This is a genomic window from Paraburkholderia lebeckiae (assembly GCF_050436225.1).
GTDB lineage: Bacteria > Pseudomonadota > Gammaproteobacteria > Burkholderiales > Burkholderiaceae > Paraburkholderia > Paraburkholderia tuberum.
Genome location: NZ_JBNDLU010000003.1, coordinates 1 through 460,261 on the forward strand (window position 1 = coordinate 1; position 460,261 = coordinate 460,261).

Here is a 460,261-nt window from a genome sequence, read left to right on the forward strand (position 1 = left end):
TGATACTGCACGCAGCCGGGGGGGGAGTACTGCTAACCGACGGTTCAGAGATTTTCTTCAAGACGGTCGAGACGAAGATGGCGACGCCTGGGGTCCCGCTGTTCGCGAAGGGCCTCCTGTGCAACTGGCTTGTCTGCCTGGCGATCTGGATGGCAGCTCGAACGAACAATGACGGTGCAAAGCTGGGACTGATCTTTTGGCCCGTGTTTGCGTTTGTTGCCTGCGGCTTCGAGCACAGCGTCGCAAACATGTTCGTGTTCGCGCTTGCACTAATCGGCCAGCACCCGGCCAACATCACGTTTGCCGGCGCTTTGCATAACGAACTTTTTGTCACGCTAGGCAATCTGGCCGGTGGTGGAATCTTCGTCGGCCTTGGCTATTGGCTGCAAGAGAGCGGTCTTGGTCATCCTTCGAAAGCCCGCGCAGCCGTATCCGCGAGCGGCGTTCGCACGAACTGACGCGGCGATTTTTCCCGGGACTTCGCTTTGCCCCGCAGATGTCCGCGCGCGACAATTCGGTGCCTACAGAACCAGCGAGCGGTCCGCCTCCGGAAAGCGATTCGCAAAGGCGGCGGCAATCACGCGAACTGCCGACAATGGTAGCGGTGCCGATGTCCAGTGCCCCCATGAGGTCCGTGAGCGCGGACCGTGATCGATTCCTTGTGAACATCGAGTCCAACGTACACCGTGCTATTGTGTTCTATGCTGGCCTCCGTGCCGGAAATCGCCGGGTGTGGCCCTGTCCACACCGTGCGGCTCTGGCAGACATGCTAACCCGCGTTTGATTCCTCACGGCGGGCCAGCCTCTGCCTCACGGAAAGTCATACTGCCTTCCATTGGCCCTTGACCTTGATGTAGGTTTCATCGACACGTCAGCTCTTGCCGACGGGACGCTGCGATGGCGAAACGACCTCTCCACAGCACCGGCAACAGTTTTATCGCCCAGCGGTGCGCGATCGAATGTTGCACCGAGATTCCACGCTCAGCCATTATTTCAGGATTACATCCAACCGATAGTGAAGGCGTTTGAGCACCTTGCTCACGGCGGCGTTTGGCGTTTTCATCGTCGGTTACATCGTTCGTTTCAAGGACGCTCACCATCGCAATTCGTCTTACTGCGACAGAGCCCGACCCTGTGCGTCGAGATACGGTCCCAGTAACGACAGGTCAGGCGCCCCAAGGCGATCATGGGCCGTCTGTAGCTGATGCCAGTATGGATAGAGCAGGGGCAGCGCGCTCACCGTGTCGAGCCGCTCGCGCTGCTGTGCGGTCAACGTAAGATTCGCGGCGCCGAGGTTGTCGAGCAGTTGTGTTTCGTTACGTCCGCCGATAATGACCGAGGTGACGGCGGGGCGTCCGAGCGTCCACGCAAGCGCGACCTGCGCGGCCGAGACATCGTGCTCGCCGGCAATCTCGACCAGTGTGTCGACAATCGACCACAGGCGCTCCGCGTCGCGGATCGGCGGCTCGGTCCAGCCGGCGAGCTGGCGCGTTCCCTCGGGCGACGTGTCGCGGCGGTGCTTGCCGGACAGCAGGCCGCCAGCGAGCGGGCTCCAGACAAGAATACCGAGCCCTTGATCGAGCGCGATCGGCGCGAGTTCGTATTCCGCTTCGCGTGCTTCGAGCGTGTAGTGAATCTGTTGGCTCACAAAACGCGGCAGACGATCGCGTTCGCTCACGTGCAACGCCTTCATCAAATGCCAGCCGGAGTAGTTCGAGCAACCGACATACCGGATCTTGCCGTGCCGAACCAGCAGATCGAGCGCTTCAAGCGTTTCTTCCAGCGGCGTGAGTCCGTCCCATTCGTGCACCTGATAAAGGTCGATCACGTCGGTCTTGAGGCGCCGCAGGCTCGCTTCGCAGGCCTCTATCAGATGATGCCGCGACAGACCCCGATCGTTCGGACCGTCGCCCATCGGGAAGCGGGCCTTCGTGGCGATCAGCACGCCGCCTTTGCGTTTGCCGCCGAGCGCTTCGCCGACGATTTCCTCCGACGCGCCATTGGAATAGACATCTGCCGTATCGATCAGGTTGACACCCGCGTCGATGCACATGTCGATCTGCCGGCGCGCATCGTCGAGGCCAACCTCGCCGACGCTCGCGAATTTGCCCTTGCCGCCCATCGTCATCGTGCCTAGCGTGATGGTGGACACCTTCAGGCCCGAACGGCCCAGTTGACGGTATTCCATGATGAAGCAATCTCCATAAATGTTGCCCGGAATCCACGGCCGCGGTGCGGTCGTTAAGTCCCCACTGCGCGAGCACTTCGTGCCCAGTGGTCCTCTGACGCTCCGGAGCATCCGACAATATCGAAGATCGACTTAACATTCCAATAGAAAGATATGATCCAATTGTGCGGTTTTCGTGATTAATCGTCTGTGGTGAGAAGGGTGCTAACGTGGACTTGAAGCAGCTGGAACATTTCGTAGCGGTCGCAGAAGAGCGGCATTTCACGCGCGCGGCGCGGCGACTTAACCTCGTTCAGTCCGGCTTGTCCGCATCGATCCGCTTACTGGAGGACGAGCTGGGCGGACCGTTGTTCATCCGCAGCACGCGGCGAGTCGACTTCACCCCTGCCGGCGAAGTGCTGTTCGCGCAAGCGCGGCGGGTGCTCGCGGCCGCGCGCGACGCGCGCCACGCCGTGACGCAAGTGCACGGGCTCGCACGCGGCCGGCTCAGCATTGGCGCCATTCACGGTCTCGCGCCTTATGTCGATCTGCCTGCTACCTTGGGGCGGTTTCGGGCCGCGTTCGGCGGGATCGATATCCATCTGACACTCGATGGCTCGCGCGCGTTGATCGACGAGGTGCGGGAAGGACGTCTTGACCTCGCTTTTACCCAGCCCTCGGATTCGCCACCGGACGGTCTCGGATCGCAAATGTTCGCGTGTGAGGGAATGGTCGTCGTCTGCGCGACGCATCATCGACTGGCGGGGGCTAACGGGCTAAAGCTCGCGGATCTTTGCGAAGAAACGTTCGCCGATCTGCGTCCAGAATGGAGCGTGCGACGGCTCGTCGATCGAAGCTTTGCCGCCGCGGGGCTGCAGCGCCAGATCAGCTTCGAGGTCAACGACATGCCGATGTTGCTTGAATTGGCGGCGCAGGGGCTTGCGATAACGATCGTGCCGGAATCTGTCGCCTCCGCCAGGGTGCGCGACACCCGTGGCGCGCCGATCGCCACGGCGACTCTGCGCGAAGCCGAGGAGCCGTGCTGGGAACTCGCGGCTGTTTTCAAGGGCAGCGCCGCAGAACCACTCGTGCCCGTCGCCCGTGCTTTTCTGGATTTGCTCAAATTACCCGCAGTGGCGACCTGACACTCCACTGCATCAGGGCAATTATTGGGAACGTTCGCAAGCAAAGCCAGGCAGCAACACCGTATCGGGCGAGGCGCAAGGCTTCGATGTGATGGGTTCGAAGGCGGTCCCGGATCGCTTCGATCAAGCCGAGATTTAATCGGCTGCTCGTCGTATCGTAGCGAATCAGTTCGTCGGCCAACGCGAGATAGGCGGGGCATTCGTTAGTATCCAGTGCTGGCTTATCAAACATGACGTGCGCCCCTCGGGCTCTCATGGCAACATCGAGCGATTGTAGGTGGACGAAATTCACAACATGCACGTGGTATTCGAATCCAGGGGCGGGCAAGAAGGCCGCGGCCAAAGCGGGCGGGGCGAACTGATGCGTGGAGCGCACTATCAATCGTTCGGCGCGGAGCTACATTGAGAACTCCGACGCAGATCGGGCAAACTTGCGTTCGCGACCCGCGCCTGCGACATCGCACGTCAGCGAGCTAGCTTCGCCGCATAGGGTTCCCACTCCGCATGCAGCGTCTGGCCCGCGCGTACACCGTTCCATTTCGGCGCGCAGCGGCGCGACCGATTCATCGGCGAGATCAAACTCGGCGCTGAGCGCCTCGTAGGCTGCGCTGATTTCACGCAAAAGCGCCGGCTCGTCGACGCGGGTGAGCCTTCCGTTGCGCAACACGGCGTCGCCTGCGACGAAGACGCTGTCGATCGACGCGCCGCGTTCGGCGTAGACCAATTGGCACACCGGGTCCGTCAGCGGCGTGAAGCTGATCGTATCGGTGCGATACGCCACCAGGTCGGCACGATATCCCGGCGCAATCGCGCCGAGCTGGCCGCCGAGTCCGAGCGCGCTCGCTCCGCCCACCATGCCCGCGCGCAGCGCTTCGGATGCCGATAACCAGGGCGGATGGTCGTTGGCGCGTATCTTCGAAAGCGATTGCGCCTGGCCCAGCAATATTTCTTCGTATCCTGCTCGCTGCAGGACATGCTGCGCCTGTTTGACCGCAGGCGGGAACCGGTGGAACACTTCGCGAACATGTTCACCGCGCAGTTGAACGACACCCACCCGTCCATCGCGGTAGCCGAACTGATGCGCCTGCTGATGGACGAACGTCTCGTGCCATGGGACGAGGCGTGGGACATCACCCGCCGCACGTTCGCCTATACCAATCACACACTGCTACCTGAGGCACTTGAAACGTGGGGAATAGCACTGTTGCAAAGCCTGCTGCCTCGGCCGCTCGAAATCATCTACGAGATCAACCGCCGGTTCCTCGACGAGGTTCGGCAAAGGCATCCCGGTGACGATGCCCGCATCGCGCGAATGTCGCTGATCGACGAGAGAGGGGAGAAGAGGGTCCGCATGGCCCATCTGTCGACGATCGGCAGCCATGCTGTCAATGGTGTGGCCGCGCTGCATTCCGCGCTGCTCAGACAGACTGTACTGCGGGATTTTGCTGAACTGTGGCCAGAGCGCTTCCACAACGTTACAAACGGCGTCACACCGCGCCGATTCATGTTGCTCAGCAATCCGGGCCTCGCGCGGCTTCCTGACGAGACGGTGGGTGATGGGTGGGTCACCGATCTCCGGCGGCTTCGGAATCTCGACGCGCATGCTGACGATTCGGGCTTCCAGGAGGAATGGCGTGAGGTCAAACGATCGAACAAGCAGGTCTTGGCGCAATGGATCTGCAACGTCACTGACGTCGTCCTTGATCCCGATGCGCTGTTCGACATTCAGGTCAAACGTATTCACGAGTACAAGCGTCAGCACCTGAACGCGCTTTACATCGTCACGCTTTATCAGCGTCTGCGCCTCAATCCCGGGCAGGACAGCGTACCGCGCTGTTTCATCTTTGGCGGGAAGGCGGCGCCAGGCTATGCGATGGCAAAGCTTATGATCCGATTGATCACCGGCGTGGCCGAAGTCGTGAACAACGATCCGGCCATGGACGGCCGACTGAAGGTCGTGTTCTTTCCCAATTTCAATGTGAAGAACGCGCACTTCATCTATCCGGCCGCCGACTTGTCCGAGCAGATCTCGACCGCCGGCAAGGAAGCGTCCGGTACCGGCAACATGAAGTTCATGATGAATGGCGCGCTCACTGTCGGAACATTGGACGGTGCCAACGTCGAGATCCGCGAAGTAGTGGGCGACGAGAACTTTTTCCTCTTCGGTCTGACTGCTGAACAGATAGAGCGGGTCAAGCACGAAGGGTATCGTCCCGCTGTGCATCTCGAAAGCAATGCCGAGTTGCGCGAAGCGCTCGATCTAATCGCTGGCGGATTTTTTTGCGCGGGGACCCGCAGGCGTTTCGCCCACTCGTCGAGAACCTGCTGCAGGTCGATCCATTTCTCGTACTCGCCGACTATGCGGACTATGTGACTTGCCAGGACCGGGTAAGCGCCGCTTGGCAGGACCCCGGGCGCTGGACGCGCATGTCGATTCTCAACACGGCGCACTCAGACAAATTCTCGTCCGATCGAGCGATTGATGAGTACTGTGAAAGAATCTGGAAAATTTGCCCGGTAAGAATTGCCCTTGACAGTCCCCGGCACCGCACCGGTCCTTCCGCCTGAGCCATGGTATTGGCCCCGTCCGATGGCAAGCGCTTCGGCTATCTGGGTTCCGGCGTCTCTGAAATCTAAGCCGCAATGCTGATCGGCCCAAGGATCCGCAACTGCTTCATGGTGCGCTGATTCGACGACGGGAAGGAGATGCAGTCATGCGTTTCCCACGTCTTTCATCGCGACGATGCAAAACCGCAATTTGACATAATGTAATTTATCAACGACAAGTGTTGTAGAGGCTAAGTTGTAATGTCCGCTTTTAGCCAAGTTCAAATGTCCGCTTTTTCGCAGCGTAAGCTGACCGGCCGCCGGTGTTCCGGCGCGGGAGGCTTTGATGGCTGCGACCGGACTGATAACGATGACGATGCGCGAACTGGACAGGTTCAAGGTCATTCAGGACGTCGCCGACGGCAGGCTCAAGCCGTGGCGCGCGGCAGAACGGCTCAGGCTGACGACGCGGCAGGTTCGCCGCCTCGTTGACCGGTTGTGCGAGCATGGGCCGGCAGGTCTCGTATCGCGCCGGCGCGCGAAGCCCAGCAACAACAGGCTGGATCCAGTGAAGGCGGATCAGGCGCTGTCGATCATCCGTGACCGCTATGCCGATTTCGGACCGACGCTGGCGTGCGAGAAACTGTACGAATCGCACGGCATTCGCCTTGCCAAGGAGACGGTCAGGCGCCTGATGACGGACGCAGGTCTGTGGGTGCCCCGCCGGCAGCGGCCGCCGAAGATTTACCAGCCGCGTGCCCGGCGTGCATGTCTGGGCGAGCTGATCCGGATCGACGGCAGCAATCACCGCTGGTTCGAGGAACGCTCGCCGGCCTGCTCGCTGCTGGTGTATGTGGACGATGCAACGAGCCGGCTGATGATGCTGCATTTCACAGCCACGGAATCGACGTTCAGCTACTTTGAAGCGACGCGTGCGTACATTGAACGCCACGGCAAGCCCGTCGCGTTCTACAGCGACAAGTACAGCGTGTTTCGCAAGACGGGTGCGAACAGGGATGGCAGCAGCGTGACCCACTTCGGCCGCGCGATGTACGAGCTGAACATTGACACGTTCTGCGCGAACTCGAGCCCCGCCAAGGGCCGCGTGGAACGCGCGCACCTGACGCTGCAGGATCGTCTCGTGAAGGAACTGCGGTTGCGTGGCATCAGCACGGCTGCCGGAGCCAATGCGTATGCGCCTGCCTTCATGGCAAATTACAACGCGCGCTTCGCGAAGCCACCGAAGAGCGGATTCGATGCTCACCGCCCACTCAGGGCTGACGAGCATCTTGATCTGGTGTTCACGTGGCGCGAGCCGCGCAAGGTGAGCAAGTCGTTGACCGTGCGGTACGACCGGGTCATGTATCTGCTGAAGGACACGCCGGAGCACCGGAAGCTGATCGGCCGGCATATCGAAGTCTGGGAGTATCCGGACGGGCGGATCGAACTGCGGTCGGACGACCGTGTTCTGACGTGCCGGCAGTACGACCGGCTGGCCGAAGTTGACCAGGGCGCGGTCGTTGAGCACAAGCGGCTGGGTCCCGTGCTGCAGGTCTCGCAGGCGATGCAGGCCCAACGCGACAACAGCCGGATTGGTAAAGCGCCTTCGCGAACCCATCTCGGCGTTGCGACCAAAGCTGAAGGCAGCTCGCCCGGCAAGAAGAAACAGCGCGAGTTCACGCAGGCCGATATCAATGGCGTGATTCTGGAACAGTCGCAGCAGCGGCAAATGCAACAACCACGCAAACTTGGCCGTCGGTCTGCAAAGGTGATCGACACAGACGTAAGCGCCCTGCCAGTTCAGGCATCGTCCTTCAACAATGTGTGAGACAAAAGGCGTTAGAAACAAACCCCTTAAACCCGGACATTTCAACTTAGCCAGAAAGCGGACATTTCAGAATGGCCTCGACAAGTGTTGTAGCGGCAATATGAGAATGTCGTGTTCTAAGCGCTCCAACGCAACCGGCCATCCAAAGTCCGCAGGTTTCGATGCAAACTTGCGTTCAAATGGAAAATTCGAGCGATTTAGCTACTGGGATGCAGTGGGCCGCAGCATAGATGTTCGGTTTGCCTCAAAAGTGCGATGACCGCATATCGATGCTCCGTACTAGCGGTGACCATATACGTTTGCTCCGGTTGCACAGACCCGCATGAAAACCGTATGCCCATGCTCCGGAGTGAGCCGCCACGAATGCGATGAAAGCCCAACTTGAGGGCCGCGCGCTAACGACAGCCACCACGCGCCGGAGCATGCGTATTCGGAAGTGCTTCATAGCAAACACGGAACACAGTAAGCACCTCACGACGACCGTCGTAGACGGCGGCGAGAACCGACATCAAAGTGGTGCCCATCATTTTCGATTTGATGGACATCACTGTGACAGAGTCGGAAGCCAGGCCGGGTAGCCGCAAGGGACGCCCGAATTATGATCGCGAGTTTCGACGCCGGCTTGCGGCCGCGGCATGTGAGCCTGGTGCGTCGGTCGCGAAGCTGGCGCGGGACAATGGCATCAATGCAAACATGCTGTTTGCCTGGCGGCGTCGCTATCGCGAGCAATTGCAGGCGGAAACGACGTGCCTGATTCCAGTGGCGGTGGTTCATGAGACGCCGCCGCAGCGCGTGGCGATGCCCCCAGATGCAAGGGACGTCTGCAACCGGACTGCACGAGCCGGGACGATCGAGATCCGGTTCGGTGACGTGGTAGTCAAGGTCAACGGCGTTGTCGACGCCGACACGCTACGCGTCGTCCTGGGGAGCGTGCGATCGTGATCTCTCTACCCACGGGTACACGCGTCTGGCTGGTGGCAGGCGTCACCGACATGCGCTGCGGGTTCCAGGGGCTGGCGGCAAAGGTGCAGACGGCGCTCGAGGACAATCCGCTGGGTGGCAACGTGTTCATCTTCCGGGGCCGGCGCGGCGATCTCGTGAAGGTCATGTGGGCGACCGAAGACGGGCTCTGGCTTCTTGCGAAGCGGCTTGAGCGTGGTCGCTTCGTCTGGCCACACGCCGATGGCGGCAAGGTCCATCTGACGGCGGCGCAACTGTCGAGGTTGCTCGAAGGCATCGATTGGCGGCAGCCGCGTCGTACGGCTGCGCTGTCGATGTTGTAAACCGCGAGGAAGGCTCGTAAACTGCGCCACATGTCGAACGGCGCTGAACTTCCTGACGATGTTGCAACCCTGCGGGCCTTGCTGGTCGAGGCGCGTGCCCAGCTTGCCGAACGCGATCTGGAGATCGGGCAGCTCAAGGCGCAGATCGACAGGCTCAAGCGCATGCAGTTCGGACGCAAGTCCGAGCAGTTGGACCGGGAGGTCGCGCGGCTCGAAACCGCGCTCGAGGACTTGACCGGTGAGCGTGGTGTCGCTGACGTGCGACGCGCCCACGAATCAGGCGCGAGCACGCCTGTGGGCGACGCATCGCCGAAAGAAGCGCTGCCGCCGCATCTGCCACGCGAAGAACGCGTACTCGACGCCGACGCGACCTGCCCGAAGTGCGGCAGCGCCATGCAGCCGCTCGGAGAAGACGTGTCCGAGCAGCTCGCCCGCGTCGCGGCAATGTTCAAGGTGATCCGCACGATCCGGCGCAAGACGGTCTGTCCGTGCGGCCACCACTTCTCGCAGCCGCCCATGCCCGGCCTGCCGATCACGCGCAGCATTGCCCATCCGAGCCTGCTGGCCGACATCCTCGTCTCGAAGTACGCTGACCACGCGCCGTTGTACCGGCAGTCGCAGATTGCCGCGCGCGACGGCGTGAAGCTGGATCCGGCCAGCATGGGACGCTGGGTCGGCCAGTGCGAGGCCCTTTGCGTGCCGCTGACCGAGGCGCTGCGCCGCCACACGATGGCACCGTCGAAGCTGCACGCGGATGACACGCCGATCCCGGTGCTCGAACCGGGCAGGAAGAAGACAAGGACCGGGCGACTGTGGGTGTATGTGCGCGATGACACCCGTTCGGGCTCGACCGAACCGGCCGCGGTGTGGTTTGCTTACTCGCCCGACCGCAAAGGCATCCACCCCCAGACCCATCTCGCTGGATTCGAGGGCATCCTGCAGGCCGACGCCTACAGTGGCTTCAACGAACTGTACGAGAGCGGCAAGATCCGTGAAGCTGCATGCTGGGACCACGCGAGACGGTACCTACCTACGACGTGCATGCCCGAACGCCTACCGAGGCGACCCGAGAGGTGCTCGAACTGATCGGTGGACTTTACGGCATCGAGGCGGACATCCGTGGCAAACCCGCTGCTGAACGGCTGTGCGTGCGGCAGGAGAAAAGCGTGCCGCTGCTCGCGACCATCAGGACGTGGATGACGGACAAGCTCGCAACGCTGTCGAAGAAATCCGAACTGGCCAAAGCGATCCGTTACTCGCTCAACCAGTGGGACGCGCTCGCGCTGTACTGCGAAGAGGGTCGTGCTGAGATCAGCAACGCCCTGGCCGAAAACGCGCTGCGCTGTGTGAGTCTGGGCCGCAAGAACTTCCTGTTCGCCGGCTCCGACAGCGGAGGCGAGCGGGCAGCCGCGATGTACGGTCTGATCGGCACATGCAAGCTCAACGGGATCAACCCGCGCGCCTACCTCGAATACGTCCTGACCCATATCGCTGACCATCCCATTAACCGCATCGACGAACTGTTGCCCTGGGGGCTGGAACGTGGCCACGAAGCTGCCTCGGCAGTCTGGCCCATCGGCGTCTGCTGACACGTAACCCGATTCCCGATCATGCCTCACGCGGGCGCCGCGTTGCGGACGGCCGTCGCGAGGTGCTTACGGAACACAGACAGGTGCGCCTGCAAGACTGACGATTGCCACACGATGCACGCACAAGTCTCTGCGATCGGTAATTTCATGACTTGCAGTGCTTCGCAGCTAAAATGTGAATGCGGGCTAGTTTTCCTTCGATATTCACAGATTTGCCCCCTGAATCCCACATTCACAAGTTTGCTGCTCGGCCATTCAGGCGTATTCGACATTCACCGATTTGCTTCGTCGATCGCATATTCACAAATTTGCTAGACAGAACGCGCTGAATGCGGCGGAGTGCGCCGGTACGGCCTCATCGAAACGGCAGAGGCCAACGGGATCGACGTGTGCCGCTACCTGTGTGACTTGTTCATCGCGCTGCCGCTTGCCAAAAGCGCCGATGACTATGAAGCACTCCTGCCTTCGAGACTAGCGCTCCAACGCAACCGACCATCCAAATTCGGCATGTTTCGATGCAAACTTGCGTTCAAATGGAAAATTCGAGCGATTTAGCTACTGGGATGCATCCTTGCGTTGGCAGTTTTCCGTCATTTCTCTTTGACCACACGGTTGCGTAACTACCGTGTTCAGCGTGGCGGGCGCGGTTCGGGAACGCTTCCACGCAATCTGTATCAGATAGGTGGCGACGCTTTTATTGGTTGATCGCTGGCGTGCCGGCAGCCGTGGCGTAATCCCGTGTCAAGCGGTCCAGCACCATCTTGCGTTCAATTTCCACGGCCGCACGCGCGGTGAAGATCGAATAGACGGAATCCATCAGCACGTCCTCTTCCTTCATTTCCTTTTCGTCGAAGAAGGCTATGTGTCCGACTACCTGCCGCTCGCTGTTGAAAATCGGAAGTCCGTAGTAGCTGTCGAACTGTTCATCGCGCGGAAACAGTTTGCCGACCCCTGTCGCATGAAACGCGGGCCTCTTCAGGTTGAAGACCGCCTCGCAAGGCGTGCCCGCAAGTTCGAACTCAAAGTTATCGCGAAAGCTGTCCTGAAACCAGAATGCGAGCGTGTGGACACTCTTCGGCGGCCAGCCGTTGCACTCGGTAACGAACGCGCATGAGACATCGAGCGCGCCCGCGAAGTGGCGCACCAGCGTACGGAAAAAATCCTCGCCGCATGTGCCCGAGGTTCCTTCGACGATATGCTGAAGAATATTCTCGATCCGCCTCAGGCGCGTCACGTCCGTATCGAGCGCGACGAGGCGCGACGGCCGGCCGTTCGCGTGGCGGATCACGCTGCCAGTCGAACTCACCCAGCGGTAACGGCCGTCTTTATGCAGGAGCCGCAACTGTTGCTCATAGCGCGGCGTCGCGCCGTCCAGATGGGACTTGAGCGCCGCCTCGACTGCTGGAACGTCTGCCGGATGCATGCACTGCAGCCAGCCCTGTCGTGTGTTCGGCAGTTCCTCGTCATCGTAGCCGAGCATGCTTTTCCAGCGCGGCGACAAGACGAGGTCATTAGTCTGAAGATTCCACTCCCAAAGGCCGTCGTCGGCTGTGCGCATCGCGAGCACGTAGCGCTCTTCGCTTGATCTGAGCGCGACGTCGATCTGTCTGCGCTGCTCCGTCGCGAGTTCAAGCGCATGCTCCAGATTCTCCACCTTGCCGTGGAGCGAATCGAGCGTCGTCCGGGCCTGTTCAATCTCATTGGCCGCGTGGGGAAGCGGGTCGGTGCGCGGGTTGGGGGCACTTTCGCCCGGATACGCCTGCGCGATCGCGGCCAGCGGGCGCCGCACGTACGCGTCGATGGCCGCGCTGGTGACCGCCAGAAGCAGCACCAATCCAGCGGCAACGACGATCAGGATGCCCACTCGCGTCGCAATCGGCTCTGCTGCGCCGGGCACCCAGCCCACCGCGAGATAAGCGAGCATAAGCAATCCGCACACAGCGATTGGAAGCAGCAGCTTTCGTCTGAGGCCCATATGCATTGTCCCTGGACAGAAAACCGCACGTCGGAAGACGATGGCGGCGACTACTTCAGCTTGAGCGTTGCCGGATGCAAGCCAGCGTGGACAGGGCGTGCCTCGGCCGTCATGCAAATCCTTCGAAGATGGCCCGGATCCGGTGTGCAGTAAGCATCAGCATAGGCACACGGCCGATCGCGACATAAACGCAACAGCGTCGTGATCATTTTGTGATCTTTATAGGCGAAAGTACACAGGCGAGCCAATCTAGCGACGGGAATTCTGATGCAACCGCTAAATAGTCCATTTGAAGCGCCTGCTGCGATTCCCTGCGACGTCGGCATAGGACTTCGCGCGCCGCACTATTGGCAGATCCTGTCGGAGCGGCCGGCGATTGGCTGGATGGAAGTGCATAGCGAAAACTACTTCGGTGACGGCGGCCAGCCTCTGCACTATCTCCAGCGGATTCGCAACGCCTATCCACTGAGTCTGCACGGTGTCGGCCTGTCCCTTGGCACGACGGATCGCCTCGATCTGGTCCATCTAACGCGCCTGAGGGCACTTGTCGAGCGCTTCGAACCTGGGCTCGTCTCGGAACATCTCAGTTGGGGAGCGGTCGCCGGACGTTTTCTGAACGACCTACTGCCGCTGCCTTGTACGGAGGAGGCGCTCGCCGTGGTGCGTGAGCATGTTCAGGAAGTGCAGGATTACCTGGGCCGGCAGATTCTCGTCGAGAACGTCTCGAGTTACATCCGCTTCCGTCACTCAACGATCCCCGAGCACGAGTTCATCACCGAGCTTGCAGCAAGCACGGGCTGCGGGATCCTCCTCGATGTCAACAATGTCCACGTCAACGCAGTGAACCACGGGATTGAACCCGTGCGCTATCTCGATGCGATGCCGGTTCACGCGGTCAAAGAAATCCACCTGGCTGGATTCGACCGTGTCGGCGACCTGCTGATCGACACGCACGGACAGCGCGTCGCCGAGCCGGTGTGGGCGCTCTACCGGCACGCGGCGAAACGCTTCGGGCTGGTGCCGACGTTGATCGAATGGGACACCGATATTCCCGAACTCGCTGTCCTTCTCGACGAAGCCGCCAGGGCCAGCGCCATCCTCGGAGATGAACATGCCGTCTCTGCGTGAACTTCAACTCGACTTTGCCGCGGCGATCTTCGGTCAGGACGGGTCCCGCATGAGCGATCACGTGCTGACAGGCGGCGCCGCTGCCGGCGAACGGCTGAATGTCTATTTCAACAACACGTATCACAACCTGAGGGAAGCGTTGCGTGACGTGTTCCCGGTTGTCGAGCGGCTCGTCGGCGAGCGCTTCTTTGCCTATGCCGCCGACCAGTACATCGGCAAACATCCGTCGACGACCGGCGACGTGCATCGGTTTGGCGCCACCTTTCCAACATTTCTCGCGGGCTTCGCTCCTGCGGCATCGCTCCCTTACCTTCCCGACACCGCGAGGCTGGAATGGGCGATGCATGAGGTCTTTCATGCCGCAGACCACGCGCCGCTCGCGATAGACCGCCTTGCCGCAATCGTGCAAGCCGGCTTCACGACGCTGCGCTTCACGCTGAATCCCGCTTGCCGTCTGCTCTCGTCACCCTTTCCTGTGTCACGCATCTGGTACGTCAATCAGCCCTCGGCCACCGGCTCCGACTATGTGGACGCTGATAGCGGCGGCGACTTCCTGCTGATCCGGCGTCGCAACTTCGTGGTCGAAGCGCGGCCACTCGAACCGGCGGTGTTCGCGATGCTACAGTCGCTCTGTGCAGGCGCGAGCGTCGAAGATGCGTACGATAATGCCATGCTCGTCGACGATGCCTTCGCGTTGGGGGCATTCATACAGCAGCACATCCTCGAAGCGACGATCGTCGACTTCGATACCGGGAACTCATCGTCAGGCTGACGGTGCCTGGATCCGGCGGCGGCATCGGCGCCGGCTTGCTACACGACGGCCATGCTCCTCGAGACCAATGTGCTCATCGATGCGGGCACGGGCGCGATCGACCTGTCAATCGAGGCGCTGTCGCATTGACGCTGTATTTCTCAAGCACAGTCATCTGGATCATCTGTGCCTGGTTCCAGCTGAGGTTTTCATGACGCGTCTGAAGCCGTGCGACCCCACCGTTACGATGTCATAAGCGACCGGCATGGCCAGACGGTTCCTGCCGAAGGCACTGCGGGAAGGACAGGTATTCGAGTTGTGCGCCACAGAACACGCGCGCATCACGCTACCGCAAGATCGACGATGAACGTCGTGCCGAGCCCGGGCGTGCTTTCGACCTGAATGTCTCCGCCATGCAGTTCGACGATACGGCGCGTGATTGCCAGCCCGAGCCCGGCGTTGCCGGTGCTGCCGAACTCGGCCCGGTCCACGCGATAATAGCGATCGAAGATATTGCGAAGTTCATCGCTCTGGATCCCTTGGCCGGTATCGCGCACACGCAGTTCGACGCGCGCTCCCGCCGGCCGGACCTCGACGCCGATCTCACCACCGGCTGACGTATAGCGCATCGCGTTCTCAATGAGGTTTTCCAATACCTGCTCGATCATGCCGATGTCGGCGCGCACGGGCGGACAATCCGGCTCGCACTTCGTGACTATCGTGAGCTGCCGCTTCTGCGCCTTCAACGCGAATTTCTGCACGACATCCTGCGCCAGTTCACCGACCGGAAAGGTCTCGATCTGAGGAGTCACTTCATGTGCCTCGAGTTTCGTCAGTTCGAAAACATCTTGCACCAGCCTGGCCAATCGCTCACAGTGCTTTACCGCAATCTGCAGGTAGCGATTCCTTTCTTCAGGCGTCAACTCGTCGGCTCTGATCAGCATGGTTTCGAGGTAGCCCTGCATCGACGCGAGCGGCGTGCGTAAGTCGTGCGAGACGTTCGCGAGTAATTCACGCCGCTGCCGGTCAACCTGTGCGAGCAGGCCAAGTTGCATGGCGATGCGCTCCGACATTTCCTGAAATGCGGTGCTCAGCCGATAGATTTCGTCGTCGAAATTGCCAGGCAGCGCGAGCGGCACCGGCGTCGTGAACCCACTTGCACGAAATGCTTCGATCGATTTCGACAAGATGCGCAGCCGGATGGTGAGAAAGCGGAAGACGATCAACGCCGCCATGAGGCTGAACACGACCGTACCGATGATGAGGTCGGTGGCAAGCTCAAAGAGCCGCTGCGCCTCGAGCATCTTCTGCGAGGCGAGGATCATGATTGCGCTGATCGCGATGAACACCGTCATCAGCACAATCGCAAGCTTCCCGTACAGCGTTCGGAACATGAGCGGATCAGCCTTTCGAATCGTTTCGGAACTTGTAGCCGACGCCCCACACGGTTTGAATATATTCGGGTTCGTTGGGGTTGATCTCAATCTTTGCGCGAAGACGGTTGATGTGCGAATTGACGGTGTGCTCGTAACCGCTATGGCTATAGCCCCAGACCTGATCCAGTAACTGGCTGCGGCTATACACGCGTCCGGGATTTTGCGCGAAATGCAGCAGAAGCTGAAACTCCTTTGCCGTGAGACAGACGGGCTCGCGGCGTACCGTCACCTCGCGCTTCTCGATATCGATCCTGAGGTCTTTCGCTTCGATCGCCTTCGGTGCATCCGCCGCCCGATTGACGAGCACGTCGACGAGCCGAAACAACGCTTTCACCCGCGCGACCAACTCGAGGACGCTGAATGGCTTCGTCAGATAGTCGTCGGCGCCCATCTCGAGACCAAGCACGCGGTCGAGTTCCGTGGATCGCGCGGTGAGCATCAGTATCGGCGTATAGCGCTGTTCACTGCGCAGGCGTCTGCAGATTTCCAGGCCGTCGACCCCTGGAAGCATGAGATCGAGTACGAGGAGGTCATACGGCTGGGCGAGCGCTTCCGCGAGCCCTGCGTTGCCATCGTTGCGCACGGTCACCTCACAGCATAGCCGGGCCAACTGCATCTTGACCAGTTGCGCGATGTCGTCTTCGTCTTCGACCACCAGAACATGACGTGACACAGCTTCACCTCTTTCGCGTGCGTGACGGCACAAAGCGTTTGACGGGCTCGACTTCGCGGTCTGTGCCCTCTGCCACTTTGGCCAGCACTCCCTGATCATTCTAGTCCGTGAGGCACCGCGATCCAACCTGCCACGACGCTGCGTGCCCCTAAATCGCACGTCGTGACAGAAATTTGATTTTTCGCGGACAAAGGCGTGAGTTCCGTTTTGCACAATAAGTACCAGAGACAGGCAAACGGTCTGTCCGAGTCCCCACCCATCCTGGAGAACCCATCATGAAGAGCAAACCGATTATTCACAGCGCCATTGCGGGCCTGCTCGCGTTTGGCGCGATCGGAGCCAGCACGCACGCATTTGCCGCCGACTTCGAGAAGTGCGCGGGCATCGCCAAGGCCGGCAAGAACGACTGCGGCACAAGCAAGAGTTCATGCGCCGCAACAGTGAAGACCGACCGTGACGCGGAAGCCTGGGTCCTCGTGCCAAAGGGCACTTGCGACAAGATCGCCGGCGCTCATCTGCAGACGTCGGAATTCGCCAAGCCGGGCGGCAAGAGCGGCGTGCTTAGCACGGCGGCCAAGGCGGCCCAGGGCTGACGCGCGGCACTGCCCTGTCGACATCCGGTACGGCAGGCCTCGTTAGCAGCCTGCCGCCAGACATCACGAATCGAGGAACCCGAAAATGAAGTCGTCATCCAACTCGTCCGGAATCACGTCGGCTTCGTCCGGCGTCCTTCCGTTGACAGTCATCGTCGCCGGCAAGGCAGTCATCGGCGCGCTGGAATTCCTGACCCCCGTGCTCGACCTGGGCATCCGCATCATGATCAGCCTCGTCTTCTTCCAGTCGGGCCTGACCAAGATCGCAAGCTGGTCGACGACGCTCGCACTGTTCCATAGCGAGTACTCCGTACCGTTTCTGCCGCCTACGCTGGCCGCGTATCTCGGCACCGGTGCGGAACTGGGCTTCCCGGTCCTGCTGGTGCTCGGACTGGGCACGCGAGGCGCGGCGTTCGGCCTCTTTGTCTTCAATATCATCGCGGTGCTTTCGTATCCCGGTCTCGGCGATGTCGGCCTGAGGGATCACCAGTACTGGGGCCTCTTCCTTCTCGTGATCCTGATGCACGGACCGGGCAAGCTCTCGCTCGATCACCTCCTCGGCCGTCGTGTAGGGCGCGCACTGGCCAGTCGCTAGTTATCGCGCGAACGAGCCTTTCCAATACGAGGAGCGGACATGAGCACCGACAGGAACATCGTCATCATCGGGGGCGGATTCGCCGGCACCACGCTGGCGCGGCATCTCGAGAAAATCGCGCGGCCACCGTACCGCGTCATCCTGGTGAGCGAGGAAAGCTATACCACGTTCAACCCGATGCTGGCGGAAGTGGTCGGCGCTTCGGTCTTTCCCGAGCAGGTGATCGTGCCGATCCGCCAGATGTTGGGCCATTCGCGATTCATCATGGCGACGGTCACCGATGTGGACTACACGCGCCGGGTCGTTCATGGCAGGACGCTTGCGGGGGCCCGCGAGATTCCATTCGAACATCTGATCTTCGCTTTCGGCACCCGGGCTAATCTCGATCTCGTGCCAGGCATGGCCGAACATTCGCTGCCGCTCAAGCTCGTAGGCGATGCGATGTTCATCCGCAACCGTGTATTGCGTCAGCTGGCGCGTATTGAACTCGAAAGCTGCCCCGAACTGCGACGTCGGCTGGGGCATTTCATCGTGATTGGCGGGGGCTTCTCGGGCGTCGAGGTCGCAGGTGAACTGGCCGACTATATCCGTAGCATCAAGCGCTTTTACAAGCTCGTAACGGACGACGAACTGGCCGTAACGATCCTTCAGGATGGCGAGCGGTTGCTGCCCGAGCTGCCCGAGCCGCTCGGCATCGCCGCGGCACGGCTGATGTCCGGACGCGGTATCGACGTGCGTCTGAAGACACGCGCGGCGCACGTGCACGCCGATGGCGTCACGCTGTTCGACGGCGCGACGATCGACGGCGGAACGGTGGTCTGCACGATCGGCACGAAGCCGAATCCGCTGGTCCAGAAGCTCATGCAGAGCGTTACGCTGCCCGTTCAACGCGGCCGTATCGAAACCGAGCCCGACATGTCGGTGCGGGGCATGCCGGGTCTCTGGGCCATCGGGGACTGCGCGCTCGTCAGCAACGCGGCGACCGACCGTCTTTCTCCGCCGACCGCCCAGTTCGCGATGGCCCAGGCGCGCCAGCTCGCTGTCAATGTCGCACACCGCCTGCTGCACCAGCCGGGCAAGCCGTTCTCCTACGAGACCAAGGGGGCGATGGCGACCATCGGCCACATGAAGGGCGTCGCGCAGGTCTATGGCGTCAACATCACAGGGCTGCCGGCCTGGTTGCTGTGGCGCGCACTGTACCTCGCGCGCATGCCGACACTCGGACGCAAACTGCGCATCCTCGTCGAATGGACCTGGGGCATGTTCTTCCCCACCGACATCACGCACCTGCGCTTCACACGCACCCACGAGGCCGATGAAGAGCCACGCGAGACCCACGGCGAGATACGCGTGCAAACGGCCATCGCGGCAGACCGTCCGTCCTGCCCGCCCAAGTTTCGCTCCAGCGTTCAGCACGCCAACAGCAATTTCTAAAGGAGTCTTTCATGCTTCATGGTAAATCCGCCATCGTCACCGGCTCGACCAGCGGCATCGGGCTCGGCATTGCGAGCGCGCTTGCCGCGCAGGGCGCCGACGTGCTGTTGAACGGCTTCGGCGACGCGGACGAGATCGAGGCGATACGCCGGAACCTCGAACGTGAGCACGGCGTGCGCGTGCGCTATTCGCACGCCGACATGGGCAAACCCGACGACATTCGCGCCATGGCGCGCTACGCCCGCGCCGAATTCGGCCAGGTGGACATCATCGTCAACAACGCGGGCATCCAGCATGTCGCACCCATCGAGGAACAGCCCGACGAGAAGTGGGATGCGATCCTCGCGATCAATCTCTCGTCCGCGTTCCATCTGATCAAGGCCGTACTGCCCGACATGAAGGCACGGCGCTGGGGGCGAATCATCAACATCGCATCGGCTCATGGCCTGCTTGCGTCGCCCTTCAAGTCGCCCTATGTCACGGCGAAGCACGGCTTGCTCGGATTATCGAAGACGGTCGCGCTCGAAGTCGCCGGCCACGGCATAACGAGCAACACGATTTGCCCCGGCTACGTTAAAACACCGCTGGTCGAAAAGCAGATCACCGATCAGGCGAAGGCGCACGGCATATCTCCGGAGAACGTGGTGCGCGACGTGATGCTAGTCCACCAGGCGCGCAAGGAGTTCGTGACCGTCGAGGAGCTTGCGGCGCTCGCGGTGTTCCTGAGTTCCGACAGCGCGGCATCGGTGACTGCGGCGGCGCTCGCGATGGACGGCGGCTGGTCCCAGCACTAGCGGTGCAACATGACTGCGAAACGCGAGGCAAGGCCTGCGAACGGGGGGCAAGAACCAATAGCAGTTGCTTTACGACACGATCGGCAGGCGCCAGAGCGTCGACATTCACCACGAGTTTCTTTAACCGGCTGCGTCTTTTCTGCCGGATTCATGCGGGCGTGTGCCCGCCATTACCCACCTGAGGAGAGAGGTACGTCATGAGCACCAAGAGTCAGCAACGCGCGTCGGTCTGGCGCCAGTGTGTCGTAGCGGGAATGATCGCCGCCGGGCTGTCGGTCGCGGCAGGCGCGGCGAGCGCCGGGGAATGTCCGCTCGACAAGCAAGTGGCGGACGGCCAGGGGCAGAAGCCCGGACCAGGCACACCGACGGGCGTAACCGACACCGTGCGGGCGTCGACCGACTTGTCGAAGGAACCGCTTGCATTGGAGGGGCGGCTCTTGCGGCTGCGCGAACTCGACGTGGCGCCGGGCGGCATCGTGCCTTGGCATAGTCATAAAAACCGGCCAGCGCAGATCTACGTCGTGTCCGGCGAAATCGTCGAGTACGCGAGCAATTGCGCGGTGCCGATCGTGCACAAGGCGGGCGATGTGGCGCCGGAGCGCAACGGCACACAGCACTGGTGGAAGAACGAAGGAACGGTACCGGTGGTGCTGATCTCGGTCGATCTCTTCCCAGTCGAGGCGAAGATGAACGCGCACACCATGTAAGCGTGCGCGCCGAGGTGCCCATGCCACGGCGCGTGTCGGACAGGCACTGGGCTGTTTGCCAAGTGGACACCGGTCCAGCTCATCCGCTCTATGTCGCTCCGGCATCACGCATCTTCGATTCACCCGAACCCACGAGGTCGACCGCGACGCGCGGTCGCCGCAGCCAAACCTTCAATCCTGGGAGTTCCACCATGCTCAAGCAGCAATCAGCCATCGTCACCGGGTCGGCCAGCGGCATCGGCCTGGGGATCGCACGTACCGTGGCCGAAGAGGGAGCCGATGTCATGCTCAATGGCATCAGCGACGCGCACGAGATCGAGTTCACGCGCGCCGGGTTGCAACGGCGATACCGCGTGAAGGCGCGTTACTCGGGTGCCCACACGAGCCAACCCGAGCAGATCCGCGCCATGGCAGAGCTTGCCGGCGCCGGGTCCGGCAAGGTCGACATCGTCCTCAACAATGCCGGCATCCAGCACGTCGCACCAATCGAGGCGTTTCCCGAGCCGAACCGGGATGCGATTGTCGCGATCAACATGTCTTCCGCGTTCCACCTCATCGAGGCGGTCATGCCCGAGATGAAGGCGTGGCGCTCCGGCCGCATCATCAACATCGCCTCAGCGCACGGCCTGACCGCCTTGCCGTTCGAGGCCGCCTACGTAACGACCAGGCATGGCTTGATCGGGCCGTCCAGGACGGTGGCCCGACGAGGTCGCCGAGTTCGGCATTACCTGCAACACCATCTGCCCTGGCTATGTGAAGACCCCGCTGATGGAGAAGCAGATCGCCGATCAGGCGAAGGCGCACAACATCTCGCCCGACGACGTGGTGGTGCACGACGTGATGCTCGTGCATCAGGCGCGCAAGGAGTTCGTGAAGGTCGAGGAGTTACCGGCGCTCGCGGCATTCCTGGCATCCGATGCCGCAGCGTCCATGACGGCCAACGCGATCCCCGTGGATGGCGGCTGGACGCAGTACTGAAGCCGCAAGGAGAATAACGTGGCGACAAGAACTGCGACTAGACAAGGCAACGGCCGAGGCCGGCGAACGCATGCGAACACCGCGCTCGACCTCGAGCTTGGTTCCCCCGGCGTGCCGGGCCAGGTGGTGCTGGTGCTGCAGGGCGGCGGTGCGCTCGGTGCCTACCAGGTGGGCGTGTACGAAGCCCTGCACGAAGCCGGCATCGAGCCCGACTGGGTGATCGGCACGTCGATCGGCGCGATCAACGCGGCGCTGATCAGCGGCAACCGCCCCGAGGACCGCCTCGATCGCCTCCACGAGTTCTGGCGCCGGGTCGAGCAGCGCTGGCCGCTAACGAGTCTCTTCGACTGGATGGGCCTGGGCAACCTGCTGCCCAACATGAACACGGTGACGCGCGGCATTCCGGGCTTCTTCACGCCGAATGCCTTCGCCATCGGCGGATCCAGGGCGGAAGTGGGCGTCGAGGCTGCGTCGTACTACAGCACGGCACCCTTGCGTGAAACACTGCGCGAACTCGTCGACTTCGAGCACCTATGCGAGTGCAAGACGCGGCTGACCGTGGGTGCGGTGAACACCTGCAGCGGCCACATGCGCTACTTCGACAATCGCAACGAGCAGCTCAGGGTCGACCACGTGATGGCATCCGGCGCCCTGCCCCCGGCATTTGCCGCCGTGCGCGTCGACGGCGAACCCTACTGGGACGGTGGCCTGTACTCCAACACTCCGATCGAAGCGGTGCTGGACGACAAGCCCAGGCGAGACTCCCTCATCTTCGCCGTCAACGTGTGGCACCAGGCGGCCCCCGAGCCTGCGTCGATCTGGCAGGTCATGAGCCGGCAGAAGGACATCCAGTACGCGAGCCGCGCCGACAGCCACATTGCCCGGCAGAAACAGATCCATCGCCTGCGCCATGTGATCCGCGAGCTGCACAAGCAACTGCCGGCGAGCCGTCAGAACGATGCCAAGGTCAAGGAGCTCGCCTCCTGGGGCTGCGGCACAACGATGCATGTGGCACATCTGCTAGCACCGCGGATCGATGGCGAGGACCACGCCAAGGACATCGACTTCACGAGCGCAGGCATCCAGTTGCGCCGCAGTGCGGGATACACCGATGCGCAGCGCATGATCGAGCGTTCGCCCTGGAAGGCCGTCGCGATCGACCCGATCGAAGGCGTGATCGAGCACACCTGAGGAGGTCGGGATGGTCTGATGCATCGAAGAGCTGCTTCGCAACAACAGGCCTTCGCCGAGCACCAGCTTCAGCTCGATGCGGGCTACTTTGACAAGCTCGCCAAAGGCCAGCATCCAGAGTTCCTGTGGATCGGCTGCTCGGACAGCCTCAGACGAACATGATTAACAACGAGCAGGCGGTTCAGACGGGCTGCAAGATCCGCAACGCCCTGGTGAAGAACCCGCCTTGATGGACAGCGCCCCGCTTTCGCTGTCTGGCCACGCTCGAACAACTTGCGGCGAACGTTCCGAGTGGACCTGCGAGCAAAACGTCGCGAACGAAGCAAACCTTAAGGGATGGTGGTCCAATGAACGTAATGGTAACCAGTATCGCATTCGTGGTCGCCGCCCTGTGCGCGGGCTTGATGGGCTTTGCGATTCAACGCGGGGCGACGTGCACCGTTGCCGCGGTGAACGAAGTCGTCGACAAGCGCCGGTTCAACCGGCTGATCGCAATCGTCGAGGCGTCGGTATGGGTCACGGGTGGTCTGTTGATCGCGCAAATGCTCCATCTGCTCGCGAAGATGCCCGCAGGTTATCCGGTGAATTACCTGACCGTGCTGGGCGGGGCTCTGCTGGGCCTGGGTGCGTCCATCAACGGCGCCTGCGTCTTCGGTGCGATTGCGAGACTTGGCTCCGGCGAATGGGCTTATCTGGCGACACCGCCCGGCTTTTACGCTGGATGCCTGAGTCTCGGCGCCTTGTGGACAGCTTCCGCGCATCACACACCTGACTACGGTTCATTCGTGTTGCGCGCGCCTACCTCGGTTTCGCTGCTGTTCGCGGCGTTCATCATCTGGCGCGTCGCTCGTCCGCTACTGACAGCGCGTCCCGCTGGATCGGGAGCCGGTGCCATCCAGCGGGTACGCCAGGGCATTGCTTCCCACGTTTGGTCACCGCATGCCGCTACCACGGTAATCGGCGTCGCATTCCTGTTCATGCTACTGCTCGTCGGCGCCTGGTCCTACACCGATGTGCTGATTGAGCTTGCCCGCGGCATGGCGAACAGTCTCATCACACGATGCCTGTTGCTGGTCGCTCTGCTGCTCGGTGCAGTGCTCGGCGGCCGCTCCGCCGGCCGGTCTGGCAGCACCGGCGTCGCGTTTGCCCAAGTGAGCAAGTGCTTCCTGGGTGGCGCCCTGATGGGATGGGGCAGCCTTTTGATCCCCGGCGGCAACGATGGGCTGCTATTGGTGGGGATGCCGCTCCTGTACCCCTATGCATGGGTTGCATTCGCCGCAATGTGTGCCTCGATCGGCACGGCATCGCTCGTGCAGAAAGTCGTGAGCGACCGCACAGCGCAGCCACGCTTGGAGCGCAGTTGATTCGCTTGCGTCAACACGCGTTCGCGTTCAACGCCGCCCCGTAACTACAAGGATAACGATTCTGTACAGGGAGGCCGCATGGGCCACCGAATCGGCAAAACACTCGTCATCTTCAGCGCGATTGGCGCGGCGCTATTCGTGCTTCAGCACAACACTCATCTGATGCCGAACGCACACGCAACGTTCAGATCGTCCCGGGAGCGATGCGGAGGCTATGACACCGCGCAGTCATGGGTTAGCTCCCCGAACTGCCACGTGACTTTCCGTTGATCGACGCATAAAGCTCTGGCAACAGATCCGGCGCTGCACCCGGAAGCGAGGTCGCCGCCCGTGCGTGCAGCAAGTCGAAATTTCCGGACAGTCGCGCACCCGGGGCACGCTGATTCCGGGCCGGCTAGCCGGCCGATGTGCGAGCACTGCCGCCAATCATCGGCCCCTGCGTGGTGGGTGGAAATACACACCACCCGTCATCGTGCCGGAAAAAGAATATCGCCATGCCAATTTGACGCGTAGTTTCGACGCAGACGTAGCGCCGTTGATTCGAGCTCATGCGACTGAACCGAATGACGTGGGCCGGCGTGGCCGCAGTCGGTGCAAGCCATTTGTCGACCAGAGCGCGCAAAGATTGCTGAGCGGTGTTCATGATGCTCTCCTCCCCTATCAATTACATGCGGCAGATGCCTAAAGAAACCCGCACGTCTGGACTCTAGTATCGCCGCCGAAATTAACGCGCCGGTCAAGCATGTGTCACGTTTTTGTCTCATCGGAACTAGTGGGCTCAGAAGGCGCCAGTGTGACCGACTCGTGACCTTTCCTTGATAGGGCCGTGAACTTTGGAACCTATATTAATTTCGCGACGGCCCGACAACGCCGTTGCGGACTGGTGATGAAAGTCCCCTAAAGGGCGCATTCCAGCATTAATCGAGATTTTTGGAGATCCTCATGAAGACGAAGTTCACTGCTGCAGTGTTGGTCGCGACATCTGCGTTGTTCGCTGCTCCCGCTTTTGCGAGCGGATACGGTCCTGCACCGTTTTATAACGCCGAGGTGGGCGCGCCGTCGTCGCAACGCGGCCCAAGCGCGCAAACGCTCATGGCGGAACAGCACAACGCTGCGGGCACCCGCAGCGACCACCGTCCTGTCGGCGGCTCCGTCAAATCCGCGGCGTCGCACTCGAGTGGCACGCATGTGAAGGGCGACATCAACGGTCTCTATCGGGGCAGTTGATTGAGCCTTCGAAGCGCCGCGTTTCGGTGTCCCCGGAAATCAACGTCGGTTTAATGTCCAATCGGGCGCCATCACGATTCGTCACGCGATGGTGCTCGATTTGGTTACCGCCAACCCCGCTTTCAAAAACCCTGACGCGACCTCGCCAAACCATGCACGAATGAGATCGTGCCCAAGATTTCCTACTCGAGACGCGCTACGGGGTTGGGACTTCCAAACAGGCCTCCAGCTCGACGACATCGTTGGGGAAATTCCATGCGACGCTGTACCGAAGCCTCGGTATCTTCGTAGTGGCGGCGGCTGGTCTACATTGTCATGGAGTTATTGCATCATTTTGCGCTCGCTCAGCGGGGACGCTGGTATGCAGCCGAAATCGCCGGCCACATTGCCAATTCTGATGCGACCGTAATGGTCGAGACCGCCCCGAACGACTGCGGCAGCCTGCTGTACTCGATGAAGCGAATGCAGAAGAAGCTGATTGGCACGACTCGCCGCCATCCAGGCCTCCATAGAATCGATCGCGACGGCGACGAGCCAAATCGCGGCAGGCAACCAGGATCTATCGCAACGCACCGAAGAGCAGGCAGCTTCATTGCAGGAGATGGCTGGCAGCATGGAGAGGCTACTTCGACGGTCAAACGACTTTTTGCGAAGCGTGCATGACCGTGACGGGCTGAACTTCACCGCATTTCGGCCGTTCGGCATGAACCTTCGATTGGCTGTTCATGGCCGACTGGACTAAACCGCTCGCGCGGTAGGGGCTACGGTCAGACGCCGGTGGTCAGAGAGAGGCCGGCATCGCGGTTCCGTATGTTGGCGAATGAGGCAATCCGCCTCGTTCTCCAGCCGGAGCCGAATCATGACCTCCTCACAGTCAAACGTCAGTCCGCTGCGCCAGCGCATGAGCGACGACATGCGCATGCGCCAGCTTGCCCCCAAGACGCAGGACATCTATCTGCACATCGTGCGTGAGTTCGCCCGGTTTCTCGGGCGCTCACCTGACACGGCCACCGTCGAGGACCTGCGGCGCTACCGGCTCTATCTGGTCGACCACGGCACATCGGCCGTGTCGCTGAACCACGCGATCACCGGCCTGAAGTTCTTCTTCACAGTCACGCTCGACCGGCCCGAGCTGATGGTCAGGATGCAACCCGTGCGCGTGCCCCGCGTATTACCCGTCGTGCTCAGCCCCGATGAAGTGCGGCGGCTCATCGAGGCCGCCGGCAACCTGAAGCACCAGACCGCGCTGTCGGTCGCGTACGGCGCGGGGCTACGCGCCAGCGAAGTGGTAGCGCTGAAGGTCACCGACGTCGACAGCGAACGCATGACACTGCGTATCGAGCAGGGCAAGGGCCGCCGTGACCGCTACGCCATGCTCTCGCCGGTGCTGCTCGAGCGTCTGCGTGTGTGGTGGCGCGTGGCCCGTGCGCAGGGCAGGATGCTCGATGGTGGGTGGCTGTTTCCCGGGCTCGATCCGCTCGATCCGTTAAGCACGCGACAGTTGAACCGTGCCATTCATGCCGCCGCCGAGGCTGCGAACATCGACAAGCGCGTGTCCATGCACACGCTACGGCATAGCTTCGCGACACACCTCCTTGAACAGAAGGTGGACATCCGCGTGATCCAGGTGCTGCTCGGCCATGCGAAGCTGGAGAACACCGCGCTCTATGTCCAGGTGGCCACCGACCTGCTGCACGAGGTCACCAGTCCGCTGGACCGGCTGCCCTCCGAGTAGGCCCGCGCGCCGTAGCGCCTCAATGCTGGAGGTTGCGGACATCTTCCGCAGTCACGGGCCAGCGTGGCGAGCCACGACACACCTGAGCCTGGGGCAGCTGAAGGTCATGTCGGCCATCGAACGGTGCCGCACGGCGGCACTGGGCGGACATGTGCTGCGCTGTTCAGGCTGCGCAAGGACAGAGGTGTCCTTCAACTCGTGCCGGGACCGGCATTGCCCGAAGTGCCAGGCCAGCGCCGCACACCGCTGGCTGGAAGCACGCCAGGCCGATCTGCTACCCGTCGAATACTTCCACGTCGTCTTCACGCTCCCCGCGCCCGTCAGTGCGATCGCCTGGTACAACAAACGGATCATCTACGGCCTGCTGCTCGACATCGCCGCCGACACGCTGCGCACGATCGCCGCAGATCCCCGACACCTCGGAGCCCAGATCGGGGCCTCGCTCGTACTGCACACCTGGGGCTCAGCACTCACGCATCATCCACACGTGCACGGCATCGTCCCCGGCGGCGGACTCTCGCCCGATGGCGAGCGCTGGATTGCGTGCCGGCCCGGCTTCTTCCTGCCGGTGCGCGTGCTCTCACGCCTGTTCCGCCGGCGCTTCCTCGAAGCGCTCGAAGTGGCCCACCGGCATGGCCAGTTGCAGTTCTTCGGCGAGTACACCGGGCTTGCTGATCCCGCCACCTTTGCCCGGTGGCTTGCGCCGCTGCGTACCTGCGAATGGGTGGTCTACGCCAAGCGCCCGTTCGCCGGACCAAAGGCGGTGCTCGAGTACCTCTCACGCTACACGCACCGCGTTGCCATCTCCAACCAGCGCCTCGTCGCCTTCGATGAGCGTGGCGTGACGTTCCGCTGGAAGGATTACCGGGCGAAGGGACGCACCCGCTACAAGACCATGACGCTGGAGGCTGGCGAATTCATGCGCCGCTTCCTGCTCCATGTGCTGCCCGGTGGTTTCCACCGGATCCGTCACTACGGCCTGCTCGCCAACCCGGTACGCCGCGCCAGTCTCGCGAAGGTGCGCGATCTGCTGCACGTCGCACCCGGAATCAGCCCGTCACCGGACGAGGCCATCGTCGCAGCCCGCCCCGTCTTCATCTGCCGGCACTGCGGCGCACCGATGATCGTCGTCGACATCCTCGAGCGCAGCGCCCCGATCCGCGCACCGCCGATGTGCCGTGCTCAGACATGAGCACAACGTTTCCCCGATATCTGAACCGACCGTCGGCTTTGCGGCAACGCGGCCCACGAGCGGACGTTCGCGCCTGGCGCTTCGAAAGGCGCCTCCCGCGTGCGCATCACCATCGCGATTGCACGACAGCGCGGCTTCGCTACGGCGTCAGCGCCCGTCCGGCATCCCGCCTGGCCGCACCGCATCCGACATCGCTGAACATCCCGACCTATCAATCGCCATAGCGGCGAGTTCCGACCACAGCGGAGCACTCCGCGGTTTCCTCCATCGGGCTTATTCGACGCCTGCCGGCACGCGCGGAGGCATTCACATTCCTGCGGGCGATGGCAGGCATCGAATAAGCCTTAACGAACCCAGTCCGACGTAGAACCGGCGGAGTCGCCCGCCATCGATCGGTCTGCGTCGGGCAGTAGTCGACCCTGACCAGCCCTTCAGGCCAGATTGCGGGTGTCCGTTTTAGCGTTGATATCGGCCTGTCGTTGTTCGACTGCAGGACTCAGTTCCTCCGTCTAGCCAGTTTGGTACCTTGAGGAAAGCACTCTAGCCATAGCCAACATTTGCCGCTTGCCGCCCGCGAGCGCCTGCGCGGTTGCGGAGTCCATTTGAGGTCAACCTTCGTTCCAGTGAAGGTCAGATGGGAACGCGTATTAAAGCGTCGCAGAGTACCTGCAAAGCGTGAACCGAAATCGTGGTGTCGTAAGAAAGCGGCACATGAACGAGCGCCTGTGCCGCTGCAGGAACGACAAGTCTGGAAGCGGGGTTTACAAGGAAACAAAAAGACTGCTAAAACGCGATTACTTCTCCACGACGCCCAGTAACGTCTGTCTACCTCCGACATATTTGTACAGCGAAATTACGCCGTGCCGCAGATCACCTTTCGAATCGAACTGCGTTTCACCGAGCACACCGTGGTAGTCGGTGGCCGGCATCGCGGCGAGAATCTTCGCGGAGTCGGTCGATTGCGCGCGCTTCATCGCAGCGACGATAACGCCCACCGCGTCGTATGCGAACGGTGAGTTCAAGACCGGTGCATAGCCAAAACGCTTCTTGTAACGTTCGACAAAAGCTGGTCCTTCGGCCATTTTCAGCAGCGGCGCACCGGCAATCGAGCAGATCACGTTATCGGATGCGTCGCCGGCAAGTTTGGCCAGATCGTCGGCACATAAACCGTCACCGGCCAGTACTTTCACCGTCATGCCGAGTTGCTTCGCCTGCTTCGCGAACGGGCCGCCCGTGCCGTCAAGTCCACCGTACATGATCGCGTCGGGCTTTTCGCCTTTGATTTTGGTGAGAATCGCGCGGAAATCGACCGCCTTGTCGGTGCTCGCGTCATGTGACAACACCGTGATGCCGTCCGCCTTCGCCTGCTTCTCGAATTCGACGGCAAGTCCCTGACCGTAGGCGGTCGAGTCATCGACGATCGCAACCGTTTTCACCTTCAGCGTTTTTGCCGCGTAGTCGGCAAGCGTCGGACCTTGCTGAGCGTCCGTCGCGACGACACGATACGCAGTCTTGAATCCCTGCAGGGTGTACGCCGGATTCGTCGCGGATGGCGACACCTGCACGATACCCGCATCGTTGTAGATCTTTGAAGCGGGAATGGTCGAGCCCGACTGCATGTGCCCGACCACCGCGACAACCTTGTCGTCCGCCAGTTTCTGGGCAACCTGGGTCGCCTGACGCGGATCGCCGGCATCGTCCTGTGCGTCGAACACCAGCGTCACCTTGCGTCCGCCGATCACGAGGCCGCTCTGGTTGATTTCCTCGATCGCGAGGCGCGCGCCGTTTTCGGTGTCCTTGCCCAGGTACGAAGCCGGTCCGGTCACGGGCGCGGCTTCGCCGATCTTCACCATCTCGTCGGCACGGGCGACGCCCATTGCAGCGGCCGCCAACGTTCCCAGAATCCCGACAGTCGCCATGCCGCGACCCAAGGCTATGCTTTTGCTCATGCTTCACCCGAAAAAGTAGTTGTGGTTGGCCGGGACGAGCGGCCAGCGCCGTCTGTCGACCGGACGCACAAGCCGCACGCGTCTCAATGCGGCCGGTATGCCTGCCTTCGCTGGAGCGTGCCGCACCTCGGGGCGCGGCGTCGTTCGTTAGCGGTTACAAATTTATGCAGCCAGAATGCCGCGGCATTGAATCGATCTGCCGGAAAATAGAAGAATTGCGGCAAGCGCCAGCCACACCGATTCGCAACCCGTCACCGTATAATCAGAACGAACCGCCCACGAGTTCGCGCATGCCGACTGCTGCCCCTCCTACTAGCGTTTCCCAGCCCCATGCGCAGGCGGCTCACGAACTGGTCGAGCAGTTGGACGCGTTACCGCGTACGCTCCAGAAACGCGAAAGCCGCTCCGAAGCGGAATTGAGCGTTGGCATCCTCTTATGGCCGCGCTTTCCCATGCTGTCGCTCGCCGGCCTGTGCGATGCGCTGCGCCATGCCGCGGATCGCGGCGACCAGAGCCGGCAGTTGCGCTGCCTGTGGACGATCGTCGGCGTGCAAGGCGAATCGGTCGAGGCGAGCTGCGGTATTCCGGTGCAGGTGCAGTCCGCGTTTCCAGACGTCGCGCAATTCGACTATCTGGTCGTGATAGGCGGCCTGCTGCCGCATCTCGATCACGTCGACCGTCGCTACTGGGATTATCTGAAACAGGCCCTCCACGCGGGCATTCCGCTAGTCGGCATGTGCACCGGCAGCTTCGTGCTGGCGCGTGCGGGCCTGCTCGAAGATCGCGTCGCCTGCGTGCACAGCTTCCATCTCGACGACTACCGGCGCATGTTTCCGGCCTTGCGTGTCATCACGCACGCCGACTATCTGATTGACGGTGACCGTATCACCTGTGCGGGCGGGATTTCCGTGGTCGAACTGGCCGCGCGCCTGATCAGCCTGCATTGCGGGCCGGATCGCGCGTCGAAGGTGATTCATCAGATGACAGTGAGCCGTCAGGGCGGCTCCTCGTTTGTCGAGCGGCGCGCGGCGCTCGGCTACCTTTCCGTCGACGATGCCACGGTGCGTCACGCGGTGCTGCTGATGGAAGAGAACCTCGAAGCACCGCTGAACATTGCCGTCATCGCGAAGATGATCGGCACCAGCGTGCGCAATCTCGAACGCGCGTTCATGGCGGAGATGGACACATCGCCGAACGAGTTCTATCGGCGCATGCGCATGCGCTACGCGCGCTGGATGCTCGTCAACACGGCACGCAAGATTACTGACATTGCGTACGAGTGCGGCTTCGCCGACTCGGCACATTTCATCCGCGTGTTCCGCGAGGCTTATGGCGTGACGCCGGGCAAGCTACGCGCGTCGCGGAGCGCCGCCGCGGCCTGACCCTCGCGGGCCGCGCGCGGCGCATTTCGTCTCGTCCCTCAGGCATCTGTCGCGTTTCTTCTATTTTTCGGCAGATCGGTGCAATTCCTCTGCGTCGATGCCACCGTACAGTGTAGTTTTCGGGCAAACCATGCATCGCATGGCACTCGCCCCAACGCAAATCACCCCAGAGAGCGAGTACGGCAGCATGCGGATATTGATCGTCGGCGCAGGCGTCATCGGCTTGTCGAGCGCGTATTACCTGAGTCGCGCGGGCCACGACGTGACGGTCGCCGACCGGCACGCGGACGTCGCGGGCGAGACCAGTTCCGGCAACGGCGGCCAACTGTCGTACAGCTATGTCGCGCCGCTCGCCGGCCCTGGCGTCGTCTCGAAGCTGCCGCGCTGGCTGACGCAGCGCGATTCGCCGGTGCGTCTGCGGCCCAAGCTGAGCGTCGAGCAATGGCGCTGGTGCTTCGAATTTCTCTCAGCATGCACTCGCGAACGCAGCGAACTGACGACACGCAGTCTGCTGTCGCTCTCGTTCCTGAGTCGAACGCTCATGCACGAGCTGATCGGCACAGAACCCACGCTCGACTTCGACTTCGTTCGCTCGGGCAAGCTCGTGGTGCACCGTGACGCGAACGCCATGCAAAATGCCCTGAGTCTGCTCGAATTCCAGCGCGCGCTCGGTTGTGAACAGCAGGCGCTGAGCGCTGACGCCTGCGTCGAACTAGAACCGGCGCTCTCACACGTCAAGCCGCTTCTCCAGGGCGGCATTCATACACCGAGCGAGGAAACCGCCGATTGTTTGCGCTTCTGCGAAGGCCTCGCGGCCGTGTTGCGCGAACGAGGCGTTCGCTTGCTGATGAATACGCCGATAGACACTTTGAGACTCAACGCGAACGGCAACGTGGAAGCTCTCCAGAACGGCGCACCGCGCGCAACAGATCATATCGTCGTCGCGTCGGGCGCCGGGGCGGCACACCTTCTGAAGGCGCTGCATATCCGTGTGCCGGTCTATCCGCTCAAGGGTTACAGCCTCACGTTCGATCTGCAACCGGAGACGGTCGCGCCGCGCCTCAGCGTCACGGATTTCAGCCGCAAAGTCGTTTATGCGCGACTGGGTGATCGATTACGCGTTGCGGGAATTGCCGACATTGAAGGCTATTCGCTCGAAGCCGATCCCATCCGGCTGGGGACGCTGCATACCGAGACAGCCGCTCTGCTCCCTGATTTGACCGGGTCCGTCACTGCCCGCGAATGGACCGGCCTACGCCCGGCTACCCCACGCGGCACGCCGATTGTCGGACCGACACGTTACCGCAACCTGTGGCTCAACGTCGGCCACGGCGCGCTCGGATTCACGCTCGCGACGGGTTCCGCCGCGCTGCTCGCTGACTGGCTGGCAAGCAGCACCGGCCACGAACTGCGCCGCACGTTCGCCCTTTCCAATTAATGCCGCGATGCGATGCGTTTCGCGAGCGCGTTCCCCCTACCTGATCAAACCCGCATGACAGCAAAGCCCAACATCCTGGTAATCGGCACCGGCGGCACCATTGCCGGCCGGGCCAAAGCCGCCGTCAACACGTCTGCCTACCTGTGCTCGGTGCTTGGCATCGACGAGGTTCTCGATACCATCCCTCATGCCTTGGCGCTGGCCAATCTGCGCTCGGAGCAGTTGCTGCAAACGGGCTCCGAGAACTTCAATAACGAGCATCTGCTCGCAATCGGCAAGCGCGTTGCCAATGTGCTTGCCCGGCAGGATGTGGACGGTGTGGTGATCACCCACGGCACCGACACGATCGAGGAAACCGCGTATTTTCTGCATCTGACGCTCAAAAGCGTAAAACCGGTCGTCGTAGTCGGATCGATGCGCCCACCGTCGGCGATGAGTTCCGATGCGGCGCTTAATCTTTACGATGCAATCGCGGTCGCGGCGCACCCGTCGTCGAGCGGCATCGGCACGCTGGTCGTCGCCAATAGCGAAATACACACTGCGCGCGATGTCGTGAAGAGCAACAGCTTCAAGCTCGAAGCGTTTCGTTCGCCCTATGGTGCGCTTGGATATGTGATCGAAGGCGTGCCGCATTACTATCGCCGCCCATCGCGCGCGCATACGCTCGACACGCCGTGGTCGCTCGACGGGCTTGCCGGCCTGCCCAAAGTCGACATCGTCTACGGATACGGCGCACTCGAGTCCGATGCGCTCGCGTCAATCGCCGCGAATGCGCGCGGGCTGATCTTTGTAGGCACCGGCAACGGCAACGTCGCCAGCCATCTGCTCACGACACTTCGGGAAGCAGCGCGGCGCGGCGTGCACGTGGTTCGGGCATCGCGCACCGGCAACGGCATCGTGCTGCGCAACGGCGCGCAACCCGACGACGAGTATGGCTGGCTGACCGTCGACGACCAGGTTCCGCAGAAAGCCCGACTGCTTCTCACATTGGCACTCACGCAAGGCTGCGACACGAATACGTTGCAGGCCGCGTTCGAGCGCTATTGAAACCGCCGTTCCTGACGACCAACTCTCATCTGACCCGACACAACATCATGCATTTCATTACCGACGACCATGTGCGCCGTCTGATCACCATGCGCGACGCAATTGCCGAACTGCGCCTTGCGCTGATCGAACACGGCGCGGGCCGCGCATCGGTTCAGCCGCGCGTCAGAACGAAGGGCGAGCATGTATCGATTAGTGCGATGGGTGCAATCCTGCCGAGCGCGGGTGTGTGCGGCGCGAAGATCTATTCGACGCATCGCGGCCGGTTCGATTTCGTCGTTCCGCTCTTCTCGAGCGAAGACGGACAATTGATGTCGATCCTCCACGGCGATGCACTGACCGAATTCCGCACCGCCGCAGTCACGCGTATCGCCAGCGATGCGCTCGCACGGCCCGATGCACGCGTGCTCGCGGTGTTCGGCACCGGCCGGCAGGCCAGAGCCCATATCCGGGCGCTCGCCGACAATTCCAGCATCGAGCGCGTGCTGATCGCCGGAATCGACCATGTCGCGCAGACGGTTGCGGAAATGCAGGCGTATTTCCCCGACAAACTGATCGAAGGCAGCCACGCGCACGCAGCCGCTCAGGCCGCCGATGTGATCGTCACCGCGACGCGAAGCGCGACGCCCCTCTTTGACGGCACGTGTGTGAAGGCGGGCGCATTCGTCGCGGCGATCGGTTCGAGCAAACCCGATGCGCGCGAACTCGACGACGCGCTGTTGACGCGCGCGAGCACGCTTGTCGTCGAATCGCTGGAGCAGGCGCGTACCGAAGCGGGCGATCTGCTGATGGCCGCGTCGGGTGTTGTCGACTGGGACCGCGTCGTCGAACTCGGCGTGGTACTCACGAATCCCCAGATTGCGGATCGCGCACGAGGCGACGTGACAATTTTTAAGTCGCTCGGCTTCGGTCTTTCGGACATTGCGCTAGCCGGCCTGATCACACGCCGTATGACCCGCGAAGAGTAGTAGCACGCCTTCCAGATCATGTATTAAATCGCCGAGACTGTGAGTGAATGACTGGCCGCGATAGCCTCAGCTTTGCTGACGTTAGACCCGCTAATAGGTCGCACCTGCGGTCCCGTGCTCCAGTTGCTATGCTAGTCACCATGGACCGGCACGGGAGCAAGCCTGGCCAACGCGGATCTTCTCGATAGCGACCCAAAGACCGCGCACAACGTAGCTGTGCAAGCGAACCCGTGCGACGAGCTCGTTATCCGCACGCAGCCAACCGCGGTCGATCGTCCGTGCCGGCGCCAAGCGTCTTGCGCTTGCCGCGACGTTCCTCGGCTCGAGCAACGATTCTGCGCGGCCCGCTGACGGATCGCCGTGTACACGTTTGCTGCCAATCGCGCCGCAACCATGTGCGGGGACTGAGCCGTGGACAAGGTGCGGAACCCTTCTTGAAAATCCCGTGAAGCAATGAGGGGGTGGCCGAGCATCCTGACGAATGCTCTGCGCATTCTTTCGGTATCGCCAAATCCGGTCTCTCTGGCGATCACTGCAAGTGAGAGTTCTCCGGTATCGACGAGGCTGCGAGCGGCATCGACCTGCAGGATGAGCAAGATCGACCAGGTTTTGTACGCCAGCAAGACGCGTACGTCGTCGGGCGGCCGCGACGGCGAAAGATAGCCGCCCACGCCTGTGCCGAGCTCCAGCTCGGCGTCGACCGTCAGGTCGGCCGGCAGCGCAACCTTCAACATCGACATCGTCTGAACGCCGTCTCCATTACGAAATGCGGTGCCTGGAGCGCGCGGGGTGTGCGCTACTCGAATGCAACGAGGGCTTGCGGCGAAGGTGGCAGCGGCGTCACCGTTACGTTGGAAAAACCGGCTTCGCGGCCCATTTGCTCGAGTTCGCGCGCGGTGTACGCGTCGCCTTGCGGCGTGGACGCAAGCATCATGAAGGAAAACGCGGCTGCGAACGGTGGCGACACGCGATCCTCGTCAGGAACAAATTCCACCGCGAGCGCTCGCCCTGCAGGACTGAGGCTCCTGCGGACTTTCGAGAGTAATTCCACGCAGGTTGGCGGATCGAAGTGGTGCAGGAAGTTCGTGACCAGCGCCAGATCGAAATCCGTACCCCAATCGACTTCGAACGCACTGCCGGCGACCGTGCGGTAACGCGAACTGACACCGGCCGCTGCGGCGTTCTGCGTCGCGACCTCGAGAACCGGTTGCCAGTCGGTCGCCACGATTTCCGCGCCGGGGATCGCTTCGGCGATCGCGATTCCGAACAGCCCATGCCCGGCTGCAATGTCCAGCACGCGCTTCGGTGCCTGAGGCCGCGCACTCACGTGTTGCGCGATGCTCTGTGCGGTTTGTGTCACGAAGGGTGCCATCGCACGCGCAAACTTCACCCAGACGGGATGCTCGGGCGCGATGTTGCCCAGCCCCACGGCTCCTCCGTTGCGAACGAACGCGGCGGGGTCGTCCAGCCACAGTGCCGTCATTTCAGGAGCCGCCAGGAAATCCACGATGCTCCCCATCCAGGCCGGCGAGGAAGTCGTCAGGAATGCGGTGGTCGACGGCGTCAACCGGTACTGTCCCGTTTCCTTCTGCAGAAACCCGTGCACGGTCAGAAAGTCGCAGAGCATGCGCACACCGCGCTCGGCGGCCTTTACCCGCTCGGCTATACGCTTAACGTCGCCGTGCTCGTCCGCTATCGCGGTGAACAGATCGAGCTCGACGGCGGCTTTCACTGCGGCAGTCTTCTGATAGGCGATCGCGGCATCGACGAAGGCCTGCGGAGAGATGTCGTCCATGGTCGGTAGCCTATCGTGAGATACCCTGCAAACAGGTGTTTGAATCGAATCTTTCTTGGCGGGTTTTCAATGCGTTTGTGCAGCATGGGGCTTCTGATAAGCCTAGTCGAATAATGGCTGCGTGTCGAACCTCTGATTGGAGCGGGGGCGAGCGGCCACCCCGCAGGCCTGCTCGCATTCAGCGGAATCCCGAATTCGCGGCGCTGGCGCACTCCGTTAGTCTCGGCCGGAACCCGAATTTCTGGGTTCGGCCATAAGTCGACGTCTGACAGCCGCCGCAATCCGACATCCAAATGACCAGTCCCACCCTAGTACCGGCCAGCCAAGTATCCAGGTGAATCGATGCATCAGTACCGGAACAAGCGCTATCAAAATGCGACCAGGAGAGGCGCCCTTTTGAGGGATTGCACCGTTGACATCGGGCCAGCGCGGGATCAATAGACTGGGCGTTCGCCCGGGGGGCGCCACGAGTGGGTCAGTTAAACTCCCCCTGATGCCAAAGGGACGCTGAAGCAATGAATTTAGTGCGCGCAACGAATAGCCAGAGAGCCGCCTATGAAGCTTGATCCCGTTTCTCTCAGCTTTTTCATCGCTGTGGTCGAAGAAGGAAGCATCGCAGCCGCTGCGGAACGAGAGCACATCGCCGCGCCGGCCGTGAGTAAGCGCATCAGCGCGCTCGAAGAAACACTGCGAACCACCTTGTTGACGCGCCATCATAAAGGCGTCGAGCCAACTGCTGCTGGGTATGTTTTGCTGAATCTTGCACGTCGCGCCGTCAACTACCTCGACGACATTCACAGCGAGATGCTGGATTTCGCCTCCGGTACGCGGGGGCAGGTGCGAGTATTTTCAAATATCTCGGCGATAACCCAGTTCCTGCCCGATGACCTCGCGACCTTTCTTACCGACCATCCGGCAGTCGAGATCCGGCTCGAGGAACGCAACAGCCTTGTCACGCTGCGTTCAGTCGCTGAGAACGCCGCAGACGTCGGAATCTTCACTGTCGAGCCTCACGCAGAGAGCGTCGAGACTCTGCCCTATGAGGAAGACGAGTTGGCCGTGGTGGTGCGGCGCGACCATCCGCTGGCAGGCAGAAGACATACTCGGTTCGAGGAGACTCTGTCGTGGGATTTCGTAGGGCTTCGTACTGGGAGTGCGATCAACACTCAGCTCACCCAGATCGCCAATCGGCTCCAAAAGGAGTTCAGGCTCCGGATACAGGTCACCGGCTACGATGCTCTTTGCTTGATGGTTTCGTCAGGCCTTGGCATTGCGGTTGCCCCTCGCAACCTCACCAAACTTTTCGTCAAACGCTTAGGAATCACCGAAGTCCCCCTCGAGGAGCCTTGGGCACATCGTCGCCTCGGCATCGCGATTCGTAACCGCGAAGCCCTCTCGCCAGCGGCCGAGAGCCTTGTAGTGCACCTTCAGGCCCGCGCAGCCGCGCGCCGTGAGGGGTGAGGCAGCCATAACGGTTTGTTACGGCTGGCTAGCGAAAGACTAATTCACGGATCAGCCCGCGTTCTCCATTATTTGACCCAACGGCACCGCAACGGCGCCGGTTAAATCTGGAGACACGAAGATGAGCAAGGCGCAGTATGAAATCGCCCTCCTGCCGGGCGACGGTATCGGTCCTGAAGTGGTTGACGCTGCGGTTGGCGTCCTGAAGGCGGCGGCTGCGAACGAAGGCGTCGAGCTGAAATACACGACCTACGAAGCAGGCGCAAACTTCTACCAGCGCACTGGCGAATCGATGGCCGAAGCTGACGCCGTTGCCGTCGGCGAGGCAGACGCTGTTCTCCTGGGTGCGATGGGTTTGCCGACTGTTCGCAAGGATGACGGTACCGAAATTGCGCCTCAAATCGATCTGCGCGAACGCTATGGCCTGTTCGCGAGCTTGCGTCCCTGCGAGCTGTTCCCCGGCGTGCCGACGCGTGTAAAGGCCGAGAAAGTGAACATGCTCGTCATCCGTGAGACGACGGAAGGTCTGTTCGCTGGTCGTCACGACAAGCAGGAACCCAGCAATGAAGCTGTCAGCGATCGCCTGACGATCACTCGCGCCACCAGCGAAAAACTCTTTGAAGTGGCGTTCGAGCAAGCCAGGCAGCGTCGCGAGACACATGGCACGCCCGGTCACGTCACGCTGCTGGACAAGTCGAACGTGCTGCGCAGCAACGCCTTTCTGCGCAAGGTGTTCGATGAAGTCGCGGAACGTCACCCCGACATCGGCACTGCCCGGATTTACATCGACGCCGGCTCGATGATGTTTGTCACCAACCCGGAACGCTATGACGTGGTGGTGACTGAGAACGTTTTCGGCGATATCACCTCGGAAATCGCAGCCGGTGTGGTGGGCGGTCTCGGCGTCGCACCCTCGGGCGACGTAAGCCTGAAGCACGGCATCTTCCAGCCGAGCCACGGCAGCGCGCCGGACATCGCCGGCAAGGGCGTAGCCAACCCGGTTGCAACGATCTTGTCCGCTGCGATGATGCTCGAATGGATCGCCCAACAGAATGACGATCCGCGTTGCGAAAAGGTTGCTGCGGCGATTCGCCTGGCTACTGCCAAGGTGTTGCACGACGGTCCGCGCACCCCGGACATCGGCGGCAACGGCAACACGGAAAGCGTCACGAAGGCGATCGTCTCCGTGCTTAGCCACTAAGGAGCACGAAAATGGCGAAGGTAGCGATTGTAGGCAGCGGAGCAATGGGCTCCGTATATGCTGGTCTGATGGTGAGCGCCGGCCACGAAGTACATGCGATCTGTCTGTGGCCCGATCACGTGGCCGCGATGCAGGAGAAAGGACTGCGTGTTGAAGGTGCCAGCGGCGACCGCACGGTGCCGATTCACGCCAGCACAACGACCGATGGTATTGGCGAGTGCGATCTCGTCATCATCGCGACGAAGGCGTTCGACGTTGAAGCTGCCGCTCGTGCCTCGGAACAACTCCTCGGTCCGAAGACAGTTGTTCAAACCATTCAGAATGGTTTGGGTTCTGCCGAAAAGGCGGCGACGATCCTCGGAGAGAACCGGATCGCGGTAGGCGTTGTAGGAGGCTTCGGAGCATCGATTCGCGCACCCGGTCATGCACACCACAACGGCATGGAAATGATCCGCTTCGGAGCTTATCGTGGTCTGTCGCGTGATGACCTCGAAGCGTCCGCTGAAGTCTGGCGCTCGTCGGGCTTCAAGGTTGCGATCTTCGAAGACCTTGATCAGATGGTTTGGGAAAAGCTGATCATGAACGTCGCTTTCTCGGGCACCACGAGCGCAACGGGAATGACCATCGGCGAAGTGATGGCGAACCCCAATGCCTGGAGTGTAGCAAAGGGCGCGGCGGAAGAAGCGATTGCGGTGGCGAAGGCCGCTGGCATCCGCCTTGATGTGGGCGATCCGATCGAGCACATTCGCAAGCTTGGCAGCAAGATTCCCAATGCTCGCCCCTCGATGCTGCTCGACTATAACCTCGGCCGTCGCGGAGAAGTCGAAGCGATCAACGGATCAATTTCCCGCGAAGGCAGGAAGTACGGCGTGCCGACTCCTGTCAATGACACGGTGGTCGCGATCATCAAGGCGCGCGAAGCCAACTTCACCGGGTAATGAAATCCACCCACCCGGCAACGGGCGGGTGTCGTTCTTCGTCCGACGGTGACAGGTGCATCGCACCGATACTAAAAGCGAAATGGAGACAATCATGAGCCGCCAAGGCAAATAGCGAATCAGTCGCGTGCAGGAACAGCGCCTCGGAAATGAGAATGCAAAAAAATTCCGGCCCTGCGCAGTTGAACTGAGCCGTTCCTATTGAGCCGGATTTACCCGGACATACGGTTTTGGACGCAGCGTTAAAACGACGCCGCGACACCTACCCTTTACCAGAGACATAAGGGGCAGCATATGCAAATCAATAAGGCATTGGAAGGCGGCGTAGCAATACGCGATGCCGAGACAGCGCTAATGTTGAAGGTCAAACTTCGCGTTATTCCGCTCATCATCATCTGCTATCTGTTCGCATGGTTTGATCGAATCAACATCAGCTTTGCGAAATTTCATCTGCAGAAGGAGCTTGCGCTGAGCGATACTGCCTACGGCCTGGGTGCTGCCCTGTTCGTAGTGGGGTACGTTGCCTGCGAAGTTCCGAGCAATCTGTTTCTCTTTCGCGTCGGACCGCGCAAATGGATCGCGCGCATCATGATCTCGTGGGGCATCGCCACGGCGTGCATGGTCTTCGTTCGGAGCGAGATGCAGTTCTACATTGCTCGCTTTATCATCGGCGCGATGGAAGCGGGTTTTGCACCAGGCGTACTCTATTACCTTTCGACCTGGTTTCCTGCGAAGCATCGCGGCCGCGTCAGTGGACTGCTTTTTCTGGCCCTGGCGTTCTCCGGCGTCGTCGGTGCGCCTTTGTCGGGCTTCATCCTCTCGCACTTCGACGGCTTCATGGGCATGGCCGCATGGCATTGGATCTTTCTGATCGGTGGCTTGCCCTGTGTGCTGCTGGGGTTCGTGGTGCTCTTTCGCTTTGACGATCGTGTCGAAGATGCCAAATGGCTCAATGACGACGAGAAGATTCTTTTGCGGTCGAAACTCGATGCCGATGCAAAGAAGGCCGAAAGCCACTCGTTTCTCGGTGCGTTGAAGTCGAGGGCCTTCCTAATTCTGGCGCTGGCGTACTTCCTCGTTCAGATCGCGTCCTACGGAATGAACTTCTGGATGCCACAGCTCATCCGCTCGTCGGGAATTAAAGACCCCTCTACCATCGGTCTACTCACAGCCCTCCCCTACTTGTTTGGTGGCATCGGGATGCTCACGATGGGCAAGCTGGGCGATCGTTCTGGGAATCGTCGAATGGTTTTCGCAGGTTGCATGCTGCTCGCCGCCGTAGGCTTTCTTGGCGCGGGCATCTTCGCGAAGAACCCGGTTGCGCTGGTCGTCGCCCTGATTGTTCTCGGTACGGGCATGCTGACCACGATTCCGGCGTTCTGGACACTCCCGCCTAAGGTTGTAACAGGTGTGGGTGCTGCGGGCGGTATCGCACTGATCAACTCGATCGGGCAAGTGGGCGGCATCGTCAGCCCTGTGATGGTCGGCCGTATCAGCGATTTGACCGGAAGCACAACTCCTGCGCTCTACACGATCGTCGCTTTGTGCGTGCTTTGCGCAGCGATCGCTATCTGGGCCTTCCCGGCCCAACTTCGAGCCAAGGACGTCTAAGCCAACTCGGAACGACAGCCTCGCCGTTAGGGCGGGGCTTCCTTTTCCCCGAGCTATTCGTCCACTGTGTAACAGAGCACGCCCACGTTGAAGGAATGGAACAGATGCGTTTCGATCCCGCCGCCGCCGCGGCCCACTTGGAATGGTCGTGGCAGACCGGGCTGAGGCTTGGAGACTTGCCGCCCGGATCAAGACCTAGTTCGCTGAATAGCGGCTACGCGGCACAGGCGCTTTTTGTCGAGCGTATCGGCGAACCAGTAATTGGATGGAAAATCGCGGGTGCCTCGTCGCGCGGACTGCGCGGCGAGTTAATCAACGCTCCTGCCACCGGGTGCTTGGTCCAATCGCGAGTCCTACCTTCGGGCAGCATCCTCAATTTTCGCGTCGATAGTCGTGCGACGCTTGAAACCGAGGTTGCTTTTCGCTTTGGTCGCACGGTTTCTCCTGCAAAAGAAGCGTTCGATACGTCGATGCTCGATCGTGCTTTTGCTGCCATCGAGGTCGTGTGTAGCCGATACATCGACAGAAAAGCAGTCGCACAGCGCATGCGATGAACCGACTGCAGCGACTGCTGTTCAGCGCTCTTGATCGCAACGAAGTGAATTCCTGAGCGCGTCACTGCTGCGCAAATCGCCGCCGCGTCATTCGCGTCGTTCTTGCCACCGACCAGAAACGGCTTCACATATTGTGTCGGCAGCAGGCGGACCGTGTGTCCCAACGCGGTTAGCTCACGGGCCCAGAAATGGGAGCCGTGACAGGCCTCGATACCAACCAGACTGCATTCCAGTTTTGCGAAGAACTTCAACACCTCAGCTCGGCGAAGTTTCCGCTGCACAACGGTCTTGCCATGGCGATCGACGCCATGAATTTGAAACACGTTCTTTGCGATATCCAGACCAATGGTAAGTGCAGGCATTGACGTTCTCCCGGGAATTGGTGAGGTAAGTGTCGCCCCGAAGGGGGCGGGAGTCCATGCCATCAGCCTGGTTGCAGCCTGAATCGCTGCGGGCCACTATGAAATCCGCTGACTCGCACCTCATTCCTCCAACGAGCTTAAGGCCTGGACGTTGTGAGTCAGGCGCTGCCGCCGCGACTGGCTTGCATTCTACTGAATGCTGCCATGTGCAGGCGCAGCAGGGTGTGCGGTGCATCCGGCTTCTGAACTGTCGTCCGGTCGGACTGTACATCGACAACGACAGGCAACATGGTGTGCGCCTGCGCCTCTTCGACCAGCAGACCCTGAGCGTACAGTTTGCGCCCCACCCACCTGATTGGCGTTTATGTTGTTCTCGCGCGCGACTCGGCGACTGCGGCCCCGGGTTCAAACGTCTGCTCGACGACCGATCGTCTCCACTCCAATGGATGCCGTCGGTTCTGGCGCCTGACGGGCAGCTCGACTGTCTGAGACACCGTGTCCATTCTCCGTTGTTTGTGGACACGGTGGGTCATTCGTGTCCGTCGCAGCCGATGATTGCATCTTCCAGGCACGGCGGGGGAACGGTACAGATCGGATGCTTACCGTACAACGGCCATCCGCGCCTGCACAACCGCGGGCATGTCAGAGGCGTTTTCCGCCCTTCGGTGCCTGGTCCGCGACGGCTCAACTCGGCGGTTTCGGGCATTAAGGCAAATTGTCAGGGCTCTCTTGTTATGGCCCGGGTCACTCGGTCCAGCGTTGTTGCTGTTGCCCGATGACGCGGGCGGCGCTCCTGTCGTTGCATCGTCCTCGCGACACAACGGTGCTATTCGCGCCTGGCCCTCTAACTGAACATTTCTGGCCGCAAGTCACTCACCTCAATGATCACATCGGCCGGCAGGTTCGCCCGACGTGCCGCAGCGCGGATGGCCTCGGCGTTGGGCGCCTCATATAGGCAATAAGTCTTCTTCTTGTCCGCGCTGAGAAACGAAAAAAGCCACTCGACGCCCTCCTCGTCGTTGATCCGTTTCACGGCACCCGCGCTTTCGCCGGTGACCTCCAGCTGTTCCGCAAAGTTTCGTTCAATCATAAAACGTGGCATGGGGTCCTCCTTGAGTAGTGGCTGCATCGCTGCGCTTCGAAACATGCAGCCGTGTGCTAGTTTCCGTGCCCTGTGCTTGTCCGAGCGCCACCGATGCGCTCTACGAGAGCGAACATCTTCAGTTCGTTGGCTGCGGTGGCCGCCGTGGCGAGCAGGTCTTGCGCTCGTGCTCTATCTTCGTTGCGATTGCGTGCTGCCAGCATCAGCGCGAATTCGTGCCGGCCGTGCGCGAGCCAAGGCCACGCCCGCAAGCGCTCGTCCATGCGCAGGCCATATTCGAAATGCTCCTCGGCGGCGGACCAATCGCCCAGAGCGTGTGCGAGCATGCCGAGATACCGTGCCGCAGATCCGCAGCACAGCGTAAAAACAGGAACGGTGACGACCTGTTCCCTGAACGGCAGGAGAAGTCCATAAACCTGTTCGGCATGCTCAATGTCCCGGAGTCGCGCAGCAACTTCCGCCAGATACGTCAACGTAACGAGCCGCTTACTGTCGACCGGGATGCTGGATTCCGATTCCGCGAGCCGATCGAGATTGTCGCGGGCCTGTGATTCGAAGCCGAGATCGCTGCAGATCAACATGAGCCCCGGCCGCCACGCAGCGTTTTCGGAGTGCTCGTCGACGAACCGCTTGAAGAGCGGCGCTACCTCGGCAAGCCGGCCTTGTTCGCGGCGTATCGTGAACATCTGCATGCCATAGACGCCCGTTGCCAGTGTCGCGTCGACCGTCTGCGCCATCTGCAACGACTCTCGCGCCTTGTGCTCCGCCAGGGCGAAGTCCCCGACGAGTATGGCCCGCATCGCCTGCGCACCCGTCACACACCACTTGTCGACGAAGTGCTGCCCACTGGTGGCGATCTGCCGATACCTTTCCAGTGCGCTCTCGAAGCGCTCCACCTCGCCGATCTCCAGGTAGCCGGTGAGACATCGAGCGCATGCGTGACCTATGGTGTGTGCGTCACCGAGAGCTTCTGCAATCTGTCTCAACTCCTGCAACACGCCTTCGCGCTCCGCGAACTTGTCCGCGGGCAAAGGGCGGGCTCCGATATGCATCATGTCGCACACCAATGCGTCGAACAAGCTCGGCAGGTCGTTCAGGCGTCTGGCTAGAGCGACAGTCTCCAAAACCAGTTCGTCAGCTTGTTCACGTGGACCTGTCATGTGAACGGTGCGGACCAGTCGACTCAACAGGCGACAGCGCTCGACCGACTCGTCGGTGCCGATCAAGGCGAGAGCCTCTTCGAGCAAGGAGAGCGAGGCTTTGCCGGAGCCTTCGAGGAACGTCTCGGCGGTGTCAAACCCCAACGCCGCCTGCACAAGAAACGACGGGAGGTTCTGCTCGCGGGCAATTTGCGCCGCCTGCCGGAAGGTCGCTATCGCCTCGCGGCGGGCCAACCTGAGCTCCGCTCCTCCTCTTGTCAGCAGCAGAGGCAGCTGGTGGGCTGCCCGATCCTGATCACTGCAGGAACATCGGTTTATCAGTTCAAGCCCACGCTGCGCGTGAGCGATAGCCTCCTCGTAGGCCGCGCCCGAAAGCGCCCGTTCTCCCGCACGCTGCCAATATCCGATTGCACGATCCGGCAGGTCGGCCGCAGTCAAATTCTGAGCAATCAGTTCGGGCTGCCGCTCCGCGACTTCCGGATAATGTTCTTCCAGAGCGGCGGCGATCAGCGCATGGTATTGGCGTCGCCTCGCAAGCAACAGGGATTGGTACGCGATCTCCTGGATCAGCGCGTGCCGGAACAGATACACGTCTCTCTCCGCTGGCGTACCCGAAGCGGGAACGATAATTTCGGCTGCGACCAGGCAGTCAAGCGTTTCCTGCAGTTCGTTCTCTCGCTTCGAGGTAATCAGGCCAAGCAGCTTTCTGCCGAACTCCCGCCCCACTGCGGCTGCGATCTGGGCGGTTTCCTTGACGGTTGGCTCGAGCCGGTCGAGCTGCGATAGCAACGAGCCGTGCAGCGTGTCCGGAATCGCAATTGTCTGCAGCGTTCCTTTCAACTCGTAGCTGATGCCAGCATCCTGCAACAAATCGCTCTGCAGGACGGTCTTCGTAAGCTCTTCGACGAAAAGCGGCACGCCGTCCGTTTTGGAGACGATCTGATCGAGTACGAGATCCGGAAGCCGCTTTCCATCGGTCAGCCGTTCGATCATCGCGATGCAATCACGGCGCGAAAGCCGATCGAGATTGACCTTTACCTGATGAGGGTAAGTCCATCCTGGTTCGAACTCGGGCCGCGCCGTGAGCAGTACAAACAGCGGGGCGGCCACCAGTCGCTCGAGCAGCAGCCGAACGAACTCCTGCGAAGACGGATCGATCCAGTGCGCGTCCTCTACAACGACGACCACCGGCTGAATGCGCGTCGAGCTTTCGACGGTGGCGACGAGCACGTCCAGCGTCCGTCGTTTAAATGAAGGCGATGAGGCGTCGATCGCAGGATGGCGCGCGGTAGCCGGAATTTCCAGCAACGTTGTGAGTACGGGAACCGCTTCGTCCACATCGACTCCGAGGCTTGCGATTCCAGCTTCAAGCCGTTCGACATCCGAAGCGCCGTGCGCGTCGGATGCCAGGCCAAAGACGCGCCGTAGCCAGCGTAATACCGGCCAAAAAGGGCTGTTGCGATGGTACGCGGAACATTGGAGCGAAATGACCGCATGGGTGTCTCCACGGATGCTATCGTCGAATGCTCGCAACACGCGGGATTTTCCGATTCCCGGCTCGCCGATCAACAGCACGCAGCGCATCTCGCCGTCAACGCTCTGCTTCCAGCGCTGCCGGATCATTTCGAGTTCCGCGGCCCGTCCGATCAGCGGCGTCATGCGATGGCCCGCCCTGACTCTAAAGCGGTCGATCGCATCCGTTTGCGCCAGCACGCGCTGGACCTGAACCGGACCCGAAATCCCTTTCAGTTCTTGCCAACCGAGATTTTCGAGCAGGAACGATCCTTCGATCAAACGTTGCATGGCCGGGCCCACGACGATTGCGTCGGGCGGGGCGAGCGACTGCAGCCTTGCGGCGACGATTGGGGCCTCTCCGACGATCGCCTGGTGATCCAGCGTGGCTCCAGCGCCAATTGCCCCGACGACGACAAGTCCCGTCTCGATACCGATACGCAACTGCAGGCGTACGCCGTGCTCAATTTCGATGCGATCGTTGGCCTCGCGAAGCGCCGCAACGACGGCGAGAGCAGAAAGTACTGCGCGCACGGCATCGTCTTCGTGCGCGTTCGGATAGCCAAAATAAACGAGCAGCCCGTCACCGAGGTAGAGCGCGATGTGACCTTCATGAGCTTCGATCGCGCTTGCGCAGGCTTGATGATAGAAACCGAGCAGGCGCCGCATGTCCTCGGGATCGAATCGCTCCGCGAGCCCCGTCGAATCAATCAGGTCGACGAACATCACGGTGAGCTGCCGTCTCTCGGCCTCGACGGCTGCGGGCGTAGACACCGAAGGCCGCTCTCCTCGTTCCTTCGCGTATCCGAGCGATCGCGCGTGGGCGTCGGTCAGTGCAGCGAGCCCTTTCGCCAGCCGCTTGCGGTCACCGAGCGTCAGGCCAAGCTCCTTCAACTCGTCATCGGAAAGGTCGCCGAGCACATCCCAATCGATCCCTTCGGAGGCGAACTTCGCAGCGTGTCCACCGAGGCCAATCTGCACCAGCCACGTTGTCATGTCGTCGGTCATTGCTGGATCTCTGGCATACAGTCCGAGACTATGATCGGCGACGTAACGCTACTTGTCCATGCACTTCGCGCGCATTCCAACGATTGCCTGATTAGGCGACGGGAAAGTTAGGCGCGGGCGGCGGTGTCGCTTAAGTAAGAGCATCGAACATACGCCGCGTGGCGACCTTGCGAGTATCGATGCGGGGCCTCCCCACACGGTCGGCGCGAAGCCGGGGTTCGAATGCCAGCCATTTGCGGCAGGTCGTACTCGCCGAGATTCGAATGACCTTGATGGCCGACAACGCTACGAGCCAGCGTAGGCGGTGAAGGTCCGCTGTTTGGGGCGGAGCCGGCGTTCGAATGTCCGACTGCAAGCGTGGCCGAACGGCCGTAGTTGGCCCGGGAGTCGCCTCAGCCGGATCTTGAGGCGTGTGCCGCGCCTCACAGCGATCTAGCGCTTCTGTCTGAGCAAGTCAAATTGGCGCTGTTGTCTCAGCGAATTCAGTTCGCGCTGCTGCCTCAGCAAATCCAGGTCGCGCTGTTGTTTCAGTAATTGGAGTTGTTCGTTCTGGAGTTCGATCTGTTGCTTCTGCGCTTCCAATTGCGCTCTATAGGCCCCCATGCTTTGGTCAGCCAGCGCTCCCTGCGGGTAATTCTGCGCGTAGGTGATGGAACAGCCAGCCGCCAATGTCGCAGCAACGATAAGTGCTTTCATGATGCCCCTCGCACGGATGCTCCTTTGAAATATTTTAGGCCAGAAAGGCCGGGCATCGGCGGGACCGAGGTGGCTATCGGCGTCGTGCCTGGATCGGTGATTGCGTATGTTGAGCGAGCGGCGTGCTTTTCGCAGTGGCAACGAGAGGCCGGGATCGACCCACTGCCGCCCTTCGGCCCGGTGCGAAACCAACGGCTGCTTGCGGTGGCGTGTACAACGGCCGTTGGTCGATGTTTATCGGGAGACGGGTGGTCAGCCGGCGTCGCAACCTTACTGTCCCGATAAGGGCGAGCCTTAGACGGGATTCGAGGCGGGCCGTCCTTCCAGCACGGCGGCGATATTGTCCAGCGCCGTAAAGCCCATCTGGTCGCGGGTCTCGATCGTTGCGCTGGCCATATGGGGCGTCAGGAACACGTTGTCGAGCTCAGCAAACCGCTTGTCGACGTTGGGCTCGTTCCGATACACATCCAGAGCCGCGCTGAACAGATGACCCGACGTCAGGGCGTCATAAAGCGCATCTTCGTCCACCAGTCCGCCACGCGCCGCGTTAACAAAAATCGCGCCTGCGGGAAGGAGTCCAAACTCTCTTTTGGTCATGAGCGGGACGCTTCCACCCGGCACGTGCAGCGTGAGGACCTGGCAGTGCGGCAGCATTTCGTCGAGAGTGGCATAGAAGGTCGCGCCATTTTCCAGCGACGGGGCCGCACGGTGCATGTCCGTGTAGATCACGCGCATGCCGAATCCCTGCGCACGCTTAGCGACCGCCCGTCCAATACGCCCAAATCCGACGATGCCGAGCGTCTTGCCATTCACTCGCATACCCAGCATCTCGGTCATGCCGAACGATTTGCCCCATCCGTTGCGCATGATCCGTTCGTATTCTGACGCGCGACGGCACGCAGCCAGCAAGAGCAGCATGGAAAAATCGGCTGTGCACTCGGTCAACGCATCGGGCGCGTTCGTCACGACGATTCCCCTTTCACGGGCCGCCGCTACGTCCATGTGATCGAAGCCCGCGCTCGCGTTCGCAATAATCTTGACCGTCGAAGGCAGTGCGGCAATGTGTTCCGCTTGCAGGCCGGATTTTTTCCCGATGAGTACGGCCGGCACGTCGTGCTTCTTGCAGAAGTCGACGACAGACCACGAGTCCATATCGGACTCCGTCACGAAGGCATGGAATTCGGCCGCAGCGCGATTAGCCACGGCGGTGGGAACCGTTCGCGCAATCAACAGGCTGGTGCGTTTATCTTCCGACATGGTTTTTCCTTTGGTAGGCAGACGTCGAGAGACTACGAAAGCGCTGACCGGACCGTCAATGTTGATTCGATGAATCAACTCCTCGGTGATGACTCGCCCCTATTGTTCGCGGCGCCTGCGCGTTGCGAATTGTTTCCGTCTTGTCCCTCTTCAATCTTGCTTGCGGCCACACGCGCATCAGGAAAACCCTGATGCGATCCCCATCCGCAAGGCCCGCGGATGTTGATTCAATGAATCAAGATTGCTCAACCCCTGATGCGAATGCAACTCTGTTTCCCACGTCCAATTGATTTGACGAGAGGAAAGGAAATGTCTGCATCGAAGAAGTTCGCAGCCGTTACGGGCGCCGGCGCCGGCATCGGCCGGACCGCCGCCGTCGCACTTGCTAACGCAGGATTCGCCGTCGCGCTGATCGGGCGCAGAGCCGAGCCGCTGCTGGAAACAAAGGAAGCAATCGGCAGGGCGGGGGGAGAAGCGGATGTATTCCAGGCCGACGTTGGCGACGCAGCATCGGTCGAGCACGCGTTTTCGGGAATTGCGGAGGCATTCGGTCGGCTCGACGTGCTGTTCAACAACGCGGGGCGCAATGCTGGGGCTGTCCCTCTGGAAGACTACGAAGTCGAATTCTGGAACGACGTCGTGGCCACCAATCTGACCGGCGTTTTCCTCTGCGCTCGCGCCGCTTATCGTTTGATGAAGGCACAGTCCCCGCAAGGCGGACGAATCATCAACAACGGATCGATCTCCGCCCACTCGCCAAGGCCGCACACCATTGCCTATACGGCAACAAAACATGCTGTGACTGGCATCACCAGATCGATCGCGCTGGACGGACGCGCATTCAACATCGCCTGCAGCCCGATCGACATCGGCAACGCCGCCACATCGCTCACTGAACGGATGAACCACGGCGTACTGCAAGCGGACGGACGCCTGGCACCCGAAGCAAGAATGGATGTGACGCACGTGGCGAATGCAGTCGTGCACATGGCCAGTCTTCCGCTCGAAGCCAATGTTCTCAACATGACCATCATGGCGACCGCCATGCCGTTCGTCGGCCGCGGATAAATCGCCCTTAAGCCAACTAAAAAACAACAGGCTAACGTTACGGAGACACCGATGAAAATCGCAGAGGAACAAACATTGCCGGTGGGAACCCCGGCTTACGCGGATACCACGAATCGCTCCAGAGTCCGCTACGTCGTGCTCTCGATGTTGCTCATGGCCACCATTCTCAATTACGTGGACCGGTCGGCGCTGGGCATCGTTGCGCCGGACCTCGCGAAGGGGCTGGCGCTCAACAAGATGCAGATGGGCGAGCTGTTTGCGGCATTTGGTCTTGCCTATTCCATTGCGCTGGTGCCCGGCGGGGTGCTGACCGACATTCTCGGCTCACGCCTCGCCTATGCGCTGTCTCTAGTCGGTTGGTCATTCGCCACGCTGACGCAGGGTTTCGCGACCGGCTATCAGATGCTGCTCGGGTCGCGGCTCGCCATCGGCGCACTGGAGGCGCCGGCCTTCCCTTCAAACGCACGCGCCGTGACCTTGTGGTTTCCCGCCCGGGAACGCGGCTTCGCGACCAGCGTCTATGTAATGGGGCAATACATCGGGACGCCCTTGTTCACCGGATTGTTGCTGTGGATCTCCGCCGCGTATGGTTGGCGCACAGTCTTTTATGTGACCGGTGGCTTCGGCATTCTGTTCAGTCTGCTCTGGTACCGGGTTTACCGCGATCCGCATCAGCACCCGCGCGTGAATGCCACCGAGCTGCGATACATCAATGAAGGTGCCGCGGCGACGCGCAAGCCCCGCGAGAAGTTCGACTGGCGCATGGCGCTCAAGCTGCTCAGCTACCGGCAGGTTCTCGCCATCTGTCTCGGAAAGTTCTGTAACAACACGCTGCTGGTCTTCTTCACCACGTGGTTCATGACCTATCTGATCGAAGCGCGTCACATGTCGATGATCAAGGTTGGGATCTTCCAGGCACTGCCTTTTATCGGCGCCACGGTCGGCATCCTCGTGGCCGGCTCCCTTTCGGACTTTTTTATCCGGCGCGGAGTGGCGCTTTCGACAGCGCGCAAGGCTCCGCTCATCATCGGCACGATGCTCGGCGCGTCTATCGTGCTTGTCAATTTCGTCGAGTCGAACGAGCTGGTGATCGCCATCCTGACGATCGCGTTCTTCGCGCAGGGCGTCGGGTCGATGTCGTGGGCCGCCGTTTCCGAAATCGCGCCTCGACAGTACGTGGGACTGACCAGCAGCATCACGAGCCTCGCGGCCAACATCGCGGCCGTCACCACGCCGCTCATGATCGGCTACATCACCCAGCACACCGGCCACTTCTACTGGGCCCTCAACCTGATGGGCGCGATCTGCCTGCTCGGAACGTTTTCGTATTCCGTGCTGCTGGGCAAGCTTTCCCGCATCGAACTGTGATGCTTTCAGCTATACGGTGAAATCGGATGATTGAATTCAAGTGGGATCATCTGCAACTGTGCTCGGCGGACGCCGAAGCCACTGCGGCATGGTTTGCGCGCTGCCTGAACGCCGAGATCGTGCGTCGTCCTGGGCGAGTGGATTTGCGCATCGGCAGCATCAACCTTTTCATCACCTCGCTGGCGAGCGCCCAAGCCGGCCACCCTCGCTGCGAGCGGCAGCAGGGCATAGATCATTTCGGCGTGGTCGTGGACGATATCGACGCGGCGTTCGTGCATCTGTTGCTCTGCGACGCGGAAATCGTCGAACCGATCAAGCAGGTTCGCCCCGGCGTCAGAGCCTGCTTCGTGCGGTCGCCCGGTGACATTCTCGTTGAGATACTGGAGCGACGACCCGCCGAGATGACTTTTACCTGAAAAAACGTCAATATTGGCGCTGGATCGGTCGTGCTCGAGTGCAAGGCGCGATCTGCGTCGTCCCTCCCCCGTTGCCCCGTTGCGCTGCATCACTTGGCTTGCCATCCCATGCGAAACTGGATCACTCTGACTGAAGCGGCTCGACAACTCGGAGTGCAAGCGCAGACTGTCTATGCGTATGTAAGTCGAGGTACCATCGCGGTCATGCCGGATCCGCTCGACCCACGCAAGAGCCTCTATCGCGCGGAGGACGTCGCCGTTCTGTGCCGTAAAAAACAGGTGGGACGCAAGCGCGAAGCGCTCGCCGCCGGGACCATATTCGGTGCGGAACCCTGCATTTACAGCAGCATTACCACCTTCTCAAAAGGCCGGCCCTACTACCGGGGGCGGGATAGCATCCGGCTTTCGGACGCGGCGACGCTTGAAGACGTGGCGGCCATTCTCTGGAACGCGCGCGCCCCCGTCTCCTTCGAAAGCGGCGAGTTGCCGCTACAGGGCGACGAGCGCGGCAGGCAATGCGCGTTCACATCGCTGGCAGCGCTCGCGGCCTGTGGACACTCGACCCTCGGACGCACGGACAGCGCACTGCATGTCGAGGCCGGCCGGCTCGTGACGCTCATCGCACAAGCGTTTGGTGCGCGACGCGGCGCGAACGCACAAATGACGCATGAGCGGCTCGCGCTTGGTTGGGGCCAGGACCGCGATGGCGCCGAACTTATCCGCCGTGCCTTAGTCCTCCTGGCCGACCATGAGATTACGAGTTCCGCGTTCGCCGCCAGGATTACCGCCTCCACCGGCGCGTCGCTGCCCGGATGCCTGCTCACGGGACTCGCGACTTTCTCCGGCCCGCTGCATGGCGACGCGTCAGGCCGCGTGCGGGCCGTGTTCGACGACGTCGGAAGACTCGGTGCGCAGCACGTGGTTGCCCATCACTTGCAGTCGGCCATTCCGATCCCCGGGTTTGGACATCATCTGTATCCGGACGGCGATCCGAGGGCGGCCGCAGTGCTCGAAGTGCTGAATCCGCCTCAAGAGATCATGTCGTTCATCAACGAGGTAGTTGAGCTGACCGGGCTCAAGCCAAATATCGACGTTGCGCTTGCGGCCTTGACGGCTCAGCTGGCGTTGCCGCGCGATGCGTCGTTCGCGTTGTTCGCAACAGCCCGGAGCGTGGGTTTGCTCGCGCACTGCATTGAGCAACTCCGGGTGAGCAAGGTCATACGGCCACGAGGCCGCTATACTGGGCCTGCACTGGAAGACGCCGCCCCCGAGTCGCCTGCGGAAGGCAGCGAGAATACGCTCGATCCAGCCACGCTCGACAAGAATCGCCTATTTAAGCCGGTTGGGCGCTGAGAGACGAGTCACCCGGATCCCACCGATGCACCACGCGCGAATACTGGCGCGTCGAGATGTGCGGTGACTCGCGGAGTCGGCTCGGGAACAGGAAGTCAGTTGCCCCCACCGCTGCCGACTTGATCCACGCCTCGACGCTGTCCTGGGTTAGGTCCCTTTAGGGCTAACTTGTTGCTGTCATTCTTCACCTGCTCACGGCTTCTCGATCGCGCCGATGTCTACCAGAGACTGTCGGATCGCTGACGATAGACGCGGAGCCAGCAGCCTCACGCCGTCTTGTGTCAGATGGTCGGTGTCTTTGTACGGCCCTACTCCGTCCTTGACTGTGAAACACACTTGCTGATTGCAAAGCGCTTCGAATGGGTCAACGAGGGTTACATTTCCAACCTGCTTCACAATGTCGCCTGCCTTGCAGGCCGTCCGTTTTGTTGAGAACCGCAGTAAAGGCGAAGCCTGAGGCGACGCAAGCCGCCAGCAAGACCGTGATGGAAACATTGCGCAATCGCTTTCGTCCCGGTTGCTCGACACATGCGTAGGAAAGCCATCCAGCCGCGATTGACACAAGAATCAGAAGCGCCACCTGCAGTGGCGACGGCTCGGCACCCGCACGCTCTCGAAACATGAGCAGGATCGGCCAGTGCCATAGATAAACCGAATAGGAAATTGCGCCGAGAAACTGAAGCGGCCAGCCGGAAAGAACCGTCGTCAGAAAACCTTCACCCGCATAGATGATGAGCGCGGTGCCCGCGACAGGAAGAATCGCCCTCCAACCGGGATACGGATCGTCCGCGCGAAGATCGAAAACCGCGGCCAACAACAGGGCCGCGCCCGCAACCGCCACGACGTTCGCAGCGCCGCGACGCTTTCTGGCCGGGAGCAGAGCCACCGCCGACCCAGCCATGAACTCCCACGCGCGGCCCCATAGCAGGTAAAAGGCGCTCGGCTGATGCGCAGGCGTATGGACGACACACCATACCAGCGACGATAGACCGACAACGCCAAACAACAACCATCCCGCCACCTTCCGCCTTGCCGCGGCCGCTGGCCAGAACAGCGCGCACGTGATCGCGAACATGAGGTAGAACTGAGACTCAACCGCGAGCGACCACGTATGCAATAGAATGTTCGAGCGCGCGTCGGGCACGAAATATCCACCCGCGTCGCCGAGGAACGCATAGTTCGACCGGAATAAAAGCGCCGCTGTGCCGTTCCGAACAAGCCTGCTGAGGTCATCGGGCAGGTAGAACAATGTCGCCCATATCCAGCATCCAATCACTGTCACCAGAAGGGCAGGGAATATCCGGCGAAGACGGTTCAACAGGAATTGAACGGCGGAGTATTGGCGCTTTTGGAGCCTGCCATGTGCGATCGACGTCAGCAGGAAGCCGGAGATGACGAAAAAAACGTCTACGCCGACATATCCACCGTCGAAATACCTGACGCCATAGTGAAAGAGAACAACTGCTATAACCGCAATCGCGCGCAGGCCGTTTATGTTTTTTCTAAATTCCCCACTTGGCGGTAGGGTCAGCTAGTGCCGCCCGAACTAAATGCATTCTAAGTATTGCGCACGGCGCTCCCTCATGCCGTCACGCTCGACAACCTAACAGTTTAACGGCTTCCTGTGCATGAGAACCGCATTGCGTTGCCTCGACATTCAGCCCGGATTGTTAGCGATTCGAGCTGCTATGTCGGCTGACCGCTTGTGGCCCGGTCGCTGCCTCATGGGATCTGCATGCACAGCTTGAACACCGCATGGCATCGATCGGCAGCACGCGACCTGCCCGTCGGCGTTTGAGGGCAGTACTGAGTTGTCGTCGGGCATTTGCGTCAACAGCATGACTGATGATGCCGTAAAAAGCGGGGCGCTTACGGGAGAGCCGCAAGAAAAGAACGACGCCCTGCCTCGGGGTGCTGCGTGAGAACCGGACTTACTCGTCGGCCACGATGTATTTGCGGCGTGCGTCGGAGAGCACCGCGATCACTGCGGTGATCTCTTCCACCTTACCCGTCAGAACATCGATGAAATGCCAGTTGTGTCCGTCGGGCAGGCCGACCGATAGGTCGGGCCTAGTCCGGCCTCTTCGAGCTTCATGTTTATAGCCTTCTGCATATCCTCGGCCGAGCAGGTTACCTTGGTCATGCAGACTCACAACTCTTGTTCCCACCAGCCGCGGGTGTTCACGTTAGCCGCGTCGGCGAGAGCTTCCAGCTCTGCAATGTCGTCGCTGGCGAGCGTCATGCTGGTGGCCCGGACCAGACCATCGATGTAGTTGGGCCTGGTGACGCCAATGATCGGCGTCGTCCCCTTGGCGATAGCCCAAGCCGTCGCGACATCGGGAGCGGCTGCACCCTGCTTCTGGCCGATCGAGGCAAGTTTGTCCGTCAGCGCCTTCAACTGAGGCAGCATGCCATTGTAAGTCTCCGCCCGGTTGCTGCCTTCTGGCAGCGGGTTCTCCGGACTGTACTTGCCGGTCAAGGCGCCCTGTTCGAGCACCATATAGGCGAAGAATGGGATGCCGCGGCTGCGGCAGTAGTGGAGGATGCCGGCATCCTCAGAGTTGCGGTAGAGGAGGCTGTAGTGGTTCTGGATGGCTTCGACCCGGAACCCGGCTTCGCCGAGGATCTGATCGGCGAGTTCGATTTCGCTCAGGTTGTGATTTGAGACGCCGACATGTTTGACCTTCCCGCTCTTCAGCAACGGGATCAGGTGCGGCGTCCATCGCGCCACATCGGCGGGATTGTGAATCCAGTAGAGGTCAATGTAGTCGGTACCGAGGCGGGTCAGGCTCTGCTCCAGCATGTCCGCCACCGGATCGTCGCTGGTTCCCGCGGCCTGTGGGGTGAACTTCGTGGAGAGCTGGTAGTCGCTGCGGGCGTAGCGCTTCAGTACTTCCCCGAGTACGGTTTCGGAACGGCCCATGCCGTACACCAGGGCGGTATCCCACAGGATGAACCCTGCCGCATGGGCCTTGTCGGCGACATCTTCCAGGCCAGCCTGAGTCAGCGGGCTGCCGAAGTAGCCGTTGCCAGTCTCGCCGCTGTCGCCCCAGGCCCAGGTGCCCAGTGCGATCGTGGGGGTCTTCAAGTTATCGATTGTCATGTTTGCTCCATACTTGTTGTGCGGCCGGGTTTGCTGTGACCCAGGCGCCGCCTGCAGTGTGATGCGCCGCGACGTCGAACCGTGAGCCTGATGCGCCGGAATTACTGCCCAATCCTCCAGAAGCCCGGTTCGCATTGCCGCCCTCCCGCGCGCGTGCGATAGTCAGATTCATGGAAACATTGACCGAAATCGCTTCCGTGATTGCCCGACACGTCTCGAAGGATGGCTTCCAGGCCACCCCAATCGAACGCGTGACGCTTGTTCGATCCTCCACGGTGACGATGCCGATGCCGAATGTTTACCGGCCGCAACTGTGCCTCGTCGCGCAGGGGCACAAGGAGGTCACACTGGGCGACCGCGTGTTCAGATATGCACCGGGGCGCTATGGAGTCGTGACCTACGACCTGCCGGTGATAGGCCATGTGGTCGAGGCGACGCCTGATAAACCCTATCTCTGCCTGTACCTCGATTTCGATCCGGTCATGCTGGGGGAGTTCGCGTTGCGCGTGCCGCCACCGCCGGGAGCGCCATCCCCGCCTATAGGCAAGACAGTGTCCGACGCCGGCGCCGCTCTGCTCGACGCGGCGCTACGCCTGCTGCGCCTGCTCGACGATCCAGCAGCGCTGCCCGTGCTCGGGCCGCTTGCGGAGCAGGAAATTCTCTATCGCCTGCTCGCCGGCCCGGACGGCGCCAGGATGCGCCACATCACCTTCAGCCAGGGTCGGGTGGCCCAGGTCGGCCGCGCCATCGCCTGGATCGGGAAGAACTTTCGGGAACGGTTCAGCATCGAGCGGCTTGCCGCGGAAGTAGGCATGAGTCCGTCGAGCCTGCACGAGCATTTTCGCGCTGTGACGGCGATGACGCCGCTGCAATTCCAGAAGCAGCTCAGGCTGCAGGACGCGCGCAGCCTGATGCTGGTCCAGGACATCGACGTCACGACTGCAGCCCTCCGCGTGGGTTACGAGAGCCCGTCGCAGTTCAGTCGCGAATATCGCCGCCACTTTGGAGAACCGCCGGCGCGCGACATAGCCCGCTTGCGCGCTTCGCCGGGCTTGGCAGTGGTCGCTTGAGTTCAGTCTGGCGACACAGAGCCTCAGCTACCTCTTCTTCCTGCTGGGCAGCCGCTATGGGCCAAACTGAGCCTGATGCCAATTTGCCGAGTTCGACCCGTGCGCCCGGACGACCAAACATCGCGTGGACGTCGGCTTCCAGACGGCCTGGCGGCCATTGCGGAAACGATAGGTTTCGAGCTGTCCATGTGTCTGGCAATGTCCAGGTGATAGGCCTATAACGACAGCAGGGCTACGCACTGCATGCGCCACGACTACGCGACGTGACCCGTTGCCAAAAGGCGACACACCAGCCGCTTTGCGCTCTCCTGCGCGGCCCTGGCTCGCGTCCCCCGGTCATAGAGTCCGGCGGCGAACCTTTACTGACGCTTCGCACGGGCAGGCGTTCGTACGCGCGCAATGCCGTGTCCCGGCTCGGCTGCTGCACCCGGAGAGGCGTAACCACCAAATTCAGCGAGGCGTGCCATGAATCCCATTAAGCAGATAATTTTGATGGCTCTTCTTTTGGCAGCGGCACTTTCATTTACCGCCTGTAAAAGTCCGTCGGTCTATCCTCCTGAAAAGGTCGCTTCGGTTAATGGTACTCACCTCGCGTACACCGAGGCTGGGCAGGGCGAGACGGTCGTTTTCGTGCACGGCGCCTGGGCTGACACCAGAGCATGGGCGGCACAGCGCGACGCAGTGTCGGCACACTACCGGTTTGTCGCGTACAGCATGCGATACCACACCCCCAACGAGTGGCAAGACAACGGCAGCCTTTACAGCATGCAAACACATACAGCCGACCTGGCGGCTTTTATCAAATCGCTCAACGTTGGCCCGGTTCACCTAGTCGGTCACTCTTTCGGAGGTCAGGTGGCGGCGCAACTCGCGATGGAGCACCCGGAACTGGTGAAATCGCTGGTCCTCGAGGAAGCATCCATCTTCACGGTTTTAGATTCTCCGGCAGGAAAGGCGGCCGCAGGGGACTTTTTCAAGCCTGCGCCATTGGCAAAAGACGCATTGAAGATGGGCGATTCGTTGAAAGCTACCCAAGTCATGATGGATTCGTTGCTTGGAGATTCAAACGGTTGGGATAAACTGCCGCCCTCGTTCGTTGCCATGCTGAGTGATAACGCTAAGACGATGGGACCGTTTATGGCTGCGACGCCACCTGCAGTGGGATGCGTCCAGGTTGGGACCATCAAAGCACCGACGCTTATCATCGAAGGGGACCACAGCATTGCGTTCTTTCGCGAAATCGACAATGTCCTCCTTCGTTGTATTGCCGGAAGCGAGCGGGTGGTCATAACCGGCGCTGACCACCTCGTGCAGTTGCGCAATCCGATGGCAATGAACGACGCGCTGCTAGCGTTCTTGGGAAAGCATTCCTGACCCGCCGCCGATCGAATCCACGGTACCCGGGCGCCCAAGGCGGGACGTAACTTGGCGGCGCAGCCGGCAGACCATGAAGCTGCGAGCACATCCATATTGCCGTTATGGTCTATGTCTGCGGTCAAATTGAGCGCCGACTCCGTCGCGCGGGACGTTCATCGTCATGCGCATGCAGATATGGTGGTTGCCGGCTGACATGGATTTGCGACCCGAATTGTCGCGCACCTCACGTTGATCAACCGCGCAACCTGAGCGGGCCGCTGTTCGTTCCACTGCACGCTCGCTCCGTTCGCCTGTTTGACGTCAAATATCGATCGCCCTTCCGCAAGCGTCCGCCCACTCTTCTCATGCCGCTCCATGGCCGGACCGGGCCCGACGACGACGGGCTCATGTCGACCCCATATGCGCCATTCGTGAGACGTCGAAGGAAGTCCGTTCGCATACCAAATTGAGACACTCACTGCCCGTACTGCATTTGATCGTTGGCTATCGGCGCTGCCGCCGACGGCAAAGCGATTTGCCGCGGCACGCGTAGCCTCGCAGCCAGTTATTGCGCTTGACATACGTGACGACTGAGCCGTGGGAAGGAACGCGAACATGGTTCAATGTCGTAGCGCCCAAACTGACGCGTGGCGGCGCAATCCAATGACTCAGGCTGGGAGACTGCCGGGGGCGTGCAGGTGAGCGCGAATCGACTGGCGGCGTCGATCGCCGCCAGTAGGCTCAAGGCTTTCAAGGCACCGGTCGCGCGACTATAAGCGTTGTCGGCCCGTTGCCGGTTGGAACCTGGCTGCCCGGGACCGCCGTCAATGCTCCCGTGTTTGCGTCAATCGCAAATGCGGCAATCGTCCCTGAAACTGTTGGCGCGTACAGCCATCGTCCGGTCGGATCGATGGTGATATGTTCTGCCTCAGAGCCTGACGATATCTGAATGCCTGTGGACATTAGAAAGCCGTTCGTTGGGAGGAAGTCGAATGTCTGAATCGTGTTGCCGCTTATCTCGCCCGCATAGGCGAACTTTCCCGACGGCGCAATGGCCATGGAGGAGAGGCCTGCGCCTACCCAGAAGGAACTCAAGCCCAATTGACCTGTCGACGGGTCTGCGCTCTGCATCGCGACTTCATTGCCCCCACTGAGGATTGTATAGACGTACTGCCCAGATGGCGCGACAGCGATTGCGACTGGCTGAGAGCCGACAAAGCTAGGGCTGCCGGGCGCCGCCGTCAGTGCACCGGTCGCCGCATTGATCGTGAAACTCGAAACGGAGTTGCTGTTCCAGTCTCCAACATACAGTGACTGCCCGGTAGGAGAGATGGCCAGGGCTGTCGGTACGTCTCCGATTGTGGTGGTACCGATTGTTGTGAGCGCATGAGTTGTTGGATCGATGCTCAACGTCGTCACTGCGTCACTTCCCGTGTCCGCCACGTAGACGAACTTGCCAGATAAATCACTGACTATCGATGCCGGAGCTAGCCCCACTGCGACGGCGCCGGCAAGAGCAGTGAGCGAGCCGGTAGACGGATTAATGGCGAAACCTTGTACCGTGTTTGACCCAAGTTGCGCGATATATGCAATGTTCCCGGAGACCGTGATGTCATTGGGCTCCGATCCGGTGGGAAACGGGCTACCCGGCACCGGATTGAGCGCACCGGTCGTGGGGTCGATTCGATAGACCGATGTGGTCCCGTCCGCGCGGTTCGGCACAAGCGCAAATTCCGTCTGGTCGCAGTTGACCGCAATCGTTGTGACGTTGGATGCCGCGACCACACCCCCGCCGCTCGTCACGACGCACGTCTCGCCAGCGGGCTGAACTGCGACCGTTACCGAATACGTGGCACCGCTGGACAGTGCTGCTGGAAACGCAAATGACCCATTGGCGGAAATCGTTACGGCATCGCTGCTGCCATTACTAAGTTGGAGCGATACGCCGCTCGGCATGCCTGCCACTGTGCCGCCGACTGTGAAGGTTGACGCTGAAGGGGTGGACGGCGCCGCTGGGTTGCTGGGTGCCGCCGGTGGTGACGTTGGTGATGTCTGGGGCGTCGTTGGAGACGTGGCCGATTGACTACTCGGCGTAACGTCGCCGCCGCAGGCAGCCAGTGTCAGCAGCAAAGCGCCAGCCGCGATGCAGGCGAAGCGTTTCGTTAGTGATACAGGTGAAGCCCCCGTTGTTTTCGCATTGTAGTTGCGACGTAACGAATCCGTCATAATAGTGTCTGCTCTTTATGAATAGTTCTTGTTTGATTGGAAGCGACTGCTTATTTTTGTTCGCTATTATGTCAGAGCAAATTGATTTGGTAAGCGGACAGCGGCGCTGACGGATCTTAGGCGCGTCCGGACAGAACGGCGAGGGCGCCGGTGAACAAAGTCGTCGGTCGGCGTCGTCGGTTTAGCGCAGTTCCATCTCAACTTCTGCCCACCAGGCTCTATAGCGCGATATGTGCACGACATAAATCGTGAGGTTGAAACGGGCTACAAGGATATCGAGCAAATTGGCAAAGCCACTCGCCCTCTCGGGCAGCGTCGTCCATTATGAGACGCGGCTGTCGAGAGGCGGCTTACGTGCATTGCACAGAACAGACATCCATAGGCGAATCGCGAAGTGCCGCTGCTGGCCATGCAAGTCAACCGTGGCAAAGAGAATGCGTAAGCGATCCGACTTCGCACGCTAGAGTGGGGACGCTGGCGGTTGGGAACCGGATCAACCGTCGTTCATCTTCATCAGCAATTGAAAACCTTCGGGCCAATCGCCCAGGTTGCTGTCCGCGTTGAGATGTCCCTTTGCTCCAACTTCGACGAGTTCGCTGCCCCATGCCATTGCGCAGGCACGTGCGTGGTCAAAGCTGCCATACGGGTCGTTGATGCTGGATACGACGGTGGTCGGAAATGGCAACCGCTCGGATGGCAAAGGCGCGAATCCGCTCGTGGCTACGCGGGGAAATGCCGGCGATGCCGGGTCCGGCACGGCCACGAGCAGTGCGCCGCGAATCGTCCGCGCATACCGGGCAGCCCAATGGACCACGGCGAGACATCCGAGGCTGTGCGCCACTATGACAGTTTCCCTCGCGTTTGCCGCTAGCTGCCCTTCTAGCGCCGATACCCAGTCATTGCAGACGACGTAATCCCAGTCCGCGACTGCGAGGCGTTGCCAATCCGGATACGCGGCTTGCCATACGCTCTGCCAGTGCAATGGACCGGAGCTGCCGATGCCAGGAACAACAAAAACGGGGTAGTCCATCTACCAGATCTCCATGGGTGAATGAGCATCCAGTGTAAAAGCCCGCGAATTCAGGCAACATCGCAAAACAAATGGATTGATGGTCATACACAAACGAATTGACGGTGCTTGAGGGTGCTAACAAATGAAAACTAAGCCGGTAACGTTGGACAGGCTCGACTGGCGGATTCTGGAGGTGCTTCAGCGCAATGCACGTGTCACGAACACGGAACTTGGGAAGCAGATCGGGCTTTCTCAGCCGGCTGTCACCGCCCGCATCAGGAGCCTCGAGGAGCGGGGAGTCATCGAGGGCTACGCGGCGCGGATAAATCCCGGCCTCGTCGGTCGGCGCATTGCGGCGATCGTGCGAATCCGCACCACCCACGCTGAGATTAAGCGTTGCCTGAGCGCCTTCGAAGCAATGCCTGAGATCGTCGAGGCGCACCGGATCACTGGTGAAGACTGCTTCATCGTTCGGATTGTGGTTGAAGAGATGGCCCAGCTCGAAACCGCAATCGACGCGCTTGCCAGATTCGGGCCCGTGACCACTTCTGTCGTGCTAGCGAGCTATCCGCCGAAGGCGATCCTCGGATCGCAGACTTGACGGGCTGCTTTGTAGAAGTCTGGATGACCGCCCGGGGTCGACATATGCCGATCGAGTGAGGCAGTGACGGGCCGAGAATAGACGATCGAATGCGACGCCGGGATCGCCGGCCATGGTTGATCGCTCCGCTTGGCGGTTTTTCGCCGATTCAATCAGATTGGCTTTCACAGATCGCTTCGCGTCTGAATGCGACGCCGATGTACGTCGCGCTAACGTAGCTGCTACATCGATCCCCGCACATCGTGCAGATTCCGGGCACGTCGTCCGTTGTCCATCTGCACGAGAACATGAAAGCCGCCGATTTCCGGCCAGGCGACAAGGTGCCGAAGGAACCCGACGCGATCAGGGCTCGTACTTACAGTACGTTGAGTGCTAATGGCTGCGCGCCATCGCGTATGACCATCTCGTGTCATCGGGAAGCGCGCGGCAAGGCATGGGCTCTGACTTCGGCGCGGCCCTGTCTGCGCGGCTTTCACCCCTACTTGGTAAAGTTGGCGTACTACCAAAATCTCGCGATGCGGCTGCACACCAACGGCGGGACGGCCGGCACGAAAGCATTACCCCGACAGTTTCCGTCGCCGGCAGCGCCCGGCGTTGAGAAACGCGCGAAAGATGCGACCATACAGCCGTGGACCGCTGCTCGCGACGTCAAGATGCGCAACGCGATTGCGCCCGCCTGCCACACAGTGCGGGACTGCTGCGCGCTTGCCGCTATACTTCCCCTCCACCAACGGACACGTAGCCGGCACACATGGCCACGTTCGTGCAATTCGTCTTGCAACTGGACCAGGACCTCGAAGCGCTGCTGCTCCAGCATGGGCCGTTGGCCTACGCAATCCTCGGGGCGATCGTCTTCTGCAGTGTCGGCGTACTGCCGCTCGTCATTCTGCCCGCGGACATGCTCCTGTTCCTGTCCGGCGCGCTCGCTGCCGTCGGCGTGCTGCAGCCTGTGTGGCTCGCGCCGTTGCTGGTCGCGGCCGCGGTTGCAGGAAAAGTGTTCAACTATGCGCTGGCACGTGCCGTCGCGTCGGTATGGAACCCGAAGCGCAGCGGCTGGATCGACAAGGTGACTGCGCGAACGCGCGCGCTCTACGTACGTCACGGCGCCGCACTGCTGCTGTACTCTCCGTTCATCGCAATCGTCCGGGCCGTCGCGCCCGCGCTCGCCGGCGCGACGAAGATGCCGTTTCGCCGCTTCGTGCGCTTCGCGACCGGCGGCGCGGTGATCTGGATATGCTCACTCGCGGGTCCCGGGTATTTTTTCGGCAACGTGCCGTGGGTCCGCTCGCACCTGCCGGCTGCGATGGCGATCGTGATCGGCGCGGGTGTCGTCGCGCTCGTCGTGAGCCTGCTGTGGCGAGGACGGCACAAGCGCCGCGCCACCGACCCGACGCTATCCGACGAAAAGTCCCGCTGCGACTGACGCGGCGGCCCACAACCCGCCAGGCAGCGCTGCTCGCGAGGAAACGCATGAACCTGGGTCTGCTGAAATGCACATGTGCGGCCGTGCTCGCCACACTGCTCGGGTGGGGACTGTATGTCGGCCGCCCCGTGCTGGTGCCAATTGCGTTCGGCATCATCGCGACGTACGTGGTCTTCGGTCTCGCCAACCTGCTGCGCCGCATTCCCTACCTCGGTCCACGCCTGCGGGACGGCCTGCGCCACGCGATCGCTGCGACGCTGATGCTCTTCACGGTCTACCTGTCGGTCGACCTGCTGCTGTCCGACAGGGACCGGCTGATGGCCGTCGCGCCGAAGTACGAGGCGACGCTGCTCGTACTGTTTACGAAGTTCGCCGCGCTGCTGCACATCGAAACGGAGGCCAACTGGGCTGCGATCCGCCGCGATCTGTTAGCGAGCGTCAACGTGCAGGCGATCATAACCGCCACGCTGTCGTCGGTGTCGTCGCTGCTCGCGGCGATCATCGTCGTGCTGCTTTATGCGACGTTCTTTCTCATCGAGCACGCGAAATACCGCCGCAAGCTCGTGAACTTCGCGGGCGACTCGACGCGGATCGTGTCGGTAATCGACGAGATCAACTCGAAGATCGGCGTCTATCTCGCGATGAAGACCCTGCTCGGCGCGATCCTCGGCATCGCGAGCTGGATCTGCATGCGGCTCGTCGGACTCGAATTCGCGGAGCTTTGGGCGGTGCTTGCCGGCCTACTGAACTTCATCCCGTATGCGGGCTCGTGGATCTCGGTCGCGGTGCCGACGCTGCTCGCCGCGCTGCAGTTCGGCCAGTGGAACGCGGCGATCGTGCTGTTCATCTCGCTCACGCTTGCGAACTTCGTGGTCGGCCATCTCCTCGACCCGTGGCTGATGGGCGGCTCACTGAACCTGAGCCCCGCGGTGATCCTGATCAATCTGGCGGTGTGGTCGTCGATCTGGGGCATCGCGGGCGCCTTCCTCGCAGTGCCGATCACGGTCGGCCTGGTCATTGCGTTTTCCACCTTCGAATCGACACGTCGTTTCGCAGTTCTCCTGACGAACGATGACTAACGTTGTTCGCCTGTCGGTGACGTCCGTTAATTTCAGCGATACTTTGTGCGCGTGGCGCGCGCCTCATCACTCTCGTAAAGGGATGCGATACTGGCGAACAGGGGACGTATGTCCGCTGCACCTGGGCGGATTCAATCGGTCGATGCAACACAATGAACGTCGCATGAGCGGCGGGAGTGTTGCAAATGAAACAGAGGCCGCCGGATCTATTACAGCGAAAGCCAGAAGGCTGCACGCGAGCCAGTCCGCAGAATCCCGCCACCTGACCGCCAGCTCCAGTTCGCCATCATGCCTCACACGCGCGCGAATGGACGAACGGCCCAGCTGAGCCGCTTACGTTTGATCTTCAAGTTCACGATCAAAGATTTTTGTTGGCGAAAGTACGGAGCCACGATCGTCCGCTCCCAAACGACGAACCGTTTTGACACGGTCTGGGCCAATATCCGCCGCGTTTCGCACGTACGACAACGCCGCTTCAGGAACAATTCTGCTTATCGCAAAGAGCCAACCATCCGGCTCGGCTGGCAGCGGCCCTAACCTCGCCTGGTCGGCGACGTCAATTGTTGAACGGTGCATCGACAAGAACCAAGCTCTCCAGGGTAAATGGATTTCAACCCGTGTAACGGCTATGCATCCGTTGAATTCCGGCTCCGTCGATTCGCCCTCGGCGAAGCGCTACCGCGCCGTCCCTGGCATCGACACCTCTGCGTGCGCCGACGGCGCTTTGCACCAGGTTGTCCATTTCGCCGATCACGTGCGCCAGTTCCCCCGTAATCACAGCGAATTCGCGTCCGAACTGCCCCGCGCGCGCGGCAGCAACGCGCGCATTCAGCGCGACGATGTTTGCACGCATGGAGATCGCTGCCAGTTCGTCGACGACGGCTAACTGACGCCGGCGCGCCGCCGTCTCGACACTCTGCATTTCGTCCTGATATGCCTGCGTAATGGCCTGCAGAAGATCCAGCAGCGGAGAGGCTTCGTCGGTGAGCCGGCCAACGGCTTCGTCGCGGAGTACACAAACCGGCTGGGGATTCCGTTCGAGCGCTTCGATGGCGTCCGCTGCGAGTCTCATGAAGCCACGAATGCGCTCGTCGGCCCTCTGCGAGCCAAAATAGAGGGTGCGTAGCGCGTCCGAGAACGCGCCGGGTAAGCGATCGTCGCCATCGACTAGCTGGGCGTGCGCCTGCGCAAACGTCGCGAGGCACGTCCGTGCGACGGCAAGCGCCGCCGCTTCGCCACGGACGCTCAGCAGAACGTGTAGCACGATGCGCTGCGAGAGCATGCGCTGCCGGCCCGCGAGGTTGATGAGTTCACCAACGATTTCCCCCGATACCGTATCTGTAAGGTCCCGCCTGTTCATCATGAGTAACGCACCTGATCCCGAGAATGGTCCGATATGCGAGGCGAAGCGTCGTGCCCCCTTCGGGCAAACAAAAAAGCGTCCCGAAGCGCACCGGACATGGAAACTATGCCCACAGTGTCACTTCGGGACGCCGTTGCCCCGCATGATCAAGTACCCGCCGTTTTTGCGGGGTCTTCGTTTGATTGGGCCACCGTTGGCCCGACACTTTCAACACAGCAATACATGTGCCATCAGGCGCTCCGCGAGACCGCACCCGGTGGCGACGAATAGTCAGGGTCCCTGCGCTCAAACGCCGGCCCCTTTGACGTGCCTGATGCGCCTCCTGTTGGTGCATCGCACCTATTGCGGGCACGCGGAGTAGATGGTTCACGGCTTTGCTCCGGGCGGCACAGCCGTGCGGCGCGTGTCCGTTGTTGCAGCTCGCAATTTCCACTAGCGGTGTCCACAGAAGCGCTAACCTGTCCGCTCATTCGGCTAGCGTGCCTTGCCGTGATAGCGAAAACTGCAATCCTCGCGATAACGATTTATCGCCCCGAGAGCAGCTTCGAGCGATGGTGTCCGACGCTCGCGGCCAACAATAGCGATCGCCATACCGCGGCGTAGTGCCCCTGCTTTGGCGCGGTCCTATTCGAACTCCGCGATCCGCAGCCCAATTTCCCAATGGCTTCATATCTATTCCGTTATACAACACATAACGAATCAATATTTCGGCCTTGATATTGACTCACCATCATCGCTGACGCGACGCAGCCAGTCGTCTGCCGACTGGCGTCGTTTCCTTCCAGTTCCCATCTTCGGAGACTCCATGAGAACAAACTTCGCTCGCGCGGTGGTGCGCTCACTGCGCCCTGCGGTTACGCTTTTTGCCGCGCTTGGCATCTATGTCGCGTTGAGCCCCACTGCCACCGCCGCGGTGCCGATGGGCGTCGCGTTCGTCTACCTCGGCAACCCCGGTGACGCTGGCTGGACCTACGCACACGAACAGGGCGTGAAGGCGATCGAAGCGAGGTTCGGTGACAAGATCAAGGTCACGCGCGTCGAGAACGTACCCGAATCCGCCGACTCGGAGCGCGTGTTTCGCGACCTCGCGAACAAGGGCAACAAGATTATCGTGGGCTCGAGCTTCGGATTCCAGGACTTCGAACTGAAGACTGCAAAGGATTATCCCGAGGTCGTCTTCGAGCATGCGACCGGATACAAGAAGGCCACGAACTTTGCGACCTATGACGTGCGAACGTACCAGAGTGCCTATCTGGCTGGGCTCATCGCCGGCTATACGACGAAGACGAACACGCTCGGATTCGTCGCCTCGGTGCCGGTCCCGGAAGTGGTCCGCAACATTAACGCCTTCACAATGGGTGCGCGTTCGATCAATCCGAATGCGAAGGTACGGGTCATATGGATCAGTAGCTGGTTCGATCCAGGCAAGGAGAAACAGGCGGCCGAAACGCTGATTGGCCAGGGAGCCGACGTGCTGATCCAGAACACCGATTCGACGGCGACAATGCAGACTGCCGAGCAGAAGAAAGTGCACGCGTTCGGTTGGGACTCGGACATGAAGAAGTTCGGCCCGAATGCCCAACTGGGCGCATGCGTGAGCTACTGGGGCGTCTACTACTCTCACCTGATCGAACAGGTGCAATCCGGCACGTGGACCAACGCGCCGACGTGGTGGGGTCTCAAGGAAAAAGCAATCGACCTCGCTGACATCAACACTGCAGCCGTATCGCCTGCCGCGCAAAAGGCGCTGGCGCAAAAGCGCGACGACATTATCGCTGGCAGATTCGATCCGTTCTCCGGGCCGATCAGGGATCAGAATGGCGCAATCAAGGTGGCAGCCGGCACTTCGCTGCCCGACGCCGAGTTGCTGCGGCTCAACTGGTTCGTGCAGGGGGTCGAGGGCACGTTACCGAAGTAACTGAGCCAACGTGGAGGAGACACACCTTGAGCCTTACCATTTCCCCGAAGCAGAACGCGTCGGAGCTCCCTGAGCAGGGGCTCGCGCCGACACGCGAGCAGATCGTCCGCCATCTGCGTCATGCAAGCGTTATCGCAGAACGTGCGATGCTGTTGGGCCGTCACCCGTTTGGCGCCATACTCGTCGGGCCTGATCAGGAGTCGGTTCTAATAGAACAGGGCAATGTCGATTCCGTCAATCATGCGGAAGCGGTGCTCGCGCGTATCGCCGCGCTCAACTTCACGCCGCAATTCTTGTGGGGTTGCACGCTCTATACGACGGTTGAGCCATGTTGCATGTGCGCAGGCACGGCATATTGGGCCAACATTGGGCGGGTGGTTTTTGCAATGACGGAAGAGCGGCTGCTGCAAGCCACGGGCAATCATGCAGAGAATGCGACGATGAGTGTGTCGTCGCGGTATGTCTTCGACCATTGCCAGAAGCGCATTGAACTGGTTGGGCCCGTGGCCGAGGTTGAGGAAGAAGTGATGCAGGTGCAGCGCAGGTTCTGGGGACGCCGATGAGCATGGCGCATCGCGGCCTTATGTTCGCATCATGCCGCGCGCGGAGCCGCCACCGCCCGCGCAGCGGCCGCCGCAGTCACCGCGCCCGCAGGGCTCAGTTCGGGCCTTGCGCAGTTGCGGCCGTTCGCCGGATCAGACCACCCGAACGTACCCCCACGCTGAGAGACGGACAGCATCCTCGCATGACTCGATGGTGAAAGCCCTGCGCCTCGCAAACTCACGCCGGCGATCGAGGAAGCCAGCGGCGCTCACTGGAACGAGCATGAGCGGAGCAAGTCGCTGACCGACCCTCGCGCGCACTTTTCCGGTGAGGTAGGAGCACAAATGCTGAGATGGCGCGGTCAGATCGCGTGACGTCGCATGCCGGTGCTCCGAGCACACCACCGGTCCGCGTTGGCGTAGGCGTGGCCACCGCTCGTGCCGCGGCAGCAGACGACAACGGTGGACACGATCGCTGTGCAGACCGGCACGCGGTACCCTCCACCACGCCGCAAACGCGCTACCGCTGCGGTACGCCGTCGCGCCACTCGCCCCAATGCGTGACGATGTCCTGCACGAGCGGATTGCCCGTGAGGAACAGATTGTCGATCGCGATCGTGAAGCCGCCCTGCGACGAGTAGTTGAGCAGATTGTCCGCGCTCGACTGGCCCGCGTACGGCCGGTCGAAGTCCGAGCCAGCGCGCAGCACCGCGACACGGTTCAGGTCAACGCGATGCACGATCGCCGCGCGCGTCAGCGCCTCGAAAGTGGCGTTGTCTTCCTGCTGCGTCGTGCAATAGGTGCCCTTGCCGTCGGTCAGGATCTTCGTCCATTGCCTCGCGCGCTCGCCGAGATCGGTGCCCGACCACCAGGTATCGCCCGCCAGCGTGTCGCACTGGATCACGGTCGGCGGACGGTTCGCGGGCGCATAGTTGTATTTGGCGCGGGCAGCCTGCGCCTGTGCGTCGTCGGTCAGCGTCACGTTGCGCGACAGCGCGAATGCCGCGTTTGAAAGCGCCGGATTGAGCTGGAACACTTCGGTGCGATAGTCGAGCGGCGGCTTCTGCGTCGGGCCCGTCGTGTTGATGCCGAGATAGCCGGTATTCCAGCCCGGCGGAATTTCGCGTCCGTCGATTTCCCATTGAATCCCGAAGTCGACGAGCCAGTTCGCCCACGCAGCGGAACCGACGGTGCCCTGAAGCGGATCAATACCAGCGATGCCCGCCACCATGAAGTACGTATGACGCAAGTCGAAACGCGGCGAGAACGTCAGCGCCATGATCGACGCGGCGGCATTCGCGTGCCCCATGCCCGTCGTCATCACGCAGACCTCCTGGCGATTGCAGTGTACGGCAGGGTAGTCAGGAGACAGGCCCGCGACGGTGATGTCCTGCCACGGGCCGAGATGATCGAGCCACACCTGGCCTTCCGGACCGAACATCGAAATGATCATCACCTTGACCGGACGGCCATGCGACCCGCCGTCGTCCCGCGCGAAGCTGTCGTCGGCATGCGCGATGGCCGGTGCAACTGCCGCGCCTGCCACGAGCAACGATGAAATCGCTACACCAAAAGCACGATTTAGCATAAGAGGTCCCACCTGATATGTAAGAACTGCGGTTGCGAAACGTGAGTCGCGTGCCGTGTTGTCGACTGACGTCGTAGTTTTTTGTCGGCGTGCAGCGTGGGACCTGGGCGTGAGCCGTTCAGGTGACTGTGAGTATAAGCAGAGAAAAATCTGTATTGCCAAGCGGCGGCGAATTTCGATGCGGACGAGACGGCAACGGCTGACAGAACGTACAGCGACTGGTTCTGGCGCAAATAGTGAAGGTGAATCGATTAAAGTGTTGCCCCCGATCTCATCATCCGACAATGAGCAAGCTGAAGAGTAAGGACGAACTGTTCTCAGGCCGCCACTTCAACCGCGACGTGATCATTCTGTGCGTGCGCTGGTATCTGCGCTACAAGCTCGGCCTGCGTGATCTTGTCGAGATGATGACCGAGCAGCAAGGCAACCAAACATCAGGGCAAGCCGCCAAAGACCATCATGCTCGATGGCTATGCCGCGCCGCGCGACGCCAGCCTCAAGTACCGACCGCCCCGGGCAAAGCATCGTTCGCCGAGGCCGCCGCGCTGCCCGCCACGGAGTCCGTTGGCGCCGGAATGCAGAAATCCCGTGAGGGCCGGACCGTCAGCGGGCCGGGCAACGGCGGCGGACCATCATCCATGATCATGTGGAATGCGCGTGCCATGTCGTCCGCAAGCGGACGGTCGTCACGGTAGGTCGGCAAGACAGCGCGAACCTGGCTATACAACGCCTGCGTATACGGCGCGCGCTCGGCCGCGATAGGCTGCAGGTCGTATGCCTGAACCGCGGCAAGCAGTTCAATGCCAAATATGCGGCCGCTGTTGTCGATGACGGCCAGCGCCTTGAGCGCGGCCGGCGTGGCGTGGCAAAGGTGATCTTCCTGCAAGCCGGACGTCACACCGCCGTCGAGGCTCGCGGGCGCGGCCTCGCGGCGGTTCTGCGCGACCAGCGCCGCAGCCGTGTATTGCGCGATCATGAAGCCCGAGCGCGTGCCGCTCGCTTGCGCGAGAAACGCGGGCAACCCGCTCACGAGCGGATTGACGAGACGATCGAGACGCCGCTCCGCCATCGCGGCCACCTGCGCGACCGCAGCCGCGAGGCTGTCCATGGCGAGCGCGATCGACGCGCCGACGGCGTGCGCCTGCGAGAACACGCGCGGCTCCTCGGGCGTGCCGGCGATGATCGGATTGTCAGTCGTCGAGGCGAGTTCGCGGTTCACGACTTCGGCCGTCGCAGCCAGCACATCGCGCGCCGCACCGTGCACATGCGGAATCGTGCGCATGCTGAGCGGATCCTGCGTACGCCGTCCGAGTGCCGCCGCCAGCAGACCGCTGCCCAGCAGCGCTGCGCGCATGCGCGCGCCGACCTGCGCAAGGCCCGGTGAGACGCGATACGCGAGCGAGCCCGCGTCGAACGCCACCATCTGCCCGCCGAGATTCTCGAAGCTCATCGCCGCCACGGCGTCAGCCCAGTCGAGCAGCCGGTGCGCGCGTTGCAGCGCGAGCGCCGCGAGCCCGGTCACGCACGGCGTGCCGTTCACGAGGCTCAAACCTTCTTTCGCTTCGAGCGACAAGGGTTCGAGCCCCTGCCGGCGCAGCGCCTCGGCACCGCTGATGCGCTCACCACGCCAGTTCACGTGCCCCGCGCCGACGCACACGAGTGCGATATGCGCCATGTGGCTCAGATAGCCGACCGAACCAAGCGCGGGCACTTCGGGCAGGCAATCGGCCTCGAGCAGCGCGACGAGCCGCTCGACGAGTTCAACGCGCACGCCCGAATGCCCGTGCGCGTAATTGTTGATGGCTGCGGCCATGATCGCGCGCGTCTCCTGCGCGCCGAGCGACGCGCCGACGCCCACCGCGTGGCTCATCAAAATGTTGTGCGAAAGCGTGTGCTGTTCGGCCGGCGACACCACCACGTCGCACAACGCGCCGACCCCGGTGTTCACGCCATAGGCACGCATGCCGCGCGCGATGATCTGCTCAACGAGCGCGCGCGCGGCGCCAATGCGCTCGCGCGCTTGCGCGGAAAGCTCGAGCGGTGCGCCTGCCGCGACGGCGCAGACTTCGCGCCAGTCCAGCGGGCTTCCGGTACGGATGACGGTCATGATGAACCCCGACGATGGATCAATGTGCGTTGCGGTCCTGATGGCTCGACACGAACTGGCGGAAGCGCTCCGACTTCAGTTCGCCGAATACCTCCGCGGGCGTGCCGTCCGACTCGACCTGGCCCTGATGCAGGAACATCACGCGATTGGAAACGTGTTTCGCGAAGCCCATCTCGTGCGTGACGACGAGCATGGTGCGGCCCTCGTCGGCAAGCGTGCGCATTACGCGCAGCACTTCGCCCACGAGTTCGGGATCGAGCGCCGAAGTTGGCTCGTCGAACAGCATCACCTTCGGATGCATCGCGAGTGCGCGCGCGATTGCCACGCGCTGCTGCTGGCCGCCCGAGAGATGTGCGGGATAGTGGCCGCGCTTGTCGGCGAGGCCGACCTTCGCGAGCAGCGCCTCGGCTTCCTCGACCGCTTCGGCGCGGCTGCGCTTTTGCACGCGCATCGGGCCTTCGATCAGGTTCTCCAGCACCGTCATGTGCGACCACAGGTTGAAGTTCTGGAACACCATGCCGAGCTGCGAGCGTACGCGGTCCACCTGGCGGCGGTCGCCCGGTTGCAGCTTGCCGTCACGGCGGCGCTTCATCTTCAGCGCTTCGCCGGCAAGCGCGACGGTGCCGTCGTCGGGCATCTCAAGTAGGTTCAGGCAGCGCAGGAACGTGCTCTTGCCCGAGCCGCTCGCACCCAGGATCGAAATCACGTCGCCTTCGTGGGCGTCGAGCGAAATGCCCTTGAGCACGTGATGGTCGCCGAACGACTTGTGGATGTTCCTCACGGACAGGGCGACCGGTGCGACTGCGTTCATACGATTCTCCGGAAAGATGGGCCGATCAGGACGCGACGCGGCGGGTTTCGAGTTGCGTGGCGGGACGGCGCACGACGTTGGGCGCGGCGCGCAGATGGCGCGAGAGGCGACGCTCGACGAGGCCGATGAGGCGCACCACGAGGAAATTCAGGCATAGATAGATCAGCGCAGCGCACGTGAACACCTCCGTCGTGCGATAGGTCTGCTGAATGATCTGTTGCGCGACACCAGTCACTTCCCAGACGGTGACAAGGCTTGCGAGCGCCGTCGACTTGACGAGCAGCACGGCTTCAGTCGAATAGGCGGGCAGGCACTGCCGCAACGCGATGGGGCCGATCACGCGGCGCAGCAGCGCGAAGCCCGACAGGCCGATTGCATGACCCGCCTCGATCTGCCCGGCCGGCACGGCCATCAGGCCGCCGCGGATGATCTCGGCGGTGTAGCCCGCCGTGCACAGCGCGAGCGAGAGCACGGCGCACACGTAGGGCTCGCGCAACACGGGCCACAGGAAGCTTTCGCGGATCACGCCGAACTGTCCGAGCCCGTAGTAGACGAGAAACATCTGGATCAGCAGCGGCGAGCCGCGGAACACGAGAATATAGGCGCGCGCGAAGCGGTTAGGCAGCCAGTGCGGCGAGACGCGCATCGTGACGATCACGAGCGAAAGCAGGCCGCCGAGCACGAGCGAGGTGAAAAAGAGGCTCAGCGTGGTCGGCACGGCGGCAACGAGCTGGCGCGTCGTGTCGAGAAGAAAATCGAAATCGATATGCATGATTAGGCCGCCCTTGCGTCAGTTGCGCGCGAAGTTGCGCTTGAAGGAGCGGCCGACGATCGTCTCCGCCCGGCCGAACACACGGTTCGAAACGCCCGTCATCGCGAGATAGAGCGCTCCGCCAACGACGAAGAACAGGAAGTACTGGTGTGTCGATCCCGCCGCGACCTGGCTGGCACGCAGCAATTCGACGAGACCGGTGACCGAGATCAGCGCCGAGTCCTTGAGGCTCAACTGCCACACATTGCCGATACCCGGCAGTGCGAATCGCAGCACCTGGGGAATAAGGATGCGGCGCGCCATGGTGAGCGTCGGCATGCCGATCGCGCGCGCAGCTTCGAGCTCGCCGCGCGAGACAGCTAGCACGGCGGCACGATAGACCTCCGTCTGATACGCGCCGGAAATCATGCCCACCGCGAACGCGCCAATCACGAACGGCGGCACGCCGATGAAGCCGTCGGCACCGAACCACTGCCCGATCGAGGACACCAGCGTCGAGCCGCCAAAGTAGAACAGATAGATGACAAGCAGTTCCGGCACGCCGCGGAAGACGGTCGTGTAGAAGTCGCCGATCACGCGCGCCGTGCGGAAGCGCGAGAGCTTTGCCGCTGCGACGAGCGCGCCGAATACCGCGCCGATCGCGAGCGCCGCAAGCGTCAGCACGACTGTCATGAACGCACCGAGCAGGAGCAGGCCGCCCCAGCCATCGGTCCCGAAGCCGAGCATTTCGAAAAGAGCCATCACACCACCTCAACCAAGCCTGCGAAACAAGCCGCGCGGCATCAGCCTTTCGAGCCGGATCAGGCCGAAGCGCGCGGTCACGTTGTGAGCGACGCTCAGGGCGTCACATCGGTCTTGAACCACTTCTCCGAAAGCTTCTTCACAGTCCCGTCGGTAATCGCCGACGCTATCGCCGCGTCGAACTTCGCCTTCAGGTCCGCGTCCTGCTTGCGGAACGCGAGGCCTTCGCCCGGCCCCCAGATCAGGCCGCTGATCTTCGGGCCGGCCGTCACCGTCGGCACCGCTTCCTTCTTGTCGGTATTCGCGGCGTAGTACGTCACATCGTCGAACGACGCGTCGATGCGGCCATTGGACAGATCGAGATCGCGTTCCGGCGAGGTCTTGTAGACGCGGATCGACGCGACATCCTTGAAGTTCTCGTTGATGAAGCGCGTATAGACCGTGCCCGACTGAATGCCGATGGTCTTGCCCTTGAGCGCCGTGCGCAGCGCCTGGACGGCGGGCGCGTTCGACTTGGCGTCGGAGTCGAGCTTCAGCGGCGCCGGGGTGTCGGTTGCCTTCGGCAGGATCTTCGTGTCGGTGACCGCGAAGGTCGCCGGCGTGGACGCATACGGCTTCGAGAAGGCAATGATCTTCTCGCGCTCTGGCGTGATCGAGATCGCATCCATCAGAACATCGAACTTTCCGGCTTGCAACCCGGGAATCATGCCGTCCCAGTCCTGCGCCACGAGATTGCACTTGAGTTGCGCCCGGGCGCACAGGTTAGCGGCGAGTTCGGGTTCGAAGCCACCCAGCTTGCCGCCCGGCAGCGTCATGTTCCAGGGCGCGTAGCCGCCTTCGAGAGCGATCGTCACTGTCGTCCAGTCCTTCGCCTCGGCGGTGTTGCCCGCAAGCGCCGCCGCTCCAAACGCGGCACCGATCAAACTCTTGACCAACCATCTGCACTTCGCCTGCATGTCCACACTCCTTGGATTGCCGAAAACTTCATTACGGTAGCGCGCCAATCGCGGTTTCGTCTTGTCTAGACAAGATGGGGAAGTCGAATTTTGGCGCAAGCGCAATTTCTGAAAATGTCGCCGATTCAGGGTATCCACCAGGTCAGGGTCTCGGATCCCGTCTTGCTGGAACCCTCGGAAGAATGGCGCTCGTGGCGCCTTGCGCCAAAATGGTGCAACTCTTGTTCAGCAGGCTCTGCATTTATGACGGGCGTGCCAGTACGGAAACGTCTCGAATCTGCCGAGGGGACACAGAAGAAAGCGGGCGCGACTTCGGGATGTACGTCGAGTTGACTAGACGTTCCGGCAGCGACTGCGCTTCCACATCGCTGCCTTTCAGGCTCGCAGCACAGCTCAACACGGCGATATGCGGGTGAGCACCAGTGCTTCCCCACCGATGCCACCCACCAGACGCCCTTCGTGGAAGATCGGTACGCCACCGCCGACCGGCGTCAGCCGCGGATGGTGCGCCAGCGGGGCAACGGTGGGTTCGGCCATGTACTGATTCCACTGGTGCGTGGCCATGCCGAATGACGCGGCGGTCCATGCCTTGTCGATGGCGACGTCAACGGTCAGGAACGGGACGGAATCCGAGCGCTCGAACGCGCGCAGGTGACCGCCTGCATCGGTAATTGCGATTATCGCGGCGAACCCGCGCGCGGCGCATGCGCGGCGTGCTTCTGCCAGCAGTGCTTGCGCGGCTTCCAGGCTGATCGTTGTCGTGTTGATGATTTGCGATGTCATGTTGATGCTCGTTTTCAGAAGGGTTCAGTGGTTAGCGATGACGACCTTGCCGATCATGTCGCCCGCCTCGACCAGCGCATGCGCTTCGATGAGACCTGCGGCGTTGATGCCATCAATGCTTCGCGCGTTGAATGCCTTCCTGCGCGAACGCTGCTCTGCATTGCTGGCCAGCTATCCCTCGGGAGGCTCCCGATCTGCGTAACGAAGTTCGCCCTTTCCTGATCGTTTCAATGAGTCGACCGAAGGCTCAGGCGCGAGCTCAATGTCTTGAACTGGATACTCGGATAGGTGAAGTTTTGGCATCCTGCTTTCCAGGAAGGTGCACAGTTCCTGCACCTGCGCCGCTTTGTCGGAATCTTCCGGTCTGATGAGGTAATACGCGTCACCACTTCCAACGGCGGTTTTAACGGCAGCAGTTCAGCCCTAGCCTTTGCCGCCGACAAGAAGTCAAGATCTGGAATGAAAGGACTTAATGCAGCACGCCTAATTCGCACGCTTTTTCTTATAAGAGTTTCACGAATTGATTGAATTAAATGTCATTTCACTTATCCTATTTCCAATAGTCGCGCGATGGTCCAAACCAGCAGTCCTCTCGTCGGAGGTCAGCGCCAATGAGTCCCGTCATCATCACCCTGCTTGTGCTCCTGGGCGTCGCGCTGCTACTCGCGCTCTGGCTGATGGGCATCTACAACGGGCTAGTGGTTGCCCGGAACCGCTTCGCGAACGCCTTCGCCCAGATCGACGTGCAGCTCAAACGCCGCTACGAGCTGATTCCGAACCTGGTCGAAGCGGTCAAGGGCTACATGGGTCACGAAAGGGAGACGCTCGACGCCGTCATCAAGGCCCGCAACAGCGCGATGGCAGCTGAGCAGAAAGTCGCCGCCAACCCCAGCGACCCAGCGGCCATGAGGGGGTTTAACGAGGCCGAGGCGCAGCTGGGCGGCACTCTGGGCCGGCTTTTCGCGCTATCCGAAGCGTACCCGGACCTCAAGGCCAACCAGAACATGCTCGCACTGCAGGAGGAACTGAGCTCGACCGAGAACAAGATCGGCTTCGCCCGGCAAGCCTTCAACGACGCCGCCACCGACTACAACATCCGGCGCGAGGTCTTCCCGGCCGTCATGGTGGCTGGCATGTTTGGTTTCAAGGAAGCGGCGCTACTCGAAACCGCAGAGGCAGAGCGCGCAGCGCCCAAGGTGTCGTTCCGGTAACCCGGAACCGCCACGGCTCCGTGCGCTTCATGCACCCAGAACCGCGCCGATCATGGCCACCAATTTCTTTCAGCAGCAGGATTCGGCACGGCGCAAGAGCTTCCAGCTGGTGGTCTATTTCGTCCTCGCGATCCTGATCCTGATCGCCCTCGTGTACGGTCTGTTGGTGGCGCTCAGCATGTATGGCGCTCACGAGCCAGTGTCCTGGTGGCAACCTGACATGCTCCTGATCGCGGCGCCGGGAGTGGGCATCGTGGTCGGCGGTGCCAGCGCGATCAAGGTGGCGCAGCTCGCTTCCGGCGGGCAGGCCGTCGCCTTGATGTTGGGCGGCAAGGAGGTGCCCGGCACGACCACCGACGCGCGGGAGAAGCGGCTCCTCAACGTCGTCGAAGAGATGGCCCTCGCTGCGGGAGTGCCGGTGCCCCCCGTATATGTTCTGCCGGAGACCGGCATCAATGCCTTCGCGGCCGGCTACGCCCCGGGCGATGCTGTGGTCGCCGTCTCCCAGGGCTGCCTCAACTATCTGACCCGCGACGAGCTGCAGGGTGTGGTCGCCCACGAGTTCAGCCACATCCTCAACGGCGACATGCGGCTCAACATCCGGCTGATGGGCCTGATCTTCGGGATCATGGTGTTGTCCATCATCGGCCGCAGCCTCATGTTCGCGTCCCGCGGACGCTCGTCGGGAAGACAGGATTCCCGCGGCGGCATGGTGCTGCTGGGCCTGGGCGTGTTTATGCTGGGACTGGTGGGAGCGTTCTTCGGTCGGCTGATCATGGCAGCGGTGTCCCGGCAGCGCGAGTACCTGGCCGACGCCAGCGCCGTCCAGTTCACGCGCAACCCCGACGGGATTGGCGGGGCGCTCAAGAAGATCGGCGGGCTGGCCGAGGGGTCGCGCATCGACACCCCCCGGGCCACCGAGGCTGGTCACATGTTTTTCGCGAACGCTTTCGCCGGCGAGGGACTCGCCGGACTGCTGGCCACCCACCCGCCCCTCGTCGAGCGCATTCGCCGGCTCAATCCCCAGTTCGACGGCCAGTTCCCGGAAGTGCGACCGGTCGGTGTCGATCGGGAAGAACTCGAAGACCGCCGCCCAAGCCGCGTCCCGCCTTTCGCCGGGGTTCCAACGTTACCGGGGCTGCCGCAGGTGCCTATGCCGGTCTTGGGGTTAGCCTCCAACCCGGCGTCCCGGGTCGGCCATATCGATCCGGAAGTGATCGACTACGCCCGCGAGCTGCACGACAGCATGCCCGAGGTGCTCCGGGTCGCCGCCCAGGAGCCGTTCAGTGCTCGCGCCCTCGTCTACGCTCTTCTCATGGACCCGCGAGCGGATCTCCGCGAACTCCAACTGACCCAACTGAGAGCCGGCGCTGAGCCGCAGGACTTCACGGAAGCCTCCCGGCTGGTTGTCCCTGTTCACGCACTGCCCGACACGCATCGGCTGCCCCTGCTGGACCTGGCCTTGCCGGCCCTGCGGCAGATGTCGCCGGATCAGCACCGGGCTTTTCGGGCCCAGGTCGAGATACTAATGAACGCCGACCAGCGGCTGAGCCTGTACGAGTACACGCTCCGCTGTGTGCTGCATCGCCATCTCGACGCCCAGTTCCTGCCGCAGCGACAGACGCGTCCGTTGCACAGCTCGCCGCAAAAACTGGCGCAGCCGGTGGCGACCGTGTTAGCGCTGTTGGCATGGGAAGGCCAGCCGGAACCCGACCGGGCCGCCCGAGCTTTCGATATCGGCATGCGCGGCTATATCGGCGGCGACCACACCCACCGCTTGCTGCCCCGCGAGAAACGTTCCCTCATCGAGTTCGATGCGGCCCTGCGAACGCTCAATCAATCCGTTCCGGCAATCAAGCGCCGGATCGTCGCCGCCTGCGCGGCGTGCATCCTGGCGGACCATCAGGTCACCGTCCGTGAAGCAGAACTGCTCCGCGCCGTTTGCGACACGCTCGACTGCCCGCTACCGCCGCTCGTCGCGAGCGGATCGGAAAGACGATGAACGACATTGCATGCAGGGTTTTGTCGCGGCAAGGAACGCAGAATAACTGCGATCGCTATGCAAACCAGTGCTTATATTGCTAGTTCGTAGAATCGTTCGGCGGCTTAGACCGCGTGCGTCGCTTGATCGCCCAATGGTCCAACTCGGCGCGGTACCAATAACAACTATGCGGCATCGGTTGAAGCCGACTACCCGTTCGCGCTTCCTGACCACTTCGACGTTGAGTCTCAGCTGCAACTCGTTGGCCAGCATCTGAGGGCGCACGGCTGACGCCGACGGGCTGGCGGTCAACATCGACTCGCAGAATGAGTTGATCGGCCGGCTCGGGGCGCGCGTGACCCAAGCATTCGACATCGCGAGCGGTCGCCTCATGCCGTATCCGGTCATTGAGTTGCTGTATGCGCTTGCCGGTGGCAAGAACGTGGAGATGAATGGCACGAACACGCCGAAATCTCTCGCCCTGTGGCCGCGTTTCTTACCAGCAGTCGTTCGGCAACGCGGGATTCCGTGGCTGGTGGCTGGTTGCTGAATGCGGGCGCGCGTTACCTGTACTAACGGGAGATGCCAGCTTGTCAACAAGCCGCGGGATCGAAGAACCGGGGTTACGCCCCCTGCTCTGGTTTTCTGGTCGCGGATGACCCTGCCTGACCGACTGCTGTGTCGGTGGCCGACGCGGCCGTCGCGCTCGGCACGATATGCAATTCACGGGTGCGAAACGGCAGCGAACATTGCGCGTCGGTCAGTGTTTGACGCACCCGGCGCGCGAGTTCCCAGCGCATGGTCCAGAACATGTCCGTGTTCGACCAGACACGGATATTCAGCACCGCCGTGCTGTCGTCGAAGCGGATGACCATCACCTGCGGCGCGGGATCGCGGAGCGCACGCGGGTCGGCCGCGGCGAGCGCGCGCAGCGCCTCAAGCGCGCGATCCACATCGTCACCGATCGAGATCTCCACTTCGAGATCGAGCCGGCGCATCGGATTACGGCTGAAGTTGCGGATCGAATTGCTCCACAACGCGCTGTTCGGCACGTATTCGCAGATGCCGTCGGGTTTGGTGAGACGCGTCGTGAACAGATTGACTTCGTCGACCGTGCCCGCGACACTGCCGGCTCCGCCCTCGATGTAGTCGCCCACCTTGAACGGCCGCAACACTAGCAGCATGATGCCGGCCGCGATGTTCTGCATCGTGCCTTGCAGCGCGAGACCGACCGCAAGACCGGCGGCGCCAAGCACGGCAATGATGCTGGCCGTCTGGATGCCTAACTGTGACAGCGCACCGACGATCGCGACAATGCGAATGCCCCACAGGCCGATGTCGCAGAGGATCGGTCGCAGCGTGGCGTCCATGCGTGATTGACGCGCAAGGAGCCGGCTCAGCGACATCGAAGCGCGGCGCGCGACCCACCATCCGATCACCAGTATGCCCGCAGCGGCGCACAGACGAATCGAGAATGCGGTGAGCATATCCAGCAGGAAGGCCCATCTGTCCGGACTGATTTCGACGAAAAGATTCTCCATGTGTCTTGACGATCCCTATATTGGACAGCGGATAGATTGCCGCGCGCGAGCATCGACGGTATATGTGGACGAACTCGACTGGCTTCCGGGAATTTAACCAGATAACTTCCGTTTTGGGCATTTTCAGCGGTTAAAGCTGCATGTTTTTTCTGAGCCTGTTATCCAGATCGCTTCTGTCGTAACGGTAGCCGCGCGAGTTAGCGGCTGCCCGGTCCGAGTTCCGTGAACGGCCCCGCCGGCGTGACTTTGAGGAGACGGAAACGATGTCCTCACGCCCCGTTCGACCTTATGATCGTGTAACAATCCTTCCAACGACCGCGAGACGCCAGCGAGCGTCGAGCCGGCGGATGCGCACGTCAGCCCGGGAGCATCAGATGAAGCCCATACGTAATACCGACTCTGTTTCAGGAGAGTGGTACATCGACACTGCATGCATCAATTGCGGTGCATCTCGTCACGTCGCGCCTGGGTTGATTGTCGAGCGCAACGACAAGAGCGTCTTCGTTCGGCAGCCGGCGACGCCAGAAGAGCAACTTGATGCCTGGCGTGCGGTGCTCGTATGCCCTACGGCGTCGGTACGCAGCGAAACGAAACAGCCTCGTCCGAACGCAGAGATCTTTCCGCAGCAGATCACATCGGGCGTGTGGCGCTGTGGATTCAACGCACGGTCGTCGTTTGGCGCGCATTCCTATTTTGCCGCGCGTCCGAAAGGCAATCTGCTCATCGACTCCCCGCGCTATGCGGCGGAACTCGTGAAATGGTTCGACGGCGCTGGCGGTATTGCGCACATTCTGCTGTCGCATCGTGACGACGTCGCAGACGCGGACAAATACGCGCGTCAATTCGGCGCGCGCGTCTGGATTCACCGCGAGGACGTGTCGGCCGCCCCATATGCGACGGATCTGCTCGACGACGGTTCAGCACTGGACATTGCGGCCGGCGTGCGCGCGATCCCTGTACCTGGGCACACTCGAGGTAGCGTCGTGTACCAGCTCGATGATCGCGTGCTGTTCTCGGGTGATTCGCTTGCCTGGAGCCCACGCCAGCAGGACCTGGTCGCGTTCAGGGACGCGTGCTGGTACTCGTGGACAGCGCTCACCGAATCGCTGGGCAAGTTGGCCGCGTATCGCTTCGAGTGGTTGCTTCCTGGTCACGGTTGGCACGCGCATTTGCAGGCTGAGGAAATGAATGCCCGCTTGCTCGCATTGGTTGCACGGATGCGAAAGGACTGAATTCGCTGTTTTTCGCTAAAACGCGTCGTCCTTGCCCCTGTGGAAACGCTTGAACTCGAACCGCACGTGCTAAACAATCGCCTCGACCAGGATCGACGAAGTCGTCAACGATCTGGAGCGCGGGATCGAATGACTCTTCTTGGGTCGCTTGCCGCCTCCAGAGTCCGCAAGAGCCGGGCTCTATAGCCGCTCGATCAAGCGTCGGTCTCCCTGCTCGCAGTATTCATGGCACGCCGCACGTGCCGCGTTCGCTGCGCCGTGCACGAAAAGCGGCGCATCCGCGCGTCGGGACATCGACACCACGATGGACGGCGGCGAGGGCTGCAGCGGCAGTTCGACCACCTCGCCTCGCGCGATCAGATCATCGACGAACAGACGCGGAATTGCCGCCACGCCGAAGCCGTCGCGCACGAGTTGCACGATCACCGAAATCGATGGTGAACCCGTAATGCGCGTATCCGCGAGCGGCACGCCGTTGGCGAGTGCGAGCTTGCTGACGATGTCCTCCAGCGCGCGATGAGGCGCCGTCCCGCGCCCGAATGTGAGGATCGGATGACGCAGCACGCGTTTCGCGAGTCCGCTGCGCGAAGGTGGTAGCAGCCCCGCGCGCGCAATCCAGTGCACCGGATAGTTCGCGAGCGCATCGCAGACGATCGATTCCTCGTCGCTGCCTTCCACGCGAACGATGAGATCGAGTTCGCCCGCCATCAGACGCCGCTGCAGCACCACGCTCACGTCCACCGCGAGCTCCACTTCGAGTTGCGGGTAGTCCTTCGAGAGCCGCCGCATATAGTCGGCAAGCCAGCTATGCACGACCGTCTCGATCACGCCGAGTCGCAACTTGCCGCGCATCGCGCCTTCATGTGACGCGGCGGCCTGCAACTGGCGCGTCGCCTCGACCACGGCCTTCGCGTAGCCGAGCAGATATTCGCCGTTCGGCGTGAGCCGAAATTCGCGGCTCTCGCGATCGACGAGCACGGTATGCAATTCGTCTTCCAGTGCCTTCAGGCGCTGCGAGATCGCCGCCGGCGTGGCGTGAAGCGCGGTTGCCGTAGTGCGGAAACTGCGCAGCTTGGCAAGCGTGACGAAGGTTTCGAGGAAGCGCGTATTCATCAGTCAAAGGTGGGCAATGCAACGGGCGCAAACCGCTCCAAAAATCTCAACGTGACTCGGGAAAACCCGCGATTCCGTTAAGAAATTCTATCCACCTGGCGCAAAGAAAACTAGCTGGCGTCAAATTTTCTTCTTTTCTATGCTTCGCCTGACGGTAGGCAAGACGCATCGCCCACCGCAGACAATCCGATGCAAACGCCAGAGCACGCTAAGATCATGACTCCATCCGAATTCCGCCAGGCCGTCCGTCACCGCGACTTCCGTGGCCCGACGGCCGGCCATTGCGGCGACTACGCGCAAGCCAATCTCGCGATCCTGCCCGCTGCGCACGCGCACGATTTCCTGCGCTTTTGCCATGCGAATCCGAAGCCATGTCCGCTGCTCGGCGTGGGCGAGCCTGGCGAGTTCCGCGTGCCGATGCTCGGGCGCGACATCGACATCCGCACCGACGTGCCCGCGTACAACGTCTATCGCGACGGCAACCTGAGCGAGCGCGTCGAATCGATCGAAGCGCTCTGGCAGGACGATTTCGTTGTATTTGCAATTGGCTGTTCGTTCTCGTTCGAGCACATGCTCGCGAAGGAAGGCATCGGCCTGCGCCACGTCGAAGAAGGCCGCAACGTGCCGATGTACCGCACCAGCATCCCTAACCAGCGGGCGGGCGTGTTCGGCGGCGAACTCGTCGTGTCGATGCGGCCGCTGCGCGGCGCCGACGCGATCCGTGCCGTGCAGATCACGAGCCGCTTTCCGGGCGTGCATGGCGCGCCCGTGCATATTGGCGATCCAGCGGAACTCGGCATCGTCGATCTCGCGCGCCCCGAGTTCGGCGACCCGGTGACGATCCGCGCGGGCGAACTGCCTGTCTACTGGGCATGCGGCGTGACGCCGCAAACGGCACTGATGGCCGCGAAGCTGCCGCTCGCGGTTGCGCACGCGCCGGGCCACATGCTGATGACGGATATCACCAACGCGTCGCTGGCTATTTTCTGACCGTCCGGCGGCGCGCGCCGCGCCGCCGCGCAACAAGCGATTCACAGCACCTTGAAGCCATCCGGCCGCGCGGCCCGGAGGGAATGACGCATCCCTACGTTCTTGCGTGGCTTCGATCGTTACCCATGCGTCTATCCATAGGAGCAGCAGATGGACAGCAAGACACTCACGGCGGGCGTCGACGATGCCGCCGACATGAAGTCAAGAACGGCGAGCCCGCAGCTTTCCTGGTATGCCGAAGCCGGTCCGCGCGCGCGTCGCGCGTTCTGGAGTTGCAAGGTCGGCTACATGCTCGACGGCATGGACACGCAGATGCTTTCCTTCGTCATCCCGACGCTCGTCGCTACCTGGGGCATCTCGCTCGCGGACGCCGGCTTCATCGGCACATTGACGCTGCTGTCCTCTGCGCTGGGCGGCTGGATTGCCGGCATTCTTTCCGATCGCGTCGGCCGTGTGCGTACGTTGCAGCTCACCGTCTTGTGGTTTGCCGTGTTCACCGGCCTATGCGGCCTCGCGCAGAACTACGGCCAGCTGCTCGCGGCTCGCGCGTTGATGGGCTTCGGCTTCGGCGGCGAGTGGACGGCGGGCGCGGTGCTGATCGGCGAAGTAATCCGCGCACGCGATCGCGGCAAGGCGGTCGGTCTCGTGCAGTCGGGCTGGGCGCTCGGCTGGGGCGTGGCGGCCCTGCTCTATGCGGTGCTGTTCTCCGTGATGACGCCTGAAATCGCGTGGCGCGCATTGTTCCTGATCGGACTCGTCCCTGCCCTGCTCGTGCTCGTGATCCGCCGCTATGTGAAGGAACCTGAAGTATTCGAACAGGCCAAGGTTCAGCAGCAGGACACTCGAGACACGCCGCGCTTCACTGAGATCTTCTCTCCCAAGCTGCTTTCGACGACACTGCGCGCCGCACTGCTTACGACGGGCGCACAGGGCGGCTACTACGCGATCACGACGTGGCTGCCGACTTTCCTCAAGACCGAACGTCATCTCACCGTGATGGGCACGGGCGGCTATCTGGCGACGATCATCGCGGGCTCGTACGCGGGCTATCTATGCAGCGCATGGCTCACAGACCGCATCGGCCGCAAGCCGAACTTCATTTTGTTCGCGCTGGGCTCGATGGCGATTGCCTTCGCGTACACCTCGCTGCCGCTCACGAATGCATCGATGCTGTGGCTTGGCTTTCCGCTCGGCTTTTTCGCGTCGGGCATTTTTTCCGGCATGGGCGCGTTTCTCACCGAACTGTTTCCGACCCGTGTGCGCGGCTCGGGCCAAGGGTTTTGCTACAACGTCGGCCGCGCGATCGGGGCGCTGTTTCCGGTGCTGATCGGCGTGCTGTCGAGCCGTTTCGGCCTGGGCACGAGCATCGGGATATTCGCCGTGGCCGCGTATGGCGTACTGATCATCGCCGCGCTTACGCTGCCCGAGACGCGCGGCCGCGAACTCGAATCGGCCTGATTTTCACCTTGCGCACGCCATCACCACTTTCGCATCACGACCACGACACCATGAAGCACGATCACGCCTCCGATGTTTGCACGCCGTCCCGCTGGCAGTTCTGGATCGACCGCGGCGGCACGTTCACCGATATCGTCGCGCGCCGCCCGGATGGCACGCTCACCACGCACAAGCTGCTTTCCGAAAACCCGGAGCAGTATCGCGATGCGGCTGTCGCCGGGATTCGCCATTTGCTTGGCCTGCGAGCCGGAGAACCCATTACGTCGCGCGACGTCGAGATGGTCAAAATGGGCACGACGGTCGCGACCAACGCGCTGCTCGAACGCAAGGGCGAGCCCGTAGCGCTCGTCACTACACGCGGCTTCCGCGACGTGTTGCGGATCGCGTATCAGAACCGCCCCCGCCTGTTCGATCTCGACATCGCGTTGCCGGAAGCACTCTATGAGAGCGTGGTGGAAATCGACGAACGCGTGAGCGCGCAAGGCGAAGTGGTCGCGCCGCTCGATCACGCGGCAGCGGAGCGCGCACTGCGCGAGGTCTACCACAAGGGCATCCGCGCGCTCGCAATCGTGCTGATCCACGGTTATCGCCACACGTCGCATGAAAGCGAGCTGGCGGATCTGGCGCGCCGAATCGGCTTCACGCAGATCTCGGTTTCCCACGAAGTCTCGCCGCTGATAAAGATGGTCTCGCGCGGCGATACGACCGTGGTGGATGCCTATCTGTCGCCCATCCTGCGCCGATATGTGGATCAGGTCGCCAGCGAAATGCCGGGTGTGAACCTGCAGTTCATGCAAAGCAGCGGCGGACTGACACGCGCCGATGTATTTCAGGGCAAAGATGCGATTCTCTCCGGCCCGGCGGGCGGTATCGTCGGCATGGTGCGCGCGGCACAGGCAGCGGGCTTCGAGCGCGTGATCGGCTTCGACATGGGCGGCACGTCGACGGACGTCTCGCACTTCAACGGCGAGTTCGAGCGCGTATTCGAAACGCAGGTGGCAGGCGTGCGGATGCGCGCGCCGATGATGAGCATCCATACCGTGGCGGCAGGTGGCGGCTCGGTGCTCAGCTTCGACGGCGCCCGGCTGCGGGTCGGCCCCGACTCGGCGGGCGCCAATCCGGGTCCGGCGGCGTACCGGCGCGGCGGCCCGCTCGCGGTCACCGACTGCAACGTGATGCTCGGCAAGATTCAGCCCGACTATTTCCCGCGCGTCTTCGGTCCGAACGCGAACGAGTCGCTCGATCGCGAGGTCGTCGCTGAACGCTTTCGGGCACTCGCCGACGAAATCTTCGCGGCTACGGGTCAGCGTCGCACACCAGAAGAGCTCGCTGAAGGTTACCTGGAGATCGCCATTGGCAGCATGGCTAACGCGATCAAGAAAATTTCAGTGCAACGCGGCCACGACGTCTCGCAGTATGTGCTGACGACCTTCGGCGGCGCGGGCGGCCAGCATGCGTGCGGTGTGGCCGACGCGCTCGGCATGACGCGGGTGTTCGCGCATCCACTTGCCGGTGTGCTCTCCGCTTACGGCATGGGCCTCGCGGATCAGACGGCGATGCGCGAGCGAGCGCTCGAAATCTCGCTCGACGAATCATCGCTTGCGACGCTGGAAGCCGCGCTCGATGCGATCGCGGCCGATGCAACCGGCGCACTGCTCGAACAGGGCGTGGACGCCGCGCGTATCACGACTGAGCGACGTGTCCATCTGCGCTATCAGGGCACCGATTCATCGCTTGCAGTGCCAGCGGGCAGCGTCGATGCGATGCGCGCCGCTTTCGAAGCTGCGTATCGTCAACGCTATGCGTTCCTGATGGCAGATACGCCGCTCATCGCGGAACTCGCTTGCGTCGAAGCGATCGGCCATTCCGACGCGCCAGTCGATGCCGGCAGCCTGCCGCAGCGCGCGGCAGGCGACGCGCCCCATGCGCAGTCGGTTGTGCGCATGTATTCGAGCGGTAGCTGGCACGACGCATCGCTCTACCAGCGCGAAACGCTGTGCGCAGGCGACACGCTCGACGGCCCGGCGATCATCGCCGAAAAGAACGGCACGACCGTGGTCGAGCCGGGATGGCAGGCGGTGCTGACCGTTCAAGGCAACGTGGTGATGACCCGCGTGCAACCGCTGCCCACGCGCCGCTCGATCGGCACCGAGGCCGACCCCGTGCGCCTCGAAATATTCAACAATCTGTTCATGTCGATTGCCGAGCAGATGGGATTGCGTCTGCAAAACACGGCGTATTCGGTGAACATCAAGGAGCGCCTCGACTTCTCGTGCGCGATCTTCGATGCTGCGGGCAATCTGATTGCGAACGCGCCGCACATGCCCGTGCATTTGGGATCGATGGGCGAGAGCATCAAGACCGTCATCGAGCGAAATCGCGGCGCGATGCGCGACGGCGATGTGTTCATGCTCAACGACCCGTATCACGGCGGCACACATTTGCCCGACGTGACCGTCATCACGCCCGTGTTCGCAGACGGTTCGGCCGAGCCGCTCTTCTACGTCGGCTCGCGCGGCCACCATGCGGATATCGGCGGAATCACACCCGGTTCGATGCCAGCCGCTTCGTCGCATATCGAAGAAGAAGGCGTATTGGTCGATAACTGGCAGCTTGTTTCAGCGGGCGTGCTGCGCGACGCCGAAACACGCGCGCTGCTCGCATCGGGCCGCTATCCGGCACGCAACGTCGCACAGAACATGGCCGATCTGCGCGCGCAGATCGCAGCGAACCAGAAGGGCGTGGACGAGCTGCGCCGCATGGTCGCGCAATTCGGCCGCGACGTGGTGCTCGCCTTCATGCAGCACGTGCAGGACAATGCCGAAGAAGCGGTGCGCCGCGTGATCGGCGCCCTCAAGGACGGCGCGTACCGTTATGAACTCGATAACGGCGCGGTGATCGACGTCGCCATTCGCGTCGATGCTGCGACGCGCAGTGCGACCGTGGACTTCAGCGGAACGTCCGTGCAACTGCCGAACAACTTCAACGCGCCGAAGGCGGTCTGCATGGCAGCCGTGCTGTACGTGTTCCGCACGCTCGTCGGCGACGACATCCCGCTCAACGCGGGTTGCCTGAAGCCCCTCTCGGTGATCGTCCCGGACCGCTCGATGCTCAATCCGGTTTATCCGGCAGCGGTGGTCTCGGGCAACGTGGAGACATCGTCCGCGATTACGAATGCGCTCTATGGTGCGCTGGGCATCGTCGCGTCCAGTCAGGGCACGATGAACAACTTCACGTTCGGCGACGCGCGCTACCAGTACTACGAGACGATCGCAGGCGGCAGCGGCGCGGGCGATGGCTTCTGCGGCGTCGACGCGGTACAGACGCACATGACCAACTCGCGCCTGACCGATCCCGAAGTGCTCGAATGGCGCTATCCCGTGCGGCTCGAGTCGCACCTGATCCGCGCGGAGTCGGGCGGCGCGGGACGCTGGCGCGGCGGTAACGGCGCGATCCGGCGCATCCGCTTTCTCGCGCCGATGACCGCGTCGATTCTCTCGAACAACCGCATTCACGCGCCTTTCGGCGCGGCAGGTGGACGCGCGGGAAGGCGGGGCAGCAATCGCGTCGAGCGCGCGGACGGCGAGGTCGTCGCATTGGGCCATATCGCGAGCGTCGAGATGGCCGCGGGCGACGTCTTCGTGGTGGAAACGCCGGGTGGCGGAGGTTTCGGGCAAGCGTAATGCTTCATGGACTGCGGATGTTCAATGCCAGACAGCGGCGTCGGCTCGCGTCTCACTCGAACCGGCGCCATATTTTTACGCCATCACGCGTCGACGATCACTTCGAAACCGCCATAGATTAGCCGCTGACCGTCAAAAGGCATCGAATCTTTTTCCGGTTGCAGCCGTTGGTCGGCCATCACCGCTTTCATCCCTGCGTCTCGCGACTGACGCGACGGCCAGACAACCCAGGAGAACACCACCGTCTCATCATCCTTGCGCTTGATCGCCATTGGGAACGACGTCACCTTGCCCTCTGGCACGTCATCTCCCCAGCACTCGACCACCTTCAACGCACCGTACTCCTTGAAGACGGCCGCCGCTCTTTCGGCGAACTGCCTGTAAATTTCGCGGTTGGCCGTAGGTACGGGGACAACAAATCCATCGATGTAATTCATTTGCAATCTCCTTGTTTACACACGCACAGTAGGTGCCGGTTGGCAGCGCATCGCAACACGGCCGCCCATACGCACGACGAGCGGGGAGTCAAAGAATCGACAATAGTCGTGCCCCTTTGCTCTGATAGCCTGCGGCTCTTCGAGGCGTGGCGTCGGCCTGCTTACTTAAGCGGTTGCCCGATGCCGAGCAGGTTGCCCACGCTATCCCGGAACCAGGCAGCTCTTTCGCCTACCCCACTGCAACGCGTCCAGCTCATCTCCATCGGCCCTCGCTTCATCTGAATGCGCTGCCCGATTCTGGCGAAGCAACGAAATGCCCCGGCGTCACGCCGACCGCGCGCCGAAAGTGTCGGCCAAGGTGACTTTGATCGAAAAATCCGACTTCGGCAGCGACCTCACAGGGCGGGACGCCGTCACGCAATAGCCGTTTAGCGTGCTGGATTCGCACCAGACACACATAGCGATGAGGCGAAATACCCACCTCTTTGCGAAACAGGGTGGCGAAGCGCGAAACACTCAACCCGGCGGTGCCGGCGAGCGTCGCGAGGCTGACGGGCTGCGCGAACGAACTCTCGATAAAAGCCACGGCCCGCCTGATCGCGCGCGACATCGCCACGGTCCTTTCGCCTGCGCAGTCGTAGAAGACTCCGGTCATGTTCGATCCCCTCGCGCTCCGTTTTCGTAGCGGCATCAGACCCGCACCGTGCCAGACTGCGCGAGCACGCTCGCCGCAGCAGCACCGTCGGGCGGCCCGCTCTGGTATCGCTCCAGTTCCGCTTCGCTGCGATGGCACAGCACCTGCGCGCCGCTCGCGAGCGTGCGCACGCTCGGCGACGTGCGATTGCAGACACCGTCGATGCGCATCGGGCATCGCGCGAGAAATGTGCACAGCTCCGGTTCATGAGTCGACTCACCGATCGGCGGCAACGTCTGATGACAACGCTCGCCCGCTTCTTCGAGCCAGCCGGCGCGAAGCTCGGGCGCCGACGACACGAGCAGATGCGAATACGGGTGATATGGCGGCGCCGACAACGCGTCGCGGTTGCCCGTCTCGACGCGGTGCCCCGCGTACAGCACGACGATGTCGTTGCTGATCGCACGCACCTTGGCGATGTCGTGCGTGATGAACAGATATGACACGCCGAGCTTCTTTTGCAGATCGCGCAGCAGCTCGAGAATGGCAGCGCCGACCACCGTATCGAGCGCGGACGTGACTTCGTCGCACAGGATCAACTTGGGTTCGGCGGCCAGCGCCCGCGCGAGATTCACGCGCTGTTTCTGCCCGCCCGACAGCTCTCCGGTACGCCGCTGCGCCAGTTCGGCAGGCAGGCGCACCAGGCCGAGCAGTTCGGCGACGCGGCGACGCGCGGCCTCGCCCTTCATGCCGTGATAGAACTTCAGCGGACGCGCCAGCGTGCGCTCGACGGTGTGCGTCGGATTCAGCGCGGTGTCGGCGTTCTGGAACACGATCTGGATACAGCGAAACTGTTCGCGGCTGCGGCGGCTGAGGTTGGCGGCGAGCGGCTCACCGTCGAGCAGCAGATTGCCGCGCGCCATCGGCACGAGCCCGGCGATCACCTTCGCGAGCGTCGTCTTGCCCGAACCGGATTCGCCGATCACGCCTACCGTCTGACCACGATCGATCACGAGGTCCACGTCGCGCAGAATGACCTTGTGCGGCCAGCCCTTCGCGTCGGTGCGGCCGTAGCCGGCCGTCAGACCGCGCAGTTCGAGCAGCGGCGTGTTCGGCTGGGCTGCGTCGGAGGCCGCCGAGGAGGAGGCGGCCGGGACGACGGGCGTCACGGCAGCAATCAGGCTTTGCGTGTACGGGTGCGCCGGCGCATGCAGAATCTGTTCAGTGCGGCCTGTTTCGCGGATTTCGCCATTGCTTAGCACGACGATGCGATCCGCCATCTGCGCGACCACCGCCAGATCGTGCGATACGTAGACGGCCGTCATTCCGCATTGGCGGATCACGCTGCGAAACGCTTGCAGCACGTCGATCTGCGTGGTGACGTCGAGCGCCGTGGTCGGTTCATCGAGGATCACGAGTTCGGGGTCAGTGATCAGCGCCATCGCCGCCATCAGCCGCTGCAACTGGCCGCCCGACACCTGGTGCGGGTAGCGCCGGCCGATCGTCTCCGGGTCCGGCAACGCGAGCGCGCGGAACAGTTCGACCGCTTTGGCCCGCGCGGCGCGCTTGCTGAGCGTGGCGTGAATCAGCGCGCTTTCGATCACCTGGTCCATGATGGCTCGCGCCGGGTTGAACGCAGCGGCCGCGCTTTGTGCGATGTAGGCAACCTTGCGGCCACGCAATCCCGCGAGCGCTTTCGGCGAGAGCCCGAGCACGTCGGTGTCGCCCACCCGGATCGCGCCGCCCGCGATGCGGCAGCCGCTGCGAGCGTGGCCCATCAGCGACAGTGCGATCGTGGTCTTGCCCGAGCCCGATTCGCCGATCAATGCGAGCACCTCGCCGCGCGCAATCTCGAAGTCGATGTCATGCACGATCGTCGTATCCGGCTCGCCGGGCCGGCTTCCCACCACGCGCAGGCCCCGTACCTCGACCAGATTCGACGGGGGTAACGGCGCAGTCCTCGAGATGGCCTCAAAGGCCGCCTGAGCACGTCTGAAAAAGGGTGCCTTCATCAGTGACCTCCGTCGGCATCAGGCATGCCCTTGCGGCGGCCATGATGCGGCAGTCCGTCGATCAGCAGGTTCACGCCGACCGTGAGGATCGCGATTGCGATCGCGGGCAGGATCACGACCGGCACGCCTTCACCGAGGCCGGCGATATTCTCGCGTACCAGCGAACCGAGATCGGCATACGGCGGCTGCACGCCGAGACCGAGAAAGCTCAGGCTGCTCAATAGCAGCACGACGAAAGTGAAGCGCAGTCCGGTGTCGGCGAGTATCGGATGAATCATGTTCGGCAGCATCTCGAAGCACGCGATGTAGAGCGCGCTTTCGCCGCGCGCCCGCGCGACCTGCACGTATTCGAGCGTGCCGATATTGACCGCCAGCGATCGGGCGATCCGGTACGAGCCCGGCATGTAGCTGATCGCCGCGGTCACGATCAGCAACGGCAGTGACGAGCCGAACGCGGCGACGATCATCAGCGCGAACATCTTCGACGGGATCGACGTCACCGCATCGAGCAGCCGGCTCATGGTTTCGTCGATACGGCGGCCGGCCACGGCCGCGAGCAGTCCCAGCATGGTCCCCGTGAGCGCCGCGAGCAGCGCCGCCGCCAGCGCGAGCACGACCGTCAGGCGCATCCCGTAGATGATGCGGGTCAACATGTCGCGACCCAGGTAGTCGGAGCCGAGCGGCAGCTTCGCGCTGAAGCCCGCGAATACGTCGGGCGTGAGGATCGCGCCGACCGAATGCGGCGCGATCCACGGTGCGAATGCCGCGACGAACAACGCGCAACTGACCATCGCCAGGCCGATCCAGCCGCCGGTCGACAGGTTCATGCGTTGCGCGAGGCTGCGACGGCGCACCGGTCGAGGCGCCGGGCCTCCGCCGCCGCCCCAGGACCGCGCGGGATCGGCGCCCTGCGGCATCATGCTGCTGCGTTGCACCGGTTCGAGCGCACCGAGCCGGTGAGGCGCATCGGAAGAAGGTCGAAGAATCGTCATGTCCGCAGCCTCGGGTTCGAGATGATGGCGCACAGGTCGGCTAGCAGCACGAGCAGCAGATAGCCGAGGCAGAACAGCAGCGTGCAGGCCTGTACGAGCGGAAAGTCGCGGTTGCTGACCGCGTCGACCATCAGGCTGGCGAGGCCCGGGTAGTTGAAGATGGTCTCGACGACGATCACGCCGCCAAGCAGATAAGACAGGCTCAGCGCGATTGCATTGGCGATCGGGCCGATCGCGTTCGGCAGTGCGTGGCGCAGTACCACGCGGGCGGGGCTCGCGCCCTTGAGCATCGCCATTTCCACATACGAAGAACTGAGTTGCTCGATCACCGCGGCGCGTGTCATGCGGGCCATCTGCGCGATCACGACCGCGCACAGCGTGACGACCGGCATCGCATACGCGCGCAGAAAGTCGTGCAGGCTCTCGATCTCACCGCTGTACGACAGCGCTGACAGCCAGTGCAGCTTGACGGCCAGCACCAGCACCGCCAGCGTCGCGATCAGGAACTCGGGCGTGGCGACCAGCGACAGCGTACCGAGGCTCACGATCCGATCGATCAGCGAGTCGCGCTTGACTGCCGCAAGAATGCCCGCCGACACTGCGATCGGCACCGACACCCCGGTGGTGATCGCCGCGAGGGTCAGCGACTTCGGCAGGCGCCCTTCGATCATCTCGGACACCGGCAGATTGCTCGACAGCGACACGCCAAAGTTCGCGTGCAGCAGGCCGACGAGCCAATGGAAGTACCGCAGGTATGCCGGCTGGTCGAGGCCGAACTGCAGCCGCAGCGCCGCGACCGTATCCGCCGTCGCCGACTGGCCGAGTGCGGCCTGCGCGGCATCGCCAGGCAACAGGTTGGTGATCACGAAGATGATGATCGAGACGATCAGCAGCGTCAGCGCAGTGACGGCGACGCGCCGGCCGATCAACTGGGCGATATTCCCGTTCATGGGCATGAGCTCCTCGGTTAGGCTGCGCGACACGGCGAGTCACACATGAGCCGTGCCGCTCGGGTGCGCTGCGGCTACCTGCCGCGAGCGGCGCGGCGGGGGCCACCCGCCGCGCCCGGGCGCTTCAGCGGGTCACGCGTTCCACCACACGTACTCGGCGAAGTTGAAGCCCATCATCGCGCCGGTAGGCACGGGCTGAAGCCCTTGCAAGTGCTTGTCGTTCGCATCGAGCAGGCTCAGGAAGGTCGGGATGCCAATGCCGCCCTGCTCCGATACCAGCACCTGCATGTCGCCGTACATCTGCTTGCGTTTCGCATCGTCGGTTTCCGAGCGGGCCGCGGCCAGCAACCGGTCGAACTTCGGGTTGTTCCAGCCCGACTCGTTCCACGGGGCGTCCGACTTGAAGAACTGCGTGAACAGCACATCGGCGCTCGAGCGCGGATTGACGTTGCCGAACCCGAGCGGATGCTTCATCCAGTGCGTCGACCAGTAACCATCCGCCGGCACGCGGTTGATGTCCAGGTTCACGCCGATCTTCGCGGCGGACTGCTGCAGCAGCACACCCATCTCGATCGAGCCGTTCGCATCGGTGGTCGCGTAGATCGGCGGCAGCGTCGTACCGATTGCTCCGGCTTTCTGGAAGTGGAACTTCGCCTTGTCCGGGTCGTGGGGACGCTGCGGCAGCGACGCATCGAAGTAGCGGTGTCCGGGCGGAATCGGTTGATCGTTGCCGATCACCGCATAACCGCGAAACACCGCCGAGCGGATCTGATCACGGTCGAACAGATACTTCATGCCCTGCACGAAATCGGGGTTGCCCGTCAGTGGGTTGTCGCGGCGCATGATCAGATCGGTATAGAGGCCCGACTTGGTCTCGCGCACCTCGTAGCCCGGCGTCGCGGCAATGCGCTGCGTCGCGCGCGGATCGACGGAATTGATCAGGTGAACGTCGCCGGACAGCAGCGCATTCACCCGTGCCGCGTTATCGCCGATACCGATCAGCTCGATCTGGTCGAGGTAGGGGCCGCCGCCGGTCTTCCAGAAACTGTCGTTACGGATGCCGACGGTCGAAACGCCGGGCTTGAACGTCTTCAGCTTGTACGGGCCGGTGCCGACGGCCGTCGTGAAGTCCGTCGTGCCGTCCTTGATGATCACGAATTGCGGCGTGGCAAGAATCACGGGCAGGTCGGCGTTGGCGGACGCGAGCGTCAGCGTGACTTCGTTGGGACCGGTCTGCTTCGCCTCCACGAACTGTTCGGCCAGCGTCTTCACCTTCGACGCCGTTGCCGGATTCTTGTGACGCATCAGCGAGTAGACGACATCGGCGGGCGCGAGTGGCTTGCCGTCGTGGAACGTGACGCCTTTGCGCAGTTTGATCACCCACACTTTCGCGTCGCCGGTGTCGATCGATTCGGCGAGATTCATCCTCGGCGTCAGCGACGAATCGAGCTGCGTCAGGCTGCTATAGAACATGAAGAAGCGGATGTAATCGGAGCCTGCCGAACCCTTGGCCGGGTCGAGCGTATCCGCGGTCGAGGATGCGTCGTAGGCCACCCGGATCTTGCCGCCTTTCTTCGGCGTGGGTGCCGCGAATGCCGGGCGAGCCCCCGCCAGCAGACCTCCCGCGCCGGTGGCAAGGATGCCGCCGGCGGCCAGCAAACGCATCATGTCACGGCGGCTGAAGCCGCCCGTTTTGATTGGGTCGTCGTACATGCAACTGCTCCTCACTCGTGATTGAACGCGGGGTATCCAGCATTGGTGTTCGACGGCGCTCCGCGTGCTGGTCGCGGCGCGGCGGCATTGCATGAATCGATTTAAGCACTGCAAAAAATGGCGTTGATCGCGTATCGGTGGATTCGACCATTCGAAAACATGGTTTTGAGTGGTCAAAACAGCATGATTTGCCGCTCCTGGCGTTGACCCTGATGTTCTGGACGGGACGGCCCCCCACGATGAGAAGTTCGTACTAGTCAATGACCGGGCAACGTGCAACAGTCGCGGCACGGCCGACTATTCACGGAGCGCCCCGTGTCCGATCCAACGCCTCACGCACGTTTCACCTACAGACGCCTGACAGCCGACGACATCCCTGCCGCTCAACGCCTGTCCTCCGCGATCGGCTGGCCGCATCGCCGTGAAGATTGGCGGTTCTCGGCGCGCACCGGGATCGGCTTCGTCGCCGAGACGGCGGGCGCGCTGGTCGGCACCGTGGTCTGCTGGAAGTTCGGCGCGGATCAGGCGACGCTGGGCATGCTGATCGTCGCGCCGGAGCATCGCGGCGTGGGTATCGGCCGCACGTTGCTCGCGCACGCGCTCGACGAGCTTGGCAAGCGTGACATCACGCTCTATGCGACCGAGGCTGGCCAGCCGTTGTGCGACGCGCTCGGCTTCGAGCGCTGCGGCGCGCTCGACCAGATGCAGGGTGCGGCGTTCCGGCCGCCGCTCGTTGCGCTGCCCGCCAACGAGCGGCTGCGCCCGCTCGGGGCGAGCGACACGCAGCAACTCGTCGCGCTCGAATCACGCGCTAGCGGTCTTGACCGCAGCCACGTACTGCCGCCGCTGCTCGATCTGGCCGACGGTATCGCGCTCGATCGCGACGGCGAACTACTCGGCTTCTCGCTGTTCCGCCGCTTCGGACGCGGCTTCGTGATCGGCCCCGTCGTCGCCAGCGCGTTTCCCGACGCCGTGCGGGCCAAGGCGCTGATCAGCCATTGGCTCGCGCTGAACGAAGGCGCGCTGGTGCGCATCGACGTGCCGCACGGACACGGCCTGCGCGAGTGGCTAACCGGTCTCGGTCTCGCACGCTCGGAGACGGTCGTGAAGATGCGCCGGCTTGCATCCGCGCCAGCCGATGGCGAGTCGAGCCGCGCCGACCCGGGGCTGCATCAGTATGCGGTGATCGCGCAGTCGCTCACCTGAGCCAGGTGAAGCACACTGAACCTGAACCCGCTGCACCGCGGCGCATCTCTCTTCCACACGCAAACACGGTCGCTCATGCACGGCAGCGTTGGGGTTCGCCCTGCTATTAAGCACGCCCAGCAGAAAATGCTGTCTGCGGGTGAAAAACGCTGCGCGGACGCTCTTTAGGCTTTTTTTTGGCTGAACGGCACGCATACGGCTGTCGCTACTATCGAGGGGTGACTCTTACCTGATCGCCACGTGCGGGGAACCACCATCATGTCAAACTCATCGCTGATCGACGCCGACCGCAAGCATCTGATTCACCCGGTCATCAACTATCGCGCGCACGAAGCGCGCGGCACCACCGTGCTCGAATCCGGCCAGGGCGCGTATCTGCGCGATATCGACGGCAACGAGCTGCTCGACGCATTTGCGGGCCTGTGGTGCGTGAACGTGGGCTACGGCCAGCAGAGCATCGTCGAAGCGGCGACGCGCCAGATGACGAAGCTGCCCTACGCGACCACCTACTTCCACTTCTCGTCGGAACCCGCGATCGAACTGGCCGAAAAACTGGTGTCGCTTGCGCCCGCTTCGCTGCAGCACGTCTATTTCACGCTCGGCGGCTCCGATGCGATCGACTCCGCGATACGCTTCATCACGCATTACTTCAATGCAACGGGGCGCCCGGCGAAAAAGCAGATGATCGCGCTCGAACGTGGCTATCACGGATCGTCGTCGGTCGGCGCGGGGCTCACTGCGCTGCCCGCGTTCCACCGCAACTTCGACCTGCCGCTGCCGCACCAGCACCATCTGCCGTCGCCGTATGCGTACCGTCAGCCGCAAGGCAGCGACGCGCAAGCGCTGATCGCCGCATCCGTCGCCGCGCTCGAAGCGAAAGTCGCGTCACTCGGGGCGGAGAACGTCGCCGCGTTCTTCTGCGAGCCGATCCAGGGTTCGGGCGGCGTGATCGTGCCACCGGTCGGCTGGTTGAAGGCGATGCGCGACGCGTGCCGCCGCCTCGACATCCTGTTCGTCGCCGACGAGGTCATCACGGGCTTCGGTCGTACCGGCCCGCTCTTCGCGTGCGAGGCCGAACAGGTCGAGCCGGATCTGATGACGGTGGCGAAGGGGCTGACCTCCGGTTATGCGCCGATGGGCGCGGTGCTGATGTCCGACGAAATCTACCAGGGCATTGCAGGCGATGCGCGCGATACCGCGGTCGTCGGTCACGGTCAAACCTACTCCGCGCATCCGGTAAGCGCCGCCATCGGGCTCGAAGTACTGCGTCTCTATCAGGAGGGCGGTCTGCTCGCGAACGGTATCGCGCAGGCACCGCGCTTTGCCGCCGGGCTCGACGCGCTGCTCGATCATCCGCTGGTGGGTGACTCGCGTCATCGCGGGCTGCTCGGCGCGCTCGAACTGGTCGCGGACAAGAACTCGCGGGCACGCTTCGATCCGTCGCTGAAGCTGCCGGACCGGATCACGGCGGCAGCCTACCGCAACCGCCTCGTGTTCCGCGCATTCGGCGACAGCATTCTCGGTTTCGCGCCCGCGCTGTGCTTCGGCGAGGCCGAGTTCGAACAACTGTTCGGCCGTCTGCGGCGCACGCTCGACGACGTGCTCGACCAGGCGGAGGTGCGTGCCGCATTGCGCGGCGCGAGCCGCGCGGCCGCCTGAGCGCGTGATAACATCGGCCTGCGCGTTGCTTGACCAAGGCGAAGCGCAACGAAGCGAAAAGCAGAACCTTCGACGGGCAGACCGATACATGACGACAAGCGGCGACACGAAGCTGGACCGGATCGACCTGCGTATTCTTTCGCAACTCCAGAAGAAAGGCCGTATCACGAACGTCGAGCTTGCGGACGCCGTGGGGCTCTCGCCGAGCCCCTGTCTGATTCGCGTAAAAAGGCTTGAAAAGGCCGGCTATATCGTTGGCTACGGCGCACATATCCAACTGCAGAAACTCGGTGACGTGCAGATCGTGTTCACCGAAGTCACGCTCGCCGACCATCGTCGTGAAGACTTCGCCAAGTTCGAGGCGGCGATCCGTCCTGTGGACGAGATCATTGAATGCCATCTGGCGAGCGGAGGCTACGATTACCTGCTGAAGTTCGTCACGCGCAGCGTCAATCATTATCAGAGCGTGATCGAAGGGCTGCTGGAGCGCGATATCGGCATCGAGAAGTATTTCAGCTACGTCATCATCAAGACGCCATTCGTGAAATCCGAATTCCCGCTGGAAACGCTCTTCTCGCAGCAGCATCAATGAAGCGGTGATGGTTTCGGCTGCGCGCGCCGGCCGGATTGGTTGAATGCATTCGAGGCTACCGGCGCGACGCCGGTGGCCTGCCGAAGTGCAGTCAACCGTTCGCGCTCAGCCATTCCCCCGGCGTTCTGCCAAGCACGCGTTTGAAGTGCCGGCATAGATGGCTTTGATCGAAGAAGCCCACCTCGGTCGCGACGATCGACGGCGGCAAGCCTCGTCGCAACAGGCGCTGCGCATGCCGTACGCGCACTAGCCGCACATATTGCTGCGGCGACACGCCAATCTCCGCGCTGAAGCGCACCGCAAACCTCGAAATGCTCAACTGCGCGACGGCCGCCATTTCGGACAGGCTGATTGGCTCGGCGAAACAGGCATCGATGAAGTCGAGCGCACGCTGCACGGCACGGCTCACGCGATTCGGCGCGCGCGTCGGATGACGGCTCGCGCCCGCAAGCTCAGGCGCGGATGATGAGGTTGGGCTCAGGCTCAGCATCGACGCTCCGCTCACGCAACGCGCGACGTGGGCGGCACTGTCGGTGCTGTCTCCCGACTGGTCGCGAAGCGGCGGATGTCGAACGGCTCGAGCGGCGTGCTGGTGGCGCCGGTGTCGATTAGTTCGGCCATCGTGTCGCCCACGCCCGGACCAAGCTGAAAACCGTGGCCGCAAAAACCGAATGCATAGAACAGGCCGCTGGTCGTCCCGCTTGCGCCCATGATCGGCTTGTCATCGGGCATATAGCCCTCCACGCCGCTCCACACCCGGATGATGCTCAGCTTGCGCAGCATCGGCGCGACCCGCTGCATCTGTCTGAACTGCAGCAACGTGCTTGTCGGGAGAACCTTCGCGCGACGCTCGTCGAGATACGCTGGCGCACGCGCGCAGCCGCCGATCACGATATTGCCGCGCGCGACCTGGCGGAAATACACCACCTCTTCGATCTGCGGCGACGACACGCCGACCACCGGCTGGATCGCATACGGCACGGGTTCGGTAACGGCCATCTGTGGACCGTTGACGGCGATCGGCACCGCTTCGCCAAATTGCTTCGACAGCAGGTTGCCCCACGCACCCGCCGTGATCAGCAGCACGGGCGCATGAAACGTGCGGCCGTCGGCGCTCGTGGCGCGAAACTCGGCGCCCTCTTTTTCCACCGTCACGACATCGCAGTTTTCGACGATCTGCGCACCGAGCCGAGCCGCGGCGCGGGCGAACGCGGGCGCCGCGAGGCGCGGATTCGCGTGCCCGTCCATCTGCGAATAGGAGCCCGCCAGCACCTCCGCACCGAGAAACGGAAACCGCGCGCGCAGCGCGTCGCCGCGCAACAGGTCGAGCTTGAGACCGTAGTGCGCGGCCTCCTTCGCATAGGTTTCGAACTGGTCGGCCTGCTCTTCGCGATAACAGACGCGGACATGGCCCGACATCAGAAACTCGGCGTCGTGCTGGATCAATTCCGGCAGACGCCCCCAGATTTCGCGCGAACGGTTCGCCAGCGGCAACTGCGGCAGAAAGCGCCCTTGACGGCGCACGTTACCGAAGTTGGTGCCGCTCGCCTGCTGCCCGACGAGCTGGCGCTCTAGCAGGATCACCGAGCGGCCCCGCTGCCTCAGAAAAAATGCGGCGGACGCACCCATGAACCCGCCGCCCACGATCAGAACATCGGCTTGTGCACGGTTCACTCGGTATCCTCCACGGTTGCGATGGCCAGCGGCTTTACCGGTGCCTGTCCACGAAGTCTGCCAACCTGCTCGAGCGGCACGTTCGCCGCCGCCGCGATCACCTCCGCACCCGCATGGCCGCAGTAACGTCCCTGACAGCGCCCCATACCGACACGGCTAAAGGCCTTGGCACGGTTCGCTTCCTGCGCGCCTTCATCGCGCACCACGCGGCGCAGTTCGCCCGCGGTGATGCCTTCGCACCGGCAAACGATCGTATCGTCGGACAGACGCGCCGCCTGCGCGGCAGGCCATGCAAACGCCTCCACGAGACCGAGTCGGAAGCGATCCATTTTGCGCAGTTCACGCGTCAACGCGTCGAGCGTGGTCGCCGCAACTGGCCGCCCGAGATCGCTCAGCGCAGCGTGGGCCGCGAGCCGTCCGGCGATCTCGGCGCCGTCCGCGCCGAGCACGCGCGCGCCATCGCCCGCGATATAGACGCCCTTTTCGCTACTGCGACCGAGTTCGTCGATCTGCGGCACCCATTGCCGCGTGATCGCGTCGAAACGGAACGCACAGCGCGCCAGATCGGCAAGCTGGGTTTCCGGCCGCAGGTGATAGCCGAGACCGACCGCGTCGCATTCGACCTGCGCGACGTTGCCGCGCGCATCGCGAAAGCGTACGCCAAGCACGCCGTCGTCCGGAGTGCCGAGAATTTCGAGCGGCTCGATGCCGTTTTCCACCCGCACGCCTGAGCGCTTCAACGCGGTCACGAGCGCGCGGCCCTTGCGCAATACGTCGACGCGCGCCAGCAATTTGGGCAGCGCGCGCAAGCGCGCACCGGTCTTCGACGTGTCGAGTACTGCCGCTACCCTGGCGCCCGCCTGCACATACTGGTTCGCGACCAGATACAGCAATGGGCCGGTACCCATGAAAACGACCTGACGGCCAATCGCGCAGGCCTGCGACTTCAGCGCGATCTGCGCGGCACCGAGGCTGTAGGTACCGGCGAACTGCCAGCCTTTGACCGGCATCAACCGGTCGGTCGCGCCGGGGCACAGGATCAGCGCGTCATAGCCCAACGCGCTCGCGTGTCCTTCATGCACGATATGCAGCTTGCCTTGCGCGACGTTCCACGCCAGCGTCTGCGGACGGTAATCGATCTGCGGGCGCAGTCGCTCGAAAGTTCGATGGAGGTTCTCCGCGCGCGCGGCTTCCGTGCCGTACAGCTTCGAATACGGCCGCGTGAAGCCATCGGGCTGACGCCGGTAGATCTGGCCGCCATCGCGCCTGCCTTCGTCGACGACGATCGGGCGGATGCCGGCCGCCAGCAGCGTTTCCGCGCAGCGCACCCCTGCAGGCCCCGCGCCGACGATTACGATGCGAGGTTCGGCCATTGCGCCTCCGGTTGCGTCGTGACGACGCGCATGCCTGCTTCGACCACCGTGGTGCAGGCGCGCAGCCGCCCGCCGTCCGCGGTCCATACCCAGCAGTCCTGACACGCGCCCATCAGGCAAAAGCCCGCGCGCTGTTCCGCGCCGAACTCGGACTGCCGCACATGCCGCACCGAGCACAGCATCGCAGTGAGCAGCGTGTCGCCGGCCAGTGCTTCGACCGGCTCGCCGTTGATCGTCAGTTCGACTTTGGCGCGAACCGTCTCGCCTACGCGTACGAATCTGCCGTTCATGCCGCGGCTCCTGCCATATCGTCGGGCGCGACGTGAGCGTCGCTGCGATTGGTCAGCACGTGGCGCAGGAACTCGCGGGTGCGCGCCTCGCGCGGCGAGCCCAGCACCTGCTGCGCCGTGCCCTCCTCGATGATGAGTCCCGCGTGCAGAAAACACACCCGGTCTGCCACTTCACGCGCAAAGCCCATTTCGTGGGTGACCACCAGCATCGTCATGCCTTCCCGTGCGAGGGTGCGCATCACGCCGAGCACTTCGCCGACCAGTTCTGGATCGAGCGCCGAGGTCGGCTCGTCGAACAGGATCGCCTTCGGCTTCATCGCGAGCGAGCGCGCAATCGCCACCCGTTGCTGCTGCCCGCCCGAAAGCTGATGGGGATAGGCGTGCAGCTTGTGGCCGAGCCCCACCTTGTCGAGCAGTTCAGACGCTTCGCGTTGCGCGTCCGCGCGCGCGAGGCGCTTGACGTGCACCGGCCCTTCCATCACGTTCTCGAGCGCCGTACGGTGCGGGAACAGGTTGAAGCGCTGAAACACCATGCCGACCTGGGTGCGCAACTGGTTGATGTTACGCGCGCGCTGTTCGACGCGCTCGCCGAGCAGACGAATTTCGCCTTCGTCGTACGACTCCAGCGCGTTAATGCAGCGCAGCAGGGTGGACTTTCCCGAGCCCGACGCACCGATCAGGCAGACCACTTCGCCCTGGTGGACGTTGAGCGAAATGCCCTTGAGAACGGGTACGGTGCCAAAACTCTTGTGCACATTCGTGATTTCGATCATCGCATCCTCACTTCGCACTTATCTCGCCCTGTGCCGACCGAAACGTCGTTCAAGCGTGCGGGTCATGCTCATCAGCGGCAAGCTCATCGCGAGATAGCCGAGCGCGACGAGCGTATATACCGTCAGATTCTGAAACGTCGACGACGCGATCAGTTGGCCTTCGCGCGTCATTTCGGCGACCGTGATGGTCGACGCGAGCGATGAATCCTTCAGCATCATCACGAGCGTGTTGCTGTACGGCGGCAGCGCGACCTTGATCGCCTGCGGCAGGATCACCCGTATCATCGTCTTCACAAGGCCCATGCCGATCGACTGCGCGGCTTCATACTGGCCCGGATCGACCGCCTCGATACCCGCCCGGAAAATTTCCGCGACGTAAGTCGAGTAACCGAAACCAAGCCCAATGATGCTGGCCTGCAGCGCCGACACCTGGATGTGGATTTCCGGCAGCACGAAGTAAATGTAGAACAGCAGCACGATCATCGGCAGGCCGCGCACGACGTTGATCATCGTGCTCACCCCGCGTACGACGAGGGGATAGCGCGACATCTTCAACAATGCCCAGGTCAGGCCGAGCACGGTGCTCAACACCAGACAACCCAGCGTGATGACGATGCTCATCACCGCGCCTTGCAGCAAAATCGGTACAAAGTCGGCTATATCTTGCCAGTGCATGTCGTGCCTTCCATTGCTCTTCGTATTCGTTCAGTCCGCCGCGCCGCTGCGCGACGGACCTGGCAGGACGAGTCCCGCGTCGCCGCGGGCACGGCTCTTTTCACGCGAAGCCAATCAGCTCACGAGGTGCCACTTTTTGAGGATCGCGTCGAGCGTGCCGTCGGCCTTCATCTTCGTCAGCGCGTCGTTGATCTTCGCCATCAGCGCGCTATTGCCCTTCTTCACCGCGATCGCGATGTCGAACTTTTCCATCGGCACATACGCGTCGTCGACCCGCGTCCCCGCCATCGCGCCCGCTGCTTCCTGGGCCTTCAGGATCGGATAGTCGTTGAAGCCCGCGACGATGCGGCCAAGCGCGACATCGCGCGTCATGTCGGCGGGGCTGTCATACATCTTCACTTCGGTGAAGATGCCGAGTTTCTTCAACTGATCGCCGTAGTCGGTACCGGTCGGCGCCCCGATCGTCATGCCCTTCAGGTCCTGCACCGAGTGATAGACCGCCTTGTTCGTGTCCTTCACGATGATGCCTTCGCCAAACGCCGTCACCGGCTGCGAGAAATCGACCACTTCGGCGCGCTTCGGCGTCGGCGTCATGCCGGCAACGATGATGTCGATCTTGCCCGATACCACCGACTGGATCAGCGCCGAGAACGGCACCGCGTCGTACGAGACGTTAAAGTTTTCGCGCTTGCCGATCTCCTTGACGACATCCGGCATCAGGCCTTCGATCTGCTGCGTCTTCACGTTCATGAACGTGGTCGGCGCGCTCGACGGCGGCGAGCCCGCGGTGAGCGTCGCCGTTTCGGCAGCGTGGGCGGCGCCGAACATCATCGTCATCGCGAGGCCCGCGCCGGCGGCAAAGCGCTGCACAGTGTTGAAGCGGACGGCGGCTGCAGGCTGGAACATGAAACGCAACATGGGGATTTCCTCTGGGAATAGTGATTTTCAATCTACGCGCTGCCCGACCATCTAACGGTAGCGATCAGTCGATCCATTCAATGCAGTACATCCTGCAACCTGTAATACGCGCCGACGAGCGGCAGAAACCACGCGCGTCCAAAATGTCCTGGAATCGCGGGCCAGTCGAGCGTTCGCCACGGATTGCGCGAGGCGGCGCCGAACATCACGTCGGCCATCAGACGGCCCATGTGCACGGACATCTGCACACCGTGGCCGCTGTAGCCCATTGAATAGAACAGTCCTTCATGCTGGCCTGCGCGCGGCAGCCGGTCGGCCGTCATGTCGACGAGGCCGCCCCAGCAATAATCGATGCGCACGTCGGCCAGTTGCGGGAAATAGCGCGCGAGCCCATCACGCAGAATCCGCCCGCTTTTCTCGTCCGAACGCGGATTCGACATCGCGAAGCGCGCGCGGCCGCCGAACAGCAGACGCTCGTCCGGCGTCGCACGAAAATAGTTGCCGATGTTCAGCGTCGTCACATACGAGCGGCGCGTCGGCAACACCGCATCGAGGCGCGCCTTGCCAAGCGGCTCGGTCGCGACGATGAAGCTGCCGACGGGCGCGATGCGGCGCCGGAACCATTGCAGCGGACCGACCTGCGACGCGCCGGTGGCAATCAGCACGCGCTCGGCACGTACCGTCCCGAGCGGACACTGCACGTCGAACGCGTTGCCGCCGCGCGGCTCGAGGTTCGTCACCGGCGTGTTCTCGTAGATCTGCGCCCCACGCCGTGCCGCTGCCGTGCCCAGACCCACGCCGAATTTGCCCATGTGCATCTGCATGCCGTTGCGTTGCACGAGGCCGCCGAAAAAGCTGTCCGACCCGATCTCGTTGCGAATCTGCTCGGGCGGCACGAGTTCGACATCGGGATCGACTTCGCGCCGCAACACCTCGTACGACTTCGCGAGCGAAGCGAAATGCTGCGGTTTCGCGGCGAGTTTGATCTTCCCGGAGTGGCGCAGATCGCAATCGATCTGCTCCTCCCCGATGATCGTTTTCACCGTTTCGACGGCGCCGGCATACGCACGGTAGAACTCCGACGCGCGTTCGCTGCCGATGCGCGCGGACAACGCCGCGTAGTCCTGCGCGACGCCCGTATTGCAATGGCCGCCGTTACGGCCCGATGCCTGCGCCGCGAGTCGGCCCGCCTCGAACACGATCACCGACATGCCACGTTTGGCCAGCTCCAACGCAGCCGACAGCCCGGTAAAGCCGCCGCCGACCACCGCAACGTCCACCCGCTGCGGTAGCGGACCCTGGACGCCGCTGGTAAAGCGTGGCGCAGTGTCGAGCCAGTAGGAGTCGAGCTTCATCGTGATGCATTCCTGTCGATTGGTTGCGCCGCTTTCAGCGGCGCGCGGGAAGCGATGTCGTGAGAAGGCCGGACGTGCGAATCAGAGGCCGAGCAGCGATGCCAGTTGCGGGATGCCCGACACTTCATTGACACCGTAATACGGGTTCAGCGGCTCGTGACTCCGGTTGACGAACGCCTTGTGTTTGATGCCCATGTCGTACGCGGTCATCAGGTCATAGCGGAAGCTCGACGACACATGCAGCACGTCTTCCGGATTGCAGTCCAGTTGCGAGAACATGTACTCGAAGGCTTTCTGCAGCGGCTTGTACGCCTGTGCCTGCTGGGCGGTGTAGACCTTGTGGAACGGCGCGCCGAGCTTGTCGACGTTGCTGTGGATCTGGTCGTCCGACGCATTCGACAGGATCACGAGCTTGTACTTCGAGGCCAGTCGCGACAGCCCTTCCGGCACGTCCGCGTGCGGGCCCCAGCTCGGCACGGCCTGGTAGATCTTTAGTGCGGTCGCTTCGTCGAACGGCACGCCGGTGCGTTCGCAGGTGCGGCGCACCGAGTTCACGACCACTTCGCGATAGGGCTTCCATGCGCCCAGCACTTCGTCGAGGCGGTAGCCACGGAAGAACTCGACAAACTCATCCATCTTCGCCTTGTCCAGCTTGTCGCCGTAAAGCTCGCGCGCGGTCTGGCCCATCTGGAAGTTGGTCAGCGTGCCATAGCAGTCGAAAGTGATGTACTTCGGCTCGAAATCGATCATGGTCAACATCCTGTCGTCGTGGCGAACCTGGTTGCAGGCTCGGGGTTCAGTTTCGGGTTGAATCAGTGCGGTTGACGCTTGCGTATATCAGGTGTAAAGCCGTGCTTCACAGCGTTTCGAAATCGATCAGCACACTCTTGTGCCGCATGCTCGCCACCATCGCTTCGCGGCCGAGGTCCTTGCCGATACCGGACTGGCCGAAGCCGCCCGTCGGAATGATCATGTCGCCGCTGCGGCCGTAACGGTTGATCCAGATGGTGCCCACGGCGATGCGGCGCATCGCCCGCAATGCCTGACCGATGTCGCTGCTATGGACCCCCGCCGCGAGACCGTAGATCGGATGCGCGGCGAGCGCGATGCCCTCTTCCTCGTCTTTGAATGTCTGTATCGTCAACACGGGGCCGAACAGCTCCTCGCGCACGGCGGGCGTCTCTGAAGTCACATTGGCGAGCAGCGTCGGGCGATGGAAATAGCCTGCGTCGGTGCCTTCGAAAAAGCCGCCGCCGAAGATCACTTCCGCGCCGCTCTCGCGGCTCTGCCCGATCAGCGCTTCGATGCGTCGTGCCTGGGCGGCATTGATGATCGGCGAATAAGCGGTGCGGCTGTCCCACAGCGGGCCGGGCTCGATCGGCTGCAGTTGCCGTTGAATGGCGGCGATCAGCGGCTCGGCAATGCGCTCGTGCACGATCAGCCGCGTGCCGGCCACGCAGGCCTGGCCGCCGTTGGCCGTAAAGCCGCGGGCGACACAGCGCGCCGTATGCTCGAGGTCCCGCACATGTTCGAACACCAGTTGCGGGCTCTTGCCGCCGAGTTCCAGCGTGACGGGCTTGGTGCCGTGCATCGCGGCGTCGCTCATGATCGCGGCGCCCGTACGGGTCGAACCGGTGAAGCTCATCTTCGAGATGCCTGGGTGACGCGTCAGCGCGGCGCCCGCCGTCGCTCCACGGCCATTCACCACGTTGAAGATGCCCGGAGGAATGCCGGCTTCGATGGCGAGTTCCGCGAGACGCAGCGTCGAGAACGGCGTCATTTCCGACGGTTTCATCACGACCGCGTTGCCCGCCGCGAGCGCGGGACCGCACTTCCATGAACACATCGACAGCGGAAAATTCCACGGTGTGATCGCACCGATCACACCGTACGGCTCCGATGCAACAAAACCGAGACTGTCGCGGCGCGTGGCCGCGATATCGCCACCGAGCTTGTCGGCCAGCTCCGCGAAGAAGCGGATCGCCTCCGCGGTGAACGGCACATCTGATGTATAGCTTTCCGTCACCGGACGCGTCGAGCTGACCGTTTCGAGTTGGGCGAGGCTCACCGCATCGCGATCGATCAGATCGGCCCAGCGGCTCAGCACCTTCGCGCGCTCGCGCGGAGAGCGGGTGCCCCAGCCGCTCGTCTTCCATGCAGCTAGCGCATTGCTGACTGCGTGATCGACGGTGGCGTCCGACGCGTCCGGCACATGGCCAAGCAGCGCGCCGTCCGACGGCCGGTGAACGGCGATCTGCGCTTCGCCCGCCAAATAGTACGCACCGCCAATGAAATGCCCCTGCGGCAACGGCACGGCTGAAGGATCGAAATCGAGTGACGGAGTGGACATGTCCGGCTTGATTAGTAGGTTCAAGTGTGTGGTGCCGCGTGCGCTTACGCACTGATGACTGCTGGCACCACTCGACACTGCTGTTCGCCATCTCGACCGCCGAATGAACGAACATCGGATGAAGTTCATTTTAATGAACACGAAATGAAATACTAGTGGTCAAAAATAAACTTTGTGAAAAGTTCGTTGTGCGCTGCGATACATTGCCTGCCTCGGAGAGCACACCGCCGCACTGGTGGGCACGGACCGCAAGCCCGCACGGCTGGGGCGCGCACGAGCGAGGCTACGCGACACGCCGTTCCGTCGTGCAACGCAAAACCGAAAAGTGAATGAGAGAAAGAAAGGCGTTGACGTCAGCCGCCGTCCGTGCGAACCGGACGCGACGCGTCAGAGCGAGCGAGGAAAAGAGCGGGAAGACAGCGCCGCTTGCCACACGACATGCGGCTCCGGTACAACAAACAGATCAAAGATGAATGACGGGCGGCTGCGTGTTCATGATCCACAGCAAACGGGCAGTCTTCCTGCTTTCGTTACGCACGCTATGCGGCACCGTGCTCTTGAACTGGAAGCTGTCTCCCGCGCGCAGTTCGGAGCGCCGGTCGCCGACATTCAGCACGACCGTGCCTTCCAGCACCAGGCCCGCCTTCTCGCCGATGCCCACCAGCACTTCTTCGGAACCGGAGCCGGCCGGCAGCATGATGATCATCATCTGCAAATCGTGATCGCCATGCGGCGACAGCAATTCTTTCTGCATGCCGTTCTTGCCGACTTCGAACAGCGGCCGCTCGGCCGCCTTGCGCACGAAATCGCCGGTGACCGGGTCCGAGACCGCGTCGTCTTCTTCGAGGAGCGTGGTCAGCGGAACTTCCAACGCCTGGCGCAGGCGCTCGAGAATACGCACCGACGGATTGGCCTTGTTGCGCTCGACCTGACTGACGGTGCCGACCGACACGCCCGCGCGCATCGCCAGTTCGTTGATCGACAGACCCTGCGCGACGCGCAGCGCGCGCAGACGAGCGCCGACGTTGCCGTGACCCGGGTCGGCCGCGCGCTTCCTGCTGAGCTCTGTTCGCTGCATGTGTTTCCCGTTGATGACGGTGCGCCCGGCTGCCTATGTGCCGCCGGTGCGGTTGTTGTGCTGGGCGCGCACGGTCGCATCCGATGAAGCGCCAGCCGCTTCGTTACAATGAACGTCCGTTCAATTGTTAAGCATTATATTGAATATAGCACCCGCGGGGTGAACGCCAAAAATACCAGTGCAATTGCGTTGCGTTGCGCGTCGCTGCCGCCGAGAAGCAGACCCGACCACGCACCGGTCCGAATAACAAAAAGATCGTCCTATGAAGCAGGCACTGGGAATGCCACAGTCTAGGCTGATCATGCCGCCAGCAGGAGTTTGCAGTGTCCGAATCAACCGTGAAGAAATCACTGACCTATCGCCGCTTCACTTCCGATGACATCGCCGCAGCGCACGGCCTCTCGGTTGCGGTGCGCTGGCCGCACCGCGCCGATGATTGGCGCTTCATGTACGACGCCGGCACCGGCTTCGTCGCCGAGGACAATGGCGCCGTGATCGGCACCGCGCTCTGCTGGAAATTCGGCGCGGACCGCGGCACGCTCGGCCTCGTGATCGTCTCGCCGGACGAACAGGGCCGTGGCATTGGCCGCAAGCTGATGGAACTGGTGCTCGAAGAACTGGGCAACCGCGTGACCTTCCTGCACGCAACGGTCGCGGGCAAGCCGCTTTACGAAAAGCTCGGCTTCGTCAGCTGCGGCGGACTCACCCAGCATCAGGGCACGCTCGGCAGCGTGGCCGCTGTCGCGCCGCCGCCCGGCGAACAGTTGCGTGCCGCGAGGCCGGACGACACGCCGAAGCTGATCGAACTCGCGTCGCGCGCGAGCGGCTTCGACCGCAGCGCGACGATCCCGGCGCTGCTCGAGTTTGCGCAAGCCGTGGTTCTCGAACGTGACGGCGAAGTGGTCGGTTTCTCGCTGTTCCGTCCATTCGGACGCGGCTACTCGGTTGGACCGGTGGTCGCGCAGCATGGGTCCGACGATCTGCGTGCCCGCGCACTGATTTCGTACTGGCTCGCGCAGCACGCCGGCGACTTCGTGCGGATCGACGTGCCGGACGACGCCGGCATCAACGACTGGTTGACCCATGTCGGCATGCCGCGCGTCGACTCGGTCGAAAAGATGGTGCGCAACGCGCCCGCCGACGCGCGCGAAGTGGCCCCGGACCCGAACTGGCGCGCGTTCGGCATCATCAATCAGGCGATGGCGTAACCGCCAATGACCGTCCTCTACAAAGCCGATCCGGTGCGTGGAGCGCTATGGGCCGAGCGCTTCGCGCAGCTAGCGCCCGACGTGCCGTTCCGGGTGTGGCCGGACATCGGCGATCCCACGGCCGTGCGCTATCTGGTCGCGTGGCAACCGGGAGACCTCGCGCTCACGCTGCCGAATCTCGAAGTGGTGTTTTCGGTCGGTGCGGGAGTCGATCAACTGGATCTGTTGCAGATACCGGCGCATCTGCCGGTGGTGCGGATGCTCGAGCCGGGCATCGTCGAAGGCATGGTCGAATATGTCACCGAGGCGGTTCTGGCGATTCACCGCGATCTGTTCGATTACGGGTTGCAGCAGCGGGCGCGCGTATGGCAGCCGATGCCGTTGCGCGCCGCCGCGTCGCGTCGAGTCGGCGTGCTCGGCCTCGGCATGCTTGGCCGCGCGGTACTGGAGCGTTTGCGGCTGTTCGGCTTCGCCTGCGCGGGCTGGAGCCGCTCGAAGCATCAGCTCGAAGGGATCGACTGCTATGCGGGCGAGGCCGGGCTCGACGAGTTGCTTGCCCGTGCCGACATCCTGATCTGTTTGCTGCCGCTCACGGACGCGACGCGCGGCCTGCTCTGCCGGCGGGTATTCGACATGCTGCCGCGAGGCGCGTCGCTGGTTCACGTCGGCCGCGGACCGCAACTCGTCAGTGCCGATCTGCTCGACGCGCTGGAACGCGGGCAGATTCACAGCGCGGTGCTCGATGTCACCGACCCGGAGCCGTTGCCCGCCGACCATCCGCTGTGGGCGCAACCGCGCGTGCGCATCACGCCGCATATCGCGAGCGCGACGCGGCCCGAATCGGCCGTCGATGCGATACTGGAAAACCTGCGCCGCTATCGCAGCGGCGTGCGGATGATCGGCTTGATCGACCGGACGCGCGGCTACTGATACCCATGCGCGGCCCGACCCCCGAACGCAACCCCATTTCGCCAACCGCGCGGCGTCAGCAGACGGCGCGCGATCACGGCAAGGAGAGATACGTATGACCCGCAAATACCGCATTGCCGTGATTCCCGGTGACGGCATCGGCACCGAAGTGATGCCCGAAGGCCTGCGCGTGCTGGACGCCGCGTGCAAACGCTTCGACATCGGCATCGACTACCGCCATATCGAATGGGCGTCGTGCGACTACTACGCGCAACACGGCCAGATGATGCCCGACGACTGGAAGGCGCAACTGCGGGACTGCGATGCGATTCTGTTCGGCGCGGTCGGCTGGCCCGACAAGGTGCCCGACCATATTTCGCTGTGGGGTTCGCTCCTGAAGTTCCGCCGCGAATTCGACCAGTACGTGAACCTGCGCCCCGCGCGGCTGTTCGAAGGCGTGCCCTGCCCGCTCGCTAACCGCAAGCCGGGCGATATCGACTTCATGATCGTGCGCGAAAACACCGAAGGCGAGTATTCGTCGGTGGGCGGCACGATGTTCGAGGGCACCGAGCGCGAAGTCGTGATGCAGCAGTCGATCTTCACGCGCCACGGCACCGAGCGCGTGATGAAGTTCGCGTTCGACCTTGCACAGCGTCGAGCGAAAAAACTCACGGTTGCAACGAAGAGCAACGGTATCGCGATCAGCATGCCGTGGTGGGACGCCCGCGCCGATGAAATGGCCGCCCGCTACCCGGATGTGAAGATGGACCGTCAGCACATCGACATCCTGTGCGCGCGCTTCGTGCTGAACCCGGATCGCTTCGACGTGGTGGTCGCATCGAACCTGTTCGGCGACATCCTTTCCGATCTCGGGCCGGCGTGCACAGGGACGATCGGCATCGCGCCGTCGGGCAACCTGAATCCCGATCGGCGCTTTCCGTCGCTGTTCGAGCCGGTGCATGGCTCGGCGCCCGACATCGCCGGCAAGGGCATTGCCAATCCGGTCGCGATGATCTGGTCGGCCGCGATGATGCTCGACTTTCTCGGCAACGGCGCGGGTGTCGAGCGCGATGCGCACGACACTATCGTCGCCGCGATCACGCGGGTACTGAAGGAAGGCCCGCGCACGGGCGACCTGGGCGGCAGCGCATCGACCACGGAGGTCGGCGCGGCGATCGCGGCTCAGGTCGCCAACCCGTCCTGATCACTCACAGAGCAGGCAGCGCTGACTGCCCGGCGCGCGTCGGGCGCTCTGCCATCGCATGCCAACCGGCACGGAGACCTCATATGAGCACGAATCTCGAACAACAGGCCCGCGCGCTGATCCGCACGGAGAACTTCATCAACGGCGAGTGGGTCGCCGCCGCGAGCGGTCGGCGTTTCGCGGTCACTGATCCGGCGACCGGCAAGCTGATCGCGGAAGTTGCCGACAGCGGCCCCAGCGACGCACGAGCGGCCACGGACGCCGCCGCTACAGCGCTGCCCGCGTGGCGCGCGAGGCTGGCCAGCGAACGCGCGGCGGTACTGCACCGCTGGCACGCGTTGATCGTCGCGAATCGCGACGCCCTCGGTGCGTTGATCTCACTCGAACAAGGCAAGCCGCTCGCCGAAGGACGCGCCGAGGTGAACTATGGCGCGTCGTACGTCGCGTGGTTCGCCGACGAAGCCACCCGCATCTACGGCGACCTGATTCCGCAGCAGCAGCGCGGCAAACGGATGAGCGCGGTCAAGGAACCGATCGGGGTCGTCGCGGCCATCACGCCCTGGAATTTTCCGCTTGCGATGATCGCGCGCAAGATCGCACCCGCGCTCGCGGCGGGCTGCACGGTGGTCGCGAAACCCGCGGAAGACACGCCGCTCACCGCGATCGCACTGGTGATGCTGGCGCACGAGGCGGGCGTGCCGAACGGCGTGCTCAACCTGATCTCGGCTTCGCGTGCGGCGGCGGCCGAGACGGTCGGCGACTGGCTCGCCGACAGCCGTGTCCGCAAGATCACGTTCACCGGATCGACGCCCGTCGGCAAGCATCTCGCGCGCGAATCGGCGGGCACGCTGAAGAAGCTCTCGCTGGAACTCGGCGGCAATGCGCCGTTCATCGTATTCGACGACGCCGACCTCGATGCCGCGGTCAATGGCCTGCTGGCCGCGAAATTCCGCAATGGCGGGCAGACCTGCGTGTGTCCGAACCGCGTCTTCGTGCAGCGCGGCGTATACGAACGTTTCTCCGCGCTACTGTGCGCGAAGGTGGCCGAACTGCGGGTGGGACCCGCCAGCGACCCCGCCTCGCAGATCGGGCCCATGATCAATGAGCGCGCTGTGGACAAGATCGCTCGTCATGTCGAGGACGCGCTCGAGAACGGCGCGCTCGTGCTGACGGGCGGACGACGGCTCACCGAGCTGGGACCGCACTACTACGCGCCCACGGTGCTCGGTAACGCCGCGTCGTCGATGGTGTTGTGCGGCGAGGAAACCTTCGGCCCGGTCGTGCCGCTGTTCCCGTTCGACAGCGAGCAGGAAGCGGTGCAGGCCGCGAACGACACGCCGTTCGGGCTCGCCTCGTACTTCTATAGCGAGAACATGCGCCGTATCGAGCGTGTCTCGAGCGCGCTGGAAGCTGGCATCGTCGGTATCAACGAAGGCGCGCTCGCTTCAGAAGCCGCGCCGTTCGGCGGTGTGAAGGAATCCGGCTACGGTCGCGAAGGATCGAAGTATGGTCTCGATGACTATCTGTCGATCAAGTATCTGTGTCAGGGAGGTCTGGAGTAACCATGGAAGCCTATCCGATCGAAGTCGAATTTCCGGACCTCTCGGCGCACGCCGACGGCAATACCGGCATTGCATACGTCCACTCGTTCGACTCCGGCCAAGCCGGGCCGCACGTGATGATCAATGCGCTCACGCATGGCAACGAAGTGTGCGGCGCGATCACCGTCGACGCGTTGTTGCGCAGCGGCCTGCGCCCGCGCCGCGGCAAGCTCACGCTGTCGTTCGCGAACGTCGCAGCGTATGCGCGGTTCGATCCCGCGATACCAGACAAAGCGCGTTTCGTCGATCAGGACTTCAACCGCGTCTGGACCGCCGCGAAGCTCGACGATCTGGCGACCCGCTCGTCGGAACTCGATCGTGCGCGCGCGATGCGGCCGGTGATCGACACAGTGGATCTGCTGCTCGACCTGCATTCGATGCATGAAAAAAGCGCGCCGCTGATCGTCGCGGGGCCGCTGCGCAAGGGAGCCGAACTGGCCGAGCGGCTCGGCACGCCCGCCACCGTGATTCAGGACGAAGGCCATCCCGAAGGCCGCCGGATGCGCGACTACGAGGGTTTCGGCGACGACACGAGTCCGAAGAATGCCCTGTTGATCGAATGCGGCCAGCACTGGGAAGCCAGCGCGGTGACGGTTGCGCGCGACTGCACCGCGCGCTTTCTGTTGCTGTCGGGCATCGTCGACGCAGCCGACCTGCCGCCCGGCTGGATCGCGCCACTGCCCGACGAAATGCGCATCGTGCGCGTGACCGAACCGGTCGTCGCAAAGAGCATGGATTTCCGTTTCGCGGGCCCTTACACCGGCCTCGAGACGTTCGACAAGGCCGGCACCGTGATCGCATGGTCCGACGGTCAGCCAGTCTCGACTCCGTACGATGACTGCATGCTCGTGATGCCCTCGCTGCGCCAGTTGCGCGCCGGCGTCACCGTGGTCCGGCTAGGCCGGATCGAGCGACGTATCGACCTCCGCTCACGACAACAGGAAACAGCGCAATGAAAGTTCAGCAGATCAGGCAAGCCGCGGAAGTCTCCGCACTGGAGGATTGGGGAACCGCGGGCCTGCCCGGTACCGAACCGTCGCGCGTATCGGGACGCCAGTACGTCATTCCCGGTCACGAAGCGATCGATACCGGCGTGTTCGAGTGCTCGCCCGGCACCTATCGGCGCTCCGTCAAGCAGGCGGAGGTGATGCATTTCATCAAGGGCAGCGGCACCTTCACGCCCGACGGAGAAGACACGGTCCGCTTCGCCGCCGGCGATACGCTATTTTTCCAAGCCAACACGGAAGGACTCTGGAACATCGATGAAACGCTGCGGAAGATCTATGTGATCTTCTGACAGCGTACGCACCCGGTATCCCGCTGCTCATGTCAATCATGGTTGCTCAAACATGCTAAGAATCGACGAAGTCCCGAATAGCGAGGGGTTCCCGGATCGCTGCGACGTAGCCGTGATCGGCGGTGGCATTATCGGCGTCAGCACCGCTTACGCGCTGGCACGGCGCGGCGTATCGGTCGTACTGCTCGAAAAAGGCATCATTGGCGCGGAGCAGTCGGGGCGCAACTGGGGTTGGGTGCGTCAGCAGAACCGCGACCTTTACGAGTTGCCGCTCGCGATGCAGAGCCTGAAGCGTTGGGGCGAGTTGAGCGACGAACTTGGCGAGGACATCGGTTTTCGGCGCAGCGGCATTCTGTACGGAAGCGAGCAGTCTGCCGATGTCGCCCAGTGGGAAACATGGCTCGGCAAGGCGCGCGCGCTCGGCTTCGACAGTCAGCTGCTGTCGGCTCGAGAACTGGCCGCGCGCGTTCCGCATAGTCGGGCGAAGTGGGCAGGCGGCGTGTGGTCGTATTCCGATGGACGCGCGGAGCCGTCGCGAGCAGCGGCCGCCATCGCAAGAGGCGCGCAACGACTCGGCGCGCGCGTGCATCAGACCTGTGCGGTTCGCGGACTCGACAGCAGCGCGGGTCGAATCTCCGGCGTATGGACCGAGCGCGGCCGGATTGGCGCGAGCAGCGTCGTGCTGGCCGGCGGCGCGTGGAGCGCCCTGTTCTGCCGGCACCATGGGATCGATCTGCCGGCGGTCAATGTGATCGGCACCGCGCTGCGCACGGCGGAAGCGCCGGCCGTGATAGACGGGTGCTTCTCCGGCCCGAACTTCGCGATGCGGCGGCGGCTGGACGGCGGCTACACGATCGCGGTACCGGGCTATGGACGCATGGAAATCGCGCCACAGAACCTGCGGCACGCGGTCAAGTTTCGCCAGATGCTCCGCAGCAAACTCAACAAGAAGCTCAAATTCCGGCTCGCGCAACCTTTCTTCGGCGGCCCCGAAGGAAGCGCGGACTGGCGCAACGACGACATCTCTCCGTTCGAGGTGACGCGGGTTCTCAATCCTGCGCCCGATGCCGAGTGGCCGACACGTGCACTACAAAACGTTGCGACGGTCTTTCCGGAACTGTCTGGATTGCGTATCGCCCATGCGTGGGCTGGCGCGATCGACACGATGCCCGATCTGGTGCCGGTGATGTCACGCGTGGATAGCAAGCCGGGCCTTGTGATCGCTTCGGGGTTCAGCGGTCATGGATTCGGGCTGGGACCGGGAGCCGGCATGCTGGTTAGCCGCATCGTGACGGACGACGCGACAGGGATCGAGACACAGCCATATCGATTGACGCGCTTTAGCGATGGCACCCGGCTGGCGCAACCCGAGATGATGTAACACCTGACGTCGTACCTGCTTGCAGTCGAGAAAATCTATGGCATGCGATCGATGAACGGTTGATCGCGCAATCGTGGCGAACACTGACCACCAGACCATTGCAGTTGTGTGCTGGCCACGCTTGATCCAATCTGCCCCAGCGCATGACCGATGACACGCGGGAATCGGGTTGTAATATCCTGCTAAAAAGGTCATCCGCGAGCGGCTTTGGGCAACCCCAATCGACCTCGACGGAGCCCATGGGGAAACAGCATGAGGGGCTTCCTTCTGGCATTGGCTTGCGCGTGTGTGCTGCCGGCCGCCGCGGCGCAGCATTTATTGCCTGGCCCTGAGCCCGGAGCCCCGGTCGCCGCGACGGACTTCCTGGCCCTGGCCAGGCGAGTGGTCGACGCCGCTTCGCGACCCGCTGCACCCTGGAACGGGCCACGCAAGGGGCCACCTGCGCAATCTGGAAAACACATCGCGGTCGTCGCCGAGGATTTGCGCAACGGCGGCATCCTCGGTGTGGTCGATGGTGTGCTGGAGGCGGCCAAGGTGATCGGCTGGCGCGTGAGGATCTTCGATTCCGCGGGTGCGGCCGACCTGCGTCTGAAGATGCTCGCGGATGCGCTGGCAAGCCGCCCCGACGGTCTGATCCTCGCCGGCGGCGACGCGCGCGCGCTGCTCCCCGCACTGCGGCCGTTTGCCGAGAACAGCATCCCGATCGTCGGCTGGCATGTCGCGGCCCAGGCCGGACCGGTGCCAGGCACGCCCGTCGCGATGAACGTGTCGACCGATCCGCGCGAGGTCGCGCGCGTGACCGCGCTCGCGGCCATCCTGCAGGCCGGCGGGCATGCGGGCGTCGTCATCTTCACGGATACCGATTTCCAGATTGCACGGGACAAGGCGCAGGCAATGGCTGCCGTCGTTCGCGCGTGCAGTGGCTGTACCCTGCTTGAAGTGCGCGACGTGGCGATTTCGCGCAGCCGGGAACTGGTGCCGGGGACGACACGCGCCCTGCTCGCGCGTTACGGCCCGCGCTGGAGCTGTGCGCTGGCGATCAACGACATCTACTTTGACTACGCCGCCCCGGTGTTGACCCAGGCGGGAATGCCGAACGCTGCGATGATCATGCTGTCGGCTGGCGACGGCAGCGAATCCGCCTTCCTGCGCATCCGCACCGGCACGTTCCAGACCGGCACCGTGGCCGAACCCCTGAATCTGCATGGCTGGCAACTGGTCGACGAAATGAACCGACTTTTCGCGGGCGTTGGCGTCACGGGTTACGTGACGCCGGTGCATCTCGTGACGGCGGACAACGTCGCCGCGGACGGCGGCGATCGTCTACTCTACGATCCCGACAACGGCTATCGCGACATTTATCGTCAGATCTGGCAACGACCGTGAAACTGCCTTTCCCACAATCGCTCACCGCTCAATTTGCGCTCGTTGTTTCGTGCCTGGCCGCGCTGGTGGTCGTCGTCGGAGCCACGACGATTTACTCGTTGACCGGTTCGGCCCACTCGATCCGTCAGCTGGCCGAAGAGCGGCTCACGCGCCTCGCGGATGCGCAGGATCTGGTACAGCACACGCTGACGATCGAACGCCTCGCGTTGCAGTTGTCTCGCGACGATACGATCGATGCCGTGCGCGAGACCCATCGGCATGTGCTCGACCAGTTGGCATCCTTCGACCGCCTGGTTGACCGCCTGGCCTCCGCGGCCGCAAGCGACGACCCAGAGGTCGACGCGCTGACGCTTTACCGGTCGAGCCAACGCTTTCGCAACATCGTCAACATCGAGGCGCAGGTGCGCGAGACCGCGCTCGGCACTCGGGGTGCGCCGGCGGATGGGCAACGGCCAGGCGTGTCGCTGACCAGCCTCGACAAGGATCTGCGCGGCGCGGCCGAGGCTCTGGCCGTCGCGGCGCAACGGCAGTCCGATTATTTGACGCGCGACTACCGCGAAGCAGTCCAGGATCTGGCCGTTCGCGCAGATCGCACACGCAAATGGGTGGCGGGTGGAGTCGCGGTGAGCCTGCTGCTCACCTGGCTAATCGCCCGCGAATTCCTCGGGCGCCATGTCGTGGCGCGCCTGCGCCGCGTCAGTCACTTTCTGCGGCACGGCGATGCCGGGAGCACGCAAGCAGGAGTCCCTGTGCACGGCGGCGACGAGATTGCCGATATGGCGCGCGCAGTCGAGCAGTTCCTTGAAGACCGGCGCCGGCGCCGCCAGGCCGAGGATGCGTTGAAGGAGCTCAACGCCGGACTCGAGGCGCGCGTCGCGCAGCGCACGGCCGAACTCAGTACGGCGCTTGCGGGTCAGGCGGCCGAGATCGCCGAACGTCAGCACGCCGAAGACGCCGTCCGGGAAAGCGAGAACTTTCTTAACAGCATCATCGAAAATATCCCGGACACGATCTTCGTCAAGGAGGCCGCGACCTTGCGCTTCGTGCGCTGCAACAAGGCGGCGGAGCAACTTCTCGGCTACCGGCGCGAGGAGCTCCTCGGCCGGTCCGTCCACGATCTGTTTCCCGCGGAGGAGGCTGAATTCTTCGCGCTCAAGGACCGGGCCGTGCTGGAGTCGCATCACATGATCGACATACAGGAAGAGCCGGTTCATACGCGACATGGAGTGCGCCTGCTGCACACGATGAAGATCCCGATCGCCGATGTGCGCGGCGTGCCGCAGTTCCTGCTCGGCATCTCACGCGACATCACGGAGCACAAGCAATCCGAAGCGGAATTGCGGCGCTATCGCGAGCACCTCGAAGACATGATCCGCGAACGGACGGCGGAACTCGCCGTGGCCAAGGAACATGCAGATACGGCCAACCAGGCAAAAAGCGATTTTCTCGCGCACATGAGCCACGAACTGCGTACGCCGCTGAACGCGATTCTTGGTTACGCGCAGATCCTCACACGCGACACGACTCTCGATCAACGCCAGATCGACGGACTCTCGGTCATCCAGCGCAGCGGCGAACACCTGCTTATGCTCATCGACGACATCCTGGATATAGCCAAGATCGAAGCTGGAAGAATGGAACTTAATCTTTCCGACGTTCCGCTCGAACAGTTCGTCTATTTTGTTGCCGAGACGATTCGGGTCAAGGCAACGGAAAAGGGCCTGGCCTTCGATTGCGACATGCCGCCCGATCTGCCCGCGGCTGTCCGGGTGGACGAAATACGGCTGCGTCAGGCGCTGCTCAACCTGCTTTCCAATGCGATCAGATTTACCGAGCAGGGGAGCGTGCATCTGAGCGTCGCTTTTACGCCGCCCGCGCGACTATGTTTCAAAGTGCAGGACACCGGCATTGGGATAGATGAAGGGCGCCAGGAGGAAATCTTCAGGCCTTTCGAGCAAGTGAGCGACAACCGGCACCGCTTTGGCGGCACGGGGCTCGGGCTCGCCATCAGCCGGCAACTCGTACGCCTGATGGGGGGCGACATCCGTATCGAGAGTCGTCGCGATATCGGCAGCGTCTTCTCGATCGAACTGGATGTCCAGGTGGTGGCGCCCCCGGCGGCTGTCGCCGCGTCCGGACGGATCGTGAGCGGCTACAAGGGGCCGCGCAAGGCTATCCTGGTCGCGGATGACGTGGCGGAGAACCGTGCCGTGATGGTCGATATGCTGAGGCCGCTCGGATTCGACATGGCGGAGGCTGGCAACGGATCCGAAGCTCTGGAGAAAACCCGCTCCCTGCATCCTGCGCTTGTCCTGATGGATGTGGTCATGCCCGGCATGGACGGGCTCGAAGCCACGCGTCGCCTGCGCCAGATGCCCGAGTTCCGGGATCTGCCCATCGTCGCAGTCTCCGCGAGCGCCTCGGGGACCGATGCGGCGCAAAGTCTCGCGGCCGGCGCAAACGCTTTTCTTGCCAAACCGATCGATTTCGGCCGGCTATTGTCCCATGTCGCGTCGCTCATGAATGTCGAGTGGATCGACGAAGCTACCAAGGCGCAAGTCACTGGCGCGGGCCAAACGGCGGTACTCGCTGCCGCTCGTTTTACCGGGCCCTTGATGGCACCGCCGCAGGGGGAGATCGAAGCGCTGCACTACCTGGCGCGACTCGGCGACATGCGTGCCATCGTGCAACACGCCCAACACTTGAGCGAGCTCGACGAGCGCTATCGACCCTTCGCAGACCACCTTTGCCGGTTGGCGAAGGCTTACCGGTCCAAGGCAATCCTCAGCTTCGTCGAGCAATATCTGGAAAGGAGGCTACTGCGGTGATTCGCGCCTCAGAACGTGAACCGCATCATCCTTCGTCTTCTACTCGACGATCATTCCGTGCCGGATCGCGTACCGGATCACCTCGGCGTTGTTGGAAAGCCCGAGTTTCTGCATCAGCCGCATCTTGTGTGTACTGATCGTTTTCGCGCTGAGGGCACACGCCTGGGCAATTTCATTGATGCTCCTGCCCGCCGCGAGCATCTGCAGGACCTGGAATTCGCGGTCCGACAGTACTTCATGCGGCGGCACGTCGCCGCGCTGTGTATCGAACACCATCGCATCGACGAGCTTCGGATCGATGAAACGGCCGCCGTCCGCGAGCTTGCGGATTGCCGCGAGCAGCACCTCCGGGTCACTGTCCTTGGTCAGATATCCCGTTGCTCCCGCGCGCAGCGCGCGCGACGCGACCTGAGCCTCGTCGTGAATGCTCAACACCAGCACCGGCAACGAAGGATGTTCCGCCCGTACCCTGCGGATCAGGGCGACGCCGCTGATGCCGGGCATCGTCATGTCGAGCAATAGAAGATCTAGCGCGCACGAGCGCAGCTTGTCGATCACTTCCGCTCCTTGCGCCGCTTCCCCCGCAACGACGATATCGCTCGTGGTCGCGATGATCTGTCTGAGTCCGCCACGGACTATCGCATGATCGTCCGCAATGAGTATCCTGATCATGTTCGAGCTCCGCCATCGAGCGGAATATGAATCGAAACCATGGTGCCCGCGCCCGGCGAGCTGTCGATCGAAAGCGATCCGCCGATCAACCGCGCGCGCTCGTTCATGCCGAGCAGGCCATATGAATAGTTGCGACTCACCACTTGCTGATCGAAGCCGCATCCGTCGTCACGCACCTGCAGCAAGAGCTGTGCAGCCGTCGAAACCAGCGTCACCTCGACACGTGTGGCGGCGGCATGACGCGCGACGTTCGTCAGCGAAGCCTGTGCAATGCGGAACAGGGCCGTCGCATGGGCGTCGGACAGCGTGGGTTCGCCGCCTTCGATGCGCAATTCACACGCAATGGCATTGCGGCGGTTGAACTCGTCGACAAGCCATTCGAGCGCAGACACGATGCCGAAGTTAAGCGCCGCGGGCCGCAGGTGGCTCGCGACATTGCGCACCATCGAGATCGTGCCTTCGACCAGTTGGCGCATATCGTCGGCTTTTTTTGTCGCTTCCGCGTCGTGCGCGATGCGCATTTTGAGCAGAGACACGTCCATCTTGAGCGCGGTCAGCAATTGCCCCAGCTCGTCGTGAATTTCCATCGCAATGCGCTTTCTCTCCTCCTCGCGAATCGCCTCCATGTACGCGGACAGTTCGCGCTGCTGCTCGCGCGATTCGACGAGTTCCTGTTCCATCTGCTTGCGCCCCGTAATGTCATTCAGGCCCACATAGATCGCGGGAGAATCGTCGTAAGTCGCGGCGCGCGCCGTCGCCATCGCCCAGAACCGGGTACCGTCCTGGCGCCGGAACTGTACCTCGGTGTTGCGCAAGCTACCCTTGGTCCGCAGATGTTCGATCAGACGCTCGCGCTCGCCCTGCTCAGCGTAGAAATCCGCGATATTGGCGGACAAGCCTTCGTCCATGCCGAAGAGTTCGCGCAACGGCTGGTTCGTGTACAGGATGTGCCCATGCGGCATCGAGGTGATGCACAGCGGCACCGGACTCGTTTCGACAATCGCGCGAAAGCGAGCCTCGCTTGCCTGCAGGCGCGCGTCCGCGCGCCGCCGCTCGTCGATCTGCGCCCGCAAGTTGGCGTTGGCGCGCGCCAGCTCTTCGGTGCGCAATGCGACACGTCGCTCCAGTTCGTCGCGCGCTTGCGATAGCGCGGCCTCCGTTTCCTTGCGCACGGCGACTTCCGCTAGCAGTTGCCGGTTCTGCGCGAGAACCTGCTTGTGCATCACCCGCAGCTCGAGGTGCACGCCAACGCGCGCGACCATCTCATCGACGCGCAATGGCTTGGTCACATAATCGACACCGCCCACCAGAAAGCCTTCGACGCGGTCCTCGTTGTCCATCAGCGAGGTCATGAATATGACGGCGATATCGCGCGTGCGCTCATCGCGCTTGAGGCGCCGACAAGTCTCGAAGCCGTTGATGCCCGGCATCTTCACGTCCAGCAGGATCACATCGGGCTGCGAGAAGGCTGCGCGCTCCAACGCTTCGATACCGTCGAGCGCCACCAGTACGCGAATGCCGCGCGCCTCGAGACTGTCGACAACCACGCCAAGATTCCCCGGCGTATCGTCGACGATCAGAATCGTGCCCGTATACGCGACCGGAGCGGCGAGATGGCTCATGATGCGGTGTTCCCTTCGAGATACCGCTCAGCGGGTTGCATGAGCCCGCTCCACCATGCGTCGAAAATGTCGAGCGCCATATATCCCCGCGAGTGCCGCCGTTGTGGTTGTCCTATTCTGCACTCGATGCCGGCGCCTGGTCCATCACGCCCGCTCCGGGTTTCAAACGTCCGATGAAACAGCGCGCCCCGTGGCCTCACGGCCGCCGCATGCGTGCCTGTAAGCATTTGCGCGCCTGGCCTGCGTTGCTGTTTGCTAGTTCAGCACCTCGCCCGCCACCGCGATCAGTCGGACCGTGCGCGGCAAGGTCAGTTCGTCGATGAGGTCGGCCACCTCGCACAGCGCGCGAAAGTCATCCTCGTCGATCTGGTCCGTGTGATTGCGCCGCAACTCACGCATGGTTTCGCCCAGGCGCCTGAGCGCGTTGGTCGTGCTGTCTATCAATGGCCAGCAGTGCATCAAATACGCAAGCGATGTCACGCTGCGCGTCTCGCACCAGGTGTCGAACAGTCGCAGACATATCGCGTCGATTTGCTCGATCACGTTTTCCCGCTCCGATAGATAGCCGATCATGATGCATCAATTCGACATTGCGTTTCAATGGCTCATCATCTACGAGCAGAAAGTGTGTCGCATTCAGCGCAAGCTGCAAAATCAGGGTGTGACTTCCTGATTCGCGTGTCAGGAAATCCTTAGTGCCATTCATGCTGAAAGCCCCCGCAGATGGGTAAAGACCCTTAAATGCCGTTCCACATGCTGTTCCGGGTCAGGAAGTCCTGACGGCTGAAACCAGCGATTCCTGAAACGACATTCCGGCCCGCGCCGATTGGACGCACGCACCGATCGCCGTAGCATCGAATCATCGTGCATCGCGGAGAAAATCATGGCGGGCAACAGATCACTGCGTTCCCAGGTCGAAAAACTCGTTGGCCCGACGGGGGGCCGAGGGGCACGCGTGCGTCTGCTGAACCGCTCGCGCTCGGATGGAACATGCCGGGTGTGCATTCAAATCGATCTGCCGACCGGGGCGTTTTCACTCTTCTTCTTTCGCCATGCCGACGGCGCATGGCACGTGTTTCCGCCGGGCCAGCGCCGTCCGGAAATGGGGATAGGCCGCATGGCGGCCTGATCGTTCAGCAAGCCGGGGAAACGCACATGCACGACGATGCTTCGAACTCACTGCCGCAGGACGTGATCGAACTGCGTGCGTGGCTCAACGACTGGTACGACCATGCATTCGCCGTAGGCTACGTCCATCCGCCCTTCACGCTCGACGAAGCGACAGCCGACCGGCTCGAAGGCTACTTCAAGGCGGGCCTGACGCCAGCCGAAGGCGCAATTCTGTTCTTTGGCGTCGTGCATTGAGAGGCGAGCGATGAAGGCGAAAGACGGTGAAGTCAATCAATGAAACATCACATTGTCGGGCGTTATCGCGGATTCGTCATTGAAGCGCACATGGAGCCGCGGACGACCCATTTGTCCGATGGAATCGCGCTGACATATCGCGTCACGTGGTTGTTGCGTAGAAGGACACGAAAACAGCACGTCACCGGTGACTTAGCCGATGCCGTTACCTACGAGTCGGAAAGTGTTGCTCTCACGTGCGTCGACCGCAAGGCTCGCGCTCTTATCGATGCCATGCTAGCGAATCAGGAAGCGTTAAGAACCGTGGGGCTGTAACTCCGATGCCTGGAAGGCCCGCGCCTCGCGCAGCGTCACGCGGACTCGAACGGTCATGAAAGAAAAACGGCTCGACTAGCCGCAGACATCTCTGCCGAGATATGCAGCGACCGCGCCTGTCACGGCGAAGCCAGGCAATTCCTCCGGCGACGCCAGATGCGCGGCGACGATTTCGCGATTATCGAGCCGCAGTTCGGGTAGGCAATCGAGGCGCAGTTCGAAGAAATGCACCCGGTCTCTTCGCCCGTCCCACATGCCGGAGGCGCTGCCTGCTGGCAGTAAGGGGTGAGACGCAAGTCCAATCTCCTCCTCCATCTCGCGCAGCGCCGCAGCAGCAGGTGTCTCACCGGCCCGGATACTGCCGCCCGGAAACCCCCATTCGGCGCGGTACGACGACTTCAGCAGCAACAGCGACCGATCGACGTGGATTGCTACTAACGCGCCCTCATGGCGAGGGCGTCGAACGTGCCACCACGCGCGGGCGAGCGGAAATCCGAGGCGAAGCGCCATGCGCCAAACAGAGTCGATCAGCGCAGCCATCCGGGCGCGCTCAACGCTCGGCATGAGGTCTATCCTTTACTTTCATTGTCAACGGATCTTCCGATTCGCCAGCACACCCCCATTTCGCTGCTGGCCGCCGCCGGTCCCACGGCGTCCAGCCTCGTCCCCGCTTCAGATATCGCCGACCGAGAGCGGCAATTGCGGTTCGCTGACGCCCCCGGCGTTGATGAGCCTGACGTAGGCCACATATCTCGCCTCAGCGAGCGTCTGCGCCGCCACCAAGCTCCCGGGAAGCGGTGCCCTCAACTCATTTGGCAAAATATCCGTCAGCAACTGCTCATAGAGTACCCGGGCCGCCGGATCGCGGTAACGGTTTTCAATTTCCAGTTGCCCTGCCGTCGTCGCATAGTCGTAGTACTCGAGTTGGCTTCGACCCGAGATGGTTGTCGATTCCGGTCCCCAGAACGAATAGGTGCCGAGCTTGTTCGCCTGAGTGCGTACTCCGATGATATGCGTCGGCGTACTCGACGCGTTCGGTATGTACGACTCAGGCAGTGTTTCGTCGGTCGTGAAGGTGACATAGGGCCGACCGGCTGCCGAATCGCTTTTCAGCATCGGAAGAAGATCATGCCTGCCGCCGTACAACTGCGCATAGTCGCCCGTTAGCCAATTGCGGTTGCCGCCATTGCCTATCGTAACCAGCATCGGAAGAATGTCGACCGAAGAAGTCAAACCGTCCCGGATCTTGTCGACATCGCCGGCATACTGTCCCGTCGGGTCAACCACAATCAGCGGGATGTTGTACGCCTCTTCGTAGCATGTCGAGGTCTTGCCGGAAACCATGCCGTGCGCGCCAGCGTATTCGCCGTGGTCGGACGTCAGGATAATGATCGTGTTGCGCGCGACCTCGTGAGGCAGCGAATCGACGATCTCACCAATCCGTCCGTCGACGTCTGTCAGTATCTGGGTGTAGGACTCGAGGCTACGCTTCCAGTAACTGAACGGCGATTTACCGATCCCTTTTATTACGCCCTGGACCGGCACAGGGTATTCGGTAATAAGAAAATCAGTGCTGTCCGGATCATCCTGGACACCGCCCCAAATTGCCTCCTGGATCATCCTGTTGAATGCCTGAGCCGCCGGCTTGGTACGCTGGATGTGATCTGCCGACTCCCAGTTCGGCGGGACCGCAGCGTACGCCAACTCCGGTGGATTCTTGAGCGGATTGGTATTCCAATCGTAGTTCGGCGGCCCTACCGTGTAGTCCCGCCATTGCTGATAACCGTTCGGGTTGTAGTTCGAGTTGGCGAAATAATCGTGGTAGGTCTGAAATTCCGTTCCCGCCGGGAAGAACTCTTTGTCGTGAGGGTTGACGAGACCTACGGTCAAACACCACGGGCCCTCGTGCGGCTTGCGCTGGCTAAGCCAACCTACCGCCTGATTGGCAATGTACTCGTCGCTGTAGTACAGGTTGGGTATATCGCCGACCGTGCCCTGCAGGTTGCTGCCAGTTGGATCAGGAAAGGTCATCGCCTGAAAACCATACTCCTGAAGCTCGCGCTGCCCCTGTATGGTGACCGACAGATGCCATTTCCCTATATAGGGCGTCGAATAACCGAAGTTGCGAAGGAGCTTGCCATAAGTCGGAAACGCCCGGCTAAGCGCTGGTTGAAGTGAAGCTTTACTTGACGGGTTATCGAAGATGGTTGTCAGCACCCAGTTTTGCTGTGAATACAGCCCGGTGACCAAAGTGCCGCGCGCTGGGGTACATGCTGAGGCGGCCGTGTAGTGCCCCGAGAACTTCACACCCTTTCTCCACAGCGCATGCGTTCGAGGCATGAAATGCCTGAGGAAATCGCCGGGGCTGCTTATTCCCGCCGGGAACACGCGCGGGTAGCGCATCTCGTCAAGCAGAATGAACAGGATGTTGGGGGTTCCCTTGTGAGCAGCGTCTGCCGCGGCCGACCCGGACGCGGCAGACGCAAGTTTTGGCGTAGTCAGTGCAGCGCCAATCGCCGATGTCTTCTTGATAAATTCGCGACGATCCATAATCGTTTCTCCATGTTAGATAGAACGACGAAGGCATCTGCCCTGTCGCGTTGCAGCGCAGTGGAGGCGATTCAATCAGAATAGATTTATATGAAGAGACCCGCGTTCGGTCTCCTCTGGATCTTTAAATTAAGTATCCGCGGTCCGTTTTTCTGAATTGATATTTTTCAGACCTGAGCCGGCATAGAGAGGATGCGGGGAAGGCTGTGCGTTGATGCTAGTTTCTTCTGCTCACGAAGGAAGGGGAAACGTCGAGATATGTGCGGTAGCGCACATTTTGTCGCAAGCGAAAAAACGGCGTTCCTTTCCCGTCCTGGTCTCGCCAGCAATGAGCACGGGTACCGGCGTATCCGCGAGCCGCAGATCTTTCTGCGTACCTCGAGCTCGACGAGAGGTTCACCGCCGGGAGCAGCAGGGTCAGTCGATCTTCCTCGCCGCACATGCAAGCATCGCGCCACCGATTTGCTGATTGCCACGAGTCAGCAGCATCTCGGCAGGGCCGCGAATATCACGCGCATCCTTGTGTTGACCGAGTTTGCGCTTTCCGACCAGCCGCGTGATCTCGACTTCGAGACCAACGATTCCATCGAGTTGCTCTTCCAGATAATCGGCCGGAGCATCGCCCATCTTCCGAGGCTCCGCTTCCGATGCCTCGTGCGAGCGGGTAAGCCGTGCAACCACGCTGCGGACGAACTTTTTATCGTCGCGGATGCGAATCCGGCCGTGCACATGGACGACGACATAGTTCCAGGTCGGCACCTGTTTATGGTGCTCATGCTTGCTCGGATACCACGTCGGCGAGATGTAGGCGTCGCCGGCGTTGAAGACAACCAGTACTTCATCATTGTCCGCCACGTCCCGCCAGACCGGATTCGCGCGCGCGACATGCGCTTGCAGCGTTCCAAAACCCGGCTGGCCTGGTGTTGGGATTCAGTGGGTTCAGCCATGCGCAAATGACATCGTCTGCGGAGCGACTCGCCGATCTCATTCATGAACTGGCGCAGACGACTGCAACTCGCCACACCGCGAAACGGCGAAAGGCTTCGCGAACCGGGGCGTGAATCGCTGCGTCTCTAACACGGAGACGATCGGTCAGGTGATGCTCACGCCTGGATACAGTTGTGGAGTTCGAATGTTCGCTCGACGGTGGCCGGATTCGACATGCGAAAAGACGTGGACGACGCCGGGCACGCCGTCGCCGTCTACTGGCCCCGACAGGCCATTTCATTCTGTTGGATCCGAACTACGGGCTGCGGCATCGCAGCGAACTCGCTCATTTCTATTCCCATCCGATCTGTTGCGGGGACTGGGCGGCGACCTCCTCAAGTCGCCGCCGCTTGCGCTTATGGCAATGTGATCTGACGGGTGAATTCCGCTGTCACGTTGGGACCTGTGGCTGTGCCAAATACCGGGTAGATGGTCTTGGGCCCGCTGGCAGTCAGACCCATGTAATCGCCAAGGAAATGGCCACGCGCCACAGGAGCGTTGAGTATGTTGAACGAGGCCGTGGTCAGTCGTTGCTCGTTGCCCCAGTTTGCGGAGCTCGTGCACGCGGACGAGGTCGGGCAGAACAGCGCGAAATTGTCCGTGCCCTCGACGCCGGCAGGCGTGTTCGTGTCGTTACGAAAGTCGTAGTAGGTCACCGCCACCGTATTGCCGTCGCCCGACGCCACCACCGCGGGGATGAAGGCCTGTTGACGGCACGGATTCGCGGCATTGGCCGGCGTCTTGTTGATCATCACCGGCGTCGACCAGGTGGCCCCGCCGTCATCCGACTCGCTGAAGACGATCCCGGTGATCGCGATTGACCCGGCCCCGGGCGTGGTGCAGGTGGCTGTCGAAAAGCGATTGTCCTGCCACGCGAGATAGATTGCCCCCGTGACCGGGTTCACAGCGACACTGAAAAGAATGGCGGCATCGCGTATCGGCTGGCCGGTGTCCGGCGTGACCACTCCCAGGGTGCGCACCTGAATATCGTTGACGAACGTCGGCGTGCTCCAGCTCGCGCCCTTATCCGTGGACTTTATATAGCCGATGCTGAGCCCCGAGTTTGTGACATTGATCGCAGTGAAGAAGTCACGCAGGGTCCCATCATGCAACACCCGTACAGTGTTGTTGATCGTCTGCGCGTTCGTGCCCGGTCGATAGATCGGGGCGGCCGTGCTCCAGGTCACGCCGTTGTCGATGGACCGCGAGAAGAAGCTCGGGCCGGTGAAATTGAACTTGAAGACCGGAGCACCACCCGCTGCACCGTTGCGCAATTGACGCGCGATCTCGACACCGTCGTTTCCCGCGAGCAACTGATCGCCGGCCTGGGTTGGCGGGAAAACGCTCAGTTGATCCCACACCGCATAGGCGTAACCGTTCGCCGTCGGATCGGCGGTGAGCGAGTTTTTGTCATTGAGCGCGTGCGGCGAGTTGGTGCGGATCAGGGTCACGGGAGCCTGCCAGCTCGCGCCGTGGTCGACTGAGCGGCTGACCAGCAACCCGCTATTGCGCGCCCCAAACGGAGTGGTCGGCTTCATCGGGTCAAACACCAACGACAGGAAGAACGCGGTTCCGTCTTGCGCGAAGTCTACCCACGGATCGGAGGCGCGACGGAATTTGCCCCCGGTGCAATTGGTAACGTCGGATGGGATCGTATTGGTCCATGTGCTGCCCGCATCGGTGGAGACGACGCCGACGAGTCCGCGTGAGCCACCGTCGTCCCAGCGGTCCTGCTGATGGCCGACGAGTAGGCGGGACGGGTTGGTCGGATCGGCCGCCACCCATGGCTCGATCGACGTGGCCGGAAACAGGACGCTCCCGAATGCGGACTCCTGTGCGTTAATCTGGTCCGCAGTGCATCCGCTGAATGGATCGCCCGCGGCCACCGTGACGAGCGGGCCGACCACTTGCGCCTCGGCACCTGGGACGATCGCGCACGTAAGCGCGATGACGCTGCCACCTGCAAAACCGCGGGAAGCAGAACGGGATAGCCGTCTGAAAATCGATGTCATGTCGTACCTCGCGAAAAGGGTAATACGCTTGCGCATTGGCGGGCATCCGTCACCGGCACCCATGTGAAAACCGATTGTTCTTGCTACCGCCCCTCGAGAGTTGCATCGATGCACGTCCGATGCCCAACCATCGAGACACACTAGGACGCGGGCGCCGGATTTGTGTGAAAAATTCCTGACGGATGCTATTTGGGACGCCCCATCCTTATTTCTATTGATGTGGTATGCGGCTTGCAGCAGGACGATGGAAGCATGTATGCGCTTGTAGAAGCAGCATGACGCCTCAAATCAGATTCGATGGCACAACTGCCGCCGATCAGGTTCATGGCAGGAAGGAGGTCACTGCATCGGCACCCTGGTTTTAGATGACCGGGCCGGACGACATTGACGAGGTGAACTGGCGAGATGTGTCTGACCGGAACCAACGCCGCAACGCGGTACTATCGGCGCACGGCGCGTGCCTCGATCTGCGTCCGGTTTCGCCGTTATCTGGTTGGGGAACCCGCAAAGCTTTCGGGCCTGTTTAGAGGCCCGGCAGTCCACGTGTGCGCGATACTTCGAAGAGTCGCAGATGAAATGGCCATTGAGATGGATCAGCGCGATCATGGCAGCCTTCGCGGTCGCTGTCCTGCTTGCTCTACCGCTGCCTGAGTCCGTCGACCTGACGACGAAGATTGTCACCGTGAACTTGATCGAGCGACCGGATTCGGTCGTTTTCGACTACGTGACGACACCCGCGCACTGGCCCGACTGGCACCCGTCTTCACTATCGGTAAGGGGGGCGACCGACCACCCGTTGAGCGTTGGCGAACAGGTCGTGGAAGAATTTCGCGTGGCGGGTCGGCGGGGAAGCGTCGTGTGGACGGTTGCTGCGCGGGACCGTCCGCGCAAATGGGTCATCGTCGGCACGATAGATGGCAAGTCCGCCGGCGCGGTGAGCTACTCCCTGAGGCCCGTAGCGTCCGGAACGCGATTTGAGCGTGAGTTCGAGTACCGCTCCCCGTCACTATGGTTTGCAGCGGTGAATGTCTTGTTCGTGCGCGCGCGAATCCAGCAGGAATCCGAAGAGGCGGTCGCGCGGCTGAAGAAAACGCTGGAAACGACGCCGTAGACCGGAGTGCACCGGCAAATCGGATGGCTCGCCCGCTTCCCGACATGGCAGACGCAGCGCTGGTGCATCGATGTCTTGCCAACAGGCTGGCGGATGGCGCGGAAAGGGACGAAAGACGGCCCGTGAGCCTTGCAGCGCCGAGCTGACGCAGGACTATCGCGAGGTCGAAGTAGACCTTTTCGCAGACCAGATCGGCGCCGTCGAAGACTGTCCCCGCGGTCAGGACCCGGTGCGTGCGCGCGATTCCTGGGACACGAATCTCCTGAATCGAAGTTCACCTTGCTGGCGCACTTCAAATTCCACACCGGTCTCCTGAATGACGAACAGCGCAGTCGCAAGTGTGTTCTCGTCGTCCGGGTCAGCAGGGTCATCGCGATAAATTGGCAGACCTTTCGACGCCTTGTCCGAGAGTACCTCCAGGAGACTCAACCCGCCGATGTTCGATAGACCTGGAAGAAGCTCACCGAGTCGGGTCTGCCGGTCGCGGGACGAGTCCGTGACAATCTGCTCCTCGTTGTCACAGCCGACATGGACAAGGTGGTTGGCGTGCCCGCACAGATGGGCCACCTCCGTAACGGAGCAGCGCTGTACAGTTGCTTCGATGCTGAGCAGCCGTGGGTCCCCGACGCAACCCAGCGTGTGGTGAAAGCCGCTGGCACGTGGCACACCATCGAGCACCCTGATGGCGGCGTCAAGTGAAACGGCGTCGAGCACCGCGCGGGTGAGCACCATGCGGGGCACCCCAACGGCGGGCTTCCTGATTCGCAGGTTGTTGATGGCCTGTACCAGTCCGGCACGGCTTACTGCGAAGGTATGTCCCGGCAGGGAGCCCGGGTAGTAGAAGCTCACGAACCCTGGCTTGCCGGTTGGACGGATGTCCACGAGCTCGCACTTGTCGCGCAGATACGGATCGCCATCCTCGTTATGCGCGATGAGCCGCTCATTTGGCGACCAGGCAGCCAGTGTCGTGCAACCGTCCGGCGCGTTGTGAATCAACTCTCCCCGGCAGTTCCACAGGAACACGTCCTCGGCGGACCATCCCATGCCTGCCGCCATGCCTTCGATTTCTGCGACATGGTCAGGGAACGCACTTTCGGCAGCCTGGCGCAAGGCTCGCACAAACGCGCGCCCGCGCCATCGGCTGACCGCCTGCCAGGCGACGCTTTGGCCCATGTACGCACCCATGACCGGCCGGGCCAGTGAGCCGAGGGCGTATCCGATTTCGTACGGAGAGCCGGAAATGACGGCGGGAGTGAGAACCTTCATATCGGACATAACCTCGCTTAGGACACGTGCTGCAAAAAGTCTTTCAGTCGCTGTGTAGGTGGAGTGTGGATGAGCGCGGCCGGTTGCCCGTCCTCGGCGATGCCGCCCTGGTCCATGAACAGCAGGCGCGTGCCGACGCGCTTCGCGAACCCGATTTCATGCGTCACGACAATCATGGTCATCCCCTCGTTGGCAAGGTCCTGCATGACCTTGAGGACTTCGTGACGAAGTTCCGGGTCCAGCGCTGAGGTTGGCTCGTCGAACAGCATCAACTTGGGCCTGATGGCCAGGGCGCGGGCAATCGCGACGCGCTGCTGTTGCCCTCCAGACAACTCGGACGGGTAATGATTGGCGCGCGCTTCGAGGCCCACCTTGTTCAGCAATGCCATTGCCTGGTCGCGTGCCTCGGCTCTCGATGCTCCGCGCACCTGGATAGGGCCGAACATGACATTCTCGAGCGCTGTCATCTGGGGAAACAGGTTGAACTGCTGGAAGACCATGCCGGCCTCGAGCCGGATGTTACGAATTACGGAGGCGTTGCCCTTGACGCTCTGCCCGTCGACCAGCAAGTCTCCGCCCGAGATTTTTTCCAGCACGTTGATACAGCGAAGCATCGTGGACTTGCCCGAGCCGGACGGACCGACGACCACCACAACTTCGCCACTTTCAATGCGCAGGCTGATGTCCTTGAGCACGGCCACGTGGCCGAAGCTCTTCGAGACCGCCTTGAATTCGACCATGTTCATAGGATGCTCATCCTCTTTTCAACGAGACGCAGTGTGAGCGTCATCACGCCAGTCAGAATCAGATAGATGACGGCAACCGCCGTCCAGATCTCCACGGCGCGGAAATTTCCCGCGATGATTTCTTGCCCCTTGCGTGTCAGTTCGCCCACACCTATGACGATAAAAAGTGACGTGTCCTTCAGGCTAACGATGCACTGATTGCCGAGCGGCGGAATCAACCGGCGAAAGGCCAGCGGCCCGACAATCTTCAGGAGGACACGTGGCATGGACAGACCCATCGCAAGACCGGCTTCCGTGAGGCCTTTGGAGATGGACAACAGCGCGCCGCGCACCACTTCGGCAAGATAGGCGCCTGAATTTACCGTTATCGCGATGATGGCGGCAGTCAGGCCATCGATTCGGATATGCGCAAGCAGCGGCAGGGCGAAGTACAGAAACATGACCTGCACGACAATCGGCGTACCCCGGATCAGCTCAATGTAGGCCTGAGCCAGAATGTTCAGTGCGACAGGCCCATACGCCCGGAACATCCCGGCGATCATGCCGACGATGAAACCACCGACGAGCCCGACAACTGCAATAAAGACTGTGAGCTTCACGCCGTCCAGCAAGTCTGGAAGTGCCGCTCCGATAACTGACCAGTCGAATTCCACAAAGCGCTCCTGATTGTTCCGTTGCCAGCGCGACGGTCGTGACCGCCGCGCCCCATTTCCGACATTTCCGAGCGATTACGACTTCGGCGGTTCCGAACCGAACCACTTCTTGTAGAGCTTCGCGTAACGGCCATCTGCCTTGATTTTCGTCAGATCTTCGTTGACCTTCGACACGAGAGGACTTCCCTTCGGAAAGCCGATGCCGTATTTGTCGCCACTGACGGGGGCGCCGGCAACCTTGACTTTGCCTTTGCCTTCCGTGTTGACGAAGTACAGGACATTTGGCGTGTCGTGCATGGCTGCGTCGACGCGGCCCGCTTCCAGCGCCAGATAGGCCTGGTCGATGTTGGGGAACTGACGGATTTCCTTGGGCTTCAGGTGCGCCTTGATCCAGTCGATCGTTGCGGTGCCCGTTTTTGCGCCGATGACCTTGCCATTCAGGTCGTCAATGGACTTGATGCTCGTGTTGCTGACTTGCACCATCGCAGCGAGTCCGCTGTCGTAATACGGATCCGAAAAATCGATGGCCTTCTTGCGTTCTTCCTTGATGGTCATGCCCGAAAGCGCGACATCAATGTTTTGCGTTTGCAAAGCCGGAATCAGACCAGCGAAGTCCATCGGCTGAATCTTGTACTTCCAGCCCTGGTCCTTCGCGATTTCGGCCCACAGGTCAAGGTCGAAGCCGACGTACTTGTCACCCTGCTTGAATTCGAACGGCATGAAGGAAGTGTCGGTACCGACAACCAACTCTTTGGTTTCCGCGTGCGCGATGCTGGCGCCGAACATTGCAACAGCAATGACGGACATAAGGAAGGAACGACGTCCCATGATTCTCTCCGCAGTGATTGGCGATGTCACCTCCTCGACGTGGGAGGGACCAATGACAGCAACACTACATGCAGCGCAACACGCGATGTCTTAGTCAAACTGCGCGCAACGTTTGTTGTCAAAAACGATAGTACTCCGCCAGAAATGGACGTCAACAAAAATCGGGGGAGGGAAAACACGTAGTCCCGGCGTCGGGACTGCGCGATAGATGGCGGCACTACTGACCGGATTGAGCTGACGTATGCACCCTTTGCGTGTAGCGCGTCTTCCGCCTCGGACAATTGCTGGATGGCCCGTGAGCATACGTACGGGAACAGCTAACTACACTGTCAGAGTCAATTGCAGCGTCCGTAAAGGCTCAATTACGGGTAAACACAGGATTGCAACAAACGTTGCCCATGCTTAGATTTTATGCAACAGACGTTTCTTCGCGCGTTTGTATTTGTCCGAGACGCCACGACCCGTGAGGTATGCCCCACACCGTGAGCGAGCCCATCAAGGTGCAATGACGGAGACGTTCATGGTTTTCGAAACGATAATCTACGGTGTGCAGGACGGGATTGCAGAGGTCAGGTTAAACAGACCGCATCGTCTGAATGCGGTGGTCCAGCAACTTTACGATGAGTTAAACGAAGCATTAAGCCTCGCTGAGGCGGACCGAGCCGCGCGGGTAGTTCTCGTTACGGGAGAGGGACGCGCATTCTGCGTCGGAGCGGACCTCAAGGAACACAAGGCGGGCCGCACGGCCTTCGAGCGTCGCGAATACCTGCGGGGTGAGCAGGTAGTTTGCAAGCGGCTGCTGACGCTCGGCAAGCCCGTGGTCGCGGCTGTAAATGGCTTCGCGCTGGGAGCTGGTGCAGAAATCGCGATTGCCTCCGACTTCGTTGTGATGGCCGAGAGCGCGAAGATTGGATTGCCCGAAATAAGCATCGGCAACTTTCTCGGCGGCGGAATCACGTATCTCCTTCCCCGGCTGGTGGGCCTGGCAAAAGCGCGCGAGCTAGTTTTCCTTGGCGAGCGGATTGACGGGCAAGAAGCTGCTCGCATTGGGCTCGCGAACCGCGTGTATCCCGATGACGGTTTTCTTCAGAGCGCACGGGCGTTTGCACAGAAGGTCGCCAGCAAGGCTCCGTTCTCGATGCGGCTGGCGAAGGAGCAACTGAACTTCGCTGGCGAGCGCACCCTTGACGCAGCGCTGACTGCAGAACTGGAAGGCATGATGTTCTGTTCGACAACGAAAGACTGGCAGGAAGGCATCGATTCCTTCGCCGCGAAGCGTGAACCGGTGTTCAAGGGAGAATAACGATGAGCAGCCACTCTATTCGCAAACTTTTCTATCCAGACTCGATTGCCGTCGTTGGCGCATCGAAAGACCAGATGAAACGGGGTTTTCGTTCCATTCAAAAGCTGCTGGAAGACGGATACGCCGGGGCGATATACCCCATAAACCCGAAAGAACCGGAAATCCTCGGCCTGAAATGCTATGCGAGTCTGGGCGACATACCCCGCGACATTGACCTCGCCCTGGTCTGCACGCCGGCAAAGACCCTGCCACAGGTCATCGAGCAATGTGGCAAAAAAGGCGCAAAAGGCGCGGTTGTCCTGGCGGGCGGATTTGCCGAAGCGGGCGATGACGGGCGGCGCCTCCAGGACGAAATGGTGCGAGTCGCTCGTGCCTATAACGTACGTATCGTCGGGCCGAACACGTCCGGGGTTTTTAATACCCACAAGGCTTGCAACATTGTCGGCTTTTGCAATCTGAAGAAAGGCGGTATCGGATTGCTGTCCCAGTCTGGAAACATGGCGCTTTCTCTCGTGACGGAGGCCGAGGCCAACGGACACATCGGGCTGTCAACGTACGTCGGCATTGGCAACGAATCGGATATTCAGTTCGACGAGTACCTCGACTACTTTGCAGAAGACGAGAACACGAAGGTCGTCGTCGCGTATGTCGAGGGTATGAAAAATGGGCGGGTGTTCCTGGACGCACTGCGTCGCATTACACGTAGGAAGCCGGTCGTACTCTACAAGTCAGGCCGCACCAGCGCCGGACGTAGTTCCGCGAAGTCGCACACTGGTGCGCTGGCCGGAGACTACGCGGTAAGCGAGGGCGTTCTGCGTCAGGCGGGAGCGGTGCTCGCTCGCAAGTCCGACGAGATTCTCTCGCTCGCTGAAGCGCTTTCGCTGCTTCGGCCGCTCGCGTCGCGCCGCGTGGCGGTGCTCGCCGATGGTGGTGGGCACGCCACGATTGCTGCAGACGCCTTGAGCGAACATGGTCTAACGCTTGCTCCCCTGAGCCACGAAACGCGCCAGCGCCTGTCGGCAATCCTGCCGCCGTCGGCCGCCGTTGCGAACCCCGTAGACGTTGCAGGCGGAACGGATTCCAACCCGGCGGTATTTGCCGACTGTGCCCGCATTCTGCTCGAGGACCCTCAGGTGGACGGACTACTCATCACGGGACTCTACGGCGGATATGGCGTGAGGTTTTCCCAGTCGCTGACGCCCATTGAGATGCAGACCTCTATGCGAATTGCCGCAATGCTGGAAGCGCGCGGTAAACCAATCATCGTGCACAGCCTCTATGGGAGCTTGTATTCGGACCTGCGACCGGCCCCTCTGACGTGTATTCGTGAAGCCGGTGTACCGGTTTACGACTCGCTGGAGTTGGCGGTCCGCTGCATGCAGGGCCTCGCAGAGTTTGGTGAGGCGCAGAGGCGACCACTTGCTGTAGCAGAGGACCATCCGGTGCGGTCGCCGGCATTCGAGACGGTCCTGTCGTCCTGTTGTAGCGAACACCGGACGGTTGTGCTCGAGCACGAGGCCCGGCAGGCGCTCGCGGATGCTGGCGTCCCAATGCCGGCTCCCGCGATTCTGGCCAGGTCATTGCATGAGGCAGTGGCGGCGTTCGAGCGCCTCGGTTCGGTGCCAGTCGCGATGAAAATCGTGTCGCGCGACATCATCCACAAGTCGGACGCCGGTGGGGTCAAGCTCAGCGTTGGAAGCTCCGATGGGGTTAGGCACGCGTTCGAAAACATCGTGGCCAATGGCCGGAAACATGTGCAAGACCCGGACATTACCGGCGTCCTCGTGACTCCCATGGCGCCAAAGGGCGGCGTCGAAATCATCATCGGTGTCGTGCGTGACCCGACTTACGGCCCGGTCATGATGTTTGGCCTCGGCGGTATCCTGGTCGAGGTACTCAAAGACGTCGTCTTCCGCTCGCTCCCTCTCACGAAGGACGACGCGCACCGGATGCTCGCCGAGATTCGAGCCAGTGAGATTCTGAACGGGGTACGGGGAGCGGCCCCGACCGACAAGGATGCATTGGTCAAGTTGATGATGGGCATCTCGTCGCTTTGCTCCGCATTTCCGGAAATCGCCGAGCTGGACCTCAATCCCGTGCTTGCCTATTCCAGCGGGGTGGCCATTCTCGATGCTCGCATCCTGCTTGAGGATGTCAGCGCGGCCACCCCTCAGTGACATTCAACCGAGCAGCCAAGATGAACCATGCACCTGAATTGACTGATGCATTGCTACGCGTCGACGGGCGTGTCGCAACACTGACCTTGAACCGCGATGATGTCCGTAACGAGCTCACCGGCACGAAACTCGTGGACGACATTGATCGCACCGTTCAGTGGATTAACGCCGAGGAGTCGATCGGTGTCCTGATTGTGACCGGTGCCGGAAAGGCCTTCTCTTCCGGCGGAAACATCAAGCACATGTTCCGTCGCGAGGGGAGTTTCGGTGGGGACGTCTATGAGGTTCAGAAACAGTATCGGCAAGGCATCCAGCGAATACCCCTGGCGATGCATCGTCTCGACGTCCCGTCCATCGCAGCCATCAATGGTGCCGCATTGGGCGCGGGCTTCGACCTCGCCTGCATGTGCGACCTGAGACTGGCTGCAGCTGACGCGATCATGGGCGAGACCTTTGTCAATGTGGGAATCATCCCCGGAGATGGCGGAGCCTGGTTTCTACAACGACTCGTGGGCTACCAGCGGGCAGCCGAGCTCACGTTTTCAGGCCGAACCTTTACCGGGGTTGAAGGCAAGGAGCTTGGCGTCGTTCTCGACGCCGTTAGCGCAGACCAGTTGCTGGAAACCGCTCAGCAACTGGCCAGAAGCCTCGCCGCAAAACCGCCGCAAGCCCTCCGGCTGACGAAGCGCCTGATGAAATCAGCCCAGCGCATGGAACTGCACGACTTCCTCGACCACTGTGCCGTCTTTCAGGGTATGTGCCACAACACTGACGACCATCTCGAGGCGCTGGCTGCGACCATCGAAAAGCGGGCACCTCAATTCAAAGGTCAGTAGCGACGCTCCCTCCTCGCTGAAATAATTCGCACAGTTTCCGCAGGACCGGGTCTTCTCATGGCCGCGGACTTCGATGTGAAGCTAGTCAGGAAGATTGAAAAGCAATTGGTCGCGCTGGCCAAACGTATCGTTGCAGCTCGCTCCGACCGGTCGGCGAGTTACGATCCACATACGTTTTCGCCCCGGCGCCCGCGTACGAGAGAAAGAGCGGCTTCATCGTCGGTTGTGAGCAGGTTTGCTCCCACGAGCTTTTCCCTACACACGGCTTTAGCCAGGCTCTGACCTCGCTTCTGCATGAGCCATCGGATAGGCCACACCCGCGCGGTCTGATCCGCGGACGCAGTTACCACCCGCTGGCCGTCCGGGCTGAAGGTGGCGGAGCTTACCGGTCCCTGATGTCCGGTGAGCTTCGCGATCACCTCGCCGGTCGCCGCGTCCCACACCCGCGCCGTCCCGTCCGCGGACGCGGTCACCACGCGCTGGCCGTCCGGGCTGAAGGCGGCGGAGAAAACCGGTCCCTGATGTCCGGTGAGCTTCGCGATCACCTCGCCGGTCGCCGCGTTCCACACCCGCGAGGTCCCGTCCGCGGACGCGGTCACCACGCGCTGGCCGTCCGGGCTGAAGGCGGCGGAGAAAACCGCTCCCTGATGCCCGCTGAGCTGGGCGATCTGTTTGCCGGTGGCCGCGTCCCACACCCGCGCGGTTCTATCCGCGGACGCGGTCACCACCCGCCGACCGTCCGGGCTGAAGGCGGCGGAATAAACCAGATCCTGGTGCCCGCTGAACTGCGCGATCTGTTTGCCCGTGCTCGCGTCCCACACCCGCGCGGTCCCGTCCCTGGACGCGGTCACCAGCCCCTGGCCGTCCGGGCTGTAGGCGACGGAATCAACCGGGCCCTGATGACCGCTGAGGAGCAAGATCTGTTTGCCGGTGGCCGCGTCCCACACCCGCGCGGTCCCGTCCCTGGACGCGGTCACCACCCGCTGGCCGTCCGGGCTGTAGGCGACGGAATCAAGCGGACCCTGATGACCGCTGAGGAGCAAGATCTGTTTGCCGGTGGCCGCGTCCCACACCCGCGCGGTCCCATCCGCGGACGCGGTCACCGCGCGCCGACCGTCCGGGCTGAAGGCGGCGGAATAAACCAGATCCTGGTGCCCGCTGAGCTGCGCGATCTGTTTGCCCGTGGCCGCGTCCCACACCCGCGCGGTCCTATCACGGGACGCGGTCACCACCCGCTGGCCGTCCGGGCTGAAGGCGGCGGAAATAACTGACCCTTGATGCCCTCTGAGCAGCAAGATGCCCATCGCCGCGTCCCATGCGCGCGCGGTCCTATCACGGGACGCAGTCACAACCCGCTGACCGTCCGGGCTGAAGGCGGCGGAATTCACCGGCCCCTCGTGTCCGGTGAGCTGCGCGATCACCTGGCCGGTCGCCGCATCCCACACCCGCGCCGTCTTGTCATCGGACACGGTCACCACGCGCTGGCCGTCCGGGCTGAAGGCGGCGGCGCTCACCGGTCCGCGATGCCCAGTGAGCTGGACGATCAAGTGGCCGGTCGCCGCGTTCCACACCCGCGCGGTGTTGTCATCGGACGCTGTCACCGCGCACTGGCCGTCCGGGCTGAAGGTGGCGGAGAAAACCGGTCCCCGGTGCCCTATGAGCTGCGCGATTACCTGGCCGGTCGCCGCATCCCACACCCGTGCCGTCTTGTCATCGGACGCGGTCACCACGCGCCGGCCGTCCGGGCTGAAGACTGCGGAGCTTACCGGTTCCCGATGCCCGGTGAGCTGTGCGATCACGTGGCCAGTCGCCGCATTCCACACCCGCGCGGTCCTGTCCGCGGACGCGGTCACCACGCGCCGGCCGTCCGGGCTGAAGGCGGCGGAGAAGACCGGTTTCTGATGCCCGCTGAGCTGCGCGATCTGTTTGCCCGTAGCCGCGTCCCACACCCGCGCGGTCCTGTCCGCGGACGCAGTCACCACCCGCTGGCCGTGCGGGCTGAAGGCGGCGGAATAAACCAGATCCTGATGCCCGCTGAGCTGCGCAATCTGTTTGCCCGTAGCCGCGTCCCATACCCGCGCGGTCCTGTCCGCGGACGCGGTCACCACCCGCTGGCCGTCCGGGCTGAAGGCGGCAGAATAGACCAGATTCTGATGGCCACTGAGCTGCACAATCTGCTTACCCGTGGCCAGGTCCCACACCCGCGCTGTCCCATCCCAGGACGCGGTCACCACCCGCTTACCGTCCGGGCTGAAGACGGCGGAATCAACCGCATTCTGATGGCCGCCGAGCAACGCAATCTGCACTGATGCTTGCGCGCCACGCATAAGCTCAAGCTCTGCTTCTACCGATCCCGGCGAGAGCCAACCGTTGCCCATCGCCAGCATCGCGAAGCGCATTGCGCGGTCATAATTTCCCGCGTCGTTCGCCGTTGTCGCAGCCGACGCCAACGCCAGGGAAGTCTGGCGTGCGACCATCCGAGTCTGGTGAATGATCCACCCGGCAGTCACAATTAGAATGAATACGATTGTGCCAATCAGTACCTGGATGCGTCGCTGCGCGCCCTGTCCGTGCCCGCTCTTGCTTGACATGGGCTAGATCCTCAACGATTTGTTGCAACTGCGACTCGCGCTCCGCGCGTGCAACCTCCTCGCGCCCGCAGCAAGTCCATAGATAGGAAAGGTCGTCCGCACGCAGCCGAAAGCAATTCGCACATGTCCAATTCGCAATGAAATCGCTCGCCCCACACCGTCGCCCAGACGTCTGAGGGCTCCCGGTCGCATCGTCTCACGCCACACCACGCACTCGATTCCAGGTAACAGCACATCAGTGCGCACCAGTGTCCGCTGACAAGGGGCGGATTCAACCGGTCGATGCAACACAATGAACGTCGGCATTGGCCGAAATGTACTCTTAGACTATCGGTCAGGCCTCCGATGCGGCCGGCCATTCGGTTGACGGCTTCGTAGCACAATCGGGTGCCGTGGCATCGAAGTCGATGACGCGCCAGATTTCTGAGCAGACTGAAACCTGGCGCCAGCGTCGCCGCACGAAGCGATGTTAAGTCCGGGCTCGTGCGGCCGTTTTCGGGCGCAAATCTCTTCTGGCAAAACCGGCCGGTTATTGAAGCTCGCCCATCCTAACCTGGCTATGGCCTGGCAACAGTTGGACGGCACTGAGGCTTGCTGCGCACAGTTGCCGAGCGGCCTGGCTCAAGCGATCATTTGCGGTAACGCATTGGACGGAGATCTGACGATGTCAGGGATGGCAAAGATTCGAGGATTCGTTGTGGCACTGGCGCTCGTTGGCTCGGTGGCGCACGCGCAGACCACCAACTTCTGGGGAACGGGTCTTCCCGATCAGCCGACGCAGTTCATTTTCGGCTACGGCTCGCTCATCAACACGCCATCGCGCGACGCCACCGCGGGCAAGCCGGTTGCGGCGATTCCGGTGCGCGTCTCGTCAGCGTTCGGCTATGTGCGTAGCTGGAGCGACCGCGCTGGCTCAGGGTTCACGGCACTCGGCCTGCGGCGTCCGTTCAAGGGCGAGGCGCCGATGACGATCAATGGAGTGATCTATCCCGTTGTCGGCAACGACATGTCCGCGTACGACGAGCGCGAGAAGGGATACGTGCGCGTCGAGGTGCCGAGCGCGCTCATCGAGGCCGTGTCATGGCAGCCGCTGCCGACGCAGGGAACTATCTGGGTCTACGTGCCGAAGGCCGAAGGCAAAGCGCCGGGCGAAGGGCTTCCGGTGCCGGACGCGAGGTTTCCGCTCGTCGAGTCGTATATTGATGTCGTTATCGAGGGCGGGCTCGAGTACGGGCCGGAGTTCGCTCGCGAGCTCATAGAGACGACCCGAGACTGGAGCCCCTACTGGCTCAACGACCGCACGCTCGCACGCCGGCCATGGGTGTTCGACAAACAGTTCGCGAAGGTCGATGCACTGCTCGCGACATCGGCGCCCTGCTTCGCGCAGCGGGCGTTCCCCGAGGACTATGCCGCCATGAGCGCCGCGATCGCGAAACGCAAAGGCGACGTGTGCCTTCGGGAGGCGCACGGCCGCTAGACCGCACGCTTTCAGCGCCAGTCGTCCATGTTGTGCTTGATCTTGTTGCGCTGGACGATCAGCGTTTCGACGCTCGGCTCCCTGTTCATCGCGCGCGATGGCGAGCTTGGGTGCCGCGTCATGGTTCGTGCGGAAGATGTCCTTTTGTGGAGGTCTGGTCCGATCCGAAAAGACGGTTCGATCCAAACCAGGCCGATGATGTACCTTGGCATCGAAGTCGATGACGCGCTTGCGATTTCGGAGCAGACTAAAATCCGGCGCGACCGGCGCTGGCCGCACGACGCGATGCTGGTCGCGATTCGTGGGGCCGGTTGGTGGCGCAGTTCTCTTCAGGCGAAACCCGGTCAGGAGCGTCCTACGCTACCGCTGGCACTCGGTCGTTTGGGCGGCGACAATGACTACGTCCGGTGTACCGACATTCATCTTGGCCGGTAGTGAGGAGTCGGAGGCGGCGTAGCCGCCGGAGACGACGAACTGCCGGCGGCGCCGGAGCGGCGAGGCTTAGGATGGCTGACTGAACCTAAAAAGAGGCGGTCAGCCCATGTCTGGAAGCCGCATTACCGACCTGCAGGTCCGCCTCTACATGAACCATCGCAAACACCATCCGCAGAAGCTTGCTGCGGCGAAGTCAGGCATGAGCGAGCGCACGGCGCGGCGTGTCGAACACGAAGCCGGGCTACCGTCGCAGCAGCCCCGGCGCTACTGGCGCTCGCGCCCAGATCCGTTCGCCGATGTCTGGGATAGCGAAGTGGTGCCATTGCTACGCGCTGCGCCAAAGCTGAAGGCGATCACCCTGCTGCGCAAATTGCAGGAGGACCATCCCGAACGCTTTCCGGACAGCATGCGGCGCACGTTCGAGCGGCATGTCAGCCAGTGGCGCGCGCTCGAAGGGCCGAACCAGGAAGTGTTCTTCCCTCAAACGTATCAACCAGGCGCGCGAGGCCTGTCGGACTTCACGCACATGGACAAGTTGTGCGTAACGATTGGTGGCATCCCGTTCAACCACCTGCTGTATCACTTCGTGCTGGCGTTCTCGCGCTGGGAATACGCCAGCGTGGTCGATGGTGGCGAGAGCTTCCAGGCGCTCGCGACGGGACTGCAGAACGCGCTTTGGCAGGCCGGCGGCTGCCCACGCGAACACCGTTCCGACAGTCTGTCGGCGGCGTTCAGAAACCTGCAGGAAGAGGAAGACTTCACGGTTCGCTATGCAGCGCTGCTCGAACACTACGGGATGCAAGGCACGCGCAACAACCGTGGCATGGGTCATGAGAATGGCAGCGTCGAATCCTCGCATCGCTATCTGAAGGATCAGGTCGATCAGGCTCTGGAGTTGCGCGGTCACCGCGACTTCGCAGACCGCGCCGCGTACGACGAGTTCGTGCGCGGGGTGGTAATGCACCGCAACCGGCGCAATGCTGCAGCGTTCCAGATCGAGCGCGAACACCTGCTGGATCTGCCTGAGCACCGTACCACCGACTTCGTTGAGGAAGAGGCGCGCGTGACCCGTTGCGGAACCTTCACCGTACGTTGCGTCCTGTACAGCGCGCCGTCGCGGCTGATCGGCCATCGCCTGAAGGTGCGCCTTTACAGTGACCGGCTCGATTGCTATCTGTCCGGCGCGCTCGTGCACAGCACGACGAGGGCCACGCACACCAGCAAGCGGCGCGGTCGCGGCATCGACTACCGGCACTTCATCGATTCGCTCAAACGCAAGCCGCAGGCCTTCAGGGGTCTCGCGTTCCGTGACGATCTGTTTCCGCGTGAAGCCTATCGTCGCACCTGGGAACGGCTGGATCAGGCACTGACGCCGCGTAGCGCCTGCAAGACCATGGTGGGCCTGCTTGAACTCGCCGGGCACCACGGCGTTGAGGCGCAACTGGCCGAGCGGCTCGATGCTTTGCTCGAACTCGGTGAACTGCCCGATCTGAAGGTGTTGTTCGATGAGTTCGCGCCGCGCCAGGCCGAGTGTCCGGTGGTTGTCGTCGAGATGCCGTCCGCCGCGCTTTACGATACGTTGCTCGATGAGGAGGTGCTCGCATGAACGCCGCCTACGATACTGGCCGTATCGCACTTATGCTCAACGAACTGCGCCTGCCAACGATCGGCCGGTTGTGGCCGGACTTCGCTGAACGCTCGGACAAGGAAAGCTGGCAGGCGTCGCGGTTACTCGGTGCATTGCTCGAACATGAACTTGCCGAGCGCGCCAAACGAAGAATCGAACGTCATCGTGCCGAGTCACATCTGGATCCGACCAAGACGCTCGCCACCTTCGACTTCGGTGTTGTGCCTATGGTCTCAACGGCGCATGTGATGGCGCTGGCCACCGGCGATTCGTGGCTTGAGAAAGGCGCCACGATTCTCCTGTTCGGGCCGCCTGGAGGCGGGAAAAGTCATCTTGGCAGCGCAATCGGACATGCCCTGATCGATGCCGGCTATCGCGTGTTGTTCACCCGGACCGGCGAAATCGTGCAGAAGCTCCAGGTCGCACGTCAAAGTTTGCAACTGCCTTCGGCGCTCGCCAAACTCGACCGGTTCGACCTGATCATCCTGGACGATCTGTCGTATGTGAGGAAGGACCAGGCCGAAACCAGCGTGCTGTTCGAGCTGATCGCCGAAAGATACGAGCGGAAAAGTCTTCTGATAACCGCCAACCAGCCATTCTCCGGCTGGAATGACGTCTTCCCGGACCCCGGCATGACGGTGGCGGCCATCGACCGGCTCGTCCATCACTCGACGATCTTTGAGCTGAATGTCGAAAGCTATCGGCGCCGCACAGCCAGCGACAAACAGAAAGAGCGCCGCCGTCAATTACCCACTGACAACCCGAACGGAGCGACAACCATGCTCCCCTGACGCAGCGACAATCACCTCGGCCGACCGGCCAAGATGTTTGTCGGTAAACCGGACGTCCTGCTTGACGCTATCCAGTCGTTGGAATAACCGGTTGAATCCGCCCCCGAGAGCGGTCGTTGTTGTCTTGGGGCGATCATCGACCTTGGCGTTCATTCAAAGAAAACTCGCCCTGTATCAGCTACCAGCTCTCTTGGCGATATTCGATAACTGGACTTCAGCACGAAGACATGCTTACAAGGCGTGTCGTGCGATGCAGGGGCGCAGGCGGATAGCCTTCTCCGGTGCGCTGAAACGCCGGGACAGGGCCGAATTCGGCATCCAGATCCGTCCCACGCGAAAAGCGGGCTAGTGGTGCAACGGGGCGGGCCTTTGACGAAAGAGAATGTCCCGAGCGCGTTATTCGTCAAGCGAAGCGTTGCGGTGACCCACACGAGGCATCCAGGCGCGTGCGGGAGGGGGCGATGTTGCGGATCGATGCACGCCGCCGCTGGTGGTACCGAAGAAAATTACCGAAGAAAATCGACATAAGGGCCAAACTCGCGGTCGCTGAACGTTGCCTGGGCTTTAATCAAGGTAGGCCAATGTTTCTATCGCCGATGGGCCGCCGCTTCAGCCGCCGTGTCATGGTATTCCTTGAATTTCGTGATTCTTCCGTTTTCGATCGTGAAGACGTGAGCCCACTCATCCTCATACGTAATGCCAGTTGAATTTACGCGCCAACGCTGCACCCCAAGCACGACGACCTTGTCTTCGCTGGCAATAAAATCGAGAGGTTCGAACCGTTCAGCAGTCTGAGTCGCAGCAAGCGCACTGAAGAATTCCGCGACCTCCTGAGGGCCGTGCCTTCCACCAGCGAATGGGATGATCTCTGTAGGCCCAGGTATGAACCAGTCGACATTTTCGGCGAGCGTTTTCAGGACGCCCCCGATGTCGGCCTTGCTGAAAGCATCGTATGCTTGCTGCACCAATTGAACATTTTGTTGCTCGCTCATTGCGCCTCCCACAATCGCCGTTTCGAGATCTTCCTGTATTGCTGCGGAATCGAGGCCATTACCAGATCATCATAGTCGAGTCACCGAAAACCGTGCGCTCGCCAACCAGCAAAAAGCTGAGAACCTGCCGGCCGCACCCGGCCCATGGATGGCCGTTGAATCCGCCGATCAACAACGGCCACGTCCACGCCTCAATGCGACTGCCCGGTATGGGTCGCCTGCTGTCCCGCGCAGAGGTTATCGCACGCACTTCGATGCTCATCGCACGAGGCGACAGTCGGCCGCTTTCGGACGTTCGACAGCCGTGGATTGGCGACAATCGTTATGCTCGCAACAGCGAGAGACGTGTCAGGGGGCTATTGGGATGATCTACGCCAAGGAATTTTTTGATCTTCAGCTCCAGTTTGCCCGAAGAGTCTCAGAGTTAGGGGCTATGCCGTTGCAGGTGGCTCTTCTTGACTACACGAATCTCTACGTCCGGTTCGTTGGCGATCGGCAATTCGATGGCGACGATCCGATTTGGTCGACGTACCTGGCCGGGTTTAGAGGCGAAGTTGATCTTGGCGATTGGACCTATCGCTTTTACCTTCATCGACCGCATCGCGTTCAGCCGCCGTCGGTTATCGCGACGTTCGGATGTTTTGCGTACGCGATGGGGAAGCCGGGTCAAATCCGGCTTCATTTCCATAACACGGACGGACACAGGCATGGACCATTGAGCGCGGAGCGTTCGGCGTCGCGGCTATCTGAGCTAACTTCGCTGGTGCACCACGTCCGCTCGCAGCAGGTGGCCGTTAAGGAGGTGGCTGGAGTCTCGTGGCTCTACAATCTAACTGCGTATAGACGGTTGTTTCCCGAGTCCTACGCTGCTTCAGCGACGGTGGCTGAGAACAGGTTCCGTAACATGCCTCTTTGGGGGCAGTTTTTGAACCGCCACGGTGGCATCAGGAAAGACGCAGTGACGGCGTTCGCTCGACGGGTTTCCGATCGGACCACCATGGATGAACTTGCACAATGCTTTCCGCTGCAGCCGCTTGCGGTATCGGCACCGATCGAAGCCTTCTTCGAGTTCTACGCACAGAACCCTGCGGCTAGGTTTGGTGGTTGAAGGTCCGCTTCCAGGAGAGTCGAATGGCCCTTGCGGGTCGCGCAGAGACGTTCGAGACGCCCAGCGTAGCGCGCTTAGCGTACGAAAAGTCCGTTTAGGTGATGAACCGCTGCCCCGCGATCGGAATCCTCCGCCTGGGGGTTGCCGCCGATCCAGGTTGCGGGCGGGTGAGCTTAGGCTCAGAATGATCCACCGAGGGTGCCCGTCGCCGGGCGACCCGGCAACCGTCAGGGAGGTAAGTCATGCGTGTTATGGTGAAGTTCTCGTTTTCCGCTGATGCCGGCAACTCCGCCATCCGCGCCGGCAAATTAGAAAAAGTCTTCCAACAGCTAACCGAGGATCTGAAGCCCGAAGCCGCTTATTTCCACGCCGAGAATGGCGACCGGGGCGGCTTCTTCATCGTGAACATGGCGGAATCATCGCAGATTGCCGACACCGCCGAGCGGCTCTTCTTTGGTTTGAACGCCAAGATCGAACTCGTGCCGGTCATGAATGCCGATGACCTGCGCAAAGGTCTGTTGGGCGTGCAGGAAACGATCCGCCGCTACGGCTGAGTCCCCTTGGACGATGACCTCGCCCTTGCTGGCCGCCGCGTCGTAGTCGCGCTCGAGCCATAAGCGGGCATAGCACCGGAACGGAGCCAGCTTCTGATGGTCGCCGCACAAGATCGCGTCGGCCTCGACGATCTCGGGCACGACGTCGGGGTCGTAGTTGAGGTTCATGGCGAAGACGCAGCGCGAGCGGTTGTCGGCAGTGCCGAACCGCTCGCGCACGGCCTCCTTGGCACGTTCTAGGCGCTTCTCGAACTGGCCGAGGATCTGCCGGCCGCGCTCCACCATCCCCCGCACCACGGCGATGCCGTCATAGCCCGATGCCGTCATAGCCGCGCCGATCGGCAAAGGCGGCCGTTTCGTAATCGGGGTACCGTCAAGATTCGGACGTTTACGAACGTCAACGGCGAAACTGCCAGATTTGGTCCTGAGACTTTGCAGCGAGGGTGTCAATTTACGTTGGAAATACCCTTAATCTGACGCGTTCCCCGCCGGGCTCTGAGGTCCGGCTGAAGTACGCTTCAACCGGACATATCGCTGGCTAACGGGCGCAGTTCGGCCATGAAGCGTCATTGGCCCGCAACCTTAGGCGGCCGTTCGGATGACCGCTTTTCGTTCACCTGCTGCCGGCTGTGCGGTCGTCAACCGACGCCGCGCCGGCTTGTGGCTAACCGGCACGAATGTCGGCGGAAAAATCAAAACTACACCCGCCGGGAAGTGGGTGGGCGTCAGCTCAAGGCGGCGTGTGTTGCCCGATGCGTCGGGATAAAAGTTGTACCGCGGCCCGTTCTCCCAAGTGGTGATGCGCGAGCACACCGACGGCAAGACCACGATGGGCGCCAAGCACATTCGCGAAGGCATCGTTATGGTCCCGGCGGTTGAACGGACGCACATGGATCTGGACACCGCTCGCGTGTGCCTGAAGTCGGTGTCCGCGAACTACCTGACGCGCAAGGGCGGGACGGAATACAGCTGAAGCATCATGTAACGCAACTCCAAACGACCTCCTCCGAAGGAGGTCGTTTTTCTTCATGCCGCTGCTCGGAGATCTTCATTCTTGACGCGCGCCGCCCACGCGTTATTCCGGCAGCGCGCCTCATTCTCTTCAGTCGGAGCCATAGGCCAGCGTACTGGGATTCGTTTGTCCGAATGTGAGATACCACCCAGCTTGCAGTGTGCCAGTTGGTACGAAAACATCAAAATGCTTGCTGCTCACGTTGTAGCGGCGAACACTCCCGGTGTCCGAGCTGTTACCTGAGATAGGGACGAACAATTTTCCACCGGGGCCGAAGAGCAACGCTTGCGCGTAGGCGCGGGGCTGATCCCGGGTAGTGGCCCGATAAAACTCGATTTTATCGACATACGTGCCGGGACTGCCGCATTTTGGTCCTTGGAACACAAGGATTTTGTCGTTATCAATAGTAGTCGGCGTCTCGTTCGAGCGGAAGCTAGTGACGTAAAGGTTTCCATCTGGCCCGAATGCTAAACCTTCAGGCCGGTTGAGACCCTGGTCGTCAATAAAAACATCCTTAAAGCGGCCATTTTGCGGATCGAACCGAATCACTTGTCCTCGCAATCCAGAAACGAGGCACGGGTAATTAGAAATATAAAGAAGGCCGTCGGAACCCAGCACAATTCCGCGCGGATGAAATTCACCGTTAGCACGGTCATTCGTCGGTGGTAGTGCGCAAGTGCCGAACGATAAATCCGGGACAAAACTTCCAGCAAAGTGCCCATCGGCCGTATATTTCAAAAGACGGCCAGGAGTCTGTGGCTTATTTGGGTCCGGCTCGGTAGTAAAGTCCGCCACGAACATAAAATCTTGCTTTGCCTTGGTGTCTCTCCAGAGAATCACGCCGCGTGAAGCAGCGGGGGCGTTGGCGTCGGTGTGCGGAACGAGCGGCGGGAGCGGTTGCCCGGTGCGGTCGTATTCGAGTATGTCGCTGTTGTCGGTCGTGTTGACATTTTGGTTTGAGAGTATCAGATTACCGACTTGATTAAAAACAAGACCACGCGGCCCTCGCAAATCGCTTGTCGATTTAACGAATGTGCCAAGAGATTGCCCTTTTAACCCAAAGCGCTTTACCGTGTTATCGCCCACATCCCCGATATATAAAGAGTCGGTGGTTTGCGAAAAACTAGAGTCAGCGGTTTGCGCAAAGCTTGGTGCGCTCAAAATCAGTTGCGCTGCGAAGAGGACGACCATAGTGCGCATGAATTGCGCGGCACGCTTTTTCATATTCATGACATGTTCCTCGCGGTTTCGAAAGGCTGATTTGGGATGAACTCCTTGCTCACGAGACGGGTATCTGACTTTCAAGAAGCTATGCTAGGTCCCTACAGATTTCAAGAGAGAAATCATTCTGCGCTGGCGTTAGGCGAAATAACACTCGGTCAAGGTTTTCCATCCAACGCCTGCCGGAAGACTTTCATCCGGTTTCGGAATGGCTCGCGAATGCAGTAGCTGTCAAAAGAGAGGGCAATCCTTGGCTCTCTCGACCTCGCAAAGACGAACGAACCGCTCACCGGTTCTCCGCGAAGGTACGAGCGTGTAGTCGTCTCCAAAGAGCAAACACGTTTCGATTACTGTTAGCACGTCGAGTCCGGCCGCTGACCGAGCCGGGACGTCAGAGGCTGGTAAGGATCGATCAGAGACCGTCGCGGCAGGTTTGCTATGGTGCTGAGGCGAACCGGCGCGCGGTCTGCCTGGCCCCGCCGGTCGTGCAGAACGTCGAACATGCAAGGCGGAGACGGCTTCCACCCGACCAGGAGCACCACGATGCCGAGCTTCACGATCAACCCGATTCCCGAAATGTTGTCGCAGCGATTCAACTACGTGCCGAAGTTCCTGCCCATCATCGACCCGACCTGCGGCCGCTACTGCCTCAAGTCGCTGCTCAAGTACTGGTACGAGAGGAAGACCAACGTACGATATCAAGACATCCTGCTGCCGAAACCGGCGAACCGCGTGCGCGACTGGATCGCCTACGACCCCTATGACGACTACCAGAACGCCCCAAATCTGCTCGTCGAGAGCTACGACGTTCCGACGACCGCCGACCAGTGGATCAAGCGGCTCCAGGACTACGGGCCGATCATTCTGCGCGGCGTGCTCGGGCAAGCGAGCGTGTCGCACTTCGTCCTGCTGACCGGGGCCAGCTCGGACAATCCGCAGACGTTCAGCTTCAAGGACCCGCTGGCCGGGGACGTGGTCACGACCGGACCCTACGCGGGCATGGCAAACCGGATTGCGGCGCCGCTCGTCTACGGACGCTCCGACATCATGAGCCGCCTGCTCGACGCGCCCGCGCAGCAGGTGCTTGACGCGACGCACTGAGCCGCCGGGCCAGTGCCTCACGGAGGGCCGGCGCGCCGACCCTCGCTCGCTCAGCGAAACTGCGTGATCTTCTTGGACGCGACGATGTTGAGGTTCTCGGCCTTGCCAGGGTCCTTGCGCCGGACCGGATACACATCCTCGTACTCGTAGTCCTTCAGCGACTCCGCGACGTACGGACGCGTATCGTGCGCGATCGACCTGGGGTCCACCTCGCTCGACTTCGCCGGCCGCAACAGCGCCTGCTGGTCGGGATTGAGCGGACTGGCCTTGGTGTCGCGCTCCATCTTAGTCCAGCGTTTGTACGAGATCCGCATCGTGTCGTGCACGCGATCGAAGCGCACGTAGAGCGAGTCGGCCTTGCCGACGTGCGAAGTCACGCGCACGCCGTAGACGGGCCCGTCGAACCCCAGTTCGCGCGCGACGCCGAGCAGCATAGCTTTCCAGTCCTGCTCGCCGCTCGTGTCGTGCGTGTACTGGTGCTCCTGGTTGACGACGCCGTAGAGCGCGACGCCTGCCGTGATGTCAGCGGTACCTTGCTGCTCAGCCCAGGAGGCGAAGGCGTGGGCCTTGGCGTCGTCAACGCCGGCGCCGCCGGCGCCCTTGTAGTCGTGGAAGCCGTAGAGGCCGCCGCTCACCTGGAAGCAGACTGCCTGGCAGCCCTTGATGCTCGGAAAGCCGAGGGACTGGGTATCGAACGCGACGTGATTGTTGCCGACATAGTGCATGCGGGCCTCCCTGGCGCCGACGGGCGCAATGCCCCGATCACCGTGCCCGAGGGCCCAGCGAGGTGACGGAAGTGACGGAAGTGACAAATGACTATAGGCGAGCGCCGCGCGGGATGCCAGGTCTCGCCGTTCGTACGGAAGTCGGCAAACGTCCTGCTCACGGCCGCGGATGCGTCAAACAGCCACGGCCCTGTCGCCCGGCCGGGCTGGCGATGCGAATCATCATGTCCAGGCATCTCCGTACCGCGCCAATCTGTCCCAAATGCTGCTTCTCGACATCGCGCCGCACGTCGAAAGACGCGCTGGTTCAAGGCATGGACTGCCACCGCAAAACGGGATGCGTTGCGCCCGCTGGCAGCGCCTACCGGGCCAATTGCCAGCGCAGGATCGGATGGGTCGCGCCGGCCGGCATGACCCACACGCCGGTCGGGCTGAAATCCCAGGACGCGTCGAAGCTCGACGGCTTGCCCATTTGGGCAGTAGTAAGACCGTTTGATGCAGGCAGTTGCGAGACGTCTCCAGTGCTCGCCGTTTGTGTTGTCGTCTCCTTGTCCCAGTAGACGTTGCTTGCAAGTGTGCCACCGGCGCCAAACGCGACGATTCCGCCGAAAATGGGGTGGAAAAACGGCCCTTGATAGGAACGTGTTGGCACGTCACCGGATGCAAATGACTGCTCGATCAACCCGCTATTCGCAAAAGCCAGGCCGCCGGCCGCCGAGAGCCCAAGAACATAACCCGTGGCGTACGACTGAGACACCGTGCCACTGTTGACGCCGACGAGTCCACCCGGCGAGCCGAACGTCTGAGTGACGACCTGGCCGGTCGCGAACGACTGAACGATCCATCCGAGATTGGCGCCCACGAGCCCTCCCGCGTCACCGGCGTCGCCTACGGTAGCGCTGCTCGAGGAGCGCTCGATCAGACCGTCGTTGGTGCCCACCAGGCCGCCGATCGGCGCGTTCCCATAGTGAGTGGCGCCCCGGTAGCCGGACGTATATGCGTATGTAATCAGGCCCCGGTTGCGCCCCGCCAGAATGCCGAAAGTGATAACAATCGGCACATTGTCGAGGATGTCGTCTTGTCCCTCATAGAATGCGGTGTTCGTGATGCCGACGTTGCGCACCACGCCCGCAGTCCCGATCTCGCCAAAGAGGCCAATCGCTTTGGTACCTGATGGCGAGTAAATCTCATTCTGGCTGAACTGGTCGATGACATGCCCCATCCCATCGAACTGTCCCGTGAACGGGGTGGCTGCGCTGCCCAGCGGGATGAAGTCCACGCCGCTGGAGGAGTTCGACGTAAGGATCGTCGCACTTGCGTCGATATCCTTGCCGAGCGCGTAGTTGCCGGCCAGGTCGAACGATATGTTCTGCAGATCGGTCAGCGAATTGACGAGCTTATAGCCGGTGATTTGCGTGACCAGGCCGCTGTAGGCCGGGGCGGTCCACGAAGCGTTGCCGAGCAGCGTGCCGGGGCTGTAGCGGCCGTTCATGTCGTAGAAAAGGCTCACGATGCCGGCGCTCTTGGACCAGTCGACGGTGCCAAGGTTCGAGACGCTGCCACCGTTATCGACGCCCATAGCGTCGGCACCCAAGGTTAGATTGCCCGCGCCGTCGTTCGCGATCGTCGTGCCGCTCGTGACGGAGACATTGCGATATGCCGCAAGCGTGAGCGAAGCCGGGCCCTGCCAGCGCAGGCTCGAAGCGATGCCCAGGTCGCCCGTTGCACCGTTGCCACCCGTGGTCGTGACATCGACCGAGGTGCCCGCGCTCAGACTGCGCTGCAACGTGCGTGCCGCAGCGTCATCGATCGTGAAAGCAGGCGTTGAAAGATTCCACTGCCCGGCGTGAACGGCTGCGTGCCTGCCGAACGCCAGCTGCGCCGCCTGCGTGTCGACCGTTCCGCCGCTGCCGTCGGCATCCGTTGCCGCGATCTTGCCTTGCTGCCTGACCAGGCCGCTGTCCGCGATCAGCCAGACGTGGCCATCCCGGGTGGCCGTGCCCGTCGCGCGGATCCGGGTGCCGCTGCCTGCGAGCGCATAGACGTTGCCATCGGCAGCTTGAAGACTGACCTGCGCGGCCTTGATGCGCCCCTCGTTGACGACGGTGCCGTGACTGCCTGCCTGCACGAACACCTGCCTGCTGTTGGCCGAGTCCTGCAACAGCACCGTCTCGCCAGCCGCCAGTTCCACCGTGCCGCTGGGCGCTCTTACCGTGCCCGCGTTGACGACTGCCTGACGCGCGATCAGGAACACATCGCCGCCGCTGGAGCTGAGCCTGCCGAGGTTGATCACGCTCGCGTCCGACTTGCCCGACAGCGTCAGTGCATCACCGCCGTTCATGAAGGCGTCGTTGCAGATATCCAGGGCGGACGCGACGAACCGTCCGCCCGTGCTGACAACGCCTGAGGGCCCCACGAGGATGCCTTGCGGATTGATCAGGTAGAGGCTGCCGGTGGCGGTGAGCTTGCCGAGAATCGATGACGGATCGCCGCCCGTTACACGGTTCAGTGTCGCGCCCGACCCGTTGTTGAAGGCGACGGTGTTGCCGTTGCCGATCGAGAAGCTGTGCCAGTCGATCACGCCGCGGGACGAGGTCTGGTCGATCGTTAGCGAATGGGTGCCGCTGCTGATCACGCCCTGGCCCCGGACGAAGGCGCCGCCCTGCGGCAGTGGTCCGGCCGCGTGGGCCATCGGCACGCAGCACGCGGCGAGCGCGAGCGGCACCCATAGCGCAAGCGGCAGCGGGCGCAGAACACGGTTCCACGCGGAAGGCCGCGATCGAGGCGCGATGAGTGCCGCGCCAGCATACGCCAGCGTAAAGGACAGCCCATTGCACGGGGTTGGGGGCGACTGGATCGCCAGTCTGGATGAATGACGCGACATGATCCCTCCCGAAACGTGGTTCGTGGAAAGTCGTCGTCGCGGAACGCAGATTGTTGCGACCAGGCAAGGCGCGAAAGCCGCCATACCGCACAACACAGCCTAATCGTAGCAGCGCGTTTCAAAAGACCAACCGGTATTTGCGCATACACCCGGTGCTTGCTCGTACCTCTTCAAGCCCAGGCAATCCGCAATCTTCGACACCTCTGGCGAGGGATGAACTCTTCGTCGTTTGCGCTTGATCAGGCGCCGAACAGATCGAGTCGCGCGGGCACTTCGGTCAGGGAGTTGAAAAAGCACCCGCTACTTAAGGTCTTCGGAAGGAAATGCGGTGAGGAAATCAAAGTCGCACCCTGCCGCGGCAGAGAGCACGTGATCGTGATAGAGCCGCTGGTAACCGCGCGCATATGTCCCTTCTGCCGGACGAATCTCAGTGGCACGATGCGCCAGCTCGACCTCGTCAACCAGTAGATCGATCCGCTTGTCCCGCGCCGAGAGCCGGATGCGGTCGCCGTTGCGCACCAGCGCCAGCGGGCCACCGAGCGCCGCTTCTGGCGTCACGTGAAGCACGATGGTCCCGTACGCCGTGCCCGACATGCGCGCATCCGAAATCCTCACCATGTCCTTCACCCCCGCCCGCGCAAGTTTCTGCGGAATCGGCAGATAGCCGGCCTCGGGCATGCCTGAAGCACTGCGCGGCCCCGCGTTCTGCAATACGAGAATGTCGTCCGCGCGAACGTCCAGATCAGGGTCGTCGATGCGCGCGGCCAGATCTTCGAGCGAGGTAAATACCACGGCACGCCCTTCATGTTCGAGCAGTTCGGGAGTAGCGGCGGCGCGCTTCAGAACCGCACCGCCCGGCGCCAGACTACCGTTCAGAACAATCAGTCCGCCCTCGGGACTGACCGGTTTCTCCGTCGAGCGGATCACGGCCGTATCGATCGGATCGGCAAGCGGCTTGTTCAAACGCTCCTCGAGACTCTGCCCGGCGATATCGCGACACGTCACATCGAGTTGGGGCATCAGTCCGCGCAGAACGCCCTCCAGCCCGCCGGCTGCATGGAAATCCTCCATGTAGCCGTTGCCTACCGGCTTGAGATCCACAAGTACGGGCGTTTCATCAGACAGCCGGTTGAACTCGTCGTAATCGATCTTCAGTCCGATACGACCAGCAATCGCCGCCAGATGAATCACGGCGTTGGTCGAACCGGAGACCGCGAGCAGCACGCGCAAGGCATTGCGCATCGACGCGGGCGTCACGATCTCGGCCGGTTTCGGTCCGCCACTGAGGGCCATGCGCGCAACCAGCGCTCCGGTTTCTTCGCAATTGCGCAGACGATCCGCGTGCACGGCCGGAATCGCCGCCGAACCGGGCAGCATCATGCCTAGCGTTTCCGCGATCAGCGCCATGGTCGACGCCGTGCCCATGACCGCGCACGTTCCCGCCGTGACCGCCAGACGCCCCTCCACTTGCCTGATCTCCTGCGCCGAGACTTTCCCCGCGCGGAAATTCGACCAGAAGCGCCGGCAGTCCGTGCACGCGCCAAGCCGCTCGCCGCGATGTCGCCCGGTCATCATCGGACCGGCCACCACCATTGCTGCGGGCAGCTCCGCGGAAATTGCGCCCATCAACATCGCCGGCACGGTTTTGTCGCATCCGCCTAGCATCACCACTGCATCCATCGGCTGGGCACGAATCATTTCCTCGACGGCCATCGCCATCAGATTGCGATAGACCAGCGAAGTCGGCGAAAGGAAGACCTCGCCAAGCGAAATCACCGGAAATACGACCGGCAATGCGCCCGCCGTGAGCACGCCGCGCTCGACCGCCTTGATCATTTCGGGAAAGTGGCGATGGCAGTTATTGAAACCGCTCTCCGAGGTGCAGATCCCGACGATCGGCTTGTCGAGCGATTCGCCGGTGTAACCCATCGATTTGGCAAACGACCGGCGCAGATAGCGCGCGAAGTCGTGATCACCGTAGTTCGTCAGGCCATTGTCGAAGCCACGCGGTTTTTGATTCATTTCCAATTCCTTACGATCAGGCGATGCAGCGACGATATAGCGAAAGAAACGTCAGATGAATTCAGGGACGAGGCGGACTCCGACCTCGATAAGTCTAAACGACGCCTATCATCCAGATACCGCCCGGCGACGCACGCGTGACGGGATGGGCAGGGACTCACGCACTGAACGTGCTCGACGGTCGATCCCGATTTGGGAGGTCACATGTCATCGCTACGCGCAAACGATCTGCTCCATTCGAAGGAAGGATTCCGCCTGCATGGCCAGGACCTCGACTGCTGGCGCCGCTGGGGGCCTTATCTGAGCGATCGGCAGTGGGGCACCGTTCGCGAAGACTACAGCGACTACGGAACCGCATGGGAGTATTTCCCCCACGATCATGCGCGCAGCCGCATGTACCGCTGGGGCGAGGACGGCATTGCCGGATTCGGCAACGACCCGCTCGACTGGTGCGTGTCGCTCGCGCTCTGGAACGGGCGCGACCCCATCCTGAAGGAGCGGCTGTTTGGCTTGACCAATGCGCAAGGCAATCACGGCGAGGACGTGAAGGAGCTTTACTTCTACGTCGATGGCACGCCGACGCACTCGTACATGAAGATGCTGTACAAATACCCCCACGATGCGTACCCGTATCAGGACCTGATCGAGGAAAACGGCCGGCGCGGCGCCGATCAGCCCGAATACGAAATCCTCGATACGGGCGTGTTCGACGACGATCGCTATTTCGACGTCTGGGTCGAGTACGCGAAGCACACACCCGACGACATCGTGATGCGGGTAACCGTCGAAAATCGCGCGGATCAGCCCGCGTCACTGCATGTGCTGCCGCTCTTCTGGGCGCGCAACCGCTGGGCGTGGTCAGGCAAGCCCGGCAAGCCGTCGCTCACGCTCGAGCCGGCGTCCGCCGAGGGCGCGCGCGTGATCGCGCACAATCCCGCGCTGGGCACGATGATCGTCACGGGCTCGGCGCCGCAGCCGATCGAATGGCTGTTCTGCGAAAACGAAACCAACGTCCGCCGCCTTTTCGGCATCGCCGGCGCAGGCCCGTTCAAGGATGGCTTCAACGATTACCTCGTCGATGGCGACGAGCACGCGATACGCCGCGACGCGGGCACCCGCGCCGCCGCTCATGTGGCCCTGTCGCTCGCGCCGCACGAGCGCGCGGTGCTGTATCTGCGCTGGCGTCCGGCGGCACTACCGGGCATCACGCGCGACGACGTGCCGCTCGACTTCGAAGCGCTGTTCGCGCGCCGGATCGCGGAGGCCGATGAGTTTTACGCCGCGCTCCAGCACGACATCAGCGACGCCGATGCGCGGCTCGTGCAACGCCAGGCGCTCGCCGGCATGCTGTGGACGAAGCAGTATTACCAGTTCGACGTGACGCGCTGGCACGACGGCGACCCCGGCCAGCCGAAGCCGCCGAAAGGACGCCGGCACGGGCGCAACGCCGACTGGCGGCATATGTGCAACGGCGACGTCGTATCGATGCCGGACAAGTGGGAGTACCCGTGGTACGCGTCCTGGGATCTCGCGTTTCATGCCGCCGCGTTCGCAATGATGGACCCCGACTTCGCGAAGAAACAGTTGCTGCTGCTCGTGAAGGAACGCTACATGCACCCGAACGGGCAGTTGCCCGCCTACGAATGGGCATTCGGCGACGCGAATCCGCCCGTTCATGCATGGGCGACATGGCGCGTGTACGAACTCGACCGTGAAGTCACGGGCGTCGGTGACCACAAGTTTCTCGAGGTAATGTTCCACAAGTTGCTGCTGAACTTTTCGTGGTGGGTCAACCGCAAGGATGCAGACGACCGCAACATCTTCCAGGGCGGCTTTCTCGGGCTAGACAACGTCGGCATCTTCGACCGCTCTTCCCCGCTGCCGACGGGGCGGCCGCATCGACCAGGCGGACGGCACCGCCTGGATGGCCTCGTATGCGCTCGACCTGATGCAGATCGGACTCGAGCTCGCGATGACGAACAACGCGTACGTCGAAATCGCGGTGAAGTTTTTTGAGCATTTCCTGTATATCGCAGAAGCCGTCGGTTGCAGCGAAGGTTGCAGAACGGGGCTATGGGACGGTCACGACGAATTCTTTTATGACGTACTGCATCTTCCAGATGGAACCCGTGTGCCGATGCGCGTTCGCTCGATCGTCGGCCTGATTCCGTTGTTCGCCGTGCATGTGCTCGAAGAACGCATATACGGCCACCTGCCCGGCCTGCGGGAACGGCTCGCGTGGTTTCTCGATCACCGGCCCAATCTGGCCAAACTCGTATCGCGTTGGACCGAACCCGGCAAAGGCAACACCACGCTGCTCTCGCTACTGCGCGGATACCGGATGACGGCATTGCTGCGCCGCGCGCTCGACGAAGACGAATTTCTGTCCGATCACGGCGTGCGCGCGCTGTCACGCGTGCACCGCGATACACCGTACGAGTTCGATCATGGCGGCGCGCACGTCTGCATCGCTTATCAGCCGGCCGAATCGGATTCGCGCGTATTCGGCGGCAATTCGAACTGGCGCGGGCCTGTGTGGATGCCCGTCAACTATCTGCTGATCGAATCGCTGTATGAATTCCATCGCTACTACGGCGACGAGTTCCGCATCGAATATCCAACGGGATCGGGAAACCCGTGCTCGCTCAGCGAGATCGCCGACGGTCTCGCGCGGCGTGTCACTACCCTCTTTCTCAAGGACGAGCACGGCGTGCGGCCCGTGATGACGGCTTATCCGCTGTTGCAGGCCGACCCGCGCTCGTCCGATCTCGTGCTGTTCCACGAGTACTTTCACGGCGACAGCGGACGTGGCGTCGGCGCTTCGCACCAGAGCGGCTGGAGCGGTCTCGTCGCGCTGCTGCTACAGCCGCGTCTGATGAAGCTGGCCCACGTGGCGTCCGATACCGCTGCCGAAAACGTGCGGGCAGGCTCGCCAGTTGCCGAAGACGCGCAGCCCGCGATGGCGCGATAGACGGGCATCGAAAATCCGGAATCAAATCCGGAATCGATCGAGACGCGATTCCCGAAACTCTATGTCGTCGACCTATCGGACCAAAGTCTGATTGACCGACCTGAAGGTCACGTGTCTTATTGTTTCGGGAGGGTCCACGTGGCCACCGGAAGACGCGACCCCACGGGTAAGCGAAGACATGCTCGCACCCCACCGGGAAGTTTCCTCTACATGGTCAAAGGCGAACCGCGAACGTTTCGGCCTCCGCTGCCGTATGAATCGTAGGAAGAGCGCAAACATGGACTGGAACCGCTGGTACAGCTTGAAGAGTTACCTCAGATCTTCCCTGTGGACGGTACCGCTCGTCGCGGTAGCGATCTATGCCGTGGTAAAGCCGCTCACTGAAATGCTGGGAAGGTGGCTGATCGGACACGACATCCTCGATCCGAAAACCGGCCTTTTTGCGCTGTCCATGACTGGAGCGCGGTCACTTGTCGGCGACATCGTTTCCGCAGACCTGGCGTTTCTGGTGTTTACCTTCGGTTCGCTGCTCGTCGCAATCCAGGTCGCCGGCGGTCAATATACCCCGCGGATCATCGCGACGACATTGCTGCGCGATAACGTGATCCGCAGCATCTCGGGATTGTTCGTATTCACGCTTCTGTTCGCCAACAGGACCCTGGGCTGGATGGGTGACAGCGAGGTGCATCAGCTTCAGGTATTCATTGCAGCGCTATTCGGATTCGCTTCCGTCGTCGCATTCCTTTTCCTGATTGATTACGCGGCGAAATGCCTGCGTCCGGTAAGCCTCGTGGCTCGGGTTGGGAAGCATGGGATCGCGGTCATCGAAAGCGTCTATCCCGACCCAACGACTGGCCGAATCACCCCGCCAAGACTTGACCATGAGCGAGGCGTCCCTGGCCGCATTGTTCGCCATAGCGGTACATCCGGCATCGTTCTGGCCGTGAATCTCGAAAGACTTGTCGCCAAGGCGAGGCGCACTAACTCGGTTATCGAATTCGTGCCGCAAGTCGGCGATTTTGTCGCGGTGGACGAACCCTTGTTTTATTTGTACGGAGACTCTGACGCAATCGATGAAAACCGGCTGCGTACCCTGGTTGCTTTTGGGACCGAACGCACGATGGAACACGATCCTATGTTCGCGTTTCGCATTCTTGTTGATATTGCGCTGAAAGCGTTGTCGGCTGCGATCAACGATCCAACAACGGCCGTGTTGGCCATCGATCAGTTGCAGCGGCTATTGCGTGTAGTCGGAAAACGGTCTTTGTACACCGAAGAGTTAACGGATAAGTCCGGACTTGTGCGCGTCATCTATCGAACGCCGAACTGGGAAGATTTCGTGCATATCAGTTTCCGCGAGATACGTCAGTACGGCGCGGGCAGCATTCAGATCGCGCGGCGTCAGCGCGCGGCGATAGAGAATCTCCTCCAGTGCTTGCCGGAGCATCGTCACGACGCCTTGCGTGTCGAGCTGACTCTGCTGGACCGTGCGATCGGCTCGAAGCATCCATTTCCGGAGGACCTGGCGCTGGCCCGTATCCCCGACTCGCAAGGGCTTGGTGGCTCGGAAAGCTCGACAGCAAGGCAACCCATCGTTTGAGAGGCAAACCATGCGAAAACTCATCATGGGCATCGTTGAATTCCGGGAGAAAATGCTGCCGCAATACGCGCAGCAGTTCAGCAAACTCGCGCTCGCGCAGACACCTGATGCGCTCTTCATAACGTGCTCGGACAGCCGGGTCGTGCCGGATCTGCTTGCATCAACCCATCCCGGCGATCTCTTTACGATGCGCAACGTGGGCAATCTGATACCACCGGCGACTGCGGAGGGCGTCTCTACCGGAGATCTTTCCGAGGCAAGCGCGATCGAATATGCCGTGCTGGTGTTGAAAGTCGCGAATATTGTCGTGTGCGGACATTCGGAGTGCGGCGCGATGAAGGCCGTGTTCTCCAGGAACGCCAAGCTGAAATCGCCAAACCTCGATAAATGGCTATGCCACGCCAACAACGCAGCGTTTCGCCTCGAACAGGAAGGTCCGCTCGACGACAGCCTGAAAGCGCACGATCAATTGTCGCAACTCAACGTACTCGTGCAACTCGAGCACTTGATGACCTACCCGATCGTCCGCCAGCAAGTCACTGCCGGGGCACTCGTACTGAGCGGCTGGTGGTTCGACATCGCGACGGGCGCAATGTATGCCTATGAGCGCACGAGCCGCTCATTCGCAGTCATCGATCGCACAATGGCTGATCGGATGATTGAGCGCCTTGCCGCACGGGCGAGATGACGGTTTGCGAAGCCCGCAATGGAACCGGCATGTCGCTAGCGACCAATGCAATCCCTGCGTCGCGATGCAGACGGCAAGTTCTGTTTCAATGTTCGCTTCCGCACACTTTCTGGCAGAAGAACATGTCACCGCGAATATTGCTATCTACAGTTCATGCGTCGGATCTTAAGAGGCGCGCGTACGGAACCTGCATGCATGAAAACGGGCGATGTTTCGCAGTCGGCATGGAGATGAGATATGGGAGTGGTTGAAGTCGAAATGCGATCACCGAACTTTGTGGCAAGCGCAGTTCTGGTTGCCAGAACGTGGCATGCAGCGCCTGTTGGCAACGGCATTGACTCACACTGACGAGGCCTACATGACCGATTTGAACACGCTGTGGACATACATCAAAAAGCATGCGCCACCCGGCGGCATCGAGGGCTTTGACGGCAGTCCCGGAAAATTTCGTGACTTGCAGCAGTACCACGAGAAAAAGGTCTCCCGATGGGAAAACGCGGGGGGCGCATCAGTCAGGAAGGCGGGTGAGTTGATTACCGATCCTCTGGAGGTTTGCGGTCTACGGCGCGAAAGCACGCTGCTTTCTACACCGGACAATCCTAAGAGAATCGCCGTCGCGGCGATGCTGCTGGCGATGTCGATCGTCCTGAATCTCGATGAGGATACGCTCAGAAAGGCTAAACCCATTCTGGAAAGGCGCGATATTCTCGACCTCGAGATGCGGTTGAAAATTCTTCTGTCGACGGGCGATGTCTTCCAGTCGACGCGATTTCCAAGTCTGCAGTTGAAGAACTTCAGCAGTGTGTCGATCGGCTTCGAAAGTGTTCAAACGACTTTCATCCTCGGCGCGGAAAATGCCTTCGAGAGCGCCACCGATCTGCTGACGTTGATGCATCAGCGGCTTTTGCACGCTTCGTCCGGCATACCGGAACAGTACAAGGAAACATTCACCAGCTATTTCGGTAATCCAGACGACAAAGTGGATGTCGCGGCGCTTGGATTCCAAGGCGGCTCAGAACTGGGGTTGTCCGGTAGTCAAACCAGAAGCGCGTTGGTGCGCGCGGTGCTGCAATGCGTCTGGAAGGGCATCCAGATGAGGCCAGTGCGCCTCTATTACGGTGGCGGCAGCGTCATCCCCAATGTCCGGGCCTATGCACCCGACCTCAAGACAGTTCGCCGTGACGGGAAAATAAACATACACCTGGCGATCGACTTCTTCAGTCTCGAACAACAGGTGATTCATGACGGGATGAGCATTAGCCGTGGCGCGGGCCTTATTCACGAGTTCACTCATGCACTGGCCGGGACGATAGACGTCGACCAGGCATTTATGCCAGGCCGATGCCGGGCGCTCGCAAGGAATAGGGATTTCGGACCGCGCGTGCTCGCCAATGCGCAGAGTTATGCATCGTTCGTTGAGGATGCATTCGGCTGACGGTTGCGCAGTCGACTGCATTTAGCCGCCCGCTGTTTGGATGGTTGAGAAGGGGCCCTTATGCACTGTTGAGCGGCGCATCGAGCGGGTCTCCCGCCTTCAGGCGATCAAGCGAACGGCCAGCGCTTAGTGCACCTTCCGTTCCATTGATCGCGAGCCCCTCACTGTTACAGCAAAGGCGTAAGCACTTGGTCAGATAGAACGAGGCTTCGGCGTCGTCAGCACAACGCTGCGATATCGCGAATTGGGTGCAGTGCCAGATTATTCGTCATCGTCCCAGTGATGATGATGGTGCTCCCAGCCCCTGTGCCAACCATGGTCATGGTTGCCAGTGCCTGTCTCGGTCGTCGTTGTATTCGTATCCGTAGCCATATGTGTTGCTCTAGTGGGCAAATAAACGTGAAGTGTCAGCCTGGTAACCGTTTGTAAGGCACTGTGCCCTCCGGTTCGCTGCGTGCTTACTAAGCACTCAGCGAATCGCCATAGACACGCACACGCTCACCAACCTGAACGGTAGGCTGCATGTCGTGGTTGAAGTTTCGATAACTGCCATCCTGCATTCTGACTTGCACCTGGCAGGTGGCATCTTTGCGTACGGCATGTTCGATACCGTTACCCGCAAGGCCACCGCCAACTGCACCCGCTATCGTCGCCAGAACACGGCCGCACCCTTGACCAACCTGGTTGCCCAGCAGCCCGCCTGCCACCGAACCGCCTACTGCGCCGAGCCCGGTGGTCGGCTCTTGTGTTTGGACTGCGTTGACCGCGACGACTTCACCTGCATTCGTCGCCCTTCCCAATTGGTTGGACAGCATGGGAAGTCGCCGGGAAGCCGCAGATCCACCCGCCTATTCAGGATTGCCGCTAACAGCGGTCAGCCCCGTGAGATGCACACTGCGGGTCGTAAACCATGCTTGAGTTTAAGGACGGAAACGGTCACAGTTGACCTGTCGTCGCCTCAAAGTCCTCTGAATAGGTGGTCAATCGCCCCTCTTTTCCCTCGTTTGGTTCAGCCCCAAGCTCGTATCATGGGCTGCACATTGGGGTTAATGCAGTATGTCGGACACGTTTTGGGTTACAAAATCCTGACGTTTCTATCGAAGGAAAAGATACATGTCAATTGCAAAGCGACGCGCGAGCTCGGCCAGATTGTCCCTCGTAGCCAACACATCGAGTGCTGTCGCGATTCCCGCGGACTGTAAAGCAACGACATCCGGGCCGATGCCAGAAGCATGGTTCGAGGAAGAAGTCGGCTACATCGGCGAAATGCCGGCGTGTACCCGCATCCCGACTGACACCCACCGTCAATGACCTGAGTGAACGTAAAAGTAATGCCGGCGAGCGCATTCTTTCGCCCCGGGTATCGCTCCACTGAAACGCGCCATTCATGAATACTGTTCGAACTGAATTAACGGGTGATGCCGGCCTTCCATCGACGCATCAGCCACTGGGACTGGCTGCGTTGCTCCGGGCGGCAACGGCTGGGAGCGATCTGACGCCGCTGGGGGAAAGCCTGCTCGAGCACATAAAGCGCCATGACGACCCGTACGCTCTGCTTGATTTGTCGCTGGTGTTGCAATTGAAATACCAGAAGGCGGCCGCTCTCGCCGTCCAGCAGCAAGCGCTTCAAATGACCAGACATTATCGGTTAAAGAGCGCCCAGACGATCAAGCCTCCTTTGAAGGTGCTGGTGCTCAAGGCTCCGGGCGATCTGATGGCGAACACGCCTTTTGAGTGCCTGCTTGAGAACGCCGACCTGCAGATAGAGGTCCTGTATGTCGACACGCGGCCGCTGGGGGATGCCGAGTTGCCCGAGCACGACGTTATCTTCGTTGCGGCATGCGCGTCGGATGAAACCGCGGGCGTTCTTGCCCAAATCGCGTCGCTGACGAGCGGGACGGGTTGCCGCGTACTAAACCGGTCCGAACACATTGCGAAGACAATGCGTGACACCGCCTATGCTCTGCTGGGCGCTGCCCCCGGTATCTGTATGGCCCACACGGTGCGCCTTTCCCGCGAGCGGGTCAACGAAGCGGCTTCGGGAGCGTTGCAGTTGTCCGAGGTACTCGGCGCAAATTATCCACTCATCATACGGCCGATAGGATCGCACGCCGGACAAGGTCTGGCGAAAGTGTCCGACGCTCAGGAACTCGCGCGCTACATGGCTGAGTCTGACGCCGTGGAATATTACATGGCGCCTTTTATCGACTACAGCAGCGCCGACGGTCTGTTTCGCAAATACCGGATCGTGATGATCGAGGGAACGCCATTCGTGTGCCATATGGGCATCTCGAAGGAATGGATGGTTCACTACCCTTACGCGGAAATGTCGACGCATCCCGACCGGCGAGAGGAAGAATCGCACCTGATGGCGAGCTTTGACACCGATTTTGCTGTGCGTCACCGCGAGGCGTTTCGCAACGTCGCGGAATTGACCGGTCTCGATTACGTAGGATTCGATTGCGCTGAAACGAGCGATGGCCGGCTGCTCATATTCGAGATCGCGACGGGCATGGTTGTGCATGACTTGGACGACCAGAGCATTTTTCCTTATAAGGTTCCGCAAATTCGCCGGGTTGCCGACGCCTTTCATGAAATGCTGCGCCGCGCGGCCGCGAACGCATACAAAATCCAACGGCTGGCCTCGGAGGCATAGTGAAGTCCAATGCATTGAATTTTTCCGGTGGTCCCGGAGCGCTCCCTGAAACGGTGCTGGAACAGACGCGCATAGCGATTACCGCGTTACCGGAAACCGGCATCTCGGTACTCGGCATGAGCCATCGCTCGGACTGGTTTCGCTCCATACTGGACGAAGCGGAACAGAATCTGCGCGTTCTGCTCGGTATATCCGACGACTACGCCATTACCTTTCAGCAGGGCGGCAGTAGTCTGCAGTTCGCGATGATCCCGATGAATTTTGCCGCGAAAGGATTCGCCCCGCCCGAATATGTGACGTCCGGCTACTGGAGCGGTCGGGCGACCTCGGAGGCGGCCAAGGTGACTGAGAGGAAAGTTGCGTGGGACGGCCACGCGACGGGCTACCGGCAGTTGCCCGTCCTCGATAAACTGGACATCTCCGGCTCTGCCGCCTATCTGCACTACGTGTCGAACGAGACCGTGGAAGGTTTGCAATTTCCGGTTTGTGAAGAGGCGACGCAGGTACCGCTGATTGCGGACATGTCGTCCGATTTTCTGTCGAAGCCCATTCGGCCAGACGCATACTCGATGATTTATGCTCACGCCCAGAAGAACCTGGGTCCGGCTGGGGTAACGGTAGCGGTAATCAAGCGTTCGCTGCTTGAACGGATCCCCGACGGCTTGCCGGCGATCCTCGATTTTCGCACCCACGTCTCGCACGGTTCCAACTACAACACGCCGCCGGTATTCGCGATCTATGTGCTGACGTTGATTACGCGCTGGCTGCGCTTCGATGTTGGCGGTCTGCACGAGATGCAAAGCATCAATGAGAGAAAGGCGCGGCGGCTGTATGACACGCTGGACGCTTTGGAGGGGGTCGTGACCGTCCACGCGGACCGTCGCTGGCGCTCACAAATGAACGTGGCTTTTAAATTCGGTGATTCTCGGCTCGGCGATGCGTTTATCGGGGCGGCTCGTGAACAGGGTATCGTTGGACTAGAGGGGCACCGTTCAATTGGCGGATTGCGTGCGTCTCTATACAACGCCGTTACAGAGCAAGCCGTGGACATTCTGGCAAACGCACTAACGGAATTCAGTATGCAGCGGGCCTGAACAGCAATGCCGGTTCTCACGTTGACGTGCGTGCGACTCGAAGGAATAAACGACCGCTGCACCCCAAAAAGCTGCCGATTAGGTGGCGTCTGGTTTAGAGTCCGAAGTGGGTCGGGAGTGTGAGTTCGCGATGCCGGAAGCTGTCGCCCGGCTGCTCGACGCCGCTACCGTCGGCAATCCATCACATTGCCGACGTAGAATCCAGCCTGCCCCAAGGTCGGCATTGGCCGAGGAGTCCGCGTTGAGTATCCGGCGGGTCACGAAGTGGAGCAGTCGTTCGAATGAGCGCTCGAAAATGCGGTCGAGCGGCAGAAACTGGCCGTACTGAGACGGACCGCGAACATCGCAGCTCACCCCATCTCAATCTTTCGGTCGGCGGTGCGATCATTGACGAAACAAGTTGGCTCGATGGCTCGATGCAAAAAATCGCTCTTGGACGTTTGATCGGAGGGCTATTCGGGCGACGCATGCATGCGCGGAATGTCGCTGCCTCGGGGACGGCCAACGAGGGACCGGATCTTGCTCGCGATGTCCATGTACTGCTGATGGAAGGGAGCGTGTCATGATCAAGCTACTTGGCATCCTGGCTTTAGCGTTCGGTATTGGCGGTTGCGTCGCTGCCCAGCCGCCCTACTACGGCTACGGCGACGCGCCCGGCTATTATGCGCCGCCCCCCAGTTTCGGCATCGGGATCGGGACAGGCAGTTTCGGTGGGAGTGGTTTCGGAGGCGTCGGCGTCGGGCTCGGGTTTTAGATGGGGACGATACTGCCGTCAATCATGCGTCGTCTCTGGCCAGCAGGCCGACATGAAGCACGCACTGTCCCGGGCGGAGCCTCATGCGCGACGTAGCGGGAGCGTCAGTTCACTGCGCCCATAGATATCAGCCATGAAACCGATTCTCTCGCCGGCATCACTTCGCATTCGTCCCGTTTTTTGCGCCGCGTTGCGGGTCTTGTGCTCGACACGGCGCGGGTCAAACGGGTCGGGTGTAGTGCTTTCCGAGCCTCGGTTGGGGACGCCGGTTGCCGGGTTTCCCGTGCATGCGTAGCGCCATTGTATTTAATGGCGATGCGCGCGTTCGTGCATTGCATGGCCCGAAACGACCGCAGGGATGAGCCTCGACGTCAGGTCTCAGCAAAAAAACGTCGCGCGAATCGCGCTGTAAAGATAACCCTGCCTATCATGAGGGCGTTTAACGGCGCACTGTTGCGAAGATAATCCGCGTTATCGCGACAACGAAGCGACGACATGTGCCGTTCCGAAGTTCTGACGACCCCGATCTTCCGCTTTAAACCATGAAGGTCCTAACACCGACCCACAACGGGCGGCTGAACATGCGTCGGCTAACCGGCAGCTTCAAGGACCATAACAGCCACTTGCGGCCGCACCTTCACTTGCACACCACTCGTCCGATTCACAGCCCGGGCTAAAACCGCTTCGCAAAGCCAACTGTAAAACCGTGCGGGAGAATCTGGACGAACAAGGGTGTCTGCCATGTCGTGCTCAGGTATCCGACCGCCGTGCCGAGCGCCCAGCCAGCGAGAACGTCAGTCTGCCAATGTGCCTGGCTTTTCACGCGTGCAATCGAATCGTAGAGCGGCAAAAATTCCAGTCCCCATACCCACGGATCACGCCGACCATAGTTGACGATGAACGGCGTCACAAAACTCGCCTGAAGGGTGACTTCGCCACTTGGAAAACTCTGTCCGCCGCTGAACCATTGGTTGGGTCCCTGGCCCGCGTTGGGCCGCTGGCGACCGAATGCGTACTTCATGCCTTGCGCAGCGACCGCCGATATCGCCGTAGCGTCGGCCGTTTGCCAGAAGGTATGGCCCAGTTCGTTGTCGTTCCCCAGCCACAGAGATCCACCGACCGTCGTGGCGATCACGGCGTATTCAAGTCCGAGCTGAACGTTGCGGTTCCATATGCCGCTCTGATCCAGAGCCACCTTGCGGTCGATCCCGCCAGCATATGCGCCCGAAAAAGCCAACGCCGTCATCGCGGCGGCACCCCACCGTCTCGCTCCTACCGTCAGTCCAGAAGTGGACGCTCTCATATGGACCTCACGCGAAAAAGTCGGGATTACCGGTCAGCCCTTGACGCAATCGAACAAAGAGAGGAACTGCCAGACTACATTCCAACGTGCCAGGCGCAACGCACATGCCCTGACGATACACCACAGCTACGAATCGTAGGAAAGCGGCCTAGCGGCGTACCTCCACCGTGGCTGCGAATTGGCTCTGATATTCGTGGCCAGGTCGCCCTTGTGCATCAATGGAAGTTACGGGACGGCATTACGCGAGCTGCCTACGCACTAACTTCCTGGTTGTCGCCGCTTGCCCGGCCACGCAGTCCGAGCGGTGTTCGCGTTTACGGTAGGAGCAAATCATGCTTCCTGGCTGAACCGGTGTGATGGCACCGGCACTGCGGCGCTCCCAGGTCTGCTTCGCGATTACTATCGACGCCAAAGGCAGAAATCGACTGGTAGGGTCGAGATGTGGTGCGGTAGCGGTAGGTTTGGTTTGTCTGTTGCCGAACGCAAACCCGACGTTCGAGCGTCCGTATGACCGCAGGGGCCAACGACCGTTGATGGCCGGCTTCTGCCACAGCGTGGTCTATGGTTAGTACAACCCCACATACAACGCCCGCGCAATAGGTAGCGTGGTGAAAAGCGAACGTGTACGTCGATCCCAACGCAGGTCTTTCAGTATTCGCAGACATTCCTTCGGTCGAGAATCTGCGAGCGCAAGGTGGGATCGGCAAGGTGCTGCGTGCCCGGCGAGTGATCTTCGCGTTGCGGTACATCCGCGATGTACCGCGGCACGGTCTGGGTGGCTCGCAAGGAAGAACCGGCATCTTCGACGTCAGCTCGTCGCGCCGAAGTACACAGGTTGGCCGAAATGCTGATTGCGCGGCTCGTCGATTACCTGGCGGAACTGCTCGTAGCTGAGCGCCCACTGGTCGATCGACTGGATCTGGATCGCGTTGCCGTCAACCAGACGTTCGCCTTCGATGCGCCCGACCTGTATCTGCGCTTCGAGCGGATCGAGCACGGCATCGGCGCCTGCCTGTCACTGTCGAAATGATGCTGGGCATACAGAGCGCGCTCGACGTTCTCGTGCCAGTCGCCGCCGATCTGGTAGCGCACCTGTTCGATAAAGGCAATCACGCCATGTCCGCGCGTCGGGCCGAGATGAATCCGGCGCAGCTTCAGACCGAACAGAAAATCTTGCAGCGCCACCTCGCGCACGCCGCGCTCGGTGCACTGGTCCTGCACGCCGCCCATTTCGTTTTCGAGAAAGTCCTGGGTGTGCACCGCGTCGCCCAGCACCTTAAATGAATAGGCGTACGACTGCGTGGCCAGGAACACGCCGGTGCGCTGCGTGCCGTTGACCGTGCAGGTGACGCAGGCCAGCGACACGTCGTTAGCGCGTGCCTGTTCCAGTTGGCTTCGAGTCCAGTGCATGATCAGAGCAGACGGAAATTTGAAGATCTGCTCGTCCTCGATCAGCGGAAAACCGACCGAAAGCTTCATGGTCTCGGCGACGCTCAGCACCGAGAACAGGCAGTTGTCACCCGACGCGATCCGGAAGTACATCCGGTCCTTGTGCGGTGCATGGCTGAATGGATGCCACGGCTGTCCCATGTTGTTGAGGCCGAGATCGACTCGGTTGAGCGCGCCACCGTGCTCCCTGACCGTCGCGAAGTCGCGCCCTTCGCCCCGGCATCCGATCGGTAGGATCAGGCGGCCACCGCCCGCCGTCCTCAGCCGCAGCTTGTTGCGGAAGTAGCGCCGCACCTCGAGGCCGCGCGGAATGCCCCCGGTTGCCGGGCCGCCCGGCATGTCTTTGAAGCCGATCTCGAGGGCGAGTTCCAGGACCGCCCGTTTGTCGGCGTCGGTGTCGGGCCAGGATGCGGCCTGCTGGACCACAATGGTCGCGCCGGCCGCCTTGCGCTGAACGAAGTTCATTGTCGGCAGTGTCGGATCGCGACAGACCTTGACAAACAATGCCTTGAGTTTCTCGTCACCCGCATCTAGCCGGCCGCCCGACGCACGCGCTTCCTTCCAGAAATATGCACACCACCAGCCGAAATCGAAATCCTGGTTGCTGGCATACAGTCGTTGCAGTCCCTTGAATTGGTCGAGCTGCTGCTTGGTAATCCGGTCATGAGCCATTCCGGGTGCCTCCTGCAGGCCATACGAGGTCGGGCGGTGCGATGAAGGATCGACGCTGCCCCAAAACGCCGGTTAGCAAAATCGTGCGCGGGATCCATGAGGTCGCGCGTGTTGAGCCTCGACGCATTGCGGCAACCCCAGCATGTTCATTTTCAGTCATGCGGCGAGACTGCCGACAAATTGTCTGACGCTGGCGAGGACGGCTCTCTGGTCGCCCGCGAAAACCCAGTGATCGGCGCCGTCGAGTTCGACGTATCGCGCGTGTGCGATGTGGCTGGCAAGATGCCGGCCAGCGCCAATTCGAACGGCGTGGTCGTCGTGACGGTGCAGCACCAGAGCCGGAGTTGAAATCCGACCCAGCAGATCCCGCACATCCGTATCGCGCAACGCCTCGAGCACACCCTTGATGGCGCCAGGGCTCGACGCGGCCCGAAGCAAGCCCGCCCACCAGGCTCTCGCCTGAGGATCGCGAGACAGGCTCGGCGCGAACGTTTCGATGCCCGCAGGCCCGCCCCAAGCTGCGACGAGTTGCTGGAGCCACACGTCATACTGACTAGCCTGCAGCGCGTGCGGATAGTCTGGCGTCGCGCTTCCCTTGGCCAGCGAGCCGAACAGGACGAGGCCAGTGACTCGATCGGGGTGATCAGCGGCAAATTTGATGCATGCCGGTCCGCCCTCGGACGCACCGAACAGCACCACCCGGCGGCTCGCGGCGGCGTCGAGCACCGTGCCGATGTCCTGCGCGGTTGCGTCGACGCCAGGCTTGAACCCGACACGGTCGGAAAGCCCGATGCCGCGACGATCGAGCAGGATGAGCCGGCCCATCTCAGCGAGAGAGGACAGGAACGTCCGGCAGCGGGGTTCCTCCCAAACCCGTTCGACGTGGGACACGAATCCAGGCAGCAGCAGGATATCGATGCGGCCGGTGCCGTAGGTCTGGAACGCGAGATGGACGCCGCCGCCCGAGACATAGCGCGTCGGCGGCGGGGCCTCGATCGGCAGCGTGGTGGCGGCGTTCAGCAGCTCACGGGTCTCGGTTTCGGGCGCCACATCGAGCGCGTCGCGAAGGCGCTGGGTCAAGGCATCGAAGTGGCGCTCGGCCGTAGCCCGGTCCCCGGCGAGCAGGAGATTGCGGATGAGGTGCCGCGCATACGCTTCGCTGAATGGGTCCAGCTGAACGAGACGGCCGGCGTGCACAGCCGCAGCCGCGTAGTCGCCGGCCGCATGCCTGTCCTGCACCACCCGTTCCAGCGCGTGGATCGCCCTGCCCCGCAAGGCCTCACGGCGAAAGAAAGCCCACTCGTCGAACTGCGGGCAATCGCCAGGCGAAAAGCCCTCGAGAAAGTCGCCGGGATAGTGACGGCATGCCCGCTCGAACTCGCCGACGTCACAGGCTTGCTCGAACAGTTGCGAATCAATTTGCAGGTCGGTCGCTGATGACCATCGAAGCGTCGACCGGTCGGTGGTCAGGACGTCGTCGCCCAGCGTGAGCTGGAGGCGGTACATGAGGCGCCGCAGCCGAACCCGGACGACATCTTCGCCACTATCCGGCCACAACATCGTCGCGACGACGTCGCGCCCGACTGGGCCCTTCGCTTCCGCCAGATAGACCAGCAGGGCCAGGCCTTTGCGCAAGCCTATCGGACACGGCTGGTCGTCCCGACGGATCTCCGGAAAACCAAGCGTCCGCACGCTGAATAAAGCCATCGTAGCGCGACCCTCCATGACGGCGTCCAGGGGACGCTCAGGGGACGCGTCGATCCTACCATGCACGGCAGACGATCATCGCTGCGCTCATTGCGGCGGATCGCACTGGAGGCTTTGCCATGAAGAACCTGGGTAAGCATGCGATCGTGATAGGCGGCGGAATGGGTGGGCTGCTGGCCGCACGCGCGCTATCGGATTTCTATTCCACCGTGACCGTGCTCGAACGGGATGCATTTCCGGCAGCGGACACCTGGCGCAAAGGCGTCCCGCAGGGTCGTCACACTCATGGGCTTCTTGCCCGCGGCAGCGCGGTGCTCGAGGAATTCTTTCCCGGATATAACAATGAAGTCGTCGCGGAAAGCGGCGGGTTGCTCGGCGATGTCGCTAACGATCTGCTCTGGATCGGACGCAACGTCACGCTTGCCAATGGCAAAAGCGACCTGACCGGTCTGCTTGCGAGCCGTCCCGTGCTCGAAGGCCATCTGCGACGGCGGCTCCTGGAAATGCCGAACGTGCGCGCCATCGAGAATTGCGCAGTGCGAGGGCTCGCCAGCGACTCCGCCCGCGAGCGCGTGACAGGTGTGCGCATACGCGCCGAAGGCAGACCCGAAGAGACCGTCGACGCGGACCTTGTCGTCGATGCGACTGGACGCGGCTCGTCCAGCGCGATGTGGCTCGAAGAGCTCGGCTACCTACCTCCCGTCAGCGAGAAGGTCGAGGTCGGCATCGGCTACACCACCCGGACCTATCGACGTCGGCCGACTGATCTTGACGGCAAGCTCGGCATCGTCGTCGCCGGGAGTGAGCCGAACTGGCGCAACGGCGTCATACTCGCACAGGAGAGCGACAGCTGGATCGTCAGTACCGGCGGGGTTCTCGGCGACGAGGCGCCCGACAACGATGAGGGCTTTCTCGCGTATCTGGCGACGCTGCCGACCATGGAAATTCATGACGTTGTCGCCACAGCGGAGCCGTTGAGCGGCTACAGGCGCTACCGCTACGTCTACAGTCTGCGGCGCCGGTACGAGACGCTTGCACGCTTTCCCGGGAATTACCTGGTTTTCGGTGACGCTATCTGCAGCTTCAATCCGGTCTACGGACAGGGCATGACGGTCGCGGCGCAAGAGGCGCTGACGCTGCAGCGGTGTCTGCGTTGCGCGGGCTCGAACGATCTTGCGCGGCGGTTCTTCGGGCAGGCCGCGAAAATCGTCGACATCGCGTGGGACATCGCGGTTGGCAACGACCTTCGCAATCCGCTCGTCAAGGGCCCGCGGCCGCCGATGCTGCGTTTCATCAACTGGTACATCGGCTGGCTTCACGTTGCCGCAACCCGCGACAGCACGCTGGCAACCGCGTTTCTGAAGGTAGTCAACCTGATGGTCCCGCCGCCGTCGCTGCTGAGCCCGGCCATTGCCTGGCGCGTCTGGCGAGGCAACCGGAGGTCTGCGCTACCGCTTTCTCGCCCGCGATCGAGCGAGCCGCCTGACAACAAGCGTATTGAACTGACGTAACCCAGAAAGAGCGGCCACACCTGCATTCGCGAATCCGAGCGCGTGCAGTTCTCGTCGAGACGGACTCTTCCGTCGAAGCTAATGTTGATAACAGCCTCCAAAGGAGTACGACATGATCGGTGTATTCGTTACGTTTCGCTACGGCGACAATTTCGATGAACGAGCCGTGCGGACGATTGCTGAGACCGCACGTGCAAGGTTTGAAGGAATGCCAGGGCTACGTTCAAAGGCTTTCACGCTCAATTCCGCCAAACGTGAGGCCACGAACTTCTACGTTTGGGAATCAGAGGACGCAGCCAACGCTTTCTTCACCGATGAGCTGCTCGACCGGGTAACCGGTCTCTACGGTGTACGACCTGATGTCGAGTTCGTGCAGATTGCCACGTTGGTGGAAAACGTTCGAGCATGACGTCGTCTGGTGTCCTGGGTAGAGAAACGCGAGCTTGTCTACACCATGATGAATCCGTGCCGCATGCCGAGCATCACCGCTTCGGTGCGGTTGGTCGCACCGAGTTTGCCGAAGATTGACGAGAGGTGGAATTTCACCGTGTTGTCCGAGATGTCGAGGTGCCGCGCGATCTCCTTGTTGCCGAGTCCGTCGGCGAGCATCGCCAGCACTTCGATCTCTCGTAACGTCAAGGCTTCGAACGGTTCGCCGGATCCCTTCTGGCGCGACGGTCTTGTTTCGGCCAGTAGCCTTGCGAGGATGTCGGGCGTCAGCACGCAAAGGCCTGCGGCGACGGCTTCGATGGACACGACGATTTCAGCTGGTATCGCGTTGCGCGGCAGGATAGCCACGGCATCGGCCGGCAACGCATCGAGGATCCAGTCGCTGTCCGGGTCGTCGCTCAACAGGACGAGCGACGGCGACACGGGCGAGAGTTCGAGTAGCGTCTTGAGCGCATCGCTCGCCTCCGGCGCGATGTCGGTGACGACCACATCCGGCACCGATCCGGCGAGGCAATCGACGAGCTTTTCGACGTCGGCCGCGCTACCCAGGAACTCAAGTGCCGCGTTCGCCTCGACAAGCGCTTGCAGGCTTGCGCGCTCTTGCCACGATGCCGCAATCACTACGACCCGTAAAGGCGCCCTTCGTATCGTCTGTCCATCCGACATTTAGTCGCTTCCCGGACGTCATCTGCACGAATTCCGTTGGGGCCGTTCGCCCACCGTTACCGAACACGCGTGGCGTTCGCCGCCTCGGATCAAGGCGATGTGCAACTGCTGCCCAACGCTTGCGGAGCCCAGCGCCGCACTTACGTCACCCATGTCGCGGCAAGGCTTGCCGTCCAGTTCGATCAGTACATCGCCTATCAGCACGCCCGCCCGCTCCGCAGGGCCGCCCGGCGCAAGCGAATTGATCAGCAATCCACTGCTGAACGACAGATTCATTTTATTGACCCAGGCGTCCAGCAGGCCGACCCGCTGCGTGCCGACACCAAGGTAGCCCCGCGAGACGCGCCCTTTAGCCAACAGTTCATCGGTGACGCGCTCCACGGTCATCCCCGGAATCACGATGCCGGCGCCGCGCATCAGCGCCGAGGTGCAGATGCCGATGACCTGCCCGCGCATGTCCGCGAGCGCCGCCCCGGAGAAACCCGGGCGCAGACCGCCGTCCAGTCGCACGAATGCATCGAGTTGTCCGCCTTTCCACGTGCGCCAAGGACCACCTATGCTGCCGATCACGCCAAAATCAGCGCTGACGCCGGAATCGTCCGCACGTGCGACGGCGAGCGCAAGATGACCCGGCTTCAGTGAGTGGGCGTCGCCGGAACCGATCGGGTCGAGGTCCACGCCGTCCAGTTTCAGCACGCCGACGTCGGACCCGAGATCCAGGCCCGCGAGGACTGCGGCGACCGTACGGCCGTCGGTCAATGTGACTTCAATGCCGTCCTCACGCCTGAGCGTGTGTGCAGCCGTCACGACGACGCCACGTCGCCAGATTACGCCACTCGACGGCATGCGATGTCGGCCGTGTACTGCTACGACACTCCGCCCGACTCGCGCGACGATGTCTGCCAGATTGTCCGAGAGATCCATCAAAGGATTTCCGCTCGAGGATGTGGTTTCCATTTCAAGCCCCCTGTCAATTGCGTGCGTCCTGCCAGTGCTTCGCGTCGACGTTTGCTCGCCTGTCCAGCTAGCGTTATGACGACGGGTTCACAATGACAGAACGACGGGGGGCGCACACCACCCAAATGGGTAGCCGGGTGGATTCAGCGCGGACTTCACGATGCAACGAGTCTGGACTGCGACCGGCACGTCCCTGATCACACTGCGGTTAGCGCCGCCCGCTACGGCCCCATACATAGCGAACCCACCGCTGCCAGCGGCTTTGCGGTGGAGCGGGCGCGTGGCGCGCAGTTTGCGCTTCGCAGTCGCGCTGGACGGACTTCTGCACCTGTTCGTGGATCTGCCTCAAACTCATGCCGCCTGGGCCTTTCAGTTTGTCGGGATCGGTAGCAGGATCGCCATCGGGATCGTCTGTCATGAGAGTCGCCTGTTTGTGATGAGGCGACTTGATCTTGATACAGATGCTCAGTAGCAGCAAGTTGGACGCGGATCGCCAACCGGCGCGTAGTCCGACAGTCCTTGCCCATGTGCCGTTCGTGAAGTAGATTTTTCTAATGAGGTCCGTGCCGGGAGGGATTGCCATGGAACTGAGCGTGGAGCGTGTCGAGGTGTGGGCAGCTACCATCGACGACAAACCGGGAGGTCTTGCGAAAGTTTTAAGCGTCTTGCGGGATGCTGGTGTCGACTTGCAGTTCGTCGTGGCACGTCGAACGCCAGAGGCATCGGGGAAGGGAGTCGTGTTTGTCGCTCCGATACAGGGAGACAGTGCGAGCCGTGCCGCCACACAGGCGGGGTTCAGCGTCAGCCCGAGCCTTCACTCCATCCGTGTAATGGGTCTGGACCAGTTGGGCATCATCGCGCAATTGACCCAGATGCTGGCGGATGGGGGGATCAACCTTCGCGGCGTCTCGGCCGCTGTACTTGGCACGCAGTTCATTGCGTATCTCGCGGTCGACTCGTTGGACGATGCCGAAAAGGCGATTGACGTTCTACAAAGGGCCTGAAGTACCCGTACCGGACTGCGAACCGGCTTGGCGCTTGCTGGCGAGGCAAGGGGGCCACTCTGTCTGACACGACTGCCGTCGACCATCTCAAATCCGTTGCGACAAAGCCGAGCGGCCATTTGAATGGCGAACGAAGCGCCGGGCGTGGCGGCGAATCCCGATGCCGGTAGGAGGTCGACAGTGATGAAAACACCGACGACCAGAAGGCGGGTGTTTTGGGCGCTCTCGCTTTGCATTATCGCGACTTGCATGGCAGTTGGCGGGGCATTGCTGTTCGAGCTGTCGGTGGTCGGCCATGCCGTGAGCGATTTCCGCCGGGACGCGGCCCTGGCGCAAGCGGACATCGCACGTGGCGAGCCGGCTACGTCCGAGGAGCGCATCAACCCGCCCTATCTGAAGCGATACGGGTTGGACCGTGACCTGTACAAGGACATTCACGGAAACTTTTCGCCAACAGGTGCTGACTGGCGCCAATGGGGGCTGCGAACCAAGGTCGCAGCCACTGTGTTGTGGCTGGGTCACGATCCACCGGGAACGTGGTGGACCTACGTTCAGATCAAGTGCGTTGATCGGTTTCCTCAAGCTCACGCCGACAGCGAGCCGATCGTCGATGTTGCCGACGCTTGCCTCGGCGAGCCGCATTGATTGTCCCGTTGGTCACTTCCGATCATCGGAGCGGCCAGCGCCGAGTGCCTCGAGCAACGGCCGGAGGGCATCCAGTTCCGCGCCGAAGCCGCTCCAGTCTCCCGCCTTCAGTCGCTCGATGGCGCGGTCATAGTGGACAAGTGCCTCTCTCGCGCGAGCGTCCACGGTGCCTCGGGCTGGCGATGCCGCTTGTGCGGTCTCACTGAAAAGCGCCGCCAGCGCCTCATCCAGAGTGTTCTCCATCACCACACGGTTCCCATACGCGGCAATCACCCGCTTCAACTCCGGCAACTGACCGGACGCCGCGCGCAAATAGAGAGGCGAAACGTAGAGGATCGAGTTCTCGATCGGCACGACCACGAGATGACCGCGAATGACGCGTGAGCCCATCTGGTTCCACAGCGAGATCTGCTGCGAGATCTCGGTATTCTGCTGAATCCGCGCTTCGATCTGAAACGGCCCATAGATCAGCTTGTCCTTGGGAAAGGTGTACACGATGAGCTTGCCGTACCCGGGCGGATCGCAACGCGCCGCCAGCCAGGCAATCATGTTCTCCCGCTGGCTCGGCACCATCGGCAGCATGAGGATGAACTCGGCGCGTGCGTCGCCGGGGAGTCGCATGATCGTGTAATACGGCGGCATCGTGCTGGCGGTGCTTCCGCCATCCATTCCGACCAGCTCCTGAGGAAACTGCCACAGATCCTCGCGGTTGTAGAAGATCTCCGGCGCATCCATGTGATAGGCGCGGTAGAGCTGCGCCTGGATCAGGAACAGATCTTCGGGGTAGCGGATATGCTTTCGCAGCTCCGGTGGCATCACGTCCAAAGGCTTGAACAAACCCGGGAAGATGCGCTCGTATGCGCGCAGGAGCGGATCGGCGGGATCGCTGACGTAGAAATCGACCGTGCCGTTATACGCGTCGACCACGACCTTGACCGCGTTTCGGATGTAATTGGCGCCGTCGCCGAAACCCGGCCGGGAGTAAGGAAACCACTGGCTGACGGTATAGGCGTCCTGGATCCAGAACAGGCGCCCATTGCTTGCGACGACATAGGGGTCATGGTCGAGAGTCAGGAATGGCGCGATCGTACGCACGCGGTCCTGAATGTTGCGATGAAGCAGGATCCGGCTCTGGTCTGTGATATAGCCGCTCAGCAGGATGTTCGGATCGTCGAACTGCCAGGCGAACAGACTGCGGCGTGCCGCACTGCCGATGCTGACGCCATCGCGCCCGCTATACGTCGTGTAGGCATTAGTCGGCCGTTGGGGATAGTCGAACTCGGCTACGTTGCCGTTCACGATGACATGGTCCTGCCGGCCTTCGCTGAAATAAAGACGTGGTTCGCGAATGGCCGGGCCGCCGTTGGAGACTGGCGGAATATCGTGCAGATAGAAAAACGGTAAGCCTTCGGTGGATTTCTCGGTGACTGGCGACATCACGACGCCGATGCCGTGAGTAAAGATAAGGTGCAGGTTCACCCAGGTCTGGGCGTTGGTCGGAAGCATCGCCGGTTCCAGGTCACGCGCCGACAGCATTACCTGTCTGTATCCGGCGTCAAGCTGATAGCGGTCGATGTCCACCGAAAGAAATTTGTAGTAAGTCCTGATCTCCTGCAACTGTCCATAGGTATCCATCAGCGGTTGCACATCCCATAGCCGGATGTTGTCGATGGTCGCCCGATTGGCCTGCAGCGAGTCGAGAGTCAGTCCCTGTTCGGCCTCAAACGGTTTAACCTCGATCTTTGCGAGGCCGTAAGCCTGTCGCGTTAGCGCGATAGTGTGCTCGATATAGGGTGTTTCCAGTTTCAGCTCGCTCGGTTTGACATAGAAGCGCTGAAACAGCGACGGATAGATCACAGCGAATACAAACGAACTGCCGAATACGAGCAGCGCGAGAACGACGGGTTGCAGATGGCTCCGCCGGCGCATGTTGATCCAAAGGGCGACGGATGAGGCCGCGGCAAGGCCGACAAGCATCCACAGGACCGGCAACTCGACGTGCACATCGGTATAGCTGGCGCCGACCACGACGCCGTTGTCGCCATAGAGCAGCAGAAAGCGGTCGAGCCACCACGACCAGGCCTTCACCGCAAAGAACAAACCGAGCAGTGCCGAACCATGAGTGATGGCGGCGGCCGAGAGCGTGCGTGGTGGCCGCTCCAGCGCGATGTCACCGCGCAACCCGTAGACAACACCTGCCACGATCGCGCTCCAGAAGATTAGCTGCAGCAGCCAGTTCTTGAGTGCGACATACGCGGGGAGCGAGAACAGATAAAAGCCGATATCCCTGTCAAAGATCGGATCGCGTTCGCCAACAGGGACCTGATAAATGAAGCGAAGCGCGAGGTCCCAACTCGAGACTTCGCTAGCGGCAATAACCAACCCCAGGACGACCGCGGCGCAGGCAATACTGGAGCGCCATGGAACGTGCGGCGCGATCAGTTCAGACAGTTCAACGGCAACTTCCGTCGGACCCGATGGATCAACAGATTGCGCTCGCAAGACATCGACGCGCCTCGCGAAACGATGCGCCAAAATCCCGGACAGCCATATCGCGCACGCCGAGACTGCGAACACCGCGGCAAACAGCAGCGCTCTCGCGGAAAGGATGGTCCAGAAAACGCCACCATAGCCGATCGAAGAGAACCACAGCCAGTTGACCAGGATGCCGGTGATGCGTCCGACGACAAGCAGGCCAACGATGACGGCCGTCACCGTGATTGCATAACGTCTCAGGCGCACGCCGGACTTCACTTCCGACCGCATGGTCTCTCCTGTGCTGGCCGTCGCCCTGCCCTGCTGCGATTGCGATCCGGGTTCGGATGGCTACATTGATTCAAGCTATCTGAAGCCGCTCCACGACACCATGAAGAAAGGCCCTCGTGGACGTGGCGCGAGTCGAAACGGGCCACTCCCCGGCGCAGCGATGCGGCAATTATGCCAAAGTTCATCCATCGCAATCGACGCTCGACGTCGAACTCTCGTTCCAGGTGTCGACGGCGGCGGCACGCCCTTTGCTGCGTTGAAACGGTTCAGTTCATCTCAAGGGGACTCCTATCATGAAGCTCTACTATTCGCCCGGTGCCTGCAGCCTCGCCGACCATATCGCAATGCATGAGGCCGATCTCACTTTCGAAAGGATTCGCGTCGACTTGAAGTCCAAGGAGACCGAGACTGGGGAGCAGTTCAATCGGATCAATCCAAAGAGTTACGTCCCAACCCTCGAAATGGATGATGGTCAACGGCTTACCGAGAATATCGCGATTCTTTCGTGGGTCGCACAGCGCAAGCCTGCCCTTGCGCCGAATAGCGAACCCGGCAGCCTGCGCCTGCTCGAGATGCTCGCGTTCATTTCGACGGAAATCCACAAACAGTTCGGCCGTGTTTTCAAGCCCGCTTCGGATGCTGAAGCAACGGCAGCGCGCGAGAAGCTCGGTCAACGCTTCCAGTTGATCGCCACCATGTTCAAGGGCGAATATCTGTTCGGGAGCGAAGCGAGTGTGGCGGACGCCTATCTGTTCACGATGCTGCTCTGGGCCAAAAAGGTAGGCATAAAAGTGCCGGAGAAATTGCGAAACTTTGCCGAACTGATGCGCGCGCGTCCGGCCGTCCAGCTTGCCATGAAGCACGAGGGACTCGACTGATGAAACTCAGATCCTCGCCGCGCGCACCTTTAGCTGGATGATTCGTGTGCGTTCGGGCTCGCTCAATGCAGTGTGGCGAGTGCGGCCCGGATACGCATCCCCTGCTCTTCGGAAACGAGCCGATCGAGCACTTCCGCGAAATGGGGGTGATGCATACCGGAATGGAGGTACTGCCACCGGTAAGCATGATGGAAATTCGCTTCGATCGACATGGCTTCTGCCTCGACGACGGCACGCCCGCAGTTCGCGATGAAATACCGCGAGTCCGCTGTCGCCTGCCCGCCCAAAATGCCATCGATCGCAATCATCAGGTCGATGAACTCGTTGACCGCGTTGTCGCGTGCCGCATCTGTCAGCGTAGCGTCGTGCCGCTTCCATTCCAGCTCATCGAGAACGGCGTGCTGACTTTCTTCCTTCCAGTGGTACAGAAATACATCCTTGAACAGCTCGGATAACTGATCGTCAGGATGAATGCTCTGGCGGTAGTGAATTTGCGAGAACAGTTCAATATGCAGCGTCATGGCCAGCACCGCCCACGTGCTCTTGCCGAGGACCACGGCGGCAAGCGCATCGGCATCGACGTCGAAGCGATAACCCGCGGGCAGCGTTTCGCCGATCATTTTTTCGATGCGGCGAAACAGCGCCTGGTGTTTGAGCTCTTCGTCGCTGAAACGCACGAGCGCTTCTAGCGCCACCTGATCGCCGAGCCAGTAGTCGCGGCTCACTTCCAGCACCTTGGCGTTAATGAAGCGCTCGACGAGCCCGAACACGTTCGCGTATGTACGCCCCTGAATCTGGCTGACGAACCGCTTCTCACCCTCCGAGAGCATGATGAAATCCGGCACCAGCGAGAGCCCGTCCGGCAAATACTTCTGGGACATGTCGAAGGTACGGCCTCGAATCACGTCACGGTCGATGTCCCAATTGACCATCTTCGAAGCGCGAATGCATCGGGCGTAGCGATCTCGATCGGACAGCCGCAAAATTGCGTTCATGGAAGTTCTCCCAATATGGACCGCCACGCGGTCTAGCGTTGAGTGTCGATTCACCGGGCGGAGCCAGTCGAATGATCTGGCTTTCCGGCACGCTCAATTTACGATTGGGAGGTTTGAAGTTCTATGATCGAGTCGCCGGACGATATGACTGAAACGCCGTTTCGTCACGTTGGTCGCACAGGTCGACAATTGAGTGTGTAGAGACAGCACGGCGCGTCGCGGCGAGCATCACTGATCCCGCAGTGCGGCAACGCCACGCGCAGGTTGCGCGTGCTGCGCTGATGTGGCCACGCCGTTCGACTCTCCCTTGCTCTTGCGCCAGCCGGCCGGCGGCATGCCGAATTCGCGTCTGAACGCGCGACTGAATGCGGCTTCCGACTCATAGCCAATCTGTTCCGCAACAGCGTTGAGCGGCTTGCTACCGATCAGAAGTTCGTGCGCCGCAATCTGCATGCGCCATCTCGCGAGGTATTGCATGGGCGGCTGCCCCAGAAGATCGGTAAAGCGTTGCGCCAATGCGGAACGCGACAGGCCCACTTTGCGCGCAAGTTCCTCGACGGTCCACGCATGCGCCGCCTGCGCATGAAGCAGCGAGAGCGCGCGTCCAACGTAGCGGTCACGCACGCCGGCGAGCCACCCGGTCTGGTTATCAGGTAGCGCTTCAATACAGCTACGGATTGCTTCGACAAACAGCAGTTCCGATAGCCTGGCAAGCACGATCGTGCCGCCCGCGCGTGAGTCGGCCGCTTCCGCGGCAGCAAGTTCGAGAGACGACTCGAGCCATGCCGCACGCGGATCCTGGCGCATGTCGATCTTGAACAGTCGCGGCAGCGATGAGAGCAGCGGATTGCTCAAGGTATCGTCGCAGGCCAGAAAGCCGCACACGATGCGCGTCACAGCGCCCCCGCCGCCATAGGACAGCGTCATCACTTCACCGGGTGCTGTCGCCATCTGCCCGGCCAGTAGCGAGTCCGACGGCACAGGGGAGATTTCGATCGCGCTGCCGATGATGTGCGTTTCACCCTGAGGCACCACGATCAGTTCGCCGGCATGGACGTGAATCGCCGAACCGGGATCGTCGGGCAACTTCGCCCAGCAACTCCCCTCTATGATCAGATGATAAGAAACGACGCGCTCGGAAGGCGGCAAGTAAGCGCCGCAGAGCGATGCATCGGTGCGACCGATCAGAGACCACGGCGCAGTGAGTGTCCCGTTCAGAAACACGGCACCGCTCAGACGAACAGCGCGCAGAACCTCAGAGACTGCATCCATGGATAGCTCGCGTGAAATGCGATTTCCCGGGCGAGAAACCTGGCCGCCGCTCATTCTTCAGGATGGCCAAGGGCTCCATGTTATACCCGCAACCTCTCTTGATGACAATTCCCTTACTGGCGTTTTTCGCGGCTTATGAAACGCTTTGCGGGTCCGTTAAAGACTCGCGCTTTGCAAAAAGCGCAACCCACGGAACGTGCGCTTCGGCAGGATGACAGGACGATCTTTGTGGACGCCCGCACTGCGCAAGCGATGCATCGGCAAGAAGTGGACGATCGGTCAAGAAAGATCGACGCACGGGCAGGACGGCAATGGCTTGCCGCGGGCAGAGTTCATGACAGGAAGGAACATCACGGATCGGCGTCATCCGTACTTCGCAAACAAGCCTTCCTCGGACTCTGGAAACCTGGCGCGTCACCCAACTTGCACGAATCGGTTCAAGCACAGCAACTGACCGCTTCGCGCAAATACAGTAGCGTGAGACACCGATGAAACGCCTGATAAGCCGTGCGATGTACCACCCGATCATTGCGCTATCCGTTTTCTATCTGGCCGACGTTATGCATCACGTCGATTACAGCATCGCTGGTGCATTGCTGGTTCTGGCCGCGAAAACGATCTCGCGTGTTTCAAGTCTGTTCAACAAGGGATAGAGCTGCGACGCGAAGCGTTCGTCGATCAACGTCCGAGCGCGGCGCTGCAATTCAGCATTGGCATAAGAGACGCTGGCCGCGACCGGCAAATCGACGAAAAGAGGCCAGAAAAAAGGCCTGTTCGTGATGCAGATGCACGAACATGATCGATAGAATTTCCTACAGCACGTTACACACGGTCCCGCGTCAGATATCTGTCGGACCGCTTTCTCACATCGGATCTCCGGTTAATTCAGCATGGCACGGCTTGCACGACACTACGTCCCCGATCAACCGCAGCACGTTATCTTGCAGGGACTCGCGGGGCCCGCTTTCCTGGACGAAGGAGACTACCTGTACTTCCTCGCCTGCGTGGCAGACGCAGCGCGCGTCGCCGATCTGGCGGTCCATGCGTGGGTGCTCATGCCTGACGCGGTACAGTTCCTTGTCACGCCTTCATACGAGTCGAGCGTCGCCATGGCGATACAGGCGGTCGGCCGTCGCTATGCCGAGACCTTCAACCGCCGTCATGGACGTCGCGGTGCGGTATGGCGTGGCGAGTACCGGGCGACAGTGATTGAGCCCGACCGGTATTTCCTGCTCGCGAGCCAGGTCATCGATCAGGCGCCGGTGCGCAATGGCCTTGTGGCCGAGCCGGGAAACTACCCGTGGTCGAGCTGCGCGCACCACATCGGGCTGCGTGTCGATAGATTCATCAAGGACCATCCACTGTACCGGGCGCTCGGCAATACGCCGTTCGAGCGCCACCAGGCTTATCGCGATCTGGGCGCACAGCCTGTTGACGAACGCGAGATCAATAACCTGATGCAGTCGACGCTCAACGGCTGGGTGCTCGGCAGCCCCGCGTATTGCGAATGGGCGGCGCAGACAGCCAATCGGCGCTTGATGCCACTGCTGCTGCGCGACCGGCCGTCCACGGTTCGCACCTCACGCTCGCTCGTACACGTGGGCTAAGCAAAGAACGATCGAGCTTCGCGAGATTACACGACCGCGCCGACACCGCTCGTCGCGCGAGGCCCTGCATTTCACGCAGAACCCATTGCAGCTCGCGTCTGCGCGAATCCCTCGCGATAGCGAGCGGCGAGGTGTGTGGCGGTCCGCCGCAGCAACGTCCGGTCGATCGTCAGGGCATGGAGCATTGCTTGCGAAAGTGCCTCGATCCCTACGCTTCCCGGCACGCACGCTGGCTCCCACGTCGCGGCAAACGCGGACTGTTTCGTCGTGTCGTTCGCGCGCGCCGGATGGAAGAAGTTCACCCGCGGCAAGCCGCACGCCAGCGCGACGATCCGTCCGTGCAGGCTGCTTCCCGCATAGGCCGTGGCGTCTGCGATCAGTGCGCAGATGTCCCATATCTCCAGCGAACGGAAGAGTTGCGTACGTGAGACCTTCATCCGTGCCGCAATCCGCCCGTAGCAGGCCATATCGTCATGCCAGGGCGCCGCACCCGCTCGAAAGAAAACAATACCAAGCCCGCTCTCGTTCGACACGCGATCGAGCTCGCGCGCAAGCACATCGAGCGTTCCGTCGTCGCCGAAATCCGCACTGAACTGCACGGCGACATACCCCTCGGGAAACGCCCTTTGCAAATCCGCCACGCCGCTTCGTTCCTTGCACGCGCGAATGTTCGCGCCGAACAGCTCCGTCACCATCACCGCCGGGTCCGGCACGAGCCGCGCGAAAATGCCTGCCGCGGCGAGCCCGTTCTGGGTGTGGATGTCACGCACGCTTACGTCGTCGGCGTGCGCGAGCTTCGACAGGACTTCTGCTCGCATCCCGGGATCGAGTCGTTCCACATCGACGCCGCCGGCCGCTTGATAAGTGACGCTCGACGCACAGGGAAACATCTCGCGAGACGCCATGTACGGCGCAAGCGCATCGAGACCCGTCAGCGCGCGTGCCCACGCGCGTCGCTCGTCGTTGTGCGTATCCAGTCGCGCGATGACCTTCTGTGCCTGGTCCCACGGCAGCAGCATCACCGCCGCCTCCCAGTCGCCGCAAGTCAGGATCTCGCCGCCTGCGTGCACGATATGCACACGGTCCTTGCCGCGTTCGGCGGCCAGTTGCGCGAGCGGCTGAACAGCGTGGCCGCCGTAAACGCGCAGGTCGCGCTCCGCGAGCCCGGCGAAGATCACATCGTCGCACGCAAGCAGTTTTGCGACGACGTGAGGGAACAGCAGGTCACCCAGGTTGTGGCGATCGAAGGCGCCGAAGACCACGACCGCATCATGTTTTCCTGTGTCTCGCATCATGATTCGCGCCCCGACCTCCCTCGGTACGATGTCGCCGCTTGTCGCGCCACTCCTCCACCTGCCAGGCGATGAGTCCAGGCAGAAAGACGATGATGTCACGAATACGGCGCGCACCCGCGAGCGCGAGGCAAAGCTGCGGATGGAAACCAAGCACCGTGCCGATCAGCAGAAATCCACCTTCCTGAACGCCGAGTGCGCCAGGCACAAAGAACGCGACGCTACTGAGCGCCTGGATGAGCGACTCGAGTACGACTGCCTGCAGGAAACCTGCTTTTGCCGACAGGAAATAGAGCGCGAGCCATAGCTCGAGCGCCGTTCCGATGCATTGGAGCGATTGCCAGATGAGCAGGTAACGGATGATGACGCCGGGCTGATGCCAGAGGTCACTGATCGATTGATCGATGCGCACCGACTCGCCGACGAGCGAGCGGAACTTGCCGCTCGTGATGCGATTGAAAAGTTTCGTGAGCCGGGCGAACGGACTCGCTCGCTGCACGAACGAAAACGCCAGGAGCAGAGCCGCCAGAATGGCGATGCCGCCTCCGAGCCTGGCTGCGAGGTGCAACGCCCTGGAGCCGGCATGGGCGATCAGATAGCCGATGGCCGCAATGGCGAACAGCATTTCGCTGATGAGCGTGAGCTGGAGGTCGACGACGAGGCTCGCCATGGCTGGGGCAGGCTCCATGCCCCATTTGCGCATCATGCGAAACGTCACGACTTCACCGCCCACTCGGGCAACGGGCAACATGCCGTTCACGGACTCCCGAATCCAGACGAGACGCAGTACGGCGAACAGCTTCGGGCGTGTCGCGCCGCGCATCAGCATTTGCCAATTCCTTGCATTGGCGAGCATCGGCAGAATGTGGACCGTCCCTGCAAGCGCGAGCCCGGCGCCGGCCGCGCGCATCAAACCGAACACCTTCTGCGCGTCGGCGTGCCAGACGAGCCAGACCGCGATGGTCAGGCCAGCAAGTGCGGCAGCCCGGGCGAGATATTTCATAAGCTGGCGCGAGCGTAGTGTCAGTCGCCTTGAAGCGGCAACAATAGACTTTTGCGTCCACTTCGGAGATCGAGCCGCAGCTGCGACTCATATCGCACCTCGGGCCTCTATTCGAGCTGTCGCATAACTCGTTCCCCGCGCGGGGAGAATGGTGTGTGATTAGCGACTGCGTCGTCGAATCCTTGTTCGAACCCGTCGATGTGCGCTTCCGCCATACGGCAGGTAATCACGCCCGGCAAGTCCCCGCTGCGCGCTGCGGTGCTCAGTGACAGTCGCTGGAGAAGCTGTTCGTGCACACGATTGCCGAGCGCCGGCGAAGGCGGCACACCCAACGTGTATAGGTCGTCAGATACGTTGTCTGCGCACTTGTCAACGGACCCGGGCGAACGCACGCAGCACGGCGTCGCCGCGCGGCGTCACGTGAGGTAACCGGAAACCCGGCCCAGCGGGCTCATTCGCAATCAACTGCAGTTCGCGGAGCGCGCCAAGCTCTGCCCGATCCAAATCAATTCGTTCAGGCGCATCCTTCAACAGCAACAACGTGGCCACTTCGTGCGGGCTCAACATGTCGTTTACCTCACGGCGGGAAGGAAGAACGGGCGACCAGATCCGGCCACGGCTGCATCGGCAGCACGCGAATACCGGACCCGGCAGGATTGGTGGAAGCTTGTCGCCTATCGGGTTGACGAGCGACGTGCGCGAGGCGGACCTCGTCGTTCCGCCGTGTCAGGCGTCGCCTTTTCGACGCGCTCGAGAAAGGCGCGGACCATTTCTCCGACCTGTGCCTCGGCGACGGACTCGCCGTCCGGCTGCACTTCCGGCGGCACGGCCGCGCGCATCATCGCGTCGACGCCCGCTGCGCAGGCCGGCAGGCCAGCGGGCATGGTGTCCTCGTGGAGCTCACGTCCGTCGTCGTGATCGCCGCCGGCGTGGCACGGTCTGATTGTCTCAGACGCGATGTCCATCCAGCCGCGGGTGTATCCGGCGAACTGCAGGGTGAGCCAAGGCATCACATCCGCTTGACGTCTGATGAACTGTTCAGGCGTCTGGGCGCGCAATACGCTTTCCCAGTGCAGCGCGGCACCCGTGACTGCGGACCTGCACGTATCCACGTTCAGCCGTATCAGCGCGCAATAACCGGCGAGGAACTGGTTTGGCCATTGCGACACGTCGGTCGGAACGGATAGGGTAAATGGCATCTGTTTTGGGCTGCTCACGGAATATCTCTCAGGTTCTCGCGGGCACGGCGATCGCTGCCACTGCGATTCGTGAAGGTCGTTCCCACACCGGGCCGTTGGCCAGGCAGACGGTCTGAAGCCGTCTTAGAGCAGCCATTCTAACTTCCGTTAAGTCGGGTTACGATTTTTACCAGCCAGGGAGTTTCCCCAATATGTGGGAAATGGACACCTATGATGAGTGGGCTACACGCGAGGGACTCGAGCGCATGCCTCGACTGGGGTCGCGGCGGCTGGGGGGTGGTCAGTTCATGAGTGGCGGCGACCATGTTCATTGATAGCGACCCCTTCGCGCGCCGCACGACGTGACGGGAATACTGCGCGGCGCGTTGCGAGCCTCGTCATGCAAACGCTACGACGCAACAAACAGAACCTCAACCGTCGGCGTGAAAGCTCCGCTGAAATGTCGTCAGAGGAGCCTATTACAATGACGCTATCCAAAATACGAAAGCGATCTTCCATGCATCTTCCCTTGAGCCGTCGAGCGCAAAAACGAACAGCCCCGTCAGCCTGGATCGCCGCATGCGTCGCGCTTCTTTTGTTGTCGCCACCCATCCTTGCCCAGGACGAAAAGCCCGGTATCGCCTTTTCCTCGATCGAGCCCGGCGCATCGCTGCCCGCGGGCTGGAAGAACCTGCCGGTCGTGCGCGGCAAGCCCATCACGCAATACACGCTCGTTCACGACGACCACACCACTGTGCTGCAGGCGGACGCGAACCGCTCTGCTTCCGCGCTGATGCACGAGGGTGATATCGACCTCGCTCGCACGCCCGTCGTGGCATGGCGCTGGAAAGCGGATAGACCGATCGAAGGCGCAGATAACCGCGTGGCGTCGAAGGAAGACGCGCCAGCGCGGCTGGTGTTCACGTTTGCCGGAGACAAGAGCAAGCTGTCGCTTTTCGACCGGGCGAAGATGGGGCTGGCCAAGCAACTGAGTGGCGAAGATCTGCCCTATGCCACGTTGATGTACGTGTGGTCGACCACCGCCGCGCCGGGTACCGTCATTGCCAACCCTCGCACGAACCGCGTACAGATGATCGTGGTCTCCGGTCTGACTGGCGATGCGGGTCAGTGGCAAAGCCTGCGCCGCAATATCGTGCAAGACTATGAGCGGGTCTTTCACGAACCGCCAGGACGAATCACAGGCTATGGGCTGCTGACCGATACCGACAATACCGGTGCCACCACACGCGCCTGGTATGGAGACGTCCAGTTCCTTCCCGGGCCTTGATAGCCGAGTGCCATCGAGTTGATCGAGCCCGTCGGCGCGGCGCGGCCGGCTGAGTGTCCCGCGCGCTTTCGTAGCGGAATTGACGCGCCTTGCCGATCACCGGCTTGCTTTGGGCCGCAGCTATCGACTCTTCATTCCTCAGGTGCTCAGATGAGTTCCCGCAATTTGCAGTACCACATCCCCAGAATCAAAGCCTGCGTGCGCGGCATCTTGCCGCCCGCGAACCGTCGATGCCTGATGCGGCTGAACACGTAGACGCCAATCATCTCGCCCAGATAGGACCGAGCGACCCGCATCACTGTTTGATAGTCGATGTCGGTAAGCATAGTGCACCGTCGGCCGGTAAATCACTTCGCCATCCTTGCGAAGCGTCAAATGGCCGGCGATGGAGATCGACTCTCCGCGCGTGATGAGAAAGCCGTGATAATTGCCGGCGAGCGGCGTCCAGCTGGGGACGCGGGTCGCGAGTCCCGGGCGTTGCAGGTAGATTGCCGCATCGCTGCCGAACCCGTGGCGATGCGCGTCCGCAGGCCAATGCCGTTCATGCTACCTCATCCTGTTCCGCCGGCTGCATGCCCTCTTCCACGAATGCGTCGATGGACCACGTATTGACGAACGACGAACTCGTTTCGCGCCCTGCGGCATTCGGCGCCCTGGAAGTCCCGTTCCGCCACATGAATCGCCTTGATGTTCAGCCGGTGCGCGAGCGCCGCGTCACGAAGATTCGGGGGAATGGCCACGAGCGCAGCCGCGCTGCGGGCCGAGACGATGGTTGCCGTGCGGGAACGCGCGTTGCTCGATGTGCATCGTCAATACGAAATGCATAACGGAGACACCCTTGGGCTGCGCGGTTTCGCGGCCGAACGGCGCGACCAGCGGGGCGAGCGGCTATGTCCCGGTCACGGACGAGATCGACCATCCCGCCGATCTGGAGGCCGCGCGCAACCGCCCGCAAAGCGCCGGTTGCGAGGAAGCGGTCAAGCACGGCCTGGCGTCGCCCGTTGCCGACCGCGCGGCCGACGGGTCTGGTTAGCGACGCGCAAAGCAGATGTACGTGGCAAGCGTTCAGTTGTGGGGAGAAAAGCGATGTCCATTCAGGAATATGCGCCGTATCGCGGCTGCAATATCGAGGTGAACGTTACGCTATCGAAGACGCATTGGCTCGGTGGGAAATATCGCCGTTATCGCGTGTCATGGACTGTGACGTTGCCCGGCAATCCGGAAGAGGAACTGCTGAGTTTTCCGGAACAGTTCGATTTTCTGACCGAGCATGAAGCGTTCAAGTATGGAGAAAATCGGGCGCACACCTTTGTCGATTCGATGTTGTCGACGCCTTCTCAAAGGCGCAGGTTCCGCGACGCGGCCGCTCGGCCCGGAACGCGCCACGACGTTTTTTAATGGCTCGCGCCGGCGCGCCCTTTCGGAGCGGTATGGCACGTCGCCGCGTTTGCCTATGATCCCTTCGAGCTTCGTGCGGCAGACAGAAGCGACCGGCGATACCCGGTCTTCCTGGAAGTCTTCCGACAATCGCAACACCATCTCGCTATCTGGCCTGTTTGCCCTGCCGGTCAACTGCGTAGCGTCGGCAATGCTCCGGATATTCGGCGTCGTTTGCGACTGTCAATTCAACCAGCGGGTTTCGAACCGCTTGATCGTGCCACCGGGTAGCGACCAGCGCGACGAGCAAGCAGCGTGCGCGCAAGCTCGGTAAAGCCACTCGCTCGGGCGACGTCGCCACCGACAGGCCGGTTCATCGATGTTTGAACACGATGCGCGCAGAGCGACGACGTTGTTCGGGGGACAGAAAGGTAAATACAATGCGACGCATGGCCGGTTTATTGTTGACGTTTTTTCGACGCAGGAGAAACATCGCACGAGATCGGAGCAGCCCCGTCCATCCCGCTGCCCCCATGTGTCGCGCTGCGCGCGGTAGTCAGAAAAACATCGTCGTGGTTGATCATGCGGCGGCATCTTCCATTACCACCCTAGTGGCGGAGTCTGAATCAAGGCTGGTCGCGTCATCAACTCCTTTGCGGGTGACCCGCGGAAACGAGGTGCGAGTTGTGCCAATCCGAGCGAGCACACATGAGGGACTCCCATGAGCCAGTAGCCGCCGGGCTTCGAAACACGCCTTGGACGCCGACGCTCAGCGGCTCGTTGCTCGCGCTCGTGTTCTGGTGGCAGTCACTGACGCCGACACTGATTCCGCGGTCGTGGGGAACGCAAACCGTGGTCGGCGCGTTCTGTCTGGCCATCGGCTATGGGATAGGCACATTGGTCGGCCGCGGCGCGCATCGGCTGCTGGAGAGATGGGGTCGCGTGCCCGGCAGCGAGATCCGACGGCGCAGCTGGATCGTTCTGGCAGCGGCGTGGCTCATTGCACTATTCGTTGGCTCGAAGCTATGGCTCGGCTGGCAGAACGAGCAGCGTAGTTTCATGGGGATGGCGCCCATCGCCTGGTTCGACGCGGTGCTGGTGAGCGTCCTGTCGCCGTCGAGCGCGGTGTTGCTGGTAGCCATCGGGCGATTGACGGCGCGCGGTGTCGCCGCAGTCAAGCAGGTCATCCAGGGCCACGTGCCCCCGATCGTTTCGGTGCCGGCAACAGCGCTGCTCATCATCGTGATTGGCATGGCGCTCGCTCGCGGAGTGGCCTTTCCCGCCCTCACCACGGTCTCCAACTTCGTCCACGGGCGGGTGAACGAGAACACGACCGAGGGAATCGTAGCCCCCACGTCGCCGGCGGTGTCCGGCAGCAGCACGTCGTTCGTCGCATGGGACACCTTGGGCCGCATGGGGCGCGGCTTCGTGGCGACAGCGACAAACACGCAAGAGCTTGCGAAGTTCCACGGGACTGATGCGAGATCGGTCGATCCGGTGAGGGTCTACGTGGGAGTGCGTTCCGCGGACTCCCTCGAGCAGCGTGCGCAGATTGCGGTCCGCGAGCTCGAGCGCGCGGGCGGGTTCGAGCGGAAAGTGCTGGTCGTGTGGATACCCACCGGCACGGGCTGGATAGTTCCGAAAGCCGCGGCTTCGCTGGAGCAACTGCACCGTGGCGACACGGCGATCGTGGCGATCCAATACTCTTTCCTGCCTAGCCGACTCGCCATTTTCATGGATGCTGGTCTCGCGAACGAGGCGGGTATCACGCTCTTAAACGCGGTTCGCGCCCGATGGTCGATGCTCCCGCCGAATCGACGGCCAAAGCTCGTTCTGTTCGGCAAGAGTCTCGGCGCCGCGGGGGTGGAAGCGCCTTTCGTCGGGAAAGACGCCTCTGCCTCGGTGGCCAACATGATGGCCCGAACGGATGGCGTGCTGATCGTCGGCGCCAAACAAAGCAACCCGATCCATTCGCAACTCACTCGCGAGCGCGATAGCGGGTCGCCCTTCTGGCAGCCGGTCTTCAATGGGGGGCGTTCGGTACGGTTCTTGAACCGCGATCCGCATCAGGCGGCATTGCCCGCCGACTGGCCGACCCCGCGAATCGTGTACCTCCAGCATCCGGCCGATCCGGCCGTGTTCTGGAGTGCCAGTGCGTTCTGTTGGCCGCCCGAATGGCTGGCTCGGCCACGTGGCTTCGACGTGCCTGAGGCCATGCATTGGTTTCCCATCGTCTCGGGCGTGCAGGCGGTGGGCGACCTGATTCACCAACTCGGCGTGCCGGCGGGTTTTGGTCACAACTACTCGTCGGAGGACTACGTCAACGGTTGGGCCAGCGTGGTGCCTCCCGAGGGCTGGACGCACGCCGATACCGAACGACTGGCCCGGTTCCTCGACCAGATTGCCGGCGATGAATCAGAGCCGTGACCGAGCTGAAGGCGGACGGATTGGGGCGATGCCGCTGCAGCTTGCTGCGCGCACCGCAGAACATGGTCCAGCTAACGCCAGGCCCGTGTGAACTCGCCGACCACGCGCGCCAGATGCGCCTGCATCGCCGTGCGCGCGGCGGTCGCATCTCGCGCCATGATGGCCGCAAAGATGCGCTGATGGTCATCCTGTGAAGCCGCCCGCAATGCGGGAGTATGAAAGTGCTCCTCGATCTTTTTCCACAACGGGTCGGCACGGGAGTTGTCCCACATCGCTGTCACCACGAGCCGGAGCATTTCGTTTCCCGTCGCCCGCGCAATCGCCAGATGGAAATCACGGTCAGCGGCCTCGTTCGCAGACTTGTCGTCCATGTTTTCGCGCATCGCGCGCAACGCGGCGAAGAGCCGGTCGAGGTCTGAATCTTTGCGCTCGGTAGCGGCTAAGGCCGCGATCCCGCTTTCAATGACCGCCCGCGCGCGCAGCGTCTCGATCGGGCCCAGTCCGCGCGGCAGTTTAAACATGGCGGAGCGCGCCTCCGGCGCTTCTGCCACATAGATGCCCGACCCGACACGGACCTCGACCACGCCCTGCACTTCCAGCGCGATGATCGCTTCCCTCACCTGCGTGCGGCTCACGCCAAAACGCTCGGCCAGCGTGCGCTCGGAAGGCAGGCGCGCACGCGGCCCGACGTCGCCGGCGACGATCAGATCGTAGATCTGCTTCGCAAGCCCGACATAGGAACGGTCGGTCGCGTCCTCATCGGCAGCGCGGCCGGTTGGCGTGTGCGAAAGATCGGCCATTCAGGATTCCAGAAAGCTTCGAAGCCGCCCAAGGATTGGCTCGAGTTCGCCAAAATGGTACACCAATTGCCGAGGTCAGCCTGCATCGGCCTGACGCCGCGCTCGCCGCCCATCGAACCCGTACAGCAGGAGTTCCAGACTACTCGAATCTTCCCGCGACGCCGTGGTAAACCACTATCGCGCGCGGATTGGTATGCCAGTAGTGTCAGACGTGACTGCGTTCGCGCCGGCCCTTCGTTTTGCTTCGAGGCGGCGCCGTCGAAGAGGTCATAGCGCTGCTTCGGCGAGTCCGAGTCAGCCCCGCTGCAGCACATTCCGCAAGATTCCCTGCTTCACGCACAGAATTCGGCGACGATCCATGGCCGCCATGTTCGCCGGCAATCGGCAAGTTCAATCCAACAAAAAGGAGACGACATGCTTTCAGGAATCCAGGTGCTTCGAGCGGCGGCGACCGCGGCATTCACGCTGTGTGCAAGCGCGGCTTTCGCGCAGGCATCGTTCGTTTCAGGACCGTCCAGCGATCCAACCTGCATGGTCCCCTGGAAGAGCGACACCAAGTTCATCAAGTATCCGAAGAAGAACGGGCCCTACCGGATCGCACTCGTGAACGGCTATATCGCGAACACCTGGCGTATCCAGATGATCAAGACGGCCAAGGCCTATACGGCGCAGCCTGCCGTCGCCGCCAAGCTCAAGGAATTCAAAGTCGTCTCGACCGGCGAGGACGTGCCGGCGCAGATCTCGGCCGTCAACAACTTCATCGATGCCGGCTATGACGCGGTCATCGTGGACGCGCAAAATCCCGCCTCATTCGGCCCCGCGATCCGCCGCGCGAAGAAAGCCGGCGTCGTGCTGATCGCGTTCGACAACATCCTCGACAGCGAAGACGCGATCAACGTCAACGTCGACCAGTACGGGCTCGGCGTGCTGTGGGCCAAGTGGCTCGCAAGCCACCTGTCGAACGGAGGCAAGGTGCTCGAGGTTCGCGGGGTGGCGGGCACGTCGGTCGACACGGACCGGCACAATGGTTTCCTGAAAACGTTGGACGACACCGGCAAGAAGTGGAACGTCGTCCAGGTCTACGGCAAGTGGGACGACGGGGTCGCGCAAAAGGCCACCGCCGACGCGATTGCCGTGCAGGGCCATTTCGATGGAATTTCGGCGCAAGGCGGCGACACGGGAGTCGTGCGCGCGATGATCGATGCGAAACATCCGTTCGTGCCTTTCGGCGGCGAGACGGAGAACGGCTTTCGCAAGTTCTGCGCGCAGTATGGGAGCGAGGGCCTGAAGTGTACGTCGGCGGGTACCGGTCCCGCGCAGGTGGCCGTGGCGATCAAGACGGCGCTCGCCGCGCTGGACGGCCAGACGATCCCGGTCTCGATCAAGCTGCCGCTCGACGTCACCGACGATTCGAAGCTGAAGGCGGGCGTCAACTATTTCCCGAACGACTCCGACAACTTTTTCGTCGGCAACTCGTTTCCGACTTGCGGCATCAATTTCTCTGCGCAGGAAATCATGAAGCAGAGCCAGGGCAACCAGTGATCGGATGATGGCCGGGATGTGACGGGAGACGAAGCATGCTGCAGGATGCAGAGCAGCCGTTCTTTCAGATGTCTGGCGTGTCGAAAAGCTACGGCGGCGCCGTTGCGCTGGATCACGCTGAGCTCACGGTGCGCAGGGGCCGCATTCACGCAATCCTCGGCGAGAACGGCGCGGGCAAGTCCACGTTGCTGAAGGTGATGTCCGGCGTCGTGCAGCCGGACGAGGGCACGATGCACTTCGATGGCCGGCAGGTCTCGTTCGCGTCGCCGGCCGAGGCGAACGCGGCCGGCATCGTCTGCGTGTATCAGGAGCTGTCGCTGATCCCCGACTTGAGCGTGGCGGACAACATCTTCGCTTCGCACCCGCCGCGACGTTTCGGCATGATCGACCGCCGGGCCCAGCGCCGCCAGGCCGAGGAGGCGCTCGCGCGGGCGGGCGCCGCCGACGTCAATCCGCTCGCGAAGGTCCGGGACCTGCCGCTGTCGCGCCAGCAGATGGTCGAGCTCGCGAAGGGGCTGGCACACGCGCCGCGCATTCTGATCCTCGACGAAGCCACCTCGGCGCTGACCGCGGCCGACGTCGCGCGCGTGATCGAGGTGCTCAAGCGCCTGCGCGATGAGGGGCTCGCGCTGCTGTTCATCTCGCACCGGATGCACGAGGTGAAGGCGCTCGCGGACGAATGCACGGTCTACCGGAACGGCCGTCATGTGATGAGTTTCGAGGCAGGCACGCGCTCCGACAACGAGGTCGTCGAAATGATGATCGGCCGGAAGTACCAGCATGCGTTTCCGGCCAAACCCGCCGGCGACCGCAGCGCCGCTCCGGTTCTCGCCTGCCGGGATCTCGCGTGGAGCGACACGCTGCAAGGCATCAGCTTTTCGTTGAAGCCCGGTGAAATTCTCGGACTGGGCGGCCTCGACGGACAAGGCCAGCGCGAACTGCTGCTGGCGCTGTTCGGCGTGTTGCGCGGGTGCGCGGGCAAGATCGAGATCGACGGCAAAGCCGTGTCGATCGGCAGTCCGTTGGCCGCGCGTGCCAACGGCATCGGTATGGCGCTGATACCGGAGGACCGCAAGACCGAAGGCTTGATGCTGCCGATGTCGGTACGCGAGAACCTGTCGTTTGCCGCGCTCGATCGCATGTCCACCGCCGGCGTAATCGATCGCGACCGCCAGCAGTCGCTCGTCGACCGGATGACGGAGCTGCTTGCGATCAAGTCGTTCAGCGTCGACGCGCCCGTGAGCTCGCTGTCGGGCGGCAACCAGCAGAAGGTGGTCATCGCGAAGTGGCTGATCCGGCAGCCGAGGATCCTGCTGCTCAGCGACCCGACGCGCGGTATCGACGTCGGTACCAAGCAGGAGCTCTATCAGTTGCTCAGGCGCCTCGCCGACGAAGGCGCCGCGATCGTGTTCTATTCGACCGACTACGACGAGCTCATCGGCTGCTGTGACCGCGTGCTCGTGCTGTACGAAGGCAGGATCAAGAAGGAACTCGTCGGCTCGGCGATCACCGAGCAGAATCTGATTGCCAGTGCACTGGACCTGCCCGTCGGACAGATTTCGCCTTCCACGGGAGTCGCGCTATGAGCGGGCTGCGTTACTGGTATGCGGAGAATCGCGGGGCCGTATTCGCGTTCGGTCTGTTCGTGCTGATGTTCGCGATCTACCTGGTCAACTATCCGTCGGCGTTGTCGGCCAACGTGTTTCAGACGGCAGCGAACAAGGCGGTGCTGCTCGCGCTCGTCTCGATGGGGCAGGCGCTCGTCGTGCTGACGGCCGGCATCGACCTGTCGATCGGCATGACACTGGTGCTGACGAATTGCATCGGCTCGTGGATCGTCACGGGCGACTCGCTGCACAGCGCGCTCGGCATCGCCGGCGTGCTCGCGGCGGGCGCGCTGTGCGGCGCGCTGAATGCCGTGATCATCATTTTCGGCCGGCTGCAGCCGATCGTGACGACGATCGCGACGGGCGCCGTCTACTACGGCCTGGCGCTGCTGCTGCGCCCCGTGCCCGGCGGCTCGATCAACGAGGACCTCGCCGACGCACTGACCGGCAAGGTCGCCGGCGTCCTGCCGGCGAGCTTGCTGATTCTGCTCGCGGCGACGCTGATCGTCTGGATTCCTTTCAAACGCTCGGCGGTCGGGCGCGCGGCGTACGCGACCGGCTCGTCCGAACCCGCGGCTTTTCTGTCCGGCATGCCGATCCGCCGCGCGAAATTCGCCAGCTATACGCTGGCCGGCCTGCTCACTGCGATCGGCGGCCTATTCCTGACGTTCTTCACCGACACCGGCGAAGCGAGCCTCGGCAGCGCCAACTCGTACACGCTGTTTTCGATCGCCGCGGTGGTGATAGGCGGCGTGTCGCTGCTCGGCGGCAAGGGCAGCGCGATTGGCGCGATTTTCGGCGCATTCGCGTTCCGCTCGATCGGTGACCTGCTGTTCGTGTTCAACGTCGATGCGCTGTGGCAGCCGCTATTCCAGGGTGTGATTCTTCTGCTCGCTGTCGCGATCGGCGCATGCGGGCTGTTCAGGGTACGCAACCGTCTGGAGTGGTTCCAATGAGCCACGTTTCAGCAACCAGCCGGAACACGTTCGTGTCGAGGCTCACGCGCAGAATCGACAAACCGATCGTGATCGCGTTCGCGTGCATCGTCGCGCTGCTGCTCGTCGGCGGGATGTATTCGCGCAACTTCACGTCGCCGGAGTACATCCTGCTGCAACTGAAGGTCGGCGCGTTCCTCGGCATCATCGCGACCGGCCTGATGATGGTGATCCTGCTCGGCCACATCGACCTGTCGCTGCCGTGGACCATCACCGTCGGCGCAATGATGGCGTGCGCGGTAGCGGGGCACGGCGAACTCGGACGGATCCTCGCGATACCGGTCGGGATTGGTTGCGGCGTGCTGATCGGCGTCGTCAACGGCGTCCTCGTTGCGCTGCTGCGCATTCCGTCGATGATCGCAACGCTCGCGACCAATGCGGTCGCACAGGGCATCATGATCGTCTATACCGGCGGATCGTCGCCGCAGGATTCCGCGCCCCAGGTGATGCGATGGCTCGCGGCGGGCTGGCTCGTACCGGGCGTGCCGAATGCCGTCGCGCTATGGCTCGTGATCGGCGGCGCCACGGTGTTCCTGTTGTCGCGTACGACCTTCGGCCGCACGCTGTACGCGATCGGCAATACCGAACGCGCGGCGTATCTGTCCGGCATCAATACGCGGCTCGTGACCGTGGCCGCATTCGCCGTGTGCAGCGCGTTCGCGGCGTTCGGCGGCGTATTGCTCGCCGGTTATGCTTCGAAGGCAGCGCAGTCGATGGGCGATGCCTACCTGTTGCCGGCGATCGCGGCAGTCGTGCTCGGCGGCACATCGATTCTGGGTGGACGAGGTTCATACCTCGGCACCGTGGCTGGCGCGATCCTCATCACGCTGCTGCAGTCGATCCTTTCAGTCGCGCAGATGCCCGAGGCGGGACGTCAGATCATCTACGGCGTGGTGATAGCGGCAATGTTGCTGCTGTATGGGCGCAGCAAGCGGGAAGCGTAGGTTTGAGTCGATCCGCTCGACCACCCTGCCACGCGCAAAGCTCATCCATGAGCATCCACCCACGCACGCGCCCAGTCCAGGCCTGCATGGTGGGCTTCCTCCTCGCTATCGAATAGTCCCAGAATGCCTGATGCCTCGATCAGCTTTCCGCCTCGCGTAATGGTTCCGCTCGCCGCATAGCGCTCCGGTTGCAGGATGCCTTCGCCTTCCTGCTGAAGGATGGCATGCCCCCATAAGGTGTACCCGTCGTAGTCGATCGTTTCCATTAGCGCACGACCCTGACGGTTGCGGCGCGAGTCGTCACTCGAAGCATGTTCGCGCGTGCCTCTGGTGGATTCCAGACCTCAGCGTAGCCCGCTGCCTGCGCGCCCGTACAAGGCGTCATGATCAGAACCGTGAATCCTGTCTTTTTCAAGGTTTCTCCTTTCCAGCGATTTTCTTCAGCGGCTCGTCGCAACTCTCGCTTTGTCAGGCACATCCAGCATCCCTACCGAAGCGGGTCCGGAATTCAGGCAAACAGAGCGAGTCAGCTGCGGTGCAGTATGGCCGAGTGTGTCCTTCACCGCTTTGATTCCGTTTATGTCCAGATAAAACACCTTGTCATTCTTCGCGCGCTCGATGCGCCCGACCAACGCTGTCGACTGCGTATCGAGAGCGACCAGTTGGTGCCGCTGCAGCACTGCGTCGTCGAGGTCGCGCACCGCGGAACGGTACGGTTGCAGGTAGCTGTCATCGTCTGTTTGCAGGTAGCCGCGCTGCCTCGTTTCGAGATTCTCCCGATCGTGCAGGATCCGATTGCCGGCTTCCAGCACCGCGACCGAAGTGTCGTCTTGCGTGCGGTCGGCGAGGATGATTGTCGCGTCATATATGAAGAATGCGGCCGAACCCAAAAGCGCTGCGGCGATGCGGGCATACCACGCCACAAACCGATTCCTGTCGATCGCCTCAGCGCGAAAAGACGCCTGGGCATTGAGACCCCACTTGCGGGGAACTGTCGCGGAGACGGATCGTTCGCTTGCCGCGGTCGGCGCGGGTTGAAGATGTGACATTGTATCGTCAGCCTGCGGGAGCACTGATAGCCGCCCCGATCCCGTCACATCCGGCGACTACGTGAGCCGCGAAACGAATCGACGAAGGAACGTTTCGTGCGTGCGCTACAGCATCCCTGGTTTCCCGACGGTCAGGCGAATGCACTCTTCCCCCGACAGGGGCCCCGCGCCCCGGGCCGCACAAGGTGGTACGCAGGCTGCCTCGTCGCGGGCCGCCCGCTCGTGGGCCGCCAATCTCGGGCCGGGGCTGGCAAGTCTCGGCTGCGACAACGATCCCAGCGGTATCGCCACATATTCACTCGCGGGCGCGTGGTACGGCTACGACCTGCTGTGGACCTGCGTGCTGTCGTTTCCGTCGATGGTCGCGTTGCAACTGGTCTCGGCGCATGTCGCCGCCGTCACCGGACATGGCCTGACGGCGAACATGCGCGCGCACTATTCGCCGGTGTTCTTCTATTTCGCGGTGGCGCGGTTCGTGATTGCGAACACGCTGAACATCGGCGTCAATGTGATGGCGATGGCCGCGGTCGTGCAACGCTTCACTCATGGGCCGCTTTGGTTGCTTGCCCTCGCATGCGGTTGCACGTCGATTGCGTTGCAGTGGTTCATTCCCTATGCGCGCTATGCGCAGGTGCTCAAATGGTTGATGCTGCCGATGCTCGCGTATGCCAGCGTGCTGCTGATCGTCGATGTGCCGTGGCACACGGTCGTGCTGCGCTCGCTCGTGCCGCACGTCGAGTGGAAAGAAGATTTCGTCACGATGCTGATGGCCGTGCTCGGTACGACGATGAGTCCCTATCTGCTTTTTTCGCAGGCCGAGCAGGAAGCACAGGAAGAACATCGACAGCACGAACAGCACGGGTCGCGGGGCGATCGACGTTCGTCAGAGCAGCTTCGCCGCTTGCGCATGCAGACCTTGAGGCGCACCGCGCTATCGAGCGTGGCCGCATTGTGCATGATGATTGCGGCTGCGGCGACGCTGCATGGTGCACAGACGCGGCCCGGCGAGCCCACGGAGCTTTCCAGGGTGCTCGAACCGCTAGCGGATGGCTACGCCGGCACACTGCTTGGGCTTGCATTGATTGGCTCAGCGCTGCTCGCACTACCTTCGCTTGCGGGTTCCGCTGCGCAAGCGGTGGCGAGTTCGTTCGACTGGCCCCACGGCCAACGGCGTGATCGGCGCATTGCTGTTCTGCTCGTTGCGCTCGCGGGGCTCGGGACGCTGCTTGGCCTTGCGTTCGGCCTATGGCACGTCGACCCTGTCAAGGCGCTGTACTGGAGCGCCATCGTCAACGGTATGACGATTACGCCCGTGCTGGTGCTTCTGGTGCTGCTGGGTGCGAAACGAGAAGCGGTCGGCGAAATCGTCGCGCACTGGTCGTTACGCGCGCTCTGCTGGCTCGCGACCCTGATCACCGGTGTGGTCGTAGTCGCGCACTTCGTGCTCGAAGTGGCGGAGCGCGTGTCCTGATGAACCCCTCACGCCCGATTTGCACCGCAGACGCGCAGGCTACCTCACGCTTTTGAGATGTTCAGCGAGGCGAGCGAACATCGCGTCACACCATCGGTATGCCCGGACAGCACGATGCCACCACGGTCTCGCGGACCGATCGTGGCGAACAGGTTCGCCTTGGTACGCTCGACGTTATGGAACAGCTCGCTGTCCACACCTGGATCCGCGAGGTATTGCTGCACGAAGCCGATCAGTTCCAGATTGGAGTCGCGGCTGACAGTCGCAAAACCGATCAGCCGTTCGAGCAGCGCACGGCTCGACAACTCACTCATCGCCGGGCACTCCGTAGCTCGGCGCCGCGGTTGGATTCAACGCGCGTGCGATGTAGTCCCGCATCTGCGGCCGATACGCTTGCCAAAGCGCGCCAAGTTTGCCGATCGGATCGTCGTCGGCCCAATCGACACGCAGATCGACGACCGGCCAGACGTGTGTATCGACGATCTTCAGAGCCGCCGAATGCACGGGCCCTGCTTCTCCGCCAGCTTCGACGGCCGCATGCATCGCGTGCAGCAGACGATCGGCGAGCGCGCCTTGTTCGCTCTCGAACGCTTTCACCATCGCGTCGATCACCGGCTTGCCGGCGAGCAGATTGCCCGCTGCCACACACTGATTTCCCGCGACGGCGTGATGCACGCCGAGTGCTTCCTTGCCGGTGAACATCGCGGTTCGCCCCTCACTGTCGACCACCGTCACCTGCCGGTATTCGCTCCATTCGCTCGCGCCTAGCGCCCGTTCGAGCGCCGTATCCGCCGCAATACGCTCGCTTTCCAGCAGATCGAGAATCTGCGGCCCGAGCGCGGGCAGCGTCACGTTCTGCGTCGCCACCGCACCGACGCCCGCGCGCGCCCACGGACACCTCGCACCCACCGCAATGCTCGACGAACTGATCGCGATACCGAGCTGACCGGTCTTGCCACAACGTCCGACGATCGAGAATGTCATGGGTAGCTCCTTACGCCTGAGATGACTTCCAGTTGTCCGGAATCACGGCGATCACGTCGATTTCCATCAGCCATTGCGGCTGGCCGAGCGCGCTGACGCACAGCCCCGTCGAAATCGGAAACACGCCCTTCAGCCACTTGCCGACTTCCTGGTACACCGGCTCGCGATAACGAGGATCCGTGATGTAAGTCGTCGTCTTGACGATATGCGACAGGTCGCTGCCCGCTTCCTCGAGAAGTTGCTTGACGTTCTTCATCGCCTGCTCGGCCTGCGCGCCCGGATCGCCGAGACCGACCAGGTTGCCATCGAAATCCGTACCGACCTGGCCGCGCACATAGACCGTATTGCCCGCGCGAACCGCCTGACAAAGATCGTTATCGAGCGACTGGTTCGGGTACGTATCCTTCGTATTGAACATGCGGATGCGGGTATGCGTAGGCATCAGTTCACTCCCACTTCTTTGGTGTTCGGCGCGTGCGATTCGTCGCACGCGGTATCGGTTGGATTCGCGCCGTGCACGCCGCGCTCGTCCTGCCGACGCTGCGACGCGTCGCGATACGCGAGGTATTTGCGCTGCGTGACGATGTGATCGGCGATGTGCTTTGCGTCGTGCCAGACGCCCCAGATAAACGACGACGCGCGCCGCGACAACCAAGGCAAGCCGAGGAAATACACGCCCGGTTCCTTCGATACACCGCGCTGATGCTGCGGCTTGCCCTTATCGTCGAATGCGTTCACGTGCAGCCAGCTGAAATCGACGGCATAGCCGGTGGCCCAAATGATCGTGCTCACCCCCGCCTTCTTCAGATCCAGTTCCGGGAGCGGATGCGTCACGCACTCCGGGTCTGGTGGAATCAGGCGTGCGTCGGGGTCTTCCGGCAGGTCCACGCCGTTGCGCTCGACGTAGTCGTCGGCCGCGTCCAGTAGCGACATCAGGTTTTCGTCGCCACGCTTCAGATTGGCGGCGAGGTCCTGTTCGAAGGTCGCGACGCCATTCGCGAACGATTTCGTCGTGCCGACCAGCGTCATGCCCTGATGAGCGAGCCTGCGAAAATCGATGGTCTGGCCGCCATACGCGCCGCTGACGGCAATGGTCACATGCTCGCGTCCCGGCACGGCGACTTCCTTGTCCCATTCGCCGAGTACACCCAGCCACCAGCAGAAATCGCGACCGCGATAGGCGCGCGGCGGACGGTCATGCGCACCGACGGACAGATAAACCTTGCGACCCGCGCGTTGCAGTTCGTCCGCGATCTGCACGCCGGACGAACCCGCGCCAACCACGAGCACCGCGCCTTCGGGCAGCTGCGCCGGGTTCCGATAGTGGGCCGAATGAAGCTGCGTGAGCTCGACGTCCTGTGGCGCGATGGGGGGAATGACGGGCCGCTGGAACGGCCCCGTCGCAACGACCACACGACGGGCTTCGATCGTGCCATCGGACGTTGCGACCGCAAATCCTGCCCGGCCCTTCAGACGCTCGACGCTCGTGACTTCGACGCCCGTGCGGATCGGCGCATTGAACTTGCGCGCGTAGGCCTCGAAGTAATCGGCGACCTGATCCTTGGCGGCGAACCCATCAGGATCGAGTCCCTCGAACTCCATATTAGGGAAGCGGTCGTGCCAGGCGGGACCATTGGCGACCAGTGAATCCCAGCGGCAGGTACGCCAGCGTTCGGCAATGCGGTCGCGCTCCAGCACGAGATGAGGCACGCCGAGTTTGCTCAGGTGTTCGCTCATTGCCACGCCAGCCTGACCCGCGCCTATGACCAGCGTGTCGATCGACAATTTTTCAGCCGACATGGCCTTCTCCTTCTGAAAAGCGCTCTGGGTTCAGGTCACTCTCTCTCTTCGGTCGGACAGAATGTACGCCGCGCAGCGGGCAACAAAAACTATATTTTAAAAATGCTTTGCATCGTTTTTCGCTATGCAATCGACAATTGGCGAGCGACAATCGGTTCGACCGAACACGGAGCAACTGATGGACGGCAACTCGATACGCTACTCGTTGCGTCAGCTCAGGTATTTTGTCGTCACGGCCGAGACGCTTTCGTTCACCGCCGCGGCAAAGCGCCTGCACATTTCGCAGCCGTCTATCTCCACGTCGCTCGCGGATCTGGAGGAATCGTTCGGCGTCCAACTGTTCATCCGCCATCACGCCAGCGGGCTGTCGCTCACGCAACCGGGCCGCGATCTGCTCGGCCACGCTCGCAATCTGCTTCAGAACGCCGAAGAATTGCAGCTGACCGCGAAGGAAATCGACGGCGGCATGTCGGGCTCCATCTCGCTGGGCTGCATGGTGTCGCTGGCCCCGCCGCTGATGCCAGGCATCATCAGCCGCTTCGTGCAGGACTATCCGGCGGTCACCTTCCGTACGACGGAAGCGCATCAGGACACGCTTTTGAGCGGCCTGCGCGACGGCTCGCTCGATATCGCGCTGACCTACAGCCTCGATATCACCGATGGAATCGCGTTTACCCCGCTGCTTTCGCTGCCACCGTATGTCATCCTGCCTAAAACACACAGGCTTGCACGGGCCCGCAAAGTGTCGCTGGCCGATCTGCTGCCCGAGCCCTATGTGATGCTGGACCTGCCGCATAGCCGCGAATACTTCTCCGCGCTGTTCGACGCAGTCGGCAGCCGCCCTACCGCGGCTTTCCGGTCCTCACAGCCCGAAGTGGTGCGTGGCATGGTTGCCAACGGCTTGGGTTACAGCATACTCAACTTCCCGCTGAAGTCGACCCGAACAGTGGACGGCGAAGACTTCGTGATTAAACATTTCAAGGAAAGCGTCAATGCGACGACGCTTGGCATCGCACTATCGGGCGCCGTCAAGCCGCGCGAGGTTGTGAAACGCTTCTCGGCATTCTGTGAAACGTATATTCGGCGCCTCCACATCGGTTAGCGGCCTGGAAAGCGTCCCGGCATAGGCTTTAGCTATGCAGTGCATGCAAAAACAATATTTTACCTAGCAATTTGGATTGTTAGATTGGTGCTCATCGGATGCACACACTGATGGGGGGGCCCCTATGTCAGCCATTCTTCAGTCGACGGACACCGAACTCGACATCGTTCGCGCCCTGCGCGAGAACTGCGAGCGTCCGTTCGGGGATGCACACGCCATGCCGCCGGCCGTCTACACGTCGGAGGCGTTTCTCGCGCTCGAACGGCGCGACGTGTTTCGCAACGAGTGGTTGTGCGTGGGCCGCGCGAGCGCGCTCGCACAGAGTGGCGACTATCTGACCGCGCAAATCGACGACCAGCCGGTGTTCGTGCTGCGCGATGCGAGCGGTGCGTTGCGCGCATTCTCGAATGTTTGCCTGCACCGGATGTCGGTATTGCTTGAAGGGCGCGGCAACGTGCGCCGGATCGTGTGCCCCTATCACGCATGGAACTACACGCTCGATGGTTCGCTCGCGGGCGCGCCGTTGATGGATCGGCAGCCGGGCTTTTGCAAGGAACAATACAAGCTGCCTGCCGTGCGCTGCGAGACGTGGCAAGGCTGGATCTACGTAACGCTCAACGCGCACGCGCCTTCGGTGGAATCGCATTTGTCCGGGCTGACGAAGCTGATCGAGCCGTACGGCATGAGCAACTACGTCGAGACCTTCGACGAAGAGCACGTGTGGGACACCAACTGGAAGATCCTCGCGGAAAATTTCATGGAGAGCTACCACCTGCCGATGCTGCATCGCGCAACGGTCGGACCGCACTCGAAGCTCGAAGAAATGGAATGTCCGCCCGGTTTGCCCGCGTTCAACTATCACTGGATCACCAAGGAAGCATCCCTGCCGATCGGCAACGCGCATCCCGCCAACACGCGCCTGCAAGGGCACTGGCGCCGCACCACCGCGCTGCTGGCGATCTACCCGACACACCTGATCACGCTGACGCCCGGCTACTTCTGGTATCTGATCGTGCAGCCGCGAGGCGTCGGCCGCGTGCATATCCGCTTCGGCGGCGGCCTCGCACCGGATTTCGTCGACGATCCGCAGGCCGCCGATTACATGGCTACGCTGAAGACGCTGCTCGACGAAGTCAACGCCGAGGACCGGCGCGGCGTCGAGGCCGTATTTCGCGGCGTGCACGCGCCACTCGCGAAGCCTGGCCATCTGAGCCCTCTGGAGCGGCCGAATTACGACTTCGCCCGCTATCTGGCGGGACGCCTGGGCGCGACGTGATTTGCCGCCCCACTTGGACCGCCAACACTCTGCCGAGTTACCCATGTCAAGCCAACCATTTATTTCGTTCGACGGCGTCAGCAAGTCATACGACGGCGTGCATAGCGTCGTCGAGGGACTCGATCTCGATGTCGCGCACGGTGAATTCGTTTCGCTGCTCGGTCCGTCCGGTTCCGGCAAGACCACGACACTGATGATGCTCGCGGGATTCGAAGCGCCGACGCGCGGCGAGATCCGCCTCGGCGGCAAGCGTCTGGACGACAAGCCACCGCATCGGCGCGATATCGGCATGGTGTTTCAAAACTATGCGCTGTTCCCGCATATGACGATTGCCGAAAACATCGCGTTTCCGCTGTCGGTGCGCAAGATAAGCCGTAGCGAACAGAAAACGCGCGTGACGCGCGTGCTGGACATGGTGGAGTTATCGCATCTGGCGGGGCGGCGTCCGTCGCAACTGTCGGGTGGTCAGCAGCAGCGCGTTGCGCTTGCCCGCGCGCTGGTTTTCGAGCCGAGCGTGGTGCTGATGGACGAGCCGCTTGGCGCGCTGGACAAGCGCCTGCGTGAAACCATGCAATACGAAATCATGCGGCTGCATCGCGAACTGTCGCTGACGATCGTCTACGTGACCCACGACCAGAACGAAGCGTTGACGATGTCGGACCGCGTCGCCGTGTTTTCCGATGGACGCATCCAGCAGGCCGCCGCACCGACCGAACTCTACGAAAACGCGGCGAATGCGTTCGTTGCCAATTTCGTCGGCGAGAACAATGGACTGACCGGTCGCGTCAATTCCGACGGCGGGGAATGGGCTGCGATGCAGCTCGCCGACGGCAGCACCGTGTGCGGACGACCAGGCGCCGGGCTCGCGTCGGGCGACACGGCGATGCTGGCGCTGCGTCCCGAGCGCGCGCACATCGCGGCGACGCCGGACGCCGTGCAGGAAGCGACACGCCAGAACATGAACGTCGTGCACGCGCTCGTCGAGGAACTCGTCTACTGCGGCGATCATCATCGCGTGCATTTGAAGCTCGGTCATGGCGAAAGCATGGTGGTCAAGGTGCCGAACACACAGCACCATGATCTGCCCGTACTGGGCCGTCAGACCGCCGTGACCTGGCGGCGCGACGACTGCAAGGTGCTGCCCGCAATGGCGGCCGCGCCGCAATCCGCCGCCGCGTCCGGCGGCGCCGACTATTCCACTGTTGCCGTTCCCTCGTCCGCCTCGCCACTTATCGCAGGAGCCAACTAGAAATGAAGACCACACTCTCGTTATTCCGGACCACATTCGCGGCGTGCGCGCTCGGGGTGTTTGCCACGGCCACGGTTCACGCGGCCGATACGATTTCCGTCGTCACCTTTGGCGGTGCGTACGAAGCCGCCGCGAAAAAAGCATGGTTCGAACCGTTCACCGCGAAAACCGGCGACCAGTTCTCCACCGAGTCGTACGATGGCGGCCTTGCCAAGCTGCAAGCGATGGAACAGTCGAAGAACCCGACCTGGGATCTGATCGACCTCGAAACCAACGACGCAATCACCGCGTGCGACGAAGGCCTCATCGCCAAGTTCGACAAAAAGGCGCTCGGCAATACCAGCGATTTCCTGCCGGGCTCGATCAGTGATTGCGCCGTCGCGGCGATGGTATGGTCCACCGTCTATGCGTACGACACCAGCAAGCTGAAATCTGCGCCGACCACCATCAACGATTTCTTCGACCTCAGCAAGTACCCCGGCAAGCGCGGCATGCGCAAGTCGCCGAAGGTCGCGATGGAATGGGCGTTGATAGCCGATGGCGTGGCGCCCAAGGACGTGTACAAGACGCTCTCCACGCCGGCTGGCGTCGATCGCGCGTTCAAGAAGCTCGACACCATCAAGCCGAGCATCGTCTGGTGGGAGGCGGGTGCGCAGGCGCCGCAACTGCTCGCCGACGGCGCGGTTGTGATGACGCAGGCGTACAACGGCCGCATCGACGACGCCGTGCACAAGGACAAGAAGCCCTTCAAGATCGTCTGGGATGCGCAGGTGTACGACTACGAATGGTGGGCCGTGGTCAACGGCGCGAAGCATGCCGACGCGGCGCGGAAGTTCATCGTCGCATCCTCGACTCCGCAGGCCTATGCGGACCTGTCGAAGTACATCGCCTACGCGCCGCCGCGCAAGGACGCCATTCCGCTGATCGACAAGGCGCGTCTGAACGATCTGCCGACGGCACCGGAGAACTTCAAGCGTCCGCTGCAAATCAACGCGACGTTCTGGGCCGATAACGCGGACGCGATCAACAAGCGGTTCCAGAACTGGCTGACGCAGTAGCGCCAAGTCGAACGAACGTCACCAGAGAGATCGAGCACGATGAACACGCCGCTGCCATCCACTGCCTCTTTTGGCCGCGATCCGCAGGCCGCGAACCGCGAGTCGTTCCGCGCCGCGCGCCGCAAGGCCGCGATGCGCGCCTTGTTGCTGGCTTTGCCGTTGCTCATCTTTCTGCTGGTGACGTTCGTCGCGCCGATCGCGAGCCTGCTCGCGCGCAGCGTGCGAAACCCTGAAGTGCGCGCCGGCATGCCGCAGTTGAGCGCGGCGCTGGCCGGATGGGACGGTGCGGGCGTACCCGGCGAACCGGCCTTTGCCGCACTCGCGCACGACCTGAAGGACGCCAGCGAATCTGGCCAGCTCGGCAATATCGCGCGGCGCATGAACTTCTATCAACCGGAGTTCCGCAGCCTGCTCTTCAAGACGGCGCGTGCGACACGTTCGGAAACTCCCGCGCAATGGAAGCCCGCCCTGATCGATCTGGACGAACGCTGGAGCGCACCGGAAACCTGGCGTCTGCTCAAGCGTGCGTCGATCTCGCCCACGCCCGACTATTTGCTGAACGCCGTCGACGCGCAAGTCGCACCTGATGGCTCAGTGACGTCCGTCGCGGCGGACAGCGCCATCTTCCGCGCGGCCTTCGGACGCACGGTCACGATCAGTGCGACGGTCACGCTGCTGTGCCTGGTGCTGGGTTATCCCGTGGCGTATCTGCTCGCGACACTGCCGGAGAACCAGAGCAACCGGCTGATCCTCTTCGTGATCGTACCGTTCTGGACCTCGCTGCTGGTGCGGACCACCGCGTGGTATGTGCTGCTGCAACCAGGTGGTGTGATCAACAGCGCGTTGCTCCGCTTTGGGCTCATCAATCATCCGTTGCCGCTGATTTTCAATCGCACGGGTGTGTTGATCGGCATGACACATATCCTGCTGCCGTACATGATCCTCGCGATCTTTTCGGTGATGAAAGGTGTCCCGCCCGTGTACATGCGCGCGGCGAAATCCCTCGGCGCGCATCCGGCTGTGGCCTTCGTGCGAGTGTATATTCCGCAAACGCTGCCGGGTGTCGGCGCGGGATGTTTTCTCGTGTTCGTGCTCGCGCTCGGTTATTACATCACCCCCGCCCTGCTAGGCGGCGCCGGCGACGAAATGATCAGCCAGCTGATCGCGTCGCAGACCAACGATCGGCTCAACTGGGGACTCGCGGGTGCGTTGTCGTGCTATCTGATCGCATTCACGGCGGTGTTCTATTTCATCTTCAACCGGCTGGTCGGTATCGACCGCTTGCGCTTCGGCTAACGCGCCGCGCAACCGACGCTAACAGGCAGACTCAGATGAAAGACGGACGAACCCAGCTACTCTCGGAACGCATCGCGGGCGCGGGACTACGTGTGCATTGCGCGCTCATTTTCTTTTTCCTCGTCGCGCCGATCCTCGCGATCGTGCCGCTGTCGTTCAACTCCGGCTCGTTCTTCTCCTACCCGATGCAGGGCTTCTCGCTGCGCTGGTACGCGCAGGCGCTGAGTTCGCCGGACTGGCAACGCGCGTTTGCGAACAGCATCGGCATCGGCGCGGCGTCGACGCTGATCGCGACGGTGCTCGGCACGCTCGCCGCGCTCGGCTTGAGCCGCACGCAGTTTCCTTACCGCTCGATCATCATGCCGATCATCGTGTCGCCGATGATCGTGCCTATCGTTGTCGTCGCGGCAGGGTTTTATCTGGTCTTTTCGCCGCTCGGCCTGGTCAATTCGTATCTCGGCGTCGTGCTTGCGCATGCCGCGCTCGGTACGCCCTTCGTGGTGATCACCGTGACGGCTTCGCTGCTGTCGTTCGATCAAAGCCTGCTTCGCGCTGCGTCGGGCCTGGGCGCGCAGCCGTGGGTCGCATTTCGTCGCGTCACGCTTCCGCTGATCACGCCCGCCGTCGCGACGGGCAGTGTGTTCGCATTCGCGACGTCGTTCGACGAAGTGATCGTCATTCTGTTCATTGGCGGTCCCGAGCAGCGCACCGTGCCGCGACAGATGTGGAGTGGCATCCGTGACCAGATCGACCCGTCGATCCTTGCCGTGGCCACACTGCTGATGGCGTTCGCCATCGCCCTGTTCGCCTGCATGAACTGGTTGCGCAAGCGCGCAGCGGCGGCTAGCCGCTCGTTTGCCTGAGCCGACTGTTGTGCCAGCGTGATGCCTTGGACATGCGACTTGATGAGCTCCCGCTAACCGTCGACCGTTGCCAGCCTCGTTGCGGCAAAGCCGGAACCCTTGGCGCGGCCCGTCCTTGGCCGTTAGTTGCGCTTTTAAAAAGAAAAATATTGAGCGCCTGAGTGTGTGGCGATATGCTTCGCATCGCCGCTAAACCACATGCAACGACCGAGAGTTGAAGGAAACTACAACATGCGATTGCGACGCATCACCGCACGACGCTCACCAGTGCATGGCATGGGACTGTTCGCCCTGCAGCCGATCGCCGCGGGCGAACGGGTGATCGAGTACAAGGGGGAAGTGACCAGCTGGCGGCGCGCCGCCGCCCGTCAGCGAGCCGACGCGGGCCACACGTTCGTGTTTGGGCTGTCCAACGGACGAGTGATCGACGGCAGCCGCGGCGGCAACAGCGCCCGCTTTCTGAACCATGCGTGCGCCCCCAACTGCGAGGCCATCGAAACGGGCGACCGGGTGTTCATTCATGCGCTCGCCACGATCGCGCCCGGGGAAGAGCTTTTCATCAACTACGGTCTGTCAGTGGACGGCGCGGTCACCGACGACATTCGCGCCCAGTACGCGTGTCATTGCGGCGCGCCGGCATGTCGTCGAACTATGCTGGGAAATGACGGGCAGTCGTAGTAGTCCTGCCGCCGCGCAGACGCTTCGATGAGCGATACCTGCGGCGGTTCATCCGACGCGCCTGCCGGATCTATGGTGCGCGTCAATGTCTGGAACATGGCCTCGGTGTCGATCGCCGCATGGTCGCCCCGTCGCGCTGCGTCGCGTTTCAAGGTACAACGTCACAGCGCAAACAGCCGCCCAAGATGAGGCTCGCAATCTCCCACGCCGGCGAGCCGCAACGCGTGCCACGCCATCGCGTAGTTGCTCGATATCACCGGCTTGCCGATCGCCGCCTCCAGCTCCGGAATCAACCCGGCGATGCGCAAGCTCGTGCACGATACGAAAATCGCGTCCACGTCACGATTGCGCGCAAGTCGCTCAACACCGGTTCGCAATGACGCCGCATCGATCCGCGCCACTTCGTTATCGTTCGCATGCTCGAACGACGCCATGCGCGCAATGCCGTGCCCACGCGACTCGATATAGTCGCGCATGTATTCGTTGATCGAACGCACATAGGGAGTAAGCAGGGCCGTACGTTGGACGCCTAGTGCGCGAAGCGCCGCCAGCGCCGCGGTGATCGGCGTAGTGCACGCGGCGTCCGCACGCGCTTCGCGAATCCGCGCGAACACCTTTTCCTCCCCAATCACCATCGACGCGGACGTGCAGCCAAACGCCACCACATCGATACGCTCGGCCGGACGGATCAGCGCGACCGCCGGTGCAATACGGTCCTCCATTTCCGCTAGCCGTTCGGGCGTGATGTCCGCCGAGTTATACACACGGCTTTCGTAGAACGCCACGCCGTCCTGCGTCAGCAAGCCCCGCCACTCATGCTCAATCGTATGATCGGTGGCGAGCACCACGAGCCCAATCGCGGCACGACGGCAGACGCCGTCGTCCAGCCTGAAGTCGAGCTTCGTGTACACGTCGTCATGCTGTGCAATCGCACTCATTTCGGAGTCGTCCTGTCATGTCGCGTTCGGGCTCGCGAGTCTCTGTCGTCACTGCCTCTTAAAGGTAGAGGATTGCCGCCGCCTTTGTGTAATGGTTTATACGCAAATACCCTATACCGTTCCAACGCAAACCGGCTTCTATCATGAAAGGAGCGCTTTAGTGTCAGTGTCAGCGCTCCGGTGAAACCAGCAGTCACGCCGTTGACCTGGTGGGTATGAATCACACGCAATCGCCCCATTTCCGTCCGCATTCTGATGTCACCGGTATACCCGGGTGGCGGATCGTCCGATCCCTCTCACAATAAGGAGTCGCTAACATGTTTGCTCAGACGATTGGCTGGTCCGGTGCAGAGCGGAGCTCGCGGCAAGCTACCTTTGCGGGCATGGCGGCCGCCGTGGCCCTGCTTGTCGGCATGGCTCCCGGTTCGGCGCTAAGCCAGGGCGCCACCATCAAGATCGGCGTGCCCGTCCCGCTGTCGGGCAGCAGTGCCAATGCCGGCACGGATATTGTCAATGGCGCGAAGCTCGCCGCCGCCAGAATCAACGCGGCCGGTGGCGTGCTCGGCAAGCAGATCGAGCTGGTGCCCGAGGACGACGCATGTGATGCGCAGACCGCGGTGCAGGCGGCACAGAAACTCGTCGATGCGGGCGTTGTCGCGGTAGCGGGCGGATATTGCTCCAGCGCGGCGCTGCCGGAATCGACAACCTTTCATCGCGCCGGGATTCCCTACGTGCTGGATGCGTCGACGAATCCGCAACTGACCGAGATGGGGTACGACAACGTGTTCCGCACGATCGGCCGTGACGACCAGCAGGGCCCATTCGCGGCAAACTTCATGAAAGACGTTCTGCACGCGAAGCACGTGGCGGTGATCGACGACAACACGACCTATTCCAAAGGCCTCGCCCAGAACACCGTGCAAGCCCTGAAGAAGGACGGTGTCGATGTCGTGTACGCCAATTCGATCACGCCCGGACAGATGGACTATTCACCGACGCTCACGCGGGTCTCCTCACTGAAGCCTGACGTGATCTACTACACAGGCTATTTCTCCGAAGCCGGCCTGCTGGTCAAGGAGGCGCGGCAACTGGGTCTGAAAATGACCTTCATGGGCGGCGACGCCACCAATGATCCGACGCTGATGAAGACGGCTGGTCCCGCCGCCGATGGCATGATCATCACGACGGCACCGCTCGCGCAGTTCCTGAGCGGCGCGCACGCCTACGTTGACGACTATACGAAGGCTTACGGGCAAGCGCCGGGACCGTATTCGGTCTATGAATACGATGCTGTCGGGGTCACGGCGAAAGCCATCGCGGATGCAAAATCGGCACAGCCTGCCGCGATCACGGCTGCTCTGCACAAGATCTCGAACTACCCGGGCGCGACCGGAACGATTGCCTTCAATCCGAAGGGGGACCGCAGTAAAGCTGTGTACATCACCATCATCGTGCACAACGACAGCTTCGAGCCCTACCAGAGGCAGGATGCGAGCGGACATTGGGCGGCGATGAAGTAGGCGTCATTACGCGCGCGCCCCCGTCATGAGCGACTTCTTCCAGTTCGTCATCGAAGGGCTGACGACCGGCTCGTTCTACGCGCTCGTCGCCCTCGGCTACACGATGGTCTACGGAATCATCCGGCTGATCAACTTCGCTCATGGCGACCTGTTCATGGTCGGCGCGTTCATCGGCTGGACCGGTCTGATGGTTCTTGCCTCCGCGCATCTGCCGCTCGCCCTGGCACTGCTGATCGCCCTTGTGGCCGCAATGACGGTCACAGGCGCGCTCGGCCTGCTGATCGAGCGGCTCGCGTATCAGCCGTTGCTGCGCGCGCCGCGGCTGTCGATTCTGATTACGGCGCTAGGCGTCTCGCTGGCGCTGCAAAATGGGGTGCTGCTGATCTATGGCGCGGGTTTTCGCACCTATCCGCACGTGCTGAGCCAGGCCGGCTTCGAACTCCACGGCGTGCAGATCACCTTCGCGCAGATCGGCATCATCGTGACGAGCCTGGCCCTGATGCTGGCACTGTATTTCTTCGTTCACCACACTTTCCTTGGCACCGCGATGCGCGCGCTGGCAATCGATCAGGACGCCGCACGTCTGATGGGCATCGACGTCGAACGCCTGATCCAGCTCACCTTTCTGCTCGGGTCGGTGCTGGCCGCCGTGGCGGGCGTCATGGAAGGTCTTTACTACACGCAGATCAATTTCTTCATGGGCTTCGTGCTAGGCCTGCGCGCGTTCACCGCCGCCGTGCTTGGCGGCATCGGCAACATCCCGGGCGCGATGGCGGGCGGCATCCTGATTGGCCTGCTCGAAGCCTTCGGCGCGGGCTATGTCTCTTCGCAATGGACCGACGTGTTCGTCTTCGGCGTACTGATCGCCGTTCTCGTGATCAAGCCGACCGGGCTGTTCGGCGAACGCGTTGTCGAGAGAATGTAGTCCATGAGCGCCAGTCAGGCTTCCGCGCGTTGGGCCAAGCCTGTCGGCGGTGTGCTGCTGGCCGCCGCGGTGGCGCTGCCCGCTGTCGCCGGCAACTATGTCGTCGATGTCGGCCTGACCATCGTCACCTATTCGATCCTGGGTCTTGGGCTGAACATCGTAGTCGGTTATGCCGGATTGCTCGATCTGGGCTACGCGGCCTTCTTCGCGATCGGCGCATACACAACGGCGTTGCTGGAAACCCTGCTGCACTTCTCGTTCTGGGAGACGCTGCCGTTCAGTCTGGCGTTCGCCGGGGTATCGGGCATCGTCATCGGCTATCCCACCCTGCGCCTGCGCAGCGACTATCTGGCGATCGTCACGCTGGGGTTCGGCGAAATCACGCGTATCGTCGCCACCAATCTCGACATCACGGGCGGCCCGAACGGCATCTTCGGAATCGCGAGCCCGAGCCTGTTCGGTTTCGAGATCAGTTCGCCGCTAGCGCTCTACGAACTGGGCATGGCGTTCCTCGTGCTGGTGCTGGTGTTCGCCATCCGGCTCGGCCAGTCGCGGCTGGGCCGCGCCTGGACCAGCATCCGCGAGGACGAGGCAGCCGCCGAGGCCGTCGGCGTGCCGACGCTGCGCGTCAAGCTGCTTGCCTATGTGATGGGCGCGCTGATCGGCGGCCTGGGCGGCAGCCTGTTCGCCGCCCGCTTCGGCACCATCGATCCGACCGGCTTCACCTATCTGCAGTCCGTCACGATCCTGATTGTCGTCGTGCTCGGCGGCCGGGGCAGCATTCCCGGTGTGCTCCTCGGCGCCATCATCGTCGCCGGCCTGCCGGAGATTCTGCGTTTCCTCAACCTCTGGCGCATCTTCGCTTTCGCGATCGGGCTCGTGATCCTGATGCTGCTAAGGCCGCAGGGGTTGTGGCCAGCGGCGTTGCGCCGCGTCGCGCCGCCGCGCAAGGGCGCTGACGCCGATCGCGTCCCTGTGCCCGATCACGCCGTCACCGAGGAGATCCTGCTGGAGGTGCGCGACATGCAGCGCCGCTTCGGTGGCGTGCTGGCGGTCGGCGGTGTCAACTTCATGGTGCGGAGCGGCGAGATCGTGAGCCTGATCGGTCCGAACGGCGCCGGCAAGACCACCGTGTTCAACTGCCTGACCGGCGTCATCCGCCCGACTGGCGGCCAGATCGTCTGGTGCGGGGAACGGCTTGCCGGCGGCGCGCCTCACCGCATCGTCCATCAAGGCATGGCGCGCACCTTCCAGGGCATCCGCCTGTTCGGCCACATGACGGCCTTCGAAAACGTCCTGACCGGCATGGACCATCGGCTTCGGACACCGCTCGCAGCCGAGCTTCTGGCGTTGCCGTCCGCGCGCGCCGAGGCGGCGGACCATTCCACCGAAGGCCTGCGCTGGCTCGCCTTCGTCGGTCTTGCCGGCAGGGCGGGCGAGCGCGCCGCCGATCTGCCCTACGGCGACCAACGCAGGCTGGAGATCGCCCGTGCACTCGCCAGCAGCCCTCGCCTCCTGCTGCTCGATGAGCCGGCTGCAGGCATGAACCCGACCGAGAAACGCGCGCTGATGGAACTGATCCGGCGGATCCGGGATCATGGCGTGACGGTGCTGCTGATCGAGCACGACATGATGCTGGTGATGGGCGTGTCGGACCGGATCATCGTGATGGACCACGGCGTCATCATCGCCGAGGGCCAGCCCGCCGCGATTCAGGCGGACCCGCGTGTGATCGATGCCTATCTCGGCACAGCCGAAAAGGACGAGGCGAGCGACGATACCGCCGGGGAGAAATCGCTGTGGGACTCCTAGAAATCCGCGATCTGCGTGTGAGCTATGGGACGGTCGAAGTGCTGCACGGCATCTCGCTGGACGTCGCAGAGGGCGAGATCGTCGCGTTGCTCGGCAGCAACGGCGCGGGAAAAACGACCACACTGCGGGCGATTTCCGGATTGATCCGGCCGCGCGCCGGCGACATTGCGATGGCTGGCCAGCGCCTGAAGGGCTTGCGCGCACACCAGATCGTGGCGCTGGGTGTGGGTCATGTGCCAGAGGGGCGGCGCATTTTCGGGGCGCTGACGGTGGAGGAAAATCTGCATCTCGGCGGCTATCTGATCCGGCGCGACAGTGCAGCATTGCAACAGCGAAGGGATCAGCTCTATGCGACTTTCCCGCGGCTCGGCGAGCGACGCAGCCAGCTGGCAGGCACACTCAGCGGCGGCGAACAGCAGATGCTGGCGATTGCCCGAGCCCTGATGCTGCGCCCGCGTATCGTGGTGCTGGACGAACCGTCGATGGGACTCGCGCCGAAGCTGGTCCGCGCGATCTTCGGCATGATCGCCGACATCTGCCGCGAAGGCACCTCGATTCTCCTCGTCGAGCAGAACGCCCGCCAGGCGTTGCGGATCGCTCATCGGGCTTACGTGCTGGAAAGTGGGCACATTGCGCTCGCGGGGTCCGCCCGCGAGCTGGCTCAGGATAGCCGGGTCCGCGCTGCCTATCTGGGCGGCAGTGCCATCTCGGCAGAGTAACCCGCCAACTGGGCAATCGACATTGGCTGAAACGGGTCAGACGTCATGGAGGCAAAACATGTCAGAGATCGATAAGGAAAAGGTCGTTGCGGTGCTGCGTCGCCCGGGCGATGACGACGCCGCCTCGTCGCGGCACGGCGCCGGCCTGAGTTCGACGGAGATGCATCATGCTGAATTATCCTGCTGCCTATCAGTCCACCAAAGGCTCAGCGCTCGACGTCGACAAGACGTTCTATCGGCGCATCGCCTCTCAGCACGACACCCGCACGCTGGTCGAATCGATCGTCGTGCCGATCCGCTCGGGGCAAGCGTGGACCGTGCCGGCCGGCCACGTGTTTCGCATTGTCACGATCGAAGGCCCGCAGGTTGCCGACCTGAACATGTGGAACCGGCACAACCCGCGCGAGCGCATGTGGGCGTCGCGCACGCGCCAGTTGCAGCAGGCGCACGTGAGCACGTTCGACCGTCTGTGGTCGACGCTGCCATTCCTGCGTCCGATGGTAACCATCACGGATGACAGTCTCGCAGGCTACGGCGTCGACGAGCACGGCGGCCGTGTCCACGATCTGCTCGGCACGCGCTGCGACCCCTACGTGAACCGCATGCTGACCGGCGAGGATTTTCATTTTCACTGCCACTCTAACCTGACGCGCGCCATTGCCCCGTATGGATTGACTGAGTACGACGTCCACGACGTGCTCAACGTGTTCCAGTGCACCGGCCTGAATCTCGAGGACAAATACTTCATGAAGGCGTGTCCGGCAAAGAAAGGCGATTACCTCGAATTCTTCGCGGAGATCGATTTGCTGTGCGCGCTGTCGACCTGTCCGGGCGGCGATCTGTCAGTGCCGATGTGGGGACCCGACGCACGCGATCCGCTGGAAGTGTGCCGGCCGCTTGGCATCGAGGTCTGGCAACTCGCGCCACGGATGCTGGATGGGTGGACGCCGCCGGCTGTGGCTGCCTACAAAGGGCAGCACGGAATGGTGCTGAATCAGCCGCAATGGAAGTGAGACTGGTGCCTCCTGTCCAGCAGGAATCGATGGTGGCGCAGCACAAAAGCCGGAGCGAGACCGCGCTGCCTTGAATGCCCGCCGGCCCCCTTGTATCTGAGGACATCATGAAAGTTATCGTGCTCGGTGGCGGGGTAGTCGGTGTGACAACCGCGTACCAGTTGCAGAAGGATGGCCATGAGGTCGTGATCGTCGAGCGGCAGCCTTTAGTCGCATCGGAAACCAGTTGGGGTAACGCGGGCATGATCGCGCCCGGGCATTCCTTTGTCTGGTCCTCGCCCAAAGCGCCCATGATTCTGCTCAAATCGCTGGTGCTGAAAGATCAGGCGTTGCGCTTCAAGTTCTCGGCAGATCCCAGGCTTTACAGCTGGTCGTGGCGTTTCCTGATGGAATGCACATCAGAGAAGGCACGCCGCAATACCCTGCTCAAGCATCGGCTTGCCGCGTACTCGCAACGCGTGCTACAGAATGTGATCGCCGAGGACGCCATTGAATACGATCGAAATGACCGCGGAATTCTGTATTTTCATCGGACTCAGGAAGCGCAGGATCGCGGAGTCGAACATATGAAGCTGCTGGAATCCGATGGGCAAGTCATCATGGTTCTCAGCCGCGATCAGGTCGTCGCACTCGACCCGTCGCTGGCTTCGGCAAAAGACAGGATAGCGGGTGCCATTTACTGCCCGACCGATGAGACCGGAGACCCTGCGAAGTTCACCCGCGCCCTTGCGGAAAAGATTGTCGCGCGTGGCGGTACGCTTCTGACGGACACCACCATCGACGGCTTCGAAACCGCTGGGCAGGACGTGGTGGGCATAAGAACGAGTCGCGGCCTTGTAAAAGCCGACGCGTATGTGCTCGCCCTTGGCCCCTATAGTCCGGTTCTTGGCCGACAGATCGGCATCGATCTTCCGATCTATCCGATCAAGGGATACTCCCTCACGATTCCGATCGATGGCCGGCCCTTGCCACCCTCGATCGCAGTGGTCGACGAGCACAACCTGGTCGCAATCTCGCGCTTCGGCGACCGGATCCGGGTCACCGCAACGGCGGAGTTTGCTGGCTACGACACGAGCCATAAGCCTTCTGATTTTGCGTTTATGAAGAGCGTGACACAAGAACTCTACCCGGCCGGCGCCAACTACGATCGCGCCGAAATGTGGGCCGGTCTCAGGCCGATGACGCCGACGAACTTGCCGTTTCTTGGGCGCAAGAAGTATCGCAATCTTTATCTGAATACCGGTCACGGTCATATCGGCTGGACCATGTCACACGGATCGGCTCGAATCACGGCGGACCTGATCGCGGGACGAACCCCAGCGATTCCGATGGTGGGGCTGCTTTGCGACTGACGGCGACGCGTTTTGCAGCAAAACACGGGGCCCCAGCCGAACGATGCCAGCAAACTATTGCATCGGCCGGTCGAATCCGTCGCGCATGACCCGTCGGTACACGTCGCGCTCAAAGAATTGCGACTTCGAGACGCGCTATCGCGCGTCACGCGCCGCTTTTCGCCATCGGATCCACTGGAACACTGGCGACGGTTGCGCGGCTTGTGTCAGGGTTGCTACGACCCACGCCCAGCTCAGAGCTTCCTCAAGCGCATCTGCAATTGCTCGGCGCTTTCTCGATATCAACCGGAAGCGTGGAATCGATTGCTTCCAGCATGCAGCCGGCAAAGGTGTTGATTGCGGCCGAGTTGAGCGCCGCGTCAAGAAAATCGGCTCTCCGGCCTGACCTCACGGGTCAATTTTCGCCGCGAACGTCCTTCATCAAAGCCTTTTTAATTTGATCGGGCGCCATGGGTTGCCGGGCAGTCTGTCAGGATCGCACCCCTCCTCGGTAAGCTCATATTACAATGCCGGGCCAAAACGCTGCCCGGTACGGCGGCACACAGACCCAAAGGTTTAATGTCGACCCAGCTTTCGAATCCCACGTCGCTCGCCTCTGCCTCCGACAAACCCGCCGCCGCAGGCATCGCATCACTCGGCTGGCTGTTACCCTTCCACGCACTGGTCTGGACGCTGGCCGCCTGGCTCGCGCGCGGCAATCTCGACATCCAGGGAGACATGGTCGAGACCTATGTCTGGGGCATCGAGTGGCAGGCCGGTTACGCGAAGCACCCGCCGCTTTCGTCGTGGGTCGCAGCGGCCTGGTTCAGCGTGTTCCCGCATACCGATCTCGCGTATTTCGCGCTGTCGGCGGTGAACGTGCTGGTCGGCCTGGCCGGGATCGTCGCGCTCGCCGGGCGCTTCGTGCCGCGCCAGATCGCGATCATCGCCGGGCTTGCGATGGCGGTTTCGCCGCTTTACTCGAATCTCGCCATCAAATTCAATCCGAACGCGATCCTGCTGTCGGTCTGGCCGTGGACCGCCTACTTTTTCGTCCGCTACGTGCAGCCGGGCAGCCGCCTCGCGCGCAGCGGCGCGGCGCTCGGTCTCGGGGCGTGCGCGGCGCTTGCCGTGCTGGGCAAGTACTTCACGATCGTGCTGCTGCTCGGGCTGTTGCTGGCATTGCTCGCGCGTCCCGCATGGCGTGCGCGCCTCGTCAGCCTCGATTCGCTGCTCGCGGTGGCGGCGGGAGTCGCCGTGCTGGCCCCGCACGTACACTGGATGATGGTTAATCATTTCCCGACGCTCGAGTATGCCGCGCAACGCACCGGCGGCACGCTTCTCGCCGCGGTCGGGCGCTTTGGCATCTACACGCTCGCGCAGATCGGCTATCTCGCGCTCAGTTTCGTTTTCGTGCTGTTGATGGTGCGCACGCGCGGGGCTGCGCGGCTCATGGCGCTGAGCGTTGTTCGGAGCGCGTCGTACCCGGATCTCTGGTGGCTCGCGCTGGGGCCACTGTTCGCGGTGGGCGTGCTGTCCGTCATCGGCAAGACGCAGATGGCCTCGGTCTGGGGCATGGCGCAGTGGTTCGCAATGGTGCCGCTCTGGCTTGCCGTGCTCGTGCAGGCCCGCTTCGAGTTCGCGCCGCAGCGTGCCATACGGGTCATGGCGGTGTACTGGGCGCTGGTGCTCGCGGTATCGGCAGTGGTCGGCTACACAGGGGCGCGGCGCAATTCCGACGACGCGGCCGAGCCGCGCGCGGAACTCGCGGCAGCCGCGCAGGCGGTGTGGCACGAACGCACCAGCCAGCCGCTGTCGATCGTGGCGGGCTCGACGCATGAGGCCGCTTCGATGGTGTTCTATGACGGCGGCCGCGCCCGCTTCTGGGATCTCGACTGGCCGGCGGCAACGCCCTGGCTCACATCCGCCGATTTCGCGCGCCAGGGCTCGCTGATTGTGTGCCGTGGCGACGACTCGGGCTGCATCGCGACGGCATCGTCGCTAAGCCATGCAGCGCCGATTGCGCTCGAGGTGAGCAAGACCGCATGGGGACGGGAGTTGCCTGCGCGTCCCTACCAACTGTTCGTGATCGTGCCGCAGTCGTGAGCCACGCGACCATCACGCCGTATCGCGGCCGGCCGCTCGTCGTCGATCTCGACGGCACGCTGTTGCGCTCCGACGTTCTGATCGAGTGCATGCGGGCATTTCTGAAGGCCTCGCCGCTGCGCTGCTGGCAACTGCCGGTCTGGCTGCTGCATGGTGGCAGCGGGCCTGAAGGCGCGGCTCGCGGCCGGCCGTGCGCTCGTGCTTGCAACCGCCACGCACCAGCGTTATGCGCAGGCCATCGCGGATCATCCGGGCTGCTTCGACGAGGTCCATGCGACCGAGGGTGAGGTCAACCTGTCGGCAAGGCGCAAGCGTGATGGCCTCGACTGCCTCTCAGGGGAAGATCGGCTCGTAGCCTAACCGAGCGCGTGGAAAGAGGTACCATGAGTACGCCGTCGAACGCTAGGCTCGTCCGTGCCTGAGCGTGTAACGTCTCTCTGGCCAAGGGTCCTGCCATGATCCTGTATCACACCGTTCCCGATTCGTCGGTCATCGAAATATCCGTCGAAGGCAAAATCACCGACCACGAACTGCGCGAAGCCATCGAGCGCATGCGTGGTGATCTTGAACTGAACGGTAAGACCCGCGTGCTCGAACGCATTGAGCATTTCAGCGGCATCGAGCCGAAGGCGCTATGGACCGACATGACGCTCGGCGTCTCCGTCGCCCGCAAGGTCACGCGCGCCGCCGTCGTGGCCGACGCGGGCTGGATTCGCGCCTCGACGCATTTGGCCCGGTTCTTTACGAAGGCTGAAATCAAGGTGTTCCACGTCAACGAGCTGGAACAGGCGCGAGCCTGGATCAACGCCTGAACGTCGTCTCCAGCCGGCCACATCGGGCAGAGGACGGCCAGTTGGAGCCGCACAACTCGATGTCAGAACTGTTACTGCCGAATCAAGGACACGGAGCGCAACGATCCTATGATGGAATGAGGCCGCGCGACACGCGCGGAAAAGCGCTAAAACAAGTAGGAAAACAGGAGAAGAGGAGCACATGACGAAGCGAGTGATCGTGACCGGCGGCAGCGGCCTGGCCGGAAAATGGGTGGTTCAGAACCTGGTCGAGCACGGCTACGAGGTGATGAATCTTGATCGCGTGCCGATGGCGGCGCGCACGGCGCGCACGTTGATTACGGACATCACCGATGCGGGCCAGGTATTCAATGCGCTGGCATCGAGCACCGCGCCGGGAGAATTCGCCGACGACCTCGAACCAAAGCCGATCGACGCGATTGTGCATTTTGCGGCGATCCCTCGCATCATGATCACGCCCGACAACGAGGTCTACCGGATCAACGTGATGGGCACGTACAACATCCTCGACGCAGCGTCGAAGCTTGGCATCCGCAAGGTGATCGTGGCATCGAGCGAAACCACATACGGTATGGTTTTCGCGCACCGGGATCGCAGTCCAGAGTACTTCCCGCTCGACGAGGAATACCCGGTGAACCCGATGGACAGCTACGCGACGTCGAAGGTTATCAACGAAGTGACGGCGAAGGCGTTCCACGCGCGCACCGGCTCAGACATTTACTGCTTTCGTATTGGCAACGTGCTCGAACCCAACGACTACGCGAAGTTTCCGGCGTGGCTCAAGGATCCAGCACTGCGCAAGAGGATTGCGTGGAGCTATATCGACGGCCGCGATCTCGCGAGCGCGTGCCGGCTTGCCATCGAAAAGGATGGCCTCGGCTTTCAGGTGATGAACGTCGCGGCCGACGACGTGTCGTCCGACGTACCTACCGCGGAACTGCTCCGTCGCTACTACCCCGGCGTGCCGCTCAAAAAGCAGCTCGGCGAGTTCGAGACCTTGCTCAGCAACGAGAAGCTCAAGCGCCTTCTTGGGTGGAACCAGCAACACTACTGGCGCGACGAAGCGAAAAAGATCGTCCAGTAGGCATGGCGGGCCGGCACCCGGCCGGCCAATCACGCCGTACGAGTCTTCATCGACCGCTTTGCAACGACGCAGACCGGCGCAATGGCGTCGTTCCCGCAGTCGGGTGGTGGGTCTTGGGAAGAATTTTCGAACAAGCCCGCAGCGAAAATTCTCCCTGCGATGCACTGCATTGCAGGCGTGCCGCCACCCCGAACGCGGACCGACAATGAAGCCAATGGCTCGCCTTCACGGCTGTCAGCGCTGGCGCCTCCGTCGCTTATCCGCCGTCGATATTGCTACGTTCAGCCGCCGGTCAGCGAGTAGTCGTTTGCAGCAGGTCGCGCGCGGTGCTTAGCATGCCGTCGGCGATCTTTCCGGAATCGACCTTGTAGCTGCCGTCACGCAGGGCGGCCTTGATCGACTCGACCTTCGCCGTGTCGATATCCGAATCGCTGGACGTGTGCACCGCGAACGCTGACGAGAGATTAACCGTCGAATTCTGCGTGCCCGCAGCGCTGACCTGGTGCGCGGACTCGACGGTATCCTTCGCATCGCTGTTGATCGTTGCGCGTTGCGGACCGTTCTGCGAAGCCGCGAGCGGAAAATTGCTGGATTCAATCTTCATGGTGTGTGTTCCCCACTGGTTGAGTCCTTTAACGGTTCCGCGTTTGAAATCTTCACCCTGCTGCGGGAAGCGGAACCGTATCCACGTTTCGCCGTGAGCCGCTAAGCCTTGCCGGGCGGGCACTCTAGCCGCCTGCAGCTAATTGCAACAAAGTGTGAGCAATACCACACAACGGTTATAAGCTGATCGAAGCGTCGACCCGCTCCGAACCAAAGGCGCAGGTATGCTTGAGAACACGACGCCGCACCCCATTTTGCTTGCTGTGAACAAACGTACCCGCCGCCCCTTGCAGCCTCGATGGCCCTTTCCGCCAAGTCGCGATGTCGCTGGTCGCGCCTTTGGCGATCTCGTCGCGCTTCAATATTGCGGCGCGGACGTGTGGCTCTGGCGATGCCGATGCGGCGGCCATGTGACTTCCGCCCTGAAGACGGTAGAGAGCGGTGCAGTGCGTGATTGCGGCTGCCGTGAGCAGCGTCGCGTGTGGCGGTCGCGACCGGGTTCACCTGCGCTGAAGAGCGGCGAGGTTTTCGGCCAGCTGACGACCGAGCGATACGCTGGCGATGGATTGTGGGTTTGCCGGTGCGACTGCGGTGGTGAGGCGACAGTTAGCGCCGGACGCTTGCGAATGGGCAAGGCGCGCTCGTGCGGCAGGTGCCTCGTCGCTTCGACTCATCGAGTGGCGTAGCGACGGAACGGAAAATGTCCGTTCGACTCAGGTCAAGCGATCTACACTGCAATTCAACGAAGAAGAAAAGATCGCCAGCCTTGGCGGGGTCTGGACGACCGTATTCCGATTTCGCTTTGATCAAGCGTAGTCCGTACATGCTCCCCTTTCTGTCTGGAGGCGGTCATGAAAAAGGAGAGGAAGACAGCACGGCAAATTCTGTCCGGGAACCCTCGGGAGGTTATCTCAGTGGGCCCCGACGACACGGTGCTGAACGCGTTGCAGTTGATGGCCGACAAGGACGTGACGACGGTGCTGGTGCTGCAGCGCAGCAATCTGGTTGGCGTGCTGTCTCAGCGCGACTACGCCCGCAAGGTCGAGGTGCTTGGCCGCAACGCCGCGAACACCAGGGTTGGCGACATTATGACCACCCAGGTGCTTTATGTGACGCCCGAGCATACCTGCGACCAATGCCTCGCATCGATGCATACCCGGCGGATCCGGCACCTGCCTGTGATCGAATCCGGGCGCGTCATCGGCGTGCTTTCCGACAGTGACGTGCTGGAGGAACTCCTGCAGGAGGACGAGCATTTCATCAGGATTCTCGAGGACGACATGCTCCATCTGACCATTGATACCGGTGGCGCCTATTAGCCAGTCGAGCTCGAATCAGGCGAGGTGAAACGTGAGCACGCAATCAACCGCGGGGGCGCTTTCACCGGCCATCCTTTCCCGCTCGTCTGGCAAAGTGACGTCGGCGCGCGATGCCGTGCGCCTGATCCGCGACGGCGATACGGTCGCGACGGGCGGCTTCGTCGGCATCGGCTTCGCCGAAGACATCGCCATTGCCATCGAGGAACTCTGTACGGCGCATGACGAGGATACGTTAGTCACCCTCCCAAAGCCCGCCAACCTCACGCTAGTCTATGCGGCCGGCCAGGGAGACGGCAAGGAACGCGGACTGAACCACCTGGCGACGCCGGGACTCGTCAAGCGCGTCATCGGTGGACACTGGGGCCTCGTGCCGAAGCTACAGCAGCTTGCGGTGGATAACCAGATCGAAGCGTATAACCTGCCGCAGGGCGTGATCAGCCACCTGTTTCGCGACATTGCGGCCGGAAAGCCAGGCCATCTCTCCCGGGTCGGCCTCGGCACCTTCGTCGATCCGCGCTTCGGTGGTGGCAAACTGAACGAGCGCACCACCGAGAATCTGGTCGAGTTGATGCGGATAGGCGACGAGGAATATTTGTTCTACAAGGCCTTCCCGATCAACGTCGCGATCGTGCGCGGCACCACTGCCGACCCGGAAGGCAATGTGACGATGGAGCGCGAAGCCCTGACACTGGAGGCTCTCGCGATCGCCATGGCCGCGCACAACTGCCGCGGCCTCGTGATCGTCCAGGTGGAGCGCATCGCCGAAAGCGGCTCGCTCAATCCGCGACAGGTCAAGATCCCCGGCGTGCTGGTCGATTGCGTCGTGCTGGCGCCGCCCGAGAACCACCAGCAGACCTTTGCCACACCATACAGTCCGGCGTACGCCGGCGAAATCCGGGTCCCCGCGAGCAGTGTGGCGCCGATGCCGATGAGTGAGCGCAAGGTGGTCGCGCGACGCGCGGCAATGGAACTCCAGCCAAACAGCGTGGTGAATCTCGGGATCGGCATGCCCGAAGGCATCGCCAGCGTCGCCAACGAGGAAAGGATCCTCGACCTGATGACGCTGACCACCGAGCCCGGCGTCATCGGCGGCATTCCAGCGGGAGGCTTGAACTTCGGCGCGGCGACCAATGCGCAGGCGATCATCGATCAGCCCGCCCAGTTCGATTTCTATGACGGCGGCGGGCTCGACGTCGCCTTTCTTGGCCTCGCCCAAGCCGATCGCATGGGAAACCTCAATGTGTCGAGATTCGGGCCGCGCCTGCCCGGCGCCGGAGGCTTCATCAACATTAGCCAGAATGCCAGGAAAGTCGTGTTCGTCGGCACTTTCATGGCGGGCCACAGCCAGATTTCGGTCGTCGACGGCAAGCTGCATATCCACCGTGACGGCACGGCCAGGAAATTCATCGAGGAAGTCGAGCATCGCACGTTCTCTGGCCCGTATGCGGCGGCAATGGGCAAGCCGGTCCTCTACATCACCGAGCGTTGCGTGTTCGAACTGGGCGCCGAGGGCATGGAACTCATCGAGATCGCACCGGGCGTCTATCTCGAGCGCGATATTCTGGCCAACATGGACTTCGCACCGATCCTGCGTTCGCCGACGCAGATGGACGAGCGGATTTTCCTGCCTGAACCGATGGGCCTGCGCTCGAATATTTTGCGACTGCCGCTGGAAGCGCGCTTCATCTACGACGACGACAAGAACATCATGTTTCTCAATTTCGCGCGCCTCGAGGTGAAGCGTCCCGACGACATCGCGGCGATCCGGACTCAGGTATGGCGCGTCTGCGAACCACTGGACCACAAGGTTTATGCAGTGGTGAACTACGAGGGTTTCGTGTTGGACCCCGCGCTGGAGGACGCGTATGTCGAAATGGTCGAGGATATGGTGCAGCGCTATTATCTCGGCGTAACGCGCTTCACTACCAGCGCTTTCATGCGCGCCAAGCTCGGTGGGGCCCTTACGCGGCGCGGGCTGTCACCTTATGTCTATGAGACGGAGGCGGAAGCCCAGGCCTACCTGCGCGAACAGTCGTCAAACCGCTGAATCCGGCTTGCATCGTGATCGCGGCACCGAAGGCCGAGTGCGCCCGCGCCGGGTTCTGTCGGACCCTCGATGTCAGTGCCCTGCCAGCCAGCGCAACTGAGGCCCCGGATATCCCCCGACCCACGTGCCGTCCGCGCTGAAATCCCACGTCGGACCGAAGCTCGCCGGCTCGAGCAACTGGGTGTCCGTGAGTCCGCTCGAACTGGCCACCGCCGTGCCCGAACCGACACCCGCCGCCGCCCCCGACGATTGGCTGTTCCAGAACACGTTCGCCGCGATCCGGCCGCTGTTCGTGCCCGCGATACCGCCCTCCGTAGAGTTCGCGCCCGCCGTGAGTCTGGAAGCGGCATACGACTGGCGAATGAAGCCCGTGTTGATGCCGACAAGTCCGCCGACAGTTGCGCCGCCGTTCAGGAATTCGTAGGCATACGATCGGCCGATGACGCCATGGTTCGTGCCGACGAGTCCGCCGACCGTGCTTTGCGCACCGGCTGTTGCGCGGCCGATCGCGAAAGACTGATCGATGCGACCGTCGTTCAGGCCGACGAGCCCACCGATCTGGCCCGCGCCGTTGATGTTCACGCCCGCCCACGAGCGCTCGATGCGTCCAAAGTTCTCGCCGACCAGACCGCCGGCCACTGTGCTCGTGTTGCCCGAGGCACCGATGGCGCCCGTTGCGCCGACGTTCACCATGTATCCGTAGTTGATACCGGCCAGCAAGCCAACCGTTTCTCCCGAGGATGTCGCGGTGCCGTCCGCGAGCGTGAAATTGCGCACGACGCCGCTCTTGCCGATCACGCCGAAGAGTCCGGTATCGGCCGCGCTTGAGAGACGCAGATCCGCGGGGAGGTGCCCCCTGCCGTCGAACTGACCGGTGAACGGATTCGCGGCGGTGCCGATGCCTCCGAACTCCGGCGCACCCGCGAATTCCAGCCCCCTGCTGCCCAACGCATAGTTGCCGGCGAGGTTGTTATTCACTGCGCTCAGGTCCGTCATCGAGTTGACGAGTTGATAGGCCGTGAACTGCGTGACGAGCCCAGTAAACGGCGCGGGGTGCCACGATACGTTGGTGTACACGGTGCCGGGCGTGTAGCTGCCGTTCATGTCGTACAGGCCGCTGACGATGCCCATGCTTCGCGACCAGTCGATCGTGCCCTGGTTGGTCAGACTGCCGCCGTTGTCGAAACCATAGGTGTCGGCGGACAGCGTGAGCGAGCCTGTGCCCCTATTGGCGATGGTCGCCTGCGGTGCGATCGTCAGCGAGTGCGCCGCGTCGAGCGTCAGGGAGGAGGCTCCGTGCCAGCGCACGCTCGCTTCGATCGCGATGTCTCCCTTGCCGGTCGCCCCGAGCTTGCCGTCCGCGCCGTTCGCGAGCACGGAGATGGACGCGCCGTTGCTCAGACTTGCGCCGAGCGTGTTGGCGGTGGGGACGTCCGCGGTGAAGTCCCCCGTGGTGATGTTCCATGCTTTCGCCCGCACATCCGCGCCGCCGACCTTGACGTCCTTGCCGGACATGTCGAGCGTGCCGCCGCTGCCGTCCGCGTTACGCGCGCTGATTTGCGCCCCGCGCGCATCGACGTTGCCGGAGTTGACGACGACCCCATTGACGGTGGTGTTCGCGACGAGCCAGACGTGGCCGTCGCGCGTCGCGGTGCCGGTGGCGCGCAGGGCGCCCGAATGACCCGCGAGCGCGAAAATATTGCCGTCGGCCGCCTGCACATTGATGATCGCCGCCTGTACCGTGCCTGAGTTCGTCACCGTGCCGCCGCTTCCCACCTCCACGAAGACTTGTTGAAAGTGGCCGTCGAAGAGCCGGACCTGACGGCCCGCGACGAGTTCGGCGTTGCCGTTCGGCGCATCGATCGTCCCTGCGTTCGTGACCTTGCTGGCCGATATCAGGAACACGTCCCCACCCGACGAACTGATCTTGCCGAGATTGACTACATCCGCCGTGGAACTGCCTGTGTAACCCGAGCCACCGAACACGGGCGGGTTGAGAAAGACATCGTTGGGGACGTCGAGCGTCGACGCGACGAAACGCCCTCCCGTCGACACCACGCCGCCTGGCCCGATGAGCACGCCATGCGGATTGACGAGGTAGATGCTGCCGGTGCCCTTCAGCGTGCCGTAGATCGCCGACACATCGTTACCCGTCACGCGATTGAGTGTCGCGCCCGTGCCGTTGTTGATCGACACCGTGCGGCACGATCCGATCGAAAAACTGTTCCATTCGATGATGCCGCGCGAGCCCGCTTGCGTGATGCTCATGCTGGCATCGTTCTGAGTGATGCTTCCAGAGCCGGCGACGAAATGCCCGCCTTGCGGCAGGGTACCCGCCGCGTACGCGACGTGCGTCGTGGCAAGTCCGGTCAGCGAAATGACGATGGCAAATGAAATTCGCACGCTTGCATGACGGCGTTGCGATGGACATTGCCGCAGCAGAGATGGCCTTCGAGTGCTCATACATCCCCCTTCCACGCTCGCGCGAAACGGCTGCCAACGACCCGCGGAGCCGACCGGAAACGCGTGAGTCGCCGCGTATGAAGGTTAGCAGTTCGCCTCGTCGCCACTTAACGACCGTGGCTGATTTGGTCGATATTTCGGCCCGAAATGTTGTTGCGCGACTGGGACGGGATCACCGTCGCCTTCCATCTTGATAACGAATTCAATGCAAGTTTGAAATACCGTTATTACGGCAGGTTATTAAGTCAATGGTTTCAAGCGCCGTCGACCACCGTCAAGCCCCGTGCGGCGGGCCTTGCAGCCTGGCGGCACCGCCCGCGCCCGGATTCGCCATCGAGCAGCGCGAGCCTTGCTGAGCAACAGCCGCAACGCGACATTTCGGTATACTTGCGAGCTTTCCCAAAAACGATTATTCGCGGCCCTCCTCACGCGCCAGCGACCGCCGTTTCATAGGCGTGCCGCCCTCGCGCGACAAGCGTGTCCGCCCCGCTCATCATGTCCGATCTCTCCACGCCGTTCAGCGCGCCCCGCCGTCTCGTCAACATCAATCCGAAGCCGCTCGCCGTCGCGCTCGCGCTGGTCGTGCTCGGCGCGATCTATCTCGCGCAGACCGTCAGCGTGAAACAGGCCGCGCTATACGTCCTCGGCGCGCTGCTCGGCGTCACGCTCTATCACGCCGCGTTCGGCTTCACGTCCGCATGGCGCGTGTTCATCGCCGACGGCCGCGGCGCCGGCCTGCGCGCGCAGATGCTGATGCTCGCGATCGGCGTGCTGCTGTTCTTCCCGGCGCTTTCCGCCGGCACGCTATTCGGTCATCCGGTCGTCGGCGAAGTGTCGCCCGTCGGCACGTCGGTCCTGATCGGCGCGTTCATGTTCGGCATCGGCATGCAGCTCGGCGGCGGCTGCGCCTCCGGCACGCTGTATACGGTCGGCGGCGGCAGCACGCGGATGGTGGTCACGCTGATCGCATTCATCATCGGCTCGGTGATCGGCACCGCGCACATGCCGTTCTGGTCCGCGCTGCCGCATCTGCCGCCGATCTCGCTCGTGCAGACGCTCGGCGTCGGCCCAGCGATTGCGCTGAACCTCGTGGTGTTCGCGGCCATCGCCGCGCTGACCGTGCTGATCGAAAAGCGCCGTCACGGCCGTCTCGTCAGCGACGTGGATCGCGCCCCGAACGCATCGCCGTGGCTGCATGGCCCGTGGCCGCTCCTCGCCGGCGGCGTCGTGCTCGCGATCCTCAACTTCGTGACGCTCGCGCTGTCGGGCCATCCGTGGGGCATCACGTCGGCGTTCGCGCTGTGGGGCGCGAAGGCGTTCTCCGCGATGGGCGTCGACGTCGCGAGCTGGCATGTGTGGAGCACCGGCCCGAACGCGGCCGCCCTTGCCGCACCGATCAGCCACGACGTGAAGTCGGTAATGGACATCGGCATCGTAATCGGCGCGATGGTCGCCGCTTCGCTCGCCGGCCGCTATGCGCCGGTGTGGCGCCTGCCGCTGCGCTCGCTGATCGCGGCGATCGTCGGCGGACTGATTCTTGGCTACGGCGCGCGCCTCGCGTACGGCTGCAATATCGGCGCCTACTTCAGCGGCATTGTGTCGGGCAGCCTGCACGGCTGGCTGTGGCTCGTCTCGGCATTTTTGGGCAACGTGGTCGGCACGAAGCTGCGTCCGGTGTTCGGCCTCGCGGTCGAGCGCGTCAAGCAGACGGGCTGCTGAGCGGGCGGCTTCGGCCGCCTATCGGGCGGGGGCTGCGCTGCCGGCCTCCCTTGCCCCCGTCTGAAGCCGTCGCGCGAGTTCGTCAGCGATCTGCTCCGCGCTTTTCCTGACCGCCGTCTTTTCATCGCGGCCGGACAGCACGACCTTCGCGGCGATCACGTACGGGTTGAGCTTGATCACGGCGCCCGGCATATCCCTGCTCGCCCCCTCTTCAACAGTTTCATAGAGCGGCGGTAACTCCGGCGTCGCCAGGTTATCGCAGGAAACCGCGACCTGAAACTGGCTTTGGCCCGCGCCCATACCCACCATCGCGCGACGCAGCCGATTACCCTCATCGACACTGAGAAAAACGCCGCGCACCTGCCAGCCGCCGTGGGGCAGCGGTTCACCAGGCGTGACGCGGCGCGCGTCTACTCCGGCCTTCTTCAGATCGTCCGTCAGAGATTGCGCCATCAGCACAACCATGTCTCGCGCACGCGCCTGCGGATCCTGCTGCTGACGCAGCGGGCCCTCAGGCACGAGATTGCCCAGGATGCCTCGCGCGCGGTGGCCTGGCCCGCTGTCAGGGGCGATGTTCGCGGCGTCGAGATCGAAATCGGAGACATAGACGACCGGCGGCGCGACAGGAGCCGCGAGCGCCGCCGATGAATCCGCGGCCAGACATCCTTGCGCGCTGGCACACACGTACGTCGCCAGACACACCATTCGCACCCATCGAAACTCCATTGCGCACCTCCACGCTGATCGCCTGGTACCGGTTGCATGGCAGCGACGAAATACGGCATTCATACCGCGGCCGTTCATCCATCTTAGGTCTTTCAGAAGCGCACCCATGGCTCGATCGTCTGCATCGCGATCTGAAAATCCTATACTGGGTCGGTGCGGTTGCTGACTTCGCGCCTTGTCTGCACATCCGTTTGCGCGAGCCCAATCGTCCGACATGACGCCGCTGAAACCCGGTGGACCGCGCGTTACGTCATCTGCCTGACAGAACGGAAAACCAAGCCATGCTGACGATCGACGACATCCGCGCCGTGCCGCTGTTCTCGACCCTCCCCGACAGCGAACTGGAAAATCTCGTGCACGCGTGCGCCGACCTGCATCTATGCGCGGGCGAGTTCGCGGTCCATGAAGGCGGCGAGCGCGCGTTATACGCCGTGCTGTCGGGCAAGATGGAAGTCATCAAGACGTTCGACGGCATCGAGCGAACCTTGGGCTGGCGTCTGCCCGGCACGATCTTCGGCGAAGTGCCGCTCGCGCTGAGCTCACCGTTTCCGGGCGCGTATCGAGCGGCCGAGGCTTCGCGCGTGATGCGGCTCGACGCGCCGCAATACTATGCGCTCGCGGCGGCGTCGCCCGAGGTGGCGTTCAAGATGGGGGCGCTTGCTCGCGAACGCATCGGCGGGCTGCAAAGCCTTTCCGCCGAGCCGCCGAAGGCGCGTGTGACGATCGTCGGCAACCGTTGGGACAATGCGTGCACGCTGCTGCGTCAGTTCCTCGCGCGCAATCAGATCAGCGTCGACTGGCTGGCGCCGGATGCGCCCGAATTGGCCGCGCGCTGGCCTGGCACGTGTCCGGCGGAAGGCGAGTGCCCCGCGTTGCGCCTCGTCGACGGCACGGTGCTGAGGCGGCCTGCGACCCGCGAGCTTGCGGGACTGCTCGGCCTCCAGACGCAGCCGCGTCTGGCCGGATACGACACCGCGATCATCGGCGGCGGCCCCGCAGGGCTGGCTGCGGCGGTATACGGCGCGTCGGAAGGTCTGCGCACGCTGGTGCTGGAGCGCGAGGCGCCGGGCGGACAGGCGGGCACGTCCTCGCGCATCGAAAATTATCTCGGCTTTCCCAATGGCGTTTCCGGCGACGAACTCGCGAGCCGCGCGCTGCAGCAGGCACGGCGGCTCGGCGCGGAGATCCTCGTGACGCGCTCGGTCGAGCGCATCGATGTGCAGGCGCGGCGGATTCATCTCGATGGCGGCGACGCCGTGCACGCTCGAACCATCATTCTCGCGACGGGCGTCACATGGCGGCGGCTTGCGATCGACGGCTTCGACCGCTTTATCGGCAAGGGGATTTACTACGGCGCGGCGCGCAGCGAAGCGAGCGCGACGCACGGCCTCGATGTCCATCTGATCGGCGGCGGCAATTCGGCCGGCCAGGCGGCGTTGTATTTCGCCAATCATGCGCGCAGCGTGACGCTCGTCGTGCGCGGCGATTCGCTCGAAAAGGGCATGTCGCGCTATCTCGTCGAACAGCTAGCGGGCAAATCGAATGTCGCGGTGCGGCTGCGCTCGGAAGTCGTCGGCGCGCATGGCGATACACATTTGACGGCCATCACCGTTCGCGATTCGACGAGCGACGCAGTGAGCCGACACGACTGCGGCGGTCTGTTCGTCTTCATCGGAGCGGATGCGCAGACGGAGTGGCTGCCGCCCGAAATCGCGCGCGATGTGCGCGGCTACGTTCTGACCGGCGATGACGTCGTCAAGGCCGGACGCTGGTCGCATCAGCGCGATCCTTATCTGCTCGAATCGAGCGTGGCTGGCGTGTTCGCGTGCGGAGACGTGAGACTGAGTCCTGTGAAGCGCGTCGCTTCGGCCGTCGGCGAGGGCAGCATGGCGATTGCTTTCGCGCACAGGTATTTGCAGTCGGACGGTGCTTGAGTTCGTCGCGTGAGTTTCTGCTGCGCGATCGGGTTGCGCGGTCGCTATGTATTCGCAGGCAGCGCGACGCGTTCCAATACCGTCATGGGCCCGAGCCTTTCGATCACATCCAGTTGAGCCGCATCGCGCACGAACAGCGAACCCGCAAAGCCGAGCGCGTTGACCGACACGCCTTCGACTCGCTCTTGCGATCTCGGCACGAGCAACATCCAGCGCCGCGTGACCAGCAGGTTGTAGGGCGTCGCATGACAGCACGCACGGTCGATTTCGAGCGCGCCGATATCCGCCGCTTCGAGCAGCGTGCGATAGCGGGAAAGCGCCAGCTTCGGCGCATCCGCGCGAGCCAGATCATCGGCGTGAAAGCGTGCGAACGCATGCCGAAACGGCAGATCCGGCAGGCCGTTCTCCGCACCTAGCAAGGGCTCGACCGGCACGGACGGATCGGCTTCCCCGAGCGGCAGCGGCACGATCTGCAGGTGCTTGTGCGGCTGGCTCGCGCCCGCCTGCGTGCCGGCGTTGTAAAAGCCGATGCCGTCGAATTCGGCCATGCACGCGAGCAGCGCTTCGAAATCGGCAAGATCGAGCAGCGCTTCCTGCGGTTCGAATTCGCGCGTGACGATCAGCAGATGATGATCGATCACGTTGAACTTGTTCAGCAACGCGAGGTGAGTATCGGAGATGTCGGCGACGAACAGATCCGGCTCACAGGGAAGAAATGGGTTCGCCTGAAGGTGCTTTGCCGTCTGCTGCTTTCGCGCTTGCTCGCGTTGCTGTTCCTTGCGCGTCAGGCTCGACACCTGACGCACGAGAAAGCGGATGCCGCCGCTGTCGATCACGGACTGTTGCGTGTCGATCGGTCGCAGCGCGCCGCAGCTCAGCGCATGTCCGGTCTGTCGCACAATGGCGGGCCACAGCGTGCCCGGAATCAGGCGTCGTTGTCGTTCCATAGGATGTCGGCGGGCGCGGCGGCACGCGTGAAGCTTGTGAACGCGCAGCCGCTACAGCTTGTAGCCTATCGTGCGCAAAAGATCCTTGCGCCATTGAATGTCTTCCGCGCTTTCCGTGCCGACAGGCGAAAAACCATCGACCACGCCGACGATGCCTCGCCCCTGATCTGTTTCAGCGATCAGCACTTCGACGGGATTCGCCGTTGCGCAGAAGATGCGGCAGACCTCCGGCACGGCCTTGATCGTGTTCAGCACGTTGACGGGGAAAAAGCCGTCGCCCAGAAACACGAAGAAGCTATGGCCCGCGCCGACGTTGGTTGCGTTCTGGCATGCCATCTCGACGAGGCTTTCGTCCGTGCCGGAGCGCCGCACGAGGCGCTTGCCGGAAGCCTCGCAAAACGCGAGACCGAACTTGATGCCGGGCACCGTGCCGACCATCGCTTCGTGAATATCCTCGACAGATTTGATGAAGTGGCTTTGCCCGAGAATGAAGTTGGTCGCTTCGGGCTTGACGACCTTGACGGCGGACAATTGCATGGTGGACCTCGCTCCATTGCGGCAACACGCCGATGAAAACACGTCGAACACGGGCCAACGCGACCGTGGATGGTTCGCGCGTCAGCCGGTCTTCGTCGATCCGGCTTCTAGCCTAGTACTAACCGCGCGTGAGCGAAACCTCGACCGACCACGAGCCGCGGGATTCGAATGCGCCCAGACGCCGTTTCCGAGTCGCGCCAGTCCAGGATCGCGCAGGCCGAGAAAGCCTGACTTATGGCGGCACCGATCGACCAAAAGCCGATTGATCCTCATAGCGTTTTGACCCGCTTTAAACCCCTTTCGCACCGCGGCGACCTCTCCGGGTCGACAAGGTCAACCGCCGGTTTACGCCCCCGACCGAGTGTGCAAGTATCTTCACCAAGCCGCATCCCGCACACTCTTGCGAGGTTCACGATGGCCTGGAAACTTTGGAAGACCGAGAAGCGGTACGACGAGACGCGAAGCTGGCCGAGCGGCACGCACGAGTCGTTGAAGCAGCTTCTGGATATGTACCTGGGCAGCGACTCGCCACCGTTTGCGAACTGGGCCGCGCCTGGAATTACTTTTGCGCCCGAAGTCGAAACGCTCGCGCGAAACGGAGTCCGGGGGTATCAGCTTGCCCTCTGGTTGTGGCTTTTCGCCGAGAAGCACGGCACGATCGCGGCAAAAATGGTGCGTGAGTCTTTGTGCCTGCTCGCCGACGCGATGCAACCGTCGTCCGGCGACAAGATCGACTCGCTCCTCGATCTCGAAAACCGCCTCGCGCATTCTGTCGAGGACCTTTCCGCTCAACAGCGCACCTTCCGACTGGAGGGTCTGTCCGTCGAGCTACCCATGGAATTTTTCCTCGCTACTGCCTTCCTCCGGCTCGCACCGGACTCGCCTTATGGCGGGAACGAAGGCACCTACCTGCAAGGCAACGACTTCAAACTGGCCGACTGTTTTCACCATGCGACCGAAGAGGGGCTGGCGGTATTCCGGCCCATGATAGACGCGGTCGACTTCGACGCGAAATCGCTGCCCAACTGGAGATGGAGCGCTCATCCCGGCGCCGCCGAGCGACACCTGCAACGCCGCCACAAGAATCCCCTTTTCGCCCTTCATCGCCAGATGGTGACGGCTCACGAGGTCTATGAGGCACGGCTTGCCGACGCTCGGGCCATCGAGGACATCAGGACCGAGCTCAATGAGACCAGCCGGTCGTTCTCCGAGACGACCGAATTGCCCTTGAACTGGCAGCCCTTCCTCGAAGGATACCGGGACCACGTCGACAGGCTTGACGAACGCCGGCTCGTCGTTGGCGGACAGAGCACGTCGCTCGGCAATGCAATTGCAGCGTTGCGCGCCGACATACTTGCGACCTGGCGCGCTTCGATTCACAAGAACCGGCACAGTCTTGCGACTCTGGAGCAGGAAGAAGCGAAACGGGCTGAGCGACGGACGCTGCTGTATGGATGCGAGTGGACGGCCCAGCTTTTGAGCCACGGGTCGCTGATTCCGCCGGAAGAGGTGGTTCCCGCCCTGCTAAGCGAGCCCCCCTCCGAGCTGGAAAAGGTGGTGACCGGTTTGCGGGGCGAACCGCGACTGCATGAGACGCTTGCGCAGTGTTGTGCAACTGCGCATCGGCTTGTGAACGAGCTTCGCGCGGCTGGCCATCAGCTTCCCGACATCGACGACAAGCTCCGCATTCTGGATGGTGCGCCCGGCCAGTTGCCGGTCTGATCGGCTTCCAGGTGTGCCATGTCTTGTTACCTAATTGGATGCCACGCCCCACCCACAAAAGGCCACTTATGAACTCTTCCTCTCGCGACCCGCTCGATGTAGCGACCGAGGCGGTATCTACGCTTTCAGAGTACCTGGAGCTTTCGCTAGACAAAGGAAAGAGCCTGATTTTTGTGCTCTCTCAAGGCGAAAACAGCGAAGTCTACCTTGGTGATCCTGGCGAGCCAGACGCGGACTGGATAAGCTGCGCGGCCATTCCGAACAAGCTGGTCCACGCGCTTCTGGAGACCACGCGGTCAGGATTCAACCAATTGGTCATTGAAGGACAGGCCTACCGCTTCGCTCGGACCTTCGCGCAAGTTTCCGAGCAGGGCGCTGTCGTCTTCACGCCTGCGTAGACGTTGTAGCCAATCACGTCGATGCATTTGATCATGGATGATCGTGACGATTTCCTTGTGCGCAACATGTCGTTCCGCGAGGTGGATCTGGCGGTCGAATGGGCTGCGGCAGAGGGGTGGAATCCGGGCCTCGACGACGCGAGGTGCTTCTGGAATGCGGACCCCAATGGCTTTTTCGTCGGTACCTGGCGCGGGGAGCCGGTGGCATGTATCTCGGCAGTCGCCTACGATGAGCGCTTCGGTTTCATTGGCCTCTACATCGTCAAGCCGGCGTTTCGCGCCAGGGGTTTCGGTCTGCGCACCTGGCAGCACGCGATGCGCTATCTCGGAGATCGTACGATCGGCCTCGATGGTGTCGTTGCCCAGCAGCAGAACTATCAAAAATCCGGCTTCCAGCCCGCCTATCGCAACATCCGCTTCCAGGGCATCGTGCAAGCTGCGTCGAGGCCAAACCTGACGAACGCGCGGGAGGTACCGTTCGCGCAACTGGTTGCCTACGACAGGGTATGTTTTTCGACCGCCCGTCCCCGCTTCCTGGCGGACTGGATCGCGCAACCACAGGCGCTGGCCCTGGCGGATGTGCGCAACGCTCATATTAGGGGGTACGGCGTGCTGCGCCGTTGCGGGACCGGCTACAAGATCGGTCCGCTCTTTGCCGACGACGCACGGATTGCCAACGATCTGTTCGACGGACTGGTCGCGAGCGTCGCAGGCGAAGTCATCGCGTTCGACGTCCCGGAGGTCAACGCGGCCGCCGTAGCGCTCGCTGAACGCTACGGCATGGTTAGCGCGTTCGAAACGGCGCGAATGTACACTCGCGCCCCGCCGGCCATTCCCGTGCAACGCGTGTTCGGGGTGAGTTCGTTCGAACTAGGTTGACTGCAAAGATCGAGCCGCTGGAAAAAAATCCGTCGTTGATGCGCTAGACCTCCACTACGATCCGAGCGGTTCGCCCCGAAAGGGAACGATCATCGAGCGACCGTAAGCGACGACTCACGCTTCAAGCTTCACTTCGTCGCGCGAAGGCTTGGTACGAACGCTCAGATAGCCGACGGTCTTGCCGCCTTCAATCACCGGCGTGACGTTCGCGCATACCCAACAATGGTCGCCATTCTTGCGGCGGTTTTTCACGAGCGCTGTCCTCGCGACATGAACGTCACTTTCGCGAGACCCACTTCTTCCTTTCCGGAACTTCGACGATGGCGTCGACCGGTGTGAACGGTGCGTGAAAATGATCGACGAGGAAGTCGATGAAGGCGCGCGCCCGCGCGGTCTGATTGCGCTGCCTGGGGTAATAGACGAACAGGTCCGCGGACGGCAGCACAGTATTCGGCAGCACCAGCTTAAGGCGCCCGCTTTGTAAATACTTCGCCAGATCCCATTCAGAGCGAATCAGAATCCCATGACCGTCGAGCGCCCACCGAAGGGCAATGTCGCCGTCATTGCTCGATAGCGCGCCTTTCACCTTGATCGCCTCGATGTGGTCGTTCACGATGTAGCGCCACACGCCATAAGCGTCATCGTTCTGCCGATGAATGATGCAGCGATGCTGGTGCAGGTCCTCCACCCGCTCGGGCGTTCCAAAACGTTCCAGATACTTCGGGGACGCGCAAAGAAAACGGCGATTGCTCATGATGCGCCTCGCGCTCAGGCGACTGTCGGGTAGCTCGCCGAACCGTATCGCCATGTCGAAGGCCCCTTCGACGAGATCGACCGGCCGGTCTGTCACCTCGAACTGAACTTCGACATTCGGAAAACGCTTTGCGAAGTCGGAGACGAGCGGTGCGATGGTCGTCCTGCCAAAACCGAGCGTCGCGTTGATGCGCAACGGCCCATGCGGATCGCGTCTGGCGCCGGATATGGCCTCCTCCATCTCGCGGACCTGCCCGACGATCTGGGACGCGTAGCGCAGATAGGTCTCGCCCTCGGGCGTCAGGCTGACGCTGCGCGTGGTCCGGTTGACCAGACGCGCGCCGAGCCGCTGCTCGATGATCCCCAGCCGCTTGGTCGCCGCTGGCGGACTCAGATCGAGCGCCCGGGCGGCGCCGGACATGCTCCTGAGTTTCGCAAGGAGAATGAAGAACTCAAAGTCGGATGCGGGGGCAGTACTCACTTTTGGTGAAATATGTAGTGAACGTAAGTGAATTCTAGCAAGCTCTTTCGCGGCTAAGCTATGCACCACATTGAAGCCGGCGTGGCTCAATAACCGTTCAACTCTTGGAGACAGTGGCGTGAGAATCGTTGAAATCCGCGAAAAAACCATTCCGATCAGCTCCCCGATCCGGAACGCCTACATCGACTTCAGCAAAATGACCTTGAGTCTCGTCGCGGTCGTCACGGACGTCATTCGCGACGGCAAGCCGGTGATCGGCTACGGCTTCAACTCGAACGGCCGTTACGGCCAGGGCAAGCTGATGCGCGAGCGCTTCATCCCGCGCCTGCTCGAGGCCGCCCCTGCCTCGCTGGTCGACGACTCCGGCGACAACCTCGATCCCCACAAGATCTGGGCGACGATGTTCATCAACGAGAAGCCCGGTGGCCACGGTGAGCGGTCCGTCGCCATCGGCACGATCGACATGGCCGTCTGGGACGCGGTGGCGAAAATCGCGGGCAAACCGCTGTTTCAGCTCCTCGCGGAACGGCACGGCAACGGCCAGGCCAACCGCAAGATCTTCGTCTACGCGGCGGGCGGCTACTACTATCCGGGCCAGGACCACGAGAAGCTCAAGGATGAGATGCGCAGCTACATCGACCGGGGCTACACGGTCGTGAAGAAGAAAATCGGCGGTGCCTCGCTCGACGAAGACCTGCGACGCATCGACTCGATCCTCAGCGTGCTGCAGGACGGCCAGAAGCTCGCGGTCGATGCCAATGGCCGCTTCGACCTCGATACGGCGATCAGGTATGCGAAGTCCCTGTCGCAGTACGACCTGTTCTGGTACGAAGAGGCGGGCGACCCGCTCGACTTCGAGTTGCAGGCGACGCTGCGCAACTACTATGACAAGCCGATGGCAACTGGCGAAAACCTGTTCTCGATGCAGGATGCTCGCAACCTGATCCGCTACGGCGGCATGCGCCCCGATCGCGACTGGCTGCAATTCGATTGCGCGTTGAGCTACGGCCTCGTTGAATATCTGCGAACGCTCGACATGCTGCATCAGCATGGCTGGTCGCGTAGCCGTTGTATTCCCCACGGCGGGCACCAGATGTCGCTGAACATCGCGGCGGGCCTCGGACTTGGCGGCAACGAATCGTACCCGGACCTGTTCCAGCCATACGGCGGCTTCCCCGACGGCGTTCGCGTCGATAACGGATACATCACGATGCCGGAGCTGCCCGGCATCGGCTTCGAAGGCAAATCCGACCTCATCGCCGAGATGCGCAAGTTGGCTGAATAACGCGCGCTCGCAACGGCACCAACCAATATTCCCGGTTGAATGGCTTATATAAAGACGGAACGAAGCCGGCTCAATGCGGCCTTTCCACGCTACCGCGTGGGAGGGCCGCATTTTCCCTTTGAAGACGCCATGCACAGGAGACAGACATGCCCGTATCGAAAGTAAGAAGAGCACTTTCCAAGCTGTACGTTCAGGTCCTCATCGGGATCGTGGCCGGTGTCCTGCTCGGCCACTTCTACCCCGAGCTCGCCTCGCAGATGAAACCGCTCGGCGACCTGTTCATCAAGCTGATCCGGATGCTGCTTGCACCGATCATCTTTGCATCGGTCGTGGTCGGGATTGCGCGCATGAACGACCTTCATCAAGCGGGCCGGGTTGGCGTGAAAGCCCTCCTGTATTTCGAACTGGCGTCGACCATTGCGCTGATAGCGGGAATGGTGGTCGTCAATGTCATCAAACCCGGCAGCGGAATGAACATCGATCCCTCGCAGATCGATGCCGCCGCGATTTCGACCTACACGCACGCGGCGCAGCAACACGGCATGCTCGACTTCTTCATGAGCATCGTTCCGAATAGCATCGTCGGGGCATTCGCCAACGGCGAGATGCTTCCCATCATTTTCTTTTCAGTCCTGCTCGCCATCTCGCTGGCAAAGCTCGGACCTCGTGCCGCGCCATTCGTCGACATGCTCGACATGTTCCTTCAAGGAATGTTCGGCGTCGTGCGAATCGTCATGTACGTTGCTCCGATCGGCGCGTTCGGGGGCATGGCCTTCACCATCGGCAAATACGGCATCGGCACGTTGGCATCGTTCGGCGAGTTGATGCTTTGTCTGTATCTGACTTCGTTCTTCTTCGTGTTCGTCGTGCTCGGCCTCGTCATGAAAATGTGCGGGCTATCGCTGTGGAAGTTTCTCCGCTACATCAGGGACGAGATTCTGATTACGCTCGGCACGGCGTCGACGGAAGCGGTGTTGCCGCAGATGCTGATCAAGATGGAGGCGATGGGCTGCGCTCGCCCAGTGGTCGGCATGGTCTTGCCCACCGGCTACACGTTCAATGCCGATGGAACGGCGATTTATCTGACGATGGCGGCCTTGTTCATCGCCCAGGCGATGAACGTCCACCTGAGCATCTGGGACCAGTTGCTCGTGCTCGGCGTACTGCTGCTCACGTCGAAGGGCTCTGCGGGTGTGGCCGGGGCGGGATTCGTCGCACTGGCCGCGACGCTCGCCTCGATGCACAAGATTCCCGTGGAAGGCCTCGTGCTGCTGCTCGGCGTGGACCGCTTTCTCAACGAGGCGCGCGCAGTCACGAACCTGATCGGCAATGGCGTTGCCACCGTCGTCGTCGCTCGCTGGGAGGGGCAACTCGACAGGAACCTGGCGCGCGCGGTGCTCGATCGCAGCAATACGCCTCACTCCCACGCATCTGTTCCTGCCGCGCAACCAGCGATCCCGCCGGCACCGACGACCGAAGCCGCCGCGGTTCTCGACGGCTCGTCGAATCATCGCTAGAACTGAACTTTTCCGGGTCGGTGCCGTTAATGCAGAGACATCTCACTCCACCGAAATCAGCATGAAACTGACCATCAAGTTCCGTCTTCTCGCCACACTCGCCTTGCTCGGGTTCCTGCTGACGGTGACCGGCGTGCTGGGGATTGCCGGCATGCGTGGTTCAAACCATGCCGTTGCGCAGGCGTACACGAACGACGTGGCTGCCGCAACCGCGCTCGGCAAGTCCAACCTGAACCTGACGGTAGTGCGTACCACGCTCGACCGCGTGCTGCTGCACCCGGAAGCAGCGGACAGAGCCGCGCTCATCGATAAGGCGCGCAACTATCTTGCGGTCTCCGACAAGGCCTGGAAAGAGTACCGCGCACTGCCCGTTTCCGAGGCCGAGGCGGCCTTGTCGAAGGCCGTGGCCGACGCCCGTGAAGCGATGCTGCAGGGCGCACTCGAGCCGATGATGGACGCGATGAGCCGTGGCGATCATGAAGCCGCCGACCACGATGCGATGGTCTTGATGCCACCGCTGTCGGCGGCTCTCACGCAGAAGACCGCGGATCTGGACAAGTTTCGCAACGAGCAGGGCAATGTGCGTTACAAGACGGCACAGGACCGCTATGACACCCTCGTGACAATCACCGGAATCGCGATTGCCGTCGGTCTTCTGACCTGCGTCACCTGCGGTTTCACGCTGCTTCGCGCAATCGCGCGCCCGATCGATATGACGGTGCGCCATGTCGAGCGACTCGCTCAGGGTGACATGTCGCAGCAATTGCGCTTCGACAGTGATGACGAAATGGGTCGCCTCGTCAGAAGCGTCGGGCAGATGCAGAAGGACATCGGCACGATGATCGAACAGATCGCGCGCGGCAGCGAGTCGATCGCATCCGCGACCCAGCAGATCTCGGCCGGCAACGCGGACCTGTCGGCGCGCACCGAGTCGCAGGCGGCGTCCATCGAGGAAACGGCGGCGAGCATGGAGCAACTCACCAATGCCGTCACGGAGAACGCCGCGCACGCGCGTGAAGCGCGCGAGCTGGCCGACGCGACGAAGGCGACGGCCGGTGCGGGTGCGGACGTGGTGCGTCAGGTCATCGCCGCGATGAGCGACATTCACGACGGTGCGAAGAGGATGGGCGAGATCATTGGCGTGATCGAAAGCATCGCCTTTCAAACCAACATCCTTGCGTTGAATGCGGCTGTCGAGGCTGCTCGCGCCGGAGAGGAAGGACGTGGCTTTGCCGTCGTCGCTGGCGAGGTGCGCAATCTCGCCCAGCGCTCAGCGACAGCGGCGAAGGAAATCAAGGAGCTTATCGACGCGTCGACAGCCCGCGTCGCGGACGGTTCGCGCCTGGTCGGTCGGGCCGGTGAAACCATGGGCGAAGTACAGACGGCCGTCAGCCGCGTCACGTCGATCATGAGCGACATCGCGACGGCCTCGGCCGAACAGAGCGATGGCATCGAGGAAGTCAATCGGGCGATTACGCAGATGGACCAGATGTCGCAGCAAAATGCCGCGCTGGTCGAGCAGGCAGCCGCCGCGGCCGCGTCGCTGACCGAGCAGACCGGTCTGTTGACGAAGGCGGCGGGTCGATTTCGCTTTGCGTCCCTGTCCTGATGCCGCGCTACGGGCTCGCCCGCCGCTGCTGGCCTTAGCTGCGCGCGTCGCCGGAGGTCGTGGCGTCGGGCTCACCGGTAGGCGCCGCCTCGAGAAAGCCGTGCCCCATCTCAGCCTCGAAGCGCGAAGCGCTGCCCTCCCAGATGATGCGTGCATGTTCGAGCACGTAGACACGGTCCGCATGCGGCAGCGCAAACCTGACGTTCTGCTCGCCCAGCAGTACGGTAATGGGCGTGGACTTTTGCAGCGAATCCAGCGCTTTCGACAATTGTTCGAGAATCACGGGCGCGAGCCCCAATGTCGGTTCGTCGAGAATCAGCAGCTTCGGCTGAGACATTAGCGCGCGCGCGATCGCGAGCATTTGCTGCTCGCCGCCGGAAAGCGTGCGCGCGGTTTGGCCCTGGCGCGATTTCAGGATCGGAAAGAGATCGAACAGCCACGACAGCTGTTTGGCGCGCACCGTATCGGCGAGACGATATCCGCCGAGTGCGAGATTCTCGCGTACCGTCATGTCGCCGAATAGCTCGCGCGTTTCCGGACATTGCACGAGGCCGGCGCGCGAGATCGCGGCTCCGCTGCTACCGCGCAGATCGCGCCCGTCGAAGCGAATCGTCCCCTTGTACGGCACGAGGCCCGACAGCGCGTTGAAAAGCGTCGTCTTGCCCGCGCCGTTCAGACCGACAACCGATACGAACTCGCCCTCGCGCACTTGCAGACTGACGTCGTCGAGTGCGCACGCCTTGTCGTATAGCACACGCACACCGGTCACTTCGAGGATCGTCGACCTGGCAATGCCCGCGGCTCCGGTGCGCTGGCGCAACTCCAGCTTGCCGCCCAGATAAACCCGGCGCACCGTCTCGTTCTGCATCACTTGTTCGGCGGTGCCCTCGGCGACATGCTCGCCAAGGTACATCGCGAGCACGCGGTCGGCGAGCGCGGACAGACTTTTGACGTTGTGATCGACCAGCAGCACCGCGCGGCCCTCGGCGCGAAAGCCGCGAATCAGCTCGGAAAACGCCTCCGATTCCGCCACCGTCAGTCCCGCGAACGGCTCGTCCACCAGCACGACCTGCGGGTCGCGCGCAATCGCTTTGGCCATCTCCATGCGGCGCAGATCCGCAAATGGCAGTGTCGCGGGATGCCGATGCATGACGGCGGCAAGGCCCACACGCGAGGCAATTTCCTGCGCGCGCTGGTGCACGTGGGGTTCGGCGGCCAGCTTGACCAGCGAATCAGGAAGCAGCGCGAGCTTGATGTGTTCCAGCACCGTCTGCCGATGGAGCGGCCGCGAATGCTGAAACACGATGCCCACGCCCGCGCGCGCGATCCGGTGCGGCGCCCAGCCGGCCATCTCCACGCCATTCACCTTGACCGACCCCGCGTTGGGCCGCTCGATGCCCATGATCAGCTTCATGACGGTGGACTTGCCCGAGCCGTTTGGTCCGATCAGGCCCAGAATCTCGCCGGGCCGGATGTCGAAGCCGATATCCCTGACGGCGACGAGACCGCCAAAGCGCTTGGTCAGTCCGCGTACGGAGAGCAGCGGCGTGTCGTTCATTGGCGCTCCCTCGCACGCAGCAGGTTGCCGAGCAGACCGTCTGGAAAGAACAGCAGCGCCGCCAGTGCGACCGCCGCGACGACGAATGTGTTGAGCTGGCCGAGCGGGCGCAGAAACTCGCCGGCGACGATCAGGAAGATCGAGCCGAGCACCGCGCCGAGTATCGTGCGGCGTCCGCCGAGCACGGCCGCGATGATGATCTGTACTCCCACGCTGAGATCCACCACCGTGCTCACGGAGGCCGTGCCCTGGTAGAACACCAGCATCGCGCCGGCCACACCGGAGAAAACGGCGCTGATGCAAAACGCCACGAGCTTGTGTCGCGTGACATTGAAACCCAGCGCCTGCGCGCCGGTCGCGTCCTGGCCGCTTGCCTGCAGGATCAGACCGACTGCCGAACGCGACAGGCCGAACAGCAGGACGGCGCAAACGATCAGGAACGCGAGCGCGATCCAGTAGTTATGGTTCGCATCGACCGACATCACGTCCGGCACCATCATGCCGATCTCGCCGCCAGTTATGCCCGCAAAGATCACGATGGCGTTCTGCAGCAGCAGCACGGCCACGAGCGTAACCAGCCCGAAGTAAGGACCGCGCAACCGCAGCGCGGGCACCGCCAGCAGCAGGCCGCCCACCAGCGCGACGACGCCGCCAGCGAGCACGCAAACGGGTATGGGCAGACCCCATCTGGCGTCGAGGATCGCGGCCGAATAGGCGCCGAGTCCGATCAGGAACGTCGGCCCGAAGTTGACCTCGCCGGCAAAACCGAACAACAGGTCCCACGACATGGCGAACACGCCGAAGTAATACGCAACCGTGAGCACGCCGAGGATGTAGCCCGAAAGCCACCACGGCAGCGTCGCCGCCATCGCGGCGAGCGCAACGGCAATCCATGCGCCACGCGAACGGAGAAGAACGGACATGGTGGTACGCTCCATTCGCACTGTTAGCGGCGTCCCAGGAAGCCCTGGGGTCTTACATACACCACGAGCACCAGCAGCAGCAACGCGGGCAGCGGCCGCAGGGTCGGCGCGACCAGATAGGCCGTCATGGTTTCCAGATAACCGACGACATATGCGGCCATCAGCGAACCGGACACGCTGCCGAGCCCGCCCAGCACCACAATGGAGAATGCGCTGGCCGTGAGCTGCCCGGCATTGTTGGTGCTCACGCCGAGGAACGAAGCGAGCAGCACGCCCGCGACGCCGGCCAGCACCCCATAGATGCTCCACGCGAGAAGATAGATTCGGGAGAGTTCGAAACCGAGCAGCGTGAGACCACGAGGGTTCATCGAAGCCGCGAGCAGCGCCTTGCCCGCGCGCGTGCGGTTCACGAACAGCCACAACATGCCGATCACCGCCCAGCAGACCACCGCGATCATGATTTCGTTGAACGGCACGCGCACGCTGCCGACCATCGCCACACCGCTGATCAGCGGGCGCATCGTCACCGGGTTGTCGGTGAAGAGCCACGCCATGCCCTGCTGGATCATGATGCCCCACAGCAGCGTGCCGGTGAGCACGAAGATTTCCTTCTCTTCGCCGGGAATTGCGGCCGAGCGTTGAATGGGCCGCACCACCATCAGGTAGGTGACGAAGGCCGTCACGAGACCCGCCAACACGCCGAGCAGCGTGCCGAGATAGGTGCCAAGTCCCGCCTCGCCCGCGAGCATCCAGCCCATCAGCGCCGCGACCAGCATCACGCCGCCGTGCGCGAGATTCAAGATGCCGGAGACGCCGAAGATCAACGTGAAACCGATCGCGCCCAGCGCGTAGAGGGAACTGATTGCAAAGCCGTCGACGAGAATCTGCAGTAGCAACATGCCCGGCCTTTCATGTTGGTTAAGGTGTCGATGCGTGCGCTGTCCGGGCCTTCGCTATGCGCGGGTCCGGACCGTCGCGATCTTCGCGCTGCTAGTTCGCGCTTGCCTGCTGCACCTTGATGAAGGTCGGGAATTTGATCACGCCGTTGGCAATCGACTTGGGCCAGATCGCAACCTGCTTGCCGTTTTGCCATTGCAGGTCGATGCCCGTGATATAGCCGGGCCCGTACTTCAGCGCGTGCGTGAACTGATCGCTCTTGCCGTAGAACTGCCAGCGTCCAATCGTGCCCACGTAGTCGGTTTTCTCGAGTGCGTCGACCATCTGGTCCGGATCGGTCGAACCCTTGTTGCGCCTGATCGCGTCCGCGACGATGTAGACGAGGTCGTAGCTCGTGAAGCCGCAATACGCCGGAGAGACGCCGAACTTCTTCTGATACTCATCCGTAAAAGGTACCGTTTTCGGCGTGATCGCCACGCCCGGCGCCGCGGCCGAGGCCGTGATCACGCCTTCCGTCGCGCCGTTCGTGTCCTTCCAGAAGCTCGTGGTCGTGGCCTGCGAGCTTTGGCCCGACATCGGGATCGGCACCTGCTGGTCGTGCCATTGCACGGTCGGCTGCACGCCAACGTGGCTGATGCCGGTGGTGATCGTGTCGGGGTGCTTCGCCTCGATCTGGTTGAAGATCGGCGTGAAGTCGGAAGTGTCAGGATTGAAGCGGATGTGATCGAGCACCTGAAGTCCCGCTTTGGGCAGGCATTCGAGGTAGCGTTCGTCGAGCGGCTTGGTCCACGCCGCGTCCTCGCTCATGACGACCGTCGTTTTCATCTTGAACTGGCCGACCAGAACGTCGTGTGAGAAGTCGCAGATGGACTGCGCGATGAACGCCGACGTCATCCAGCCGTGGAACGTGTACTTGTAGTGGTCGTAGTCGTCGTGAACGTGCTTCGAAATGTCGTTGCTAGCCGCGCCGGGAGTGATGAAGGGCATCTTCAGGCGTCCCGACCACGGCTCCATCGCGAGCGCCACTTCGCTGATGTAGCTGCCGATCACAGCGACTACCTTGTCCTGAGTCGCTGCGCGCTGGAAGGCGCGCACGCCGTCCGAAGCCGATGAATGGTCGTCGTACGCGACGATCTGGATGGGCCGGCCATCGACGCCACCGCTGGCGTTGATCTGGTCCGCGGCGAGTTGCGCCGCCTTGCTGATCGAAGCGCCCGCCACCGAGGATTCTTCGCTGATCACGCCGATCTTGATCGGCTCTGCCGCGGCATGGGCGCCCGCCGCCAGACCTAGCCCCGCCGCTGCCATCCCCGTCGCGACGACGCAATGAAGGTTCCGCCACATATTGTTCCTGGACATCATGCATCTCCGATTCGAAAGGATCGTTGAGCAACATTTGCCCGCCACATCGCAGCATTTGAAGAATGCGCACACAACAATATTCACGGACCTCGCAACGCTCAATCGGTACAAACGATGAGCGGGTCCCTACGGATTTCATGGTGCAGAGCGGAAAAAACTTGCCGCGCGCGCCGCCGGACGCGGTTTGTCCATAGTGAGAGCGATGGCTATGGTCCGCGAGATTAGCGGCCTTCTTCCTCTCGCTCATTCGTCATCCGAAGCATTGTGTCCGCATCGCTTCGCGGGTTTGTGCGGCGGTTCAATGGACCAACCCGCGCGATGATCAGCTTCAAGAGCCATGGCTTCAATGATCCAGCGGACGACCCTGTTCGCCTGCCTCCGCGCGTGCCCGGCATTCCGCCGACGCGCAAGAGCTTCTTCGTCAATCCGACGCTCGTCAAGCAATATCGCGGGGACCCGGACCAACTGAAGGCGCTCGAAGCGGGCCGTGCGCGGCCTCGCGTGAAAAGACTGGCAGCAGATCGAGGCAATTCTCGGCGACGCGTTGCAACTCGCGCTGACGGGGCAGGCCGCGCCCGGCGCAGTCTTGCATCAGGCGGCGCAGAAGATCGCCCAGGCCAACGCCGCATTGCAGTGACAGCGCTGACAAGCGTGGGAAAGAGTCGATGAGCGGGTTGCGACGTTATCTGCCGCTGATCGTCGTGATGAGTCCAGCCGCGCTCGTGCTCGGCGTGCTGGCGCTCTACCCGGTGGCGCGCGTGCTGATCGATTCGTTTTCCCCGTGAATTACGCGTCGGGGCATCGCTCGTTCATCGGGCTCGCCAACTATCGATCGGTCATTGCGGACGGCGAGTTCGGCACGAGTTTCGTCAATACGATCCAGTTCACGAGCGTGACCTCGCTCGCTGAAGTCGGCAAAGCGGCATGGCACAGTCGGTGCTGAACTCCGTGTGGGTCGCGCCAGGCGCCACGTTGCTCGCGCTCGCGCTGGCTTTTCCGGCCGCTTATGCCCTCGCGCGGCTTGCGTTTCCCGCGCGCCTCGATCTGCTGTTCCTGCTGCTCGTGCTGACACTGAAGCTGATGCCGCCGATTACAGTGGCCGTACCGCTGTTTTCGCTGGCCAAGTGGCTCCATCTGCTCGATTCGCTGTTTGGGCTGATACTCGCTTATCAGCTGTACGCGCTGCCGATGGCGATCTGGATGTTGCTGCCGTTCGCGCGCGACGTGCCGATCGAATTCGAGGAGGCCGCGGCGCTCGACGGCGCGAACCTCGCGCAGCGCATCGTCTTCATCGTCGTGCCGCTGTGCGCGCCAGGTCTCGTTGCCACCGCCATCTTCGTGTTCATCATCGCGTGGAACGAGTTTCTGCTGGCGCTGCTGTTCGTCTCGTCGCCGAGTCATTTCACGCTGCCGCTCGCCATGGCGGGTTATGTGACCGAGAATGGCATCGACTGGGGCGAACTGATGAGCGTAGGGGGCTCCGACTTCAACCCGCCGCTGCAGCGGACGCTTTGCTTATCCAGAGGTTTTCTTGCGCCCTGCCCTGACTGATCACACCGTTTCGCCGGCTGACTGGATGTCTGCCATCGATGGCAGCCGCTTGCTGTCCGCACTGACCTTGACGGGCAGCCACGACACCTGCGCCTACACGGTCGATGACTGGCTCGCGCGCACGCAGCATGCCACGCTCGAAGATCAGTTGCACCATGGCGTGCGGGTCCTCGACATCCGCTGCCGCCATGTGCGTGATCGCTTCGCGATTCATCACGGCGGCATCTCGCTGGGTCTGACTTTCGACGATGTGGTGCGGACATGCGCTCAGTTTCTCGCGCTTCGCCGCGGCGAATGTATCGTCTTGTCCGTCAAGGACGAATCGCCCGCGCGTGACTGCGCCCGCGCGTTTGCCGCGACCTTCGAATGGTAGGTGGAAAGACATGCGGATGTGCGCTGGCACCTTGCTTCCGGGCGGCCGCTGCTGGAGGCGGTACGGGGGAGCATCGTGCTACTGCGGCGCTTCGCAAGTGAAGAGCCGCTCGGCATCGACCTGACAGCGCCTCGTTGAGGCGTTGATCGACTGCAACTGGAGCCGATAAGGTTTCGCTGCGGGTATGACGTTGCCCGCGAACGTCAGCGCGGTTCCTTGTTTGCCCGAGGCTGCCGCGGTGGCTGCTTCGATTCTTGTCCGCGTTGCGCCGGTTCACGCGTACAGGCGTCCGGCGGCTTGGCATAAGGAACGTCTTCGCGGCAACACGCATAGATCGGAAATCCATACGCGTTCGTACCGACGATGGTCGTTGGCCCGTGAAGCGGGCACACCGCCTTCATGACGCCTCCTTGAAACTCATCGATCAATCGCTTCCATCTTACGCTCGCGTGCGAACGGTGTTCTAGCTACGCCGCAGTGTTCGCCATTCCTCTACAGCACGCGCCGAGGACGAGCGACGCTACCTGGGTAGCCGCCCTCTCGTGCAGCGAGCCGCCCGGGCCTAGGCAGGAGTGCCTGATAGGGTCGGCTGAATTGTCATTTCTTGCATACCATGCAATGATTCAATCCCGCGGTGCTCACTGCAGTGTCCTGTCATTTGGGCCATTGTCGTGACATTGTTGGGGTGCTCTATAAAGCAATCGGAGAGCGCGCTCATCATCGCTGGCCATTCGGGTCCTTCATTCGGACGTTTAAACGTCGGCTTAGCTCGACTACGACCCTGACAGCCGACCTTTCGGAATAGGGTATTCACCTAGCCCTTCTTCCCAAAAATTTAACAATTTGAAGTTAGAATGAACGTTCTAAAATCGATTGTCATGTCATTTCATGACAGTTGAAGTAGCGGGCAAAGCATCCGGTCAGCGGCACGGCCGGCCTGACGAGGGTTATGGCCAACTGATCGGCCGCGACCCGATGATGAACACCGTGCCGTCATTCGACTGTCGAATACCGACGATCAGAAGTGCGATCCGGGCCGAACTGCTTTTGCAGTGTTTATTTAGTCTTACTAATAATACTTTTGCTTTTGCTCCGGAATCGTTTCCGACCGACATTCAGCACATTCGTTGCGCATGTCGTCTCCGGGGCAAGCGGGTTCGAAATCAATCCAGGGAGAAGCAATGAGAGACCTTTCGTCCGAAGTTTTGCTGAAATTCTGCCGAACGAATGCGTCGATTTTTCTTTCGCTCGCCAGCGAAGCGTTTGAAGGGCACACAAACTCGCCAACCTGAACTGGCAGGCGAGAAACACCTTTCGGGGCATCTGGGAATCTTTGAGCAGTGCGCCGGCGCGGCATATCGCCGCGAGCTGACGCACCCGGCTCCATTCGCGCAATACCACAAGCCTATAAAAACCCGCGCAGTTCAATCAATGCCGCGGCCGTTCCTCCCTCGACGCTGGAGGCGGCAGCGCTTTGTGGCAAAGCAATGGCGGGGTGTGCGAGACGGCCATTGTGTATTTACGATCCTCGCAGACATTACGATCACGGACGGAAACGATGACGAAACGAATCGTAGTAGTAACGGGCGGCATGGGCGGCCTGGGAGAAGCGATCAGTACGAAACTGCACGACGCAGGGTATGCGGTGGTAGTCACGCACTCGCCGAACAACACCGGTGCGGACAAATGGCTGGCTGACATGGAAACTCAGGGCCGGAGCTTCCGCGCTTACCCGGTCGATGTGGCCGACTACGACTCATGCCTGCGTTGCGCGGACAAGATTCGGGCGGAGGTCGGCCCGGTCGACATCCTGGTCAACAACGCGGGGATCACCCAGGACATGACCCTCAGGAAGATGGACAAGGTGAACTGGGATGCGGTCATTCGCACGAACCTCGATTCGGTCTTCAACATGACCAAGCCGCTGTGCGAAGAGATGGTCGCACGAGGCTGGGGGCGCATCGTCAATATTTCGTCCGTCAATGGTTCAAAAGGCTCGGTCGGCCAGACCAACTACGCCGCGGCCAAGGCCGGCATGCACGGCTTCACCAAGTCGCTAGCACTGGAAGTGGCGCGCAAAGGGGTCACCGTCAACACGATTTCGCCGGGCTACCTGGCCACCAAGATGGTTACCGCGATTCCGCAGGAGATCCTCGATACGAAGGTCCTGCCGCATATCCCGATGGGACGTCTCGGCAAGCCCGAGGAAGTCGCGGCGCTCGTGCTCTATCTCTGCTCGGACGATGCCGGCTTCGTGACCGGCTCCAATATCGCGATCAACGGTGGCCAGCACATGCAGTAACGCGACACACCGCGCCGGTACGCCCCGGAACATCGGACGAAGCGGCGTGAACCATTCACGCAACACCCCTGTGCTTCCATGAGAGGAACGTGTCATGAGTGAGACCTGGATGGGCCTGATCATTGGGGGCTTGGCCCTCAGCATCGCAATGCTGATGGTGATTGATCACTATCGCCGTGAGCGCAGACGGGCACGACTGCTACGACATCTGGATCATCATGAGTGGTGGCATCAACCGCGCGGGCGAATGTAGGTGCATCGTCCGTGCCAATAAAAAATCAGATACATCGAGAGGGCTGAAGAATGACACCGGAAACCACCGGACAATTAAAGGCTACAGGCCATCAGATTACGGTTCGTACGAGGCGCGGCTGCATGCGGGTCGTTGCAGTGTGGCAGGTATTGATGCCGGTCGCAGATGCCATCGAGGACGTACGGATTACGAGCAATCGTAAACATGACGTCGAAGACATGACGATCGCGTTTGCCGACAGGCTCTCCGGATCGCTGCACACCGTTCTCAGGCAATTCCAGACGATGCCGTGGGTGGCCGCCGCGGAGCTTTGCTGAACACCGGGGCCGTGCCGCTTGCAATGGGTCGCGTCGCCACGCGACCCCGCGCGCGTCATGCTACCTGGCCCGCCGGGTAGCATGACGCGCGCGCCCCGCATGGGTTGTTTGGCACGAACCGGCCAATTGAAGCCGGACGTATACGACCGGACTCAGCCGGTCACCACCTGAGAGAAGTGGATGAAAACAACACTCAAGAAAGGGCCCCCGGACAGGGAGAGCCCCTATACACCCCTGACCGCTGGAGATGCGATTTCCCATCTCGAACGGATCCTGTCCTCCGATGGCGCGGATTCGTTGTTCAGCCGGACCTACTGGCGCGCGCGTGTTCAGCAGGTGAGCGCTACTCAAGGACTGACTCCGCAGCAGCAGGCAAGGCTCGTGAAGTTGCTCGAGTCGCTCCCGCCCCCAGTCCCGAGCGAAGAATCGTCCTAGTCACTTTTCGACCTCGCTACATCGTGGAGATTCGGCCGCAATTCGATTGGCAGGCGGCTGCCGGCTCGGACAGCCAATCGCCAATCCGCGGTCGCACGCCGTCCGCGATGGATCAGAGCTGATCGTCGACATCCAGCAGCCGATCCTCCACCTGCAGGTCTTCGGCGCACTCTCCCCGCAAGGGCAGCTCACCGCTTTCCGCTCCGAGTCGATCGCGGACCATTTGGCAGAGGCGTTCGCGCACGAGGATACGTTGTGCCGTGTCCATCTGCGCGTAACGCTGAATCTGCGAATCCGAAAAGTGGAGTGTGAGCACGCATCGCGCATCCAGCGTCGTGTCGCCACGTGACTCGACGACCCAGGAGGCTTGGATGAAGAACGTCCGGCCGTCGTCGTAGCTGCTGATCGCGGGCGCCTTCGGCGACTCGAATAGCGTGGAAAGAGCCAGTTCGATTTCTTCGACGCGCTGGTTCAGATCGATGTCTTTCATTGAAAGTCCTCCTTGTGGTCGAGGGCCCGGTTGCATGGCATCGGGCGTCGTCGTGACCGCTGGGTCGCTCGACGCTGCGCCCGTGTCGCCCGTTGGCACGATGGCGCTCGCGTGTCCGCACTATGCGTGCCGGCTTTGCGCCTGGCCCCCGCCGAATAGATGAATCGATGAATACGCGAGCAAGAACTGTGTCCGGCTGCCGCTGGCCGCCCAATGAAGAGGCAGCGTGCTTCGGCTGGAGCCGTCGAAATCGCTGGCGCGTCCCGAAGTGGGCGCGCGGCTCGTGAAGCAAAGCGCGGACTACGACCGTGCCGTCGAGCAGATCGTCGGGTTGCAAGCCGAAGGCCTCCGTAGTCAGGCTATCCAAACCCTGAACAAGAACCTGCTGCCGATCTACATCGGTTACACCGCGACACTCGAGGACATCAACCAGTTTCAGGTCGCCGAGACAACGAAGGCCACCGCCGCCATCACGGACATCGCCCAGAAGCGAGCAGAACGCGCGCAAGGCGCTGGGCATCACGCACAACGCCGTGGTGCTCGAGCGCGGCTCGGTCGTTCATTCGAGTACGGCGGCCGAGTTGCTGGCCCAGGATCACAAGATCGATACCTTGCTGGCCGCGTCTCGACATTAAGAAGCGCGCGATGCGCGGGGCTGCCCCCTATGGGCTACGCCGCGAAAGTCGCAACCGCCCTGTTGAACGCATCCGGTCTCGCGACATTCATCCCATGCGACGCACCGTCGATCGTTTCGCGTTCGGCAAACTCGATCCACTGTTCGAGCTTGTCGACCGTATTGCGGAACATACGGGGACTTTTCTGGCCGTCGATCAACAACGTACGGCACTTGATATCGCGCGCGGCTTCCGGCGTATAGGCGGGAAGCGGATCGAGCAACTGCTTTGGCAGCGTGAGCGCGTTGTCGAGCGCCATGCGACGAAAGCTCTCCGGGCTTTTGTTCCAGAACCCCGGCATGCTCACCGAGTCGACGAACATCGACAAGCCGGCGTCGAACTCGCCCCGCTCGATCAGTTCCGCGACCCGTGCGCGCAACACGTTGGTCGCCGGCGGCATGAACGCGGGCTGCCCCCTCGGTTCGGTTTGCAGCGGGCCGCCGGGATCGGCTAGCGTCAGCGTTTTCACGAGGCGCGGAAATTCGCGCGCGAGATGGAAAGCCACGCACCCACCCCGCGAGTGACCGACCAGATGAACGGGAGCAAGGTCGAGCGCCGTGATGAATCCGGCAATTTCCTCGACATGCGCCTCCCAACTGAAGTCGCTGTGTCCAAATGCGTCGATCTCGGGCCAGTAATGGCTCAAGCTCGGCGCGAAGCAGCGAAACCGGCCCGACAGGGAGGCCATCTGGGCGTCCCAATAGCGATAGTCGCAAAGCGAGCCGTGCACGAACACCATCGGCTCGCCGCGCCCGGACTCGACATACGGTATCGCAAGACTCGATGCGGTGGTCACGAACGATGGCGCGGACGCGCCAAAGCCCGAGGCCAGAATCGATGGGCTGATACGTGCATTCATCACAGGGCTCCTTTGCCGCCACTATCGAGGGTGTCTTCGCAAAAGAAAATCGCATAATATTGATGGAATCGATCTACTTTTCTGATATCAACGATCATGGCAACGGAAATGAAAGCGCTCGATCTGGACGTGCTGTCCATGATCATCGCGGTCGCGGACGCCGGCACGATCAGTCGCGCGGCGCAGGTCGTGCATCGTTCGCAATCGGCGGTGAGCATGCAGATCAAGACGCTCGAGACGGCGCTCGGCAAGGCGCTTTTCGTGCGCAAGCCTCGCAGCGTGGTGCCGACGCAGGACGGCGAAATGCTGTTGACCTACGCGCGACGGATGATCGCCCTGCGCGACGAAGCGTGGGCGGCGGTGGTACGGCCCGACGTGACCGGACGCGTGGTGATCGGCGTGCCTGACGACTATGCGACGTCACTGTTCCCGCCGATCCTCAAGAAATTCTCGGCGACCTATCCGAAGGCGGAGATTCAGGTAGTGGGCCTGCCAAGCGTCGCTCTCGAGCCCATGTTGAAGGACGGCACGGTCGATCTCGTCTGCGCGACGCGCGTGAAAGGATTGCACGGCGAGTTCCTGCGTCACGAACCGATGGTCTGGGCCGCCGCGCCAGGCGCGACCGAGATCTGGCGTGAAAGGCCCTTGCCCATCGCCGTGTTTTTGCCCGGCAGCGTCGCGCGGGAGAAAGCCATCCGGAGCCTGGAGCGCGCGCGCATCACGTATCGAACCTCGTATGAAAGTCCGAGTCTGCTGGGTCTGCTGACGATGGCCGAGGCCGGACTCGCGGTGACTCCGTTGGCCAAGTGCGCGGTACCGGCTCACTTCTCGCTGCTGGGAGCCGCGAATGGCCTGCCGGAAATCGGCACGCTTGAAGTCGTGCTGGCGCGAAGTGCCGCTTCGAAACGACCTGTGTGCGATTTTCTCGCGGAACGCATTCTCGCCGACCTGAAGAATTAACCCGCAGATCGACGGTCGCGTATCACGCCGCGGCGGACAGTTCCGACGGAGCGTACTTCGAGGTCGCGAGCGCTTCGGCGGGAACGGCAACGTGCGCGCGCCGCACCGGCGCGCCGCCGCGAAACAGTCCGCTCGGGCGCTCTCGTCCGCCGCAAAGACGTGGCGGTGCCAACGACCTCAGGACGACTCCCCCTCCTGGACCCCGCGCGACGCGCACATCCGCCACGAAGCCTTCGGCACGGCAGCGGTTTGCGCAACGTCGCGCCACCAGCGTTCGCCGCGATGCACCGCGGTCAGATCGAGCCGCTCGCCCATGCGCGGTGTCGACAGCGCGACGCCGCGCGCGAGCGCCAGCCCCGTCACCCTTTCGAACGGCTCCTGCCAGCGATGCATCGCGAGGTCGAAGGTGCCGTTATGGATCGGCACGAGCCAGCGGCCGCGCAGGTCGATATGCGCCTGCACGGTTTCTTCGGGCTGCATATGGACGTATGGCCACATCGCGTCGTACGCGCCGGTCTCGATCAACGTGACGTCGAATGGTCCGAGGCGCTCGCCGATCGCGCTGAAACCATCGAAGTAACCGGTGTCGCCACTGAAAAACACGCGCAAATCGTGATCGACGATCACCCACGAAGCCCACAACGTCCGGTTGCCGTCGAACAGGCTGCGCCCGGAGAAGTGCTGCGCGGGCGTCGCGGTGAACTCGATGCCCTCGACCTCCGCGCCCTGCCACCAGTCGAACTGCCGGACCTTTGCCGCGTCGATACCCCATTCGATGAGCCGGTCGCCGACCCCAAGCGGCGTCAAAAACACCTCGGTACGCTGCGCCAGTATCAGCACGGTTTCGCGGTCGAGATGGTCGTAGTGATCGTGCGACAGGATCACGCCGCGCAGCGGCGGCAAATCGTCGAGCGAGATCGGCGGCGCATGAAAGCGCTTCGGACCGAGATTGCGGAACGGAGACGCCCGCTCGGCGAACACGGGATCGGTCAGCCAGAACTTGCCGCGCAACTTCAGCAGCATCGTCGAATGACCGAGCCGGTAGAGGCTGCGGTCGGGCGCCATGTCGAGTTGCGCGCGCGTCAGCGTATCGACCGGCAACGCGTCGGCCGGCACGGTGCCGCTCGGCTTGTTGAACAACACCGTCCACGCGAGCCCGAGCGTTTTGCGCAGGCTTTCCGCCGGACGCGGCTTGACGTTGCGAAAGCGTTCGCCGTCATGCTGCGGCGACAGGCTGAATGTCGCGCGGCTGCGCTGTGCGGCGTTCACGCCGAGCATTCGGCGGACAAAGGCGGGAAGCGACGTCATGAAGTTGACCTTCCGAAGAAAATTTACACTCGGCAGTGTAGTTTATTTTCAAGAAAAGTAAACTGGCCAGTGTAAAATCGTTGGATGGAATCCAGTCCCCGCCCCCAACGTCTGACTGACCGAAAGCGCGTCGCGATCGTCGCTGCCGCGATCGAGGAATTCCTCGCGGCCGGCTACGACGCAACCAGCATGGACCGTATCGCCGCCCGCGCGAACGTCTCGAAGCGCACGGTCTATAACCATTTCCCGAGCAAGGAAGCGCTTTTCGCGGCGATTCTCCAGCAATTGTGGGACGCGAGCCAGGACGGCGATGCGCCCTCTTATCGCGCCGACCAACCGTTGCGCGCGCAGTTGCTCGATCTGCTGGAGCGCAAGCTGCGGCTGCTTCACGACGAGTCCTTTTTGTCGCTTGCACGGGTGGCGATCGCGGCTGGCATCCATTCGCCGGAGCGCGCACGCGAGATGGTCGCTCGCATGGGGGAACGCGAGGAGGATCTGACGGCATGGCTCCGGGCGGCTGCCGCGGACGGCCGCATCAAGACCGAGGATCCCGTCTTCGCAGCACTGCAGTTGCAGGGGCTCGTGAAGGCTTTTGCCTTCTGGCCGCAAGTGGCGATGGGTCAAGTGCCGCTCGATGCCGGCGAGCAGAAGCGGATCGCGGAAGCGGCGGCGGATATGTTTCTTGCGCGGTATGCGTGAGTCGGTTCGTCGGGTTGGGGCGTCAGGTCGATCGCGTCCCGACTAGCGTACGCGTAGCAATCGCTGTGGCTTTACCCGAGAGGGCAAGAAGTTCTTTGCTCGAAGGCGGAGGTGCACGCAGCAACCTTCCGGGAAGCGGCGCCGCGAGAGCGAACTCTTTCTTTTTCGCAAACGTTTGCCCCCAGGTATCAAGTCTCAGCATCCCAAGCCGAAAACGCGTACATCGCCACGAAACTTTGGAGACCCCGACGTGACGCGCGCCGTGCTCTTACTTGCCGTAATGTTTGTAACAGGCTGCGCACAACTGCAGCAGCCCAATACGGCTCAAGCCGAGAAACCTGCGGTGTCGAACGTGATCATGAAGTTCGACATTCCCGCCGATGCACTCGGCGCGCGCGATCCGCAACTGACCACGGTGCTCGCCAAGGCGGGTGCGCTCGCCGCCGCGCAGAAGCAGCCCACGGTGATCCGCGTAACGGCGCTGGGCCAGGACTTCAAGTACATCAACCAGGCGATCTGGCGGGGCGTGCCCCAGCAGGGGCTCAAACCCACGCTCGAAAACCTTACGACCGGCGCGAACCAGACGTACAGCGTCTCGATCCAGCCGCTACATGCGGGGAGCTGACACGATGCGCCTGATTGCTTTCGCCGCGGCATCGCTATGCTTAGGTTCGGCCGCATGGGCGGGCCAGCCCGCTGCCAGCGCGCCTGCGACTGCGGCCGGCACTGCCACCGCTGCCACCACAGCCTCCGCGGACAAGGTCTACCCGCCGCTGCCCACGCTCTCCATGCTGCCGCCCTCCACCGGCGACGACGACGACCTTCCCGCGCCGCGCTCGACGTCGCACAACAAGAAGAAGACGCACCAGCACGATTGCCACTGCGCGATGCCGACGCCGCGCCTCGTCGTCTCCGATGAGTCGCGCACCTATCTCAAGGACATCGAGCGGCAGCTCGATTCCGCGCTGGCGCAGTAAAGCAGGACCTGGAGCCCCGACCCATGGACAAGCAGAAGACCAACGCCTTCCGCCCTTTGCGGTCGTGGGCCATATGCGCCTGGGCGGCGCTGCTGGCGCTCGGCAGTTCGGCCGCGCAAGCCGCTCCGTCCGCCGACGATTGCTTCGACAAGGCGGGCGCTTACCAGGGCGTCAATCCGCACGTGCTCCGCGCCGTGGCATGGCGCGAATCGAAAGGCGACGCGAGCGCCATCAACCGCAACGCCAACGGTTCGATCGACGTGGGACAACTGCAGATCAATTCGATTCACTTTCCTGAACTCGAGAGCCGGGGCATTCCGCACCGCGCGCTGACGGACCCGTGCGTGAATATCTTCGTGGCCGCGTGGCTGCTCAAGCAGAAGATGCTGCGATACGGCAACACATGGCGCGCAATCGGAGCGTATCACTCGGAATCGCCGCACGAGCGCGACGCCTACGCGCGCAGCATCCAGGCGATTCTCGTGAGCTGGGGGCTGTTGCAGCCGGAGCGGTGAGGTTCAGGGCGCAGGCCTGTCGGGGCAAAGCCGCCACGCCCGACCTGACGAAGCAGGCAAACGCAACCCGCGCCGCTAACTGCTCGCCGATGCAAGCTCCATTCGCTTGCGCTGCAGGAACCGGCGCACGGCCGGATCACGCTCCAGACCGATTGCCAGATCGTACGCGCCGAGTGCTTGCGCGGTCGCGCCGGTACGCGCGAGCAGATTGGCGCGTGCGGCCCAGTAGGGCTGGTAGTCGGCCAGCCTCGGATCGTCCGCATACCGCGCCAGCGCGTCGAGCGCCGCTTGCGGGCTGTCACGTTCCGCCACGGCCAGCGCGCGGTTCACAGCCACTACCGGCGACGCCGCAATGGCGAACAGCCCGTCGTACAGCTGCACGATTTCGTCCCAGTTCGGGCGACGCGTCCGGCAGCGATCCACATGCGCCGACTGCAGCGCGGCCTCGAGCTGAAAGCGCCCGATTGCGTTGAGCGCGTTCGCGCGCCGCAGCAGTGCGTTCGCCGCGTCGATCATCGGCGCGTTCCACGTTGCAAGGTCCTGGGCCGACAGCGGCACGTAGTCGCCAGCCGCATCGCGTCGCGCATCACGTCGCGCCTGTGCAAACAGCATCAGCGCGAGCAGGCCCAACGTCTCAGGTTCGTCAGGAAGCAACTCGACGAGCAGTTGCGCGAGATATAGCGCCTCGTCGGCCAGGTCGCGCCGCTCCGTATCGCCGCCGACCGGGTCCGTCCAACCTTCCGCATACGCCGCATAGACCGCTTCGAGCACTGCGTCGAGCCGTCCGGGCAGCTCCTCGCGCTCGGGCACGCTGAACGGAATGCCCGCCTCGCGGATCTTCGTCTTCGCCCGCACGAGACGTTTGCTCATCGCGGCGGGCGACATCAGGAATGCCGACGCAATCGTCTTCGCTTCCAGCCCCAACACCACTTGCAGCATCAGCGGCGTGCGAATCGCGGCCTCGAGCGCAGGGTGCGTGCACGCGAACAGCAGCGCAAGCCGCCGGTCGGGCAACGCGCCTGCCTCACTCTCGTCGATCTCGTCGGAGAGGATCATCACCTGGTTCGCCACGTCGTCGCCGACCTGGCGGCGACGCGCGCCGTCGATCGCCCGGCGGCGCGCGACCGTCATCAGCCACGCTTCGGGACTCGCGGGACAGCCGTGCTCCGGCCAGTCCGCGAGCGCGGCCGCGAATGCGTCGGCGAGCGCGTCCTCGGCTGCGGCGACGTCGCGCGTGCGCATTGCCAGCAGCGCGACGAGCTTGCCGTAGCTGCGGCGGGCCACCGCCTCGGCAATCGAACGCGCGGCGCCGTCATCGCCAGGGGCGCCGCCGGACGCACTCATGCAGTGGGTGCCTCGTAAGGGGCGGTCCAGACCGGGCGCACCTCCATGACGCCGTGCGCCGCGCCGGGACAACGCGACGCCCACGACATCGCCGCGTCGAGGTTCGGCACGTCGATCAGGTAGTAGCCGGCGAGTTGCTCCTTCGAATCGGAATACGGTCCATCGAGCACCTGCGGCTTGCCGTCGACGAGCCGCACCGTGGTGGCCGTGTTCGTGTGCTGCAGCCGGTTGGCCCCCACCAGAGCCCCCGCTTTCTTCAACGATTCGGTGTACGCGTGATAGGCGGCAACGCCTTGCTGCCGCTCGCTGTCGGTCATCTTGTTCCAGCCGTTTTCTTCCGAGTAGATCATCAACAGGTATTCCATTTGAGCCTCCGTCATGGGGTTGAGGCGGATGAATTGCATCGGCCGCCATCACAATGACGCGCGGGCCGCATGCTGACGGACAGGGGGCGTCAAAAAAATCGCGGACGACCACCTGGGACCCACGCCGCATTTGGAAAAAGACGCGTGGATCGCAGCCCGTTCGACCGTGTTTCGCAAAGCATTGTCGGACGGGTTCAGTGCCTTGTCGACCGGGGGTTGGCTTCGGCGCGGCAAGGCCGGACCGCTATCCCTGTTCGGCATGATCCGGTGTCGGCGGAATACTCGCTAGGTCCTGACCGGGACAAAGGCCGGACCGGGATCAGACGTGAGAATTTCCGAAACGAAATCGATAAATACGCGGGTCTTGGTCGGCAATCGTCGGCCGGCAGGATGAACGGCGTGGATGGGCATCGGCGCCGGCGCGAAATCCGGCAACAGGCTGACGACCGCACCGCTCGCGATCTCCGGTGCAAAGAGCCACGCCGGCGCTTGAACCAGTCCCATATGGGCGAGCACGGCAGCGCGAATCTGTTCCGCGTCGCCGGTGTGAAAATTGCCGGACGGGACGTGCAAGCCGGGACCGTCGACGTTTTCGAAGCGCCACGCCCGCGGCTCGCGCAGCGGTGCGAAAACGACGCAGGCATGTCGGGCGAGCTCCTGTGGCCGTTCGGGGCGCCCGTGTTTTTCGAGGTAATCCGGCGTTGCGACCACAACGACTGGGCTCGATGCCAGTTGCCTTGCAATCATCGAAGAGTCGGCAAGCCGCCCGCTTTTGATCGAAAGGTCGAAGCCCTCCTCGACCAGATTGACGGTTCGCTCCGTTGCCGACAGGTCCACGGACACGTTCGGATACCTGGCGAAAAATGCCGGCAGGCGCGGCACCACATGCAGCCGGCCAAAAACCGGCGCCACGGTGACCCGGACCATCCCGGCCGGCGAAACCTGACCGCGCCCTACGGACGATTCGAGCTCCGTGAAATCTCCAATGATGCGCAAACCCGCTTCATAGACCGATTGTCCCGTCTCGGTCAGCGTCATGCTGCGCGACGTACGCCTGACCAGTTGCGCGCCAAGATGGCGTTCGAGCGACGCGATCTGCTTGCTGACCGCGGGCTGGCCCACGCCTATTTCGCGCGCCGCCGCAGCGAAACTCCCGCTCTCGACGATGCGGACGAAAAGTTTGAGCGCATCCAGACGGTCCACCCCTTGCCTCCCAAAACTTCCAGAATGGAATTGATTGTATTCCGTTCGGCCTTCTTCTGGACGCTGCATGGAATCGATATCGTCTGCCCATCGACCACCGCTAACGAAGGAGCAAATGATGAGCGTCGTACAGCAGACCTACCTGATCGAGATGCGGCACCCCTTGAGTGACGACGACCGCGAGGCGGCGATATCGGTGCTCGACCGTACTCAGCGACTCTTTGCGGAATTCGGCGGAGCCTCGCGTGAGGCCTACGACGCGATGACGGCGCAAACGCCTATTGCGGATGGCGTCGATCTTGAAAGAGTCGAGAGCGCGGACGTAAAGGGTTGGTGGATTCGGCCCGAATCCGCCGTGGCCGGCCGCGCGATCCTCTTTCTGCACGGAGGCGCGTTCGTACTCGGGTCTGCCACCGGTTATCGCGGCCTGGCGAGTCAGATCGCCGTGCGTGCCGGCATCGACACCTTCGTTCTCGACTATCCGCTTGCGCCCGAGCATCCGTTTCCCGCGGCATACGATGCCGTGATCGAAGCGTTGCGGTGGATGGCGCAGTCGGGCATTCGCGGCATCGCGCTGGTTGGCGACTCGGCAGGCGGCGGGCTCGCGCTTGCGGCGCTGGGCGCTGATGGAGGCCGGTCGATGAACGTTTCTTGTGTGGCCACTTTCTCGCCGTGGCTCGATCTTGCGTTGACGGGCCCGTCGTCGCGCAGTGAGGAGACCCGCGACGCGGTCTTGACGCGGCCCATACTCGCCGATGCCGCGGCCGCGTACCTTGGGTCAGCCGATCCCGCGGACCGACGCGCGTCGCCGCTGTACCACGTTCCCGCACATCTGCCGCCGATCGCCATTCAGGTCGGTACGGACGAACTGCTGCTCGACGACGCCCGGCGCTACGCGGCTGCCGCTGCGCAGCGGGGAAACGCGGTGCAGTTGGAAATCTATGAGGGACTCCATCACGTGTTCCAACTCTCGATCGACGAGCTCGCAAGCGCCCGATACGCGTTGGACCAGGTCGCGGGGTTTGTCTTGCGATGCGGATCGGCTATCGCCAGTCCCTGAGATTCCTCTGCGATCCCGGCGACGCTGGCCCGCGCGGACCTCGACTCGAACGCCGCAAAAAAATGGCGCCGCAGGCATTCAGCCCACGGCGCCATTTCGTGGCGCTACGACGCGAACCACACGCCGTAGTCCGACAGCACACTTACATCGTCACGGCGTCGGCGACTTCCTTGAAGTCTTCGATCTGGTCGAAGTTCATGTATTGATAGATCTTGTCGCCGTTGGCATTGAGCACGCTCATGTCGGCCATGTACTCCTCCTTGGTCGGGATCTTGCCGAGGCGCGAGCAGATCGCCGCCAATTCCGCCGAGCCGAGGTACACGTTCGTGTTCTTGCCGAGGCGGTTCGGGAAGTTACGGGTCGACGTCGACATGACCGTCGCGCCTTCGCGCACCTGTGCCTGGTTGCCCATGCACAGCGAGCAGCCCGGCATTTCGGTACGCGCACCCGCCGTGCCGAAGACGCCGTAATGGCCTTCCTCGGTCAGTTGCTTCTGATCCATCTTGGTCGGCGGGGCCACCCACAGCTTGACCGGGATGTCGCGCTTACCTTCCAGCAGCTTCGACGCGGCGCGGAAGTGACCGATGTTGGTCATGCACGAGCCGATGAACACTTCGTCGATCTTCGCGCCGGCCACGTCCGACAGCGTCTTCACGTCGTCCGGATCGTTCGGGCAGGCCACGATCGGCTCGTGGATGTCGGCGAGATCGATCTCGATGACGGCTGCGTATTCGGCGTCGGCATCCGGCGACAGCAGTTGCGGGTCGGCCAGCCACTGCTCCATCGCCTTGATGCGGCGCTGCAGGCTGCGCGGATCCTGGTAGCCCTGAGCGATCATCCACTTCAGCAGCGTGACGTTGCTGTTCAGGTATTCGATGATCGGTTCCTTGTTCAGGTGCACCGTGCAACCGGCGGCCGAGCGCTCGGCGGAAGCATCCGACAGTTCGAACGCTTGCTCGACCTTCAGATCGGGCAGGCCTTCGATTTCGAGAATGCGGCCGGAGAAGACGTTCTTCTTGCCTTGCTTGGCAACCGTCAGCGTGCCTTGCTTGATCGCGTACAGCGGAATCGCGTTGACGAGGTCACGCAGGGTCACGCCCGGCTGCATCTTGCCCTTGAAGCGGACCAGCACCGATTCCGGCATGTCCAGCGGCATCGTGCCGGTGGCGGCCGCGAAGGCGACCAGACCCGAACCGGCCGGGAAGCTGATGCCGATCGGGAAGCGCGTGTGCGAGTCGCCGCCGGTGCCCACGGTGTCGGGCAACAGCATGCGGTTCAGCCACGAGTGGATCACGCCGTCGCCCGGGCGCAGCGCGATGCCGCCACGGTTGCTGATGAAGTTCGGCAGCGTCTGGTGGGTCTTGACGTCCACCGGCTTCGGATAAGCGGCGGTGTGGCAGAACGACTGCATGACGAGATCGGCCGAGAAGCCGAGGCACGCCAGGTCCTTCAGTTCGTCGCGGGTCATCGGGCCCGTGGTGTCCTGCGAGCCGACCGAGGTCATCTTCGGTTCGCAGTATGTGCCCGGACGGACGCCCTGGCCTTCCGGCAGCCCGCAAGCGCGGCCGACCATCTTCTGCGCCAGCGAGAAACCCTTGCCGCTGTTGGCGGGCTGCTGCGGCAGGCGGAACAGCGTCGACGGAGCGAGGCCCAGCGCTTCACGTGCCTTGGTGGTCAGGCCGCGACCGATGATCAGCGGAATGCGGCCGCCGGCGCGCACTTCATCGAACAGCACGTCGGACTTGACCTGGAACTCGGCGATCACTGCGCCATTCTTCAGGGCTTTGCCTTCGTACGGGCGCAGTTCGACCACGTCGCCCATTTCCATTTGCGACACATCGAGTTCGATCGGCAGAGCGCCGGCGTCTTCCATCGTGTTGTAGAAGATCGGGGCGATCTTGCCGCCGAGGCACACGCCGCCGAAGCGCTTGTTCGGGATGAAGGGGATGTCTTCGCCCGTGAACCACAGCACCGAGTTGGTCGCCGATTTGCGCGAGGAGCCGGTGCCGACCACGTCGCCCACGTACGCGACCAGGTGGCCCTTTTCCTTCAGCGACTCGATGAACTTGACCGGGCCACGCTTGCCGTCTTCTTCCGGCGTGATACCGGGACGCGCGTTCTTCAGCATTGCCAGTGCGTGCAGTGGGATGTCCGGACGGGTGGTCGCATCCGGGGCCGGCGACAGGTCGTCGGTATTGGTTTCGCCCGTCACCTTGAAGACGGTGATGGTCAGGCTTTGCGGCACTTCCGGACGGCTCGTGAACCATTCGGCGTCGGCCCAGCTTTGCATCACGGCCTTCGCATTGGCGTTGCCCTTGTCGGCCAGTTCCTTGACGTCGTGGAACTGGTCGAACATCAGCAGCGTTTTCTTCAGCGCGTCGGCGGCCACGGTGCCCACTTCGGCGTCGGACAGCAGTTCGATCAGCGGCTGGATGTTGTAGCCGCCCAGCATCGTGCCGAGCAGTTCGGTGGCACGGGCGCGCGAGATCAGCGCGCAGGCGGTCTGGCCTTGGGCCACGGCGGCGAGGAAGCCTGCCTTCACGCGGGCGGCTTCGTCCACACCGGCGGGCACGCGGTTGGTGATCAGGTCGAGCAGCGTCTGCTCTTCGCCAGCGGGCGGGTTCGTCAGGAGTTCGACCAGCTCGGCGGTCTGCTGAGCCGTCAGCGGCAAGGGAGGAATGCCGAGCGCGGCGCGCGCGGCCACGTGAGCACGAAAATTTTCAAGCATGGGGGACCTGCTGGTATTTGCGTTTCAGGGAAAGGCTTTTAAGGCACTCCAAGCTGTGCCGGGCACTGCTTCGATCGCGATTTTAATTGCAATACCTACGCAAGGTCAAATGTCTTATGTCTTATATAAGAGTTAGTTACGAAAATCGTCGATGCGCCATGCGCTTCAGGACCGCCAACCGGACTCCGCGCCCCCCGTCCTGTACCGCAAAAGAACCGACTGTGTAAGCCGCTTCAATCATTCGCAGCGCCCCGAAGGCTTTGATTACTGCCCGCTTAACAGCTACAACAGAGGATGTCCGGCGATGTTCTTCCCAGCCGGATCCAACCGGCAGCGGAGGCGTGAATGAGCTATCAACTGATGGGCAGCATCCTCGAAGTGTGTGAATGCAAGGTGCTGTGTCCGTGCTGGATCGGAGAAGATCCCGATAACGGCGTTTGCCGCAGCGCGCTTGCATACCACTACGATCAAGGCATGATCGACGGCGTCGATGTATCGGGCCTGACGATCGCGTTCGCGGCGTTCATTCCCGGCAACGTGCTCAAAGGCGGTTGGCGCGTCGCGATGTTCGTCGACGAGCGCGCGAGCGACGCGCAATTCGACGCCCTGGTTAGCGTGTACCGTGGCGAGCGCGGTGGCCCAATCGCGGATCTCGTGCAGTTGATCGGCGAAGTCGTGTCCGTGGAACGCGCGCCGATCGAATACACGGTCGTCGACGGCAAGGGCAGGATGAAAGTCGGTGAAGCCATCGAGGCCGAGTTGGAGCCCTATCGCGGCCCGACCGGCGAGCCGACCAAACTGGTCGAAAGCATCTTTTCGACGATACCCGGTTCCCCGGCTTTCGTCGGCAAGGCGAACGCATTCCGCCTGCGGCACGAAAAGCTCGATCTCGACCTCGCCTTGACCGGACATAACGCCATTCAGGGATCGTTCAGCTTCGCGTCGTGAAGATGCTCGCACGCTCGCGGCTGTTCGCGCCGCTTTTCGTCGCATTGACGGGCAGCGCGTGGATCGCGTTATGGATATGGGATGCGGGGCCCTATGCGCGTTTTCTGCATCATGCGAGTTGGGCCGAACTGCCGCTCGTCGGCGCGATATGCCGTGAGGTGCCCGGCGCGAGCCTCACGATTGCGGCATTGCTGCACAGCGTCGCATGGCTGCTGATGATCGCGGCGATGATGCTGCCGACCGCCTTCCCGCTCTTCGACACCTTCCGGCGGATGACCATCGCGCGCGCAAACCGGCGCACGCTGATGGCGCTTCTGATCGTCGGTTATGCGACGACGTGGGCGCTGTTCGGTGTGCTCGCGCACGGCTTCGACGCGGCGCTCCATCTGGTCGTGGACCAGTCTGCGAGCTTGCTTGCAAACGGCTGGCTGATCGGCGCCGCGATCGTCGCGCTCGCGGGCCTTTATCAGTTCAGCAGCCTCAAGCATCGATGTCTCGACAAATGCCGCTCGCCGCTGATGTTCATCACCGAGCATTGGCGCGGCAGGAACGCGCGCCGCGAGAGCTTTGCGCTCGGCATCGGTCACGGCGCTTTCTGCGTCGGCTGCTGTTGGGCCCTGATGCTGCTGATGTTCGCGGTCGGCACTGGCAGCGTCGGCTGGATGCTGGCGCTGGGCGCGATCATGTCGGCCGAGAAGAATTTCCGCTGGGGCAAGTCCATCGGCAAGCCGCTCGGCATTGCGTTGCTTGTGTGGTCCGCATGGATCGTCGTACAGCACGCCCGCATCGCCTGACCCATGCGCGGCATCTTGCGCCCGCGTAGCCCCGTTACCCCTCTCCGCTTCCAAAGAACGCAGTGAGTTCGTCAGCGACCGCGCGCGGTTGTTCTTCTGGAATGAAGTGCCCGCAGTGACTAATGGTGCGGCCTTTGACGTCGGTGAAAAAGGCTCTCAAAGGTGTTGCCATATCGGCGATGGAACCTTGATCGGAGCCGAGCGTCAGCAGTGGCAGGTCGAGCATGCCTCGTTGCTTCAGTTCTGCATTCTGTTGGGCGGACACATGCGCGGCCCGGTAATACGCAAGGCCCGCGCGTAAGCCGCCGTCTTTCTTGAGAATGCGTAGATATTCATCGATATCGGCGTCAGTGAAAGTATCGGGATTGGCCGCCTTTCGCCGCAAAAACCACTCGAGGTATTCACGTTCCTTGCCGGCGAGCAGCACTTCCGGCAGGTCCGGCAGCCCGTGAAATGCGAAATGCCACGTGCGCCATGCACGCTCGGGCGCGCTCGGCAACGCATCAGGCAACGTCACGCCGGGGATCCCCGCATCCAGCAGCGCGAGTCGCCGGACCTCGTCGCCGAACATTACGGCGTAAGGAAAAGCCACCCACGCTCCAATGTCGTGTGCAGCAAGACAGTACCGGGTGATCCCCAGTTGCTGGAGCAAACCGTGAACATGGCTCGCAAGGGTTTGCGTGTCGTAGCCGTCCATCGGACGATCCGAATCACCTTGTCCGGGAAGGTCCGGTGCGACGACTCGGTAGGTCTTTGCAAGCAGTCCCATCACTTTGCGCCAGGCGAACCAGCTCTCGGGAAAGCCCGCGAGCAACACGACCACGTCGCCCTGTGGGTTTCCACCGGTGACGTAGTGCAACCTCAGTCCGTCTACGGTTGCGAACTTGTGCTCGAATCCTGCTAGCCCCACCACGGGCCTTGCTACTGGCAACGTACTTACGATTCCGGAACTCCCTGATGGCATGGGCGAGTGATGTGTTTTCACGAACGAGACTCCTCTGGGTTGGGGGATGACACCGTTGAGCGGTTTTTCTCATCAGCGGATAATGTTAGGAAATGGTCATTTCCTAATAGGGCGAGCGGCACGCGGAGGTCATGCCATGCTATGTCTTGCCGTGATTAGTCCAGCAGACGCATGGCCTGATCCGCCGCCGCCATCATGTGTGCCCGGGATCGCCCGACTTTGCCGACGACCCTGAAACCTTGCGTCAGACTCAGCAGAGCGCGGCCGGTAGCGTCTGGATCCACGGCGGACGCGATCGAACCGTCTGTCTGGCCCACTCGGATCAAACGACACAACAGACGCTCCGTTCGCTGCAAAGACGCGACCACGTGACTCGCGACCTCATCGTCGAAGGCCAGCAGGTCGACGGCACTTCCGACTACGAGACAGCCTCGCTTGCCCTCATCGCCAATTGCAGACTCAGCATAAAACCGCAGAATGGCTCGTACCTTGTCGCGGCCGGTCTGCTCCGCGTCGAGCAGGCCCTGCAACTGGCCATTTCGTAGGTGGATGTAGCGCTTGAGCGCGGCAAGGAATACCGCTCGCTTATCTTCGAACGCCTTATAGATACTGCCGGCCGTGAGTCCCATCGCGGACCCGAGGTCGCCAAGAGACGTCCCTTGAAAACCGCGCTCGCGAAAAATCTGGATTGCGCCGTCCAGCGCCACGTCCATATCGAATTCGCGTGGACGACCTGGAGCACGTGCCTGTCTGGCGGCATGGTTGCGTGTAGTCATATGGCGATTATAGGAAATGATCATTTCCTAATCAAGATGTCCCAACGTGTACAGGGATTCGCGCCAAGCTCGTCCACCGTCTCATCCACTTTTCCGTGTCCGATTTTTATGTGAGGCCACTGGGGACGATCGGCCGCGACGCGGTCCAGCCAATCCGGTGTAGTCTGACAGTCTGGTGCTCATTTCGGAGGCAACATGGAACGGGAACTGAAGCTGCGCGTTGCGAAGGAAGATCTCGGCAAATTGCGTAACGCGTCGATGCTTGCGCAATCAGAAGCCACAGCGGGAACGCCTCACCTGCTGACGAGCACCTATTTCGATACGCCCGATTTTTCATTTCACTGGTGCGGGGCTTCGCTGCGCGTGCGCACCGTCGGCAACGACAAAATCCAGACGCTGAAGCGCGAAGGATCGGCAAAGGCGGGATTGTTCGACCGGGACGAGTTCGAGATGCCCGTGAATAGCGACGCGCCCGATCTGACGCCGCTGTGCGACCAAATCCCCGACGACAGCGACTGCGGAAAGCTGATTCGCGACGAGACCGTTGCGGCCCAACTGAAGCCGGTGTTCGTCACGCGGATCAACCGATCAGCGTTTGTGCTGCGCCAGCCGTCCGGAGACGAACTCGAGCTTGCTCTCGACGAAGGAAGCGTCGAGGCGGATTCAGGATCAGTGCAGATCGCCGCGGTGGAACTGGAACTGAAACAGGGCAATCCGGATGTGCTGTACCGCGTCGCGCTGGAAATGCTCGAAACTGTGCCGCTGTGTATCGATCGTCGCAGCAAGGCGGATATCGGGTATGCACTGCTCGTCGACGAGCACAGCGAGGCGGTAAAAGCGCAACCAGTGCGACTGAACAAACGCGATTCGGTCGAGGATGCGTTCTGCGCAATTGTGCGCAACTGTCTGGACCAGGTCCATGCGAATGAACGGGGCGTCGTATCGGGCCACGATCCATCGAGCGTCCATCAGATGCGCGTGGGACTTCGCCGCTTGCGTTCGGCTCTCGACCTGTTTGCGAAGGTCATCCCCGCCTCGTCCGGATTCGACGAGGAGTTGCGCTGGATTGCCTCGGAACTCGGCACCGCGCGCGACTGGGCAGTGCTTGCGGGGTCGACGCTCGACCATGCCGGCGCCGACGGCAATGCGGACGAGATCCGGCCCGTCAGACAGGCGTGCGAGCAGATTGCCGTCAACAACCGGCAGCGCGCGGCTGCCGCGGTCGAGTCGGTTCGCTACACGCGGCTCGCGCTCCAATTCGCGCTTTGGGTGAACCGCAAAGGCTGGCGAGATGAGATGTCCGACGAACAGCGTAACGCAATCAGTGGCCCGGTGAAGTCATTCGCCGCCGATGTCCTGCGTCGTCGGCACAAGAAACTGATCAAACGTGGCAAGGGTTTGGCCGATCTGGACGATCACCGTCGTCACCGCGCCCGCATCGCGGCGAAAAAAGTTCGATACGCCACCGAGTTCTTCGCGTCGCTATGCCCGAAGCAGGCCGTTCGCCATTATGTCGACGCGCTCACCGCGCTTCAGGATGATCTCGGCTGGCGCAACGATGCCGTCGTCGCCGATCAGCTTCTGAAGTCGTTGTTGAAAACGTCGCCGGAAGCAGCCTCGGGCGCGGCCTTCGCACGCGGCTTCCTCGCGTCACGCGTCGCTGCCGATCATCAGACATTGAAGAAGCTGTGGAAGCGCTTCAAACTGCTTTCGTCACCGCACTGACGCGAACAATTCACCGCGAGGTATCCGGGCACGAACGTGTCACGCGCAACACTCATCGTGAGGTCTCACGATGTTCGAGATCGAAGTCTTATTATCCGAACAAGCGCGACCACGCCGCGCGTATGCGGCGCGCGCGGTCCTCGAACAGGTACGACCCAACGAGCGCGAACAGGCCTGACATGACCCCCGTCGCGACGTGTTCGAGAACATGAGAACGGTAGTGGCTCAAATGAGAGTAGGCATCGCCGATTGCGGTCAGGCAACCGACGAGCAGCGCGTTGCTATAGCGATTCCCGTACCACTTCGCCGCCGGCGTGAAGGTGAGCAGCAGGGCGAGCACACCGGTGAGCAGCCCGGTTTTGAATGCGATCGCCCAGTGCGTGAGGCTCATGATGTTGCCCCAGCTCCCCGGCATACAGGTCATGCACGCGCTGGTTGGCTGCCAGAAACGCTGGATAAACAGTTTGAAGCGGCGTTTCCATGCGCTTCCCATGATGTACTCCACGATATCCAGCGCGAGATTTCACGCAGACATGGTACATCGCGAGCGTGCCGTAGCGTGGCGTGGCGTGTGATGAGCGTTCCCACCTGGTGGATCCGACAAGCAAACGCCAATGGCTATGACGACCGATCGCGATTACGCGCATGCGTGGCGCCCGTAATCACCGCGATGCCGAGCAGTATCACGGCCACGATAGCGATGATGTGCTGCGCGACATGCAGCGCCATCAATCCCCACGCGACGCCGCCAATGAAAATGATCCATCCGACCAGATAGATGAGCAGGGTCATCGATTTCTCCTTGTGGTTTCGGCCAATGGTGCGATGCACACAACGCCCTCGCCGCCAAAGCGATCAACGCGTCTATCTCCGAGCACATTGCGCGCCTGGCGCCGGCTCGCGTTATGTCGGGCATAGTCTGTGCATCTCATCCAGATATCCTGAGGTCCATGACTATGCTCAGGAGGCTCAAAAGCGTCACCACAGCGGCCAGAATCGCAGCGAGATGCAAACCCTTCGGCAAGATGATTGAGCTCCGGCCGCACCATCGACCCGAACAGCCCCACGTTGATCAGAAAAATTGCCGGCCAACCGAAGCGCTCGACAATTCTGAAGCGCTGCGACGGGCCGTGTTGCGCGGCATGGGCATCGCAATGCTGTCCGAGATTCTGGCGGCCGCGGATCTGCGAGCGAAGCGGTTGATCGAAGTGCTGCCGGCGTTTGCCGCGCCCGAGCGGCCACAGAATCTGCTGCATCTGCGTGAGCGACAGACGTCGCCGAAGCTTCGGAGCTTTATTGAATTCATTGTCGAGCGCTTCGGCGCGGTGGCGGCATCGCACAACGGCGATCGATCAAAAGTAGACGAGCCTGAACGCTCGGCACCGACTCTCAATGCGAATCCCGTTGCCGCCTACGCAGGTCGTCCCGCACACGACGAGCGACCAGCACCGTCAGGTAGTCCGTGATTCGTGCACCTTCGCTGTATTCAATCCACGTCTGCGCGTACATCTGCGAGACCGTTTCCTCGGGAGTGTCGGTAGCGGCGGCAATCTGCCTGATGACATCCTCTACGTTGCGCGTGACCATGGCTTGCTCCGAGCGTGCGGTGATAAAGGACCGTCACACACACGTTACCCGCCTCTATGCGTCAGTCACTTGACCTGCGTCAATTGATTTCGCCCATGATCGATTACAAGCTGTTTGAGGTGGGTGGCATCGAGGCCTTCACTGAAACACCGGTTTTCCCGACGCGTCCTTGACCTTGGTCTTCCATTGCCCGCGGATTTCCGACACGACCGAATCCGGCAGCGAAATGTAGTCGAGATCGCTGGCAGCCTGCCCGCCGTTCTTGAACGCCCAGTCGAAGAACTTCAGCGTTGCCGCGCCTTGCGCCGGCTTGTCCTGCGTCGCATGCAGCAGCACGAAGGTCGCGCCGACGACCGGCCACGCGTCCTTGCCGGGCTCGTTCGTCAGGATCTGGTAGAAGGACGTCTTCCAGTCCGCGCCCGAGGCGGCCGCCTTGAAGGTTTCGGTCTTCGGCGCAACCACGGTACCGGCCGAATTCTTCAGGCTGGTGTAGATCATGTTGTTTTGCTTCGCATATGCCCACTCGACGTAACCGACCGCGCCCGGCAGGCGTTGCACGAACGCGGCAACGCCGTCATTGCCCTTGCCTCCCGTACCGGTCGGCCAGTTCACCGTCGTGCCTTCGCCGACCTTCGACTTCCACTCCGGGTTCAGCTTCGACAGAAAGTTCGTCCAGATGAAGCTCGTGCCCGAACCGTCGGCGCGGCGCACCACGGCGATGTCCGTATCTGGCAGCTTCATACCCGGATTCAGCGCGGCGATCGCCGGATCGTTCCATTTCTTGATCTTGTTCAGATAGATGTCGCCAAGCACGGCACCCGACAGAATAAGTTGACCCGGCTTCACGCCGGGCAGGTTCACGACCGGCACGACCCCGCCGACCACGGTCGGGAATTGGAACAGGCCAGTCTTCGCCAGTTCGTCGTCCTTCATCGGCGCATCGGAACCTGCGAAATCAACGGTCTTCGCGATGATCTGCTTGATGCCGCCCGCTGAACCGATGCCTTGGTAGTTGACCTTGCCCCCTCCCGCCTTTTGGTAGGCGTCAGCCCACTTGTTATAGATCGGGGCCGCAAAAGTGCTGCCCGCGCCGGTGATGTTGACGGTTTGCGCTTGCGCGGCCGCGAGCGGTAGAGCAACCGCAAGAACTGCAATTCCTCGTTTGAACAGCATGGTTTGCCTCCACGAGATTGACTGACCGGTTCAATGGTTGCAGCAAACTACGCGCCGCGATCCCTCTCTTGCGCATTGCGCAGGCCCGGCGTGCCCATCGCCGCGTCGAGCCTTGCCATCGGCTCGAACGTCTAAACTTAGGCGGTTCGAATGACATTTCGTTGACAACTGCGGCGCCGCGTTCAGACGGTCTGATTGCGGCGTCGTTCAGCAATACGGTTGGCTTTGTCGCGTTGAAGGATGGAATCTCACGGGCAGGCTTCGGCTTCTGCATAGTAGCGGTTCGGCGCGGGAAAAACTCCGGTGATGACTTCAATCAGAAAGGGGCCGTCATATTGACAAGCTTCACTCAATACGCCATCAAGCTCGTCGATGCGCTCAATCGCGCGCGCGGCCACACCGATCGATGATGCAAAAGCCGACCAGCTATGAGAGGGCAACTTGGTGAACTGCTCTGAAATCGAACCACTCCTGATAGCGTCGATATGGATTGCGCCATGCGCGGCGTTATTCAGAACCACGTAGATTACTTTCACGCCGTATCGAGCCGCAGTCTGAATCTCCATGCCGTGCATCATCATGCAGCCATCGCCCGTCACCACAACACACGGGCGTTCTGGGGCCGCGAGCTTGACGCCGATTCCGGCTGCGATGGCCCAGCCCATCGGGGCGAGCGAGCTCGACGAAAAGTAGTTGCCCTTACCTGACGACAGCCAGTAATGGGCCATGAAGATGCGGTGGGCTCCGGAATCCACCACGACGTTGCTGTCCTTCGGCAGCATCCGGCACAAGTGCTTCACTACGTCTCCAGGATATAGCGCTTCGTCACCGCTGGAAACTCGGGCTCCTGACTGCTCAAACTGGTGGTCGTACAGGGGGGTCTCGTTGATCTCGGCAATCCACCCCTTTCTTCTTTGCAGTGCTTGCGGCAGTCCGGGAGGGTTGTCCGCGGCTTTCTGAGCCAGCACCCGGAAGCTCGCGGAAATTCCGGAGAAGATTCCCTGACGCGAAATGTGCCCCATCGCCGGTGAATCGAAGCTGTCATCAAAGATGAATAGCTCCTTCCCTTCTGCCAGCCTCCTGCTCCAGTTCATGCTGTCTCGCTGGTTCAGGTCGCTACCAAACACGACTAGTACATCAAGTTCGTCGGAGTTGATCACCCGTGCAGCGCGCGAATGACTTGAAAATCCGTACACACCTAGTGCAAGGGCATGTTGCTCAGGAAATGCACCTTTTCCCGATAGTGTCGTTGCGACTGGAATGTGGAATTTTTCGGCGACATCGAGAAGAAGCCTGGCAGTTTCCGCATCATTGCCGCGACTTCCGACCAGAAACGCGACCTTCTTCGACTGAAACAGATACTGGTCGCACAGGGCATCGAGAGCGGCGCGGTTCGCGGGCACTTCGCACGCGTTAAATTCGCGGTGAGCGTAGGGTTGCCGTGCCACGTCCTGACCGGGCAGGACATCCTGCTTTTGAACGTCTACGGGAATGCTGATGAATGACTGCGCTCGACGCATCCAGTTCAACCCTTCGGTCGCACGACGCATCTCGGCCTGAGTATTTTCCTTGTTCTTTAGCTCGACGATATCCGTCACCAGACTTCTGACCACGCCGCTTTCAAAAATACCTCCAGGCGTGGCATCCTGGAACGCCCCTTTGCCTTCCGCGTGCGACGAGATTCCGCCGGCAATATAGAGCATCGGGATCCGGTCTGCGTGAGCGGCAGCCATGCCGGGAACGAAATTCATCGTGCCCGGGCCGGAAATTCCCGCGCAAACGCCGAATTTCCGGCTGGCGCGTGCATAGCCATCGGCCATGAAGGCACTGCCAGTCTCGTGAGCGCCTACGATTCCGCGAAGTAAGGGGGAGTTGTCGATCGCGTCCAGCAGCGGATAGATCAGTTTTCCCGGAACCAGGAACACATGATCTATTCCGGCGGACTCCAACGACTTCACAACCATTTTCGACACATTGAGCGGAGCGTTCGATCCCATAGTTTTGGTTACGATCTGACGAGATACCGTTAATCGAATCTCACCGCTGCGCATCTGCACGTCACGCGCCGCATGTCGGAGCGACACGAGACGAGATCGGCGATGGCCAGTGTGCGGAGACGGCGAGACGACGTTCAAGGCGCTGCACGTCGAGTGCAGTCGCGCATCACGCTATTTCCTCGAACCCGCTTGACCGGCGGGCCCGGGTGTCTCCGTCCACAATCACACGCCCTGGCTGCACTGTTGATCATCCACGCTGCCTCCGTGCCTGAGGCAGTCGCCGCGGCGCATTGATAACCATCCGGCGCACGCGTATCGCGGATCTTCGCCCGCTCAACTCCCGCGGGGCTGGCACGCGCCGACGGTATGAATCGACGTCATCCAGCACCCGGAACCGCTCGGAATCGCTCAGAATTTCTGCCAGTCCGTCTCAGTCGCGGCGGCGACGACTACCGGACCTTCTGAAGAGGGGACTGGTCTTCTCGCAACCTTTGCCGGTGTTACAGCAGAGGACGGGGCGCGGTTCAAGGCCGTCCGTTGCGGTACTGCCGCTTGCGTCGTCGCTCGCGATGAAGCAGCCTTCTCGCCGTCGACCTTGAAAAATGCCACCGTCTTGCGCAGGCTTTCCGCTTGCTGAGCCATTGTCTGGGCTGCCGCCGACGCTTCCTCGACAAGCGCAGCGTTTTGCTGTGTGACCTGGTCCATCTGGTTGACCGCCTGATTGACCTGTTCGATACCCGTGCTTTGCTCGCTCGATGCCGACGAGATTTCGCCCACGATGTCGGTCACGCGCTTCACTGACTGCACGATTTCCTTGATCGCACCACCCGCTTCTTCGACGAGCGCCGAGCCTGCCTCCACCCGGCTTACAGAGTCGGAGATTAACTCCTTGATTTCCTTCGCGGCAGTGGCACTGCGCTGCGCGAGCGTGCGGACTTCACCGGCAACGACAGCGAAGCCGCGCCCCTGTTCTCCCGCGCGGGCCGCCTCGACCGCTGCGTTCAGCGCGAGGATGTTGGTCTGGAAGGCGATGCCTTCGATGACGCCGATGATCTCGGACATCGTGGCCGAGCTGGTGGAGATGTCACGCATTGTCTCAACCACGCGCCCGACGATCTCGCCGCCATGTTGCGCGACGCTCGAGGCTGTACCCGCGAGCGTGGCAGCCTGCGTTGCATTGTCCGTGTTGTGGCGGACCGCCGCGGTCAGTTCCTCCATGCTGGAAGCCGTTTCTTCGAGCGACGCCGCCTGTTGCTCCGTGCGGCTCGACAGATCCAGATTGCCTTGTGCGATCTGCGCACTCGCAGTCGCAACACCTTCGGCGTTCTCGCGCACCTCTGATACGACCCGCACCAAGGCGTCGCACATGGCTTTCAGCGACGCCATCAGGCTGTTCGTGTCGCCGGGCCGCAGGGCGATACTGATGTTCAGGTCGCCGGCCGCCACGCTTCTGGCCACAGCAGCAGCCGTCGCCGGCTCCGTACCCAGTTGCCGCGTTACGCTACGCATCATCCAAATGCCGATTCCCACGCCGATCGACACGGACATCGCCACGAAGACCAGCATCAGATTTCGACCTTGCTCGTACACGGCATCGTTGGCTTCAGCTGTCCGTTGCGCGTCGGCCTGTTTCAGGGAAACCAGATTGCCCATCAGCACGAGGGTCTTGAAGCCCTTCCGGTGGTACTCGCCCAGCATGTATTCGGTCAGGCTGTCCCGATCCCCTAACGCCGCCGCGTTGATCTTGCCTTTCATTTCATTGAAGGCCTGAATGTAGTCCTGCCAGCCTTGATCGAGCTCGGCGAACGTAGCCTTACCTTTGTCGGTATAGACGAGCGGCTCCGCCTGATTGAGGTGCTCACGTGACGAGGCAAAGGCCTTGTCAGCTTGATCGAGCGAGCCAGCCCGCTGTGCGGCCGTCGTGGCCAGAACCGCGTTGCGCAGATAGGTACCGACTCGCAGTACGTCGGCGTTAGCCTGCTGTATCAGGTTGAGCCCGACAAGGTCCTGCCGATACGTCTTGTCTGCGTTCGCACTGATCTCCGCCATGTTGCGCAGGCCGATCCCGCTGACAACAGCGCTGATGATCGAAACCAGGATGAACGCACTGATCAGCTTGGCGCCGAGTTTCATATTGCCGAAATTCATAGTTCGCTTTGTTGAGAATGTCAGAACCCGAACGGATAAGCCGGTTCATCACTGCTTTGGCGCCCGCTGTAACACAAGGCCATGCCGACGCGAAACGCAGTACCGGACCTAACTGGTTATCGGCAACAGGTTCCATTTCTTCAGATGTATAGCGGGGTCTTCCCGAAGATTTTTTTACATCCCTGTAAGAGAGCAGGAATGCTCCATTTGGAGCCGATGAAAGCGCCAATCGGTGCACGCACTCGTGCCGGCCGCCCTCGTTCGGTGCAAAGCTTTCGGTCGCCCCTAGCACGCTCTATATCTTTAGCTAAATACAATATTTATCGTTTGCATAATCCGGTATAGCCTGAATTCGTCCCGCAGGCGTGCATCGCGTCACGTCTGCTTCCGCTTCCATTTCTCCATCGAAACGAATATCCGGAAAGGAGCAATCCGGAGCAGCCGCACAGGCATGCAACACGCGACGAAATTTTTATCCAGGAGGCCCTATGAGCAATTGGATCGCGCAGCTTTTCCGGCATTTGACTGCGGGTGTGTATGTGATCGGCGTAGCGGACGGCGAGCGCCGCAATGCGTTCACCGCAAGCTCGGTGATGCAGGTTTCGTTCACACCATTGCTGATAGCGCTCGGCATCAGTCCCGAGCATGAGTCGTACGAACTCCTGCGCAGCGGCGCGGTGTTCGCGATCAGCGTGTTGCGCGCGGATCAACAGAAGCTCGCCGAGCACTTCGGCACGCAGTCGGGCCGAGCCGTCGACAAGCTCGCGGCGGCTCGCTGGCGTACCGGCGTGACCGGCGCGCCGTTGTTGCTCGATGCGCTCGCGCATTTCGACTGCCGGGTGACCGGCGACATCGAGGCGGGAGATCATCGGCTGATAGTTGGGCGTGTCGTCGATGGCGCGCTAGCCGGCGCGGACGGCGAGCCGCTGATCTACGCGCAGACCGGCAATCTCGACATGAGCGAGGATCTTTATCCGGAGACGTTTTCGTAGTTCGGTGGCGTGCTGGCTGCTCAATGCCAGTGCCCGCCATGTCCTCCGTGCCAGTGGCCGTAATAGCCGCCATGGCCATGGCCACCGCCCCAGTAGCCTCCGATCACCACTGACGGTCCCCACCATCCGTAGTAGCCCGCCCATGGATAGCCATAGGGATAGCCGTAATAGCCCGGATAACCGTAATACCCGGGATAGCCGTAATAAGCAGGCGCAGGTACCGCGACGTACGTGCAATTCTGTCCCGACAACGGCAAGTCGTTTGGCGCCGCATTCGCGGCCGTCGTATCGCTCGCCGGCGCAGGCGCATTGCCGGACGATGCTTCCGCGGGGCCAGTGGCAGTGGCGCTGGTGCAGGCGTAATAGCCACCGGCTCCCGGATAGTACGAATAAGGACCGTAATAGACGCAGCCAGACAGCGCACATACGCCCGCCACGCCAATGCATAGACCAACGATTCCACAACGCATGATCGCTCCCCCTATCCGGGCGCAGCGCAGCCGTCTCGACACGGCGTGTTTTTATTCTAGTCTTTGAATCCGGTATCAGGTATGCGTCTTGCGGACGGCAGGTAATTCCGTGGAAATCAGGAGTTTCGACATGAACCCGCTCGATCCCCTCGACCCGAACGCCTCCGCGACTCCCGCACAGCCCAGCGCCGGCGCACGTATCGCCGGCGGCGGCGTCGGCGACGGTCCCGGACCCGAGGTCATGGCCGCCGCGACGCTCGACGGCAACAAGGTGATCTCTGCCGATGGCCAGGACCTCGGCAAAATCTCCGACATCATGCTCGACGTGCGCAGCGGCCGCATCGCGTATGCGGTGCTGACGGAGGGCGCTTTTCTCGGCATCGGCGGGACTTTGCACGCGATCCCGTGGCGTTCGCTGACGCTCGACACGGACCGCAAGTGCTTCCAGCTGGACGCCACGGCCGAGCAGGTGAAAAGCTCGCCGGGCTTCGACAAGGACCATTGGCCGGCGATGGCCGATCGCGCATGGGGGACGTCGGTCCATCAGTTCTATCATCGCGAACCGTACTGGGAAGCGACGCGCAGTGTCGTCGAAAGCGATCCCGCGACACGTGTCGATCCGACGAGCGGAATCTGAAGACACTCATCGCGACGCTCGAGCACCGCTACCTCGCACGCGTTGCCTGTTGCGGCGAGCACGCGAGGCGCGGTGCGCTTTTACACCCCGATGGTCCGCGTCGTTTTCAGCGCGATCCACGTCATGCCTTCGCGCAAGCCTTCGAGTACCGCTTCTCTTTCCACGGCGAACGCCTGCAACTGATGAAAGGTGCGTTCGAAGTCACCCTCGGGCGACACATGTTTGACATGGATCGTCGACTGAAACCCGCCTTCCTTCGCCTGCTGCGTCTCGACGCTCACGGACCAGGTTCCTTCCTGCGCGTTTGCTGATATGGTCATTGGATGCTCCTCGGGGTTGTCGCGAGCGACTGCCATCGTCAGCGTAATGACCCGCAACGCCTCTCTCGTTGATCCACGTCAACCGTCGACACGAACCGTGAGTCACGCTCGACGTCGTTCGCTTTCCTCGATACTTTCAGCTCCGTTTCAGACGCACGCCATCGCGTGAAAACCCTGCCGGGAAAACGCGCAATGCCTCTTGCACGCGGCGTGCTTGGCGCGCCGCGCGCACCGATTTCGCGGTAAGCTTTGCGACGGTATCCGCGTCACGAGTTCGTGCCGGTGCGGCAACGCTGCCCTCATGATCGACGAACGCTGGAGTTCATCATGTGGTACGCCTTCATCGATGCACAGCAACGCCTCGCCCGCGCGATGGTCGGGGGAGTTCTATCCGAATGGGAGTCGGAGCCGCGCCCGCAAGCGGGTTGGCTCGGCCCGGAACAGGCGGCCGACGCGTTCAGCTACTGGCTGCTGAGATCCGCCTGCGCTTTCGAACGAACGCCGACATTCGCGATCCACTCCGTTGCCGGCAACGGTAGCCGCGTTACCGTCGACGAAAGCGTCATCGCCTCCTTGCCGCTCGGCGCGCTGCTCAGGTTCAAGCGCAACCCCTCTACACCCCCTACCGACGCAAAACTGCCGGTGCTGTTGTGTGCGCCCCTCGCCGGACATCACTCAGTCATGCTGCGCGAGACCATCGAAACGCTGCTCGAAGAACGCGACGTGTTCGTAACCGATTGGGCCGACGCGCGCGACGTGCCGCGCGAAGCGGGCCCGCTATCGCTCGACGACTACGTGCAGGCGCTCGAAAGCTTCGTCGGCGCCGTCCGCGCGTTCGGTTCGCCGGTTCATGTGATCGCGATCTGTCAGGCGAGCGTGCCTGCGCTCGGCGCCGCGGCGCTGCTCGCCATGGACGAGGCAGCGCCGATCGCGAGCCTCTCGCTACTCGGCGGCCCGATCGATACCCGTTTGAACCCGACCGTCACCGACCGCTTCGCCAGTTCCCATTCGCTCCAGTGGTTTCGCGACAATGCGATCGATATCGTTCCACCGCCCTATTGCGGCGCGGGGCGTCTCGTGTATCCGGGCTTCATCCAGCAGACCGCGATTTTTGCCGCGCATCCGGAGCGGCAGTTGCGACTCGAAGCGGATTACTGGTCCCGATGGCTCGCCGGCGACATGCCCGGTGCGCAGCGGGCGCTGCGCTCGGCAAACGAATATGCCGCGGTGCTCGACATGGCGGAGTGCTACTTCTTCGACATGCTTCGTGTGGTGTTTCACGAACATCAGTTGCCGCGCGATCTGTGGTCGGTCGCCGGGCGCCGGGTACGAATCGCCGCGCTGCGCGATACCCCGCTGTGCACGATCGAGGGTGACAGCGACGAGATCACAGGCGCGGGGCAAACGCATTGCGCGCATGCGCTGCGCGATGCATCGCCGATGCCACCCGCGCGGCAGCTCACCATCGAGCAGTGCAATCACTACGACCTGTTTATCGGGCCGCGTTGGCGCGATGCGGTTCATCCGGGGCTCTGCGAATTCTGGCGCGATGTCGAGCACGCCGCGCTGAAGGTTTGCCGGCCGCGCCGCGCGGCCAGGGTTTCGGCAAACCGCAGATCGGCGTGAGGTGGCCGGGTAAACGTCAGCAGTCCGCATCTGGCGATCGTCGAGCGTCACGTCACGACGCAAGTTCGTCAGTTCCCACGCTCGGTGCGGAGCGCTGTTTCGAGCGTCATCTCCGCCATATCGAACGCGCGACGGATCGCCGCTTTGGCGTCGTCGTCAGCGCAGTGCGCGACGGGCTTGAGCTCGTGCGCGGGCGTGACCAGATCCAGCCTCACGTCATACCGCGGATGCGCCGATCCCGGACGCAACGCCTCGATGGCGAGATGGCAGTGCGACACGAGCGCGCCAAACCGCGCGAGACGGACCAGTTGCGCACCGGCTTCCGCTTCGAGCGGAGCGGCACCCGCAAAGCCAAGGTAGACGATCTGCATGTCGATGCCCATCTTCGCCTCCCCTTGCGAGTGTCGATCGAACCTGTTTCGCGCAGACTCAGGGTCCAGGCGCTTGCTATGGGGCTTATCTTGTTCTTGCCAGAAAGGCGGTCATTGACGTGGGTCAAGCGCGGTGAAGGCGAGCACCCTCACTGCATATGCATACCCCCGTTAATCGCAATGTCCGCACCGGTGATAAAAGCCGCCTCCTCTGAGCATAGAAACGCGATCAACGCCGCCACCTCGTCCGGACGTCCCAGCCGGCCGACCGGAATCTGCGGCAGGATCTTCGTGTCGAGGATCTCGCGCGGCACCGCTTCGACCATCGCGGTCGCGAGATAACCGGGCGACACCGTGTTCACCGTGACGCCGTGCTTCGCGGTTTCGAGCGCAAGTGCTTTCGTGAAGCCGTGCACGCCCGCTTTGGCCGCTGAATAATTGGTTTGCCCGTAGGCGCCGCGCGAACCGTTGACCGACCCCACGTTGACGATGCGGCCGTGGCGCCGCTCGAGCATGCCGGGCAACAGCGGCTTGCTCATGTTGAACAGGCCATCGAGATCGGTGCGCAGCACGGCATCCCAGTGCTCCTTGCTCATCTTCGCGAAGCTCGTGTCGTGCGTGATGCCCGCGTTGTTGATCAGCACGTCGACCGCGCCCAGTTCGGCCAGCACGCGTTGCGCGCAACGCGCGCATGAATCGAAGTCGGCGATGTCGGCTTCGTAAGCGTGAAAGTCGCGCCCCGTGTCGCGCTCGTGCTGCAGCCATGTCGACGCGTGATCGTTGCGCGTCGAGTGCGTCACCGCGACCGTCATGCCCGCGTCATGAAGCGCCCGGCTGACCGCCGCGCCCAAACCGCCCATCCCGCCTGTGACCAATGCCACGCGATCCGTTCCCATCTGAACTCCTCCTTGCCGTGTCTGCCATTGACGGTGCGCGCGCCGGCTTTGCCGGCTCGCGCGGCTAAACGACGCCCGCGAACGGCAGCGCGTTCTGCGAGCTCCACCACCAAGCGCTCAGGCCGCCCGCGAGCGGCGCGATGCCTGGCGCGATGCCGTACGCCGCCTGCCACCACGCATACCAGGCGGCGCAAGCGCGGTTGGCCTCGTCGAACCAGTCCGCCTCGCGCTGCGCGGCGACAGCGATCGACTTGCTCCAGTCGGCGAGGCACCGCTCGGCGTACCCGTGTGCCGCGCCCTGTGCGGTCTGATACGCCGCCGCGTAGTCGAGCCAGCCTTCGGGCGGTCCGGATGCCGTCGAGGTCCATGGTGAAGCGGGGCGCCCGAGCGGCGCATCGGATTTGGAAATCATGATCGCTGCCCTCCAGAGCACAGCATAGGATTGCCAGGCGCGGTTGCAAACCGTCGAGCGCGCCTGCCACTGTATTGAGCGCGCGGCGGCCCGCGCTTGATCTGCATCAACAGCCGCGGCCGCCGGGCTCATAGACTCCATTTGACGACGGGCTCGAGCCTGCTTGCGCCCGTTTCCCCACGTTCTGTCACGGAGCTTTGGCAATGAGCTACAAAAGCATTCTCGTTCACCTCGATACGAGCGTTCGTGCACATCCGCGCCTCGAAATCGCATTGCAGCTCGCACACCGCTTTCAAGCGACGCTGACCGGCCTGTTTTCGACGTACGTGCCACCGCGGCACGCGTTCTTCGTGATGGCCGGCACCGCCGACTACTACGCGGAGCACGAGCGCCTGCGGCACGAGCGTGCCAGCGCGCTCGAGCGGCTGTTTCGTGCGGAACTCGCGCGCGCGAACGTCGACGGTCATTGGATCGCCGCGAACGGCTACGCGAACGACATGGTGCCGCCCTATGCGCGTCTCGCCGATCTGATCGTGCTCGGGCAGACCGACCCGACCGATCCCGAGGCGTTCGTCGCCGAACAGTTCGTCGAGCACGTCGTGCTGTCGGCCGGGCGGCCGGTGCTGCTGGTGCCGTCGGGCGGCACCTTCGCGGCACCCGGCCGCCACGTGCTGATCGCGTGGGACGGCAGCCGCGAAGCCACCCGCGCGATCCAAGACGCACTGCCGTTCCTCGCGCACGCGGCCAAAGTGACACTGCTGACGGTTCATTCGTCGGCCGATCGTCCGCCGCGCGACACGGTTCCGGGCGACGACATCGCACTCACCGTCGCGCGTCACGGCGTCAAGATCGACGTGCGCGAACTGAGCGTCGCGGACAACACGCCGGTCGGCGACGCGCTGCTGTCGCAGGCGGCCGACCTCGACTGCGACATGATTGTGATGGGCGCCTACGCGCATTCGCGTCTGCACGAAGTCGTACTGGGCGGCGCGACGCGCACGATGCTCGAGTCGATGACCGTGCCGGTGCTGTTGTCGCACTGAAGTGCGCGCTTAAGGAGTCCGCCATGTTTCACCGCCTGCTCGTCGCGCTCGATGGCAGCGACACCGCCTCCCGTGCGTTCGACGCCGCGCTGACCCTTGCCGCCGAATCGGGCGCCGAGCTGCAGCCGCTGTACGTGATCGACGTGCCCGTCATCGCCTATGACGCGCCCGGCTTCGACCCTTGCTTGATCCAGGACGCCTTCATCGACGAAGGCAAGCGGATCGCGGCCGATGCCCAGAGCCGGATGACCGCGCGCGGGATCAAGGGCACGGCCCGCACCGTCGAAGCCGCGATCACCGGCGAAGACGTCGCGCATCGCATCGTCGAGGCGGCGCTCGAATGGCACGCCGACGCGATCGTGATGGGCACGCACGGCCGCCGTGGTGTTCAACGACTGATGCTCGGCAGCGTCGCCGAGCGCGTGCTGCGCAGCGCCAGCTGCCCGGTGCTGATGGTTCCAGCGCACGCGAACGGCGCGACGTGCGATCAGTCAGTCCCGGCCTGCGCCGAAAACGAACTCACCTGAGCCGCGAAAACCGGGCTGTTGCGCGGCCGCTCCCACGCGATCGCGCCACGATTCCGCGACGCGGCGCTTCAGGGACGCGCGTGCCCGTGTTCGTCATGCCGCACGATCAGCACCGGCTTGTCGGTCGCACGCACGAGCGACTCCGCGACGCTGCCGAGCAGAAAGCGCTGCACGCCGTGGCGACCGTGCGTGCCCATCACGATCAGATCGGCTTCGATTTCGTCGGCGACGCGCGCGAGCACCGCGGACACGCTTTCAGCGTACGCGTCGATCACCCGCACGCCGCCGGGCACCTGCGCCTCGCGCATCAGCTCGCGCGGCGCATCGAGCGCGCGGCTGGCGAATTCTTGCGCCGCGCCCGCCGGTTCCGGCTCGAAAGCCACATCGGCATTGTCCGACCACTTGCCGTGCCCTACCACGCAGCAGGCTTCGAGCGTGGCGCCTGTCAGCTTCGCGAGCTTCAGCGCCTCGGCAAAGGCGCGCTGCGCGCTGGGACTGTCGTCGAGCGCAACCAGAATTCGTGCATACATGTTGGACTCCCTGTGAAAGCGCTGGCATGAACCGAAGCGGTGCCGTCGCGTGTCCGCGCCGACAGTGTGAAGCGCGCGCCGCCGCGCGGCTTGACGCAGGTCAATGGGCCGCCGCTCGGGGTCGCCGCTTGCGAGCGGCGACAACTCCTTCAATGACCAGTTCCTTGCTGCCGATCATCGAGTCGATGATGTCCTTCATCTGCTCGCGCTCGACGCCATAGCAGCGCGCGAGCACCCGCACGACCTCGACCAGGGCGATCTGCGAAACGCAGCCCGGCCGTTCGGCCGACAGGGACTCCATCAGCGCCGTCGCCTCCTTCGACCGCACGGCGTCGTGCTGGGCGAAGTAGCGGACCGGAACGTTCGTATCCAGTCCGATCATCGCGCCAATGCCCCCTGCTCGGCGATGGCCCGGTTCATGTCCTCGATCGACATCGGTTTCGCGGGCTTCTTCACGATGCCCTTGAGCGACGCAAGCGAGTGCGTGGCCGGATAGACCTCATAGCGGCCCGTCGCCTCGTTGAAGCTGAATCCGAGCCGATCTCCCGCCTCCAGGCCAAGCTGGTTGCGCACGTCCACCGGGATCGTGACCTAGCCCTTCGAAGTGATAGTTGCTGCTGCCATAGTGGCACCTCCGATGCTCCTAGCATTGAGGTAAGGAGAAGAAAAAGGCAAGGACGAAATGGCCGCGCGCCGATGAGGTTTTTAACAGTAGACAGGCTAGAAACGCCGAGCAGCCTCGGAAGCAGCGTCCAGACGTTATCGTCTACCGTGCCAACACGGTCTACGATGAGCAGGAGTGGGAAATATCGATAATTTGCATCGTAGGCACGTCTTCCCCGGCAGTAACAAGCCTCAGCTACTTACCATTCTTCGAATAATTGAAAATACATAATGGCCGGTCTATCGCACAGCTTTCCACTTCTTTAATGCCACTTCGTATTAATATATTTTCGACGCCGGCCCGTCACCTTGATTGAACAGGATGCCAACCTTCGTGGATTAAAAGCTTCCTGGCGTGCAAAAAATTCATGGCGACTATCCTGCGGAAACCATTCGCCGGTTTCGACGTTCAGCGCCATTGCGGACGGCATGGGCGGGAAGTTTGAGTATATTGAATAGGTGATAAGTGTTCCTGGTAAAACTGCTTGGATTTCGGTAACCTGGATTTTTCCTGGTACCGAGGTGTCGATGAAATGCCGTGTGAAGCTTGTGAAGGCTGAGGAGATCACATTGCAGGAGATGGCGATCAATCACCGGTTCAAGAACACTCGCCGACGCGCCACGGGTGTTTTGATGCTCGCTCGCGGGGATAAGCCAAAGGTCGTCTGTGCAGCCCTCGGTGTGAGCGACCAGGCTGTCTACAACTGGGCTCACGCGTGGCGTATTGGAGGCATTTGCGCGCTCATGGGTGGTCACAACGGTGGTCGACCGCGTGCACTTCCCGATGAGGTGGTCGCTGTCGCGCTGGAGATTGCGCGGGCCGAGCCGCTTACCCTGGCCCAGATAGCTCGACGCGTTGAGCAGGCACAAGCCCAGGCGCTGCCCTGCAAGATAGAAACGCTGGGTGAAGACCTCAAGCGTGCGGGCTTCACTTCAAGCGCAACCGGTTCTCGCTGAAAAAAAGCGCAATGAACAGGAGTTCGACATGAAACAGGCCACGCTCGAGAAGCTTCGGGTCGCCGCGCGCGATGGCCAGTGTCACCTGTTTTATTTCGACGAGGCCGGTTTTTGCGGATCACCGCCTGTGCAGCGTAGCTGGTCACCACGTGGACTGCCCCATGCCATTGAGCCCAACCACCATTGTCGACGCAATGTGATGGGCGCACTGAACTTCGCGGAGAACAGTTTCGTCCATGCAGCAGGCAGCCATACGGTCAAAGGGCCTCACGTTGAGGGTTTTCTCAATGACCTGATCTGTCAGGGCGATGGAAAACCGACCGTGATCGTGCTGGACAACGCTAGCATTCATCACGGGATCGATCAGCTCACACTGGACCGCTGGTTCATCGAACACAAAGCACTCCTTTTTTATCTGCCGCCGTACAGCCCCGAACTGAATCTCATCGAGATCGTATGGAAGCACTTCAAGTATCACTGGCGGCGATTCGCGACGTGGACGAAAGAAACCATCGATGCGGAGCTCGAAATTCTGCTCAGCGGATACGGTTCAAAATCCCAAGTAAATTTTTCGTGAACACTTAGGGAAACACTGATTTATCAGGCTCGGCCGTCATCGCTGAGGTGTCCGAGTGCGTTGTAGAAGGAAGCTCACGGAACGGACCCATAGTGATGAAGCGGCAGATCAGCTTTGCAGAAGCGGAAAGTGCGGGCAAGAAGCGGGTGACCAGGCGTCAGCGCTTCCTGACAGAGATGGAGAGGGTCGTCCCATGGCCGCGGTTGCTGTCGGCGATCGAGCCGTACTACCCGAAGGGTGAGCGTGGCCGTCCGCCGATTGGTCTGGAGCGGATGCTTCGAATCTACTTTCTGCAGCAGTGGTACGGCCTGTCGGACGAAGGTCTGGAAGACGCGATGTACGACAGCATCGCGATGCGAGCCTTCGCCGGCATCGATCTGGCGGTCGAGGACGTTCCGGACGCGACCACGCTGTTGAAGTTCCGGCGCCTGCTGGTCGAATATGACCTGACGCGGAAGCTGTTCGACGAGATCGGCATTTCGCTGTGCGAACGCGGATTGATGATGAAGGAAGGCACGCTGGTCGACGCGACGATCATCGAAGCGCCGTCGTCGACCAAGAACGCCGGGAAGAGTCGCGATCCGGAAATGCATCAAACGAAGAAAGGTAACGAGTGGCACTTCGGCATGAAGGCGCACATCGGCGTCGATGCCGATTCGGGACTGGTTCACAGCGTGGTCGGCACGTCCGCCAACGTGTCGGATGTCTCGCAAGCCTATGCGCTGCTGCACGGGCATGAAGAGGAAGCGTTCGGCGACGCGGGCTACATCGGCGTAGACAAACGCGACGAAATGAAGGGCAAGTCGGTGAAGTGGCGCGTGGCGGCCAAGCGCGGAAAGATCAAGGCGATGCAGGACGGTCCGCTGAAGGACCTGGTGGTTGCGGTCGAGCGAACCAAGGCGCAGATTCGCGCACGGGTCGAGCATCCGTTTCATATCGTCAAGAACCTGTTCCGTCATCGCAAGGTGCGCTACAAGGGACTGGCCAAGAACACGGCGCAACTGTTCAGTCTGTTCGCCCTGGCGAACCTGGTGATCGCGCGAAACGCGGTTGCGGTCGGTTCATGGGAGCAGTCCGTCATGCGTGTGAAAAATGCGAGAAATGAGGCGCATCCTCAGGTCAAAACTCACCAGAATTGCCAACGCTTCATTTCGGCATCCGGAAATTCCGAACCAGCGCCGCCGACAACCTCGCGGGATGGCCTATTAATCAGCGATTCCCTAGAGCTTCACTTCAAAATTTTAATCATTTCTTTTGCGTGAATTCATATTCTTTCGAGATGGTTTCGACAGTTTTTCTGTCTTCTTTATCTAGTTTCAGTTTAGTATGGTTGGCCTCAATGAAAGGCCGTAGTGCTTCATTCGCCTCAGTGGGTTTCCCATGTTTTCTCATGTCCGCGGCATTCTGGCCTTCCATTCGCATGAAATAAGTGAAAGTGCTGGCGTATTTTGCGCTTTGCTCGGCGACTTTTTTATAGTCCCCCGAGAAATCTATGCCATCAGCGCAGATGCCATTAACCTCCACGTTACCAATGCGGATGCGAGATGGATAAATATATACTCCTGCGCGTTTTTCTGAAACAGAATTCGCATCAACGTCGATTATATCGTTGCGAACAGGGTTTAGTGGACCTTCATAGAAATTTGGCCTCTTTTTTAGATGAAGCGTGGCTTTTGCGAAGCAATCGGAAGGTGTCGCCGGACCCTGAGGTATAGCTCCACCAGCTACAAGTAGAGTTTTATTTTCGCCAGAATCTATCAATATGGCGTCGCCATACGCTCCGGCGTATACACTTATTGCAGTTCCGCACATCGCATATGTGGCGTGAGCAAGTGCAACACTGAGAAAAACTGATTTAATAATCGCTTTCATTTCGCAGTTCATCCTGAGCCTTTGGTCTTTCCGATACGTATCGTCCAGCGACCCCAGCTTGCTGGGCAGCCGAAGAGTGTATGAATCTAATCAACTGGCCGTGTGCGTTCGTCTTCCCGCGTTCCGCATAAATGGCATCAATCAAGGCCCGGTCATAATCACGGGTCTCCGAGTTCGGCATGTTCAGATTTTTTATCGCTGAAGTTACAACGTCCGTTGTCGGGCCGTGCTGAACTGCAGTCGACCATACGACATCATTTATTGCATGTGAGTGATAGCGAAGATCTACGCCGGTATTGGATATCACGGTGCTAATCTGTACGTCGAAATGAGTCCTCTTCATGAATTCGTGCTCGACAGAAACAAATTGGTTCGCGTTATTCTGTACGATTTCTCTCCATTTGCTGGTAAAGGCTGGCGTGCCCGGTGTCAACCCAGCAAAATCTGCGGCCCAAGGGAAATCTGGAGAAGTCACAAAAATCTTGACCGTTCCGCCAATGACAAATGTGCCATCGGGTCTGCGCGTCTTGCTGGTCATTTGGTAGGTGCCGTACGAAACCCCACCAGGATCTCCTTGCCCACCAGATACCGTACTCGGACCGCGTCCACCAGTTTCATACTGGGTTGACAATTTGCCAAGGTCGTAGTCCCGTCTCTTCCTGCTGACGAGAAAATTCCCAATCATAGCTACCGGATGAACGTGATTCACCACTGGGCTGGCGGGAAATCCCTCCACCTCACCCTTGACGGAATCCCACCACTGAAGCTTCCTGATGCGCTCCAGTTCGCATTTCCAGTTCTCCGCCGCATTACGCATCAGTGGGGTAAGCGCTTCCCAACGGCTCACGCCACCGCCCCATTCGCTTTCGTATTTCAGGATGACGTGTCCCAAGTCACTTGCCAGCCACCGGCGTCCAAGCGCCTGCCGTAACTTGACCGCAGTCACAATCACACTACCGTCCTTGCCCAGATCGTCCTTCGTCGCACCAGATGAAGGCAAACGACTTACAGTCTGCTCGAGCTTCGACAATAGAGCGCTATTGCCGACGGCCTCCGTGGAGGGCGCGAATGCCTTCTGTTCCTTAGGGTTCGCCGAGCCGGTAACCGACAGGTTTCGCTTGAAAGCGTCAGTGAGATTAATGCCCGTTGCGTCGACGATTTCAAAGCCCGGCCATGCCCACGGACTCTCCCAATGCGTGCCAGGGTGATTTCCGCTACCGTCAGATTGCTTCCCGCCACAAACCCAACCCGTGGCCGCCTGCCCCGAACCCGTACCGACTTCGAGGCGCCACCAGGTTACTCCCTTGTCGTCGACCGCGACGTTTCCGTCACCGAGCGAATTCAGTTCCGCGCGCGGATAAGCCACGAGATCCGAGTTGACCGGTGAGCTGGCTTGACTCAATTGCAACGGAAACGATTTCCACGCAGATATTCCGTTCGGGGAACCGGGCTGGTTCAATCCGGAACGCGCAATCCAGACTGGTCCCTGGTATTGTTGTGCATGACCTCCCGGACCCGGAATCCACGGCTGGACCTGTACCCAGGGCCCAGTTTTCGGACTGTTAGGGGTAAGCGTGAGTTTGGCAAGTTGCGCCGCGTCGCCGAGTTTGACGTCAGCGCCGACTGGCTTTGCGATGAGCTTCGCACCTGCCTGGATAACGAAAATGGTTTTGTCACCTTGGGGCAGCTCCGCAGCCCGCGCCCGGCTTTTCTCGATGAACGCCTTTAGCGTTTCGTCGGCGAAAACCTCCAGATGCAACAACTGCCGGCTCGGGACCGGCGGCAGAGGCGTTGAGGTTTCGTAGTCGATATATTCTCCAAGCTGCCCCAACAATGTCCCCGCACTCACGTGGATGGAGTGGTCCGACGGGGGAATAACCACGGTGCCGACACCCGTCGGCTCCTTTACGGCCTGCTGATCGTGCAGATAGACCCACCCCCAGTCTCCTTCGGATGTCAGTGGTGTTTCAGTCTCTTTGACGACGTCGGGGACGGGACCCTCCCCTGGCGCAGCCTTCGCCCTGACGCCATCTGGAACCAGCCATGGCGCTTGCGGTCCGTCTTCCCAGCCGAAATAATCACCGCTCTGAGGAGCAACCATCGTCCCCGATGTAATCGCCTTGATATGCCCCCACGGACCGCGCGTTTCGCCGACGGTGATTTCACTTCCTTCTGGTAAAAAGCCGACATATTGCCCAGGGGTGAACCTGTTTTTCTTGCCTGCCGTCGGCGCCGTGTATACGAGCGCACCGGACGCGCCACCTCCCACTTGTGTGTCCTTGGCCCCAATGCGGAATGCTGTCACACCAGGCCACCAGCCTGGTCGGTCGAGCGTGCCGTCCGCCAGATAGGTGCTCCAGTCTGCCATGTGCATATAGAGGCTGAAGAATGTCAGCGTCTCGTCGGCTGGTTGTGCGGTGGTACTTCCAGGCGCTGCAGGCATTGTCATTTTGTGCCGGACCAGCACAAAGCCTGTCGAGTACAGAGCCCAGTCCCGCGTCTGCGTGAACTGCAGATGCGGGTACGTATCGTCGAGCTTGTAGGCAACGATATCGCCGTCGGCAATGACCCGCACGCCCTTGGACTGGTCTACGCGTGACGCAGAAGCCGGACCAAAGTGAACGCCGCCGTGCGGAAAGCCATTTACACCAAGCGGGAAAAAACCATCGCTCATGGCTCCCAGCGCGCCGTAGAAAATCTGCGGATCGGTGATTTCCTTACCATCCTTCGCTGGAAAAGGATATCGCCATGTCAGTGACGAAGCAGACGGTGTATTTGCCGGATTGTTCTGCGGCGCCCGCGGATGGTTTTGTGGAGAGGCCATTTGCAGATCGAATGAGTTTAGCCAGAAAACCTGGAGCCATGCCCGGTCAGGTCGGGGAGGTCATTTGCCGTGGGCAGCTTTGGGGAAATCTGCGTCGACGCCGCACCCTTCTTCTGGATCGTGATGACCTTGAAGAACAGGTCGGCAGGACCACCGAGCGTGACATTGCCGTCCTTGAGCTGGATGAATGCGCCACCACATTCGAGAACGAGTTCGTTCTTCGCGCTGATGCGTACCGTACCGTTCACGCTCGACACCGACACGTCCTGATCGGCAAGCAGTGACATTGCATCGCTCTGGGCCTGAATCTCGACCGGGCCCATCGCTGCAAAGATCTTGATACCGAGCTTCTGCGCGAACAGCGAAATCTTCTCGCCGGCCACAACCGTGAACCGCTTCACCACGCTCCAGTCGGCGTTCTTTCCGGCAACAGCCGAGATATTGGCCTTTGCTGCGAACTGCAGACCCTGGCCCGTGACGAGCGCCGCAGAAGCCGGCGTGCTCATGAGCAGCCCGGGTCTCTTCAGGCCGTCAAGATCGTCCTTCATCTGCTGCTGCGCATCGGTGTCGGCAGGTTCGGCCTTCGCACTGCTGGCGGACGCTGCCAGCGCCTTTGCGGTCGCCAGCGCGCTCTCGAGTTGAGCGATGGTCTCCTGCATGTCGAGCTGCTTGCCGCTCGCGGCCGGGCGATCATACGCCGTCAGGTGTAGACCTTTACCTGCGCGCTCGACCCCGTAACCCGATGTCCGGAGCTCGTAGCCTTCACCCCGGTATTCGAGTTTCTGGTTCACGAGATAGCCAAGGTTCAGCTGTGGCTTCCCGGAGTGCTCCGTGCTCAGCTTGATGCCTTCCTGGCCCTCCCAGTCCTCCATGCGCAGCTTGTTGTTCTTCTGCGTACGGATCATGTTGCGCGACAGCCAGCGCCGGTCGTTCGTGATGAGGTCGCGGGCCTGGCTGTGGTGATGGAAGGCCGTAATTTCTGGCTTGTCCGGATCCCCATCCCTGAAGGAAATCACGGCTTCGTCATTATCCAGCGCGACGAAATGCATGCCGGTCTGCAGCTTCCCGGCGAAGGGTTTTGCCATGCGCAGTGGCACACTCTCACCGCCCTTCGGCCAGTCCGCAAAATCCACGTCGAAACGCACCACGTAATAGCCGACGGAATTCAGGTACCCATACGTGTACTTGTCCGGACTGCAGATTCGCGCTGAAAGTGTGCCGGCGATCTTGGGCCAGGTGTCTGGCTTCAGTTCAAGACGGAAACGCCGGTCGGCCGGGATGGCCTTGTAGCTGTTTGTATAGGGCTTGTCGCGTGCGCCGCTGTGGGTGATCTCGGTGACCACCTGGCCTTTCGGCGCATCGGGCAGAGCAACATCCGTCTCCAGGACACGCGCGCATTGAAGCGAGAGCACGGTGCTCTCGCCTTCATACACGATCTGGCGGGCGAGCGCCGCTTCGTGGCGCAACTGTGCTTCCCACTTTGCGCCGTCCTGGTCGAGGTGGTTCGTACCGTAAATGTACGGTTGGCCATAGGTGGTGGGATCGTCTGGCGCAACGTTCGCCTCATCCCGAAAGCGCTCCCAGGCGCTTTCCGGGTTATAGTCCGCGACGACGAACGACTGCGGCACCGTCTCCGTATGCGTCCTGATCGACGTGATGGCCTCTACTCCACCCGCTTCGAGACCCGCCGCTTCACGGTACGGCACGATGAGTCGCGGGTCGTAGATGTAGTGATCGATGTCGTCACCAAACACGACCTGATCGCCGTACTCGGTCTCAACAATATAGAAGTAGATGCCCGACTTCTGCATCAGCATCTGCAGCCAGGCCAGATCATTGATCCTGTACTGGAAACGGAAAAGTTGCTTGAGGTACTGTTTCCGCAGGCGGAAAGAGAACTGGTGTTCGCGCAGACCATGACGTCGCAGGATCGCGGCAAGCCGTCCGATGTGGGATTTCAGAACGATCTCATATTTCCTGAAATCCTTTGTCGTCTGTATTGTCGAGAAGCGCTCGATGTATCCCGAAAAGATCTTCGGCACGCCATCGTCTGGCACGATCCTGAAGACCGCATCCCGGCTCAGGTAGTCGGTGCGTGCAAGCTGGCCCGGATGGGTCACCACGATGCGCACAAGGTTGGGTTCGCCCATTTTTTCGGACGCGTCAAATGACACGACCGAGAGCTGCGCCGCACTGTCAGTCCCCGGCACATCCAGGAAATATGCCTGACGTCCTGGTGTCGCCGTCAGATCCGATACAACCTTCCTCGCTTCGTCATACAGGCTTGCCATTTTTGCTTATTCCTCACCTGATCAGCAGTACGTCGGAACCGCTACGCATGAAATACGATCGCGTAACCAATGGGTATTTGGGGTGAGTACATTACGCGCCTTCGATCTGCCAGTGAAGCATTGCTCGTGTCGACATGAAACGTTTGTTGTTTTCAATCAGCTACTGACAATTGTTGACCTTTAAGGCTGAGCGGCCTCAAATCTGAAGTGCAACACCTATCTCGTATAAGGTGTTGCGATGCACGAAAGAACTCAGTACCAGCAACTTCAACCTGAAGAGCGTCTGACCATTGCAAGCCTGCATCTGCAGGGTTCGAGTATCCGGGCCATGGCCCGGATACTCGGGCGCTCGCCGGCCACCGTTAGCCGGGAACTGACGCGAAACAGCTCTCCCGCTGGCTACGCGTCCGTGTCGGCTGAAGCACTCAGTGCCGCACGCCGCAGCGCGGGTCGCCATCCCACAAAGCTTTGCCTGCAAAGCGTCTGCTGGCGTATCGTTCTCACCCTGCTCGAGTGGAAATGGTCTCCCCAGCAGATATCGGGCACACTCAAGCGTATGTATCCGACCGACCCGACCCAGCAGGTTTCGCACGAAACCATCTACACGGCCATCTATGCCCAGCCGCGCGGCGAACTGCGCCGTCAGCTCATTGCGTGCTTGCGCCATGGCCACAGCACGCGCATGCCGCGTACACGGGGCACAGACCGGCGCGGACAGATTCCTGACATGGTCAGTATTCATGTGCGGCCGCCCGAAATCGAAGACCGACTGCTGCCTGGGCACTGGGAAGGCGACTTCATCAAGGGTGCCGGCAACCAGTCCTCGGTAGGCGTGCTGGTCGAACGGACCAGCCGGCTGGTGCTGCTTGCCAAGATGGAAGACGCCACCGCCGCTTCAGCGCTGGCGGGCTTCTCCGCCAAACTCAATTCGATTGTCGCGCCATTACGGCAGAGCTTCACCTACGACCAGGGCAAAGAAATGTCGCGCCATAAAGAGCTCACCGCCGCAACCGGCGTGAAGGTGTACTTCTGCGACCCCCACAGTCCCTGGCAACGCGGCACTTGCGAAAACACCAACGGGCTACTGCGCCAGTATCTGCCCAAAAGCACAGACCTTTCGGTCTACAGTCAGGACGAACTTGACGCTATCGCCGACAGTCTGAACAGCCGACCTCGCGCGACTCATGCCTTCCATTCGCCATTCGAGGTCTTCGCCGCGACCCTTGCCTCAGCAAGTCAACCTCAAGGCTCTAAACATTAAACCCGCTGTTGCGCTTCACTCTTGAAACCGCCCTGTTTTTGAGATGTATCGCGTGCTAAACATAACCGGTTAAGGAAACGCTGATTTATTCAGCTCGATACATCGGTCATCTCTGGCGTAGCTGCTCGCCCGCAACTTGCGCAGTTGGCCCATGGATCAGCGTTTCCATAGGAATATTCCTACAACAATTACCCGAACTCCTAGCTCCGCTTAAAGCGCCGCCGATATATTTTTGAGATGAGGTCGCCAATACTGGTCGGTATGGACACCGCCCCGCCAGCCACCTTATCGAGAGTCTTCCTCGTCGACGATGCGACCGAGGTCCGGCGCCGGCTTGCTCGCCTGATCGCACTGATTCCCGGCATCGAAATCGCCGGCGAGTCCGCCGGCGTCGAGCACGCGTTCGACGACATCGTCGCGAGTCGCGCCGATGTCGCGGTGCTGGACCCGTGCTTCTCGGGCAAGACCAATCTGCTGCTGCTCGCGGCGCTATCGCGGGTGCGGCCGTCCATTGTCAGCATCGTGTTGACCAATCATTGCGCGACGGCGTTTCGCCGAGCGTGCGAAGCGGCGGGCGCCGACTTCTTCTTCGACAAGACCTCGGAGTTCGAACTCGCCTGCCGTGCCATCGAAGCGATTGCCTATGCGCGTCGTGCGCATCCGGTCTGACCGCCAGGAGCCGATCATGCAAGTTGCCGCAGTATGTGAACCCCGCCACGACGCGCCCCGCACTTCGCACGTCGTACCGATCCACGTCGTGCCACGCACCGCGGCGGCACGCCACGCCGCGCCGCGCTGCTCGACCTGCGCGATGCGCGCGATCTGCATGCCGCCCGAGCTGACATCCGACGAACTGAGCCGACTCGACACGTTGATCTGCTCGACGCGCTCGATCAAACGCGGTAATGCGCTGTATCGCGCGGGCGACGCGTTTCAAAGCATCTACGCGATCCGCGCCGGGTCGTTCAAGACCGTGGTCATGCATCGCGACGGCCGCGAGCACGTGACTGGCTTCCAGATAGCCGGCGACTCGCTCGGCCTCGACGGCATCAGCGAGGGCAAGCAGAATTGCGACGCGATCGCGCTCGAAGACAGCGTCGCGTGCATCGTTCCGTTCGCGCAGCTCGAGGCGATCTGTCGCGAGATGAAGCCGATGCAGCATCACATCTACCAGATGATGAGCAGCGAGATCGTGCGCGAATCGAGCCAGATGATGCTGCTCGGCACGATGACCGCCGAACAGCGCGTCGCGACTTTTCTGCTGAATCTGTCGAAGCGCTTCAAGGCGCGCGGCTTTTCCGCGGCGGAGTTTCATTTGCGCATGACCCGCGAGGAAATCGGTTGCTTTCTGGGCATGAAGCTCGAAACGGTGAGCCGGATGTTCTCGAAGTTCCAGCGCGAGCGCCTCGTCAAGGCGAACGGCAAAACGATCCGCATCGAAGACGCGGAAGGACTGGCTCGGGTTTGAACGCCGACGCGACGCTCGCCTCACGTTCGTTCGCGGGACATGCCGGGTGGAACAAGCGCTCCCGAACTGATATAACTCGGTGCATTGCGGTGCGCGGCCTTGCGTGACCGCCCGGAGGAGCGATGGGTCTGTCGAGCGGCGAGTCTTCCTGCTTCACCGGTGCGGCGCCCGTGTCGGACGTGCCCGTCGAGGATCGCTATTTCATGTTGATCGAAGCGGTTCAGGACTATGCGATCTTCATGCTCGACGTGTCCGGCCGCGTGACCAGCTGGAATTCCGGCGCACAGCGCATCAAGGGCTACACGCCCGAAGAAATCATCGGCCAGCATTTCTCGAAGTTCTATACCCCGGAAGACATCGCGGCCGGCAAGCCCGCTCGCGAACTGGAAACCGCCGCAGCCGTAGGCCGCGCTGAGGACGAGGCCTGGCGCGTACGTCGCGACGGCTCGCGTTTCTGGGCCAACGTGGTCGTTTCCGCCGTGCACGACGCGTCGGGCGCGCTGCTCGGCTTCGCCAAGATCACGCGCGACCTGACCGAACGTATGCGCCTCGCGGAACTCGAACGCGCGAATCAGCTATCCACGCACGTGCAGATCGCCCGCGAAAACGAGCAGAAACGTATTGCGCGCGAACTGCACGACGATCTCGGCCAACGACTGACCGCGCTGAAAATGAGCGTCGCGCTGCTCGAAGCGAAGCTGAAAAGCCAGGCCGACACCGAGCCGCTGGCCGCGCAGACGCATGAACTGCAAAAGCAGATCGACTGGATGGCCGCTTCGCTGCGGCGTATCGCCGCCGATCTGCGGCCCCCGCTGCTCGACGACCTCGGGCTCGCCGCCGCGCTCGACTGGCTGGCCGAAGACTTCACGAAACGCTACAACGTGCGCTCGAGCGTGCATCTCGAACCGGCCGAGCCGGTGTGCGGCGAATTCGCGGCGACGGCGCTGTTTCGCATCGTTCAGGAGGCGTTGACGAACGTCGCGCGGCACGCCAAGGCCGGGCGCGTTCGCATCGACATGACCTGCGCGGGCCCCATCGTATCGCTCGATATCGAGGATGACGGCGTGGGTGTCGCGCTGGATCGGCCGTGGGGAACAGATTCGTTCGGTCTGCTCGGCATTCGCGAACGCGTACGGCAGTTGCGCGGCAACGTGTCGTTCACCAGCTCGCCGGGCCACGGCTTCAGGATCTCGATCCAGATACCGGCCGACGCGCTCGCGTAATGTTCACGCGCTGCCGCGCCCCGCTGTCGCGGATTATTCCGCAGCCGCATCCTCGGTGCTCTGCTCGCGCATGAGCAGCACCGGACAGGTCGAGAAACGCAGCACCCGCTCCGCCACGCTGCCGATCACGAGGCGCCGCACGCCGCGTCGCCCATGCGTGCCCAGCACAAGCAGATCGGCGTGGATCTGCTCGCCGTGGCGCAGCACGATCGCGGCGACGTCGTCGGACAGGCTCTCCGACTCGATCATTTCAGGGCGGCAAGGCACATCGGCGGCGGCGCAGGCCTGTTCGGCCTCCTCCAGCACCGATTGGCCGTCCTGGCGCATCGCCTCGACGAGCGTGAGCGGGTCGTAATAGCCGGCATAGGAAAAGAGCGGCGTCTTGTCGACCACATAAACCGGATGCACGACGCCCTTCGTCAACGCGGCGAGATTCACCGCTTCTTTCAGCGCGCGTTTCGAGAAAGTACTGCCGTCTAGCGCGACGAGGATATGTTGGTACATGCCGATTCTCCACTGAGGTTGGATTTGTCAACGCGCGTGGCGCGCTCCTGCTACAGATAAAAGGGCCCGCCCGCACTGCCCAGATACGGCTCCCGCCACTCGCCGTGCGGCACGTCGTCCGCCCGCAACGACGACGCGCCCCGCGGACACACGAGCACGGGACACGCCGCGTCGCGCAGCGTGCGTGACGTCACGTGGCCCGGCAACGGATGCGGCGCGCCGCGCATGCCATGCGAACCCATCACGATCAGGTCCGCGTGCCAGCGTTGCGCTTCGTCGAGAATCGCGCTCGACGCATCGCCGGAATCGTCGTCGAACTCGAGCAACGCGGTTTCGGCCGCGCGCCGGCTTTGTTCGAGCATCGCCGCGCCGCGCCGCAAGACATCGATTCGATGCTGCGACACGACTTCGAACGGTAACCATTCGCGCCACGCGAACCGGTCGTCGGCCGCGTAGACGACCTTGATGCGCGCGTCGGGCGGCGCTACCACGAGCGCGGTGCGCAGCGCGTCGAGCGCGGTGTCGCTGCCATCGATCGCGACCAGCACGCGGCTCACCGCCGACCCGTCGCTCGTGTCGGTCGACCTCGCCGGCATGTACAGCACCGGACGCGCGATCGACGCGACCAGTTCCTCGGGATCGATACGGCTGTCCCAGCGATGTTCACGCGGATGCGCGGCCACCGCGACCAGATCCGCGTCCCATTGCGTCGCCGTGTGGGCGAGCGCTTCGGCCGCGCCCTGATGCAGCGCGGTGAGATCGACGATCTCGGCGTCGGTCGCCGCGACGACGCCGTGCAACGCGATCACCGTGTCGCGCAGCGCGGCCTGCGCGCCGTGCAGCATCGCGCGATGCGCCTCGCACCAGTCCGGATAGCTAAGCATCAGCGTCGGATAAAGCGCGGCCGGATTGCGAACGATATCGACGAGACGAAAGCGCGCATCCGCCGCGGCGAACTGCCGGGCGACGCGCGTGCCGAGCGGCAGTCCGCTGCCGCCCGCGGACGCGATCATCACGCGGTGGAAGGTGTTGCGCTCGGCAGCAGTATTCATCGGCTCTCCTCGGATCGTCGGCCCGTGACGGGGACGCTAACGGTTCGCGCTTACATGATGAACGCCGACGCGGCGCGCGGCTTGATCTGTATCAAGCGCCAACGGCTCGCTAGCGGATCACGAGCGGACCGCGAGCACCGCCGCGCCGGTCAGGTTGCCGTTGCGCAGATCGTCGAGCGCGCGGTTCGCGTCGCGCAACGCGTAAGTCGTCGTCTCGATCGCGAGCTGCATCTCGGCGGCGTTGCGCATGAACTGAAGCCCATCGTCGCGGGTCAGATTCGCGACCGACACCACGCGCCGCTCGCCCCACAGAAACGCGTAAGGGAACGACGGAATGTCGCTCATATGAATGCCGCCGCACACCACCACGCCGCCTTTCGCGACCGCCTGCAACGCCAGCGGCACCAGTGCGCCGACCGGCGCGAACAGCAGCGCGGCGTCGAGTTCGCCGGGCGCTGCTTCGTCGCTGCCGCCGGCCCATGCTGCGCCGAGGCGCAGCGCGAGTTGCTGGGCCGCGTGGTCGCCGGGACGCGTGAACGCATAGACGGTGCGCTGCTGGTGACGCGCCACCTGCGCGACGAGATGCGCGGCCGCGCCGAAACCGTAGATGCCGATCCGTTCGGCGTCGCCCGCCATGCTCAACGTGCGATAGCCGATCAGACCCGCGCACAGCAGCGGCGCGGCCTCGATATCGCTGTAGTGCGGCGGCAGATGAAAGCAGTAGCGGCTATCGGCGACCGTGCGCTCGGCGTAGCCGCCGTCGATCGTGTAGCCGGTGAAGCCAGCGTCGTCGCAGAGATTTTCGCGGGCGGACAGACAGTAGCGGCAGTGGCCGCAGGTGCGCCCGACCCACGGCACGCCGACCCGCTCGCCCACCGTGAATCCGCTGACGCCCGCGCCCAATTCGGCCACCACGCCGACGATTTCGTGGCCGGGAATCACCGGCCGCTTTGGATGCTCGAGCTCGCGGTCGACCAGATGCAGGTCCGTGCGGCACACGCCGCACGCATGAACGTCGATCAGGATCTCGCCGGCACCGGGCCGCGGATCAGGCACTTCCCGCTCGGTCAGCGTCGCCGAGCTGCCGTCGAACACCATCGCTCGCATCGGGTTCTCCTTCAGAAGCTTCGGCGGCGACGAGCTGCCGTCATGGCAGACAGCGAGGCGTGAGCCGTTTTCATCAGCATAGGCGCGCCATTGTGTCGCGCGATCGGGGCCTGCCGTAGACCATTTGATCGAGGTCAATGAGGGCCGTTTCGCCGCCCGTACACTGATCTTATTCCTGATACGGGAGTACGTGCCGTGATTGCGCGAATCCGAAATGGTCTGCTCGTGTGCGCGGCGTCCGCGCTGACGGCCGGCGTCGCCCATGGCGAGCCCGAGCCGAGCGCGCTCGTCGATCAGCAGCACTGCATGTTTTGCCGTACGCGCGATGCGCCGTTTCTCGCGCCGTCGTTCCAGCAGATCGCCGAGCGCTATCGCAACATGCCAGACGCGCAGACGATGCTTGAGCACAAGCTGCGACTCGGCGGCAAGGCGCACTGGGGCGATACGCCGATGCCGCCGCCGGCCGAGCGCGGCGGGCCCTTATCGGCGCAGGACGCGCACACGCTCGTGCAATGGGTACTTAGCCAATAAGGACTCGATGCGCACGCAGCGGGCCCGCCGCCGACGCGCGATGGCGCCGGCAATGCGAATCAGTCGTTTATGTTGCGGAGACTTGTCATGCGTTTGACCGTTCACCTCGACACGTTCGATCGTGTCAACCCGATGGCCTTCGCCATTCTCTGGCTCGACAAGGACACGCGGCAATGGTCGCGCGAAGGTCATTTCGGGCTGGAGTTGCCCGAATGGGGCGCGTTGCATATGGATTGCGGCAATACGCTGGTGTGCGCGCCGCATAGCACGGTGCCGGTCTGCGTGCTCGAGGGGTTCGATCTGAACCAGCTCGACGGACCGTTCGAAGGCGAGGTCGGCCGCGTGCAGTGGTGCGCCGAACGCGACCGCATGACGAGCGGCCACTGGCGCGTGCAATGTGTCGACGCCGAACAGACGGAACCGGAAAACGGCGTATTCGCAAGCGGCGAAGACGCCTGAATCGGTGAATCACAATCGAGGAGGCACCAAGACGCCGCGCAGCAGATCCCGACAACAGCGTCGACAGCCGGCCTCGACGATCGCTCCTTAACCTGACCTTAAGGCCGGCAGTGTACGATCCTGTGTCAATAAAAACCTCTACTCACAGGCTCGCCTATGCATCTCTCAACTGAACCCCGCTATGACTTCGTTGCACGTTTGCTCCATTGGCTCGTCGTCGGGCTGGTTGCCGCTCAGTTCGTGATCGGCTGGACGATGCCGGACGTGCACCGCGATACCGTGCCGAACGGCGAAATCGCGCGGCACCTTGGCGTGGGCACCGCACTGCTCGCAGCGATGGCGTGCCGCGTGCTGTGGCGTGCGACTCACCGGCCGCCGCCGGACAACCTGCCGCCGTTGTTTCGCATCGCCTCGAAAGTCGCACACCTGGCGCTGTACGTGCTGCTCGTGCTGGTGCCGCTGCTCGGCTGGATCAACGCTTCGTCACGCGCATGGACGGTTCGCCTCGCCGGATGGGTTCCGTTGCCTCCGCTGTCGGCGGCGGGCTCGTCATTCGGGCATGCAATGGGTGATGTTCACGGCGTTCTCGCGTGGGTGCTGTTCGGCGTCATCTGCCTGCACGTCGCAGCAGCGATGTTTCATCAGTTCGTCGCCGGCGACCGCGTTCTGCAGCGCATGAAATTCTAGCGCGGCCGCCGCTCCCCCTCGCCGCGTCGGATCAAAACATCAGGCAACAGCGCGACCCGGCCGAGGCCGGCGCGCCACCCTACATGGCAATCACCTTGCCGGGGTTCAGGATATTGTGCGGATCGAGCGCGAGCTTGATCGCCTTCATCGCGGCGAGTTCGGCCGGCGAGCGTGACAGGCCGAGCACGCTCAGCTTCTCCTCGCCGATCCCATGCTCGGCCGATACGGAGCCGCCCATTTCCCCCGTCAGTTCATAGACGACGCGCTTGACGTCGTCGATGGCCTCGTCGGTCCAGCCAGGTTCTTGCACCACCACGTGCAGATTGCCGTCGCCGAGATGCCCATAGACGAGGATCGTCGCTTGCGGCCAGCGCGCGCGCAACCGCTCGTCGCAACGCTGCGCCGCGTCGCCCGCCTGCGCGACCGCGAAGCTGATGTCGAACGAGATGCGTCCTGGGATCAGGCGCGGATATTCGGCTGGCGCGTCGCGAATCGCCCAGAACGCCGCGGCGTCCGCGTCCGATTGCGCGATTGCGGCGTCGGCGATCACGCCAGCATCGAGCATGTCGGCGAGGAACTCCTCGAAAGCCGCCGACTGCCGTTCCGGGTCCGCGCCGCAAGTTTCGAGCAATACGTAGTAGGCATGATCGCTCGCGAGCGGCACGCGCAGTTCGGGCAGGCGTTGCCGCACGAAGTCGCAATAGCTGGGCCACATGACCTCGAAAGCGGATACGCCCGCCAGCAGCCGCTCCTGCGCGCGGCCTAGCAGCGTGGTCACCGCCGCGTAGTCCGGCATGCCGCACCATGCGGTCGAGATCGCGCGCGGCTTGGCCCGCAGGCGCAGCACCGCGCGCGTGATGACCGCGAGCGTGCCCTCGCTGCCCGTCAGCAGGTTGCGCAGGTCGTAGCCGGTATTGTTCTTGATCATCTTGCGCTCGCCGCCGATCACGCTGCCGTCGGCGAGCACCGCTTCGACGTCGAGCACCTGGTCGCGCATCATCCCGTAGCGGATCACGCGATTGCCGCCCGCATTGGTCGCGATGTTGCCGCCGATCGTGCAACTGCCGCGCGCGCCGAGGTCGAGCGCGAACATGAAGCCGGCGTGATCGGCCGCTTCCTGCACGACCTGCAGCGGTGTGCCCGCGAACACGGTCATCGTCGCGCTGACCGGATCGATGGCGATGACGCCGTTCATCCGCTCGACGCTCAGCGCGACCTCCCCGCCAAGCACGCAGGCACCGCCCGCGTGTCCGGTCATGCCGCCTTGCGTGACGACCGGCTGGCGGAATTGATGGCAGATCCTGAGCGCGGTGGCGATCTCTTCGGTCGTGCGCGGGCGGATCAGCGCGATCGGATCGGTCGATGGCGTGCCGCTCCAGTCCGCGAACTGCCGCCCGCCAAATTCGCCCGGCAGGCTCACGATGTCCGCGCCGAGCGCCGCGCGCAGCGCGGCGACGGCTTCGTTACCGCGGGTCGCGGAGATCGGTTCGTGCTGCATCGGATATCTCCAGTTCGTCAGACGGGCAGAGCCGCTGCGCGCGCTTCACGTCGCGGCCTGAATAAAGGCGGCGTTCCAATTGCATCCTCCAATGCGTGATCCATTCGGTGATTCGGCTGTGTCGCTGCAATGCACCCGCTCAGGTCACCACGCCGACCTGCCACGGCACGAACTCGCTTTGCCCATAGCCGTGCAGTTCGCTCTTCGTGCGCGTGCCGGACGCGCAGTCGAGCATCATGCGAAAGATCGCTTCGCCGAGTTCGTCGATGCTCGCGCTGCCGTCGATCACACCGCCACAATTGATATCGATGTCGTCCTGCTGGCGCTCCCACAACGCGGAGTTGGTCGACAGCTTCAACGACGGCGACGGCGCGCAGCCGTACGCGGAGCCGCGCCCGGTCGTGAAGCAGATCAGGTTCGCGCCCGAGGCGACCTGTCCCGTCGCCGACACCGGATCGTAGCCGGGCGAATCCATGAACACGAAGCCTTTCGCGGCGATCGGCTGCGCGTATTCGTAGACGTCGACCAGATTCGTCGTGCCGCCCTTCGCGACCGCGCCGAGCGATTTTTCGAGGATCGTCGTCAGGCCGCCCGCCTTGTTGCCCGCCGATGGGTTGTTGTCCATCGCGCCGCCATTGCGCGCGCAATAGTCCTGCCACCATGCGATGCGCGCGAGCAGCTTGTCGCCGACCGCGGCGCTCACCGCACGCCGCGTCAGCAGATGCTCGGCGCCGTAGATCTCCGGCGTCTCCGACAGGATCGCGGTGCCGCCGTGCCGCACGAGCCGATCGACCGCGGCGCCGAGCGCCGGGTTCGCGGAGATGCCAGAGTAGCCGTCGGAGCCGCCGCATTGCAGACCGACGCATAGATGCGAAGCCGGCACCGGCACGCGCTGCACGCGGTTCGCGTCGGCGAGCATCTCGCGCACCATCGCGATACCGCGTTCGATCGTCTTGCGCGTACCGCCGCTGTCCTGGATCGTGAAGCTGCGCAGCTTCGTCGTGCTGGCGTCGAGACCGCCCGCGGCGAGCACGCCGTCGATCTGATTCGTCTCGCAGCCCAGGCCGACGAATAGCGCCGACGCGAAGTTCGGATGCACTGCGTAACCGGCGAGCGTGCGACGCAGAATTGCAATGCCCTCGCCTTGCATGTCGATGCCGCAGCCGAGCCCGTGCGTCAAGGCGATTACGCCGTCGACGTTCGGATAGTCGGCGAGCGCGTCGGGACGCACGTCGCGCCGGAAATGATCGGCAATAGCGCGCGCGACCGTCGCCGAGCAGTTCACACTGGTCAGAATGCCGATGTAATTGCGCGTCGCGATGCGGCCGTCGTCGCGGCGAATGCCCATGAAATGCGCGGGTTCGTCGACGTAGACGGTCGGCTGCGCATCGACGCCGAACGCGTGCTCGCGCGCGAACTCGGACATGCCGAGATTGTGCGTGTGAACATGCTGCCCGCGCGCGATCGCCTCACGCGCGACGCCGATGATCTGGTTGTAGCGCTTGACCGGCTCGCCTTGCGCGATGTCGCGCGTCGCGATCTTGTGCCCCGGTGGAATCAGCCCGGCGACGGTCAGTTGTTCCGCGTTGATGCGCGTGCCCGGCAGCAACTGCCGGGTCGCGATGATGACGTCGTCGCCGGGATGAAGGCGGATGATCGCGGACGCGACGCTAGCTTGAGTCGACATGAAAAGCCTCGAAAACAGGGTTATCCGTGTGCGTTGACACAGAATACGTCAGATCGTGGAGCGCGCGCCCTTCGGCAGTTCGCGGCTTTCCGATTCCAGCGACAGCGGCTCGATGCGTCCCACGATGAAAAGATAGCTGAACGCGCCGAGAAAGCAGAAAGCGCCCGCGACGACGAGCGGGATCGTGAACGAGCCCTTCGTCATCGCGACCATCACGCCGGTGAACGTCGTGATCACGATCCCCGCCAGATTCGACGCAAAGTTCTGGATGCCGCCGATCGACGCGACATGGCGCGGTGTCGGCGCGACGTCGCAGGGCAGCGACCAGATGCTCGCCGCGGCGAACGCGAGGCTGCCATAGGCGATACCGAAGAACGCGAGCATCAGATACGTGTTCTCCGTGAACGCCGACAGCGTGATCACCGACGACAACAGCATGCCGCCGACCATGCAGGTCTTGCGCGCAGCCGTCAGGCTCCAGCCGCGCCGGAACAGCGCGTCGGACACATAGCCGCCGAGCCAGCCGCCCGGAATCGCGATCAGCGCCGGAATCATGCCGAGCGTGCCGAGCGATTTCAGCGAGAAGCCGCGCGTCTGCACGAGATAGCTCGGAAACCACGTAATGAAGAAGTAGATCACGAAGTTCAGGCAGAAGAAGCCGAGCATCATGCCCCACAGCGTGCGATGGCGAAACAGCGATACCCAGGTCACGTTGTCCTGGCCGCCTCTCGCTTGAGCCGCCGGCGCAGCGTTGCGCGCGGTCACCATCGCGTCCCGCACGGGATTCCGATAGATCACGAACCAGCCGACGATCCACACCGCGCCGAGCAAGCCGGTGAGGACAAAAGCGGCCTTCCAGCCGAGCGTGCCGATGATCAGCGCGACCACGGGAATCGACAGCGCGGAGCCGACCCGCGAGCCGCTATCGAAGATGCTCGTCGCGATCGCGCGCTCCTTGGGCTCGAACCATTGGCTGACGAGCTTCGCGCAGGACGGATACGCGCCCGCCTCGCCGACGCCGAGCAACAGGCGGCAGCCGAACATGCCCGCGACGCTGGTCGTGACCGCGGTGGCCGCGGTAAACACCGACCACCACCCGACCGCGAGCGGCAACGCGATGCGCGCGCCAACACGATCGACAAACCAGCCGAACGGCATCTGCATCAACGCGTAGGTCCAGAAGAACCCACTCAGGATGAAGCCCATCTCGGCGGGGCCGATGCCGAGCGCCTTTTCGATTTGCGGCGCGGCAACCGCGAGATTCGCACGATCGATGTAATTGACCGCAATCGCGAGAAAGCACAGAAAAATCACTACCCAACGTATCTTCTTCTTCATGAAACCGTCTCCTCCTGGGCTGGCATCTACTCTATTTGGGATGAATCACGCGGCCTCGTGGCCGCCGGTGTGCTGCCGGGGTTTGCTACAGATCTACTGCGGATTTGCGGCTCGCGCCGTTAGCGGTCGTGCGCGCATTAATCGGGTGTCGGGATGCGGAGCGACCAGCAGGGCAGCACGGCTGGCGTCTCCGTGGCGTCAATCTGGCCTTACCAATTTGCAAAAATAACGGCGAGTGCGATACTGGTCAAGCCAATTCGCACGAAGTTGGGGAAACCCCGAACGCTGTCGCCGCGCCGCCGAGCGCGCACGATTTGCGCGCCGGGCGCTTCGAACTACAATCGGCGCTCGCCTTATGGGCTTGCACAAGCTACATCGCCGGGAATCGTTTCGTGACCACCAGACCTGCCGACACTCGCCGCCTCTATCTTCAGATCGCGGAAAAATTGCGCGATCTGATCGCTCAGCCGGACTTCGCGCCGAACGGCCGTCTGCCGTCCGAGCGCGCGCTGGCGGAGACGCTCGGCGTGTCGCGGCCGTCGGTGCGCGAGGCGCTGGTCGCGCTGGAACTGGAAGGGCTCGTCGAGATTCGCATGGGCTCGGGCGTCTATCTGTGCGCGACGCCGTCCGCGCAGAGTGATGCGTCGCTGTCGCAGGCCGAACTCGGCGATAGCCTGCTCGACATCCTCGGCGCGCGCTGCCTGATCGAAGGCTCGATCATCGCGAGCGTCGCACCGTTCTGCAAACCGAAAGACCTGAAGATGCTGCGCGCCATCTACAACGAGATGGAGCGCGAAGTAAAGGCCGGCAGAATTCCGGTCGCGGCCGATCGCGCGTTCCATCTCGCGATCGCGCAAATGTCCGGCAATGAGGTGCTCGTGCGCACCGTCAGCTCGCTATTCGATGCGCGGCATAGTCCGCTGTCGGAAAAGCTGCGCGGCCACTTCGAGAACGAGACGACGTGGGGCGCCGTGCCCGACGAACATCTCGTGATTCTGGAAGCGCTGGAAGCGCATGATCCGATTCAGGCGCAAGCGGCGATGCAGCGTCACCTGAAGCTGTCGTTGGAGCGGGTGATTGCGGGGGGGCAGCGGACGTCTTAGGTGCCGCTGCGGGAATACCGCTGATTCACCAGTGCGCGTCGCCCTCACACGTCGGTATAAACCTGCATCGCAATCCGCTTGTTCTGCGGCGCGCCCGCCGAGATCTGGATCAGCTCGCAAGCACGGCGTTCCGGTTGCGCCATGCCGGGCGTCCACACCCAGTAGTGATTGCCCGGCAAGCCATTGACCGCCACCACGCGATGATTGTCCGCGGCATCGATCGCATGAATCGTCACACGGCTGATCAAGCCGCCCTTGAGCGCGCGCATATCGTCGACGGCCTCGCTGACCGCGCGCTCGACGCTCATCCCCATCTTCATGTAGAGCACCACCGCGCGCGCCGTGCCGGCGCGGATCGTCATCTCGCCCGCGCCCGTGCATGCGCAGGCGCCGTAACGGCTATCGGCATAGGAACCCGCGCCGATCACGGGACTGTCGCCGAGACGACCCGGATATTTCCAACCCCATCCCGACGTACTCGTGCCGCTCACGACATTGCGCGCGCTGTCCAGTGCTAGAAAAACGGTCGTGTCCTTGCCGATCTCCGGATCGACCGCGTCATGGCAGTACCGTTCGAGCGGCACGTTCGGCCACGCGGCCTTGTCGGCCGCGCTGACTTCGCTGTCAAACCAGCGCGCATACGCTTTGCGCGAGTGATCGGCGAGCAGCTCGCACCGCTCCGCGCCCGTTTCGGCCGCATAGCGCGCGGCGCCCTCGCCGATCAGCAGCTCATGCGGCAGCCGTTCCATCACCGCGCGGGCGACGCTGACCGGATGCCTGAACCCCTTCAGGCCGCCGACCGCGCCAGTGCGCAGCGTCGAGCCATCCATCACCGACGCATCGAGCTCGACTTCGCCGAGCAGATTCGGCCAGCCGCCGCGCCCTACGGTGCGCACCTCCTCGTCATCTTCGACGAGCCGGATGCCCGCCTCGACCGCGTCGAGCCCGGCACCGCCATTTCGCAGCAGCTCCGCGGTCAAGCCGATGCCGGATTTACCTTCGTTGTTGGTCAGAATGATCATGTGTTCAGGTCATGCAGCCAGAAAAATGCGGAGCCTCAGCGCCAGAATCAAAGTCCAGCGCGGAAATCCTTGTTCCAGAAGTCGAGCATTTCCGTCTTGTGTTTCATCAGCATCGCGAAGTCGACCGGCACGATCCGCTCCAGCTCCTTGCCCGAGAAGCCCACCGCCTGTTGCAACGACGGCGGCAGGTTCGCATTCGCGATCGTCGGCGCATAGCCCATCGATTCGGCGAACGCGCGCTGGGAACGCGGATCGAGCATCGCATTCAGATAGGGAAACGCGCAGGCGGACGATTTACTGCCCGCGGTGACGGCGGCCTCGAACGTGGCCGGCAACGCTCCCTCCTTCGGGAACACGTAATCGACCGCGAGGCCCGCCTTTTTCCACTGCAGCGTGCGCGCCTTCCACGTGACGGTCACGACGATCTCGCCGCTCTTGAGCGCCGACGCCAGCGCATCGACCGACGGATACACTCGCGGCGATGCCTCGCGCAGTGCGCGCAAATACTTCTGCCCGAGCGCGAGATCGTTCGCTTGTCCGCCCGAGGCGAGCGCGCCCGCGAGCGTCAGATAGTCATACTGATCATCGACCAGACCGATTTTTCCCTTGAATCGAGGGTCCAGCAGCGCGGCGAGTCCGTCCGGCCGTGTGCGCACCCTGTCCGTGTCGTAGACGAGCACGAGCGCGCTGAAGATGTGCGGCACCGCGTAGCTGCGGCGAAATTGCGGAATCACGTTGGCAAGGTTTGGCAGCAGCGCATCGTCGAGTTTCGCGGTCGTGCCTTCGGAGTACATCTGGAACATGTCGTTATCGCGCAGCAACGCGACGTCCATCGTGCTGCGCCGGCCGTGTGCTTCGGCGCGCATCGTGGTCTGCCGCGCGAGCGCACTGCCGACGGAATAAATGACAACGTCACCGCTGGGCGTTACGAGCGAATCGATGTTCTGTTGCAGCAGGCGTTGATAGTCGCCTCCCCACGTGCCGACCACCACTTGACCGGAACACGCACCGGCCGCGTTGGCTTTCAACGCGATTGGACCCAGCGCGGAGGCGGCGACGAGCGTCCCCGTGGATCGAAGAAAACGGCGGCGTGGCTCGTTGATGTGATTCATACACTCGCTCCAGGAGAAATGCGTTTCGAAAAGAAGCCGCAACAGACGACGTCAGGCCTCGGTGGCCCGATCTGTATTTCATTGGACAGGTGGGGAACGCCGCTACCGCCGCGAAGCGGCAATCGGTCAGCTCGCTGCCGTCAAGCGCGTATTCACGGCCGCCAGCACTTCTTCGAGCGTCTCCTCCATCACTTTCGACAATTCGTCGAGATGCGGAGCCGGCGCGGCGCCATGCGGCGTGATCTTCAGCGTGTAGAAAGGCATCGCGTGCTCGAAGCGGCGCAAGATCAGATTCGAGTCGAGAAAATCGTACGCCGACACCGGATGCAGCAAACCGATGCCGAGGCCTTCCTTGACCATCGTCGCGATGTTGACCGAATACGGCGCGGTCGCCACCACCTGCGATTGCAGCTGACCGGTCGCGAACACCTGATCCATGCCCCAGCGCACGAGGTCCGGCAGATCGTACGACACGATCGGCTGATTCCGCAGATCCGCCACCTTGATGACCTTGCGCTTGCCCAGCGGATGACCGGCCGGCAACGCGCAGATCGCGTCGAGCTGCGCGAAGGCGGTCGAATCGGTGCCGGTCACGTCGACCGTATTCGTGACGAGACCGAGCGCGAGTTGACGCGACACCACCTGATCGCGAATCAGCGACGATGCCCCGGTCGTCAACGCAATCTGCACGGCCGGATGCCGGCGATGAAAGTTCGCCACGACGCGCGCGAAGTAGCCGAGCCCGAAAGATACGACCGAGCCCACGCGGATCACCGCGGTCGACGGATTGCGCAAGCTCAGCGCGAACTCGCGGATGTTGTCCAGGCCGGCATAGCGCCGCTCGACTTCCTCGAACAGCGCCAGGGCTTCGACGGTCGGTTCGAGCCGGCCGCGGCTGCGATCGAACAGCGTGAGACTGGTCGAGCGCTCCAGATCGGTAATCAGGCGGCTGATGCCCGACTGCGAAGTGCCGATGACCTGCGCGGCGCGGGTCGTCGTGCGCGTGAGCATCAGCGCCCTGAATGCGTCGATGTGCCGAAAGTCCATCCGTTCTCTCCGGATTGCATGGGCCGCCGGCGCTCCCCGTTGTCAACCTCGCTCGCAAGGGAGCGCTCCGCATGTCACGCCGGCAAAACAAAGGCATGGATTTTACCGCCCTTCATCACGACCGGAATGCGCTCGCCCTGCCCCAACAGACAGTCGAGCGACGCAAGCGGATTGCCGTCGACGACAAGCATGTCGGCGTGCGCGCCTGCCGTGATCTGCCCGAGCTGCCCGACCTGGCCGAGCACCTGAGCGCCGACCACGGTCGCGCTGCGCAGGATCTCGAGCGGCGTCAGCACTTCGCTGCGCAAGCGGAATTCATCGCTTTGCAGACGCTGCGATTCGCCGAGCAGATCGCTACCGAAGCCCATCGGCACGCCTGCCGCGCGGAAGATTTCGAGCGAACGCAGGCCCGCCTGGCGCACGCTCCCGATCTTCGCGACGCTGTCGGCGGGCAGGCCGAGCGCTTCGCCTTCGTTCGCGAGCGCGTCGTAGGTGACGAGCGTCGGCACCGCGAACGCGCCGTGCTCGGCCATCACCCGCGCAGCCGCTTCGTCGACCAGATTGCCGTGCTCGATCGTCCGAACGCCGCAGCGTACCGCGCGCGCGATCGCCTCGGCCGTGTACGCATGCGCGAGCACGTAGGTGCCGCGCGCCCGCGCCTCGTGCACGATCGCCCTGATCTCGTCTTCCGAATAGCCCCATGCGCCGACCGGATCGGTGGGCGAGGCGACGCCGCCCGAGGCCATGATCTTGATCTGGTCGGCGCCCATTTGCAGCTCTTCACGCACCGCGCGACGCACGGCATCGACGCCGTCGGCGACACGCGATATCGCGCCGACCCGCGCGCAACACGCGCATGGGCTATCGGTGCCGATGTAGTCGCTGCGGCCGCGCATGTCGCCGTGTCCGCCGGTCTGGCTGATCGCGCGGCCCGAGACGAACAGGCGCGGACCTTCGGCGAGCCCCTGTTCCAACGCCTGTTTGAGCGCGAAGCCCGCGCCGCCCGCATCGCGCACTGTCGTGAAGCCACGCCGAAGCATGCCTTGCAACAACGGCAACGACTTCAGCGTGACCAGCACGTTCGGCAAGTTCACCTGTGCCGCGAGATTGAGCTGCGTCGCATGCACGTGCACGTGCAAATCGATCAGGCCAGGCATCAGCGTCTTGCCGCGCACATCGATTTCGCGCGCGGACGCGCTGCGGATCGGCCGGTCCGAAACTTCCTTGATGCGTCCGTTTTCCACCAGCACCGCGTGGTCCTCACGCAATTCGCCGGCAGCCGGATCGAGCAGCGCGCAGTGCGAGAACAGAATCGACTCCATCATGTCTCCTCCCGGTACAAGATCCGGGTCATCTCCAACGTTGAAGGGTGTCGCGCGCTGCGCGACTCAATCGATCGTCGCGTGCGCGAGCGTGCGCGGGGTCTTCGTGAGCAGCTCCGGCGTCGGGCCGGTCACGACCGAATCGTCGAGCCGGAAACCGCCGAGGCCGTACACATAGATGCCGGGCTCCGCCGAGTACACCTCGTTGTCCAGCAGCGCGCGGTGATTGAACGCCATGTCGTCCGGATACTCGTGACCGATGATGCCCATGCCATGCCCCGTGCGATGACGGATGTGCTTCGCGCAGCCGGCCTGCTCGATCACCGCCTGCGCGGCCGCGTCGATACCCGAAACCGGCTGACCCGTGACGGCCGCCGCGACGGCCGCCTCGTTGGCCGCGCGCGCGACCTCATGAAAACGCGCCTGCTCGGCGCTCGGTTTGCCGCAGAACCAGGTGCGCTCGTTCTCGATCACGAGACCGTTCAAACGCGGAATCACGATATTGACGAGCCCGTCGCCCGCCTTGATCTGCGCGCCGCACGACGCACCGTCGCCGTGCGGCGACGCCGATGCCGGTCCCGACAAGGTCCAGCAACGCATCACTTCGAGGTTCTCCCCAGGAAAGCGGCGCGCGCCTTCGGTCACCATCAGGGTGGCCATCTGATAGTCGAGTTCCTGAACGAGCCGTCCGGGGCGAATGTTCTCGCGATAGCGGTCCTGCACCCAATCGGCGAGGCTTGCGGCGGCCCGCATGATGGCAATCTCCTCCTGGTGCTTGACCCAGCGCAACGAGCGCAGCTCGGCGAGCATCGGCAGGAACTTCGCGTCCGGCAGCAGCGACGCCGCGCGGCCGAGCGGACCGCCGGCGGCTTCGACGCCGATTCGCGATGCGCCAAGGCCGGCGGCACGCAAACGCCCGGCGATCAGTTCCGGGACTTCCGCGAGTAGCGGCTGCCGCTCGACCACGCGCGGATGCTCCGAGTAGAACGAGATATCGTCGAGCCACAGATGTCCGCGCTCGCGCGCCATCATCACGTGATGCGTCGACAGCTCGTTCATGATCGCGAACGGCTCGCCCGACAGCGGCACGCACACGGCGATCGGCCGCTCCCAGGTCTGTACGTCGACGTGGAAATTGGTCGCCCACTGGAAGAAGTCGGCGGACGTGAAGATCAGCGCATCGACTCGCTGACGTTCCATCAGTTTTTGCATCAGGTCGTGACGGTAAGCGCGAGTCTTGTCGGTGAGGATCGGCATCTGTTGTTCCTTCAGGAAGAAGAATTAAGGAGAGGCGCATCCCACACACCAGCGCGCGGCGCGCCTGCCAGTTCAGGTCATCATCGTCTTCGCGTAGCGCCGCTGGATGATCCAGTGCGACAACAGCGCCAGCGCAAACGTGACGACCATCGATACGATCGATAGCACGGCCCCGAACGGCCAGTTGTTCGCCTTGGCGATCTGGTCGTAGATCGCGGGCGTCATCATCGTGATGCCGGTGCCGCCGAGCAGCACCGGTGTCGCGTACGCGTTCATGCACAGAATGAACACGAGCATCGTGCCGGCCGCGACGCCGGGCGCCGCGATCGGCAGCACGACGCGCGCGAGCGTCTGAGCGAAGCTCGCGCCGAGATTGCGCGCGGCTTCCTCGATCGAGAAATCGAGGCCTTCGAGCACGCTCTGCAAGGTCAGGATCATGTACGGCAGAACCACGGCGGTGGTGCCGGCCACCACCGCGAACGGCGTATACAGCAGCCGCACCGGTTGATCGACGAGGCCGAGCGCCATCAGCATCGCATTGACGAAACCCGCGTTGCCGAGCATGACCATCCAACCCGCCGCGCGCACGACGTTGCCGACCAGCAGCGGAAACACCAGCAGCATCACCAGTTGGCTCTTGAAGCGGCTCTGTGTTTTAGCAAGCACATAGGCGACCGGAAAACCGAGTACGAGCGACAGTGCCGTGCACAGCGCGGCCACCTTGATCGTGGTCCACAGCACCGCGTGGTAGTACGGATCGGTCAGAAACTGGACGTAGTTCTCGAGCGTGAACGCCGCCTGCATCATCTGGACCGAGTCGAAATGATTGAAGCTGTAGCGCACCAGTTGCACGCCTGGCAGCACGATCACGAATAGCACGACCAACACGGCGGGCGAAGCGAGCAGGCCCCCGGCGAAGTCGCGGCGCCGCGGCGCGGCATTCAGTGCGCTCGTCGTCATGGTTCAAAGTCCCGGCTTGAATTCCTTGTTCCAGAAGTCGAGCAGCGCCGGTTTTTCCGCGGTGAAACGCGCGTAGTCGACTTTGACGAGGCGATCGAGCTCGGCATTCGTGAAGCCGACGCTCTGTTGCAGCGTCGGCGGCAAGGCCGCATCGGTGACGGTCGGCGCATAGCCCATCGTCTCGGCGAAGCCGACCTGCGCGCGCGGATCGAGCATCGCGTTCAGATAGTTGAAGCCGCACGCACGCGTCGGCGCGTTCTTCGGCACGGCGGCCTCGAACGTGACCGGCACGCCGCCCTCTTTCGGGAATGCGTAGTCGACCGGCACGCCGCCTTTTTTCCACTGCAGCGCGCGCGCTTTCCACATGCAGGTCATCCAGATTTCGCCGCTTTTCAGCGCCGCCGCGACCGTTTCGTTCGACGGATAGACCTTCGGCTGCTGCTTGCGCACCTCGCGCAGAAACTGGATGCCGGCCGCCGTGTCGCCATTGTGCTGGCCCGCCGCGAGCGAAGACTGCAGCACGTTGAAGTTGTACAGAATGTCGGAAAAACCCACCCGTCCCTTCAGTTTCGGATCGAGCGCGACCGCGAGCGAATCGGGTTTCGCCTGAAACTTCTCCGGGTTGTAGACGATCACCATCGCACTGAAGATGTGCGGAATCGAATACGGGCGGCGCAGCGCTTCGATCGTGCGCGCCGAGTTCGGCACCAGTTTCGTGTCGAGCGGTTCGAGCACCCCCGAGCGGTTGACGTCGAACATGTCGATGTCGGCGAGACAGGCGACGTCGAGCGAACCGTGGCGCGACATCTTCTCCGCGCGCAATTTCGTCATGCGGCCGATCTGATCCGCCGAGTCGTACGTGACGCGACCGCCAGCGGCCTCGATGATCGGCTTGCCGATGTTCTGTTCGAGCAGGTTCAGATAATCGCCGCCCCACGTGCCGACGACTACGTTGGGGCAAGCGTCGGCCGCCAGCGCCGCGCGCGGATCGAAACCGAGCGACGGAGCGACGAGCAGACCGGAGGCAGCTTTCAGAAACGTGCGGCGCGTGATGGGATAGCTCATTTTATGGTCCTTCAGGCGGAAAAAAGCAGGCAATCTTCGGTTCTGAAGCACGCGTGCAGCGTGTCGCCCGGCAACCATGCGCCGGCACCGGCATGCGCGGTGTTCGGCACGAGCGCGACGAGGCTCTGGCCACGCTCGCTCGTGAGGCGCAATTCGACGGTCGCGCCGAGATAGATCCGGTCGGCCAGCCGGACCGGGATCGACGCTTCGCTGTGCTCGGGCGCCGCGGCGAGACGCAGGCGCTCGGGTCGGATGCCGAGCGTGTTGGCATTGCGCGCGGCGGCGTTGACCGTGATCCTTTCGCCGTTCGCCGTGATGAATTGGCCGTTGTCGACGTGGCCCGCGAGGAAATTCATGCGGCCCAGGAAGCTCGCGACGAACGGGTTGGCGGGCCGCTCGTACAACGCGTCCGCGCTGCCGATCTGCTGCACGCGTCCGTCGTGCATGACGGCCACGCGGTCCGCCATCGCAAGTGCTTCCTCCTGATCGTGCGTGACGAAGATCGTCGTGAGACCGAGACGCTGCTGGAGCGCGCGAATTTCTTCTCGAACCTCGACGCGCAGCTTCGCGTCGAGGTTCGACAACGGCTCGTCGAGCAGAAACACGTCGGGCCGGATCGCGAGCGCGCGCGCAATCGCGACGCGCTGCTGCTGGCCGCCGGACAACTGTCTGGGATAGCGTTCGGCGAGCGAGCTCAGCCGCACCATGTCGAGCGCCTCGCGAATGCGCGTGTCGCGCTCCGCCTTCGGTACACGCCGCATTTCCAGACCGAACGCGACGTTCTGCGCAACGGTCATGTGCGGAAACAACGCGTAGCGCTGAAACACCATGCCGGTATTGCGCTTGTCGGGTGCGAGCCGCGTAACCTCGGTGTTGCCGATCCAGATTTCGCCGTCGCTCGGCTCGACGAAGCCCGCGACCATGCGCAGCGTCGTCGTCTTGCCGCAGCCGCTTGGGCCGAGAAATGCAACCAGCTCGCCTTCGGCGATATCGAACGACACGTCGGCGACCGCGGTCGTCGAACCGTACTGCTTGCGCAGATTGCGCAGAGATACCTGAGCCATGATCAGATCACCTTGCCGAGCTTCACGAAACGATCGGTGATCAGCATCACGATGCCAAGCAGCACGATCTGCGCGGCCGATACCGCCGCGATGGTTGGGTCGAGATTGAATTCGAGGTACTGCATGATCGCGATCGGCAACGTCGTCTTGCCGGGGCCGACGAGCGGCAAGGTCATCTCGAGGTTCTCGAACGAGACGATGAAGCCGAACAGCGTGGACGCGACGATCGCCGGCCGCAGCATCGGCAACGTGACGCGCCACAGCGTGCGCCACGCACCGGCGCCGAGATTGCGCGCCGCCTCCTCGACGGTGGTGTCGAGCTGGCCCAGACTCGCGGTGACGAGCCGGATCGTCCATGGGATCGTCAGGCAGATATGCGCGAGCAGCAGGCCGCCGAATGTGCCGACGATGTCGGTGTCGAGCGCATTCTCGGCGCGCAGATAGAACAGATAGGTCGCAATGCCGGCGACGATCCCAGGCACGACTAATGGCAGCAGCAGCGTGTTGCTGACGAGGCGACGCCCAGCAAACCGGTAGCGCGCAAGTGCGAGCGAGGCGGCGACACCGAGCACCACGCCGCCGATCGCGGCGCCGGCCGCGAGCTTCAGCGACAGCACGAAGCCGTTCGCGAACGCGTCGTTACGCCATGCGTTGACGTACCACGACAGCGTGTAGCCGGACGGCGGGAACGTGATGATCGCGTCCTTGAAGAAGCTCAGCCAGATCACAAAGATCAGCGGGCTCAGCATGAACAGATAGATGAGCGCGACGCCCGCCCTGACGAACCATTTCACCGGGAACAGACGTGGGTGGGACAAAGCGCGCGCGGAAACGATGCTGCTACGGTCGATCGGAACCTGCGTCACCGCGCTTTCTCCTTGGTCGGGATTACACGTTGGGGTGCGTCCGGCGCAGAGGCGACGTCAGGCCACCCCCGCTCCGCCTCGGCTGGTCGCAATGTAAATTTGCATAGCCTGACGAACTGCGATTCACAGTAGCATGAATAAAAAAAGGAGCAAAGCGGGTTCTGGCTAGCCGCGCGCTGGGGTTTACGCGGGCGCTGGTCGCCCAGGGGACAGGTGTTTGCGCCGGAATGGCAAACGTGTTGACCGCCGACGTGGCTTGTATCAGCGCACCGCCGCTGCCCGTGCCCTGCCCGACTTCACGCGCCAGTTCGCGAGCGCGCCGAGCGCCATCAGCACGCTGGTGCCGAGAAACACCGCGCGCATGCCGACGTGTCCGCCGACGAAACCGCCCAGCAACGGGCCAGCCACCTGCCCCGCGTATTGCGACGACACCGAGTACCCAAGGATCGCGCCCGTCACGCTCGCCGGCACGCTATGGCGGATCACGCTCGCGATGCACGGCAGCAGGCCGCCCAGTGCCATCCCCATCAGAAAACGCAGCACGATCAGCTGCCAGCTCGCGGTGACGAACGCCTGCGGAACGAGCAACACCGCCGATACGGCGAGGCAGCCGACGATCACATTCCAGTGCCCGGCGCGATCGGCGAACTTGCCGAGACGCGACGACGAGATCACGCTGCCGAGCGCCGCGCCCGACATCACGAAGCCCGCGACCATCGTCACGCTTTGAGGCTTCGTGAGCTGGGCGACGTAGACGGTGATGATCGGCTCGATCGACATGTTTGCGACCATCAGCAGCAGACCCGTGGCAAGCATCGCGATGGCCGGCCGCTTGTCGTCCACCGAGGCCCACGCGCCCTGCTTCGGCGCGCCGTCCGCGCGCTTGCGAACCGGCATTTCGCGAATCAGGAACGCCGTCGCGAGAAAGGCGACGAAGATCGCCGCGCCCGAGGCCCAAAAGGTCGCGCGGATGCCGATCAGCGGCGGCAGGAAGCCGCCGATCAGCGGGCCGACCAGATTGCCCGCCATGATCCCCGACGACAGCACGCCGAGCGCCCAGCCCGAACGAGCCTTCGGCGTCTGCGTCGCGACGAGGATCATCGAGCCCGACGCATAGCCGCCGAGCAACCCGGCGAGCAGCCGCAACGCGACCAGTTGCCACGCCGAGTGCGCCATGCCGATCAGCGACATCGCGACCGCCATGCCGAGGCTCGAGCGGATCAGCATCAGCTTGCGGCCGTAGAGGTCCGCGAGCTTGCCCCACAGGGGCGCGACGAGCGCGGCGCTGAAGAAGGTCGCGCCGAACGCGGCGCCGGACCACTGCACGATCGCCGCATGATCCTTTACGCCGAGCTGCTCGACGTAGAGCGGCAGGAACGGCAGCAGCAGCGTCATGGCGACGATGGTCGTGAACGAGCCGAACACGCACACGCACAGATTGCGCTGCCAATGCGCGGCGGCTTCATCGCCAGCCGGCGGGGCGGCCTTGGCTGTCGCCGTGGCCTGCGCCTGCGGTGGCACCGGTTCGGCCGATGGTACGTCGAGCTTGCGATTCATCTTCGAGGCTTTCCAAGGTGATCAGGGTCTGTTCGAGCTATCCAAAGCATCGTAACGGGCTGCGCCGCCGCCAGGCAGTCAACCCATCATCCTGGTATCGCTACTACCTCTTCGGAACGCGCGGGCCCGGCTGCGCCTCCTTTGCAACTAGTGGCCAGCGGGCGACGTGCTGTGCGACGTCTGCGGCGCGGTCGCCGCCGATGCCGCCGCATCCGACACCCCCACCGCACCGCCAGGCAGATCGGCCGGCCGCGTCGAACTCACCGCATCCGGATAGAGCTGCATCAGCACGCGCAGCACGCCATTGGTCCAGCCAAAGCCGTCCTGCAGCGGATACTCGCCGCCCCCCGCCGACTTGCCGCTCGCGTCGACGTCGTACTTCTCGACCAGCTTGCCGGTGCGCTGGTAGTACGCGACGTCGGTGCGGATCCAGCGCGTCGCGATATCGCGCGCGAGCTCCGGCTCGCTATAGCGGCGCAGCCCGATCACCGCGAGGTACTGCAGCGGCGCCCAGCCGTTCGGTTCGTCCCACTGCTGGCCGGTGTTGGTCCGCGTCGTCGCGAGACCGCCCGGACGCAGCAGATCGCGCCGGATCGTCTGCGCCACTTCCCGCGCGTCGTTGCGTGTCGCGACGCCGGCGTAAAGCGGGTACACCGTCGCGGCGGTAAGCCGGTGCGTGGGCGTGCGGTGCACGAAGTCGTAGTCGCCGAAAGCGTGCAGTTGCGGATCCCACAGCACCCGGCGGATCGCATCGGCGCGCACCCGGGCGCGTAGTTCGAGATTCTCGGCGTGGCCTGCATCGCCGGTCACACGGTAGGCTTTCGCGAGCGTGCGTTCGAGGTCAACCATCAGGCAGTTCAGGTCCACTGGCACCAGCGAGGTCACGTCGATGGTCGCGAGCGTCCTGCCGTCGGCAAACCAGCGCGAGCTGAAGTCCCAGCCGGTTTCGCCGCCCGCGCGCAGGTTGCGCCACAAATCCTGCTCATCGCGTTGCGGTATCTGCTGCGCCGTCATCACATCCTCGCGGTACGACTCGTCACGCGGCGCCGCGCGCTCGTCCCAGTAGCGATTGAGCAGCGTGCCGTCGGCGAGGCGCACGAGATGGTGCGCCGCGTTGCCCGGCGCGAGATGGTCGCTGCCGGCCATCCAGTACGCGTATTCACGGCGCAGCTCGGGCAGATAGCGGGCGTAGACCTGATCGCCCTCCTTCCGCGCGACGAGCTGCACCATCTGCGCGAAGAACGGCGGCTGCGAACGGCTCAGGTAATACGTGCGATTGCCGTTGGGGATGTGGCCATAGCGGTCGATCAAGGTCGAGAAATTGTTCAGCTCGTCGTCGACGAGCGCGTGCTGGCCGCTAGCGTCGAGCCCCAGCAGGATGAAGTACGAATCCCAGTAGTAGATCTCGTCGAAGCGGTCGCCCGGCACGATGTACGGCGACGGCAGCGGCAACAGCGACGAGTACGGGCTCGCGCTCGCATCTGGTTCGCGACGCAGCACGCTCCACAGCGTATCGATGTGCGCGGTGACGCTCTCGTTGGGATCGGACGCGTAGCGCTTCGGCGCGCGCGGGGGCAGCGTGAAGCGCTGTTCGACAAACTGTTTCAGGTCGAAGCGCGGCTGAGAACGCTGGCTGTCGTAGTCGGCGATGACCTCGGTCGGCGGCTCGCTTGGCGACATATCGGCAAACGTCTTGCTGTCCGGGTAAAGATGCGCGAGTTCGACGTCACGATACAGTTCGCCGTACAGCTCGGACGGCGGCGTCGGCACGACCGGCGACGGCTGCGCGTGATCCGTGTTTTCGACGTGCCGGTCCGCCGCGCTGCTGGCGGCATTCGCGGCGGCGGCCGATGCGGGCAGCGTAACGGCCGGCACGGCCGGCTGGGTCTGGGTGACCGTCGGCGCGGATTGCGCAATGACGCTGGTGCTTGCGGCGAGCGCCAGCGCGGCGGCCACGTTGGCTACAACGCGGCGGTACGTCCGCTCGCGGGAACACCAAACGGGAAGATCGTAACGAAATGGCATCGGCGGACCCGTTGAGGACGACGCGGTGACGTCGACGTAGGCGGCCCGCCGCGCGCGCCGATGACATGCTGCACGCAACCGCGGGGTTTCGAGACGGTCTCGCCAGCAAGTGCGGGACCCGCTTCGCAAAACGATGTCGCGCGCAAGCGTTTCTCAGCAAACTGCGCTCAAGGCATGAGCCTTCATCAGGCCGTGCATCCCGCCGTGCGCGCTGCCATTCAGAATCCAGCGCGGCCCGGTCCGGCGCCCGCTTGCGGCCCGCTCATTTTAAGCGGAAACCCAGCTTAGCCTCCGGTCCGGAATCCTAGTGACGCCGCCTTCGCGCGCAGATCCGCGAAGCGGTCCGCCGTCGGGTTGATCGCCAGCTTTTGCGACTGATCGATCGCCGATACCGAGCTGGACGGCGCAGGCGCGATCGCCCCCAGGCACGCGCCGGCGAACGGCCCTTGGGCGATCGTGAACTTTGGGGCGTCGGTGCGCGGCGCGTCGGTGAAATCGAGCGCGTAGGCGAGATTGACCGTCGCCGGATCGCTGCCGCGCACGCCGAGCGGCTGCAGACCAAAGCGCCATTGCAGCAGCGCGTGAATCGAGCTGGGGTCGAACGGATAGCGCGTGATCGAGTTCGCGCGCACGCGCGGGCCAAGCAGCGCGAGCGGCACGCGAAAGCCGAGCTTGCCGTCGTTGCCGAGTGTGAGCTCGCTGTTGCTGATCGGCCTGGTGGGCGGCACCACGTGCTCCAGAAACCCGCCCCATTCGTCATAGACGATGATCATCAGCGTGCGGCTCCATGTCGGGCTCGTGCGCAGCGCCTCGTAGACCTGGCCGAGAAACGCCTCGCCATCGCGGATGTCCGCATGCGGATGATCGTCGGTGGAAACGCCTTCGGGCTCGCCCGTGAAAGACGGCTCGACCATGCAGAATGACGGCAGCGTCCCCGTCGACGCATTCAACAGGAACTCCGCGAATGGGCGCGAAATGCCGAGATACTTCGTGCCATAAAGCGCCGTGAACGGCACGTCGTGGTAGTAGTAGTTGCAATCGACATTCGCGTCGCTCAGCTTGTCCCAGATCGTCGCGAGCGAGGACGTATCGGTGCGGTCATCGAGCCGGTCCGTCGCACCGCTATGCAGGTAGAGGCGATTGGGAAACGTGCTGGTCAGGATGCCGCTGAAGTAGAAATCGCCGATCGTGTAGCTGCTCGCCACGGCTTTGAAGAATGGCAGATCGGCCGAGGTGTAGTAACCAATAGGCAGCAGGTCGCCCTGGTGCAGGCTCGTGCCCGGCGTGAGCAGCCAGCCATTCATCGCACCCGAAGCCAGTTGCGTGCGGCCCCCTGCGAAGCCGTGATTGGGGTCCACGGAGGCGCACGCCTGATAGCCGTACGCGGAAATCGCCGCGAGCGAAAACGGCGTTTGCGTCGCGCCGAACGCGTCCTTGAACTGCTGGTTCGCGGGCCTGCCCTCGGCGCCCGGCACCCAGCCGAGGAAATGGTCGAACGAACGATTTTCCATCGTGACGAGCACGATGAAGTCGATGCCCGAGCTGGTCGGCGCGGGCAATGCCGGGCGCGGCAGGCTATAGCGGTCGGCGGCGTCGGGCGAGGGAATGTCGGTAATCGAGCGCGCGGGGTCGCCGCCGCCGTTCGCCCCCGATCCGTCGCTTACATCCGATCCGCCGCCGCCGCAACCCGGCAGCGCAACGCTGCCGGCCACTGCGGCCATGCCCGCAAGAAAGCGGCGGCGGTCGAATTTGTGATTCTGGTGAGTTTCGTCTCCCATGACATGTCTCCTGGTTCGATTCGAACGGCGGGCTGCTCCTTGGCAGCAAGTTTCGAACCTGGGATGTCGGAGGGGCCGAGACGTGCGATGTCTATCGGCGTGCTTTGATCAATGCTCGTTCACCGTCCGTGCTGAACGGCGCGCTCTAGATCTCCACGCGCGCGCCGACTTCGATCACGCGATTGGCCGGCAGTTTGAAGAACGCCGCGATATTGCCCACGTTGTGCAGCATCACCGCGAAAAGCCGCTCGCGCCATAGCGCCATGCCGTGGCCGCGTTTGGGCACGACGGCCGCGCGGCTCAGGAACCACGATGTGTCGTCCAGGTTGAAGGCCAGTTCCGGCGATTTGTAGGCGGCCAGCGTGCGCGGCAAGTCCACTTCGTCCTTGAATCCGTACTTCACCGTTGCGTGCCAGCAACCCGTGCACAGCGGCCTGATCTGCACGCGCTCGGTTTCGGCCACCCACGGCACGTTCTTCGTTATTACGCTTAGGAAAACCGTGCGCTCATGCAGCACACGGTTGTGCCGCAGGTTGTTGACGAGCGCGTGCGGCACCGCTTCGGCGTCCGGCGTCAGGAAGATCGCCGTGCCGCCCACGCGCGTCGGCGAACTTTCGAGCAGCGCAGCGAGGTACGGCTTGAGCGGCGTCTTTCCCGCCCGCACGCGCGCTTCGGCCATCATCATTTCCCAGCCGCGTCCCCACGTCGCCATCACCGTGAACACGATCGCGCCGATCACGAGCGGGAACCAGCCTCCATCGACGATCTTGAGCAGATTCGCCGAGAAGAACAACGCGTCGATCACGAAGAAGAACGCGGTGGACAGCAGGCACAGCAGCCAGTTGTAGCGCCACGCGTAATGCACGACGAAGAACGTCAGGAACGTGGTGATGAGCATCGTGCCGGTCACGGCGATGCCATACGCGGACCCGAGCGCCGTGGACGAGCGAAAGCCCAACACCGCCCCAACCACGGCGATCAACAGGATCCAGTTGATGCCGGGCACGTAGATTTGCCCGATCTCGCGCTCCGACGTATGCACGATGTTCATGCGCGGCAGGAAGGAAAGCTGCATGGCCTGCATCGTCATCGAATAGGTGCCCGAAATAACGGCCTGCGAGGCGATCACGGTGGCGATCGTCGCCAGCACGATCATCGGCACGATGGCCCACTGCGGGAACAGGCGGTAGAACGGGTTTTGCACCGCGCCGGGGTTCGCCAGCAGCAGCGCGCCCTGGCCCAGATAGTTGAGCGCGAGCGCGGGGAAAACGACGCCGAACCAGGTAAGGCGGATGGGTCGCTTGCCGAAATGGCCCATGTCGGCGTAGAGCGCCTCGGCGCCCGTCAGCGAGAGCACCACCGCGCCGAGCGCGACGAACGCGAGCCAGCGGTGGCGCATGACGAAGCCGAGCCCTTCCAGCGGATTGAGCGCATACAGCACGACCGGCGCGGCCATGATGTTCGCGACGCCCGCCACGCCGATCACGACGAACCAGAGCACCATCACGGGCCCGAACACGGCGCCGATGCCGCCCGTGCCGTGCTTTTGCGTGACGAACAGAATGATGAGCGCGGCGAGCGTCACTGGAATCACATAGGTCTTGAGTGCGGGCTCGACGACTTCGAGCCCTTCCACGGCGCTCAGCACGGAAATGGCCGGCGTGATCACGCTATCGCCGAAGAACAGCGCCGCGCCCATCACGCCCACCACGAGGAGGCCGCGACGCAAACGCGGCCGCGACGCGATCGACGACGCCGCGAGCGCGAGCAGCGCCATGATGCCCCCTTCGCCATGATTATTCGCCCGCAGGATCAAGACGACGTACTTGAGCGAAACGACGATCATCAGCGACCAGAAGATCAGCGAGACGATGCCGACGATATTGAAAGCGTTGAGCGTGAGACCGTTGCTGGGATCGAACACGGTGGCGAGCGTATAGAGCGGGCTCGTGCCGATGTCGCCATAGACCACGCCGAGCGCTGCCAGCGCGAGCGCTGGCAGCGCCGGCGAGGCTTCGCCGTGGCCTTCCTTCGCCGGCGCGGCGGATGCGGAATGTGCCATGTCTCCCTCCTCATACGAATCGCGCGTGAGCCGTGAGGGCCGCGCCGCGGGTTCGCTTCGATTCGTTCGTTTCGTTGACGTGAATTCGTTTGGGTCGTACGGGCTGGATCGTGCCGGGTGTGCGCTAGAGAAAGTATAGAAATTTCCGGCGAAAATGCGCTTCGCGCGGGGATGCCAGCTGCCGTCCATTGTCAGCTTCGCGTCGGGCGGAACGGCGAAAGCGAAGCTACCCAGGCAGTGATGTGGCGCGTTTCCTGACGCGGATCAACGAGAGAATAAAGGCCGGCCGCCGCCAGGGATTTCCCCTCCTTCGCCAGACCGGAAAATATCCTAGTATCAATGAGTTAAAACTAACTAACTCATCAATTAGTCTAGTTTCCATGCCGCAAGCCGCCCGCTCCCGAATGGGTCGCCGTCCTCATCCGCAGGACTTCGACGCACGCGAACATCTGCTCGATGTCGCGGTGGCGCTGTTCGCCGAGCGCGGTATCGCCAACACGACGGTTGCGCAGATCGCCGCGGCGAGCGGCGTGACGTCCGCGATGGTGCACTACTGGTTCCAGACGCGCGAAAAGCTGCTCGACGCGTTGTTCGAGGAAAGGCTCGTCGCCGCGTTCGGCGCGATCTGGGACCCGGTCGATCCCGAACACGACGAACCGCTCGCGCTGACGCAAGGCATCGTCAGGCGCATGTTCGATGTCACCGAAACCATGCCGTGGCTGCCTTCGCTCTGGCTGCGCGAGATCGTCAACGAAGGCGGTTTGCTGCGCGAGCGCGCGTTTGCGCGCATCCCCGTGCAAAAGCTCGCCGCGTTCGGTCAGAACATCGCGCGTGGCTGCGCGTCGGGTCAGTTGAACGCACAGCTCGAACCGTTGCTGCTGTTCAACTCGGTGCTCGCTCTCGTGATGCTGCCGCAGGCAACCGCGAGGATCTGGCAGCGCCTGAATCCGCGCACCTCGTTCGATCGCGCGACGCTCGAACGCCATGTCGTCGCGCTGCTCGCGCAGGGCATGAGCGCAACCGCGGCGGTCGAGACCAACGCCAAGGCCAGAACCGGGGCGACGTCCACCGCACGCCGCGCGAAGGGGAAGCCGTCATGACCGTGTTCGCCAGCTCATCCAGACGTGCCGCGTCGCTCGCTCTGTGCATCGCGTGCGCAAGCTGTTCGCGACCACCGGCGAACACGTGGCAAGGCTATGTGGAAGGCGAGTTCCTGTACCTCGCGTCTTCGCAGGCGGGACAGTTGACCGAGCTCGCGGTCTCGCGCGGGCAGACCGTCGCGCAGAACACGCCCCTCTTCGCGCTCGAAGCGCAGAACGAAACCGACGCCGTCGCGCAGGCGGGCGAGCAACTGCGCTCGGCCCGCGCCCAGCTTGCCGACCTTGGAACCGGCAAGCGTCCGCCGGAAGTCGATGTGACGCGCGCGCAACTCGTGCAGGCCAAAGCCGATGCGGCGCGCGCCGCGACGCAGTTCCGCCGCGACCAACAGCAATTCGGCGCGGGCGGCATCGCGCAAAGCCAGCTTGACGACTCGCGCGCGACCGCGTTGTCGAGCGCCGCGCACGTGCGTGAGTTGCAAAGCCAGTTGGCCGTCGCGCGGCTGCCTGGGCGGATCGAACAGATCCGCGCGCAGCAGGCGCAGGTCGACGCTGCGCAGGCCCAGCTCGGCCAGGCCCAATGGAAGCTCGATCAGAAAAGCGTGCACGCGCCGCACGCCGGTCTCGTGTTCGACACGATGTATCGCAGCGGCGAATGGGTGCCGGCCGGCAGCCCCGTCGTGCGCATGCTGCCGCCGGAGAACGTCAAGGTGCGCTTTTTCGTGCCCCAGGGAGTGGTCGGTTCGCTCGCGCCGGGCCGTCGCGTATCGATTCATTGCGACGGTTGCGCGGCCGATGTGCCGGCCGTGCTCAGCTTCATTTCGGACCAGGCGGAGTACACGCCGCCGGTGATCTTCAGCAACGAAAGCCGCGCGAAGCTCGTGTTCATGGTCGAAGCCCGACCCCAGACCGCCGATGCGCCGAAGCTGCGGCCCGGCCAGCCCGTCACGGTCACGCTGCAATGAGTGCGCCCGCGCCCCCCGGCAATGCCAGCGACCCCGTGTACGCGATCGACGTGCAGGGGCTGAACAAGCATTTCGGCACCAAGCACGTGGTCAACGATGTCACGATGCGCGTGCAGCGCGGTGAGATTTTCGGCTTTCTCGGCCCCAACGGCAGCGGCAAGACCACCTGCATCCGCATGATGTGCGGACTGCTGACGCCCGACTCCGGCAGCGGCACGTGTCTCGGCTACGACATCGTGCGGGACAGCGCGCAGATCAAGCGGCGCACCGGTTATATGACGCAGCGCTTCTCCTATTGGGAAGATCTGACGATCCGCGAAAACCTCGACTTCGTCGCGCGCATCTACGAGATGAAGAACCGCCGCGAGGCGGTCGATCGCGCGCTCGAACAGCTTGGCCTTCAAAGCCGTGCGAAGCAGTTGGCCGGCGCACTGTCGGGCGGATGGAAGCAGCGTCTCGCGCTGGCCGCGTGCATGCTCCATGAGCCGGAACTGCTGCTGCTCGACGAACCGACCGCAGGTGTCGACCCGAGCGCGCGCCGCGACTTCTGGGAAGAGTTGCATCGCCTCGCGGCGCGCGGCATCTCGGTGCTCGTCAGCACGCACTATATGGACGAAGCGGAACGCTGCCACAAGCTCGCTTATATCGCCTACGGCAAGCTGCTCGCGCAGGGCACGTCGAAACAGGTCATCGATTCGCAAGGGCTCGTGACGTGGGCCGTGTACGGCCAGAATCTCGTCGAGCTCGGCGACCGGCTGCGCCGCTCGCCCGGCGTCGAGCAGACGGTGGCGTTCGGTTCGTCGCTGCACGTGAGCGGTCCGGACACGCCCGAACTCCACGCCACGATCGACCAGCTGGCTCATTCGGACCCGGCGTTGCGGATCGAAAGACAGGAAACCGGCCTCGAGGACGTGTTCATCTTCATGATGAACCGCTCGACCGACAATTACGCCACCCCTTCGGGCAAAGCATCGTGAATTCCGCGCGCCGACTTCCACGCTTTTCGCTGATGCGTTGGTGGAGCGTCGTGCGCAAGGAGTTTTTGCAACTGAAGCGCGACCGCATCACGTTTGCGATGATGATCGTGCTGCCGATCATGCAGATGGCGCTGTTCGGCTTCGCGATCAATACCGACCCCAAGCATCTGCCGACCGCCGTCATCGCCGCCGATCACAGCGAGTTCACGCGCAGTTTCCTGATGGCGATGCGCAACTCCGATTACTTCGACATCGTATCGACGCTGCCCGACGAAGAATCCGGTCGCCGCGCGCTCGCGCAGGGCAAGGTGCTGTTCGTGCTGAATATCCCCGTCGGTTTCACGCGCAATCTGGCCAAGGGCGCACGGCCATCGCTGCTCGTCGAAGCCGACGCGACGGACCCCACCGCGGTGGGCACCGCGCTCGGCGCGCTGCCGTCGATCGCGCAGTCGGTGTTGCAGAAGGACCTCACGGGTCCGCTGTCGACGCTCGCGGTCGGCCCGGCCGCTTTCGACGTTCAGTTGCACCGGCTCTACAACCCCGAAAGCCTGACCCAGTACAACGTGGTGCCCGGCCTGATGGGCGTGATTCTGACGATGACGATGGTGATGATGACCGGCCTCGCGATCACGCGCGAACGCGAGCGCGGCACGATGGAAAATCTGCTCGCCACACCGGTACTGCCGCTCGAAGTGATGACCGGCAAGATCGTGCCTTACGTGGCGATCGGACTGGTGCAGGTCAGCATCATTCTCGCGGCGGCGCGCTTCGTGTTCAACGTGCCGTTCGAAGGCAGTCTGATCGCGCTGTATCTGTCCGCTCTATTGTTCGTCGCGGCCAATCTGACGATCGGCATTACGCTGTCGTCGCTCGCACAGAACCAGTTGCAGGCCATGCAACTGACGATGTTCTATTTTCTGCCGAACATCCTGCTGTCGGGTTTCATGTTTCCGTTCGCAGGCATGCCGAAGTGGGCGCAGTACATCGGCAACCTGTTGCCGCTCACCTACTTCAACCGGCTCGTGCGCGGCATTCTGCTCAAGGGCGTCGGTTGGGCCGACATGTGGCCGCATGTATGGCCGCTTCTGATCTTTCTGTTCGTCGTAATGGGTATCGCCGTGAAGTTCTATCGGCGCACGCTCGATTGAGGAAGGCCTGCAATGTGTTCCGCTCCTGGCTTTCATGACGTGGCTTTTCATCGCGCGGCTTGTTGGTCCCAGCGTTCCGCCATGCGCCGGCTCGCCGGCTTCTGCGCAAGCGCGGCATTGTGCGCGTGCACCGTCGGCCCGGCTTTCCATCGACCCGACGTGACCAGCGTGTCGAGCTATACCGCCGCGCCGCTCGCGGCAAGCACCGTCGCAGCCGATGGTCCCGGCGGCGCCGCCCAACACTTCGTGCCGACAGACGTACCCGGCGACGGCTGGTGGCGCGCCTTCGGCTCGCCGGTGCTGAACGCGCTCGTGCAGCAGGCGCTCGACGACAGCCCGACTCTCGCGCAAGCCCGCGCGAAACTCGACGAAGCGCAGCAGGACTATCGCGCGCAGGCGGGCGGCACGCTATGGCCGCAAGTCGATGCCAACCTGTCGACCACGCGCGAGAAAATCGATCCCGAGGCGCTCGGCTTCGGTCAGCTCGCGCAGGGCCGCGCGTTTGCGCCGTTCACGCTGTACAGCGCGCAGGTCACGGTGTCGTACACGCTCGATCTGTTCGGCGCGAATCGCCGCGCGCTCGAAGCGGTGGCCGCGCAGGTCGACTATCAGCAATACGAACTCGAAGCCGCGCGTTTGACGGTCGCCGGCAACGTCGTGACGGCGTCGATCCGGCGCGCGTCGCTTGCGCAGCAGATCACCCTCACCCAAGCGCTGCTCGCCAACCAGATGCAGCAACTCGATATCGCCGAACGCCGCTATCGCGCGGGCGGCATCTCCGAGGTCGATCTGCTGAGCCAGCGCACGCTCGTGCAGCAAACCCGCGCGACGTTACCGCCATTGAGCACGCAGCTTGCACAGACCGATCATCAACTCGCGATCTATCTGGGACGCGCGCCGGCGGAATTGGCCACCACCCACGACCTCGCCGCGCTCGACCTCGACACGCTAGTGCTGCCGGCCGATCTGCCGCTGACCTTGCCGTCGACGCTCGCGCGGCAGCGGCCCGATATCCGCGCGTCCGAGGCGCTGCTGCATCAGGCGAGTGCGAACATAGGCGTCGCGACCGCGAACCTGTATCCGCGCATCACGCTGTCGGGCAGCGCGGCGACCGAACGCGTCAACGTGTCCGATCTGCTGACGGGCTTCAACGTGTGGAATTTCGGTGCGGGTCTCACGCAGCCGCTGTTCCACGGCGGTGAACTGCTGGCGCGCAAGCGCTCGTCGGAGGCGGCCTGGCAAGCGGCGCTCGCTGTCTACAAGCAAACCGTGCTGCAGGGACTGCAACAGGTCGCCGACGCGCTGCACGCGCTCGATCAGGACGCGATTGCATTGCAGGCACTCGACGCCGCGCAGCGCAGCGCACAACACAGCGCAGGGATCGCCAGCCAGCGGTATGCGGCGGGCGGCATCAGTCAATTGACACTGCTCGATACGCAGCGTCAGGAATTGCAGACCGGACTCGATCGCACCAAAGCCGCCGCGCAGCGTTATGCCGATACCGCCGCGCTCTATCAGGCGCTCGGGGCGCGGCCTTGAGTCGATCGGTTGGTCATCGGTTTGCCGCCGTCTCGCGCCGCACCTTGTTCAGCACGAGGTACGCGAACGAGCCGATCACGATGCCCCAGAACGCGGAGCCGAGCCCGAGGAACGTCATACCGGATGCGGTCGCGAGAAACGTGATGACGGAGGCCTCGCGATGGTCTTCGTCCTGGATCGCGCCCATCACGTTCGACGTGATCGCACCGATCAACGCGAGGCCCGCCAGAATCGCGACGAACTCCTTCGGCAGCATCGTGAACAGCGCGACGATCGCGCCGGCGAACGTGCCGCCGATCAGATAGAACACGCCGTTCGCAATGCCCGCGATATAGCGCTTGTCCGGATCGTCGTGCGCATCCTTGCCGGTGCACAGCGCCGCCGTGATCGCGGCGATCACGATCGTGATGCCACCGAAAAACGCCACGCCGATCGACGCGATGCTCGTCGCGGTGATGATCGGGCGGGCCGGCGTGTGATAGCCGGACACGCGCAGAATCGCCATCCCCGGCAGAAACTGCCCGGTCAGACTGACGACCACGAGCGGCAACGCAAGACTCAGCGTCGAACTCAGCGTCCATTCGGGTTGGATGAAGATCGGCCGCGTGACTTGCAGCGGCAGCGCGCCCAGGTGCGCGGCGCCGAGCGCGATGGCGAGCATCGTGCCCGTCAACAGCACCAGCACGATGCAATAGCGCGGCAGCAGGCGCCTGAACACGATGTACGCGCCGATCATGCCGAACGCCAACGCGGGCATCGACGCCGCCGCCTTGAACGCATGCGTGCCGAACTGCAGCAGAATGCCGGCCATCATCCCGCAGGCGATGCCCTTCGGAATGCTGCGCACCATGCGGTCGAAATAGCCCGAGATACCGATCAGCAGAATGATCACGGCGGCGCTCAGATACGCGCCCACCGCCTGATGCAGCGTCAGCGCGGGAAACAGTCCGACCAGCAGCGCGGTGCCGGGCGCCGACCACGCGGTCACGACCGGCACTTTCAGCTTCCAGCTCGCGAAGATGCCGGAGACGGCCGCGCCGATCGAGATGCCCCATACCCACGACGCGACCATCTCGTCGGGCATGTGGGCCGCTTGCGCCGCCTGGAAGAAGATCACGAGCGGGCCCGCGTACGAAATCAGCACGGCCAGAAAGCCGGCCACGACGGCGGACACGGACCAGTCGGCCGCAACGGCGCGCGTGGTCGGCGCCTGGCTAGGGGTGGGATTCATCGTCGATGTGGGTCAAGGCGGCCCGCTGTCGGTGACACGCGCCTCGCGGCGCAGGTTGCCGCTGGTCGTCGCAAGTCACCGTCAGAGAGCGGAGTCATTCCGGGCCGATAGTATGAAGGACGATCGCCGCGCGGCCTATCGGCATTGTTCAGCGGCCGCCGCTCGCTAGCCCTGATCGCCGCCGCCGACCGGCAGCACGGTGCCGGTGATATACGACGCTTCATCGGACGCGAGGAACAGGATCGCGCCGACCTGTTCGTCGATCGTGCCGTAGCGATGCATCAGGCTCGACGCGATCGTCTGATCGACGATGCCCTGATACCACGTCGCTTCCGGCTCGCTTTGCGGTGCCGTATTGCGCGGCACGCGGCGCGGCGGCGCTTCGGTGCCGCCGGTGGCGACCGCGTTGATGCGGATGCCGTGTTCGGCATGCTCGAACGCGAGGCTCGCGGTCAGCGCATTGACGCCGCCCTTCGAGGCCGCATATGGCACGCGATAAATGCTGCGCGTCGCAATCGACGACACGTTGACGATTGCCCCGCTCGCGCGCTTCAGCATCGCGGGCAACACCGCGTGGCAGCACCACAGCGTCGGGAACAGCGAACGCCGCACCTCGGCCTCGATCTGCTCTGCTTCATATTCCTCGTACGGCTTCGCCCAGATCGTGCCGCCGACGTTGTTGACGAGCGCGTCGATGCGGCCGAACGCCTCGATCGCGAAGGCCGTCATCGCGGCCGCGCCCGCATAGGTTTCGAGGTCGGCGATGAACGCGCGCGCATCGCCGCCTTCGCGTGCGATCTCTTCGGCCACCTCGTGCACGATCGGCGAACGGTCGACCAGCACCAAAGCCGCGCCCTCGCGCGCCGCGCGCAACGCGACGCCACGGCCGATGCCCTGGCCCGCGCCGGTCACGACGAGCACCTTGCCTTTGAAGCGATTGGTAAAGGTCGAAGTCATGCTACGTTGCTCGCCGAGAATTTTTCGTAGTAGAAGTTCACGGGCTCGACGCTGCTGTCGCGCAGCCAGCCCTGCACCGCTTCGACCATCGCGACCGGGCCGCACAGGTAGACATCGACGTCGCCGTCGTTTAGCCATTCGCTGTCGACGTGCGCGGTCACGTAGCCCTTGCGCTCGTGGCTGCTCGCGGAATCGACGACACAGGTGCGATAGCTGAAATTCGGCAGCGAGCGCTGCGCCTCTTCGATCTGTTCGAGCGCGACCAGATCGATGTCGTTGGTCACGCCGTACACGAGGCGCACCGGCTGCATGGTGCCGCTCGCCTTCAGCACGTCGAGCATCGACAGAAACGGTGCGATGCCGGTGCCGCCCGCGAGGAACAGCACCGGACGCTGCGGATCGCGCAGATAGAAGCTGCCATACGGACCCGTGAAGCCGATCCGCTGACCAGGCTGCGCATCGTTGCTCAGAAAGCCGCTCATCTTGCCGTCCGGCACGTTGCGCACGACGAACGCCGCGCGCGTCGCGCCCGGCGCCGAGCTGAACGAGTACGACCGGCTCTCGCCGCTCGCGCCCGGAATCTCGACGTTCACGTATTGACCCGCGAGAAAGGTCGGCGCGCCCGCGCCGTCGATATCGATCGAGAAATGGATCGTCGAATCCGACAGCGGCTCGACCGCCGCAAGCGTGCCTTCGAAACGCGACACACCGGTCTTGCACGCCGCCGCCGACGCCTGCACGCGAATCACCAGATCCGAGCGCGGCCGCGTCTGGCACGCGAGGATATAGCCCTGGCTCGCTTCCTCGGGGGTCAACGCATCTTCGACGTAGCTCGACTCGGGCATGTCGTACGCACCCGATTCGCACAGCCCCCGACAGGTGCCGCACGCGCCTTCACGGCAATCGAGCGGAATGTTGATCTTCTGCCGGTAAGCGGCATCCGACAGCGTTTCGTTCTCGCGGCAGCTGATGAAGCGCGTGACGCCGTCTTCGAACTGAAGTGCAATAGTGTGTTCCATGACCTGTCTCCTGCAACCGCACCGGCTAGATGTGGTAGATGTCGATGACCTGATTGATGTAGTCGTTCTTCAGCACGACGTACTTGCTCAAAATTTGCGGCTGCGCGCCGTTGAAGTCGATCACGTAGCGCGACATGCCGAAGTAGCTGTAGTTCGTCTTGTAGCGATGGCTCAGCGTGTGCCAGTTGAAGCGCACCGTGTACACGCCGTTGTCCGCGCTCTCCACTTCGACGTTGGCCAGGTTGTGGCTCGTGCGCGTGTCGGGCATCGTCGCGCTCGAACGCTCGGTCTTGATGCGGAACACGCGGTCTTCGAGGCCCTGGCGGTTCGGATAGTAGATCAGCGAAATCTCACGCTGCGGATCGGTGACGAGCTTGTCCTCGTCGTCCCACGACGGCATCCAGAACGATGCGTCCGGGTGATAGCAGGCGAGCCACTCGTCCCATTGCTCGTCGTCGAGCAGACGGCTTTCGCGGAACAGGAAAGCCTGAATATCGGTGATGGCGATGTTGCTCATGCACGGCTCCCCGGCGCGTTCAGCGCCTTTTTCATCGTGTCGATCCAGTAGCGGTGCTGCACCGTGTATAGGCCCTCGTCCTCGGTCTTCACACCGCTCATCACCGGGTTGAGGCCGATCTTTTGCGCGGCTTCGTCCGCGCCGTCGATCCAGTGCTTCGAACCGCGGCACATGTCGTTCCATTCGACCGCGCGGCCCGCGTAGCCCAACTGGCAGGCGCGGAATTCCTCGAGGTCGTCGGGAGTGGCCATGCCGCTCACGTTGAAGAAGTCCTCGTATTGACGGATGCGGCGCGAGCGCGCTTCGTCGGACTCGCCCTTCGGCGCGATGCAGTAGATCGTCACCTCGGTCTTGTTGACCGACAGCGGCCGCAGCACGCGAATCTGCGAGCCGAACTGGTCCATCAGATACACGTTCGGGTAGAGGCACAGGTTGCGCGAGTTCTGGATCATCCAGTCCGCGCGCTCGGCGCCGCAGCGCGCGGCGAATTCCTCGCGGCGGCTGAAGTTCGGACGGTCCTCGGGATTCGCCCAGCGCGTCCACAGCAGCATGTGACCGTGCTCGAACGCGTAGAAGCCGCCGCCCTGACGGCCCCAGCTGCCGGCATCCATCGCGCGGATCTGGTCTTCGCGCGCGTTCTCTTCCTTGCGATGATTGGTCGTCGCCGCGTAATTCCAGTGCACCGCCGACACGTGATAGCCGTCCGCGCCGTTTTCGGCGGTGAGCTTCCAGTTGCCTTCGTACGTGTAGGTCGACGAGCCGCGCAGCACTTCGAGGCCCTGTTCCGACTGGTCGACGATCATGTCGATGATGCGCGCAGCCTCGCCGAGAAACGTCTCGAGCGGCGGCACGTCATCGCTCAGGCTGCCGAACAGGAAGCCGCGATAGTTGCCGAAGCGCGCGAGCTTCTTCAGGTCGTGCGAGCCTTCCTTGTTGAAGCAGTCGGGATAGCCGGCGTCCGCGGGGTCCTTGACCTTCAGCAGCTTGCCGCTGTTGTTGAAGGTCCAGCCGTGGAACGGGCACGTATAGGTCGCCTTGTTGCCGCGCTTGTGGCGGCACAGCATCGCGCCGCGATGCGTGCACGAGTTGATGAACGCGTTCAGCTCGCCCTGACGGTTGCGCGCAATCACGACCGGCTGACGGCCCATGTACGTCGTGAAGTAATCGTTGTTGTTCGGAATCTGGCTTTCGTGCGCGAGGTAAATCCAGTTGCCCTCGAAAATGTGCTGCATTTCGAGTTCGAACAGACGCTCGTCGGTAAACGCGCTGCGATGCAGGCGGTAATCGCCGCGCTCGCGGTCTTCCACGAGAAAGTCGTCAATGTTCTTCAATTGCGGAGTGTGATCCGGGTAGATCGGAATCATGCCTGTCTCCTGGTTCGGACTGTTGGTATGCGTGCGACGCACGCGTATAGGGTGCGGCCTGCCTGCCGGGAGGCCGGTGGCCGGTTGGTCTTTCACGTCGGGGAGCGGAGGCGGTGCGCCTCCGTATGGCGTCAGGCCGTGGCGCGCACGCGCTCGACCTTCGGCACGGGAGGCGGGACCTGGTGCCTGAGGGAATCGGTGGACAACCCTTGCATCGGGGCTGCGATATCAGCATGTCTCATTGCTGCTCCTGAACTCTTTCTAGGTCTTGGATCCCATGCGCGAGGATTTGCCTGCGCCGTCTCCAGGGGGCCGACCGACGCTTCAGACCGGGCCGAGTCATCGATGCTCGGGAGGTATAATTTTGCGGGGCGTCTACGGTAACTGAAGCATAGTTCTGCGCCAGTTGCATCGTCCAACACTGATTTAGTATCGCGACGATACTTAAAAGGTATTTCTATGGAACTGCGCCATCTGCGCTACTTCGTGGCCGTCGCCGAGGAATGCAATGTCACGAAGGCCGCCAAACGTCTGCATATTGCGCAGCCGCCGCTGAGCCGGCAGATCCAGCAGCTCGAAGAGACCCTTGGCGTGCAGCTGTTCGAGCGCAACTCGCGGCCGCTGAAGCTGACCGAGGCTGGCCGCTTCTTCTATTCGCACGCCGTGCAACTGCTCGCGCAAACGACGGAAATCGAGGCGATGACGCGGCGCGTCGGCAAGATCGAGCGCAGTTTGTCGGTGGGCTTCGTCGGCTCGACGCTGTACGGCATGCTGCCGAAAATCATCCGCCGCTTTCGCACCGAGAACAGCACCGTCGAGCTGAGCCTGCACGAGATGTCGACGATGGATCAGATCAAGGCGCTCAAGGAAGGCCGCATCGACGTCGGCTTCGGCCGCATCCGTCACGAAGACCCGAGCATCCGGCGCGTCGTGCTGCGCGAAGAACGGATGATCGTCGCGCTGCCGCTCGGCCATCCGCTGATCGCCGCGAAGCCGGTGCTGTCGCTGCACGACCTGACCGGCGAAACGCTGATCATTTTCCCGAAGGCGCCACGGCCCAGTTACGCGGACCAGGTGCTCGCCGCGTTTCACGATCGCGGTCTGAAGCCGCAGCGGCTCTACGAGACCCGCGAATTGCAGATCGCGCTCGGCCTCGTCGGCGCGGGCGAAGGCATCTCGATCGTGCCGGCGAGCGTGTACGGCTTGCAGCGCGGCGACGTCGCCTACAAGGACCTCGACGATCAGAACCTCGTGTCGCCGATCATCATGAGCATGCGCATGCTCGACGAATCGGCCGACATCCAGCGCATGCTCGAACTGATCTACGCGCTGTACGACGAAGAGCACATGACCTATCTGCCGCCTTCGCATTCGTAGTGCGGATTGCGCGGTTCGCGGCCCGACGCCCAGGCGGGCGTCGCCGTAACGAAGCTGTATGGACAAGATATCCGCCACGGTATAGAACGCAGGTACGCGCGGAAATTCCGGCTGCGCCCGCAGCCCTTCAATTAGCCTCCCAAGCATCGGGCACGGGCTCGAAGTGCCCGCGGGATACGTGCAGCGCAACAGGCTGTCCGAGCGCGGCGGATATCTGGCGACCGAGGCGCTGCTCGCTCTCGACGATGCGCCTGACGCGCTGATGTTCCAGAGCGACTGCATGGCGATCGGCGCCTATCGAAAGCTTCACGAGCTGGGCCAGGTGCCGGGCCGCGATCTGGCGATCTTCATCGCATCGCATTGCGGCGCGAGCGTCGGACCGCCGAGGCGCACGAACACGCCACGATGCGTATTGCCGCGCAACCACGTCCGATGCACCGGACGCACCCGTTCGCGCACTTCGCGCATGCCGGGCTTGTCGGTCGCGAATACCGCGAAAAAACGTGCCATCGTCATCAACTCCGATCGAGGATGAAGTCGTAGCGCGCTTCGCGGAACGGTCCATCGAAGCCGAAGCGGCGCGCGAGTTCGTGATCCGCGGAGCACTCGCGATAGTCGACCATCAGCGAGGGCTTCACGCCGAACACCGCGTCCGAATCCAGATACGGATCCTCGCGATCGAACACATGCGTGACCAGTGTCCGATGCCCCGGCGCATCTATCATGAAATGCAGATGCGCGGGTCGCCACGGATGCCGTCCGGTCGCTTCGAGCATGCGGCCGACCGGGCCGTCGGTCGGAATCGGATAACTGACTGGCACGATCGTCGAAATCGCGTAGCGGCCTTCGGCGTCGGTGTGAAAACGTCCACGCAGATTGCCGTGCGGCTGCTCGGTGTCCTGCCCCGAGTACATGCCGTTATCGGCGGTCTGCCAGACGTCGAGCACCGCGTTGGCAAGCGGCTCTCCGTCCGTCGACAACACGCGCCCATGCACGAGTGCGGGCGTGCCCGGCGTGAACGCGATGTTTTCGCCATACGCGCGCTCGGGCATGCCGCGAATATAGAACGGACCGAATACGGTGGTGTCGGTCGCGCCCGTCGCGAGACGGTGATTGATCGCGTCGACGAGCATCGACACGCCGAGCGTATCCGACAACAGGATGAATTCCTGACGCACGAGGTCGTCGCACATCTTGCCGGTATCGGTCAGAAAGCGAATCGCCGACATCCATTCGGCCTCGGTCGGCTCGACTTCACGCACGAACGCATGCATGTGCCGCACGAGGCTTTGCATCAGCGTGCGCAGCCGTTCGTCGGGCGTGCCCGCGAAGCTTGCTACCACCTGCTCGGTCAGGGCCTGCTCGGCGTCTTTGCTGTCTGTCGACATGTCTTCCTCCATCGATTGTTCTGGCGGCGCTGCGTTGGCCAACGCTCAGGCGGGTTCGGCGCCTTGCCACGCACGTTGCAGCAGCGCGCGGATCGCATCGCGCTCCACGGGACGCGGGTTCGCATACGGATTCTTGCACACGAGACCGGCCGCTTCGTCGAGTCCCTGCTCGGGCATGCCGATCTGCGCGAGCTCGCGGCCCCAGTAGTGCGACGAGCCGCACGCTTCCATGCCGATCACACACGGGTCAAGCGTTGCGAAATACCGGAGTACATCCGTGCGTCTCAACTGCTTGTGCACAACCATGTGGCCTTGCGGATCCACGGCGTGAAGCTGCAAAACATTCTTGGCCAGATCCAGTCCAACAGTCGCTATGTTCATGATGAACGCTCCTTTGCCGTGGACGTCACGACTTCTGCACTTTGGCATAAATCCTTTCGCCGCTTAGCGGGAGTCGTCCATCACATCAGAGCCATCGGCGACTTACTGGGGGTTACGACTCCGCAGAATCGTCGTGCTGTGATGGTCACCGCCCCGTCATTATCCGGAGGATTTTCTGCACGATGCGCTCATGCTGCTCCAGCGCCTCATCGAGCGTACTTGCTCCGTAGCTCCTGTTGTCTTGCGCCTGCATTCCGGCGACGCGCGTCACGAACAGCAATGCCTCCCCGGTTTTCGGTTTGGACACACCACGGAAGCGGGTCGTAACCGTTACACCGTAGTCGTCCAGCAGTGTGCGGCGGAAGATCAGTTCGTTTTCCGTCATCCAGCGCGACCACGCGCCGTGGTCGAACACCTCGACAGGCCTGTTCTTCGCGTCGAGAACATAGATGCGCTCCGAGCTGGACGGGACCGGTGGCGTCTTCATATTTCAATGCAAAGGCGTAAGCAGGAAGTCGGTCGCCTCCCGCCACCAGGTTTCGTCGACGTGGCCAATCCAGTCGTTATGGTCAGCCGCCTTCACCACCACGAGTTTTCTCGGTGCGGACAGCGAGTTGTAAAGCGCCTCGCCGTAGCGCGCGGGGACGATGCTGTCGCGTTCCGCAACCACGACGAGAATCGGGCGGTCGAACGACGCCAGGTGGGTCACGCTGTCGTATCGGTCGCGCAGCAGCCACCTCACGGGCAGCCACGGAAAGTGATAAGCGGCGACGTGCTCGAGCCGATCCCATGGCGTGATGAGCATCATGCCTGCGATCTTGTCGCGTTCACGCGAGCCGGCCGCAGCGACCACGCCGGCCCCAAGCGATTCGCCGATGAGCAGCAGCGGCGCTCCATAGAGGCGATGTGCGAGCGCGATGGTTTGTTGAGCATCGCCGACCAGACTCGCTTCGCCTAATGCACCGGTGCGCGGCCCGTAGCCTGGATATTCAGCGAGAATCACGCGCAGCCCGAGCCGGGTGAGCGCTGCGGCATAGAACGAGCGGTGGCCGGCATGCCCCGCATTGCCATGGAAGACGATGACCGTGGCGCGCGCGGAACCGTCCGGCTCCGCCACGAGGCCCCTGTACGCCTCAGGTGTCGGCCAGGCGCGCAGTCCGCCGGAGGTGACCTCCTCGATTGCGGACTTCTGAGGGAAGTAGAGAAAACGATCCTGCAAGATGGCGACTCCGGCTAACACGGTCATGTACGCGACGGCGAGGCCGACCATCATTCGGGTGAATTTCATCGTCTTGCGCTCGACCCACCGAACTTTTCGATAGCACACACCCAGTTTAGCGCGCAGTCGGCACCGCTCATATTCAGGCGTGTCGTCAGGATTTGGGCGGCTTCTCGCGGTCGAAATGCAGAACGTACCGGATTTCTCCGGTTAGCGGATTCCCATTTGCGTCAATCGCGGTCATGGGATAGACCGCGTCCTTCGGGCCGTTCGCTCCGAACCGACCAAGCTCACAATGGCCCGTAGAGGATAGCGTGTCTCGTATTGCCCCAGGTTCAGCGGAATCCGCCAGCCATTGCGGACATTGAGCAGGACTTTGTCCATTGCCGATGTCGTCGCGCTGAACAACGCGCGTTCTACTGGATTGGTATTAGACGGACTCATCGCGGGCGCCCGCACTTCGTTGCGCATTTTTGCTTCGCCACGTCGAAACACTGCAACCGAAGCGGCCGCCGAACCAGCGCGAGAATGCGCTCAACGACGAGAAGCCCACCAGCGCCGCGACTTCGGACAGCGGCCGGTCGGCGTTATCGACATATCGCATCACCAGTCCGGCCCGCACCGTATCGACAATCGACAAATAGCTGTCGCCATGCTGGGCGAGATGGCGATGCACGGTCCTGCGATCCACGCCCAGGTGCTGCGCGATCCGATCGACCGAACAGGTGCCGGACGGTAGCAGCGCGACGACCAGTTTCGTGACCTTGTCGGACATCGTCGCGTTGGTCTGCAGCAGCATCGAATCCAGATACCGGCGTACCTGCTGGGCCATGACCGGATCGTAAGCCGGAATCGCGGCGTCGAGATCGGATGTGACGCACACGATGCCGTCGAAATCCTGGTTGAATTCGACTGGAGCGCCAAATACGCGCGTATGCATGGCGACGCTGGCTGGAGCACTGTGCGTGAAACAGATGGTGCGGGGCTTCCAGCTGGCGCCGAGCACCATGCTCAGTAACCGGAACAACACAGCGAGCACCAACTCTGTTGCCTGGCGCATCGAGCCGGGCACAACGCCCATGAGTTCTTCGCGGATGATGGCCAGCCCTGCCGTTTCCTCGATGCGCATGACGACCGCTTCGTTCTGCAGCCTCAGGTAGTGCGCCATCGATCCGAGCGCGCGGCGCAAGGTCGGCTGTTCACGCATCACGAAACCGAGCGAACCAAGGTTGGAGAGTTCACGCGTCTCGGCCATGCGTAGCCCGAAATCCTCGATGGCAGCGGCGCGCGCCGATGTCTCCAGAAGCCTCGCCACAGCTTCGGCTGGAATCATGATGTCGGGGTCCAGCAGCACAGACCGGTTGATGCCGGCATCAGCCAGCTTGCGATAGGGATCGAGACCTACCGAACGGGCCACTTCGACGTAATTGGTCAGCGCCGCACTACGCAGCAGATAGGACATATGGTTTTCCCATGCTGTCCCAAAATGTAAATTAGTTGTCCCGGAATGTCAAACGGCAATCGGCCCGCCCCGGATACTTGCTTCCGTAGACGCATGACGCTCATGCGCCGCGCGATTCGCACATATCGAGGAGACGAACGATGAGCAATGAGACTAGCAGCGCCACACCGGTCAGCGATCAATTGCGCGTTACGGGTAACTGGAATCCCGCCTGGGACGCAATTGCGCAACTCGATCCCATCTGGGCCGAGAAATTCATGGCGATGGGCATGCACCCCGTGATCTCGGGCGTGCTGGAACCGAAAGTGTTCGAGTTCCTCGCTATCGCCGTCGATGCGTCCTGCACGCATATGTATGCGCCGGGCACACGCCGTCACATCCGCAAGGCGATCGAGCTGGGCGCCACCCAGCAGGAGATCGCCGCGGTGCTGCAAGCGGTGAGCGTCCTCGGCATCCATTCGAGCAGCCTCGGCGCGCCGATCCTGCTGGAAGAACTGGCCGCCTTCGAGACGGCAAAGGGCGAGGGTGCGCAGGCCGCTGCCTGACATCCAGCCTCACCACTCCACGCATTCCTTAATAGGAACACAAACATGCATTTTCTAGACGACTCCCTGCTGCCTGAGAACCAGGAAAAACTCGTGATTCAGGTCGCGCCGTATGGCCCGCAATGGATTCCCGGCGATTCGGACGATATTCCGGTCACGATGGACGAGCAGGTCCAGAAAGCCGTCGACTGCTACAACGCAGGCGCGACCGTGCTGCACGTGCACGTGCGCGAAGAGGACGGCAAGGGCAGCAAGCGCCTGTCGAAGTTCAACGAGATGCTGGCGCGCCTGCGCGACGCGGTGCCGAACATGGTGCTGCAAGTCGGCGGCTCGATCTCGTTCGCGCCTGAGAATGAAGGCGAAGCCGCCAAATGGCAGAACGACGATACGCGTCATATGCTCGCGGAGTTGGACCCGCGGCCGGATCAGGTCACCGTCGCGATCAACACCAGCCAGATGAACGTAATGGAACTGATGACCGAGGCTGACATCGCGGGCACCTCGCTCATGAATCCGGCGCTCCAGGCGGCTTACCGCGACATGATTGTGCCGTCCAATCCGTCGTGGCACGTCGAACACATCAGGCGTCTCGTCGCCAACGGCATCCAGCCGCAGTTCATGCTGGGGAATCTGGCGCAACTGGAAACGCTCGAGCGCCTGATCCGCAACGGCGCGTATAGCGGTCCACTGAACCTCAATTACGTGGCAATCGGTGGCGGTGCGGCCGGGCTGCATCCCGCCGACATGATCGAGTTCGCCCGCCGTACGCCGGACGGCGCGGTGCTCACGTTCGAAACGCTGAACCGGAACGTGGTGCCGATGAATACGCTGGCCATCGCCTTGGGCCTGCACGTACGGGTCGGTATCGAAGACACGCTCTTCGGTCCCAACGGGGAACGGGCGACTTCGGTGCAGCAGATCCAGAAGATCGTTCGCATTGCGCGTGAACTCAACCGCGATATCGCGAGCGGCGAAGACGCTCACCGCATCTATCAGACCGGCACGCAATGGGGCTCGGTCGATGAGACGCTGGACAACTTGCGCATGCCGCCAAACCGGACAACCGTTCAACGCGACGTACCCGCACGCAAGGTCGCCTGATCGGGGGTGACGAGACGGGCTGCGGCAGCGTATCGCATTCCGCCTCGCTTGCAGTGAATCCCTCAGGCACGGAGACAGATGATGTTCTGGAAGAAAAGCCCCCCTGCAGTTCTGGTGTCGCTCATGGTGATCCACCTGCTGGCGCACATCGATCGCAATATGCTGCTCGGTTTCTCGCCGCAGATTGTCAAGGATCTGGCGCTCAGCAATGCGCAATACGGCTTTCTGGTCGGTGCAGTATGGGTGATGAGCTTCGGCGTGATGGCGATGGTGATGGGTTCCCTTGCGGACCGCTTCAGCCGTCCACGGGTCATCGCCGCCGGCGTGCTGATCTGGAGCGCGTGCACGCTGGCCTCGGGCCACGCGCAGACCTTCGAGCAACTGGCGATCGCGCGCTTTTTCGTTGCTAGCGGCGAGGCGGCACTGGTACCTGCTGCCGCGGCCCTGCTGACTGAACTCTTCTCCGAGAAGCGGCGCGGCACCGCCATGGGGTTGTTCTTCATGGGAATTCCTCTAGGCGTCGGTTGCAGCTTCCTGCTTGCCGGCAGCTTCGGCGCCACGCATGGCTGGCGGACCACGTTCTATGTGCTGGGCATCCTCGGCATTGCCATCGCGTTGCCGCTGGGGCTTCTAAAGGAAGACCGCAGCAGGCTCGCACCGCAGGAGCGCGGCGCGCCCTTCGTGCCGCAGGCGCTCGCGGTGATGCGTACCGTCGGCAGCGATCGCGCACTGTGTTTCACGATCGTCGGCTTCGTGCTGGTCCACCTGGTGTTTGCCAGCTTTTCGTTCACGCAGTTGTGGCTGGTCAACGAGCGTGGCATGAACGCAGCCGGGATTGCGACCCGGATCGGCGTGCTGCAACTGGCGTTCGGAACGCTTGGCGCGCTAGTGGGCGGTGTAATGGCCGATCGCCTTGCTGCGAAATTGCGGGGAGGACGCGCGAGTTTCATGGCGCTGCTCGTCGTGATCTGCGCGCCGATGATGCTGGCGTACCGTTTCGTGCCGGCCGGTTCGCCGCTGTTCTACATCGGCATGTGCGCCGGATTCTTCCTGCCGCTGGCGGTATATGGTCCGGCTGCTGCTGCCATCACGAGCATGGCGCCGCAGAAAATGCGCTCGACGATCTTCGGTTTCACGATGCTGTCGATCAATGTCTTCGCGTTCGCCATTGGCAACATGGTTGTCGGCATGGTCGCCGACCATTTCATCGAGGCTGGGGCAACCGCTCCTCTGACTGGCGTGCTGATCGCCACCGACGTGCTGGCGATCAGCTCAGCCCTGTTCTTCGCACTCGCGGCACGCGCCACAGGCCGGCAACGCGCGGCTGCGATGGAAAACATACAACCTGCGAGGTAATCAAGATGCAAAACCAACGTCAGAATCTGGAAGGGCGTGTGGCCCTCGTCACCGGTGCCGGTCGCGGCATGGGCGGTGCGATCGCCATCGACCTGGCCCGCGCAGGTGCGCGAGTCGCCATCTGCGATATCGACACGCCGGCACTGGAACAGACGCGCGCGGCAGTGGAAGCAGTTGGTGCACAGTGTCTTGCGCGGCGCTGCGACGTGTCGTCCAGCAGCGAAGTCGCCAGTCTGTTCGCCGCCATCGCCGAGCGCTTCGGCACGCTGCACATCCTGGTCAACAACGCTGCGCTCGTGCCCGCGAGACCAGTCGATACCGAGCGCCGCAACAGGCATTACGCGTATCTGACCACGCCGGTGCCGCGCAAGTCGCTGGGTTTCACCAGCAACATCAGCGATGAAGAGTGGCATCGATACTGGGACGTCAATGTGCACGGCCTGTTCTATTGCACGCGCGAGGCGCTCAAGCTGATGGAGCCGCAGCGCGACGGCAAGATCGTCAACATCGCGTCGATTGCCGGTATCTCCGCGATGAGCGCGCATAGCCCGCACTACAGCGCGACCAAAGGCGCGGTGGTCGCCTTCACGAAGTCGGTTGCGGCCGAAGTGGCTGGTGCCAACATTTTCGTCAATGCGATGGCGCCGGGAGGCGTGGCCACTCCCGAGTTCACGAAGTACTTCGAAGCCGCCGGCGAGGAAAAGCGCAACCAGTTCTGGCAAGTGTGCCCAGCTGGACGCCTTGGGACGATGGAGGAGTACGCGTCGATGGTGACCTACCTCGCCGGCGATCACTACCTCGTCGGCCAGGTAATCAGCCCGAACGGCGGCGCAGTGATTTGACCGCAAGCGCCGCATGACTCCACGCGAAGCCGTTGGAAATCCCTGCATCAATATTTGCAGGATGGACCAGAACAATAAGTTCTGACAAGGATGCTGGAGAACGCCCATCGAGATAGGCCTCTGGGAACAGATGAACGATCTGCAAAAGGCCGACCTTGCTGAATTGCTTGAATGCCGTGGAAGCGCAAAGGTGTCGCGGGCGGGGGCGCCCTGCGCCCCTCTTCTAGAGAATGGACTGACGAAATGAACGGTTTGATGCTTCAAAAACGGTTGTTGATTTCCTCGTTGATCGTGCATGCCGATCGTCACCATGGCGGTACGGAGATCGTGTCGCGCCGGGTAGAGGGTGACATCCATCGCTATACGTTTCGCGACTGTCACCGCCGCGCCCGGCAGATGGCCAACGCGCTCACCCGTCTCGGCGTCAAGGAGTCTGACCGCATCGGCACGCTGGCATGGAACGGTTATCGCCACATGGAGCTCTACTACGGCATATCCGGCATGGGAGCGGTGATGCATACGATCAATCCGCGCCTGCACGTGGACCAGATCGCCTACATCGTCGACCATGCGGAGGACCAGTATCTGTTCTTCGACCTGACGTTCCTGCCGCTGGTCAAGGCCATTGCCGGTCGCTGCAAGACGGTCAAGGCGTTCATCGCGATGACCGACCTCGCACATATGCCGCGGGATACTGACATCGTCAACCTGCTGTGCTACGAGGATCTGCTCGAGCGGAGTTCTGCCGCATACGAGTGGCCGAACTTCGACGAGGATACCGCCTGCACGCTGTGCTACACGTCGGGCACGACGGGAAACCCGAAGGGCGTGCTGTACTCCCATCGCTCCGCGCTGCTGCATACCTATGCCGCGGCCCTGCCCGATGCGCTGAACTGCTCGGCGCGCGACGTGATCCTGCCGGTCGTGCCGATGTTCCATGTCAATGCATGGGGGATTCCGTACGTCGCGTGCATGGTCGGCGCCAAGCTGGTTTTCCCGGGCCCCGGGATGGACGGCAAGTCGCTCTACGAGCTTCTTGAAACCGAGCAGGTCACATTTGCGGCCGGTGTGCCAACGGTATGGCAAGGCCTGCTGACCCACCTCGAACAGGCTGGCCTGAAATTCTCGACCATGAAGCGCACCGTTATTGGCGGCGCAGCCTGTCCATCCACGATGCTGCGCAAGTTTCAGGATGACTATGACGTTGAGGTATTGCACGCGTGGGGCATGACCGAACTGAGTCCGCTCGGGACGGTCGGCGCGATGAAAGCCAGACACCTGGCGATGAACGCCGAAGAGCGCTGCGCTGTGCAATCGAAACAGGGGCGTGCCGTGTTTGGCGTCGATATTAAAATTGTCGGCGCAGACGGTCACGAACTGCCGTGGGATGGCGTGACTTCGGGCGAACTGCTGGTGCGCGGTCCATGGGTGGTGCGCAACTATTTCCGCAACGAAGGCGGAAACCCGCTGCGCATCGACGCCGAGACGCACGGCTGGTTTCCGACTGGCGATGTCGCGACCATCGACGCTGACGGCTTCATGCAGATCACCGACCGCAGCAAGGACGTGATCAAGTCGGGCGGCGAGTGGATCAGCTCGATCGAAATCGAGAACATCGCAGTAGCGCACCCCGCCATAGCGAGTGCGGCCTGCATTGCGGCACGGCATCCGAAGTGGGACGAGCGGCCGCTGCTGCTCGCCGTGAAGCGGCCTGAGGCACAAGTGAGCGCAGAAGAACTGCTGGCGTTCTTCGAAGGAAAAATCGCGAAATGGTGGACCCCGGACGCAGTCGTGTTTGTCGATGCGGTGCCGCTTGGTGCCACCGGCAAGGTGTTGAAGAACCAGCTGCGCGATGCGTTTCAGGACTATCTGCTGCTTTCATGAGTGGGCAGGCAGCCTCTGTTGTGTTGGGTGTCGATGCAAGTGGTTACGGGCCTTTTAAAGCAATAAAACTGGAGACGCAATGAAGTTGAACTGGATCGCAGCGGCCACGTTCGCTGCAATGGGAAGCACCACTTATGCGCAATCGTCGGTGACGCTGTACGGCGTCGTCGATTCGGGGCTGTTATATCAAAGCACCGCTGCGGCCTCGTTCAGTCCGGCGGCGAAGAACCTCGGGGCGGTCTATCGCTACAAGGATGGCGGTATCTACTCGAGTATCTGGGGCATGAAGGGCACCGAAGACATTGGCGGCGGCTATTACGTCAACTTCAAGCTGCAAGGTTCCTTCGACAGCGGCACCGGCAAGCCGGGTCTTGCCGATACGGCGGGTGCCACCGCGATCTTCAACCAGGTGGCGACTGTCGGCGTGTCCAGCCCGTTCGGCTCCATCAACGCGGGTCGGCAGATCGTGCCGATGGCCTATGCAATGGCTGAAACCGACGTCCGCTCGGCGAATTACTTCGGCAGCATCCTGACCGCGTGGATCGGCATGAATACTGCGGCAGGCTGGCAGGGTACCAGCACCAACGGGCCGATCGGCGCACTGTACGACAGCAATGCGATCGTCTATGAGTCACCGAAATTTCACGGCGTGTCGGGCTTGCTTGAATATGCGCCGGGCGGTGTGGCGGGGAGCTTCCAGGGCGGCACGCGTGAGTCGGCGGTGCTGAAGTACTCGAACTACGGTCTCAATCTCTCGGCCGTGTACTACAGCGGACATGACACCAACCCTGGAGCGACGACGATCCCCACCGGGCTCCAGAACAACCGCTTCTGGTATCTGGGGGCGAAATATACGACGCTCAATGGCATCTCGATGTCGGCGTCGTATAGCAACGGCGCTAACCCCGCGACGAAGAATGCAGCGAATCCGTTCGGCGGGACGAGCCTCGACCTGTATTCGGGCGGTCTCGGCTATCAGGTCTCGCCGGCGGTGAAGGTGACCAGCGGGATCTATTACCTCAAGGACCGCAACAACTCGAAGAACACATCGCTTGAGGTCGCTGGTGGCGCCGAATACAGCCTGTCCAAAACCTCGCTGGTTTATGGGCAGGTGGGTTGGGTCAACAATCACGGAAATATGACCCAATCGATTACCTATGGCCAGCCGGTGGCGCCAGGCATGGGAACCACGGCGGTCATGCTGGGCATGCGCCACGCGTTCTGAGCGTCGCTCAGATCGGGGCGCCCGCATGGATGACCGTTATACCTGGGACGTTGCCCCAGGGCGCTGCGCAAGGACCAGTGGCAGAGGCGGCTTGACGATGACCATCGGCTTTGCGCGAAACCGGCCATTAGTCCAGCGCGATTCACGAGCCGTGCAGATGACCGCTTCGGCCGATTATGCAAACTTTGAGATTATGGAAAGCACCCGGCGTCCCGTTGCAGAAGGTCAGGCTTTCTGTGTGTTCCGCGACGCCCGATGCGCGAACATGCTCAACATTTTTTTCTCGTTCTCTGGTCTCGTAGTGTTCAACGAAGGCGACGTTCCAAGAGCTTCGAGCTAGAGCTGATCTGAAAGTGAAGCTGAGTGGCCTCAGCGTACAGGCAGGTCGCCGCGGAGTACATGCCGAGTGGAAAGACGACGGACCATTCACCCGCCGTATAACGAACTGGCTCGCCGATGATCACGTGCTTCTCGATAAAAAGCGCGGCAAGCGGAGGAATCCAGAATGTCGCCATGACCATCGAGAAGGACGTGGGTTGGAATGCCTGCAGCCAGGATTGGCGTGGTTTCAACGCCGGCATTTACTGCTCTTCGACGTCGAATAACCGCCACCTTTGGGGATGCGTGGTCAAATCGTCAAAGCGCCGGCTGTGGCATTGGAGGTTTTCACGGAGGTGCGAGACGCGATGATGTTCGCGGCGCTCTGCGTAGTCGCGTTGTGAAGCGTCGCACGCCGTGCTGTGCCGCCCGACGCCGTATACTCGACAATGGGGACGGCAAGATTCGTGTATGCAGTCCAACTCAGGCAACGCACAGCTAACGCCAAAGGAACAACGCGAAGGCGAAGTCGCCACAACCCGGCATCTCGCCTGCAAGCCGGATCGCTTCGTTTAGACGAAGTGAATGTACGAATGAACGAATTTGGATGTCATACCCGACATGCGAAACGCGCCATACATCAAAGGCCGGTTGCTGATCGTCGCGATGTTCGCGTTGCCCGCGCTCGTGTTCACCAACGGCTGTAAGTCGACGGCGACGGCGACACCCTCCGCGACCGCGCCGGGCGCAATCGCCACTGACGACGCTACGCTCGCCCGCCGGGTGAAGCAGGCGCTTGTCGCGGACCCCGCGCTACGATCGTTACCGATGAGCGTGGCAACGTATCGAGGCGTCGTGCAGTTGTCGGGATACGTGGATTCAGAGGCACAGATTCTGAAAGCACTTGCGGTGACCCACGGCGTGCCGGGGGTGCGATCCGTGACCAACGATCTGCACCTCAAGCCGCAATGACATGCGTTCGCCGGTAGACGGATGACACGAGAGTAACGCGGCACAGCGCACTCAAGCGAGCGCGGTCTCACAGCCGAAAACTCGGCGCGAGACCCAGGGCCGCTTCTGGAGTTCTCCGGACTTCGCTTTGGTCCGGTTCACAACGATAGCGGGCCGCGCAAGGTCATCTTCATATCGTGCTCCTCGTACCGATCAGCTTCTGCATCACATCCCGTTCCACGATCGACCCTCCGTGGCTCGGTCATGCCTCGGCTTTCAATATATCGCATGTGATATTTCAACCGACAGGCCGGCTGCGAAAGGGGTGTTCGACAATCGAAAGGTATGCTGATTGCTCATGTTATGACGAGGCGGTTTGCGATTGACCGGTCCACCGTCACTTTGTCACCGTCTGATTGTGTCTCGAAAGGAGTTTCGATCGTGTCGCTCTCTCGCCGTCATTTCATGATACTTGCCGCATCCGTTGCCTCAACGACGGTTCTCTCGACAAAGTCAAACGCGGACGCGCCTGTGCTGGCCGAAAACGATCCGACCGCACAGGCCCTCGGATACAAGATGGACGCATCGAAGGTCGACAGGTCGAAATTCCCTCGGTACCAGACAGGGCAGACCTGCGCCAATTGCCAACTGTATCAAGGCAAACCCGGTTCCACGAATGGGCCGTGTCCGACCTACGGGGGCAAGCTGGTCGACGCAAAAGGGTGGTGTAACGCCTACGTGAAAAAGGCATAATTTACTTCTTGACGAGCACGTGGGGCTATATCTCGGCTTCCGCGGTTTCCGCTGAAATCCTGCCGACGGGGTTGCGCGCCTCGGGTTTGGGCGTGCCCATTGCTTTCGGTCGAGTGGGCCAATGGTTACGCTGCGACTGCTGACGAGTGCCTTCAGCACGACGGGCGCACCTTCCGCACCATTGCTCGTACTGCTGGCGCTTGCGCTGCCCGGTCCGGTTGCCGCCGCGATCTGGTGGGTCAAGGGACGCGAAACCCGGAATATTTCGCTGGAGGAAGGTAGCGACGATGCGTTGACGGAAGCCGCAGGTCAGCAAGAATTCCGAACGCGCGAAGCATCAACGCTCGGAGAGCTGAAGGGCTGCAGAGAGAAATCCCTGCAGCTTTTTCTTCAAATCGTCCGTCTTAAGACAACAGGCTTTCCACCCATCGTCTGTTTCGTCATCCATGCAGCAAGCGCCGAATCCAGGTAGTCGGCGTGTCCCGGAAACCAGTTGTACAGATGCATGCCGATGTCATGCACCAGCGCGCAACCGGCCTGCCCTGCTTCGACCGCGGCTTTAACGTCTCGGACTGAATTCAGCACGGCTTCGTGCTCTTCGATGTGGCAGTCGCGCGGGGGAAAGTTTGTCGTGCGCATCCATTCGTCTTCCTGCTCGAAATGGCTGACGGCGTGTTTTTCGAATTCGTCGATTGCGGCAAGGGCGCTCGCATCGGTGCAGGTCACGAGCCGTAGCGCGACTTCATAGAATTCCTTATGCACGTCATCCATCGGCGTGAAGCCGAGTAGTCGTGCGTCCGACCACACAAGGCTGTTGTCACTTTCCCGCACAGGGGCTTCGACATCTTTCAATACAGAGTCTGTCATGTTCGATCAATCCGGCTTTATCAGGATCTATATCATAGCCGCGACATGTCGTACGCCGCGAATTTCCCGGCATTCCACATAAGCATTGCCTTAAATGCCGTTCTGCATGCTGGTTCTGATTCAGGAAGTCCTGACGGCTGAAACCAGCATTTCCTGGGACGACATTCCTCCGGCGCCGATTGGACGCACGCACCGATCTCCATAGCATCGATTCATCGTCTATCGAATGGAAAATGTCGCGTGCGCATTCAAATCGATCGGCCGACCGGGATGTTTTCACTCTTCTTCTTTCGCCATGGCGACGGCACTTGGCACGTTTTTCCGCCGGGCCAGCGCCGTCCGGAAATGGGGATAGGCCGCCTGGCTGCCTGACGTTCGGCAAGCTGCGCGCGTGGCTCAGCGACTGGTACGACCATGCCTTCGCCGTGGGCTACATCCACCCGAACGATTCAGCCCTTCATGAAAGAATTGGCGCTCTGCACGTCCGGTCGGCGGAGACCATTGCTCGAAAAAATGATGAAGTCGATCAATGAAACATCACATTGTCGGGCGTTATAGCGGATTCGTTATCGAAGCGCACATGGAGCCGCGAACGGCCCGTTTGTCCGATGGAATCGCACTGACATATCGCGTCACGTGGTCGTTACGTAGAAGGACACGAAAACAACACGTCGCCGGTGACTCATGTGCATCGACCGCGAGGCTCGCGCTCTTATCGATGCGATGCTGGCGAATCACGCTGAGCACACGCCAGGTGGTCTTCTGCAATCGTGAATGCGGAGAAATTCGACCCATATTGGCGCGACGACCGTTGACTGCTGCCCATCGCAAGGGCGATGCATGTTGCGCGCGTGTCGCTGCCAGGACTCATGCATTGATGGGACTGGCGGCTACCACGCGTTCTGCAGATCCGCGATCGTCGCCGCCAGGAAGCGCGCCGCTTCGCCGCCTGTCACGACGCGGTGATCGAACGTCAGGCTGAGCGGCAAGATCCGGTGCACGGCAGGTACGCCGTCTGCCGCGACTACCTGTTCATGGATGCGCCCCGCGCCGAGGATCGCGACGGTCGGCGGCACGACGATGGGCGCTGCGTACTTCCCCGAAATCATCCCGAAGTTCGACAGCGTGATCGTGTTGCCGCGCATTTCTTCCGGCGGAATCTTGCGCGCGCGGATATCGGCGCGCATCCGGTCGAGACCACCGCGCAGATCCGCCGCATCGCGATGCGCGACGTCGCGCAGCACCGGCACGAAAAGCCCATCGGATAGATCGACGGCAATGCCGAGATCGATCTTCTCCAGTACGTGGCGCCGCCCCGTATGTCCGTCGAACCATGCGTTCAGTGCCGGCTCAGCGCGGCAGCCCGCGACCAGCGCGCGAATCAGACGGATCGTCACGTCGGTGTGCGGCGGCCACGCGTGAATGTCGGCATCGTCGATCACGGTCGCGGCGGCCACTTCGCTTTGCGCGCGCGCCATGTTGTGCGCCATCGCACGCCGCACGCCGCGCAGCACTTCGGGCGGGCCGACTTCGCCAAGTATCTTCGCGACGCGCTGCACGTCAGCCGCCGTGATGACGCCTTCCGGGCCGGACGGCGTCACCATCGAGAGATCGACATCCAGCTTGCGCGCAAGCGCGCGCGCCGCCGGAATCGCCTTGATCACACCGCCGCCCGCGCCGACGCCGCCGCCGCCCGTGCCAAGCGACGCAGGCGCTTCCTGCACGATATGCTGGCCAACTTCCATATGGCCGACGACAGTGCCCGCGTCTGCATCGTCGCCCTCGCCTTCGAACGCGACAAGCGGCGCGCCCAGATGCACGATATCGCCCGTCCGTCCGAACAGCTTCGTGATGCGGCCGGATTGCGGCGACGGAATATCGACGATCGCCTTCGCCGTTTCGACCGACAGCAACGGTTGATCCGTGCGCACTTCATCGCCATCGTTCACATGCCATTCGACGATCTCCGCTTCCTGCAAGCCTTCGCCCAGGTCGGGCAGTTTGAAGATTTTCATGGCTTTATGACGCCTCCATAGCTTGCCTCACCGCGGCGACGATGCGCGAGGCACCTGGCATGTATTGATTCTCGAGCCGGTATAGGGGCACCACGACGTCGTAGCCGGTTACGCGCTGCACAGGCGCGAGCAGCGAATAAAGTCCGCGCTCGGCGATGTTGGCGGCGATCTCTGCGCCGATGCCGCCAGTGCGCGAGCCCTCATGCACGATCACGCAGCGGCCCGTCTTCGCCACCGACGCCAGGATCGTGTTCATGTCGATCGGCTTGAGCGTCGCGACGTCGATCACTTCGACCATCACGCCTTCCTGCGCGAGCAGATCGGCGGCGCCTTGTGCGTCCTGCACGGCACCGCCCCAGCACACCAGCGTCACATCGGAGCCGTCGCGCAGCGTAAAGCAGGTGTCGAGCGGCAGCCCTTCGCCGTTGTCTTCCACTGTCTGCCTGAACAGCCGATAGAGGCGCGTCGGCTCGAAGAAGATCACCGGATCGGGATCGCGAATCGCGGCCAGCAACAACCCGTACGCGCGCGCCGGCGACGAAGGCGTGACAACGCGCAAGCCGGGAATGTGCGCGAACAGGGCTTCGGGGTTTTCGGAGTGATGCTCGGGTGCATGGATGCCTGCGCCGCACGGCGCTCGGATCACGAGCGGACAGGTGAGGCGTCCGCGCGTCCGATGCCGCAAACGCGACGCATGATTGAGCACGTGATCGATCGTCGGATACATAAACCCGCTGAACTGGATCTCGGCGACGGGCTTCAGTCCCATCGCCGCCATGCCGATTGCGGTGCCCGCGATCGCTGTTTCGGCGAGTGGCGTATCGAGCACGCGTTGCGCACCGAAGCGCGCCTGCAGGCCGACCGTCGCGCGAAACACGCCGCCATTCACGCCGATGTCCTCGCCGAGCAGCACCACGGCGGGATCGTGTTCGAGTTCGTATGCGAGCGCCAGATTGAGCGCATCGATCATGTTCAGATCAGCCATGGTCGTTGCCTCCGTTCCGACCATGCCGACCATTGCCCGCTATCGGCGCGAATCGCTGCGCGCTTTTCAGTTGCTCACGCATTGCATGCGGCAGGGTCTCGTACAAGTGATCGAACATCGCGGATGTATCCGGCGGCGGCACGGCGAGATACGCTTCGACGGCTGCTTCGACCTGCGCGTGACACGCGCGGCCGAGTTGCTCGTCCTGCGCCTTGTCCCAGACGTTGATCCGCATCAGATACTTGCGCAAACGCAGCAGCGGCTCGTAGTCCCATTGCTTCTGAATCTCATCCGAGTCGCGATAGCGCGTTGCATCGTCGGCGGTGGTGTGATCGCCGAGTCGATAGCTGAGCGCTTCGATCAGCGTCGGGCCGTCGCCTCGCCGCGCTTTCGCGAGCGCCGCATGCATCACCTGATGCACGGCAATGACATCGTTGCCGTCGACCTGCAAGCCGTCGATGCCCGCCGCGATTGCCTTCTGCGCGAGCGTCTGCGCCGCGCTCTGCGTGCTGCGCGGCACCGAGATCGCCCACTGGTTGTTGTTGACGACGAGCACGAGCGGCGCCTGCCAGACGCCCGCCATGTTCATCGCTTCGTAGAAGTCGCCCCGCGACGTGCCGCCATCGCCGAAGATCGTCACGGCGACGCGCGGCTCGCCGCGCAGCTTGAACGCGTAGGCCGCACCGGCGGCATGGCACACCTGCGTGCCAATGGGGACGCAATTCGGAAAGTCGAGTCGCGGCACGCTGAAGTCGCTGCCGCGTTCGTCACCGCCCCAATACAGCAGGCTTTCCGTCATCGTGACGCCGCGCAGCAATTGCGCCGCATGATCGCGATACGAAGGGAACAGCACGTCATCGGCTTGCATCGCGCTCGCGACGCCCACACCGATCGCCTCCTGCCCCACCGACGATGCGAACGTGCCGAGTTTGCCAGTGCGCTGCAGCGCAACTGCTTTGGTATCGAATGCGCGGGTCAGCACCATCGCGCGATAGAGGGAAATCAGCGCCTCAGGTTCCTGCGCAAAGGCCGGCAATGGCTGCACGGGCTCGCTTTCGGGACCGAGATATCGCGTATATCCGATGTGAAAACTGGCAGTCGTGGTCATGACCGCCCTCCTTGTTCTTCAGATCTCGAATCCGTGCAGGAGATCACGTGCACAACCCGTGCCGGTTGGCGCGGACGTGCCCGGCGCCCTGAACGGCGGTTTGGGCGGCCTTATCTTTTGACAGGGAAAGCGGGTATAAGGTGCGAAATTTTCCTGCTGTGTAATGCGTGCCAATGCAGGCGGAGAAGCGCACGCAGAGACATGACTGGCGGCCGTTCAACGGTAGCCTGTCGGCGCGCTCGGTCGCGCATGCGCTGTCGATTCTGGGCGCGCCGCTCCGCTGGCTGATCGAGCAGCGCTATGTGCTCGCCAATCCGTTTGCCGGCGTCAAGGTGCGGGAATCCAGCGGCGCCAGCGTGCTGGATACATCACACGCGTTCAGCGAGGGCGAATGGGCGCTCGTGCGCACGATCGCCGATGGACTCGAGTGGTTACCCCGGTGCCAACCAGACATAACGCAGCGACCGCAAGTCGTCGTGGCCGCCTTTGTCAGCGGGTCTTGGGGCGAAGCCCGAGTGTGATGGCGGCATGGCGCCCGACCGTTAGTTGCGCATCCGACAGGAAGACGTTCGGTCATCTGCGCCAACGTATCGGAAACCGCAGTTCGGCGCGAAGCGGACGAAGTTCGCTGGTCGGATGGCTTTACAGTTGTGTCTCGTCATCCCTTGCCGAGCGGCGGCCGACTCGGGAATCCCGCCATATTGCTCAGTTGGGCCAGTTCATTCGCCGCCTCGCGCAGCAGCATCGAGTACTCGTGAATCTTCTCGGTCGTCAGCCGCACCCGCGGACCGGCCAAACTGATGACGCCGACGCAACGCGAGCCGCTCACCACGGGCACCGCCACCGCTGACATGCGCGGGGCAAACACCTCGTCGATCATCGCGTAGCCACGCACGCGCGCAGCGTGCAGGAAGCCCAGCAGCGCCTTGAGCGTCGTCGGCGCATTGGGTCCAAACTCATTGGGCTGTCCAAAACCCTGCTTCAAAACCAGCGCCGCCGCCTGTTCGTCAGTCATTGTCATCAGCCATGCGTGTCCGGTCGACGTGCATGAAAGTCGTGCTGCCTGGCCCATGTCAGGATCGTAGCGAAAGCCGATGCGCTGTCCGTCCGCCTTCCCCACCCAGATGATTGCTTCGCCGTCCACCAACGACAGCCGCGCCAGTTCACCTGTCTGCGCAGCGACGCGTTCGATGATCGGCTGGGCGATATCCGCGATGCCCGTCAGGCTCAGGAATTCCAGCCCGTTCGACGTCATACGCATTGTCAGAATGTAGCGGCTGTGATCGACCAGTTGCCTGACATAGCCGCCTTCGATGAGTTCGGCGAGCACGCGGTGGCACGTGCTGCGGGGCAGGGACAAAGCGTCGGCAATCGCCAGAAGACCCGCGCCTTCGGCTTGCGTCGCCAGGAAATCAAGAATTCTCAGGCCGTTTTTGAGCGACATTTCGCGTGATTTTCATTATGTGCAATGCAGTTCCGGTGCGGAACAGCTCGCTTTCTGAGCGCAAACAATAGCACTTGTTCGTCGCCAGATACGAACGGTTCGACATATGAGGAATTCAGGAGACAACATGTCATTTTTTGCTGATTCAGGCCTTGCCGCGGAACAACAGTCCGCGCAGGCTCACTTGATGGCGCGTCGGGCGGTGGCAGGCGCAACCGTCGGAACGGCGCTCGAATGGTTCGACTTTGCGCTGTATGGTGTGGTTGCGGCCACGATCCTTCCAAAGCTGTTTTTCCCATCGCTGGACCCGACCGCCTCGCTGCTCGCGTCGTTGGCCAGTTTCTGGGCAGGGCTGGCCGCACGCCCGCTAGGCGCGGTGATCTGCGGGATGCTCGGGGACCGTTGGGGACGCCGCAAACTGATGCTTATCACCGTGTCGGTAATGGGAGCTTCATCGTTCCTGATGGGGCTGTTGCCCACTTACCAGCAGGTTGGCATCCTCGCGCCGACGTTGCTGGTGACACTTCGCATCATCCAGGGATTCGCGCTTGGCGGCGAGTCGACGGGCGCGCAACTGATGGCGGTCGAGCATGCGTCTGCTAACCGACGCGGTTTGTATTCGGGCCTGCTTGGCATCTGCTCGCCACTCAGCCAGATTCTCGCCAACTTCTCGCTCTTTACACTGGCCGCGGTGCTTTCATCGGACGACTTCGACTCCTGGGGATGGCGAGTCCCGTTCCTCGCAAGCTTTGTGCTGGTGCTGCTGGGCATCTACATCCGCAGGAAGGTTAGCGAGACACCCGCCTTCGAGGCGCTCAAGAGGACTGCCGCTCCCACACGCGCTGCCAATCCGCTAGGCACCGTTTTCAAATATCACTGGCGCACCGCGCTTCGCCTGACGCTGTTCTTCTGTGGCCCGGCCGCACTGTTTTATCTGATCGTGGTTTTCTCGCTCAGCTATCTGACGAAACACCTCGGCGTACCAAAGCAGACCGGTTTCATGCTGCTGATGGTTGCGAATGTCTGTGCCATCGCGGGAGCGCTGGCGGGCGGTTATCTGAGCGATCGGATCGGACGCAAACGTGCGCTGATGATCGGCTCGTTCTGCACGCTGATCTGCTGCCTGATCTACTTTCCGATTCTCAACCAGAACTCGATCGCCATGACGATGGCCGTGATGGGCGCCTTCCTCGGCTTCACACAGTTCCAGAGCGGCATCCAGCCGGTGTGGTTCGCCGAGTCATTTCCGACCGAGGCGCGCTACACGGGGTCCGCACTGTCGTACTCGGGAGCCAACCTGCTCACCGGCGGCCCGATGCCCATCGTCGCCGTGGCGCTGCTCAATGCCTTTAACGGTTCCCCTTGGGCCATCGTAGCAGTCTGCGGCTCGCTGAACCTGATCTCCTTCCTGATGATCGCAATATCGCGGGAAACCAAAGACACGGCCCTGGAACGCTCTTCTACACACTGACACCATGACTCGCAAACTCTACATCCTCAATGGCTCCAACCTGAACATGCTGGGCGCGCGGGAGCCTCATCTTTATGGCAGCACTACGCTGAAGGATATCGAACAGAACTGCCTCGCGCTGGCCGACGCCCTCGAGTTCGACTGCGTATTCCGACAAACGAACAGCGAAAGCGAGTTGATCGACTGGATCCAGGAAGCGTTCTTGCAGGACGCCGCGCTAATCATCAATCCAGCCGGCTTTTCATTCGGTCGGATTCCGGTGCTCGACGCAGTCAAGCTCATCCGCCGACCAGTAGTGGAATTGCATATCACCAACATCCACCGACGCTCGGAGGAATATCGTCACTCGACGATTTCGGTGGCGGCTACGGCGGTAATTTGCGGGGCTGGCGCAAACGGATACTTGCTAGCAATCCGCGCGATTGACGATCTGTGGGGCAACCAGACCTGAGCCGGCTCCTCTATTCATGAAGCACGCGGGCCCCTCGATGGAGCCCGCTTCGGCCGCGGCACCGGCTTACTCTGCCGAGCGGATGTCCAAGCGTCTCGAGCAGAATTGGCATGGCGAGCCTGTCAAACACGTCGAGAAACTCGGGCATCTTGCGCAGCGCGATCGTGTAAACCCGGAAATCCAACAGGGGAACGGCGCGTGAATCGGGCGATCGACTCCGAACTGATAGGGGTCGACATCAAGGGCTGGCTGATGTCGGCGTCCGTCAGCGCGGCGCTGTTGCTGGCGTTTTCGATTGCATGGCTGCTCGAACGAATCGGGCACGGCCACCTGACACCGTACATCGACCCCGGCGTGCTCGCACTACTGACGCTCGTCCTGATTCCGATGCCGATGCCGGTCGGAACCGTGATCGGCGCGGTCAAGGAAGTGTTGCTGATCGCGCCGCCGGATCTGGAGCGCGAGCTGCTTGACCTGATGCAACAACTCGCGGCTTCGTCAAGCACTCGCACTATGCGACGCGCGTCGGCCGCGGCCTGTTCGTCGAGGGGCATATCGTGCTGCCCGAGGCGATGGAGCACGCCGGCGTCCGCCAGCTCGATCAGATCCGCGAGAGGATCTCGCACGCAATCGGCGAATCGGGCCCGGACCGCTGGCTGACGGTGACGTTCACGCGCGACCCGCGCTGGTTGTAACTTTCGCGACTAGTCCCCGAACGGGTTGCCGGTGTCCTTCACTTCGGTACTGAGGTTGTATTCCGCACGCATGGCCTTGAGTACGCCCTCGATGTCGCGCTCGAAGCCGATCGCGTTACCGAAGTGGGTCATGTTCCAGTTGCAGCCTGTCCTGTCAGCCTCTTGCAATTGCGGCCGCGGCACGCGAATCTTCACGCCATCCTCGACGATTTCCTGCAGTCGTTGGATTCGCCGACTGACCTCCTGCTGAAGCTGCGAGGCATTAAGCGTCTTGCGTATCATCCAGGTCTCCTCCCGGTTGCTCGAGCCAGTCTAACGCAAGTGAGGCGATTCGCGACCTGGCGCTGAAATGCGAAGCGCCAGAGAGAAAGCAGGCGTATTGGTTCGCGGGGGTGCGTCAGCCAGCGCCGACGCGCGCGAAAGTCTGGCGGCTTTAGACGACGATGGTTGTGCGTCGCACCACACATTCGTTCGGTTTCTGTGTCGCCGGCCTGGATTGTTTCCCCGATAGCCAGACATACGGATTACGAGGAACATAGGCATGCGCTAAAGGTTGCCAACGTGTAAAACCGGTGGGGGTAAGCATGGGACAACTCGACTTCAGTACCTTCGAGCACGAAGGTTGGGAGCGGGTCGCGCAGGCCTATCATGAGTATTTTGGTGATTTTACCGCCCAGTCGAACCAGGCCATGCTCGAGACCCTCTGCATTCGGCGGGGAGCCCGTTTTCTCGACGTCGCCTGCGGCCCGGGCTACCTCGCGGCCGCCGCCGCGCGCAGCGGCGCGGATGTCACCGGCGTGGATTTCTCGGTCGCGATGGTCGACAAGGCGAGACGCGTCTTTCCGGCACTTGAGTTCCGCGTCGGCGACGCGGAGGATTTGCCGTTTCACGACGCAAGCTTCTCGGCAGTGGGGATCAGCTTCGGAGTGTTGCACTTTGCGCACCCCGAGCGCGCACTCGCGGAGGCGTTTCGTGTACTGCAACCTGACGGCAGAATCGCCTTCACGGTATGGGCGACACCGAACAAGGCGGTTGGCTTCGGCATGGTGTTGAAGGCGATCGAGGAGCACGGGACGACCGACGTACCCGTCCCGCCGGGACCACCCTTCTTCCGATTCAGCGATTGGGAGGAATCGAAGCGCATGTTGCTCGATGCCGGGTTCGTCCAACCGGAGGTGCGGGAGTTGGACCTCACGCTCGTGCTTCATGCTCCCACTACACCTTTTCATGCACTCCTGCGTGGTGGCGTGCGGGTTTCCGCGTTGCTACACGCGCAGACGCCGGCCGCGCTAGCGTCTATTGAACGGGCCGTCGCACACGACGCGGAGGTGTATCGCAGCGATACTGGGGACCTGCGGCTTCCGATGAGCTGCGTTCTGGCTTCCGCACTCAAGCCTTAGGCGAGCGGGTTGACTCAACTCAACTAGACCGTCGCGGCGAGCTTGAATTCATCGAACCTGGCTACTGGTGGCGATAGTTCCTGGACTTCCAGACGGTCCACCAGACCGGCATGGGCACCGTCAACCAGCCAATGGCAGATTCGCTCGAGTTCTTCAGCGTGTCCTTGCAACACAGCCTCGACCGAACCGTCCATCCGGTTGCGCACCCAACCCGTGATGCCTCGAGCCGTGGCCTCGTTGATGCAAGCCTGCCGGTAACCTACCCCCTGCACGTGACGATATACCCTGACCAGTCTGGTCCGTAAATCGGTATCGAACTGTGGCGTCATGATGCACGTAACTCCAGGTCGGATAAGACGCAGCGCAATTGCCTCTGGTCGCTGTCGCTGTCAGTCCGCAAACAAAAGCTCTGCTGGACACGAATCGCGGATTCGACGGTCAACCTCCGCGCGGCTCGTCGCTTTCGCCTGCCGAGTCTGTTGCCTCCCAATCTGCCTTCGTCATTGCTGCTGGCGTCACCGGCTTGATACGTGTCCACCATGCGGTATTTGCCGGTGCATGGAAGCGGAACTGCGTGCTCCATGCCGCCCAGAACTCCCGCTGTGCGGCATGGGACGTCGGGAGAACAAAACCTAACTTCTCAGCGAGTGCCGGCAGATAAAGGTCAAACGCTGATTTGACAACGTCGCCCCAGCTTCTTGCCGCTAGAATCGCAAGCCGATACGCAATTGCCGCAATGGCGGCCGCAATCGCAGCGTTCAGAAAAAGATCCGCCAACAGGTAATTACCGGCCAGTCCGTCCGCAAGCCAGATGTCAATCGCTCGCACAAAGGTAAAGATGGACGTGAAGGAACCCAGAACGACGAGTCCGACCAGAAAGTCAACTGGAGCTCTCGAATCCGCAATGATTGCCTGATAGTCCTTTGGGATGACTGCAAGAAGACGCGGCCATACGAATATGCTGTCAACCTTATAGACTTCGCTCGAGTAACCCTCGAATGCACGCAACGTGTTCCCAAAGGCCGTAGGAAGAACGAGATTTTCATACCGGGGGAAATCACGGGCGTTCCGCTCCTGGTTGCGGTACAGCCTCGCCCTTACGGTGGCCCGGTTCGATTCAGCCTTTCGGTATTCCAACGATTCCTTTGAGGCTTTAAGCCGCTCGATTGTACTGTTCTCTGTAGCGAGTTCCGTACGGAGGCGTTCTATGAGGTCCAGCTGACGATTGCGGCGATTTCGCTCATCGCGCTTCCAGGCCTCGCGATTGAATGGCCATTTGTATCCTTCGAGGACCTGATAAAACCAGTTGTTCAATACCAACAGGATCAGCGATAGGACCCATACGATTAGGAGGAAAGAGAACAAGCTTCCAACCTTGTCGCTGTCCGAGGTCGCTTTGTGTAGCAAATCGCAAAATGCCGGGATATCGGCGTTTGCCGCGAGAAAGCCTGTAAAGCCAAGCAGGGCCGGCAAAAAGAAGCCGAGGATAAATGCTTTGTCCAGCAATTTCGATAGGCCCGAAAGCATCGGAGATTATCCCTTGGCAAGTTCAGCGACGCACTGGCGGTGAGTTGTCGTCATCTGGGTCCTGCTGCGACTGTCCCGGAAGACCTCCGAATTGAAGAGCCCGGTGAACGGCATTCAAATCGATGCTTGCCAGTTTGCTCGGAGGCGTTGCTGAGCCGGAGTCGTCTACAAGATGTTGATAGAGGAAATCGACTACCCCACTGAGGGCATTGAGGGCGCTCGCGTAATCTCGTGCAATCGCCAGGTCGTGGACTTCTACGGCCCGCCTCATTACCAATTCGCGTAGCGGTTCCGGTGCTGATTCGTATTGGCGAGCAAACGCGGCGTTCCGTTTGATCTCTTCAAGCCGGTCGATCGCTCTTGAGGCACTGCGCCGGGTCTGCCCCCTAGGTACATGCGTGGCGCTGCGCCCGACCACTTTTGTCAGCAGTTCGACGATTTCACGAGATGAGTTTTCTTTCATCCTGGCCCTCCAAGGGGAAAGCACACTTGCCTCCCCGGCCCCGCCCGGTCGTCAGTGCTCGAACCGTTACTCGATGTTAGTACAGCTGTTCGGTAGGAGGAAACAGTATATCGGTGCGCACGCCGCAGAAGTGTCACGTGGACTTCGCAACAAGTGAACTATCGCCGGGCTCCTCGCTGCCTCGCACATAGGGTCGTTCAAGCGATTGGCACAGGGCAATCCCTGAACGCTTGCCGGGCAATGTTCAGGAAAATGCGGGCCCAATTCTCTGCAGCGAATGTTGGTTTCGGACCGTCGCAGCCCGGTCAAGGTGTAGGGTGAGTCCCACCACCGAGTCCGCGTCGCCACTGTCACGCGCGCACTCGACGCCTACGCAGCCGGTTAGCGGCACGCTTGCCTGACAGCCCCCTCCGTCGGCACGGCCTTTGCATACAGAAACCGCGTCAACGGAGATAGCCATGATGCAATGTTTTGCGGACTTCGCTCCCAAGCAAGCGCTGCGCGGCAGTGCAGCCGTGCTTGCTGCCACCATACTCCTAACAGCATGCGGGACGGGGATCGCGGCATTCGCCGGACTGCTTCCGAAATCCGACGGGGTAGCGACCGCAGTGACCGCTACGCCGTTGGTCGACCTGCAGACCACGATGACGAATCTAATCGAATCCGGTTACGAGGACATTTCCGCAACTGCTGACTAAGCTCGCCCGCAAGCTCGGCAGTGCCGCGCCGCGTGATAGCACTGTCGGAACCGACTTCACCGTTCATCAGGCGTTGAACACGGTTCGTCTTCAACTCTGTTCTCTGCCATTAGCTATGCTTCTCTCTGTGTCTTGCGCCCGTCGCGAAGCACAGTCACCCAACACCGGCACAGTCGCTTGCGCACGACCCAATGATCGGTCCGACAGATACCGTTACGTCACCAGCGGGTAGGCACGATCGCATTGATTGCGTTCGAGCAATGCCCAACACCTGGCGGACCACCGCGTACTGCACGAACATAGGAGCGAAACGTGGCAAATATTGACTTCGAGAACCTCTGGCAGTTGTTTCCAGTCACCGACGATATTCCCGATTCCGCCCGCCTCGCGGCGCCGATTCATCAGCGCGTCTCGCTCGTCGATGGAGAACTGAAGGCATGGGATGGCGCCTGCAAGAACGTGCAGTCCCCAGTTTGCGTGCGACAAGCCTCCGGCGACGCTGAACAGGTCGTAATTGGCAGTTATCCGGTCATGGGCGAGGCCGAGAGCGATGCCGCACTGAACGCGGCCGTGCGAGCCTACGATCACGGCCGCGGTGAGTGGCCAACGATGACAGTCGCGCAGCGCATCGGCTGCATGCAAGACTTCATTCGTCTCATGGCGGCCAGGCGCCATGAGATTGTGAATCTGATCATGTGGGAAATCGGCAAGAGCCTTGCCGATTCGCAGAAGGAGTTCGACCGCACCATCAGCTATATGCAAGACACTATCTCGGCGCTCAAGGAGCTAGACAATAACAACTCGCGCTTTGTCATCGCCGAGGGCACCATCGGCCAGATTCGCCGCACCCCGCTGGGCGTCGTACTGTGCATGGGGCCTTACAACTATCCGCTGAACGAAACGTTCGCGACGCTCATTCCCGCATTGCTGATGGGCAACACCGTCGTGTTCAAGCCGCCCCAATATGGCACGCTGCTGTTCTTTCCACTGCTCGAGGCTTTCCGCTCTGCTTTCCCGAAAGGCGTCGTCAACACGATTTATGCACCGGGTGCGGTGGTGGTGCCACACATGCTCGCCTCAGGAAAGATCGACGTGCTTGCTCTGATCGGCTCAAGCAAGGTTGCAGACCACCTGAAAAAACAGCACCCAAAGTCGCATCGGCTACGCGCCGTTCTCGGTCTTGACGCCAAAAACGCCGCCATTGTGTTGGCTGACGCCGACATAGACCTCGCCGTGAAGGAATGTCTGCTCGGAACGCTGTCGTTCAATGGTCAACGGTGCACTGCGCTCAAGATGTTGATGGTGCACCGCTCGATCGTCGATACGTTTCTTGAACGCTTTAATGCAGCGCTCAAAAATCTCAAGGTGGGCATGCCGTGGGAACAGGGTGTGTCCATTACACCGCTGCCGGGCATGCATCGCACGGCCTACATGACCCAGGCAATTGACGATGCGAAAGCGAAAGGCGCGGCGGTCGTGAACGAAGGTGGTGGCGTGTTCTGCAAAACTCTTTTCTATCCGGCCGTGGTGTACCCCGTCAAGGAAGGGATGATGCTCTATCGTGAGGAGCAGTTCGGACCGATCATCCCGGTCGTGCCGTTCGATGACATTGATACACCACTCGAGTATGTCATCACTTCGGACCACGGTCAGCAGGTCAGCATTTTCGGCACCGACGCTGCCCAAATTGGCTCGCTGGTCGACCCGCTCGTCAATCAGGTGTGCCGCGTCAATCTCAATAGCCAGTGCCAGCGAGGCCCAGACGTCTTTCCGTTTGCCGGCCGCAAGGATTCTGCGGAAGGTACGCTATCGGTCACCGATGCGTTGCGCGCGTTCTCGATTCGCTCCATGGTCGCGGCCAGGGAGACCGACCTGAACAAGACGCTGCTCGATACGATGGTCACGAATCATCACTCGAAGTTCGTCAACACCGGTTTTATCTTTTAGCGGCTCGATGGGGATCGAGCTCGAGTCCCGGCGCGGAGATTCAGTGCGCGACGCCGTAAAGGTCAGCGCATCGCGCACATGGTTGAGTGAAAGGATCCATTCGTCAGTTGGGGCGATTTCGCGCGACGTCCGGCCAGTCGATGCCCGTAGAAAGCATCGGTTTAAAAGCGACGAATATTTGCGACGTCCTATGGCGCTGCTTCATGCATCAACCCAACGTTCTTCCCTGGTTCAGGATGCGCGGAGCGGGTCACTGCGGGTCCGGATGAGCCAAGCTCGCTGCCTCGACAATCTGCTCGTATTGTTCCACGCCGACTACGGCTCGGTACTCCGGCATCAGCCGGATGAGCGCTTGCGACGTCTTGGAATCACACCGTAGACTTCCAGCTGCTCAGCGTGCACCAGGGCGTGCCGCAACGTCATGGCCACGTCAGTCTCCTTATTGCAGCTGAACAGCGAGCAAGTCGTTGGCGAACGCCGGCCGGGCGGAGGCGAACTCCATCAGGTCGAGGAAGCCCTCGCTGACCGCAAACTCATGCAGCGCATCATCGCCGCTGTCAGCTTTGATGCGACCGTAGCTTTCGACCATTTTCAGGTCGGTAATCAAGTACATCATCTCAACCTCTTTCTGTCTGGGAATGCCCCGAGTTGTCGCGCTCATACCTCGACGGAAAGAATGCGCCCCGTCGGGCCGTTGTGGTCTCATGCTTCGGTCCGAAGAGTACGTAGCGTGGCTTAATTCAAGCTTAAACAATGCCAACGATGAGAACGCCTCGCCGCAACGGAGATTCGGCAGCGCCCAATCGCAAAACCTCGCGGAATAGCATTCAATCCATGGCTAAGCGGTTGAACGCTGGACGGTCGTTTGGCGGGGAGAATAAAGTGCCCTCGGGTCACTGCGGTTCACAGCGAATATTGCTGCATCGCACTACGCAACATGTCGGTTGGAACCAACCTTATCGTTAATCGGGCAGTGAAACCGGTTTGAAGCGGGCTTTGTTGTATCCCATTAGCCGCCGTGTCGAAAAACGGCACGGCGTTGCGTATCTGTGGGGCATCATTGAATCCGAAGAGGAGAAGCGCGCGATCCGCGTCGACGCGGAAAATGTGCCCGGCGTCAAGCGGGTAGAGAGCTATCTGGAGTCGCCGAGAGTGATTCCGACAATGTAGCCGGCGCACGTGTACGTGCCGAACGTTCCCAGCTTGACTGCGGGCGGCGCGGTTTGGAACCGCGCCGAGTTCGACTGTTTCCTGATCACGATTTGAAGGTCGCCAATCGAGCAGCAAGTGGGACGAAGGATGCAATCGTCCCCGCTGCGCGTTCCGAGGAGATACTTGCCCGATGGCGGAGCAAGCGGCTGTTATTGAATGTCAGTCCGCAATTTCCGGCTCGACCAGCTTCGCCAGTTGCGCGAGCGACTCCTGCCAGCCGAGGTAACACATCTCGACCGGAATCATCTCGGGGATGCCTTCCTGCACGATATTCAGTTCGGTCCCGCACGACACCTGTCGCAACGAAACGGTCGTATGCATCTGACCGGGCAGATTCGGGTCGTCGAAATGGTCCGAATAGCGGATCTTTTCGAACGGCACCAGTTCGATGTACTCGCCGCCGAACGAGTGCCCCTTGCCCGAGCCGAAGTTGTGAAACGACATCCTGTAGGTGCCGCCGACGCGCGCATCCATCTGATGCACGTCGCAGGTGAAGCCATACGGCGGTAGCCATTTCGCCATCGCGGCGGGTTCGAGGAACGCGCGATAGATACGCTCGGGCGTCGTGCGCAAAACACGGTGGAATTTGACGGTTCCGGTAGCCATGATGAGTACGCCTTTCACTGGAGGGGTTGAACATACTGTCACGACGCGCCCGCGTTGCGGGAATCGACACGCACGAGACCAGGCAAAACCCGTAGACGGTTGACACTCGTTTAACAGGTGCATCCCCCTCTCGAACGTTTGTTACGCCGCATTACCCTTTCACTCGCGCCAACGGATACAGCAGCGTGCCCGCTCATTGCAAGCGGCTCGATCTTCGAATCGTCGCGCATTGCGTTCCATACGGACTGCGTTGCGGTCGAAGCGTCCCCGGTCGCCATAGCATCCCCGTCCTTTTTAGATGATCGATGATAGCAACGCGTGCCTTCTGTTCGCCTAAGATGGGTGGTTCCCGTCACAGCCACCAAGGAAGGTCATGAGTAGCGACTCGACACATCAAACTGCCATCAAAGCTTTCGTGTTCGATGTCTTCGGAACCGTGGTTGACTGGCGAAGCGGCGTCGCGCGCGAAGCGCAACCGTTTCTCCAGCGGCACAAGCCGAATCTCGACGCATTCGACTTCGCGGACGCATGGCGACGCGAGTATTCGCCCGCGATGGAAGAAGTGCGTAGCGGACGCAGACCGTATGTGCGTCTCGACGTGCTGCACCGGGAAAACCTCGTCAAAGTGCTGGCGCGTTTCGGCATCGCCAACGTTCCCGAGCCGGAGATCGATGAGTTGAACCTGGCCTGGCATCGGCTGGACCCCTGGCCCGATGCCGTCGACGCATTGCAGCGCCTGAAGGCGCGCTTCATCATCGCACCGCTATCCAACGGCAACATTCGCCTGATGGTGGACATGGCAAAGCGTGCCGGTCTGCCTTGGGATGCCATTCTCGGTGCCGAAGTCGTCCGCGCTTATAAGCCCTCGCCGCTGGTCTATAGCGAAACGGCGGAAATTCTCGGCATTGCGCCACGCGAATTATGCCTCGTGGCCGCGCATAACAACGATCTCGCCGCTGCCCGGCGCGTCGGCTTGAGCACCGCGTTCGTCGTGCGACCCACCGAGCATGGCCCTCAACAGACGAGCGATCTGAAAGCGGACGAGGCGTGGGACTTCATCGTCGACGATCTGCACGAACTCGCGACGCAACTAGGCTGCGCGCGCTGACGCAAACCCACGCAAGGCGACGTACTGCAACAGCATGATCGTCTTGCCGTCGACGATTTCCCCTGCGTCGACCGCTCGCAACGCGGCTTGCAACGGCATTTCGATCACCTCTAGATCTTCCCCTTCATCCTCGACGCCGCCGCCGTCGTTGACCCGCATCGACGCGTCGTACTCGCCGACATAGAAGTAGAGCTTTTCGGTTACGGACCCCGGGCTCATGTAGGCCTCGAAAATCTTGTGGACCTGACCCACGCGATACCCCGTTTCCTCCTCGACTTCGAGCCGGATGCGTTCTTCCGGCGAAGCGTTGTCGAGCAACCCGCCCGGTGCTTCGATCATCATGCCGTCGTGACCGTTCACGAACGCGGGCATGCGGAATTGTCGCGTGAGTATCACGTTGCCGGTGCGCGGACTGTGCAGCAGGATCGTCGCGCCGTTGCCGCGATCGTAGGTCTCGCGGTTCTGCCGCTGCCATGTGCCATCGCGACGCAGGAAGTCGAACGTCACCTTCTTCAGCGTGTACCAGTCGTCGGATAGCAAGGTCGTTCCGACGATGCGAACCCGGTCTTTCGTTGCGGTCATGGCGCCTCCTGTCGACCATGGACAATGATTCATGGTATCGTGCAACTTCGTGCAATTTCAAGATATTTCGTGCAATGCAATGTTGACGACCCAACGCAAGAAAGCGATCCTCGACGAACTCGCGCGCAACGGGCAGGTCCTGGCAGGCGCGCTGAGCGCGGCGTTTGGCGTGTCGGAAGACACGATCCGCCGCGATCTACGCGAACTGGCCGCGGAGGGGCGCTTGCAGCGGGTCCACGGCGGCGCGTTGCCCGCGTCGGCGGCGCTCGCGTCATTCGAGCAGCGTCAGGACATCGAGACGCTCGCCAAGCGGCGCATCGCTCGGCGAGCAGTCGAGCTGATCGCGCCGGGGCAAACCGTGATCGTCGACGGCGGCACCACGTCGGCGCTATTGGTCCAGGAGCTGCCGTCCGATTTGCACGCGACCATCGTCACGCATAGTCCGAGCGTCGCCACGGCGCTTGCCGCGCATCCTTGTGTCGAGGTGATCCTGATTGGCGGCCGGCTTTACAAACATTCGATCGTGGCCGTCGGCGCCGCGGCGATGGAAGGCATTTCGCGCATCCATGCCGACCTGTACTTCATGGGGGTGACCGGCGTGCATCCCAGCGCTGGGCTGAGCACCGGTGACTTCGAGGAAGCCGCGATCAAGCGCGCGCTCGCCGCACGGGCGGCGGAAACGGTCGTGCTCGCGTCATCGTCGAAACTGAACGCCGCATCGCGGTTCGTGATCGGCGAGATCAAACTCGCGCAGACCATCGTGGTCGAGAAGAAGACCAGCGCGGAATTGACGAAGCCGATCGAAGCGGCTGGAGTGACTGTGGTGAGAGCGTAGGGGTGGCGAGGTCGCCACCCGGCGCGCTCAATCGTCCATCGGCCGATCGTTAGGATGATCGAACGCCGCCTTCATCGTGTCGCTCATCGGCACGTCGAGGTTGATGCCCTTCGGCGGAATCGGCGACATGAACCACGTTTTGTAGAGCTTCTCGCCTTCGCCGTCCTGTTCGATCTTCGCAATCGCCCGATCGACAATCGTCTTCATCGCGGCGTCCCTTTCGGCAACATGCAGGCAATCGCCTCGTGCGTCTGCGGATCGCCGGTCACCACGTAGCTGGCGGGATTGCCCGAGGTTGCGCGCTCCGCCGACAGCACGTCCGAATCCATGAAAAAGGCCTGCGCGCGCCCGCTTCCGAACAAAGATAAAACAGGCGACTTTTGGAGTGCTAGGATGACGCGCGCAACCCGGCCTGTTCCACGAAGCGACACTCCCGGGTTGCCGACACGATGGTGAAATCGTTGCGTTGTGCAGCCTGATACTCAAGTACAGAGGAGACACTCAATGAAACTTTCGAAGCTGCTTGTAAACGCGTTGGCGCTCTCGGCTCTCAGCTTTACCGCAGTCGCGGCTCATGCCGAAGATCTGCTCGACTCGGTCAAACAGGCCGGAGTCCTGAAGATCGGTCTCGAAGGTACCTATCCGCCGTTCGACTCGCGCAACAAGGACGGCGAGCTCGAAGGCTTCGACGTCGATGTCGCGAAAGCCGTGGCGGCGAAACTCGGCGTAAAGCCGGTATTCATTCCGACCGAGTGGAGCGGCATTATCGCGGCGCTGCAGAGCGGCAAATTCGACGTGATCATCAATCAGGTCACCATTACCCCGCAACGCAAACAGGTTCTTGATTTCAGCCAGCCGTACACGTACTCGGCCGCGCAACTGATCCAACGGGCGGACGACAAGCGTGAGTTCAAATCGCTCGACGAATTCAAGGGCGACAAGAAGATCGGCGTGACGCTCGGCACCAACTACGACCAGATGGCGCGCGCGGTACCTGGCATCAACGTGCAAACTTATCCGGGTGCGCCCGAGAAACTGCGCGATCTCGCCGCCAGGCGTATCGATGCGACGATCGACGACCGGCTGATGCTGCCGTACATCATCAAGAACTCGCAGTTGCCGCTGCGTACGGGCGCGGTGCTGAAAGGCGCCGAGCAGGAAATGGGCATCCCGTTCCGCAAGGACAATCCGAAGTTCGCGAAAGCACTCGACGACGCGTTGACCCAAATGAAGCAGGACGGCACGCTCAAGAAGATCTCGATGCACTGGTTCGGCACGGACGTGACTCAGCCTATCGCGCAGTAATTTTCCCGTTGTTCTCGCGTACCCGCGCCGACCTGCAGGATGCTCGGCGCAGGTACGTCGCTTGCTCGCTGAGCGGTTTCTGCCGCGGAATCGCTCGCGATCAACGCTTCCATTGCTTCGAATCACGAAGCAAGCGCGGATACGCCATTACGCGCATCTTCTCCCTCGTTCATCGCGCTTCCTTCTTCATGCTGAATGCATGCACGCTCTGCTGCGCCGCAGTTGCCTGATGCTTCGAAAGCGTGCGATGCTTTCGGAGCCATTGATCCGGCCACCTCGTGTCGGACTCGCATGTCGCCGGGAGACGACCTCGAATGGCACGCGATGAGACCAGTGAAATGCCCACAACCTTGGAGGCATCATGAGCATTCAATCACTGTCTCGCAGCAGCGCCGCGTCAACCGCGCATCTCTTCCCCAGCTCAAATAGGTACTTCGTGCCGCGGCGTTCGCCGATCACGCTCGGCGTCGCCTGCATCGCCTCGCTCGTCTTCGCATCCGCGAGCTGTCTCGCCGATACCCAGGTGGGCGCCACGCTGCCGCCGGCGCCCGACATTCTGTACGGCGATCTGTTCGTCGCCGTGCAAACCGCGCAGATCTTCCCCGACCAGAAGACGTTCGTCGACGCGACGCCGAATGGCAATCCCGCCGCGATCGTCCAGCTATACGAAACGCAGAAGAACCAGACCGGCTTTTCGCTGCAGAAATTCGTCAGCCAGTACTTCACGCCGCCGCCCGATCAGAGCATCACGCCGCCGCCGAACCAGAGTCTGCGCGAGCACATCGACTGGCTCTGGAACGGCCTCACGCGCACGACGACGAGCGCGCCCGACTATAGCTCGCTGATCCCGCTGCCCAAACCATACGTCGTGCCGGGCGGCCGCTTTCGCGAAGGCTACTACTGGGATACCTATTTCACGATGCTGGGGCTGCAGGAGTCCGGGCGTGAAGATCTCGTCGACGATATGCTCGACAACTTCGCGTACATGATCGACACGTTCGGCCACATACCGAACGGCAATCGCACGTACTATCTGAGCCGCTCGCAGCCGCCGTTCTACTCGTACATGGTGGAGCTCGCGGCGCAAAAGGAAGGCAACAAGGTTTATCAGAAGTACCTGCCTGTGCTGCGCAAGGAGTACGCGTACTGGATGCAAGGCTCGTCCAACACGCCGCGCGGCGGCGCTACGCGCAATGTGGTCGTGCTCAACGATGGCACCGTGCTGAACCGCTACTGGGACGATCTGGACACGCCGCGCGACGAGTCGTACCTCGAGGACGTGCAGACCGCGCAGGCGAGCGGCCGGCCGGCCAACCAGGTCTACCGCGATCTGCGCGCGACCGCCGAAAGCGGCTGGGATTTCAGCTCACGCTGGTTCGGCGACAACCAGACGCTCGCAACGGTGCGCACGACATCGATCATCCCGGTCGATCTGAACAGCCTGTTGTTCCATCTGGAGACGACGATCGCGCGCGGCTGCTCGGAGACACGCGACTTCCGTTGCGTCGCGCAGTTCATCGGCTACGCGGCGCGGCGCGCGGAAGGCATCAACCGCTATCTGTGGAATCGCAACGGCTACTACGGCGACTACGACTGGCAACTCGGCAAGTCGCGCGACAACCAGACACCGGCGATGCTGTATCCGCTGATGGCCGGCGTGGCGTGGCCCGATCGCGCGTGGAAGACCGCCCGGACCGTGGAGAATGTGCTGCTCAAGCAGGGCGGCCTCACGACGTCGACCTATAACACCACGCAGCAATGGGACGCGCCGAACGGCTGGGCGCCGTTGCACTGGATCGCGATTCAGGGCCTCAAGCGCTACGGACGCGCCGACCTCGCGCAGCCGATCGGCACGCGCTTTCTCGCGGACGTCGAGAACGTCTACAACACGCAGCACAAGCTCGTCGAGAAGTACGTCGTCGAAGGCGCGGGCGAAGGCGGCGGCGGGGGTGGCGAGTATCCGCTGCAGGACGGCTTCGGGTGGACCAATGGCGTAACGTTGATGCTGCTCGATCTGTACGGCAATGGGCAGTGAGTCCCCGCGGCATCGTCAAGCGAGTGCCGTGCGGCTAGCCCCAGTGGAAGCAGAATGATCTGGCTCGCCAATATTGTTCTCGTGCTGCACGCGCTGATCGTGGTGTTTATCGTCGGCGGACTATTCGCCATCTGGATCGCCCACGGTTTGCGACTCCCGTGGGCGCGAAATCGCACATTCCGGACGGTACATGTTCTCGCCATCGGTATCGTGGCGATCCTTGCGGTGCTCAATGTGCCGTGCCCGTTAACCGTTCTGGAGGATCATCTGCGCACGGGAACGGTCGGTCCGCAAGGCTTCATACAGCGCTGGGTCAGCGCCTGGCTGTATTACGACTTTCCGGGTTGGGTGTTCGTAGCCGCCTATGTCGCGTTCTTGCTGGCAGTGATTGTTACGTGGTACCGAATTCGGCCACGAGCGTGACGGGCGTACCGCCGCCCGGACGGAAATTCCCAGCCTGCCCTTTTTAGTTCTATTGAGGACACATTTTCACCGGTTAAATTTACCATTCAGTTATTTTTATAAAACGCAATTAATTCCGACAGCATAGCCACGAAAATCCGCAGTTCCTCGTCGCCATTCAATGCAATTCAAATAAATGCGCCAGCGTTTTTCTTCCCCCATGCGGCGGCGACCGCGCTAGCGCTCGATCACAAAGCGCTACCCCTCCATAAAATGCGACTTTATTCTGAATCGCATAATTGCCGCTTGATCCTTGACAAAACCGCATTTCGCATCCTATTTTCACTCTTGCTGTAAGCATCGGAAAGATTCAATTTTAAATTTCTCTTGAAATGTCGAGATAAATCGACAGGGAATTCCTTTATCCATTCAATCATTAATCAAAGAAAGCGGATGGAAATATTAATGAAAGTATTTTGAATTAATGCATTGCGAAAAGCTGTCCATGCAACCGCTGCGTGCCATCGAGTGCGGTGCGGGTTATTCGATCTCCAATGCGCGCGACCGGCGAAAAGCGGCCTTTGTGTGGCGGTATCACTCACCAGGGAACGAGATGAAACCAGACAGAAGGAGTACCGACGATGGTCGCGTCCGTCGTCATGGCCGGCTAGCCGCGCTAAGCGCGCTGACACTCGGAATCGTTATCCTCGCCGGATGCGGCGGCAGCGACGGAGGTTCGTCGGCGTCGGCGGTACCAAGCGGCATGGCGCAGGTCGCCAATCAGGCGCAAGCGGCGTCGGCGCCGCAGACGCCATCCGCCAATCAGCCCTACACCGATCTCACCACCTATTCGACGAGCGCGACGTCCGGGATAGCCGCGTCGCTGGTCGCGGAGAAAGCGGCGATCATGCATTACCAATGGACGTCCGGCAGCACCACCGTCAACTACACGACGACCACCGGCCACCTGACCGCAATGGATCTGACGAACGGCGCACCCGAAGCGACGATGTCCTACGTGGCCTACACGGCGCCGAGCACGAATGGCAAACCGCGCCCCGTGACGTTCGTCTATAACGGCGGGCCGGGTTCTTCGTCGATCTGGCTGCGTCTCGGGTCGTTCGCGCCGACGCGCGTCGCGACCACCGATCCGCTGCTGAACGGCACCAGCTGGCCGAACTACCCGGTTGTGAACAACACCGAGAGCCTGATCGACACGACCGATCTCGTGTTCATCGATCCGCCGGGCACGGGCCTCTCCGAAGCGATCCTGCCGAACACGAACCAGACCTACTGGAGCACCGATGCCGACGCGAACATCATGCGCGACTTCATCATCCGGTACCTGACGGTCAATTCACGCAGCAGCTCGCCGATCTATCTGTACGGCGAATCGTACGGCACGCCTCGCACCGACATCCTTGCGCTCGCGCTCGAATCGGCCGGCGTGCATCTGACGGGGATCACGCTGCAGTCTTCGATCCTGAACTACTTCGCGGATGCGATCGAGGCGGTGGCAATCACGGGTTCGCCTGACCAGCTCGCGCTCGAAACCGATACGTTGAGCGGCTACATGCCTGGCTATGCCGAGGTCGCGGCGTACTACAACCAGGTATCGCCAGCGCCAGTGAGTCAGGCGACCTACGCGCTTCGCAGCGAGGCGTTCGTGACCGCCAACTACAACCTGTTCAAGAATTATTCGCTGTACTGGACCTTGAGCCAGCTCGGCGCGCCCACCTACGCGGGACCGCCGAACTTCCCGCCGACGTGGCTGGAGGAGGTCTGGGACGCCGAATCCGGTCTCACGTTGCAGGCGATGCAGGGCTACTTCAACATCAATCCGTTCAACCTCACGCTGGTGCCAGGCTCGACGATAGGCCGCTACGATGGGCGCGTGTCGTTGCCCAACTCGGACTCGCGTCTGCAGAGCGACGGCGACCCGTCGGACATCCTGATCTCGCTGCCATTCACCAATGCGTTGGCGACACAGATGCCGGATTACCTCGGCTACACGGCGCCGAACGCGGCGTACATGCCGCTGAACGACGCGATCATCGAGGTGTGGGATTTCTCGCACGGCGGCCAGCCGTTGCCCGACACGATCCCCGATCTGCTCGGCGCACTAAAGCTGAATCCGCAACTGAAGGTGCTGGCGGAAAACGGCTACCACGATCTCGCCACGCCGTTCTTCAATACCGAGAAGCAGCTCGCGCGGCTCAAGACGGTCCAGGGTCTCAACCCGAATCTGCAGGTCAACTTCTTCCAGGGCGGACATATGATTTATCTGGATGACGTGGCGCGGCCGCAGATGAAGGCGGATCTCGCGGCCTTCTATGGCGGCACGCCGATAGCGGGCGCACTCACGCTCGCGACGCTGCCTCAGCCGTGGGCCGACGAAGCGTCAGCCGCTACGCCGACGAGCGAGGCGCTCGCCGCGGCCGCGCCCTGATCGATGGTGGTTTCGCTTCGCGCGAAACCCTCTGACTACTTTTTATGGCGAATGATCATGTCTTCAATCGATATCTTGCGACGTGCTCTGGCGTTGATCGTCCTCGGTGTGATCGTCGGCAGTGCGCATGCGTTGCCGCCCCAGCCGGTGGCGCCCGTGACGCTACCCAACGGCGGACATGGCGTGGACGGTCCGTTCTTTCCTCATAACCGTGCCAACGCGGTCGCGCCGACCACCGGCTCGACGCTGCAGCAGCAGGCTCAGCAGCGCGTGGAGAGCAGACTGGGCGCGAAATCGGTGCTCAGCAACGGCTCGTCGATCACCAAGGCCCAGGCGCAAGGCAATGGGCTCGGCTATATCGCCAGGCATTTTGACGAGATCGATACCGCGCATTCCGGCCGCGTGACGTTGAACGACGTTCGGCAGTATCTGCAGCAGCATCAGCAGTGAGAGTCCCGTAGTCCAGTGGTCTGGGATGACGGCCGGCGGTGCGTCGCGATCGTGTGACGCACCGCCGGCCGTATGCGGCTGCGCGCCGCGCCCGCGCGCGGCGGATCGCTGACGCTCACTTGCCCGCTGCCGCCTGGATCATCTTCCATCCATTGCCCGCCGGATCGCGAAAACCCGCATCGACGCTGCCGAAACGATCCACCGGCTCCTGCGTGAATTCCACGCCGCGCGCCTTCAACTGCTCGTAGCTCGCGCGACAGTCGGCGACGGACAGCACCAATGGCGGCATCGCCCCCTTCGCGACCATCGCGCGCAACGTTTGCGCGGTCGCTTCATCGTGGACCGGCGGCCCCGGCGCGAACAGTCCCAACTGGAAAGACGGCTGTTCCGGGTGCTGGACCGTGAGCCAGCGGTAAGCACCGTTGCGCACGTCGGTGTGGACGCGAAAGCCGAGTTTGTCGACGTAGAACGAAAGCGCCGCATCCTGATCGTCGACGTACAAACCGACCACATTGATACCCTGATTCATGACTCCTCCCTCGCTGGTTGAGGGTTCGACTGTATCGCTGGCCACGCGGCGGCGCTTCTCCAAAACTGCGATCGGCAGGTTCGGGCGTTTGCCCGGCCTTCGCTACCTTGGCGCGAAGGGACGCAGCGCGCACATCGATACCCTCATTCACGACGTCTCGCTGGTAGGAGGTTCGACAGTGTCGCTTACCACGCGGCGGCGCTTTTCCAGAACTGCGGTCTTCAGATCAGGGCGTTGCGCGGCCTTCAGCACGCAGGCGGGCACGCGATCGAGTTCAGCGGGATTGGCGCGTGCCTGCACGCGCATCTCGCTCGGGCTCAGGCCGGTAATGTCGCGAAAGACGCGGCCGAACGTGCCGAGGCTTTCCCAGCCGGTCGCGAACGCGATGTCCGTAATGCCGAGGTCGGTGTCACGCAGCAGCGTGGTGGCCTGTTCGATACGCCGCGTCAACAGATAGCGGTGTGGCGGCACGCCGAAGGCCCGCTTGAACGAACGCGCGAAGTGCGCCTCCGACACGCCGCTGACTTCGGCCAGCCGCCGCACCGGCCAGGCTTCGTGCGATGCGGCATCGATGCGGTCTTTCGCACGCAGCAGGCGACGCAGCAGCGCCGCGTCTTCGAGTGCTTCGGGGCCGCCCGAGACGGGAGTCGGCTGGACTGCAGGGTCGTGTGAGCCGGGCATATGTTCGCGTTAGAGCCGATAGCCGATGCCCCGCCGCCGCCGCGGCAAGAACGATCGCGGCCATGAGGAGCGTCCAGGCAGGCTTTGTCATCGAGCGGCAGGCCTCGTATTGATGGAAAGACGCACAAGCTGCGGCCCCTGGCCCTAGTCGCAACCCGAGGCCATTGTTGCACGGCTTTGCGTGAACCTCGCGTCAAAGGCCGTTCGAAAATTTTTCGATTTATTTAAAGAGATGGCAGTGGTGCTGTGGACGATACCGCGAAGAACACCGACGCGTTCGACCCGGGTTCGGCCTCGAAGGCGGTCACGCAGGCGCTCGCGACCGGCAGCACCACGACTTCGTCGGCCGGCAAGATCGCGTTCGACGGCTACCTGAAGAACGTCGTGTTCGCCTACAACTACATCAGCACCGGCGACGACGGCATTGCGATCAAGGGTTCGAACAACCCTAGCCCGGCAGGTTCGGGCCTGTATGGTGTCGACGGCGATCGCGACGTCGCGACTGATCGCAAGTATGGTTTTGTCATCGCGCACAACCATATTTACGCGGGTCACGGCGTGTCGGTCGGCAGCGAGACCAATGCGGGCGTGACGAACGTGCAGGTGTACGACAACTCATTCGATGGCTCCGAACAGGCGCTGCGCATCAAGTCCGACTGGGCGCGGGGCGGTCTCGTGACGAACATCAACTACAACAACATCTGTATCCGCAATAGCGGCCAGGCGCTGTTGTTCACGCCGTACTACAGCACGAAGGCGCTGTCGAATCCGACTTCGCCGCTCTATCCGGACTTCCACGACATCACGCTGTCGAACATCCACATCATCGGTGGCACGTCGGCGATCTTCGAGGGCTTCCAGGCGAACTCGGGCGGCATCGCGCACGCGCAGATTCCGCTCGGCATGACGCTCAACAACGTGCTCGCCGATTCGCCGGAGAACGTCGCGGTCACCACGTCGGATGCGAATCTGACACTGAACGAAGTGAACCTGCCGATCTTCCCGTCGACCGCGAACCGAGTCGTGCTGAACGGCTCCGCGTCGCAGTCGCTGTCCACCAAGAAGGCGGTCGATTGCAGCGCCGCTTACGTCGACTTCCCGGCAATCGGCGATTCGTCGACGACCGGCCAGACGTGGTCGGGTTCTTCGCAGTAAGCAGTAAGCAGCAAGCGTTAAACGCTGATGGCAACAGCGTGCGGCGACGGTAAGCCGCACGCGTCGAGATAGACGTGTTTCATTCGACGGCCCGCGCGGACTATTCGGCACGGGCCGTTTTCATTTCATGCGCCGGGTCGATCATATGTCCGCCATGGTGGGCGCTTCACGCGGCCTGTTCGGTCTTGCCGTAAGTGAGCCGGCCATTTTTCGACAGCAGCACCGCAACCGGCCGCGTCATTTCGAACTCGGAGAAAATGATCGTCATGCTGGCGGTGATCGGCACCGCGAGAAAGGCGCCCGGCACGCCCCACAAAGCCGACCACACGGCCATGCTCGCGAGAATCGCGAACGGGCTCAGGTTCAGGGAGTTGCCCGTCAGATACGGATCGAGGATATTGCCGATCACGAAGTGAATCGCGGTCAGCGACACCAGCACGACCAGGATCGAATTCAGGTCGCTGAACTGCAGCACCGACATCAGCACCGGGAACACGATCGCGAGCACCGAGCCGATATATGGCACGTAGTTCAGCAGCGCGGTCAGTATCGCCCACAGCCCGGCGAACTCGAGGCCGACGCTGCGCATCGCGAGCCAGCAGATCCCGCCTAGCAGCACGCCGAGAAACGTCTTCAGCGCGAGATAGGCGCCAATGCGCCGGTTGATGTCGGTGACCACGCCCCGGATGCGCGCCGCGTTGGTCGAATTGGCGGTCATGTTCGTCAGCTTGTCGCCGAACGTCCGGCGCTCGACCAGCAGAAAACTCGCATACAGCACGATCACGAACAGGTCGATGATCACCGACGACAACGATGCCAGCATGCCGGTCACCATCGCCTGAATGTTCAACTGCGTGAGCATGTTCCGCCGCAGCGATTCCCACGTCGGCTCGCTTTCGAGGTGCAGCAGCGTCGAAATCTTGTGGATCATCAGCAGGACCGAGTCCTGGTAGCGCGGCGCGAGCGCGACGAGCGCGTCGTAGTTCTCGACGAGCATGTCGACCGCGAAGAAGATCGCGGCGCCGATCAGGAACATCGAGAGTCCGTAGCGCAACTGGACCGGCAGCCGCGGGCCGATCACCGGAATGCGTTGCAGCAGCCTCGTGAAGTCGACCACCACGTATACCGCGATCGCGCCGAATACGATCGGCACGAAAACCGCGCGCCCGATATACAGCACCCAGCCCACAATCAGCAGCAGCACCACTACATAGACGGACGCCTGCAATCTGTCGGTCATTGGTCAGTACTCCATGAATCCGCAAACAGGTGCGCCAGAGAGTCACCCCAGGCTCACCCGAGGACGAAGGCGATGGCCGGGCACGCGCCCGCCGTACGATCCCCTTGCCAGCGGGTCGCGCGAGGGACAGCACTGATCTTCGCACAGAACGATGACAGCTCACATAAAAAGCGCGCCAGATCGCTCCGCCGGCAAACCCCGGGCCGACACCTCGAAATGCGCCAGTAGAATGTCGCGAAACGTTGTGATGCGCCGGATTCGCTCGTGAAACCCATCTGCTACGCTGCCCTAATCGGTTTCAATCTCCTGACGTCATCGGAAGCGAGCGCCTGCGTCACGCGGTGGCAGCGCACGGCCGAATCCACGCAGTGAAGCCGCGCCGCGCGTGCCCGTGCGATGTCCGCGCTATATCTGTGCGTGATGTCCGACTGCACGCATCCTCTCACCTCACGGCATGGGAGTACGAGATGCTGCAACGGCTAGGGTCGCGATTCATCGCAGTCGGTCTGATGTGGACATTGTCCGCTTGTGGCGGTGGTGGGGGCGGCAGCGCCGCCGACCCGGGCAGCACCGGCTCGAACGGCGCGGCTGGCGCGACCACACCAGCATCGAGTCCCGCGCCCGCGTCGAGTCCGACACCGGCATCTAGCCCGGCCCCCGCGTCGAGCGCATCCGACGCGAGCGCCACGACACCGAAGCTCGCCGCCGCGACGCCGGTCATCGACGGCACGACACTCGGCGCCGCCATCTGGCCCGCGGGCGTCACGGCTTCGGGCGGAACCGGTCAGCCCGTCAGCGGACTGAACTGCGGGTTGCGCAGTACCGCGTACACGTACGCACATCTGTCGATCTACCAGAACGGGCAACTCCTGACGCTGCCGCCCGACATCGGCATGGTCGAGCCGACCGTGACCACGCCGACTGGCTGCGCATATCCGGTGCACACGGTCGATTCGAGCGGCAAGATCCATATGGACGCGACGACCGGCGCGACCTATACGCTCGGCCAGTTCTTCTCGATCTGGGGCGAGACGCTGAGTGCGTCGAACGTGGCGGGTTTGACCGCCTCGCCAATCGCGATCTACGTGAACGACGGCGGCACGCTCACGCAATATACGGGCGACCCCGCGAGCCTCGTGCTGAAGCCGCACACCGAAATCACGGTCATGGTCGGCACGCCTGTCACACAAGTTCCCACCTATACCTGGACCGATCCGCCGCCGTTCGACCCGAACCCGATCACGCTCGTCTTCGGAGGCGTGGTCGGCTCGTCGTTCTGGCCGAACGGCACGACCTCGACGGGCGGCACCGGCACGCCGGTCGACGGCCTGACCTGCGCGCCGGACATGAGCGTGCTGTACCACGTGCACGCGCACCTCGCGATCATCAAGGACGGGCAGTGGCTCGCGTTGCCGTTGAACGTCGGCATCCTGTCGCAATGCACGTATGAGATGCATACGCACGACAACACCGGCATCATCCATATCGAAGCGCCGAACCTCAAGACCTATACGCTCGGCGAGTTCTTCGATATCTGGGGCGAGCCGCTGACGAACACGAACGTCGCGGGCATCATGGGGGACGTGGTCGCGTATATCAACGACAACGGCGATTCGCGCCGCTATATGGGCGACTTGCGCAGTATCGAGCTGACGTCGTTGCGCGACATCACGCTGCAAATCGGTACGCCTCCGGTAAGCACGTTGGCGACGTATTCGTGGTACGAACCGCAGTGACGTCGGCCGGAGGCCGCGTCACTTCGCCATGGCGCGGCTTCAACGCGACGTACCCGAATGCCCGATACCGCCCGGCCGGCGCGGCACGATGCCCGCGACGGAGCGCGGCGTCGCGTTCGCGACCAGAATCATCGCCGCGCCGGCGAGACCGCTCGACACGTGCTTCAACGCATGGCCGGCGATCACGTGATGCGTCAGCTCCCATATCTGCCAATCGAGGCTTTCGAAAATCTTCGCGACCCCATAGAAGACAATGACGAGCGTCCACGCGATCACGCCGTCCACCTTGCGCGTGAGCGTCAGGCCGACGATCAGCATGAGCCCGCCGAACTGAAGAATCGCGTAAGGCCACAGGCTGTTGAACACGAGCCAGTAGCCGACGGTGGCGGGTGACACGACCACCATGATCAGCATCTGCGCCCAGCCGATGCGCTGTCCGCTCCACGACGTCCATAGCATGGCGAGGATGCCGGCGAACACGATGGTCATCGGCAGGCGGTCCCAGACGAGCGTCGCATCGTTCGGCGCCATGTGGTAGTAAGCCGAGCCGAACGCGGTGAAGAGCAGCCCGAGCGCGGCGACGACCATGCCGGGAAATTGCGCCGGCTGGTTGGACGCATGCCGCCTGACCCAGCCGAGACCAAGCATGCCGGCGATCAGAATGACGACGTTCGACAGCACGTCCGCCGCATGGTGCAGCGGCCCCAGCGAGCGTTGATCGGCGAAGTGGTGATACGAGGCCGGCTGCGCGAGCGGCCATATCATCTGCAGCACGGTGCCCACCACGAAAAGCAGCACGCTAGCAAGCAGCAAGCGGGAGATCTTCACGTTGCTCGACTCCACAGTGGGCGAAACGCTCGAAGACGCCGTGAACCGGACCCTTTATGACCCTTTGCGCTGACACGGAGCGGATCACGCTCGATTGCATGGAAACCATGCGGTCGACGCGCGGCCGGGTTGGCCCTCGTTCGAATTCGCGCAGCCTGCCCGTATCATCGGACAAAGCGCTTTGCGCAACAAGAGCGTCGGGCGGCGCACCGATGGGCATGCGCTCATAGTATTCTTCTCAACCAATGCAAGTTGCGTGCAAGCATGCGCGCGACACCGTCAGTACAGGCGGTCGAGCGAAGCTTTGTCGAGCAACGCCACGATGTTCCGATTCTGGAACCGGCCGGGTCGCGCGACCCAAAGGAAGACCTGGACTCCATGCAAGCGCAGATACACCACCCCTCGTTCCCGCATCGCCGATGGAGAGGCGCGCTGTGCGCGCTGCTGTGCGCAAGCCTGCTGACCGGCTGCGCGCCGCTACCGTCGCTCGAGGGTCGCAAGGAGTCGCATGCGTTGTCGCCCGCGGTGGCCGCCAGCACGGATCTCGGTCGCGCGGTCGCGCCCGAGTTGGCCGCGCACGCGGGGCTGGCGGGCATTTATCCGCTGGCGGATGCGCATGTCGCGTTTGCCGCGCGCATGGACCTGATCCGTTCCGCGCAACGCACGCTCGACATCCAGTACTACATCTGGCGCGACGATCTGACCGGCACACTGCTGCTAGAACAGATCCACGAAGCGGCGGACCGGGGCGTGCGGGTGCGCCTGCTGCTCGACGATCTCGGCATCGCCTCCGCGCTAGACCCGATACTCGCGGCGCTCGACGCGCACCCGAACATCGAGGTACGCCTGTTCAACCCGTTCGTCGTGCGCAGCCCGAAAATCCTCGGCTTCGTGACCGACTTTTCGCGCGCCAATCGGCGCATGCACAACAAGTCCCTGACCGCCGACGCCACCGCGACGATCCTCGGCGGCCGCAACATCGGCGACGAGTACTTCGATGCCACCGACGGCGTCGTCTTCGCCGACCTCGACGTACTCGCGGTCGGACCGGCCGCGACCGACGTCTCGCGCGATTTCGACCGCTACTGGGCAAGCGCGTCGGCGTATCCGGTCGGCAAGATCCTGCCGCACGAGAGCGTCGATGAGCTGGCCACGCTGGAGCGCAATGCGCAGGCGATCGAGCAGGATCCTGCCGCCGCTGAGTATAAGCAAGCGCTGCGCGGCCCGCGCGTCGTGCAGAACCTGCTCGACGACAAGCTGCCGCTCGACTGGGCCAAAACGAAGATGATCAGCGACGACCCCGCGAAAGGCCTGAACGACGCGCCGCCGGAAGCGCTGATTTCCCACCAGCTACGCGAGGTGATGGGCCACCCGACCAAGTCGCTCGACCTCGTCTCCCCGTACTTCGTGCCGGCAAACACGGGCACGCAGTATCTGAGCGGGCTCGCCGCCCAGGGCGTCGACATGCGGGTGTTGACGAACGCGCTCGAAGCAACCGATGTCGTCGCCGTGCATTCGGGCTATATGAGGCGGCGCGTCGAGTTGCTGCAAAACGGCGTGCACCTGTATGAATTGCGGCGCGTGGCGGGCGCCACCTACAAGAAAGAACAGTCGCCGGGGCCGTTCGGCAGTTCCGGGTCGAGCTTGCATGCGAAGACTTTCATCGTGGACTCCCAGCGGGTCTTCGTCGGTTCGTTCAACTTCGATCCGCGCTCCGCGCATCTGAATACCGAGCTTGGACTCGTAATCGACAGCACCGAGCTCGCGACGCGGGTCGATCGCAAGTTTCTCGCGCTGCTGCCGACCGTCGCGTACGCGGTGCATCTCGACAAAAACGGCAAGCTGTACTGGATCGAAACCAACGGTGACGTCGAAACACGCCACGACACCGAACCGAATACGACGTGGTACGCACGGCTCGGTGTTTGGATGCTGTCGATTATGCCAATTGAGTCGCTGTTATAGCTCGCAGTTCAGAATCGTCGCAAATCGCGATCTCGCAGTGGATCGGGCGTGCGCTGCGTCTCGCGCAATACGCCGTTGGTGTCGAACGCGAAATTGAACAGCATGTGGTGGATGTTGCTTTCGATATAACGATATGACCAGACTTCGCGTTGCGAGAGCCGGAAGAACTGCGTTTGCACGGGGCGGCCGAAATTGATCAGCACATCGTCGCGCGTCCATTTGCCGATTTCCGCGCGATTGAATTCGCTCAACTGCAAGACCTGACGCACGTTCACGATCTTGCCTGAAGCGTCGATATCGGCGGCGACGGTGGTCGAGCCCATCGGCTGGGTCGGCCACATCAGTCGGCGGCCGCCGCCGGGCAGGTCATAGACTTCGCGCGGCGGACCCATGCGGGCGACGATCGCCGCTTGATCCTGGCCAGCCTGGAATTGCTGCCACGGTTGCGCGCAAGCCGCGAGCATCAACGCCGTCGCGCATGTGAGCGCGGCGCGGCGCAATGCCAGCGGGGCGCGCGCGGTTCGCGCGGCAGCGTTCCGAACGTGGGCGAGGTGGGTAAGCAAGGGTTCCTCCCGTTACGTTCGATCGCACGATCCCTCACCGCGCAAAAGCCGAGGCGACACGGGCTGCGCGCCCGCTCGCCCATGGCTGCAGTCAGGTAACCGACGCTTACTGCACGAGCTTCGTGCGCAGACGCGAGTGCTCTTCCGGGGAAATCGAACCGGACGCTTTCAGCTTGTCGAGCTTCTCGATTTCGTCGGCGACACTGAAGCCCACCACACTGCGCAGATCTTCGCGCACCTGCTTGGCCCGCGCCTGATCGCGTTCCGCCATGCCGCGATGCTGTGTGAGCAGATACGCGAAGATCCCGATATACGGCAGGATGATGAGAAAGATCACCCACAGAACCTTGCCCCATCCGGACACGTCATGGCGACGGAACAGGTCGCTCGACACCGTGATCAACAGCCAGAACCACAGGATAAAGATGAAGATGGAGAAAACGTCGGCCAGAAAATTCGGGAATGTGAAACCATCATTGAAGAAAAGCATTGTTGTTCTCCAGTCATTCCGGTTGCAATTGAAAGGCTTAACGGATTTCGACCTATGGTTGTCCCGCTATGGATGGCGCATACGATCAGCACGGCAGCGCCGAAAACCTACCATGACCGCATGTCGATTGCGCACGCGTATTCATACTGTATGAAAGACATGCATGAGTTTCAATGGCTCGTTTAAAGCCGCAAACCGCTGTTCGTCACGTCTTTCATTTGTGCTCCTCACTTCGGGCACCGCAAATGCATGATGCGGATCTTTTGGTCTTTATAGCTTATCCCGATCGTGTAACGCGAGCAATTTTTAAGGATTCCGTTCGATTGACGATTTCTGGTGGTGTGGCGATCATGCCGCGTGGCATTGAACATGCATATGTGAAAATGATGTCAAAAACTAGCGCTTTGGTCAGCAAAAAAAATGCCCAAAAGAGGCGTCTGCGAAGCATCCATGCAGCCCCTGACCGGCCGGCTATCCGCGTCGTCACGCCGCTGCACGATTAACGACTCGTCGTTCGCGATGCAGGTCACCGAGTGCGAAGCCGACTACACATGGCAGGACGACCGAACCACGAGCGATTCAACAGGTGCCGCGGCCGGATCGGTCACCTCGATCGTCATAGGCGTGAGCGCGCTTTTCAACCGTCAGAGCCGGCCGGTGGCGAGCCGGATCACGCGCTGCACCTCGCAATCGCTGATGTACAGCCTCGCGCTCAGTATCGACGCCGTGATGGCCTGGGCCTCGCACATGCTCGAACTCGTCAACTCGACGGGGCATATGAAAAACCTGGATTTCATTGAAACGTCGTGCACCGCGAGTCTGCATCTGATGCAGCGCGAAGGCGCGATTCACACGCGCCCGGCCGACTATTTCATCCGCTGCATTCGCCAGGCCGCGATCATGTGAGCCGCGCGGCGCGCGAGCGGGAGCCTTAAGTCGCAAAATGATTGCGCACGAGATCGACGAACGCGACCAGCCCGGTAAGCAGAACCACGATGAACAGCCAGCGTTCCAGCAGCGTAAACACAGGTCGTTTCCCCTTGCGACGCTCGGCGATGTAAAACCACACGGTCGCCGCCGTATAAAGCACGGTTGACATCAACAGGTAATGCAGGCCGCCCGCGTATACGAGAAAGAGCGCGTAGCCGCAGCCCAGCAGCGCGAGCATGAAATCGATGCGCCGTGACCAAGGCTGCCCCGCATACGATTCGCCGCTCGCTGCGAGCTTCAACCCATAGCCGGCGACGAGCAGATACGGGATCAGGCTCATCGACGTCGTGAACTCCTTGGCCAGCGTGAACGCTTCTTTCGAAAACAGCGTCACGATCAGAAAGGCCTGAATCACGAGGCTCGTCATCCACAGTGCGGCGACCGGTACGTGGTTACGGTTTTCTCGCCCGAGAAACGCGGGCATCGTGCGGCTCTTGCCCGCCGCGTGCAGAATTTCGGCAGCGAGCAACGTCCATGTAAGATAAGAACCGAGTACCGATATCAACAGGCTGAGCTTGACCACGACCGCGCCCCAGGCGCCGACCGCGGCGCTCAGCACGCCAGCCATCGACGGATTTCTCAGCGTGCCCAACTGCTCGAGCGGCAACACGCCATACGACAACAACGTAACCATGACCATCAACGCAAGCACGCAGAGAAAGCCGAGTACGGTCGCGACCCCGACGTCGCGCCGTTCGCGTGCATGCCGTGAATAGACACTCGCGCCTTCGACGCCGAGAAACACGAATACCGTGCCCAACATGGTCTTGCGCACCTCGCCGAACAGACCGGTCGCCGACGGCTCGGGAATGGTCCACAGGTTCGCGACGAACAACTGCCACTTGACACTCGATAGCACGAGCACCGCGAACAGTCCAAGCGCGAACAACTTGGCGGCGGTCATCGACGCATTCACTACCGACGAGCCCTTCACGCCGCGCAATATCAGAAAGTGAAACACCCAGATCATCAGCGAGGAACTGACGATCGCGCTAAACGTATTGCCAGCGCCGAATGAAGGCGCGACGATCGCGAGCGCGGACTTGATCAGCACGAGATAGGCCACGTTGCCGAGACAGCTGGCGCACCAGTAGCCGAACGCCGACAGAAATCCCGTGTAGCGTCCAAACCCGACGCGCGCATACGTGTAGACGCCAGCGTCGAGTTCTGGCTTGCGCCATGCGAGCCGTTGAAAGATCAGCGCGAGTATCAGCATGCCGGTGCCGGTGATGGTCCAGCTGATCAACGAACCGACTACGCCGGTATATTTGCCGAGCGCCTGCGGCAACGAAAAGACGCCGACCCCGACCATCGAGCCGATCACCATCGCCATCAGGCCCGGCGCTGAAAGTCTGACGCGCTTGTCCATTGGTGCGATCGCTCTCCCGCGAACACGTTCCGATCGAGCCGCGCTCGTGCGACTACGATGATCGACCGCTCAGATGATGATCGTGCCGGTCGCGAGGCCGATCAGCGCGCCAAGCGCGCCGCAGGCCGCGACGGCAAAGATGACCCACTCGACTTTCGAAAACACCCGATGGGCGCGCTCGCGTTTGGCCACCACATACAGCACCGTACCGGGCGCATAAAGCAGCGCCGATAGCATCAGGAACTTCAGGCCGCCCGCGAACAGCAGAAAGGCCGTATACAACGCCGCGAACATCGCGACGAAATACTCGGTGCGCAACGCGCCGCTCAAGGTGCCGCCATTCTGTCCACTATCGTAACGCGCGGCCTTGATGCCGTATGCGGCCACGAGGAAATAAGGAATCAGCGCCATCGAGCTCGTGAGATTGAGCATCAGCGCAAACGCATCGGTCGACCAGTACGTGCTGATTACGAAACACTGCACCACGGTACTCGTGAGCCAGATCGCGGCGACCGGCAGCTTGCGCTCGTTTTGTCGCGCGAAGATACGCGGCATCGTCTCGAGACGCGCGGCGGCGAACAGCACCTCGGCGCAGATCAGCGACCATGCGAGGTACGCGCCGAGGATCGAAATGATCAGACCGGCGCTGACGAACACGACACCGAAAGGGCCGAGCAGCGCGCCGAGTACCGCGGCCATCGACGGCTGGCGCATCACCGCGATATCGGCGCGCGGCAAGGTCGCGTAAGGCAGCAGCGTCACCAGCACCAGCAGACACAGCACGGCGACGAAGCCGGTGATCGTCGCGGCGCCGACGTCCGAGCGCTTTTTCGCATAGCGCGAGTACACGCTCGCACCTTCGATACCGACGAACACGAAGACGGTGACGAGCATCGTCGCGCGAACCTGCGAGAACAGGCCCTTGCCGATCTGATCGCTGCGTTCCCACAGATTCGCGCGAAACATGTCGGCGCGAAACAACGCGATCAGCATCACGATGAACAGCACGATTGGAATCAACTTCGCGACCGTGACGATCGTGTTGATCATCGTGGCCTGCTGGACGCCGCGCAGCATCACCAGATGAAACAGCCAGATGCCCACCGACGACACGATGATCGCGGTCGCCGTGTTGCCGTTGCCGAAGGCCGGCACGAAAGCGCCAAGCGTCGATTTGATCAGCACCCAGTACGACACGTTGCCGAAGCAGCCGGCCATCCAGTAGCCGAATGCGGATAGAAAGCCCGCATAATCGCCGTAGCCCGCTCGCGCGTATGCGAACACGCCCGCATCGAGCTCGGGCCTTCGCTGCGCGAGCGCCTGAAAGACGCGCGCCAGCGCATACATGCCGATGCCCGCCACGCACCATGCAATGACCGCGCCGAACGGTCCGGTCGCGCGCGCGAAATTGCGCGGCAACGAGAAAATCCCTGCGCCCACCATTGAGCCGACGACCATCGCGGTCAATGCGGGCAACGACAGTTTCGTCTCGACCTGGCTTGCCATCGTCCACCCTTCAGAGAAGCTGATTTCTTCCAGACAGGGACTTACGCGGAGCAGGTGCGCGTGCATTGCGCATCTCCTGTTAGTCCTCCCCGACTGAAGCCAACGGCCTTGCGAGTCCCGGACCGCACTCCTCCTGGTCATTCACTGTGAGGCCGGCGCCGGTGCGCTCGCGGTGGCGGGCGCGGGTTCCGTCGGCGCTCGTGTATTCGAGGCCACTGGCGGATTGGCCAACCAGCCGCCCCCCAACGCCCTGAATAGCGCGAACTGTGCCTGGAGTTCGCCGACCTCTTCCCTCGCCTGCGACGACTGGCTTTCGAGCAGCGCAACCCGCACCTGATCGATATCGACGCGGCCGGTATCGCCGAGTTCGTAGCGACGTCGCACCTGGCTCAACTGCTTGGTGCGACGCGTGACTTCTTCATTGCGTGCCTTGAACAACTCGTCCTGCCGGTTCAAGCGCGCCAGTGCACGGTCGACGTCATAGAACGCACCGAGCGCGGTCTTTTCGTAGTTCAACATGGCCTGCTGCGCCTGCGCATCCGACGACTCCACCTGCGAGCGCCGCGCGCCAAAGTCGATCAGCGGCATCGCCATCGCCGCGCCGAATAGCCAGAACGTGCTGGCCCCGAGGCTTTGACCCGCGATCTCCCAACCATTGCGAGCAAGCAAACCGCTCAACGACATGGTCGGCCAGTAGTTGAGCCGCGCGACATCCGACTGCCTGAGCGCCGCATTCACGCGTGCCTGCGCCGCGATCAGGTCCGGGCGCCGCATCAGCAGATCGACCGGCTGGCCGGGCTCGATATGCGGCAGCGCGGTCATCAGCGTGTCGCTTTCATCGAGAATCCCCGCGAATTCCGCCGGCTGCACGCCGCATAGATTCTGCAAATTGAGTCGCGCCTGCGCGATGCCGTTCTCCACGTCCTGCAAACGCGCATCGACCTGCGCGCGGCCGGCGCGCGCTGCTTCGATGTCCGTACTCAGCACCAGACCCGCGTTAAAGCTCTTCTCGGCGATGTTGACGAAGTCGTCCGCGATCGCGCGGCTCTGCAGCAAAATCGCGCGCTGACGCAGCAGCCCGCGATAGGTGACGTACAGATCCGCGACACCCGACACCACGCTCAGGCGTACCGCCTCCGCGTCGCCCGCGGCCGCGCGTGCCTGTTCGCGTGCCGCCGAGAGCCTTGCGCGTCCCTGACCGAACAGGTCGATCTCCCATTGCGCCTGCAAGCCGACACGCCAGAACTGCGCATCGGTATTGTTGATGCCGAGGAATTCCGCGAATTCGAGCTGCGTCTCGGCGCCGTGGTATTTCGCAGCGCTCACGCGAGCACCGACCGACGGCAGCAGTTGCGAGCGGGCCAGGCGGATGCCGGCCTGCACCTGATCGACGCGTGCGTAAGCGGTCGCGATGTCGAAGTTGTGCGTGAGCGCGAGATCGATCAGTTTGTTCAGCGTCGGGTCGTTGTACTGGGTCCACCATGCCGCGAGCTGCTGCTCGGTCATCGGTGTCGCCACGCCCGGTTGCGCCTCCGAATACTGCGGCGGAAAGGCGGCGGGCTTTTGCAGCTGCAACGAACCCGTACAGCCGGCTTCGAGCAGCAGGGCCGCGATGGCGAGAAGATAAGGGCGCGCGCGGATCATTTTGCTTCCGGGTGTCGACCCGGCTCCCATTCCGCCTGCCTGATCGAGAACAGCATCGCATACAGCGCCGGCACGGCGACCAACGTCAGCACGGTGGCAAAAACAAGGCCCGCCATAATCGTGATCGCCATGTCCTTGAAGAAAGGATCCCACAACAACGGCGCCATGCCGAGCGCCGTCGTACCGCCCCCCAGGATCACCGGCCGCAGACGGTTCATCGCGCCGTGGGTCACCGCCTGCATGCGCGGCACGCCCGCGGCGATCTGCGAATCCATCTCTTCGACGAGCACCACGCCGTTCTTGATCAGCATGCCGATCAGACTCAATAGACCGAGCAACGCCATGAAGCCGAACGCGCCGCGAAATAGCAGCAGACCGAGCGTGACGCCGACGATCGACATCGGCACGACGAGCAGCACGACGAGCGCCGGCTTCAGGCGTCCGAACATCATCAGCACGAGCAGCGCCATGCCGATGAAGCCGAGCGGCAGTTGACGGAACAGGCTCTGCTGCGCGCGCGTCGACGATTCGTGCTCGCCGCCCCATTCGAAGCTATAACCCGGTGGCAGCACGATGTTCTCGACGCTGGAGCGTATGCGGTTGAACGCGTCGACACTGTTCTGCCCATAGATCGGGTTGGCCGAAACCGTCAGCGTGCGAATCCGGTTTTCGCGCGCGATCTGGCCTTCCTCGGTACCGACCGTGAAGCCGGTGACCACGTCGCCGAGCGGCACGTAACGGCGCAGCCCCGCGCTGAACACCTGCAGGTCCTGCAGACCCGCGACGCCATGCGTGTAGTCGGGCGAATGCAGCACGATCGGCAGTAGCTGATCGCCTTCGCGATAGATGCCCGCCCGCAGGCCTTCGGTTGCATAAGCCATCGTGTCGCTAACCTGACGGCGCGTCACACCGAGCGAGCGCGCCCGCGATTCGTCGAATTCCGGCCGCACGATGCTGATCGGGTTCTCCCAGTCGTCGCGAATCGCGATGATGCGGCCGTCCGCCTTCAGCACATTCTGTGCTTCTTGAGACAAGCGGCGCAGCACGGCCGGATCGGGTCCGGAGAAGCGTGCCTGAATGGCCGCGCCACCGCCGGGACCGAACTTCGGCCGCGTGACCGTCCAATGCTGTTCTGGGAAGCGCTTCTTCAGGTCTGCTTCGATGTCCGGAATCATGTCGTCGATCAGGCTCTGGTCCTTCGCGCCGACGATGAACTGCGCGTACGACGGATTGCGCGTTTCCGGATCGTAGACGAGGGAGAACCGCGTCGCGCCCGAGCCCATATACGTCTGCACGTTGGTGACGTCCGCATGCTTGAGCAGCACCTTCTCCACCTCGCGGCTCTTTTCGACGACCGCGCGAATATCGGCGCCGCGCGGCAAACGCATGTCGACATAGAAGATCGGCGTGGTGGACGCGGGGAAGAAGCTCCGCTCGACGAAACGGAACGCCCACCCGGCCAGCACGGTCAGCGCGACGAGGCCGATGACCACGAACACGCGCTGTCGGGTGACCCATGACAACAGCTCGCCGTAACGCTTGTACAGCTTCGACTTGAACGGGTCATCATCGATGATGTCCGCGGGCTTGAAAAGATACGTGCCGAACAGCGGTGTCAGGGCGATGGCTATCACCCAGCTGAATAGCAGCGAAATCGCAGCGACGGCGAACAACGACGCACAGAATTCGCCGACCGCATCCGGCGACAGGCCGATGCCCGAGAAAGCCAGAATCCCCACAATGGTCGACGCGAGCAGAAGCCATTGGCTTTGTTTGAGAATCTCGGTCGCCGCCTGGAGATGCGACATGCCTCGTTGAACCTTCACGAGCATCCCCTCGACCACCACGATGCTGTTGTCGGTCAGCATGCCCATCACGATGATCAGCGCGCCGAGTGAGATACGTTGCAGCTCGATGCCTGCCGCGTACATGACCAGCAGCGTGCCGAGGATCGACAGGAACAGCTCGACGCCCAGCACGACACCCGCGCGCCAGCCGAGCGCAATGCCCAGCGCGACACCGACGATCGCCACGGACAGGAACACGTCGAAGATAAAGCCGCGCACGCTCTCGTCGACGACCTGCGGCTGATCGTAAAGCGAGTGCAGCTTGATGCCGATCGGGCGGTCACGCTCGAGTTCGGCGAGCCTTGCCTTGAGCTCCTCGCCGACCCTCACCACGTTGACGCGCGGCCGCGCGCTGATACCGATCGTAACCGCGGGCTGGCCGTTATAGTGAATGACCTGGCTCGGAATCGTCGCGTAGCCGTGGCTTACGCGCGCGATGTCGCCGAGCAGCAGCGGGCCGGGCGTATTGTTGACAGGCAGCGAACGAATGGCCTGCAGTGAATCGAGCGAGCCGGACGGCGCAATCCGCAACGACAGGTCGCCGACACGTTCGCGGCCCGCGGGCCGAACCTCGTTCTGCACGAACAGCGTCTGCGCAAGATCGTCGGTGGACAGATTGTTGGCGATCAGTTGCGACTGGTCGACGTCGACCGAGATCTGCTCCTGCTGCTCACCGGCGATCACGATGTCGGACACGTCGCCGAGTGTCAGCAGTTGGCGGCGCAGTTCGCGCGCGTACTCATACAGTTGCGCCTGCGTGTAGCCCTCGCCGGTCAGCGCGTAGAACATCCCGTAGACGTCGCCGAAACGGTCGAGCACGAGTGACGGTCCCGCGCCCGGCGGAAGCCGGGGCTGTGCATCCGATACCGACTTGCGCACCTCGTCCCACACCTGCGGCAATTGCGCCGACGTGTACTGGTCGCGAATCTCGACGCGGACTTCAGAGTAGCCCGGTGTCGAACGCGAGGTCAGCTTGTCGACCTGCGGCATCTGCTGGATCGCGCTTTCGAGCCGGTCCGTCACTTCCTGCTCGACCTCGTGCGCACTCGCGCCCGGATACAGCGTCACGACGACCGCAGTCTTGATCGTGAACTTCGGGTCTTCTAGCCGCCCGATGTTGTAGTACGCGAAGATGCCGCCCAACAGCGAGACGAGCGTCAGAACCCACGCGATCAGCGGCTTTTCGATAAGGGGGCGCGCGAGGTTCATTGAGGCGCATCCATTGGACGGACGGCCATTCCCTCTTTCATGAACTGCGAGCCGCCGGCCACCACGCGGTCGCCCGCCGCGACCGCCCCCGCGACGACCACATCGTCATTGCGAATTTCGCGCACACTGACCGGCACCGCATGCACACGGCCGGACGCGGCGTCGTAGCGCCACAGACTGCGCTGACCGTCCGCGCCGATCGACACCGCGGCGATCGGAATCGCGAAGTACCCTTTGTTGTCGTTTTGCGCGACCTGACGCGCGGTGTCGGAAATCTGTACGCGCAGCGCCATGCCGGGGAACAGCATCGCGCTTTGCGGTCCTTCGATCGAGAACACGAGCCGGTAGGCCGCCGAAGTCGGCGAGGTCTGAGTGGTCCGTTCGCGAAACACGAGCGGGAAGCGGTTCTGCGGCCGCTCGGGCAGCCACGCCTCGGCTCTCAGCGTCTTGTCGACGAATAGCCGTTCGGCAATGCTCTGAGGCAGATCGACGCCGACATCGACACGGCCGATGTTTTCCAGATTGAATGCGGGCGCCCCAGCCTGCACGACCTGCTGGATCTCGATGTTGCGGCGAGCGATCCGGCCGTCGAATGGCGCGACGAGCTGGGTATTGCGTAAGTCGCGGCTCGCCATGTCGCGTGCCGCGCGTGCGGCATCGGTGGAAGCCGACAACTGCTCATAGGCAGCCTGAGACAGAATCCCGTCCTTGCGCAATACCGCCTGGCGCTTCAGGTTGTCGCTCAGTTGCTGATACTGCGCGTTCGCGCGTTGCAGTTGCAGCCTGTAGGGTTCCTCGTCGATCCGCGCGATCAGTTGCCCGCGTTTCACCGACGCGCCTTCGAGCACCGCGATCTGCACGACGCGGCCCGATACTTCGAAGGCGAGCGGCGAGATGCTGGTCTGCTCGACCCGCCCGGTAAAAATTCGGATGGCGGAAGCGTCGGCCGGTTCGACCCTGGTGAGCTGCACGGCTGGCCTCGTATCGCCACTCTGTGTTTCGGTCTGCCGTTGGCAGCCCGACAGTGAAACGACAAGCGCGCAGGTCAACGCGCACGACAATGCGCCGGTCAGTGCGATTCCGGCTGATCGGCGAGGCCGCGGTGCATCGGAGCGGTTTGCATTCATGACGTTCTCGGCTGACTGCTGGCGCAACCCATGTCGTAAGCCCGGCGGCAACGTAGTTCACGGCCCGGGCGCAACCCATGTCGTAAGCCCGGCGGCAACGTAGTTCACGGCCCGGCGAATACGAGACCCTACAGGTTGCTCAGCAATTCATAGGGGCCCGTAACAGTGGACCGATGGGTGCATCCGCTTCGACTTCCACGGCCAGGTCAGACTCGAGGAACAGCGGCATCCCTTCTGTCGGACCGGCAACGACGTTCAAACCAGTCTATCGGCGACAATGGTGTTGTGGCCGTCCAGACTACAGCTGCAACCTATGTGTCGTCATTCCGGCTCCGTTCATCAGGCATCCTGTCTAACTTCCAAACTGCTTCGCCACGCCGAAAAAAGACTGAGGAAATTGACGAGTCCGCCCTGTATGGAATGCACGACGATTCCGCATAACCTGAAGACGAATGAATATGCGGGCGGATTGCAGCGTTGAATCAGATCCCTTCGATTGAACCTTGCTGCAAAATTATTAAAGTTCCCAAACAATTCGCTGTCAAGAGCCTCACCGGCGCAGCGCGATCGTATCGATTGCTTACCTTAAGCGGTATATCAAAGCCGTCATAGGCGTTCATGACTTCGCGCAGTTCACTGGTGGTTTGCCCGTGTCATGCGTGCGTCATCGTCCCCTTTCAGTTCGTCACAGGCATCATGGCCGAACAATGCGCAAGCCGTCAATCGATTCGCGACTTGCTACGGTCATGCCGACTCGTTCTATGGTTGCTTCGGCTTCTGTTGGTGAAATATAAGCATGGCTATTCCGCTGTACTAGTCACGAAATGGCATGGGGAAAAATGCTATAGGTTTCAAGGAATTTTTGTTTCGCCGATGGGTGACGCAACTCTGCGTGAAAAGAAAGTTGGCAATTGCAACGTCGCGGGCCGCCGCCAGCGTCCATCGCTTGCATCGGCGTAGCGCGGCTGCCCTCTCGCACGAACCGGTTCGACGCATCATGACGCGCTCGCTCGCATCGTGGACATCGCGGTGCGCGGCACTCGCGCTGCTCACCAGCGGTCTTCTGTGCGGTTGCGCGATGGTGACCGTCAGCGCGAAAGGCCCGGAGCAATACATCGCGATGCGCCGCGGCGGCATTCTGTCGACCGGCCGTCTGAGCGCCGCGACGCGAGACACGCTGCACATCGCGTGCACTCGATGGGAACACCTGCCAACGTGAGCCGCCCGATTGCATCAATACGATCTCGACCGTCGGCGGAATCAATACCGACCGGCGATTGTCGAGCCTCGCCGAACTGTCGTTGCAGATGGCCATCACCAACACGCCGGCCAACGCCAGCGATTGGAGCGACGCGCAATTCGATCTGTGGCTTTAGGGGCGCGCGATTCGCGTATGCGTTTCTGTTCCTCGGTGAACGCACTGCTGGCGAACGTGCATTCGAAGATCCTCAGACCCGGGTCCGTGACTACTACAACTACGCGGTGCAGGAGCTTGCCCACGCGCTGTTTCTGCGTGGCGCGCTTGCTACCGATGCCGGCAACGGCGTGCCGGGCACGCAGTACATCGCAGGCTGGTCCATTCATCTCGACCTGAGCCGAACCCGGCTACCCGAAGGCGTGCGCGAACCGCGCGAAGTCATCCCGGCGTCGCGGCTGTCGTTCGCGGGGATACGTAGCATTTATCGACGCGATGGTTTGGGGGCGGAACTGGTTGCTGTGATGAACGTGCCGCCGCCTGAGGATGACGTCGATGCGGGTGGCGATGCCAGCGCCGACACGCGTGTGTCCACCGGCGTCGATGGTCGCGCGAGCGCACCGTTCAACCCCCGGCGTGTCGTCAGAAGCCGCGGGATGGCCAAGGCCGGCGTCGCGCTTTTTCCGCGAGATGCCGTCGCCCAACGTCACCGCGTTGATCTGGTTCAGCCAGGGCACGCTCGAACAGGTGCTCACCTCGCATGAGGTCGTGCTGTCCGTCTATGATCCGTATCGCTAAGACAGTGTCGAGCGACACGGCCAGACTGTGCCACTTTCGGCCAACTTCAGCGGGCTACGGCATCTGGCTCGCGCGCTCGGGCTTCGCCGGGCAATCGTTGCGCACGCTGTTTGGACGCGCACACGGTATCGATACGCCTCGCATCTACATGATGCAACCGTTCGATCCCAATCGACGGATCATTCTGATGCTGCTCGGCCTCGCGAGCAGCCCCGAGGCATGGGTCAACGTCGCCAACGATATTCAGGGCGATGAAGTGCTTCGCCAGCATTTCCAGGTGTGGCAGGTCTACTACCCGACCAACGTGCCGATTCTGGTCAACCTCGCGCATCCGCCGCGCCACGCAACAGACGCTCGTGCATTTCGATCCAGACGGTACAGCGCCGGCGTCGCATGGCATGGTGTTGATTGGTCATAGCATGGGCGGCGTTCTGGCGCGGCTGCTCGTGTCGACTTCCGGCGACGCGCTTTGGGCGACGTTCGAGGACAAGTACGTGCCCGAGGGCACCGATATCGATCGCGAGGACGAGCGGCTCAATCGGCTACTGAACTTCACGCCGATGCCACAAATCGAGCGCGCCATATTTATCGCGGCCGCGATCGCGGCCGCGCATCGAGGCACGCCGTTCGCGAGCAACCGGCTGTCGCGCTGGGCGGCCAACCTCGTGCGTCTGCCGCTTGCCCTGCTGAACGAAAGCGAGGAAGTGATGCAGACGGCGACGAACATCGAACCGCAGGGACGGACCTTCCATGTGCCTAACAGCATCGAACAGCTGCGCGAATCCGATCCGTTGATTCGCGCGACGTCGCAGTTGCCGATCAGCGCCGAGGTTTGCTTCCATTCGATCATCGCGCGGCGCCGCGAAAACGGGCCGCTCGAGATTCCGACGATGGCGTGGTCCCTGATCGACAGCGCGCATCTCGTGGCGCGCTGTCGGAGAAGGTGATTGCGCAGTTCGATCAGCGCGGGGAGGTTTGCGGGGAGGCTGGCGATACGAAGTGATGGCGGAGGGGCCAACTGTCTTTTGCGGCGGCTCGGACTTGACGAGGTTGCTGTCGCAGGGCTCTGTTCGAATCACTGGTACAGCGCTCCGAGTCAAGCCGGCGTGACCGAGGCAGGTGCGGAAGACTGTTCGAAATTCTTTCGCTACAAATTACGTATTGAATGTTACGGATTGGCGGGGCGCGTGTTTCCTTATGGCGTGTTGTCGCCGTTTGATGGGAGCGATGGGGTATCGTGCACCAATTTGTCTGGTTGGCGTGAAACAATGGCGTGCATTGTTGAAAAAATGCTTTTAAAACAATAGGTTATCGCACACAAAAGACGTTTCGTTATGTTTCACGCCGTCTCGGATGGCTAGATCGGTCGAAGAATCGAAGGTTCTCGCTCGTATCGGCTAACAGTCACTCGTTTTTCGATATTTAGTTCGCAAAAATTGACTGCGTGTGGGGTCCCTATGGTGTTAGGTTGGCGATGCGCGACTGCTGTGTCGATTGAAGTTCAAAATTGGCCACACGCGAGGCGACTGACAGTCGGTCGCACTGCGGGTCGTGTGATTCGCGATCGTCTTGCCAATCAATATCACAGGGCGGGCCGGGAGAGACTCTTTACGTCGCGAGATTGCGCGCTTGCCCTCACCTATCCTGCCGACCATCGTCCGACAGATTTCTTGCGGATGTTCTGAGAGGAGCGATGTTGATTTCGCGCTGAACGAGTGGACTGACGCAGGCCCATCCGGGTAGCGTGACATACGAGCGGACGGAGATCATTCGTTGTAGACAGCAGGATTTGACTCGACAGACATCGTCAGTTTGTTTCGTCATTCCCGACTTGATAGCTGCCTTTCCGGGGTGAGGAGAAGGTCAAGCCCGAGGCCGCGAAGGGGTGCGCCAACGGCGCAGGCTTGAGGTTCGACTCTCCCCGGAAAACCATTCCGACGGTCGGGAGTGGACGATATTCCTTCTGACATTGTCTAGCCGGTCGAGTGCCGGCTAATACACATTCGTTGCGGTCGAATCACCCATTACTCCGGTGCTTGCCCGAAAATGATCGGCGCGGTCGCGATGCATACCTTCGAATACGTCTATCTGGGTGTCTACCTTGCGGGTAGGTAGATCGGTAGCGACATCAACTATCTTTAGAGTGTCCTTTCTTGACCACGCTGGGATGTTCGCTTAACGCTATTACAACCAATCATCGCGGCCGGCAGGCGTTCGCGGTTGACCTTCTGGTCGTCGATCAAGATGCTGGATCCAGCAACGACATCTGATTTCAGGACAAGCTTGCGCCGTGCCGAACACCGTTTTCGGAATGGCGACTGCTTGGTTTGAGAGAACGCGCGATACAAGATTCAGCAGCGCTTAACGCGACGTTCCAGTAATAACTGGCTCCCGCCGCACCTTGACACATGTCGTCTGTTCGCTGAGGCTAGCTCCATTCACAGCCTTCCTTTGCGCGTTTGTTCATGCCGCTTTCATCGCTAATCGTACGGAACAGCTTTTCCGGCAGAACGACTGCTGACTTTGCGGTCGATGAGCGATGGCCTCAACGCTGCGCGTTCATTGCCTGTGGTACATCGGGAGTGTGAAGCATCCGTGCGAGACGTCGACGACCTTCGCCGAGGTTTGCTGCGGCCGACAGCGCCATCATGAACACAGCTGTTCGGGGACAACCATGTTCAATGCACGTCGCGCACTAAGTGCAGCGGCCTTTCTCATTGAGAAGATTGGGACAGACGACAGCGGAGTCGAGTCGTCTCAACCCAACGCGCTGATGCGGCGTTGGGTTGAGAATGACCGTGGGTGGTCTGCCGGAATAGAGTCTACGTTTATAGGATAGAGGGCTAGCCCCTCCATCCCGTCCGTAATATGTCGGCTGTGCGATTTTGTATGTGCTGCGGGCAATGCGACCGTGAGCGAGGCAGCCGAACCCGGCTTCATGGATGCATCAGAAATCCCCAGTCATTGGCGGTCTCGCTCATGGCGAGCGGCTGACCCGCAACGGGTGCCTGCGAGATCGCTCGCGAACGCAATACTGCCCGAATCGCTCCACAGGTCGTGCAAGGCACGAAGGATGTGCGTTCGCGCGGACGCGGCACGCTTTCATCGGCATCGGAGTGGGTCGTCAAGCGTGTCTAGAGTCTAGACACCGGATCGCGCAAAGGTTGGGCCGCTGAGTGAATGTCTAGACTCTAGACACTCTTCGAGCTGGACTGATTTGGTTGACCAAAAAAAAGCCCGCACTAAGCGGGCCTTTTAACACTACAGCCGAGCCACCGATTAGCTCGTCTTCGGCTGCGATTGGAACATCTGTCCGATCAACTGTCGTATCTGAACTTCTTGCGCCTCGGTGATCACTCCGGTCTTGATCTTGATCGTGAAGTTACTCACGTCCTTGGTGATGCTCCCAGCGTGCTCTCGTCCCGCGAAAAATTTCTCGATGCTGCGTCCGCTGGTACCACCCGACGTCGTCTGCCGGGTCGCCAGGGCGGTGATTGCCGCCGCGACCTTGCCCTGGTCCATTTCGCCTCTCACCAACAGAGGCCAAATTTCGCGAGCGGCTTTCACGCCATCCTCGCCATGCTTTTTGATAGCCGCTGCAATTGCCTGCGCCGCAGTCCCGCCCAATAGTCGCGGTTGAATATCGAGATCTTTCTTGATGAAGTCCGGAAGATTGTCGAACGACAAGAATTGATACAGACCTGCCCGCGACAATCCCATCGCTTCCGCCAGTCGCTTGCGATTCGGGAACTCTGCTTCCGATCGACGAATCGCCACGCCGATTTCATAGTCAGCAAGGTCGTCGCGGCTAATGTTTTCGACCATTGCGAGCACGGCCATATCCGAGTCCGAGCAATCCGCGACCACGGCCTTGATCGTATCCAGCCCCAACATCTTGTGCGCACGCCAGCGTCGTTCGCCGGCGACGATCTGATAGTCGTCCGCAACACGACGGACCACGATCGGCTGCATCAGTCCAACTTCCCGGATCGACTCCGCAAGCTCGGCTAACTTTGCTTCGTTGAACACGCGACGCGGCTGCCAAGGGTTCGGCAAGATGCCCGCAACCGCCAATTGCGATGAGACGCCAGTCGATTCCAGTTCCTGCACGCGAAGTTGCGCAACGGCCAGCGCGCCGGCAAGGCCGGGCGCCGTTTGCGTGCGGTTGCTGCGCTTCACCTCGTCCTCGTTGATCGACGAAGTTTTGCGAATGCCGGACGTCTTGGCCAGCAACTGTTCTCGCATATTGCTCATTGCGCGTTCCTCCATTTTTCCGAATAGATCTCGTCGATCCAGCGACAGTAGTCGACGAGAGGTTGCCGCACGCGTTGCAGCGACTTGGCCGCGCTGTGATTGCTGCTGATGTCGAAGACGGTCGAGAACGCCAACGCCCCGGTGCTCATCACCGAGCTCGCCGGTACCTCGATCGAATGCAGCCAGTTTTCGTACGCGCTTTGCGCCCACGCGCGCACGATCGGCGCCGACGAGTTCCGCCCATAATCGACCCGCGACAACACCAGCGACACGAAGTCGTACTTCTTGTCCGTCTCGAATTTGATAAAGCTCTTGGACACGTCCGAGAAAAGTCGCCAGAACGACAGCGAGCTGATGAAGTCCAGGTTTTCCGGCACCATCGGCATCACCATGGCATCCGCGGCCATCAGCGCGTTCAGATTGAGGTACGACAGCGACGGCGACGTATCCATGAGAATGTAGTCGTACTTCTTGCGCAGCGGCTCGAGCCCTTGACGAAGCACGGTCCAGAAGCGAAAACCCGGTCGCATCTTTTGCATCGCCGGCAGATGGAACTCTGCTCCAATCAGTTCCGTGTGCGCAGGAATCACGTCGATGCCATCCCAGTACGTCGACTGGACCCGGCCCTCGAGTCCGCCTTCGATGTCCTGGTCGTAGACGTACGGCAATACCGTATCTTCAGGCGTCACGTCTTTTTCCGCGTACAGTCCACACAGTTCCGAAAGCGACGCCTGCGGGTCGAGATCAAGCACCAACACTTTGCGTCCCCGCAGCGACAGCCCTTGGGCGAGGCACATCGTCGTCGTCGTCTTGGCGGAGCCACCTTTGAGCTGCGCGGTGATAATGATCTTCCCGTCCGGCTCCTTCAGGCGCGTGACCAATGGAGTCTGGTAGATGTCGGAAATCTTTTGTACCCAGATCCGCGCCTCTTCCAGCGTGAAGGTCCGGGTACGGCCCGTGCCGGCCGCCGTGCCCGAAGGCAGTTCTCCGTCGCCTTTTGTCGCGAGATACTGAACCTGCGAGTGTGAGACGTTGCACATCTCTGCAATCTCGCCAGTTTTGAAAACGGGAGCCGTTTTTCGAGGACGCGGAGCCAGAATCGTGTCACGCAGCTCATTAGTGAAAATGGTGACTTTTTCTGCGAACTCACTGATCTGCTCAAAGTGAACGGTTCGGTCTACGGCAGGAAGTTGGCTCGTTCTGACCATTCTGAGGTTTTTCCATAAAATTCCAGAAACCTCAGAATACAGGAAATACTTGAAAATAGCTTTTTAAATTACTGTTTTTATGCGGATTTTCTGCAAAATTTCTATATTTCCAGACCGTTTGCGGTTGCGGAACTGCCGTGGAAACTAAAGGAGCCCCGAAATACCGCGTCCTCGAAGGCACAAATGACCTCACCTTTCTCGCATTCTGGGTAGCCGAGTCGGCACCCTGCTCAAGACTTAAGCACTTGGTGAGGTCATTTGTGCACTTTCTCATTTCCTGAAAGACCCGTCAGGCGGTGTTCTGCACAACCGACCTCACCATTATCAGATTTTCGCCACCGCCCGCCGAGCGCTCCCCTGAGTTACGACGCAAATGCACAATCAACCTCACCTACGGAAGCGGCAATACGCCGGAGCCAGGCCGTTAGCCAGAGGTTCAGCTCATCGCCACGAGTTGCCAATCACCATAGCAGCACAACCAACCTCACCTTGGCTGCAAGCCTACGCAGACCCGTTCAACGTCTCGCACAATCAACCTCACCATGCTGCATCGCGCAATCCTACGCCGGATTTATTGTGAAGCTGAGTTGGTAGGTTTTTTTAAACCGAGAGCAAACCCACAAACCAACGCAATCAACCACTATTCAATCCATTCAAGCACTTAAGTCCCAAAAGGTGAGGTGCGTTGTGTTGAAGGTGAGGTTCGCTGTGCTCCGAGGTGCGGTTCCTTGTGCAGCAAGGTGAGATCGATTCCCCACCAAGGTGCGGTTCAATGTGTCTGCCATTGCGTCGAATCGCGAAGGTGAGGTGGGTTGTGCGTCTGGTAGGAACGAGGTTGAAAGGGCCGTCGCATAAGGCCTTACAGCGCGAAAGCTCGCTCGCAAGGTGAGGTTCTTTGTGACCGTGGTGAGGTTCTGTGTGCCGATCCGCGGAATGGACGCCGAAACGGCCTCCGCCGCGGTCGTCCGATGGTGAGGTTCTGTGTGTTGACAGCTCACCACCGCATGCTTACAGTCCCGGGAGCGAAAAAGTGGATGAAGAACATGGCCGCGGACAATCCGGAAGAGGGCAGGTCGAAAGCGACGTCACGCCAGATGGCGCTCGCGCTGTTCGAAGACATGTTCGATCAGGGATTGCGCATCAACGAGTCTAATCGCGAGATCGGTTATCAGCGCAACGATTTCTTCACCGAAATCGTCAATATGGGGCTGCCGGCGCGGCGCTTTCTCGACGCCGCGTACTTCATCGTCGCGCAGGAGCCCGAGCAGCGCGATCAGTACGACGTCGAACTCAACTACTTTAAGTGGCTGATGCGTTACGACAGCCGCAACCTAAAGCATTTGCGCACGATCGCCGACGAAGCGCAGAACGCGAAAGTTCGCGTGACGAATACGCCCGCGGACCGCGATCCCAACGAAGACGATCTGTGGGTGCAGGTTCAGTTGATCGGCATGGTTGGCTTTCATCGCGGACGTATGCGATTCGACGTCCATCCGCGGCTCGTGCCGCATATCCGCGATCCGCAGAAATCGCATTGGTTGAGCTTGCGCATTTCCACCGCGTTCACGCGCAGTCTCGCGCGCGCGATCTACGACAAGGTTTTGCCCAACGTGCCCGCGGGACGCACCGACTGGATCCAGCTCGAGGAAATGCGCAACTGGCCCGGCAAAATGGGCGCGAATGCCGCCATTTTCAAATACTTCAAGCGCGATTGGCTCGAGCCGGCGGTGCGCGAGATCAACGAAGTGTCGGACGTCGAGATGTCCTACGAGACGCGGACTGCATCCACGACGTCGAAGAAAATCGACCGCATCCGCTTCCTGCTCAAGCGCAAGGACACAGCCGACGCGGTACTCGCGAGCCTCGCCGACGCGAGCCATCTGTACAAGATTCTCACCGACGAATTCGGGCTCTCGACCAAGCAGTTCAGCGAGATTTCGGAGAACCGCGAACTCTGGACCGACGAACGCATCCAGCAGGCCGTCGAATACACGCGCTTCAGGATCAAGCGCGGCCAGGTCAAGAAGAGCCCCGCGGGCTATCTGATGCGCGCGCTACGCGACAACTGGAAGATCTCCGACGCCGAGCGCACGATGGTTGACGTACAGGCCAAACTGCTCGCCGACGAAACGCAGGAACAGGCGGTCAAGACCGAAACGAGAAAGACCGTGGCGCACAGCATCGCGACGCGCGAAGAAGAAGTGCGCGCGCGCATGAACGAGGATTCGCGCAAGGGCCGCGACCATTTCAACGCCGCCGATGCGAAGACGCGCAAGGAACTGATGCATGCGTGGACGACGTCGCGCGAAGGCAAGCTGATGCTGCGCCGGATGAAGCTCGAACCGTCGACGGTCACCGAAGATGCGATTTTCGCGAATACCGAGCTGGTATGGTATCTGGGGCAGTTCGTGTTCGGCCGGATGAATGCGGCGCGCGCGGCGGCGTGAAGTGAGCCGGAAATCGGCTGCAAAGCAGCCCAAACTGAGCCGACCGGCAAATTGAAAGGGGTCTTGCACTGACGGATAACAACGTCAGTGCAAGACCCCTTGATACTTCAGAACTCTCAGAACGACCCGAACAGCGAGCCCAGCACGATCACCACCACCAGCGCGAGTAACGCGCCGAGAATCCCGACGATCACGATGTCGCGATAGCTTTCGCGGTGGTTCGACCCACACACGGCAAGCAGCGTCACGACCGCGCCGTTATGCGGCAGGCTGTCGAGTGTGCCTGAGGAAATCACTGCGACCCGATGCAGCAGCGCCGGGTCGATGCCATATTGCGCAGCCAGTTGCAGATAGGTGCTGCCGAGCGCGTCGAGCGCAATGGTGAGACCGCCCGAGGCCGAGCCGGTCAGCGCCGCGAGCAGATTGGTGGCGACCGCGAGCGATACGAGCGGACCACCGCCGATACCCAGCACCCATTCGCGCACGAGCGCGAACGCTGGCAGCGCGGCGATCACCGCGCCATAGCCGACCAGACTGCCGACGTTGAGCACCGGCAGCACCGATGCATTCGCGCCCGCGTCGATCGTCTCGCGCAGCGCTGCCAGGCGATGCCGATTGAGCAGCACGAGCACGACGATCGCGACGGTGAGCGCCACGCACACGCCCCACACACCGCCGACCGCCGCAAGCGACGTCTCGCCCCAACGGACCTCGGCCAGATGGTCGGCGTCGATGCGCGGCAGCACGATCACGTTCATCACGAAGTTCGTCAGCACGACGAGCACGAGCGGCGCGAGCGCGACGCCGAACGAGGGCAGACTCTCGCTGACATGCCCGCGCTTCGCTTCCTCCGGATCGAAACTCTGCGATACGCTTGCGCGCTCGCGCACGAGGCTGTCGCTGGCCGGCGCCCTGGCGGATTTCACCACCGCCTTGAGTCCGTCGAATCCTTCATTGGCCGCCTTCGCGCGCGATTGCTGCAAGGACAACCACCAGATCCCGAACACCACCATCACGATACTCGCGATGATGCCAAGCCCAGGCGCCGCAAACGGCGTCGTACCAAAGAACGGCATCGGGATTGCGTTCTGAATAGCCGGTGTGCCGGGCAGCGCGGACATCGTGAACGTCGACGTGCCGAGCGCGATCGCGGCCGGCATCAGACGGCGCGGAATATTGGCGGCCTGGAAGAGGGCGGTGGCCATCGGCGCGAGCACGAAGAACGCCACGAAGAGGCTGACGCCGCCATAGGTGACGAGCGCGCCACCGATCACGACCGCGAGAATCGCCCGATTCGCGCCAAGCTTCTGCGTCATGTAACTGGCGATCGCCTTCACAGAGCCGCTGTCTTCCATCAGCTTGCCGAACAGCGCGCCGAGCAGGAACAACGGAAAGAACTGCGCGAGAAAGCGCGCGGCGCTGAGCATGAAGGTCTGGGTCCAATGCGCGAGAATCGGTTCGCCCGAAATCGCAGCGGCCAGCATCGCGGCGAACGGCGCAAGCAGCAGCACGGTCCAGCCGCGATACGCGAAGCCGATCAGCAGCGCGAGACTCGCGAGCATGCCGAAGAGCCCTAGACCGATCGCGAGCGGTGACAGGGTGATGACTTCCATGGTCAGACTCCGTCGAGCAACGCGTCGAGATCCAGCGAGGAGCGCACGCCGATCGAATCGCCGTGCTCGGCGAGGAACGCTTCGGCAGCACGCCGGCCTTCGTCGCGCAGCATCGTCAGAAAGCTCCACTCGGCGTTCAGCTTCGACGAGTAGCCGAGTTCGGTCATCAGCTCGCTCGCGATCCGATGGATGCGCATCGCCGCCCAATGGCGGCCTTCGTCGCTGCCGGGGTCCGCCGCGCGGCGCAGCAGCGCGATCATGCGCAGCTCTTTCAGCAGCGGCGCGTTGAAGGCAACTTCGTTCAGGCGACTGATGATGTCGCGCGCGGTGCGCGGGGTTTCGTCCCGCACGACGGGATTGACCTGGATCAGCAGCGTGTCGCTCGACGTGCATTCGCGCACCAGCGGCGTCATGGTCGGATTACCGGCATAGCCGCCGTCCCAGTAGTCTTCACCGTCGATCTGCACGGCCTGAAACAGCGTGGGCAGGCAGCCGGAGGCGAGCAGCACGTCAGGCGTCAGGTCGCCATTGCGAAACACACGCGCCTGGCCCGTGCGCACGCGCGTCGCGGTGATGAACAGCTTGATCGGCGCGTCGCGCAGATGCGCGAAATCGATCGAGTCCTGCAGAATCTTCGCCAGCGGATGTACGCCGCGCGGGTTCAGGTCGTATGGAGAAAACACGCGCGCCGCGAGGTCCATCGCGATGAAGAGCGGCGAGTAGTCGAGCGTCCAGCGGCCCATCAACACGTCGAACGGGGTACGGCGAAACGGGCTGTACACCGATGCTTCGAATACTCGCCGCCAGAAGGCTTCGAGCGCGGCGCGCGCGCCAGCCGCGCCGTCTGCCTGATAGCCGCTCACCAGCACCGCGGCGTTCATCGCGCCAGCCGATGTACCCGATATTCCTTCGATCCGCAGCCACGACTCTTCGAGCAAACGGTCGAGGACGCCCCATGTAAAAGCACCGTGCGATCCGCCGCCTTGCAATGCGAGATCGATAAGGGCGGGTTCGCGGTGGGCGGGTTGGTTTTTTGTTGCAGCCAAGACGACTCCTGTAGTGAGGAGTGCTCCATTTCGCGAGCTGACGCCGCATGCACGGCGGACGAATGAACTGCTGGCCAATGCTGTGAACTACCGAATGAAGTGAGGCGTGTTTCAAAGGCGAAACATCGCACTGCACCATTGGTATTGGAAGTGGCCAGTGACTAAAAGTCAAGCGTATTCAGCTTGATTCACAGAGCTTGCCAGCAATCGGCTCGTGGCCGTCATCGCCCGCTTGCTGGCCACGCCGGGCCATGCCGGCCATTCAAGCGGAATATAGAAAAGCCGGTTGGTCACGCCGAGGTCAAAAACAGCGTGTAGAGAGGCCGGCCGGTGCGCCACGTCGCGCCGCTTACATAATCATGGATAGGCGGAGTATCTTTACACGGTTGAGCGCGATAATGCGGTGGCAATCGTGCAACCTGCGTTATCCGTTTGCGCGCGCCGCTTAAATGCTAATTCGCCTGTATATCTTCGCTGTTTCGCCTTGTGCTAATCGCCGCGGCTTATTGCAATGTAATGTATCGTCTCGGCGGCCGGATACATTACGACATAATTCGACTGATGAACCGGGCTATAAAGCAGGCATCGTCAAATCACGGAGAGCATCATGAACGCCGGGTTGCTGCAAGGGGCCTGTCACTGCGGGGCCGTCAAGTTCGAAGTTCGCACCGAAATCGTTCCGGCCGGTCGTTGCAACTGCAGCCTGTGCCGCCGCAAGGGCGCGCTGATGACGCCGCTCTTTCCCGCCAGTCAGTTAAAGATTCTGAGTGGCGAGGATTCACTGACGCTATACCAGTTCAACACGAAGGTCGCGAAACACTACTTCTGCAAGCATTGCGGCATCTATGCTTTTCATCAGACGCGCAAGGATCCGCAGCAATGGCGCGTCAATATTGGCTGCCTCGACGGGGTCGATCCTTACGCGCTCGAAGCCGGCGTGGCCGATGGCGCGAGTCTTTCCGTGCTGGAGGACGCATGAAACGCCTGTTCGCCATCGCTGTGTTCGTCGCGGGCGGCTTCGCGGCCGAACTCGCGCATCCGTTGCAGTGTTCATTGATCCAATCGAGCGGCGTGCAACTCAAACGCCGCAGCAGATAATCCATCGATGGAAACCTCCGACCACGTACTGATCGTCGATGACGATCGCGGTATCCGTGAACTGCTCGCGGGATACCTCGAGAAAAACGGCGTGCGCGTCTCGCTCGCGGCCAATGGCCGCCAGATGCGCGCCGCGCTCGAGAATGGCGCGCCCGACCTGATCGTGCTCGACCTGATGCTGCCCGGCGAAGACGGCCTCGTGCTGTGCCGTGAGTTGCGCGCGGGCAAGTTCCGCACGGTGCCGATCCTGATGCTGACGGCGCGCAGCGAGGAAGCGGACCGGATCGTCGGCCTCGAAATGGGCGCCGACGATTACCTGACCAAACCGTTCGCCGCACGCGAGTTGCTCGCGCGAATCCGTTCGGTGCTGCGCCGCGCGCGCATGCTGCCGCCCGGCATGGAGGTGACGGAGTCGGCGCCGATGCTGTGCTTCGGCGACTGGCGGCTCGACACGACCGCGCGCCATCTGCTCGACGCGGACGGAACCGAGGTGGCGTTGAGCGGCGCGGAGTACCGTCTGTTGCGCGTGTTTCTCGATCATCCGCAGCGCGTGCTCACGCGCGATCAGTTGCTGAATCTCACGCAGGGGCGCCAGGCCGATCCGTTCGACCGCTCGATCGATCTGATGGTGAGCCGCCTGCGTCAACGCCTGCGGGACGGCGCGCGCGAGCCGCGCTACATCAAGACGCTGCGCAGCGAGGGCTATGTGTTTTCAGCGGCCGTGACCGCGATCGGAGATCCGCAATGAGCGCATCTCCATCACCGTCGTTGCTGCGCTGGCCGCATTGGCCGCGCACGCTGTTCGCGCGGCTCGCGGTGATTTTGTTCGTCGGGCTCGCGCTCGCGCAGGCGCTGTCGTTCTGGCTCACGATGACCGAGCGCGACCAGACGATGACCAACATCATGATGGGCTACATCGAGCGCGAGGTGGCGAGCTCGGTCGCGCTGCTCGATCATCTGCCGCCCGACGAGCGCGCCCAGTGGCTGCCGCGGCTCGCGCGGCGCAGCTATGAGTTCATGCTCGGCCCGGGCGTGCCAGGCGCCCCGGTCGACGCGAACCTGTCGGCGCGCGTCGCGCAGTCGATCGGCGATGGCATCGGCACGCGTTATCCATTGACCGTCAACGCAGTGCCGGGCGATCGCGAGCGTCTGCAGGTGCACCTGAAACTGAGCGACGGCACGCCGCTCACCATCGACCTGCGGCCGATGCCCGGCGCCCCGTTGTCGCGCTGGCTGCCGCTAGTGCTGACGCTGCAGCTGCTCGTGCTCGCGGCCTGCTGCTGGCTGGCGGTACGGCTCGCGACGCGCCCGCTCAATCAGCTCGCAGTCGCGGCCGACACGCTCGGCCCCGACCTGAAGGCCGAGCGTCTGCCCGAAGCCGGTCCGTCTGAAGTGGCGCGCGCCGCGCGCGCGTTCAACGCGATGCAGGACCGGATCGCCACGTACATGACCGAGCGCATGCAGATTCTCGCGGCGATTTCGCACGATTTGCAGACGCCGATCACGCGCATGCGTCTGCGTGTCGACACGATGGACAACGACAGCGAGGCCGCAAAGCTGCGCCAGGATCTGCGGGAAATGGAGGCGCTGGTCAAAGAAGGGGTCACCTATGCGCGCACGATGCATGGCACGACCGAGGTGCCGCGCCGCATCGATCCCGATGCGCTGTTCGACAGCCTCGTCTGCGATTACGTCGACGCGGGTCAGCAAGTGTCACTGCAGGGCCACTTCGGCCAGTCGCTGACGATGCGTCCGCAGGCGTTGAAGCGCATCGTTGGCAATCTGGTCGATAACGCGCTGAGGTACGGCGGCGCCGCGCAAATCGATATCGGGGCGTTGCACGATGGCGAGGCTACCGTGTCGGTGCTCGATCGCGGTCCCGGCATTCCAGCCGAGTCGCTGGAGACGGTGTTCGAGCCGTTCGTGCGGCTCGAAGGGTCGCGCAATCGTCAAACGGGCGGCACGGGGCTAGGGCTCGCGATCGCGCGGCAACTCGCGCTCGCGATGGACGCGACGCTCACGCTGCACAACCGCGTCGGCGGCGGTCTCGAAGCGCGGCTGACGTTGAGGAAGTTGCACGAGTCATAGTTGGACCTCTTGCGGCGCGGCCACGCGGGCGATTCCGTCAGAAAAATTCACAAAGCCCGCCATTACGAAATCGTCGTCGGGTTTGCACTATTAATGACCCCCGCGCGCCATTTCGAGCTGTGGCTCTGGTGCTTCTCAGTAGTTCTGAACGACCACCGGTTCAGCTCGCTTCAGCGATTCCCCATCATTTGAGAAAACCGCGGCGGTGATGCGGCAGGTCGCATCATTGTTAAATCATCGATATTCAGTGCGACTTATCGATGCGAGCGATTCAGATGCGTGGTGAATTGCTAATTCGCACATTCAACCAGATTCGGCAACGCAGCATTGATGAATTTGATCGCATAGCGAGCCACAGTCCGTTACCTTGTCTTCGATAAATTGACAAACGCCAACGGACAGACCATTCTTTTCGTGTGGTGGTTGCAGAGTAGCACGGCTGATCAACAGGAAGATTGGCCGAGAGACACGTTTCGTTCGAATCTGATTAAAGATCCTTGTTAAAAAGGTAACTAAAAGGAATCCGAATGGCGTCCACTCCACAAAAGCTGTCAAAAATGCAACTCACCGGGATGGTGGTGGGCGGCATGGTCGGAGCCGGGATCTTTTCCCTGCCGCGCACTTTTGCCAATGCCACCGGTCCGTTGGGTGCCGTGATTGCCTGGCTGATTGCGGGCACGGGCATGTATATGCTGGCGCGCGTATTTCAGGCGCTGGCCGAACGAAAACCCGAACTGGACGCCGGCGTGTTTGCGTATGCGAAAGCGGGCTTTGGCGACTATCCGGGTTTTCTCTCCGCATTTGGCTATTGGATCGGTAGCTGTATCGGCAACGTTTCTTACTGGGTGCTGATCAAGTCGACACTCGGCGCGTTTTTTCCCGTGTTCGGCGACGGCAATACGGTCGTCGCTATCGTCGTTGCATCGATCGGCATCTGGCTATTTCATTTCATGATTCTGAAGGGCGTGCAGCAGGCGGCCTTCATCAACAGTATCGTCACGGTCGCCAAGGTCATTCCGATTCTGGTGTTCATCTTGATCCTGATCTTCGGCTTCCGGTTGGACCTGTTCCAGGCCAACCTTTACGGCGGTGGACTCGAAGGCAATATCCTCGAGCAGGTGCGGACCACGATGCTGGTCACGGTGTTCGTGTTCATCGGTATCGAAGGGGCGAGCGTTTATTCCCGTTATGCGAAGAAGCGCTCCGATGTCGGCCAGGCGACGATTCTCGGCTTCGTCGTCGTGACCTCGCTGATGGTGCTCGTGACGATGCTGCCTTACGCCGTGCTTCAGCGCGTGGACATCGCGGCCATGCGGCAACCGTCGATGGCGGCCGTGCTCGAAGCGGTGGTCGGTCATTGGGGCGCGGTTTTCGTCAGCATAGGCCTGCTGATTTCGGTACTGGGCGCTTATCTCGCCTGGTCGCTGATCTGCGCCGAAGTCTTGTTCACGGCGGCAAAGACTGAAGACATGCCCGCCGTATTCGCGAGGGAAAACGCTAACAAGGTACCTGCCAATGCATTGTGGCTGACCAACATCGTGGTGCAGCTGCTCGTCATCAGCACCTACTTCTCGCGCGATGCGTTCGCGCTGATGCTGAATCTGACGAGCGCGATGTCGTTGATTCCGTACCTCTTCGTCGCGGCGTTCGGCTGCATGAACGCGAATCGCGGCGATGGTTACGACGCGCGCGCCGACGAGCGCCGGCGTGACTTGATCATGGCCGCAATCGCCTCGATCTATACAGTCTTCATGATCTGGGCGGGTGGCCTGAAATTCATTCTGCTTTCCGCCGTCCTGTATGCCCCAGGAACGGCGCTTTATATTTGGGCTCGGCGCGAGCAGAACAAGAATGTCTTCATCGCTTCCGACTGGATCATTTTTATCGTTGCGATCATTGGCGCGATCATCGGCATCTATGGCCTCGTAACCGGAAGGATCGAGATTTAGTTTTAGTGAAATCCGATTGATCAGAGCGGGCCATCATTGGCATTCAGGAGATCATCATGGCGAACACGGACGCGAAAGCGGGTGAATTGGGTGTCTACTCGGAAGTTGGGCAGCTGCGCAAAGTGATGGTCTGCGCACCGGGGCTCGCGCACCAGCGTCTTACCCCGAGCAATTGCGATGAACTGCTGTTCGACGACGTACTGTGGGTCGAGAACGCGAAGCGCGACCACTTCGACTTCGTCACGAAGATGCGCGACCGCGGCGTCGAAGTGGTGGAGATGCACAATCTGCTCGCCGAAACGGTCGCGGTGCCCGAAGGCAAGAAGTGGATTCTCGACAACCAGGTGGTGCCGAATCAGGTCGGCCTCGGCTTTATCGATGAATTGAGAAGCTATCTGGAAGGGCTCGACAATCGCAAGCTGGCCGAAACGCTGATTGGCGGGCTATCCACTCACGACTTCCCGGAAGCGCACGGCGGCAAGGCGCTGGAGGTCGCGAAAGAAGCGGCGGGCGGCACCGAATATCTGCTGCCGCCGCTGCCGAACACGCTGTACACGCGCGACACGACGTGCTGGATCTATGGGGGCGTCACGCTGAATGCGCTGTACTGGCCGGCCCGCCACGAGGAGACGATCCTGACCGCGGCGATCTACAAGTTCCACCCCGATTTCGCGGCCAAGGTCAACGTGTGGTGGGGCGACCCGACTCAGGACCACGGTCTCGCCACGCTGGAAGGCGGCGATGTGATGCCGATCGGCAAGGGCGTCGTGCTGATCGGCATGAGCGAGCGCACCTCGCGGCAGGCCATCAGTCAACTGGCGGCGACGCTGTTCAAGAAGGGCGCGGCCGAGCGCGTGATCGTGGCGGCGATGCCGAAGATTCGCGCGGCAATGCACCTCGATACCGTGTTCACGTTCGCCGATCGCGATTGCGTGCTGGTCGCCCCGGACTTCATGGCGAAGACGCGCACCTATTCGTATCGGCCGAGCAGCCATCCAAGCGGCGTCGAATTGCACGCCGAAAACAAGCCGTTCACCGACGTCGTCGCCGAGGCGCTCGGGCTGAAGCATCTGCGCGTGGTCGAGGCGGGCGGCAGCGACTATCAACGCGAGCGCACGCAGTGGGATAGCGGTGCGAACCTCGTGTGCGCGGCCCCGGGCGTCGTCTATGCATACGACCGCAACACGTACACGAACACGCTGTTGCGCAAGCAGGGCATCGAGGTGATTACGATCGTCGGTGCGGAGCTAGGCCGTGGACGTGGCGGCGGTCACTGCATGACCTGCCCGATCAGGTGCCGCGCGCTCGCGTGGCGGCGGTCACTGCATGACCTGCCCGATCATCCGCGATGCGGTCGACTATTGATCAGTCAAGCGAATCAATCTGGCCGGTGACTGGTGACGTGTCGCCCGCTCGCTGAAGTGGCGAGCGGGCGACAGCGCGGCGCGCGTCGTCCGCCGCCGCCAGGAACGGCGCGATCCGTCCAGACGATCGACGCGACGAATCGAATCGCCCCGCTAATCGCCGGGTTGACGCACGCGGTAGTGGTGGGCATGTCCGGCTTGAAGTCGAACTTCCTTTTACTATACTTTTTAACGACTTCGCGCCTGAATTATCGAATTTGATATCTCGCGATTTGCAAAGATTACATTCGATACACCAGCAATCGCTGCAATGAAGTTCGAGTTAATGAATCTGCGAGTAGCTGGACGATCACTTTTCACGTCAATCGCGTGAATGCTCGGGGCTTTCTACCACCGCACGGAGGTTCGAACATGAATAATCGCTTTGTTGCGCAACTCGTCGCCTTGTCATTTGCCGGTATGTCCGCGCTCGCGATTGCGGCTGGGCCGACCAAGGGCGAGGGTGGCGGCCAGATGGCCGGTACGGGCCGTCAGCAGGTGATGCCGTCGATTCCGCACCGTGACTGGCATAAAGGTCAACGTGTGCCGGCCGAATATCGTAATTACAACTTCATGATGGACGACTGGCGTGGACACGGCCTCAATGCGCCGCCGCGCGGGCATAAATGGCTGGGTGTCAATGGCGACTATGTGCTCGTAACGACGAACAACTGGACCATTGCAAACATTGTCCCCGGAACGCAGTAATACTTCCTCGTGGTGCCCGGGCTATCCGGCGACCCAGTTTTAGCGCCGGAACCTGGGCCATTCATCGACACGACATGATTTCGTCATTTTCGCGTCGATTTAATGCTGCGTGTCGTATAGCCGGTCGGGAACGAACAATGCAGTCACGCCGCTCAAAAAGAACACCGCGCCGACCACCAAAAAGCCGAGACCGATCGAGAACTGCGTCGCGATGAAACCGATGACGATCGGCGCCGCCCCCGAACAGAAGCGCCCGAGATTATACGAGCCGCCCACCGCGGTGCCGCGCACCGACGTCGCAAAACTCTCCGACATGAACGTGCCGATCGTGCCGAGCGGTACGCCGTACAGAAAGCCGAAGAAAAGCATCAGCGTGGAAATGTTGTCGCGGGTATGCCAGAAAATGATCACGGGCAGAAAGAGTGCCGCACCGATGCAGCCCAGCACGTACACGCCGCGCCGGCTCCAGCGGTCACCGAGCCAGCCCGCGAAGATCTTGCCGATGAAGGCGACCATGTATGTGCCGATCATATAGCCGGTCAGCGAGCTGAACTTTATGTGCAATTCCTTCTCGAGATATGTCGGCAGCCAGTTGTTCAGGCCGTAAAAGCCGGACAGCACAAAGACTGACGCGAAGGTCCACAGGATGAACATCGTGCGCGCCTGGCGGTCGCGGAAAATCTGCGCGTAGCGATTGTCGACGAGCCGCGTTTTGCTCGCACGGTCGGCAGCCCGGCTAGCGAGCCATGCCGCCGGCTCGGGCACCGCGAACTTGATCGCGAATGCGAGCAGCACCGGCACGGCAGACACGTAGTACAGCGTGCGCCAGCCGTACTGCGGCAGGATCCAGTTGCTGAGGGCGATCACGACGATATAGCCGGCCGAAACGCCGGTTTGAAGCATGCCGAGTACCAGCGAGCGCCGTTCGGTCGGCACATATTCGGCCACGAGCGTGGTGACCAGCACCATGCAGCCAATGCCGAGCGAACTGATAAAGCGCACCGCCGCGAATTCGACGAAGCTGTGCGTGAACCCGAGCATCCCCGCGCCGAGCGAGAACAGCGCGAGCGCCCATGCGATGACCCGCACGCGGCCGAGACGATCGCTCGCCCAGCCGCCGACAATGCCGCCGATCGCCATGCCGAGCAAGGTCAGGCTGCCGAGCGCGCCCGCTTCGACATTGGTCAGCCCGAAATCGTCCTTGATGCGCGACAGGGTGAGGCCGTACATCATCACGTCGGCGCCATCGGCGATCAGCGCGAGGTAGCCGAGCACGAAGACCAGCACCCAGCGGCCTTGCGAGACGGCGGGATGGGTCACCGCTCGATAGTTTTGCAGGTCGGATGGTGTTTTCATGAACGGGCGGCGCAAGCGGGGGATGCCGTATTCTGCTTGAGCAGAGCGGGGGCAAGGAAGGCGCCGATGAGGAGGCCTATGCTTTCATGACGGCTGGTGTACCAGCCTTCCTTGTGGGTCAGGTTCATCGTACCGATGCATACGCCGTCATAGGCGATCGGAATGTTCAGGATCGAGCCGAGACCGATAGCCGTCATCACCGCATGATCGTCGAAGACCTCGCGAATGCCTTGCGACGTGGCGGCACGAAACGGCTTCAGATCCTGAAGTATCTGTCGCGCCCACGCGGTGCCTTGCTTCTTTTTGCGGCCGCCCAGTGGATAGATGTCCGGCAGGTTCGTGTAGACCCGTTCGACCTCATGACGCCGCGCATCGTAGGACATGATCGTGAACAGGCTTAGGCCTATCGCCTTTGCCGCCACCGCGTGAACCGCGCGGAACAGCTCGAGCGGTTGGTTCTTCAGGCGCATCGCCAGCGCGAGACGCTCGAGGTCTGCGATATCCAGCATCTGCGTATCGTGCGGTGCGGGTTCGGTCAGGTTGCCTTGCATCATTTGCATCGCGTTTGCATCGGAAAGTGTGAAAAGTCGCAGTGCGTTCAGCCGTGCATGCGGGTGGAGTTCAGCTGGCCTCGCGCGTCGCGAGCCGGTTCGAGTTCGCTCGCCTCGATATCTTCGAGCGAGCGGTTGCGCGTTTCGATGCCGAGGAAGAACACCACGCATGCGCCGATCACCAGCACCGTCGTGGTCATCGCGAATACACCGAGGAAACCGGACAGCGGATAAACGAGGCCGACGAGGATCGGCGCGCTGACCGAGCCGATGCGGCCGAACGATGACGACGAGCCCGTGCCCGTCGTGCGTATCGCGGTCGGAAACACTTCCGGCGTGTAAGCGTAGACGCCGGCGAATGCGCCGTTCATGAAAAACGACAGCGCGATGCCCGCGGTCATGATCTGTATGCCGGTGTGAGAAAACGCGAGCGTGATCGCGGCGATGCCGCCGAACAGCATGTAGGAAGCGACCACCGCCTTACGCCCGATCTTCTCGTTAAGCCACGCCGCCGAGAAGTAGCCGGGAATCTGCGCGCCATAGATTGCAATCGAATAGCCGAAGCTCTTCGTCATCGTCAGCCCTTCCTTGACGAGCAGGCTCGGGATCCACGCGAAGAACGAGTAGTACGCGAACGCGACCGAGAACCACATCAGCCAGCTGACCGCGGTCGTGCGCGCGAGTCGCGGCGACCACAGCGTGAGCACGTTGCGCCACGCGTTGCCGCGCGCCGGCGTCGAGGCCGGCGTGGGCAGCGCGTGTAGCGCGTGGTTCGCAGTCACGGGCGCAAGCGCAATGCCGCGCTCGACGAACGCCGCTTCGATGCGGCCGACGATGCCGTTCGCTTCGGCAGTGCGGCCCTGGCTTTCGAGCCAGCGCGGCGATTCGGGCAGCGTCCGGCGCCACCACAGCAGCATCACGACGGGCAGCGACGTGATCACGGCCAGATAGCGCCAGCCGTCGACGAAGTTGCGCACGACCGCGAAGCCGAGAATCGACGAGGTCAGATAGCCGAACGACATGAAGCCGACCAGCGCGCCGCAGAAAATGCCGCGATAGCGGCGCGGCACGAACTCGGCGAGAAACGGCGCGATCACGACCGTCTCCGCGCCCGAACCGAAGCCGGCGACGACGCGCAGCGCGAAGAACGTGTGCCAGTCGTGCGCGGTCGCGCTCGCGAGCGACGCGACGCAATAGATGGCGAGCGCGCTCATCATGATGCGGCGCCGGCCGATCACGTCGGCGAGCACACCCGACAGGAACGCGCCGAAAAAGTAGCCGATATAGGTGCTGCTCGCGACGAGCCCAGTCTCAGCGCTCGTCAATTGCCACAGCTTGCTGACGACCGGCAGCAGGAACGCGAGCGACGACGAATCGAGTCCGTCGAACATGTACCCGAGCCCGCCGATCAGCAGCAGTCTGCGGTGAAAGCTCGACAGGGGAAGTCTTTCAAGACGGGCGGCGACGGCGGACACGGCAACTTCTCCTGAAGGAAATGGCGCGGCGAGGCCGCGCGTTCTGCGCTGATGGATGCTTCCGGCCGCTTATCGGCCGATTGCGTAGGCCTGCATCTGACGCGGTGTAGCGGCGCCTCGCATCAAACCGTTGCGGATCGCGACCGCGCAGACCCGGCCGAGCGCCCACGGTTCCGCGACGGTGAGGTCGTGGCCCCGCGCGCGCAGTTCGGCGAGCGTGCTGTCCGGAAAGCGCGACTCGGCCGACATCTTGCCGAGCTGCATCGCGCGCGGATAGAACGAGCCGGGGAAGTGCGCGGTCTGGAACGAGGGCGCATCGGCGGCGGCCTGGAAGTTCATGCCGCCATGCACGTGCTTGAGGAACAGCTGCAGCGACCACTGATCCTGCTGGTCGCCACCCGGCGTGCCGAAGGCCGCGTACGGTTTGCCGTCGCGCGTGACGAGCGTCGGCGACAGCGTGGTGCGCGGCCGGCGGCCCGGGCCGAGCGACGAAGGCAGGCCTTCTTCCATCCAGAACATCTGCGCGCGCGTGGTGACGTTGAAGCCAAGACCCGGCACCGCCGGCGACGCCTGCAGCCACCCGCCCGACGGCGTAGCCGACACCATGTTGCCCCAGCGGTCGACCACGTCGAGATGCACGGTATCGCCGCGCAATTCGGGCAGCGGCGCGAAGGTCGGCTCACCCTGGCCAAAGCCGCCGGCCTGCTCGCGCCCGGCATTCGCGACGATGCGCGCGGCGCGTTGCTCGCTGTCGCCGAGCAGCCCGGGGCGGAATTCGAACGACGCGCGGCGCGGGTCGATGAGGCGGCGCCGCCCGTTGTTGTACGCGTCGCTGAGCAGCGCGTCCATCGGCACATGCGAAAACGCCGGGTCGCCGTAGAACACTTCGCGATCGGCGAATGCGAGCTTCGAGCACTCGATCACCGTGTGCACGAAATCGGGCCCGAGGGGGTCCATCGCGCCGAGATCGAAACCCTTCAGCAGCGCGAGCTGTTGCAGGAACATCGGGCCCTGGCCCCACGGGCCGGTTTTGTGCACGCGCATGCCCGCGTAGTCGTAAGACACCGGGTCTTCGTAGGTTGGCTCCCAGCGCGCGAGATCGCCCGCATCGAGCAGACCGCTGTTGCGCAGGCCCGAGGTGTCGAGCACGGCGGTCGAACGGAAGTACTGGTCGATCGCGTCGGCGACGAAGCCCCGATAGAAGACATCACGCGCGCGTTCGCACTGCTCGGCGCGATCGCTGCGCGTATTCGCCTCGCGCAGGATGCGCTTGTAGGTTTCGGCGATCGCGGGATTCGCGAACAACTGGTTCGGCATCGGCGCCTCGCCGTTGCGCAGCCATTGCTCGGCCGAGGTCGTCCATTCGGTGCGGAAGAAGTCCTGAATCGCGAGAATCGACGCTGCCATGCGTGGCAGCACCGGATAGCCGTTTTCGGCATAGCCGATCGCATAGCTCAGCACTTCTTCGAGCGGCAACTGGCCATAGTCGCGCAGCAGCGCCATCCACGCGCCGAATGCGCCCGGCACGACCGCGGGCAGCAGGCCCGTGCCCGGCACCACGTCGAGCCCCATCTTGCGCATCCGCTCGATCGTCATGCGCGCGGGCGTCACGCCTTGTCCGCACAGCACGCGCACGCGTTCTTCGCGCGCGCTGTAGAACACCACCGGCAGCTCGCCACCCGGACCGTTCAGATGCGGTTCGACGATCTGCAGGACGAAGCCGGCCGCGGCGGCGGCGTCGAACGCATTGCCGCCTTTTTCGAGGACCGCCATCGCCGATGCGCTCGCGAGCCAGTGCGTCGAGGCCACCATGCCGAAGGTGCCGATCAGTTCTGGACGGGTTGTAAACGACATGCGCGACTCCTTGGCGACGACGGTCCGAATGGAAGAACCAATATTGAATGGTTCAATTGGAGAAAATGAAAGCGTAAAACTAACGAAGCCGGGTTGCACCCGGGGTTAACCATCAAAAGGCGACCCAGTATAGCCAATCAAAAATAACTGGGTGCTGCTATGTCATGCCGCCGCGATTCTGGTATCGTTCGGACCAATATAAATTGGTTCATTGGACAACATGGACAAACCGGTACTGGATGCGCTGCTCGACTACATCGCCGACCGTCAGTTGAAGGACGGCGACGCGCTGCCGCCCGAACGAAAGCTCGCCGAGGAGCTGGACGTGAGCCGTCGCGAGCTGCGGGCGGCGCTGGCTTCGCTCGAGGCGTCCGGCCGCGTGTGGCGTGGCGTCGGCCGCGGCACCTATCTGGGCGCGCGGCCGCTGAAGTTCGCGCCGACGCTGCGCGGCTTGCGCGCCGGCACGAGTCCCGCGGATATCGCCGAAATGCGGCTGCTGTTCGAGCCGGCGCTGGCCGCGCTGGCCGCGACGAAAGCGAGTGGCGACGATCTGCAGGAGCTGGAGAAATGCGCACGCAAAAATGCCGCCGCGAAAAACGACGACGAGTGGCAGCAATGGGATCATCGCTTTCATTTGCTGATCGGACGTGCCACGCGTAATCCCGCGTTGATTGCGTTGATGGAGGTGATCAACGGTATGCGGGTGAAGCCGGAGGTGCGCGAGAAAACGTCCGCGCAGGAGACGCGGCAGTTTTTCGCGCAACAGCATCAGGCGATCGTCAATGCGCTGAAAGCGCGCGATGCGGATGCGGCCGCGCAATGCATGCGCGAGCATCTGCTGAGCGTGCAGTGGCGTGCGTCGGCGAAGACCGATGGAGCGGCGGCGCGGCGTGCGTGAGGTTGCCGTGGTGCCGCGCGTCGATCAGGCTGGCGGAGCTTTACTGCGCAAGCTTCCGGCTCAGCCGGCGCATGCCGTCGAAGACCGCATCGGCCACGTCCAGCGGAAAGTCGGCGGGCAGTTGCGACGAGACTGTGTCGATCACCGTCTCCGTTTGCGCGGTCAACTGATCGATCAGCGTATCGACGTCCGCGGCGGAAAAGCCGACGCGCTGTCCTTCGGCCACCCAATGCCGGCGCTGGATCTGATTGAGCAGGTAGTGGACGTTCTTGCCGCGAACCGCCATCGCCAGTTTCACTTTTTGCGCCGCGAGGCGCCCCGCGCCGCTGCCGATGATCGGATGCGCGGACAGCACGTCATAAAGCGGTGTGGATTCGTAGCGATTGCCGGGCAGATGCGCAATGCTGAAGTTCTTCGCGTGGCCATCGGTCGCGGCGAGCAGCCAGAAAACCAGCTGCGTCGCGAAGAAGTTGCGCCGGTCTGTCGTCGCGCGTGCGGACCTCGCGAGTATCTCCATGATCGCCTCGATGCCCGGACCGCCGTCGGACTCGTACTTGTGCAGCGCCGACGTGCCAGTGGCCTGGCACATGTCCTCTTGCGGCAGACGCACGATCCACGTGGCGTCGCTCGCCAAACGGCGATCGAAGCGCTCGACGATCAATACCTTCTGCTCATCGAATCGCGCGATTTCGCAACGCGCGACGGGGAGCCCGTAGGCCGCGACGATCTGCGAGCACAGCCATTCGTTTTCCACCGACGTGCGCATATCGGCGCGCATGTTGCCGACGAGCCCGAGCGGCAGCTTGAAGATGTGTGTGGTCGGCGTGCTGCCTTCGGGCAGCAGCCAGCGATTGCGATGACGGAGCAGCGCGGTTTTCTCCTGCGCGCCGGCGATCGACAGACGCAGGTCTTCGAGCGGATCGTGCTGCCCGAGGGGCGCCGCCGATGTCGTGCCGCGCAGCAGCGCCGCGATCTCGCTGTCGCGGAGTTCGCGGCCGTGGATGCTGGTCAGATCGCTCGGTTCTTCGTCAGGAGGCAGCAGTTGCAGCGCGCCGACGCAGTCGCGTCCGAGCGCGGTGAGCAACGCAAACGGCGCAGCGCTGCCGGTCCGGTAGCGCGCGGCGATGCGGCGCCGGATCGGTTCGCTGTCGGGCAGCAGGTTGTCGAAATAGTCGGCGACGATCTGGCCGCGATACGCCTGATTGCCCGGTGTGAACGGAAGCGACAGCGATAGCGGACGTCCTTGCGGATCGTCGATCCATTCGTCGGCATAGCTCAGGCGTTCGCCGCTGCGTGTCGTTTCCCAGGCGCCGACCCGCAGGCCGTTCATCCACAGATTCAGACGGTTCGGTGTGCTGCGCGCCATGCTTACCAGTCCTCCCGTTTCTTGCTGATGCTGGCCGCTTTGGTTGTCTTGGCGGGTTTGACCGCTTTGGGCTTTTGCGCCGACGGTCCCGGTTTGAGCGGCACGCGCGTGGCGCGTTTAGCGTTGCTTTTTGCGTCGACCTGCGCTCCGGCGGCCTGCGTTCCGCTCCCGGCGCGGCGGGAGCGGTTCGGCGCCGGCGCGGCGTCTTCCACGGCCACGGTTTGCGTCGGTCCGCTCTGCGCGAGCTTCAGATCGACCTGCAAGACCCGCAACACCCTGAAGAGCCGTTCGACGCTGACGGTCGCCGGATTCGCTTCGAGTTGCGCGTAGGTCTGTTGCGTGACCCCGAGATGCGCGGCCATCGCGGCCTGAGTGAGGCCGGCGGCCTTTCTGAAGCCCTGCAGGATCGGTCTGAGCTGGCTCAGGGTCTTGATGGCGTAGTCCACGGTCGGTCTCCGGTTCGGCTGCGGCGGCGTAACAGGCCCAAACCTGTAAATAACAGATACAGTCTATACTCTGTATTTAGCAAATACAAGCTAGAGACTGTTAATGACGAGCACGGACGCATTTGAAACGGCGTCCCGTCACGCTACTCATCACGCAACTAACGGTCAACCGCGCACCGCCAACCCCTTCGCTGCTGCGCAGCCACTCCGCCGCAGGCGACATGTGGTCGACCGAAAATAAAGGTGATGGGCAAACGCATCCATAAAATCGCATCTGTTTCACTGTTGGTAAATCGTTTTCGATTGACGATCTAATCAGGAAGCCGAACATTCAGGCCAAACAAAAGCTGTTTTCGCGTTGCATGGCTAGAACACTGAATGGCCCTCGATAATGAATTGCCAGCAATATCACGGGCGCTCAATCGAGCGCAGGATAACTGATGAGTGTTGACGCGCATTGCATCGTATCCTTTCGCTTGCCGAATGAAATTTGACACAAATGTCACGCGCCGCGCATCGAGCGGAAACGGGCTTGGAAATTACAGAAAAGGCTGTAGACTCTATAGCGTGTCTTACGCGGCGAGGCCAACACGAGTCAATCGTTGCGCGCACACAGCATGTGTGCAAATCACTCCAATCCGCCACGAGATTTCCTGCCATCAAGGTGTCTATTCGCTGATACGACCAACGCCAATAGAACCCGAACTGGCGAACCACGCCGACCGGTGAACCTGAAAGGAGATTCGACGAGACATACAGACCATTCTTCCAAATAGTGCGATCGACGCCGCCGGATGCGGTCGCCGGCGGGCCGCTGGAGAACATAACTTCTTTGGAGTATGTGATGGCAAGCAAACCACAATGGCGAACGCTGTTATCTCTGACTTTTCTATCGCTGGCAATGATGGGCAACGTCGCGCGTGCGGAGAGCATTCCAATTGTCACAGGCCAGCAATGGATGCAGTCGACCGACGAGCAGAAGAAAGCGTATCTGGTCGGCATCTCGAATGTGATCGACGTCGAGCGCGCCTATGCCGGCAACACGGCGAACAGCAATGACATCGCACAGCGCTTCGGCAAGGGCATGCAAGGCCAGACACTCGACAGCGTGCGTCAAGGCCTCGACGGCTACTACGCCGCCAATCCCACGATGATCCAACACCCGGTGATCGAGACCCTCTGGTTCCAGATGGTCGCGCCCGGCCTGAAGAAAAATCAATGAGGAGAACGATCATGAAACGACTTGGGTGGATCGTCAGTATTGGCGCACTGGCCGCGATGATCGGTTGCACGGACATGAGCCCGCAGACGCAGGGAACGGTGAGCGGCGCGGCACTTGGCGCGGGCGCCGGTGCGGGCATCGCGGCGATCTCCGGCGGCGATGCGTGGACCGGCGCGATCATCGGCGGCGCGGCGGGCGGCGTGGCCGGCAATATCCGCGGCCGTCAGTAATTACCGGCGAACAGGCAAGGCTGGGGCGCGACCTGGGTCACGTCCCGGTTTCGTTACTGAAGCGCACGGCCCGATTAGGCCTTGATCAGGCATTCCACGGCCGTCGAGTGAAGCGATTTCCGAGGCGTCGCTGAAGGACCGTTCTTCCATGGGGCACCTCTTCCTTCCCCGCGACGCCGTATGCATTCCGTGCCACTTTCCTCACGTCGAATGTCAAGTAACGAAGCGAACGGGGGCGAATTCATTCGCGCTCGCGACATCGCGCATCCCCACTTCGTCATGAAAATCATCCGTTCAAACTTGAGCCGCTGTCGACGTCGCGTTGCGCGCCCGGCCGACAAAGTTTGAACCGGTGATTAAAAGCCCTTAGGATATCCACACCGGAAGCCGCCGCGATGGCGGCATGCGCATACCACGCAGAGAGCAGCCTGCGCGCGGTGCAACCTTCATCTCATCAAGAGAACACGAATGCTGCGCACGTCACTGAAGGTAATAAAGATAAGTGCATGGGTTCTGGTGCTGCTGGCGGTGCTCGCATTGGGGCTACGCGCGTGGTATTCGCAGCGCGGGCCGGAGCTGTCGGTATGGCACACCTATGTGCCGCGCGAAATGACCGTCGAGGAAATGGACACCGCCGACTGGAACGCATACGTCAAGGCGGAAAATCGGATTTTCGACGACGTGCGCGTCAATGTCGTCGAAAAGCTGCGGCCGTCCGAGCGCATTCCGGCGAACCGCTATTACGAGGGCTCGCCGATTTTTCCGTGGCATTTCGCCGAAAACTGGAATCACTCGTACATTCTCGAGCCGTCGGGGCCACCCGTCGGCGCGGTCGTGCTGCTGCACGGCATGACGGATGCGCCGTACAGCATGCGGCATATCGCGCGTCGATATCGTGATCGCGGTTTCGTCGCAATCGGCATCCGCTTACCTGGACATGGCACGGTGCCGGCGGGGCTCGTCGACGTGCACTGGCAGGACTGGACCGCGGCCACTCGGCTCGCGGTGCGTGAAGCGCGCCGTCGCGTGGGGCCGGACAAGCCGATCGAGCTGGTCGGGTTTTCGAACGGCGGCGCGCTCGCACTGCAATATGCGCTCGACGCGATCGAGAATCCCGCGCTCGCGCGTCCGACGCGCGTCGTGCTGATCTCGCCGATGATCGGCGTCACGCGTTACGCACGCTTTGCGGGTCTCGCCGGATTGCCCGCGGTGCTGCCGGCCTTCGCGCGCGCCGCGTGGCTCGGCATCGTGCCCGAGTTCAACCCGTTCAAGTACAACTCGTTTCCTGTGAATGGCGCGCGACAGTCCTTTCTCCTCACGAGCGTGATTCAGGAACAGATTGCGCGGCTCGAGCGCGAGAACCGGCTCGATAAGTTGCCGCCTATCCTGACGTTTCAGTCGGTGACGGATTTCACGGTCAGCACGCCAGCGGTGATGTCGGCGCTTTACGACAAGCTGCCTGAGAACGGCAGCGAGGTCGTGCTGTTCGACGTGAACCGCAGCGTGCGCTTCAGGACCTTCCTGCGCTCCGCGTCGTACATGGCGCTCTCGCGCCTACTGCGCATCGGTCCGCAGAACTATCGCACGACGGTGATCGCCAACGTGTCGCCGGATTCAGCGCATACTGTCGAGCGCAGCGTTTATGCGGGGGAAGTGCAAACGCGTGTCAAGCCGCTGGATATCGACTATCCGCAGGATATTTTCTCGTTGTCACACGTCGCGATTCCATTCCCGATCACCGACGCGCTGTACGGCATCGCGCCTGACGATTCGGAGAACTTCAACGAGAACCTTGGCACGCTCGCGCCGCGCGGCGAACGCGGCACACTGATTTTGACGCTCGATTCGATGTTCCGCATCGCGTCGAATCCGTTCTTCCCTTATCTGCTGCAGCGTATCGACGAAGGCATCGGCAAGATGCCGCCGCCGGTCGTCAAGTCACCGCCGCGCACGCATGAAACCGCCGACGGTCCGCCCGACGATTTCGCCGAAAATCTGAATGCGCTCGAGCAGGTTGGCTCGGACGAGCCTTGAAATCTCGATGTTTTGAATCAAGCTGACGGCAATTGCACTGCCACCCTCGAGAGATGACCAGACGGCCCGCACCTACCGCGGGCCCCCTGCTTTTCGGCTCGAAGATCGACGTTACGGCTGATACGACGAATCGACGATCGTCCACAGCGCCGCTTTCGGCTGCAGGTTCGCATCGAACGGCAGTGGCAGGTTGTTGCGCGGCACCGGCGTTGACGTCAGCCACGAGTGCTTGTCCGAATAGCCCCAGAACGTGACCGCCTTGATGCTCGGCTCCTGCTCGAACAGGGCGAACACGGCGCGATAGCGCTCGGCCTGCGCGCGCATGATGTCGTTCGGCACTGGATGCCCGAGGTCCGGCAGACATGCATGCGGATCGCTCCAGCATTCACTGGGATCGGCATAGAGACTCACGTCGAGCTCGGTCACCTGGTTTTCGAGGCCGAGCGCGGCGACGTCGTCGAACGCCTGCTTGATGTTCGGCAGCGGCGGCCAATTTACGCTGATATGCATCTGATGCCCGACACCGTCGATCGGCACGCCCTGCGCGTGCAAATCGCGAATCACCGCGAGCAGCTTTGCGCGCTTGCGCGGATCGTCGGTGTTGTACTCGTTAATATAGAGCTTCACGTTCGGGTCCGCCGCGCGCGCCGCGCGGAAGGCGATCGCGATGTAGTCCTTGCCGAGCGTCCGATACCACGGACTGTCTTCGCGATACACCTGATGCGGATCGTCGCTGATCACTTCGTTGACCACGTCCCACGCGTAGACCTTGCCTCGGAAGTGTGTGACGACGTCGGTTACATATCGATCGAGCCGCTTCGCGACGATGTCGTGATAGAGCGGACCTTTCGGATCGCCGGCGAAGAACCAGTCCGGCGCCTCGGTCCAGTCGCCGGCCTTGAAGTGCCACAAGAGCGTGTGCCCGCGCACCGCAATTCCGTGCGCTTGCGCGAACGCGACGATCCTGTCAGCCGGTTCGAAGTTGTACTTGCCTTCCGCGACGCCGATCGTGCCCGGCTTCATCTTGTTCTCGGCGGTCAGGCTCGAGAACTTGGCGGCGACGAGCGCCGCGTCGGCGGGACTGTCGATTGAATCAGGTTCAATCGCCGCGCCGACCTTGAAGTGCGCGGCCATCACACTGCGCAATGGCGGCAGCGCTTCAGCGGGCGCCGCGGCGAGCGGCTGGGGGTCATGAGCGACGGCCGCCTGGTTGTGCGCGCAGCCTGCGGTCCATGCGAGCGCGCAAACGGCGACGGCTGCGCAGAGCATGCGCATCGAAGTCCTCAAAGGACGCACTCGTGGTCTCCTTGTGACGGAATGCCGGTTCGGATGTCTTCTCTAATTATGTCTATCGTTACCGGTAACAGTGGAGATGTTAAGCAGCCTCTGTCAGCCCCGCTATGAGGGATTTACCTGACATATCGACGAGACATGGATGATGATCAGCGTCGAGTCGACCGGCTTGACACGGCGTGGTTTGAAAGCGCTTTCAGATGGGGATCGCACAGACCAGACGCGCGGCTAACGGCGCGAAACAGGGCGCCAGTCACTGAATCCCAACTGGCGAGACAGGAAAACCGAATCAGTTCAACGCGCGGGTCTGCTTCAATCGTCGTCCGCGCGGCGATTCGGTTTAATTTCAATGCCCGTTCAGCGAGCCAGCGTCGGGCGAGAGCCGGTTGTCCACCGAGGTGACACCCGGAACCGACATCGCACTCTGCTCGGCACGCGCGACATGGTCCCGCTCGGGCACCCATCCGAGCAGCGTGATCTGCCCCGAGTGGGCAAAGACGAACACATGTGACATCCCGACGCCGCTGCGCGCCTCCGCGACCCGCACGCTATGGGCGAGTTGTTGGTCGGTGGCCTGCGAATCCTGGGCATGGGCCGCCGGCGCTATTGCGCTTGAAATCAGCAGCGCGAGTGTAGAAACAAGGGTTGTTTTCACGATACCTCCTTACTAGTGCCACGGTGTGCCGGCAGATTCCGCCGGCAAATCTTCCGGTCAGACTCAATGCGAGGCCTCGGAAGTGCATTGGACAAAATCCTCGCTGCACTGCTTGCGTCGCGGTTGTCGCGATGGCGCGTCGAGGTTTTGCCAGGCGGGGCGATGGGCGGTCGTGCCGTCGCCCGCAGAAAAGTTTGCAAGGGCAGCGTGCTCGAGCGGGACGTCGCATGCGCGGCGTGGCGGGGGAACAGCGAGAGCCGGGGATGGAAGCTGGTTGGAGCGTTCGTATTGGAGCGCGAGAGCCAGACGGATGCGCTGACAATCCCGCACTCAGCCTGCTACGCGGCTGAGCCCGGCTCGTTGCCCGACATCGTATGCATTGATGATAGTCGCTAATGTCCACCACTGCTGGCGGCTCCTGCGCCAGTTCGTCAACCCCAAACCGGCAATGCAAGCGAGGCGGCTCGTTGCATCTTCGCAACGTCAAGCGCCAAATTTTGCTTGCATTCGAGCGCGTCTTCCTTGTTAAGCAAGCGCTGAGCGACGCGTGAGACGGACTCGCGCATGGTTTCGGTGCATGAGTTCAAACGGATTTCCGACGCTTGTGACCATCCCGTAATGGTCACAAAGCAGGGCGCTACTGCGGGATCGTCCGGCGCGCAACTGTTATCGATAACAGCGTTTTCCCTGAGCAGTTAGTTTGATGCGTAGCGCAAGGCCATCCCTATAATCGCCTCGAAATGTGAAGCGAATAAGTAGCGAACATTTCGGCAAGAGGGGAAACGTGTGAGAACGCGTGCGTCCTGTGCGGCTTGGAGACGCCAAAATATATATATAGGATATCTAAATGAAGAAGAAGCTTATTGCTGTGTCGGTGATGGCAGCCGCGACGACGGTGGCCCATGCGCAGAGCAGCGTCACGTTGTACGGCCGTATCGACAACGGCATCCAGTTTGAAACCGGCCTCCCGGGCGGCCACGCGTGGTCAGCGCAAAGCGGCGACTGGGGTTGCTCGTGGTTCGGCCTGCAGGGCGCCGAAGATATCGGCGGCGGCACGAAGACGGTCTTCCAGCTCGAAGGACAGCTCAATACGATGACCGGTGCATCGGCGGGCAATCTGTTCGGCCGTCACGCAACGGTGGGCCTGACGAACGACCACTGGGGTTTGTTCAAGATCGGTAACCTCGGCGCCGGCGAACTTTCGCAGGACAGCTGGGGCACCGACCCGCAGGTGATGCAGCGCTACGCGATCTCGACACTGGTGCGCGGTCGCAACTGGGCGAGCACCAGCAATGGCGCGGAGTACAACTCGCCGGTGTTGTTCGGCGGCCTCGTGCTGAAGGGCCAGTATTCGCTGACCAACAACACGAGCTGGAACTCGGCGCCTGTCAACTCGGCTGGCGTGCCGACCGGCCAGGGTCGTACGAACGCGGTCGAAGGTGTGTACACGTGGGGCAACGGCGACGTCCGCGTGATCTACGACGAAGTGCGCGGCGCCAACGGCTCGTTCAACAACGTCTACTCTGCTTCGCGGATGGCCCTTGTCGGCGGCACGTACGTGCTCGGTCCGGTCAAGCTGTACGCGGGCTACCAGCATCTGAGCGCGCCTGACGCGACCAACGCGAGCGTGGGCGTAACCGATGCGTCGCAGCCTCTCGGCGTGAGCGCGCCGACCAGTGTGAACCACGAATGGATCGGCGCTGCATGGCAGGTCACGGCGCCCACGCAGTTGACGGCTGCGGTCTACCACGCGAACGCGAACAACGGCAACGGCAATGGAACGCTGTTCACGCTCGCCGCGACGTACGCGCTGTCGAAGCGCACGTTCCTGTACACGGAAGCCGGCTACGTGCACAACAGCTCGACGTCGAACCTGAACCTCGGCAACGGCCCGTACGGCAACAACAACTTCGATGCGGTGACGGGCACGTCGTCGAACAGCAACCCGAACTATGGTCATAGCCAGACCGGCGTCTTCGCCGGGATCATGACCTCGTTCTGAGTTGAGGTTGCCTGATCAGCAATCGCAGTGATCTCTTTGTTTCAAGGACTGTTTATTTCTCTTTCATAGAGAGGCCGGTGCGACGCCTCCTCCACCCTCGTCGCATCGGCTGCTTTTTCTTTTTTTCGAATTCATCACCGGACGTAGTGCGCCACTTCATATCTGAAAGCGCTTTCATCACAGGATTCAGGCAGAACTCATGACCCACGACGGCTCCAACGACAAACCCGGCGCGCCCAAGGTATCCGACGTACCCGCTGCGCCCAACGTGACGCTCGAAGCCATCGCGCGCGCGGCCGGTGTTTCTCCGAGCACCGTATCGCGGATCCTGAACGGTTCTGCGCGCGTGCTTCCCGCCAAGCAGCAGGCGGTGGAAGCGGCGATCGCGCGTTTCAACTATCGGCCGAACGTGCTCGCGCGCAGTCTCGCGAGCGGGCGGACCGAAACGATCGGCGTATTGACGCAGGCGGTGTCGAGCCCGTTTTACGCCGAGTGGCTGCGCGGCATCGAGGAGTCGTTGTACGAGCCGGGCTTTACGCCGATATTCGTGAGCAGCCGCTGGAACATCGACGACGAAAAGGCGCGCCTCGATCAGTTCATCGCGCGGCGCGTCGATGGAATCATCTTGCTGCACGCGCAACTCGATGAGTCGACGTTGACCGACTACTCGCGGCACGCGCCAATGCTCGTACTCGGCCGCTCGGTACAAAACAGCGCGACGCTCGCTGGCCTGCCGATCGACAACATGCAGGGCGCACGCGACGCGACCCATCATCTGATCGAGCAAGGCCATCGCGAGATCGCCTTCATCGCCGGGCCGGCAAGTCACGAGGATGCGATCGAGCGCCTCGTCGGCTACCGGACCGCGCTCGAGGAAGCGGGCATTGGCTTCGATGCCGATCTCGTCGAGCAGGGCGATTACCTCGAAACGGGCGGCGTCGCCGCGATGGAGCGCCTGATGGCGCGCCATCCATCGTTCAGCGCGGTGTTCTGCGCAAATGATCAAACCGCGTACGGCGCGCGCCTTGCGATGTTCCGCCGCGGCGTGCGGGTGCCGGACGACGTGTCGCTGGTCGGCTTCGACGATTTGCCGACATCGTCGTACATGACGCCGCCTTTGACGACGGTCCGCCAACCGACTTACGAAATCGGCCGCCTCGCCGCACAGGGCATCGTGCAGATGATCCGCAAGCAGTCGATCGCGCTAAGCCCGATTCCGCTCACGCTCGTGACGCGTGAAACCACGCGGCGAATCACGCCGCCGGTAAAACGGGGGGATACGCGTACGTAGCGGCTGTTTTTTGGCCTCAACGTGAAAGCGCTTTCAGGTATCGGCAGTCAAGCAGAAATTCAGCAGCGCATTCAGCACCATGCAAAGCAGCAACAAGGACAACAGGGGAAGCAGGTCGCAGCAACCGGGTATTCATTGAAAGCAATTCAAACAGGGTTCTTTAGGAGACGAGTAATGAAATTCCGCTTTTCAGGCTCTGCCGCCGCCGTTCTGCTCAGCCTGGCCGCAGTCGGCGCGCACGCCAACACCACGTTGACGGTCGCGGTCTTTCCGAAGCTGGATCAGGAAATCAAGGACGCGCTTCCGGCGTGGATGAAGCTGCATCCGGACGTCGACATCAAGGTCTCGTCGCTCGCGATCGCCGATCACCACAACGCAATGACCACCGCACTCGCGACGAGCTCCAATCTGCCCGACGTGATGGCGGTCGAGGTCGGCTTTATCGGCCGCTTCGCCTCGGGCGGCGGTCTCGAGGATCTGTCGAAGGCGCCGTATAACGCGGGCCAGTACAAGAGCCAGTTCATCAACTACACGTTCGCGCAGGCGACCACGCAGGACGGCACGATCGTCGGCATGCCGGCCGATATCGGTCCGGGCACGCTGTTCTATCGCAAGGACCTTCTCGACAAGGCGGGCGTGACCGAAGCCGACCTGACGAAGTCCTGGGACTCGTATCTGGCGGCCGGCGCAAAGATCAAGAAGGCGACGGGCGCGTACCTGATGGCATCGGCGCGCGATATCGAGGACATCTACATTCGCGCCGACCTGAAGGAAGGCGATGGCGTGTACTTCGACAAGGCCGGCAATCCGGTCGTCACGTCGCCGCGCTTCGTGAAGGCGTTCGAGCTCGCGAAAAAAGCACGCGACCTCGGTCTCGACGCGAAGATCACGCCCTGGTCGAACGAATGGGCCGAAAGCTTCAAGCGCGGGACCGTCGCGACGCAGATGATGGGCGCGTGGCTCGGTGGCCACCTGTCGTCGTGGATCGCCCCGGACACGAAGGGTCTGTGGCGCGCGGCCAATCTGCCGAACAACGCGTACGCATCGTTCGGCGGCACGTTCTACTCGATTCCGGCGAAAGCGACGCAAAAGCCGATGTCGTGGGAATTCATCCGGTTCCTGACGACGCGCCAGGACACGCAGCTCGCATCGTTCCGTTCGATCGACGCATTCCCCGCGTTGCTCGCCGCGCAGAACGACACGTTTTTCGCGGAGCCGGTCGCATTCCTCGGCAACGAGAAAGCGCGTCTGATCTGGCGTGACGCAGCCTCGCACATCCCGGCGATCCAGCGTAGCAAGTACGACCAGGTCGCCGAGGAAGCGGTGCACTCGGCGCTTGACAAGGTCGTCGACGACGGCGCAGACGTGCATACGGCGCTGCAGGAAGCGCAGGACCAGATCGCGCATCGGGTCCGCCGTTAAAGCGATATCGATGCAAGGTCGCGGCACGCTGCGTGCCGCGACCGAAGTGTGTCGCAGTGCGCTGCAAGTCTGCTGCAAACAGCGCGGCCGGTCATCGATCCCGGCTACGCCCGACTGGACGGAACTATTGATGAACACCCCGCTGCCCTCGACCCAAGAGCTCGCCCGCGATACGCGCGCGAGTGATGTGCTGAGCTCGACCGCGCCGTTCGCCGTGCCGCGCAGAACTTCGCGGCTCGATCCGGTGAAAGTCGCACCCTACCTGTTTCTCGGTCCATTTTTCCTGCTGTTCGCGCTATTCATGGCGTTCCCGCTGCTGTTCTCGCTGTACCTGTCGTTCCAGAGCTGGGACGCGACGGCGGGGCTCGCGAGCATGAAGTGGGTGGGTCTGTCGAACTTCACTTTCACGCTGACCGACCCGTGGTACTGGAAGTCGCTGTACAACACCGCGTCGATGGCGATCATGTCCGGCGTGCCGCAGCATCTGGTGGCGCTGCCGCTCGCATTCTTTCTGCAAACCGCGTTTCGCCGCTGGCGCAACCTGGTGGTCGGCCTGTACTTCCTGCCGTTCATCACGTCGAGCGTCGCGATCGCGCTGATCTTCTCGTCGCTGTATTCGACCGACTTCGGCATGATCAACCTCGCGATCGCCGAGCTCGGCAAGCTGCCCGGCCTGCACTGGATCGTCCCTGCGCATCCGATCGAGTGGCTGTACAACCCGAAGAACGTCAAGCCGGCGGTGTCGGTGGTGATCTTCTGGCGCTATGTCGGCTGGAACACGGTGCTGTATCTGTCGGCGCTGCAAACCATTCCGAAGGACCTTTACGAGGCCGCGCGCATCGACGGTGCGAACGGCTGGCAACAGTTCACCCGCATCACGATTCCGCTGATCAAGCCGATGATTTTCTTCGCGGTCACGCTGTCGATCATCGGTGGGCTGCAACTGTTCGAAGAACCGTTCATCCTGCTGCCGAACGAAGGCATGGGTACCAGCCAGTCCGGTCTGACGACGGCCGTCTATATGTATCGCACCGCATTCCACGACGGCGATTTCGGCACCGCGAGTTCGATCGCATGGCTGCTGTTCATTTCGATCGGCGCGTTGATGTGGTTGAACACGCGGATCTTTCACCGCAGCGGCATGAACGAGGAGACACAGCGATGAAATCGTCGAACAACAAGGGCCGTTATATCGGCTACACGATCGTGGCGGCCGGCGCGCTGCTGATGTTCTCGCCGTTCTACTTCATGTTCGTGTTCGCGACGCACACGAGTTCCGAGATTTTCTCGATGCCGCCCCCGCTGTGGTTCGGCAGCGCGTTTCTCGACAACATGGCCTCGCTGATGCGGCACATTCCGTTCTGGCGCAATCTCGGCTGGAGCCTCTACACGGCCACGATGCAAACCGTGCTGACGCTGCTCGTCACGTCGATGGCCGGCTACGCGTTCGCGATGTACGAATTCCGCTTCAAGAAGACGCTGTTCGCGATCGCGCTGACCGCGATGCTGGTGCCGCCGTTCCTTAGCATGATTCCGACCTTCATGACGATGAACCTGCTCGGCTGGATCGATCAGCCGCGCGCGCTGTACGTACCAGGCGCGGCCGCCGCGCTCGGCGTGTTCCTGATGCGCCAGTACGTCGCGGCGGCGATTCCGTCCGAGCTGATCGAGGCGGCGCGCATCGACGGCTGCGGTGAATTCCGCATCTACTGGAGCGTCGTCATGCCGCTGCTGGGACCGGCGCTGGGCACGCTTGGACTGATCAGCTTCATTCAGGCGTGGAACAACTTTCTGTCGGCGCTCGTCGTGCTGCGTTCGCCGTCGATGTACACGCTGCCGCTCGCTCTGCGCATTCTGCAAAGTCCGACCAATTCGGATTGGGGCGCGGTGATGGCGGGCTCCGCGGTCGCGGTGCTGCCGTTGCTGGTGCTGTTCGCATTCACCTCGCGGCGTTTGATCGACGGTCTGACGACCGGCGCGGTCAAGGCTTGAGATTCTTTCTTTCATTTTTCACGCCCGCGCGGGCGTGACATTCAGGACAACATCATCTATGTCGGCGTATCGATTCAACGAAGACTTCGTCTGGGGCGTGGCCACGAGTTCCTACCAGATCGAAGGCGCAGCGCATGAGGACGGCCGCGGCCCGTCGATCTGGGACGCGTTCTGCAACGTGCCGGGCAAGGTCGTGAACGGCGAGAACGGCGATGTTGCATGCGATCACTATCACCTCGTCGAGGAAGACCTCGACCTGATGGCCGAACTCGGCGTCAAGGCTTATCGCTTTTCGATCGCCTGGCCGCGCGTGCAGCCGACTGGCCGCGGCGCATTCAACGACAAGGGCCTCGCGTTTTACGAGCGCCTCGTCGACGGTTTGCTAGAGCGCAACATCCAGCCGTTCGCGACGCTGTATCACTGGGACCTGCCGTTGTCGCTGCAGCATACGCAAAACGGCTGGGAAAGCCGCGACACCGCTTATCGCTTCGCGGACTACGCGCGCAAGATCGGCAGCGTGCTCGGCGATCGCGTTGCATCGATCGCGACGCACAACGAACCTTGGTGCACCGCGTGGCTCGGCAACGCAACCGGCTATTTCGCACCGGGCAACGCCGATCTGAAGAAGGCCGCGCATGTCGCGCACCATCTGCTGCTGTCGCACGGTCTCGCGTTGCAGGCACTGCGCGCCGATGGCGTGAAGGCGCCGCTCGGCATCGTGCTGAACCAGTCGCCGGCGCATGGCGCGACGGATGCGCCCGAAGATCAGGCCGCCGCGTCGCTCGAATACGCGAAGTTCGTGCGCTGGTACATGGACCCGCTGTTCAAGGGCGAGTACCCGGCCGAGGCGCTGGAATGGTATGGCGCGAACGGTCCGCAGGACGTGATCCGGAGCGGCGATTTCGACGTGATCGGCACGCCGATGGACTTCCTCGGCGTCAACTACTACACGCGGATCTTCGCGAGCGCATCGGGCGACAAGCGTCCGCCGGGCGCGCTCGGCTTCACCGACATGGATTGGGAAGTCTATCCGCAAGGTCTCACCGAATTGCTGACGCGCATCAACGCCGACTACAAGCTGCCGCCGATCTACATCACCGAGAACGGCTGCGCGGCGAAAGACGTGCTCGATAACGGCCACGTGCACGACGCCGAGCGCGTGCGCTTCTACGACCTGCATCTCGCCGCCTTGTCGGAGGCGGAGAAACAGGGCGTCGACGTGGCGGGCTATTTCGCCTGGAGCCTGATGGACAACTTCGAATGGGCGTCGGGCTACGACAAGCGCTTCGGCATGGTCTACGTCGACTACGCGACCCAGGAGCGCACGCTGAAGGACAGCGCGTTGTGGTATCGCGACGTGATCGCGCAACACGCCGGTGTCGCGGCCGTGCGCTGAGGCGCACGCCCGGCGGCGGGCGCATCGAACCTCGCGTGGCGCGACAGTAGTGCGGCAGTGGGATAGCGTCACGCGGGGTCTGCAAGTACAAGGATTGAGGAGGCGGCATCAAATGGGCGAACTCGTATTGCGCAACGTCACGAAGACGTATGGCGAAGGACCGCAGGTGATCCAGGGCATCGACCTGCACATCCCGGACGGCCAGTTCACGGTGTTCGTGGGACCGTCGGGCTGCGGCAAGTCGACGATGCTGCGCATGATCGCGGGGCTCGAGTCGGTGACTGGCGGCGACATTCTGATCGACGGCGTACGCGTCAACGATCTGCAGCCCACGGACCGCGGCATCTCGATGGTGTTCCAGAGCTACGCGCTCTATCCGCACATGACGGTTGCGGAAAACATGGGCTTTTCGCTGAAGCTGTCGGGCAAGTCGAAAAAGGAAGTGCGCGAGGCGGTGGGCCGTGCCGCCGAGATCCTGCAGATCACACATCTGCTGGAGCGCAAACCGAAGGCGCTGTCGGGCGGCCAGCGCCAGCGCGTCGCGATCGGACGGGCGATCGTGCGCAAGCCGCGCGTGTTCCTGTTCGACGAACCGCTGTCGAATCTCGACGCTGCGCTGCGCGTGCAGATGCGTATCGAACTCGCGAAGCTGCATCGCGAACTCGGCACGACGATGATCTACGTCACGCACGATCAGGTCGAGGCGATGACGCTGGGCCAGCAGATCGTCGTGTTCAACAAAGGCCGCATCGAGCAGACCGGCGCGCCGCTCGATCTGTATGAGCGGCCCGCGAACCGCTTCGTCGGCGGCTTCATCGGCTCGCCGCAGATGAACATGCTGGCCGCGACGCTGGTGTCGCGAAGCGATGCGCAAACCGTCGTGGCGCTCGCCGGCGCGAGCCAGCGCATCGTGCTGCCCGGCCGGCTGGCGCAGCCGGTCAGTGACGAGTTGACGCTCGGGGTGCGCGCCGAGCATCTGGGCATCGGCTCGCTCGACGAAGGTCTCGCCGCGCGTGTCGAACTGGTCGAGCATCTCGGCGACGTCTCGATCCTGCATGCTCGACTCGATGGCATGGCGCACGCGATCGCGCTGAAGCTCGACAAGAAGGACGCGCAGCACGCGGTCGGCGCGCGTGTCGGGATCAAGGTGGCGTCGTCGTCGGTCGCGCTGTTCGATGCGAACGGCGCGGCGGTGAGCCTCGCGCGACGCGAAGTCGGCCAGGACGTCGGCGCGGTGGTTTGACAGCCGGGGAGGCGGATAGTGGTTTGGAGCTTAGGTAAACTCCGCATGGCGGCGGCGAATGTCCGCCATTAACATCCGCTAACGTTAAGGGTAACGTTTGGTATGTTTGCATCTATTCGAAGAGCTACAAAACGGGGCAAAACACTCAAACCCAAGACGCGGCGCGCGGCTATCCGGCACGACCCGGCATGGCCAGAGCGGTCTGTGTAAAACCAATTGATTAGGTGAAAGTGCAGCGGTTGCGCGCAGGAATTGGCGCGACCGTTGCAGGCTGTGTCGCGGCTTCGCTAGTTGTCGCCGCGAGTTGTATTGGAGCTTGAGGGAGCTCCTGGCAGTAGGCTGGGAAGCAACGACTGAGAGCAAGGTTGATAAAGAATGTCGGGCCACGCATCGCGGGTGTTCGCCTGCGGGCGCACCGCCCGATACAAAAAATACCGTTGGATTATTGCTGGGTGGAGAGCGTCATGGAAAAGCGAGTATCTAAAGCCATTTTCAAGTCCCGGGCCTGCGAGCTGTTCCGTCAGGTCGAGGCATTGGGCGAAACCGTGGTCGTCACCGACCGCGGGCAACCCACCATCGAAATCCGGCCGTATCGCAGCAAGCAGGAAAACCCGCTCGAGCTGCTGCGCGCGTCGATTACACATTTCAACCTGAAGCACGCGCTGCAGCCTGTCACTGCCGAGCAGGACGAGTAATGATCACGCTCGACACGCTTGCGCTCGTGTGCTGGCTCGGCAGGCAGAAAGCGCTGAGCCAGGCCGCGCACGATGCGATCGATCGGGAGCTCGCCGGCGGCGAGATCCTGATTTCGGCAATCAGTGCATTTGAAATCGCGGAGTTCGTGAAGGTCGGCAGTCTCGGGCTGTCGATGGACGCGCGCAGCTGGATGTCGACGTTTCTGTCGCTCGACGGCGTGCGGATGATTCCGGTCAACACCGAGATCGCGTTTCGCGCGGCCACGCTGCCGCCCACGCTCGCCTTGCATCAACGCCTGATCGTCGCGACCGCGCGCACGCATGGCGGCGCGCTCGTGACTTCGGATGCGAAGGTGCGCGCGTCGACTTACGTCGAAACGATCTGGTGACGGACGCGGCGCTGCCTGGTGCGGACGGGGCCGGTGGAATCGCGCACCACCAGTTCCGCCGGCAGCGTGATGCGCTGCGAAGCGGCGTCGATCCCGGCGATCTGCGCGAGCAGCGTGTTGACCGCCGAGCGCGCCATTTGCTGGAACGGTTGGCGGATCGTGGTGAGCGCCGGGTGAAACTGCTCGGACATCGGGATGTCGTCGAAGCCGATCACCGAGATGTCGTCGGGCACGCGCAGACCCGCTTCGCGGATCGCGGCGATCACGCCGAACGCGCTCTGGTCGTTGGCCGTGAAGATCGCGGTGGGCGGCTCGGCGAGGTTCAGCAGGTCGAACGTGACGTCGAACGCCATCATTTGCGACAGGTCGCCCGCGGCGACCAGCGCGTCTTCGCGTGGCAGGCCGAGGCGAGCCAGCGTGTCGTGATAGCCGCGTTGCCGGTCGCGCACGCCTTCGATCGTTTCGTCGCCGGCCAGAAACGCGATGCGCTTGTGACCGAGCTCGGCGAGGTGCTCGACCGCGAGACAGGCGCCGCCGTAGTTGTCGACCGACACCGACGGGAAGCCCGTCAGCGTGCCGCGCTGATCGACGACGACGACCGGTACCTTCGCGGTGGCGAGCGCCTCGAGGCACAGCGACTCGCGCGGAAGAATGGCGAGGATACCGTCGGAGAATTGCTGAATGAGCCCGAGCAGGTCGTGATGCGTATGACGATCTTCGTCGAACACCGTGTAGACCAGCATCTCGCAGCCCGCGCCACGCGCCGCGCGGCCCGCGCCGAGAATCAGTTCGCTGGAGAATTGCGTGTCGAGTGTCGGGGTGATGATGCCGATGATGCCGTTGCGGCCGCCCGACAGTTTCTGCGCGGTGCGGTTGACGACGTAACCGATATCCGACGCGATTCTCAGTACTTCGTCGCGGGTTTCGCGCGACACGCCGGGACGGCCGTTGAGAGCGCGCGACGCGGTCATCTGCGACACCCCGGCAAGCTTGGCAACGTGCTCAAGCGTTGGGGTCTGTCTTGCCATGCGGGTCGAAGGTGTGCGAGAGGTCATGGGATGGGTCGACTCGCTAATCGCGTTAGCGATACCGTTTATGTAGTCGTTATTCTAGCAGAACCCTTTATATTTCAGCTTTCCCATGATCGGTCAATCTTATGCGGCAGTTGCGTCGCAGTCCGCCGGGACCAGGTAAAATCCCGCATAGCCTTAATTCACGCATCAGCCTAACATCCACTAACGTTAAGGCTAACGTTAACGTTTCGGCGATTTCTTATAAATCCAGAAGAGGGGACACACCCATGGCGTACCCGGCTTTGTTTAAAGCGCGGTCCATCATCGGCGCGACGGCGCTGCTGTTTTCGTTGTCTGCAGTTGTTTCGAACGCCGTAGCGGCGGACTCCAAAACGATCACGGTATGGGACCAGCAGACCAATGCGTCGTCGAGCAAGATTATTCGCGATGCGTCGGATCGATTCGAAAAGGCGGTTCCGGGCTACAAGGTCGAGAATTCGCACGTCCTGAACGAGGCGTACAAGACTAAGCTGAAGGTCGCTTTCGGCGCGAACCAGCCGCCGTGCGTATTCGAGAACTGGGGCGGCGGCGGCCTGCACGAGTACGTGAAATCCGGCCAGATCGCCGACCTCACGCCGTACCTGGAGAAAGATCCGGCGTACCGCAGCCGCTTCATGCAAGCGTCGTGGAATGTCACAACGTTTGACGGCAAGACCTACGGTGTCGCCGCCGAAAACGCGGCGGCCGCGGTGATCTTCTACAACAAGGAAGTCTTCAAGAAGTACGGCATCACGCCGCCGAAGACGTGGGATGAACTGATGCACGTCGTTGAAGTGCTGAAGTCGCACAACGTTGCGGCGTTCTCGCTCGCGAACAAGAACAAGTGGACCGGTTCGATGTACTACATGTACCTCGTCGACCGTATCGGCGGTCCGCAAGTCGTGAAGGACGCGATCGAAGGCAAGGGCAAGGGCTTCGAAGATCCGGCGTTCGTCGAAGCCGGCAAGCGCATTCAGGAACTCGTGAAGGCTGGCGCGTTCGCACCGGGCATCAATGGTCTCGATTACGACTCGGGCGCCTCGCGCCGCCTGCTGTACACGGGCAAGGCTGCCATGGAGCTGATGGGCGCCTGGGAAGCTTCGACGATCGCGAACGAAAATCCGACCTTCTCGAAGGATCTCGACTTCTTCGCGTTCCCGAGCGTGCCGGGTGGCAAGGGTGATCCGCGCGACCTGATCGGCACGGTCGGCGATGGCTTCCTCAGCATCTCGGCCGAGTGCAAGACGCCGGACGCAGCGTTCAAGCTGATCCAGGCACTGACCGACGAGCAGGCGATGCAGGCTCGTGCGTCGGATGACCACAAGCTCCCGCCGGTCAATAACGTCAAGATCGACGATCCGTTCACGCAGCGTCTGCAGCAAATGCTTGCCGCCGCTCCGAGCGTGCAGCTCTGGTACGACCAGGCACTGCCGCCGGCCCTCGGTGAGATGCACAAGGACACGACGCAAGCACTGTTCGGTCTGTCGCTGACGCCTGAGGCTGCTGCGCAGCAAATGGAAGCCGCTTCGAAGAAGGGCGGCTGATCTCCAGTCTTAAGGAAAAGTCCGACCGGCACCGCGAGGTGCCGGTCGGCATACAAGCTCGTGAATATCGCACTTTCCGCTACACCCGAACGCCGGCTGAGATTTTCATCGCAAACGCTCGTCACGGTTGTGTTTCTTGCGCCGTCGCTGCTGCTGCTGGCCGTGTTCCTGCTTTATCCGCTCGTCTCCAGCCTGCGGCTGTCGCTGCTCGACTGGAACGGTCTCGGCAACACTGCCCGTTATATCGGGCTCGCGAACTGGGCGCGGCTCGCGCACGACATGGTGTTCTGGCAATCGCTGAAGAACAACGTGATTCTTGCTGTCGCGTCGATCGTCGTCCAGCTTCCGATCGCGCTCGCGCTCGCCGTGCTGCTGGAGAAGGCCGGCCGTGGCTCGCGCTTGCTCAAGGTTCTCTATTTCCTGCCGCTGCTGATGTCGAGCGTGGCGATCGGCGTGCTGTTCAAGCAAATCTACGATCCGAATTTCGGTCCGGTCAACGTCGCGCTGCAGGCATTCGGGCTTGATGGCCTCGCGAAGGACTGGCTGGGCGATCCGCATTTTTCGCTAGGTGCGACCATCGCCGTGATCATCTGGCAGAACGCGCCTTTCTACATGGTTCTGTTCCTCGCCGGCCTCTCGTCGATGCCGGCAGAGGTCAACGAGGCTGCGCTCCTCGACGGCGCATCCGAGTGGACCATTTTCTGGCGCATCAAGCTGCCGCACCTGCAAGGCACGGTGCGCACCGCTGTGCTGCTGTCGGTGCTTGGGTCGCTGCGTTACTTCGATCTCGTCTTCGTCATGACCGGTGGCGGCCCCGAAGGCTCGTCCGAGGTGATGGCCACCTACATGTATCGCACGGTGTTCAGTTCGTTCCAACTCGGCTACGGCAGCACCATCGGCTCGGCGATGTTCCTTATCGTCATCACGGTGGCGGCGGTGTCGATGTACTTCACCCGCCGTTATGCAACCGAGGTCTGAACCATGAACAAGAAACTACGCTTCCCCCGCGTGGGGGTTCCTCTGCTGGCACTGATCTGGCTGGCCGTCACGACGATTCCGTTTCTCTTCATGGTCGCATCGAGTTTCAAGAGCCAGGAAGAGACCTTCGCGACGTCGGTGTGGGCGCCGCCGAGCCACCTGTACTGGGGTAACTACGCGGCTGTGCTGCAGGGGCCGTTTTTCACTTATGTCCGTAACAGCGTGTTCACGGTGGGCGTGTCGGTGCTGCTGATCGTCATCATCAGTGCGATGGCGGCCTACGTGTTTGCGCGCTTGCGCTTCTCGCTGAACAAGACGCTGTTCGGTCTGGTGGTCGCCGGCATGATCGTGCCGCTGCATGCGACGCTCGTGCCGATCTATCTACTCACGCGCAACCTCGGCCTTTACGACACCGCGTTCGCGCTGCTCGGCCCTTATGTGGCCCTCAGTCTGCCGGTGTCCATCTTCATCCTGACCGAGTTCATGCGCCAGATTCCGCGCGAACTCGAAGAAGCGGCGCAGCTCGACGGCTGCAGTCCGTTCCGCATCTTCTGGCGTATTTTCTTCCCGCTTTCGGCACCGGGGCTCGCCACTGTGACGATCTTCAACGGCATTGGTCTGTGGAACGAGTTCATCTTCGCGTACATGCTCACGTCGACGGCCGAGCACCGTACGCTGCCGCTCGCGATTTGGGACTTCATGGGGCAATACGCGTCGAACATACCCTCGATGCTGGCCGTCCTCGTGCTCACGTCGCTGCCGCTGATTGTTGCCTACGCGTTCGGTCAGGAGCGCGTGATCAAGGGGATGATGGCTGGCTCGCTGAAGGGCTGATCCGCATCGCACACCACCTCGAATCGTGCGGGCTAAAGTGGCCCGCACACCGAACTTCGCATAAACGATATGGCAAGCATCTCTCTCACTAACGTACAGAAGTCCTATACGAGCGGTAACTCGGTGATCCGCGACGCCAACCTCGAAGTCGGCAAGGACGAATTCTGCGTGTTCCTCGGGCCGTCGGGCTGCGGCAAGTCCACGCTGCTGCGCATGATCGCCGGTCTCGAATCGATCACCGACGGCGAACTGCGCATCGACGGTCAACTGATGAACAACGTCGAACCCGCGAAGCGCCAGGTCGCGATGGTGTTCCAGAACTATGCGCTCTATCCGCATATGAGCGTGTACGAGAACATGGCATTCGGGCTGCGTCAGGCGAAGGTCGATAAGGCCACCATCGACAAGAAGGTGCGCAGTGCCGCTGCCGCGCTGCAACTCGACAGCTACCTGGAACGCCGCCCCGCTGCGCTGTCCGGCGGCCAGCGCCAGCGCGTGGCTATCGGGCGCGCAATCGTGCGCGAGCCGGGCGTGTTCCTGTTCGACGAGCCGCTGTCGAATCTCGACGCCGCGCTGCGTGTGCAGACGCGTACCGAAATCGCCCGTTTGCATCGCGAGTTCAACCGCGCGAGTGCGGTGTACGTCACGCACGACCAGATCGAAGCGATGGCGCTCGCCGACAAGATCGTGCTGCTGCACGCCGGCGCGGACATGGAAAAGCACGGCAGCATCGCGCAGATCGGCGCGCCGCTCGATCTGTACCACCGGCCGAAGAGCCGCTTCGTCGCTGGCTTCATCGGTTCGCCGAAGATGAACTTCATGCCGGCCACGGTGCTCGCGGTCGACGACAAGGGCATTCAGGTCGAGCTGACCACGGGCGAGCGCGTGCGCGCCGAGGTCGACGGCCGCAGGCAGCGCGTCGGTTCGCAGGTCACGCTCGGCATCCGGCCGGAGCATCTTGCCCTGCCGTCGGCGCAGCCCGGCGTGCAGACAATCCGCTGCGCCGTGCGCCTGGTCGAACGGATGGGCGAGCACAGCTACGTGCATGTGGACGGTGGCGTGCGCGACGGCAACACGATGATCGCCAAGCTGCCCGGCGACGGTGGCGTGACGCACGACGAACGCGTCGAACTGGCGTTCGCACCGCACGCGTGCCACGTGTTCGACGACGAGGATTTCGCGCTGCCGCGTCTGCACTGATCCGCTTGCGATCGCGGTCCCATTGCATCGCGTCGCTAGACGCAACGAACGACCCGTAGTCGATCAAGCACGGCGAATTCGAGTCGCGGCTGCGTTCGATCGATTAGCAGGACTGCGAAGTCTGGAAAGGTATCTGAAATAGAAGGGAATGGCATCCGGGCTGAAGCAACGCCATGCCGCACGCTTGTCAGGAACAACGGATTTGTCGGCGCTTCATGCGCTTCGTACACCACGATAAAAAAAGGAGTTTTCGATGTTGCTTCGCCAAAGTGAGGTCCCGCTCTACCGCAATCCAGCGGCAGCCGTGGAAGAGCGCGTGGCCGATCTGCTCGCGCGCATGACACTCGACGAAAAGATCGCGCAGCTTCACGCCGCGTGGCTGAAGCTGTCGGCCGATGGCAATCACAAGGCGCGTAGCATCGATTTCGCGCAGAGCGCCAACCAGATCACGGTCGACGAGATCCTGCAGCATGGCCTCGGCCAGATCACGCGTCCACTCGGCACGCATACGGTCGATCCGAAAGAAGGCGTACGCGCGCTCAACGAGCTGCAGCGCAAGATGGTCGAAGACACGCGCCTCGGCATTCCGGTGATGTCACACGAGGAATGCCTCGTCGGGCTCATGATCAAGGACGCGACGCTGTTCCCGTCGCCATTGAACTATGCGGCGACGTGGAATCCGCAACTGGTCGGCGAAGTGGGCACGATCATCGGCGAGCAGGCACGCTCGATCGGCTGTCATCAGGGGCTCGCGCCGGTGCTCGACGTGTCGCGCGACCCGCGTTGGGGCCGCACCGAGGAGACGCTCGGCGAAGACCCGTATCTGGTTGGCGTGCTCGCGTGTCATTACGTGAAGGGCCTGCAGGGCGAACAGCGCGATCTGCTCGCGACGCTCAAGCATTTCGTCGGTCATTCGGCGAGCGAAGGCGGCCGCAATCATGCGCCGGTGCATGTCGGTCCGCGTGAGCTCAACGACGTGTTCATGCTGCCTTTCGAAATGGCGGTGAAGCTTGCGAACGCGGGCTCGGTGATGCCCGCCTATCACGACGTCGACGGCGTACCCTGTCATGGCGATCGCGCGCTGCTGCACGACACGCTGCGAGAGAAATGGGGCTTCGACGGTCTCGTCGTGGCCGATTACGCGGGCGTCGACCTGCTGTTCAGCCATCATGCGGTGGCGCGCGACAGCGCGTCGGCCGCGGCCCTCGCGTTCAACTCCGGCCTCGACGTCGAGCTGCCGGGTCACGAGTGCGCGGTGCATCTGAAGGAAGCGCTCGAGCGCAACGAGATCAGCGAAGCGACGATCGACACCGCCGTCTCGCGCGTGCTGCGTGTGAAATTCCAGCTCGGCCTGTTCGAGAATCCGTACGCCGATCCCGAACGCGTCGACGTGAAAAGCGCGACCGCGGGCGACACCGCGTATCAGGTCGCGCTCGAATCGGCGGTGCTGCTGCGCAATCGAGGCGACGTGCTGCCGCTCGACGCGCACGGCTCGGAAAAGATCGCGGTGATCGGCCCGACCGCCGACGATCCGCTCGCGCTGCTCGCCGGCTACAGCTTCCCGGTGCACCTGATCAACAGCGGTGAGCAGTCCATTGCTTCGATCGCGACGCCGCTGCGTTCGCTGCGCGCGTTGCTCGGCGACGAGCGCGTCATTCACGCGCAGGGTTGCGACATCATCAAGGAGCGCCGCGCGGGTGCGCCGGTGTTCCCGGGCGACGTGTCGCTCGATCTGACCGGCGACGCGCATTGCGACGAGCTGATCAGCAAGGACACCGACGGCATCGCGGCCGCGGTCGAAGCTGCGCGGCAAGCGGGCGTCGCGCTGGTGTTCGTCGGCGATCTGGCGGGGCTGTTCCAGTCCGGCACGGTCGGCGAAGGGTCCGATACCGACAGCCTCGACCTGCCGGGTATTCAGCAGGCGTTGCTGCAGGCAGTGGTCGATAGCGGCACGCCGACGGTCGTCGTGATGACGGGCGGCCGTCCGTACAATCTCGGCGGCCTCGAAGACCGCATCGCCGCGCAGATCATGGCATTCGCGCCGGGCGAGCGTGGCGCAGAGGCGCTGGCCGATCTACTGGTGGGCCGCGCCAATTTCAGCGGACGTCTGCCGCTGTCGGTGCCGAAGAGCGCGGGCGCCGTGCCGTACGTGTATAACCATCGTCTGAAGAGCGCGGGAACGCCGATTGCATACCATTTCGGCTGCCGCTATCCGTTCGGTTTCGGTCTCGGCTATACGCAGTTCCGTTACGGCGATCTCGCGCTCGCGCACAGCGAAGTGCCGATCGAAAGCGGTACGATCGAGTTGAGCTTCACGGTCGACAACATCGGCGCGCGCGACGGCACCGAGATCGTGCAGATCTACGTGCGCGACCGGCACGCGTCGGTCGCGCGGCCGGTTCGCGAGCTGAAGGCGTTTGCGCGCGTGCCGCTCGCGGCCGGTGCGTCGGCGCGTGTGCGCGTGAAACTGCCGGTCGACATGCTGAACTTCACCGACGCGTGCGGCGAGCGTATCGTCGAGCCTGGTGACTTCGATCTGCTGGTCGGCAGCTCGAGCCGCGACATTCATCTGAGCGGCACGGTCGCCGTCGCGGGCTCCGCGACGAGAACGCTCGAACGCAACTGGCGCATGCTGAGCGAGGTCGAAATCGTGGCCTGAGCGGCGGGTCAGGGCGGCGAGCGCCTACCTGTGTGTGGTCCTACTCGTAACAAGTGGAAAATCTGATGTCGTACGCAACCTATCCAAGTCTGTCGGACAAAACCATCGTCGTGACCGGCGGCGGCAGCGGGATCGGCGCCGCGATCGTCGAGGCGTTCGCGCAGCAAGGCGCGCGCGTGTTCTTCCTCGACGTCGCCGAGCACGATTCGCTCGCGCTGCAGGAAACGCTTCGCCACGCGAAGCATCCGCCGCTGTTCCGCCGCTGCGACCTGAAAAATGTCGACGCGATCGAACACACCTTCGCCGAAATCGTCGATGCGGCGGGCCCGATCGACGTGCTCGTCAACAACGCCGGCAACGACGACCGGCACGAAATCGGCGAGCTCACCGCGAGCTACTGGGACGACCGTATCGCGGTGAATCTGCGCCACCAGTTCTTCTGCGCGCAGGCCGCCGCGAACAGTATGCGTCGCGCGGGGCGTGGCGTGATCCTGAATATGGGCTCGGTGTCGTGGCATGTCGCGCTGCCGAACCTCGCGATCTATATGACCGCCAAGGCTGGCATCGAAGGCCTCACGCGTGGTCTCGCGCGTGATCTCGGCAGCGCGGGCATCCGCGTGAATTGCGTCATCCCGGGGGCGGTGAAGACGCCGCGGCAGATGCAGCTGTGGCAATCGGCGGAAAGCGAAGCGAAGGTCGTCGCGAGTCAGTGTCTGCAACTGCGCATCGAGCCCGAGCACGTCGCGCGTATGGCGCTGTTCCTCGCGTCCGACGACGCGTCACGCTGCTCCGGCCGCGATTACTTCGTCGACGCAGGGTGGTACGGAGAATGAGCATGCCGGTCCCAGTGTGCATATGGGCGGTCGGTGCCGAACTGGCCGAAGGGCCGCTATGGCAGGCCGCCGAAAACGCGGTGTATTTCGTCGATATCAAGGGGCGCCGGATTCATCGGCTGTCCGTCGCGACCGGCGAGCAGCAGACGTGGCAGGCGCCCGATCAGCCCGGTTTTCTGGCGCCGCTCGCGGACGGCACGTTCGTATGCGGGCTGCCATCCGGCTTGCATCGCTTCGATCCGGCGCGCGGCGAGTTCGGCAAGCTCGCCGACGTCGAACCGCATCTGCCGGGCAACCGCCTCAACGACGGTTTCGTCGATGCGCGGGGACGCCTGTGGTTCGGCTCGATGGACGATGCGGAAGAGGCGCCGAGCGGCACGCTGTATCGCGTGAACGAGCAAGGCGCGGCGATCGCGCAGGACGACGACTACGTGATCACGAACGGCCCGGCGATGAGCCCGGACGGCCGCACGCTGTATCACAACGACACGATGCGGCGCGTGGTTTATGCCTTCGACGTCGCCGCGGACGGCACGCTGTCGGGCAAGCGCATCTTCGCCGCCATCTCCGGCGACGGCCATCCCGACGGCATGGCAGTCGATGCCGACGGCTTCGTGTGGATCGCGCTGTTCGGCGGCTGGCGGATCGAGCGTTACTCGCCGGCGGGCGAGCTGGTCGATCAGGTGCCGTTGCCGTGCGCGAACGTGACGAAGCTCGCGTTCGGCGGCGACGATCTGCAAACCGTCTATGTGTCCACCGCATGGAAGGGACTGACGACGGTCGAGCGCCAGCATCAGCCGCAGGCGGGCGGGCTGTTCTCGTTCCGCGCGCCGGTGGCGGGGCAGGCTCAGGCGCGCTGCACCGTGGGCTTCGAGCGCTAGACGACAACAACACAGCGACAGGACAGGCCGCAAAACGCAACCCTGACGTTGCCTGGTCGCTCCGCGAGGAGCGGCCCGCTATCATGTGCGTTCCATGACTTTCGCGCATTCGCCCCGATACATATCATGACGTCCAGGCCGCCAGTTCCGCCCCGCATGTCCGATGTTGCCGAACGCGCGGGCGTCTCGAAGATGACCGTATCGCGCGTGCTCGCCGGCCGCAACGTGTCGCAGGCGACTCGCGAACGCGTGCAGAAGGTCATCGACGAACTCGGCTACGTCGCCGATGCGGCGGCGGGCGCGCTGTCGTCGGGACGCTCGGAGTTCGTCGCGGTGCTGGTGCCGTCGCTGTCCAGCTCGAACTTCTCCGATACCGTGCGCGGACTGAATGCCGTGCTGGGCCCGCACGGTCTGCAACTGCTGCTCGGCGACACGGACTACCGTCTGGAACAGGAAGAACTGCTGGTGCGCTCGATGCTGCGCCATCAGCCGCGCTGCGTCGCGTTGACGGGCGGCCGGCACACCGAGGCGACGCGCATGCTGTTGCAGCGCGCCGGCATTCCGGTCGTCGAAATGTGGGATCTGCCCAGCGATCCAATCGATACGGTCGTCGGCTTTTCGAACTCGGCGGCGGCGCGCGCGATGGTCCGGCATCTGCACGAGCGCGGTTATCGGCGGATCGGCTTCATCGCGGGTGCCAGCGAGCGCGACCGGCGCGGGCACGACCGGATGCGCGGCTACGTTGCCGAAATCAAGGCGCTCGGCCTCGGCGAGCCGCGCGTGATCCGGCTCGGCGATTCGCCGATCACGATGAGCCACGGCGCACCGGCGATCGGCGCATTGCTCGACACGTGGCCCGATACCGAGGCCGTGATGTGCGTGAGCGACATGTCGGCGTTCGGCGCGATCATGGAGTGTCACCGGCGCGGGCTGTCGGTGCCGGGCGACATCGCGGTCGCCGGGTTCGGCAACTTCGAGGTGTCGTGGTGCTGTCAGCCGAGCATCACGACGGTGTCGGTCGACGCGTACGGCATCGGCCTGCGCGCTGGCGAAACGCTGCTCGCGGCGCTCGCCGGTCGCGAAGCGGGTGAGGTGCAGCGCAGGAAAGCGGTGAAGATCGATTTCACGGTGATTGCACGCGATAGCGCGTAGAGGGCACGCTGCGAGCATCAGCGGCGCGACGCTGAATTCGCAAGCCGCGAACACCTCGAACTACCCTTAATTAGACAGCTCAGGGATATCCCTTGGTTGCCCGGACCGTAGGCCGGGCGTAACATCCACAGCCAGAAATGTTACCGGTAACTCAACGGCGAGGTTCGCCGGCTCGAATCGCACGAGCCGCGAAGCAACGGCATTTCCACCATAAAACGAGCTGATGGAGAAACGAATGACCGCTGTATCGCCCGCCATCGTCGCGCCCGCCGCGCGCGTCGACGAGTTCGAGGAAAGGACCTATCGCAAGGTCGTGCGCCGGCTGCTGCCGGTACTGTTGCTGTGCTATGTGGTTGCGTATCTGGATCGCGTGAACGTCGGCTTCGCGAAGCTGCAGATGCTCGACGATCTCGGCCTGTCCGACACGATGTACGCGATCGGCGCGAGTGTGTTCTTCTGGGGCTATTTCATCTTCGAAGTGCCCAGCAACGTGTTTCTGCGTCGCTTCGGCGCGCGCTTCTGGATCGCGCGGATCATGTTCACGTGGGGGCTCGTGTCGATGGCGCTCGCGTTCGTCGCGCCGCTCGCGCGCGTCGCGCACGTCGAAACCGCGACGATGTTCTACATCCTGCGCTTCCTGCTCGGGCTCTGCGAGGCCGGCTTCTTCCCCGGCGTTATTCTGTACCTGAACTTCTGGTTTCCGTCGCAGCGCCAAAGTCGCGTGATGTCAGGCTTTCTGATCGCAATGCCGGTCAGCCTGATGCTCGGCGGCGTCCTGTCGGGCTGGCTGATGAACCATACGGCCGGCCTGCTCGGCTATCAGGGCTGGCAATGGATGCTGCTGATCGAAGGCGTACCGTCGCTGCTGACCGCGTTCGTGGTGTACTTCTCGCTCGACGACGGCATTGACCGCGCGCGCTGGCTCACGCCGCAGGAGAAGAGCCTGCTCGCGGCGAATCTGCAGCGCGAAAGCGCGCACAAGACAGCGCGCTTCGGCTCGGCGGTGCGCGATCCGCGCGTCTGGCTGCTGGTCGCGATTTTGCTCACGTTCAATACCGGCTTCTACGGCCTCGCGTTCTGGCTGCCGTCGATCATCAAGGCGACCGGCGTGCAGGATCCGCTGCATATCGGCCTGCTGACCGCGATCCCGTACGGCGTGGCCATCATTGCGACGCTCGCGAACGCCGCGCATTCGAAGAAAACCGGCGAGCGGCGCCTGCATGCGGCGATTCCGGCGCTGATCGGCGGAATCGGCCTGATCATGAGCGCGGCTTTGGCGCATCATGTGGTGTGGGCGATTACGTTTCTGACGATCGCCACCGCCGGCATCCTGGCATTGATGCCGATTTACTGGACGTTCCCGGGGCAGTTGCTGTCGGGCGCCGCCGCGGCGGCCGGCATCGCGATGATCAACGCGATCGGCAATCTGTCCGGCTTTACCGGTTCGATGATCACCGCCGTGGCGAAAGATTTGACGGGCGACATCAACAACGGCACTTACGCACTCGGTGCGTGTCTGCTGGTCAGTTGCGTGCTGATCCTGCTCGTGCCGCGCACGATGCTGACGCGGGCCGCCTCGAATGAAGGCAGCGGACCCGGCCGCGAGACAGCGCGGGCACAGAAACACGCAGAGCACGCATAAGAAACCCTCACCCAGACAGAGAGACAAGCATCATGTCAGCATCCACCCCGCGCCGGCTGCGCAGCCAGGAATGGTTCGACGATCCCTCGCACGCGGATATGACGGCGCTGTACGTCGAGCGTTTCATGAACTACGGTCTGACGCGCGAAGAGCTGCAGTCGGGCCGGCCGATCATCGGCATCGCGCAGACCGGCAGCGATCTCGCGCCGTGCAACCGGCATCACATCGAGCTCGCGGCGCGCACGAAGGCCGGTATTCGCGACGCGGGCGGCATTCCGATGGAGTTTCCGGTGCATCCGCTCGCCGAGCAGAGCCGC

At 62.3% G+C, this 460,261-nt stretch carries 411 protein-coding genes and 21 pseudogenes (1 of these 432 cut by a window edge); 234 read left to right on the top strand and 198 right to left on the bottom strand.

Annotation, left to right across the window (positions count from 1 at the left end):
• Window positions 1-458, top strand: a 458-nt coding sequence (locus OKW45_RS34745; protein ID WP_429473412.1) for a formate/nitrite transporter family protein, incomplete at its 5' end; no start/stop codon positions are given.
• Between the two features lie 416 nt (window positions 459-874).
• Here OKW45_RS34745 and OKW45_RS34750 read toward each other — a convergent pair.
• Window positions 875-1,063 (bottom strand): annotated as a pseudogene (locus tag OKW45_RS34750) (IS6 family transposase); the annotation flags it as partial.
• Between the two features lie 48 nt (window positions 1,064-1,111).
• Window positions 1,112-2,188, bottom strand: a complete 1,077-nt coding sequence (locus OKW45_RS34755) for an aldo/keto reductase (RefSeq protein ID WP_429473413.1) — start codon at window positions 2,186-2,188, stop codon at window positions 1,112-1,114.
• A 209-nt stretch (window positions 2,189-2,397) separates the two neighbouring features.
• Here OKW45_RS34755 and OKW45_RS34760 point away from each other — a divergent pair.
• Together OKW45_RS34760 and OKW45_RS34765 are read left to right on the top strand one after the other, a co-directional pair.
• Window positions 2,398-2,571 (top strand): annotated as a pseudogene (locus tag OKW45_RS34760) (LysR family transcriptional regulator); the annotation flags it as partial.
• Between the two features lie 12 nt (window positions 2,572-2,583).
• Window positions 2,584-3,312, top strand: coding sequence for a LysR substrate-binding domain-containing protein (locus tag OKW45_RS34765; RefSeq protein WP_429474010.1), 729 nt, complete (start codon window positions 2,584-2,586; stop codon window positions 3,310-3,312).
• Window positions 3,313-3,709: 397 nt separating this feature from the next.
• Here OKW45_RS34765 and OKW45_RS34770 read toward each other — a convergent pair whose 3' ends face one another.
• Window positions 3,710-4,168: an amidohydrolase family protein gene (locus OKW45_RS34770; protein WP_429473414.1), complete on the bottom strand. Its 459-nt coding sequence runs from the start codon at window positions 4,166-4,168 to the stop codon at window positions 3,710-3,712.
• A gap of 63 nt (window positions 4,169-4,231) precedes the next feature.
• On the opposite strand from OKW45_RS34770, the pseudogene OKW45_RS34775 reads away from it, so the two are divergent.
• The 6 genes and pseudogenes from OKW45_RS34775 to OKW45_RS34800 all read left to right on the top strand — a co-directional run.
• A pseudogene (locus OKW45_RS34775) lies at window positions 4,232-5,880 on the top strand (glycogen/starch/alpha-glucan phosphorylase); the annotation flags it as partial.
• 325 nt (window positions 5,881-6,205) lie between these two features.
• Complete coding sequence (locus OKW45_RS34780; protein ID WP_429473415.1) at window positions 6,206-7,687, top strand: ISNCY family transposase; 1,482 nt, start codon at window positions 6,206-6,208, stop codon at window positions 7,685-7,687.
• 513 nt (window positions 7,688-8,200) lie between these two features.
• The gene (gene tnpA / locus OKW45_RS34785; RefSeq protein ID WP_429466263.1) at window positions 8,201-8,629 is read left to right on the top strand and encodes an IS66-like element accessory protein TnpA; all 429 of its coding nucleotides are present in this window, start codon (window positions 8,201-8,203) and stop codon (window positions 8,627-8,629) included.
• Window positions 8,626-8,970, top strand: coding sequence for an IS66 family insertion sequence element accessory protein TnpB (gene tnpB / locus OKW45_RS34790; protein ID WP_429466265.1), 345 nt, complete (start codon window positions 8,626-8,628; stop codon window positions 8,968-8,970). Before tnpA ends, tnpB begins: the two co-directional genes overlap by 4 nt.
• A gap of 30 nt (window positions 8,971-9,000) precedes the next feature.
• Window positions 9,001-10,559, top strand: a pseudogene (gene tnpC, locus OKW45_RS34795) (IS66 family transposase).
• 339 nt (window positions 10,560-10,898) lie between these two features.
• A complete protein-coding gene (locus tag OKW45_RS34800; RefSeq protein ID WP_429473416.1) occupies window positions 10,899-11,114 on the top strand; it encodes a transposase domain-containing protein in 216 nt (71 codons plus the stop codon).
• Between the two features lie 139 nt (window positions 11,115-11,253).
• Here the strand turns inward: OKW45_RS34800 and OKW45_RS34805 are convergent, their stop codons facing one another.
• On the bottom strand, window positions 11,254-12,483 hold the full coding sequence (locus tag OKW45_RS34805; protein WP_429473417.1) for a PAS domain-containing protein: 1,230 nt from the start codon (window positions 12,481-12,483) through the stop codon (window positions 11,254-11,256).
• Between the two features lie 318 nt (window positions 12,484-12,801).
• Here OKW45_RS34805 and bufB point away from each other — a divergent pair, with 318 nt between their 5' ends.
• A complete protein-coding gene (gene bufB, locus OKW45_RS34810; protein ID WP_429473418.1) occupies window positions 12,802-13,662 on the top strand; it encodes an MNIO family bufferin maturase in 861 nt (286 codons plus the stop codon).
• Window positions 13,646-14,434: an HvfC/BufC N-terminal domain-containing protein gene (locus OKW45_RS34815; RefSeq protein WP_429473419.1), complete on the top strand. Its 789-nt coding sequence runs from the start codon at window positions 13,646-13,648 to the stop codon at window positions 14,432-14,434. Before bufB ends, OKW45_RS34815 begins: the two co-directional genes overlap by 17 nt.
• A 320-nt stretch (window positions 14,435-14,754) precedes the next feature.
• Here OKW45_RS34815 and OKW45_RS34820 read toward each other — a convergent pair whose 3' ends face one another.
• On the bottom strand, window positions 14,755-15,807 hold the full coding sequence (locus OKW45_RS34820) for a sensor histidine kinase (RefSeq protein ID WP_429473420.1): 1,053 nt from the start codon (window positions 15,805-15,807) through the stop codon (window positions 14,755-14,757).
• Window positions 15,808-15,814: 7 nt separating this feature from the next.
• Complete coding sequence (locus tag OKW45_RS34825; protein ID WP_429473421.1) at window positions 15,815-16,522, bottom strand: response regulator transcription factor; 708 nt, start codon at window positions 16,520-16,522, stop codon at window positions 15,815-15,817.
• A 275-nt stretch (window positions 16,523-16,797) separates the two neighbouring features.
• Here OKW45_RS34825 and OKW45_RS34830 point away from each other — a divergent pair, with 275 nt between their 5' ends.
• The 9 genes from OKW45_RS34830 to OKW45_RS34870 all read left to right on the top strand — a co-directional run bounded on the left by OKW45_RS34830 (window position 16,798) and on the right by OKW45_RS34870 (window position 24,178).
• Window positions 16,798-17,115, top strand: a complete 318-nt coding sequence (locus tag OKW45_RS34830; protein ID WP_429473422.1) for a BufA1 family periplasmic bufferin-type metallophore — start codon at window positions 16,798-16,800, stop codon at window positions 17,113-17,115.
• Between the two features lie 85 nt (window positions 17,116-17,200).
• Window positions 17,201-17,710: a DoxX family protein gene (locus OKW45_RS34835; RefSeq protein ID WP_429473423.1), complete on the top strand. Its 510-nt coding sequence runs from the start codon at window positions 17,201-17,203 to the stop codon at window positions 17,708-17,710.
• A 39-nt stretch (window positions 17,711-17,749) separates the two neighbouring features.
• Entirely contained in the window at window positions 17,750-19,144 is a 1,395-nt protein-coding gene (locus OKW45_RS34840; protein WP_429473424.1) for an NAD(P)/FAD-dependent oxidoreductase, read from the top strand.
• Between the two features lie 11 nt (window positions 19,145-19,155).
• On the top strand, window positions 19,156-19,938 hold the full coding sequence (locus OKW45_RS34845) for a 3-hydroxybutyrate dehydrogenase (protein WP_429473425.1): 783 nt from the start codon (window positions 19,156-19,158) through the stop codon (window positions 19,936-19,938).
• A gap of 197 nt (window positions 19,939-20,135) precedes the next feature.
• Window positions 20,136-20,645, top strand: coding sequence for a cupin domain-containing protein (locus OKW45_RS34850; RefSeq protein WP_429473426.1), 510 nt, complete (start codon window positions 20,136-20,138; stop codon window positions 20,643-20,645).
• A 191-nt stretch (window positions 20,646-20,836) separates the two neighbouring features.
• Window positions 20,837-21,640 carry an SDR family NAD(P)-dependent oxidoreductase gene (locus OKW45_RS34855; protein ID WP_429473427.1) on the top strand — a complete coding sequence of 268 codons (804 nt, stop codon included), beginning with the start codon at window positions 20,837-20,839 and terminating at the stop codon, window positions 21,638-21,640.
• Between the two features lies 1 nt (window position 21,641).
• Window positions 21,642-22,814: a patatin-like phospholipase family protein gene (locus OKW45_RS34860; RefSeq protein ID WP_429473428.1), complete on the top strand. Its 1,173-nt coding sequence runs from the start codon at window positions 21,642-21,644 to the stop codon at window positions 22,812-22,814.
• A gap of 18 nt (window positions 22,815-22,832) precedes the next feature.
• Entirely contained in the window at window positions 22,833-22,976 is a 144-nt protein-coding gene (locus OKW45_RS34865; protein WP_429473429.1) for a hypothetical protein, read from the top strand.
• Between the two features lie 215 nt (window positions 22,977-23,191).
• The gene (locus tag OKW45_RS34870) at window positions 23,192-24,178 is read left to right on the top strand and encodes a YeeE/YedE thiosulfate transporter family protein (RefSeq protein WP_429473430.1); all 987 of its coding nucleotides are present in this window, start codon (window positions 23,192-23,194) and stop codon (window positions 24,176-24,178) included.
• Window positions 24,179-24,572: 394 nt separating this feature from the next.
• Here OKW45_RS34870 and OKW45_RS34875 read toward each other — a convergent pair whose 3' ends face one another.
• The gene (locus tag OKW45_RS34875; protein ID WP_429473431.1) at window positions 24,573-24,821 is read right to left on the bottom strand and encodes a hypothetical protein; all 249 of its coding nucleotides are present in this window, start codon (window positions 24,819-24,821) and stop codon (window positions 24,573-24,575) included.
• A gap of 299 nt (window positions 24,822-25,120) precedes the next feature.
• Between OKW45_RS34875 and OKW45_RS34880 the strand changes: the two genes are divergently transcribed.
• From OKW45_RS34880 to OKW45_RS34895, 4 genes are all read left to right on the top strand, one after another.
• Window positions 25,121-25,405 (top strand): hypothetical protein, encoded by a 285-nt coding sequence (locus tag OKW45_RS34880; RefSeq protein ID WP_429473432.1) that lies wholly within the window; start codon window positions 25,121-25,123, stop codon window positions 25,403-25,405.
• Between the two features lie 478 nt (window positions 25,406-25,883).
• Entirely contained in the window at window positions 25,884-26,147 is a 264-nt protein-coding gene (locus tag OKW45_RS34885; RefSeq protein ID WP_429473433.1) for a hypothetical protein, read from the top strand.
• A 117-nt stretch (window positions 26,148-26,264) separates the two neighbouring features.
• A complete protein-coding gene (locus OKW45_RS34890) occupies window positions 26,265-27,140 on the top strand; it encodes a site-specific integrase (RefSeq protein ID WP_429473434.1) in 876 nt (291 codons plus the stop codon).
• Window positions 27,141-27,162: 22 nt separating this feature from the next.
• Window positions 27,163-28,332 carry an IS91 family transposase gene (locus tag OKW45_RS34895; protein WP_429473435.1) on the top strand — a complete coding sequence of 390 codons (1,170 nt, stop codon included), beginning with the start codon at window positions 27,163-27,165 and terminating at the stop codon, window positions 28,330-28,332.
• A gap of 794 nt (window positions 28,333-29,126) precedes the next feature.
• Here OKW45_RS34895 and OKW45_RS34900 read toward each other — a convergent pair.
• Window positions 29,127-30,251, bottom strand: a complete 1,125-nt coding sequence (locus OKW45_RS34900; protein ID WP_429474011.1) for a branched-chain amino acid ABC transporter substrate-binding protein — start codon at window positions 30,249-30,251, stop codon at window positions 29,127-29,129.
• A gap of 320 nt (window positions 30,252-30,571) precedes the next feature.
• Here OKW45_RS34900 and OKW45_RS34905 point away from each other — a divergent pair, with 320 nt between their 5' ends.
• The 5 genes and pseudogenes from OKW45_RS34905 to OKW45_RS34925 form a co-directional block, all read left to right on the top strand.
• On the top strand, window positions 30,572-31,663 hold the full coding sequence (locus OKW45_RS34905) for a GlxA family transcriptional regulator (RefSeq protein ID WP_026225747.1): 1,092 nt from the start codon (window positions 30,572-30,574) through the stop codon (window positions 31,661-31,663).
• Window positions 31,664-31,850: 187 nt separating this feature from the next.
• On the top strand, window positions 31,851-33,101 hold the full coding sequence (locus tag OKW45_RS34910) for a D-amino acid dehydrogenase (RefSeq protein WP_429474012.1): 1,251 nt from the start codon (window positions 31,851-31,853) through the stop codon (window positions 33,099-33,101).
• A gap of 54 nt (window positions 33,102-33,155) precedes the next feature.
• Complete coding sequence (locus OKW45_RS34915; protein ID WP_429401108.1) at window positions 33,156-34,148, top strand: asparaginase; 993 nt, start codon at window positions 33,156-33,158, stop codon at window positions 34,146-34,148.
• A 47-nt stretch (window positions 34,149-34,195) separates the two neighbouring features.
• On the top strand, window positions 34,196-35,116 hold the full coding sequence (locus tag OKW45_RS34920; protein WP_429473436.1) for an ornithine cyclodeaminase family protein: 921 nt from the start codon (window positions 34,196-34,198) through the stop codon (window positions 35,114-35,116).
• Between the two features lie 162 nt (window positions 35,117-35,278).
• Window positions 35,279-35,444: pseudogene (locus OKW45_RS34925) on the top strand (MFS transporter); the annotation flags it as partial.
• A 468-nt stretch (window positions 35,445-35,912) separates the two neighbouring features.
• Here the strand turns inward: OKW45_RS34925 and OKW45_RS34930 are convergent.
• Window positions 35,913-36,911, bottom strand: coding sequence for a class I SAM-dependent methyltransferase (locus tag OKW45_RS34930; RefSeq protein ID WP_429473437.1), 999 nt, complete (start codon window positions 36,909-36,911; stop codon window positions 35,913-35,915).
• A 555-nt stretch (window positions 36,912-37,466) separates the two neighbouring features.
• Between OKW45_RS34930 and OKW45_RS34935 the strand changes: the two genes are divergently transcribed.
• The 4 genes from OKW45_RS34935 to OKW45_RS34950 all read left to right on the top strand — a co-directional run bounded on the left by OKW45_RS34935 (window position 37,467) and on the right by OKW45_RS34950 (window position 42,122).
• A complete protein-coding gene (locus tag OKW45_RS34935) occupies window positions 37,467-38,372 on the top strand; it encodes a LysR family transcriptional regulator (RefSeq protein ID WP_018422299.1) in 906 nt (301 codons plus the stop codon).
• Between the two features lie 121 nt (window positions 38,373-38,493).
• The gene (locus tag OKW45_RS34940; RefSeq protein WP_429473438.1) at window positions 38,494-39,573 is read left to right on the top strand and encodes an isocitrate/isopropylmalate dehydrogenase family protein; all 1,080 of its coding nucleotides are present in this window, start codon (window positions 38,494-38,496) and stop codon (window positions 39,571-39,573) included.
• A gap of 11 nt (window positions 39,574-39,584) precedes the next feature.
• A complete protein-coding gene (locus tag OKW45_RS34945) occupies window positions 39,585-40,511 on the top strand; it encodes a ketopantoate reductase family protein (RefSeq protein WP_429473439.1) in 927 nt (308 codons plus the stop codon).
• A gap of 294 nt (window positions 40,512-40,805) precedes the next feature.
• Window positions 40,806-42,122: an MFS transporter gene (locus OKW45_RS34950; RefSeq protein ID WP_429473440.1), complete on the top strand. Its 1,317-nt coding sequence runs from the start codon at window positions 40,806-40,808 to the stop codon at window positions 42,120-42,122.
• A gap of 541 nt (window positions 42,123-42,663) precedes the next feature.
• Here the strand turns inward: OKW45_RS34950 and OKW45_RS34955 are convergent.
• The 5 genes and pseudogenes from OKW45_RS34955 to OKW45_RS34975 all read right to left on the bottom strand — a co-directional run.
• Window positions 42,664-43,038, bottom strand: a pseudogene (locus OKW45_RS34955) (IS110 family transposase); the annotation flags it as partial.
• 844 nt (window positions 43,039-43,882) lie between these two features.
• Window positions 43,883-44,140, bottom strand: a complete 258-nt coding sequence (locus OKW45_RS34960; RefSeq protein WP_026226125.1) for a DUF4242 domain-containing protein — start codon at window positions 44,138-44,140, stop codon at window positions 43,883-43,885.
• Between the two features lie 56 nt (window positions 44,141-44,196).
• Entirely contained in the window at window positions 44,197-47,820 is a 3,624-nt protein-coding gene (locus tag OKW45_RS34965) for an AAA family ATPase (RefSeq protein WP_429473442.1), read from the bottom strand.
• A gap of 432 nt (window positions 47,821-48,252) precedes the next feature.
• Window positions 48,253-48,516, bottom strand: a complete 264-nt coding sequence (locus OKW45_RS34970) for a hypothetical protein (protein ID WP_018422307.1) — start codon at window positions 48,514-48,516, stop codon at window positions 48,253-48,255.
• A 294-nt stretch (window positions 48,517-48,810) separates the two neighbouring features.
• Window positions 48,811-49,773: a 2-hydroxyacid dehydrogenase gene (locus OKW45_RS34975; protein WP_429473444.1), complete on the bottom strand. Its 963-nt coding sequence runs from the start codon at window positions 49,771-49,773 to the stop codon at window positions 48,811-48,813.
• Window positions 49,774-50,082: 309 nt separating this feature from the next.
• Between OKW45_RS34975 and OKW45_RS34980 the strand changes: the two genes are divergently transcribed.
• The 4 genes from OKW45_RS34980 to OKW45_RS34995 all read left to right on the top strand — a co-directional run bounded on the left by OKW45_RS34980 (window position 50,083) and on the right by OKW45_RS34995 (window position 53,978).
• Window positions 50,083-50,841 (top strand): SDR family oxidoreductase, encoded by a 759-nt coding sequence (locus OKW45_RS34980; protein WP_429473445.1) that lies wholly within the window; start codon window positions 50,083-50,085, stop codon window positions 50,839-50,841.
• Between the two features lie 51 nt (window positions 50,842-50,892).
• The gene (locus OKW45_RS34985) at window positions 50,893-52,209 is read left to right on the top strand and encodes an MFS transporter (protein ID WP_429473446.1); all 1,317 of its coding nucleotides are present in this window, start codon (window positions 50,893-50,895) and stop codon (window positions 52,207-52,209) included.
• Window positions 52,210-52,235: 26 nt separating this feature from the next.
• Window positions 52,236-52,625 (top strand): VOC family protein, encoded by a 390-nt coding sequence (locus OKW45_RS34990; RefSeq protein WP_429473447.1) that lies wholly within the window; start codon window positions 52,236-52,238, stop codon window positions 52,623-52,625.
• Between the two features lie 108 nt (window positions 52,626-52,733).
• Window positions 52,734-53,978: a citrate synthase gene (locus OKW45_RS34995; RefSeq protein WP_026226126.1), complete on the top strand. Its 1,245-nt coding sequence runs from the start codon at window positions 52,734-52,736 to the stop codon at window positions 53,976-53,978.
• 192 nt (window positions 53,979-54,170) lie between these two features.
• Here OKW45_RS34995 and OKW45_RS35000 read toward each other — a convergent pair whose 3' ends face one another.
• The 4 genes from OKW45_RS35000 to OKW45_RS35015 all read right to left on the bottom strand — a co-directional run bounded on the left by OKW45_RS35000 (window position 54,171) and on the right by OKW45_RS35015 (window position 57,081).
• Window positions 54,171-54,374: an SGNH hydrolase domain-containing protein gene (locus OKW45_RS35000; protein ID WP_503129165.1), complete on the bottom strand. Its 204-nt coding sequence runs from the start codon at window positions 54,372-54,374 to the stop codon at window positions 54,171-54,173.
• On the bottom strand, window positions 54,343-55,509 hold the full coding sequence (locus tag OKW45_RS35005) for an acyltransferase family protein (protein WP_429474014.1): 1,167 nt from the start codon (window positions 55,507-55,509) through the stop codon (window positions 54,343-54,345). Before OKW45_RS35005 ends, OKW45_RS35000 begins: the two co-directional genes overlap by 32 nt.
• A 400-nt stretch (window positions 55,510-55,909) precedes the next feature.
• Window positions 55,910-56,131: a hypothetical protein gene (locus OKW45_RS35010; RefSeq protein WP_429473448.1), complete on the bottom strand. Its 222-nt coding sequence runs from the start codon at window positions 56,129-56,131 to the stop codon at window positions 55,910-55,912.
• Window positions 56,128-57,081, bottom strand: a complete 954-nt coding sequence (locus tag OKW45_RS35015; RefSeq protein WP_429473449.1) for an aldo/keto reductase — start codon at window positions 57,079-57,081, stop codon at window positions 56,128-56,130. The genes OKW45_RS35010 and OKW45_RS35015 overlap by 4 nt, the downstream gene beginning before the upstream one ends.
• 170 nt (window positions 57,082-57,251) lie before the next feature.
• On the opposite strand from OKW45_RS35015, the gene OKW45_RS35020 reads away from it, so the two are divergent.
• Window positions 57,252-58,151 (top strand): AraC family transcriptional regulator, encoded by a 900-nt coding sequence (locus OKW45_RS35020; RefSeq protein ID WP_429473450.1) that lies wholly within the window; start codon window positions 57,252-57,254, stop codon window positions 58,149-58,151.
• 465 nt (window positions 58,152-58,616) lie between these two features.
• Window positions 58,617-59,525, top strand: coding sequence for an alpha/beta fold hydrolase (locus tag OKW45_RS35025; protein WP_429473451.1), 909 nt, complete (start codon window positions 58,617-58,619; stop codon window positions 59,523-59,525).
• 732 nt (window positions 59,526-60,257) lie between these two features.
• Here the strand turns inward: OKW45_RS35025 and OKW45_RS35030 are convergent.
• Window positions 60,258-61,463: a lactonase family protein gene (locus tag OKW45_RS35030; protein WP_429473452.1), complete on the bottom strand. Its 1,206-nt coding sequence runs from the start codon at window positions 61,461-61,463 to the stop codon at window positions 60,258-60,260.
• A 763-nt stretch (window positions 61,464-62,226) separates the two neighbouring features.
• Complete coding sequence (locus OKW45_RS35035) at window positions 62,227-62,763, bottom strand: RBBP9/YdeN family alpha/beta hydrolase (RefSeq protein ID WP_429473453.1); 537 nt, start codon at window positions 62,761-62,763, stop codon at window positions 62,227-62,229.
• 124 nt (window positions 62,764-62,887) lie between these two features.
• Here OKW45_RS35035 and OKW45_RS35040 point away from each other — a divergent pair, with 124 nt between their 5' ends.
• The 3 genes from OKW45_RS35040 (at window position 62,888) to OKW45_RS35050 (ending at window position 65,848) form a co-directional block, all read left to right on the top strand.
• Window positions 62,888-63,346, top strand: coding sequence for an Lrp/AsnC family transcriptional regulator (locus OKW45_RS35040; protein WP_429473454.1), 459 nt, complete (start codon window positions 62,888-62,890; stop codon window positions 63,344-63,346).
• A gap of 751 nt (window positions 63,347-64,097) precedes the next feature.
• On the top strand, window positions 64,098-64,769 hold the full coding sequence (locus tag OKW45_RS35045; RefSeq protein WP_429473455.1) for a DedA family protein: 672 nt from the start codon (window positions 64,098-64,100) through the stop codon (window positions 64,767-64,769).
• 47 nt (window positions 64,770-64,816) lie between these two features.
• Window positions 64,817-65,848 (top strand): AI-2E family transporter, encoded by a 1,032-nt coding sequence (locus tag OKW45_RS35050; protein WP_184012222.1) that lies wholly within the window; start codon window positions 64,817-64,819, stop codon window positions 65,846-65,848.
• Window positions 65,849-66,181: 333 nt separating this feature from the next.
• On the opposite strand, the gene OKW45_RS35055 is transcribed toward OKW45_RS35050, so the two are convergent.
• The gene (locus OKW45_RS35055) at window positions 66,182-66,430 is read right to left on the bottom strand and encodes a hypothetical protein (protein ID WP_429473456.1); all 249 of its coding nucleotides are present in this window, start codon (window positions 66,428-66,430) and stop codon (window positions 66,182-66,184) included.
• A gap of 28 nt (window positions 66,431-66,458) precedes the next feature.
• On the bottom strand, window positions 66,459-67,211 hold the full coding sequence (locus OKW45_RS35060) for a type IV pili methyl-accepting chemotaxis transducer N-terminal domain-containing protein (RefSeq protein ID WP_429473457.1): 753 nt from the start codon (window positions 67,209-67,211) through the stop codon (window positions 66,459-66,461).
• 805 nt (window positions 67,212-68,016) lie between these two features.
• Between OKW45_RS35060 and OKW45_RS35065 the strand changes: the two genes are divergently transcribed.
• Together OKW45_RS35065 and OKW45_RS35070 are read left to right on the top strand one after the other, a co-directional pair.
• A complete protein-coding gene (locus OKW45_RS35065; RefSeq protein WP_429473458.1) occupies window positions 68,017-69,129 on the top strand; it encodes a BMP family ABC transporter substrate-binding protein in 1,113 nt (370 codons plus the stop codon).
• 26 nt (window positions 69,130-69,155) lie between these two features.
• Complete coding sequence (locus OKW45_RS35070; RefSeq protein WP_018422327.1) at window positions 69,156-69,692, top strand: nucleoside deaminase; 537 nt, start codon at window positions 69,156-69,158, stop codon at window positions 69,690-69,692.
• Between the two features lie 499 nt (window positions 69,693-70,191).
• Here OKW45_RS35070 and OKW45_RS35075 read toward each other — a convergent pair whose 3' ends face one another.
• Window positions 70,192-71,259 (bottom strand): purine-nucleoside phosphorylase, encoded by a 1,068-nt coding sequence (locus OKW45_RS35075; protein WP_429473459.1) that lies wholly within the window; start codon window positions 71,257-71,259, stop codon window positions 70,192-70,194.
• 284 nt (window positions 71,260-71,543) lie between these two features.
• On the opposite strand from OKW45_RS35075, the pseudogene OKW45_RS35080 reads away from it, so the two are divergent.
• Window positions 71,544-71,678: pseudogene (locus OKW45_RS35080) on the top strand (IS6 family transposase); the annotation flags it as partial.
• A gap of 77 nt (window positions 71,679-71,755) precedes the next feature.
• On the opposite strand, the gene OKW45_RS35085 reads toward OKW45_RS35080, so the two are convergent.
• From OKW45_RS35085 to OKW45_RS35110, 6 genes are all read right to left on the bottom strand, one after another.
• Entirely contained in the window at window positions 71,756-73,366 is a 1,611-nt protein-coding gene (locus tag OKW45_RS35085; RefSeq protein ID WP_429473460.1) for an HAL/PAL/TAL family ammonia-lyase, read from the bottom strand.
• 19 nt (window positions 73,367-73,385) lie between these two features.
• Entirely contained in the window at window positions 73,386-74,177 is a 792-nt protein-coding gene (locus OKW45_RS35090) for an ABC transporter ATP-binding protein (RefSeq protein ID WP_429473461.1), read from the bottom strand.
• A 25-nt stretch (window positions 74,178-74,202) separates the two neighbouring features.
• The gene (locus OKW45_RS35095; RefSeq protein WP_429473462.1) at window positions 74,203-74,949 is read right to left on the bottom strand and encodes an ABC transporter permease; all 747 of its coding nucleotides are present in this window, start codon (window positions 74,947-74,949) and stop codon (window positions 74,203-74,205) included.
• A gap of 18 nt (window positions 74,950-74,967) precedes the next feature.
• Window positions 74,968-75,690, bottom strand: coding sequence for an ABC transporter permease (locus OKW45_RS35100; protein ID WP_018422333.1), 723 nt, complete (start codon window positions 75,688-75,690; stop codon window positions 74,968-74,970).
• Window positions 75,691-75,785: 95 nt separating this feature from the next.
• Window positions 75,786-76,646 (bottom strand): transporter substrate-binding domain-containing protein, encoded by an 861-nt coding sequence (locus OKW45_RS35105; RefSeq protein WP_429473463.1) that lies wholly within the window; start codon window positions 76,644-76,646, stop codon window positions 75,786-75,788.
• 393 nt (window positions 76,647-77,039) lie between these two features.
• The gene (locus tag OKW45_RS35110) at window positions 77,040-77,429 is read right to left on the bottom strand and encodes a GlcG/HbpS family heme-binding protein (protein ID WP_429473464.1); all 390 of its coding nucleotides are present in this window, start codon (window positions 77,427-77,429) and stop codon (window positions 77,040-77,042) included.
• A gap of 288 nt (window positions 77,430-77,717) precedes the next feature.
• On the opposite strand from OKW45_RS35110, the gene OKW45_RS35115 reads away from it, so the two are divergent.
• From OKW45_RS35115 to OKW45_RS35130, 4 genes are all read left to right on the top strand, one after another.
• Window positions 77,718-77,957 (top strand): hypothetical protein, encoded by a 240-nt coding sequence (locus tag OKW45_RS35115; protein ID WP_429473465.1) that lies wholly within the window; start codon window positions 77,718-77,720, stop codon window positions 77,955-77,957.
• A gap of 83 nt (window positions 77,958-78,040) precedes the next feature.
• Window positions 78,041-78,640: a LemA family protein gene (locus tag OKW45_RS35120; RefSeq protein ID WP_184012200.1), complete on the top strand. Its 600-nt coding sequence runs from the start codon at window positions 78,041-78,043 to the stop codon at window positions 78,638-78,640.
• Window positions 78,641-78,692: 52 nt separating this feature from the next.
• Window positions 78,693-80,642: a M48 family metallopeptidase gene (locus OKW45_RS35125; RefSeq protein ID WP_429473466.1), complete on the top strand. Its 1,950-nt coding sequence runs from the start codon at window positions 78,693-78,695 to the stop codon at window positions 80,640-80,642.
• Between the two features lie 310 nt (window positions 80,643-80,952).
• The gene (locus tag OKW45_RS35130) at window positions 80,953-81,171 is read left to right on the top strand and encodes a hypothetical protein (RefSeq protein ID WP_429473467.1); all 219 of its coding nucleotides are present in this window, start codon (window positions 80,953-80,955) and stop codon (window positions 81,169-81,171) included.
• 73 nt (window positions 81,172-81,244) lie between these two features.
• Here the strand turns inward: OKW45_RS35130 and OKW45_RS35135 are convergent, their stop codons facing one another.
• The gene (locus tag OKW45_RS35135; RefSeq protein WP_018422338.1) at window positions 81,245-82,162 is read right to left on the bottom strand and encodes a mechanosensitive ion channel family protein; all 918 of its coding nucleotides are present in this window, start codon (window positions 82,160-82,162) and stop codon (window positions 81,245-81,247) included.
• A 374-nt stretch (window positions 82,163-82,536) separates the two neighbouring features.
• On the opposite strand from OKW45_RS35135, the gene OKW45_RS35140 reads away from it, so the two are divergent.
• A complete protein-coding gene (locus OKW45_RS35140) occupies window positions 82,537-83,394 on the top strand; it encodes an MBL fold metallo-hydrolase (RefSeq protein ID WP_429473468.1) in 858 nt (285 codons plus the stop codon).
• Between the two features lie 180 nt (window positions 83,395-83,574).
• On the opposite strand, the gene OKW45_RS35145 is transcribed toward OKW45_RS35140, so the two are convergent.
• Window positions 83,575-84,507, bottom strand: coding sequence for a LysR family transcriptional regulator (locus OKW45_RS35145; protein ID WP_018422346.1), 933 nt, complete (start codon window positions 84,505-84,507; stop codon window positions 83,575-83,577).
• Between the two features lie 189 nt (window positions 84,508-84,696).
• On the opposite strand from OKW45_RS35145, the gene OKW45_RS35150 reads away from it, so the two are divergent.
• The 3 genes from OKW45_RS35150 to OKW45_RS35160 all read left to right on the top strand — a co-directional run bounded on the left by OKW45_RS35150 (window position 84,697) and on the right by OKW45_RS35160 (window position 90,638).
• The gene (locus tag OKW45_RS35150; RefSeq protein WP_429473469.1) at window positions 84,697-85,497 is read left to right on the top strand and encodes a putative hydro-lyase; all 801 of its coding nucleotides are present in this window, start codon (window positions 84,697-84,699) and stop codon (window positions 85,495-85,497) included.
• A 150-nt stretch (window positions 85,498-85,647) separates the two neighbouring features.
• Window positions 85,648-86,955: an MFS transporter gene (locus OKW45_RS35155; RefSeq protein WP_429473470.1), complete on the top strand. Its 1,308-nt coding sequence runs from the start codon at window positions 85,648-85,650 to the stop codon at window positions 86,953-86,955.
• Window positions 86,956-87,005: 50 nt separating this feature from the next.
• Window positions 87,006-90,638: a hydantoinase B/oxoprolinase family protein gene (locus tag OKW45_RS35160; protein ID WP_429473471.1), complete on the top strand. Its 3,633-nt coding sequence runs from the start codon at window positions 87,006-87,008 to the stop codon at window positions 90,636-90,638.
• Window positions 90,639-90,721: 83 nt separating this feature from the next.
• On the opposite strand, the gene OKW45_RS35165 is transcribed toward OKW45_RS35160, so the two are convergent.
• From OKW45_RS35165 to OKW45_RS35190, 6 genes are all read right to left on the bottom strand, one after another.
• Window positions 90,722-91,075: a DUF1428 domain-containing protein gene (locus OKW45_RS35165; protein ID WP_429473472.1), complete on the bottom strand. Its 354-nt coding sequence runs from the start codon at window positions 91,073-91,075 to the stop codon at window positions 90,722-90,724.
• Between the two features lie 274 nt (window positions 91,076-91,349).
• Window positions 91,350-91,685 carry a helix-turn-helix domain-containing protein gene (locus OKW45_RS35170; protein WP_409259726.1) on the bottom strand — a complete coding sequence of 112 codons (336 nt, stop codon included), beginning with the start codon at window positions 91,683-91,685 and terminating at the stop codon, window positions 91,350-91,352.
• 80 nt (window positions 91,686-91,765) lie between these two features.
• Window positions 91,766-93,721 (bottom strand): ABC transporter ATP-binding protein, encoded by a 1,956-nt coding sequence (locus OKW45_RS35175; protein ID WP_429473473.1) that lies wholly within the window; start codon window positions 93,719-93,721, stop codon window positions 91,766-91,768.
• A complete protein-coding gene (locus OKW45_RS35180) occupies window positions 93,721-94,713 on the bottom strand; it encodes an ABC transporter permease (protein ID WP_429448251.1) in 993 nt (330 codons plus the stop codon). The genes OKW45_RS35175 and OKW45_RS35180 overlap by 1 nt, the downstream gene beginning before the upstream one ends.
• Window positions 94,710-95,663 (bottom strand): ABC transporter permease, encoded by a 954-nt coding sequence (locus OKW45_RS35185; RefSeq protein ID WP_026226132.1) that lies wholly within the window; start codon window positions 95,661-95,663, stop codon window positions 94,710-94,712. The genes OKW45_RS35180 and OKW45_RS35185 overlap by 4 nt, the downstream gene beginning before the upstream one ends.
• Before the next feature lie 132 nt (window positions 95,664-95,795).
• Complete coding sequence (locus OKW45_RS35190) at window positions 95,796-97,376, bottom strand: ABC transporter substrate-binding protein (RefSeq protein WP_429473474.1); 1,581 nt, start codon at window positions 97,374-97,376, stop codon at window positions 95,796-95,798.
• Between the two features lie 315 nt (window positions 97,377-97,691).
• Here OKW45_RS35190 and OKW45_RS35195 point away from each other — a divergent pair, with 315 nt between their 5' ends.
• The 3 genes from OKW45_RS35195 (at window position 97,692) to OKW45_RS35205 (ending at window position 100,833) form a co-directional block, all read left to right on the top strand.
• Complete coding sequence (locus tag OKW45_RS35195) at window positions 97,692-98,582, top strand: GNAT family N-acetyltransferase (RefSeq protein ID WP_429473475.1); 891 nt, start codon at window positions 97,692-97,694, stop codon at window positions 98,580-98,582.
• A gap of 258 nt (window positions 98,583-98,840) precedes the next feature.
• Complete coding sequence (locus OKW45_RS35200; protein ID WP_429473476.1) at window positions 98,841-100,241, top strand: aspartate aminotransferase family protein; 1,401 nt, start codon at window positions 98,841-98,843, stop codon at window positions 100,239-100,241.
• An 88-nt stretch (window positions 100,242-100,329) separates the two neighbouring features.
• Entirely contained in the window at window positions 100,330-100,833 is a 504-nt protein-coding gene (locus tag OKW45_RS35205) for an Lrp/AsnC family transcriptional regulator (RefSeq protein WP_018422359.1), read from the top strand.
• 91 nt (window positions 100,834-100,924) lie between these two features.
• Here OKW45_RS35205 and OKW45_RS35210 read toward each other — a convergent pair whose 3' ends face one another.
• The 11 genes from OKW45_RS35210 to OKW45_RS35260 form a co-directional block, all read right to left on the bottom strand.
• Window positions 100,925-101,323: a helix-turn-helix domain-containing protein gene (locus OKW45_RS35210; RefSeq protein ID WP_429473477.1), complete on the bottom strand. Its 399-nt coding sequence runs from the start codon at window positions 101,321-101,323 to the stop codon at window positions 100,925-100,927.
• 11 nt (window positions 101,324-101,334) lie between these two features.
• Window positions 101,335-102,507: an NAD(P)/FAD-dependent oxidoreductase gene (locus OKW45_RS35215; protein ID WP_429473478.1), complete on the bottom strand. Its 1,173-nt coding sequence runs from the start codon at window positions 102,505-102,507 to the stop codon at window positions 101,335-101,337.
• Window positions 102,504-103,880, bottom strand: coding sequence for an FAD/NAD(P)-dependent oxidoreductase (locus OKW45_RS35220; RefSeq protein ID WP_429473479.1), 1,377 nt, complete (start codon window positions 103,878-103,880; stop codon window positions 102,504-102,506). Before OKW45_RS35220 ends, OKW45_RS35215 begins: the two co-directional genes overlap by 4 nt.
• The gene (locus tag OKW45_RS35225; protein WP_429473480.1) at window positions 103,859-104,170 is read right to left on the bottom strand and encodes a (2Fe-2S)-binding protein; all 312 of its coding nucleotides are present in this window, start codon (window positions 104,168-104,170) and stop codon (window positions 103,859-103,861) included. Before OKW45_RS35225 ends, OKW45_RS35220 begins: the two co-directional genes overlap by 22 nt.
• A complete protein-coding gene (locus tag OKW45_RS35230; RefSeq protein ID WP_429473481.1) occupies window positions 104,167-104,943 on the bottom strand; it encodes an amino acid ABC transporter ATP-binding protein in 777 nt (258 codons plus the stop codon). Before OKW45_RS35230 ends, OKW45_RS35225 begins: the two co-directional genes overlap by 4 nt.
• Before the next feature lie 18 nt (window positions 104,944-104,961).
• Entirely contained in the window at window positions 104,962-105,618 is a 657-nt protein-coding gene (locus OKW45_RS35235; protein ID WP_429473482.1) for an amino acid ABC transporter permease, read from the bottom strand.
• 114 nt (window positions 105,619-105,732) lie between these two features.
• Window positions 105,733-106,536, bottom strand: a complete 804-nt coding sequence (locus tag OKW45_RS35240; protein WP_184005820.1) for an ABC transporter substrate-binding protein — start codon at window positions 106,534-106,536, stop codon at window positions 105,733-105,735.
• Window positions 106,537-106,613: 77 nt separating this feature from the next.
• Window positions 106,614-107,891, bottom strand: coding sequence for an NAD(P)/FAD-dependent oxidoreductase (locus OKW45_RS35245; RefSeq protein ID WP_429473483.1), 1,278 nt, complete (start codon window positions 107,889-107,891; stop codon window positions 106,614-106,616).
• Window positions 107,892-107,972: 81 nt separating this feature from the next.
• Window positions 107,973-108,641 (bottom strand): haloacid dehalogenase type II, encoded by a 669-nt coding sequence (locus OKW45_RS35250; RefSeq protein ID WP_429473484.1) that lies wholly within the window; start codon window positions 108,639-108,641, stop codon window positions 107,973-107,975.
• A 106-nt stretch (window positions 108,642-108,747) separates the two neighbouring features.
• Window positions 108,748-110,241 (bottom strand): aldehyde dehydrogenase family protein, encoded by a 1,494-nt coding sequence (locus tag OKW45_RS35255; RefSeq protein ID WP_429473485.1) that lies wholly within the window; start codon window positions 110,239-110,241, stop codon window positions 108,748-108,750.
• Window positions 110,242-110,704: 463 nt separating this feature from the next.
• Window positions 110,705-111,319: a helix-turn-helix domain-containing protein gene (locus OKW45_RS35260; protein ID WP_018422370.1), complete on the bottom strand. Its 615-nt coding sequence runs from the start codon at window positions 111,317-111,319 to the stop codon at window positions 110,705-110,707.
• 323 nt (window positions 111,320-111,642) lie between these two features.
• Here OKW45_RS35260 and OKW45_RS35265 point away from each other — a divergent pair, with 323 nt between their 5' ends.
• From OKW45_RS35265 to OKW45_RS35305, 9 genes are all read left to right on the top strand, one after another.
• A complete protein-coding gene (locus OKW45_RS35265; protein WP_429473486.1) occupies window positions 111,643-112,527 on the top strand; it encodes a GNAT family N-acetyltransferase in 885 nt (294 codons plus the stop codon).
• A 6-nt stretch (window positions 112,528-112,533) separates the two neighbouring features.
• The gene (locus OKW45_RS35270; RefSeq protein WP_429473487.1) at window positions 112,534-113,457 is read left to right on the top strand and encodes a 2-hydroxyacid dehydrogenase; all 924 of its coding nucleotides are present in this window, start codon (window positions 112,534-112,536) and stop codon (window positions 113,455-113,457) included.
• A 94-nt stretch (window positions 113,458-113,551) separates the two neighbouring features.
• Window positions 113,552-114,640 (top strand): tartrate dehydrogenase, encoded by a 1,089-nt coding sequence (locus OKW45_RS35275; RefSeq protein ID WP_429473488.1) that lies wholly within the window; start codon window positions 113,552-113,554, stop codon window positions 114,638-114,640.
• An 83-nt stretch (window positions 114,641-114,723) separates the two neighbouring features.
• Complete coding sequence (locus OKW45_RS35280; RefSeq protein WP_429473489.1) at window positions 114,724-116,202, top strand: NAD-dependent succinate-semialdehyde dehydrogenase; 1,479 nt, start codon at window positions 114,724-114,726, stop codon at window positions 116,200-116,202.
• Window positions 116,203-116,204: 2 nt separating this feature from the next.
• Entirely contained in the window at window positions 116,205-117,197 is a 993-nt protein-coding gene (locus tag OKW45_RS35285) for a M14 family metallopeptidase (RefSeq protein ID WP_429473490.1), read from the top strand.
• Window positions 117,194-117,538 carry a cupin domain-containing protein gene (locus OKW45_RS35290; protein WP_018422376.1) on the top strand — a complete coding sequence of 115 codons (345 nt, stop codon included), beginning with the start codon at window positions 117,194-117,196 and terminating at the stop codon, window positions 117,536-117,538. Before OKW45_RS35285 ends, OKW45_RS35290 begins: the two co-directional genes overlap by 4 nt.
• A gap of 52 nt (window positions 117,539-117,590) precedes the next feature.
• Window positions 117,591-118,919: an NAD(P)/FAD-dependent oxidoreductase gene (locus tag OKW45_RS35295; RefSeq protein WP_429473491.1), complete on the top strand. Its 1,329-nt coding sequence runs from the start codon at window positions 117,591-117,593 to the stop codon at window positions 118,917-118,919.
• Between the two features lie 252 nt (window positions 118,920-119,171).
• A complete protein-coding gene (locus tag OKW45_RS35300) occupies window positions 119,172-120,305 on the top strand; it encodes a substrate-binding domain-containing protein (RefSeq protein ID WP_429474015.1) in 1,134 nt (377 codons plus the stop codon).
• On the top strand, window positions 120,302-123,133 hold the full coding sequence (locus OKW45_RS35305; RefSeq protein WP_429473492.1) for an ATP-binding protein: 2,832 nt from the start codon (window positions 120,302-120,304) through the stop codon (window positions 123,131-123,133). The genes OKW45_RS35300 and OKW45_RS35305 overlap by 4 nt, the downstream gene beginning before the upstream one ends.
• Before the next feature lie 39 nt (window positions 123,134-123,172).
• Here OKW45_RS35305 and OKW45_RS35310 read toward each other — a convergent pair whose 3' ends face one another.
• From OKW45_RS35310 to OKW45_RS35320, 3 genes are all read right to left on the bottom strand, one after another.
• Complete coding sequence (locus tag OKW45_RS35310; protein WP_018422380.1) at window positions 123,173-123,805, bottom strand: response regulator; 633 nt, start codon at window positions 123,803-123,805, stop codon at window positions 123,173-123,175.
• A complete protein-coding gene (locus OKW45_RS35315; RefSeq protein WP_184005797.1) occupies window positions 123,802-125,427 on the bottom strand; it encodes a response regulator in 1,626 nt (541 codons plus the stop codon). The genes OKW45_RS35310 and OKW45_RS35315 overlap by 4 nt, the downstream gene beginning before the upstream one ends.
• A 255-nt stretch (window positions 125,428-125,682) precedes the next feature.
• Window positions 125,683-126,000: a hypothetical protein gene (locus tag OKW45_RS35320; protein ID WP_018422382.1), complete on the bottom strand. Its 318-nt coding sequence runs from the start codon at window positions 125,998-126,000 to the stop codon at window positions 125,683-125,685.
• A gap of 310 nt (window positions 126,001-126,310) precedes the next feature.
• Between OKW45_RS35320 and OKW45_RS35325 the strand changes: the two genes are divergently transcribed.
• Genes OKW45_RS35325 through OKW45_RS35335 form a run of 3 tightly spaced genes read left to right on the top strand, consistent with a single transcriptional unit; the run spans window position 126,311 to window position 127,107 of the window.
• Window positions 126,311-126,556, top strand: coding sequence for a hypothetical protein (locus OKW45_RS35325; protein WP_429474016.1), 246 nt, complete (start codon window positions 126,311-126,313; stop codon window positions 126,554-126,556).
• 26 nt (window positions 126,557-126,582) lie between these two features.
• Window positions 126,583-126,792 (top strand): hypothetical protein, encoded by a 210-nt coding sequence (locus OKW45_RS35330; protein ID WP_429473493.1) that lies wholly within the window; start codon window positions 126,583-126,585, stop codon window positions 126,790-126,792.
• A gap of 39 nt (window positions 126,793-126,831) precedes the next feature.
• On the top strand, window positions 126,832-127,107 hold the full coding sequence (locus OKW45_RS35335) for a hypothetical protein (protein ID WP_026226137.1): 276 nt from the start codon (window positions 126,832-126,834) through the stop codon (window positions 127,105-127,107).
• 75 nt (window positions 127,108-127,182) lie between these two features.
• Here OKW45_RS35335 and OKW45_RS35340 read toward each other — a convergent pair whose 3' ends face one another.
• The 4 genes and pseudogenes from OKW45_RS35340 to OKW45_RS35355 form a co-directional block, all read right to left on the bottom strand.
• Window positions 127,183-127,671 (bottom strand): NUDIX domain-containing protein, encoded by a 489-nt coding sequence (locus tag OKW45_RS35340; RefSeq protein WP_429473494.1) that lies wholly within the window; start codon window positions 127,669-127,671, stop codon window positions 127,183-127,185.
• Between the two features lie 108 nt (window positions 127,672-127,779).
• The gene (locus tag OKW45_RS35345; protein WP_429473495.1) at window positions 127,780-129,657 is read right to left on the bottom strand and encodes a sulfatase-like hydrolase/transferase; all 1,878 of its coding nucleotides are present in this window, start codon (window positions 129,655-129,657) and stop codon (window positions 127,780-127,782) included.
• Between the two features lie 417 nt (window positions 129,658-130,074).
• Window positions 130,075-130,578, bottom strand: a pseudogene (locus OKW45_RS35350) (FMN-binding negative transcriptional regulator); the annotation flags it as partial.
• Between the two features lie 422 nt (window positions 130,579-131,000).
• Window positions 131,001-132,692, bottom strand: coding sequence for a sialidase family protein (locus OKW45_RS35355; RefSeq protein WP_429473496.1), 1,692 nt, complete (start codon window positions 132,690-132,692; stop codon window positions 131,001-131,003).
• 535 nt (window positions 132,693-133,227) lie between these two features.
• Here OKW45_RS35355 and OKW45_RS35360 point away from each other — a divergent pair.
• A complete protein-coding gene (locus OKW45_RS35360) occupies window positions 133,228-133,767 on the top strand; it encodes an SRPBCC family protein (protein WP_429473497.1) in 540 nt (179 codons plus the stop codon).
• A gap of 219 nt (window positions 133,768-133,986) precedes the next feature.
• On the opposite strand, the gene OKW45_RS35365 is transcribed toward OKW45_RS35360, so the two are convergent.
• The 4 genes from OKW45_RS35365 to glnH all read right to left on the bottom strand — a co-directional run bounded on the left by OKW45_RS35365 (window position 133,987) and on the right by glnH (window position 137,260).
• Entirely contained in the window at window positions 133,987-135,033 is a 1,047-nt protein-coding gene (locus tag OKW45_RS35365) for a C45 family autoproteolytic acyltransferase/hydrolase (RefSeq protein WP_429473498.1), read from the bottom strand.
• Between the two features lie 17 nt (window positions 135,034-135,050).
• Window positions 135,051-135,779: a glutamine ABC transporter ATP-binding protein GlnQ gene (glnQ, locus tag OKW45_RS35370; protein ID WP_018422393.1), complete on the bottom strand. Its 729-nt coding sequence runs from the start codon at window positions 135,777-135,779 to the stop codon at window positions 135,051-135,053.
• On the bottom strand, window positions 135,776-136,432 hold the full coding sequence (gene glnP / locus OKW45_RS35375; RefSeq protein WP_429473499.1) for a glutamine ABC transporter permease GlnP: 657 nt from the start codon (window positions 136,430-136,432) through the stop codon (window positions 135,776-135,778). The genes glnQ and glnP overlap by 4 nt, the downstream gene beginning before the upstream one ends.
• Window positions 136,433-136,507: 75 nt before the next feature.
• Complete coding sequence (gene glnH / locus OKW45_RS35380) at window positions 136,508-137,260, bottom strand: glutamine ABC transporter substrate-binding protein GlnH (protein WP_184005777.1); 753 nt, start codon at window positions 137,258-137,260, stop codon at window positions 136,508-136,510.
• 520 nt (window positions 137,261-137,780) lie between these two features.
• On the opposite strand from glnH, the gene OKW45_RS35385 reads away from it, so the two are divergent.
• The 3 genes from OKW45_RS35385 to OKW45_RS35395 are packed head-to-tail and all read left to right on the top strand — an operon-like array spanning window position 137,781 to window position 141,576.
• On the top strand, window positions 137,781-138,563 hold the full coding sequence (locus OKW45_RS35385) for an enoyl-CoA hydratase/isomerase family protein (protein ID WP_026226141.1): 783 nt from the start codon (window positions 137,781-137,783) through the stop codon (window positions 138,561-138,563).
• A gap of 2 nt (window positions 138,564-138,565) precedes the next feature.
• On the top strand, window positions 138,566-140,740 hold the full coding sequence (locus tag OKW45_RS35390) for an acetate--CoA ligase family protein (RefSeq protein ID WP_429473500.1): 2,175 nt from the start codon (window positions 138,566-138,568) through the stop codon (window positions 140,738-140,740).
• 20 nt (window positions 140,741-140,760) lie between these two features.
• Window positions 140,761-141,576: an enoyl-CoA hydratase-related protein gene (locus tag OKW45_RS35395; protein ID WP_429473501.1), complete on the top strand. Its 816-nt coding sequence runs from the start codon at window positions 140,761-140,763 to the stop codon at window positions 141,574-141,576.
• Window positions 141,577-141,734: 158 nt separating this feature from the next.
• On the opposite strand, the gene OKW45_RS35400 is transcribed toward OKW45_RS35395, so the two are convergent.
• The gene (locus OKW45_RS35400; RefSeq protein WP_429473502.1) at window positions 141,735-144,167 is read right to left on the bottom strand and encodes a WD40 repeat domain-containing protein; all 2,433 of its coding nucleotides are present in this window, start codon (window positions 144,165-144,167) and stop codon (window positions 141,735-141,737) included.
• 664 nt (window positions 144,168-144,831) lie between these two features.
• Here OKW45_RS35400 and OKW45_RS35405 point away from each other — a divergent pair.
• The 4 genes from OKW45_RS35405 (at window position 144,832) to istB (ending at window position 148,497) form a co-directional block, all read left to right on the top strand.
• Complete coding sequence (locus tag OKW45_RS35405) at window positions 144,832-145,644, top strand: gamma-glutamylcyclotransferase family protein (RefSeq protein WP_429473503.1); 813 nt, start codon at window positions 144,832-144,834, stop codon at window positions 145,642-145,644.
• A gap of 27 nt (window positions 145,645-145,671) precedes the next feature.
• Window positions 145,672-146,079, top strand: coding sequence for a hypothetical protein (locus tag OKW45_RS35410; protein ID WP_429473504.1), 408 nt, complete (start codon window positions 145,672-145,674; stop codon window positions 146,077-146,079).
• A 106-nt stretch (window positions 146,080-146,185) separates the two neighbouring features.
• Window positions 146,186-147,685, top strand: coding sequence for an IS21 family transposase (gene istA / locus OKW45_RS35415; protein ID WP_429472120.1), 1,500 nt, complete (start codon window positions 146,186-146,188; stop codon window positions 147,683-147,685).
• On the top strand, window positions 147,682-148,497 hold the full coding sequence (gene istB / locus OKW45_RS35420) for an IS21-like element helper ATPase IstB (protein WP_429473505.1): 816 nt from the start codon (window positions 147,682-147,684) through the stop codon (window positions 148,495-148,497). The genes istA and istB overlap by 4 nt, the downstream gene beginning before the upstream one ends.
• 587 nt (window positions 148,498-149,084) lie before the next feature.
• Here istB and OKW45_RS35425 read toward each other — a convergent pair.
• Window positions 149,085-149,489 (bottom strand): nuclear transport factor 2 family protein, encoded by a 405-nt coding sequence (locus OKW45_RS35425; RefSeq protein WP_429473506.1) that lies wholly within the window; start codon window positions 149,487-149,489, stop codon window positions 149,085-149,087.
• Window positions 149,490-149,853: 364 nt separating this feature from the next.
• Between OKW45_RS35425 and OKW45_RS35430 the strand changes: the two genes are divergently transcribed.
• Window positions 149,854-150,597, top strand: a complete 744-nt coding sequence (locus OKW45_RS35430) for a hypothetical protein (RefSeq protein ID WP_429473507.1) — start codon at window positions 149,854-149,856, stop codon at window positions 150,595-150,597.
• A gap of 416 nt (window positions 150,598-151,013) precedes the next feature.
• On the opposite strand, the gene OKW45_RS35435 is transcribed toward OKW45_RS35430, so the two are convergent.
• Window positions 151,014-151,478, bottom strand: coding sequence for a hypothetical protein (locus tag OKW45_RS35435; protein ID WP_162634028.1), 465 nt, complete (start codon window positions 151,476-151,478; stop codon window positions 151,014-151,016).
• Between the two features lie 442 nt (window positions 151,479-151,920).
• On the opposite strand from OKW45_RS35435, the gene OKW45_RS35440 reads away from it, so the two are divergent.
• Window positions 151,921-152,124: a hypothetical protein gene (locus tag OKW45_RS35440; RefSeq protein ID WP_162634029.1), complete on the top strand. Its 204-nt coding sequence runs from the start codon at window positions 151,921-151,923 to the stop codon at window positions 152,122-152,124.
• 129 nt (window positions 152,125-152,253) lie between these two features.
• On the opposite strand, the gene OKW45_RS35445 is transcribed toward OKW45_RS35440, so the two are convergent.
• The gene (locus OKW45_RS35445; RefSeq protein ID WP_429473508.1) at window positions 152,254-153,393 is read right to left on the bottom strand and encodes a hypothetical protein; all 1,140 of its coding nucleotides are present in this window, start codon (window positions 153,391-153,393) and stop codon (window positions 152,254-152,256) included.
• A 534-nt stretch (window positions 153,394-153,927) separates the two neighbouring features.
• Between OKW45_RS35445 and OKW45_RS35450 the strand changes: the two genes are divergently transcribed.
• Window positions 153,928-154,485, top strand: a complete 558-nt coding sequence (locus OKW45_RS35450) for a hypothetical protein (protein ID WP_429473509.1) — start codon at window positions 153,928-153,930, stop codon at window positions 154,483-154,485.
• Between the two features lie 50 nt (window positions 154,486-154,535).
• On the opposite strand, the gene OKW45_RS35455 is transcribed toward OKW45_RS35450, so the two are convergent.
• The 3 genes from OKW45_RS35455 to OKW45_RS35465 all read right to left on the bottom strand — a co-directional run bounded on the left by OKW45_RS35455 (window position 154,536) and on the right by OKW45_RS35465 (window position 160,116).
• A complete protein-coding gene (locus OKW45_RS35455; RefSeq protein WP_429473510.1) occupies window positions 154,536-155,210 on the bottom strand; it encodes a hypothetical protein in 675 nt (224 codons plus the stop codon).
• Between the two features lie 361 nt (window positions 155,211-155,571).
• Window positions 155,572-157,902: a two-partner secretion domain-containing protein gene (locus OKW45_RS35460; protein WP_429474017.1), complete on the bottom strand. Its 2,331-nt coding sequence runs from the start codon at window positions 157,900-157,902 to the stop codon at window positions 155,572-155,574.
• A 492-nt stretch (window positions 157,903-158,394) separates the two neighbouring features.
• The gene (locus OKW45_RS35465) at window positions 158,395-160,116 is read right to left on the bottom strand and encodes a dihydroxy-acid dehydratase (protein WP_429473511.1); all 1,722 of its coding nucleotides are present in this window, start codon (window positions 160,114-160,116) and stop codon (window positions 158,395-158,397) included.
• 204 nt (window positions 160,117-160,320) lie between these two features.
• Here OKW45_RS35465 and OKW45_RS35470 point away from each other — a divergent pair.
• From OKW45_RS35470 to OKW45_RS35485, 4 genes and pseudogenes are all read left to right on the top strand, one after another.
• Window positions 160,321-163,087: pseudogene (locus OKW45_RS35470) on the top strand (MGH1-like glycoside hydrolase domain-containing protein).
• A gap of 277 nt (window positions 163,088-163,364) precedes the next feature.
• Window positions 163,365-164,687 (top strand): DUF2254 domain-containing protein, encoded by a 1,323-nt coding sequence (locus tag OKW45_RS35475; protein ID WP_026226144.1) that lies wholly within the window; start codon window positions 163,365-163,367, stop codon window positions 164,685-164,687.
• 10 nt (window positions 164,688-164,697) lie between these two features.
• Complete coding sequence (locus tag OKW45_RS35480; protein ID WP_018422414.1) at window positions 164,698-165,375, top strand: carbonic anhydrase; 678 nt, start codon at window positions 164,698-164,700, stop codon at window positions 165,373-165,375.
• A gap of 310 nt (window positions 165,376-165,685) precedes the next feature.
• Entirely contained in the window at window positions 165,686-166,810 is a 1,125-nt protein-coding gene (locus tag OKW45_RS35485) for a M35 family metalloendopeptidase (protein WP_429473512.1), read from the top strand.
• A 461-nt stretch (window positions 166,811-167,271) separates the two neighbouring features.
• Here the strand turns inward: OKW45_RS35485 and OKW45_RS35490 are convergent.
• Window positions 167,272-167,595: pseudogene (locus OKW45_RS35490) on the bottom strand (glycine zipper 2TM domain-containing protein); the annotation flags it as partial.
• 602 nt (window positions 167,596-168,197) lie between these two features.
• Here OKW45_RS35490 and OKW45_RS35495 point away from each other — a divergent pair.
• From OKW45_RS35495 to OKW45_RS35505, 3 genes are all read left to right on the top strand, one after another.
• Complete coding sequence (locus OKW45_RS35495) at window positions 168,198-169,466, top strand: ATP-grasp domain-containing protein (RefSeq protein WP_429473513.1); 1,269 nt, start codon at window positions 168,198-168,200, stop codon at window positions 169,464-169,466.
• Window positions 169,466-170,560, top strand: a complete 1,095-nt coding sequence (locus OKW45_RS35500; RefSeq protein WP_429473514.1) for a phosphoserine transaminase — start codon at window positions 169,466-169,468, stop codon at window positions 170,558-170,560. The genes OKW45_RS35495 and OKW45_RS35500 overlap by 1 nt, the downstream gene beginning before the upstream one ends.
• 562 nt (window positions 170,561-171,122) lie before the next feature.
• Complete coding sequence (locus tag OKW45_RS35505) at window positions 171,123-171,314, top strand: hypothetical protein (RefSeq protein WP_429473515.1); 192 nt, start codon at window positions 171,123-171,125, stop codon at window positions 171,312-171,314.
• Between the two features lie 673 nt (window positions 171,315-171,987).
• Here OKW45_RS35505 and OKW45_RS35510 read toward each other — a convergent pair.
• The 3 genes from OKW45_RS35510 to OKW45_RS35520 all read right to left on the bottom strand — a co-directional run bounded on the left by OKW45_RS35510 (window position 171,988) and on the right by OKW45_RS35520 (window position 176,445).
• Window positions 171,988-172,560, bottom strand: a complete 573-nt coding sequence (locus OKW45_RS35510) for a phosphatase PAP2 family protein (protein ID WP_429473516.1) — start codon at window positions 172,558-172,560, stop codon at window positions 171,988-171,990.
• Window positions 172,561-173,484: 924 nt separating this feature from the next.
• Window positions 173,485-174,492 carry a hypothetical protein gene (locus OKW45_RS35515; RefSeq protein WP_429473517.1) on the bottom strand — a complete coding sequence of 336 codons (1,008 nt, stop codon included), beginning with the start codon at window positions 174,490-174,492 and terminating at the stop codon, window positions 173,485-173,487.
• A 402-nt stretch (window positions 174,493-174,894) separates the two neighbouring features.
• Window positions 174,895-176,445: a bifunctional AfsR/SARP family transcriptional regulator/alpha/beta hydrolase gene (locus OKW45_RS35520; protein ID WP_429473519.1), complete on the bottom strand. Its 1,551-nt coding sequence runs from the start codon at window positions 176,443-176,445 to the stop codon at window positions 174,895-174,897.
• A gap of 119 nt (window positions 176,446-176,564) precedes the next feature.
• Here OKW45_RS35520 and OKW45_RS35525 point away from each other — a divergent pair, with 119 nt between their 5' ends.
• On the top strand, window positions 176,565-177,956 hold the full coding sequence (locus tag OKW45_RS35525) for an NAD(P)/FAD-dependent oxidoreductase (protein ID WP_429473520.1): 1,392 nt from the start codon (window positions 176,565-176,567) through the stop codon (window positions 177,954-177,956).
• 112 nt (window positions 177,957-178,068) lie between these two features.
• Window positions 178,069-178,365 carry a hypothetical protein gene (locus tag OKW45_RS35530; RefSeq protein WP_429473521.1) on the top strand — a complete coding sequence of 99 codons (297 nt, stop codon included), beginning with the start codon at window positions 178,069-178,071 and terminating at the stop codon, window positions 178,363-178,365.
• A gap of 38 nt (window positions 178,366-178,403) precedes the next feature.
• On the opposite strand, the gene OKW45_RS35535 is transcribed toward OKW45_RS35530, so the two are convergent.
• The 3 genes from OKW45_RS35535 to OKW45_RS35545 all read right to left on the bottom strand — a co-directional run bounded on the left by OKW45_RS35535 (window position 178,404) and on the right by OKW45_RS35545 (window position 180,447).
• Window positions 178,404-179,072, bottom strand: a complete 669-nt coding sequence (locus tag OKW45_RS35535; protein ID WP_429473522.1) for a response regulator transcription factor — start codon at window positions 179,070-179,072, stop codon at window positions 178,404-178,406.
• Window positions 179,073-179,090: 18 nt separating this feature from the next.
• Window positions 179,091-179,996: a S1C family serine protease gene (locus OKW45_RS35540; protein ID WP_429473523.1), complete on the bottom strand. Its 906-nt coding sequence runs from the start codon at window positions 179,994-179,996 to the stop codon at window positions 179,091-179,093.
• Window positions 179,997-180,237: 241 nt separating this feature from the next.
• Window positions 180,238-180,447, bottom strand: a complete 210-nt coding sequence (locus tag OKW45_RS35545; RefSeq protein WP_084754273.1) for a hypothetical protein — start codon at window positions 180,445-180,447, stop codon at window positions 180,238-180,240.
• Window positions 180,448-180,610: 163 nt separating this feature from the next.
• On the opposite strand from OKW45_RS35545, the gene OKW45_RS35550 reads away from it, so the two are divergent.
• Window positions 180,611-181,033 (top strand): ACT domain-containing protein, encoded by a 423-nt coding sequence (locus tag OKW45_RS35550; protein WP_429473524.1) that lies wholly within the window; start codon window positions 180,611-180,613, stop codon window positions 181,031-181,033.
• A gap of 123 nt (window positions 181,034-181,156) precedes the next feature.
• Window positions 181,157-181,678, top strand: a complete 522-nt coding sequence (locus tag OKW45_RS35555) for a hypothetical protein (RefSeq protein WP_429473525.1) — start codon at window positions 181,157-181,159, stop codon at window positions 181,676-181,678.
• A 12-nt stretch (window positions 181,679-181,690) separates the two neighbouring features.
• On the opposite strand, the gene OKW45_RS35560 is transcribed toward OKW45_RS35555, so the two are convergent.
• On the bottom strand, window positions 181,691-184,444 hold the full coding sequence (locus tag OKW45_RS35560; RefSeq protein WP_429473526.1) for a UPF0182 family membrane protein: 2,754 nt from the start codon (window positions 184,442-184,444) through the stop codon (window positions 181,691-181,693).
• A 293-nt stretch (window positions 184,445-184,737) separates the two neighbouring features.
• Between OKW45_RS35560 and OKW45_RS35565 the strand changes: the two genes are divergently transcribed.
• Complete coding sequence (locus OKW45_RS35565) at window positions 184,738-185,322, top strand: glutathione binding-like protein (RefSeq protein WP_429473528.1); 585 nt, start codon at window positions 184,738-184,740, stop codon at window positions 185,320-185,322.
• Window positions 185,323-185,384: 62 nt separating this feature from the next.
• On the opposite strand, the gene OKW45_RS35570 is transcribed toward OKW45_RS35565, so the two are convergent.
• Together OKW45_RS35570 and OKW45_RS35575 are read right to left on the bottom strand one after the other, a co-directional pair.
• Window positions 185,385-186,317, bottom strand: a complete 933-nt coding sequence (locus OKW45_RS35570; RefSeq protein WP_026226147.1) for a hypothetical protein — start codon at window positions 186,315-186,317, stop codon at window positions 185,385-185,387.
• 228 nt (window positions 186,318-186,545) lie between these two features.
• Window positions 186,546-187,589, bottom strand: a complete 1,044-nt coding sequence (locus OKW45_RS35575; protein WP_429473530.1) for an AraC family transcriptional regulator — start codon at window positions 187,587-187,589, stop codon at window positions 186,546-186,548.
• A 488-nt stretch (window positions 187,590-188,077) separates the two neighbouring features.
• On the opposite strand from OKW45_RS35575, the gene OKW45_RS35580 reads away from it, so the two are divergent.
• Together OKW45_RS35580 and OKW45_RS35585 are read left to right on the top strand one after the other, a co-directional pair.
• A complete protein-coding gene (locus OKW45_RS35580; protein ID WP_429473531.1) occupies window positions 188,078-188,242 on the top strand; it encodes a hypothetical protein in 165 nt (54 codons plus the stop codon).
• 237 nt (window positions 188,243-188,479) lie between these two features.
• Complete coding sequence (locus OKW45_RS35585; RefSeq protein WP_026226148.1) at window positions 188,480-189,196, top strand: transposase; 717 nt, start codon at window positions 188,480-188,482, stop codon at window positions 189,194-189,196.
• Between the two features lie 71 nt (window positions 189,197-189,267).
• Here the strand turns inward: OKW45_RS35585 and OKW45_RS35590 are convergent, their stop codons facing one another.
• The 4 genes from OKW45_RS35590 to OKW45_RS35605 all read right to left on the bottom strand — a co-directional run bounded on the left by OKW45_RS35590 (window position 189,268) and on the right by OKW45_RS35605 (window position 192,690).
• Entirely contained in the window at window positions 189,268-190,491 is a 1,224-nt protein-coding gene (locus tag OKW45_RS35590) for a polysaccharide pyruvyl transferase family protein (protein ID WP_429473532.1), read from the bottom strand.
• Window positions 190,466-191,491 carry a lysylphosphatidylglycerol synthase domain-containing protein gene (locus tag OKW45_RS35595; RefSeq protein WP_429473533.1) on the bottom strand — a complete coding sequence of 342 codons (1,026 nt, stop codon included), beginning with the start codon at window positions 191,489-191,491 and terminating at the stop codon, window positions 190,466-190,468. Before OKW45_RS35595 ends, OKW45_RS35590 begins: the two co-directional genes overlap by 26 nt.
• Before the next feature lie 369 nt (window positions 191,492-191,860).
• Window positions 191,861-192,058 carry a hypothetical protein gene (locus OKW45_RS35600; protein WP_018422439.1) on the bottom strand — a complete coding sequence of 66 codons (198 nt, stop codon included), beginning with the start codon at window positions 192,056-192,058 and terminating at the stop codon, window positions 191,861-191,863.
• A gap of 107 nt (window positions 192,059-192,165) precedes the next feature.
• The gene (locus OKW45_RS35605; RefSeq protein ID WP_429473534.1) at window positions 192,166-192,690 is read right to left on the bottom strand and encodes a phasin family protein; all 525 of its coding nucleotides are present in this window, start codon (window positions 192,688-192,690) and stop codon (window positions 192,166-192,168) included.
• A gap of 496 nt (window positions 192,691-193,186) precedes the next feature.
• On the opposite strand from OKW45_RS35605, the gene OKW45_RS35610 reads away from it, so the two are divergent.
• The gene (locus tag OKW45_RS35610; protein ID WP_429474018.1) at window positions 193,187-193,957 is read left to right on the top strand and encodes a DUF3047 domain-containing protein; all 771 of its coding nucleotides are present in this window, start codon (window positions 193,187-193,189) and stop codon (window positions 193,955-193,957) included.
• Window positions 193,958-194,103: 146 nt separating this feature from the next.
• Here the strand turns inward: OKW45_RS35610 and OKW45_RS35615 are convergent, their stop codons facing one another.
• Window positions 194,104-194,283, bottom strand: coding sequence for a hypothetical protein (locus tag OKW45_RS35615; RefSeq protein ID WP_429473535.1), 180 nt, complete (start codon window positions 194,281-194,283; stop codon window positions 194,104-194,106).
• Window positions 194,284-194,689: 406 nt separating this feature from the next.
• On the opposite strand from OKW45_RS35615, the gene OKW45_RS35620 reads away from it, so the two are divergent.
• Both OKW45_RS35620 and OKW45_RS35625 read left to right on the top strand, forming a co-directional pair.
• Complete coding sequence (locus tag OKW45_RS35620; RefSeq protein ID WP_429473536.1) at window positions 194,690-195,355, top strand: hypothetical protein; 666 nt, start codon at window positions 194,690-194,692, stop codon at window positions 195,353-195,355.
• 687 nt (window positions 195,356-196,042) lie between these two features.
• Window positions 196,043-197,761: an alpha/beta-hydrolase family protein gene (locus tag OKW45_RS35625; protein ID WP_429473537.1), complete on the top strand. Its 1,719-nt coding sequence runs from the start codon at window positions 196,043-196,045 to the stop codon at window positions 197,759-197,761.
• A gap of 71 nt (window positions 197,762-197,832) precedes the next feature.
• Here OKW45_RS35625 and OKW45_RS35630 read toward each other — a convergent pair whose 3' ends face one another.
• Window positions 197,833-198,561 carry a FadR/GntR family transcriptional regulator gene (locus OKW45_RS35630; RefSeq protein WP_018422448.1) on the bottom strand — a complete coding sequence of 243 codons (729 nt, stop codon included), beginning with the start codon at window positions 198,559-198,561 and terminating at the stop codon, window positions 197,833-197,835.
• Between the two features lie 414 nt (window positions 198,562-198,975).
• On the opposite strand from OKW45_RS35630, the gene OKW45_RS35635 reads away from it, so the two are divergent.
• Genes OKW45_RS35635 through OKW45_RS35650 form a run of 4 tightly spaced genes read left to right on the top strand, consistent with a single transcriptional unit; the run spans window position 198,976 to window position 203,649 of the window.
• Entirely contained in the window at window positions 198,976-200,103 is a 1,128-nt protein-coding gene (locus tag OKW45_RS35635) for a sugar ABC transporter substrate-binding protein (RefSeq protein ID WP_018422449.1), read from the top strand.
• A 35-nt stretch (window positions 200,104-200,138) separates the two neighbouring features.
• Window positions 200,139-201,689 (top strand): sugar ABC transporter ATP-binding protein, encoded by a 1,551-nt coding sequence (locus OKW45_RS35640; RefSeq protein ID WP_429473540.1) that lies wholly within the window; start codon window positions 200,139-200,141, stop codon window positions 201,687-201,689.
• Window positions 201,686-202,666, top strand: a complete 981-nt coding sequence (locus OKW45_RS35645; RefSeq protein WP_429473541.1) for an ABC transporter permease — start codon at window positions 201,686-201,688, stop codon at window positions 202,664-202,666. Before OKW45_RS35640 ends, OKW45_RS35645 begins: the two co-directional genes overlap by 4 nt.
• Entirely contained in the window at window positions 202,663-203,649 is a 987-nt protein-coding gene (locus OKW45_RS35650; protein ID WP_429473542.1) for an ABC transporter permease, read from the top strand. Before OKW45_RS35645 ends, OKW45_RS35650 begins: the two co-directional genes overlap by 4 nt.
• A 41-nt stretch (window positions 203,650-203,690) precedes the next feature.
• Here OKW45_RS35650 and OKW45_RS35655 read toward each other — a convergent pair whose 3' ends face one another.
• Both OKW45_RS35655 and OKW45_RS35660 read right to left on the bottom strand, forming a co-directional pair.
• Window positions 203,691-203,915, bottom strand: coding sequence for a hypothetical protein (locus OKW45_RS35655; protein WP_018422453.1), 225 nt, complete (start codon window positions 203,913-203,915; stop codon window positions 203,691-203,693).
• A gap of 174 nt (window positions 203,916-204,089) precedes the next feature.
• Complete coding sequence (locus tag OKW45_RS35660) at window positions 204,090-204,698, bottom strand: CHASE3 domain-containing protein (protein ID WP_429473543.1); 609 nt, start codon at window positions 204,696-204,698, stop codon at window positions 204,090-204,092.
• A 139-nt stretch (window positions 204,699-204,837) separates the two neighbouring features.
• On the opposite strand from OKW45_RS35660, the gene OKW45_RS35665 reads away from it, so the two are divergent.
• A complete protein-coding gene (locus tag OKW45_RS35665; RefSeq protein ID WP_429473544.1) occupies window positions 204,838-206,169 on the top strand; it encodes an NRAMP family divalent metal transporter in 1,332 nt (443 codons plus the stop codon).
• An 86-nt stretch (window positions 206,170-206,255) separates the two neighbouring features.
• Here OKW45_RS35665 and OKW45_RS35670 read toward each other — a convergent pair.
• From OKW45_RS35670 to OKW45_RS35685, 4 genes and pseudogenes are all read right to left on the bottom strand, one after another.
• Window positions 206,256-206,483, bottom strand: a pseudogene (locus OKW45_RS35670) (acetylornithine deacetylase); the annotation flags it as partial.
• Entirely contained in the window at window positions 206,476-207,153 is a 678-nt protein-coding gene (locus OKW45_RS35675) for a DUF1028 domain-containing protein (RefSeq protein WP_429473545.1), read from the bottom strand. The gene OKW45_RS35675 and the pseudogene OKW45_RS35670, both read right to left, overlap by 8 nt.
• Before the next feature lie 10 nt (window positions 207,154-207,163).
• Entirely contained in the window at window positions 207,164-207,595 is a 432-nt protein-coding gene (locus OKW45_RS35680) for a RidA family protein (RefSeq protein ID WP_429473546.1), read from the bottom strand.
• A complete protein-coding gene (locus OKW45_RS35685; protein ID WP_429473547.1) occupies window positions 207,595-208,953 on the bottom strand; it encodes a flavin-containing monooxygenase in 1,359 nt (452 codons plus the stop codon). The genes OKW45_RS35680 and OKW45_RS35685 overlap by 1 nt, the downstream gene beginning before the upstream one ends.
• A gap of 178 nt (window positions 208,954-209,131) precedes the next feature.
• Between OKW45_RS35685 and OKW45_RS35690 the strand changes: the two genes are divergently transcribed.
• From OKW45_RS35690 to OKW45_RS35720, 7 genes are all read left to right on the top strand, one after another.
• Window positions 209,132-210,055, top strand: a complete 924-nt coding sequence (locus OKW45_RS35690) for a LysR family transcriptional regulator (protein ID WP_184005689.1) — start codon at window positions 209,132-209,134, stop codon at window positions 210,053-210,055.
• Window positions 210,056-210,179: 124 nt separating this feature from the next.
• Window positions 210,180-211,331 (top strand): SRPBCC family protein, encoded by a 1,152-nt coding sequence (locus tag OKW45_RS35695; protein WP_429473548.1) that lies wholly within the window; start codon window positions 210,180-210,182, stop codon window positions 211,329-211,331.
• Window positions 211,332-211,374: 43 nt separating this feature from the next.
• Complete coding sequence (locus OKW45_RS35700; RefSeq protein ID WP_018422462.1) at window positions 211,375-212,580, top strand: ABC transporter ATP-binding protein; 1,206 nt, start codon at window positions 211,375-211,377, stop codon at window positions 212,578-212,580.
• 2 nt (window positions 212,581-212,582) lie between these two features.
• Window positions 212,583-213,638, top strand: coding sequence for an ABC transporter substrate-binding protein (locus tag OKW45_RS35705; protein WP_429473549.1), 1,056 nt, complete (start codon window positions 212,583-212,585; stop codon window positions 213,636-213,638).
• Between the two features lie 39 nt (window positions 213,639-213,677).
• Window positions 213,678-214,934: an ABC transporter permease gene (locus OKW45_RS35710; RefSeq protein ID WP_429473550.1), complete on the top strand. Its 1,257-nt coding sequence runs from the start codon at window positions 213,678-213,680 to the stop codon at window positions 214,932-214,934.
• A gap of 35 nt (window positions 214,935-214,969) precedes the next feature.
• Window positions 214,970-215,797 (top strand): ABC transporter permease, encoded by an 828-nt coding sequence (locus tag OKW45_RS35715; protein WP_018422465.1) that lies wholly within the window; start codon window positions 214,970-214,972, stop codon window positions 215,795-215,797.
• A gap of 231 nt (window positions 215,798-216,028) precedes the next feature.
• Window positions 216,029-216,475 carry an SET domain-containing protein gene (locus OKW45_RS35720; protein ID WP_429473551.1) on the top strand — a complete coding sequence of 149 codons (447 nt, stop codon included), beginning with the start codon at window positions 216,029-216,031 and terminating at the stop codon, window positions 216,473-216,475.
• Window positions 216,476-216,636: 161 nt separating this feature from the next.
• Here OKW45_RS35720 and OKW45_RS35725 read toward each other — a convergent pair whose 3' ends face one another.
• The gene (locus OKW45_RS35725) at window positions 216,637-217,413 is read right to left on the bottom strand and encodes a maleate cis-trans isomerase family protein (protein WP_429473552.1); all 777 of its coding nucleotides are present in this window, start codon (window positions 217,411-217,413) and stop codon (window positions 216,637-216,639) included.
• Window positions 217,414-217,730: 317 nt separating this feature from the next.
• Between OKW45_RS35725 and OKW45_RS35730 the strand changes: the two genes are divergently transcribed.
• The 10 genes and pseudogenes from OKW45_RS35730 to OKW45_RS35775 all read left to right on the top strand — a co-directional run bounded on the left by OKW45_RS35730 (window position 217,731) and on the right by OKW45_RS35775 (window position 228,735).
• Window positions 217,731-218,933, top strand: a complete 1,203-nt coding sequence (locus OKW45_RS35730; RefSeq protein WP_429473553.1) for a branched-chain amino acid ABC transporter substrate-binding protein — start codon at window positions 217,731-217,733, stop codon at window positions 218,931-218,933.
• A gap of 25 nt (window positions 218,934-218,958) precedes the next feature.
• Window positions 218,959-219,858: a branched-chain amino acid ABC transporter permease gene (locus OKW45_RS35735; RefSeq protein WP_018422469.1), complete on the top strand. Its 900-nt coding sequence runs from the start codon at window positions 218,959-218,961 to the stop codon at window positions 219,856-219,858.
• 3 nt (window positions 219,859-219,861) lie between these two features.
• Window positions 219,862-221,670 carry a branched-chain amino acid ABC transporter ATP-binding protein/permease gene (locus tag OKW45_RS35740; protein ID WP_429473554.1) on the top strand — a complete coding sequence of 603 codons (1,809 nt, stop codon included), beginning with the start codon at window positions 219,862-219,864 and terminating at the stop codon, window positions 221,668-221,670.
• Window positions 221,658-222,389, top strand: a complete 732-nt coding sequence (locus tag OKW45_RS35745) for an ABC transporter ATP-binding protein (RefSeq protein WP_429473555.1) — start codon at window positions 221,658-221,660, stop codon at window positions 222,387-222,389. The genes OKW45_RS35740 and OKW45_RS35745 overlap by 13 nt, the downstream gene beginning before the upstream one ends.
• A gap of 167 nt (window positions 222,390-222,556) precedes the next feature.
• Window positions 222,557-223,402: an urea carboxylase-associated family protein gene (locus OKW45_RS35750; RefSeq protein ID WP_429473556.1), complete on the top strand. Its 846-nt coding sequence runs from the start codon at window positions 222,557-222,559 to the stop codon at window positions 223,400-223,402.
• Between the two features lie 107 nt (window positions 223,403-223,509).
• On the top strand, window positions 223,510-224,754 hold the full coding sequence (locus OKW45_RS35755; protein WP_429473557.1) for a D-amino acid dehydrogenase: 1,245 nt from the start codon (window positions 223,510-223,512) through the stop codon (window positions 224,752-224,754).
• Between the two features lie 558 nt (window positions 224,755-225,312).
• Window positions 225,313-226,839: a glycosyltransferase family 39 protein gene (locus tag OKW45_RS35760; protein ID WP_429473558.1), complete on the top strand. Its 1,527-nt coding sequence runs from the start codon at window positions 225,313-225,315 to the stop codon at window positions 226,837-226,839.
• Window positions 226,836-227,181, top strand: a pseudogene (locus tag OKW45_RS35765) (UbiA family prenyltransferase); the annotation flags it as partial. The gene OKW45_RS35760 and the pseudogene OKW45_RS35765, both read left to right, overlap by 4 nt.
• A gap of 113 nt (window positions 227,182-227,294) precedes the next feature.
• The gene (locus OKW45_RS35770; protein ID WP_429473559.1) at window positions 227,295-227,651 is read left to right on the top strand and encodes a SpoIIAA family protein; all 357 of its coding nucleotides are present in this window, start codon (window positions 227,295-227,297) and stop codon (window positions 227,649-227,651) included.
• Between the two features lie 181 nt (window positions 227,652-227,832).
• On the top strand, window positions 227,833-228,735 hold the full coding sequence (locus OKW45_RS35775) for an NAD-dependent epimerase/dehydratase family protein (RefSeq protein ID WP_187615598.1): 903 nt from the start codon (window positions 227,833-227,835) through the stop codon (window positions 228,733-228,735).
• Window positions 228,736-229,027: 292 nt separating this feature from the next.
• On the opposite strand, the gene flgM is transcribed toward OKW45_RS35775, so the two are convergent.
• Window positions 229,028-229,339, bottom strand: coding sequence for a flagellar biosynthesis anti-sigma factor FlgM (gene flgM, locus OKW45_RS35780; RefSeq protein ID WP_429473560.1), 312 nt, complete (start codon window positions 229,337-229,339; stop codon window positions 229,028-229,030).
• 850 nt (window positions 229,340-230,189) lie between these two features.
• Here flgM and OKW45_RS35785 point away from each other — a divergent pair.
• Both OKW45_RS35785 and OKW45_RS35790 read left to right on the top strand, forming a co-directional pair.
• Window positions 230,190-230,657 (top strand): CBS domain-containing protein, encoded by a 468-nt coding sequence (locus OKW45_RS35785; RefSeq protein WP_429473561.1) that lies wholly within the window; start codon window positions 230,190-230,192, stop codon window positions 230,655-230,657.
• Window positions 230,658-230,688: 31 nt separating this feature from the next.
• Entirely contained in the window at window positions 230,689-232,704 is a 2,016-nt protein-coding gene (locus OKW45_RS35790; RefSeq protein ID WP_429473562.1) for an acyl CoA:acetate/3-ketoacid CoA transferase, read from the top strand.
• A gap of 72 nt (window positions 232,705-232,776) precedes the next feature.
• Here the strand turns inward: OKW45_RS35790 and OKW45_RS35795 are convergent, their stop codons facing one another.
• Complete coding sequence (locus OKW45_RS35795; protein WP_429473563.1) at window positions 232,777-235,107, bottom strand: two-partner secretion domain-containing protein; 2,331 nt, start codon at window positions 235,105-235,107, stop codon at window positions 232,777-232,779.
• 213 nt (window positions 235,108-235,320) lie between these two features.
• Between OKW45_RS35795 and OKW45_RS35800 the strand changes: the two genes are divergently transcribed.
• Entirely contained in the window at window positions 235,321-235,620 is a 300-nt protein-coding gene (locus tag OKW45_RS35800; RefSeq protein ID WP_429473564.1) for a hypothetical protein, read from the top strand.
• A gap of 42 nt (window positions 235,621-235,662) precedes the next feature.
• Entirely contained in the window at window positions 235,663-236,886 is a 1,224-nt protein-coding gene (locus OKW45_RS35805; protein WP_429474019.1) for a YeeE/YedE family protein, read from the top strand.
• Between the two features lie 18 nt (window positions 236,887-236,904).
• Here the strand turns inward: OKW45_RS35805 and OKW45_RS35810 are convergent, their stop codons facing one another.
• Entirely contained in the window at window positions 236,905-237,612 is a 708-nt protein-coding gene (locus tag OKW45_RS35810; RefSeq protein WP_429473565.1) for a DUF4410 domain-containing protein, read from the bottom strand.
• 281 nt (window positions 237,613-237,893) lie between these two features.
• On the opposite strand from OKW45_RS35810, the gene OKW45_RS35815 reads away from it, so the two are divergent.
• Window positions 237,894-239,546: an FAD-dependent oxidoreductase gene (locus tag OKW45_RS35815; RefSeq protein WP_429473566.1), complete on the top strand. Its 1,653-nt coding sequence runs from the start codon at window positions 237,894-237,896 to the stop codon at window positions 239,544-239,546.
• Between the two features lie 44 nt (window positions 239,547-239,590).
• Here the strand turns inward: OKW45_RS35815 and OKW45_RS35820 are convergent, their stop codons facing one another.
• Window positions 239,591-240,493 (bottom strand): ATP adenylyltransferase family protein, encoded by a 903-nt coding sequence (locus OKW45_RS35820; RefSeq protein ID WP_429473567.1) that lies wholly within the window; start codon window positions 240,491-240,493, stop codon window positions 239,591-239,593.
• A 51-nt stretch (window positions 240,494-240,544) separates the two neighbouring features.
• A complete protein-coding gene (locus tag OKW45_RS35825) occupies window positions 240,545-241,030 on the bottom strand; it encodes an adenosine-specific kinase (RefSeq protein ID WP_018422486.1) in 486 nt (161 codons plus the stop codon).
• Window positions 241,031-241,444: 414 nt separating this feature from the next.
• Here OKW45_RS35825 and OKW45_RS35830 point away from each other — a divergent pair, with 414 nt between their 5' ends.
• The 3 genes from OKW45_RS35830 to OKW45_RS35840 all read left to right on the top strand — a co-directional run bounded on the left by OKW45_RS35830 (window position 241,445) and on the right by OKW45_RS35840 (window position 244,029).
• Window positions 241,445-242,752 (top strand): tryptophan leader peptide, encoded by a 1,308-nt coding sequence (locus OKW45_RS35830; RefSeq protein WP_429473568.1) that lies wholly within the window; start codon window positions 241,445-241,447, stop codon window positions 242,750-242,752.
• A gap of 68 nt (window positions 242,753-242,820) precedes the next feature.
• Window positions 242,821-243,150 (top strand): hypothetical protein, encoded by a 330-nt coding sequence (locus OKW45_RS35835; protein WP_429473569.1) that lies wholly within the window; start codon window positions 242,821-242,823, stop codon window positions 243,148-243,150.
• A gap of 33 nt (window positions 243,151-243,183) precedes the next feature.
• Complete coding sequence (locus OKW45_RS35840) at window positions 243,184-244,029, top strand: GNAT family N-acetyltransferase (RefSeq protein WP_429473570.1); 846 nt, start codon at window positions 243,184-243,186, stop codon at window positions 244,027-244,029.
• A gap of 114 nt (window positions 244,030-244,143) precedes the next feature.
• Here the strand turns inward: OKW45_RS35840 and OKW45_RS35845 are convergent, their stop codons facing one another.
• Both OKW45_RS35845 and OKW45_RS35850 read right to left on the bottom strand, forming a co-directional pair.
• Window positions 244,144-244,281 (bottom strand): hypothetical protein, encoded by a 138-nt coding sequence (locus tag OKW45_RS35845; RefSeq protein ID WP_018422490.1) that lies wholly within the window; start codon window positions 244,279-244,281, stop codon window positions 244,144-244,146.
• A 25-nt stretch (window positions 244,282-244,306) separates the two neighbouring features.
• Entirely contained in the window at window positions 244,307-245,263 is a 957-nt protein-coding gene (locus tag OKW45_RS35850; protein WP_429474020.1) for a LysR family transcriptional regulator, read from the bottom strand.
• Window positions 245,264-245,381: 118 nt separating this feature from the next.
• Between OKW45_RS35850 and OKW45_RS35855 the strand changes: the two genes are divergently transcribed.
• The 3 genes from OKW45_RS35855 to OKW45_RS35865 all read left to right on the top strand — a co-directional run bounded on the left by OKW45_RS35855 (window position 245,382) and on the right by OKW45_RS35865 (window position 249,674).
• Window positions 245,382-246,548, top strand: a complete 1,167-nt coding sequence (locus OKW45_RS35855; protein ID WP_429473571.1) for a mandelate racemase/muconate lactonizing enzyme family protein — start codon at window positions 245,382-245,384, stop codon at window positions 246,546-246,548.
• Between the two features lie 146 nt (window positions 246,549-246,694).
• On the top strand, window positions 246,695-248,065 hold the full coding sequence (gene dctA, locus OKW45_RS35860; RefSeq protein WP_429473572.1) for a C4-dicarboxylate transporter DctA: 1,371 nt from the start codon (window positions 246,695-246,697) through the stop codon (window positions 248,063-248,065).
• 61 nt (window positions 248,066-248,126) lie between these two features.
• Window positions 248,127-249,674: a methyl-accepting chemotaxis protein gene (locus OKW45_RS35865; protein WP_429473573.1), complete on the top strand. Its 1,548-nt coding sequence runs from the start codon at window positions 248,127-248,129 to the stop codon at window positions 249,672-249,674.
• A 34-nt stretch (window positions 249,675-249,708) separates the two neighbouring features.
• On the opposite strand, the gene OKW45_RS35870 is transcribed toward OKW45_RS35865, so the two are convergent.
• The 4 genes from OKW45_RS35870 to OKW45_RS35885 all read right to left on the bottom strand — a co-directional run bounded on the left by OKW45_RS35870 (window position 249,709) and on the right by OKW45_RS35885 (window position 254,411).
• A complete protein-coding gene (locus tag OKW45_RS35870; RefSeq protein ID WP_429473574.1) occupies window positions 249,709-251,232 on the bottom strand; it encodes an ATP-binding cassette domain-containing protein in 1,524 nt (507 codons plus the stop codon).
• Entirely contained in the window at window positions 251,229-252,155 is a 927-nt protein-coding gene (locus OKW45_RS35875) for a branched-chain amino acid ABC transporter permease (protein ID WP_429473575.1), read from the bottom strand. Before OKW45_RS35875 ends, OKW45_RS35870 begins: the two co-directional genes overlap by 4 nt.
• A gap of 23 nt (window positions 252,156-252,178) precedes the next feature.
• Window positions 252,179-253,054: a branched-chain amino acid ABC transporter permease gene (locus OKW45_RS35880; protein ID WP_018422497.1), complete on the bottom strand. Its 876-nt coding sequence runs from the start codon at window positions 253,052-253,054 to the stop codon at window positions 252,179-252,181.
• A 91-nt stretch (window positions 253,055-253,145) separates the two neighbouring features.
• On the bottom strand, window positions 253,146-254,411 hold the full coding sequence (locus OKW45_RS35885; protein ID WP_429473576.1) for an ABC transporter substrate-binding protein: 1,266 nt from the start codon (window positions 254,409-254,411) through the stop codon (window positions 253,146-253,148).
• A 393-nt stretch (window positions 254,412-254,804) separates the two neighbouring features.
• Between OKW45_RS35885 and OKW45_RS35890 the strand changes: the two are divergent.
• The 7 genes and pseudogenes from OKW45_RS35890 to OKW45_RS35920 all read left to right on the top strand — a co-directional run.
• Window positions 254,805-255,051, top strand: a pseudogene (locus OKW45_RS35890) (ABC transporter substrate-binding protein); the annotation flags it as partial.
• Between the two features lie 144 nt (window positions 255,052-255,195).
• On the top strand, window positions 255,196-255,357 hold the full coding sequence (locus OKW45_RS35895; protein ID WP_429473577.1) for a hypothetical protein: 162 nt from the start codon (window positions 255,196-255,198) through the stop codon (window positions 255,355-255,357).
• 17 nt (window positions 255,358-255,374) lie between these two features.
• A pseudogene (locus OKW45_RS35900) lies at window positions 255,375-255,890 on the top strand (carbohydrate ABC transporter permease); the annotation flags it as partial.
• 100 nt (window positions 255,891-255,990) lie between these two features.
• Window positions 255,991-256,338 carry a phosphatidylinositol-specific phospholipase C domain-containing protein gene (locus tag OKW45_RS35905; RefSeq protein WP_429473578.1) on the top strand — a complete coding sequence of 116 codons (348 nt, stop codon included), beginning with the start codon at window positions 255,991-255,993 and terminating at the stop codon, window positions 256,336-256,338.
• A gap of 1,558 nt (window positions 256,339-257,896) precedes the next feature.
• Entirely contained in the window at window positions 257,897-258,640 is a 744-nt protein-coding gene (gene phbB, locus OKW45_RS35910) for an acetoacetyl-CoA reductase (protein ID WP_429473579.1), read from the top strand.
• A gap of 303 nt (window positions 258,641-258,943) precedes the next feature.
• Window positions 258,944-259,210, top strand: coding sequence for a hypothetical protein (locus tag OKW45_RS35915; protein WP_018422503.1), 267 nt, complete (start codon window positions 258,944-258,946; stop codon window positions 259,208-259,210).
• Window positions 259,211-259,390: 180 nt separating this feature from the next.
• Window positions 259,391-259,645, top strand: a complete 255-nt coding sequence (locus tag OKW45_RS35920) for a hypothetical protein (protein ID WP_018422504.1) — start codon at window positions 259,391-259,393, stop codon at window positions 259,643-259,645.
• 112 nt (window positions 259,646-259,757) lie between these two features.
• On the opposite strand, the gene OKW45_RS35925 is transcribed toward OKW45_RS35920, so the two are convergent.
• Window positions 259,758-260,135 (bottom strand): DUF3022 domain-containing protein, encoded by a 378-nt coding sequence (locus tag OKW45_RS35925; RefSeq protein WP_429473580.1) that lies wholly within the window; start codon window positions 260,133-260,135, stop codon window positions 259,758-259,760.
• Between the two features lie 669 nt (window positions 260,136-260,804).
• The gene (locus OKW45_RS35930) at window positions 260,805-261,668 is read right to left on the bottom strand and encodes an alpha/beta fold hydrolase (RefSeq protein ID WP_018422507.1); all 864 of its coding nucleotides are present in this window, start codon (window positions 261,666-261,668) and stop codon (window positions 260,805-260,807) included.
• 108 nt (window positions 261,669-261,776) lie between these two features.
• Between OKW45_RS35930 and OKW45_RS35935 the strand changes: the two genes are divergently transcribed.
• Window positions 261,777-262,628, top strand: a complete 852-nt coding sequence (locus OKW45_RS35935) for a LysR substrate-binding domain-containing protein (RefSeq protein ID WP_026226163.1) — start codon at window positions 261,777-261,779, stop codon at window positions 262,626-262,628.
• Between the two features lie 177 nt (window positions 262,629-262,805).
• Here the strand turns inward: OKW45_RS35935 and OKW45_RS35940 are convergent, their stop codons facing one another.
• Complete coding sequence (locus tag OKW45_RS35940; protein ID WP_429473581.1) at window positions 262,806-263,936, bottom strand: MBL fold metallo-hydrolase; 1,131 nt, start codon at window positions 263,934-263,936, stop codon at window positions 262,806-262,808.
• Between the two features lie 84 nt (window positions 263,937-264,020).
• Here OKW45_RS35940 and OKW45_RS35945 point away from each other — a divergent pair, with 84 nt between their 5' ends.
• The 4 genes from OKW45_RS35945 to OKW45_RS35960 all read left to right on the top strand — a co-directional run bounded on the left by OKW45_RS35945 (window position 264,021) and on the right by OKW45_RS35960 (window position 266,127).
• The gene (locus tag OKW45_RS35945) at window positions 264,021-264,635 is read left to right on the top strand and encodes a TetR/AcrR family transcriptional regulator (protein ID WP_429473582.1); all 615 of its coding nucleotides are present in this window, start codon (window positions 264,021-264,023) and stop codon (window positions 264,633-264,635) included.
• A gap of 250 nt (window positions 264,636-264,885) precedes the next feature.
• Window positions 264,886-265,260 (top strand): hypothetical protein, encoded by a 375-nt coding sequence (locus OKW45_RS35950; RefSeq protein ID WP_184005612.1) that lies wholly within the window; start codon window positions 264,886-264,888, stop codon window positions 265,258-265,260.
• A 4-nt stretch (window positions 265,261-265,264) separates the two neighbouring features.
• Window positions 265,265-265,612, top strand: coding sequence for a hypothetical protein (locus OKW45_RS35955; RefSeq protein WP_429473583.1), 348 nt, complete (start codon window positions 265,265-265,267; stop codon window positions 265,610-265,612).
• A 23-nt stretch (window positions 265,613-265,635) separates the two neighbouring features.
• Entirely contained in the window at window positions 265,636-266,127 is a 492-nt protein-coding gene (locus tag OKW45_RS35960) for a lytic transglycosylase domain-containing protein (protein ID WP_429473584.1), read from the top strand.
• 75 nt (window positions 266,128-266,202) lie between these two features.
• On the opposite strand, the gene OKW45_RS35965 is transcribed toward OKW45_RS35960, so the two are convergent.
• From OKW45_RS35965 to OKW45_RS35975, 3 genes are all read right to left on the bottom strand, one after another.
• Window positions 266,203-267,471: an RNA polymerase sigma factor gene (locus tag OKW45_RS35965; RefSeq protein WP_429473585.1), complete on the bottom strand. Its 1,269-nt coding sequence runs from the start codon at window positions 267,469-267,471 to the stop codon at window positions 266,203-266,205.
• Window positions 267,468-267,836 carry a YciI family protein gene (locus OKW45_RS35970; protein WP_018422516.1) on the bottom strand — a complete coding sequence of 123 codons (369 nt, stop codon included), beginning with the start codon at window positions 267,834-267,836 and terminating at the stop codon, window positions 267,468-267,470. The genes OKW45_RS35965 and OKW45_RS35970 overlap by 4 nt, the downstream gene beginning before the upstream one ends.
• A gap of 285 nt (window positions 267,837-268,121) precedes the next feature.
• Window positions 268,122-269,003 carry a LysR family transcriptional regulator gene (locus OKW45_RS35975; protein ID WP_239499187.1) on the bottom strand — a complete coding sequence of 294 codons (882 nt, stop codon included), beginning with the start codon at window positions 269,001-269,003 and terminating at the stop codon, window positions 268,122-268,124.
• Here OKW45_RS35975 and OKW45_RS35980 point away from each other — a divergent pair.
• Together OKW45_RS35980 and OKW45_RS35985 are read left to right on the top strand one after the other, a co-directional pair.
• Entirely contained in the window at window positions 268,899-269,210 is a 312-nt protein-coding gene (locus tag OKW45_RS35980) for a hypothetical protein (RefSeq protein ID WP_239499193.1), read from the top strand. The genes OKW45_RS35975 and OKW45_RS35980 overlap by 105 nt on opposite strands.
• Window positions 269,155-270,099: an alpha/beta hydrolase fold domain-containing protein gene (locus OKW45_RS35985; RefSeq protein ID WP_429473586.1), complete on the top strand. Its 945-nt coding sequence runs from the start codon at window positions 269,155-269,157 to the stop codon at window positions 270,097-270,099. Before OKW45_RS35980 ends, OKW45_RS35985 begins: the two co-directional genes overlap by 56 nt.
• Before the next feature lie 142 nt (window positions 270,100-270,241).
• Here the strand turns inward: OKW45_RS35985 and acnB are convergent, their stop codons facing one another.
• Window positions 270,242-272,827 (bottom strand): bifunctional aconitate hydratase 2/2-methylisocitrate dehydratase, encoded by a 2,586-nt coding sequence (acnB, locus tag OKW45_RS35990; protein ID WP_429473587.1) that lies wholly within the window; start codon window positions 272,825-272,827, stop codon window positions 270,242-270,244.
• 345 nt (window positions 272,828-273,172) lie between these two features.
• On the opposite strand from acnB, the gene OKW45_RS35995 reads away from it, so the two are divergent.
• On the top strand, window positions 273,173-273,775 hold the full coding sequence (locus OKW45_RS35995; protein WP_429473588.1) for a DUF1326 domain-containing protein: 603 nt from the start codon (window positions 273,173-273,175) through the stop codon (window positions 273,773-273,775).
• A 2-nt stretch (window positions 273,776-273,777) separates the two neighbouring features.
• Window positions 273,778-274,569 (top strand): DUF2182 domain-containing protein, encoded by a 792-nt coding sequence (locus OKW45_RS36000; protein ID WP_429474021.1) that lies wholly within the window; start codon window positions 273,778-273,780, stop codon window positions 274,567-274,569.
• A 34-nt stretch (window positions 274,570-274,603) separates the two neighbouring features.
• Here OKW45_RS36000 and OKW45_RS36005 read toward each other — a convergent pair whose 3' ends face one another.
• Together OKW45_RS36005 and OKW45_RS36010 are read right to left on the bottom strand one after the other, a co-directional pair.
• Entirely contained in the window at window positions 274,604-275,428 is an 825-nt protein-coding gene (locus tag OKW45_RS36005) for an alpha/beta fold hydrolase (RefSeq protein WP_018422523.1), read from the bottom strand.
• 260 nt (window positions 275,429-275,688) lie between these two features.
• Complete coding sequence (locus OKW45_RS36010; protein ID WP_429474022.1) at window positions 275,689-276,246, bottom strand: TetR/AcrR family transcriptional regulator; 558 nt, start codon at window positions 276,244-276,246, stop codon at window positions 275,689-275,691.
• A 258-nt stretch (window positions 276,247-276,504) separates the two neighbouring features.
• Between OKW45_RS36010 and OKW45_RS36015 the strand changes: the two genes are divergently transcribed.
• The gene (locus OKW45_RS36015; protein WP_429473589.1) at window positions 276,505-278,034 is read left to right on the top strand and encodes a CYTH and CHAD domain-containing protein; all 1,530 of its coding nucleotides are present in this window, start codon (window positions 276,505-276,507) and stop codon (window positions 278,032-278,034) included.
• Between the two features lie 91 nt (window positions 278,035-278,125).
• Here OKW45_RS36015 and OKW45_RS36020 read toward each other — a convergent pair whose 3' ends face one another.
• Entirely contained in the window at window positions 278,126-278,527 is a 402-nt protein-coding gene (locus tag OKW45_RS36020; protein WP_429473590.1) for a hypothetical protein, read from the bottom strand.
• A 125-nt stretch (window positions 278,528-278,652) separates the two neighbouring features.
• Window positions 278,653-278,826: a hypothetical protein gene (locus OKW45_RS36025; RefSeq protein ID WP_429473591.1), complete on the bottom strand. Its 174-nt coding sequence runs from the start codon at window positions 278,824-278,826 to the stop codon at window positions 278,653-278,655.
• 308 nt (window positions 278,827-279,134) lie between these two features.
• Here OKW45_RS36025 and OKW45_RS36030 point away from each other — a divergent pair.
• Window positions 279,135-279,380 (top strand): annotated as a pseudogene (locus OKW45_RS36030) (LysR substrate-binding domain-containing protein); the annotation flags it as partial.
• 43 nt (window positions 279,381-279,423) lie between these two features.
• Here OKW45_RS36030 and OKW45_RS36035 read toward each other — a convergent pair.
• From OKW45_RS36035 to OKW45_RS36050, 4 genes are all read right to left on the bottom strand, one after another.
• Window positions 279,424-279,621, bottom strand: a complete 198-nt coding sequence (locus OKW45_RS36035; RefSeq protein ID WP_429473592.1) for a DUF3562 domain-containing protein — start codon at window positions 279,619-279,621, stop codon at window positions 279,424-279,426.
• Window positions 279,622-279,759: 138 nt separating this feature from the next.
• Window positions 279,760-280,794, bottom strand: a complete 1,035-nt coding sequence (gene pstS / locus OKW45_RS36040; RefSeq protein ID WP_429473593.1) for a phosphate ABC transporter substrate-binding protein PstS — start codon at window positions 280,792-280,794, stop codon at window positions 279,760-279,762.
• 248 nt (window positions 280,795-281,042) lie between these two features.
• A complete protein-coding gene (locus tag OKW45_RS36045) occupies window positions 281,043-282,845 on the bottom strand; it encodes a thiamine pyrophosphate-binding protein (protein ID WP_429474023.1) in 1,803 nt (600 codons plus the stop codon).
• A 354-nt stretch (window positions 282,846-283,199) separates the two neighbouring features.
• On the bottom strand, window positions 283,200-284,939 hold the full coding sequence (locus tag OKW45_RS36050) for a methyl-accepting chemotaxis protein (protein WP_429473594.1): 1,740 nt from the start codon (window positions 284,937-284,939) through the stop codon (window positions 283,200-283,202).
• Between the two features lie 488 nt (window positions 284,940-285,427).
• On the opposite strand from OKW45_RS36050, the gene OKW45_RS36055 reads away from it, so the two are divergent.
• Window positions 285,428-285,931 carry a flavin reductase family protein gene (locus OKW45_RS36055; RefSeq protein ID WP_429473595.1) on the top strand — a complete coding sequence of 168 codons (504 nt, stop codon included), beginning with the start codon at window positions 285,428-285,430 and terminating at the stop codon, window positions 285,929-285,931.
• Window positions 285,932-285,951: 20 nt separating this feature from the next.
• On the opposite strand, the gene OKW45_RS36060 is transcribed toward OKW45_RS36055, so the two are convergent.
• Window positions 285,952-286,401 carry a hypothetical protein gene (locus OKW45_RS36060; protein WP_084754241.1) on the bottom strand — a complete coding sequence of 150 codons (450 nt, stop codon included), beginning with the start codon at window positions 286,399-286,401 and terminating at the stop codon, window positions 285,952-285,954.
• 130 nt (window positions 286,402-286,531) lie between these two features.
• Between OKW45_RS36060 and OKW45_RS36065 the strand changes: the two genes are divergently transcribed.
• Complete coding sequence (locus OKW45_RS36065) at window positions 286,532-287,038, top strand: PRC-barrel domain-containing protein (protein ID WP_018422547.1); 507 nt, start codon at window positions 286,532-286,534, stop codon at window positions 287,036-287,038.
• 80 nt (window positions 287,039-287,118) lie between these two features.
• Here OKW45_RS36065 and OKW45_RS36070 read toward each other — a convergent pair whose 3' ends face one another.
• On the bottom strand, window positions 287,119-287,358 hold the full coding sequence (locus OKW45_RS36070; RefSeq protein ID WP_429473596.1) for a hypothetical protein: 240 nt from the start codon (window positions 287,356-287,358) through the stop codon (window positions 287,119-287,121).
• Between the two features lie 327 nt (window positions 287,359-287,685).
• On the opposite strand from OKW45_RS36070, the gene phaZ reads away from it, so the two are divergent.
• Window positions 287,686-288,984, top strand: a complete 1,299-nt coding sequence (phaZ, locus tag OKW45_RS36075; protein ID WP_429473597.1) for a polyhydroxyalkanoate depolymerase — start codon at window positions 287,686-287,688, stop codon at window positions 288,982-288,984.
• A gap of 68 nt (window positions 288,985-289,052) precedes the next feature.
• Here the strand turns inward: phaZ and OKW45_RS36080 are convergent, their stop codons facing one another.
• From OKW45_RS36080 to OKW45_RS36090, 3 genes are all read right to left on the bottom strand, one after another.
• The gene (locus tag OKW45_RS36080; RefSeq protein WP_018422550.1) at window positions 289,053-289,367 is read right to left on the bottom strand and encodes a hypothetical protein; all 315 of its coding nucleotides are present in this window, start codon (window positions 289,365-289,367) and stop codon (window positions 289,053-289,055) included.
• A 137-nt stretch (window positions 289,368-289,504) separates the two neighbouring features.
• Complete coding sequence (gene phbB / locus OKW45_RS36085) at window positions 289,505-290,251, bottom strand: acetoacetyl-CoA reductase (protein WP_429473598.1); 747 nt, start codon at window positions 290,249-290,251, stop codon at window positions 289,505-289,507.
• A 64-nt stretch (window positions 290,252-290,315) separates the two neighbouring features.
• The gene (locus OKW45_RS36090) at window positions 290,316-290,663 is read right to left on the bottom strand and encodes a polyketide synthase (RefSeq protein WP_429473599.1); all 348 of its coding nucleotides are present in this window, start codon (window positions 290,661-290,663) and stop codon (window positions 290,316-290,318) included.
• Between the two features lie 203 nt (window positions 290,664-290,866).
• Here OKW45_RS36090 and OKW45_RS36095 point away from each other — a divergent pair, with 203 nt between their 5' ends.
• Window positions 290,867-291,706 (top strand): universal stress protein, encoded by an 840-nt coding sequence (locus tag OKW45_RS36095; protein WP_429473600.1) that lies wholly within the window; start codon window positions 290,867-290,869, stop codon window positions 291,704-291,706.
• A gap of 23 nt (window positions 291,707-291,729) precedes the next feature.
• On the top strand, window positions 291,730-292,233 hold the full coding sequence (locus tag OKW45_RS36100) for a universal stress protein (RefSeq protein WP_018422554.1): 504 nt from the start codon (window positions 291,730-291,732) through the stop codon (window positions 292,231-292,233).
• A gap of 68 nt (window positions 292,234-292,301) precedes the next feature.
• Here OKW45_RS36100 and OKW45_RS36105 read toward each other — a convergent pair whose 3' ends face one another.
• The 3 genes from OKW45_RS36105 to OKW45_RS36115 all read right to left on the bottom strand — a co-directional run bounded on the left by OKW45_RS36105 (window position 292,302) and on the right by OKW45_RS36115 (window position 293,348).
• Window positions 292,302-292,763 carry a universal stress protein gene (locus tag OKW45_RS36105; protein ID WP_018422555.1) on the bottom strand — a complete coding sequence of 154 codons (462 nt, stop codon included), beginning with the start codon at window positions 292,761-292,763 and terminating at the stop codon, window positions 292,302-292,304.
• Window positions 292,764-292,863: 100 nt separating this feature from the next.
• On the bottom strand, window positions 292,864-293,145 hold the full coding sequence (locus OKW45_RS36110) for a hypothetical protein (RefSeq protein ID WP_429473601.1): 282 nt from the start codon (window positions 293,143-293,145) through the stop codon (window positions 292,864-292,866).
• Window positions 293,142-293,348: an AbrB/MazE/SpoVT family DNA-binding domain-containing protein gene (locus OKW45_RS36115; RefSeq protein ID WP_429474024.1), complete on the bottom strand. Its 207-nt coding sequence runs from the start codon at window positions 293,346-293,348 to the stop codon at window positions 293,142-293,144. The genes OKW45_RS36110 and OKW45_RS36115 overlap by 4 nt, the downstream gene beginning before the upstream one ends.
• Window positions 293,349-293,954: 606 nt before the next feature.
• On the opposite strand from OKW45_RS36115, the gene OKW45_RS36120 reads away from it, so the two are divergent.
• From OKW45_RS36120 to OKW45_RS36130, 3 genes are all read left to right on the top strand, one after another.
• Window positions 293,955-294,383, top strand: coding sequence for a helix-turn-helix domain-containing protein (locus OKW45_RS36120; protein ID WP_429473602.1), 429 nt, complete (start codon window positions 293,955-293,957; stop codon window positions 294,381-294,383).
• Window positions 294,384-294,411: 28 nt separating this feature from the next.
• Entirely contained in the window at window positions 294,412-294,960 is a 549-nt protein-coding gene (locus tag OKW45_RS36125; RefSeq protein WP_429473603.1) for an IS630 family transposase, read from the top strand.
• 95 nt (window positions 294,961-295,055) lie between these two features.
• A protein-coding gene (locus OKW45_RS36130) for an IS5 family transposase (protein WP_429473604.1) occupies window positions 295,056-296,049 on the top strand; the annotation gives its coding sequence in 2 pieces (ribosomal slippage) (window positions 295,056-296,009 and window positions 296,011-296,049; 993 coding nt in all).
• A 156-nt stretch (window positions 296,050-296,205) separates the two neighbouring features.
• On the opposite strand, the gene OKW45_RS36135 is transcribed toward OKW45_RS36130, so the two are convergent.
• The 3 genes from OKW45_RS36135 to OKW45_RS36145 all read right to left on the bottom strand — a co-directional run bounded on the left by OKW45_RS36135 (window position 296,206) and on the right by OKW45_RS36145 (window position 301,947).
• Window positions 296,206-296,832, bottom strand: a complete 627-nt coding sequence (locus tag OKW45_RS36135; protein WP_429473605.1) for a hypothetical protein — start codon at window positions 296,830-296,832, stop codon at window positions 296,206-296,208.
• Window positions 296,816-297,517, bottom strand: a complete 702-nt coding sequence (locus OKW45_RS36140) for a VgrG-related protein (RefSeq protein WP_429474025.1) — start codon at window positions 297,515-297,517, stop codon at window positions 296,816-296,818. Before OKW45_RS36140 ends, OKW45_RS36135 begins: the two co-directional genes overlap by 17 nt.
• 2,156 nt (window positions 297,518-299,673) lie before the next feature.
• Window positions 299,674-301,947, bottom strand: coding sequence for a type VI secretion system Vgr family protein (locus OKW45_RS36145; protein ID WP_429473606.1), 2,274 nt, complete (start codon window positions 301,945-301,947; stop codon window positions 299,674-299,676).
• Between the two features lie 238 nt (window positions 301,948-302,185).
• Between OKW45_RS36145 and OKW45_RS36150 the strand changes: the two genes are divergently transcribed.
• The 4 genes from OKW45_RS36150 to OKW45_RS36165 all read left to right on the top strand — a co-directional run bounded on the left by OKW45_RS36150 (window position 302,186) and on the right by OKW45_RS36165 (window position 305,899).
• Window positions 302,186-303,208 carry an IS30 family transposase gene (locus tag OKW45_RS36150; RefSeq protein ID WP_175166534.1) on the top strand — a complete coding sequence of 341 codons (1,023 nt, stop codon included), beginning with the start codon at window positions 302,186-302,188 and terminating at the stop codon, window positions 303,206-303,208.
• Window positions 303,209-303,469: 261 nt separating this feature from the next.
• A complete protein-coding gene (locus OKW45_RS36155; RefSeq protein ID WP_018422564.1) occupies window positions 303,470-303,877 on the top strand; it encodes a response regulator in 408 nt (135 codons plus the stop codon).
• Between the two features lie 16 nt (window positions 303,878-303,893).
• Complete coding sequence (gene fnr, locus OKW45_RS36160) at window positions 303,894-304,676, top strand: fumarate/nitrate reduction transcriptional regulator Fnr (RefSeq protein ID WP_026226171.1); 783 nt, start codon at window positions 303,894-303,896, stop codon at window positions 304,674-304,676.
• Window positions 304,677-304,798: 122 nt separating this feature from the next.
• Window positions 304,799-305,899: a PAS domain-containing sensor histidine kinase gene (locus OKW45_RS36165; RefSeq protein WP_429473607.1), complete on the top strand. Its 1,101-nt coding sequence runs from the start codon at window positions 304,799-304,801 to the stop codon at window positions 305,897-305,899.
• A 33-nt stretch (window positions 305,900-305,932) separates the two neighbouring features.
• Here the strand turns inward: OKW45_RS36165 and OKW45_RS36170 are convergent, their stop codons facing one another.
• The 3 genes from OKW45_RS36170 to OKW45_RS36180 all read right to left on the bottom strand — a co-directional run bounded on the left by OKW45_RS36170 (window position 305,933) and on the right by OKW45_RS36180 (window position 308,562).
• Window positions 305,933-306,403: a universal stress protein gene (locus tag OKW45_RS36170; protein WP_018422567.1), complete on the bottom strand. Its 471-nt coding sequence runs from the start codon at window positions 306,401-306,403 to the stop codon at window positions 305,933-305,935.
• Between the two features lie 50 nt (window positions 306,404-306,453).
• Window positions 306,454-307,455, bottom strand: coding sequence for a universal stress protein (locus OKW45_RS36175; protein WP_429473608.1), 1,002 nt, complete (start codon window positions 307,453-307,455; stop codon window positions 306,454-306,456).
• 117 nt (window positions 307,456-307,572) lie between these two features.
• Entirely contained in the window at window positions 307,573-308,562 is a 990-nt protein-coding gene (locus OKW45_RS36180) for a zinc-dependent alcohol dehydrogenase family protein (protein ID WP_429473609.1), read from the bottom strand.
• Window positions 308,563-308,787: 225 nt separating this feature from the next.
• On the opposite strand from OKW45_RS36180, the gene OKW45_RS36185 reads away from it, so the two are divergent.
• From OKW45_RS36185 to OKW45_RS36195, 3 genes are all read left to right on the top strand, one after another.
• Window positions 308,788-309,093, top strand: coding sequence for a c-type cytochrome (locus OKW45_RS36185; RefSeq protein ID WP_429474026.1), 306 nt, complete (start codon window positions 308,788-308,790; stop codon window positions 309,091-309,093).
• An 87-nt stretch (window positions 309,094-309,180) separates the two neighbouring features.
• Entirely contained in the window at window positions 309,181-309,552 is a 372-nt protein-coding gene (locus tag OKW45_RS36190) for a DUF3564 domain-containing protein (RefSeq protein ID WP_184005539.1), read from the top strand.
• Window positions 309,553-309,708: 156 nt separating this feature from the next.
• On the top strand, window positions 309,709-310,239 hold the full coding sequence (locus OKW45_RS36195) for a cytochrome b (RefSeq protein ID WP_429473610.1): 531 nt from the start codon (window positions 309,709-309,711) through the stop codon (window positions 310,237-310,239).
• A gap of 79 nt (window positions 310,240-310,318) precedes the next feature.
• On the opposite strand, the gene OKW45_RS36200 is transcribed toward OKW45_RS36195, so the two are convergent.
• From OKW45_RS36200 to OKW45_RS36210, 3 genes are all read right to left on the bottom strand, one after another.
• Entirely contained in the window at window positions 310,319-311,737 is a 1,419-nt protein-coding gene (locus OKW45_RS36200; protein ID WP_429473611.1) for an FAD-binding oxidoreductase, read from the bottom strand.
• Between the two features lie 139 nt (window positions 311,738-311,876).
• Window positions 311,877-313,424 (bottom strand): UxaA family hydrolase, encoded by a 1,548-nt coding sequence (locus OKW45_RS36205; RefSeq protein ID WP_429473612.1) that lies wholly within the window; start codon window positions 313,422-313,424, stop codon window positions 311,877-311,879.
• Between the two features lie 48 nt (window positions 313,425-313,472).
• Complete coding sequence (locus OKW45_RS36210) at window positions 313,473-314,762, bottom strand: MFS transporter (RefSeq protein ID WP_429473613.1); 1,290 nt, start codon at window positions 314,760-314,762, stop codon at window positions 313,473-313,475.
• Between the two features lie 392 nt (window positions 314,763-315,154).
• Between OKW45_RS36210 and OKW45_RS36215 the strand changes: the two genes are divergently transcribed.
• Complete coding sequence (locus OKW45_RS36215; RefSeq protein WP_429473614.1) at window positions 315,155-315,865, top strand: FadR/GntR family transcriptional regulator; 711 nt, start codon at window positions 315,155-315,157, stop codon at window positions 315,863-315,865.
• 44 nt (window positions 315,866-315,909) lie between these two features.
• On the opposite strand, the gene OKW45_RS36220 is transcribed toward OKW45_RS36215, so the two are convergent.
• From OKW45_RS36220 to OKW45_RS36280, 13 genes are all read right to left on the bottom strand, one after another.
• A complete protein-coding gene (locus OKW45_RS36220; protein WP_429473615.1) occupies window positions 315,910-316,887 on the bottom strand; it encodes a glycosylasparaginase in 978 nt (325 codons plus the stop codon).
• Window positions 316,888-316,934: 47 nt separating this feature from the next.
• On the bottom strand, window positions 316,935-317,999 hold the full coding sequence (locus tag OKW45_RS36225) for an ABC transporter substrate-binding protein (protein WP_429473616.1): 1,065 nt from the start codon (window positions 317,997-317,999) through the stop codon (window positions 316,935-316,937).
• Window positions 318,000-318,125: 126 nt separating this feature from the next.
• Window positions 318,126-319,046: a LysR substrate-binding domain-containing protein gene (locus OKW45_RS36230; RefSeq protein ID WP_090810843.1), complete on the bottom strand. Its 921-nt coding sequence runs from the start codon at window positions 319,044-319,046 to the stop codon at window positions 318,126-318,128.
• 74 nt (window positions 319,047-319,120) lie between these two features.
• Window positions 319,121-320,368 carry a metal-dependent hydrolase family protein gene (locus tag OKW45_RS36235; protein WP_429474027.1) on the bottom strand — a complete coding sequence of 416 codons (1,248 nt, stop codon included), beginning with the start codon at window positions 320,366-320,368 and terminating at the stop codon, window positions 319,121-319,123.
• Between the two features lie 66 nt (window positions 320,369-320,434).
• Entirely contained in the window at window positions 320,435-321,625 is a 1,191-nt protein-coding gene (locus tag OKW45_RS36240) for a M24 family metallopeptidase (protein WP_429473617.1), read from the bottom strand.
• Between the two features lie 72 nt (window positions 321,626-321,697).
• The gene (locus OKW45_RS36245; RefSeq protein ID WP_184005523.1) at window positions 321,698-322,585 is read right to left on the bottom strand and encodes an ABC transporter permease; all 888 of its coding nucleotides are present in this window, start codon (window positions 322,583-322,585) and stop codon (window positions 321,698-321,700) included.
• 3 nt (window positions 322,586-322,588) lie between these two features.
• On the bottom strand, window positions 322,589-323,650 hold the full coding sequence (locus tag OKW45_RS36250; protein WP_018422583.1) for an extracellular solute-binding protein: 1,062 nt from the start codon (window positions 323,648-323,650) through the stop codon (window positions 322,589-322,591).
• Between the two features lie 11 nt (window positions 323,651-323,661).
• On the bottom strand, window positions 323,662-324,714 hold the full coding sequence (locus tag OKW45_RS36255; protein WP_018422584.1) for an ABC transporter ATP-binding protein: 1,053 nt from the start codon (window positions 324,712-324,714) through the stop codon (window positions 323,662-323,664).
• A 2-nt stretch (window positions 324,715-324,716) separates the two neighbouring features.
• Window positions 324,717-325,580: an ABC transporter permease gene (locus OKW45_RS36260; RefSeq protein WP_429473618.1), complete on the bottom strand. Its 864-nt coding sequence runs from the start codon at window positions 325,578-325,580 to the stop codon at window positions 324,717-324,719.
• 261 nt (window positions 325,581-325,841) lie between these two features.
• Window positions 325,842-327,137: an MFS transporter gene (locus tag OKW45_RS36265; RefSeq protein ID WP_429473619.1), complete on the bottom strand. Its 1,296-nt coding sequence runs from the start codon at window positions 327,135-327,137 to the stop codon at window positions 325,842-325,844.
• 147 nt (window positions 327,138-327,284) lie between these two features.
• Window positions 327,285-329,093 carry an alpha,alpha-trehalase TreA gene (gene treA, locus OKW45_RS36270; protein WP_429473620.1) on the bottom strand — a complete coding sequence of 603 codons (1,809 nt, stop codon included), beginning with the start codon at window positions 329,091-329,093 and terminating at the stop codon, window positions 327,285-327,287.
• A gap of 353 nt (window positions 329,094-329,446) precedes the next feature.
• Window positions 329,447-330,940, bottom strand: a complete 1,494-nt coding sequence (locus OKW45_RS36275) for an alkaline phosphatase family protein (protein ID WP_429473621.1) — start codon at window positions 330,938-330,940, stop codon at window positions 329,447-329,449.
• Between the two features lie 145 nt (window positions 330,941-331,085).
• Window positions 331,086-333,002, bottom strand: coding sequence for a potassium transporter Kup (locus OKW45_RS36280; protein WP_429473622.1), 1,917 nt, complete (start codon window positions 333,000-333,002; stop codon window positions 331,086-331,088).
• A 404-nt stretch (window positions 333,003-333,406) separates the two neighbouring features.
• On the opposite strand from OKW45_RS36280, the gene OKW45_RS36285 reads away from it, so the two are divergent.
• From OKW45_RS36285 to OKW45_RS36305, 5 genes are all read left to right on the top strand, one after another.
• Window positions 333,407-334,102, top strand: coding sequence for a TetR/AcrR family transcriptional regulator (locus OKW45_RS36285; protein ID WP_018422590.1), 696 nt, complete (start codon window positions 333,407-333,409; stop codon window positions 334,100-334,102).
• Window positions 334,099-335,064 (top strand): HlyD family secretion protein, encoded by a 966-nt coding sequence (locus OKW45_RS36290; RefSeq protein ID WP_429473623.1) that lies wholly within the window; start codon window positions 334,099-334,101, stop codon window positions 335,062-335,064. Before OKW45_RS36285 ends, OKW45_RS36290 begins: the two co-directional genes overlap by 4 nt.
• Window positions 335,061-336,041: an ABC transporter ATP-binding protein gene (locus OKW45_RS36295; RefSeq protein WP_429473624.1), complete on the top strand. Its 981-nt coding sequence runs from the start codon at window positions 335,061-335,063 to the stop codon at window positions 336,039-336,041. Before OKW45_RS36290 ends, OKW45_RS36295 begins: the two co-directional genes overlap by 4 nt.
• A gap of 32 nt (window positions 336,042-336,073) precedes the next feature.
• Window positions 336,074-337,189, top strand: a complete 1,116-nt coding sequence (locus OKW45_RS36300; protein WP_184005508.1) for an ABC transporter permease — start codon at window positions 336,074-336,076, stop codon at window positions 337,187-337,189.
• Between the two features lie 81 nt (window positions 337,190-337,270).
• Window positions 337,271-338,728, top strand: a complete 1,458-nt coding sequence (locus OKW45_RS36305; protein ID WP_429473625.1) for an efflux transporter outer membrane subunit — start codon at window positions 337,271-337,273, stop codon at window positions 338,726-338,728.
• Between the two features lie 13 nt (window positions 338,729-338,741).
• On the opposite strand, the gene OKW45_RS36310 is transcribed toward OKW45_RS36305, so the two are convergent.
• The 5 genes from OKW45_RS36310 to benA form a co-directional block, all read right to left on the bottom strand.
• Window positions 338,742-339,959, bottom strand: a complete 1,218-nt coding sequence (locus tag OKW45_RS36310; protein WP_429473626.1) for a benzoate/H(+) symporter BenE family transporter — start codon at window positions 339,957-339,959, stop codon at window positions 338,742-338,744.
• Between the two features lie 165 nt (window positions 339,960-340,124).
• Window positions 340,125-340,916: a 1,6-dihydroxycyclohexa-2,4-diene-1-carboxylate dehydrogenase gene (locus tag OKW45_RS36315; protein WP_429473627.1), complete on the bottom strand. Its 792-nt coding sequence runs from the start codon at window positions 340,914-340,916 to the stop codon at window positions 340,125-340,127.
• On the bottom strand, window positions 340,913-341,935 hold the full coding sequence (gene benC, locus OKW45_RS36320; RefSeq protein ID WP_429473628.1) for a benzoate 1,2-dioxygenase electron transfer component BenC: 1,023 nt from the start codon (window positions 341,933-341,935) through the stop codon (window positions 340,913-340,915). Before benC ends, OKW45_RS36315 begins: the two co-directional genes overlap by 4 nt.
• Window positions 341,936-341,960: 25 nt before the next feature.
• Window positions 341,961-342,452 (bottom strand): benzoate 1,2-dioxygenase small subunit, encoded by a 492-nt coding sequence (gene benB, locus OKW45_RS36325; protein WP_018422598.1) that lies wholly within the window; start codon window positions 342,450-342,452, stop codon window positions 341,961-341,963.
• Window positions 342,449-343,816, bottom strand: coding sequence for a benzoate 1,2-dioxygenase large subunit (gene benA / locus OKW45_RS36330; RefSeq protein WP_429473629.1), 1,368 nt, complete (start codon window positions 343,814-343,816; stop codon window positions 342,449-342,451). The genes benB and benA overlap by 4 nt, the downstream gene beginning before the upstream one ends.
• 459 nt (window positions 343,817-344,275) lie before the next feature.
• Between benA and OKW45_RS36335 the strand changes: the two genes are divergently transcribed.
• Window positions 344,276-345,193: a LysR family transcriptional regulator gene (locus OKW45_RS36335; protein ID WP_429473630.1), complete on the top strand. Its 918-nt coding sequence runs from the start codon at window positions 344,276-344,278 to the stop codon at window positions 345,191-345,193.
• Window positions 345,194-345,541: 348 nt separating this feature from the next.
• Here the strand turns inward: OKW45_RS36335 and OKW45_RS36340 are convergent.
• From OKW45_RS36340 to OKW45_RS36370, 7 genes and pseudogenes are all read right to left on the bottom strand, one after another.
• Window positions 345,542-345,703 (bottom strand): annotated as a pseudogene (locus tag OKW45_RS36340) (YciI family protein); the annotation flags it as partial.
• 5 nt (window positions 345,704-345,708) lie between these two features.
• Complete coding sequence (locus OKW45_RS36345; RefSeq protein WP_018422602.1) at window positions 345,709-346,581, bottom strand: intradiol ring-cleavage dioxygenase; 873 nt, start codon at window positions 346,579-346,581, stop codon at window positions 345,709-345,711.
• 45 nt (window positions 346,582-346,626) lie between these two features.
• Window positions 346,627-346,773: pseudogene (locus tag OKW45_RS36350) on the bottom strand (maleylacetate reductase); the annotation flags it as partial.
• Window positions 346,759-346,962: pseudogene (locus tag OKW45_RS36355) on the bottom strand (IS110 family transposase); the annotation flags it as partial. The pseudogenes OKW45_RS36355 and OKW45_RS36350, both read right to left, overlap by 15 nt.
• Window positions 346,963-347,107: 145 nt before the next feature.
• On the bottom strand, window positions 347,108-347,449 hold the full coding sequence (locus OKW45_RS36360) for a hypothetical protein (RefSeq protein WP_018422605.1): 342 nt from the start codon (window positions 347,447-347,449) through the stop codon (window positions 347,108-347,110).
• Between the two features lie 3 nt (window positions 347,450-347,452).
• On the bottom strand, window positions 347,453-348,250 hold the full coding sequence (locus OKW45_RS36365) for an alpha/beta hydrolase (protein WP_429473631.1): 798 nt from the start codon (window positions 348,248-348,250) through the stop codon (window positions 347,453-347,455).
• Window positions 348,251-348,611: 361 nt separating this feature from the next.
• The gene (locus OKW45_RS36370; protein WP_429473632.1) at window positions 348,612-349,643 is read right to left on the bottom strand and encodes an AraC family transcriptional regulator; all 1,032 of its coding nucleotides are present in this window, start codon (window positions 349,641-349,643) and stop codon (window positions 348,612-348,614) included.
• A 140-nt stretch (window positions 349,644-349,783) separates the two neighbouring features.
• Between OKW45_RS36370 and OKW45_RS36375 the strand changes: the two genes are divergently transcribed.
• The 4 genes from OKW45_RS36375 (at window position 349,784) to OKW45_RS36390 (ending at window position 353,487) form a co-directional block, all read left to right on the top strand.
• Window positions 349,784-350,188: a carboxymuconolactone decarboxylase family protein gene (locus OKW45_RS36375; RefSeq protein ID WP_429473633.1), complete on the top strand. Its 405-nt coding sequence runs from the start codon at window positions 349,784-349,786 to the stop codon at window positions 350,186-350,188.
• Between the two features lie 45 nt (window positions 350,189-350,233).
• The gene (locus tag OKW45_RS36380) at window positions 350,234-351,289 is read left to right on the top strand and encodes a beta-keto acid cleavage family enzyme (RefSeq protein WP_429473634.1); all 1,056 of its coding nucleotides are present in this window, start codon (window positions 350,234-350,236) and stop codon (window positions 351,287-351,289) included.
• A gap of 123 nt (window positions 351,290-351,412) precedes the next feature.
• Window positions 351,413-352,645: an MFS transporter gene (locus OKW45_RS36385; RefSeq protein WP_429473635.1), complete on the top strand. Its 1,233-nt coding sequence runs from the start codon at window positions 351,413-351,415 to the stop codon at window positions 352,643-352,645.
• Window positions 352,646-352,650: 5 nt separating this feature from the next.
• Window positions 352,651-353,487: an SDR family NAD(P)-dependent oxidoreductase gene (locus OKW45_RS36390; protein WP_429473636.1), complete on the top strand. Its 837-nt coding sequence runs from the start codon at window positions 352,651-352,653 to the stop codon at window positions 353,485-353,487.
• Here OKW45_RS36390 and OKW45_RS36395 read toward each other — a convergent pair.
• Window positions 353,459-353,632, bottom strand: a complete 174-nt coding sequence (locus OKW45_RS36395) for a hypothetical protein (RefSeq protein WP_162634037.1) — start codon at window positions 353,630-353,632, stop codon at window positions 353,459-353,461. The two genes, OKW45_RS36390 and OKW45_RS36395, sit on opposite strands and share 29 nt — an antisense overlap.
• Before the next feature lie 98 nt (window positions 353,633-353,730).
• Here OKW45_RS36395 and OKW45_RS36400 point away from each other — a divergent pair, with 98 nt between their 5' ends.
• From OKW45_RS36400 to OKW45_RS36410, 3 genes are all read left to right on the top strand, one after another.
• Complete coding sequence (locus OKW45_RS36400; protein ID WP_429473637.1) at window positions 353,731-355,371, top strand: 3-(methylthio)propionyl-CoA ligase; 1,641 nt, start codon at window positions 353,731-353,733, stop codon at window positions 355,369-355,371.
• A 79-nt stretch (window positions 355,372-355,450) separates the two neighbouring features.
• Window positions 355,451-356,596, top strand: a complete 1,146-nt coding sequence (locus OKW45_RS36405; protein ID WP_429473638.1) for a porin — start codon at window positions 355,451-355,453, stop codon at window positions 356,594-356,596.
• A gap of 97 nt (window positions 356,597-356,693) precedes the next feature.
• On the top strand, window positions 356,694-356,936 hold the full coding sequence (locus OKW45_RS36410; protein ID WP_429474054.1) for a hypothetical protein: 243 nt from the start codon (window positions 356,694-356,696) through the stop codon (window positions 356,934-356,936).
• Here the strand turns inward: OKW45_RS36410 and OKW45_RS36415 are convergent.
• A complete protein-coding gene (locus tag OKW45_RS36415) occupies window positions 356,902-357,177 on the bottom strand; it encodes an SLAC1 family transporter (RefSeq protein ID WP_429473639.1) in 276 nt (91 codons plus the stop codon). The two genes, OKW45_RS36410 and OKW45_RS36415, sit on opposite strands and share 35 nt — an antisense overlap.
• Before the next feature lie 358 nt (window positions 357,178-357,535).
• Here OKW45_RS36415 and OKW45_RS36420 point away from each other — a divergent pair, with 358 nt between their 5' ends.
• Together OKW45_RS36420 and OKW45_RS36425 are read left to right on the top strand one after the other, a co-directional pair.
• A complete protein-coding gene (locus OKW45_RS36420) occupies window positions 357,536-357,886 on the top strand; it encodes a BON domain-containing protein (protein WP_429473640.1) in 351 nt (116 codons plus the stop codon).
• Window positions 357,887-358,306: 420 nt separating this feature from the next.
• Complete coding sequence (locus OKW45_RS36425; protein WP_085952361.1) at window positions 358,307-358,618, top strand: high-potential iron-sulfur protein; 312 nt, start codon at window positions 358,307-358,309, stop codon at window positions 358,616-358,618.
• Between the two features lie 390 nt (window positions 358,619-359,008).
• Here the strand turns inward: OKW45_RS36425 and OKW45_RS36430 are convergent, their stop codons facing one another.
• Entirely contained in the window at window positions 359,009-359,485 is a 477-nt protein-coding gene (locus tag OKW45_RS36430; RefSeq protein WP_184005466.1) for a bacteriohemerythrin, read from the bottom strand.
• A gap of 179 nt (window positions 359,486-359,664) precedes the next feature.
• Between OKW45_RS36430 and OKW45_RS36435 the strand changes: the two genes are divergently transcribed.
• Window positions 359,665-360,018: a hypothetical protein gene (locus OKW45_RS36435; protein WP_429473641.1), complete on the top strand. Its 354-nt coding sequence runs from the start codon at window positions 359,665-359,667 to the stop codon at window positions 360,016-360,018.
• 357 nt (window positions 360,019-360,375) lie between these two features.
• Here OKW45_RS36435 and OKW45_RS36440 read toward each other — a convergent pair whose 3' ends face one another.
• Genes OKW45_RS36440 through pdhA form a run of 3 tightly spaced genes read right to left on the bottom strand, consistent with a single transcriptional unit; the run spans window position 360,376 to window position 363,593 of the window.
• Window positions 360,376-361,500 (bottom strand): dihydrolipoamide acetyltransferase family protein, encoded by a 1,125-nt coding sequence (locus OKW45_RS36440; RefSeq protein WP_429473642.1) that lies wholly within the window; start codon window positions 361,498-361,500, stop codon window positions 360,376-360,378.
• 4 nt (window positions 361,501-361,504) lie between these two features.
• On the bottom strand, window positions 361,505-362,485 hold the full coding sequence (locus OKW45_RS36445) for an alpha-ketoacid dehydrogenase subunit beta (RefSeq protein ID WP_018422621.1): 981 nt from the start codon (window positions 362,483-362,485) through the stop codon (window positions 361,505-361,507).
• Entirely contained in the window at window positions 362,478-363,593 is a 1,116-nt protein-coding gene (pdhA, locus tag OKW45_RS36450; RefSeq protein WP_429473643.1) for a pyruvate dehydrogenase (acetyl-transferring) E1 component subunit alpha, read from the bottom strand. Before pdhA ends, OKW45_RS36445 begins: the two co-directional genes overlap by 8 nt.
• Before the next feature lie 203 nt (window positions 363,594-363,796).
• On the opposite strand from pdhA, the pseudogene OKW45_RS36455 reads away from it, so the two are divergent.
• Window positions 363,797-364,024, top strand: a pseudogene (locus OKW45_RS36455) (integrase); the annotation flags it as partial.
• 227 nt (window positions 364,025-364,251) lie between these two features.
• Here the strand turns inward: OKW45_RS36455 and OKW45_RS36460 are convergent.
• Complete coding sequence (locus tag OKW45_RS36460; protein WP_018422624.1) at window positions 364,252-365,037, bottom strand: IclR family transcriptional regulator; 786 nt, start codon at window positions 365,035-365,037, stop codon at window positions 364,252-364,254.
• 127 nt (window positions 365,038-365,164) lie between these two features.
• Here OKW45_RS36460 and OKW45_RS36465 point away from each other — a divergent pair, with 127 nt between their 5' ends.
• Both OKW45_RS36465 and OKW45_RS36470 read left to right on the top strand, forming a co-directional pair.
• On the top strand, window positions 365,165-366,508 hold the full coding sequence (locus OKW45_RS36465; RefSeq protein ID WP_429473644.1) for an MFS transporter: 1,344 nt from the start codon (window positions 365,165-365,167) through the stop codon (window positions 366,506-366,508).
• Window positions 366,509-366,512: 4 nt separating this feature from the next.
• Window positions 366,513-366,959, top strand: coding sequence for a type II 3-dehydroquinate dehydratase (locus OKW45_RS36470; RefSeq protein ID WP_090810774.1), 447 nt, complete (start codon window positions 366,513-366,515; stop codon window positions 366,957-366,959).
• Window positions 366,960-367,032: 73 nt separating this feature from the next.
• On the opposite strand, the pseudogene OKW45_RS36475 reads toward OKW45_RS36470, so the two are convergent.
• Window positions 367,033-367,146, bottom strand: a pseudogene (locus OKW45_RS36475) (NIPSNAP family protein); the annotation flags it as partial.
• A gap of 11 nt (window positions 367,147-367,157) precedes the next feature.
• Between OKW45_RS36475 and OKW45_RS36480 the strand changes: the two are divergent.
• Window positions 367,158-367,619 carry a hypothetical protein gene (locus OKW45_RS36480; protein WP_429473645.1) on the top strand — a complete coding sequence of 154 codons (462 nt, stop codon included), beginning with the start codon at window positions 367,158-367,160 and terminating at the stop codon, window positions 367,617-367,619.
• Window positions 367,620-367,663: 44 nt separating this feature from the next.
• Here OKW45_RS36480 and OKW45_RS36485 read toward each other — a convergent pair whose 3' ends face one another.
• Window positions 367,664-367,936 (bottom strand): hypothetical protein, encoded by a 273-nt coding sequence (locus tag OKW45_RS36485; protein WP_429473646.1) that lies wholly within the window; start codon window positions 367,934-367,936, stop codon window positions 367,664-367,666.
• Between the two features lie 302 nt (window positions 367,937-368,238).
• On the opposite strand from OKW45_RS36485, the gene OKW45_RS36490 reads away from it, so the two are divergent.
• Entirely contained in the window at window positions 368,239-369,054 is an 816-nt protein-coding gene (locus tag OKW45_RS36490; protein WP_429473647.1) for a class I SAM-dependent methyltransferase, read from the top strand.
• 23 nt (window positions 369,055-369,077) lie between these two features.
• Here the strand turns inward: OKW45_RS36490 and OKW45_RS36495 are convergent, their stop codons facing one another.
• From OKW45_RS36495 to OKW45_RS36505, 3 genes are all read right to left on the bottom strand, one after another.
• Window positions 369,078-369,383 carry an acylphosphatase gene (locus tag OKW45_RS36495; RefSeq protein WP_429473648.1) on the bottom strand — a complete coding sequence of 102 codons (306 nt, stop codon included), beginning with the start codon at window positions 369,381-369,383 and terminating at the stop codon, window positions 369,078-369,080.
• A 109-nt stretch (window positions 369,384-369,492) separates the two neighbouring features.
• Entirely contained in the window at window positions 369,493-370,581 is a 1,089-nt protein-coding gene (locus OKW45_RS36500) for a hypothetical protein (protein WP_429473649.1), read from the bottom strand.
• Window positions 370,582-370,603: 22 nt separating this feature from the next.
• Window positions 370,604-371,044: a hypothetical protein gene (locus OKW45_RS36505; protein WP_429473650.1), complete on the bottom strand. Its 441-nt coding sequence runs from the start codon at window positions 371,042-371,044 to the stop codon at window positions 370,604-370,606.
• 458 nt (window positions 371,045-371,502) lie between these two features.
• On the opposite strand from OKW45_RS36505, the gene OKW45_RS36510 reads away from it, so the two are divergent.
• Together OKW45_RS36510 and OKW45_RS36515 are read left to right on the top strand one after the other, a co-directional pair.
• Window positions 371,503-371,742, top strand: a complete 240-nt coding sequence (locus OKW45_RS36510) for a hypothetical protein (RefSeq protein WP_018422634.1) — start codon at window positions 371,503-371,505, stop codon at window positions 371,740-371,742.
• A gap of 312 nt (window positions 371,743-372,054) precedes the next feature.
• Window positions 372,055-373,689: an NADP-dependent glyceraldehyde-3-phosphate dehydrogenase gene (locus tag OKW45_RS36515; RefSeq protein ID WP_429473651.1), complete on the top strand. Its 1,635-nt coding sequence runs from the start codon at window positions 372,055-372,057 to the stop codon at window positions 373,687-373,689.
• 439 nt (window positions 373,690-374,128) lie between these two features.
• On the opposite strand, the gene OKW45_RS36520 is transcribed toward OKW45_RS36515, so the two are convergent.
• A complete protein-coding gene (locus OKW45_RS36520) occupies window positions 374,129-374,305 on the bottom strand; it encodes a hypothetical protein (RefSeq protein WP_184005448.1) in 177 nt (58 codons plus the stop codon).
• A 383-nt stretch (window positions 374,306-374,688) separates the two neighbouring features.
• Between OKW45_RS36520 and OKW45_RS36525 the strand changes: the two genes are divergently transcribed.
• Entirely contained in the window at window positions 374,689-374,859 is a 171-nt protein-coding gene (locus tag OKW45_RS36525) for a BON domain-containing protein (protein WP_429474028.1), read from the top strand.
• A gap of 201 nt (window positions 374,860-375,060) precedes the next feature.
• Here OKW45_RS36525 and OKW45_RS36530 read toward each other — a convergent pair whose 3' ends face one another.
• Window positions 375,061-375,507 (bottom strand): SRPBCC family protein, encoded by a 447-nt coding sequence (locus OKW45_RS36530; protein ID WP_018422638.1) that lies wholly within the window; start codon window positions 375,505-375,507, stop codon window positions 375,061-375,063.
• A 373-nt stretch (window positions 375,508-375,880) separates the two neighbouring features.
• Between OKW45_RS36530 and OKW45_RS36535 the strand changes: the two genes are divergently transcribed.
• Window positions 375,881-376,615: a haloacid dehalogenase type II gene (locus tag OKW45_RS36535; RefSeq protein ID WP_429473652.1), complete on the top strand. Its 735-nt coding sequence runs from the start codon at window positions 375,881-375,883 to the stop codon at window positions 376,613-376,615.
• Here the strand turns inward: OKW45_RS36535 and OKW45_RS36540 are convergent.
• Window positions 376,598-377,197, bottom strand: a complete 600-nt coding sequence (locus tag OKW45_RS36540; RefSeq protein ID WP_184023738.1) for an NUDIX domain-containing protein — start codon at window positions 377,195-377,197, stop codon at window positions 376,598-376,600. The genes OKW45_RS36535 and OKW45_RS36540 overlap by 18 nt on opposite strands.
• A 79-nt stretch (window positions 377,198-377,276) precedes the next feature.
• Between OKW45_RS36540 and OKW45_RS36545 the strand changes: the two genes are divergently transcribed.
• Window positions 377,277-378,032 carry a DeoR/GlpR family DNA-binding transcription regulator gene (locus OKW45_RS36545; protein WP_429473653.1) on the top strand — a complete coding sequence of 252 codons (756 nt, stop codon included), beginning with the start codon at window positions 377,277-377,279 and terminating at the stop codon, window positions 378,030-378,032.
• A gap of 27 nt (window positions 378,033-378,059) precedes the next feature.
• On the opposite strand, the gene OKW45_RS36550 is transcribed toward OKW45_RS36545, so the two are convergent.
• Both OKW45_RS36550 and OKW45_RS36555 read right to left on the bottom strand, forming a co-directional pair.
• Window positions 378,060-378,239, bottom strand: a complete 180-nt coding sequence (locus OKW45_RS36550; protein ID WP_429473654.1) for a hypothetical protein — start codon at window positions 378,237-378,239, stop codon at window positions 378,060-378,062.
• A complete protein-coding gene (locus tag OKW45_RS36555) occupies window positions 378,236-378,361 on the bottom strand; it encodes a hypothetical protein (protein ID WP_429473655.1) in 126 nt (41 codons plus the stop codon). The genes OKW45_RS36550 and OKW45_RS36555 overlap by 4 nt, the downstream gene beginning before the upstream one ends.
• A gap of 175 nt (window positions 378,362-378,536) precedes the next feature.
• Between OKW45_RS36555 and OKW45_RS36560 the strand changes: the two genes are divergently transcribed.
• The 5 genes from OKW45_RS36560 to OKW45_RS36580 all read left to right on the top strand — a co-directional run bounded on the left by OKW45_RS36560 (window position 378,537) and on the right by OKW45_RS36580 (window position 384,673).
• Complete coding sequence (locus tag OKW45_RS36560) at window positions 378,537-379,337, top strand: transporter substrate-binding domain-containing protein (protein ID WP_429473656.1); 801 nt, start codon at window positions 378,537-378,539, stop codon at window positions 379,335-379,337.
• A 361-nt stretch (window positions 379,338-379,698) separates the two neighbouring features.
• Window positions 379,699-381,372: an alpha,alpha-trehalase TreA gene (treA, locus tag OKW45_RS36565; RefSeq protein WP_429473657.1), complete on the top strand. Its 1,674-nt coding sequence runs from the start codon at window positions 379,699-379,701 to the stop codon at window positions 381,370-381,372.
• A gap of 54 nt (window positions 381,373-381,426) precedes the next feature.
• On the top strand, window positions 381,427-381,795 hold the full coding sequence (locus tag OKW45_RS36570; protein ID WP_018422647.1) for a DUF2784 domain-containing protein: 369 nt from the start codon (window positions 381,427-381,429) through the stop codon (window positions 381,793-381,795).
• Between the two features lie 592 nt (window positions 381,796-382,387).
• Window positions 382,388-384,223, top strand: a complete 1,836-nt coding sequence (locus OKW45_RS36575) for a S10 family serine carboxypeptidase-like protein (protein ID WP_429473658.1) — start codon at window positions 382,388-382,390, stop codon at window positions 384,221-384,223.
• Window positions 384,224-384,274: 51 nt separating this feature from the next.
• Window positions 384,275-384,673 (top strand): hypothetical protein, encoded by a 399-nt coding sequence (locus tag OKW45_RS36580; RefSeq protein WP_018422650.1) that lies wholly within the window; start codon window positions 384,275-384,277, stop codon window positions 384,671-384,673.
• A 115-nt stretch (window positions 384,674-384,788) separates the two neighbouring features.
• On the opposite strand, the gene OKW45_RS36585 is transcribed toward OKW45_RS36580, so the two are convergent.
• Together OKW45_RS36585 and OKW45_RS36590 are read right to left on the bottom strand one after the other, a co-directional pair.
• Complete coding sequence (locus tag OKW45_RS36585; protein WP_429473659.1) at window positions 384,789-385,202, bottom strand: VOC family protein; 414 nt, start codon at window positions 385,200-385,202, stop codon at window positions 384,789-384,791.
• Between the two features lie 147 nt (window positions 385,203-385,349).
• On the bottom strand, window positions 385,350-385,883 hold the full coding sequence (locus tag OKW45_RS36590; RefSeq protein ID WP_018422652.1) for a helix-turn-helix transcriptional regulator: 534 nt from the start codon (window positions 385,881-385,883) through the stop codon (window positions 385,350-385,352).
• Window positions 385,884-386,135: 252 nt separating this feature from the next.
• Here OKW45_RS36590 and OKW45_RS36595 point away from each other — a divergent pair.
• Window positions 386,136-387,038, top strand: a pseudogene (locus OKW45_RS36595) (glycosyl hydrolase family 28 protein); the annotation flags it as partial.
• Between the two features lie 166 nt (window positions 387,039-387,204).
• On the opposite strand, the gene OKW45_RS36600 reads toward OKW45_RS36595, so the two are convergent.
• Entirely contained in the window at window positions 387,205-388,278 is a 1,074-nt protein-coding gene (locus tag OKW45_RS36600) for an AI-2E family transporter (protein WP_018422654.1), read from the bottom strand.
• A gap of 467 nt (window positions 388,279-388,745) precedes the next feature.
• Here OKW45_RS36600 and OKW45_RS36605 point away from each other — a divergent pair, with 467 nt between their 5' ends.
• Window positions 388,746-390,014 (top strand): hypothetical protein, encoded by a 1,269-nt coding sequence (locus tag OKW45_RS36605; protein ID WP_429473660.1) that lies wholly within the window; start codon window positions 388,746-388,748, stop codon window positions 390,012-390,014.
• A gap of 39 nt (window positions 390,015-390,053) precedes the next feature.
• Here the strand turns inward: OKW45_RS36605 and OKW45_RS36610 are convergent, their stop codons facing one another.
• A complete protein-coding gene (locus OKW45_RS36610) occupies window positions 390,054-390,842 on the bottom strand; it encodes a hypothetical protein (protein ID WP_429473661.1) in 789 nt (262 codons plus the stop codon).
• Between the two features lie 378 nt (window positions 390,843-391,220).
• Here OKW45_RS36610 and OKW45_RS36615 point away from each other — a divergent pair, with 378 nt between their 5' ends.
• Window positions 391,221-392,807, top strand: coding sequence for a phospholipase D family protein (locus OKW45_RS36615; protein WP_429473662.1), 1,587 nt, complete (start codon window positions 391,221-391,223; stop codon window positions 392,805-392,807).
• A gap of 8 nt (window positions 392,808-392,815) precedes the next feature.
• Here the strand turns inward: OKW45_RS36615 and OKW45_RS36620 are convergent, their stop codons facing one another.
• Entirely contained in the window at window positions 392,816-393,271 is a 456-nt protein-coding gene (locus OKW45_RS36620; RefSeq protein WP_051103829.1) for a hypothetical protein, read from the bottom strand.
• Between the two features lie 205 nt (window positions 393,272-393,476).
• On the bottom strand, window positions 393,477-393,860 hold the full coding sequence (locus tag OKW45_RS36625) for a PLDc N-terminal domain-containing protein (RefSeq protein WP_429473663.1): 384 nt from the start codon (window positions 393,858-393,860) through the stop codon (window positions 393,477-393,479).
• 173 nt (window positions 393,861-394,033) lie between these two features.
• Between OKW45_RS36625 and OKW45_RS36630 the strand changes: the two genes are divergently transcribed.
• A complete protein-coding gene (locus OKW45_RS36630; RefSeq protein WP_162634041.1) occupies window positions 394,034-394,363 on the top strand; it encodes a hypothetical protein in 330 nt (109 codons plus the stop codon).
• The gene (locus tag OKW45_RS36635) at window positions 394,311-394,766 is read left to right on the top strand and encodes a hypothetical protein (RefSeq protein WP_429473664.1); all 456 of its coding nucleotides are present in this window, start codon (window positions 394,311-394,313) and stop codon (window positions 394,764-394,766) included. Before OKW45_RS36630 ends, OKW45_RS36635 begins: the two co-directional genes overlap by 53 nt.
• Before the next feature lie 25 nt (window positions 394,767-394,791).
• On the opposite strand, the gene OKW45_RS36640 is transcribed toward OKW45_RS36635, so the two are convergent.
• From OKW45_RS36640 to OKW45_RS36660, 5 genes are all read right to left on the bottom strand, one after another.
• Window positions 394,792-396,219, bottom strand: coding sequence for a basic amino acid/polyamine antiporter (locus OKW45_RS36640; protein WP_429473665.1), 1,428 nt, complete (start codon window positions 396,217-396,219; stop codon window positions 394,792-394,794).
• A 69-nt stretch (window positions 396,220-396,288) separates the two neighbouring features.
• Window positions 396,289-397,725, bottom strand: a complete 1,437-nt coding sequence (locus OKW45_RS36645) for a basic amino acid/polyamine antiporter (RefSeq protein ID WP_429474029.1) — start codon at window positions 397,723-397,725, stop codon at window positions 396,289-396,291.
• A 141-nt stretch (window positions 397,726-397,866) separates the two neighbouring features.
• Window positions 397,867-399,369: an efflux transporter outer membrane subunit gene (locus OKW45_RS36650; protein ID WP_429473666.1), complete on the bottom strand. Its 1,503-nt coding sequence runs from the start codon at window positions 399,367-399,369 to the stop codon at window positions 397,867-397,869.
• Window positions 399,366-402,425: an efflux RND transporter permease subunit gene (locus OKW45_RS36655; RefSeq protein ID WP_429473667.1), complete on the bottom strand. Its 3,060-nt coding sequence runs from the start codon at window positions 402,423-402,425 to the stop codon at window positions 399,366-399,368. Before OKW45_RS36655 ends, OKW45_RS36650 begins: the two co-directional genes overlap by 4 nt.
• Window positions 402,422-403,396, bottom strand: a complete 975-nt coding sequence (locus tag OKW45_RS36660; protein ID WP_018422668.1) for an efflux RND transporter periplasmic adaptor subunit — start codon at window positions 403,394-403,396, stop codon at window positions 402,422-402,424. Before OKW45_RS36660 ends, OKW45_RS36655 begins: the two co-directional genes overlap by 4 nt.
• A 1,153-nt stretch (window positions 403,397-404,549) precedes the next feature.
• Between OKW45_RS36660 and OKW45_RS36665 the strand changes: the two genes are divergently transcribed.
• The 4 genes from OKW45_RS36665 (at window position 404,550) to OKW45_RS36680 (ending at window position 406,492) form a co-directional block, all read left to right on the top strand.
• Window positions 404,550-404,771 carry a hypothetical protein gene (locus OKW45_RS36665; protein WP_429473668.1) on the top strand — a complete coding sequence of 74 codons (222 nt, stop codon included), beginning with the start codon at window positions 404,550-404,552 and terminating at the stop codon, window positions 404,769-404,771.
• Between the two features lie 263 nt (window positions 404,772-405,034).
• Window positions 405,035-405,511, top strand: a complete 477-nt coding sequence (locus tag OKW45_RS36670) for a hypothetical protein (protein ID WP_429473669.1) — start codon at window positions 405,035-405,037, stop codon at window positions 405,509-405,511.
• 17 nt (window positions 405,512-405,528) lie between these two features.
• Entirely contained in the window at window positions 405,529-405,963 is a 435-nt protein-coding gene (locus OKW45_RS36675) for a hypothetical protein (protein WP_429473670.1), read from the top strand.
• Entirely contained in the window at window positions 405,944-406,492 is a 549-nt protein-coding gene (locus tag OKW45_RS36680; RefSeq protein WP_429473671.1) for a lipase family protein, read from the top strand. The genes OKW45_RS36675 and OKW45_RS36680 overlap by 20 nt, the downstream gene beginning before the upstream one ends.
• Window positions 406,493-408,824: 2,332 nt before the next feature.
• On the opposite strand, the gene OKW45_RS36685 is transcribed toward OKW45_RS36680, so the two are convergent.
• Together OKW45_RS36685 and OKW45_RS36690 are read right to left on the bottom strand one after the other, a co-directional pair.
• On the bottom strand, window positions 408,825-409,799 hold the full coding sequence (locus tag OKW45_RS36685) for a ParB/RepB/Spo0J family partition protein (RefSeq protein ID WP_018422672.1): 975 nt from the start codon (window positions 409,797-409,799) through the stop codon (window positions 408,825-408,827).
• Entirely contained in the window at window positions 409,796-411,007 is a 1,212-nt protein-coding gene (locus OKW45_RS36690; protein WP_026226186.1) for a ParA family protein, read from the bottom strand. Before OKW45_RS36690 ends, OKW45_RS36685 begins: the two co-directional genes overlap by 4 nt.
• A 1,043-nt stretch (window positions 411,008-412,050) precedes the next feature.
• Here OKW45_RS36690 and OKW45_RS36695 point away from each other — a divergent pair.
• On the top strand, window positions 412,051-413,454 hold the full coding sequence (locus OKW45_RS36695) for a replication initiation protein (RefSeq protein WP_429474030.1): 1,404 nt from the start codon (window positions 412,051-412,053) through the stop codon (window positions 413,452-413,454).
• A gap of 116 nt (window positions 413,455-413,570) precedes the next feature.
• Here OKW45_RS36695 and OKW45_RS36700 read toward each other — a convergent pair whose 3' ends face one another.
• On the bottom strand, window positions 413,571-415,067 hold the full coding sequence (locus OKW45_RS36700) for a GntP family permease (protein ID WP_429473672.1): 1,497 nt from the start codon (window positions 415,065-415,067) through the stop codon (window positions 413,571-413,573).
• Window positions 415,068-415,069: 2 nt separating this feature from the next.
• The gene (locus OKW45_RS36705) at window positions 415,070-416,113 is read right to left on the bottom strand and encodes a patatin-like phospholipase family protein (protein ID WP_026226188.1); all 1,044 of its coding nucleotides are present in this window, start codon (window positions 416,111-416,113) and stop codon (window positions 415,070-415,072) included.
• 607 nt (window positions 416,114-416,720) lie between these two features.
• On the opposite strand from OKW45_RS36705, the gene OKW45_RS36710 reads away from it, so the two are divergent.
• The 7 genes from OKW45_RS36710 (at window position 416,721) to OKW45_RS36740 (ending at window position 423,359) form a co-directional block, all read left to right on the top strand.
• Complete coding sequence (locus tag OKW45_RS36710) at window positions 416,721-417,092, top strand: GFA family protein (RefSeq protein ID WP_429473673.1); 372 nt, start codon at window positions 416,721-416,723, stop codon at window positions 417,090-417,092.
• Window positions 417,089-417,211, top strand: coding sequence for a hypothetical protein (locus OKW45_RS36715; RefSeq protein WP_260332763.1), 123 nt, complete (start codon window positions 417,089-417,091; stop codon window positions 417,209-417,211). Before OKW45_RS36710 ends, OKW45_RS36715 begins: the two co-directional genes overlap by 4 nt.
• Window positions 417,212-417,218: 7 nt before the next feature.
• Window positions 417,219-417,959 carry a response regulator gene (locus OKW45_RS36720; RefSeq protein WP_018422680.1) on the top strand — a complete coding sequence of 247 codons (741 nt, stop codon included), beginning with the start codon at window positions 417,219-417,221 and terminating at the stop codon, window positions 417,957-417,959.
• The gene (locus OKW45_RS36725) at window positions 417,956-419,299 is read left to right on the top strand and encodes an ATP-binding protein (RefSeq protein ID WP_429473674.1); all 1,344 of its coding nucleotides are present in this window, start codon (window positions 417,956-417,958) and stop codon (window positions 419,297-419,299) included. Before OKW45_RS36720 ends, OKW45_RS36725 begins: the two co-directional genes overlap by 4 nt.
• 527 nt (window positions 419,300-419,826) lie before the next feature.
• Window positions 419,827-421,248 carry a basic amino acid/polyamine antiporter gene (locus OKW45_RS36730; protein ID WP_429473675.1) on the top strand — a complete coding sequence of 474 codons (1,422 nt, stop codon included), beginning with the start codon at window positions 419,827-419,829 and terminating at the stop codon, window positions 421,246-421,248.
• Between the two features lie 125 nt (window positions 421,249-421,373).
• Window positions 421,374-422,642, top strand: a complete 1,269-nt coding sequence (locus OKW45_RS36735; RefSeq protein WP_429474031.1) for an arginine deiminase — start codon at window positions 421,374-421,376, stop codon at window positions 422,640-422,642.
• Window positions 422,643-423,023: 381 nt separating this feature from the next.
• Complete coding sequence (locus OKW45_RS36740) at window positions 423,024-423,359, top strand: RcnB family protein (protein ID WP_018422685.1); 336 nt, start codon at window positions 423,024-423,026, stop codon at window positions 423,357-423,359.
• A 99-nt stretch (window positions 423,360-423,458) separates the two neighbouring features.
• Here the strand turns inward: OKW45_RS36740 and OKW45_RS36745 are convergent, their stop codons facing one another.
• From OKW45_RS36745 to OKW45_RS36760, 4 genes are all read right to left on the bottom strand, one after another.
• Window positions 423,459-424,715, bottom strand: coding sequence for an MFS transporter (locus tag OKW45_RS36745; protein WP_429473676.1), 1,257 nt, complete (start codon window positions 424,713-424,715; stop codon window positions 423,459-423,461).
• A complete protein-coding gene (locus OKW45_RS36750) occupies window positions 424,712-425,275 on the bottom strand; it encodes a GAF domain-containing protein (protein WP_429473677.1) in 564 nt (187 codons plus the stop codon). The genes OKW45_RS36745 and OKW45_RS36750 overlap by 4 nt, the downstream gene beginning before the upstream one ends.
• 38 nt (window positions 425,276-425,313) lie before the next feature.
• Window positions 425,314-426,741: an MFS transporter gene (locus OKW45_RS36755; protein ID WP_018422688.1), complete on the bottom strand. Its 1,428-nt coding sequence runs from the start codon at window positions 426,739-426,741 to the stop codon at window positions 425,314-425,316.
• Window positions 426,742-426,810: 69 nt separating this feature from the next.
• Window positions 426,811-428,595 carry a gamma-glutamyltransferase family protein gene (locus OKW45_RS36760; protein ID WP_429473678.1) on the bottom strand — a complete coding sequence of 595 codons (1,785 nt, stop codon included), beginning with the start codon at window positions 428,593-428,595 and terminating at the stop codon, window positions 426,811-426,813.
• A 220-nt stretch (window positions 428,596-428,815) separates the two neighbouring features.
• Here OKW45_RS36760 and OKW45_RS36765 point away from each other — a divergent pair, with 220 nt between their 5' ends.
• Window positions 428,816-429,493, top strand: coding sequence for a FadR/GntR family transcriptional regulator (locus tag OKW45_RS36765; protein WP_018422690.1), 678 nt, complete (start codon window positions 428,816-428,818; stop codon window positions 429,491-429,493).
• Window positions 429,494-429,533: 40 nt separating this feature from the next.
• On the opposite strand, the gene OKW45_RS36770 is transcribed toward OKW45_RS36765, so the two are convergent.
• Window positions 429,534-430,859, bottom strand: a complete 1,326-nt coding sequence (locus tag OKW45_RS36770; protein WP_429473679.1) for a type II toxin-antitoxin system HipA family toxin — start codon at window positions 430,857-430,859, stop codon at window positions 429,534-429,536.
• 2 nt (window positions 430,860-430,861) lie between these two features.
• On the bottom strand, window positions 430,862-431,305 hold the full coding sequence (locus OKW45_RS36775) for a helix-turn-helix transcriptional regulator (protein WP_429473680.1): 444 nt from the start codon (window positions 431,303-431,305) through the stop codon (window positions 430,862-430,864).
• Window positions 431,306-432,149: 844 nt separating this feature from the next.
• Between OKW45_RS36775 and OKW45_RS36780 the strand changes: the two genes are divergently transcribed.
• From OKW45_RS36780 to OKW45_RS36790, 3 genes are all read left to right on the top strand, one after another.
• A complete protein-coding gene (locus OKW45_RS36780; RefSeq protein ID WP_429473681.1) occupies window positions 432,150-432,527 on the top strand; it encodes a hypothetical protein in 378 nt (125 codons plus the stop codon).
• Between the two features lie 11 nt (window positions 432,528-432,538).
• Window positions 432,539-432,757, top strand: coding sequence for a YMGG-like glycine zipper-containing protein (locus OKW45_RS36785; protein WP_018422694.1), 219 nt, complete (start codon window positions 432,539-432,541; stop codon window positions 432,755-432,757).
• Window positions 432,758-433,225: 468 nt separating this feature from the next.
• Entirely contained in the window at window positions 433,226-434,791 is a 1,566-nt protein-coding gene (locus OKW45_RS36790) for an alpha/beta hydrolase (protein ID WP_429473682.1), read from the top strand.
• A 111-nt stretch (window positions 434,792-434,902) separates the two neighbouring features.
• On the opposite strand, the gene OKW45_RS36795 is transcribed toward OKW45_RS36790, so the two are convergent.
• A complete protein-coding gene (locus tag OKW45_RS36795; protein WP_429473683.1) occupies window positions 434,903-436,060 on the bottom strand; it encodes an endo-1,4-beta-xylanase in 1,158 nt (385 codons plus the stop codon).
• Window positions 436,061-436,430: 370 nt separating this feature from the next.
• Window positions 436,431-436,739 carry a BON domain-containing protein gene (locus tag OKW45_RS36800; RefSeq protein WP_018422697.1) on the bottom strand — a complete coding sequence of 103 codons (309 nt, stop codon included), beginning with the start codon at window positions 436,737-436,739 and terminating at the stop codon, window positions 436,431-436,433.
• 847 nt (window positions 436,740-437,586) lie between these two features.
• Here OKW45_RS36800 and OKW45_RS36805 point away from each other — a divergent pair.
• From OKW45_RS36805 to OKW45_RS36845, 9 genes are all read left to right on the top strand, one after another.
• Window positions 437,587-438,741, top strand: a complete 1,155-nt coding sequence (locus OKW45_RS36805; RefSeq protein WP_018422699.1) for a porin — start codon at window positions 437,587-437,589, stop codon at window positions 438,739-438,741.
• Window positions 438,742-438,940: 199 nt separating this feature from the next.
• The gene (locus tag OKW45_RS36810; protein ID WP_429473684.1) at window positions 438,941-440,032 is read left to right on the top strand and encodes a LacI family DNA-binding transcriptional regulator; all 1,092 of its coding nucleotides are present in this window, start codon (window positions 438,941-438,943) and stop codon (window positions 440,030-440,032) included.
• 174 nt (window positions 440,033-440,206) lie between these two features.
• On the top strand, window positions 440,207-441,454 hold the full coding sequence (locus OKW45_RS36815; protein WP_429473685.1) for an ABC transporter substrate-binding protein: 1,248 nt from the start codon (window positions 440,207-440,209) through the stop codon (window positions 441,452-441,454).
• 130 nt (window positions 441,455-441,584) lie between these two features.
• A complete protein-coding gene (locus tag OKW45_RS36820; RefSeq protein ID WP_429473686.1) occupies window positions 441,585-442,619 on the top strand; it encodes a carbohydrate ABC transporter permease in 1,035 nt (344 codons plus the stop codon).
• A complete protein-coding gene (locus OKW45_RS36825) occupies window positions 442,616-443,446 on the top strand; it encodes a carbohydrate ABC transporter permease (protein WP_429473687.1) in 831 nt (276 codons plus the stop codon). The genes OKW45_RS36820 and OKW45_RS36825 overlap by 4 nt, the downstream gene beginning before the upstream one ends.
• 58 nt (window positions 443,447-443,504) lie before the next feature.
• Window positions 443,505-444,842: a GH1 family beta-glucosidase gene (locus OKW45_RS36830; RefSeq protein WP_429473688.1), complete on the top strand. Its 1,338-nt coding sequence runs from the start codon at window positions 443,505-443,507 to the stop codon at window positions 444,840-444,842.
• A 112-nt stretch (window positions 444,843-444,954) separates the two neighbouring features.
• Window positions 444,955-446,085 (top strand): ABC transporter ATP-binding protein, encoded by a 1,131-nt coding sequence (locus OKW45_RS36835; protein ID WP_429473689.1) that lies wholly within the window; start codon window positions 444,955-444,957, stop codon window positions 446,083-446,085.
• Window positions 446,086-446,450: 365 nt separating this feature from the next.
• Complete coding sequence (locus OKW45_RS36840; RefSeq protein ID WP_409259185.1) at window positions 446,451-446,780, top strand: type II toxin-antitoxin system Phd/YefM family antitoxin; 330 nt, start codon at window positions 446,451-446,453, stop codon at window positions 446,778-446,780.
• Window positions 446,780-447,169, top strand: coding sequence for a type II toxin-antitoxin system VapC family toxin (locus OKW45_RS36845; protein ID WP_018422706.1), 390 nt, complete (start codon window positions 446,780-446,782; stop codon window positions 447,167-447,169). The genes OKW45_RS36840 and OKW45_RS36845 overlap by 1 nt, the downstream gene beginning before the upstream one ends.
• Here the strand turns inward: OKW45_RS36845 and OKW45_RS36850 are convergent.
• A complete protein-coding gene (locus OKW45_RS36850) occupies window positions 447,148-448,224 on the bottom strand; it encodes a LacI family DNA-binding transcriptional regulator (RefSeq protein ID WP_311734789.1) in 1,077 nt (358 codons plus the stop codon). The genes OKW45_RS36845 and OKW45_RS36850 overlap by 22 nt on opposite strands.
• Before the next feature lie 245 nt (window positions 448,225-448,469).
• Between OKW45_RS36850 and OKW45_RS36855 the strand changes: the two genes are divergently transcribed.
• The 10 genes from OKW45_RS36855 to OKW45_RS36900 all read left to right on the top strand — a co-directional run.
• On the top strand, window positions 448,470-449,765 hold the full coding sequence (locus tag OKW45_RS36855) for an extracellular solute-binding protein (protein WP_429473690.1): 1,296 nt from the start codon (window positions 448,470-448,472) through the stop codon (window positions 449,763-449,765).
• A 60-nt stretch (window positions 449,766-449,825) separates the two neighbouring features.
• Entirely contained in the window at window positions 449,826-450,743 is a 918-nt protein-coding gene (locus tag OKW45_RS36860; RefSeq protein WP_429473691.1) for a carbohydrate ABC transporter permease, read from the top strand.
• Between the two features lie 3 nt (window positions 450,744-450,746).
• Window positions 450,747-451,577, top strand: a complete 831-nt coding sequence (locus OKW45_RS36865) for a carbohydrate ABC transporter permease (RefSeq protein WP_429473692.1) — start codon at window positions 450,747-450,749, stop codon at window positions 451,575-451,577.
• 69 nt (window positions 451,578-451,646) lie between these two features.
• Complete coding sequence (locus tag OKW45_RS36870) at window positions 451,647-452,777, top strand: ABC transporter ATP-binding protein (protein ID WP_429473693.1); 1,131 nt, start codon at window positions 451,647-451,649, stop codon at window positions 452,775-452,777.
• Between the two features lie 253 nt (window positions 452,778-453,030).
• Complete coding sequence (locus OKW45_RS36875) at window positions 453,031-455,436, top strand: glycoside hydrolase family 3 N-terminal domain-containing protein (protein WP_429473694.1); 2,406 nt, start codon at window positions 453,031-453,033, stop codon at window positions 455,434-455,436.
• A 65-nt stretch (window positions 455,437-455,501) separates the two neighbouring features.
• Window positions 455,502-456,269 (top strand): D-xylose 1-dehydrogenase, encoded by a 768-nt coding sequence (gene xylB, locus OKW45_RS36880; protein ID WP_429473695.1) that lies wholly within the window; start codon window positions 455,502-455,504, stop codon window positions 456,267-456,269.
• The gene (locus OKW45_RS36885; RefSeq protein WP_429473696.1) at window positions 456,266-457,150 is read left to right on the top strand and encodes an SMP-30/gluconolactonase/LRE family protein; all 885 of its coding nucleotides are present in this window, start codon (window positions 456,266-456,268) and stop codon (window positions 457,148-457,150) included. Before xylB ends, OKW45_RS36885 begins: the two co-directional genes overlap by 4 nt.
• 156 nt (window positions 457,151-457,306) lie before the next feature.
• Window positions 457,307-458,302: a LacI family DNA-binding transcriptional regulator gene (locus tag OKW45_RS36890; RefSeq protein ID WP_429473697.1), complete on the top strand. Its 996-nt coding sequence runs from the start codon at window positions 457,307-457,309 to the stop codon at window positions 458,300-458,302.
• 235 nt (window positions 458,303-458,537) lie between these two features.
• Window positions 458,538-459,944: an MFS transporter gene (locus tag OKW45_RS36895; protein ID WP_429473698.1), complete on the top strand. Its 1,407-nt coding sequence runs from the start codon at window positions 458,538-458,540 to the stop codon at window positions 459,942-459,944.
• A gap of 32 nt (window positions 459,945-459,976) precedes the next feature.
• Window positions 459,977-460,261: the beginning of an IlvD/Edd family dehydratase gene (locus OKW45_RS36900; protein ID WP_429473699.1), read on the top strand. The gene runs 1,500 nt beyond the window's last position; the window shows 285 of its 1,785 coding nt (coding positions 1-285); it begins with the start codon at window positions 459,977-459,979; the stop codon falls past the right edge of the window.

Excerpts from the sequence above, each read along its gene's own strand:
- OKW45_RS34755 (WP_429473413.1), bottom strand. The coding sequence starts at position 2,188 with ATGGAATACCGTCAACTGGGCCGTTCGGGCCTGAAGGTGTCCACCATC.
- OKW45_RS34770 (WP_429473414.1), bottom strand. The coding sequence starts at position 4,168 with ATGGTGGGCGGAGCGAGCGCGCTCGGACTCGGCGGCCAGCTCGGCGCG.
- OKW45_RS34780 (WP_429473415.1), top strand. The coding sequence starts at position 6,206 with ATGGCTGCGACCGGACTGATAACGATGACGATGCGCGAACTGGACAGG.
- OKW45_RS34805 (WP_429473417.1), bottom strand. The coding sequence starts at position 12,483 with ATGCTCGCTTATCTCGCGGTGGGCTGGGTGCCCGGCGCAGCAGAGCCG.
- bufB (WP_429473418.1), top strand. The coding sequence starts at position 12,802 with ATGCAACCGCTAAATAGTCCATTTGAAGCGCCTGCTGCGATTCCCTGC.
- OKW45_RS34815 (WP_429473419.1), top strand. The coding sequence starts at position 13,646 with ATGCCGTCTCTGCGTGAACTTCAACTCGACTTTGCCGCGGCGATCTTC.
- OKW45_RS34820 (WP_429473420.1), bottom strand. The coding sequence starts at position 15,807 with ATGTTCCGAACGCTGTACGGGAAGCTTGCGATTGTGCTGATGACGGTG.
- OKW45_RS34830 (WP_429473422.1), top strand. The coding sequence starts at position 16,798 with ATGAAGAGCAAACCGATTATTCACAGCGCCATTGCGGGCCTGCTCGCG.
- OKW45_RS34835 (WP_429473423.1), top strand. The coding sequence starts at position 17,201 with ATGAAGTCGTCATCCAACTCGTCCGGAATCACGTCGGCTTCGTCCGGC.
- OKW45_RS34840 (WP_429473424.1), top strand. The coding sequence starts at position 17,750 with ATGAGCACCGACAGGAACATCGTCATCATCGGGGGCGGATTCGCCGGC.
- OKW45_RS34845 (WP_429473425.1), top strand. The coding sequence starts at position 19,156 with ATGCTTCATGGTAAATCCGCCATCGTCACCGGCTCGACCAGCGGCATC.
- OKW45_RS34850 (WP_429473426.1), top strand. The coding sequence starts at position 20,136 with ATGAGCACCAAGAGTCAGCAACGCGCGTCGGTCTGGCGCCAGTGTGTC.
- OKW45_RS34855 (WP_429473427.1), top strand. The coding sequence starts at position 20,837 with ATGCTCAAGCAGCAATCAGCCATCGTCACCGGGTCGGCCAGCGGCATC.
- OKW45_RS34865 (WP_429473429.1), top strand. The coding sequence starts at position 22,833 with ATGCATCGAAGAGCTGCTTCGCAACAACAGGCCTTCGCCGAGCACCAG.
- OKW45_RS34875 (WP_429473431.1), bottom strand. The coding sequence starts at position 24,821 with ATGAACACCGCTCAGCAATCTTTGCGCGCTCTGGTCGACAAATGGCTT.
- OKW45_RS34880 (WP_429473432.1), top strand. The coding sequence starts at position 25,121 with ATGAAGACGAAGTTCACTGCTGCAGTGTTGGTCGCGACATCTGCGTTG.
- OKW45_RS34890 (WP_429473434.1), top strand. The coding sequence starts at position 26,265 with ATGACCTCCTCACAGTCAAACGTCAGTCCGCTGCGCCAGCGCATGAGC.
- OKW45_RS34895 (WP_429473435.1), top strand. The coding sequence starts at position 27,163 with ATGCTGGAGGTTGCGGACATCTTCCGCAGTCACGGGCCAGCGTGGCGA.
- OKW45_RS34900 (WP_429474011.1), bottom strand. The coding sequence starts at position 30,251 with ATGGCGACTGTCGGGATTCTGGGAACGTTGGCGGCCGCTGCAATGGGC.
- OKW45_RS34905 (WP_026225747.1), top strand. The coding sequence starts at position 30,572 with ATGCCGACTGCTGCCCCTCCTACTAGCGTTTCCCAGCCCCATGCGCAG.
- OKW45_RS34910 (WP_429474012.1), top strand. The coding sequence starts at position 31,851 with ATGCGGATATTGATCGTCGGCGCAGGCGTCATCGGCTTGTCGAGCGCG.
- OKW45_RS34915 (WP_429401108.1), top strand. The coding sequence starts at position 33,156 with ATGACAGCAAAGCCCAACATCCTGGTAATCGGCACCGGCGGCACCATT.
- OKW45_RS34920 (WP_429473436.1), top strand. The coding sequence starts at position 34,196 with ATGCATTTCATTACCGACGACCATGTGCGCCGTCTGATCACCATGCGC.
- OKW45_RS34930 (WP_429473437.1), bottom strand. The coding sequence starts at position 36,911 with ATGGACGACATCTCTCCGCAGGCCTTCGTCGATGCCGCGATCGCCTAT.
- OKW45_RS34935 (WP_018422299.1), top strand. The coding sequence starts at position 37,467 with ATGAAGCTTGATCCCGTTTCTCTCAGCTTTTTCATCGCTGTGGTCGAA.
- OKW45_RS34940 (WP_429473438.1), top strand. The coding sequence starts at position 38,494 with ATGAGCAAGGCGCAGTATGAAATCGCCCTCCTGCCGGGCGACGGTATC.
- OKW45_RS34945 (WP_429473439.1), top strand. The coding sequence starts at position 39,585 with ATGGCGAAGGTAGCGATTGTAGGCAGCGGAGCAATGGGCTCCGTATAT.
- OKW45_RS34950 (WP_429473440.1), top strand. The coding sequence starts at position 40,806 with ATGCAAATCAATAAGGCATTGGAAGGCGGCGTAGCAATACGCGATGCC.
- OKW45_RS34960 (WP_026226125.1), bottom strand. The coding sequence starts at position 44,140 with ATGCCACGTTTTATGATTGAACGAAACTTTGCGGAACAGCTGGAGGTC.
- OKW45_RS34965 (WP_429473442.1), bottom strand. The coding sequence starts at position 47,820 with ATGACCGACGACATGACAACGTGGCTGGTGCAGATTGGCCTCGGTGGA.
- OKW45_RS34970 (WP_018422307.1), bottom strand. The coding sequence starts at position 48,516 with ATGAAAGCACTTATCGTTGCTGCGACATTGGCGGCTGGCTGTTCCATC.
- OKW45_RS34975 (WP_429473444.1), bottom strand. The coding sequence starts at position 49,773 with ATGTCGGAAGATAAACGCACCAGCCTGTTGATTGCGCGAACGGTTCCC.
- OKW45_RS34980 (WP_429473445.1), top strand. The coding sequence starts at position 50,083 with ATGTCTGCATCGAAGAAGTTCGCAGCCGTTACGGGCGCCGGCGCCGGC.
- OKW45_RS34985 (WP_429473446.1), top strand. The coding sequence starts at position 50,893 with ATGAAAATCGCAGAGGAACAAACATTGCCGGTGGGAACCCCGGCTTAC.
- OKW45_RS34990 (WP_429473447.1), top strand. The coding sequence starts at position 52,236 with ATGATTGAATTCAAGTGGGATCATCTGCAACTGTGCTCGGCGGACGCC.
- OKW45_RS34995 (WP_026226126.1), top strand. The coding sequence starts at position 52,734 with ATGCGAAACTGGATCACTCTGACTGAAGCGGCTCGACAACTCGGAGTG.
- OKW45_RS35015 (WP_429473449.1), bottom strand. The coding sequence starts at position 57,081 with ATGACAATCGATAACTTGAAGACCCCCACGATCGCACTGGGCACCTGG.
- OKW45_RS35020 (WP_429473450.1), top strand. The coding sequence starts at position 57,252 with ATGGAAACATTGACCGAAATCGCTTCCGTGATTGCCCGACACGTCTCG.
- OKW45_RS35025 (WP_429473451.1), top strand. The coding sequence starts at position 58,617 with ATGAATCCCATTAAGCAGATAATTTTGATGGCTCTTCTTTTGGCAGCG.
- OKW45_RS35030 (WP_429473452.1), bottom strand. The coding sequence starts at position 61,463 with ATGCCGAGCGGCGTATCGCTCCAACTTAGTAATGGCAGCAGCGATGCC.
- OKW45_RS35035 (WP_429473453.1), bottom strand. The coding sequence starts at position 62,763 with ATGGACTACCCCGTTTTTGTTGTTCCTGGCATCGGCAGCTCCGGTCCA.
- OKW45_RS35040 (WP_429473454.1), top strand. The coding sequence starts at position 62,888 with ATGAAAACTAAGCCGGTAACGTTGGACAGGCTCGACTGGCGGATTCTG.
- OKW45_RS35045 (WP_429473455.1), top strand. The coding sequence starts at position 64,098 with ATGGCCACGTTCGTGCAATTCGTCTTGCAACTGGACCAGGACCTCGAA.
- OKW45_RS35050 (WP_184012222.1), top strand. The coding sequence starts at position 64,817 with ATGAACCTGGGTCTGCTGAAATGCACATGTGCGGCCGTGCTCGCCACA.
- OKW45_RS35060 (WP_429473457.1), bottom strand. The coding sequence starts at position 67,211 with ATGATGAACAGGCGGGACCTTACAGATACGGTATCGGGGGAAATCGTT.
- OKW45_RS35065 (WP_429473458.1), top strand. The coding sequence starts at position 68,017 with ATGAGAACAAACTTCGCTCGCGCGGTGGTGCGCTCACTGCGCCCTGCG.
- OKW45_RS35075 (WP_429473459.1), bottom strand. The coding sequence starts at position 71,259 with ATGCTAAATCGTGCTTTTGGTGTAGCGATTTCATCGTTGCTCGTGGCA.
- OKW45_RS35085 (WP_429473460.1), bottom strand. The coding sequence starts at position 73,366 with ATGACCGTCATCCGTACCGGAAGCCCGCTGGACTGGCGCGAAGTCTGC.
- OKW45_RS35090 (WP_429473461.1), bottom strand. The coding sequence starts at position 74,177 with ATGAACGCAGTCGCACCGGTCGCCCTGTCCGTGAGGAACATCCACAAG.
- OKW45_RS35095 (WP_429473462.1), bottom strand. The coding sequence starts at position 74,949 with ATGCATATCGATTTCGATTTTCTTCTCGACACGACGCGCCAGCTCGTT.
- OKW45_RS35100 (WP_018422333.1), bottom strand. The coding sequence starts at position 75,690 with ATGGCTCTTTTCGAAATGCTCGGCTTCGGGACCGATGGCTGGGGCGGC.
- OKW45_RS35105 (WP_429473463.1), bottom strand. The coding sequence starts at position 76,646 with ATGCAGGCGAAGTGCAGATGGTTGGTCAAGAGTTTGATCGGTGCCGCG.
- OKW45_RS35110 (WP_429473464.1), bottom strand. The coding sequence starts at position 77,429 with ATGACATCGCAAATCATCAACACGACAACGATCAGCCTGGAAGCCGCG.
- OKW45_RS35120 (WP_184012200.1), top strand. The coding sequence starts at position 78,041 with ATGAGTCCCGTCATCATCACCCTGCTTGTGCTCCTGGGCGTCGCGCTG.
- OKW45_RS35125 (WP_429473466.1), top strand. The coding sequence starts at position 78,693 with ATGGCCACCAATTTCTTTCAGCAGCAGGATTCGGCACGGCGCAAGAGC.
- OKW45_RS35135 (WP_018422338.1), bottom strand. The coding sequence starts at position 82,162 with ATGGAGAATCTTTTCGTCGAAATCAGTCCGGACAGATGGGCCTTCCTG.
- OKW45_RS35140 (WP_429473468.1), top strand. The coding sequence starts at position 82,537 with ATGAAGCCCATACGTAATACCGACTCTGTTTCAGGAGAGTGGTACATC.
- OKW45_RS35145 (WP_018422346.1), bottom strand. The coding sequence starts at position 84,507 with ATGAATACGCGCTTCCTCGAAACCTTCGTCACGCTTGCCAAGCTGCGC.
- OKW45_RS35150 (WP_429473469.1), top strand. The coding sequence starts at position 84,697 with ATGCAAACGCCAGAGCACGCTAAGATCATGACTCCATCCGAATTCCGC.
- OKW45_RS35155 (WP_429473470.1), top strand. The coding sequence starts at position 85,648 with ATGGACAGCAAGACACTCACGGCGGGCGTCGACGATGCCGCCGACATG.
- OKW45_RS35160 (WP_429473471.1), top strand. The coding sequence starts at position 87,006 with ATGAAGCACGATCACGCCTCCGATGTTTGCACGCCGTCCCGCTGGCAG.
- OKW45_RS35165 (WP_429473472.1), bottom strand. The coding sequence starts at position 91,075 with ATGAATTACATCGATGGATTTGTTGTCCCCGTACCTACGGCCAACCGC.
- OKW45_RS35170 (WP_409259726.1), bottom strand. The coding sequence starts at position 91,685 with ATGTCGCGCGCGATCAGGCGGGCCGTGGCTTTTATCGAGAGTTCGTTC.
- OKW45_RS35175 (WP_429473473.1), bottom strand. The coding sequence starts at position 93,721 with ATGAAGGCACCCTTTTTCAGACGTGCTCAGGCGGCCTTTGAGGCCATC.
- OKW45_RS35180 (WP_429448251.1), bottom strand. The coding sequence starts at position 94,713 with ATGACGATTCTTCGACCTTCTTCCGATGCGCCTCACCGGCTCGGTGCG.
- OKW45_RS35185 (WP_026226132.1), bottom strand. The coding sequence starts at position 95,663 with ATGAACGGGAATATCGCCCAGTTGATCGGCCGGCGCGTCGCCGTCACT.
- OKW45_RS35190 (WP_429473474.1), bottom strand. The coding sequence starts at position 97,376 with ATGTACGACGACCCAATCAAAACGGGCGGCTTCAGCCGCCGTGACATG.
- OKW45_RS35200 (WP_429473476.1), top strand. The coding sequence starts at position 98,841 with ATGTCAAACTCATCGCTGATCGACGCCGACCGCAAGCATCTGATTCAC.
- OKW45_RS35205 (WP_018422359.1), top strand. The coding sequence starts at position 100,330 with ATGACGACAAGCGGCGACACGAAGCTGGACCGGATCGACCTGCGTATT.
- OKW45_RS35210 (WP_429473477.1), bottom strand. The coding sequence starts at position 101,323 with ATGCTGAGCCTGAGCCCAACCTCATCATCCGCGCCTGAGCTTGCGGGC.
- OKW45_RS35220 (WP_429473479.1), bottom strand. The coding sequence starts at position 103,880 with ATGGCCGAACCTCGCATCGTAATCGTCGGCGCGGGGCCTGCAGGGGTG.
- OKW45_RS35225 (WP_429473480.1), bottom strand. The coding sequence starts at position 104,170 with ATGAACGGCAGATTCGTACGCGTAGGCGAGACGGTTCGCGCCAAAGTC.
- OKW45_RS35230 (WP_429473481.1), bottom strand. The coding sequence starts at position 104,943 with ATGATCGAAATCACGAATGTGCACAAGAGTTTTGGCACCGTACCCGTT.
- OKW45_RS35235 (WP_429473482.1), bottom strand. The coding sequence starts at position 105,618 with ATGCACTGGCAAGATATAGCCGACTTTGTACCGATTTTGCTGCAAGGC.
- OKW45_RS35240 (WP_184005820.1), bottom strand. The coding sequence starts at position 106,536 with ATGTTGCGTTTCATGTTCCAGCCTGCAGCCGCCGTCCGCTTCAACACT.
- OKW45_RS35245 (WP_429473483.1), bottom strand. The coding sequence starts at position 107,891 with ATGAAGCTCGACTCCTACTGGCTCGACACTGCGCCACGCTTTACCAGC.
- OKW45_RS35250 (WP_429473484.1), bottom strand. The coding sequence starts at position 108,641 with ATGATCGATTTCGAGCCGAAGTACATCACTTTCGACTGCTATGGCACG.
- OKW45_RS35255 (WP_429473485.1), bottom strand. The coding sequence starts at position 110,241 with ATGTCCACTCCGTCACTCGATTTCGATCCTTCAGCCGTGCCGTTGCCG.
- OKW45_RS35260 (WP_018422370.1), bottom strand. The coding sequence starts at position 111,319 with ATGCAGCGAACAGAGCTCAGCAGGAAGCGCGCGGCCGACCCGGGTCAC.
- OKW45_RS35270 (WP_429473487.1), top strand. The coding sequence starts at position 112,534 with ATGACCGTCCTCTACAAAGCCGATCCGGTGCGTGGAGCGCTATGGGCC.
- OKW45_RS35275 (WP_429473488.1), top strand. The coding sequence starts at position 113,552 with ATGACCCGCAAATACCGCATTGCCGTGATTCCCGGTGACGGCATCGGC.
- OKW45_RS35280 (WP_429473489.1), top strand. The coding sequence starts at position 114,724 with ATGAGCACGAATCTCGAACAACAGGCCCGCGCGCTGATCCGCACGGAG.
- OKW45_RS35285 (WP_429473490.1), top strand. The coding sequence starts at position 116,205 with ATGGAAGCCTATCCGATCGAAGTCGAATTTCCGGACCTCTCGGCGCAC.
- OKW45_RS35290 (WP_018422376.1), top strand. The coding sequence starts at position 117,194 with ATGAAAGTTCAGCAGATCAGGCAAGCCGCGGAAGTCTCCGCACTGGAG.
- OKW45_RS35295 (WP_429473491.1), top strand. The coding sequence starts at position 117,591 with ATGCTAAGAATCGACGAAGTCCCGAATAGCGAGGGGTTCCCGGATCGC.
- OKW45_RS35300 (WP_429474015.1), top strand. The coding sequence starts at position 119,172 with ATGAGGGGCTTCCTTCTGGCATTGGCTTGCGCGTGTGTGCTGCCGGCC.
- OKW45_RS35310 (WP_018422380.1), bottom strand. The coding sequence starts at position 123,805 with ATGATCAGGATACTCATTGCGGACGATCATGCGATAGTCCGTGGCGGA.
- OKW45_RS35315 (WP_184005797.1), bottom strand. The coding sequence starts at position 125,427 with ATGAGCCATCTCGCCGCTCCGGTCGCGTATACGGGCACGATTCTGATC.
- OKW45_RS35320 (WP_018422382.1), bottom strand. The coding sequence starts at position 126,000 with ATGATCGGCTATCTATCGGAGCGGGAAAACGTGATCGAGCAAATCGAC.
- OKW45_RS35325 (WP_429474016.1), top strand. The coding sequence starts at position 126,311 with ATGGCGGGCAACAGATCACTGCGTTCCCAGGTCGAAAAACTCGTTGGC.
- OKW45_RS35330 (WP_429473493.1), top strand. The coding sequence starts at position 126,583 with ATGCACGACGATGCTTCGAACTCACTGCCGCAGGACGTGATCGAACTG.
- OKW45_RS35335 (WP_026226137.1), top strand. The coding sequence starts at position 126,832 with ATGAAACATCACATTGTCGGGCGTTATCGCGGATTCGTCATTGAAGCG.
- OKW45_RS35340 (WP_429473494.1), bottom strand. The coding sequence starts at position 127,671 with ATGCCGAGCGTTGAGCGCGCCCGGATGGCTGCGCTGATCGACTCTGTT.
- OKW45_RS35345 (WP_429473495.1), bottom strand. The coding sequence starts at position 129,657 with ATGGATCGTCGCGAATTTATCAAGAAGACATCGGCGATTGGCGCTGCA.
- OKW45_RS35355 (WP_429473496.1), bottom strand. The coding sequence starts at position 132,692 with ATGCGCAAGCGTATTACCCTTTTCGCGAGGTACGACATGACATCGATT.
- OKW45_RS35360 (WP_429473497.1), top strand. The coding sequence starts at position 133,228 with ATGAAATGGCCATTGAGATGGATCAGCGCGATCATGGCAGCCTTCGCG.
- OKW45_RS35365 (WP_429473498.1), bottom strand. The coding sequence starts at position 135,033 with ATGAAGGTTCTCACTCCCGCCGTCATTTCCGGCTCTCCGTACGAAATC.
- glnQ (WP_018422393.1), bottom strand. The coding sequence starts at position 135,779 with ATGAACATGGTCGAATTCAAGGCGGTCTCGAAGAGCTTCGGCCACGTG.
- glnH (WP_184005777.1), bottom strand. The coding sequence starts at position 137,260 with ATGGGACGTCGTTCCTTCCTTATGTCCGTCATTGCTGTTGCAATGTTC.
- OKW45_RS35385 (WP_026226141.1), top strand. The coding sequence starts at position 137,781 with ATGGTTTTCGAAACGATAATCTACGGTGTGCAGGACGGGATTGCAGAG.
- OKW45_RS35390 (WP_429473500.1), top strand. The coding sequence starts at position 138,566 with ATGAGCAGCCACTCTATTCGCAAACTTTTCTATCCAGACTCGATTGCC.
- OKW45_RS35395 (WP_429473501.1), top strand. The coding sequence starts at position 140,761 with ATGAACCATGCACCTGAATTGACTGATGCATTGCTACGCGTCGACGGG.
- OKW45_RS35400 (WP_429473502.1), bottom strand. The coding sequence starts at position 144,167 with ATGTCAAGCAAGAGCGGGCACGGACAGGGCGCGCAGCGACGCATCCAG.
- OKW45_RS35405 (WP_429473503.1), top strand. The coding sequence starts at position 144,832 with ATGTCAGGGATGGCAAAGATTCGAGGATTCGTTGTGGCACTGGCGCTC.
- OKW45_RS35410 (WP_429473504.1), top strand. The coding sequence starts at position 145,672 with ATGTTGTGCTTGATCTTGTTGCGCTGGACGATCAGCGTTTCGACGCTC.
- istA (WP_429472120.1), top strand. The coding sequence starts at position 146,186 with ATGTCTGGAAGCCGCATTACCGACCTGCAGGTCCGCCTCTACATGAAC.
- istB (WP_429473505.1), top strand. The coding sequence starts at position 147,682 with ATGAACGCCGCCTACGATACTGGCCGTATCGCACTTATGCTCAACGAA.
- OKW45_RS35425 (WP_429473506.1), bottom strand. The coding sequence starts at position 149,489 with ATGAGCGAGCAACAAAATGTTCAATTGGTGCAGCAAGCATACGATGCT.
- OKW45_RS35430 (WP_429473507.1), top strand. The coding sequence starts at position 149,854 with ATGATCTACGCCAAGGAATTTTTTGATCTTCAGCTCCAGTTTGCCCGA.
- OKW45_RS35435 (WP_162634028.1), bottom strand. The coding sequence starts at position 151,478 with ATGACGGCATCGGGCTATGACGGCATCGCCGTGGTGCGGGGGATGGTG.
- OKW45_RS35445 (WP_429473508.1), bottom strand. The coding sequence starts at position 153,393 with ATGAATATGAAAAAGCGTGCCGCGCAATTCATGCGCACTATGGTCGTC.
- OKW45_RS35450 (WP_429473509.1), top strand. The coding sequence starts at position 153,928 with ATGCCGAGCTTCACGATCAACCCGATTCCCGAAATGTTGTCGCAGCGA.
- OKW45_RS35455 (WP_429473510.1), bottom strand. The coding sequence starts at position 155,210 with ATGCACTATGTCGGCAACAATCACGTCGCGTTCGATACCCAGTCCCTC.
- OKW45_RS35460 (WP_429474017.1), bottom strand. The coding sequence starts at position 157,902 with ATGGCCCACGCGGCCGGACCACTGCCGCAGGGCGGCGCCTTCGTCCGG.
- OKW45_RS35465 (WP_429473511.1), bottom strand. The coding sequence starts at position 160,116 with ATGAATCAAAAACCGCGTGGCTTCGACAATGGCCTGACGAACTACGGT.
- OKW45_RS35475 (WP_026226144.1), top strand. The coding sequence starts at position 163,365 with ATGGACTGGAACCGCTGGTACAGCTTGAAGAGTTACCTCAGATCTTCC.
- OKW45_RS35480 (WP_018422414.1), top strand. The coding sequence starts at position 164,698 with ATGCGAAAACTCATCATGGGCATCGTTGAATTCCGGGAGAAAATGCTG.
- OKW45_RS35485 (WP_429473512.1), top strand. The coding sequence starts at position 165,686 with ATGCAGCGCCTGTTGGCAACGGCATTGACTCACACTGACGAGGCCTAC.
- OKW45_RS35495 (WP_429473513.1), top strand. The coding sequence starts at position 168,198 with ATGAATACTGTTCGAACTGAATTAACGGGTGATGCCGGCCTTCCATCG.
- OKW45_RS35505 (WP_429473515.1), top strand. The coding sequence starts at position 171,123 with ATGATCAAGCTACTTGGCATCCTGGCTTTAGCGTTCGGTATTGGCGGT.
- OKW45_RS35510 (WP_429473516.1), bottom strand. The coding sequence starts at position 172,560 with ATGACGGCGTTGGCTTTTTCGGGCGCATATGCTGGCGGGATCGACCGC.
- OKW45_RS35520 (WP_429473519.1), bottom strand. The coding sequence starts at position 176,445 with ATGGCTTTATTCAGCGTGCGGACGCTTGGTTTTCCGGAGATCCGTCGG.
- OKW45_RS35525 (WP_429473520.1), top strand. The coding sequence starts at position 176,565 with ATGAAGAACCTGGGTAAGCATGCGATCGTGATAGGCGGCGGAATGGGT.
- OKW45_RS35530 (WP_429473521.1), top strand. The coding sequence starts at position 178,069 with ATGATCGGTGTATTCGTTACGTTTCGCTACGGCGACAATTTCGATGAA.
- OKW45_RS35535 (WP_429473522.1), bottom strand. The coding sequence starts at position 179,072 with ATGTCGGATGGACAGACGATACGAAGGGCGCCTTTACGGGTCGTAGTG.
- OKW45_RS35540 (WP_429473523.1), bottom strand. The coding sequence starts at position 179,996 with ATGGATCTCTCGGACAATCTGGCAGACATCGTCGCGCGAGTCGGGCGG.
- OKW45_RS35545 (WP_084754273.1), bottom strand. The coding sequence starts at position 180,447 with ATGACAGACGATCCCGATGGCGATCCTGCTACCGATCCCGACAAACTG.
- OKW45_RS35550 (WP_429473524.1), top strand. The coding sequence starts at position 180,611 with ATGGAACTGAGCGTGGAGCGTGTCGAGGTGTGGGCAGCTACCATCGAC.
- OKW45_RS35555 (WP_429473525.1), top strand. The coding sequence starts at position 181,157 with ATGGCGAACGAAGCGCCGGGCGTGGCGGCGAATCCCGATGCCGGTAGG.
- OKW45_RS35560 (WP_429473526.1), bottom strand. The coding sequence starts at position 184,444 with ATGCGGTCGGAAGTGAAGTCCGGCGTGCGCCTGAGACGTTATGCAATC.
- OKW45_RS35565 (WP_429473528.1), top strand. The coding sequence starts at position 184,738 with ATGAAGCTCTACTATTCGCCCGGTGCCTGCAGCCTCGCCGACCATATC.
- OKW45_RS35570 (WP_026226147.1), bottom strand. The coding sequence starts at position 186,317 with ATGAACGCAATTTTGCGGCTGTCCGATCGAGATCGCTACGCCCGATGC.
- OKW45_RS35575 (WP_429473530.1), bottom strand. The coding sequence starts at position 187,589 with ATGGATGCAGTCTCTGAGGTTCTGCGCGCTGTTCGTCTGAGCGGTGCC.
- OKW45_RS35580 (WP_429473531.1), top strand. The coding sequence starts at position 188,078 with ATGAAACGCCTGATAAGCCGTGCGATGTACCACCCGATCATTGCGCTA.
- OKW45_RS35585 (WP_026226148.1), top strand. The coding sequence starts at position 188,480 with ATGGCACGGCTTGCACGACACTACGTCCCCGATCAACCGCAGCACGTT.
- OKW45_RS35590 (WP_429473532.1), bottom strand. The coding sequence starts at position 190,491 with ATGATGCGAGACACAGGAAAACATGATGCGGTCGTGGTCTTCGGCGCC.
- OKW45_RS35595 (WP_429473533.1), bottom strand. The coding sequence starts at position 191,491 with ATGAAATATCTCGCCCGGGCTGCCGCACTTGCTGGCCTGACCATCGCG.
- OKW45_RS35600 (WP_018422439.1), bottom strand. The coding sequence starts at position 192,058 with ATGTTGAGCCCGCACGAAGTGGCCACGTTGTTGCTGTTGAAGGATGCG.
- OKW45_RS35605 (WP_429473534.1), bottom strand. The coding sequence starts at position 192,690 with ATGCCATTTACCCTATCCGTTCCGACCGACGTGTCGCAATGGCCAAAC.
- OKW45_RS35610 (WP_429474018.1), top strand. The coding sequence starts at position 193,187 with ATGCATCTTCCCTTGAGCCGTCGAGCGCAAAAACGAACAGCCCCGTCA.
- OKW45_RS35615 (WP_429473535.1), bottom strand. The coding sequence starts at position 194,283 with ATGCTTACCGACATCGACTATCAAACAGTGATGCGGGTCGCTCGGTCC.
- OKW45_RS35620 (WP_429473536.1), top strand. The coding sequence starts at position 194,690 with ATGGCCACGAGCGCAGCCGCGCTGCGGGCCGAGACGATGGTTGCCGTG.
- OKW45_RS35625 (WP_429473537.1), top strand. The coding sequence starts at position 196,043 with ATGAGGGACTCCCATGAGCCAGTAGCCGCCGGGCTTCGAAACACGCCT.
- OKW45_RS35630 (WP_018422448.1), bottom strand. The coding sequence starts at position 198,561 with ATGGCCGATCTTTCGCACACGCCAACCGGCCGCGCTGCCGATGAGGAC.
- OKW45_RS35635 (WP_018422449.1), top strand. The coding sequence starts at position 198,976 with ATGCTTTCAGGAATCCAGGTGCTTCGAGCGGCGGCGACCGCGGCATTC.
- OKW45_RS35640 (WP_429473540.1), top strand. The coding sequence starts at position 200,139 with ATGCTGCAGGATGCAGAGCAGCCGTTCTTTCAGATGTCTGGCGTGTCG.
- OKW45_RS35645 (WP_429473541.1), top strand. The coding sequence starts at position 201,686 with ATGAGCGGGCTGCGTTACTGGTATGCGGAGAATCGCGGGGCCGTATTC.
- OKW45_RS35650 (WP_429473542.1), top strand. The coding sequence starts at position 202,663 with ATGAGCCACGTTTCAGCAACCAGCCGGAACACGTTCGTGTCGAGGCTC.
- OKW45_RS35655 (WP_018422453.1), bottom strand. The coding sequence starts at position 203,915 with ATGGAAACGATCGACTACGACGGGTACACCTTATGGGGGCATGCCATC.
- OKW45_RS35660 (WP_429473543.1), bottom strand. The coding sequence starts at position 204,698 with ATGTCACATCTTCAACCCGCGCCGACCGCGGCAAGCGAACGATCCGTC.
- OKW45_RS35665 (WP_429473544.1), top strand. The coding sequence starts at position 204,838 with ATGCACTCTTCCCCCGACAGGGGCCCCGCGCCCCGGGCCGCACAAGGT.
- OKW45_RS35675 (WP_429473545.1), bottom strand. The coding sequence starts at position 207,153 with ATGACATTCTCGATCGTCGGACGTTGTGGCAAGACCGGTCAGCTCGGT.
- OKW45_RS35680 (WP_429473546.1), bottom strand. The coding sequence starts at position 207,595 with ATGCCTACGCATACCCGCATCCGCATGTTCAATACGAAGGATACGTAC.
- OKW45_RS35685 (WP_429473547.1), bottom strand. The coding sequence starts at position 208,953 with ATGTCGGCTGAAAAATTGTCGATCGACACGCTGGTCATAGGCGCGGGT.
- OKW45_RS35690 (WP_184005689.1), top strand. The coding sequence starts at position 209,132 with ATGGACGGCAACTCGATACGCTACTCGTTGCGTCAGCTCAGGTATTTT.
- OKW45_RS35695 (WP_429473548.1), top strand. The coding sequence starts at position 210,180 with ATGTCAGCCATTCTTCAGTCGACGGACACCGAACTCGACATCGTTCGC.
- OKW45_RS35700 (WP_018422462.1), top strand. The coding sequence starts at position 211,375 with ATGTCAAGCCAACCATTTATTTCGTTCGACGGCGTCAGCAAGTCATAC.
- OKW45_RS35705 (WP_429473549.1), top strand. The coding sequence starts at position 212,583 with ATGAAGACCACACTCTCGTTATTCCGGACCACATTCGCGGCGTGCGCG.
- OKW45_RS35710 (WP_429473550.1), top strand. The coding sequence starts at position 213,678 with ATGAACACGCCGCTGCCATCCACTGCCTCTTTTGGCCGCGATCCGCAG.
- OKW45_RS35715 (WP_018422465.1), top strand. The coding sequence starts at position 214,970 with ATGAAAGACGGACGAACCCAGCTACTCTCGGAACGCATCGCGGGCGCG.
- OKW45_RS35720 (WP_429473551.1), top strand. The coding sequence starts at position 216,029 with ATGCGATTGCGACGCATCACCGCACGACGCTCACCAGTGCATGGCATG.
- OKW45_RS35725 (WP_429473552.1), bottom strand. The coding sequence starts at position 217,413 with ATGAGTGCGATTGCACAGCATGACGACGTGTACACGAAGCTCGACTTC.
- OKW45_RS35730 (WP_429473553.1), top strand. The coding sequence starts at position 217,731 with ATGTTTGCTCAGACGATTGGCTGGTCCGGTGCAGAGCGGAGCTCGCGG.
- OKW45_RS35735 (WP_018422469.1), top strand. The coding sequence starts at position 218,959 with ATGAGCGACTTCTTCCAGTTCGTCATCGAAGGGCTGACGACCGGCTCG.
- OKW45_RS35740 (WP_429473554.1), top strand. The coding sequence starts at position 219,862 with ATGAGCGCCAGTCAGGCTTCCGCGCGTTGGGCCAAGCCTGTCGGCGGT.
- OKW45_RS35750 (WP_429473556.1), top strand. The coding sequence starts at position 222,557 with ATGCTGAATTATCCTGCTGCCTATCAGTCCACCAAAGGCTCAGCGCTC.
- OKW45_RS35755 (WP_429473557.1), top strand. The coding sequence starts at position 223,510 with ATGAAAGTTATCGTGCTCGGTGGCGGGGTAGTCGGTGTGACAACCGCG.
- OKW45_RS35760 (WP_429473558.1), top strand. The coding sequence starts at position 225,313 with ATGTCGACCCAGCTTTCGAATCCCACGTCGCTCGCCTCTGCCTCCGAC.
- OKW45_RS35770 (WP_429473559.1), top strand. The coding sequence starts at position 227,295 with ATGATCCTGTATCACACCGTTCCCGATTCGTCGGTCATCGAAATATCC.
- OKW45_RS35775 (WP_187615598.1), top strand. The coding sequence starts at position 227,833 with ATGACGAAGCGAGTGATCGTGACCGGCGGCAGCGGCCTGGCCGGAAAA.
- flgM (WP_429473560.1), bottom strand. The coding sequence starts at position 229,339 with ATGAAGATTGAATCCAGCAATTTTCCGCTCGCGGCTTCGCAGAACGGT.
- OKW45_RS35785 (WP_429473561.1), top strand. The coding sequence starts at position 230,190 with ATGAAAAAGGAGAGGAAGACAGCACGGCAAATTCTGTCCGGGAACCCT.
- OKW45_RS35805 (WP_429474019.1), top strand. The coding sequence starts at position 235,663 with ATGTCCGATCTCTCCACGCCGTTCAGCGCGCCCCGCCGTCTCGTCAAC.
- OKW45_RS35810 (WP_429473565.1), bottom strand. The coding sequence starts at position 237,612 with ATGGAGTTTCGATGGGTGCGAATGGTGTGTCTGGCGACGTACGTGTGT.
- OKW45_RS35815 (WP_429473566.1), top strand. The coding sequence starts at position 237,894 with ATGCTGACGATCGACGACATCCGCGCCGTGCCGCTGTTCTCGACCCTC.
- OKW45_RS35820 (WP_429473567.1), bottom strand. The coding sequence starts at position 240,493 with ATGGAACGACAACGACGCCTGATTCCGGGCACGCTGTGGCCCGCCATT.
- OKW45_RS35825 (WP_018422486.1), bottom strand. The coding sequence starts at position 241,030 with ATGCAATTGTCCGCCGTCAAGGTCGTCAAGCCCGAAGCGACCAACTTC.
- OKW45_RS35830 (WP_429473568.1), top strand. The coding sequence starts at position 241,445 with ATGGCCTGGAAACTTTGGAAGACCGAGAAGCGGTACGACGAGACGCGA.
- OKW45_RS35835 (WP_429473569.1), top strand. The coding sequence starts at position 242,821 with ATGAACTCTTCCTCTCGCGACCCGCTCGATGTAGCGACCGAGGCGGTA.
- OKW45_RS35840 (WP_429473570.1), top strand. The coding sequence starts at position 243,184 with ATGGATGATCGTGACGATTTCCTTGTGCGCAACATGTCGTTCCGCGAG.
- dctA (WP_429473572.1), top strand. The coding sequence starts at position 246,695 with ATGCCCGTATCGAAAGTAAGAAGAGCACTTTCCAAGCTGTACGTTCAG.
- OKW45_RS35865 (WP_429473573.1), top strand. The coding sequence starts at position 248,127 with ATGAAACTGACCATCAAGTTCCGTCTTCTCGCCACACTCGCCTTGCTC.
- OKW45_RS35870 (WP_429473574.1), bottom strand. The coding sequence starts at position 251,232 with ATGAACGACACGCCGCTGCTCTCCGTACGCGGACTGACCAAGCGCTTT.
- OKW45_RS35875 (WP_429473575.1), bottom strand. The coding sequence starts at position 252,155 with ATGTCCGTTCTTCTCCGTTCGCGTGGCGCATGGATTGCCGTTGCGCTC.
- OKW45_RS35880 (WP_018422497.1), bottom strand. The coding sequence starts at position 253,054 with ATGTTGCTACTGCAGATTCTCGTCGACGGCTTTGCAATCAGTTCCCTC.
- OKW45_RS35885 (WP_429473576.1), bottom strand. The coding sequence starts at position 254,411 with ATGTCCAGGAACAATATGTGGCGGAACCTTCATTGCGTCGTCGCGACG.
- OKW45_RS35905 (WP_429473578.1), top strand. The coding sequence starts at position 255,991 with ATGTCTGCCATCGATGGCAGCCGCTTGCTGTCCGCACTGACCTTGACG.
- phbB (WP_429473579.1), top strand. The coding sequence starts at position 257,897 with ATGACGAAACGAATCGTAGTAGTAACGGGCGGCATGGGCGGCCTGGGA.
- OKW45_RS35915 (WP_018422503.1), top strand. The coding sequence starts at position 258,944 with ATGACACCGGAAACCACCGGACAATTAAAGGCTACAGGCCATCAGATT.
- OKW45_RS35920 (WP_018422504.1), top strand. The coding sequence starts at position 259,391 with ATGAAAACAACACTCAAGAAAGGGCCCCCGGACAGGGAGAGCCCCTAT.
- OKW45_RS35925 (WP_429473580.1), bottom strand. The coding sequence starts at position 260,135 with ATGAAAGACATCGATCTGAACCAGCGCGTCGAAGAAATCGAACTGGCT.
- OKW45_RS35930 (WP_018422507.1), bottom strand. The coding sequence starts at position 261,668 with ATGAATGCACGTATCAGCCCATCGATTCTGGCCTCGGGCTTTGGCGCG.
- OKW45_RS35935 (WP_026226163.1), top strand. The coding sequence starts at position 261,777 with ATGAAAGCGCTCGATCTGGACGTGCTGTCCATGATCATCGCGGTCGCG.
- OKW45_RS35940 (WP_429473581.1), bottom strand. The coding sequence starts at position 263,936 with ATGACGTCGCTTCCCGCCTTTGTCCGCCGAATGCTCGGCGTGAACGCC.
- OKW45_RS35945 (WP_429473582.1), top strand. The coding sequence starts at position 264,021 with ATGGAATCCAGTCCCCGCCCCCAACGTCTGACTGACCGAAAGCGCGTC.
- OKW45_RS35955 (WP_429473583.1), top strand. The coding sequence starts at position 265,265 with ATGCGCCTGATTGCTTTCGCCGCGGCATCGCTATGCTTAGGTTCGGCC.
- OKW45_RS35960 (WP_429473584.1), top strand. The coding sequence starts at position 265,636 with ATGGACAAGCAGAAGACCAACGCCTTCCGCCCTTTGCGGTCGTGGGCC.
- OKW45_RS35965 (WP_429473585.1), bottom strand. The coding sequence starts at position 267,471 with ATGAGTGCGTCCGGCGGCGCCCCTGGCGATGACGGCGCCGCGCGTTCG.
- OKW45_RS35970 (WP_018422516.1), bottom strand. The coding sequence starts at position 267,836 with ATGGAATACCTGTTGATGATCTACTCGGAAGAAAACGGCTGGAACAAG.
- OKW45_RS35985 (WP_429473586.1), top strand. The coding sequence starts at position 269,155 with ATGATGAGCGTCGTACAGCAGACCTACCTGATCGAGATGCGGCACCCC.
- acnB (WP_429473587.1), bottom strand. The coding sequence starts at position 272,827 with ATGCTTGAAAATTTTCGTGCTCACGTGGCCGCGCGCGCCGCGCTCGGC.
- OKW45_RS35995 (WP_429473588.1), top strand. The coding sequence starts at position 273,173 with ATGAGCTATCAACTGATGGGCAGCATCCTCGAAGTGTGTGAATGCAAG.
- OKW45_RS36000 (WP_429474021.1), top strand. The coding sequence starts at position 273,778 with ATGCTCGCACGCTCGCGGCTGTTCGCGCCGCTTTTCGTCGCATTGACG.
- OKW45_RS36010 (WP_429474022.1), bottom strand. The coding sequence starts at position 276,246 with ATGGACGTGGCGCTGGACGGCGCAATCCAGATTTTTCGCGAGCGCGGT.
- OKW45_RS36015 (WP_429473589.1), top strand. The coding sequence starts at position 276,505 with ATGGAACGGGAACTGAAGCTGCGCGTTGCGAAGGAAGATCTCGGCAAA.
- OKW45_RS36020 (WP_429473590.1), bottom strand. The coding sequence starts at position 278,527 with ATGGGAAGCGCATGGAAACGCCGCTTCAAACTGTTTATCCAGCGTTTC.
- OKW45_RS36025 (WP_429473591.1), bottom strand. The coding sequence starts at position 278,826 with ATGACCCTGCTCATCTATCTGGTCGGATGGATCATTTTCATTGGCGGC.
- OKW45_RS36035 (WP_429473592.1), bottom strand. The coding sequence starts at position 279,621 with ATGGTCACGCGCAACGTAGAGGATGTCATCAGGCAGATTGCCGCCGCT.
- pstS (WP_429473593.1), bottom strand. The coding sequence starts at position 280,794 with ATGCTGTTCAAACGAGGAATTGCAGTTCTTGCGGTTGCTCTACCGCTC.
- OKW45_RS36045 (WP_429474023.1), bottom strand. The coding sequence starts at position 282,845 with ATGCGCAGCGGTGAGATTCGATTAACGGTATCTCGTCAGATCGTAACC.
- OKW45_RS36050 (WP_429473594.1), bottom strand. The coding sequence starts at position 284,939 with ATGAATTTCGGCAATATGAAACTCGGCGCCAAGCTGATCAGTGCGTTC.
- OKW45_RS36055 (WP_429473595.1), top strand. The coding sequence starts at position 285,428 with ATGAGCAATTGGATCGCGCAGCTTTTCCGGCATTTGACTGCGGGTGTG.
- OKW45_RS36060 (WP_084754241.1), bottom strand. The coding sequence starts at position 286,401 with ATGCGTTGTGGAATCGTTGGTCTATGCATTGGCGTGGCGGGCGTATGT.
- OKW45_RS36065 (WP_018422547.1), top strand. The coding sequence starts at position 286,532 with ATGAACCCGCTCGATCCCCTCGACCCGAACGCCTCCGCGACTCCCGCA.
- OKW45_RS36070 (WP_429473596.1), bottom strand. The coding sequence starts at position 287,358 with ATGACCATATCAGCAAACGCGCAGGAAGGAACCTGGTCCGTGAGCGTC.
- phaZ (WP_429473597.1), top strand. The coding sequence starts at position 287,686 with ATGTGGTACGCCTTCATCGATGCACAGCAACGCCTCGCCCGCGCGATG.
- OKW45_RS36080 (WP_018422550.1), bottom strand. The coding sequence starts at position 289,367 with ATGGGCATCGACATGCAGATCGTCTACCTTGGCTTTGCGGGTGCCGCT.
- phbB (WP_429473598.1), bottom strand. The coding sequence starts at position 290,251 with ATGGGAACGGATCGCGTGGCATTGGTCACAGGCGGGATGGGCGGTTTG.
- OKW45_RS36090 (WP_429473599.1), bottom strand. The coding sequence starts at position 290,663 with ATGATTTCCAAATCCGATGCGCCGCTCGGGCGCCCCGCTTCACCATGG.
- OKW45_RS36095 (WP_429473600.1), top strand. The coding sequence starts at position 290,867 with ATGAGCTACAAAAGCATTCTCGTTCACCTCGATACGAGCGTTCGTGCA.
- OKW45_RS36100 (WP_018422554.1), top strand. The coding sequence starts at position 291,730 with ATGTTTCACCGCCTGCTCGTCGCGCTCGATGGCAGCGACACCGCCTCC.
- OKW45_RS36105 (WP_018422555.1), bottom strand. The coding sequence starts at position 292,763 with ATGTATGCACGAATTCTGGTTGCGCTCGACGACAGTCCCAGCGCGCAG.
- OKW45_RS36110 (WP_429473601.1), bottom strand. The coding sequence starts at position 293,145 with ATGATCGGACTGGATACGAACGTTCCGGTCCGCTACTTCGCCCAGCAC.
- OKW45_RS36120 (WP_429473602.1), top strand. The coding sequence starts at position 293,955 with ATGAAATGCCGTGTGAAGCTTGTGAAGGCTGAGGAGATCACATTGCAG.
- OKW45_RS36125 (WP_429473603.1), top strand. The coding sequence starts at position 294,412 with ATGAAACAGGCCACGCTCGAGAAGCTTCGGGTCGCCGCGCGCGATGGC.
- OKW45_RS36135 (WP_429473605.1), bottom strand. The coding sequence starts at position 296,832 with ATGAAAGCGATTATTAAATCAGTTTTTCTCAGTGTTGCACTTGCTCAC.
- OKW45_RS36140 (WP_429474025.1), bottom strand. The coding sequence starts at position 297,517 with ATGATTGGGAATTTTCTCGTCAGCAGGAAGAGACGGGACTACGACCTT.
- OKW45_RS36145 (WP_429473606.1), bottom strand. The coding sequence starts at position 301,947 with ATGGCAAGCCTGTATGACGAAGCGAGGAAGGTTGTATCGGATCTGACG.
- OKW45_RS36150 (WP_175166534.1), top strand. The coding sequence starts at position 302,186 with ATGCACGAAAGAACTCAGTACCAGCAACTTCAACCTGAAGAGCGTCTG.
- OKW45_RS36155 (WP_018422564.1), top strand. The coding sequence starts at position 303,470 with ATGGACACCGCCCCGCCAGCCACCTTATCGAGAGTCTTCCTCGTCGAC.
- fnr (WP_026226171.1), top strand. The coding sequence starts at position 303,894 with ATGCAAGTTGCCGCAGTATGTGAACCCCGCCACGACGCGCCCCGCACT.
- OKW45_RS36165 (WP_429473607.1), top strand. The coding sequence starts at position 304,799 with ATGGGTCTGTCGAGCGGCGAGTCTTCCTGCTTCACCGGTGCGGCGCCC.
- OKW45_RS36170 (WP_018422567.1), bottom strand. The coding sequence starts at position 306,403 with ATGTACCAACATATCCTCGTCGCGCTAGACGGCAGTACTTTCTCGAAA.
- OKW45_RS36175 (WP_429473608.1), bottom strand. The coding sequence starts at position 307,455 with ATGAATACTGCTGCCGAGCGCAACACCTTCCACCGCGTGATGATCGCG.
- OKW45_RS36180 (WP_429473609.1), bottom strand. The coding sequence starts at position 308,562 with ATGCGAGCGATGGTGTTCGACGGCAGCTCGGCGACGCTGACCGAGCGG.
- OKW45_RS36190 (WP_184005539.1), top strand. The coding sequence starts at position 309,181 with ATGCGTTTGACCGTTCACCTCGACACGTTCGATCGTGTCAACCCGATG.
- OKW45_RS36195 (WP_429473610.1), top strand. The coding sequence starts at position 309,709 with ATGCATCTCTCAACTGAACCCCGCTATGACTTCGTTGCACGTTTGCTC.
- OKW45_RS36200 (WP_429473611.1), bottom strand. The coding sequence starts at position 311,737 with ATGCAGCACGAACCGATCTCCGCGACCCGCGGTAACGAAGCCGTCGCC.
- OKW45_RS36205 (WP_429473612.1), bottom strand. The coding sequence starts at position 313,424 with ATGTCGACTCAAGCTAGCGTCGCGTCCGCGATCATCCGCCTTCATCCC.
- OKW45_RS36210 (WP_429473613.1), bottom strand. The coding sequence starts at position 314,762 with ATGAAGAAGAAGATACGTTGGGTAGTGATTTTTCTGTGCTTTCTCGCG.
- OKW45_RS36220 (WP_429473615.1), bottom strand. The coding sequence starts at position 316,887 with ATGATCATTCTGACCAACAACGAAGGTAAATCCGGCATCGGCTTGACC.
- OKW45_RS36225 (WP_429473616.1), bottom strand. The coding sequence starts at position 317,999 with ATGAATCACATCAACGAGCCACGCCGCCGTTTTCTTCGATCCACGGGG.
- OKW45_RS36230 (WP_090810843.1), bottom strand. The coding sequence starts at position 319,046 with ATGGACTTTCGGCACATCGACGCATTCAGGGCGCTGATGCTCACGCGC.
- OKW45_RS36235 (WP_429474027.1), bottom strand. The coding sequence starts at position 320,368 with ATGGAGTCGATTCTGTTCTCGCACTGCGCGCTGCTCGATCCGGCTGCC.
- OKW45_RS36240 (WP_429473617.1), bottom strand. The coding sequence starts at position 321,625 with ATGCCGATCCTCACCGACAAGACTCGCGCTTACCGTCACGACCTGATG.
- OKW45_RS36245 (WP_184005523.1), bottom strand. The coding sequence starts at position 322,585 with ATGACGACGAGCGCACTGAATGCCGCGCCGCGGCGCCGCGACTTCGCC.
- OKW45_RS36250 (WP_018422583.1), bottom strand. The coding sequence starts at position 323,650 with ATGAGCTATCCCATCACGCGCCGCACGTTTCTGAAAGCTGCCTCCGGT.
- OKW45_RS36255 (WP_018422584.1), bottom strand. The coding sequence starts at position 324,714 with ATGGCTCAGGTATCTCTGCGCAATCTGCGCAAGCAGTACGGTTCGACG.
- OKW45_RS36265 (WP_429473619.1), bottom strand. The coding sequence starts at position 327,137 with ATGAATCGCAAGCTCGACGTACCATCGGCCGAACCGGTGCCACCGCAG.
- OKW45_RS36275 (WP_429473621.1), bottom strand. The coding sequence starts at position 330,940 with ATGGGAGACGAAACTCACCAGAATCACAAATTCGACCGCCGCCGCTTT.
- OKW45_RS36280 (WP_429473622.1), bottom strand. The coding sequence starts at position 333,002 with ATGGCACATTCCGCATCCGCCGCGCCGGCGAAGGAAGGCCACGGCGAA.
- OKW45_RS36285 (WP_018422590.1), top strand. The coding sequence starts at position 333,407 with ATGGGTCGCCGTCCTCATCCGCAGGACTTCGACGCACGCGAACATCTG.
- OKW45_RS36290 (WP_429473623.1), top strand. The coding sequence starts at position 334,099 with ATGACCGTGTTCGCCAGCTCATCCAGACGTGCCGCGTCGCTCGCTCTG.
- OKW45_RS36295 (WP_429473624.1), top strand. The coding sequence starts at position 335,061 with ATGAGTGCGCCCGCGCCCCCCGGCAATGCCAGCGACCCCGTGTACGCG.
- OKW45_RS36300 (WP_184005508.1), top strand. The coding sequence starts at position 336,074 with ATGCGTTGGTGGAGCGTCGTGCGCAAGGAGTTTTTGCAACTGAAGCGC.
- OKW45_RS36305 (WP_429473625.1), top strand. The coding sequence starts at position 337,271 with ATGCGCCGGCTCGCCGGCTTCTGCGCAAGCGCGGCATTGTGCGCGTGC.
- OKW45_RS36310 (WP_429473626.1), bottom strand. The coding sequence starts at position 339,959 with ATGAATCCCACCCCTAGCCAGGCGCCGACCACGCGCGCCGTTGCGGCC.
- OKW45_RS36315 (WP_429473627.1), bottom strand. The coding sequence starts at position 340,916 with ATGACTTCGACCTTTACCAATCGCTTCAAAGGCAAGGTGCTCGTCGTG.
- benC (WP_429473628.1), bottom strand. The coding sequence starts at position 341,935 with ATGGAACACACTATTGCACTTCAGTTCGAAGACGGCGTCACGCGCTTC.
- benB (WP_018422598.1), bottom strand. The coding sequence starts at position 342,452 with ATGAGCAACATCGCCATCACCGATATTCAGGCTTTCCTGTTCCGCGAA.
- benA (WP_429473629.1), bottom strand. The coding sequence starts at position 343,816 with ATGATTCCGATCTACCCGGATCACACTCCGCAATTGAAGAACATTGAC.
- OKW45_RS36335 (WP_429473630.1), top strand. The coding sequence starts at position 344,276 with ATGGAACTGCGCCATCTGCGCTACTTCGTGGCCGTCGCCGAGGAATGC.
- OKW45_RS36345 (WP_018422602.1), bottom strand. The coding sequence starts at position 346,581 with ATGTCGACAGACAGCAAAGACGCCGAGCAGGCCCTGACCGAGCAGGTG.
- OKW45_RS36360 (WP_018422605.1), bottom strand. The coding sequence starts at position 347,449 with ATGAAGACGCCACCGGTCCCGTCCAGCTCGGAGCGCATCTATGTTCTC.
- OKW45_RS36365 (WP_429473631.1), bottom strand. The coding sequence starts at position 348,250 with ATGAAATTCACCCGAATGATGGTCGGCCTCGCCGTCGCGTACATGACC.
- OKW45_RS36370 (WP_429473632.1), bottom strand. The coding sequence starts at position 349,643 with ATGTCCTATCTGCTGCGTAGTGCGGCGCTGACCAATTACGTCGAAGTG.
- OKW45_RS36375 (WP_429473633.1), top strand. The coding sequence starts at position 349,784 with ATGAGCAATGAGACTAGCAGCGCCACACCGGTCAGCGATCAATTGCGC.
- OKW45_RS36380 (WP_429473634.1), top strand. The coding sequence starts at position 350,234 with ATGCATTTTCTAGACGACTCCCTGCTGCCTGAGAACCAGGAAAAACTC.
- OKW45_RS36385 (WP_429473635.1), top strand. The coding sequence starts at position 351,413 with ATGGTGATCCACCTGCTGGCGCACATCGATCGCAATATGCTGCTCGGT.
- OKW45_RS36390 (WP_429473636.1), top strand. The coding sequence starts at position 352,651 with ATGCAAAACCAACGTCAGAATCTGGAAGGGCGTGTGGCCCTCGTCACC.
- OKW45_RS36400 (WP_429473637.1), top strand. The coding sequence starts at position 353,731 with ATGAACGGTTTGATGCTTCAAAAACGGTTGTTGATTTCCTCGTTGATC.
- OKW45_RS36405 (WP_429473638.1), top strand. The coding sequence starts at position 355,451 with ATGAAGTTGAACTGGATCGCAGCGGCCACGTTCGCTGCAATGGGAAGC.
- OKW45_RS36410 (WP_429474054.1), top strand. The coding sequence starts at position 356,694 with ATGACCATCGGCTTTGCGCGAAACCGGCCATTAGTCCAGCGCGATTCA.
- OKW45_RS36415 (WP_429473639.1), bottom strand. The coding sequence starts at position 357,177 with ATGCCGGCGTTGAAACCACGCCAATCCTGGCTGCAGGCATTCCAACCC.
- OKW45_RS36420 (WP_429473640.1), top strand. The coding sequence starts at position 357,536 with ATGCGAAACGCGCCATACATCAAAGGCCGGTTGCTGATCGTCGCGATG.
- OKW45_RS36430 (WP_184005466.1), bottom strand. The coding sequence starts at position 359,485 with ATGACAGACTCTGTATTGAAAGATGTCGAAGCCCCTGTGCGGGAAAGT.
- OKW45_RS36440 (WP_429473642.1), bottom strand. The coding sequence starts at position 361,500 with ATGAAAATCTTCAAACTGCCCGACCTGGGCGAAGGCTTGCAGGAAGCG.
- OKW45_RS36445 (WP_018422621.1), bottom strand. The coding sequence starts at position 362,485 with ATGGCTGATCTGAACATGATCGATGCGCTCAATCTGGCGCTCGCATAC.
- pdhA (WP_429473643.1), bottom strand. The coding sequence starts at position 363,593 with ATGACCACGACTGCCAGTTTTCACATCGGATATACGCGATATCTCGGT.
- OKW45_RS36460 (WP_018422624.1), bottom strand. The coding sequence starts at position 365,037 with ATGTCGCTCAAAAACGGCCTGAGAATTCTTGATTTCCTGGCGACGCAA.
- OKW45_RS36465 (WP_429473644.1), top strand. The coding sequence starts at position 365,165 with ATGTCATTTTTTGCTGATTCAGGCCTTGCCGCGGAACAACAGTCCGCG.
- OKW45_RS36470 (WP_090810774.1), top strand. The coding sequence starts at position 366,513 with ATGACTCGCAAACTCTACATCCTCAATGGCTCCAACCTGAACATGCTG.
- OKW45_RS36485 (WP_429473646.1), bottom strand. The coding sequence starts at position 367,936 with ATGATACGCAAGACGCTTAATGCCTCGCAGCTTCAGCAGGAGGTCAGT.
- OKW45_RS36490 (WP_429473647.1), top strand. The coding sequence starts at position 368,239 with ATGGGACAACTCGACTTCAGTACCTTCGAGCACGAAGGTTGGGAGCGG.
- OKW45_RS36495 (WP_429473648.1), bottom strand. The coding sequence starts at position 369,383 with ATGACGCCACAGTTCGATACCGATTTACGGACCAGACTGGTCAGGGTA.
- OKW45_RS36500 (WP_429473649.1), bottom strand. The coding sequence starts at position 370,581 with ATGCTTTCGGGCCTATCGAAATTGCTGGACAAAGCATTTATCCTCGGC.
- OKW45_RS36505 (WP_429473650.1), bottom strand. The coding sequence starts at position 371,044 with ATGAAAGAAAACTCATCTCGTGAAATCGTCGAACTGCTGACAAAAGTG.
- OKW45_RS36510 (WP_018422634.1), top strand. The coding sequence starts at position 371,503 with ATGATGCAATGTTTTGCGGACTTCGCTCCCAAGCAAGCGCTGCGCGGC.
- OKW45_RS36520 (WP_184005448.1), bottom strand. The coding sequence starts at position 374,305 with ATGATGTACTTGATTACCGACCTGAAAATGGTCGAAAGCTACGGTCGC.
- OKW45_RS36530 (WP_018422638.1), bottom strand. The coding sequence starts at position 375,507 with ATGGCTACCGGAACCGTCAAATTCCACCGTGTTTTGCGCACGACGCCC.
- OKW45_RS36535 (WP_429473652.1), top strand. The coding sequence starts at position 375,881 with ATGAGTAGCGACTCGACACATCAAACTGCCATCAAAGCTTTCGTGTTC.
- OKW45_RS36540 (WP_184023738.1), bottom strand. The coding sequence starts at position 377,197 with ATGACCGCAACGAAAGACCGGGTTCGCATCGTCGGAACGACCTTGCTA.
- OKW45_RS36545 (WP_429473653.1), top strand. The coding sequence starts at position 377,277 with ATGTTGACGACCCAACGCAAGAAAGCGATCCTCGACGAACTCGCGCGC.
- OKW45_RS36550 (WP_429473654.1), bottom strand. The coding sequence starts at position 378,239 with ATGAAGACGATTGTCGATCGGGCGATTGCGAAGATCGAACAGGACGGC.
- OKW45_RS36555 (WP_429473655.1), bottom strand. The coding sequence starts at position 378,361 with ATGGATTCGGACGTGCTGTCGGCGGAGCGCGCAACCTCGGGCAATCCC.
- OKW45_RS36560 (WP_429473656.1), top strand. The coding sequence starts at position 378,537 with ATGAAACTTTCGAAGCTGCTTGTAAACGCGTTGGCGCTCTCGGCTCTC.
- treA (WP_429473657.1), top strand. The coding sequence starts at position 379,699 with ATGAGCATTCAATCACTGTCTCGCAGCAGCGCCGCGTCAACCGCGCAT.
- OKW45_RS36570 (WP_018422647.1), top strand. The coding sequence starts at position 381,427 with ATGATCTGGCTCGCCAATATTGTTCTCGTGCTGCACGCGCTGATCGTG.
- OKW45_RS36575 (WP_429473658.1), top strand. The coding sequence starts at position 382,388 with ATGAAACCAGACAGAAGGAGTACCGACGATGGTCGCGTCCGTCGTCAT.
- OKW45_RS36580 (WP_018422650.1), top strand. The coding sequence starts at position 384,275 with ATGATCATGTCTTCAATCGATATCTTGCGACGTGCTCTGGCGTTGATC.
- OKW45_RS36585 (WP_429473659.1), bottom strand. The coding sequence starts at position 385,202 with ATGAATCAGGGTATCAATGTGGTCGGTTTGTACGTCGACGATCAGGAT.
- OKW45_RS36590 (WP_018422652.1), bottom strand. The coding sequence starts at position 385,883 with ATGCCCGGCTCACACGACCCTGCAGTCCAGCCGACTCCCGTCTCGGGC.
- OKW45_RS36600 (WP_018422654.1), bottom strand. The coding sequence starts at position 388,278 with ATGACCGACAGATTGCAGGCGTCCGTCTATGTAGTGGTGCTGCTGCTG.
- OKW45_RS36605 (WP_429473660.1), top strand. The coding sequence starts at position 388,746 with ATGCTGCAACGGCTAGGGTCGCGATTCATCGCAGTCGGTCTGATGTGG.
- OKW45_RS36615 (WP_429473662.1), top strand. The coding sequence starts at position 391,221 with ATGCAAGCGCAGATACACCACCCCTCGTTCCCGCATCGCCGATGGAGA.
- OKW45_RS36620 (WP_051103829.1), bottom strand. The coding sequence starts at position 393,271 with ATGCTCGCGGCTTGCGCGCAACCGTGGCAGCAATTCCAGGCTGGCCAG.
- OKW45_RS36625 (WP_429473663.1), bottom strand. The coding sequence starts at position 393,860 with ATGCTTTTCTTCAATGATGGTTTCACATTCCCGAATTTTCTGGCCGAC.
- OKW45_RS36630 (WP_162634041.1), top strand. The coding sequence starts at position 394,034 with ATGGCTCGTTTAAAGCCGCAAACCGCTGTTCGTCACGTCTTTCATTTG.
- OKW45_RS36635 (WP_429473664.1), top strand. The coding sequence starts at position 394,311 with ATGCAGCCCCTGACCGGCCGGCTATCCGCGTCGTCACGCCGCTGCACG.
- OKW45_RS36640 (WP_429473665.1), bottom strand. The coding sequence starts at position 396,219 with ATGGACAAGCGCGTCAGACTTTCAGCGCCGGGCCTGATGGCGATGGTG.
- OKW45_RS36645 (WP_429474029.1), bottom strand. The coding sequence starts at position 397,725 with ATGGCAAGCCAGGTCGAGACGAAACTGTCGTTGCCCGCATTGACCGCG.
- OKW45_RS36650 (WP_429473666.1), bottom strand. The coding sequence starts at position 399,369 with ATGATCCGCGCGCGCCCTTATCTTCTCGCCATCGCGGCCCTGCTGCTC.
- OKW45_RS36655 (WP_429473667.1), bottom strand. The coding sequence starts at position 402,425 with ATGAACCTCGCGCGCCCCCTTATCGAAAAGCCGCTGATCGCGTGGGTT.
- OKW45_RS36665 (WP_429473668.1), top strand. The coding sequence starts at position 404,550 with ATGACGCGCTCGCTCGCATCGTGGACATCGCGGTGCGCGGCACTCGCG.
- OKW45_RS36675 (WP_429473670.1), top strand. The coding sequence starts at position 405,529 with ATGATCCGTATCGCTAAGACAGTGTCGAGCGACACGGCCAGACTGTGC.
- OKW45_RS36680 (WP_429473671.1), top strand. The coding sequence starts at position 405,944 with ATGGTGTTGATTGGTCATAGCATGGGCGGCGTTCTGGCGCGGCTGCTC.
- OKW45_RS36685 (WP_018422672.1), bottom strand. The coding sequence starts at position 409,799 with ATGAGCAATATGCGAGAACAGTTGCTGGCCAAGACGTCCGGCATTCGC.
- OKW45_RS36690 (WP_026226186.1), bottom strand. The coding sequence starts at position 411,007 with ATGGTCAGAACGAGCCAACTTCCTGCCGTAGACCGAACCGTTCACTTT.
- OKW45_RS36695 (WP_429474030.1), top strand. The coding sequence starts at position 412,051 with ATGGCCGCGGACAATCCGGAAGAGGGCAGGTCGAAAGCGACGTCACGC.
- OKW45_RS36700 (WP_429473672.1), bottom strand. The coding sequence starts at position 415,067 with ATGGAAGTCATCACCCTGTCACCGCTCGCGATCGGTCTAGGGCTCTTC.
- OKW45_RS36710 (WP_429473673.1), top strand. The coding sequence starts at position 416,721 with ATGAACGCCGGGTTGCTGCAAGGGGCCTGTCACTGCGGGGCCGTCAAG.
- OKW45_RS36715 (WP_260332763.1), top strand. The coding sequence starts at position 417,089 with ATGAAACGCCTGTTCGCCATCGCTGTGTTCGTCGCGGGCGGCTTCGCG.
- OKW45_RS36720 (WP_018422680.1), top strand. The coding sequence starts at position 417,219 with ATGGAAACCTCCGACCACGTACTGATCGTCGATGACGATCGCGGTATC.
- OKW45_RS36725 (WP_429473674.1), top strand. The coding sequence starts at position 417,956 with ATGAGCGCATCTCCATCACCGTCGTTGCTGCGCTGGCCGCATTGGCCG.
- OKW45_RS36730 (WP_429473675.1), top strand. The coding sequence starts at position 419,827 with ATGGCGTCCACTCCACAAAAGCTGTCAAAAATGCAACTCACCGGGATG.
- OKW45_RS36735 (WP_429474031.1), top strand. The coding sequence starts at position 421,374 with ATGGTCTGCGCACCGGGGCTCGCGCACCAGCGTCTTACCCCGAGCAAT.
- OKW45_RS36740 (WP_018422685.1), top strand. The coding sequence starts at position 423,024 with ATGAATAATCGCTTTGTTGCGCAACTCGTCGCCTTGTCATTTGCCGGT.
- OKW45_RS36745 (WP_429473676.1), bottom strand. The coding sequence starts at position 424,715 with ATGAAAACACCATCCGACCTGCAAAACTATCGAGCGGTGACCCATCCC.
- OKW45_RS36750 (WP_429473677.1), bottom strand. The coding sequence starts at position 425,275 with ATGCAAATGATGCAAGGCAACCTGACCGAACCCGCACCGCACGATACG.
- OKW45_RS36760 (WP_429473678.1), bottom strand. The coding sequence starts at position 428,595 with ATGTCGTTTACAACCCGTCCAGAACTGATCGGCACCTTCGGCATGGTG.
- OKW45_RS36765 (WP_018422690.1), top strand. The coding sequence starts at position 428,816 with ATGGACAAACCGGTACTGGATGCGCTGCTCGACTACATCGCCGACCGT.
- OKW45_RS36770 (WP_429473679.1), bottom strand. The coding sequence starts at position 430,859 with ATGGCGCGCAGCACACCGAACCGTCTGAATCTGTGGATGAACGGCCTG.
- OKW45_RS36780 (WP_429473681.1), top strand. The coding sequence starts at position 432,150 with ATGGCAAGCAAACCACAATGGCGAACGCTGTTATCTCTGACTTTTCTA.
- OKW45_RS36785 (WP_018422694.1), top strand. The coding sequence starts at position 432,539 with ATGAAACGACTTGGGTGGATCGTCAGTATTGGCGCACTGGCCGCGATG.
- OKW45_RS36790 (WP_429473682.1), top strand. The coding sequence starts at position 433,226 with ATGCTGCGCACGTCACTGAAGGTAATAAAGATAAGTGCATGGGTTCTG.
- OKW45_RS36795 (WP_429473683.1), bottom strand. The coding sequence starts at position 436,060 with ATGCTCTGCGCAGCCGTCGCCGTTTGCGCGCTCGCATGGACCGCAGGC.
- OKW45_RS36805 (WP_018422699.1), top strand. The coding sequence starts at position 437,587 with ATGAAGAAGAAGCTTATTGCTGTGTCGGTGATGGCAGCCGCGACGACG.
- OKW45_RS36810 (WP_429473684.1), top strand. The coding sequence starts at position 438,941 with ATGACCCACGACGGCTCCAACGACAAACCCGGCGCGCCCAAGGTATCC.
- OKW45_RS36815 (WP_429473685.1), top strand. The coding sequence starts at position 440,207 with ATGAAATTCCGCTTTTCAGGCTCTGCCGCCGCCGTTCTGCTCAGCCTG.
- OKW45_RS36820 (WP_429473686.1), top strand. The coding sequence starts at position 441,585 with ATGAACACCCCGCTGCCCTCGACCCAAGAGCTCGCCCGCGATACGCGC.
- OKW45_RS36825 (WP_429473687.1), top strand. The coding sequence starts at position 442,616 with ATGAAATCGTCGAACAACAAGGGCCGTTATATCGGCTACACGATCGTG.
- OKW45_RS36830 (WP_429473688.1), top strand. The coding sequence starts at position 443,505 with ATGTCGGCGTATCGATTCAACGAAGACTTCGTCTGGGGCGTGGCCACG.
- OKW45_RS36835 (WP_429473689.1), top strand. The coding sequence starts at position 444,955 with ATGGGCGAACTCGTATTGCGCAACGTCACGAAGACGTATGGCGAAGGA.
- OKW45_RS36845 (WP_018422706.1), top strand. The coding sequence starts at position 446,780 with ATGATCACGCTCGACACGCTTGCGCTCGTGTGCTGGCTCGGCAGGCAG.
- OKW45_RS36850 (WP_311734789.1), bottom strand. The coding sequence starts at position 448,224 with ATGACCTCTCGCACACCTTCGACCCGCATGGCAAGACAGACCCCAACG.
- OKW45_RS36855 (WP_429473690.1), top strand. The coding sequence starts at position 448,470 with ATGGCGTACCCGGCTTTGTTTAAAGCGCGGTCCATCATCGGCGCGACG.
- OKW45_RS36865 (WP_429473692.1), top strand. The coding sequence starts at position 450,747 with ATGAACAAGAAACTACGCTTCCCCCGCGTGGGGGTTCCTCTGCTGGCA.
- OKW45_RS36870 (WP_429473693.1), top strand. The coding sequence starts at position 451,647 with ATGGCAAGCATCTCTCTCACTAACGTACAGAAGTCCTATACGAGCGGT.
- OKW45_RS36875 (WP_429473694.1), top strand. The coding sequence starts at position 453,031 with ATGTTGCTTCGCCAAAGTGAGGTCCCGCTCTACCGCAATCCAGCGGCA.
- xylB (WP_429473695.1), top strand. The coding sequence starts at position 455,502 with ATGTCGTACGCAACCTATCCAAGTCTGTCGGACAAAACCATCGTCGTG.
- OKW45_RS36885 (WP_429473696.1), top strand. The coding sequence starts at position 456,266 with ATGAGCATGCCGGTCCCAGTGTGCATATGGGCGGTCGGTGCCGAACTG.
- OKW45_RS36890 (WP_429473697.1), top strand. The coding sequence starts at position 457,307 with ATGTCCGATGTTGCCGAACGCGCGGGCGTCTCGAAGATGACCGTATCG.
- OKW45_RS36895 (WP_429473698.1), top strand. The coding sequence starts at position 458,538 with ATGACCGCTGTATCGCCCGCCATCGTCGCGCCCGCCGCGCGCGTCGAC.